This is a genomic window from Streptomyces sp. f51 (assembly GCF_037940415.1).
Taxonomy (GTDB): domain Bacteria; phylum Actinomycetota; class Actinomycetes; order Streptomycetales; family Streptomycetaceae; genus Streptomyces.
This window is the reverse complement of the sequence record NZ_CP149798.1, coordinates 1-458366: the sequence shown is the minus strand read 5'-3', so window position 1 is coordinate 458366 and position 458366 is coordinate 1. Positions and strand designations below refer to the sequence as shown.

The 458366-nt window shown below is 72.0% G+C and carries 394 protein-coding genes, 1 tRNA gene, 8 pseudogenes and 5 riboswitches (1 of these 408 running past the window's edge); of the genes and pseudogenes, 212 read left to right on the top strand and 191 right to left on the bottom strand.

Translation table 11 applies throughout. The annotated features are described in order from the left end of the window. Positions 1 to 221, bottom strand: partial view of a MarR family winged helix-turn-helix transcriptional regulator gene (locus WJM95_RS02015; protein ID WP_339135302.1) — the beginning only. 256 nt of this gene lie to the left of the window's left edge; the window shows 221 of its 477 coding nt (coding positions 1-221); the start codon lies at positions 219 to 221; its stop codon lies off the left edge, out of view. A gap of 440 nt (positions 222 to 661) precedes the next feature. On the opposite strand from WJM95_RS02015, the gene WJM95_RS02010 reads away from it, so the two are divergent. The 4 genes from WJM95_RS02010 to WJM95_RS01995 all read left to right on the top strand — a co-directional run bounded on the left by WJM95_RS02010 (position 662) and on the right by WJM95_RS01995 (position 5199). Next, positions 662 to 1456, top strand: coding sequence for a putative protein N(5)-glutamine methyltransferase (locus tag WJM95_RS02010; RefSeq protein WP_339127705.1), 795 nt, complete (start codon positions 662 to 664; stop codon positions 1454 to 1456). A 110-nt stretch (positions 1457 to 1566) separates the two neighbouring features. Continuing rightward, positions 1567 to 2370 (top strand): alpha/beta hydrolase, encoded by an 804-nt coding sequence (locus WJM95_RS02005; RefSeq protein WP_339127704.1) that lies wholly within the window; start codon positions 1567 to 1569, stop codon positions 2368 to 2370. Positions 2371 to 2538: 168 nt separating this feature from the next. Further along, entirely contained in the window at positions 2539 to 4554 is a 2016-nt protein-coding gene (locus WJM95_RS02000; protein WP_339127703.1) for an NADPH-dependent 2,4-dienoyl-CoA reductase, read from the top strand. Positions 4555 to 4653: 99 nt separating this feature from the next. Then, the gene (locus WJM95_RS01995) at positions 4654 to 5199 is read left to right on the top strand and encodes a PadR family transcriptional regulator (protein WP_339127702.1); all 546 of its coding nucleotides are present in this window, start codon (positions 4654 to 4656) and stop codon (positions 5197 to 5199) included. A 147-nt stretch (positions 5200 to 5346) separates the two neighbouring features. Here WJM95_RS01995 and WJM95_RS01990 read toward each other — a convergent pair whose 3' ends face one another. Further along, the gene (locus tag WJM95_RS01990; RefSeq protein ID WP_339127701.1) at positions 5347 to 5901 is read right to left on the bottom strand and encodes a hypothetical protein; all 555 of its coding nucleotides are present in this window, start codon (positions 5899 to 5901) and stop codon (positions 5347 to 5349) included. A gap of 192 nt (positions 5902 to 6093) precedes the next feature. After that, positions 6094 to 7074, bottom strand: a complete 981-nt coding sequence (locus WJM95_RS01985) for a fibronectin type III domain-containing protein (protein WP_339127700.1) — start codon at positions 7072 to 7074, stop codon at positions 6094 to 6096. A 365-nt stretch (positions 7075 to 7439) separates the two neighbouring features. Between WJM95_RS01985 and WJM95_RS01980 the strand changes: the two genes are divergently transcribed. Next, positions 7440 to 8150, top strand: a complete 711-nt coding sequence (locus WJM95_RS01980; protein ID WP_339135300.1) for a glycoside hydrolase family 75 protein — start codon at positions 7440 to 7442, stop codon at positions 8148 to 8150. Positions 8151 to 8214: 64 nt separating this feature from the next. Here WJM95_RS01980 and WJM95_RS01975 read toward each other — a convergent pair. Further along, a pseudogene (locus WJM95_RS01975) lies at positions 8215 to 8981 on the bottom strand (SDR family NAD(P)-dependent oxidoreductase). A 171-nt stretch (positions 8982 to 9152) separates the two neighbouring features. Here WJM95_RS01975 and WJM95_RS01970 point away from each other — a divergent pair. Further along, positions 9153 to 9818: a TetR/AcrR family transcriptional regulator gene (locus WJM95_RS01970; RefSeq protein ID WP_339127699.1), complete on the top strand. Its 666-nt coding sequence runs from the start codon at positions 9153 to 9155 to the stop codon at positions 9816 to 9818. A gap of 141 nt (positions 9819 to 9959) precedes the next feature. Here the strand turns inward: WJM95_RS01970 and WJM95_RS01965 are convergent, their stop codons facing one another. The 9 genes from WJM95_RS01965 to WJM95_RS01925 form a co-directional block, all read right to left on the bottom strand. Then, a complete protein-coding gene (locus tag WJM95_RS01965; protein WP_339127698.1) occupies positions 9960 to 10376 on the bottom strand; it encodes a PTS fructose transporter subunit IIA in 417 nt (138 codons plus the stop codon). Further along, complete coding sequence (dhaL, locus tag WJM95_RS01960) at positions 10369 to 10968, bottom strand: dihydroxyacetone kinase subunit DhaL (RefSeq protein WP_339127697.1); 600 nt, start codon at positions 10966 to 10968, stop codon at positions 10369 to 10371. Before dhaL ends, WJM95_RS01965 begins: the two co-directional genes overlap by 8 nt. An 89-nt stretch (positions 10969 to 11057) precedes the next feature. Beyond that, positions 11058 to 12050, bottom strand: a complete 993-nt coding sequence (gene dhaK / locus WJM95_RS01955; protein ID WP_339127696.1) for a dihydroxyacetone kinase subunit DhaK — start codon at positions 12048 to 12050, stop codon at positions 11058 to 11060. A gap of 363 nt (positions 12051 to 12413) precedes the next feature. Then, complete coding sequence (locus WJM95_RS01950) at positions 12414 to 13595, bottom strand: acyl-CoA dehydrogenase family protein (RefSeq protein ID WP_339127695.1); 1182 nt, start codon at positions 13593 to 13595, stop codon at positions 12414 to 12416. Positions 13596 to 13854: 259 nt separating this feature from the next. Further along, a complete protein-coding gene (locus WJM95_RS01945) occupies positions 13855 to 14427 on the bottom strand; it encodes a TetR/AcrR family transcriptional regulator (RefSeq protein WP_339127694.1) in 573 nt (190 codons plus the stop codon). Positions 14428 to 14546: 119 nt separating this feature from the next. Then, a complete protein-coding gene (locus WJM95_RS01940; protein ID WP_339127693.1) occupies positions 14547 to 15521 on the bottom strand; it encodes an ATP-binding cassette domain-containing protein in 975 nt (324 codons plus the stop codon). Between the two features lie 8 nt (positions 15522 to 15529). After that, positions 15530 to 16606, bottom strand: coding sequence for an ABC transporter permease (locus WJM95_RS01935; RefSeq protein WP_339127692.1), 1077 nt, complete (start codon positions 16604 to 16606; stop codon positions 15530 to 15532). Continuing rightward, complete coding sequence (locus tag WJM95_RS01930) at positions 16606 to 17625, bottom strand: sugar ABC transporter substrate-binding protein (RefSeq protein WP_339127691.1); 1020 nt, start codon at positions 17623 to 17625, stop codon at positions 16606 to 16608. The genes WJM95_RS01935 and WJM95_RS01930 overlap by 1 nt, the downstream gene beginning before the upstream one ends. 195 nt (positions 17626 to 17820) lie before the next feature. Further along, complete coding sequence (locus WJM95_RS01925) at positions 17821 to 18399, bottom strand: TetR/AcrR family transcriptional regulator (protein ID WP_339127690.1); 579 nt, start codon at positions 18397 to 18399, stop codon at positions 17821 to 17823. A 90-nt stretch (positions 18400 to 18489) separates the two neighbouring features. Between WJM95_RS01925 and WJM95_RS01920 the strand changes: the two genes are divergently transcribed. Beyond that, positions 18490 to 18936, top strand: a complete 447-nt coding sequence (locus tag WJM95_RS01920) for a DUF1772 domain-containing protein (RefSeq protein ID WP_339127689.1) — start codon at positions 18490 to 18492, stop codon at positions 18934 to 18936. Positions 18937 to 19020: 84 nt separating this feature from the next. On the opposite strand, the gene WJM95_RS01915 is transcribed toward WJM95_RS01920, so the two are convergent. Then, the gene (locus tag WJM95_RS01915; protein WP_339127688.1) at positions 19021 to 19464 is read right to left on the bottom strand and encodes an ATP-binding protein; all 444 of its coding nucleotides are present in this window, start codon (positions 19462 to 19464) and stop codon (positions 19021 to 19023) included. Positions 19465 to 19945: 481 nt separating this feature from the next. Here WJM95_RS01915 and WJM95_RS01910 point away from each other — a divergent pair, with 481 nt between their 5' ends. The 4 genes from WJM95_RS01910 to WJM95_RS01895 all read left to right on the top strand — a co-directional run bounded on the left by WJM95_RS01910 (position 19946) and on the right by WJM95_RS01895 (position 23006). Next, the gene (locus tag WJM95_RS01910; protein ID WP_339127687.1) at positions 19946 to 20599 is read left to right on the top strand and encodes a fasciclin domain-containing protein; all 654 of its coding nucleotides are present in this window, start codon (positions 19946 to 19948) and stop codon (positions 20597 to 20599) included. A gap of 198 nt (positions 20600 to 20797) precedes the next feature. Then, complete coding sequence (locus WJM95_RS01905; RefSeq protein WP_339127686.1) at positions 20798 to 21415, top strand: RNA polymerase sigma factor; 618 nt, start codon at positions 20798 to 20800, stop codon at positions 21413 to 21415. Continuing rightward, positions 21412 to 22479, top strand: coding sequence for a CU044_5270 family protein (locus tag WJM95_RS01900; RefSeq protein ID WP_339127685.1), 1068 nt, complete (start codon positions 21412 to 21414; stop codon positions 22477 to 22479). The genes WJM95_RS01905 and WJM95_RS01900 overlap by 4 nt, the downstream gene beginning before the upstream one ends. Before the next feature lie 131 nt (positions 22480 to 22610). Further along, complete coding sequence (locus WJM95_RS01895) at positions 22611 to 23006, top strand: hypothetical protein (RefSeq protein ID WP_339127684.1); 396 nt, start codon at positions 22611 to 22613, stop codon at positions 23004 to 23006. 112 nt (positions 23007 to 23118) lie between these two features. On the opposite strand, the gene WJM95_RS01890 is transcribed toward WJM95_RS01895, so the two are convergent. Then, positions 23119 to 24276, bottom strand: a complete 1158-nt coding sequence (locus WJM95_RS01890; protein ID WP_339127683.1) for a Gfo/Idh/MocA family oxidoreductase — start codon at positions 24274 to 24276, stop codon at positions 23119 to 23121. A gap of 82 nt (positions 24277 to 24358) precedes the next feature. Beyond that, positions 24359 to 24922 (bottom strand): PadR family transcriptional regulator, encoded by a 564-nt coding sequence (locus tag WJM95_RS01885; RefSeq protein ID WP_339127682.1) that lies wholly within the window; start codon positions 24920 to 24922, stop codon positions 24359 to 24361. Between the two features lie 81 nt (positions 24923 to 25003). Here WJM95_RS01885 and WJM95_RS01880 point away from each other — a divergent pair, with 81 nt between their 5' ends. Beyond that, on the top strand, positions 25004 to 25396 hold the full coding sequence (locus tag WJM95_RS01880) for a nuclear transport factor 2 family protein (protein ID WP_339127681.1): 393 nt from the start codon (positions 25004 to 25006) through the stop codon (positions 25394 to 25396). A gap of 51 nt (positions 25397 to 25447) precedes the next feature. Continuing rightward, positions 25448 to 25822 (top strand): ferredoxin, encoded by a 375-nt coding sequence (locus WJM95_RS01875; protein WP_339127680.1) that lies wholly within the window; start codon positions 25448 to 25450, stop codon positions 25820 to 25822. 27 nt (positions 25823 to 25849) lie between these two features. On the opposite strand, the gene WJM95_RS01870 is transcribed toward WJM95_RS01875, so the two are convergent. Beyond that, positions 25850 to 26425: a histidine phosphatase family protein gene (locus tag WJM95_RS01870; RefSeq protein ID WP_339127679.1), complete on the bottom strand. Its 576-nt coding sequence runs from the start codon at positions 26423 to 26425 to the stop codon at positions 25850 to 25852. Between the two features lie 129 nt (positions 26426 to 26554). Then, positions 26555 to 26645, top strand: a riboswitch (cobalamin riboswitch). A 62-nt stretch (positions 26646 to 26707) separates the two neighbouring features. Here WJM95_RS01870 and WJM95_RS01865 point away from each other — a divergent pair. From WJM95_RS01865 to modA, 6 genes and pseudogenes are all read left to right on the top strand, one after another. Further along, positions 26708 to 26929 carry a CbtB-domain containing protein gene (locus WJM95_RS01865; RefSeq protein ID WP_339127678.1) on the top strand — a complete coding sequence of 74 codons (222 nt, stop codon included), beginning with the start codon at positions 26708 to 26710 and terminating at the stop codon, positions 26927 to 26929. Between the two features lie 189 nt (positions 26930 to 27118). Then, positions 27119 to 28309 carry an acyl-CoA dehydrogenase family protein gene (locus WJM95_RS01860; protein WP_339127677.1) on the top strand — a complete coding sequence of 397 codons (1191 nt, stop codon included), beginning with the start codon at positions 27119 to 27121 and terminating at the stop codon, positions 28307 to 28309. 197 nt (positions 28310 to 28506) lie between these two features. Then, complete coding sequence (locus WJM95_RS01855) at positions 28507 to 29643, top strand: FAD-dependent oxidoreductase (RefSeq protein ID WP_339127676.1); 1137 nt, start codon at positions 28507 to 28509, stop codon at positions 29641 to 29643. A 235-nt stretch (positions 29644 to 29878) separates the two neighbouring features. Further along, the gene (locus tag WJM95_RS01850; protein ID WP_339127675.1) at positions 29879 to 30520 is read left to right on the top strand and encodes a superoxide dismutase; all 642 of its coding nucleotides are present in this window, start codon (positions 29879 to 29881) and stop codon (positions 30518 to 30520) included. Between the two features lie 213 nt (positions 30521 to 30733). Then, positions 30734 to 31225, top strand: a complete 492-nt coding sequence (locus tag WJM95_RS01845) for a DUF3291 domain-containing protein (RefSeq protein WP_339127674.1) — start codon at positions 30734 to 30736, stop codon at positions 31223 to 31225. Positions 31226 to 31443: 218 nt separating this feature from the next. Beyond that, a pseudogene (modA, locus tag WJM95_RS01840) lies at positions 31444 to 32279 on the top strand (molybdate ABC transporter substrate-binding protein). Positions 32280 to 32354: 75 nt separating this feature from the next. Here modA and WJM95_RS01835 read toward each other — a convergent pair. Beyond that, complete coding sequence (locus WJM95_RS01835; RefSeq protein ID WP_339127673.1) at positions 32355 to 33170, bottom strand: helix-turn-helix transcriptional regulator; 816 nt, start codon at positions 33168 to 33170, stop codon at positions 32355 to 32357. A 102-nt stretch (positions 33171 to 33272) separates the two neighbouring features. Between WJM95_RS01835 and WJM95_RS01830 the strand changes: the two genes are divergently transcribed. Further along, complete coding sequence (locus tag WJM95_RS01830) at positions 33273 to 34079, top strand: sulfite exporter TauE/SafE family protein (protein WP_339127672.1); 807 nt, start codon at positions 33273 to 33275, stop codon at positions 34077 to 34079. A gap of 35 nt (positions 34080 to 34114) precedes the next feature. Here the strand turns inward: WJM95_RS01830 and WJM95_RS01825 are convergent, their stop codons facing one another. Next, positions 34115 to 34753: a sulfite oxidase-like oxidoreductase gene (locus WJM95_RS01825; protein ID WP_339127671.1), complete on the bottom strand. Its 639-nt coding sequence runs from the start codon at positions 34751 to 34753 to the stop codon at positions 34115 to 34117. Between the two features lie 170 nt (positions 34754 to 34923). Here WJM95_RS01825 and WJM95_RS01820 point away from each other — a divergent pair, with 170 nt between their 5' ends. Then, positions 34924 to 35616: a M24 family metallopeptidase gene (locus tag WJM95_RS01820; RefSeq protein WP_339127670.1), complete on the top strand. Its 693-nt coding sequence runs from the start codon at positions 34924 to 34926 to the stop codon at positions 35614 to 35616. 14 nt (positions 35617 to 35630) lie between these two features. Here the strand turns inward: WJM95_RS01820 and WJM95_RS01815 are convergent. Then, positions 35631 to 35783 (bottom strand): annotated as a pseudogene (locus WJM95_RS01815) (hypoxanthine oxidase); the annotation flags it as partial. A 611-nt stretch (positions 35784 to 36394) separates the two neighbouring features. On the opposite strand from WJM95_RS01815, the gene WJM95_RS01810 reads away from it, so the two are divergent. The 7 genes from WJM95_RS01810 to WJM95_RS01780 all read left to right on the top strand — a co-directional run bounded on the left by WJM95_RS01810 (position 36395) and on the right by WJM95_RS01780 (position 46476). Then, positions 36395 to 38692: a tetratricopeptide repeat protein gene (locus WJM95_RS01810; RefSeq protein ID WP_339127669.1), complete on the top strand. Its 2298-nt coding sequence runs from the start codon at positions 36395 to 36397 to the stop codon at positions 38690 to 38692. Positions 38693 to 38843: 151 nt separating this feature from the next. Beyond that, entirely contained in the window at positions 38844 to 39251 is a 408-nt protein-coding gene (locus WJM95_RS01805) for a YciI family protein (RefSeq protein ID WP_339127668.1), read from the top strand. An 8-nt stretch (positions 39252 to 39259) separates the two neighbouring features. Then, entirely contained in the window at positions 39260 to 40408 is a 1149-nt protein-coding gene (locus WJM95_RS01800) for a DUF6596 domain-containing protein (RefSeq protein ID WP_339135298.1), read from the top strand. Between the two features lie 154 nt (positions 40409 to 40562). Further along, the gene (locus tag WJM95_RS01795; protein ID WP_339127667.1) at positions 40563 to 42128 is read left to right on the top strand and encodes an NAD(P)/FAD-dependent oxidoreductase; all 1566 of its coding nucleotides are present in this window, start codon (positions 40563 to 40565) and stop codon (positions 42126 to 42128) included. Between the two features lie 103 nt (positions 42129 to 42231). Then, the gene (locus tag WJM95_RS01790) at positions 42232 to 43344 is read left to right on the top strand and encodes a nitronate monooxygenase (RefSeq protein ID WP_339127666.1); all 1113 of its coding nucleotides are present in this window, start codon (positions 42232 to 42234) and stop codon (positions 43342 to 43344) included. Then, the gene (locus WJM95_RS01785; protein ID WP_339127665.1) at positions 43341 to 44891 is read left to right on the top strand and encodes an acyl-CoA synthetase; all 1551 of its coding nucleotides are present in this window, start codon (positions 43341 to 43343) and stop codon (positions 44889 to 44891) included. The genes WJM95_RS01790 and WJM95_RS01785 overlap by 4 nt, the downstream gene beginning before the upstream one ends. 70 nt (positions 44892 to 44961) lie before the next feature. Then, on the top strand, positions 44962 to 46476 hold the full coding sequence (locus tag WJM95_RS01780) for an acyl-CoA synthetase (protein WP_339127664.1): 1515 nt from the start codon (positions 44962 to 44964) through the stop codon (positions 46474 to 46476). A gap of 91 nt (positions 46477 to 46567) precedes the next feature. On the opposite strand, the gene paaK is transcribed toward WJM95_RS01780, so the two are convergent. From paaK to WJM95_RS01755, 5 genes are all read right to left on the bottom strand, one after another. Continuing rightward, positions 46568 to 47875, bottom strand: coding sequence for a phenylacetate--CoA ligase PaaK (gene paaK, locus WJM95_RS01775; RefSeq protein ID WP_339127663.1), 1308 nt, complete (start codon positions 47873 to 47875; stop codon positions 46568 to 46570). Positions 47876 to 48014: 139 nt separating this feature from the next. Further along, positions 48015 to 49349 (bottom strand): enolase C-terminal domain-like protein, encoded by a 1335-nt coding sequence (locus WJM95_RS01770; RefSeq protein WP_339127662.1) that lies wholly within the window; start codon positions 49347 to 49349, stop codon positions 48015 to 48017. 118 nt (positions 49350 to 49467) lie between these two features. Continuing rightward, entirely contained in the window at positions 49468 to 50427 is a 960-nt protein-coding gene (locus WJM95_RS01765) for a 5-dehydro-4-deoxyglucarate dehydratase (RefSeq protein ID WP_339127661.1), read from the bottom strand. A 175-nt stretch (positions 50428 to 50602) separates the two neighbouring features. After that, the gene (locus tag WJM95_RS01760) at positions 50603 to 52681 is read right to left on the bottom strand and encodes a sulfatase (protein WP_339127660.1); all 2079 of its coding nucleotides are present in this window, start codon (positions 52679 to 52681) and stop codon (positions 50603 to 50605) included. 150 nt (positions 52682 to 52831) lie between these two features. Next, positions 52832 to 54451 carry an acyl-CoA synthetase gene (locus tag WJM95_RS01755; protein ID WP_339127659.1) on the bottom strand — a complete coding sequence of 540 codons (1620 nt, stop codon included), beginning with the start codon at positions 54449 to 54451 and terminating at the stop codon, positions 52832 to 52834. 197 nt (positions 54452 to 54648) lie between these two features. Here WJM95_RS01755 and WJM95_RS01750 point away from each other — a divergent pair, with 197 nt between their 5' ends. The 7 genes from WJM95_RS01750 (at position 54649) to WJM95_RS01720 (ending at position 62839) form a co-directional block, all read left to right on the top strand. Then, positions 54649 to 55449: a crotonase/enoyl-CoA hydratase family protein gene (locus tag WJM95_RS01750; protein ID WP_339127658.1), complete on the top strand. Its 801-nt coding sequence runs from the start codon at positions 54649 to 54651 to the stop codon at positions 55447 to 55449. Positions 55450 to 55527: 78 nt separating this feature from the next. Then, positions 55528 to 56469 (top strand): OB-fold domain-containing protein, encoded by a 942-nt coding sequence (locus WJM95_RS01745; protein WP_339127657.1) that lies wholly within the window; start codon positions 55528 to 55530, stop codon positions 56467 to 56469. Continuing rightward, positions 56470 to 57525, top strand: a complete 1056-nt coding sequence (locus tag WJM95_RS01740) for a thiolase domain-containing protein (RefSeq protein ID WP_339127656.1) — start codon at positions 56470 to 56472, stop codon at positions 57523 to 57525. It abuts the gene before it with no gap. After that, positions 57522 to 58688: a thiolase domain-containing protein gene (locus WJM95_RS01735; RefSeq protein ID WP_339127655.1), complete on the top strand. Its 1167-nt coding sequence runs from the start codon at positions 57522 to 57524 to the stop codon at positions 58686 to 58688. Before WJM95_RS01740 ends, WJM95_RS01735 begins: the two co-directional genes overlap by 4 nt. An 83-nt stretch (positions 58689 to 58771) precedes the next feature. After that, a complete protein-coding gene (locus WJM95_RS01730) occupies positions 58772 to 59014 on the top strand; it encodes a DUF397 domain-containing protein (protein ID WP_339127654.1) in 243 nt (80 codons plus the stop codon). A 236-nt stretch (positions 59015 to 59250) separates the two neighbouring features. After that, the gene (locus WJM95_RS01725; RefSeq protein WP_339127653.1) at positions 59251 to 62142 is read left to right on the top strand and encodes an AAA family ATPase; all 2892 of its coding nucleotides are present in this window, start codon (positions 59251 to 59253) and stop codon (positions 62140 to 62142) included. A gap of 199 nt (positions 62143 to 62341) precedes the next feature. Next, positions 62342 to 62839, top strand: coding sequence for a hypothetical protein (locus WJM95_RS01720; RefSeq protein WP_339127652.1), 498 nt, complete (start codon positions 62342 to 62344; stop codon positions 62837 to 62839). Positions 62840 to 62860: 21 nt separating this feature from the next. On the opposite strand, the gene WJM95_RS01715 is transcribed toward WJM95_RS01720, so the two are convergent. The 3 genes from WJM95_RS01715 to WJM95_RS01705 form a co-directional block, all read right to left on the bottom strand. After that, the gene (locus tag WJM95_RS01715) at positions 62861 to 65179 is read right to left on the bottom strand and encodes a PAS domain S-box protein (protein ID WP_339127651.1); all 2319 of its coding nucleotides are present in this window, start codon (positions 65177 to 65179) and stop codon (positions 62861 to 62863) included. 207 nt (positions 65180 to 65386) lie between these two features. Then, positions 65387 to 67360 carry a peptidoglycan recognition family protein gene (locus tag WJM95_RS01710; RefSeq protein WP_339127650.1) on the bottom strand — a complete coding sequence of 658 codons (1974 nt, stop codon included), beginning with the start codon at positions 67358 to 67360 and terminating at the stop codon, positions 65387 to 65389. A gap of 270 nt (positions 67361 to 67630) precedes the next feature. Next, positions 67631 to 68770, bottom strand: coding sequence for an aminoglycoside phosphotransferase family protein (locus WJM95_RS01705; protein WP_339127649.1), 1140 nt, complete (start codon positions 68768 to 68770; stop codon positions 67631 to 67633). A 231-nt stretch (positions 68771 to 69001) separates the two neighbouring features. On the opposite strand from WJM95_RS01705, the gene WJM95_RS01700 reads away from it, so the two are divergent. Then, the gene (locus WJM95_RS01700; protein WP_339127648.1) at positions 69002 to 70504 is read left to right on the top strand and encodes a hypothetical protein; all 1503 of its coding nucleotides are present in this window, start codon (positions 69002 to 69004) and stop codon (positions 70502 to 70504) included. A 99-nt stretch (positions 70505 to 70603) separates the two neighbouring features. Here the strand turns inward: WJM95_RS01700 and WJM95_RS01695 are convergent, their stop codons facing one another. From WJM95_RS01695 to WJM95_RS01685, 3 genes are all read right to left on the bottom strand, one after another. Then, entirely contained in the window at positions 70604 to 72070 is a 1467-nt protein-coding gene (locus tag WJM95_RS01695; RefSeq protein WP_339127647.1) for a SpoIIE family protein phosphatase, read from the bottom strand. 280 nt (positions 72071 to 72350) lie between these two features. Beyond that, positions 72351 to 73031, bottom strand: a complete 681-nt coding sequence (locus WJM95_RS01690) for a TetR/AcrR family transcriptional regulator (protein ID WP_339127646.1) — start codon at positions 73029 to 73031, stop codon at positions 72351 to 72353. Positions 73032 to 73211: 180 nt separating this feature from the next. Beyond that, entirely contained in the window at positions 73212 to 74225 is a 1014-nt protein-coding gene (locus tag WJM95_RS01685; protein WP_339127645.1) for a Gfo/Idh/MocA family oxidoreductase, read from the bottom strand. Positions 74226 to 74438: 213 nt separating this feature from the next. Between WJM95_RS01685 and WJM95_RS01680 the strand changes: the two genes are divergently transcribed. Then, on the top strand, positions 74439 to 75857 hold the full coding sequence (locus tag WJM95_RS01680; protein WP_339127644.1) for a basic amino acid/polyamine antiporter: 1419 nt from the start codon (positions 74439 to 74441) through the stop codon (positions 75855 to 75857). A 34-nt stretch (positions 75858 to 75891) separates the two neighbouring features. Beyond that, the gene (locus WJM95_RS01675) at positions 75892 to 77154 is read left to right on the top strand and encodes an arginine deiminase (RefSeq protein WP_339127643.1); all 1263 of its coding nucleotides are present in this window, start codon (positions 75892 to 75894) and stop codon (positions 77152 to 77154) included. Between the two features lie 55 nt (positions 77155 to 77209). Here the strand turns inward: WJM95_RS01675 and WJM95_RS01670 are convergent, their stop codons facing one another. Both WJM95_RS01670 and WJM95_RS01665 read right to left on the bottom strand, forming a co-directional pair. Further along, a complete protein-coding gene (locus WJM95_RS01670) occupies positions 77210 to 78778 on the bottom strand; it encodes an FMN-binding glutamate synthase family protein (protein ID WP_339127642.1) in 1569 nt (522 codons plus the stop codon). A 93-nt stretch (positions 78779 to 78871) separates the two neighbouring features. Then, the gene (locus WJM95_RS01665; RefSeq protein WP_339135296.1) at positions 78872 to 80449 is read right to left on the bottom strand and encodes an alpha/beta hydrolase; all 1578 of its coding nucleotides are present in this window, start codon (positions 80447 to 80449) and stop codon (positions 78872 to 78874) included. Between the two features lie 254 nt (positions 80450 to 80703). Here WJM95_RS01665 and WJM95_RS01660 point away from each other — a divergent pair, with 254 nt between their 5' ends. Together WJM95_RS01660 and WJM95_RS01655 are read left to right on the top strand one after the other, a co-directional pair. Then, entirely contained in the window at positions 80704 to 81504 is an 801-nt protein-coding gene (locus WJM95_RS01660; RefSeq protein WP_339127641.1) for a chaplin, read from the top strand. 275 nt (positions 81505 to 81779) lie between these two features. Beyond that, positions 81780 to 82637 carry a GNAT family N-acetyltransferase gene (locus WJM95_RS01655; protein WP_339127640.1) on the top strand — a complete coding sequence of 286 codons (858 nt, stop codon included), beginning with the start codon at positions 81780 to 81782 and terminating at the stop codon, positions 82635 to 82637. 54 nt (positions 82638 to 82691) lie between these two features. Here the strand turns inward: WJM95_RS01655 and WJM95_RS01650 are convergent, their stop codons facing one another. The 3 genes from WJM95_RS01650 to WJM95_RS01640 all read right to left on the bottom strand — a co-directional run bounded on the left by WJM95_RS01650 (position 82692) and on the right by WJM95_RS01640 (position 88968). Then, the gene (locus WJM95_RS01650; protein WP_339127639.1) at positions 82692 to 83435 is read right to left on the bottom strand and encodes a class I SAM-dependent methyltransferase; all 744 of its coding nucleotides are present in this window, start codon (positions 83433 to 83435) and stop codon (positions 82692 to 82694) included. Continuing rightward, positions 83419 to 87948, bottom strand: coding sequence for an aminotransferase class I/II-fold pyridoxal phosphate-dependent enzyme (locus tag WJM95_RS01645; RefSeq protein ID WP_339135294.1), 4530 nt, complete (start codon positions 87946 to 87948; stop codon positions 83419 to 83421). Before WJM95_RS01645 ends, WJM95_RS01650 begins: the two co-directional genes overlap by 17 nt. 258 nt (positions 87949 to 88206) lie before the next feature. After that, entirely contained in the window at positions 88207 to 88968 is a 762-nt protein-coding gene (locus WJM95_RS01640) for a TetR family transcriptional regulator (protein WP_339127638.1), read from the bottom strand. Positions 88969 to 89257: 289 nt separating this feature from the next. Between WJM95_RS01640 and WJM95_RS01635 the strand changes: the two genes are divergently transcribed. Next, complete coding sequence (locus WJM95_RS01635; protein ID WP_339127637.1) at positions 89258 to 91063, top strand: glycoside hydrolase family 15 protein; 1806 nt, start codon at positions 89258 to 89260, stop codon at positions 91061 to 91063. A 76-nt stretch (positions 91064 to 91139) separates the two neighbouring features. On the opposite strand, the gene galE is transcribed toward WJM95_RS01635, so the two are convergent. Together galE and WJM95_RS01625 are read right to left on the bottom strand one after the other, a co-directional pair. After that, positions 91140 to 92195 carry a UDP-glucose 4-epimerase GalE gene (galE, locus tag WJM95_RS01630; protein ID WP_339127636.1) on the bottom strand — a complete coding sequence of 352 codons (1056 nt, stop codon included), beginning with the start codon at positions 92193 to 92195 and terminating at the stop codon, positions 91140 to 91142. A gap of 307 nt (positions 92196 to 92502) precedes the next feature. After that, complete coding sequence (locus WJM95_RS01625) at positions 92503 to 93252, bottom strand: MBL fold metallo-hydrolase (RefSeq protein ID WP_339127635.1); 750 nt, start codon at positions 93250 to 93252, stop codon at positions 92503 to 92505. A gap of 473 nt (positions 93253 to 93725) precedes the next feature. Between WJM95_RS01625 and fusA the strand changes: the two genes are divergently transcribed. Beyond that, positions 93726 to 95828, top strand: a complete 2103-nt coding sequence (gene fusA / locus WJM95_RS01620) for an elongation factor G (RefSeq protein WP_339127634.1) — start codon at positions 93726 to 93728, stop codon at positions 95826 to 95828. A gap of 200 nt (positions 95829 to 96028) precedes the next feature. On the opposite strand, the gene WJM95_RS01615 is transcribed toward fusA, so the two are convergent. Then, a complete protein-coding gene (locus WJM95_RS01615) occupies positions 96029 to 96463 on the bottom strand; it encodes a cupin domain-containing protein (RefSeq protein ID WP_339127633.1) in 435 nt (144 codons plus the stop codon). 249 nt (positions 96464 to 96712) lie between these two features. Between WJM95_RS01615 and WJM95_RS01610 the strand changes: the two genes are divergently transcribed. From WJM95_RS01610 to WJM95_RS01575, 8 genes are all read left to right on the top strand, one after another. Beyond that, the gene (locus tag WJM95_RS01610) at positions 96713 to 97363 is read left to right on the top strand and encodes a GntR family transcriptional regulator (RefSeq protein ID WP_339127632.1); all 651 of its coding nucleotides are present in this window, start codon (positions 96713 to 96715) and stop codon (positions 97361 to 97363) included. 75 nt (positions 97364 to 97438) lie between these two features. Then, positions 97439 to 98218: a PIG-L deacetylase family protein gene (locus WJM95_RS01605; protein ID WP_339127631.1), complete on the top strand. Its 780-nt coding sequence runs from the start codon at positions 97439 to 97441 to the stop codon at positions 98216 to 98218. Then, the gene (locus tag WJM95_RS01600) at positions 98215 to 98925 is read left to right on the top strand and encodes a 4-carboxy-4-hydroxy-2-oxoadipate aldolase/oxaloacetate decarboxylase (protein ID WP_339127630.1); all 711 of its coding nucleotides are present in this window, start codon (positions 98215 to 98217) and stop codon (positions 98923 to 98925) included. The genes WJM95_RS01605 and WJM95_RS01600 overlap by 4 nt, the downstream gene beginning before the upstream one ends. A gap of 108 nt (positions 98926 to 99033) precedes the next feature. Continuing rightward, on the top strand, positions 99034 to 100122 hold the full coding sequence (locus WJM95_RS01595; RefSeq protein ID WP_339127629.1) for a 4-oxalomesaconate tautomerase: 1089 nt from the start codon (positions 99034 to 99036) through the stop codon (positions 100120 to 100122). A gap of 9 nt (positions 100123 to 100131) precedes the next feature. Beyond that, positions 100132 to 101088 (top strand): catechol 2,3-dioxygenase, encoded by a 957-nt coding sequence (locus WJM95_RS01590; RefSeq protein WP_339127628.1) that lies wholly within the window; start codon positions 100132 to 100134, stop codon positions 101086 to 101088. Between the two features lie 131 nt (positions 101089 to 101219). Next, complete coding sequence (locus WJM95_RS01585; RefSeq protein ID WP_339127627.1) at positions 101220 to 102545, top strand: MFS transporter; 1326 nt, start codon at positions 101220 to 101222, stop codon at positions 102543 to 102545. Between the two features lie 166 nt (positions 102546 to 102711). After that, complete coding sequence (locus tag WJM95_RS01580) at positions 102712 to 103488, top strand: GNAT family N-acetyltransferase (protein ID WP_339127626.1); 777 nt, start codon at positions 102712 to 102714, stop codon at positions 103486 to 103488. Between the two features lie 491 nt (positions 103489 to 103979). After that, positions 103980 to 110591: an RHS repeat-associated core domain-containing protein gene (locus WJM95_RS01575; protein ID WP_339127625.1), complete on the top strand. Its 6612-nt coding sequence runs from the start codon at positions 103980 to 103982 to the stop codon at positions 110589 to 110591. Positions 110592 to 110697: 106 nt separating this feature from the next. On the opposite strand, the gene WJM95_RS01570 is transcribed toward WJM95_RS01575, so the two are convergent. Together WJM95_RS01570 and WJM95_RS01565 are read right to left on the bottom strand one after the other, a co-directional pair. Next, positions 110698 to 111234, bottom strand: coding sequence for a hypothetical protein (locus WJM95_RS01570; RefSeq protein ID WP_339127624.1), 537 nt, complete (start codon positions 111232 to 111234; stop codon positions 110698 to 110700). 67 nt (positions 111235 to 111301) lie between these two features. After that, entirely contained in the window at positions 111302 to 111565 is a 264-nt protein-coding gene (locus WJM95_RS01565) for a GlsB/YeaQ/YmgE family stress response membrane protein (RefSeq protein WP_339127623.1), read from the bottom strand. Positions 111566 to 111782: 217 nt separating this feature from the next. Between WJM95_RS01565 and WJM95_RS01560 the strand changes: the two genes are divergently transcribed. Next, entirely contained in the window at positions 111783 to 113234 is a 1452-nt protein-coding gene (locus tag WJM95_RS01560) for a hydrolase (RefSeq protein ID WP_339127622.1), read from the top strand. A 76-nt stretch (positions 113235 to 113310) separates the two neighbouring features. Here the strand turns inward: WJM95_RS01560 and WJM95_RS01555 are convergent, their stop codons facing one another. Next, the gene (locus WJM95_RS01555) at positions 113311 to 114510 is read right to left on the bottom strand and encodes an ROK family transcriptional regulator (RefSeq protein WP_339127621.1); all 1200 of its coding nucleotides are present in this window, start codon (positions 114508 to 114510) and stop codon (positions 113311 to 113313) included. Between the two features lie 118 nt (positions 114511 to 114628). Here WJM95_RS01555 and WJM95_RS01550 point away from each other — a divergent pair, with 118 nt between their 5' ends. Beyond that, positions 114629 to 116086, top strand: coding sequence for an APC family permease (locus tag WJM95_RS01550; protein ID WP_339127620.1), 1458 nt, complete (start codon positions 114629 to 114631; stop codon positions 116084 to 116086). Positions 116087 to 116221: 135 nt separating this feature from the next. Here the strand turns inward: WJM95_RS01550 and WJM95_RS01545 are convergent, their stop codons facing one another. After that, positions 116222 to 116797 (bottom strand): GNAT family N-acetyltransferase, encoded by a 576-nt coding sequence (locus WJM95_RS01545; RefSeq protein WP_339127619.1) that lies wholly within the window; start codon positions 116795 to 116797, stop codon positions 116222 to 116224. A gap of 157 nt (positions 116798 to 116954) precedes the next feature. Between WJM95_RS01545 and WJM95_RS01540 the strand changes: the two genes are divergently transcribed. The 5 genes from WJM95_RS01540 to WJM95_RS01520 all read left to right on the top strand — a co-directional run bounded on the left by WJM95_RS01540 (position 116955) and on the right by WJM95_RS01520 (position 122799). Continuing rightward, entirely contained in the window at positions 116955 to 118490 is a 1536-nt protein-coding gene (locus tag WJM95_RS01540; RefSeq protein WP_339127618.1) for an AMP-binding protein, read from the top strand. 190 nt (positions 118491 to 118680) lie between these two features. Further along, complete coding sequence (locus tag WJM95_RS01535) at positions 118681 to 120003, top strand: FAD-dependent oxidoreductase (protein ID WP_339127617.1); 1323 nt, start codon at positions 118681 to 118683, stop codon at positions 120001 to 120003. Then, entirely contained in the window at positions 120000 to 120731 is a 732-nt protein-coding gene (locus WJM95_RS01530) for a DUF1365 domain-containing protein (protein WP_339127616.1), read from the top strand. The genes WJM95_RS01535 and WJM95_RS01530 overlap by 4 nt, the downstream gene beginning before the upstream one ends. Further along, positions 120728 to 121996 (top strand): class I SAM-dependent methyltransferase, encoded by a 1269-nt coding sequence (locus WJM95_RS01525; RefSeq protein ID WP_339127615.1) that lies wholly within the window; start codon positions 120728 to 120730, stop codon positions 121994 to 121996. Before WJM95_RS01530 ends, WJM95_RS01525 begins: the two co-directional genes overlap by 4 nt. Beyond that, on the top strand, positions 121993 to 122799 hold the full coding sequence (locus WJM95_RS01520) for a DUF1295 domain-containing protein (protein ID WP_339127614.1): 807 nt from the start codon (positions 121993 to 121995) through the stop codon (positions 122797 to 122799). Before WJM95_RS01525 ends, WJM95_RS01520 begins: the two co-directional genes overlap by 4 nt. Before the next feature lie 108 nt (positions 122800 to 122907). Here WJM95_RS01520 and WJM95_RS01515 read toward each other — a convergent pair whose 3' ends face one another. The 3 genes from WJM95_RS01515 to WJM95_RS01505 all read right to left on the bottom strand — a co-directional run bounded on the left by WJM95_RS01515 (position 122908) and on the right by WJM95_RS01505 (position 124939). Continuing rightward, positions 122908 to 123660, bottom strand: a complete 753-nt coding sequence (locus WJM95_RS01515; RefSeq protein WP_339127613.1) for an anti-sigma factor — start codon at positions 123658 to 123660, stop codon at positions 122908 to 122910. Beyond that, positions 123657 to 124241, bottom strand: coding sequence for a sigma-70 family RNA polymerase sigma factor (locus WJM95_RS01510; protein ID WP_339127612.1), 585 nt, complete (start codon positions 124239 to 124241; stop codon positions 123657 to 123659). Before WJM95_RS01510 ends, WJM95_RS01515 begins: the two co-directional genes overlap by 4 nt. A gap of 104 nt (positions 124242 to 124345) precedes the next feature. Then, positions 124346 to 124939 (bottom strand): sigma-70 family RNA polymerase sigma factor, encoded by a 594-nt coding sequence (locus tag WJM95_RS01505; RefSeq protein ID WP_339127611.1) that lies wholly within the window; start codon positions 124937 to 124939, stop codon positions 124346 to 124348. Positions 124940 to 125051: 112 nt separating this feature from the next. On the opposite strand from WJM95_RS01505, the gene WJM95_RS01500 reads away from it, so the two are divergent. Continuing rightward, positions 125052 to 126089, top strand: coding sequence for a MerR family transcriptional regulator (locus WJM95_RS01500; protein ID WP_339127610.1), 1038 nt, complete (start codon positions 125052 to 125054; stop codon positions 126087 to 126089). Between the two features lie 107 nt (positions 126090 to 126196). On the opposite strand, the gene WJM95_RS01495 is transcribed toward WJM95_RS01500, so the two are convergent. From WJM95_RS01495 to WJM95_RS01485, 3 genes are all read right to left on the bottom strand, one after another. After that, a complete protein-coding gene (locus WJM95_RS01495; protein ID WP_339127609.1) occupies positions 126197 to 126955 on the bottom strand; it encodes a DUF4142 domain-containing protein in 759 nt (252 codons plus the stop codon). A gap of 211 nt (positions 126956 to 127166) precedes the next feature. Continuing rightward, the gene (locus WJM95_RS01490) at positions 127167 to 128540 is read right to left on the bottom strand and encodes a deoxyribodipyrimidine photo-lyase (RefSeq protein WP_339127608.1); all 1374 of its coding nucleotides are present in this window, start codon (positions 128538 to 128540) and stop codon (positions 127167 to 127169) included. An 86-nt stretch (positions 128541 to 128626) separates the two neighbouring features. Beyond that, entirely contained in the window at positions 128627 to 130153 is a 1527-nt protein-coding gene (locus tag WJM95_RS01485; protein ID WP_339127607.1) for an SDR family oxidoreductase, read from the bottom strand. A gap of 260 nt (positions 130154 to 130413) precedes the next feature. Between WJM95_RS01485 and WJM95_RS01480 the strand changes: the two genes are divergently transcribed. Together WJM95_RS01480 and WJM95_RS01475 are read left to right on the top strand one after the other, a co-directional pair. After that, positions 130414 to 130884, top strand: a complete 471-nt coding sequence (locus WJM95_RS01480; protein WP_339135292.1) for a MarR family winged helix-turn-helix transcriptional regulator — start codon at positions 130414 to 130416, stop codon at positions 130882 to 130884. A 136-nt stretch (positions 130885 to 131020) separates the two neighbouring features. Then, positions 131021 to 133156 carry an MMPL family transporter gene (locus WJM95_RS01475; RefSeq protein WP_339127606.1) on the top strand — a complete coding sequence of 712 codons (2136 nt, stop codon included), beginning with the start codon at positions 131021 to 131023 and terminating at the stop codon, positions 133154 to 133156. A 40-nt stretch (positions 133157 to 133196) separates the two neighbouring features. Here WJM95_RS01475 and WJM95_RS01470 read toward each other — a convergent pair whose 3' ends face one another. Beyond that, positions 133197 to 133364: a hypothetical protein gene (locus WJM95_RS01470; RefSeq protein WP_339127605.1), complete on the bottom strand. Its 168-nt coding sequence runs from the start codon at positions 133362 to 133364 to the stop codon at positions 133197 to 133199. Positions 133365 to 133614: 250 nt separating this feature from the next. Between WJM95_RS01470 and WJM95_RS01465 the strand changes: the two genes are divergently transcribed. The 4 genes and pseudogenes from WJM95_RS01465 to WJM95_RS01450 all read left to right on the top strand — a co-directional run bounded on the left by WJM95_RS01465 (position 133615) and on the right by WJM95_RS01450 (position 136741). Beyond that, the gene (locus tag WJM95_RS01465) at positions 133615 to 134097 is read left to right on the top strand and encodes a hypothetical protein (RefSeq protein ID WP_339127604.1); all 483 of its coding nucleotides are present in this window, start codon (positions 133615 to 133617) and stop codon (positions 134095 to 134097) included. Between the two features lie 681 nt (positions 134098 to 134778). Then, positions 134779 to 135333: an NADPH-dependent FMN reductase gene (gene ssuE / locus WJM95_RS01460; RefSeq protein ID WP_339127603.1), complete on the top strand. Its 555-nt coding sequence runs from the start codon at positions 134779 to 134781 to the stop codon at positions 135331 to 135333. A gap of 5 nt (positions 135334 to 135338) precedes the next feature. After that, positions 135339 to 135512 (top strand): annotated as a pseudogene (locus tag WJM95_RS01455) (SfnB family sulfur acquisition oxidoreductase); the annotation flags it as partial. 86 nt (positions 135513 to 135598) lie between these two features. Next, positions 135599 to 136741 (top strand): LLM class flavin-dependent oxidoreductase, encoded by a 1143-nt coding sequence (locus WJM95_RS01450; RefSeq protein WP_339127602.1) that lies wholly within the window; start codon positions 135599 to 135601, stop codon positions 136739 to 136741. On the opposite strand, the gene WJM95_RS01445 is transcribed toward WJM95_RS01450, so the two are convergent. Next, the gene (locus tag WJM95_RS01445; protein WP_339127601.1) at positions 136731 to 137804 is read right to left on the bottom strand and encodes an acyl-CoA dehydrogenase family protein; all 1074 of its coding nucleotides are present in this window, start codon (positions 137802 to 137804) and stop codon (positions 136731 to 136733) included. The two genes, WJM95_RS01450 and WJM95_RS01445, sit on opposite strands and share 11 nt — an antisense overlap. 99 nt (positions 137805 to 137903) lie before the next feature. Here WJM95_RS01445 and WJM95_RS01440 point away from each other — a divergent pair, with 99 nt between their 5' ends. From WJM95_RS01440 to WJM95_RS01420, 5 genes are all read left to right on the top strand, one after another. After that, positions 137904 to 138257, top strand: a complete 354-nt coding sequence (locus WJM95_RS01440) for a YciI family protein (RefSeq protein ID WP_339135290.1) — start codon at positions 137904 to 137906, stop codon at positions 138255 to 138257. Then, entirely contained in the window at positions 138257 to 139456 is a 1200-nt protein-coding gene (locus WJM95_RS01435) for a sigma-70 family RNA polymerase sigma factor (protein ID WP_339127600.1), read from the top strand. The genes WJM95_RS01440 and WJM95_RS01435 overlap by 1 nt, the downstream gene beginning before the upstream one ends. A 48-nt stretch (positions 139457 to 139504) precedes the next feature. Continuing rightward, entirely contained in the window at positions 139505 to 139846 is a 342-nt protein-coding gene (locus WJM95_RS01430; protein WP_339127599.1) for a hypothetical protein, read from the top strand. A gap of 138 nt (positions 139847 to 139984) precedes the next feature. Next, positions 139985 to 140890 (top strand): universal stress protein, encoded by a 906-nt coding sequence (locus WJM95_RS01425; RefSeq protein ID WP_339127598.1) that lies wholly within the window; start codon positions 139985 to 139987, stop codon positions 140888 to 140890. 52 nt (positions 140891 to 140942) lie between these two features. Then, a complete protein-coding gene (locus WJM95_RS01420) occupies positions 140943 to 141965 on the top strand; it encodes a zinc-dependent alcohol dehydrogenase (RefSeq protein ID WP_339127597.1) in 1023 nt (340 codons plus the stop codon). Between the two features lie 63 nt (positions 141966 to 142028). Here the strand turns inward: WJM95_RS01420 and ppk2 are convergent, their stop codons facing one another. Next, entirely contained in the window at positions 142029 to 142832 is an 804-nt protein-coding gene (gene ppk2 / locus WJM95_RS01415; protein WP_339127596.1) for a polyphosphate kinase 2, read from the bottom strand. Positions 142833 to 142918: 86 nt separating this feature from the next. Here ppk2 and WJM95_RS01410 point away from each other — a divergent pair, with 86 nt between their 5' ends. Next, entirely contained in the window at positions 142919 to 145303 is a 2385-nt protein-coding gene (locus WJM95_RS01410; RefSeq protein WP_339127595.1) for a phosphoketolase family protein, read from the top strand. 124 nt (positions 145304 to 145427) lie between these two features. Further along, complete coding sequence (locus WJM95_RS01405; protein WP_339127594.1) at positions 145428 to 147812, top strand: glycosyl hydrolase family 65 protein; 2385 nt, start codon at positions 145428 to 145430, stop codon at positions 147810 to 147812. A gap of 81 nt (positions 147813 to 147893) precedes the next feature. Here WJM95_RS01405 and WJM95_RS01400 read toward each other — a convergent pair whose 3' ends face one another. From WJM95_RS01400 to WJM95_RS01390, 3 genes are all read right to left on the bottom strand, one after another. Further along, positions 147894 to 148349, bottom strand: coding sequence for a universal stress protein (locus tag WJM95_RS01400; protein ID WP_339127593.1), 456 nt, complete (start codon positions 148347 to 148349; stop codon positions 147894 to 147896). Positions 148350 to 148440: 91 nt separating this feature from the next. After that, positions 148441 to 149145 (bottom strand): response regulator transcription factor, encoded by a 705-nt coding sequence (locus WJM95_RS01395; RefSeq protein ID WP_339127592.1) that lies wholly within the window; start codon positions 149143 to 149145, stop codon positions 148441 to 148443. 180 nt (positions 149146 to 149325) lie between these two features. Beyond that, entirely contained in the window at positions 149326 to 149796 is a 471-nt protein-coding gene (locus tag WJM95_RS01390; protein ID WP_339127591.1) for a cyclic nucleotide-binding domain-containing protein, read from the bottom strand. A gap of 189 nt (positions 149797 to 149985) precedes the next feature. Here WJM95_RS01390 and WJM95_RS01385 point away from each other — a divergent pair, with 189 nt between their 5' ends. The 3 genes from WJM95_RS01385 to WJM95_RS01375 all read left to right on the top strand — a co-directional run bounded on the left by WJM95_RS01385 (position 149986) and on the right by WJM95_RS01375 (position 153110). Next, entirely contained in the window at positions 149986 to 151017 is a 1032-nt protein-coding gene (locus WJM95_RS01385) for a universal stress protein (RefSeq protein ID WP_339127590.1), read from the top strand. A 455-nt stretch (positions 151018 to 151472) separates the two neighbouring features. After that, complete coding sequence (locus WJM95_RS01380) at positions 151473 to 152090, top strand: hypothetical protein (RefSeq protein ID WP_339127589.1); 618 nt, start codon at positions 151473 to 151475, stop codon at positions 152088 to 152090. A 138-nt stretch (positions 152091 to 152228) separates the two neighbouring features. Further along, the gene (locus tag WJM95_RS01375; RefSeq protein WP_339127588.1) at positions 152229 to 153110 is read left to right on the top strand and encodes a universal stress protein; all 882 of its coding nucleotides are present in this window, start codon (positions 152229 to 152231) and stop codon (positions 153108 to 153110) included. A gap of 141 nt (positions 153111 to 153251) precedes the next feature. Here WJM95_RS01375 and WJM95_RS01370 read toward each other — a convergent pair whose 3' ends face one another. Next, entirely contained in the window at positions 153252 to 153845 is a 594-nt protein-coding gene (locus WJM95_RS01370; RefSeq protein ID WP_339127587.1) for a hypothetical protein, read from the bottom strand. A gap of 408 nt (positions 153846 to 154253) precedes the next feature. Between WJM95_RS01370 and WJM95_RS01365 the strand changes: the two genes are divergently transcribed. Both WJM95_RS01365 and WJM95_RS01360 read left to right on the top strand, forming a co-directional pair. Next, positions 154254 to 154994, top strand: coding sequence for a pyridoxamine 5'-phosphate oxidase family protein (locus WJM95_RS01365; protein ID WP_339127586.1), 741 nt, complete (start codon positions 154254 to 154256; stop codon positions 154992 to 154994). Between the two features lie 204 nt (positions 154995 to 155198). Then, a complete protein-coding gene (locus tag WJM95_RS01360) occupies positions 155199 to 155639 on the top strand; it encodes a pyridoxamine 5'-phosphate oxidase family protein (RefSeq protein ID WP_339127585.1) in 441 nt (146 codons plus the stop codon). A 201-nt stretch (positions 155640 to 155840) separates the two neighbouring features. On the opposite strand, the gene gndA is transcribed toward WJM95_RS01360, so the two are convergent. From gndA to WJM95_RS01345, 3 genes are all read right to left on the bottom strand, one after another. Beyond that, complete coding sequence (gene gndA / locus WJM95_RS01355; protein ID WP_339127584.1) at positions 155841 to 157283, bottom strand: NADP-dependent phosphogluconate dehydrogenase; 1443 nt, start codon at positions 157281 to 157283, stop codon at positions 155841 to 155843. Between the two features lie 380 nt (positions 157284 to 157663). After that, positions 157664 to 158461, bottom strand: a complete 798-nt coding sequence (thiD, locus tag WJM95_RS01350) for a bifunctional hydroxymethylpyrimidine kinase/phosphomethylpyrimidine kinase (RefSeq protein ID WP_339127583.1) — start codon at positions 158459 to 158461, stop codon at positions 157664 to 157666. 73 nt (positions 158462 to 158534) lie between these two features. Continuing rightward, the gene (locus tag WJM95_RS01345) at positions 158535 to 159935 is read right to left on the bottom strand and encodes a cytosine permease (RefSeq protein WP_339127582.1); all 1401 of its coding nucleotides are present in this window, start codon (positions 159933 to 159935) and stop codon (positions 158535 to 158537) included. Continuing rightward, positions 159927 to 160021, bottom strand: a riboswitch (TPP riboswitch). Its footprint overlaps the gene before it by 9 nt. A gap of 221 nt (positions 160022 to 160242) precedes the next feature. On the opposite strand from WJM95_RS01345, the gene WJM95_RS01340 reads away from it, so the two are divergent. The 3 genes from WJM95_RS01340 to WJM95_RS01330 all read left to right on the top strand — a co-directional run bounded on the left by WJM95_RS01340 (position 160243) and on the right by WJM95_RS01330 (position 163292). Continuing rightward, positions 160243 to 161064, top strand: a complete 822-nt coding sequence (locus tag WJM95_RS01340; protein ID WP_339127581.1) for an alpha/beta hydrolase — start codon at positions 160243 to 160245, stop codon at positions 161062 to 161064. Positions 161065 to 161267: 203 nt separating this feature from the next. After that, positions 161268 to 162635: a phospholipase gene (locus WJM95_RS01335; RefSeq protein ID WP_339127580.1), complete on the top strand. Its 1368-nt coding sequence runs from the start codon at positions 161268 to 161270 to the stop codon at positions 162633 to 162635. A 135-nt stretch (positions 162636 to 162770) separates the two neighbouring features. Then, positions 162771 to 163292: a hypothetical protein gene (locus tag WJM95_RS01330; protein ID WP_339127579.1), complete on the top strand. Its 522-nt coding sequence runs from the start codon at positions 162771 to 162773 to the stop codon at positions 163290 to 163292. 10 nt (positions 163293 to 163302) lie between these two features. On the opposite strand, the gene WJM95_RS01325 is transcribed toward WJM95_RS01330, so the two are convergent. Then, positions 163303 to 164355 carry a sodium-dependent transporter gene (locus WJM95_RS01325; protein WP_339135288.1) on the bottom strand — a complete coding sequence of 351 codons (1053 nt, stop codon included), beginning with the start codon at positions 164353 to 164355 and terminating at the stop codon, positions 163303 to 163305. 16 nt (positions 164356 to 164371) lie between these two features. Next, positions 164372 to 165214, bottom strand: coding sequence for a phosphatase PAP2 family protein (locus tag WJM95_RS01320; RefSeq protein ID WP_339127578.1), 843 nt, complete (start codon positions 165212 to 165214; stop codon positions 164372 to 164374). Between the two features lie 310 nt (positions 165215 to 165524). Between WJM95_RS01320 and WJM95_RS01315 the strand changes: the two genes are divergently transcribed. Continuing rightward, the gene (locus WJM95_RS01315; protein ID WP_339127577.1) at positions 165525 to 165917 is read left to right on the top strand and encodes a VOC family protein; all 393 of its coding nucleotides are present in this window, start codon (positions 165525 to 165527) and stop codon (positions 165915 to 165917) included. A 109-nt stretch (positions 165918 to 166026) separates the two neighbouring features. Beyond that, entirely contained in the window at positions 166027 to 167091 is a 1065-nt protein-coding gene (locus tag WJM95_RS01310; protein ID WP_339127576.1) for an adenosine deaminase, read from the top strand. Here the strand turns inward: WJM95_RS01310 and WJM95_RS01305 are convergent. Further along, positions 167079 to 167588 carry a DinB family protein gene (locus WJM95_RS01305; protein ID WP_339127575.1) on the bottom strand — a complete coding sequence of 170 codons (510 nt, stop codon included), beginning with the start codon at positions 167586 to 167588 and terminating at the stop codon, positions 167079 to 167081. The two genes, WJM95_RS01310 and WJM95_RS01305, sit on opposite strands and share 13 nt — an antisense overlap. Before the next feature lie 45 nt (positions 167589 to 167633). After that, positions 167634 to 168527, bottom strand: a complete 894-nt coding sequence (locus tag WJM95_RS01300; protein WP_339127574.1) for a LysR family transcriptional regulator — start codon at positions 168525 to 168527, stop codon at positions 167634 to 167636. Positions 168528 to 168678: 151 nt separating this feature from the next. Here WJM95_RS01300 and mgrA point away from each other — a divergent pair, with 151 nt between their 5' ends. Next, positions 168679 to 169671: an L-glyceraldehyde 3-phosphate reductase gene (mgrA, locus tag WJM95_RS01295; protein ID WP_339127573.1), complete on the top strand. Its 993-nt coding sequence runs from the start codon at positions 168679 to 168681 to the stop codon at positions 169669 to 169671. A gap of 81 nt (positions 169672 to 169752) precedes the next feature. On the opposite strand, the gene WJM95_RS01290 is transcribed toward mgrA, so the two are convergent. Then, a complete protein-coding gene (locus WJM95_RS01290) occupies positions 169753 to 170130 on the bottom strand; it encodes a nuclear transport factor 2 family protein (RefSeq protein WP_339127572.1) in 378 nt (125 codons plus the stop codon). A 356-nt stretch (positions 170131 to 170486) separates the two neighbouring features. On the opposite strand from WJM95_RS01290, the gene WJM95_RS01285 reads away from it, so the two are divergent. The 4 genes from WJM95_RS01285 (at position 170487) to WJM95_RS01270 (ending at position 175262) form a co-directional block, all read left to right on the top strand. After that, a complete protein-coding gene (locus WJM95_RS01285; protein WP_339127571.1) occupies positions 170487 to 170897 on the top strand; it encodes a hypothetical protein in 411 nt (136 codons plus the stop codon). A gap of 68 nt (positions 170898 to 170965) precedes the next feature. Continuing rightward, positions 170966 to 173308 (top strand): FHA domain-containing protein, encoded by a 2343-nt coding sequence (locus WJM95_RS01280; RefSeq protein WP_339127570.1) that lies wholly within the window; start codon positions 170966 to 170968, stop codon positions 173306 to 173308. Between the two features lie 6 nt (positions 173309 to 173314). Further along, positions 173315 to 174229 carry a hypothetical protein gene (locus tag WJM95_RS01275; protein WP_339127569.1) on the top strand — a complete coding sequence of 305 codons (915 nt, stop codon included), beginning with the start codon at positions 173315 to 173317 and terminating at the stop codon, positions 174227 to 174229. Positions 174230 to 174263: 34 nt separating this feature from the next. Beyond that, the gene (locus WJM95_RS01270) at positions 174264 to 175262 is read left to right on the top strand and encodes a serine/threonine-protein kinase (protein ID WP_339127568.1); all 999 of its coding nucleotides are present in this window, start codon (positions 174264 to 174266) and stop codon (positions 175260 to 175262) included. A gap of 15 nt (positions 175263 to 175277) precedes the next feature. Here the strand turns inward: WJM95_RS01270 and WJM95_RS01265 are convergent, their stop codons facing one another. Beyond that, positions 175278 to 176573: a streptophobe family protein gene (locus WJM95_RS01265; protein ID WP_339127567.1), complete on the bottom strand. Its 1296-nt coding sequence runs from the start codon at positions 176571 to 176573 to the stop codon at positions 175278 to 175280. A gap of 164 nt (positions 176574 to 176737) precedes the next feature. Here WJM95_RS01265 and WJM95_RS01260 point away from each other — a divergent pair, with 164 nt between their 5' ends. Continuing rightward, positions 176738 to 178087: a DUF6777 domain-containing protein gene (locus WJM95_RS01260; protein WP_339127566.1), complete on the top strand. Its 1350-nt coding sequence runs from the start codon at positions 176738 to 176740 to the stop codon at positions 178085 to 178087. A gap of 117 nt (positions 178088 to 178204) precedes the next feature. Then, positions 178205 to 178672 (top strand): helix-turn-helix transcriptional regulator, encoded by a 468-nt coding sequence (locus WJM95_RS01255; protein WP_339127565.1) that lies wholly within the window; start codon positions 178205 to 178207, stop codon positions 178670 to 178672. Between the two features lie 30 nt (positions 178673 to 178702). Here WJM95_RS01255 and WJM95_RS01250 read toward each other — a convergent pair whose 3' ends face one another. From WJM95_RS01250 to WJM95_RS01240, 3 genes are all read right to left on the bottom strand, one after another. Then, complete coding sequence (locus WJM95_RS01250) at positions 178703 to 179305, bottom strand: ATP-dependent Clp protease proteolytic subunit (protein WP_339127564.1); 603 nt, start codon at positions 179303 to 179305, stop codon at positions 178703 to 178705. Position 179306: 1 nt separating this feature from the next. After that, the gene (locus WJM95_RS01245) at positions 179307 to 179960 is read right to left on the bottom strand and encodes an ATP-dependent Clp protease proteolytic subunit (protein ID WP_339127563.1); all 654 of its coding nucleotides are present in this window, start codon (positions 179958 to 179960) and stop codon (positions 179307 to 179309) included. Between the two features lie 148 nt (positions 179961 to 180108). Further along, on the bottom strand, positions 180109 to 181347 hold the full coding sequence (locus tag WJM95_RS01240; RefSeq protein ID WP_339127562.1) for an epoxide hydrolase: 1239 nt from the start codon (positions 181345 to 181347) through the stop codon (positions 180109 to 180111). Positions 181348 to 181534: 187 nt separating this feature from the next. Between WJM95_RS01240 and WJM95_RS01235 the strand changes: the two genes are divergently transcribed. Continuing rightward, entirely contained in the window at positions 181535 to 182017 is a 483-nt protein-coding gene (locus WJM95_RS01235) for a VOC family protein (protein WP_339127561.1), read from the top strand. 30 nt (positions 182018 to 182047) lie between these two features. Here WJM95_RS01235 and WJM95_RS01230 read toward each other — a convergent pair whose 3' ends face one another. Then, a complete protein-coding gene (locus tag WJM95_RS01230; RefSeq protein WP_339127560.1) occupies positions 182048 to 183232 on the bottom strand; it encodes a GAF domain-containing SpoIIE family protein phosphatase in 1185 nt (394 codons plus the stop codon). Positions 183233 to 183403: 171 nt separating this feature from the next. Continuing rightward, positions 183404 to 184420 carry a zinc-binding alcohol dehydrogenase family protein gene (locus WJM95_RS01225; RefSeq protein WP_339127559.1) on the bottom strand — a complete coding sequence of 339 codons (1017 nt, stop codon included), beginning with the start codon at positions 184418 to 184420 and terminating at the stop codon, positions 183404 to 183406. 141 nt (positions 184421 to 184561) lie between these two features. On the opposite strand from WJM95_RS01225, the gene WJM95_RS01220 reads away from it, so the two are divergent. Both WJM95_RS01220 and WJM95_RS01215 read left to right on the top strand, forming a co-directional pair. Continuing rightward, a complete protein-coding gene (locus WJM95_RS01220; RefSeq protein ID WP_339127558.1) occupies positions 184562 to 185359 on the top strand; it encodes a VOC family protein in 798 nt (265 codons plus the stop codon). Between the two features lie 68 nt (positions 185360 to 185427). Then, on the top strand, positions 185428 to 186135 hold the full coding sequence (locus WJM95_RS01215) for a ribonuclease H (RefSeq protein WP_339127557.1): 708 nt from the start codon (positions 185428 to 185430) through the stop codon (positions 186133 to 186135). A gap of 33 nt (positions 186136 to 186168) precedes the next feature. On the opposite strand, the gene WJM95_RS01210 is transcribed toward WJM95_RS01215, so the two are convergent. Both WJM95_RS01210 and WJM95_RS01205 read right to left on the bottom strand, forming a co-directional pair. Then, positions 186169 to 186993 (bottom strand): tyrosinase family protein, encoded by an 825-nt coding sequence (locus tag WJM95_RS01210; protein ID WP_339127556.1) that lies wholly within the window; start codon positions 186991 to 186993, stop codon positions 186169 to 186171. Between the two features lie 33 nt (positions 186994 to 187026). After that, positions 187027 to 187431, bottom strand: coding sequence for a tyrosinase cofactor (locus WJM95_RS01205; RefSeq protein ID WP_339127555.1), 405 nt, complete (start codon positions 187429 to 187431; stop codon positions 187027 to 187029). A 338-nt stretch (positions 187432 to 187769) separates the two neighbouring features. Here WJM95_RS01205 and WJM95_RS01200 point away from each other — a divergent pair, with 338 nt between their 5' ends. From WJM95_RS01200 to WJM95_RS01190, 3 genes are all read left to right on the top strand, one after another. Then, the gene (locus tag WJM95_RS01200; protein WP_339127554.1) at positions 187770 to 188972 is read left to right on the top strand and encodes an FAD-dependent monooxygenase; all 1203 of its coding nucleotides are present in this window, start codon (positions 187770 to 187772) and stop codon (positions 188970 to 188972) included. 112 nt (positions 188973 to 189084) lie between these two features. After that, positions 189085 to 190530, top strand: coding sequence for an MFS transporter (locus WJM95_RS01195; protein WP_339127553.1), 1446 nt, complete (start codon positions 189085 to 189087; stop codon positions 190528 to 190530). A 5-nt stretch (positions 190531 to 190535) separates the two neighbouring features. Further along, on the top strand, positions 190536 to 191153 hold the full coding sequence (locus WJM95_RS01190) for a TetR family transcriptional regulator (RefSeq protein WP_339127552.1): 618 nt from the start codon (positions 190536 to 190538) through the stop codon (positions 191151 to 191153). An 18-nt stretch (positions 191154 to 191171) separates the two neighbouring features. Here the strand turns inward: WJM95_RS01190 and WJM95_RS01185 are convergent, their stop codons facing one another. Both WJM95_RS01185 and WJM95_RS01180 read right to left on the bottom strand, forming a co-directional pair. Further along, positions 191172 to 191798, bottom strand: coding sequence for an alpha-ketoglutarate-dependent dioxygenase AlkB (locus WJM95_RS01185; protein ID WP_339127551.1), 627 nt, complete (start codon positions 191796 to 191798; stop codon positions 191172 to 191174). A 58-nt stretch (positions 191799 to 191856) separates the two neighbouring features. Next, complete coding sequence (locus WJM95_RS01180; RefSeq protein WP_339127550.1) at positions 191857 to 192564, bottom strand: SDR family oxidoreductase; 708 nt, start codon at positions 192562 to 192564, stop codon at positions 191857 to 191859. Between the two features lie 102 nt (positions 192565 to 192666). Between WJM95_RS01180 and WJM95_RS01175 the strand changes: the two genes are divergently transcribed. Beyond that, a complete protein-coding gene (locus tag WJM95_RS01175) occupies positions 192667 to 193506 on the top strand; it encodes a helix-turn-helix transcriptional regulator (RefSeq protein WP_339127549.1) in 840 nt (279 codons plus the stop codon). Between the two features lie 15 nt (positions 193507 to 193521). Here the strand turns inward: WJM95_RS01175 and WJM95_RS01170 are convergent, their stop codons facing one another. Further along, the gene (locus tag WJM95_RS01170; RefSeq protein ID WP_339135286.1) at positions 193522 to 194403 is read right to left on the bottom strand and encodes an aminoglycoside phosphotransferase family protein; all 882 of its coding nucleotides are present in this window, start codon (positions 194401 to 194403) and stop codon (positions 193522 to 193524) included. Positions 194404 to 194741: 338 nt separating this feature from the next. Between WJM95_RS01170 and WJM95_RS01165 the strand changes: the two genes are divergently transcribed. The 3 genes from WJM95_RS01165 to WJM95_RS01155 all read left to right on the top strand — a co-directional run bounded on the left by WJM95_RS01165 (position 194742) and on the right by WJM95_RS01155 (position 198851). Then, positions 194742 to 195794, top strand: a complete 1053-nt coding sequence (locus WJM95_RS01165; RefSeq protein WP_339127548.1) for a tetratricopeptide repeat protein — start codon at positions 194742 to 194744, stop codon at positions 195792 to 195794. 98 nt (positions 195795 to 195892) lie between these two features. Continuing rightward, positions 195893 to 196888, top strand: a complete 996-nt coding sequence (locus WJM95_RS01160) for a polyprenyl synthetase family protein (RefSeq protein WP_339135285.1) — start codon at positions 195893 to 195895, stop codon at positions 196886 to 196888. A gap of 181 nt (positions 196889 to 197069) precedes the next feature. Next, entirely contained in the window at positions 197070 to 198851 is a 1782-nt protein-coding gene (locus WJM95_RS01155; RefSeq protein WP_339127547.1) for a M4 family metallopeptidase, read from the top strand. A gap of 68 nt (positions 198852 to 198919) precedes the next feature. Here the strand turns inward: WJM95_RS01155 and WJM95_RS01150 are convergent, their stop codons facing one another. Beyond that, positions 198920 to 199597 (bottom strand): AIM24 family protein, encoded by a 678-nt coding sequence (locus tag WJM95_RS01150; protein WP_339127546.1) that lies wholly within the window; start codon positions 199595 to 199597, stop codon positions 198920 to 198922. 125 nt (positions 199598 to 199722) lie between these two features. Further along, entirely contained in the window at positions 199723 to 200286 is a 564-nt protein-coding gene (locus WJM95_RS01145; protein WP_339127545.1) for an NAD(P)H-dependent oxidoreductase, read from the bottom strand. A gap of 126 nt (positions 200287 to 200412) precedes the next feature. Between WJM95_RS01145 and WJM95_RS01140 the strand changes: the two genes are divergently transcribed. The 6 genes from WJM95_RS01140 (at position 200413) to WJM95_RS01115 (ending at position 207026) form a co-directional block, all read left to right on the top strand. After that, positions 200413 to 201075, top strand: coding sequence for a helix-turn-helix domain-containing protein (locus WJM95_RS01140; RefSeq protein WP_339127544.1), 663 nt, complete (start codon positions 200413 to 200415; stop codon positions 201073 to 201075). Between the two features lie 33 nt (positions 201076 to 201108). After that, the gene (locus tag WJM95_RS01135) at positions 201109 to 202236 is read left to right on the top strand and encodes a sulfite oxidase (RefSeq protein ID WP_339127543.1); all 1128 of its coding nucleotides are present in this window, start codon (positions 201109 to 201111) and stop codon (positions 202234 to 202236) included. A 119-nt stretch (positions 202237 to 202355) separates the two neighbouring features. Beyond that, positions 202356 to 203042, top strand: a complete 687-nt coding sequence (locus tag WJM95_RS01130) for a GntR family transcriptional regulator (RefSeq protein WP_339127542.1) — start codon at positions 202356 to 202358, stop codon at positions 203040 to 203042. Continuing rightward, the gene (locus WJM95_RS01125) at positions 203039 to 204421 is read left to right on the top strand and encodes a hypothetical protein (RefSeq protein WP_339127541.1); all 1383 of its coding nucleotides are present in this window, start codon (positions 203039 to 203041) and stop codon (positions 204419 to 204421) included. The genes WJM95_RS01130 and WJM95_RS01125 overlap by 4 nt, the downstream gene beginning before the upstream one ends. Then, positions 204418 to 206262, top strand: coding sequence for a GMC family oxidoreductase (locus WJM95_RS01120; RefSeq protein WP_339127540.1), 1845 nt, complete (start codon positions 204418 to 204420; stop codon positions 206260 to 206262). The genes WJM95_RS01125 and WJM95_RS01120 overlap by 4 nt, the downstream gene beginning before the upstream one ends. A 134-nt stretch (positions 206263 to 206396) precedes the next feature. After that, positions 206397 to 207026: a hypothetical protein gene (locus WJM95_RS01115; protein WP_339127539.1), complete on the top strand. Its 630-nt coding sequence runs from the start codon at positions 206397 to 206399 to the stop codon at positions 207024 to 207026. Positions 207027 to 207092: 66 nt separating this feature from the next. Here the strand turns inward: WJM95_RS01115 and WJM95_RS01110 are convergent, their stop codons facing one another. Beyond that, positions 207093 to 208922, bottom strand: coding sequence for a coagulation factor 5/8 type domain-containing protein (locus WJM95_RS01110; RefSeq protein ID WP_339127538.1), 1830 nt, complete (start codon positions 208920 to 208922; stop codon positions 207093 to 207095). A gap of 426 nt (positions 208923 to 209348) precedes the next feature. On the opposite strand from WJM95_RS01110, the gene WJM95_RS01105 reads away from it, so the two are divergent. The 6 genes from WJM95_RS01105 (at position 209349) to WJM95_RS01080 (ending at position 218249) form a co-directional block, all read left to right on the top strand. Further along, positions 209349 to 210443 carry a DUF1996 domain-containing protein gene (locus WJM95_RS01105; protein WP_339127537.1) on the top strand — a complete coding sequence of 365 codons (1095 nt, stop codon included), beginning with the start codon at positions 209349 to 209351 and terminating at the stop codon, positions 210441 to 210443. 203 nt (positions 210444 to 210646) lie between these two features. Next, on the top strand, positions 210647 to 212395 hold the full coding sequence (locus tag WJM95_RS01100; RefSeq protein ID WP_339127536.1) for a discoidin domain-containing protein: 1749 nt from the start codon (positions 210647 to 210649) through the stop codon (positions 212393 to 212395). Between the two features lie 47 nt (positions 212396 to 212442). Beyond that, on the top strand, positions 212443 to 215253 hold the full coding sequence (locus WJM95_RS01095; protein WP_339127535.1) for a glycoside hydrolase family 3 C-terminal domain-containing protein: 2811 nt from the start codon (positions 212443 to 212445) through the stop codon (positions 215251 to 215253). Between the two features lie 62 nt (positions 215254 to 215315). Beyond that, positions 215316 to 216356: a LacI family DNA-binding transcriptional regulator gene (locus WJM95_RS01090; protein ID WP_339127534.1), complete on the top strand. Its 1041-nt coding sequence runs from the start codon at positions 215316 to 215318 to the stop codon at positions 216354 to 216356. Between the two features lie 61 nt (positions 216357 to 216417). Next, positions 216418 to 217179: a maleylpyruvate isomerase family mycothiol-dependent enzyme gene (locus WJM95_RS01085; protein WP_339127533.1), complete on the top strand. Its 762-nt coding sequence runs from the start codon at positions 216418 to 216420 to the stop codon at positions 217177 to 217179. Between the two features lie 188 nt (positions 217180 to 217367). Beyond that, entirely contained in the window at positions 217368 to 218249 is an 882-nt protein-coding gene (locus WJM95_RS01080) for a universal stress protein (protein WP_339127532.1), read from the top strand. 131 nt (positions 218250 to 218380) lie between these two features. Here the strand turns inward: WJM95_RS01080 and WJM95_RS01075 are convergent, their stop codons facing one another. Further along, complete coding sequence (locus WJM95_RS01075) at positions 218381 to 218734, bottom strand: hypothetical protein (RefSeq protein ID WP_339127531.1); 354 nt, start codon at positions 218732 to 218734, stop codon at positions 218381 to 218383. 107 nt (positions 218735 to 218841) lie between these two features. On the opposite strand from WJM95_RS01075, the gene WJM95_RS01070 reads away from it, so the two are divergent. Beyond that, a complete protein-coding gene (locus tag WJM95_RS01070; RefSeq protein ID WP_339127530.1) occupies positions 218842 to 219507 on the top strand; it encodes an NUDIX domain-containing protein in 666 nt (221 codons plus the stop codon). A gap of 47 nt (positions 219508 to 219554) precedes the next feature. On the opposite strand, the gene WJM95_RS01065 is transcribed toward WJM95_RS01070, so the two are convergent. Both WJM95_RS01065 and WJM95_RS01060 read right to left on the bottom strand, forming a co-directional pair. Continuing rightward, the gene (locus tag WJM95_RS01065; RefSeq protein WP_339127529.1) at positions 219555 to 222095 is read right to left on the bottom strand and encodes a SpoIIE family protein phosphatase; all 2541 of its coding nucleotides are present in this window, start codon (positions 222093 to 222095) and stop codon (positions 219555 to 219557) included. 191 nt (positions 222096 to 222286) lie between these two features. Next, complete coding sequence (locus WJM95_RS01060) at positions 222287 to 223207, bottom strand: LysR family transcriptional regulator ArgP (protein ID WP_339127528.1); 921 nt, start codon at positions 223205 to 223207, stop codon at positions 222287 to 222289. A gap of 66 nt (positions 223208 to 223273) precedes the next feature. On the opposite strand from WJM95_RS01060, the gene WJM95_RS01055 reads away from it, so the two are divergent. The 4 genes from WJM95_RS01055 to WJM95_RS01040 all read left to right on the top strand — a co-directional run bounded on the left by WJM95_RS01055 (position 223274) and on the right by WJM95_RS01040 (position 226832). Beyond that, a complete protein-coding gene (locus tag WJM95_RS01055) occupies positions 223274 to 223885 on the top strand; it encodes a LysE family transporter (protein ID WP_339127527.1) in 612 nt (203 codons plus the stop codon). Positions 223886 to 224089: 204 nt separating this feature from the next. Beyond that, the gene (locus WJM95_RS01050) at positions 224090 to 225424 is read left to right on the top strand and encodes an MFS transporter (RefSeq protein WP_339127526.1); all 1335 of its coding nucleotides are present in this window, start codon (positions 224090 to 224092) and stop codon (positions 225422 to 225424) included. Between the two features lie 38 nt (positions 225425 to 225462). Further along, entirely contained in the window at positions 225463 to 226281 is an 819-nt protein-coding gene (locus WJM95_RS01045; protein ID WP_339127525.1) for a methyltransferase domain-containing protein, read from the top strand. A gap of 182 nt (positions 226282 to 226463) precedes the next feature. Then, positions 226464 to 226832 carry a DUF6479 family protein gene (locus tag WJM95_RS01040; protein WP_329297826.1) on the top strand — a complete coding sequence of 123 codons (369 nt, stop codon included), beginning with the start codon at positions 226464 to 226466 and terminating at the stop codon, positions 226830 to 226832. 67 nt (positions 226833 to 226899) lie between these two features. Here WJM95_RS01040 and WJM95_RS01035 read toward each other — a convergent pair whose 3' ends face one another. Next, positions 226900 to 227844 (bottom strand): ATP-dependent DNA ligase, encoded by a 945-nt coding sequence (locus tag WJM95_RS01035; RefSeq protein ID WP_339135284.1) that lies wholly within the window; start codon positions 227842 to 227844, stop codon positions 226900 to 226902. A 175-nt stretch (positions 227845 to 228019) separates the two neighbouring features. After that, a complete protein-coding gene (locus tag WJM95_RS01030) occupies positions 228020 to 228913 on the bottom strand; it encodes a Gfo/Idh/MocA family oxidoreductase (protein WP_339127524.1) in 894 nt (297 codons plus the stop codon). Positions 228914 to 229171: 258 nt separating this feature from the next. Here WJM95_RS01030 and WJM95_RS01025 point away from each other — a divergent pair, with 258 nt between their 5' ends. After that, positions 229172 to 229960, top strand: coding sequence for a PIG-L deacetylase family protein (locus WJM95_RS01025; protein ID WP_339127523.1), 789 nt, complete (start codon positions 229172 to 229174; stop codon positions 229958 to 229960). A gap of 171 nt (positions 229961 to 230131) precedes the next feature. Continuing rightward, positions 230132 to 231499: a M1 family metallopeptidase gene (locus WJM95_RS01020; RefSeq protein WP_339127522.1), complete on the top strand. Its 1368-nt coding sequence runs from the start codon at positions 230132 to 230134 to the stop codon at positions 231497 to 231499. A 33-nt stretch (positions 231500 to 231532) separates the two neighbouring features. Here the strand turns inward: WJM95_RS01020 and glgB are convergent, their stop codons facing one another. The 5 genes and pseudogenes from glgB to WJM95_RS00995 all read right to left on the bottom strand — a co-directional run. Further along, positions 231533 to 233695 carry a 1,4-alpha-glucan branching enzyme gene (glgB, locus tag WJM95_RS01015; RefSeq protein WP_339135283.1) on the bottom strand — a complete coding sequence of 721 codons (2163 nt, stop codon included), beginning with the start codon at positions 233693 to 233695 and terminating at the stop codon, positions 231533 to 231535. Between the two features lie 178 nt (positions 233696 to 233873). Then, positions 233874 to 235247, bottom strand: a complete 1374-nt coding sequence (locus tag WJM95_RS01010) for a maltokinase (protein WP_339127521.1) — start codon at positions 235245 to 235247, stop codon at positions 233874 to 233876. Positions 235248 to 235294: 47 nt separating this feature from the next. After that, entirely contained in the window at positions 235295 to 237016 is a 1722-nt protein-coding gene (gene treS / locus WJM95_RS01005; RefSeq protein ID WP_339127520.1) for a maltose alpha-D-glucosyltransferase, read from the bottom strand. Beyond that, on the bottom strand, positions 237013 to 239010 hold the full coding sequence (locus WJM95_RS01000) for an alpha-1,4-glucan--maltose-1-phosphate maltosyltransferase (RefSeq protein WP_339127519.1): 1998 nt from the start codon (positions 239008 to 239010) through the stop codon (positions 237013 to 237015). Before WJM95_RS01000 ends, treS begins: the two co-directional genes overlap by 4 nt. A gap of 102 nt (positions 239011 to 239112) precedes the next feature. Continuing rightward, positions 239113 to 239304, bottom strand: a pseudogene (locus WJM95_RS00995) (DUF5133 domain-containing protein); the annotation flags it as partial. Positions 239305 to 239608: 304 nt separating this feature from the next. On the opposite strand from WJM95_RS00995, the gene WJM95_RS00990 reads away from it, so the two are divergent. From WJM95_RS00990 to WJM95_RS00980, 3 genes are all read left to right on the top strand, one after another. After that, on the top strand, positions 239609 to 240124 hold the full coding sequence (locus tag WJM95_RS00990) for a pep a2 (protein WP_339127518.1): 516 nt from the start codon (positions 239609 to 239611) through the stop codon (positions 240122 to 240124). A 252-nt stretch (positions 240125 to 240376) separates the two neighbouring features. Further along, complete coding sequence (locus tag WJM95_RS00985) at positions 240377 to 241774, top strand: FAD-binding oxidoreductase (RefSeq protein ID WP_339127517.1); 1398 nt, start codon at positions 240377 to 240379, stop codon at positions 241772 to 241774. Between the two features lie 269 nt (positions 241775 to 242043). After that, a complete protein-coding gene (locus tag WJM95_RS00980; RefSeq protein WP_339127516.1) occupies positions 242044 to 243453 on the top strand; it encodes a hypothetical protein in 1410 nt (469 codons plus the stop codon). Positions 243454 to 243506: 53 nt separating this feature from the next. Here the strand turns inward: WJM95_RS00980 and WJM95_RS00975 are convergent, their stop codons facing one another. Then, positions 243507 to 244328: an SDR family oxidoreductase gene (locus WJM95_RS00975; RefSeq protein WP_339127515.1), complete on the bottom strand. Its 822-nt coding sequence runs from the start codon at positions 244326 to 244328 to the stop codon at positions 243507 to 243509. A 142-nt stretch (positions 244329 to 244470) separates the two neighbouring features. Here WJM95_RS00975 and WJM95_RS00970 point away from each other — a divergent pair, with 142 nt between their 5' ends. The 3 genes from WJM95_RS00970 (at position 244471) to WJM95_RS00960 (ending at position 246949) form a co-directional block, all read left to right on the top strand. Further along, positions 244471 to 245211, top strand: a complete 741-nt coding sequence (locus WJM95_RS00970) for an ATP-binding protein (protein ID WP_339127514.1) — start codon at positions 244471 to 244473, stop codon at positions 245209 to 245211. 272 nt (positions 245212 to 245483) lie between these two features. Next, positions 245484 to 245999 (top strand): hypothetical protein, encoded by a 516-nt coding sequence (locus WJM95_RS00965; RefSeq protein WP_339127513.1) that lies wholly within the window; start codon positions 245484 to 245486, stop codon positions 245997 to 245999. A 113-nt stretch (positions 246000 to 246112) separates the two neighbouring features. After that, positions 246113 to 246949, top strand: coding sequence for a hypothetical protein (locus tag WJM95_RS00960; RefSeq protein ID WP_339127512.1), 837 nt, complete (start codon positions 246113 to 246115; stop codon positions 246947 to 246949). Between the two features lie 39 nt (positions 246950 to 246988). On the opposite strand, the gene WJM95_RS00955 is transcribed toward WJM95_RS00960, so the two are convergent. Further along, entirely contained in the window at positions 246989 to 247489 is a 501-nt protein-coding gene (locus tag WJM95_RS00955) for a hypothetical protein (RefSeq protein ID WP_339127511.1), read from the bottom strand. A 503-nt stretch (positions 247490 to 247992) separates the two neighbouring features. Here WJM95_RS00955 and WJM95_RS00950 point away from each other — a divergent pair. After that, positions 247993 to 248643 carry a DUF4360 domain-containing protein gene (locus tag WJM95_RS00950; RefSeq protein WP_339127510.1) on the top strand — a complete coding sequence of 217 codons (651 nt, stop codon included), beginning with the start codon at positions 247993 to 247995 and terminating at the stop codon, positions 248641 to 248643. Between the two features lie 73 nt (positions 248644 to 248716). Here the strand turns inward: WJM95_RS00950 and WJM95_RS00945 are convergent, their stop codons facing one another. Further along, positions 248717 to 248923 carry a hypothetical protein gene (locus WJM95_RS00945; RefSeq protein ID WP_339127509.1) on the bottom strand — a complete coding sequence of 69 codons (207 nt, stop codon included), beginning with the start codon at positions 248921 to 248923 and terminating at the stop codon, positions 248717 to 248719. A 196-nt stretch (positions 248924 to 249119) separates the two neighbouring features. Between WJM95_RS00945 and WJM95_RS00940 the strand changes: the two genes are divergently transcribed. From WJM95_RS00940 to WJM95_RS00925, 4 genes are all read left to right on the top strand, one after another. Next, a complete protein-coding gene (locus WJM95_RS00940) occupies positions 249120 to 249356 on the top strand; it encodes a chaplin (RefSeq protein WP_339127507.1) in 237 nt (78 codons plus the stop codon). 302 nt (positions 249357 to 249658) lie between these two features. Then, the gene (locus tag WJM95_RS00935) at positions 249659 to 249910 is read left to right on the top strand and encodes a hypothetical protein (protein WP_339127506.1); all 252 of its coding nucleotides are present in this window, start codon (positions 249659 to 249661) and stop codon (positions 249908 to 249910) included. A gap of 11 nt (positions 249911 to 249921) precedes the next feature. Then, the gene (locus tag WJM95_RS00930; RefSeq protein WP_339127505.1) at positions 249922 to 251109 is read left to right on the top strand and encodes an SPFH domain-containing protein; all 1188 of its coding nucleotides are present in this window, start codon (positions 249922 to 249924) and stop codon (positions 251107 to 251109) included. Positions 251110 to 251658: 549 nt separating this feature from the next. Further along, entirely contained in the window at positions 251659 to 253128 is a 1470-nt protein-coding gene (locus tag WJM95_RS00925; protein WP_339127504.1) for an FAD-binding protein, read from the top strand. 82 nt (positions 253129 to 253210) lie between these two features. Here WJM95_RS00925 and WJM95_RS00920 read toward each other — a convergent pair whose 3' ends face one another. The 3 genes from WJM95_RS00920 to WJM95_RS00910 form a co-directional block, all read right to left on the bottom strand. Next, a complete protein-coding gene (locus tag WJM95_RS00920; RefSeq protein ID WP_339127502.1) occupies positions 253211 to 254158 on the bottom strand; it encodes a TauD/TfdA family dioxygenase in 948 nt (315 codons plus the stop codon). A 361-nt stretch (positions 254159 to 254519) separates the two neighbouring features. After that, entirely contained in the window at positions 254520 to 254987 is a 468-nt protein-coding gene (locus WJM95_RS00915) for a peroxiredoxin (protein ID WP_339127501.1), read from the bottom strand. After that, positions 254984 to 255364 carry a DoxX family protein gene (locus WJM95_RS00910; RefSeq protein WP_339127500.1) on the bottom strand — a complete coding sequence of 127 codons (381 nt, stop codon included), beginning with the start codon at positions 255362 to 255364 and terminating at the stop codon, positions 254984 to 254986. The genes WJM95_RS00915 and WJM95_RS00910 overlap by 4 nt, the downstream gene beginning before the upstream one ends. Before the next feature lie 578 nt (positions 255365 to 255942). Between WJM95_RS00910 and WJM95_RS00905 the strand changes: the two genes are divergently transcribed. Beyond that, positions 255943 to 256311, top strand: coding sequence for an ATP-binding protein (locus WJM95_RS00905; RefSeq protein ID WP_339127499.1), 369 nt, complete (start codon positions 255943 to 255945; stop codon positions 256309 to 256311). 68 nt (positions 256312 to 256379) lie between these two features. Here the strand turns inward: WJM95_RS00905 and WJM95_RS00900 are convergent, their stop codons facing one another. The 4 genes from WJM95_RS00900 to WJM95_RS00885 all read right to left on the bottom strand — a co-directional run bounded on the left by WJM95_RS00900 (position 256380) and on the right by WJM95_RS00885 (position 258220). Next, positions 256380 to 256802, bottom strand: coding sequence for a hypothetical protein (locus WJM95_RS00900; RefSeq protein ID WP_339127497.1), 423 nt, complete (start codon positions 256800 to 256802; stop codon positions 256380 to 256382). A 169-nt stretch (positions 256803 to 256971) separates the two neighbouring features. After that, positions 256972 to 257277 (bottom strand): hypothetical protein, encoded by a 306-nt coding sequence (locus tag WJM95_RS00895; RefSeq protein WP_339127496.1) that lies wholly within the window; start codon positions 257275 to 257277, stop codon positions 256972 to 256974. A gap of 136 nt (positions 257278 to 257413) precedes the next feature. Further along, the gene (locus WJM95_RS00890) at positions 257414 to 257848 is read right to left on the bottom strand and encodes an ATP-binding protein (protein WP_339127495.1); all 435 of its coding nucleotides are present in this window, start codon (positions 257846 to 257848) and stop codon (positions 257414 to 257416) included. 111 nt (positions 257849 to 257959) lie between these two features. Further along, positions 257960 to 258220, bottom strand: coding sequence for a WhiB family transcriptional regulator (locus WJM95_RS00885; protein ID WP_339127493.1), 261 nt, complete (start codon positions 258218 to 258220; stop codon positions 257960 to 257962). A gap of 262 nt (positions 258221 to 258482) precedes the next feature. On the opposite strand from WJM95_RS00885, the gene WJM95_RS00880 reads away from it, so the two are divergent. Continuing rightward, positions 258483 to 259187 (top strand): GAF and ANTAR domain-containing protein, encoded by a 705-nt coding sequence (locus tag WJM95_RS00880; RefSeq protein WP_339127492.1) that lies wholly within the window; start codon positions 258483 to 258485, stop codon positions 259185 to 259187. 32 nt (positions 259188 to 259219) lie between these two features. Here the strand turns inward: WJM95_RS00880 and WJM95_RS00875 are convergent, their stop codons facing one another. Beyond that, positions 259220 to 260374: a phospholipase D-like domain-containing protein gene (locus tag WJM95_RS00875; RefSeq protein ID WP_339135282.1), complete on the bottom strand. Its 1155-nt coding sequence runs from the start codon at positions 260372 to 260374 to the stop codon at positions 259220 to 259222. A 501-nt stretch (positions 260375 to 260875) separates the two neighbouring features. Between WJM95_RS00875 and WJM95_RS00870 the strand changes: the two genes are divergently transcribed. Together WJM95_RS00870 and WJM95_RS00865 are read left to right on the top strand one after the other, a co-directional pair. Then, the gene (locus WJM95_RS00870; RefSeq protein WP_339127491.1) at positions 260876 to 261286 is read left to right on the top strand and encodes an ATP-binding protein; all 411 of its coding nucleotides are present in this window, start codon (positions 260876 to 260878) and stop codon (positions 261284 to 261286) included. Positions 261287 to 261513: 227 nt separating this feature from the next. Continuing rightward, positions 261514 to 261990, top strand: a complete 477-nt coding sequence (locus WJM95_RS00865) for a MarR family transcriptional regulator (protein ID WP_339127490.1) — start codon at positions 261514 to 261516, stop codon at positions 261988 to 261990. Between the two features lie 237 nt (positions 261991 to 262227). On the opposite strand, the gene WJM95_RS00860 is transcribed toward WJM95_RS00865, so the two are convergent. The 6 genes from WJM95_RS00860 to WJM95_RS00835 form a co-directional block, all read right to left on the bottom strand. Further along, complete coding sequence (locus tag WJM95_RS00860; RefSeq protein ID WP_339127489.1) at positions 262228 to 264006, bottom strand: SpoIIE family protein phosphatase; 1779 nt, start codon at positions 264004 to 264006, stop codon at positions 262228 to 262230. After that, on the bottom strand, positions 264003 to 265076 hold the full coding sequence (locus WJM95_RS00855) for an ATP-binding SpoIIE family protein phosphatase (protein ID WP_339127488.1): 1074 nt from the start codon (positions 265074 to 265076) through the stop codon (positions 264003 to 264005). The genes WJM95_RS00860 and WJM95_RS00855 overlap by 4 nt, the downstream gene beginning before the upstream one ends. Then, positions 265073 to 265468: an anti-sigma regulatory factor gene (locus WJM95_RS00850; RefSeq protein WP_339135280.1), complete on the bottom strand. Its 396-nt coding sequence runs from the start codon at positions 265466 to 265468 to the stop codon at positions 265073 to 265075. Before WJM95_RS00850 ends, WJM95_RS00855 begins: the two co-directional genes overlap by 4 nt. A gap of 47 nt (positions 265469 to 265515) precedes the next feature. Continuing rightward, positions 265516 to 265938 (bottom strand): STAS domain-containing protein, encoded by a 423-nt coding sequence (locus tag WJM95_RS00845; RefSeq protein WP_339127487.1) that lies wholly within the window; start codon positions 265936 to 265938, stop codon positions 265516 to 265518. Continuing rightward, entirely contained in the window at positions 265935 to 266834 is a 900-nt protein-coding gene (locus tag WJM95_RS00840; RefSeq protein WP_339127486.1) for an STAS domain-containing protein, read from the bottom strand. The genes WJM95_RS00845 and WJM95_RS00840 overlap by 4 nt, the downstream gene beginning before the upstream one ends. Before the next feature lie 164 nt (positions 266835 to 266998). Next, positions 266999 to 268174, bottom strand: coding sequence for a PP2C family protein-serine/threonine phosphatase (locus tag WJM95_RS00835; RefSeq protein WP_339127485.1), 1176 nt, complete (start codon positions 268172 to 268174; stop codon positions 266999 to 267001). Positions 268175 to 268327: 153 nt separating this feature from the next. Here WJM95_RS00835 and WJM95_RS00830 point away from each other — a divergent pair, with 153 nt between their 5' ends. Then, the gene (locus tag WJM95_RS00830; RefSeq protein WP_339127483.1) at positions 268328 to 268804 is read left to right on the top strand and encodes a MarR family transcriptional regulator; all 477 of its coding nucleotides are present in this window, start codon (positions 268328 to 268330) and stop codon (positions 268802 to 268804) included. A 218-nt stretch (positions 268805 to 269022) separates the two neighbouring features. On the opposite strand, the gene WJM95_RS00825 is transcribed toward WJM95_RS00830, so the two are convergent. Then, positions 269023 to 269379 (bottom strand): STAS domain-containing protein, encoded by a 357-nt coding sequence (locus WJM95_RS00825; protein WP_339127481.1) that lies wholly within the window; start codon positions 269377 to 269379, stop codon positions 269023 to 269025. Positions 269380 to 269591: 212 nt separating this feature from the next. Between WJM95_RS00825 and WJM95_RS00820 the strand changes: the two genes are divergently transcribed. Genes WJM95_RS00820 through WJM95_RS00810 form a run of 3 tightly spaced genes read left to right on the top strand, consistent with a single transcriptional unit; the run spans position 269592 to position 271802 of the window. Then, complete coding sequence (locus WJM95_RS00820) at positions 269592 to 270053, top strand: helix-turn-helix domain-containing protein (protein ID WP_339127479.1); 462 nt, start codon at positions 269592 to 269594, stop codon at positions 270051 to 270053. Further along, entirely contained in the window at positions 270050 to 270982 is a 933-nt protein-coding gene (locus tag WJM95_RS00815; RefSeq protein WP_339127478.1) for an ATP-binding cassette domain-containing protein, read from the top strand. Before WJM95_RS00820 ends, WJM95_RS00815 begins: the two co-directional genes overlap by 4 nt. Further along, the gene (locus WJM95_RS00810; protein WP_339127476.1) at positions 270942 to 271802 is read left to right on the top strand and encodes an ABC transporter permease; all 861 of its coding nucleotides are present in this window, start codon (positions 270942 to 270944) and stop codon (positions 271800 to 271802) included. Before WJM95_RS00815 ends, WJM95_RS00810 begins: the two co-directional genes overlap by 41 nt. An 8-nt stretch (positions 271803 to 271810) precedes the next feature. Here WJM95_RS00810 and WJM95_RS00805 read toward each other — a convergent pair whose 3' ends face one another. Next, complete coding sequence (locus WJM95_RS00805) at positions 271811 to 272695, bottom strand: hypothetical protein (protein ID WP_339127474.1); 885 nt, start codon at positions 272693 to 272695, stop codon at positions 271811 to 271813. 326 nt (positions 272696 to 273021) lie between these two features. Between WJM95_RS00805 and WJM95_RS00800 the strand changes: the two genes are divergently transcribed. Further along, positions 273022 to 274896, top strand: a complete 1875-nt coding sequence (locus WJM95_RS00800) for a trypsin-like serine protease (protein ID WP_339127473.1) — start codon at positions 273022 to 273024, stop codon at positions 274894 to 274896. Positions 274897 to 274997: 101 nt separating this feature from the next. Here WJM95_RS00800 and WJM95_RS00795 read toward each other — a convergent pair whose 3' ends face one another. Both WJM95_RS00795 and WJM95_RS00790 read right to left on the bottom strand, forming a co-directional pair. After that, positions 274998 to 275414, bottom strand: a complete 417-nt coding sequence (locus tag WJM95_RS00795; RefSeq protein WP_339127472.1) for a DUF6234 family protein — start codon at positions 275412 to 275414, stop codon at positions 274998 to 275000. Positions 275415 to 275514: 100 nt separating this feature from the next. After that, the gene (locus tag WJM95_RS00790; RefSeq protein WP_339127470.1) at positions 275515 to 276084 is read right to left on the bottom strand and encodes a DinB family protein; all 570 of its coding nucleotides are present in this window, start codon (positions 276082 to 276084) and stop codon (positions 275515 to 275517) included. Between the two features lie 259 nt (positions 276085 to 276343). On the opposite strand from WJM95_RS00790, the gene WJM95_RS00785 reads away from it, so the two are divergent. Further along, the gene (locus WJM95_RS00785) at positions 276344 to 277966 is read left to right on the top strand and encodes an MFS transporter (protein ID WP_339127468.1); all 1623 of its coding nucleotides are present in this window, start codon (positions 276344 to 276346) and stop codon (positions 277964 to 277966) included. Positions 277967 to 278077: 111 nt separating this feature from the next. Here the strand turns inward: WJM95_RS00785 and WJM95_RS00780 are convergent, their stop codons facing one another. Continuing rightward, positions 278078 to 280810, bottom strand: a complete 2733-nt coding sequence (locus tag WJM95_RS00780; protein ID WP_339127466.1) for a SpoIIE family protein phosphatase — start codon at positions 280808 to 280810, stop codon at positions 278078 to 278080. A gap of 189 nt (positions 280811 to 280999) precedes the next feature. Between WJM95_RS00780 and WJM95_RS00775 the strand changes: the two genes are divergently transcribed. Further along, positions 281000 to 281236: a DUF6296 family protein gene (locus tag WJM95_RS00775; protein WP_339127464.1), complete on the top strand. Its 237-nt coding sequence runs from the start codon at positions 281000 to 281002 to the stop codon at positions 281234 to 281236. Here WJM95_RS00775 and WJM95_RS00770 read toward each other — a convergent pair. After that, on the bottom strand, positions 281197 to 281826 hold the full coding sequence (locus WJM95_RS00770; RefSeq protein WP_339127463.1) for a GNAT family N-acetyltransferase: 630 nt from the start codon (positions 281824 to 281826) through the stop codon (positions 281197 to 281199). The two genes, WJM95_RS00775 and WJM95_RS00770, sit on opposite strands and share 40 nt — an antisense overlap. 76 nt (positions 281827 to 281902) lie before the next feature. Beyond that, positions 281903 to 284146: an MMPL family transporter gene (locus WJM95_RS00765; RefSeq protein WP_339127462.1), complete on the bottom strand. Its 2244-nt coding sequence runs from the start codon at positions 284144 to 284146 to the stop codon at positions 281903 to 281905. A 619-nt stretch (positions 284147 to 284765) separates the two neighbouring features. Here WJM95_RS00765 and WJM95_RS00760 point away from each other — a divergent pair. Then, on the top strand, positions 284766 to 287120 hold the full coding sequence (locus WJM95_RS00760) for a M4 family metallopeptidase (protein WP_339135278.1): 2355 nt from the start codon (positions 284766 to 284768) through the stop codon (positions 287118 to 287120). A 70-nt stretch (positions 287121 to 287190) separates the two neighbouring features. On the opposite strand, the gene WJM95_RS00755 is transcribed toward WJM95_RS00760, so the two are convergent. Together WJM95_RS00755 and WJM95_RS00750 are read right to left on the bottom strand one after the other, a co-directional pair. Continuing rightward, positions 287191 to 287946 carry a dienelactone hydrolase family protein gene (locus tag WJM95_RS00755; RefSeq protein WP_339127461.1) on the bottom strand — a complete coding sequence of 252 codons (756 nt, stop codon included), beginning with the start codon at positions 287944 to 287946 and terminating at the stop codon, positions 287191 to 287193. 101 nt (positions 287947 to 288047) lie between these two features. Beyond that, the gene (locus WJM95_RS00750) at positions 288048 to 288668 is read right to left on the bottom strand and encodes an L-threonylcarbamoyladenylate synthase (protein WP_339127460.1); all 621 of its coding nucleotides are present in this window, start codon (positions 288666 to 288668) and stop codon (positions 288048 to 288050) included. Positions 288669 to 288818: 150 nt separating this feature from the next. Here WJM95_RS00750 and WJM95_RS00745 point away from each other — a divergent pair, with 150 nt between their 5' ends. Together WJM95_RS00745 and WJM95_RS00740 are read left to right on the top strand one after the other, a co-directional pair. Next, a complete protein-coding gene (locus tag WJM95_RS00745) occupies positions 288819 to 289892 on the top strand; it encodes a dihydrodipicolinate reductase (RefSeq protein WP_339127459.1) in 1074 nt (357 codons plus the stop codon). Positions 289893 to 289903: 11 nt separating this feature from the next. After that, on the top strand, positions 289904 to 290383 hold the full coding sequence (locus WJM95_RS00740) for a carboxymuconolactone decarboxylase family protein (protein WP_339135276.1): 480 nt from the start codon (positions 289904 to 289906) through the stop codon (positions 290381 to 290383). Between the two features lie 24 nt (positions 290384 to 290407). Here WJM95_RS00740 and WJM95_RS00735 read toward each other — a convergent pair whose 3' ends face one another. Further along, positions 290408 to 292051, bottom strand: a complete 1644-nt coding sequence (locus tag WJM95_RS00735) for a GMC oxidoreductase (protein ID WP_339127458.1) — start codon at positions 292049 to 292051, stop codon at positions 290408 to 290410. Between the two features lie 250 nt (positions 292052 to 292301). Between WJM95_RS00735 and kstD the strand changes: the two genes are divergently transcribed. Continuing rightward, complete coding sequence (gene kstD, locus WJM95_RS00730) at positions 292302 to 294104, top strand: 3-oxosteroid 1-dehydrogenase (RefSeq protein ID WP_339127456.1); 1803 nt, start codon at positions 292302 to 292304, stop codon at positions 294102 to 294104. Positions 294105 to 294162: 58 nt separating this feature from the next. Here kstD and WJM95_RS00725 read toward each other — a convergent pair whose 3' ends face one another. Continuing rightward, a complete protein-coding gene (locus tag WJM95_RS00725) occupies positions 294163 to 295302 on the bottom strand; it encodes a PP2C family protein-serine/threonine phosphatase (RefSeq protein WP_339127454.1) in 1140 nt (379 codons plus the stop codon). Between the two features lie 258 nt (positions 295303 to 295560). Here WJM95_RS00725 and WJM95_RS00720 point away from each other — a divergent pair, with 258 nt between their 5' ends. Together WJM95_RS00720 and WJM95_RS00715 are read left to right on the top strand one after the other, a co-directional pair. Further along, on the top strand, positions 295561 to 296418 hold the full coding sequence (locus WJM95_RS00720; RefSeq protein WP_339127452.1) for a DMT family transporter: 858 nt from the start codon (positions 295561 to 295563) through the stop codon (positions 296416 to 296418). Positions 296419 to 296500: 82 nt separating this feature from the next. Next, positions 296501 to 297220, top strand: coding sequence for an HAD family hydrolase (locus WJM95_RS00715; protein WP_339127450.1), 720 nt, complete (start codon positions 296501 to 296503; stop codon positions 297218 to 297220). A 182-nt stretch (positions 297221 to 297402) separates the two neighbouring features. On the opposite strand, the gene WJM95_RS00710 is transcribed toward WJM95_RS00715, so the two are convergent. The 3 genes from WJM95_RS00710 to WJM95_RS00700 all read right to left on the bottom strand — a co-directional run bounded on the left by WJM95_RS00710 (position 297403) and on the right by WJM95_RS00700 (position 305440). Then, positions 297403 to 299820, bottom strand: coding sequence for a SpoIIE family protein phosphatase (locus tag WJM95_RS00710; RefSeq protein ID WP_339127448.1), 2418 nt, complete (start codon positions 299818 to 299820; stop codon positions 297403 to 297405). Positions 299821 to 299922: 102 nt separating this feature from the next. Next, the gene (locus WJM95_RS00705) at positions 299923 to 304200 is read right to left on the bottom strand and encodes a HAMP domain-containing protein (protein WP_339127447.1); all 4278 of its coding nucleotides are present in this window, start codon (positions 304198 to 304200) and stop codon (positions 299923 to 299925) included. Between the two features lie 358 nt (positions 304201 to 304558). Next, on the bottom strand, positions 304559 to 305440 hold the full coding sequence (locus WJM95_RS00700) for an RNA polymerase sigma factor SigF (RefSeq protein ID WP_339127446.1): 882 nt from the start codon (positions 305438 to 305440) through the stop codon (positions 304559 to 304561). A gap of 306 nt (positions 305441 to 305746) precedes the next feature. Here WJM95_RS00700 and WJM95_RS00695 point away from each other — a divergent pair, with 306 nt between their 5' ends. Then, the gene (locus WJM95_RS00695) at positions 305747 to 306682 is read left to right on the top strand and encodes a sensor histidine kinase (protein ID WP_339127444.1); all 936 of its coding nucleotides are present in this window, start codon (positions 305747 to 305749) and stop codon (positions 306680 to 306682) included. 91 nt (positions 306683 to 306773) lie between these two features. Here WJM95_RS00695 and WJM95_RS00690 read toward each other — a convergent pair whose 3' ends face one another. Then, positions 306774 to 307343 carry a DNA starvation/stationary phase protection protein gene (locus WJM95_RS00690; RefSeq protein ID WP_339127443.1) on the bottom strand — a complete coding sequence of 190 codons (570 nt, stop codon included), beginning with the start codon at positions 307341 to 307343 and terminating at the stop codon, positions 306774 to 306776. Between the two features lie 228 nt (positions 307344 to 307571). On the opposite strand from WJM95_RS00690, the pseudogene WJM95_RS00685 reads away from it, so the two are divergent. After that, positions 307572 to 307763 (top strand): annotated as a pseudogene (locus tag WJM95_RS00685) (DUF5133 domain-containing protein); the annotation flags it as partial. Between the two features lie 385 nt (positions 307764 to 308148). Next, positions 308149 to 308508, top strand: a complete 360-nt coding sequence (locus WJM95_RS00680; RefSeq protein ID WP_339127442.1) for a hypothetical protein — start codon at positions 308149 to 308151, stop codon at positions 308506 to 308508. Between the two features lie 175 nt (positions 308509 to 308683). Here the strand turns inward: WJM95_RS00680 and WJM95_RS00675 are convergent. Next, positions 308684 to 308827 (bottom strand): annotated as a pseudogene (locus WJM95_RS00675) (DUF4383 domain-containing protein); the annotation flags it as partial. A gap of 212 nt (positions 308828 to 309039) precedes the next feature. On the opposite strand from WJM95_RS00675, the gene WJM95_RS00670 reads away from it, so the two are divergent. From WJM95_RS00670 to WJM95_RS00630, 9 genes are all read left to right on the top strand, one after another. Further along, positions 309040 to 309216: a hypothetical protein gene (locus tag WJM95_RS00670; protein ID WP_339127441.1), complete on the top strand. Its 177-nt coding sequence runs from the start codon at positions 309040 to 309042 to the stop codon at positions 309214 to 309216. A gap of 101 nt (positions 309217 to 309317) precedes the next feature. Continuing rightward, complete coding sequence (locus WJM95_RS00665) at positions 309318 to 310985, top strand: GAF domain-containing SpoIIE family protein phosphatase (protein WP_339135274.1); 1668 nt, start codon at positions 309318 to 309320, stop codon at positions 310983 to 310985. Continuing rightward, positions 310982 to 312091, top strand: a complete 1110-nt coding sequence (locus tag WJM95_RS00660) for a cobalamin-dependent protein (RefSeq protein ID WP_339127439.1) — start codon at positions 310982 to 310984, stop codon at positions 312089 to 312091. Before WJM95_RS00665 ends, WJM95_RS00660 begins: the two co-directional genes overlap by 4 nt. Next, the gene (locus WJM95_RS00655; RefSeq protein ID WP_339127437.1) at positions 312088 to 312471 is read left to right on the top strand and encodes an STAS domain-containing protein; all 384 of its coding nucleotides are present in this window, start codon (positions 312088 to 312090) and stop codon (positions 312469 to 312471) included. Before WJM95_RS00660 ends, WJM95_RS00655 begins: the two co-directional genes overlap by 4 nt. Positions 312472 to 312604: 133 nt before the next feature. Next, positions 312605 to 312970, top strand: coding sequence for a PRC-barrel domain-containing protein (locus WJM95_RS00650; RefSeq protein ID WP_339127436.1), 366 nt, complete (start codon positions 312605 to 312607; stop codon positions 312968 to 312970). Positions 312971 to 313174: 204 nt separating this feature from the next. After that, positions 313175 to 313630 (top strand): ATP-binding protein, encoded by a 456-nt coding sequence (locus WJM95_RS00645; protein WP_339127435.1) that lies wholly within the window; start codon positions 313175 to 313177, stop codon positions 313628 to 313630. A gap of 352 nt (positions 313631 to 313982) precedes the next feature. Continuing rightward, entirely contained in the window at positions 313983 to 314783 is an 801-nt protein-coding gene (locus tag WJM95_RS00640) for a YihY/virulence factor BrkB family protein (protein ID WP_339135272.1), read from the top strand. A gap of 79 nt (positions 314784 to 314862) precedes the next feature. Further along, the gene (locus WJM95_RS00635) at positions 314863 to 315141 is read left to right on the top strand and encodes a GlsB/YeaQ/YmgE family stress response membrane protein (protein ID WP_339127434.1); all 279 of its coding nucleotides are present in this window, start codon (positions 314863 to 314865) and stop codon (positions 315139 to 315141) included. A 288-nt stretch (positions 315142 to 315429) separates the two neighbouring features. Continuing rightward, positions 315430 to 316638 carry a cysteine desulfurase-like protein gene (locus tag WJM95_RS00630; protein ID WP_339127433.1) on the top strand — a complete coding sequence of 403 codons (1209 nt, stop codon included), beginning with the start codon at positions 315430 to 315432 and terminating at the stop codon, positions 316636 to 316638. Between the two features lie 41 nt (positions 316639 to 316679). Here the strand turns inward: WJM95_RS00630 and WJM95_RS00625 are convergent, their stop codons facing one another. From WJM95_RS00625 to WJM95_RS00605, 5 genes are all read right to left on the bottom strand, one after another. Then, on the bottom strand, positions 316680 to 317702 hold the full coding sequence (locus WJM95_RS00625) for a MerR family transcriptional regulator (RefSeq protein WP_339127431.1): 1023 nt from the start codon (positions 317700 to 317702) through the stop codon (positions 316680 to 316682). Between the two features lie 216 nt (positions 317703 to 317918). Beyond that, positions 317919 to 319946, bottom strand: a complete 2028-nt coding sequence (locus tag WJM95_RS00620; protein ID WP_339127430.1) for an NB-ARC domain-containing protein — start codon at positions 319944 to 319946, stop codon at positions 317919 to 317921. A 125-nt stretch (positions 319947 to 320071) separates the two neighbouring features. Continuing rightward, positions 320072 to 320959: an oxygenase MpaB family protein gene (locus WJM95_RS00615; RefSeq protein ID WP_339127429.1), complete on the bottom strand. Its 888-nt coding sequence runs from the start codon at positions 320957 to 320959 to the stop codon at positions 320072 to 320074. A 140-nt stretch (positions 320960 to 321099) separates the two neighbouring features. Next, positions 321100 to 322050: an ornithine cyclodeaminase family protein gene (locus tag WJM95_RS00610; RefSeq protein ID WP_339127428.1), complete on the bottom strand. Its 951-nt coding sequence runs from the start codon at positions 322048 to 322050 to the stop codon at positions 321100 to 321102. Beyond that, complete coding sequence (locus WJM95_RS00605) at positions 322047 to 322844, bottom strand: IclR family transcriptional regulator (RefSeq protein ID WP_339127427.1); 798 nt, start codon at positions 322842 to 322844, stop codon at positions 322047 to 322049. The genes WJM95_RS00610 and WJM95_RS00605 overlap by 4 nt, the downstream gene beginning before the upstream one ends. A 161-nt stretch (positions 322845 to 323005) precedes the next feature. Between WJM95_RS00605 and WJM95_RS00600 the strand changes: the two genes are divergently transcribed. The 4 genes from WJM95_RS00600 to WJM95_RS00585 all read left to right on the top strand — a co-directional run bounded on the left by WJM95_RS00600 (position 323006) and on the right by WJM95_RS00585 (position 327482). After that, the gene (locus tag WJM95_RS00600; protein ID WP_339127425.1) at positions 323006 to 324343 is read left to right on the top strand and encodes an amidohydrolase family protein; all 1338 of its coding nucleotides are present in this window, start codon (positions 323006 to 323008) and stop codon (positions 324341 to 324343) included. Further along, a complete protein-coding gene (locus WJM95_RS00595) occupies positions 324340 to 325419 on the top strand; it encodes a membrane dipeptidase (protein WP_339127424.1) in 1080 nt (359 codons plus the stop codon). The genes WJM95_RS00600 and WJM95_RS00595 overlap by 4 nt, the downstream gene beginning before the upstream one ends. A 229-nt stretch (positions 325420 to 325648) precedes the next feature. After that, on the top strand, positions 325649 to 326998 hold the full coding sequence (locus WJM95_RS00590) for a transaminase (protein ID WP_339127422.1): 1350 nt from the start codon (positions 325649 to 325651) through the stop codon (positions 326996 to 326998). Positions 326999 to 327041: 43 nt separating this feature from the next. Continuing rightward, on the top strand, positions 327042 to 327482 hold the full coding sequence (locus WJM95_RS00585) for an Lrp/AsnC family transcriptional regulator (protein ID WP_339127421.1): 441 nt from the start codon (positions 327042 to 327044) through the stop codon (positions 327480 to 327482). A gap of 10 nt (positions 327483 to 327492) precedes the next feature. Here WJM95_RS00585 and WJM95_RS00580 read toward each other — a convergent pair whose 3' ends face one another. Beyond that, positions 327493 to 329691 carry an FUSC family protein gene (locus WJM95_RS00580; protein ID WP_339135270.1) on the bottom strand — a complete coding sequence of 733 codons (2199 nt, stop codon included), beginning with the start codon at positions 329689 to 329691 and terminating at the stop codon, positions 327493 to 327495. Positions 329692 to 329888: 197 nt separating this feature from the next. Between WJM95_RS00580 and WJM95_RS00575 the strand changes: the two genes are divergently transcribed. Next, entirely contained in the window at positions 329889 to 330560 is a 672-nt protein-coding gene (locus WJM95_RS00575; protein ID WP_339127419.1) for a GNAT family N-acetyltransferase, read from the top strand. Here the strand turns inward: WJM95_RS00575 and WJM95_RS00570 are convergent. Further along, the gene (locus WJM95_RS00570; RefSeq protein WP_339127418.1) at positions 330537 to 331769 is read right to left on the bottom strand and encodes an FAD-dependent monooxygenase; all 1233 of its coding nucleotides are present in this window, start codon (positions 331767 to 331769) and stop codon (positions 330537 to 330539) included. The genes WJM95_RS00575 and WJM95_RS00570 overlap by 24 nt on opposite strands. A 135-nt stretch (positions 331770 to 331904) precedes the next feature. Between WJM95_RS00570 and WJM95_RS00565 the strand changes: the two genes are divergently transcribed. Then, positions 331905 to 332780: a helix-turn-helix domain-containing protein gene (locus WJM95_RS00565; RefSeq protein WP_339127417.1), complete on the top strand. Its 876-nt coding sequence runs from the start codon at positions 331905 to 331907 to the stop codon at positions 332778 to 332780. A gap of 122 nt (positions 332781 to 332902) precedes the next feature. On the opposite strand, the gene WJM95_RS00560 is transcribed toward WJM95_RS00565, so the two are convergent. Beyond that, positions 332903 to 334357, bottom strand: a complete 1455-nt coding sequence (locus WJM95_RS00560) for an MFS transporter (protein ID WP_339127416.1) — start codon at positions 334355 to 334357, stop codon at positions 332903 to 332905. A gap of 185 nt (positions 334358 to 334542) precedes the next feature. On the opposite strand from WJM95_RS00560, the gene WJM95_RS00555 reads away from it, so the two are divergent. Both WJM95_RS00555 and WJM95_RS00550 read left to right on the top strand, forming a co-directional pair. Next, positions 334543 to 334998: a MarR family transcriptional regulator gene (locus WJM95_RS00555; RefSeq protein WP_103553860.1), complete on the top strand. Its 456-nt coding sequence runs from the start codon at positions 334543 to 334545 to the stop codon at positions 334996 to 334998. 103 nt (positions 334999 to 335101) lie between these two features. Further along, the gene (locus WJM95_RS00550) at positions 335102 to 335665 is read left to right on the top strand and encodes a 3'-5' exonuclease (RefSeq protein ID WP_339127415.1); all 564 of its coding nucleotides are present in this window, start codon (positions 335102 to 335104) and stop codon (positions 335663 to 335665) included. A 66-nt stretch (positions 335666 to 335731) separates the two neighbouring features. On the opposite strand, the gene WJM95_RS00545 is transcribed toward WJM95_RS00550, so the two are convergent. Continuing rightward, positions 335732 to 336325, bottom strand: coding sequence for a DinB family protein (locus WJM95_RS00545; protein ID WP_339127414.1), 594 nt, complete (start codon positions 336323 to 336325; stop codon positions 335732 to 335734). A 250-nt stretch (positions 336326 to 336575) separates the two neighbouring features. Between WJM95_RS00545 and WJM95_RS00540 the strand changes: the two genes are divergently transcribed. The 4 genes from WJM95_RS00540 to WJM95_RS00525 all read left to right on the top strand — a co-directional run bounded on the left by WJM95_RS00540 (position 336576) and on the right by WJM95_RS00525 (position 339038). Beyond that, entirely contained in the window at positions 336576 to 336950 is a 375-nt protein-coding gene (locus WJM95_RS00540) for a VOC family protein (protein WP_339127413.1), read from the top strand. A 195-nt stretch (positions 336951 to 337145) separates the two neighbouring features. After that, the gene (locus WJM95_RS00535) at positions 337146 to 337850 is read left to right on the top strand and encodes a beta-glucanase (RefSeq protein ID WP_339127412.1); all 705 of its coding nucleotides are present in this window, start codon (positions 337146 to 337148) and stop codon (positions 337848 to 337850) included. 128 nt (positions 337851 to 337978) lie between these two features. Further along, entirely contained in the window at positions 337979 to 338152 is a 174-nt protein-coding gene (locus tag WJM95_RS00530; protein ID WP_339127411.1) for a hypothetical protein, read from the top strand. Between the two features lie 211 nt (positions 338153 to 338363). Continuing rightward, on the top strand, positions 338364 to 339038 hold the full coding sequence (locus WJM95_RS00525; protein WP_339135268.1) for an alpha/beta fold hydrolase: 675 nt from the start codon (positions 338364 to 338366) through the stop codon (positions 339036 to 339038). On the opposite strand, the gene WJM95_RS00520 is transcribed toward WJM95_RS00525, so the two are convergent. Next, a complete protein-coding gene (locus tag WJM95_RS00520) occupies positions 339035 to 339259 on the bottom strand; it encodes a hypothetical protein (RefSeq protein WP_339127410.1) in 225 nt (74 codons plus the stop codon). The two genes, WJM95_RS00525 and WJM95_RS00520, sit on opposite strands and share 4 nt — an antisense overlap. Positions 339260 to 339748: 489 nt before the next feature. Next, positions 339749 to 339920: riboswitch (cyclic di-AMP (ydaO/yuaA leader) on the top strand. A gap of 1597 nt (positions 339921 to 341517) precedes the next feature. On the opposite strand from WJM95_RS00520, the pseudogene WJM95_RS00515 reads away from it, so the two are divergent. Beyond that, positions 341518 to 341874, top strand: a pseudogene (locus WJM95_RS00515) (C40 family peptidase); the annotation flags it as partial. A 35-nt stretch (positions 341875 to 341909) separates the two neighbouring features. On the opposite strand, the gene WJM95_RS00510 reads toward WJM95_RS00515, so the two are convergent. Next, the gene (locus tag WJM95_RS00510) at positions 341910 to 342224 is read right to left on the bottom strand and encodes a hypothetical protein (RefSeq protein ID WP_339127409.1); all 315 of its coding nucleotides are present in this window, start codon (positions 342222 to 342224) and stop codon (positions 341910 to 341912) included. A gap of 191 nt (positions 342225 to 342415) precedes the next feature. Between WJM95_RS00510 and WJM95_RS00505 the strand changes: the two genes are divergently transcribed. The 4 genes from WJM95_RS00505 to WJM95_RS00490 all read left to right on the top strand — a co-directional run bounded on the left by WJM95_RS00505 (position 342416) and on the right by WJM95_RS00490 (position 346167). Beyond that, a complete protein-coding gene (locus tag WJM95_RS00505) occupies positions 342416 to 342946 on the top strand; it encodes a helix-turn-helix transcriptional regulator (RefSeq protein ID WP_339127408.1) in 531 nt (176 codons plus the stop codon). A gap of 84 nt (positions 342947 to 343030) precedes the next feature. Further along, on the top strand, positions 343031 to 344206 hold the full coding sequence (locus tag WJM95_RS00500) for a DUF2306 domain-containing protein (RefSeq protein WP_339127407.1): 1176 nt from the start codon (positions 343031 to 343033) through the stop codon (positions 344204 to 344206). A gap of 237 nt (positions 344207 to 344443) precedes the next feature. After that, on the top strand, positions 344444 to 345256 hold the full coding sequence (locus WJM95_RS00495) for a hypothetical protein (RefSeq protein ID WP_339127406.1): 813 nt from the start codon (positions 344444 to 344446) through the stop codon (positions 345254 to 345256). Between the two features lie 272 nt (positions 345257 to 345528). Next, entirely contained in the window at positions 345529 to 346167 is a 639-nt protein-coding gene (locus WJM95_RS00490; RefSeq protein ID WP_339127405.1) for a hypothetical protein, read from the top strand. Positions 346168 to 346302: 135 nt separating this feature from the next. On the opposite strand, the gene WJM95_RS00485 is transcribed toward WJM95_RS00490, so the two are convergent. Beyond that, a complete protein-coding gene (locus WJM95_RS00485; RefSeq protein WP_339127404.1) occupies positions 346303 to 347532 on the bottom strand; it encodes a SpoIIE family protein phosphatase in 1230 nt (409 codons plus the stop codon). A gap of 361 nt (positions 347533 to 347893) precedes the next feature. On the opposite strand from WJM95_RS00485, the gene WJM95_RS00480 reads away from it, so the two are divergent. The 4 genes from WJM95_RS00480 (at position 347894) to WJM95_RS00465 (ending at position 351573) form a co-directional block, all read left to right on the top strand. Further along, on the top strand, positions 347894 to 350044 hold the full coding sequence (locus tag WJM95_RS00480; protein ID WP_339127403.1) for a DUF1996 domain-containing protein: 2151 nt from the start codon (positions 347894 to 347896) through the stop codon (positions 350042 to 350044). 201 nt (positions 350045 to 350245) lie between these two features. Then, entirely contained in the window at positions 350246 to 350677 is a 432-nt protein-coding gene (locus WJM95_RS00475; RefSeq protein WP_339127402.1) for a hypothetical protein, read from the top strand. Positions 350678 to 350763: 86 nt separating this feature from the next. After that, a tRNA-Met gene (locus WJM95_RS00470) sits at positions 350764 to 350837 on the top strand. A 142-nt stretch (positions 350838 to 350979) separates the two neighbouring features. Further along, the gene (locus tag WJM95_RS00465; RefSeq protein WP_339127400.1) at positions 350980 to 351573 is read left to right on the top strand and encodes a hypothetical protein; all 594 of its coding nucleotides are present in this window, start codon (positions 350980 to 350982) and stop codon (positions 351571 to 351573) included. Positions 351574 to 351797: 224 nt separating this feature from the next. Here WJM95_RS00465 and pflA read toward each other — a convergent pair whose 3' ends face one another. The 3 genes from pflA to adhE form a co-directional block, all read right to left on the bottom strand. Continuing rightward, the gene (gene pflA, locus WJM95_RS00460) at positions 351798 to 352622 is read right to left on the bottom strand and encodes a pyruvate formate-lyase-activating protein (protein WP_339127399.1); all 825 of its coding nucleotides are present in this window, start codon (positions 352620 to 352622) and stop codon (positions 351798 to 351800) included. 90 nt (positions 352623 to 352712) lie between these two features. Next, complete coding sequence (pflB, locus tag WJM95_RS00455; protein WP_339127398.1) at positions 352713 to 354977, bottom strand: formate C-acetyltransferase; 2265 nt, start codon at positions 354975 to 354977, stop codon at positions 352713 to 352715. A gap of 52 nt (positions 354978 to 355029) precedes the next feature. Then, complete coding sequence (adhE, locus tag WJM95_RS00450) at positions 355030 to 357720, bottom strand: bifunctional acetaldehyde-CoA/alcohol dehydrogenase (protein ID WP_339127396.1); 2691 nt, start codon at positions 357718 to 357720, stop codon at positions 355030 to 355032. A gap of 204 nt (positions 357721 to 357924) precedes the next feature. On the opposite strand from adhE, the gene WJM95_RS00445 reads away from it, so the two are divergent. Next, on the top strand, positions 357925 to 358377 hold the full coding sequence (locus tag WJM95_RS00445; protein WP_339127395.1) for an NAD(P)H-dependent oxidoreductase: 453 nt from the start codon (positions 357925 to 357927) through the stop codon (positions 358375 to 358377). A gap of 34 nt (positions 358378 to 358411) precedes the next feature. Here WJM95_RS00445 and WJM95_RS00440 read toward each other — a convergent pair whose 3' ends face one another. From WJM95_RS00440 to WJM95_RS00430, 3 genes are all read right to left on the bottom strand, one after another. Continuing rightward, a complete protein-coding gene (locus WJM95_RS00440) occupies positions 358412 to 360064 on the bottom strand; it encodes an FAD-dependent monooxygenase (protein WP_339127394.1) in 1653 nt (550 codons plus the stop codon). 81 nt (positions 360065 to 360145) lie between these two features. After that, a complete protein-coding gene (locus WJM95_RS00435) occupies positions 360146 to 361324 on the bottom strand; it encodes a PP2C family protein-serine/threonine phosphatase (RefSeq protein ID WP_339127393.1) in 1179 nt (392 codons plus the stop codon). A 167-nt stretch (positions 361325 to 361491) separates the two neighbouring features. After that, positions 361492 to 361947, bottom strand: a complete 456-nt coding sequence (locus WJM95_RS00430; RefSeq protein ID WP_339127392.1) for a hypothetical protein — start codon at positions 361945 to 361947, stop codon at positions 361492 to 361494. 276 nt (positions 361948 to 362223) lie between these two features. On the opposite strand from WJM95_RS00430, the gene WJM95_RS00425 reads away from it, so the two are divergent. Beyond that, positions 362224 to 362871 carry a TetR family transcriptional regulator gene (locus tag WJM95_RS00425; protein ID WP_339135266.1) on the top strand — a complete coding sequence of 216 codons (648 nt, stop codon included), beginning with the start codon at positions 362224 to 362226 and terminating at the stop codon, positions 362869 to 362871. Positions 362872 to 363011: 140 nt separating this feature from the next. Here the strand turns inward: WJM95_RS00425 and WJM95_RS00420 are convergent, their stop codons facing one another. The 5 genes from WJM95_RS00420 to WJM95_RS00400 all read right to left on the bottom strand — a co-directional run bounded on the left by WJM95_RS00420 (position 363012) and on the right by WJM95_RS00400 (position 368356). Beyond that, the gene (locus WJM95_RS00420; RefSeq protein ID WP_339127391.1) at positions 363012 to 364574 is read right to left on the bottom strand and encodes an MFS transporter; all 1563 of its coding nucleotides are present in this window, start codon (positions 364572 to 364574) and stop codon (positions 363012 to 363014) included. Between the two features lie 431 nt (positions 364575 to 365005). After that, complete coding sequence (locus tag WJM95_RS00415) at positions 365006 to 365728, bottom strand: FAD binding domain-containing protein (protein ID WP_339127389.1); 723 nt, start codon at positions 365726 to 365728, stop codon at positions 365006 to 365008. A 259-nt stretch (positions 365729 to 365987) separates the two neighbouring features. Further along, positions 365988 to 366821 carry an ATP-binding cassette domain-containing protein gene (locus WJM95_RS00410; RefSeq protein WP_339127388.1) on the bottom strand — a complete coding sequence of 278 codons (834 nt, stop codon included), beginning with the start codon at positions 366819 to 366821 and terminating at the stop codon, positions 365988 to 365990. 86 nt (positions 366822 to 366907) lie between these two features. Beyond that, entirely contained in the window at positions 366908 to 367642 is a 735-nt protein-coding gene (locus WJM95_RS00405; RefSeq protein ID WP_339127387.1) for a hypothetical protein, read from the bottom strand. Positions 367643 to 367786: 144 nt separating this feature from the next. Continuing rightward, positions 367787 to 368356, bottom strand: a complete 570-nt coding sequence (locus WJM95_RS00400) for a helix-turn-helix domain-containing protein (protein WP_339127386.1) — start codon at positions 368354 to 368356, stop codon at positions 367787 to 367789. A gap of 160 nt (positions 368357 to 368516) precedes the next feature. On the opposite strand from WJM95_RS00400, the gene WJM95_RS00395 reads away from it, so the two are divergent. After that, positions 368517 to 369476 carry a zinc-binding dehydrogenase gene (locus WJM95_RS00395; RefSeq protein WP_339127385.1) on the top strand — a complete coding sequence of 320 codons (960 nt, stop codon included), beginning with the start codon at positions 368517 to 368519 and terminating at the stop codon, positions 369474 to 369476. A gap of 109 nt (positions 369477 to 369585) precedes the next feature. Here the strand turns inward: WJM95_RS00395 and WJM95_RS00390 are convergent, their stop codons facing one another. Then, positions 369586 to 369954 carry a helix-turn-helix domain-containing protein gene (locus tag WJM95_RS00390; protein WP_339127384.1) on the bottom strand — a complete coding sequence of 123 codons (369 nt, stop codon included), beginning with the start codon at positions 369952 to 369954 and terminating at the stop codon, positions 369586 to 369588. A gap of 104 nt (positions 369955 to 370058) precedes the next feature. Between WJM95_RS00390 and WJM95_RS00385 the strand changes: the two genes are divergently transcribed. Next, complete coding sequence (locus tag WJM95_RS00385) at positions 370059 to 370793, top strand: alpha/beta hydrolase (protein ID WP_339127382.1); 735 nt, start codon at positions 370059 to 370061, stop codon at positions 370791 to 370793. A 36-nt stretch (positions 370794 to 370829) separates the two neighbouring features. Here the strand turns inward: WJM95_RS00385 and WJM95_RS00380 are convergent, their stop codons facing one another. Then, positions 370830 to 371474 carry an MBL fold metallo-hydrolase gene (locus WJM95_RS00380; RefSeq protein ID WP_339127380.1) on the bottom strand — a complete coding sequence of 215 codons (645 nt, stop codon included), beginning with the start codon at positions 371472 to 371474 and terminating at the stop codon, positions 370830 to 370832. Between the two features lie 183 nt (positions 371475 to 371657). On the opposite strand from WJM95_RS00380, the gene WJM95_RS00375 reads away from it, so the two are divergent. Next, positions 371658 to 372083, top strand: a complete 426-nt coding sequence (locus WJM95_RS00375; protein ID WP_339127378.1) for a MarR family transcriptional regulator — start codon at positions 371658 to 371660, stop codon at positions 372081 to 372083. A gap of 99 nt (positions 372084 to 372182) precedes the next feature. Here the strand turns inward: WJM95_RS00375 and lpdA are convergent, their stop codons facing one another. Both lpdA and katG read right to left on the bottom strand, forming a co-directional pair. Next, complete coding sequence (lpdA, locus tag WJM95_RS00370) at positions 372183 to 373583, bottom strand: dihydrolipoyl dehydrogenase (protein WP_339127377.1); 1401 nt, start codon at positions 373581 to 373583, stop codon at positions 372183 to 372185. Positions 373584 to 373711: 128 nt separating this feature from the next. Continuing rightward, positions 373712 to 375934, bottom strand: a complete 2223-nt coding sequence (gene katG, locus WJM95_RS00365; protein WP_339127376.1) for a catalase/peroxidase HPI — start codon at positions 375932 to 375934, stop codon at positions 373712 to 373714. Positions 375935 to 376525: 591 nt separating this feature from the next. Here katG and WJM95_RS00360 point away from each other — a divergent pair. Both WJM95_RS00360 and WJM95_RS00355 read left to right on the top strand, forming a co-directional pair. Beyond that, positions 376526 to 376936: a Fur family transcriptional regulator gene (locus WJM95_RS00360; RefSeq protein WP_037624328.1), complete on the top strand. Its 411-nt coding sequence runs from the start codon at positions 376526 to 376528 to the stop codon at positions 376934 to 376936. 32 nt (positions 376937 to 376968) lie between these two features. Beyond that, complete coding sequence (locus WJM95_RS00355) at positions 376969 to 377523, top strand: GNAT family N-acetyltransferase (protein ID WP_339127374.1); 555 nt, start codon at positions 376969 to 376971, stop codon at positions 377521 to 377523. 293 nt (positions 377524 to 377816) lie between these two features. Here WJM95_RS00355 and ligA read toward each other — a convergent pair whose 3' ends face one another. Further along, positions 377817 to 379910, bottom strand: coding sequence for an NAD-dependent DNA ligase LigA (gene ligA / locus WJM95_RS00350; protein ID WP_339127373.1), 2094 nt, complete (start codon positions 379908 to 379910; stop codon positions 377817 to 377819). 206 nt (positions 379911 to 380116) lie between these two features. Between ligA and WJM95_RS00345 the strand changes: the two genes are divergently transcribed. Next, on the top strand, positions 380117 to 381091 hold the full coding sequence (locus WJM95_RS00345) for a helix-turn-helix domain-containing protein (RefSeq protein ID WP_339127372.1): 975 nt from the start codon (positions 380117 to 380119) through the stop codon (positions 381089 to 381091). Positions 381092 to 381118: 27 nt separating this feature from the next. Here WJM95_RS00345 and WJM95_RS00340 read toward each other — a convergent pair whose 3' ends face one another. The 9 genes from WJM95_RS00340 to WJM95_RS00300 form a co-directional block, all read right to left on the bottom strand. Further along, complete coding sequence (locus WJM95_RS00340; RefSeq protein ID WP_339127371.1) at positions 381119 to 381541, bottom strand: metalloregulator ArsR/SmtB family transcription factor; 423 nt, start codon at positions 381539 to 381541, stop codon at positions 381119 to 381121. A gap of 199 nt (positions 381542 to 381740) precedes the next feature. After that, positions 381741 to 382115 (bottom strand): hypothetical protein, encoded by a 375-nt coding sequence (locus tag WJM95_RS00335; protein ID WP_339127370.1) that lies wholly within the window; start codon positions 382113 to 382115, stop codon positions 381741 to 381743. Between the two features lie 171 nt (positions 382116 to 382286). Further along, the gene (locus tag WJM95_RS00330) at positions 382287 to 384269 is read right to left on the bottom strand and encodes an acetoacetate--CoA ligase (protein ID WP_339127369.1); all 1983 of its coding nucleotides are present in this window, start codon (positions 384267 to 384269) and stop codon (positions 382287 to 382289) included. Between the two features lie 29 nt (positions 384270 to 384298). Next, entirely contained in the window at positions 384299 to 384877 is a 579-nt protein-coding gene (locus WJM95_RS00325; RefSeq protein ID WP_339127368.1) for an alpha/beta hydrolase, read from the bottom strand. Beyond that, positions 384874 to 386160 carry an MFS transporter gene (locus WJM95_RS00320; protein WP_339127367.1) on the bottom strand — a complete coding sequence of 429 codons (1287 nt, stop codon included), beginning with the start codon at positions 386158 to 386160 and terminating at the stop codon, positions 384874 to 384876. The genes WJM95_RS00325 and WJM95_RS00320 overlap by 4 nt, the downstream gene beginning before the upstream one ends. A gap of 99 nt (positions 386161 to 386259) precedes the next feature. Continuing rightward, on the bottom strand, positions 386260 to 387168 hold the full coding sequence (locus WJM95_RS00315) for a TauD/TfdA family dioxygenase (protein WP_339127366.1): 909 nt from the start codon (positions 387166 to 387168) through the stop codon (positions 386260 to 386262). A 49-nt stretch (positions 387169 to 387217) separates the two neighbouring features. Then, the gene (locus WJM95_RS00310) at positions 387218 to 388192 is read right to left on the bottom strand and encodes a quinone oxidoreductase (protein WP_339127364.1); all 975 of its coding nucleotides are present in this window, start codon (positions 388190 to 388192) and stop codon (positions 387218 to 387220) included. A gap of 119 nt (positions 388193 to 388311) precedes the next feature. Further along, positions 388312 to 389364, bottom strand: coding sequence for a 3-keto-5-aminohexanoate cleavage protein (locus WJM95_RS00305; RefSeq protein WP_339127362.1), 1053 nt, complete (start codon positions 389362 to 389364; stop codon positions 388312 to 388314). Positions 389365 to 389743: 379 nt separating this feature from the next. Further along, entirely contained in the window at positions 389744 to 390745 is a 1002-nt protein-coding gene (locus WJM95_RS00300) for an AraC family transcriptional regulator (protein ID WP_339127361.1), read from the bottom strand. Between the two features lie 169 nt (positions 390746 to 390914). Between WJM95_RS00300 and WJM95_RS00295 the strand changes: the two genes are divergently transcribed. Both WJM95_RS00295 and WJM95_RS00290 read left to right on the top strand, forming a co-directional pair. Beyond that, complete coding sequence (locus WJM95_RS00295) at positions 390915 to 392093, top strand: TauD/TfdA family dioxygenase (protein WP_339127359.1); 1179 nt, start codon at positions 390915 to 390917, stop codon at positions 392091 to 392093. Then, positions 392090 to 393583, top strand: a complete 1494-nt coding sequence (locus WJM95_RS00290) for a long-chain fatty acid--CoA ligase (RefSeq protein ID WP_339127358.1) — start codon at positions 392090 to 392092, stop codon at positions 393581 to 393583. Before WJM95_RS00295 ends, WJM95_RS00290 begins: the two co-directional genes overlap by 4 nt. A 94-nt stretch (positions 393584 to 393677) precedes the next feature. On the opposite strand, the gene WJM95_RS00285 is transcribed toward WJM95_RS00290, so the two are convergent. From WJM95_RS00285 to sigK, 8 genes are all read right to left on the bottom strand, one after another. Beyond that, complete coding sequence (locus WJM95_RS00285; RefSeq protein WP_339127357.1) at positions 393678 to 395294, bottom strand: cation acetate symporter; 1617 nt, start codon at positions 395292 to 395294, stop codon at positions 393678 to 393680. Then, positions 395291 to 395728 (bottom strand): DUF485 domain-containing protein, encoded by a 438-nt coding sequence (locus WJM95_RS00280; RefSeq protein WP_339127355.1) that lies wholly within the window; start codon positions 395726 to 395728, stop codon positions 395291 to 395293. Before WJM95_RS00280 ends, WJM95_RS00285 begins: the two co-directional genes overlap by 4 nt. A 323-nt stretch (positions 395729 to 396051) precedes the next feature. Beyond that, positions 396052 to 396663, bottom strand: coding sequence for a hypothetical protein (locus WJM95_RS00275; protein WP_339127354.1), 612 nt, complete (start codon positions 396661 to 396663; stop codon positions 396052 to 396054). 328 nt (positions 396664 to 396991) lie between these two features. Next, positions 396992 to 397483, bottom strand: a complete 492-nt coding sequence (locus WJM95_RS00270) for a peptidylprolyl isomerase (RefSeq protein ID WP_339127353.1) — start codon at positions 397481 to 397483, stop codon at positions 396992 to 396994. A gap of 289 nt (positions 397484 to 397772) precedes the next feature. Beyond that, positions 397773 to 399290, bottom strand: a complete 1518-nt coding sequence (gene glpK, locus WJM95_RS00265; protein ID WP_339127352.1) for a glycerol kinase GlpK — start codon at positions 399288 to 399290, stop codon at positions 397773 to 397775. Positions 399291 to 399314: 24 nt separating this feature from the next. Next, complete coding sequence (locus tag WJM95_RS00260; protein ID WP_339127351.1) at positions 399315 to 400160, bottom strand: MIP/aquaporin family protein; 846 nt, start codon at positions 400158 to 400160, stop codon at positions 399315 to 399317. A 196-nt stretch (positions 400161 to 400356) separates the two neighbouring features. After that, on the bottom strand, positions 400357 to 401091 hold the full coding sequence (locus WJM95_RS00255) for an anti-sigma factor (RefSeq protein ID WP_339127350.1): 735 nt from the start codon (positions 401089 to 401091) through the stop codon (positions 400357 to 400359). Continuing rightward, entirely contained in the window at positions 401088 to 401684 is a 597-nt protein-coding gene (sigK, locus tag WJM95_RS00250) for an ECF RNA polymerase sigma factor SigK (protein ID WP_339127349.1), read from the bottom strand. The genes WJM95_RS00255 and sigK overlap by 4 nt, the downstream gene beginning before the upstream one ends. 330 nt (positions 401685 to 402014) lie before the next feature. Here sigK and WJM95_RS00245 point away from each other — a divergent pair, with 330 nt between their 5' ends. The 5 genes from WJM95_RS00245 (at position 402015) to WJM95_RS00225 (ending at position 405990) form a co-directional block, all read left to right on the top strand. Beyond that, the gene (locus tag WJM95_RS00245; protein ID WP_339127348.1) at positions 402015 to 402371 is read left to right on the top strand and encodes a hypothetical protein; all 357 of its coding nucleotides are present in this window, start codon (positions 402015 to 402017) and stop codon (positions 402369 to 402371) included. Positions 402372 to 402586: 215 nt separating this feature from the next. Then, entirely contained in the window at positions 402587 to 402946 is a 360-nt protein-coding gene (locus WJM95_RS00240) for a DUF6204 family protein (protein WP_339127347.1), read from the top strand. 60 nt (positions 402947 to 403006) lie between these two features. Beyond that, positions 403007 to 403465 carry a MarR family transcriptional regulator gene (locus WJM95_RS00235; protein WP_339127346.1) on the top strand — a complete coding sequence of 153 codons (459 nt, stop codon included), beginning with the start codon at positions 403007 to 403009 and terminating at the stop codon, positions 403463 to 403465. A gap of 463 nt (positions 403466 to 403928) precedes the next feature. Beyond that, the gene (locus WJM95_RS00230) at positions 403929 to 404687 is read left to right on the top strand and encodes an IclR family transcriptional regulator C-terminal domain-containing protein (protein WP_339127345.1); all 759 of its coding nucleotides are present in this window, start codon (positions 403929 to 403931) and stop codon (positions 404685 to 404687) included. 91 nt (positions 404688 to 404778) lie between these two features. Then, the gene (locus WJM95_RS00225) at positions 404779 to 405990 is read left to right on the top strand and encodes a SpoIIE family protein phosphatase (protein ID WP_339127343.1); all 1212 of its coding nucleotides are present in this window, start codon (positions 404779 to 404781) and stop codon (positions 405988 to 405990) included. Between the two features lie 91 nt (positions 405991 to 406081). Here WJM95_RS00225 and WJM95_RS00220 read toward each other — a convergent pair whose 3' ends face one another. Both WJM95_RS00220 and WJM95_RS00215 read right to left on the bottom strand, forming a co-directional pair. Beyond that, a complete protein-coding gene (locus WJM95_RS00220; RefSeq protein ID WP_339127341.1) occupies positions 406082 to 407044 on the bottom strand; it encodes an expansin EXLX1 family cellulose-binding protein in 963 nt (320 codons plus the stop codon). A 117-nt stretch (positions 407045 to 407161) separates the two neighbouring features. Continuing rightward, a complete protein-coding gene (locus tag WJM95_RS00215) occupies positions 407162 to 407953 on the bottom strand; it encodes a cell envelope biogenesis protein OmpA (protein ID WP_339127339.1) in 792 nt (263 codons plus the stop codon). Positions 407954 to 408167: 214 nt separating this feature from the next. Continuing rightward, positions 408168 to 408312: riboswitch (SAM riboswitch) on the bottom strand. 157 nt (positions 408313 to 408469) lie between these two features. Between WJM95_RS00215 and WJM95_RS00210 the strand changes: the two genes are divergently transcribed. From WJM95_RS00210 to WJM95_RS00175, 8 genes are all read left to right on the top strand, one after another. Further along, positions 408470 to 408604 (top strand): hypothetical protein, encoded by a 135-nt coding sequence (locus WJM95_RS00210; protein ID WP_339127338.1) that lies wholly within the window; start codon positions 408470 to 408472, stop codon positions 408602 to 408604. Positions 408605 to 408772: 168 nt separating this feature from the next. Continuing rightward, positions 408773 to 409777, top strand: a complete 1005-nt coding sequence (locus tag WJM95_RS00205) for an amino acid ABC transporter permease (RefSeq protein ID WP_339127336.1) — start codon at positions 408773 to 408775, stop codon at positions 409775 to 409777. Then, positions 409774 to 410559 (top strand): amino acid ABC transporter ATP-binding protein, encoded by a 786-nt coding sequence (locus WJM95_RS00200; RefSeq protein ID WP_339127335.1) that lies wholly within the window; start codon positions 409774 to 409776, stop codon positions 410557 to 410559. The genes WJM95_RS00205 and WJM95_RS00200 overlap by 4 nt, the downstream gene beginning before the upstream one ends. A 150-nt stretch (positions 410560 to 410709) precedes the next feature. Then, positions 410710 to 411735: an ABC transporter substrate-binding protein gene (locus WJM95_RS00195; RefSeq protein ID WP_339127334.1), complete on the top strand. Its 1026-nt coding sequence runs from the start codon at positions 410710 to 410712 to the stop codon at positions 411733 to 411735. 91 nt (positions 411736 to 411826) lie between these two features. After that, a complete protein-coding gene (locus tag WJM95_RS00190) occupies positions 411827 to 412600 on the top strand; it encodes a GNAT family N-acetyltransferase (RefSeq protein WP_339127332.1) in 774 nt (257 codons plus the stop codon). A gap of 296 nt (positions 412601 to 412896) precedes the next feature. Continuing rightward, the gene (locus WJM95_RS00185; protein ID WP_339127331.1) at positions 412897 to 414105 is read left to right on the top strand and encodes an LLM class flavin-dependent oxidoreductase; all 1209 of its coding nucleotides are present in this window, start codon (positions 412897 to 412899) and stop codon (positions 414103 to 414105) included. 18 nt (positions 414106 to 414123) lie between these two features. Continuing rightward, positions 414124 to 415518, top strand: coding sequence for an NtaA/DmoA family FMN-dependent monooxygenase (locus tag WJM95_RS00180; RefSeq protein ID WP_339127330.1), 1395 nt, complete (start codon positions 414124 to 414126; stop codon positions 415516 to 415518). 97 nt (positions 415519 to 415615) lie between these two features. Then, entirely contained in the window at positions 415616 to 416743 is a 1128-nt protein-coding gene (locus WJM95_RS00175) for an LLM class flavin-dependent oxidoreductase (RefSeq protein ID WP_339127329.1), read from the top strand. Positions 416744 to 416885: 142 nt separating this feature from the next. Here WJM95_RS00175 and ssuE (WJM95_RS00170) read toward each other — a convergent pair whose 3' ends face one another. The 11 genes from ssuE (WJM95_RS00170) to WJM95_RS00120 form a co-directional block, all read right to left on the bottom strand. Continuing rightward, positions 416886 to 417443 carry an NADPH-dependent FMN reductase gene (gene ssuE, locus WJM95_RS00170; protein WP_339127328.1) on the bottom strand — a complete coding sequence of 186 codons (558 nt, stop codon included), beginning with the start codon at positions 417441 to 417443 and terminating at the stop codon, positions 416886 to 416888. A gap of 134 nt (positions 417444 to 417577) precedes the next feature. Beyond that, positions 417578 to 418354, bottom strand: a complete 777-nt coding sequence (locus WJM95_RS00165) for an alpha/beta hydrolase (RefSeq protein WP_339127327.1) — start codon at positions 418352 to 418354, stop codon at positions 417578 to 417580. A 1-nt stretch (position 418355) separates the two neighbouring features. Continuing rightward, positions 418356 to 419405 carry an LLM class flavin-dependent oxidoreductase gene (locus WJM95_RS00160; protein ID WP_339127326.1) on the bottom strand — a complete coding sequence of 350 codons (1050 nt, stop codon included), beginning with the start codon at positions 419403 to 419405 and terminating at the stop codon, positions 418356 to 418358. A gap of 125 nt (positions 419406 to 419530) precedes the next feature. Next, entirely contained in the window at positions 419531 to 420871 is a 1341-nt protein-coding gene (locus tag WJM95_RS00155) for an LLM class flavin-dependent oxidoreductase (RefSeq protein ID WP_339127325.1), read from the bottom strand. A 25-nt stretch (positions 420872 to 420896) separates the two neighbouring features. Further along, the gene (locus tag WJM95_RS00150) at positions 420897 to 421850 is read right to left on the bottom strand and encodes an ATP-binding cassette domain-containing protein (protein WP_339127324.1); all 954 of its coding nucleotides are present in this window, start codon (positions 421848 to 421850) and stop codon (positions 420897 to 420899) included. Further along, the gene (locus WJM95_RS00145; protein ID WP_339127322.1) at positions 421847 to 422758 is read right to left on the bottom strand and encodes an ABC transporter ATP-binding protein; all 912 of its coding nucleotides are present in this window, start codon (positions 422756 to 422758) and stop codon (positions 421847 to 421849) included. Before WJM95_RS00145 ends, WJM95_RS00150 begins: the two co-directional genes overlap by 4 nt. After that, positions 422755 to 423645: an ABC transporter permease gene (locus WJM95_RS00140; RefSeq protein WP_339127321.1), complete on the bottom strand. Its 891-nt coding sequence runs from the start codon at positions 423643 to 423645 to the stop codon at positions 422755 to 422757. The genes WJM95_RS00145 and WJM95_RS00140 overlap by 4 nt, the downstream gene beginning before the upstream one ends. 2 nt (positions 423646 to 423647) lie before the next feature. Beyond that, positions 423648 to 424676 (bottom strand): ABC transporter permease, encoded by a 1029-nt coding sequence (locus tag WJM95_RS00135; RefSeq protein WP_339127320.1) that lies wholly within the window; start codon positions 424674 to 424676, stop codon positions 423648 to 423650. A 32-nt stretch (positions 424677 to 424708) separates the two neighbouring features. Further along, on the bottom strand, positions 424709 to 426283 hold the full coding sequence (locus tag WJM95_RS00130) for an ABC transporter substrate-binding protein (RefSeq protein WP_339127319.1): 1575 nt from the start codon (positions 426281 to 426283) through the stop codon (positions 424709 to 424711). A gap of 699 nt (positions 426284 to 426982) precedes the next feature. Continuing rightward, on the bottom strand, positions 426983 to 427876 hold the full coding sequence (locus WJM95_RS00125; RefSeq protein WP_339135264.1) for a DsbA family protein: 894 nt from the start codon (positions 427874 to 427876) through the stop codon (positions 426983 to 426985). Between the two features lie 44 nt (positions 427877 to 427920). Further along, entirely contained in the window at positions 427921 to 428355 is a 435-nt protein-coding gene (locus tag WJM95_RS00120; RefSeq protein ID WP_339127318.1) for an Rrf2 family transcriptional regulator, read from the bottom strand. A 142-nt stretch (positions 428356 to 428497) separates the two neighbouring features. On the opposite strand from WJM95_RS00120, the gene WJM95_RS00115 reads away from it, so the two are divergent. From WJM95_RS00115 to WJM95_RS00100, 4 genes are all read left to right on the top strand, one after another. Then, positions 428498 to 429007, top strand: coding sequence for a cupin domain-containing protein (locus tag WJM95_RS00115; protein ID WP_339127317.1), 510 nt, complete (start codon positions 428498 to 428500; stop codon positions 429005 to 429007). Between the two features lie 134 nt (positions 429008 to 429141). Further along, a complete protein-coding gene (locus WJM95_RS00110; protein ID WP_339127316.1) occupies positions 429142 to 430215 on the top strand; it encodes an enoyl-CoA hydratase/isomerase family protein in 1074 nt (357 codons plus the stop codon). 70 nt (positions 430216 to 430285) lie between these two features. Next, a riboswitch (cobalamin riboswitch) is annotated at positions 430286 to 430430 on the top strand. Between the two features lie 37 nt (positions 430431 to 430467). Further along, on the top strand, positions 430468 to 430689 hold the full coding sequence (locus tag WJM95_RS00105) for a CbtB-domain containing protein (protein WP_339127315.1): 222 nt from the start codon (positions 430468 to 430470) through the stop codon (positions 430687 to 430689). 20 nt (positions 430690 to 430709) lie between these two features. After that, a complete protein-coding gene (locus WJM95_RS00100; RefSeq protein WP_339127314.1) occupies positions 430710 to 431468 on the top strand; it encodes a CbtA family protein in 759 nt (252 codons plus the stop codon). Between the two features lie 85 nt (positions 431469 to 431553). Here the strand turns inward: WJM95_RS00100 and WJM95_RS00095 are convergent, their stop codons facing one another. The 4 genes from WJM95_RS00095 to WJM95_RS00080 form a co-directional block, all read right to left on the bottom strand. Then, positions 431554 to 432405 (bottom strand): hypothetical protein, encoded by an 852-nt coding sequence (locus WJM95_RS00095; protein WP_339127313.1) that lies wholly within the window; start codon positions 432403 to 432405, stop codon positions 431554 to 431556. 434 nt (positions 432406 to 432839) lie between these two features. Then, positions 432840 to 433823 carry a methylmalonyl Co-A mutase-associated GTPase MeaB gene (gene meaB, locus WJM95_RS00090; RefSeq protein WP_339127312.1) on the bottom strand — a complete coding sequence of 328 codons (984 nt, stop codon included), beginning with the start codon at positions 433821 to 433823 and terminating at the stop codon, positions 432840 to 432842. Next, complete coding sequence (scpA, locus tag WJM95_RS00085) at positions 433820 to 435994, bottom strand: methylmalonyl-CoA mutase (RefSeq protein WP_339127310.1); 2175 nt, start codon at positions 435992 to 435994, stop codon at positions 433820 to 433822. The genes meaB and scpA overlap by 4 nt, the downstream gene beginning before the upstream one ends. Further along, positions 435994 to 437805 (bottom strand): methylmalonyl-CoA mutase family protein, encoded by a 1812-nt coding sequence (locus tag WJM95_RS00080; RefSeq protein WP_339127309.1) that lies wholly within the window; start codon positions 437803 to 437805, stop codon positions 435994 to 435996. The genes scpA and WJM95_RS00080 overlap by 1 nt, the downstream gene beginning before the upstream one ends. Before the next feature lie 102 nt (positions 437806 to 437907). Between WJM95_RS00080 and WJM95_RS00075 the strand changes: the two genes are divergently transcribed. Further along, entirely contained in the window at positions 437908 to 438402 is a 495-nt protein-coding gene (locus tag WJM95_RS00075) for an NUDIX domain-containing protein (RefSeq protein WP_339127307.1), read from the top strand. A 30-nt stretch (positions 438403 to 438432) separates the two neighbouring features. On the opposite strand, the gene WJM95_RS00070 is transcribed toward WJM95_RS00075, so the two are convergent. Next, positions 438433 to 442569 (bottom strand): bifunctional nitrate reductase/sulfite reductase flavoprotein subunit alpha, encoded by a 4137-nt coding sequence (locus WJM95_RS00070; protein ID WP_339127305.1) that lies wholly within the window; start codon positions 442567 to 442569, stop codon positions 438433 to 438435. 146 nt (positions 442570 to 442715) lie between these two features. Further along, complete coding sequence (locus tag WJM95_RS00065; protein ID WP_339127304.1) at positions 442716 to 444275, bottom strand: hypothetical protein; 1560 nt, start codon at positions 444273 to 444275, stop codon at positions 442716 to 442718. A 473-nt stretch (positions 444276 to 444748) separates the two neighbouring features. Here WJM95_RS00065 and WJM95_RS00060 point away from each other — a divergent pair, with 473 nt between their 5' ends. Together WJM95_RS00060 and WJM95_RS00055 are read left to right on the top strand one after the other, a co-directional pair. Then, positions 444749 to 444952 carry a cold-shock protein gene (locus WJM95_RS00060; protein ID WP_037622929.1) on the top strand — a complete coding sequence of 68 codons (204 nt, stop codon included), beginning with the start codon at positions 444749 to 444751 and terminating at the stop codon, positions 444950 to 444952. Between the two features lie 801 nt (positions 444953 to 445753). Then, on the top strand, positions 445754 to 446656 hold the full coding sequence (locus tag WJM95_RS00055) for a lamin tail domain-containing protein (protein ID WP_339127301.1): 903 nt from the start codon (positions 445754 to 445756) through the stop codon (positions 446654 to 446656). A gap of 196 nt (positions 446657 to 446852) precedes the next feature. On the opposite strand, the gene WJM95_RS00050 is transcribed toward WJM95_RS00055, so the two are convergent. From WJM95_RS00050 to WJM95_RS00030, 5 genes are all read right to left on the bottom strand, one after another. Beyond that, complete coding sequence (locus WJM95_RS00050) at positions 446853 to 447875, bottom strand: ABC transporter permease (RefSeq protein WP_339127300.1); 1023 nt, start codon at positions 447873 to 447875, stop codon at positions 446853 to 446855. Beyond that, positions 447872 to 448834, bottom strand: coding sequence for an ABC transporter permease (locus tag WJM95_RS00045; RefSeq protein ID WP_339127299.1), 963 nt, complete (start codon positions 448832 to 448834; stop codon positions 447872 to 447874). The genes WJM95_RS00050 and WJM95_RS00045 overlap by 4 nt, the downstream gene beginning before the upstream one ends. Then, on the bottom strand, positions 448827 to 450389 hold the full coding sequence (locus WJM95_RS00040; protein ID WP_339127297.1) for a sugar ABC transporter ATP-binding protein: 1563 nt from the start codon (positions 450387 to 450389) through the stop codon (positions 448827 to 448829). Before WJM95_RS00040 ends, WJM95_RS00045 begins: the two co-directional genes overlap by 8 nt. A gap of 1 nt (position 450390) precedes the next feature. Continuing rightward, positions 450391 to 451491, bottom strand: coding sequence for an ABC transporter substrate-binding protein (locus WJM95_RS00035; RefSeq protein ID WP_339127296.1), 1101 nt, complete (start codon positions 451489 to 451491; stop codon positions 450391 to 450393). Between the two features lie 143 nt (positions 451492 to 451634). Then, positions 451635 to 452648, bottom strand: a complete 1014-nt coding sequence (locus WJM95_RS00030) for a LacI family DNA-binding transcriptional regulator (RefSeq protein ID WP_339127295.1) — start codon at positions 452646 to 452648, stop codon at positions 451635 to 451637. Positions 452649 to 452807: 159 nt separating this feature from the next. Here WJM95_RS00030 and WJM95_RS00025 point away from each other — a divergent pair, with 159 nt between their 5' ends. The 3 genes from WJM95_RS00025 to WJM95_RS00015 all read left to right on the top strand — a co-directional run bounded on the left by WJM95_RS00025 (position 452808) and on the right by WJM95_RS00015 (position 457250). Beyond that, positions 452808 to 455411 (top strand): PA14 domain-containing protein, encoded by a 2604-nt coding sequence (locus WJM95_RS00025; RefSeq protein WP_339127294.1) that lies wholly within the window; start codon positions 452808 to 452810, stop codon positions 455409 to 455411. Between the two features lie 188 nt (positions 455412 to 455599). Next, on the top strand, positions 455600 to 456790 hold the full coding sequence (locus tag WJM95_RS00020) for an MFS transporter (RefSeq protein WP_339127293.1): 1191 nt from the start codon (positions 455600 to 455602) through the stop codon (positions 456788 to 456790). A 40-nt stretch (positions 456791 to 456830) separates the two neighbouring features. Then, positions 456831 to 457250 (top strand): hypothetical protein, encoded by a 420-nt coding sequence (locus WJM95_RS00015; RefSeq protein ID WP_339127292.1) that lies wholly within the window; start codon positions 456831 to 456833, stop codon positions 457248 to 457250. Positions 457251 to 457452: 202 nt separating this feature from the next. Here WJM95_RS00015 and WJM95_RS00010 read toward each other — a convergent pair whose 3' ends face one another. Further along, entirely contained in the window at positions 457453 to 457917 is a 465-nt protein-coding gene (locus WJM95_RS00010) for a hypothetical protein (protein ID WP_339127291.1), read from the bottom strand. Positions 457918 to 458103: 186 nt separating this feature from the next. Between WJM95_RS00010 and WJM95_RS00005 the strand changes: the two genes are divergently transcribed. Next, the coding region (locus WJM95_RS00005) for a hypothetical protein (RefSeq protein ID WP_339127289.1) at positions 458104 to 458366 on the top strand (263 nt) is incomplete at its 3' end.

Genomic DNA, 458366 nt, shown 5'->3' with positions numbered 1-458366 from the left:
GCCACCTGACGGCTCACCGTCGACTTGTCCAGCGCGTAGTGCAGGGCGAGGTCGGTGGCCCGGCAGCCGCCGACCTCCTCCAGGTGCCCGAGCAGGGTGTACGAGACCAGGGAAAGCTCGGGATGCATGCGTCCCGCGGAGGCCCGGGCCCGCCGGGCGAACACCGTCATCTCACGCTGGATGATCTCCACGGCCGCGTCGGCCGCCCCATCGCCGGTCATCGCGCTCTCGTCCGGCGCCCCGTCGGCGACGGCGTGCTCACCGGACCCTTCGGATGCCATGACGGGACCTCCCTGACGTGCTCTGGTTGCATAGTACAACTCGGGGCGGGAGGAGCGGCTGGGGGCGGGAGTCGCCCAGGCGGGCGGCCGAGCGTCCGCCGGTACGCGTCCGCCGTGTGCGCCCGCCCGTACGCGTCGTCCGCCCGTGCCTGTCCGCCCGTGCGCGGCCGTCACGCGTCCGCCGCTTCTCCGGCCGGCCACCTGATCGTTCCTGTAAGGTGGCCTTCCCGGCCCAGGACCGTCTCGGCCGATGAGTCGCCGAGGAGGTGAGACCCATTACCGCTGTGTCAGGTCGGGTGCTCTCCTCTCCACGCGACGCGGTCGCCGTCCGACGGTGACCCTGGGAGCGCCCTTCGGTACGTCGAAAGGCCCTCGGCTTCATGTCTCCCCTGTCTCCTGATGTTCCCGGCGCGACCGATCCCATGGTCGCCGCCCTCCGCTCGGCCGGCTGCGTCTTCGCCGAGGACGAGGCGGAGCTGATCCGCTCCGCCGCCCGCACCCCGGACGAGGCCGCCGCCATGGTGGACCGCCGTGTCGCCGGACTTCCCCTCGAACACGTCGTCGGCTGGGCCGAGTTCCACGGCCTGCGCATCACCCTCGACCCGGGCGTCTTCGTGCCGCGCCGCCGTACGGAGTTCCTCGTCGGGCAGGCCGTCTCGCTCGCGCCCGACGCGTCCGTCGTGGTGGACCTGTGCTGCGGCTCGGGCGCCGTCGGCGCCGCGCTGGCTTCCTCCCTCGGCGGGCCCGAACTGCACGCCGCCGACATCGACCCCGCCGCCGTGGCCTGCGCCCGCCGCAATGTGGCGCCCTACGCGGGCCAGGTCCACGAGGGGGACCTCTTCGCGGCGCTGCCCGCCACGCTGCGCGGCCGGGTCGACATCCTGGCCGCCAACGTGCCGTACGTACCGACCGACGAGGTCGGGCTGCTGCCGTCCGAGGCCCGGGACCACGAACCCCTGGTCGCCCTCGACGGGGGCGCGGACGGACTCGACCTCGCCCGCCGGGTCGCCGCCGAGGCGCCGCGCTGGCTGGCCCGCGGCGGCTGCCTGCTCATCGAGACGAGCGAGCGCCAGGCCCCCACGGCCGTCGAGGTCTTCACCCGCGCAGGACTGATCGCGCGGCTGGCGGTCTCGGAGGAGATGTACGCCGACGTGGTGATCGGCGTGAAGCCCTGACGGGCCGGGGCGGACCGGGCGACATGCCGCGTTCGGCCCCGGGTCGGCCGATCTCCCCGCCTCGCGCGCCACACTCCGGCTGAGCGAAGACGCCAGAGAGAGGCCCGGACATGAGCAGCACCCCCGAGACGTTCGACGCGTGGGACATCAAGGAGTCGGGACCCGCCGACGCGGACACCCGGGTGCTGCTGCTGCCCGGCGGGATGTGCAGCACCGCGTTCTACGACGACCTCATGGCTGCACCGGCGCTCGCCACCGCGCCGGTGCGGCTCGTGGCCGCGACCCTGCCCGGGCACGCGGGCACCACACCGCCCCACGACCTGTCCATGGAGAACTACGCGGCGCTGGCGGGCGCCCTGGCCGCCGAGCGCGGCTGCACCGTCGTGGTCGGCCACAGCATGGGTGCCAACGTCGCTCTGGAGATGGTGGCCGGCGGGCACTTCGCCGGCCCCGTCGTCCTGCTCTCCCCGACCTTCTCGGCATCCGACGAGGACAAGGCGCTCGCGATCGCCAACAGCCTCGGACGGGTGCCGGGCGTCGGGACGCTGGCCTGGGCGGGCCTGGTCAAGCTGGCGCCCCGGGCCATGGCGAACGAGTTGCCGCCGGACCGGCGCGAGGCGCTGACCGCCGAGTTCGAGAAGAACGATCCGGCGTTCTGCCGCCAGGTGATCCGGCACCACTTCGACTACCTCGACCGGTACCCGGACCTGGTCGCCCGGCTTCGCGACTCGGGTGCGGCCGCCTGGGTCGTGCGCGGCGACCACGACGACATCGGCCTGTCCGACGAGGAGCGCGCCGGACTGGAGGCCGCCCCCGGCGTGACGATGGTCTCCGTCCCCGACGCCGGCCACCTGGCGCTGGTCCAACAGCCCGACGTGATCGCCGAGCTGGTGGCGAGCGTGGTCCTCGGCTGACCGGCCGCCGGCTCGGGCCCCATACCGCGTGCGCCCGGTCGGCGCCCGGTCTTCCTCCGGTGGTCGGGAGAGGGCCCGGCGAGTGATCCTCCTCATTGTGCAACTAGTTGCATAACGGGGGGTGCGTCGTCTACAACAGACGTACGACACCGCGCACGGAGGGGCCCGATGAGCCGTTACCCGCATCTGCTGAACCCGCTCGACCTGGGCTTCACCACGCTGCCCAACCGCGTCCTCATGGGCTCCATGCACGTGGGCCTGGAAGAGGCCGAGCGCGGGTTCGAGCGCATGGCCGAGTTCTACGCCGCCCGCGCGCGGGGTGGTGTGGGCCTGATCGTCACCGGTGGCATCGCGCCCAACGACGCGGGACGCCCGTACGAGGGCGGCGCGAAGCTGACCACCGAGGCCGAGGCCGCGCAGCATGCCGGGATCACCGCCGCGGTGCACCGCGAGGGCGGAAAGATCGCCATGCAGATCCTGCACTTCGGCCGGTACGCCTACCACCAGGACCTCGTCGCGCCCTCCGCGCTCCAGGCCCCGATCAGCCCCTTCGTGCCGAACGAGCTGAGCGACGCCGACATCGAGCGGACCATCGACGACTACGCCCGCGCCGCCCGGCTCGCCCGGCAGGCCGGCTACGACGGCGTCGAGATCATGGGCTCCGAGGGCTACCTCATCAACGAGTTCATCGCCCTCCAGACCAACCGGCGCGAGGACCGCTGGGGCGGCTCGTACGAGAACCGGACGCGCTTCCCCGTCGAGATCGTCCGCCGCGTCCGCGAGGCCGTCGGCGACGACTTCATCATCATCTACCGTCTGTCGATGCTCGACCTCGTGCCCGGCGGCTCCTCGCTCGACGAGGTCATCACCCTCGCGCGGGCCGTCGAGGCCGCCGGAGCGACGATCATCAACACGGGCATCGGCTGGCACGAGGCCCGTATCCCCACCATCGCGACCTCGGTGCCGCGCGGCGCGTACGCCTGGGTGACCAAGAAGGTCATGGGGTCCGTCTCGATCCCGCTCGTGACGACCAACCGCATCAACACCCCGGAGATCGCCGAGCAGTTGCTCGCCGACGGCCACGCCGACATGGTGTCCCTGGCCCGGCCGATGCTCGCCGACCCCGACTTCGTCGCCAAGGCCGAGGCCGGACGCCCGGAGGCCATCAACACCTGCATCGGGTGCAACCAGGCCTGCCTCGACCACACCTTCAGCGGCAAGATCACCTCCTGCCTGGTCAACCCCCGCGCCTGCCACGAGACGGAGCTCGTGCTCGCGCCGACCCGGCTGCGCAAGACCGTCGCGGTCGTCGGTGCCGGGCCCGCCGGCCTCGCCTGCGCCGTCAGCGCCGCCGAACGCGGCCACGACGTCACCCTGTTCGACGCCGCGGACGACATCGGCGGTCAACTCAACGTCGCCCGCCGGGTTCCCGGCAAGCAGGAGTTCGACGAGACGATCCGCTACTTCCGCACCCAGCTCGAACTGCACGGCGTGGACGTCCGGTTGAACACCCCGGCCACCGTCGCGAACCTGGAGACGTACGACGAGGTCGTCGTCGCCACGGGCGTCAGCCCGCGCACCCCGGAGATCCCGGGCGTCGACCACCCGAGCGTCGTCGGCTACCTCGACGTCCTGCGCGACGGAGCCCCCGTCGGCGACCGCGTCGCCATCCTCGGCGCCGGCGGCATCGGATTCGACGTCGCCGAGTTCCTGACCGACAGCGGCGACAAGGCGAGCGAGGACCCGGCGACGTACTTCCGCAGCTGGGGAGTCGACATGGACTACCGGGCCCCCGGCGGTCTCGGCGCCCCCGAACGGCCCGCCCCGCCGCGCACCGTGCACCTCCTCCAGCGCAAGGCGTCCAAGGTCGGCGCCGGACTGGGCAAGACCACCGGCTGGATCCACCGCACCGAGCTCAAGCACCGGGGCGTCACCATGGTCCCGGGCGTCCAGTACGACCGGATCGACGACGCCGGACTGCACGTCACCGTCGACGGCCACAGCCAGGTCCTGGAGGTCGACACGATCGTGCTGTGCACCGGACAGGAACCGCGCCGCGACCTGTACGAGGCGCTGCGCGCGACCGGCCGTGGCGTGCACCTGATCGGCGGCGCCGACGTGGCCGCCGAACTGGACGCCAAGCGGGCCATCAAGCAGGGAACGGAACTGGCCGCGGCGCTCTGAGCCGGGGCCGCACGACCCACCGCGGGAGGGCCGTCGTGGTGTCCGGCGCTGTACGGCCGGACACCGGGCGGCTCCCGCGGTCCTCCCTAGGATGACCTCATGTCACTCCCGCACGCGATCCTCACCGCCCTGCTCGAGAAGCCCTCCTCCGGCCTCGAACTGACCCGGCGGTTCGACAAGTCGATCGGCTACTTCTGGTCGGCGACGCACCAGCAGATCTATCGCGAGCTGGGAAAACTGGAGGCCGAGGGGTTCATCAGGGCGCTGCCCCCCGAGCAGCGCGCCCGGGGCCAGAAGAAGAGCTACGAAGTCCTGCCCGCCGGCCGCGCCGAACTCGCCCGCTGGACCGCCGCCGCGCAGGATCCGAAGCCGATGCGCGACACGATGCTGCTGCGCCTGCGTGCCGCGGCAGTCGTCGGCACCGAGGGTGTCGAGGCCGACCTGCGCCGCCATCTCGACCTGCACCGACGTCAGTTGGCCGAGTACGAGGGGATCCAGGAGCGGGACTTCCCGCCGGGGGAGAGCACGCCGGAGAACCGGCTGCGCCATCTCGTGCTGCGGGCGGGCATCGACCTGGAGACCTTCTGGACCCAGTGGCTGACCCACGCCCTGGCCGAACTCGCCGGCATGCGCGCGGACGGCTGACATCCGCCCCGGGCCGGGGCCCTGGCAGCGGCCGCGCGGGCGGGCGTCCGCCGCGTACGGATTCCGGTACCGGAGCCCGGACACGGCACCGGGCGGCCGTCCGTGGCCGGAGCCCGCGGAAGACCGCCCGTCGCGACGGACGCCGGATCAGAGCCTGTGGGGCTTGGACCTGCGGCGCAGGAACCAGGCCGCCGCCACGGTGCCGGTCACGACCAGCGCCGCGCCGCCCACGACCGTGAGCGTGCCGTAGTCCTTCACGGCCCCGCCGAGTCCGCCCATGACCCCGCGCGACGGCGAAGGTGAGACCGTCGTCGAGATCGTGGGAGTCGCGGGGGCCGAGCTGGCCGCGACGATGATCGCCTGGGTACCCGCGGTCGTACCGTCCTGGCACACGACGATGACCGTGAACGTTCCAGGGCTCACGCCCGTCCAGGCCGCCGACTGGTTGCTGCTCGTGCCGGTGAGCGGCATCTGGCGGCCCTGGGCGAAATTGGTCTGCCCGCTGGAGAGCAGCGAGGCATTGCCGAAGCTGCTTCCGTTGCTCGGGCAGGCGCTGGTGGTGACCGAGACCGCGGTGCCGCTGGTGCTCACGGAGATCCCGGAACCCCATGCGACGGCCGCCGGGGCGGCCAGGGTGAGCGGAAGCGCAGCGGTGGCGGCCACGGTCAGGCCGGAGCGGAGAAGTCTCTGAGTGGTACGCATAGGAACTGCCCTCCAGCGGCACGGTTGGCGGTACATCCCATGCGCCGCCGAGGATCGGAAGGCCCGTGCTGCCTCACTGCGAGCCAATGCGCCCCGGCCGTGACCCGCATGCGGACGGGGACCGGGCAGGTGACGGATTCCATCGTCCGGCCGAGAGCGGACGCGGCCGGCGGCCGGTCCGGTCCCGCCGGTTCACCCCGTCGTCACGGAGCGCTCCGCGGAGAGCGCGCCCCAGGTGCCGTCGGGCAGCTTCGCCCGGATCCGCACCCGATGGGTCACGTCCGCTTCCCGGCCGATGTAGAAGCTGTAGGTACAGGTGCCGGTGGGCGGGCTGCCGCCCCAGACGAGCGAGGTGACGGCACGCCCGTCGAGCTGGATCCCGTACTCCGTGATCACCCCGTCGACCTCGGGCGCCGTCCACGCCAGGTCGATGTAGTACGCCCCGTCGCTCCGGTGGGTCCGCGCCCGGAAGGCGGCCGGTGCCGTGCTCCGGTCGTCCTCCTGGCCCGGCGCGGTGGTGATCCGGACGGAGTCGCTCGGCGCCGAGACGTTGTCCGCGGCGTCACGGGCCCGCACGGTGAAGACGTACGCCGTGTTCGGCCGCAGCCCGGTGACGACGGCGGCAGTCTGGGCGCCGCCCACACTGTGGATCTTCGATGTGCCCTGGTAGATGTCGTACGACACCACACCCCGGGCGTCGGACGACCCCGCCCAGGACAGCTGGACCGCCCGGCCGCCGAGGGCTCTCCCCTGCGGGGCGCCGGGGCGGGTCGGCGCGGTGTCGTCGGCCGCGACCGCCGCCGGGGTGGTGGCCCGCACCGGCCGGCTCAGCGGCCCGGGGACCCCGTCGGCGTTCCGGGCCCGGACCCTGAAGACGTACGCGGTGGACGGTTCGAGCCGGGTGATGTCCACCATGTGCTCGGAACCCGGTACTTCCTTGACCTTGGTGGTGCCGCTGTACACCTCGTAGCGGGTGATCCGCGGGTTCTCGTCGGCCAGGTTCCACATGACGTGCACGCTGGTCGAGCTCCCCGCGGCGGCGGTCACGCCCGTGGCCGCCGCGGGCAGCCGTTCCGCCGGTCCCGACGCCCGGGCGCCCCATCCGCAGGCGGCGAGCGCGAGCAGCGCTGCGCAGGCCGGCGCGTATCGGGCGGTGAGAAGAACGCGTCGCACGGGTCCGCCCTCCCTCGACGGGATTGGTCTGTACCTATAAGACACGGGTGACGCGGCCACATCAAGAGGGCGGACGTCGTTGGCCCGGCCGTCGCGGGGATACGTATGCTGATCCTCGACGCGGTGTGAACTCGCCCCGAACGCGGGGGAGTTCCTGCCCGCGGCGCGGAACGCTGTCGTCGCTGATCCCGCGCCGACGCGTGCGGCCGAGCGGCCGGAGCCGGGTCCGGCTCGGGCTCTCGGCCGTGCGGCGCCCGCGGAAGCGGCCGTGCACCGTCCGGCCCCCTCCCGGTGGACGCGCTGTCACCGGCCCACCAGATTTGGGCAGATGAGCGTCCATGTCCCCCAGGAGAGGGTCCTTCATCGTGCGTGTCCAGTCACTGACGCTGGCCGCGGCCGCGGCGGCCGCCCTGATCGCCTCGGCCCCGGCGATGCTGTCCACGACCTCCACCACGGGCCGTCCCGGGAGTCCCGCCGCACCCGCGCGGGAGGGATCGGTCCGGGCCGCCGACCTGATGGTGAAGCTCGGCGGCTGCACGCCCCTCTCGCACGGGCGATACCGCAGCGACGACGGCACCTCCGCCGACATCCCGGTCTGCGGCGTCCCGGGCGCGGTCTTCTGGACGGCCGACATGGACATCGACTGCGACGGGAGAGCGGGCCCGTCGTGCAACAGCCGCACCGACCCGCTCTTCTCCGAGTCCACGGCCTTCCAGCAGTCCGACGGCCGCTATCTGAGCGCCGAGACCCTGCCCTACGTCGTCGTGCCGGCCCCGAGCGACATCTGGGACTACCGGGACCACGGCATCGGCCCCGGCTCGGTGGCGGCCGTGATCTACGGGGGCCGCGTCCAGTACGCCGTCGTCGGTGACACCGGCCCCGAGGACATCATCGGCGAGGCCTCGTACGCGACGGCCGCGGGGCTCGGGATCCGGCCCGACCCCCGCGGCGGCGGCACCCCTTCAGGGGTCACCTACCTCGTGTTCAAGAACGCCCGGGTCTCACCCCTCCAGGACCACGCGGCCGCCGTGGCGGCGGGGGAGCGGCTGGCCAGGAAACTCCTGGCTGAGGGCTGAGGGCTGAGGGCTGAGGGCTGACGGCTGACGGCTGAGGGTCTGACGGCCGGCGGCCCTGCGGCCGTCAGACGGCCGCCCAGCCGTTGTCGACGGGCAGGATCACGCCGTTGACGTTGCTCGCCGCGTCCGAGGCGAGGAACACGATCGCCGCGGCCTGCTCCTCGGCCTCGGCGAGCCGGCCGACGTTGCCCATGTAGGCGCCGAGGGCGGCCGGGCCGTGGGCGCCGGGGTCGATGTCCACCGTGATCCCGGTGCTGGTGCCGCCCGGCGCGATGGCGTTGGCGCGGATGCCCTTGTCCCGGTACATCACGGCGAGGGACTTCGTGAGCCCGACGACACCGTGCTTCGAGGCGGTGTACGCGGCCCCGGCGGCACTGCCGCGCAGGCCCGCCTCCGAGGCGGTGTTCACCACGACCCCCCCTTGCCGACGGCGAGCATGTGCGGCAGCACCGCCCGGGTGAGCAGGAACGGGGCCGTGAGGTTGACCCGGACGACCCGCTCCCACTCCGCGTCGCCGACGTCGGCCAGCGCCGACATACGGTCCATGATTCCGGCGTTGTTGACCAGCACGTCCACGCCGCCGAACCGCTCCACCGCCGTCGCGGTCACCCGGTCCACGACCTCCTGCTCGCTCAGGTCGCCCGTCACGGCCACGGCAGTGCCGCCGGCCGCCTCGATCTCCCCGACGACGGCCGCCGCGCCCTCGGCGTTGAGATCGGCCACGACCACCCGGGCGCCCCGGGCCGCGAAGGCAAGCGCGGTGGCACGGCCGATGCCCGACCCCGCCCCGGTGACGATGACGCTGCGGCCGTCCGGTCCGGTGGTGTTCATGACGTTCTCCCAGAGGTTCGTACGCGTGCGGCCGAGGTGCCGCGCCGCCACAGTACGACTTATTGTCGCTGAATGACAGAAAGTCTCTGGGCGGACTGAGATCGCTAGACTCGGCGCAGCCGCAGTCCCGGGCGGCATATGCGGACGCAACCGAGAACCGAGGAGTCATCAGTGCCGGACGGCGCGATCGACGAACACCCCGGACGGCGTCGAGGCCGGACAGGGCGGCCGCCCCTCACCGACGAACGCAAGGCCGAGATCCGGCTGGAGATCGCCCGCGCCGCAGTGGAACTGTTCGTGGACCAGGGCGTGGCCGCCACCACCGGGGACCAGATCGCCCAGGCCGTCGGCCTGTCCACCCGGACCCTGTGGCGCTACTTCCCCGGCAAGGAGAGCTGCGTCAGCCCGCTGTTCGCGGCCGGGATCGACGCGATCGCCGCGGCACTGCGGGCCTGGCCCGCCGGCGCTCCCCTGGAGGACGCCCTGGAGCAGGCGTCCACGAACGGCGAGGGCCCGATGGCGATGCCGCAACCGCCCAGGGTCCGTACGCTGCTGCGGCTCACCCGTACCGAGCCGGGCCTGCGTGCCGTCTGGCTCCAGGCCCATGACGAGGCCGAGCCGGTGTTCGCCCGCGCGCTCGCCGACCGCGCCGGTCTCGGCACCGTCGACCTGCGCTCGGAGATCCAGGCCGCCATGCTCAACGCGGCCCTGCGCTCGGCGGTCGAGCACTACGCGTGGCGCACCGACGAGGCCGAGCCCGATCCCGTGACGGCCCGCGCGGAGCTGGCCGGGACCATCCGCTCGGCCCTGATCGTCGCGGCGAAGGGCATCACCTGACCCCGGGCCGCACACCGTTCGGGCCCGCGCACGTCCCTGGGGCCACACCATCCAGCAGGCAGCCCGGGCACCTCCCGGCGGTCGCACCACCTTCCGGTGGCCGGCCCGCCCCGGCCGGCCGACCCGTCTACGGCTCGGCGGTCACACCTTCCGGTAGGTGTACGCCTCCGCTGCCGCCGCCTCCACCGCCGTGAGGTCGGCGCCCGCCGAGGCCGTGACGACCGCGGCCACCGCGCCCTCGACGAAGGGGGCGTCCACCAGCCGGGTGCCGTCCGGGAGTTCGTCGCCCTCGGCGAGCAGCGCCTTGACGGTGAGCACGGCACTGCCCAGATCGGTGAGCACGGCGACCCCGGCGCCGCGGTCCACGGAGGCCGCGGCGGCGGCTATCACGTCCGCGCTGGTGCCGAGCCCGCCGTCCAGGGTCCCGCCCGCCGGTGCGACGGGAGCGACCGTGCCGCCGCCGGCCAGACCCGTGGCCAGTTCGGCGACGGACGCGGCGACGGCGGCGCTGTGCGAGACCAGCACGACCCCGACAAGCCCCTGGTCGGCATCACTCACCGGACGCCTCCACGAGTGCCGCGATCAGCAGGGCCGAGGACGTGGCACCCGGGTCCTGGTGCCCGATGCTGCGCTCGCCCAGATAGCTCGCCCGGCCCTTGCGGGCCTGGAGCGGGGTGGTCGCCACGGCGCCCTCCTCGGCGGCGGACTTCGCCGCCGCGAACGATTCGGCGAGCGCGTCGACCGCGGGCACCAGGGCGTCGATCATGGTCTTGTCGCCGGGCGCGGCCCCGCCCAGTGCCATGACGGCGTCGACGCCCGTGCGCAGCGCGTCCGCGAACTGCTCGTCGCTGACCTCTGCGGCGTCACCGAGCGCCTTGCCGGTCCGCCGCAGCAGCGTGCCGTACAGCGGTCCGGACGCGCCGCCGACCGTCGAGATCAACTGCCTTCCGGCGAGGGTGAGGACGGCGCCGGGGGTGTCCGGGGGGTCCTTCTCCAGGGCGGCGGTCACGGCGGCGAACCCGCGGTGGAGGTTGCTGCCGTGGTCGGCGTCACCGATGGGGGAGTCCAGGTCGGTGAGCCGCTCCGCCTCACGGTCCACCGAGGCGGCGGTCACCGTCATCCAGCGGCGGAAGAAATCGGCGTCGAGCACGGAATTCTCCTTGCGTGGTACGAGAGTTGACCTCATGGACGTTCGGCGGCCCGGGGGCCGGGGTGCCGTTCCCGGCCCGTCGGCCGGGTTCACACGCCCCAGCGAAGCCCCGGTGTCCTGACCGGCGCGTCCCACAGGCGCAGCAGGTCCTCGTCCACCTCGCACAGGGTCACCGAGGCGCCCGCCATGTCGAGGGAGGTGACGTAGTTGCCGACCAGGGTGCGGGCCACGGGGACGCCACGCTCGGTCAGCACCCGCTGGACCTCCGCGTTGAAGCCGTACAGCTCCAGCAGGGGGGTGGCGCCCATGCCGTTGACCAGCAGCAGCACGGGATTGCGCGGTGCGAGATCGTCCAGGACGGCGTGCACCGAGAAGTCGGCGATCTCGCGTGAGGTCATCATCGCGCGCCGCTCCCGGCCCGGTTCACCGTGGATGCCGACACCGAGTTCGAGCTCGCCCGCGGGCAGATCGAACGTCGGGCTGCCCTTGGCCGGTGTCGTACAGGCGCTGAGCGCGACGCCGAAACTGCGGGAGTTCTCGTTGACCTTGCGGGCCAGTGCCTCGACGGCCTCCAGAGGCGCACCCTCCTCGGCGGCGGCGCCGGCGATCTTCTCCACGAACAGCGTCGCGCCCGTTCCGCGCCGCCCGGCCGTGTACAGACTGTCGGTCACGGCCACGTCGTCGTTGACGAGGACCTTGGCGATCCGGATGCCCTCGTCCTCGGCCAGCTCCGCGGCCATGTCGAAGTTGAGGACGTCGCCGGTGTAGTTCTTCACGATGAACAGCACACCCGCGCCGCTGTCCACGGCCGCAGCCGCTCGCAGCATCTGGTCCGGCACCGGGGAGGTGAAGACCTCACCGGGGCAGGCCGCCGACAGCATCCCGGGGCCCACGAACCCGCCGTGCAGCGGCTCATGCCCGGACCCACCGCCGGATACGAGGCCGACCCGTCCGGCGACCGGCGCGTCCCTGCGGACGATCACACGGTTGTCGACGTCCACCGTCAGCTCCGGATGGGCCGCCGCCATGCCCCGCAGCGCGTCCGCCACCACCGTCTCCGCCACGTTGATGAGCATCTTCATGGGAACCTCCTGGTGAGAAGAGCCGCCGGGCCGCTGTCCGGTGGTGCCCACGCCACCGCCGGGCCGCGGTCCGGTGCCGCCCACGCCGGGAGCGGGCCCGAACCCGTCCGTCGCGGACGTGGCCGAAGGGCCGGCCCGTCCGGCCGGCGAGCGGATCGGCGGTGCGAGGAGCTCACACTGGGAAGTATCGGCGTTCCGACGGCGATAATCACGTGCGCGGACGTTCTCCGCCGAACGCGGGCGCCGAAGGGGCCGGTTCCGGAGCCCACCGTACGGCCGCCGACACGGAAGGACGCCGTACGGCTCCCGTGGCGCGAGGGCTGCGTATCCCCCCGGTGGCGCGAGGGCGCCGTACCGCCTCCGTCAGTTCCCCGCGCTGCGCACCCGCAGGCTGCCGCGGTCGCTCTCCTTGAGGCCGCGGCCGATGATCAGGCGCTGGATCTGGTTGGTGCCCTCGAAGATCTGCATGACCTTGGCCTCGCGCATGTAGCGCTCGACCGGGAAGTCACGGGTGTAGCCGGCGCCGCCCAGCACCTGGACCGCGTCCGTGGTGACCTTCATGGCGTTGTCGGTGGAGATCAGCTTGGCGATCGACGCCTCGGACTGGAACGGCAGCCCCTCGTCCTTGAGCCGGGCGGCGGCGAGCGTCGTGGCCCGGGACACCTGCACCGCCGCGGCCATGTCGGCGAGGACGAAGGCCAGACCCTGGTGCTCGATGATGGGCCGGCCGAAGGTCTCGCGCTCGCGCGAGTAGCGCAGCGCGTGGTCAAGGGAGCCCTGGGCGAGACCCGTGGCCACCGCGGCGATGCCGAGGCGTCCGCAGTCCAGCCCGGCGAAGGCGATCCGCAGCCCCTCGCCCTCCTCGCCCAGCCGGCGGCTCGCGGGCACGCGCACGTTCTCCAGGCGCACGGTGGCGGTGGCGGACCCGGTCAGGCCCATCTTCTGCTCGGGGGGGTCGGCCACCACGCCGGGTGTGTCGGCCGGGACGAGGAAGCAGGAGATGGCGTGCGAGCCCTCGTCGGACGTACGGGCCATGACGGTGTAGAAGTCCGCGTACCCGCCGTGCGTGGTCCAGGCCTTGGCGCCGTTGAGGACGTAGTCGTCGCCGTCCCGTACGGCCCGGGTGCGCATCGCGCCCGGGTCGGAGCCCGCGTGGGCCTCGGACAGGCAGTAGGCGCCGAGCAGCTCGCCGCCGAGCATGTCCGGGAGCCACTCCTTCTTCTGGTCCTCGGTGCCGAACGAGGCGAGGGCGAAACAGGACAGCGCGTGCACCGAGACGCCCACGGCGACGCTGGCCCAGACGGCGGCGATCTCCTCCAGGGCCTGGAGGTAGACCTCGTAGGGCTGGTCGCCGCCGCCGAACTCCTCGGGGTAGGGCAGGCTCAGCAGACCGGCCCGGCCGAGGGTCCGGAAGACCTCGCGGGGGAAGCGTCCCTCGGCCTCGGCCTCGGCGACGCGCGGAGCGAGTTCCTTCTCGGCGAGCTCGCGGGTCAGGGCGATCAGGTCGACGGCTTCCGGCGTGGGAAGGGTGCGGGTCGCGGGCATGGCAGGTCCTCGGTGGTGGCGGTTCACTGGACGCTTTTGATACGCCAGGCGATACAACAGTATCGTTTTTGGTACCGCCAGGCCATGCCGGCAAGCGACGGATCCGCCGGTCGGCGACCGGTGGGCGGGTTCTGTACGTGATGAGCCGGGCCCGCACGCGCGGATGCGCGGGCTCACCCGGGGGTGATACGGGAGGGTGGTACGGGTGGGTCTCGCCGCGCCACGCGGCCGGGCGGCCGGGGCGCCGGGGCGGCGGTGATCAGGGGGAGACGGCGTGCACGATGAGCGACGCCAGCTCGGCGTAGGCCTCGGCGTCGTTCAGTCCCGTGCGCGCGGCGACCTCGCCGCGCTGGATCTCCTGCATCGTCGCGGCCACGACCTCGCCCACGAACGCCGCGTGGACGTCACGGAACGCCCCGGCGGCCACGCCGTCGGCGATCAGCTGCCGGATCCGGCCCGCGGCGAGGCGCGTGTTGGCCTCGTACACCTCGCGGGCCGGTTCGAACTCGGCCATGTCGTCGAGGAACCGCCGGGAGAGCGGCCGCAGCTGTCCGGCGACTGCGTTCAGGTAGACGACCACGCGCTCGGAGGGCGCGGAGGTGTCGGCCACCTGCTTCTCGACGGCCTGGGCGGCCTCCCGGAAGTAGTGCTTCACCGCCTCCCGTACCAACTCCTGCTTGCTTCCCGCCAGTTGGTACAGGGTCGTCTTCGAGCAGTGCAGTCGCTCGGTCAGCTCGTCGAGGGTGAACGCCGCGAAGCCCTCCGCCACCAGCAACGCGACCAGCCGCTTGAGCAGGTCGGTCTGGCGCGCGGTACGACGTGTGGACGGCATGATCTCAGCGTAACCGTTCCTCCATCACCGTGACCGTCGCCCCTCCAGGGGTGTGATCCGGGGCCGCATGCACCCTGTTCCGGGCGGACGGCCCCGGGTGAGTGGGGCGCGGGCCCCGGTCATTCCCGCCGGTCACCCCCCGTCCCTCCGCCCGCGAGGTCCCCCGCCTCCGGAAGCCGCTCCACGTCGACCCCGCGCACCTGCGCCAACTCGTGCTTGAGCTGGGCCAGTTCGGTTCCTCCCGCCATGTGGTCGGTGAGTTCCTCCAGGCCGACCTCGCCCCGGTCGGCGCTGAGTTCCAGGGTGCCGAGCCGCAGCACGGCGAAGTGGTCGCCGACCATGTAGGCGTGGTGCGGGTTGTGGGTGATGAAGATGACGCCGAGGCCGCGGTCCCGGGCGGCGGCCATGTATCTGAGGACGACCCCGGACTGCTTGACGCCCAGCGCGGCGGTCGGCTCGTCGAGGATCAGCACCCGGGCGCCGAGGTACACGGCGCGGGCGATGGCCACGGACTGGCGCTGCCCGCCGGACAGCGTGCCGATCGGCCGGTCGAGATCGTCGAGGACGATGCCCATGCTGCGCAGTTCCGCATCGGCGGTCCGCTTCATCCGGGCGATGTCGAGCCGCTGCACGGGCCAGGGGCCCCGGGTCGGCTCGGAGCCGAGGAAGAAGTTGCGCCAGACCGGCATCAGCGGCACCGTCGCGAGGTCCTGGTACACGGTCGCGATGCCCTGGGCGAGGGCCTCGCGCGGGGAGCCGAAGCGCACCGCCGTGCCGTCCACGAGCAACTCGCCCTCGCTGTGCCGGTGCAGCCCCGAGATGATTTTGATGAGGGTCGACTTCCCGGCGCCGTTGTCGCCGAGGACGCAGGTCACGCGGCCCGGACGGACTTCGAGCGACACGTCGTGCAGGGCGCGGACGGTGCCGTAGGACTTGCCCACGCCCCGCAGTTCCACGATCGGGGGGCCGTCGTGCCCGATCGCGGCGCTGTCGTGCCCGGGCGGGGCGCTGTCATGCCCGGGCGGGGGGCCGTCGTGCCCGGGTGGGGCGCCCGGGGCGGATACGTCCGAGTGACCGGATCCGTTGTCTGCCATGGGTCGGTTCACCTCCGGGTCGCCGTGCGGCGGACCCACAGATTGACGAGCGTGGCGCCGAGCAGCATCACGCCGAGGAAGGCCTTGAACCAGTCGGGGTTCCAGCCCGCGTAGACGATGCCCTGGTTCACCATGCCGAACATGAAGGCGCCGAAGACGGGGCCGATCGCGGAGCCCTGGCCGCCGGTGAGCAGACAGCCGCCGATCACCGACGCGGCGATGTAGATGAGCTCCTGGCCGACGCCCTCGCCCGACTGCACCGTGTTGAACGAGAACAGCTCGTGCATCCCGACGAACCAGGCGCCGAAGCCGACCGTCATGAACAGCGTGATCTTGGTGAAGGTCACGGGTACGCCGACCGCGCGGGCGCTCTCCTGGTCGCCGCCGACCGCGAAGACCCAGTTGCCGTACCGAGTGCGCAGCAGCACCCAGGTGGCGAGCGCCGCGAAGACGAGCCACCACACGACCGTGATCTTCACTTGGACGCCGCCGAGGTCGAACGACGAGGCGAAGACCCTTCTCGCCTGGCCGAAGCCGTCCATGTCGCTGATGTCGTCGGTGGCGACGTTGTCGGTGACCAGCTTGGTGACCGCGAGGTTCACGCCTTGCAGGATCAGAAAGGTCCCGAGCGTCACCAGGAAGCTCGGCAGTCCGGTGCGGACCATCATCCAGCCGTTGAACGCCCCGATCGCGAGCGAGAGGACGAGCGCGACCACGACTCCCGCCCAGACGTTCACCGTGAGCTGGTAGCTGAGCATGCTCGCCGTCAGCGCCGAGCTGACGACCGCGACGCCGGCGGACAGGTCGAACTCGCCGCCGATCATCAGCAGGGCCACGGGCAGCGCCATGAGACCGATCGTCGACGACTGGTAGAGCACCGTGGCCATCGAACCGCCGGAGCGCAGGGACGGCGCCGCGATCAGGAAGAACACGAACACGGCGGCGGCCCCGAGGAACACGCCGACCTCGGGCCGCGCGAGCAGCCGCAGCACCAGGGGGCGCCGTGCGCTCGGCCCGTCGGCGGCCGGGGGGCCGGGGGCCGGCGGCACGGTCGCCGTCGGCCCGGTCTGTCCGGCCGTACTCATCACCGGGTGCCCTTGGCGGCGAACCGGGCGACGGTGTCGACGTTGCCCTTGTCCACGAACGCCGGACCGGTGAGCACCGGCTGCTCGCCGCCGCCGCTGTAGTTGCCGTTGTTCTTGTAGAGCCACAGGGAGTCGATCGCCAAGTAGCCCTGGAGGTATGGCTGTTGATCGACGGCGAACTGGATGGTGCCCTTGCTGATGGCGCCGGTGAGGTCCTTGTTGAGGTCGAACGTGGCGATCTTCGCCTTGCTCCCGGCGTCACTCACGGCCTGCACCGAGGTCAGGGCGTACGGAGCTCCGAGGGCGACGACGTAGTCGATCGCCGGGTCCTGCTTGAGCTTGGCCGTGATGGTGGACTTCACGGACGGCATGTCGGTGCCGTTGACGTACAGGTTCTCCGTCGTCCCGCCGAACGTCTTCCTCACGCCGTCGCAGCGCTGGGTGAGGCCGATGTTGCCCTGCTCCTGGACGACGCAGACGGCCTTCTTGGCCCCTTCCGCGTTCAGCCTCTTGCCCAGCGCCTCGCCCGCGACGGTCTCGTCCTGGCCGAAGAACTCCATCAGGCCGAGCTTCTTCCAGTCGCTGAGCCCGGAGTTGAGGCCCACGACGGGGATGCCGGCCGAAGTCGCCTTGCCCACCACGTCCTTCATGGCGTCCGGCTTGGCGAGGGTGATCGCGATGCCGTCCACCTTCTGGTCGATCGCGTTCTGCACCAGGTTGGCCTGGTCGCCCGCGTTCGGGTTGTGGGCGTAGACGAGACGGATGTTGTCCTTGGCGGCCGCCGCCTCGGCGCCCTTGCGGACGATGTCCCAGAACGTGTCGCCCGGCGCCTGGTGGGTGACGAGGGCGACCGTCATCGGCGGTGTGTCCGCCTTGCCCACGGTGCCGCCGGCCCCGCTCTCCTCGGCCTTCTTGCCGCCGGAACCGCTGGAGCAGCCCGCGGCGAGCAGTAAGGACGCGGCGGTCAGGGCCACGAGGGGGGCGAGTCTCCGGGAACGGGTTCGGAACATGCGATCCATCAGTCCAGCACCTCACTGTGCGACCGGGGCCTGTGTGTTCCTCCTGTACATCCCCAGCAACAGGCGCATCACGCATGGGAACGGGACCGGACCGATGGACAACACCCTTGCCGCATCGCTGATGTGACAGGCCATCAGGTGACCTGGTGGACGGGCTTCCGAGGCGGGAGGACGCCCGGCCGTCCGGACGGTGCGTCAGAGCGCGGCGAGCCGGTCCACCAGGATCGTCACCCGCTGCTCGGCGTACTCCGGCGGAAGCCGTCCCGCCCGGGTCAGGGTGGCCACCCCGTGCAGAGCCGCCCAGAACACCTCGGTGAACAGGCCCGGATGAACGCCGTCCCCGGCAACGTCGCCGAGACTCTCCAGCAGAGCGGCGAAGGCGTCCTTCAACGGCTCCGGGGTGTCCTCCTGCGCGAACGCCAGGCCCCCGTCGAGCTGGAACATGGCGTCGTAGACCGCCGGGTTGCGCTCGGCGAAGTCCAGGTAGGCGCGAGCCAGGGCGGTGACCCGGGCGCGGGGGCCGTCCGCGGTGGAGGTCGCGGCCCGCAGTGCCGCGGCCATCTCGGCGGCGCCTTCGAGGGCGACGGCGCCGATGATCTCGCGCTTGCCGCGGAAATGGCTGTAGAGGACGGGCTGGCTGTACTCGATGCGCTCGGCGAGCCGGCGCGTGGTGACCGCGTCCCAGCCCTGCTGCTCGGCGAGTTCGCGGGCCGTCGCCACGATGAGGCGTTCGCGGCCCGCCCGCTCACGCTCCTTGCGTTCCTGTACCGACATACCTCGATTCTAGCACTGCTAGACAATCGAGCGCAGTTAGGTCTAGCGTTGCCTCATCAGCTAGCAACGCTAGATCCTGGGAGGGTCATCATGCTCACCGCACTCGAGGTCTTCACCACCGTGGTCGTCGGCGTGTTGGTGGGGGTGGAGTTCTCCGTCGCCTTCATCATGAACCGGATCCTGGACGCGCTTCCGGAGGACAGCGGTCAACTCGGCCACGCCCACGGCGGCCGCATGCTGGGCGCCCTGATGCCGTTCTGGTACATCGGCTCGGTCGTCCTCGCCGCGATCTGGGCCGTCGCCGGGTGGCACGGTCACGGCGCCGGACTCGTCGTGACCGCCGCCGGTCTGCTGATCGTCAGCGTGATCATGTCGATACTGCTGCTCGTCCCGATCAACAACCGGAACAAGACCTGGACCCCGGACAACCGGCCCGCCGACTGGAAGCAGCAGCTGGACCGCTGGAACCGCTACCACTACGTCCGCGTCGCCGTCCTCATCGCCGCCTTCGCCCTGCTGGCCGCCGCCCTCGCCTGAGACGTCCGGGCTCCGGTGGACGCCCGGAAGCCGACTGGACCGCGCCCGCCCGTCCACTCCGGTGTGACGGCGCGGCGGCGCGGTTCAGGCGCCGAACGGGGTGAGGGTCACCGTCGCGTGCACGGTCTTGCCGCCGAGCGCGGGGACCGTCTCGATCCGTCCTCCGAGGCCCTCGATGAGAGGGAGCCCGAAGCCGCCGTGCTCGCCCGGTGCGCCGGACGTCTCCGGCGGCTTCTCGCCGTGGTCCGCGACGGCGATGTCCAGCCGGCTTCCGCGCCAGGTGAGTTGGAGCGTGCAGGGCTCGTGCGTGTGCCGGACGGCGTTGGTGACCAGTTCCGAGACGATGAGCACCGCATTGCACAGGCGCGAGGCCGGAGCCCCGTGCGCGGCCAGCCATCGGGCGGCGATGTGCCGGGCCAGCCGTGGGGAGTGCGGTCCGCAGGGCAGGGCGACGGCCAGCCGATGGTCGGCAACGGGGCTGTGGGGCCGACCGGTCGGGGGTGCCGGGGTCGGGGTGGTGACGGTCATGGCCGGTGCCTCCTCTCAGGAGGGGCGTGGTGCGGCTCTGTCAGTGATCCGGAACCGTGGTCGTTCCGGATGACCGGAGGACGCGGGAAACGTGGATCCCCCCGTACGACGTGTCCTTCGCCCGCCGAGATCCCTTCCGGCGGGCGAAGGGCTGTCGCCGGCGCAAGCCTCTGATCCGTGACGGAACGCGGAGCGGATGGGTACGGGACCTCTTTTCACCCGATCAGGTGCCTGGGCCAATCCGCCCGGTGCGCAGGACCGGATTCCCGGTGTGAGGGACGAAGAGAGGGTTCAGCGAGCGCGGCCGGCCGGGCGCATGGAGCGGCTCGGCGTCCGTGGCCGGCGCGCCGCGCTCGCGACCCTCGACCGGGCCTCTGGTTCGTCCGCCCGCCCGCGAGCGGCGAGCACCTTTACGAAACGCCCTTCCGTGACATCCCCGAGCGTGGCCGCATCGTGCCGCGCCGTTCCCCAGGAGAACATGATGAACACCCGTATCCGCCGTACCTCCGGTCTTCTGGCCGCCGCCGCCGTGCTTCCGCTGGTCATGACCGCGTGCTCCAGTGGCAGCAGTGCTTCGGGCACGTCCGATTCCGCCTCGACGACGGCGGCTGCGGCGACCAAGAGCGCCGACATGGGCGGTTCCAGCGCGAGCGGCATGGACCAGCCGTTCGGGCCCGGCTGTGCCTCGGTTCCGAAGAACGGTGCCGGTTCGTTCGACGGCATGTCCAAGGACCCGGTGGCGACCGCGGCTTCCAACAACCCCGCGCTTTCGACCCTGGTGACGGCGGTGAAGAAGGCGGGTCTGGTCGACACCCTCAACAACGCGCAGAACATCACCGTGTTCGCGCCGACCAACGACGCCTTCGCGAAGATCCCGAAGGCGACGCTGGACAAGGTCCTCAACGACAAGGCGCAGCTGACGAAGATCCTGACCTATCACGTGGTGGGCCAGAAGCTGACGCCGAAGGACCTGGAGAACGGCTCCTTCACGACGCTGGAGAAGTCGAAGCTCACGACCTCCGGTTCGGGTGAGTCGTACACGGTCAACGACTCCGCGAAGGTCGTCTGCGGCAACGTGAAGACCGCCAACGCCAACGTCTACATCATCGACACGGTCCTCATGCCCAAGAGCTGACACGAGGTCCGGCTCGGCCCTCGTATCCAGGCGTACGTCCCGACCTTCGGCTGATCGCATCGCCTCGGTCGGCTCGCCGAACGCCCTAGGGTCGTGCGGTGCGGGCGTCCCTCGCATCCGGGGGTGACGCGCGCCACAGGAACCCCGGGCGGGCCACGGAGAGTACCGGGTGTGAGTCAAAAAGAACCAGCGGAGTCCATGCGCGCGCGCATACGGGCGGGAGACCGGACGGCGTTCGCCGAGCTCTACGACCAGTACGCGCGGGCGGTCTACAACCACGCCCTGCGGCTGACCGGCAACTGGTCGCAGGCCGAGGAGGTCATGTCCGAGACGTTCCTCGCCGCCTGGCGCGGCCGGGAACGGGTCGAGCCGGAGGGCGGCACGCTGGGGCCCTGGCTGTTCGGCATCGCCACGCACAAGGCGCGCAACGCCAACCGGAGTCTGCGCCGGCGGCTCGCCTTCCTGGCGCGCAGCCCGTTGCCGCGTCCCGTGGAGGACTTCGCCGAGGAGACGGCCGGGCGGATCGACGACGCCCGCCGGCTCGCGCTCGTCCACGAGGCGCTGGGCCGGCTGCGCCGCCAGGAGCGTGAGGTGTTCGCGCTGTGCGTGTCGGCCGGGCTCGACTACCGGCAGGCCGCGGAGACGCTCGGCATCCCCGTCGGCACCGTACGGTCGAGGCTCTCGCGCGCCCGGGCCCGGCTCGACCGGCTCAGCTCCGGGCAGGGCGGTGCGAGGACGGAACCTCCCGGCCCCCGTGGAGAGGTGGAGAGTGAGGCCGCGTTCGCGGCCCTGTTCCTGAAGGAGGGGACCCGATGAACGCCGACGGTCGACGGACCGAGGACGCGCTGGAGCTGCTGTCCGCCCCGGCCGAATGGGACCTCCCGCCGGAGCGACACCTCCACCACAAGGACGTCCTGATGCAGCAGATCGACCAAGACCTCGGGAACGCCGCCGCCGAGGCTCCGGCACCGACCCCGGCCCGGGCACCGCGCCGCCGGCTGACACGTCCGGCGCTCCTGGTGCCCCTCGCCTCGACCGTGCTGGCCGGAGCGCTGGCCCTCACTCTCACCGGCCCGGGCGCCGGCAGCGGCCCCACCCCGGCGGACCGGGCGGCGACCGGCGGCGCCCACGCGCGGAACGCCGCCGTCACCCTCCACCGGATCGCCGTCGTCGCGATGGCAGCCGATGCCACCCCGGTCAGGGACGACCAGTTCGTGTACGTCAGGAGCCTGACCGTCTCGAACAAGGGGACGTTCGAGGGGCCCATACGACTCGGCGCCCCGCACACGCTGGAGACGTGGACCTCGCAGGACCCCAGGCCCCTGACGACCACCGGCTGGATGCGCGAGTCGGGCAAGGACGCCGTGATGCCCGACGAGACGATCCCCATCGAGTCGACCGCCGCGGTCCCGGCGGGGATCGACCACCCCACGTACACCTGGCTGTCCTCGCTGCCGACGGATCCCGACGCGCTGCTCACCGTGCTGCGCCGCGAAGTCCGCGTGTCGGACGGCGAGTCCAGGGAGCAGGCCGTCTTCTCGCTGATCGGCGACCTGCTGAGCCAGACGCTCATGCCGCCGCGGAACACCGCCGCGCTGTACAAGGCGGCCGCGAGGATACCGGGCGTCAAGGAGATCCCGGACGCCGTGGACGTGGCCGGGCGCCACGGCATCGGCATCACCCGTGAGGACGCCTCCTCCGCCACGCGTGACGAATGGATCTTCGACAAGCACAGTCTCGCGTTCCTCGGCGCGCGCGGCTTCATCACCCACGACAAGCAGAAGGGCATCACGTCCGACACGCTGACGGGCAGCATCGCCGTGCTCCAGCGCGCCGTGGTCGACCGGCACGGCGAGAGGGCCGCGGGGGCCGACAGCTGAGCTGAGCGGGGGCGCGCGAGGCGCACGGGCGGGACCGGAGCCGGGGATGGGATGATCGTCTCCTCTCCGGTACGCCTGGCGGCGCCTCGCGCACCGGATCGCCGCCGACCGACGAGGAGGACGAAGGACCGATGACGCTGAACGTGGGCCAACGGGTGCGGCTGGCGGCGGAACTCCGGTTGGCCGGGTCGGTGACCCCGGCCGGGGAGGCCCCGGAGGAGACGGGCGCCTTCGCCGCCTCCCTGGCCCTGGCGGCAGGCGTCGAGGGCACCGTCGAGCGCGTGGACGAGCACGACCGGCAGCAGAGCCACGAGGTCGGTGAGTACCAGCGCCTCAAGTCGCTCCTGGACGACTTCGGCCACCAGATGCCGTCCGCGAGCAGGAAGCAACTGGAGGAGCAGGTGGGGGTCTTGGAGGAACACTGGGTCGCCTTCCAGCGACAGATGCTCCGTGTCACCGTCCGCGTCCGGCTCGACAACGGATTCGTCCTCGACGACGCCCCCGAGGACGTCTTCGCCTCCGCCTGACCAGGCGTCCGGGCGCTCGCTCTCCCCGTGCCTGAGGGGGTGTCCGCGCGCTCGCTCGCCGCGATTCCGGCCAGCCGTCCGGGCGCCCGCTCACCGCGCGCGGGCCGGGCGGCTACGCCTCCAGCGTCACCCACGTACCCGAAGCCGCCGACCGCACCATCGCGTCCAGTGCCACCGCGCTGCGCACCGCGTCGGCCGGCGTGGCCCCGTACGGCCTGTCGTCCGCGATCGACCGCAGAAACGCGTGCGCCTCGACGACCTTGAGATCGTCGTAGCCCATGGCGTTCGCCGCGCCCGGCTGGAAGGCGGCGTAGTCCCCGTCTCCCGGGCCGACGTACACGGTGCTGACCGGCTGGTCCTGGTACGTGGATCCTCGGCTCACCCCGAGCTCGCCCATCCGGCGGAAGTCCCAGGACACCGAGCCCTTGGTGCCATGGACGTCGAACCCGTAGTCGTTCTGCTCGCCCACCGAGACCCGGCACGCCTCCAGAACGCCCCGCGCGCCGGAGGCGAAGCGCAGCAGGCAGTTGACGTAGTCCTCGTTCTCCACGGGCGCCGGTTCCCCGCCCGCCGCGCGCGCGTGACCGGAGGTCGCTCCGGCCGGACGGGCCCGCAGCGGCACGAAGACGGCGGTGTCCGCCACCAGCGCCTCGATCTCGCCCAGCAGGAAACGGGCCAGGTCGACGCCGTGCGAGGCCAGGTCGCCGAGGACCCCGCTGCCGCCGCGCTCACGCTCGTAGCGCCAGGTCAACGCGCCCTCGGGGTGGGCCGCGTAATCGCTGAAGAAGCGGATGCGTACGTGGGTGACGGCACCGATGCCGCCGGAGGCGATGAGCTCGCGGGCCGCCACGACGGCGGGCGCGCCCCGGTAGTTGAAGCCGACCGTGCCGCGGACCCCGGCCGCGGCGACCGCGCCCGACACGGCCCGGGCGTCGTCGGCGGTCAGTCCCACCGGCTTCTCGATCCAGATGTGCTTGCCGGCCGCGGCCATGGCCACACCGATCTCACGGTGCAGGAAGTTCGGCGCGGTGATGCTCACGGCCTCCACACGCGGATCGTCGGCGATCTCGCGCCAGTCGCGCACGGCCGTGGCGAAGCCGTACCGTTCGGCGGCCTCCTCGGACCGCCCCGGCACCTCGTCGGCGACGGCGATCGGTTCGGGACGCAGCGGGAGCCGCGGGAAGTGGTGGAGGACGCGGGCGTACGCCTGGGTGTGCACCCGTCCCATCCAGCCGAACCCCACGACGGCGAAACCGAGCGCACGCACCACGACTGCCTCCTGCGATCCGAGCCGAGCCGAATGGGGCCCCGCCCAGCAACCCCGCAACCAGGCTAATCCGGACGGGCCGCCGTCAGGGGGCGACGGCCGCCCGCCGCTCCAGCACCCGCAGGGCCCGTTCCGCCCACTCGATGATCGCCTGCTCGAAGGCGCGTCCCCCCAGGAGAGTGAGATACGGGCCCACGCGCTCGACGGTGGCGAGGTACTCGTCCTCGGTGCGGCCGTCGAGCAGCCGGGCGCCGATCCGCTCGTAGTGGGCCAGCTTGGCCCGCGACCACTCCAGCCGCTCGGCGATCGCCACCCGGACGGCGTCGGCGTCCCCCATGTCGAGTGCGTACACCTTGACCATCAGCTCGTCCCGGATCGCGGTGGGTTTCGCGGGGCCGGACGTGAAGGAGGCCAGCGCTTCGAGCCCCGCCGGGGTCAGCGAGAAGACCCGCTTGTTGGGCCGGCGTTCCTGCCGCACGAGCCGGGCCTCGATCAGCCCCTCGGACTCCATCCGGTCGAGCTCCCGGTACAGCTGCTGCGGGGTCGCCATCCAGAAGTTGGCCACCGAGGCGTCGAAGCCCTTGGCCAGGTCGTAGCCCGACGCCTCGCCCTCCAGGAGGGTGGCCAGTACCGCGTTGCGCAATGCCATCCCGCAAGGCTAGACGTCCCGCGACGCCAGGACTAATCTTATCCGCACCTAATCAATTAATTGAGTAAGAGGGTGAGTGCGATGAACTCCTTCCGCAAGGCCGTGGAGGCCGGAGACCTCGACGCGGTCGCGGAGCTGCTGGCCGACGACGTCGTGTTCACCAGCCCCGTCGCCTTCAAGCCGTACCCGGGCAAGCCCATCACCGCGGCGATCCTGCGGGGTGTCTGGCGTGTCTTCAGCGACTTCCGCTACGTCCGCGAGATCGCCGGGGCGGACGGCCGCGACCACGCGCTGGTCTTCACGGCCAAGGTGGGCGACAAGGAGATCAACGGCTGCGACTTCCTGCACTTCGACGAGGACGGACGCATCGACGAATTCACCGTGATGGTCCGCCCGTTGTCGGCGGCGCAGGCGCTCTCCGAGGCGATGGGGGCGCAGTTCGAGCAGATCTCCCGGGAGGCCGCCGGAGCGTGAGGGTCCGGACTCGCGCTGTTTGAACCGACTCGACCCGGCTACCCGCCTGTTGTGACGACGACGATTTCACAGCAGGAGCTCTTCCGGTTCCTGGAGGACCGCTTCGCCTGCGCCCAGGCCTGCGCCGAGTGCGCCCGGACCGCGGCGCTGCGCGCGAGCCTCCTGAATCCCGACGGGCCCAAGAGGCAGGAATCCGCGCGGCGTTCGGGCATTCTGTGCGCGGAGGTGTGCGAGGCGACCTGCCACGTCCTGTCCCGTCAGCAGGGGCAGAGCGAGCGGGACACGCGCGTCCAGCTGGAGTGGTGCCGGGACGTCTGCCTGGAGTGCGCCGAGGCCTTCGACGGCTGCCCCGGGGCGGAGGGCGCCGCACGGAAATGCCGTGAATGCGCCCGGGCGTGCGCGGACTTCCTCGCCACGCTGCGATGAGGCCGGGAGCAGCCGGGGCAGGGCCGTTCAGGCGAGCGGGCGCCCGGCGCGGAGGTTCCAGCGCCCGGCGCGCCCGCTCAACTCCGTGACGGTGAGCGGCGGCACGTCCACGCGCCAGAACGCCGGTTCGGGCGCTCCCAACACCCGTACCACCAGGGCCCGTACGACCTCGGGCTCGACCACGGCGACGGTCCGCCCCTCGAACCCGGCCGCCGCGTCCAGGCGTTCCGTCACCCGGTCGCAGAACGCCCGCACCGACTCGCCGTCGTGCGGGGCCGACGCGGGGTCGGAGAGCCAGCGGGCCACCGCCTCGGGCTCCTCGGCACTCACCTCGGCCAGCGTCGCCCCGCGCCAGCGGCCCACGTCGAGAGGCGCCAACTCCGCTACGTCGATGCCGCCTTCGAGTCCGAGCGCCTCGGCGGTCTGCCGGCACCGCACGGTGGGGGAGAGCCACAGCCGCCCGCCGGCCGGAACGGCACCCGCCGCGGCGGCCGTCCGGGCGGCCCGCAGGCCGGAGGCGTCCACCGGACTGCCGTCGTCGAAGCGGGCCTCGCGCAGCGCCTCGCTGATCGCCGCGGAGATCAAGAAAACTCGGCTGGTCATGCCTTCACTCTCATGTGTCGTGGACCCGGACGGTGCCGGACGTGGGGCGCACGGCGCACGGGGGTCGTGCGCCCTTGGCCGGGGTGCGGCTTCGCGGTACGGTCACGAGGATATTGACGACGGTTCGGCGGAAGCCCGGTGGAAGTCCGGCACGGTCGCGCCACTGTAAGCCCGGCGCATGTCATCCCGGCCAGGGGTGACGGACGCGGGTGAGTCAGACCCGTGGCTGTCGTCCTGTGCACCACCGAGATGGGACGCGAGTTCCCCAGGAGGTTCTGCCCCATGGCGCAGTCCGTCGTTCAGCCGACCGTCACCCCCACCGCCGTTCCCGCCAAGCTGCCGATCGGCGCGATCGTCCCCTGGGCGGTCTTCTTCGGCATGCTGATGCTGGTCCTGCTCTATTTCGTCGGCGCCGAACAGGGCGCCACCTCCCTCGTCTCCGGCGAGAACGTCCACGAATGGGTCCACGACGCCCGGCACCTGCTCGGGTTCCCCTGCCACTGACGGCGGCGGGGGCGCACGAGCGACGATATTCCGCGACGGCCGGCAACCCGGCCCGCACGAGGGGGCGATGCCCGGGCGACCGGGCACCGCCCCCTCACTCGTTCCGCCGGCGTCATCGGCATTCCCAATTTCTGGAACACGTTCTACGGTGTGCGCCGTCAGGTCGTGCCCGGGGAGGCAGGAGGCGCCGTGCATCTCGAATACACGCCGGAGCAGCAGCGGCTGCGGACCGAACTTCGTCTCTACTTCGCCGAGTTGGTGCCCGATCACGCCTACGCCCGCTACGCCGATCCGGCGGCGCAGAAGCGCTTCTACCGCGAGACGATCCGACGGCTCGGCGCGGACGGCTGGCTCGGCGTCGGCTGGCCCAAGGAGTACGGCGGTCGGGGTCTGAGCCCGATGGAGCAGTTCATCTTCTTCGACGAGGCGGCCCAGGCCGGGGTGCCGCTGCCGCTGATGGCGCTCAACACCGTAGGCCCGACGATCATGAAGTTCGGGACGGAGGAGCAGAAGTCGTCCTTCCTGCCGAGGATCCTGGCCGGCGAGATCGACTTCGCGATCGGCTACAGCGAGCCGGGAGCCGGGACGGATCTCGCCGCGCTCAGGACCAGGGCGGTGCGGGAGGGCGACGAGGAGAGCGGCCACTACACGGTCGACGGCCAGAAGATCTGGACGACCAACGGCGACACGGCGGACTGGGTGTGGCTCGCGGTCCGCACCGATCCGGACGCCCCGCCGCACAAGGGCATCACCATGCTCCTCGTGCCGACCTCCGACCCCGGCTACTCGTGCACCGTCATCAACACGCTCGCCTCGCACGACACCACCGCCAGCTACTACGAGAACATCAAGGTCCCCGCCACCCGGCGGGTCGGGGAGGAGAACAAGGGCTGGCGGCTGATCACCAACCAGCTCAACCACGAGCGCGTCACGCTCGCCGCGCACGGCACCATGGCCATCCGCGCCCTGCACGACGTCCAGCGCTGGGCGATGGAGACCAAGCTCGCCGACGGGCGCCGCGTCGTCGACCTCCCCTGGGTGCGGCGCCTGCTCGCCCGCACGCACACCAGGCTTGACGCGATGAAGCTCCTCAACTGGCGCATGGTGAACGCCGTCCAGGAGGGGACGCTCACCCCGCAGGACGCCTCCGCCGTCAAGGTGTACGGCTCCGAGGCGCGCCGGGACGCGTACGCCTGGCTGATGGAGATCGTCGCGGCCCCCGGTGCCCTCAAGGAGGGCTCGGCCGGCACGGTCCTGCACGGCGAACTCGAACGCGGCTACCGCTCGGCCGTGATCTTCACCTTCGGCGGCGGCAACAACGAGATCCAGCGGGAGATCATCTCGTGGATCGGCCTGGGGATGCCGCGGGTTCGGCGCTAGGAGTCCGTGGCGAAGCCTCTTGGCCGGGGCGAGGAGGGAGCACGACCGAGCGTGTCGACGGACAGGGGGCCGGCGGCGGCGACCCGGCCGGTTCGCTCCGGGCCTACGGCTGGTAGACAGGTGCGGGTCACGCCGGAAAACCTCGGGGCGTCCCGTTCCCCGGGCGGTCCGGATCGTTCGCCAAAGGATCGAGCACCGTGTCTTCTCGTCGAGTCGTCGTCATCGGCGGCGGTGTCATGGGTTCGTCCGCCGCGTGGCGGCTCGCCGCCCGGGGTGACCGCGTCACCCTGCTGGAGCGCTTCCCGCCCGGCCACGACCGGGGCAGCTCGCACGGCACCTCGCGGATCTTCCGACTGGCCTACGCGGACCCTTTCTACGTCGGTCTCGCCGTGCGGTCGCTGCCGCTGTGGCGGCGGCTGGAGGAGGAGACGGGACGGCAGGTGCTCACCCTCACCGGAGCCGTCGACCATGGCCCGGCCGCCACGACCGAGGCGCTGTACGAGACGCTGACCGCCGCCGGACGGCCGGCCGAGCGGCTGGGCCCGGACGAGGTCGCCGAGCGCTGGCCCGGGCTGCGCGCCGACACCGGTGCGGTCTTCCACCCGGAGGCCGGACGTCTGCACGCGGACGAGGCGGTCACCGCCTTCCAGCAGGCGGCCCGGGCGCACGGCGCGGAGGTCCGGCACGGCGTCCGGGTGACCGGGCTGTCGGTGCGCGGCGAAGCCGAGGTCCGGGTGGTCACGGACACGGAGGAGGAACTGCGCGCCGACGCGGTCGTGGTCGCGGTCGGCGGCTGGGCGCCCGGAATGCTGGGCGGCGCTACCGCTCCGCCGGTCGGCGGCGTGCCGGTGCTGCGTGTCACCCAGGAGCAGCCCGCGCACTTCCCCGCGGCGGACGCCCTCACCTGGCCCAGCTACATTCACCACCCGGGCGCCGCGCTGCCCGTCGACGGCCTCACCGCGGACGGGGTGTACGGACTCGGCAGCACCGACGGTGTCAAGGCGGGCTTCCACGGCGTCGGCCCCGTCGTCGACCCCGACCGGCGCGACCGCACCCCGGACGCCGTGATCCTGCGAGAGCTGGCGGCGTACGCCGAGCGCTGGCTCCCCGGCGTGGACCACACCGCGCCCGAGGCCGTGACCTGCCTGTACACCACCACCCCCGACCACGACTTCGTCATCGACCGGCAGGGTCCGGTCACCGTGCTGGGAGGGTTCTCCGGGCACGGCTTCAAGTTCGCTCCGGTCATCGGCGAGTTGGCGGCCGCGCTGGTACGCGGAGAGCCGGGACCGAGCCGTTTCGCACTCGGACGCCCGCGTCCGACGAACCGCTGAGCCGCCCCCGAAGGAGGGGCACCGCCACTGGCCACCGGCGCCCGGGCGGAGCCGCTTCATCCTGCCTGCGGTGCGTCCAGCCCCTTGCTCGGCAGGGTTCCGCGCGGCCCGAAGCCGGACGACTTGTAGAAGCGAACGGCGATGACGCAGGCCCGCTTCTTGATCGGCAATCAGTTGCTCTTGCTGTTATCTTGCAGTTGCATATGACTCGCAATAACATCGGAGGACGTTGGACATGGCGGTTTACACGCTCCCTGAGCTTCCGTACGACTACGCGGCGCTCGAACCGGTCATCAACCCGCAGATCGTCGAGTTGCACCACGACAAGCACCACGCGGCGTACGTCAAGGGCGCGAACGACGCCCTGGAGCAGCTCGCGGAGGCCCGTGACAAGGAGCAGTGGGGCTGGATCAACGGCCTGGAGAAGAACCTGGCCTTCCACCTGTCCGGACACATCCTGCACAGCATCTACTGGCACAACATGACCGGCGACGGCGGCGGCGAACCCCTCGCGGAGGACGGCGTCGGTGACCTCGCGGACGCGATCGCCGAGTCCTTCGGCTCCTTCGCGGGCTTCAAGGCCCAGCTCACCAAGGCCGCCGCGACCACGCAGGGTTCGGGCTGGGGTGTCCTCGCCCACGAGCCCCTCAGCGGCCGTCTGATCGTCGAGCAGGTCTACGACCACCAGGGCAACGTCGGCCAGGGCTCGACCCCGATCCTGGTCTTCGACGCCTGGGAGCACGCCTTCTACCTCCAGTACAAGAACCAGAAGGTCGACTTCATCGACGCCATGTGGGCCGTCGTCAACTGGCAGGACGTGGCCCGGCGTTACGCCGCGGCCAAGGAGCGCGGCGACAGCCTGCTGCTCACTCCGTGAACGCGGCGGGACTCCCGTACGGACATGACGTGCGGGAGCCCGTCCGGAGGCCACTCGGGCAAGGAAAACGCAACTTCGACAGGGCCCGCGGAGGCGGCTACCTTCACCTGGTCCTCGGCGATCGCCCACGGTCGCACCGGAGTTCGTTCCGGCTGAGCAGCCCGCGAAGGGCTGGTCCGGTGACGCCCGGCGAGTCCGACCAGGGAGAGACGCATGCCCCAACTCGCGCTGTACACCTTCGGCGTCCTGAAGTCCCCTCTCGTCGATCCCGCACCTCTCACGCGCGAGTTCTACGACATGGGCGAGGCCGTCTACCGGAACATCGGTCGGCACCCCGGATACATCGCTCGGGCCGAAGCGGCGGGCGGTGACCGGGGCTTGCTCTTCGAGGCGGACTGGGGTGCGTGGGGAGAGTTCGCCGTCCCGGCCTGGTACGACAAGGGCCGTACGGTGGAAACCACCGCGCTCGCCGCGACCCTCTCGCTCTGGACCGACCCGGGCTCCGCCTCCGATGCCGTCTACACCGGCCCCCACCGAAAGGCGCTGAGCAGGCGCAACGACTGGTTCGAGAGGACGGAACACCCGAACCACGTGCTCTGGTGGGTCCCCGACGGCGTGACACCCACCTGGCGGGACGGCGTCTCCAGACTGGAACACCTCAACGCCCACGGCCCGGCGCCCCACGCCTTCACCTTCCGCCACTGAGCCGCTTGCGCCTCCTTCTCCAGGGAGCCGGCACGCACCCGCCCGGCGCGACGGTGCCCCACCGAATCCGCGCGCCGGCGCCACCCCACCCGATCGGCCCACGCGACATGGGCGTGATGGTCAGCGGTTGCGGTCCCGCGGTGGATCACGATGGCGTTCTGAGGAATCCGGGCCGTGCGGCGGTCCCGGACCGCCGGACGTCTCTTGAGGAGAGCACTGTGACGACTCGTTCCGCTCGTCGGACCCGCCGGACCCTTCAGGCGTTCGGTGCGGGGTTTCCGTACTGCTGGCCCTGAGCGCCTGTTCCTCCTCGTCCCAGTCCTCCGACTCCACCTCGCGGGTGGACGCCTCCGCCGCGGCGGCCGCCTCCTCCAAGCTGTCCGGCACCGTGACCGTGTTCGCCGCCGCCTCGCTCAAGGAGACGTTCACCGAGCTCGGCAAGGAGTTCGAGAAGGCGCACCCGGGCACCAAGGTGACCTTCAGCTTCGGCGGCAGCGACACCCTGGCGGCGAGCATCAAGGGCGGTGCCCCGGCGGAGGTGTTCGCCGCCGCGAGCCCGACCACGATGAAGATCGTCACGGACGCGGGCGACGCCTCGGGGACACCGGCCACCTTCGCGCGCAACCAGCTGGAGATCGCCACCCTGCCCGGCAACCCGGACAAGATCGCCTCTCTGGACGACCTCACCAAGTCCGGCCTCAAGGTCGTCCTGTGCGACAAGACCGTGCCCTGCGGCGCCGCCACGCAGAAGGTCCTGGACGCGGCCGGCGTCAAGCTGACCCCGGTCTCCTACGAGCAGGACGTGAAGGCCGCCCTGAACAAGGTGGTGCTGAAGGAGGCCGACGCGTCCCTCGTCTACAAGACCGACGTGAAGTCCGCAGGCGACAAGGTGACCGGCGTGGAATTCCCCGAGTCGTCCGACGCCGTCAACGACTATCCGATCGTCGAGCTGAAGAACGCGAAGAACGCCGAGGCCGCCCAGGAGTTCATCGCCCTCGTCCAGTCCCCGCAAGGCCAGAAGGTCCTCACGGACGCCGGGTTCCTCAAGCCGTGACGGTCGGCCCTCCGGCGGTCGGCTCGGTGGATCCCGCCGACCGCGGGGGTGACCGCCTGCGGCCTCCCGGCCCGGTCAACGGGCCCTCGGCGTCCGTGACGTCGCCGCGGACCGGCCGCCCGTCGGGCCGGGACTCCCGTACGCCGTCGGCGGCCGGCCCAGGAGCTTCTTGAACGCGGCCGTGTACGCGGCGGGGTTGTCGTAGCCCAGCATGGCCGCGACGCGCGTGACGGGCACTCTCCTGGCGAGATGGTGCAGGGAGTGCAGGACGCAGGCGCGCTGCCGCCACTGCGCGTAGTTCAGACCCGTACCGTCGCGGAACCGGCGCGCGAGGGTTCGCTCGCTGATGTTCAGGGCGGCGCACCAGCGTGCGGGCGGGTCGTGGATGTCCGGTCGCTGGAGGAACTCCTCGCACAGCGCGCGCAGTCGGGGCTCGGACGGCAGCGGCACGTCGAGCGGCAGCGGGGCGAGGCTCCTGAGTTCGTGGAGGACGAGGTCGGCGAGCGCCGCGTCCCGGCTGTGCTCGGCGTAGCGGGGCTCCATCTCGACGGCTTCCAGGATCAGCGCACGGAGCAGGGCGGAGACGTCCACGGTGCGGCAGCGGGCGGGAAACCACGGCACGGCGGCCGGCTCGATGTACAGACTGCGGGTGCTGACGCCGGTCATCGTGACCTGATGCCTGGTCAGGGGCGGGATCAGTACCGCGCGGGCGGTGGGGACCGTCCAGCTGCCGTCCGCCGTCTCGACCCGCATGACGCCGGTGGCCGCGTAAAGGACCTGGGCCCGGCGGTGCTCGTGCCAGACGAGCAGGTGCTCCGGCGGGTAGTCGGTGCCGATGGCCAGTACGGCGCGGTCGAGTTCGTCCACCTCCGCGACCGGGATGTTGCGCATGCCGCGAGGGTACGCGGGATCGTGCGCGGCTGTCCGCTGCGCGTAGGAGGACGGCGAATCATCGCTTGGCCGCCACGGCTCGTGATCCCTAACGTCTCACCCGTGCTCACCTCGTTCCTCACTCTCCTGTCCTTCGGGTGCCTGACCGGCATCACCACCGTGCTCTTCGGCTTCGGCGGAGGCTTCATCGCGGTACCCGTGATCTACGGCGTCCTGAGTGCCGCGGCGCGCCCGGCGACGGACGCCATGCACGTCGCGGTGGGGACCTCGGCCGCGGTCATGACGGTCAACGCCGTGGCGGCGGCGCTGGCCCAGTGGCGCGAGGGGAGGCTGCGCCACACGTACCTCAGGCCGCTGGCGGCGTTCATCACCGTCGGCGCCGCCGCGGGATCCTGCGCGGCCACGTTCATCGGCGGTACGGCGCTGCGCGCGCTGTTCGTCGTCTACCTCCTGGTGACGATCACCGACAGCCTGCTGCGGAAAGGCTTCATCTCTCCCGCGCGGAAAACGCCTCCCGGGCCCCTGGGCCGGGGCATGACCACCTTCGGCGGGATGGGCATAGGGCTGGTGGCCGCCGCGCTGGGCGTGGGCGGCAGCGTCATGACGGTTCCGCTGCTGCGCCGCCGGGGCCACCCCATGGCCGAGGCGACCGCGATGGCCGGCCCTCTCACCGTCCCCGTCGCCCTGGCCGGGACCCTCGTCTACGCCCTGGCACCCACCGCCGCCGCAGGCTGGGGACGGTTCGGATACGTCGATCTCACCGCCGGCGCCGCCCTGCTCATCGGATCGCTGCCCACGATCGCCGTGGCGGGACGGGTCGTCGGCCGTGTCCCGGACCGCGTCCACTCGGTCGCCTACGTCCTGCTGCTCCTGGTCGTCCTGATCGTGATGACGGTCATGTCAGCCTGACGCGGGGGCCCCGCGACGACGGCCGGCCCCGGCTCTCACGTGGCCTGCTCCGGGCCGTCGCCCTCCCGCTCCTGGTACGAGTAGCGCTGCTCCTTCCAGGGGTCGGCGACGTTGTGGTAGCCGCGTTCCTCCCAGAAGCCGCGCCGGTCCTCGGTGAGGTACTCGATACCGCGCAGCCACTTGGCGCTCTTGTAGCCGTACAGATGGGGCACCACCAGGCGGAGCGGGAAGCCGTGTTCGGCGGTGAGGGGCTCGCCGTTGTGGTGTGTGGCCAGCAGGGTCCGCGGGGTGGTGAAGTCGGCCAGCCGGAGGTTGGCGGAATAGCCGTACTCCGCCCAGGCCATGACGTGCGTGACCTCCGCCGCCGGCGGGACGAGGTCCAGGACCGCCGTGGCGGGGATGCCGTACCACTCGTGGTCGGTGTTCCCGGTCGCGCAGTGCAGGTCGGCGACGACCGTCACATGCGGGAGCCCGGTCAACTCGTCGAAGGTCCAGCCGCGCTCGGCACCGTCGGCGGTGGCACCGGACACCCGCAGGTTCCAGCGCTCGGGGCGGAAACGGGGGACGGGCCCGTAGTGGGAGACCGGCCATCCGTTCACGAGGCGCTGGCCGGGAGGAACGCGGCGGGACGCGTCCGACGCCCCTTCCGCCGTGCCCTGTCGGTCACTTGCCACGCGGGACGTCCTCTCTCCGCCGGGGTCCCCTTCCCCGTACAAGGTAGGTGCTCACACGGAGTGAGGCGGGGGAGGGGCTCGGTGGCAAGGTGCGACCGGTGTCGTGAAGCCGCCGCTCGTCGGTGGATTCCGGTTGCCGAAGATCGATCCCTGCTCCTACCGTCGGTTCCATGGCGGATGACGAACTCACGCGCGCGGCACGGCTGCTGGACGCCCAGGCGAAGGCCGCGCGGCTCTTCGCGGAGATCGAGGAACGCGGGCTCGTGGCGCCCGGCCGGGGGGAGCGTGAGGTCAGCGACCGGATCCGTGACCTGGCGAACGAGATGTTCGGCACGACCCGGCACTGGCACAAGCGGATCGTGCGTTCGGGTCCGAACACCCTCCTGCCGTACAAGGAGAACCCGCCGGACCGGCTGATCGGCGCGGACGACATCGCCTTCGCCGACTTCGGGCCCATCTTCGAGGAGTACGAGGCGGACTTCGGCCGGACCTTCGTCCTCGGCGACGACCCGGTCAAGCACCGCCTGCGCGACGACCTGCCCCGGGTCTTCGCGGCCGGCCGGAGCTTCTTCGAGGCGGACCCCGGCATCACCGGGAAGCGGCTGTACGCCGAGGTCGAACGGATCGCCACGGAAGCCGGATGGGAACTGGGCGGCTGGCACGCCGGGCATCTGGTCGGCGAGTTCCCCCACGAGACGATCGACGGCGCGCACGTCGAGTCGTACATCGTGCCGGACAACGACACCCCGCTGCGGCGCACCGACAAGGCCGGGCGCCGCTGCCACTGGATCCTGGAGATCCACCTCGCCGACCGCGACCGCGGATTCGGCGGATTCCACGAGGAGTTGCTGGATCTCGGCTGATCCGTCACGGCCGCCTCGCGCACCGCGAGCCACACCCGGTCCCGGGTCGGCGGGAGTTGGGTGAAGCGGACGCCGGTCGCGTCGCGCAGGGCGTTGGCGAGGGCGGGGGCGACCGGGTTGAAGGGACTCTCGCTCATCGAATTGGCCCCGAGCGGGCCGATCGCGTCCCGTTCGTCGCGGCCCGCGCTCCCGGCACACCGCTCCACGGCGGCACGAGCGCGTCCCCCGGCCCGGCGGAGGGACTGGCGAACGCCCTGGCCGAGGCCCGCTCCGCCCTGGCCCGCACGGCCGAGGCGCTGCGCCTGCACGTCAACACGGTCCACTACCGCGTCCAGCGCGTCCAGCGCGTCGAGCGCCTCACCCGGCCGCGGCCTCTCCCGCCTGGCCGACCGCCTCGACCTGTGGGGTGCCCTGGCCTGCCGCATGCGCCCGGCCGCCTGAGGCCCCCGAGCTGAAGGCCTCGGCGTGCACGCCATACAAGGGGCGCGCGAACGAGGTCGCGAGCCCTGTCCTCTCGTCGTGCGCCCACGCGTCGTGCGGAAGGGGCGGGCCGCTGCCCCGCCCGGGTGATCCGCAGCCGCGTGTCACGGGCAGCGCGCCCCGCCGTGTCGCCGCACGGCCGCACGGGCGGCGCCTGTCCGGAAACATTCTCCCGGCCGTGTCACGGATCGGCCCCGGCTCGCCCAGGGTGCCGTACAAAGTCGGCTGATAGCTCGTCATACTGGGCGAAGGCCGGGGTGGGCCCAGGGGCGAGCGGTGACGGGGGCGATGGCGCGAGATGGCGGAGAGCAGGCTGATCCAGGGCCGGTACCGGCTCCTCGATCCGATCGGGCGCGGCGGCATGGGCGAGGTGTGGCGGGCCCGCGACGAATCGCTGGGCCGGCAGGTGGCCGTCAAGTGCCTCAAGCCGCTCGGCCCGCACCACGATCCCTCCTTCGCCCGGGTCCTGCGGGAGCGCTTCCGGCGCGAGGCCCGGGTCGCCGCCGCCCTCCAGCACCGCGGAGTGACCGTCGTCCACGACTTCGGCGAGGCCGACGGAGTGCTGTACCTGGTCATGGAACTGCTGGAGGGACACAACCTCGGCCAGCTCCTTGAGGAGAGCCGGCAGCACCGGCTCACGGTCGACGAAGTCGTCGACATAGCCGACCAGGTGACCGCGGCGCTCGCCTACACCCACCAGCAGAGCATCGTGCACCGTGACTTGAAGCCGGCGAACATCATGCGGCTGACCGACGGCACGGTGAAGATCTGTGACTTCGGCATCGCCCGCCTCAGCCACGACATCGGGTTCACCTCGCGGCTCACCGGCACCGGCGTCGCGATGGGCACCCCGCACTACATGTCACCGGAACAGATCGCCGGAGCGGAGGTCGACCAGCGCAGCGACCTCTACTCCTTCGGCTGCGTGCTGTACGAGATCGCCACCGGGGCCCCGCCGTTCGACCTCGGCGACGCCTGGGCCATCCTCGTCGGCCATCGCGACACCGCGCCCGAGCCGCCCCGCAGCCACCGGGCCGACCTCCCCGAGTACCTGGAGCGGATCATCCTCGACCTGCTCGCCAAGGAGCCCGACCAGCGGCCGCGGGACGCCCGCGAACTCGCCCGCCGCATCACCGCCGGGCGCACGACCCCCCTGTACGTCCCGACGATGGTCGCCCCCGCCACGCCGCCCCACCCCACCGCCGAACTGCGGTCCGTGACACCGCAGTTCCCGCCCAGGCCGGCGCAGCCGCCGTCCCGCGCACCGGGGCTGCCGTCCTGGACGCAGGGCATGACCACCGGCCACAAGGCCACCGGCCCGGGCTGGCGCGCCACCCCGCCCGACGCGGCCGCGGGCCTCACCGGCGAATGGACCGCCCGCCCCTCCACCGCCGTACCGCCCCCGGCCGTCCCGCCCCCTCCGGTCCGCGCCGAACGGCCCGCCCCCGCCGCCGAGTCGGTCACGGCGCTCGCGGGGCGGCACGACGCCGGACTGAACCTCGGACGGCTCGGCCGGTGGACCGAGGCGGGCGAGGTCCACCGCTCGGTCGCCGCCGAACGGGAGCGACTGCTCGGGCCCGACCACCCGGACACCCTCGCCAGCCGGTACGAGGTCGGCTTCACCCTGAGCCGCACCGGACGCCCCGCCGAAGCGCTCGGCGAGTACGCGCGCGTCGCCCAGGCCAGGGAACGGGTGCTCGGCGCGGGCCACCCGGACACCCTGGCCGCACGACAGGAAATGGCCTACGTACTGGGCCAGTTGGGCCGCCACTTCGAGGCGCACCAGGCCTATGTGTCGGTGCTCGCCGCCAGGGAGCGCGCGATGGTCCCCGACCATCCCGACACCCTGCGCTGCCGCCACAACCTCGCCTTCAACCTCAGCAGACTCGGACGCCTGGAGGACTCGTACCGCATGGCGGTCGAGGTCGCCGCCGCCCGCGCCCGTGTACTCGGCCCCGCCCATCCGGACACGCTGGTCACGCGCTACGAAGTCGCCTACGCACTGGGACAGTTGGGGCGCTGGCCCGAGGCCCTGCACACCTACCAGGAGGTGGCCGCGGCCCGTGCGCGGGCGCTCGGGCCCGACCATCCGGACACCCTCGCCGCCCGCTACGAGGTGGGCATCAGCCTCGGCAGGCTCGGCCGCGGCGCGCAGGCCCTGGAGCTGTACCGCTCACTGGTCGCCGACCGGACCCGCGCACAGGGCGCCACCCACCCCGAGACCCTGCGCGCCCGGCACGGGCTCGGTGTGAACCTCGGCCGTCTGGGGCGCTGGGAGGAGGCACTCGCCGAGTCCCGTGACGTGTGCGCGATCCGCGAGCGGGCCCTCGGGGCCGACCATCCCGACACCCTGGTCAGCCGCCGCGAGGTCGCCGTCGGACTCGGCTGGCTGGGGCGCTGGGCCGACGCCCTCACCGAGTACCGGCGGGTCGCGGCCGCCCGTGAACGGGTGCTCGGCGCCGACCACCCCGACACCCTCGGCAGCCGCAACGACGAGGCGCACTGCCTGGAGCAGCTGGGACACGCGCGGGAGGCGGCGGAGCTGTACCGCAGGGTGGCCGCCCTGCGGCAGCGGCGGGCCGCCGAGGGGCGCTGACCTGCGGAATCGCGCCGCCCCGGGCGCTGAGGGAACGTCCCGCGAGAAAGTGCGGAAAATTCTTGGGCGCGATGTCGAGAAGCCGTGGCTCGCTCCGTCCCAGAGGTGAACGCGCCCACAATGGGTCGCACCAGCACCGAGGAGAATCACGATGGCCAAGTACCTGCTTCTCAAGCACTACCGTGGCGCCCCGGCGGCGGTCAACGACGTGCCCATGGCGCAGTGGACCCCGGAGGAGATCTCCGCGCACATCCAGTACATGAACGACTTCGCGGCCCGGCTGGAGAAGACCGGCGAGTTCGTCGACGGACAGGCGCTCGCGCCCGAGGGGCAGTGGGTCCGCTACGACGGTGAGGGCCGTCCGCCCGTCACCGACGGTCCGTTCGCCGAGACCAAGGACCTGATCGCCGGCTGGATGGTGATCGACGTCGACACCCACGAGCGTGCCGTCGAACTGGCCGGGGAACTGTCGGCCGCGCCCGGCGCCGGCGGGAAGCCGATCCACGAGTGGCTGGAGGTACGCCCGTTCCTGACCGCGTCCCACACGGTCACGGAGTGACCTCGACCATGGACGAGGCCCTGCTCAGGAGCCTCACGCCCGGTGTGCTCGCCGTCCTCGTCCGCCGCGGAGCCGACTTCGCGGCGGCCGAGGACGCCGTCCAGGACGCCCTCGTCGAGGCCGTCCGGGTCTGGCCGCGGGACGAGCCGAGGGACCCGAAGGGCTGGCTGGTCACCGTGGCCTGGCGCCGGTTCCTCGACGCGACCCGGGCGGACGCCGCCCGACGCCGGCGGGAGGATCTCGTCGAGGAGGAACCGGCGGCGGCGGGACCGGTGACGGGTTTCGACGACACGCTCCAGCTCTACTTCCTGTGCGCCCACCCGTCACTGACACCGTCGTCCGCCGTCGCGCTCACCCTGCGGGCCGTCGGCGGACTCACCACGCGCCAGATCGCCCGGGCCTACCTGGTCCCCGAGGCGACGATGGCGCAGCGCATCAGCCGGGCCAAACGCACGGTGTCCGGCGTCCGGCTCGACCGGCACGGTGACGTCTCCACCGTGCTGCGCGTCCTCTACCTCGTCTTCAACGAGGGCTACTCCGGCGACGTCGACCTCGTCGCCGAGGCCATCCGGCTGACCCGGCAGCTCGCGGCCCAGGTCGACCATCCCGAGGTGGCGGGGCTGCTCGCCCTCATGCTGCTCCACCACGCCAGGCGCCCGGCCCGGACCGCGCCCGACGGCAGTCTCGTGCCGCTGGCCCGGCAGGACCGGGGCCGGTGGGACACCCGGGCGATCGCCGAGGGGGTCGCGATCCTCCAGCCGGCACTCGCCCGCGACCGGCTGGGCGAGTTCCAGGCCCAGGCCGCCATCGCCGCTCTGCACGCCGACGCGCCCACCGCCGAGGAGACCGACTGGGTCCAGATCGTCGAGTGGTACGACGAACTCGCGCGGCTGACCGACAGTCCCGTCGTCCGGCTCAACCGCGCGGTGGCCGTCGGTGAGGCCGACGGACCGCGCGCCGGTCTGGCCGCGCTGGCGGCGCTGGACGACACGGTGCCCCGTCACACCGCCGTGGCCGCGTACCTGCACGAGCGCGACGGCGACCTGGACAGGGCGGCACGGCTCTACGCGGAGGCCGCGCTGAAGGCACCCGACCTGGCCGAACGCGACCATCTGACCCGCCAGGCCGCCCGTCTCAACCACCGCGGGGGACGCTGACCGACCGGACCCGCGCGCCTCTCGGAGACGGTCCGGCGGCGGTGTGGGTCCCCGGACCCGTGCGTTCGCGCCGCCCGCGTGCCCACCCGTACGGAGTGCCGCCGCTTGCCGCGCACCCCTGGCCGACGTAGATCATCACGTGCTACGAAGAGGCATGCCTGTACACGAGGGATATGACGTCGTGATCGTCGGCGGAGGCCACAACGGACTGGTCGCGGCCGCCTATCTGGCCAGGGCCGGGCGGTCCGTGCTGGTCCTTGAGCGCCTGGGCACCACCGGGGGCGCCGCCGTGTCCACCCGGCCGTTCGCGGGGGTCGACGCGCGGCTGTCGCGCTACTCGTACCTGGTGAGCCTGCTGCCCCGCAAGATCGTGCGGGATCTGGGCCTCGACTTCCGGGTCCGGGGCCGGACGGTCTCCTCGTACACGCCCGTCGAGCGCGGCGGACGGCCCACCGGGCTGCTCGTCGGCGGCGGCGAGCGGCGCACCCGCGAGGCGTTCGCCAAGCTGACGGGATCGGAGCGCGAGTACGAGGCGTGGCAGCGCTTCTACGGGATGACCGGCCGGGTCGCCCGGCGGGTGTTCCCGACGCTCACCGAACCGCTGCCCACCCGCGAGGAGTTGAGGGCGCGCGTCGACGACGAGGACGCCTGGCGGATCCTCTTCGAGGAGCCGGTCGGCGCGGCGGTCGAGGAGTACTTCGCCGACGACCTCGTCCGCGGTGTCGTGCTCACCGACGCGCTCATCGGCACCTTCGCCGACGCCCACGACCCCTCGCTGCGGCAGAACCGCTGCTTCCTCTACCACGTGATCGGCGGGGGCACCGGGAACTGGGACGTGCCCGTCGGCGGCATGGGCGCCCTCACCGACGCGATCACCGGCGCCGCCCGCGCGGCGGGCGCGGTGATCGAGACCGGCCACGAGGTGCTGCGGATCGACACGGACGGGGAGTCCGCCGAGATCACCTTCCGGACGGCGGACGGAGAGGGTGTCGTCGCGGCTCGTCACGTGCTGGTGAACGCCTCGCCGCAGGAGCTCGCGCACCTCACCGGGGACGAGCAGCCGGCCCCCGCAGAGGGTGCGCAGCTCAAGGTGAACATGCTGCTCAAGCGGCTGCCGAGGCTCCGCGACACCTCCGTCGACCCGCGCGAGGCGTTCTCCGGGACCTTCCACATCGCCGAGGGGTACGAGCAGTTGGCGGCCGCGCACGCGCAGGCCGCGGCCGGCGAGCTGCCCGCCGCGCCGCCCTCGGAGATCTACTGCCACTCGCTCACCGACCCCAGCATCCTGGGCCGGGACCTGGTCGAGCGGGGATACCAGACCCTCACCCTCTTCGGCCTCCACACGCCCGCCCGGCTCTTCGAGCGTGACAACGACGCCGTACGCGAGGAGTTGCTGAAGTCGACGCTGGCCCAGCTCGACGCGCATCTCGCCGAGCCGCTCGCCGACTGCCTGGCCACGGACGCGGACGGGCGGCCCTGCATCGAGGCGAAGACCCCGCTCGACCTGGAGCGGGATCTGCGCCTGCCGGGCGGCAACATCTTCCACCGCGACCTCGCCTTCCCCTACGCCCAGGAGGGGACCGGCCGTTGGGGCGTGGAGACCCGGCACGCGAACGTGATGCTGTGCGGGGCGGGCGCGGTGCGCGGAGGCGGGGTGAGCGGCGTCCCGGGTCACAACGCGGCGAAGGCGGTGCTGGAGTCCCTGGGCGGCAAGGACTGACCCGAGGACAGCCGTCCTCGTCCCGCACCGGCAGACCTCCCGGATCTGACGGAGTATCAGAAAAGGTCTTCCCTCGTCCGGAGGTCTGCGGCATCCTGCGCCCATGCAGACGGAGCTGAGCAAGGAACTGGGAGTCGAGCACGCCGTCTTCGGCTTCACGCCGTTCCCCGCCGTCGCCGCGGCCATCAGTCGCGCGGGCGGATTCGGCGTGCTCGGCGCGGTCCGCTACACCGCCCCCACGGACCTGGAGCGCGACCTCGACTGGATCGAGGCGAACGTCGGCGGCATGCCCTACGGCCTGGACGTCGTCATGCCCGCCAAGAAGGTCGAGGGGGTCACCGAGGCCGACGTCGAGGCGATGATCCCCGAGGGGCACCGCCAGTTCGTCAAGGACACCCTCGCCAAGTACGGCGTGCCCGAGCTCGACGAGGGCGAGGCGTCCGGCTGGCGCATCACCGGCTGGATGGAACAGGTCGCCCGCGGCCAGCTCGACGTCGCCTTCGACTACCCGATCAAACTGCTGGCCAACGCGCTGGGTTCACCGCCCGCCGACGTCGTCCGGCGCGCCCACGACAAGGGCGTGCTCGTCGCGGCGCTCGCCGGCAGCGCCCGGCACGCGCGCAAGCACGCCGAGGCGGGCATCGACGTCGTCGTCGCCCAGGGCTACGAGGCCGGCGGCCACACGGGGGACATCGCCTCGATGGTGCTCACGCCCGAAGTCGTCGACGCCGTGGGCCCGTTGCCCGTCCTGGCGGCCGGCGGCATCGGCAGCGGACAGCAGGTGGCCGCCGCACTGAGCCTCGGCGCCCAGGGCGTGTGGCTCGGCTCGGTCTGGCTCACCGTGACGGAGGCCGACATGCACTCGCCCGCCGTCACCCGCAAACTGCTCGCGGCCGGCTCCGGCGACACCGTCCGCTCGCGCGCCCTGACCGGCAAGCCCGCACGGCAGCTGCGCACCGAGTGGACCGACGCCTGGGACGACCCGGCCGGCCCCGGCACGCTCCCCATGCCGCTCCAGGGACTCCTCGTCGCCGACGCCGTCTCCCGCATCCAGAAGTACGAGGTCGAGCCGCTGCTGGGCACACCGGTCGGGCAGATCGTCGGCCGGATGAACAGCGAGCGCTCCGTCCAGGAGGTCTTCGACGATCTGACGCGGGGCTTCGAGCACGCCGTCGACCGCATCAACCGCATCGCGGGCAGGGGAGAACAGGCATGACCACCTCACCCAACGGCTTCTGGGCCCAGGCAGGCGCCGACCCCGAGCGCGTCGTCCTGGTCACCCCCTCCGGCGAGGAATGGACCGCCGGACGTCTGCACGCGGCGGCCAACGGGCTCGTCCACGGGCTGCGCGCGGCCGGCCTCGAACGCGGCGACTCCTTCGCCGTCGTGCTGCCCAACGGCGTCGAGTTCCTCGTCGCCTACCTCGCCGCCTCGCAGGCCGGTCTCTATCTCGTCCCCGTCAACCACCACCTCGTCGGGCCCGAGATCGCCTGGATCGTCTCCGACTCGGGGGCCAAGGTCCTCATCGCGCACGAACGGTTCGCCGACGCCGCACGGCACGCCGCGGACGAGGCGAAACTCCCCGCCGAGCGGCGGTACGCCGTCGGAGAGATCGAGGGCTTCAGGCCGTACGGCGAACTCCTCGACGGACAGCCCGGATCGGCGCCCGCCGACCGCACGCTCGGCTGGGTCATGAACTACACCTCCGGCACCACGGGCCGGCCGCGCGGCATCCGGCGCCCGCTGCCCGGCAAGCTCCCCGAGGAGTCGTACCTCGGCGGCTTCCTCGCCATCTTCGGCATCAGGCCCTACGACGACAACGTCCACCTCGTCTGCTCGCCGCTGTACCACACCGCCGTCCTCCAGTTCGCGGGCGCCTCCCTGCACATCGGCCACCGGCTGGTCCTGATGGACAAGTGGACGCCCGAGGAGATGCTGCGGGTCATCGACGCGCACCGCTGCACGCACACCCACATGGTGCCGACCCAGTTCCACCGGCTGCTGGCCCTCCCCGACGAGGTGAAGGCCCGCTACGACGTCACCTCCATGCGGCACGCCATCCACGGCGCCGCCCCGTGCCCCGACCATGTGAAACGGGCCATGATCACGTGGTGGGGCGAGTGCGTCGAGGAGTACTACGCGGCCAGCGAGGGCGGCGGCGCCTTCGCCACCGCCGAGGACTGGCTGAAGAAGCCCGGCACCGTCGGCAAGGCCTGGCCCATCAGCGAACTGGCCGTCTTCGACGACGACGGCAACCGGCTGCCGCCCGGCGAACTCGGCACCGTCTACATGAAGATGAGCACCGGTGGATTCTCGTACCACAAGGACGAGACCAAGACCCGCAAGAACCGCATCGGAGACTTCTTCACCGTCGGCGACCTCGGCCTGCTCGACGAGGACGGCTATCTCTTCCTCCGCGACCGCAAGATCGACATGATCATCTCGGGCGGGGTCAACATCTATCCGGCCGAGATCGAGGCGGCGCTGCTCTCCCACCCGGCCGTCGCCGACGCGGCCGCCTTCGGCATCCCGCACGACGACTGGGGCGAGGAGGTCAAGGCCGTGGTCGAGGCCGCCCCGGGACACGAGGCCGGACCTGCGCTCGCCGCGGACATCCTCGCCCACTGCGAGCGGCAACTCGCCCGCTACAAGCGGCCCAGGAGCATCGACTTCATCGCGGCCATGCCCCGCGACCCCAACGGGAAGCTGTACAAGCGCCGGCTGCGCGATCCCTACTGGCAGGGCCGCACCCGGGCGATGTGACACCGCGGGGCCCGCCACGGCGCGCCGCACTCCCTTGACCTCGCCCCGGCGTGGATCGAGGATCACGTGCATGAAGCCTGGACACGGCAGTACGGTCGACGGGGTGCTGCGCCGCAGCGCCCGGCGCACACCGGCGCGGCGCGCCGTCGACTACCGAGAGCGCTCCTGGACGTACGCGGAACTCGACGAGGCCGTCTCCCGCGCGGCGACCGCCCTCCTCGACGAGGGGCTGTCCCCCGGGGACCGTGTGGGCGCCTACGGCCACAACTCGGACGCCTATCTGATCGGCTTCCTCGCCTGCGCCCGCGCCGGACTCGTCCACGTGCCGGTCAACCAGAACCTGACGGGCGACGACCTCGCCTACATCGTCGGCCAGTCGGGATGCTCCCTGGTCCTGACCGACCCCGACCTCGCGGGCCGGCTCCCGGAGGGCGTACGGACCCTGCCGCTGCGCGACGCCGACGACTCGCTCCTCGTACGGCTGGAGACGGCACGCCCGTACGACGGTGAGGAGCCGCGCGCCGACACGCTCGTGCAGTTGCTCTACACCTCGGGCACGACCGCCCTGCCCAAGGGCGCGATGATGACCCACCGCGCGCTGGTGCACGAGTACCTGAGCGCGATCACCGCGCTCGACCTGAGCGCGGGCGACCTGCCGGTGCACTCGCTGCCGCTCTACCACTCGGCGCAGATGCACGTGTTCCTGCTGCCCTATCTCGCGGTCGGCGCCTCGAACACGATCCTCGACGCGCCGGACGGCGGACAGATCTTCGACCTGATCGAGGCGGGCCGGGCGGACAGCCTGTTCGCCCCGCCCACCGTCTGGATCGGCCTGTCGAACCGGCCCGACTTCGCCGAACGCGACCTGAGCGGGCTGCGCAAGGCGTACTACGGCGCCTCGATCATGCCGGTTCCCGTCCTGGAACGGCTGCGCGAGCGGCTGCCGAAGCTGGCCTTCTACAACTGCTTCGGCCAGAGCGAGATCGGCCCCCTCGCCACCGTCCTCGGGCCCGACGAGCACAAGGGCCGGATGGACTCGTGCGGCACGCCGGTGCTGTTCGTGGACGCGCGGGTCGTCGACGAGGACGGCAAGGACGTGCCCGACGGGACACCGGGTGAAGTCGTCTACCGCTCACCGCAGTTGTGCGAGGGCTACTGGGACAAGCCCGAGGAGACGGCCGAGGCGTTCCGCGACGGCTGGTTCCACTCGGGCGACCTCGCCGTGCGCGACGCCCACGGCTACTTCACCGTGGTGGACCGGGTGAAGGACGTCATCAACTCCGGTGGTGTCCTGGTCGCGTCCCGGCAGGTCGAGGACGCGTTGTATACGCACGAGTCGGTCGCCGAGGTGGCCGTCGTCGGACTTCCCGACGAGCGCTGGATCGAGGCCGTCACCGCGGTCGTCGTCCCCCGGGGCGAGGTCACCGAGGACGAACTGATCGCCCACGCACGCGAGAAGCTCGCCCACTTCAAGGCGCCCAAGCGGGTCCTGTTCGTGGAGGAGCTGCCGCGCAACGCCAGCGGGAAGATCCTCAAGCGGGAACTGCGGGACCGGTTCGGCCGGGAGCGGCGGACAGGGGAGTAGCGGACAGGGCCGCGGGGGTGTCAGGAGTCCCCGCGGCCCTGTCCGCGGCCGGTCGGGCCCGCGGGCCCGACCGGCGGTCCGCCGGCACCCGTCAGGCGCGCGGGCGCAGGTCCACGATCCGCTTCAGCTTGCCCACCGACCGCTCCAGGGACTCCGGTTCGACGATCTCCACCGTGACCGAGACGCCGATCCCGTCCTTGACGCCCGCGGTGATCGCCCGCGCCGCCGCCTCGCGTGCCTCGGGGGTGGCGCCGGACCGGGCCTCCGCCCGCACGGTGAGCGCGTCGAGGCGGCCCTCGCGGGTCAGCCGCAGCTGGAAGTGCGGGGCGACTCCCGGTGTCCGCAGCACGATCTCCTCGATCTGCGTCGGGAAGAGATTGACCCCGCGCAGGATCACCATGTCGTCACTGCGCCCGGTGATCTTCTCCATCCGGCGGAAGACCCGCGCCGTCCCCGGCAGCAGGCGCGTCAGGTCCCGGGTCCGGTAACGGATCACGGGCATGGCCTCCTTGGTGAGCGAGGTGAAGACCAGCTCGCCCTCCTCGCCGTCGGGAAGCACCTCGCCGGTGATCGGGTCGACGACCTCCGGGTAGAAGTGGTCCTCCCAGATGTGCAGTCCGTCCTTGGTCTCCACGCACTCCTGGGCGACACCGGGTCCGATGACCTCCGAGAGTCCGTAGATGTCGACCGCGTCGATCGCGAACCGCTCCTCGATCTCGCGGCGCATCTCCTCGGTCCACGGCTCGGCGCCGAACACGCCGACCCGCAGCGAGGTGCCCCGCGGGTCCACGCCCTGGCGCTCGAACTCGTCCAGAAGGGTCAGCATGTACGAGGGCGTCACCATGATGATCTCGGGCTTCAGGTCCTGGATCAGCTGCACTTGACGGGCCGTCATGCCCCCGGACGCGGGGATCACCGTACAGCCGAGGCGCTCCGCGCCGTAGTGGGCGCCGAGTCCGCCCGTGAACAGGCCGTAGCCGTAGGCGATGTGGACCTTGTCGCCGGGCCGGCCGCCCGCCGCGCGGATCGAACGGGCCACCATGTCGGCCCACATGGACAGGTCGTTCTCCGTGTAGCCGACGACCGTGGGCCGTCCGGTCGTCCCGCTCGACGCGTGCAGGCGCCGGATCTCGTCCTGCGGAACGGCGAACATCCCGTACGGGTAGTTCTCCCGCAGATCCGCCTTCACCGTGAAGGGGAACCGGGCCAGGTCGGCGAGCGAGCGGCAGTCGTCGGGGCGCAGTCCGGCCTTGTCGAAGGACTCCCGGTAGAAGGGGACGTTCTCGTAGGCGTGCCGCAGCGACGCGCGCAGCCGCTCCAGCTGGAGCGCCCGCAGTTCCTCCAGGTCCAGCCGCTCGCCCGCGTCGAGCAGGCCCTTCGCGTCCGTCGAGCCCGCCATCGCGCCCTCTCCCTCGCCAACCGTGTCATACCGGACGACCGATCATTCGGTCGATCCTTTCCGGACAGTAATCCAGGTGTCCGCCGTCAGTGCAAGGGGTCGGCGGAGCCTTTTTGCGGGGAGCAGGAGGCGGGGCCGGTCAGCGCACCAGGGCGGGGCGCTTGGCGTCGAACTCCCAGCCCGGCACGAGGTGACGCATGGCGACCGCGTCGTCACGGGCGCCGAGCGCCTCCTTCAGATACAGCTCGTGCGCGGCGAGCAACCGGTCCATGTCGAGCCGGACGCCCAGGCCGGGTGCCTCCGGCAGCGCGATCTCGCCGCCGACGATCCGCGGCGGGTCGACCGTGAGCCGCTCCAGACCCTCCTGCCAGATCCAGTGGGTGTCGAGGGCGTTGTACGGGCCGGGCGCGGCCGCTCCGCAGTGGGTGACCATGGCGAGCGAGATGTCGAAGTGGTTGTTCGAGTGGCAGCCCCAGGTCAGCCCCATCGCGTTGCACAGCTGGGCCACGCGCACCGATCCCCGCATGGTCCAGAAGTGCGGATCGGCCAGCGGGATCGAGACCGACTGGAGGGCCAGGGCGTGGGTCAGCTGGCGCCAGTCCGTGGCGATCATGTTGGTCGCCGTCGGCAGCCCCGTCGCCCGGCGGAACTCGGCCAGGATCTCCCGTCCCGAGTAGCCGTCCTCGGCGCCGCAGGGGTCCTCGGCGTAGGCGAGCGTGCCGACCAGGGGCCCGCACAGGTCGATCGCCTCGCGCAGCGACCAGGCGCCGTTGGGGTCGAGGGTGACGCGGGCCTCGGGGAAGCGGTCCTTGAGTGCGCGGACGGTCCTGACCTCCTCGGCGCCCTCCAGGACTCCGCCCTTGAGCTTGAAGTCCCGGAATCCGTACAGCGCGTGGGCCGCCTCGGCCTGCCGGACGATCGCGTCGGGCGTGAGCGCCTCCTCGTGCCGCAGCCGGTACCAGTCCACGTCGGAGCCGCGCTCGCGGGCGTACGGCAGATCCGTGCGGTCCGGGTCGCCGACGAAGAAGAGGTAGCCGAGCACCCGCACCCGGTCGCGCTGCCGTCCGTCCCCGAGGAGGGCCGCGACCGGAACGTCGAGGTGCTGGCCGAGCAGGTCGAGCAGGGCGGACTCGACGGCGGTGACCGCGTGGACGGTCGTGCGCAGGTCGAAGGTCTGGGCGCCGCGGCCCCCCGCGTCACGGTCGCCGAACCGCTCCCCGATCTGGCGCAGGACCCGCTGGTAGTCGCCCACCTTCGTGCCGACGACCAGGGGCCCGGCGTCGCGCAGCGTGCGGGTGATCTTCTCGCCGCCCGGAACCTCGCCGAGCCCGGTCCGCCCCTCGGAGTCCTTGAGCACCACGACGTTGCGGGTGAAGTACGGACCGTGGGCGCCCGACAGGTTCAGCTCCATGCAGTCCCGTCCGGCGACGGGGTAGACGGAGAACTCGGTGATCGTCGGTTGCTGACGCTGCATCACAATCCTTGTGTACGAGGGACGATGGTTGGACGGGCCCGCGGGCTCCAGGATGACGGCGACGGACCCGGCCGGGGGGTCGGCCCGCCCGGGGATCCGGGGCCGTCCCCCGCGTGCTTCAGGCGGGCCGGCGCACGGCCCCGACGAGGGCCAGCCCGGTGTCGAGGATCCGCTCCAGGGCGGCCAGGTCGTCGGGTCCGGGGTCCGTGAGCGGGGCGCGCACCGGGCCGACGGGAAGCCCGCGCAGCCGCGCCGCGGCCTTGACGAGGGACACGGCGTAGCCGGGCACCCGGTCGCGCAGCTCGACGAGCGGGACGTAGAAGTCGCGCAGCAGCTTGTTCACGGTCGCCTCGTCGCCCGTGCGCAGCGCGGTGAAGAAGGCGCCGGCGATCTCGGGTGCGAAGGCGTGCACGGCCGACGAATAGGCCGGAACGCCTACGGTGGCGTACGCGCGTGCCTGGATCTCGGCGGTGGCGGCCCCGTTGAAGAACAGGAAGCCGTCGGGGGCGGCGAGGGTCAGGCGCTGGAGCCGGTCGAGGTCGCTGTGGCCGTCCTTGAGTCCGACGACACCCGGGATCTCCGCGACGGCCCGCAGTCCCTCGGGGGTGAAGGCGACCGGACCGCGCTGGTAGGCGATGAGCGGCAGCCGGGTACCGGCGGCGATCCGGCGCAGCTGCTCGACCAGGCCGGCCTCGGGCGCCTCGACGAGATAGTGGGGCAGCACGAGAAGGGCGTCCGCGCCCGCCTCCTCCGCGATCCGCGCGAACCGCAGCGCCTGCGCCCATCCGTAGCCGGTGCCCGCGACCACCGGCATGCGGCCGTCGGCGACCTCGACCGTCGCGGTGACGACGGCGCGGTACTCGTCCTCGTCCAGCGCGCTGAACTCGCCGGTCCCGCAAGCGGGGAAGACCGCGCCGGGGGCCGTGGCCAGTCGGCCGCTCAGGTACGACCTGTAGCCCTCCGGATCGAGACGGCCGTCCTCCGTGAAGCTCGTGAGCGGGAAGGACAGCACCCCGCTCGCCATCCCGTCCCGCAGCCGGTGGACCACGCCGTCCGGATCCGCGCTGAACCCTGCCATGAGTCTCATCCCTGTATGCAGACGTCGTCTATGTATGCGAACTCAGATTAGGTTCATGAACCACCCAGGTCAATGGGAACGGGTGCGGATGTCCGCCATGGGCGTCCGCGCAACGCGAAGGGCCCGCGGCCGGGGAGGCTGCGGGCCCTTCGGGTCCGGGTCGGGCGTGGGGCCGTCAGTGCGCCGTTGTCGTGGCCGCCGGGCCCGGGGTCGAGCCGTACGCCGTCATGAAGCGGTCGCGGAACGTGTTCATCGCCCATTCCGGCGCGTTGTCCGCAGGCTTGAGCCCTTCCGTCCAGCCCCAGTCGGAGATGCGGTCCAGTACCTTCGGGTCGCGGGCGACGACGGTGACGGGCACGTCCCTGTTCGAGGTGCCACCCGTGACCGTCGGGACGGGCTGGTGGTCGCCGAGGAAGACCAGGACGGTGTTGTCGTCGCCGTAGCGCTGCATCCACTGCGTCAGGCTGTCCAGCGAGTACTGGATCGCCTTGCGGTACTCGGTCCGCACCCGCTTCGAGCTCTTCCAGACCTCCGTGGGGTTCGTGCCCTCTTTCTTGATCTTGTAGAAGACCTTGCCGTCCCCGAGGTCCTTCCAGTCGATCGTGTGGGCGATCGGGGACCAGGGGTTGTGGCTGGACGCGAGAATGATCTCCGCCATGATCGGGTCGCGGTTCTTCTTGCCGTGCTCCAGCTTCTGGAAGGCCTCAAGGCTGAACTGGTCCGGTACCGGCGTCCAGCTGAAGTACGGGCCCTGGTAGCCGAGGTGCGTCGAGTCGTAGATGTGGTCCAGGCCGAAGTACTTGCCCTCGGGCCAGGCCTTGCGCACGCCGGGGACGATGCCGACGGTCCGCCAGGCGCCGGTCTTCTGGAAGTAGCTGGTCAGGGTCGCGCGCTTGCTGGTGGTCAGGGACCGGTACCGCTGCTGGTTCTCGACCCAGGTGCCGGACAGGAACGTCGAGTGGGCGAGCCAGCTGCCGGCGCCGGTCACGGGCGACCTGAGCCAGCCGCTGCGCGCCGAGAAGCCGGCCGCCTTGAGCCGGGCGTCGCCCGCCTTGAGCGTGGCGTCGACCTCGGGTCCCATCGTCGGATCGTCGATGGCCACCCGGCCGTAGCTCTCGATGAAGGTGAGCATCACGTCCTTGCCGCGCAGCCCGGTCAGCAGCTGGTCGGACGGGGTGCGGGCGAACGCGTCGACGGCCATCTGCTTCTTGTAGACGTCGGCGTCACCGAGGCCGTCGCGGACGTACTTCACACGGTTCGAGAGGTACTGGGCGTAGCCCTTGGTGGCGAACGTGACCCCGCCGAACTGCACGCCCAGGGTGAAGCAGACGACCCACGCCACGCCCAGGACCAGCGTGGCGCGGACGGCCACCGTGCGGTGCCGGGCCAGCGTGTTCGCCAGCCGCATCGTCGCGAGGACGCTCAGCGCGAGCACGGCGACGATCAGGACGATCACGCCGGCCACCGCGAGCAGTTCGCCCGAGCGCCCGAACGAGTCCTTCACCCAGTCCGCGCCGTCGCTCAGCAGCACCCAGTCGAAGACCAGGTCGAACGGCCGGGCCAGGGTCTCGCGGAAGCCCATGTCCAGGCACTTCAGGATGGCGGACAGGCCGAGGATCACCCCGAGGACCCCGGCGGTGATCCGCCGTGCCCTCGACGGCAGGACGAGCAGGACGGCCGCGAGGAAGACCGCCTCGACGGGGAGGCGGAGGAACGCCTGGACGGACATCCAGTCGAGGCGGTTCGGTATGAGGAGCACGGTGAGCACCAGCGCACCGGCCAGGACGGTCGTGCCCACCCGGACGGCAGCCGCGGCCCGGGGGTAGCGCCGGCGCCAGCCGAACCACCCGGGGCGGGTGGTCGCGGTGGCGGGTTCGTCCTCGTGCCGGGACGCGGGGTCCGTGGGGTCGTCGCCCGCGGCCTCGGGAGTGGGCTCGGTGTCGGCGCCGGCTTCGGTGAGTTCATCGCCTGGAGCGGCGCCTTCGTCGTCGGAACCGGTGCGCGTCACGGCGTGTTCGTCGTCGGTGGGGTGCGAGGCCGTGGCCTCGGCGTCGGCGGGGTGCGGGTCGGCGGACTCGCCGTGCTCGGCGTCGGCGGGCGCCTCCCCGGTCCGCTCCTCCGCTGCGGGACCCGCGTGCGCCGCGATCCGATCCTCGGTCCCGGAGTCCTCGCGGGTCCCGTCCACCGCCGTGGCGTCGGGGTCAGGACCCGCGTCGGCATCCGGCAGTTGACGAGGATGCGTGTGGTGCGACACCCGAAGGTCCTTCCGTGCGTAACCCGGTGCTGGTGCGACGGAGGCTGTTTCCGCCATTCCCCATACGTCCGGCCGTCACCTCACGTTCAAGGCGGGGCCGATCGCGCACAGAGTACGTCGCGGGAATCGCCGGGTTGACGCGGGTGGCGCCTACCGGTCGGCCGCCACCGCCACCTCCCGTGCCCACCGGTAGTCGGCCTTGCCGCTCGGCGACCGCTGGACGGAGTCCGTGATCACCAGCTGGCGCGGGACCTTGTAGCCGGCCAGGCGGCCGCGGCAGTGGGTCTGGATGTCGTCGAGGGACGGCCGCGGCGCGCCCTCGCGGAGCTGGACGACGGCCGCCACGTGGCTGCCCCACTTCGGGTCGGGCACCCCGGCCACCAGGGCGTCGTACACGTCCGGATGGGATTTCAGGGCCTGTTCGACCTCTTCGGGATAGACCTTCTCACCCCCGGTGTTGATGCACTGTGAGCCACGGCCGAGCACGACGACGATGCCCTCCTCGTCGACCGTGGCCATGTCGCCGAGGAGCACCCAGCGCTCGTCGCCCTTGCGGAAGAACGTCTCGGCGGTCTTCTTCGGGTCGTTGTAGTAGCCGAGCGGCACATGGCCGCGCTGCGCGACCCGTCCCGGCTCACCGGCCGCGACCGGCTCGTACGTCACCGGGTCCACCACCTGCGTACGGGCGTTGACGCGGATCCGGAAGCCGCGTTCGGGTCCGGAGTCGGCGGTCGCGGTGCCGTTGAAGCCGGACTCCGAGGAGCCGAAGTTGTTCAGGAGCATCACGTTCGGGACGAGCGCCTGGAACTGCTCGCGCACGGTGTCCGACATGATCGCGCCGGACGAGGACACGCTGAACAGGGCGGAACAGTCCGTGCCCTTGAGGGGGCCGGAGAGCGCGTCGATCAGGGGCCGCAGCATCGCGTCGCCGACCAGCGACACACTGGTCACCTTCTCCCGCTCGATCGTCCGCAGGACCTCCTCGGGAGCGAACTTGCGGTGCAGCAGCACGCGTTGGCCGAAGTTGAAGGCGATGAAGGCGGTGAGCGTCGACGTGCCGTGCATCAGCGGGGGAGTGGGGAAGAAGGTGATCCCGGCGCCGCCCGCCGCGACGCGCTCGGCCAGCTCCCGCGGCTCGGTGACCGGATCGCCGGTGGGCGCTCCGCCGCCGAGACCCGCGAAGAAGAGGTCCTCCTGCCGCCACATCACGCCCTTGGGCATCCCGGTCGTGCCGCCGGTGTAGATGATGAACTGGTCGTCCGCGGAGCGCGGAGCGAACCCGCGCAGGGGCGAGCCGGCGGCCTCGGCCTCGCCGAAGTCCACGGCGTCCACCGGGTCCGCTCCGGGCGCGGCGGCGCCCACCCGGACCAGATGCCGCAGCCGCGGCGCCCGTGGCCGTGCCGCTGCCACCCGGCCGGTGAACTCCGCGTCGAACACCAGGGCCACCAGGTCCGCGTCCTGGTAGAGATAGGCCAACTCGTCTTCCACGTAGCGGTAGTTGACGTTGACGGGGACGATCCGCGCCTTCAGGCAGGCCAGCACGGTCTGGAGGTACTCGACGCCGTTGTAGAGATGGAGCCCGAGGTGCTCGCCGGGGCGGATCCCGCTGTCGATCAGATGGTGCGCGAGACGGTTCGCGGCCGCGTCCAGCCGCGCGTACGTCAGCCGGCGCTCCGCTCCCGTACCCGGGTGGTCGATGTACACGAGGGCCTCGCGGTCCGGGACCACGTCGACGACCGACTCGAACAGGTCGGCAAGGTTGTACTCCACCGTTCCTCCTGACCGTGCACGTCCGTGGCCGTGTGTCCCCGGAGCGTGTCCGCCCCGGACCCGACGGTCATCAGAGCAAAGCCCGACCCAAGTGGGAAGGGTCCCGGCAGAAGAAATCTGACTGCCTGTCAGAAAACCCTTGTACTGGCAGGACGCCTCCTGCAACCTGTTCTCGCATCCGAGACGGGAGGACGCCCATGGGTGGGACCGAACACCTCACCGTGCAACGCGAAGGCGCCACACTGGTGCTCACGCTCAACAGGCCCGAGGCCAGGAACGCGCTCTCGCTGCCGATGCTGGTCGGCCTGTACGACGGCTGGGTCGAGGCCGACGCGGACGACGCGATCCGCTCGATCGTGCTCACCGGCGCCGGCGGTGCCTTCTGTGCCGGGATGGACCTCAAGGCGCTGGCGGGCAGGGGCATGGAGGGCGAGCATTACCGGGACCGGCTCAAGGCCGACCCCGATCTGCACTGGAAGGCCATGCTGCGCCACCACCGCCCGCGCAAGCCGGTGATCGCCGCCGTCGAGGGGTACTGCGTCGCGGGCGGCACCGAGATCCTCCAGGGCACCGACATCCGGGTCGCGGGATCCTCCGCCACCTTCGGGCTCTTCGAGGTCAGACGCGGACTCTTCCCGATCGGCGGCTCGACGGTCCGGCTCCAGCGCCAGATCCCGCGCACCCACGCCCTCGAAATGCTGCTCACGGGACGCCCGTACACCGCCCAGGAGGCCGCCGCGATCGGGCTGATCGGTCATGTGGTGCCCGACGGCACGGCGCTGGAGAAGGCGCTCGCCGTCGCCGAGCAGATCAACGCCTGTGGTCCGCTCGCCGTCGAGGCCGTCAAGGCGTCCGTGTACGAGACCGCCGAACTCGCCGAGACCGACGGCCTCGCCGCCGAACTCCGCCGCGGCTGGCCGGTGTTCGACACCGCCGACGCCAAGGAAGGCTCCCGGGCCTTCGCCGAGAAGCGCCCGCCCGTCTACCGGCGGGCCTGACCCGCAAGCCCGGCCCCGGACGCGTCCTGTCCGCCCCTCGGACACGGCACGTCCGGCCGTTGGAAGGAGAGATCCGGGATGCCCGAAGTCCTCAAGGCCCCCCTCGTCGTCGAGTTCCCCTTCACCCGCTCGCTCGGGCCCGTGCAGAGCGCCTTCCTCACCGGCCTGCGCGAACAGGTCGTCCTCGGCGTACGGACCGCCGACGGACGCACCCTCGTCCCGCCCGTCGAGTACGACCCCGTCACCGCCGAGGAGCTGTCCGACCTCGTCGAGGTCGCCCCCACCGGCACCGTCACCACCTGGGCCTGGAACCACGACCCCCGCCGCGGCCAGCCCCTCGCCACGCCCTTCGCCTGGGTCCTGGTCAGGCTCGACGGCGCCGACACCGCCCTGCTGCACGCCCTCGACGCACCGGGCCCCGACGCCGTGCGCACCGGCATGCGCGTCCGCGTCCGCTGGGCCGCCGAGCGCTCCGGCGCGATCACCGACATCGCCTGCTTCGAGCCGTACGACGGCCCGGCTGCCGAACCCGGGGGCCACGACGGCCGGTTCGAGGACATGGTGACCGGGATCGTCGCCCCCGCACGGCTCGACTACGTCTACTCACCAGGCCGCGCCCAGGCCGCCTACATCGCGGGCCTCGCCGAGCACCGGACCGTGGGCGAACGCTGTCCCTCCTGTCACAAGGTCTACGTGCCGCCCAAGGGCGCCTGCCCCACCTGCGGGGTGGCCACGTCCGAGCAGGTCGAGGTCGGCCCCCGCGGCACCGTCACCACGTACTGCATCGTCAACATCAAGGCCAAGAACCTCGACATCGAAGTCCCTTACGTCTACGCGCACATCGCCCTCGACGGCGCCGGGCTCGCGCTGCACGGACGGATCGGCGGCATCCCCTACGACGAGGTCCGCATGGGTCTGCGCGTGGAGCCCGTGTGGACCGAGGGCGGCCGCCACCCCGACCACTACCGGCCCACCGGAGAACCGGACGCGGACTACGAGACGTACAAGGAGATGCTGTAGATGGAGCCCATCAGGGACATCGCCGTCGTCGCCTTCGCGCAGAGCGACCACCGGCGCACCTCCGACGAGCACTCCGAGGTGGAGATGCTCCTCCCCGTCCTGCACGAGGTCCTCGACCGGACGGGCCTGCGGGCCGGTGACATCGGCTTCACCTGCTCCGGCTCCAGCGACTACCTGGCGGGCCGTGCCTTCTCCTTCACCATGGCGCTCGACGGCGTCGGCGCCTGGCCGCCGATCTCCGAGTCGCACGTCGAGATGGACGGCGCCTGGGCCCTGTACGAGGCCTGGACCAAACTGCTGACCGGGGACGCCGACACCGCGCTCGTCTACTCCTACGGCAAGTCCTCGCCCGGCTCCGTACGCGACGTCCTGACCCGGCAGTTGGACCCGTACTACCTGGCGCCCCTGTGGCCCGACCCGGTCGCCCTCGCGGCGCTCCAGGCACGGGCGCTCATCGACGCGGGCGAGACCGACGAAACGGAACTCGCCGCCGTCGCCACCCGCAGCCGCGCCTCGGCCACCGCCAACTCCCACGCCCAGCTGCGCGGTTCGGTGCCCCAGGGCGACTACCTCGTACGGCCGCTGCGCACCGGCGACTGCCCGCCCATCGGCGACGGCGCCGCCGCCGTGATCCTCGCCGCCGGGGACCGGGCCCGTGAACTGTGCGAGCGGCCCGCCTGGATCCGGGGCATCGACCACCGCGTCGAGGCCCACTCCCTCGGCGTGCGCGACCTGACCGACTCACCGTCCGCCCGGCTGGCCGCCGAACGAGCCGGCGCCTTCGAACGGCCTGTCGACACGGCCGAGTTGCACGCGCCGTTCACCTCCCAGGAGGTCGTCCTGCGCAAGGCCCTGCGGCTGGACGACAGCGTGCGCGTCAACCCCTCGGGAGGTGCCCTCGCCGCCAACCCGATCATGGCGGCGGGACTCGTCCGCATCGGCGAGGCCGCCGCGCGCATCCACCGCGGGGAGTCCGACCGGGCGCTCGCCCACGCCACCTCCGGCCCCTGCCTCCAGCAGAACCTGGTCGCCGTACTCGAAGGGGACACCCGATGAGCAAGGAGCCCGTGGCCGTCGTAGGCATCGGCCAGACCAAGCACGTCGCGGCCCGCCGGGACGTGTCCATCGCGGGACTCGTCCGCGAGGCCGCCCAACGCGCACTGGCGGACGCCGAGCTGACCTGGGCCGACATCGACGCCGTCGTCATCGGCAAGGCGCCCGACTTCTTCGAGGGCGTCATGATGCCCGAGCTCTACCTGGCCGACGCCCTCGGCGCGACCGGAAAACCGATGCTCCGGGTGCACACGGCGGGCTCCGTCGGCGGATCCACCGCCCTCGTCGCCGCCAACCTCGTCGCCGGCCGCGTCCACGGCACGGTCCTCACCCTCGCCTTCGAAAAACAGTCCGAATCCAACGCCATGTGGGGCCTTTCGCTGCCCATCCCGTTCCAGCAGCCGCTGCTCGCCGGCGCCGGCGGATTCTTCGCCCCGCACGTCCGCGCCTACATGCGGCGCACCGGCGCGCCCGACACCGTCGGCTCCCTCGTCGCCTACAAGGACCGCCGCAACGCCCTGAAGAACCCCTACGCCCACCTCCACGAGCACGACATCACCCTGGAGAAGGTCCAGGCCTCGCCCATGCTCTGGGACCCGATCCGCTACTCCGAGACCTGCCCCTCCTCCGACGGGGCCTGCGCGATGATCCTCACCGACCGCGCGGGAGCCGCCCGTTCACCGCGCCCGCCCGCCTGGATGCACGGCGGCGCGATGCGCAGCGAACCGACCCTCTTCGCCGGCAAGGACTTCGTCTCCCCGCAGGCCGGAAAGGACTGCGCGGCCGACGTGTACCGCCAGGCGGGCATCGCCGACCCCCGCCGTGACATCGACGCCGTCGAGATGTACGTGCCGTTCTCCTGGTACGAACCCATGTGGCTGGAGAACCTCGGCTTCGCCGACGAGGGCGAGGGATGGAAGCTCACCGAGTCGGGCGTGACCGAACTGGAGGGCGACCTGCCCGTCAACATGTCGGGCGGAGTCCTCTCCACCAATCCGATCGGCGCCTCCGGCATGATCCGCTTCGCCGAAGCGGCCCTCCAGGTACGCGGCCAGGCCGGAGAACACCAGGTCGACGGGGCCCGCAGGGTGCTGGGCCACGCCTACGGCGGCGGGTCCCAGTTCTTCTCGATGTGGCTCGTCGGCGCCGCACCGCCCAGCTCCTGAAACCGTCCCCCTCACGTGGCCTGTGCGCGGCACGGACCGATCGCTAGGCTGGCCGCGGACGACGAACCGGGAGGAGCACGGACGTGGCCGAGAGCACCATCGAGCAACACCCGCTCGCGGGCTGGGACAAGCCGGAGCTGGACCTCAGCAACGCCGACTGGCAGTCCAGCAGCCGCGGGCGGGGAGATGTCGAGATCGCCTTTGTCGAGGGCTTCATCGCGATGCGCAACAGTGGCCGCCCGCAGAGCCCTTCCCTCATCTTCACGCCCGCGGAGTGGGGGGCGTTCGTATCGGGGGCCCGCGAAGGGGAGTTCGACCTGACCTGACCCACGACCGCCGGGCCCGCCCCGCCCCCCGGAGCACGGAGGGGCGGCGGCCCGGCCCCCGCGCCCGGAGGCCGCCCGCCGTCCGGCCCTCCCGCGGCCCCGCCGCCGAGGAGGTTCCCAGCAGGAGCGCGCGAACGGGCTGCCCCGTGGATGATCGGGGCGTACGCTGAGGTGCCTGTAGGTCACGGTGCGCATCCGCTCCCCGCGCGGACGCGCCATCGTGGCAGGGGGTGGTCATGGGGCAACGCAGCCTTCGCAGCCGTCGGACGCTCTTCGAGCGCGAGAGCGAACTCTCCGCCGCCGACGAGGCGTTGAGCGACCTGGTCGGCCTGCGCCGGGAACCGGGCGAGCCGCCGGGCCGATCCCGCGGCGCGCTCCTCGCCTTCGCCGGACGCGCCGGCATCGGCAAGACCACCCTCCTCGGCGAGGTCCGCCGGCGCTCCACCGCCAAGGGCTGCACCGTACTGAGCGCGCGCGGCGGCGAACAGGAGCAGCGCGTCGCCTTCCACGTCGCCCGGCAGCTCCTCCAGCCGCAGCTCGCCGGATTCTCCGAAGCCGAACTCCGCGCCTCACTGGGCAGTTGGTACGCCATCGTCGGCCCCGCGCTCGGTCTCTGCGCCCCGTCCGAGGGCGCCCCGCCCGATCAGCAGGGCCTGCGCGCCGGACTCGACTGGGTGCTCACCCACCTCGCCGTGCAGCGCGCCCCCATGGTGCTCCTCCTGGACGACGCCCACTGGGCCGACGCCGAATCACTCAGCTGGCTCGCCGCGTTCGCGCCCCGCGCCGAGCAACTCCCGCTGCTGCTCGTCGTCGCCTACCGCCCGGACGAACTGCCCGAACACGCCGAGGCGTTCAGGGGCCTGCCCGGTCGCGCGGGACAACGTCCCATCGGCCTCGAACCGCTCAGCGCAGCGGCCGTCGCCCGGCTCGTCAGGGAGGACCTCGGCACCCAGGCCGACGACGCGTTCTGCCGCGAGTGCTGGGCGGTCACCGCGGGCAACCCCTTCGAAGCCGTCGAGCTGACCGCCAAGGTCCTCGACCGCGGCCTGACCCCGACCGAGGACGGAGCGCACCTCCTGCGCGACCTCGCCGCCGCCGTCAAGGGCAGCGGCATCGTCGCCCGCCTCGAACGCCTGGGCACCGCGACCGTCCGCTTCGCCTGGGCCTGCGCCGTGCTCGGCACCGAGATCCGCCCCGGTCTCGCCGCGGCCGTGGCCGGGCTCGGCTCCGAGGAGGCGGCCGACGCCGCGGACGCCCTGCGCACCGCCCGCATCCTGACCGGCGCCGACCCCCTCGAATTCGTCCACCCGCTGATCGCCACCGCCGTCTACCGTGACATCCCCGGCAGCGTCCGCGTCGCCCTGCACGGCCAGGCCGCCTGGTGCGTGATCGACGAAGGCCTCGGCCCGGCCGCCGCCGCCCGCCACCTCATGGAGACCCACCCGGACGGCGACACCTGGATCGTCCAGCAGCTGCGCGCCGCGGCCCGCGAGACCCAGCGCGCCGGAGCCCCCGACGCCGCCCGCAGCTACCTCGCCCGCGCCCTGCGCGAACCGCCGCCCTTCCAGGACCGCGCCGCCGTCCTGTACGAACTGGGCTGCGCGTCCCTGCTCACCGAGCCCGGAACGACGGTCAACCACCTGCGTGCCGCCCTAGAGGAACCGATCACCGACCCCGAGCTGCGCCACAACATCGTCTACCGCCTCTCCCAGGTGCTCGCGCACAGCGACCGCCTCGCCGAGGCCTCCGAGACCCTCGCCCGCGAGATCCCGGTCACCGGCGACGCCCGGGTACGGCTGCGCATGCAGTCCGAGCAGTTCATGTGGGACGCCTTCCGCGCCGACGAGCCCGACTCGCCCGCCCGCTCCCGGCGCCTCGCCCGCCTCGCCGACCGGCTCACCGGACACGACCTCACCGAGCGCTACGTCATCGGACTGCGCGCCTGGGACGCCACCCTGCGCGGCGAACCCGCCCCCGTCGCCCTCCACCACGCCGAGCGCGCCCTGGCAGGCGGCCTCGGCTGGGCCGAGGCCGACCGCGGCTTCGAGGTCCCGGTCCTGGTCGCCATGACCTTCATGTACGCCGACCGGCCCGGCCGCACCGAAGAACTCTTCGCCACCGGGATCGCCGACTTCGAGTCCCAGGGCTGGCACGGCGCCCACCTCTCCTTCGGCTACACGATCCTCGGCTACGTCCGCTTCCGCCGCGGCCGCCTCGCCGAGGCCGAGGACTTCGTCCGCGCCGGACTCAGGCTCGCCGAACGCGTCGGGCCCGGCACACCCGTCCACTGGTACGCGGTGGGCACCCTCATCCAGGTGCTGCTCGCCCGCGGCCAGGTCGAGGAGGCCGCGCGCACCGGCGAGGCCTACGCCTTCCACGCGCCGTTCTCGGCGGCCGTCACTTTCCCCGACGCCCAGACCGTGTACGGCGAACTCCTGCTCGCCCGCGGACTCACCAAGGAAGCCGCCGCCGAGCTCACGTCCGCGGGCCGCCGCCTCGACCCGCGCGGCATGCGCAACCCGGCCTGGTGCCCCTGGCAGCTCCATCTCGCCCGCGCCGAGAGCCACGACGCCCCGGAACGGGCGGCCGCCACCGCGCACGAGGCGGTGAACCGCGCCCGCCAGTACGGCGCTCCCTCCACCATCGGCCAGGCCCTGCGCGTCGCCGCCGAGGTCTCGCCCGCGCCGGACCGCGTCCCGCTCCTGGAGGAGTCCGTCGGCCATCTGGAGCGCTCCCCGGCCGCCTACGAACTGGCGTGCTCCCTCGTCGCCCTGGGCACCGAACTGCGCCGCGCCGGACGCCCCCGGGAGGCCGCCGAGCACCTGTACCGCGGTCTTGACGCGGCGGTCCAGTGCGGTGCCGACGGACTGATCGAGGACGCCCGCGAGGAGCTGGCCTCGGCGGGACTGCGGCCGCGCCGGCTGCACAGCACCGAGACGGACACGCTCACGGCCCGTGAGCGCACCGCCGCCGCGCTCACCGTCCGGGACCGGACCCCGGCCCAGATCGCCCAGGAACTGCACGTCGACGAGCACACCGTCGCCCGGCTCCTGTCCGCGGTCTACCGCAAGGTCGGCACCGACCGCAGAGGACTCGAGGCGGCACTGGGGGACCAGGCCATCTCCTGACACCGGCGGCCCGCCCGGCGGACCCGGGCGGACGGGGCTCGCGGGACCGGTACGCAAGGTGCCCGCGTGACCCGTGCGCACACGGCTCGGGCGAGCCGTACGCCCGGTGCTCGCGGGACCCGTCCGCGCAGCGCCGGCGGGCCCGCTGCGCCCGGCTCCCGTGGGGCCCGCCACGCGCCCGTGCACGTACCATTGCGGCATGTCCTTCCTCCGCCGCCGCAGCGCCACGCCCGCCGGGCCCGACTTCGATGTTCTGGCCATGGATCCGGGCGACTGGCCCGGCAATCTCGGCGCGGGCCTGCTGCCCGCCCCCGACGGCAGCTGCCAGGGCGTCTTCCTGCGCTACGACCTGTTCGGCGGCCGCGGTCCCGCGATGATCATCGGCAATCTGCCCGAGGGCTCCCAGGCCCGGGACGTCGCCGAGAACGAGGTCCCCTTCGAGGTGGCCCAGCTGCTCATCGCGCTGGAGAACAACGAGGAGGTGACCGTCACCGGGACCGAGGACATGCCGGTGATGCAGGGCGACAACCTTCTGATCGTGCGCCGGCTCAAGCTCTCCGAGACCCGTATCTCCTGCGTGCAGTTCGACCGCAGCGACAACGTCCTGGTGACCATCGCCGCCTGGGACCGCCCGATCACGGACGACCTGTACGCGCTCCTGAAGCCCCTGCCCGCGGAACTCTTCCAGCAGGGCTGAGGCCGAACTCCCCGCCTGACGTCACAGCTTGAGGGTGAACCAGGTGGTCTTGCCCGCGTCCGTCGGGCGAACGCCCCAGTTGTCGGCGAGGGCACGGACCAGGATCAGGCCGCGTCCCGACTCCTCCTCCTCGGTCGCCGTCCTGGGCTGCGGCAGATGCGGGCTGCGGTCGCTGACCTCCACGGTCAGATCGGTCGCGGTACGGCACAGATGCAGGCCGATGGGTCCCTGGCCGTGCTGCACGGAGTTGGTGAGGATCTCCGACAGCAGGAGCCGGGCGTCGTCGCCCGCGGGAAGGCAGTCCCAGGCCGTCAGTGCCTTGCCGAGGAAGGCGCGGCCCTCGGGCACCGATTCCGGCACCGCGGGCAGATCGGTGCTGAGCGTGGCCAGGGGCCCTTCGGGGAGCCGGATGAGCAGCAGCGTGACGTCGTCGTTGTGTCCGTCGCAGTCCGGCAGCAGGGCGGACAGCACATGGTCGGAGGCGTCCTCCAGATCGGGCGCGACGGTGAACAGGTCGCCGAGGGTCGTGGTGAGCGCGGCGAGCTGGTCCTCGATGTCGCTGCCGGGCGTCTCGACGAGACCGTCGGTGTACAGGACGAGCGTCGCCCCGGGCGGGATCACCGAGGTCGCCTGCTCGTAGAGGATGCCGCCGACACCGAGCGGCGCGTTCACCGGCGCGGGCAGCGGCCGGGCGCCGGCACCCGGCGTCGCCACCAGGGTCGGCAGATGCCCGGCCGAGCAGAGCGTCACCTCGCCCGCGTCCGCGGAGATGACCAGATAGCAGCAGGTCACGAGCTGGTCGGGCACATCCAGATCGCCGACCACCGCCTCCAGGGCCTGCATCAACTGCCGGGGCTGCATACCGGTCTTGGCCAGCGCGTGCGCGGCCGACCGCAGCTGGCCCATCACGGCGGCGGCCTCCAGACCGCGGCCCATCACATCGCCGATCAGCACCCCGACCCGCCCCGCGCCCAGCGGGATCAGGTCGAACCAGTCCCCTCCCACGCCCGCTCCCTGCGTGGCGGGCCGGTAGCGGCTCGCGGTCGTCAGGCCGGGGATGGCGGGCGGGGTGCCCATGAGACTGCGCTGGAGCGTGAGCGCGATGTGCCGCTGCTGCTCGTACAGGAACGTCAGCTCCGCCTCGGCCTTCTTGCGGTCGCTGATGTCCCGGACGATCGCGCACGCGCCGATCACCGTGCCGTCGGAGTCACGCGTGGGCCACAGCGTGATGTCCACGTCCAGCAGGGCACCGGAGCGGGTCAGCCGCAGGGTCTCGAAGTGCTCGACCTTCTCACCGCTGCGCAGCCGGTCGAGGAGCGTGTCGATCTCGCCGCGCCGCTCGGTGGTCGCGAGCAGGGACACGTGCCTGCCCATGACCTCCGACCGCGAGTAGCCGTACAGCCGCTGCGCCGCCGCGTTCCAGTAGGTGATGTGACCGTCCAGGGTCTTGGCGAGGATCGCGTCCTGCGAGGACTCGACGAGTCCGGCCAGTTCGTTGATCCGGGCCTCGGCGCGCCTGCGCTCGCTGACGTCGCGGACGGCGGCGGAGACCAGGAGTCCGTCGGTGGTCTCCAGCGGGCTGAGGCTGATCTCGACGGGGAACTCGGTGCCGTTCTTGCGCAGCCCGTGGAGTTCGAGTCCGGCGCCCATCGGGCGTACCTGGCGGTTGTCCGAGTAGCCCTTGCGGTGGAGGTGGTGCTGGGCGCGGAAGCGGCCGGGCACGAGGAGTTCGACGGGGTGACCCAGCAGTTCCTCGCGCCGGTAGCCGAAGAGGGCCTCGGTCTGGGCGTTGACGAGTCTGATCGTTCCGGTGTCGTCGACGATGACCATGGCGTCGGGCGCGGCCTCCAGCAGACCCCGAAACCTTTCCTCAGCGGCCTTGCGGTCGCTGACGTCCCGGACGGCGGCGGAGACCAGGAGCCCGTCGGCGGTCTCCAGCGGACTGAGGCTGATCTCGACCGGGAACTCGGTGCCGTCCTTGCGCAGCCCGTGGAGTTCCAGTTCCGCGCCCATCGGGCGTACCTGGCGGTTGTTGGCGTACCCGTCGCGGTGGAAGGTGTGGTGGGCCCGGAAGCGGGCCGGGACCAGGAGTTCCACGGGGCGGCCCAGCAGCTCCTCGCGGGTGTACCCGAAGAGGGCCTCGGTCTGGGCGTTGACGAGTCTGATGGTTCCGGTGTCGTCGACGATCACCATGGCGTCGGGCGCGGCCTCCAGCAGACCCCGAAACCGTTCCTCGGCCCCCGTCGGCGGGTCGTTGCGCGGTTCGCCACCGCACGCGCACCCGCGGGGGGCCGCCGCACCGGCCGACCGCGTTGAAGTCTCGTTGACGAAGTTGCCCATGCCTGCCCCAGGGTGTGCCGTGTTCCGTGAACGGCCCATCAGAGCGCACGGAGAGCAGGCGCGCGGTTACATGTCGTTAACTGTCACGAGCGCGGCCGAACCTGTTCTCCGTGGCCCTTTCCCTGGTCGGTTGCCGGTGTCATTGCCTTCGGCGGTCCGGACGCCGGATCCGCCCCGCTGGGACCCGGCGCCGAACCTCCGGCCGGACTACGGAACCAGGTCCACGTCCGCGGCCCGTACGAACTCCACCCGGTGCCCGAACTGGATCTCGTAGTACATGTCCGTACCGATCACGACCCGGTGCGACGTCGTGTCGAACGTCGGCGAGTAGAAGTACTCGCCGGGCACCTCGTCACCGGCCGCGTAGCGCTGGCCCGCGAGAATCTTGTAGGGCAGGGGCGAGACGGCCTGGGCGGGCACGCCCGCCGGGTACGCCTCCTTCTCCGGGTACGCCCTGCCGTAGACCGGGATCTCCGCCAGACCCTCCTTGGGTGTCACGGCGGGACCCGACGCCCGCACCGCGGTCGGCTGCTTGCGCGGGTTCTTGAACCAGGCCTTCTGGCCCAGGTACCAGATCGCCGTCCAGTCGCCGTCCCGGCCGGCGAGCGCGTACCGCTGACCGGTGGAGACACGCGAGGCGACGTCGTTCACGCCGGTCGTCGAGGCGTCGCCCTTGGGGTACAGACCGATGTCCTGGATCAGCGGCGAGCTCTCGTCGGGCTGGGAGTAGAGGCGCACCTCGCTGGAGCCGTGCGCGGCGCAGGGCTGGCCCGCGGTGACGCAGCCCGTGTACAGCGGCTGGTTCTCGTCGTAGTCGGGCAGGACGGTCACCAGGTCGCCGCCCTTGCCCGACGTGCGGTGGAAGGGGTGCCCGAGCAGGGTGAAGTAGTGCTGCCAGTCCCAGTACGGGCCCGGGTCCGTGTGCATGCCCGGGATGGTGGAGGTCGTCGGGCCCGGTACGTTGTCGTGCCCGAGGATGTGCTGGCGGTCCAGCGGGATGTCGTACTTCCGGGCGAGGTAGCGCACCAGACGCGCGGAGGCGCGGTACATCTCCTCGGTGTACCAGGTGTCGGGCGCGGTGAGGAAACCCTCGTGCTCCAGGCCGATCGACTTGGCGTTGATGTACCAGTTGCCCGCGTGCCAGGCCACGTCCTTGGCCTTCACGTGCTGGGCGATGTGCCCGTCGGTCGAGCGCAGGGTGTAGTTCCACGACACATAGGTCGGGTCCTGGACGAGGTTCAGCACACCGTCCCAGGTGCCTTCCGTGTCATGGATGACGATGTACTTGATGCTCTGCGACGCGGGCCGGTCGCCCAGGTCGTGGTTGCCGTAGTCGCCCTCGCCGAACTCCGCGTACGGGGCCGGGATCCACTCGCAGGACACGGACCGCGGGCACTCGGTGCCGTCGGCGGAGACCGTCCGCAGCCCCGCGTGGCGCAGCTGGGCGGTGTCGGGGCTGAGCCCGGGCCTGGCGGTGAGCGTCACCCGCTGCCCCGCGTCCGTGGTGCGCCGCTCGCCGGAGCGCATCACGGCGTACGCGTCGTCGGCGTAGGCCGCCGCGGTGGCGCTGTCGTCGGCCCCGGAGAAACGTCCCACCGCCGCGTACCAGTCGGATGGGTCCTCGCTCAGCGGCTCGCCGAGGTCCCGCTGCGCTGCGGCCAGCAGCGCCGCGCCGCCCGCGACGTTCGCCGCCGCGTCGGTGCGCAGCCGCTCCGCCGGCAGGCCGGTGAGGCCCGCGGCCTTCGTCAGGGTCTTGAGCCGGGCCGGGAGCCGGGAGTCCGTGGGCACCCGCGTGTCGGGCAGGAGCGCGCCGCGCGAGCTGTCGCCGCGGGCGTCCTCCGTGCCGTCGCTGTGATGCGGGCTCGCGGCGATCGCGGTGCGGGCGTCGGTCAGGTGCATGGGGCCGTAGCCGCCGGTGACGCTCGGGGCGCCGGCGTGCGTGTCCCAGCGGGACTGGAGATAGGACACGGCGAGCAGGACGCTCTGCGGAACGTGGTACTCGGCGGACGCGGAGGCGAACGCCCGCTGCAACGTGGTCGCGGGCGCCTCCTCGGCCGAGCTGGAAGGGGCCGCGCCGAGCAGTGGCAGCAGCAGCGCCGCCGAGGCGACGGCTCCTGCGGATCTGCGCGCGCGTCTGTGCCTGGTGCTGGAGCCCTTGGGGTCGGTGGCGGACCGGTGCAAAACAGCCTCCTGGGACGGTCGGGCGCGGTGGGGCGTGCGAGAGCCGAACGCGTCAGTGCTACCGGCTCTCCGACGATCCGTCAATCATGCGCAGGAGGAGGCGATTTCCCATGTCAGCGTGGGGTGAGGGGGTTTCGTGGCGGCGGCCTCCCGGCCTGCGGGGCGTCAGTGGCGTGGACCAATGCCCCGAACGGCGGGTCGTGCACGAGGGAGGTCCGCGGTGCGCCGGTGTGCCGGTGTGCCGGCGGCTCCGCGGACCTCCGTCCCCCTTCAGCGCGTCCCGACCGCCGCGCGTACGGCCCGCCGGGCCAGCTGGCAGTCGTCGTGCAGCCGCCGCAGCAGCAGGCGCTGCTCCTCGCCCGACGGCGCGGCGCCCGGGTGCGCCGGACCCGCCGGTGACGGGGCCGCCTCGTGCAGGGACCGCTGCACGGCCATCTCGTACGTACGGATCTCCCGGGTGAGGACGATCATCAGGTTCACCAGGAAGGCGTCCCGTGCCGCCGGTCCCGCCGACTGCGCGAGCTGGCTGATCTGACGGCGTGCCACGGGAGCGTCGCCGAGGACCGCCCACAGCGTCGCCAGGTCGTACCCCGGCAGATACCAGCCCGCGTGCTCCCAGTCCACCAGCACTGGACCGGCCGGTGAGAGAAGGATGTTCGACAGGAGGGCGTCGCCGTGGCAGAACTGGCCCATGCCCTGGCGGCCGGAGGTCGTGGCGATGCCGTGCACCAGCTTCTGGAGGTCGCCCATGTCCCGGTCGGTGAGCAGGCCCAGCTCGTGGAAGCGCGAGATCCGTTCCGCGTAGTCCAGCGGGGCGTTGAACGTCCCGGCCGGCGGCCGCCACGCGTTGAGCCGGCAGATGGCGCTCAGCGCCGCGCGGATGTCCGCGCGGGGCGGGGCCTCCAGGGGATGGCGCTGGAGCGCGGCCACACGGCCCGGCATGCGCTCGATCACCAGGGTGCAGTTGTCCGGGTCCGCCGCGATCAGCCGGGGCACCCGCACAGGCGGGCGGTGCCGGACGAACAGACGGTATGCAGCTATTTCGTGCCGGATCCGCTCGGCCCAGACCGGGGAGGGGTCCAGTAAACACTTGGCGACCGCCGTGTTGCGTCCCGTCGTGCCGACGAGGAGCACGGAGCGTCCGCTGCGGCGCAGCACCTGGACCGGAGCGAACTCCGGGCAGATCCGGTGCACCGACGCGATCGCCGTGCGCAGCTGGGCGCCCTGGGGGCCGGACAAGTCGAGTCTCCCGCTGAGCGGTTGGGTGCCGAGCCCCGGCACGCGCCGCGTCCGGCCCGCGCCGAGCACGGGGGCCGCCTGACGCGAGGGGTCGAGGTAAGGGCCGCTGCCCACCGGGCGGGGGTGCAACGACCGGGGCGGAGCGGACACGGAGGACGATGCTGTGTACATGGGCGAAACAGATCCCTTCGTGTGCCTGCGAGTTGCCGCGCTGCCCGCCCCGGCCGCCTGGTTCATCCTGGGGAATGTCCCTGGCAACCGGGTCGGGGTGGCGCGTTCCTACCTGACACCCGACGTCCACTGGCACACCATCTGGCGCACCCTGGCGAACCCTGGCGAATAGTCGCTCAGCAACTGACAGGCGGTTACTGTCGAAATCAGCCGAGAACCTGGGGGCTTGACGTGAACGGACAACCCAACACTCGTCTGTCGGACCTGTTCGGCCTGGCCGGCTGGTCCAAGGGTGAACTCGCGAGGCTGGTCAACCGGCAGGCGGGGGCCATGGGCCACCCGCAGCTGGCGACCGACACCTCGCGGGTGCGGCGGTGGATCGACATGGGAGAGATCCCGCGCGATCCGGTGCCGCGAGTGCTGGCGGCTCTGTTCACCGAGCGTCTCGGCCGTGTCGTGACCATCGAGGACCTCGGTCTGGTCAGGCACGGGCGCGCGGGGAAACGGCAAGGCGCCGCCGGGAGTGTGGAACATCCCGACGGAGTGCCGTGGGCGCCCGAGCGGACTGCCGCGGTCCTCACCGAATTCACGGGAATGGACCTCATGCTCAACCGACGCGGCTTGGTGGGCGCGGGTGCCGCGCTCGCCGCGGGATCCGCACTCAGCACTGCCATGCACGACTGGCTGCACACCGATCCGGCCCTGACGGCCGACGCTCCGCAGTTCCAAGACCCCCTGCACGCCGACTCCGCCGGGTTCGACCGCTACGAGGCCGCCCCCATCGGGTCGCAGGAGATCGAGGAACTGGAGCGCTCCGTCGAGGTGTTCCGGGCCTGGGACGCGGCTCGCGGTGGCGGGCTGCAACGCAAGGCCGTGGTGGGCCAGCTCAACGAAGTGGGAGGCATGCTCTCCTACCGGCACCCCGACCATCTCCAGCGGCGCCTGTGGGGCGTCGCCGCCAACCTCGCCGTCCTCGCGGGCTGGATGTCGCACGACGTCGGCCTGGAGCCCACGGCGCAGAAGTACTTCGTCATCGCCGCCCATGCCGCTCGGGAGGGCGGCGACCGGCCCCGCGCGGGGGAGGCGCTCTCCCGGGCGGCCCGTCAGATGGTGCATCTGGGCCGGCCCGACGACGCGCTCGACCTCATGAAGCTCGCCAAGTCCGGTTCGGGTGACGAGGTGCTGCCCCGGACACGGGCGATGCTGCACACCATCGAGGCCTGGGCGCAGGCGTCCATGGGCAAGGGCCAGGCCATGCGGCGCACCCTGGGGATCGCGGAGGACCTGTTCGTCTCCGACCGCGGTGACGTACCGCCGCCCAGCTGGATGCAGTTGTTCGACGAGGCCGACATGCACGGGATGCAGGCGCTCGCCTACCGCACCCTGGCCGAGCACGAGCCGGCCGCAGCGGCGACGGCGCAGCGTCACGCCAAGGAGGCCCTGAAGCTGCGGGAGTCGGGGCGGGACCGGTCGAAGATCTTCGACCACATCTCGCTCGCGTCGGCCTGCTTCATCGCCGACGATCCCGAACAGGCCGACCGCTACGCGCGACTGGCTCTGACGTCGATGGGGTCCAACTCCTCCCATCGCACCTGGGACCGGCTGCGCGAGATGTACCGGCTCACCGGGCAGTACTCCAGCTATCCGAAGATCAGCGATCTGCGTGAGGAGATCAAACTCGCGCTGCCGAAGGGTTCGCTCAAGCCCAGGCGCGGTGACAGCACACGCGTCTGACAGCGGGCACCGACGTCAGGATCCCGTCCGGGCCGTCAGCATCCGATCCGGGCTGCCAGGAGCCGGTCCCGGGGGTGTCGGCATTCGGTCCCGCGGGTGTCAGGATCCGATCCGGGCGATGAGCACGCAGGCGTCGTCCTCGCGCTCGGCTCCGCCGAACTCCTCGACGATCACCCGAATACAGTCCTGTGCCGTACGGGCCTCGCCGAAGCGTGGGGCCAGGTCGAGCAGCTTCCGGACGGCCGCCGTCCTTCCCGCGTCCCCGGCCTCGTCCGGGTGGGGAGCATCCGCGTGCCGGGGGATCAGGCCCTCGGTGTGCAGGAGCAGCAGGTCGCCCACGCGGAGGCTCTCCTCGGCCTGCCCGTAGACGGCGCCGGAGGTGGCTCCGAGCAGGACGCCGTCCGGTGCGGTCAGCGCACGCCCCGTCCCGTCGCGGTACAGCAGCGGGGCGGGGTGGCCTGCCTGTGCCCAGGTGAGGGTGCGGGTCGCGGGGACGTAGCGGCAGCAGACGGCGCTGCCGAGGGCGGGCTGGACGGTGGAGTCGATCAACTGATTGAGCCAGGAGAGGAGTTGACCCGGCTGGGTGCCCGCCACCGCCATACCGCGCAAGGCGCCGAGCAGCATCGCCATGCCCGAGGTCACGGTGACTCCGTGGCCGGTGAGATCGCCGACGCTCAACAGCGTCTCCCTGCCGGGGAGTTCGAGGGCGTCGTACCAATTGCCGCCGATCGGCGCGCCGGTGGACGACGGGAGATAGTGGGCCGCCACGTCCAGTGCCCCGGGTCCGCTGCGCGGGAAACGCAGGGAGCCGCGCCAGGGCGGCACCACGGCCTCCTGGAGTTCGAGGGCGAGCCGGTGTTCGGTCCGCGCGACCTGCCGCTGGAGCCGGAGGGACTCGCGGGTCTCGCCCACCACCCGCTGGCTGCGGCGCAGTTCGCTGACGTCACGCAGCACGGCCCACATCGAGGCGGTGCTGCCGTCGGGATCGAGCACGGGCTCGCCCATCATGTGGACGGTCCGCACCGTGCCGTCGGGGCGCACGACGCGGAACTCCCCGTCGATGGGCTTGGCGTCGATGAGACAGTCGGTGACCATCGCCGTCAGCATCGGCCGGTCCTCGTCGACAATCACCGAGGGCAGCTCGTCGAGGGTGAGCGGGGGAGCGGCGGCGTCACGGCCCAGGATCTGGTAGAGCTCGCCGGACCAACTGGCCTCGTCCGTCAACAGGTTCCACTCGGCACTGCCCACCCGGCTCAGCAGCGAGCCCTGCGGGGGCGCGGCCGGCGCGCTCTCGGTGACGGCGGTGGCCGCGGGCGCGTCGGGGACCTCCGGAGGGCCGTCCCGAAGCTCGGCCAAGTGTGCGTCCAGGTCGTTCAGTTGGTGCAGGGCCAGATTGCACAGGGCCCGCTGCCAGCGTCCGTGCGCGTCCTCCTCGTCCACGGGTGCCTCGCGTCGTACGGCGTCCACCTCGCCGCGCAGGCGGCGCGTCTGCGAGATGAGCGCGTCGACCGAGCCGCGCCGGGGCGGCTGGGCGGCGGGGCGGTCCGCAGAGAGATGGGGTGACATGACGTACTCCGATGCGGGGACGGTACGACCTCGGCGAGGGAAGGACCGCTACGACTGTCGCACAGCCCGCGACGCGCTGTAAGGGATTTGGCAACACCCGATACGGTCGTGCTTCTGGTATATGCCGCAGTCCTCCCGGAGTGGGCGACCGGTCCCGATGCGGTAGTCGCCCTTGGGGGCCAAGTCGTAGACACCATACGCGACTTGAGGGTCAAGAGTGACCCTGTGCGCGGACGTCACTCTGTTGTTCGAAGCGCAGGTGTGCGAGCGCGGGGAGCGTTCAGAGGGAGCGCGCGAAGTCCGCCACCTCGGCGTCGTACAGATAGGACGGATCGATGCCCATGGAGGCGAAGTTGCCCTCGATCTCCAGGGCGGCCGTGCCGTGCAGATGGGCCCACAGCATCGTGGCGCGGGCGGCGACGGCCTCGGACACGTCCTCGAAGCCGTGCCGCTCCCGCCACTGCCGGAACTGCGCCGCCTCGCCTCCCGGCTCCCGGGGCTCCGGCTCGGCCAGGGCGCTCACCGCGTCCAGGAGGACGGTCATGGCCGGCTGTGAGGCCTGGACCAGGTCGGCGGCCTGGGCGTCGTAACCCTGGATCGGGGCCCGGAAGAGCAGGCGGTAGCGATGCGGCTCGGCCAGCGCCCAGGCCCGGTAGGCGTGGACCAGTGCGGTCAGCCGGGCGGCGGGATCGGCCGGGCCGGCCTCGGCGGTACGGGCGAGGGTCGAGGCCAGGTCCCCGTAGGCGTCGACGACGAGCTCGGTCAGCAGGCTGTCGCGGTTGGCGAAGTAGCGGTAGAGCGCGGGGCCCGTCATGCCCAGCTGCTTGGCGATCGCGTTCAGCGACAGCGCCTCCGGCCCTCCCTCGGCGAGCTGGCGCAGCGCCGCCGTCTTCACCTCCTGGCGCACCTGCGCCCGGAACCGGTCGCGCGGGCCGGTCCCGCTGCGGGTGTCTGCGGCCACGTCATCGCCTCTTCGGGTCGGGGTGCGGGAGAGCGTTCTGTTAGATCCTATCACTGAAGCGATAACTGCTAACTGTCCGCTCTCCCGCCCGGCCCGACGCGTCCACGGCGCGAGGCCGGTGGGCCGGCGGGGGGTGGGCCGACGGGCCGGTGGGGGTGGGCCGACGGGTCGGTGGGCCGGTCAGGCGTAGAGGTCCGGGCGCGGGGCGAGTTCGACGGCCACCCGGCCTCCGCCCTCCAGTGACCTGACCCCCGCCTCGGCGACGGCGGACGCCGCGTACCCGTCCCAGACGCCGGGCCCGGTGACCTGGCCGGCCCGGGTGGAGTCCACCCAGGCCTGCACCTCACGGTCGTACGCTCCGGCGAAGCGCACGAGGTAGTCCCGCGCGACCTCCTCGTGCCTGCCGCCGGCCGTCGTCACGGTCAGGGCGCGCTCCTCCCCGATCCGGGCGGTCCCGGCCTCGCACACGGCCTCGCACCCCACCTGGTAACCGAACCCGGAGTTCACGAAGACCTCGACGTCCACGAGCGCGCCGCCGGCCGTCTCGAACAGGATGAACTGGGGGTCGATCAGCCCCTCCGGGGCGGCGGAGGAGGGCCGGGGGCGCAGCACGGTGACCGCCGTCAGCTCCTGCCCCAGCAGCCAGCGCGCCGCGTCGATCTCGTGCGAGACCGAGCTGTTGACCAGCATCGCGGAGGTGAAGCCGGGCGGTGAGGAGACGTTGCGGTGCGTGCAGTGCAGCATCAGCGGGCGGCCCAGCCGGCCGCCGTCCAGCAGGGACTTGAGGCGCAGGTACTCGGCGTCGTACCGCCGCATGAACCCGACCTGCGCCAGCCGCCGCCCGAGCCGCGCCTCCGCCTCCATCACCCGCAGCGCCCCGGCCGACTCCGGCACCAGCGGCTTCTCGCACAGCACCGGCAGACCGCGGTCGAACGCGGCGAGCAGGGCCTCCTCGTGCGCGGGGCCGGGGGAGGCGATCAGTACGGCCTCCACTCCGGGCGCGTCAAGTGCGGCCTCCGCCTCGGCGTGGACCGACGCGCCCTCGATGCCCGCCGCCGCGCGCCCGGCGCGGTCGGTGTCGGGATCGGCCGCGGCGGCGACCCTGGCTCCGCTCACCACCTGATCCAAGCGGCGTACATGGTCGGCTCCCATGTGTCCGGCACCCAGTACCGCCACACCCAACAACTCGCTCACGCGGTGCGCACCTCTCCGACGACGGCCGGGACCGCTCCGTCCCGGTGATCCGATTGTCGGCCGCGGAGATCGCCGACGCAGCACCCTGGGAGCAGGCTCCTTCTGCACCTCGCCGGGCATTCCGGGCAATTGGTTGTTAAGGTCGCTCAAGTCGCCAGATGATGTTGCCCGCATCGTGGTCGCAGACGACGATGCCCTCTCCGCGGGACACCCATGACGCAGGCCGACGCCGAGCCCGAGACGGCCCCTGCCGCCAAGCTGACCCTGGTCACCCTCTCCATGATGGTCGTCGGCTCCATGGTCGGCGCCGGGGTGTTCTCCCTCCCGCGGCGCTTCGCCCAGGAGACGGGTGTAGCGGGCGCGCTGATCGCCTGGGCGGTCGCCGGCACGGGCATGCTGATGCTCGCCTTCGTCTTCCAGCGGCTCGCGATCAGCAGACCCGACCTCGACGCGGGCGTCTACGCCTACGCCAAGGCGGGCTTCGGCGAGTACCTCGGCTTCTTCTCGGCCTTCGGCTACTGGGCCAGCGCCTGCGTCGGAAACGTGACGTACTGGGTGCTCATCATGTCGACGATCGGGGCCATCGCACCCGCGCTCGGCGACGGGGACACCGTTCTCGCGGTGGTGCTCTCCTCGGTCGGGCTGTGGGCCTTCTTCCTTCTCATCCGGCGCGGGGTCAAGGAAGCGGCGGCCATCAACCGGATCGTCACCGTGGCCAAGATCGTCCCGATCCTCGTCTTCGTCGTGCTGGCGCTCTTCTACCTCAAACCTCATGTGTTCGCCGAGAACTGGGGCGGCGCCGCCTACGCGGGCTCCCTCTTCGAGCAGGTCAAAGGCACCATGCTGGCCACCGTGTTCGTGTTCCTCGGTGTCGAGGGGGCGAGCGTCTACTCCCGGCACGCCGGCCGCCGCGAGGACGTCGGCCGCGCCACCGTCCTCGGCTTCCTCAGCGTCTTCGCCATCTTCGCCTCGGTCACGATCGTCTCGTACGGGCTGCTGCCGATGGGAGAGATCGCCGAGCTCAGACAGCCCTCGATGGCCGGAGTCCTGGAGAGCGCGGTCGGCACCTGGGGCCAGGTCTTCGTCAGCGTCGGCCTCATCGTCTCGGTGCTCGGCGCCTACCTCGCCTGGACACTGATGGCCGCCGAAGTGCTGTTCGTCGCGGCCAAGGACGAGGACATGCCCCGCTTCCTCTCCCGCTCCACCCGGGCCGACGTCCCCGTTCCCGCGCTGCTGCTGACCACCCTGCTCACCCAGGTGGTCCTGGTCGTCACCCTCTTCTCGGACGACGCCTTCAACTTCGCGCTCGACCTGACCAGCGCCCTGACCCTCATCCCGTTCCTGCTCGCGGCGGGCTTCGCGCTGAAGATCGCCCGGCGCCGGTTCGGCGGCGACCTCGTCGTCGCCGCGGCCGCCACCGTCTACACGGCCTTCCTGCTGTACGCGGCCGGGCTGAAGTACCTCCTCGTCTCCTTCATCGTCTACGCGCCCGCCACCGTGCTGTTCGTGATGGCGCGCCGCGAGCAGGGCAGGACGCCGTTCTCGCCCCGCGAACTGGTCATCCTCGGCGTCTCGGTCGCCGGTGCCGTCACCGGGATCGTCGCCCTGGCGCTGGGCTGGATCAGTCTGTGACCGCCTAAGCCCCCGGCCCGGAGAAAGGCACACCATGACCCGTCAGGACACCGCCGGCCGCCCCGCGTACGGCGTCCACTCCGAGGTCGGCACGCTGCGCAAGGTCCTGGTCTGCGCACCCGGCCTCGCCCACCGCCGGCTCACCCCCACCAACGCCGACGACCTGCTCTTCGACGACGTCATGTGGGTGGAGAACGCCCAGCGGGACCACGCCGACTTCGTCAACAAGCTGCGCGGGCGCGGAGTGGAGGTCGTGGAGCTGCACGACCTGCTCGCCCAGACCGTGGCCCTGCCCGTGGCGAAGGACTGGCTCCTCGACCGGAAGATCACCCCGAACGAGGTCGGACTCGGACTCGTCGACGGCACCCGGGCCTTCCTGGAGTCCCTCGAACCGGCCGCCCTCGCCGAGTACCTGATCGGCGGACTCTCCACCGCCGACCTGCCCGAGGAGTTCCGCACCGGCTATCTCCCCCTGGCCCGCGAGTCGACCGGCGTACGCGAATACCTCATGCCGCCCCTGCCCAACACCCTCTACACCCGCGACACCACCTGCTGGCTCTACGGCGGTCTGACCCTCAACCCGCTCTACTGGCCGGCGCGGCACGACGAGACCCTTCTCATGAAGGCCGTCTACTCCTTCCACCCCGACTTCGCCGGCTCCACCGTGTGGTGGGGCGACCCCGAACTCACCTGGGGCCAGGCCACCTTCGAGGGCGGCGACATCATGCCGGTCGGCAACGGCGTCGTCCTCATGGGCATGAGCGAGCGCACCTCGCGACAGGCCATCAGCCAGGTGGCGGCCGCCCTCTTCCGCAACGGCGCGGCCGAGCACATCGTCGTCGCGGGCATGCCCCGACTGCGCTCCGCGATGCACCTCGACACCGTCTTCACCTTCGCCGACCGTGACCTCGTCACCCTGTATCCGGCCATCATGGACTCGGTGCACACGTTCTCCCTGCGGCCCAGCGACAAGGCCCCGGGGATCGAACTCACCGACGAGGGCTCACGCGCCTTCACCGACGTCGTCGCCGAGGCGCTGGGACTGCCCGGACTGCGGATCGTCGAGACCGGAGGCGACGTGTACGCCTCCGAGCGGCAGCAGTGGGACAGCGGCAACAACGCGGTCGCCCTGGAGCCCGGCGTGGTGTTCACCTACGACCGCAACACCCAGACCAACACCCTGCTGCGCAAGGCCGGGGTCGAGGTGATCACCATCGTCGGGTCCGAACTCGGGCGAGGGCGCGGCGGTGGCCACTGCATGACCTGCCCCATCGTGCGCGACCCCGTCGATTTCTGACGCCCGGCGCGCCCCCGGGGACCCGGCGGCTCGGACGGAGTCCGGGACGGCCGGCTCAGAAGGAGTCCGGGTCGGCCGCCGTCCAGTCCGCCGCCCAGGTCATCGGCGGCTCGGCGAGCAGGACCCCGGGCGCGAGCCACTCGTACAGCTCCGCGTACGACCTCACGGTGGTCGGCCCGATCCGCCGCAGCAGCCGGTGGGGCGTGAGTTCGCCCGGATCCCGCACGCCCATCGCGGCCATGATCTGGCTCGCGCTGCGCACGGTGGCTTGCTGGTAGCGCCGTACCCGCTCGGACTTGTCGGCCACGTCCAGCGCGCGGACCCGGCGCGGATCCTGCGTCGTCACCCCGACCGGGCAGGTGTTCGTGTGACACCGCTGGGCCTGGACGCAGCCGACCGCGAACATCATCGCGCGGGCCGCGTTGGTGTAATCGGCGCCCTGGAGAAGGCGTTTGACGATGTCCGAGCCGGTCGCGACCTTGCCGCTCGCACCGATCCTGACCCGGTCCCGCAGCCCGGCGCCGACCAGCGCGTTGTGCACCGTGATCAGGCCCTCGGTCAGCGGCGTACCGATGTTGTCCGCGAACTCCAGGGGCGCCGCCCCCGTCCCGCCCTCGGAACCGTCCACCACGATGAAGTCGGGTGTCACGCCCTCGGCGAGCATCGCCTTGCACACGGCCAGGAACTGACGCCGTGAGCCCACGCACAGCTTGAAGCCCGTCGGCTTGCCGCCCGCCAGCTCCCGCATCCGCGCGACGAACCGCACCAGCTCCCGCGGCGTCGAGAACACCCGATGGTACGGAGGCGACACCACCGTCTCTCCCTCGGGCACACCGCGCACCCGCGCGATCTCCGCGTTCACCTTCGCCCCGGGCAGCACCCCGCCGACCCCCGGCTTCGCCCCCTGGGAGAGCTTCAGGGACACGCACTTCACCTCGGGCAGCGCCGCCTTGTCCGCGAACTCCCGCTCCTCGAAGTCCCCTTCGGCGGTACGGCACCCGAAGTACCCCGTACCGATCTCCCAGATGAGATCACCGCCACCGCGCAGATGATGGTCCGAAAGACCGCCCTCGCCGGTGTCGTGCGCGAAACCCCCCATCGCCGCACCCCGGTTGAGCGCCAGGACCGCGTTCGATGACAGGGAGCCGAAGCTCATCGCCGAGACGTTGAGCAGGGACATCTCGTACGGCTGCGTGCAGTCGGGGCCGCCCACCCGGACGACCGGCGGTTCGTCCGGCGGGTCCAGGGGGCGCATCGACGGCTCCAGGAACTCGTAGCCGTCCACGTACACGTCACGTTCCGTGCCGAACGGCTCCTCGGCCTCGTCGCCCTTGGCCCGCTCGTACACGATGGTGCGCACAGTGCGGTCGTAGGGCCGCCCGTCGACGTTGCGCTCGACGAAGTACTGCTGGAGCTCGGGACGCAGCGCCTCCATCAGGAACCGCAGATGGCCGGTCAGGGGATAGTTCCGCAGCACGGAGTGGCGGCGCTGCGCCAGATCGCCGCCGCCGAGCGCCGTCAGCGCCAGCAGCGGGCCGGCCGCGCACCACCACCAGGCCGATACGGTGCCCACGAGGAGCAGCGCCCCCGCGGCAGCGAGGGCGACGAGCAGCAGTGGGAGCATCCGGCGCACCCCATGAGTCAAACCCATGGGGACGAAAGCCGCTGATCGGGACACCCGCCCGGACCGTCTCCCTCACCCCCGGGGGAGTGCCCGTCAGTAGCCGTCCGCGTTCTCCGGCGCGCAGGAGCTGCCGCTGGCCGGCAGCGACCCGTACAGCAGGAAGTCGTCGACCTTGTTGTGCACGCACTTCGAGGACGCGTACCCGGTGTGTCCCTCGCCCTTGTTGTCGAGCACCACCGCGGACGAACCGAGGCGCTTGGCGGTCTCCTCGGTCCAGCGGTACGGGGTCGCCGGGTCCCCGCGCGTGCCGACGAGCAGCATCTTCGTGGCGGGGACGTCACGGACCTTCTCGCGTATGTAGTCGGTGCCCTTCGGACGGCCGTAGCACATCAGGACCTGGGCGAGGCGGTAGCGGCCGAAGACGGGCGAGGCCTCGTCGTAGGCGGCTCGCAGCCCCGCCACCTGCCGGGCGACCTCGGCGGCGCCGGGCCGGTCGGGGTCGTCGGCGCAGTTGACGGCCATCAGGGCGGCGGGGAGGTTGTCGAGCGGGACGTCCTCCGCGTCCACGAGGCCGCTGTGCTTCGCCCGCTGCCGCACGGGCGTGGAGGTGGCGGGCAGGGAGGCGCCGCCGTACAGCTGGGTGAGTCCGTGGGTGTCGCCGTCCTGGACCAGCAGACTGAGGGCCTGTTCGAGGACGGGCCACATCGCCTTGCTGTACAGCGCCTGGCCGATCGCCCCCACCAGGTCCTGTCCGGTGAATTCCTGGCCGTAGTCCGAGGGCACCGGCTCCTCGTCGAGCGACTTCACGAGCTGGACCACCTGCTCGCCCGCGCTGCGCCCGTCCTGTCCGAACGGGCAGGCCATGTTCTTCGCGCACCAGGTGACGAAGTCGTCGAGAGCGGTCTGCTGGCCCGCCGCGCCGGCCAGGCCCTGCTCGGTGATCGGCTCGGTGAGGGTGTCCACGCCGTCGAGGACCATCCGTCCCGTCCTCTTCGGGAACTGGGCCGCGTACACCGCGCCGAGCCGCGTCCCGTACGAGAATCCGAGGTAGTTGAGCTTCTTGTCGCCGAGGGCCTGGCGCATCACGTCCAGGTCGCGGGAGGCGTTGACCGTACCGATGTGGGGGAGGACCGCCCCCGAATGCCTCGCGCAGGTGTCGGCCGCCCTCTTGACCGCCTTGAGCGCGGCCTGCACGTCGGAGCCCGTGGCCGTCGTCCCGAAGATCTCGTCCGCGCCGTCGCCGCAGCTGACGGGCGAGGAACGGCCGACGCCGCGCGGGTCGAAGGTCACCACGTCGTAGCCGTTCGTCAGACCCATGAAGTCCTTGCCGCCCGCGGCGAGCCCGGGTATGCCGGCGCCGCCCGGGCCGCCGAAGTTCAGCAGCACCGAACCCCGGGAATGGCCCGTCGCCCGGTAACGGGCCAGCGCCAGGTCGAGGGAGCCGCGATCCGGGTGCGCGTAGTCCAGCGGGACGGTGACCTTGCCGCATTGCAGGTCCTTGGGCATGCCGTCGCCCTTGCACGCCGACCACGCGATCTTCTGGCGGTAGAAGGAGGACAGGTCGGGCCCGTCGTCGGCCGTCGCCGTCGCCGCCGGCAGGCCGGCGGCCAGCAGGGTCAGGGTCGCGGTCGCGGCCCCCACGACCGCGAAGCGTTGGTGCACGGACAGCATGCCTGCCTCCAGCTGCGGTGGACCGGCCATACCTCCCGGATCACGATAGACGCGGCCTCGGGGACCCGCCTCCGGGCGGGCCGGACCGCCGGGCGTCCCCGTCCCGCGCGGTTGTCCCCCGGGGCCCGGGAGCCGTTCGAAATACCTGACCCTCGAAGGGGTGAAAGGCCGACAAGCCATAACTCGGGCCGGTCGTCGGCGTTCTTGGCAATGTGGGCGAGCGCCCACGGCGTTGTCAGGAAGGCAGTGAACGTATGAAACGGGTGACCCGAAATGGTTTGATCGCCGCGGCCGCCGCCTCGGGCGCGCTGGCCGCGGTGGTGCCGGCGCACGCCGACTCCGCGGCCGAGGGCGCGGCGGCGGGCTCGCCCGGACTGATCTCGGGCAACACCGTCCAACTGCCCGTGCACGTCCCGGTGAACCTGTGCGGGAACACGGTGAACGTGGCCGGGCTGCTCAATCCCGCCGCGGGCAACCGCTGCGCCGACACCGCGGGCGGAGGCGGGAGCGCCGTGACCGGCGGCCCAGGACGGCACGGCGGAGCGGGGGCGCACGGCGGCGGACGGCACGGCGGCGCCGGGACGCACGGCGGCACGGTCGGGCACGGTGGTGCGGGGTACGGCGGTTCGGTCGGCGAGGCCGGCGGCCGTGACGGCGGAGGTGCGGTCGCGCACGGGCGCGGAAAGGATTCGCCGGGTGTCCTCTCGGGCAACGGCCTCCAGCTCCCGGTGGACCTCCCGGTCAACGTCAGCGGCAACTCCGTGACGGTGGTCGGCCTCGGCAACCCGGCCGTCGGGAACCAGTCGGCCAACACCCCGGGCACGGGGCCGGTGCGGGCGCACCACCCCGCCAGGCCGGAGCCGAAGCCGTCCACCCCGTCCGCGGTGACGCCCGACTCCGGAACGCCGGGGAAGGCGCTGCCGCCGGGCGGGACCGCGGCCACCCTCGCCCACACGGGTGCCGACGGCACGATGTCCGCCGTCGCGGCGAGTGCGGCGATGCTGCTGGGCGGCGCCGTCCTGTACCGCCGGTTCCGGCCGGCCTCGGTGCGCTGACCCGCGGCGATCACGGACGGGAGGCTCCACCGGACGGGTGACCGGCGGAGCCTCCTCCGCGTCCTCCCCGGGTGCGGTCGCCCGGCGCCCGGCGAGCGGTGTCGCGGTGCGCGTACGGAGCGGGTCCGCCCCGGTGGCCGAATCCGGCCCCGTGGACCGCGCCCGTCGCTGCGGTCCGCGCGGAGATCGGCGAGGATGCTGCCGGGCGACCGGCCGGCGCACTGTGCGCCCCCGTACACCGGCGCACACCCCACCCGTACGCATTGGAGTGCCCCATGATCTCTCCGGGACCGGACGGCCTCGTCGTCGGCCAGGCCACGCTCGACGACTGGAAGGTCGTCGGGGGCTGGGCGGCGGACGAGGGCTGGAACCCCGGCCTGTCCGACAGCGCGAGCTTCTTCGCGCAGGATCCCGCGGGCTTCTTCATCGGACGCGTCGGCGGGGAACCGGTCTCGGCCATCTCGGTCGTCAACTACAGCGCCGACTACGCCTTCCTGGGCTTCTATCTCGTGCGCCCCGATCTGCGCGGGAAGGGTTACGGTCTCGCCACCTGGGAGACGGCCCTCGCCCACGCGGGCGACCGGACCGTCGGCCTCGACGGCGTGGTCGCGCAGCAGGACAACTACCGCAAGTCCGGCTTCGAACTCGCCTACAGGACGGCCCGGTTCACCGGTGTGGTCCCCGTGGGGCCGGAGCCGTCGGGCGTGCGTGCCGCGGGCGGCGCCGACCACGAAGCGATCACGGCGTACGACAGCGCCTGCCACCCGGCCGACCGGCCGGTGTTCCTGGAGTCGTGGCTGACCGCCCCCGGGCACCGCACCTTCGTCCGCCACGCCGACGGCGGCCGGCTGAGCGGATACGCCGTGATCCGTCCGGCGCGTGACTGCCTGCGCGTCGGCCCGCTGTTCGCCGACACCGCCGACGACGCCCGCGCCCTGTTCACCGCGCTCGCCGCCGACGCGGGCGGCAAGGAGCTCGCCGTGGACGTGCCCCGGTCGAACACGGCGGCCGTCGCCCTGGTGGAGGAGCTCGGCCTGAGCCCCTCCTTCGAGACGGCCCGTATGTACACCGGGCCCGTCAGGGCATCGGCGCGCGACCGCGTCCACGGAGTGACGTCGCTGGAACTCGGTTGAGCGGAACGACCGCAGGGCCCCGCCGGGCTCGCGGCCGGGAGGGGCGGCGCGGACTCATCCGGTGGGTGAGGCCGCGGCCGTCCCGGTGAGCAGGATCATCCCGGAGTCCCCGTAGTCCGGCAGGGTCGGGTCCGACGGGATGCGGTCGACCGTGAGCCGGTCGGTGAGCGGCGTGAACACCTCGGTGATCACGTCGGTGTCCACCGGGCAGCCGGGCCAGCGCGAGTCGGCGCCGATCCGGTAGGTCGGCATGTTCTCCATGAAGGCGGCGACCAGATGCCCGCCGGGCTCGGCGCACGCGACGAACCGGCGGCAGAAGTCCTCGAACTCCGCGAAGTCCTCGGTGGCACCCTCGGCGACGAAGTGCATGGAGACGAGCTCGTAGCTCCCCGGTTCGACGGACCGCAGGTCGCCGTGCACGAGCCGCACCGGGGCCAGCGACTCCTCCAGGGTCTCGGGTACGCCGGGGTCGAGACTGCGGCACAACGCGTGGAAGGGCAGCCAGCTCCGGTCCGGCGGCCCACTCAACTGCCGTGCCAGATAGGCGGCGTTGGAGGCGCCCGCCTCGACGGCGTCGATACGGCGGCTGGCGGCGGACGCGAGGATCAGCGGGTAGAGGTTGGGACCCGCCCCGATCTCCGCGGACCGGGCGACGGTGCCCGGCGCGAACTGCCGGTAGAACGCGCTGTGGTGGGCGATGACGGCCGCGTCCGACGGATGCAACTCGCGGTAGTTCTCCGCCAGATAGTCCTCGACCGGCCAGCTGTCCCAGTCCACGTCGTCATTGAGCACCGTCATCGTGGACTCCGTCCCTCGGCCGCAGCCGATAGCGCTCGGTGAGCCGCGTCAGTGTGTCGTTGAGCCGGTCGACGTCCTCGTCGGAGTTGAGCGCGGTCAGCTGGACCCGGAATCCGACCCGGTCGCGCGGTACGAGGGGATAGGCCGCCAGGGTCACGTAGATGCCGTTGTCCCACAGGAACCCGCCGACCGCGTCCAGGTCGTCGGCGTCCGCCAGCGGGATCTCGATGATCGGAAGGCGGTCCGTGTTCAGCGTGCCCGCCCCGATTTCCTCCAGATGATCGAGCACCCGCCCGGTCTTGCGGTACAGATCGGCTCGGATGGCGTCCCCGCGGCTGTCGTTGACGTCGAGGCCGGCCAGCGCCGTGGCGAGGGAGGCGGTGGGCGAGGGGCCCGAGTAGAGGTAGGGGGCCGCGGTGGTCTTGAGCCGGTCCTTGAGTGAACTGGGCAGCGCGAGGAAGGCCAGCAGCGACGAGTATGCCTTGGAGAACCCGCCGACGAGCACGATCCCCTCGTACGACTCCCCGGTGTGCCGTACGACGCTGTTGCCGCGGTCGCCGTACGGACACGACTCGTTCGGGCGGCGCTCCCCGATGACGCCGAAGCCGTGTGCGTCGTCGATGTACATCAGGGCGTTCCGCGGCCTGCACACCGCGGCCAGGGCCGGCAGGTCGGGGATGTTCCCGCTCATGCTGTTCACGCCGTCCAGACAGACCAGCCGGGGCAGGCCCGCGGGGACCTCGTCCAGCATCGTGGCCAGTTCGTCGAGGCGCCCGACGTGGAAGCGGCGCAGCGTCGCCCCCTGTCCGCGGGCCCCCACGCATCCGTCGAACACGGTCCGGTGCGCCGTGGCCTCGACGAAGACATGGCCGGGGCCGGCCAGGGCGGGGATCACCGAGGCGTGGATCAGGGTCGCCGTGGGGAGCAGCAGCGTGTCCGGCGCACCGAGCAGGTCGGCGAGCCGCTCCTCGATGTCGGGGTACAGCCGGGGACTGCCGATGAGCCGCGACCAGCTGGGGTGGGTGCCCCAGCGCCGTACGGCCGGCTCGATCGCCTGGATGATCTCCGGATCGCAGTCGAAGCCGAGGTAGTTGCAGGAGGCGAAGTCGATCATCCAGTGGTCGCCGCTGCGGATGTGCCGGCCGCGCACCTCGTCCAGGACGGCGTCGCTCATGGGGCTGGTCTGCCGCAGATGCTCCAGGTCCCGCCAGCGCCTGGACCGGCGTGTGCCCTCGGCGGGCCCTCCGTCGGAGCGTGGGTTCCCGGTCCGCGGGTCGTCGGACCGCTCGTTCTCGGACCGAGGGAGGTCGGGGCGTGTGCTGTCGGCCGGAGGGCCGCCGGATCGGGTCTGCTCGGCCGGCGGGCCGTCCTGTCGGGGGTTCTCGGGCTGTGGGCCTTCGGGTCGCGGGCCCTCCGTCCGTTCGCCGTCGGTCTGCGCCGTCTCGGGCGGGGACGGCCGATCGTCGTGGGGGTCGGCGGGCGCCGGCTCCGTCTGTCCCATTCCGTACCTCGTTTCCGCCTTCGCGGCGGTGGGCCGTACCGGGTTGCGAACCCCGTCGCGCTGCCGCAGCAGGAACTCGCTCTGCTGCACCGTCATCGGCCGGGCGAAGAGGAACCCCTGTCCGAACCGGCATCCCATGCCGGCCAGGAGATCCCGCTGCACCGGATCCTCGATCCCCTCGGCGATCACCTGGATACCCAGTGTGTCGGCGAGACCGACTATTCCCTCGACCAGCGCGACCTGTCGAGTGTCCAGCGCGATGTCGTCGATGAACGTCTTGTCGATCTTCAGTACGTCGACGGGGAAGTCCCGCAGGTACCGCAGCGACGAGTAGCCGCTGCCGAAGTCGTCGACGGCTATGTGCACGCCGAGATCCTTGAGCGAGTACAGCACCGCCTGGATCTGGGCGTCCCGGCGCATCAGCACCGTCTCGGTGAGCTCCAGCTGGAGCGACCCGGGCGCAAGTCCCGGAGTCTCCAGCGCCTTGCGCACCTCGCCGAGGAAGCCGCTGTCGCGGAACTGGCGGGGGGAGACGTTGACGCTGACGTACGGCGGGTCGGCCCCGTGGGCCGACCTCTGAAGTCCGGCCATGTCGGTGACGGCGTTCGACAGCACCCACGCACCCAGCGGTGTGATGTGCCCGGTCTCCTCGGCGAGGGCGATGAACTGGTCGGGCGGAACCGGCTCGTGGTGCGGACGCGGCCAGCGGGCCAGGGCCTCGAAGCCGACGACCTCGCCCGCGGCGATGTCGACGACGGGCTGGTAGCGCAGGGTGAACTCGGACCGGGCCACCGCGCCGTCGAGACGGGCCTGGAGATCGTGTCGTTCCACCATCCGCACCCGCAGCCGGGGCAGGAACCTGCGCCACTGCCGCTTGCCGGCCGCCTTCGCCGCGTAGAGGGCCAGGTCGGCGTGGCCGAGGAGTTCCTCGGCGTCCGTGCTGTCCCTCGCGGTGGCCACGCCGACGCTCGCGGACACGTTCACCGAGCCCTCACGGAGGCTGAACGGCCTGCTCAGAGCCTGGATCACCTGCGCCGCGAGCAGTTCGGCGTCGAGCGGTTTCTTCGCGTCCTCCATCAGCACCGCGAACTCGTCGCCCCCGAGCCGTGCGGCGGTGTCCGTGCGGCGCAGGGCGCCCGAGAGCCGTTCGCCGACGGCCGTCAGGAGATGGTCGCCGGTCGAGTGCCCCATCGTGTCGTTGACCATCTTGAAGTCGTCGAGGTCGATGAAGAGCAGACAGGTCAGGCTCGCCCCGCGGCGGCTGCGCAGCAGCGCGCGCTCGATCCGCTCCAGGAGCAGGGTCCGGTTGGGCAGACCGGTCAGGGGATCGTGGAAGGCGCGCTCGGTCAGCTCGTGTTCCAGACGCCGCTGCTCGGTCACGTCCCGCAGCGTGATGACGAGCCCCGCCACCGTGGGGTCCTGGCGCAGGTCGCTGCACCGCACCTCGACCTCGATGCGGCCGCCGTCGCGCAGCACCCACCAGTGGTCGTGGTTCTCCGAGCCCCCGTCCTCGCGCAGGGCCGCGAGTCCCTTGACGACCCGGGTCCGGTCCCTGGAGTCCACCAGTTCGGGCAGGGGCGCCCCGGTCAGCTCGGCCTGGCCGAACACGGCGCGCGCGGACGGGCTCGCGTACCGGACCGTGTTGTCGTCCTCGACGATGAGGATGACGTCCGAGGCGTTGCGCACCAGCGTGCGGAAGTACGCCTCGCTCTCCTTGCGGGTGATCTCCTGGCGCAGCGCGATGCGTTCCACGGCCAGACCGGCGTGCGAGGCGAGGATCTCAAGGGAGCTCTGGATCTCGCGGAGCTGCTGCTCGGGACCGGCCGCCAGCAGGACGCCGGGCAGCTGTTCGGTCGGCTCGTCGGGCGGGATCATCGGGCACACGAGCGTGTTGGGCAGGCCGTCGAGCCGGCCGGCGATGTCCGCTCCGAGCTGCTCGGTGGCCACCAGCTCGGAGCGGCGGGTGGCCAGCCCGTTCGCGTACTCGGCCGGCAGCACGAGGCTCCGGTAGGCGACCGTGGACCCGAACAGCGTGCTGACCGCGGTGTCGCACGCCATCTCCACGTCCTGCGGCCGGACGGCCGCGACGAGGGCGGTGGCCGCGGTGCGCAGGGCCAACTCGCGTTCCACGGCGTTGCGGTGGGCCACCACCATCCCGGACAGGCGCAGCAGCACCAGCAGGAAGAGCGCCGCCGAGAAGACCGCGATGACGGCGGCGTCCTGGGCGTTCCCGCGCCGCCCCTCGTAGAGCAGGATCGCGGGTGCCACCAGGGTGGCCGCGGCGAGCGCGAGCAGCCGACGGCGTGTGGGCCGCAGCGACTCGCGCCGCACCACGGGCCGGGTCAGCTGCACCATCGAGGGATGCAGTCCTGCGAGGCCCCAGGCCGTGTAGAACACGATCCAGCCGGAGTCGAGCAGGGTCCCGGTCTGCCACAGGTCGTTCAGCTGGAGGATCCCGTACGCGATGTCGAAGGTGAGCAGGGTCGCCGTGCCGAGGACGAGGAGGCGGAGTGAGGGGATGCGGCCGGAGCCGGAGCCGGACACCAGCAGGCGGGTCAGCATCGCGAGGACGAGCACGTCGCCGAGCGGGTAGGCGATGCTGATGGCGCGCTGCTGCCAGGTCATGCCGGGCACGTGGGTGAGCGGCTGCACCAGGAAGACCCAGACGGGCAGGGCCAGACCCAGGGCGAAGATCAGCGCGTCGAGCAGGCTCGGCAGGTCGTGGCCGGGCCAGCGGTAGCGGACGAGTCCGTAGAGACCGCCGGCGAACAGCGGATACACGGCGAGGTAGCAGGCGTCCGCGGGGGAGGGGAACGGGTTGTTGAAGTGGAAGTACGACTCCATCACGTTGTACGACGTGTCGCCCGCGGAGAACGCCAGCAGCCCCGCGGCCAGCAGCAGCCACGGCCAGCGGTGCGCCGGGCGGTTGACGACGATCCCCGTGAGCATGGCCGCGACGCCGCCGAGTCCGATGACGGCCCACAGCGGGGTCCGGGTGAAGGAGACGGCCATGTACACGATGGTGGTGGCCGCGACCAGGAGGGTGTACACACCGAGGCGCCGTGGCCGCAGCAAGCCGCCTCCGAGGCGAAGTGCCCGCAGCAAGCCGAACCGCCTCCCTACGTCGGACGGCACGGGGCCGTCGCATCGGACGGCACAGGACCGTTCGCCGGGTTCCGGGGCATTGTTGATCGTAGGCACGGGGGAAGGGCCGGTGCATCTTCAGCACGAGCGGTGGCGGGCCACGGGGCCGCCGTGCGTCGTCGCCGCTCAGTCCTGCGCGGACTCGGGTGCGAAGCGGTCGAGCAGGGCGTCCAGACCGGCGTCCAGACCCTCCGGGCCGCCGCGCTCGGCGAGGGTCGCGGCGATCTCGCGGAGCCGGGGCAGTTCCTGGGGCGGCATCCGGTGCAGTCCCAGACGGAAGGCGGGGTCCACCTCCTCGGGGTTGTCCACCATGGCCCGCAGCTCCACGGAGACATAACCGAGCGCCCAGCCGGTGAAGGCACGGAAGACCGCCGCGGAGCGCTCAAGGCCGAGCCCCGCGTCCATGAGCAGGGCGAGGACACGCTCGTGCTCCTTGAGCACGGCGAGCGGTCTCCTGGCCAACGGGACGGCGAGCATACGGGTGGACAGCAACGGCACGGCCCGGGGATGAGCGAGACAGACCTCGTACATCGCCCGTGCGATCCGGTGGAGTTCGGCGCGCCACGCGGCCGGGTCCGGCGAGGCGGCACCCTCCGGCGGGGAACCGGCGGACAGGCGCTCCACCAGTTCCAGGTACAGGGCCTCCACCAGTCCGTCCAGCAGGGCGTCCTTGCCGTCCGCGTACCGGTAGAGGGCCATCGCCTCCACGCCGAGCCGGGCGCCGAGCCGGCGCATGCTCAGCGCGGAGAGGCCCTCCTCGTCCACCAGGTCCAGGGCGGCGGCGAGCACGCGTTCGCGGCTCAGCCGGCCGTAGTGGCCCCGGTCGCTGGCCCGCCGCGCCGGGGCGTCGTCCTCGCCGTCCTTGTCCCGCGCCCGTTCCCTGGCCATGCCCTGCCTCCGTAAGGCCGCCCGCCCGAAATTCCCGCTTGTGCCGACTCTGTCATCTACGAGGGTGAAGCGTATGCATACAGCGTAAATGCAAGCTATTCGGGTGGAAAGCTCCCCGGGTCCCCCTTTATCCGTATGCGTGTCAGCTTATCCGTATGCGTGTCAGCGAACTCCTCCGGCTCTCCGCGACGGTCCGGGGCGCCCCGGAAATCGCCTGGTCAGGATGCGCTTCGGGGCCACCGCCGTATGCTGGAAAGGCGGCAAAGAACACGGCGGCGTGGCTTCGATCATGAACGCACCCATCGAGGACTACGCCCTCATCAGCGATCTGGAAACCGCTGCCATGGTTGGCAGGGACGGTTCCATCGACTGGCTGTGCCTGCCCCGCTTCGACTCGCCGGCCGCCCTGGCCGCGATGCTGGGGACACCGGACAACGGATTCTGGCGGATCGCGCCCGTCTCCCGGGCCGAGCGGCCGCACTGCGCGAGCCGGGCCTACCGCCAGGACACCCTCGTCCTGGAGTCCCGCTGGGAGACGGACACGGGCGCGGTCCGGGTCATCGACTTCATGCCACCGCGCAGTCAACTGCCCTGCGTCGTCCGCGTGGTGGAAGGTCTGTGGGGATCCGTACCCATGCGCAGCGAACTGCGGCTGCGCTTCCACCAGGGCAGGGTGGTGCCCTGGATCCAGGCCGGCGAGGTCTGCACGGTGGCGGTTGCCGGACCCGACGCCGTCTGGCTGAACGCGGAGGGTCTGGAGGCGGAACCCGGCGCCGACGGCTCCACCGTCCACGAGTTCACCGTGCGGGCCGGGCGCAGGACGACCCTCACGTTCGTGTGGGCGCCCTCGTACCGGACCGAACCGCCCGCACCGCTGTCCGTCCCGGCGGAGACGGTGCTCAAGGAGACCGGTGACTTCTGGCGGCGCTGGGCGGCCCAGTGCCGCTACCAGGGACCCTGGCGCGAGGCCGTGGTGCGGTCCCTGATCACGCTGAAGGCGCTCACCTACGCGCCCACCGGCGGCATCGTGGCCGCCCCGACCACCTCGCTGCCCGGCCTCATCGGCGGCGAACGCAACTGGGACCAGCGTTACTGCTGGCTGCGGGACTCCGCGCTGACCCTGTCCTGTCTGCTGCGCGGCGGTTACCGCGAGGAGGCGACGGCCTGGCTCGGCTGGCTGGTACGGGCCATCGCCGGGGAACCCGCCGATCTCCAGACCGTGTACGGCGTCGCCGGACAGCGGCTGCTCCCGGAGACGGAGGCACCCTGGCTGCCCGGATACGAGGACTCCCGCCCGGTCCGCTTCGGGAACTCCGCGGTGAGCCAGTTCCAGCTCGACGTGTACGGCGAGGTGCTCGACGCGCTCCTGCTGTCGCTGCGCGCGGGCATCCCCGTACCGGGTCATCTGTGGAGGCTCGTGGAGGGCATGATGAGCCACCTCGGCCGCCATTGGCGCGAGCCGGACCAGGGGCTGTGGCAAGTGCGGGGACCGGCACGGCAGTTCGTCCACTCCAAGGTCATGACCTGGGTGGCGGCCGACCGCGCGCTGCGCATGGGCGAGCTCCTCGGCAGGAACGGCTCCTCGGACGCGTGGCGGGCCCTGCGGGACGAGGTCCACCGGCAGGTGTGCCGGGAGGGATGGGACGCCGGCCGGGGGGCCTTCGTGCAGTCGTACGGCTCGACGGACCTGGACGCCTCCGCGCTGCTGATACCCCGTCTCGGCTTTCTGCCCGCGGGGGACGAGAGGGTGCGCGGCACCGTACGGGCGATGCGGGACCTGTCCCACGGCGGGTTCGTACGGCGGTACGTGCCGAACGGCCACGGCGTGCACGGTGTGGACGGGATGCCGGGCGGCGAGGGCGCGTTCGTGGCGTGTTCGCTCTGGTACGCCGACGCGCTCGCCACGACCGGCCACCGGGAGGAGGCGACGGAGGTCTTCGAGCGGGTGCTGGGGATCCGCAACGACCTCGGTCTGCTCTCGGAGCAGTGGGACCCCGACGCCGGCCGCCAACTGGGCAACGCGCCGCAGGCGTCCAGTCACATCGCGCTGGTGGAGACCGCGTTCCTGCTGGCGGAGCCCGCGGCGGCGGGGTAGCGGGCGGGTACCTCCGCGGGTGTCGGAGTCGGTGCCGGAGTTCGGCGCAGGTCGGGGAGCCGGTCCTCGTCGGACGTCAGTCCTTGTCGGACGGGCGACGGGCGGATCCGGCGTAGCCGTACGGGTTGAGCTCCTGGAACCGCCACGCGTCCCGGCACATGTCGGCGAGGTCCCGTGACGGGTGCCAGCCCCAGGCACGGGCGACGGCGGAGGCGTCCGCGACGAGCTCGGCGACATCGCCGGGCCGGCGCGGCACCATCGAGTAGGGCACGGGACTACCGCAGGCCGCGGAGAAGGCGGACACCACGTCGAGGACCGAACTCCCCTTGCCGATACCGAGGTTGTAGACGTGCATACCGGTCCCGTCCGCGAGGTGGTCGAGCGCGACACGATGGGCCTCGACGGTGTCCATGACGTGCAGATAGTCGCGGATCGCGGTGCCGTCCGCCGTCGGGTAGTCGTCGCCGAAGACGCGCAGGCGCTCCCGCCGCCCGACGGCCACCTGGGCCAGGTTCGGCAGCAGGTTGTCCGGGGAACCGCTGGGGTCCTCGCCCAGGAGCCCGCTGGGATGGGCGCCCGCGGGGTTGAAGTACCGCAGGCACAGCACGGTGTACTCGGGGCGACGGCGGCAGACGTCGGCGAGGATCTGCTCGCAGATCAGCTTGGAGGCGGCGTACGGATTCGTGGGCCGGGTCGGGGTGGACTCGTCGAGCGGTCCGTGGCCGGCATCGCCGTACACGGAACAGGACGAGGAGAAGACGAGCTGGTGCACGTCGTGCTCGTGCATGGTGTTCAGCAGCGCGGTCGTTCCGCCGACGTTCGTGTCGTAGTAGTCGATGGGCATGCGTGTCGACGTGCCGACGGCCTTGTGCGCGGCAAAGTGCACGACGGCGTCAACGGAGTGGCGGTCGAAGACCGCCGACAGTGCGCGCCGATCACGGATGTCCAGCTCGTAGATGGTGCCGAGGAAACGGCCCGCGATGCGTTCCACGCGGGCGAAGACCTGTGGACTGCTGTTGGAGTAGTCGTCGACCACGATCAACTCGTAACCGTGGTCGAGGAGTTCGACACAGGCGTGACTTCCGATGAATCCTGCGCCGCCCGTGACGAGAATGGTCGAGGGGGCACTCATGGGCCCGGCTCCTTCGTGTGCGCGGGCGACGGTCGGCGAGGGGAGCGCCGCGCCGGCACGGGGGGTGCGGCGCCGGTACGCCGGGGCGGCGCTCCCGGACGAAGCGGATGACGACGTATGTTTACGACGTATATGTACAACTCTGCGCCCGCTTGTCCCCTGCGTCAAGCGGGCGCCCGGCCCGGCGGCGATCGAGGGTGATCGGTTCGGCTGTGCCGGGGGCGAGCGGTTCGGCGGCGCCGGGGGCGAGCGGCCCGGCGCTCGCCGGGGGTGACCGGCGAGACGGTCACCCCCGGCACGGCCGCGGTCAGCCCGCCAGCTCCCTGGCGCGCCGAGCCGCCTCGCCCACCGGCGCGCGGTGCAGGGGACCGTGTCCGGGCAGCAGCACATCGGCGTCGAGGGCCTCGATGCGTTCGAGCGAGGCCAGGGCGCCGGCGCGCTCGGTGTCGAACATCTTCGGCAGCAGCTGCGGGCCCCGTATCCGGGAGGTGGGGTGACCGCTCACCAGGGCGTCACCGGAGATGAGCACCCCGGCCTCCGGCAGGTGGTACACGCAGTGGCCCGGCGTGTGGCCGGGTGTGTGCACCGGGACGGGCCGGCCGGGCAGATCGAGCGGGCCCGCGTGCGGAAAGGCCTCGGGCTTCGTCATGGTCACGTCCGCCGTGCCGCCCGACCGGATGGCGTGCACGGCCCAGGGCAGCACGCCCGGGCGCCACGCCTGCCGCATCACCTGCCCGATGCTCACCTGGTGGAGGAACTCGCGGCGCGCGTGGGGCACTTCGGCCTCGTGCAGCTGGACGGGCGTTCCGTACGTGTGGTTCAGGAACTCGGCCGAGCCGAGGTGGTCGCTGTGCGCGTGGGTGACGAGCACGGCGGTCACGGCCTCGGGCGCGTGGCCGAGGGTCTTCAGCGACGCCAGCAACTGCTCGCGGTCGCCGGGATATCCCGTGTCGATCAGGGTGACGGAGTCGCCCTCGGACAGCACCACCCAGTTCGTGTTGCTGCCGTGCACCAGATGAACTCCGGCGGCTGCCTCGACGATCGCTTCCTCGCGCATGACCATCCTGACGTCGGATAACTGCGGTTGCCCAGACGGGCGGTGACAGGGCGAACGTATCGCGGGCGTGACCGACCCGCCGCGGCGCGGTCGAGGGGTCGCCGGACCGCCCCGGAAAATCCGGTGCCGAGCGCGCGTCGGGTTCCCTAGACTCGCCACGGAATCACACACCGCCGCTCCGAGCGCGTGTGTGCCGTGACGAACGAGGGGAGCAGGCCGTGCGCTACCGCACCGCTGTCGTCGTCCCCCCGTCACAGTACGAGGTGATCCTGGTGTCCTCCCGGGCCCGGTACCGGCTGCGCGGCCGGAACCGGACACCCGCGACGACCCTCTGACCCCCGCCCGTACGGCGGCGACCGCACACCCGGTCGCCGAACGCCGTGCCCGGCGGAGGTCCGCCACCGCCTGATCACAGGTGTGTCGTCCGGGAATCGCGCCGACCCGTCTCCGGATCGTCCGAAAGGCCCTCGGCCGTGCGTACCGACCTTCACCTCCACCCCACCGGCACTGTCACCGACCCCCTCGCCGCCGTCCGCAACCTGGGCATCCTCGCCCACGTGGACGCCGGGAAGACCACCGTGACCGAACGGATCCTCTATCTCACCGGCACCGTCCACAAACGCGGCGAGGTCCATGACGGCACCACCGTCACCGACTTCGACCCGCAGGAGCGCGACCGCGGCATCACCATCTTCGCCGCGGCCGTCACCTGCGCCTGGGCCGGCCACCGGATCAACCTGCTCGACACCCCGGGCCACGTCGACTTCTCCGACGAGGTGGAGCGCTCGCTCCGCGTCCTCGACGGCGCCGTCGCGGTGTTCGACGCCGTGGCCGGCGTGGAGCCGCAGAGCGAGTCGGTGTGGCGGCGGGCCGACCGGCACGGCGTCCCCCGGATCGCCTTCGTGAACAAGCTGGACCGCGCGGGCGCCGACCTGGACGCCGCCGTCGACTCGATCCGCGACAGGCTGCATCCGGCGCCCCTGGTCGTCCAGTTGCCGATCGGCACCGAGGACACCTTCACCGGCGTCGTCGACCTGCTGCGGATGCGCGCGCTCGTGTGGGCCGACGGCGCCGAGTCCGCCGAGGAGATCCCGGTGCCGCAGGACCTGCTGGAGGAGGCGGGGCGACGGCGCCGGCTCCTGGAGGAGGCGGTCGCCGAACTCCATCCGGCGGCCCTGGAGGAGTTCTGCGAACGCTCCACCCTCTCGGCCCGGACCCTCGCGGCGGCGCTCCGCGACCTCACCCTCACCGGTGAGGGCGTGGTCGTGCTGTGCGGATCGGCCTACCGCAACCGCGGTGTCGAACCGCTGCTCGACGCGATGGTGGCCTACCTGCCCTCGCCGCTCGACGTGCCCGCCGTCCGCGGCACGCACGACGGCACGGAGCAGGAACGGGCCGCGGACCCCCAAGCGCCGTTCGCGGCGCTGGTGTTCAAGGTGAACGCCACCGCGACCGGACGGATGACGTATCTGCGTGTCTACGCGGGCACGGTGGAGAAGGGACAGACGGTGCTGGACACCGGCACGGGACGCACCGAGCGGGTCGCGCGCATCCTGCGCGTGCGGGCCGACCGGCACACGGAGCTGGAGCGCGCGGTGGCCGGGGACATCGTCGCCGTGATCGGGCCGAAGTCCGCCCGGGCCGGGGCGACCCTGTGCGCCCCCGCGGCGCCGCTGCTCCTCGAACCGCCCCTCGTCGCCGATCCGGTGGTGTCCGTGGCGGTCGAGGCGCGCAGGAGCACCGAGACCGACCGGCTGGCCTCGGCGCTGGCACGGCTGGCCGAGGAGGACCCCTCGCTCGTCGTCCGCACCGACCCGGAGACCGGGCAGACAGTGCTGTCTGGCATGGGAGAACTGCATCTGGAGGTGGCGGTGGAGAAGGTACGGCGCGCGCACGGCCTCGACGTCACCGTCGGGCGGCCGAGGGTGTCCTACCGGGAGACGGTGGCCCGCGGGGTGTCCGGTCTGGTGTACCGGCATGTCAAACAGGACGGCGGCGCGGGGCAGTTCGCCCATGTCGTCCTCGACGTGGAACCGCTGGGGACGGACCCGGACGGTGCCGGGGGCGCGGCGACGGGCTTCGTCTTCAGGTCGGCGGTCGTCGGCGGCCGGGTGCCGCAGGAGTACGTCCGTGCCGTGGAGGCGGGCTGCCGGGACGCGCTCGCCGAGGGTCCCCTCGGCGGTCACCCGGTGACCGGGCTGCGCGTCACCCTGACCGACGGGGCGACCCATGTGAAGGACTCCTCGGAGACGGCGTTCCGCGCGGCCGGCCGGTTCGGGCTGCGTGAGGCGCTGCGCGCCAGTGCCATGGTCCTGCTGGAACCCGTGGCCGAGGTCACCGTCACGGTTCCGGAGGAGGCCGTGGGCGGGGTGCTCGGGGACCTCGCGGCCCGGCGCGGCCGGGTCTCGGGCTCGCTCGCCCGGGTGGGCACGTCGGTGGTCACCGCCACCGTGCCGCTGGCCGAACTCTTCGGCTACGCGACCCGGTTGCGCAGCCGGACCCAGGGCCGGGGCGTCTTCACCACCCGCCCCGCGGGTCTGGCACCGGCCCCGGTGCAGGAGCCGCGGGTCCGGTGACCGCGGCCCCGCCGCGCGAGCCGCGGGTCGGGTGACCGCGTACGGCCGCGCGGCTGACGGCGCCCGCCGCTGCCGACGGCCGCCGACGCCCGCGGCCGACGACGGCCCCGCCCCGACCAGGGCGGGGTCGTTGTCACCCCGGACCGGTCTCACTCCATCCGGTGCCGGTCGGGCAGGTGCTCCCCCGAACCCGCTGGGGCCTACTGGAAGGCGCAGCCGGGGTTCGGGGCGTCCTCGGAGAAGGGCGAGCCGTGCGGCAGTACGTAGAGGACGTCGAGGACCAGCGGCTTGCTGCCGAGGTTGCGCCCGATGTGGACGTTGCCGGGACCGGGCGGCTCGGTGAGGGAGTCGCCCCTGCGGTAGAGGCCGTCCCGCGCGCACGTGGAGTCGTAGTGGCTGAGGGTGCCCTGCTTGACGTACCCGTAGAGCGGGCCGTCGTGGTAGTGCCAGCCGGTCGCCTGGCCGGGAGGGATGGTGATCTCCCTCAAGGTGTAGTCCGTCCCGTCGACGGTGGTCTGCGCGAGGACCTTGCCGCTGACCCCGGGGCCCGGCGGAGTCGCGTGGGCTGGGGCGGCGACGAGGGTCAGACACAGGGCGGCGAATCCCGCCGAACCGGTGCGGAGCGAGGCGCGCATGCGGTAAGTCCCTTCGGCCGAGGCTGAGTCGGGCTGTGACGGACGAGGTTCATGGTGGGGCCGTCCCCGGCGCGCCACAAGCGGTGTGCGGCGGGTGGCGGTAGGGCCTGTCCGGCGACTCCCGTCGGGCCAGGTCACCGGACCCGCGGGTTCCGCGCACACCACGGTCGGCAACATGACGAACAAAATTGTTGACAATCTTGTTGGTCTAGATTTACGTTCGACAGGCACTCACTCAGGGAGGGCGCAATGCAGAAGGAAGCCCGTCCAGGCACCGGCGAGCAGGCCAAGCAGCACGCGTTGGTGCAGCTGCGGCAGGCGATTCTGCGCGGAGAGATGGCACCGGCCCAGCGGCTGGTGGAGAACGAACTCGCCGAGCAGTTCGGGGTCACCCGGGCCAGCGCGCGGGCGGCGCTGATCGAGCTGGAATCGGAGGGACTGGTCGAGCGGATCCGCAACCGCGGATCACGCGTCCGGGTGGTGACCGTGGAGGAAGCGGTCGCCATCACCGAGTGCCGCATGGCGCTCGAAGGGCTCTGCGCCGCCAAGGCGGCCGTCCTGGCCACCGACGACCAGCTCGCCGAGCTGGCCGGCCTGGGCGACGCCATGGTCAAGGCGGTCGCCGACGGCGAACCGGTCACCTACTCCGAGCTCAACCACGAAGTCCACGCCCGGATCAGGGAGTTCTCCGGCCAGCGCACGGCCTTGGAGCTCCTGGAACGGCTCAACGCCCAACTGGTGCGCCACCGCTTCCAGTTGGCCTTGCGTCCGGGCCGTGCCCAGCAGTCCCTGAGTGAACACCTGGCCATGATCGAGGCGATCGGGGCCAGGGACCCGCAGGCGGCCGAAGCGGCCGTCCGCGCCCACCTCGGCAGCGTGATCGAAGCGCTGCGCGACTGACGTACCGCGCGGCGACGCGCGACACGGCGGACGGCCGAGGCGGGCGCCCACCTGTCCACCAAGGAGATTGCCGCGATGACGCACGGCCACGCCCCCGCCCCCGAGCCCCCCGCCCCGCCCGGGGGGCGCCCGCCCAGGTCGACGCTGGTCGTCACCGCGCACGCCGGAGACTTCGTGTGGCGGGCCGGGGGAGCCATCGCCCTGGCCGCCTCCCGGGGGGAGAGGGTCACGATCGCGTGCCTGACCTTCGGTGAACGCGGCGAGTCCGCGAAGGCCTGGCGCGAGGGCAGGAAGCTGGACGAGATCAAGGCGATACGCCGTGCGGAGGCCGAGAAGGCCGCCGCCACCCTCGGCGCCGCCGTCCGCTTCTTCGACGCGGGCGACTACCCGCTGACCGCCACCGCCGAACTCACCGACCAGTTGGTGACGCTGTACCGCGAGACCCAGCCCGACGTTGTGCTCACCCACCCCACCGAGGACCCGTACAACGGCGACCACCCCGCCGCCAGCCGGATGGCCCTGGAGGCCCGCGTCCTCGCCCAGGCCATCGGCTACCCCGGCGAGGGCGAGATCATCGGCGCCCCGCCCGTCTTCTACTTCGAACCCCACCAGCCCGAGATGAGCGGCTTCAGGCCCGAGGTCCTCCTGGACATCACCGACGTGTGGGCGACCAAGCGCGAGGCGATGGAATGCCTCGGCGCCCAGCGGCACCTGTGGGACTACTACACCGACCTCGCCGTCCGCCGCGGCGTCCAGCTCAAGCGCAACGCCGGCCCCAACCTGGGCCTGGCGCACGGGACCATGGCCGAGGCGTTCATGCGCCCCTTCCCGCAGATCGCGAGGGAGCTGGCATGAGCGGCGTGATCGTCACCGGCCCGCCGAGGGCGGACGCGAAGGACGTCGAGGCGATCGCCGCGTACGGCACCGCCACGGTGCACGAGGCGATGGGCCGCACGGGCCTGCTCGGAACCGGTCTGCGCCCGATCCAGCAGGGCGTCCGCGCCGCGGGCACCGCGGTCACCGTGCTGTCCTGGCCCGGCGACAACCTCATGATCCACGCCGCCGTCGAACAGTGCGGCGAGGGCGACCTCCTGGTCGTCACCACCACCTCGCCCTCCACCGACGGCATGTTCGGGGAGCTGTTCGCCACCGCGCTGCGCCGGCGCGGCGTGCGCGGACTGGTCATCAACGCGGGCATCCGGGACACCGCCGAACTGCGCGCGATGGGCTTTCCCGCCTGGTCCGCCGCCGTCAGCCCGCAGGGCACCGTGAAGGCGACCGGCGGCTCGGTGAACGTACCGGTGTCCGTCGGCGGCCAGATCGTCCGGCCCGGCGACGTGATCCTCGCCGACGACGACGGCGTGGTGTGCGTGCCGCGCGAGAAGGCCCGCGAGGTCGCCGAGGCCTCCGCGGCCCGCGAGCGCAAGGAGGCGCTGGCCCGCGCCGCCTTCCTCGACGGCGAACTCGGCCTGGACCGCTACGGGTTGCGCGAGACGCTGGCACGCCTGGGCGTGACCTACACGGCGTACGAGGACCACGTACGGGACGGAGCCGCGCCGTGAGCGGGGCCGTTTCCCCGGGTGGAGCCGGGAGCCGCGCCGTGAGCGGGCCCCGCTTCCGGGACGGAGCCGCGTCATGAGCGGGCTCCGCTTCGGAGGCGGAGCCGCGCCGTGACCGGATCCGCGGGGGTGCGCTGCATGCTCCTGCGTGGCGGCACCTCGAAGGGCGCCTACTTCCTCGCCGGTGACCTGCCCGTCGACGCCCAAGAACGGGACGGGCTGCTGCTGAGGGTCATGGGCAGCCCCGACCCGCGCCAGATCGACGGCCTGGGCGGCGGGCATCCGCTGACCAGCAAGGTGGCCGTGGTCTCCGCCTCCACCGACCCCGCAGCCGACGTCGACTACCTGTTCCTCCAAGTCGCGCTCGACAAGGCCGAGGTGTCGGACCGTCAGAACTGCGGGAACCTCCTCGCCGGGGTCGGCCCGTTCGCCGTCGAACGCGGACTGGTCGCGCCGGGGGAGGGGGTCACGTCGGTCCGCATCCGCATGGTCAACTCGGGTGACCTCGCGCTCGCGACCTTCCCCACCGAAGGCGGGCGGGTCGTCTACGAGGGCGATGCCGAGATCTCCGGGGTGCCCGGGACCGCGGCGCCCGTGGTCGTCGAATTCCCGCGCGGAAGTGCTCCGTTGCTGCCGACGGGGCAGGCCCGGGACCTCGTCGACGGAATCCCCGTGACCTGCGTGGACAACGGGATGCCGACCGTACTGATCGCCGCGTCCTCGCTGGGCGTCACCGGATACGAGAACCCGGAGGACCTGGAAGCGGACCAGACCCTGGCGGACCGTCTCCGCGTGATCCACCTGGAGGCGGGCCGGCTGATGGGGCTCGGGGACGTCGAGAACGCCACCGTGCCCAAACTGACCCTGCTCGCCCCGCCCCGCCACGGCGGAGCCGTCACGACCCGCACCTTCATCCCGGTGCGCTGCCACACCTCCATCGGCGTCCTCGGCGCGGCGAGCGTGGCCGCCGGGCTGCGGGTGGAGGGGGGTGTCGGACAGGTGCCGGCGCGGCTGCCGGGACGGGGCGACCGGCTGCGTATCGAACACCCCACCGGATTCCTCGACATCGAAGCGGGAGTCGAGTTCGGCCCCGGGGACGAGACCCCCGTGGCCCGGCGCACCGCCGTCGTCCGCACCGCACGCAAGATCTTCGACGGCACGGTCTTCCCCCGGCCGGCCGGAGCCGCACACCAACCCTGAGGAGGCCCCATGGCCCCGCCGCTCGGCGACATCGCCCACCTCGGGCACGTCGAACTGCTCACCCCCGACCTGGACGCCAGCGTCCGGTTCTTCACGGAGTACCTCGGCCTGACCGAGAACGGCCGCTCCGGAGACTCCGTCCACCTGCGGACCTGGGACGACTACGAACACCACAGTCTGACCCTCACCGCCCACACGACCTCGGGCATCCGGCGCACCGCCCTGCGCGCCTCCAGCGAGGAGGCGCTCCACCGCCGGGTCAAGGAGATCGAGGGCGCCGGCCGCGAGGGGCGCTGGGTGAGCGACGAACCCGGCATCGGCCCGCTGTACGTCACCACCGATCCCGACGGCCATGAACTCGCCCTGTACTGGGAGAGCGAGTGGTACGAGGCGCCGGACCACCTGAAGCCCGGGCTGAAGAACCAGCCGCAGGCCAAACCCGGCCACGGGGTCGGCGTACGGCGCCTGGACCACGTGAACTACCTCGCCTCGGACGTCGCCGCGAACGGGGACTTCGTCCGCGACGCGCTCGGGGCCCGCCCGACCGAGCAGATCCGGCTCGACAGCGGGCGGATCGCGGCCCAGTGGCTGACCTTCAGCAGCAAGTCGTACGACGTCGTCTACACCGAGGACTGGACGGGTTCGAGCGGACGCCTGCACCACATCGCGTTCGCCACGGACACCCGCGAGGACATCCTGCGCGCCGCCGATCTCGCCCTCGACACCGGGGTGTTCATCGAGACGGGCCCGCACAAGCACGCCATCCAGCAGACGTTCTTCCTCTACGTGTACGAACCCGGCGGCAACCGTGTCGAGTTGTGCAACCCGCTCACCCGGCTCGTCCTCGCCCCCGACTGGCCGCTGATCACCTGGACCGAGGAGGAGCGGAAGAAGGGCCAGGCCTGGGGGCTGAAGACCATCGAGTCCTTCCACACCCACGGAACGCCACCCGTCCGAGATTGTTGACAAAAACGTTGACACTCCGGAGGTCCACTCCTTAGCGTCTGTCGCACCACGGGGTCGGCCGCACGCGCCGCGCCGATCCGCACCCCCGAACCGCATCCAGGGCCCCCACCTCTGGACGAGAGGAAACAACGATGTCCTCCTCCCTCGCCCTGCCCGCTCGCGGCGGCAGACTGGCCGCGCTGGTCGTCGGCCTCTGCTGGCTGGTCGTCCTCTTCGACGGCCTCGACATGTTCATCTACGGTTCCGTGCTGCCGCACATGCTGGAGACGAAGGCGCTCGGCATCGACCCCGGCAAGGCCGGCGACGTCGGCTCCTACGCCACCTTCGGCATGCTGATCGGCGCCCTGTGCTCCGGCACCGTCAGCGACTGGGTCGGCCGCAAGAAGACGATCATCGCGTCGACCGCCGTGTTCTCGCTGGCGTCCGCCGTCTGCGCCTCCGCCGGGAGCCTGGGCGTCTTCAGCCTCGGCCGCTTCCTGGCCGGGCTCGGCCTCGGCGGTCTGCTGCCGAGCGCGATCACCATGGTCACCGAGTACGCCCCCCGGGGCCACCGCGCCCTGATCGTCGGCTCCCTGATGACCGCTCACCAGGCCGGCGGGATCGTCGCCGGATTCGTCGCGCTCGGGACGGGCGACTGGCGGCTCTCCTTCTGGATCTGCGTGATACCGCTGTTCATCGGGGTCCCGCTGGCGGCCGCGTTCCTGCCCGAGTCGATGGCCTTCCTCCGGGCCTGGGGCCGCACCGAGGAGGCCCGCGCGCTCGCCGACCGCTACGGCGTCGACCTGGCCGCCCGCGCCGAGGAGCGCCAGGCCGTGGCCGACCGCTTCGGCGCTCTCAACGCCCTCTTCCGCGGCGGCCGTTGGGCCCAGACCCTGCTCTTCTGGATCGCGTCCTTCGGCGGTCTCCTCCTCGTCTACGGCGTCTCGCAGTGGCTGCCCTCGCTCATGAAGGCCAACGGTTACGACCTCGGTTCCTCGATCGGCTTCGTCATCGTCATCAACCTCGGCGGCATCGCCGGCATGCTGATCGGGGGACGGCTCACCGACAGGTTCGGCGGTTCGGTGATCTCGGCGATCTGGTTCGGCGCCACCGCCGTCGGCATCTACTCCCTCAGCGTCAGGATGCCGCTGCCCCTCACGTACACCGTCGTGTTCCTGACCGGTCTGTTCCTCTTCAGCGCGCAGGCGATGATCTACGCGACGGTGGCGCACCGCTCCGAGGACGACAACCGCGCCACCGCGGTCGGCTGGACCTCGGGCATGGGGCGCTTCGGCGCGGTCTTCGGCCCCTGGCTGGGCGGGCAGCTCCTCGCCACCGGCTCGACCACGGCGGGCTTCACCGCCTTCGCCCTCGCGGGAGTCTTCTCCCTGGTCTTCGTCAGCCTGACCGGCCTGCGCCGGGTCAGGACCACGTCCCCCGACCCCGCACCGCAGCGGGAGCTGACCGCGACCGGCTGACGGGAGCGGTGCGCGCCGGTGTCCGGGCGGGGCCCACGCAAGGGTCCGCCCGGGCACCCTCGTGTCCGGGCGGAGCGGGGGAGGGCCGGGCACGAGGGTCCCTGCGGATGCCCGGAGGGCCCATATTCCCGTTGCCCCGTTCGTCCCGGGGTGCTGGAGTGACCCCATGGATCACGAAGCGGTACTGGCGCTGTTCGACCGGGACATGCGGGAGGGCGCGCGGCCCGACGCGCCCGGCGCCCGGGTCGAGCGCGTCGGCAAGGTGGTGCGCCTGGTCGGCGCGGACAAGGGGTGGAGCGGGGTGCTCTGGTCCGACCTCGACGCGGCGGGCGCCGACGCGGCGATCGCCGAACAGGTGAGCTTCTACTCCGGGCTCGGGGGCGGCTTCGAGTGGAAGCTGTACGGGCACGACCGGCCGGAGGACCTGGGGCAGCGGCTGCGGGCGGCGGGCTTCACCGCCGAGCCCGAGGAGACGGTGATGGTCGCGGAACTGAGCGGTCTGGCCCTCGACGTCGAACCGCCGGAGGGCGTGCGGATCGTCCCCGTCACCGACCGCGCGGGCGTCGCCCTGGTCGCCGAGGTCCACGAGCAGGCCTTCGGCCGTGACAGCACGCGGCTGCGTCACCAACTGCTCGCCCAGCTCACCGGCGACCCGAACGCGGTCGTGGCCGTCGTGGCGCTCGCCGGTGAGGTCCCCGTGAGCGCGGCCCGCATGGAACTCCTGCCGGGGGCCCGCTTCGCCGGGCTGTGGGGCGGAGGCACGATCGAGGCATGGCGGGGCCGGGGCATCTACCGCGCCCTCGTCGCCCACCGCGCCCGCGTCGCCGCCGAGCGCGGCTACCGCTACGTCCAGGTCGATGCCTCCAGCCAGAGCCGCCCCATCCTTGCCCGCCTGGGCTTCCAGCCGCTGACCACGACGACGCCGTACGTCTACGAAGGATGACCCCGTCGGCCCCGTCGGCCCCGTCGACGACCACGGGGGCCGGGTGACCGCAGTGCTCAGGGCCCGAACGGGCGGCACCCGAACTCGAACGGCACAGCGCGGCCTCGCGGATCAAGGACCGGCCGACCTCCGAGGGCATCGGCCTTGAGAGGGCACCGGCCTTGAGGGGTCGCCGCCCTTGAGGGGGGCCGGGGTCGCTCGTGTTCGATTCTGGCTCTTATGGCCCTTTTTTATTCGAGCTTGGAATTCTTTCCTTGTGATTGAGATTTCTTTTGCCTGTGTGGTCGGCCGTAGGCCCTAGCGTGAGGTCCTGCGGGGGGATCTTGGTCGACGTGTGCCTCCGCTTTGACGTGCGCTCAAGTCGCCTCTCACGACGGTGACTTGTGTGCTCCTTGGATCAGAGGGGGTCGCTCACCATGGTGCGGACAGCGGGGCGGAGACGGGGTCGCGCGGACTTACGCGCTTGGGGTGTTCGTCGTACGGCCCTCGCGGTGGCCGGCGCGCTGGTGGTGGCGGGCCTGCTGCCTTCAGGGGTGGCCGACGCGGTCTCCGCGTCGGAGCGACACGTGCCGGCTCCGGCCGCCCCGCACGACAAGCGGATCCCCTTCACTCACGCCACACCCAGGCGCGCCTCCTCCCCGAAGCCGTTCAAGCACTTCGACCCCACCGGGCGTACGAAGCTCCCCGCGCCGGGCAGCGGTGTGGTGACCCTGCCCGCCGCGGCAGCCTCCGCGAGCCCGAGCGCCAGGGCACCGCGGACGCGGGCCGGGAACACTCCGGTCCTGCTGGGTGCCGCGGCGGGATCGCGGCCCCGACCGGCCGCTGCCACCCGGTCGCAGCGAGTCCGGGTGCGGGTGCTGGACCAGAAGGCCGCACGGGCGGCCGGGGTCCACGGGATGCTCTTCACGCTCCAGCGAACCGGCCCCGGTGGTAGCGGCAAGGTCGCGCTGCGGGTGGACGACTCGTCGTTCCGCTACGCCTTCGGCGGCGACTTCGGCTCGCGTCTCCATCTGGTCCAGCTGCCCGCATGTGCGCTGACCGAGCCCCAATTGACGTCCTGTCAGGTACAGACTCCGGTGCGCACGACCTCCGGCACGCCTCTGTCCGGCCAGGTGACCGTGCCGGCCGCCGCCACCGCGGAGTCCGGCACCAGTGCCTCCGCTCGTTCGGCAACGGCCGCGTCGGGTGCGGTGGTCGTCATGGCTGCGGCCTCGGCTGCCTCAGGTTCGTCCGGTGACTACGCGGCGACGAGCCTGTCGCCCGGCGGCTCCTGGTCGACCTCGGGGAACACGGGCTCGTTCGCCTACAGCTACCCGATCACCGTGCCGGCCGCGATCGGCGGCGCGGCCCCGAACGTCGACCTCTCCTACAGCTCCGCCGGCGAGGACGCGCGGACCGAGGGGACGAACAACCAGTCCTCGTGGCTGGGCGACGGCTGGAGCTCGACGGAGAACTACGTCGAGCGCACCTACAAGTCGTGCAACGACGACTCCTCCTCCGGCGCGCCGAAGAACGACGGCGACGAGTGCTGGGCAGGACAGCTCCTGACCCTGTCGCTGAACGGCACGTCCACGCAGATCGTCTACGACGACGCCACGAAGACCTTCCGTCCCGCGGACGACACGTCGTCCACCAGGATCGAGGACTTGACCGGGGCCACGAACGGTACGGCGAACGGGGAGTACTTCAAGGTCACCGCGGGGGGTGTGCAGTACTTCTTCGGTCTGAACCGCCTGCCGGGCTGGTCCAGTGGCAAGGACGAGACGCAGTCCGCCTCGACGGTTCCGGTCCACCACGCGCACAGCGGGGTGTCGGCCTGCCCGGACAGCACGGACTTCGCGTCGACGTCGTGCAGGCTCGGGTACCGGTTCAACCTGGACTACGCGGTGGACCTGCACGGCAACGCCACGGCCTGGTACTACACGCCGGAGACCGGCTACTACGGCGCGGACATGAAGGACACCGCGGTCGCCTACACCCGTGGCGGCACCCTGGCCCGGATCGACTACGGCATGACCGCGTCGACGGTCTACTCGGGTACCGCCCCTGAGCAGATCGTCTTCGACACCGCCGAGCGCTGCATACCGGGTACCCCGACGGGCAACACCTGCGCCGACAGCCAGTTCACGCCCGCCAACGCCGCCTCCTGGCCGGACGTGCCCGTCGACCTGAACTGCGCCAAGGACTCCAGCTGCACCAACCATGCTCCGAGCTTCTGGTCCCGCAAGCGCCTGACCTCGATCACCACCCAGATCCAGGTGGGCGGAGCGACCCAGCAGGTCGACAAGTACACCCTCACACAGTCCTTCCCCGACGGCGGCGACCACGCCCCCACGCTGTGGCTGGACTCCATCAAGCGCACCGGCCTGGACACCCTGGGCGGCGCGTCGGGCAGCACCTCGACGCCCGCGCTGAGCTTCGACCCGCCGCTGCAACTGCCCAACCGGGTCGGCACGATCCCGCAGATGCCGCTGATGTACCACGACCGCATCCAGACGGTCACCAGCGAGACCGGCGCCCAGACGACCGTCACCTACGACCGGCCGAACTGCTCCAGCGCCCCGGCCGGCGACCCCAACGACCCCACCGACGCGGCCGCCCAGACCTTCGCCTCCACCAACACCCTGTCCTGCTTCCCGGTGTACTGGACGCCGACGGGTGAACCGGCGCCGTGGATGGACTGGTTCTACAAGTACAAGGTCGCGTCGGTCGTCACCATCGACCCGCACAACTCCTATCAGGACGGCACCCAGCCCGAGCTGGAGACGGACTACGCCTACAAGGGGAACCCGGGCTGGCACTACGACGACAACGAGCTGGTCAAGGCCAAGAACCGCACCTGGGGCCAGTTCCGGGGCTACCCGGAGGTGGACGTCACCACCGGTGACCCGAACGTCTTCCACTACACCGACGGCGTCAAGGTCCACGACCAGAAGACGCTGACGAAGACCCACTACTTCCTGGGCATGAACGGCGACACGCTGCCCGGCGGGAAGACCCGCTCGGTGCCGTCGCTGAGCAGCCAGGACGACACCGTCAGCGTGGCGGACGACAACGCCCTCGCCGGGCAGGTCTTCGAGACCGACGCCTACACCGACGCCACGGGGAGCGTCGACACGGCCGTCGTGACCGTGCCGACGATCATCGGACCCACGGCCTCACGGTCGAGGAGCGGTCTGCCGGACCTGACGGCGCACATGGTGCGCACCGCCAGGACGCTGTCCCGCCAGGCGGTCTCCTACGGCTGGCGCAGGACCGAGACCGACACCTTCTACAACACCGCCCTGGGCAAGCCCACCACCGGCATGCCCGTACAGGTCGACGACCGGGGCGAGACCGCCGACAGCGGCAACATCGCCAAGTGCGTCCATACGCGTTACCTCTCCGGCGCAGTGGACAGCCTGGTGGTGACGGCCGAGGTCATCGCCACCGCTCAGGACTGCTCCTCCGCGGGGGCGGCGCCCGGCGGTACGTTGATCTCCGACGTCCGTTCCTCCTACGACGGCCATGCCTTCGCCTACGACGGTGACGGTCAGCAGAGTCCGGCGCTTCCCAGTACCGGAGACGTCACCCTGGTCCAGAAGGCGTCCGCCGCCACCGCGGCGACCGCGACCGCGTTCGTGGACGAGACCCGCACCGGCTACGACTCCTACGGCCGGGTCACGAAGACCACCCGCACACCCAACTCGACCTCGCCCGACGGCAAGAGCCTGGCCCAGTCCGTCTTCATGTCCTACAGCCCGGCCGAAGGCGCCCTGCCCGTCGGCAGCACAACCGTCACCCAGGTGACTCCCGGCGTGGACTGCTCGACGGTCACCGTGTCGTCCAAGGACTGCCAGCGAGCCGGCAGCACCCTGGACGCGGCCCGTGCCCTGCCCACCGCCAAGACCGACGCGGGCGGCCTGCTGACCTCGCTCACCTACGACGCGCTCGGCCGCCTGACGGCCGTGTGGCTGCCCAATGAGAGCAAGGCCAACAGCGCGCCGGCCAACATGACCTACACCTACGACCTGTCCCAGACGGCTCCCTCGGTCGTCGCCACCAACACCCTCCTGGACAACGGCAGTCGCAAGACCAGCGAGACGCTGTACGACGCCATGCTGCGCTCCCTCCAGACGCAGACCACCGCGGAGAACGGCACGATCGCGGTCTCGGACACCCAGTACGACTCGCACGGCTGGACGGTCGCGACCGACAACGCCTACAACGTCGCGGGCAGCCCCGCCGGCAGCCTGGTGAGCGTCTCCCAGGTGACCATGCCCGACACCACTGTCACCGACCACGACGGCCTGGGGCGGGTCGGCCTGGTCACCGAGGAGCACGACGGCGCCAAGACGTGGACCACGACCTCCGCCTACGCCGGTGACAGGACAACCGTCGTGCCGCCCAAGGGCGGTGTCGCCACCACCACGGTCGTCGACGCCCGTGGTCAGACCACCGAGCTCGACCAGTACACCGCCGCACCCAGCCTCTCCGGCAACGCGGCGGACGGGTTCACCGCCACCGGCGGCACCACCACGCCGACCACGTACACCTACACGGCGGCGGACCAGCTGCACCAGGTCACCGCTGCGGACCGGACGGTGTGGACGTTCGACTACGACCTGCTCGGACGCAAGAAGTCCCAGAGCGATCCGGACGCGGGCAACAGCAGCTACGGGTACGACGACGCCGGCAACCTGACCTCCACCACCGACGCCAAGAAGGCCGAACTCGACTACACCTACGACCTCCTGGGCCGCAAACTCACCGGCAGCGACAAGTCGAGGTCCAACTTCCAGTTCGCGTCCTGGGCCTACGACACCCTGCGGATCGGCCTGCCGACCTCGTCCACCCGGTTCGTGCAGGGCGTGACCGGCGGCTACACGGTGGCCACCACGGGCTACACCACCCTCGGCAAGCCCACCGGCACCACGATCAGCCTGCCGGACGCGGAGGCGCCGCTGCCGACGTCGTACACCACCTCGTACACGTACACCACGAACGACCAGCTGCCGAAGACCCAGATCGACCCCCGCGCGCAGGGGCTGAACAACGAGACCATCACCTACGCCCGTGACGCGCTGGGCAACCCGACGAGGACCAGCAGCAGCATCGGCACCTATGTCGACGCCTCCGTGTACACCAACTACGGCGAACCCTCGCGGCTGACGTTCGGTCCCTCCACCAACCCGGCCTGGGCGACCTATTCCTACGACGACCAGACGCGCCGGGAGACCGACCGCCTCATCGAACGGACCCAGGCGCCCGGTCCCGCCGTCGACGACACCTCGTACACCTACGACGACGCCGGCAACCCCACGTCCACCACCGATCACCAGTCGGAGACCGGCAACACCGTCACCGACCAGCAGTGCTACGGCTACGACGCACTGGACCGGCTCACCGACGCCTGGACCGCCAACGACAAGTGCGCCGCCAACCCGCCCACCACCGGCACCCTCACCACCACACCCGGCTCGTACTGGCAGAGCTTCAGCTACGACGCCATCGGCAACCGCCGCCAGAGCACCGACCACGCGATCGGTACCACCGGCACCACGTCGACCACCTCCTACACCCACGGTTGCACCGCGGGCTGCAACGCGACCGGTGCCCAGCCCCACACCCTGACGGCGACCACCGGGGGAACCAACCCGACCGGCTTCGGCTACGACGAGGACGGCAACCTCCACACCCGTACCCCGTCCTCCGGCCCGGGGCAGACCCTGACCTGGGACGACGAACACCACCTCGCCGAGGTCGACACCACCGGGTCGAGCCCCACGACGACCAAGTACCTGTACGACGCCGACGGCAACCAGCTCATCCGGCGCGACCCGGCCCAGACCACCCTGTTCGCCGGTGACACCGAGATCGTCGTCAACACCGGTGTCACCCCCAACGTCCTCCTCGGCGCCGTCCGCACCTACAACCACGGCGGCGGCGGCGCCGCGGTCGCCGTCCGCTCCAGCCTCACCGGGGGCGGACTGAAGTACCTGTTCGGCGACGCCCACGGGACGACGACCCTGGCCATGGACGCCACCACCCAGCAGGTCGCCCGCAGGCAGTACACCCCCTACGGACAGCTGCGCTCCAGCGCCAACACCACTACGTGGCCCGACCCCACCCGCTCGTACCTGGGCAAGCCGCAGGACGCGACCACGGGGTACACCGACATCGGGGCCCGCAAGTACGACCCCGCCCTCGGTGCCTTCATCAGCGTCGACCCCGTCTTCGAAGCCACCAGCCCGCAGGAACTCGGCGGCTACGCCTACGCCTCCGACAATCCACTGGCCGGCTACGACCCCACCGGTATGGACAACTGGTGGGCCGACCCGACGATGAACAAGCCGCTCAAGGGCGGCAAGCCCATCTCGCAGAAGCTCGCGAACGACCAGGGCTTCGGCGACCTCTGCAACGCGCACAACTGCTCCGGCTACAACCCGAAACTGAAGCCCAGCTACCTCAATTCCGCCGCCGCGGCGGCGCTGGCAGCGGCAGCCGGATGGGGCGCGAACAAGCACATCGTCGCCATCACAGGCAAGAACACCGTGAGCGGCGCCATCGCCATGGAGAATCAGAACCTGGAGACGCAGGACTATCTCGACGCGTCGCGGCAGATCCGCTCGGCGGTGTACGCACGGCTTCAGGAGCTGGTCGACGAGGGCGAGTTGAGCAAGAACCAGCTCAACAGGTTCGCCACGATCACCGTCGCCTGGGACGAGAAGAAGCGGATGATCTACTGGGCGGCCTACAAGGCCGGCCGGAGGGGCCCGGGGGACTTCTGCGCCGAGGACCACTGCGACATGGTTGCCGCGGCGAACGGCTCGAAGAAGGAGGACCTCCAGTACACCGAGGCGGTGGGGGCCCGCGACGGTGAAGAGGTGAGCGTGTGCACCCGTTGCCAGTTGAGCCATGAACTGGAGCAGTTCGAGGCATCGGGGGCCAAGATGCGCGAGGGCGGCCGGCTCTGGCTCCAGCAGATGGCGCAGAGCGGTATCGGCGACGGCGAGGCCGAGGCGGAAGCAGGGGCCGAAGCTCAGGCCGAGGCCCAGGCGGAGTCCACGGCCGAAGCGGAGGCTCTGGCCGAGGGATTCGCGATGGGGCTGGAGGACGAGTGACCACGGGGAGGGTCGGTCGTCGGGACGCGTAGCCGTCGCCACGAACCCGTCCCTCCCCCCGTCGCGGGCGGCCCCTTCTCCACTCCGAGAGGCGCCGCCCGCGGCGTCAGGGGTTCCGTACCCAGCGGTGGCCGGGAGGCAGGGGGGTGCCTTTGGCGACGAAGGAGCGGGGCCAGGGCTTGCGGTCGAGCTCGACCATGGAACGGCTGACGATCTCCTCGAACCAGTCCGCGGCGATCCTGCCCAGTTCCTCGGGTGATCCGGTCGCCTCCAGCGGCTCGATGACCGTGGTCGCCTCGGGGTGGTACGTGCTGCTGTTCCGCTCGCTACAGAAGAGGCGGTCGCCGGCGACGGTCGCGCCCAGCGTCATGACGACCAGCTTCTGGTCCCGATGCCTGAGCTCCGTGATCAGAGTGAGCACCGCCTGCCCGGCGGCGAACGCCTCGTCCCACGCGGCGTCATAGGCGTCGCGCGGGGGGCGTTCCTCCTCGTCCTCGTCCTCGTCGGGGGGAAAGACGAGCACCGCGGTGGCGGCGGGCGGGCACTCGGGCCATGTACGGGCGGAGTCGCGGACGATGTCCACCAGGACGGTGTGCGGGGGGCTCAGCTCGCCCTCGTCGGCCTCGAACCAGTCGTCGATCATGGCCGCATTCTAGGGCGGGGCTGCGGCGGGGCCGTCTGCTCGGCCCCGCCGGTTCGGTGGCGTGCGCTCAGCGGCGCCCCCGCGACCGGTCCAGTGCCGCGACGCCCAGCGCGGCCAGGCCGATCTGGATGAGCCATTCGATCCAGTCGACGCCCTTGGTGTCGGCGACGCCGAACGCGGCGGCGATCCCGGACCCGATGAACGCGGCCACGATGCCGACCACGATCGTCCACAGGATGCCGATGCGCTGGCGTCCCGGCACGGCGAGCCGGCCCAGTACACCGATGACGATGCCGATGACGATGGCACTGATGACGCCAGAGATCTCCATCTCCGCCCCTCCCGGTCGGTCCCTCGCTGTACTGCAATCTGCCCGCTGGAGCCTGGTGCAGTCCCTTCCGGTTATTGCCCGCGCTTGATGGTTCCCAGCCTGAATGCCATGTACCTTTCAATCGTTCAACGCGTGTAGATCCCCCCATGTTCGGTCTACGCGCGCAGAGTTGGCGCTCGAACCCCCTATCTCCCCACCTTTCACGGAGGTTTGACGGATGCTCGGTTCAAGAGGATTCCGCCACAGACTCACCACCGCACTCGCCGGTCTCGGGCTGCTGATCACGGCAGCCGCCCTGCACGTCTCCGCGGACGCCACGCCCGCCCACGCGGCCACCACCCACCGGGTGCTGTTCGACAACGGCCACGCGGAGACCGCGGGCAACGCCGACTGGATCATCTCCACCAGCCAGCCCGACCCGCTCGGCCAGAACTCCAGCCCGACCTCGGAGACCTCCTGGACGGGCGCCCTGTCCTCGTGGGGTGTGGCCCTTCAGAAGACCGGCAACTACAGCCTGAAGACGCTGCCTTCGGGCTCCAGCCTCACCTACGGCGGCAGCGCCGCGACCGACCTGGCGAACTTCGACGAGTTGGTGCTGCCCGAGCCCAACACGCTGTTCACCACGGCCGAGAAGACCGCCATCATGACGTTCGTCAAGAACGGCGGCGGGCTCTTCATGATCTCCGACCACACCGGCGCCGACCGCAACAGCGACGGCTACGACGCGGTCGAGATCCTGAACGACCTGATGACGAACAACAGCGTCGACAGCACCGACCCGTTCGGCTTCTCCATCGACACCCTGGACGTCGGCTCCGACTACCCGACCGCCATCAGCGACAGCACCAACGCGGTCCTGCACGGCTCGTTCGGCACCGTCACCAAGAGCCTGATCGCCGACGGCACCACGGCCACGCTCAAGCCGGCCGACAACTCCGCCGTCAAGGGCCTGGTCTACCGCACCGGTTACTCCGGGAACACCGGCGCCTTCTTCGTGACCAGCACCTTCGGCAGCGGCAAGGTCGCCTTCTGGGGCGACAGTTCACCGATCGACGACGGTACCGGTCAGTCCGGCAACACGCTGTACGACGGCTGGAACGACACCGGCGCCACCGATGCCGCGCTCGCCCTCAACGCCACCGACTGGCTCGCCGGCACGACCAGCAGCGGTGGCGGCGGCGGTGGCACCGGCACCTGCACGGCCGCCCAGCTCCTCGCCAACCCGGGCTTCGAGTCCGGGGCGACGTCCTGGACCGCCACCAGCGGTGTCATCACCACCAGCTCCAGCGAGGCGGCCCGCACCGGTTCGTACAAGGCCTGGCTCAACGGCTACGGCTCGGCGAACACCGACACCCTCTCGCAGGCCGTGACCATCCCCTCGGGCTGCTCGGCCACCCTCAGCTTCTATCTGCACGTGGACACGGCCGAGACGAGCACGACCACGGCGTACGACACCCTCAAGGCCCAGGTGGTCAACAGCAGCGGAACCGTGCTGGCCACCCTGGCCACGTACTCGAACCTGAACGCGGCGTCCGGGTACACGCAGCGCTCGTTCAGCCTGGGCTCCACCTACGCCGGGCAGACGGTCACCATCAAGTTCACCGGCGTCGAGGGCTCCACGCTCCAGACGTCGTTCGTCCTCGACGACACCGCGCTCAACGTGAGCTGAGCCGGACCAGGACGAGGGGCGGGCCCGTGACCGGGTCCGCCCCGCCCGCCGTCCCGGCCGACCGGACCCGCCCGGTTCACGGGGCCGACCGGCGCTCGAACACCACGTCGCGCGCCGTCCCCAGAGCGGTCGCCACCGCGCCGAGCAGGACCGCGTCCTCGCCGAGCCGCCCGGGCGCGATCCTCGGACGCAGCGGGGTCAGGGTGCGCAGGGTCTCGCGGACCGGCCGCAGCAGCAGGTCGACGCTGTGTCCCACCCCGCCGCCCAGGACGACCAGATCGGGATCGAGCACCGCCGTCGCGGCCGCCACCGTGTACGCGATCCGCTCTCCCTCGACGCGGACCGCCTCCACCGCCGGGCCCAGCCCCTCCCGCGCCGCGTCGAACACGGCCTTCGCGGTCAGCCGTCCGGTCATGCCGAAGTGCCGGGCGGCCTCCACGACCGCCTCGCCCGACACCGCGTCCTCCAGGGTTCCGGGCGTGTGCCGGCCGGGCCAGGGAAGGAAGCCGATCTCCCCGGCCCCGCCGTGCGCCCCCGTGAACAGCCGTCCCTCCCGGACGACACCCATGCCGAGACCGGTGCCGATCATGATGTACGCGAACAGCCTGCTGCCGGCGCCGACCCCGTACGTGTACTCGCCGAGGGCCGCGAGGTTCGCGTCGTTGTGGACTTCCAGCGGGACGCCCAGTTCCTCGCGCATCCGGTCGAACAGACCGGCCCGCCCCCAGCCGGGCAGGTGCATCGCGTACCGCACCCGGCGCCGCCGCTCGTCGTACACGCCCGGAGTACCCACCACCGCGTGGGCCACCTCGTGCGCCCCGACGCCGGAGTCGGCGACGACCTGACGGGCGGTGGCGACCACCAGGTCGGCCATGGCCCCGGAGGTCCGTGCCCGGTTGCGCACGTCGGCGCGCGCGACCACCGTGCCGTCGAGGTCGGCCACCGCCACGCGCAGCCAGCCGCGGCCGATGTCGATGCCGAGCGCGTACCCGGCGGCGGGGTCGGGGGCGTACAGGACGGCGACCCGGCCGCGTCCGGGCGCCAGTGTGCCGGCCTCGCGGACGAGTCCCGCCTCCTCCAGGGCGGCGAGAGCACTGGAGACCGTCGGCTTGGACAGCCCTGTCTCGCGGGCGAGCTGGGCGCGCGAGGCGGCGCCCCCGGATCGCAGCCGGTCGAGCAGCATCCGCTCGTTCGTACTGCGCAACCGGCGGTGATTCCAAGGCTGTTCGGGCCGCTCCGCGTTGTCGCCGGCGGGCACCGCACCCGTCTCACTCATTCACGACACCCCCTTGACGCGCTTAGTAAGGCTCCTTAACTTTATCGCCCAGTCGGCCTCGCCGGGCGAGCCGAGGGCACCTCGTACTTCTGCGCGCGTCTCGTCCCGAGGAGGATCCGTGTCCCGTACTCCGCCAGCCGCCGACGGCTTCGTCCGCCGTGTCGGCCCGTTCCAGGCCACCGCCATCAACATGAGCCAGATGTGCGGCATCGGGCCGTTCGTGACGATCCCGCTCATGGTCGCCGCGTTCGGCGGCCCACAGGCCGTCATGGGCTTCGCCGCCGGCGCCCTGCTGGCGCTCGCCGACGGGCTCGTCTGGGCCGAACTCGGCGCCGCCATGCCCGGTTCCGGCGGCAGTTACGTCTATCTCCGCCAGGCGTTCCAGTACCGCACCGGCCGCCTGATGCCCTTCCTGTTCGTGTGGACGGCGATGCTCTTCATCCCGCTGATCATGTCCACCGGCGTGGTCGGCTTCGTCCAGTACCTCGGCTATCTCGCCCCCGACATGAGCAGGACCACCGGAGACCTCGTCGGACTCGGCATGGTCGCCCTCGTCGTCCTGCTGCTGTGGCGGGGGATCGAGCACATCGCGCGCATCACCGCCGTCATGTGGGCGGTGATGATCACCTCGGTCGCCCTCGTGATCGTCGCCGCCGCCACCGACTTCAGCGCCGCCCGCGCCTTCACCTACCCGGCACACGCGTTCGCGCTGTCCACGGGGCACTTCTGGGTCGGCTTCGCCGCGGGTCTGACCATCGGCATCTACGACTACCTCGGCTACAACACCACCGCGTACATGGGCGCCGAGATCAAGGACCCGGGCCGCACCCTGCCGCGCTCCATCATCTACTCGATCCTCGGCATCATGGCGATCTACCTGCTGCTCCAGATCGGCACGCTCGGCGTCGTCGACTGGAAGCGGATGACCGACCCCGGCGACATCGCCTCCACCTCGGTGGCCTCGGCGGTCATGGAGGAGACCTGGGGCAGGGGCGCCGCCGACACCGTCACCGTCCTCATCCTGATCACCGCGTTCGCGTCGGTCTTCACCGGGCTGCTCGGCGGCTCGCGGGTCCCCTACGACGCCGCACGCGAGCACGTGTTCTTCCGCCCCTACGCCAGACTGCACCCCAAGCACCGCTTCCCGACCCTCGGTCTGGCCACCATGGGCGTCATCACGGCGATCGGGTTCCTGATCGGCCGCCACACCGACCTCGCCACCCTCATCCAGCTGCTGACCACCGTCATGGTGATCGTCCAGGCGCTGGCCCAGGTCGTCGCGCTGTCGGTGCTGCGCCGACGGCAGCCGGGGCTGCGCCGTCCGTACCGGATGTGGCTCTACCCTCTGCCGAGCTTCCTCGCCCTCGCCGGCTGGCTCACCATCTACGGATACGCGGACAAGAACTCACCCGGCCGCCACCCCATCGAGTGGTCACTGGCCTGGCTCGCCCTCGGCCTGATCGCCTTCGTCGTCTGGGCGCGCCTGGAGAAGGTGTGGCCCTTCGGCCCGAGGGAGATCAGCGAGGAGTATCTGAATCCGCCGGTGACTCCGGAGGCGGAGCCCGCCGAAGCATGACCCGACGGACACCCCGCCCGACCCGGTCGTCGCCTCCCGTCCGGGCCGACCGGGTCCCGTGACCCGGCCCAGGCGCCCGGGCCCCGTGTGATCCCGGTCCCGTGACCCGGTCCGGGCCCGCACGGGGCCGGTTCCTCATGCGGGGTGCCGGCCGTCCTCGACCCTGAGGTGGTTCCAGGTGCGCAGGACGACCTGCCGGCCCTTCGCCGTGCGGACCACGGGCTCGTCGTCGGTGAGGACGAAACCCGTCGCCCGCGCGACGGCCTCGCTCGCGGTGTTCCGGTCCTCGATGCACAGCACCACACGCCGGCCGCCGACGCGACGGTGGGCGAAGTCCACGGCGAGCCGGACCGCGCGGGTCGCCAGCCCGCGGCCCCGGTGCGCGGCACCCACGCCGTAGGCCAGTTCGACGTCACGGTCGTCGGCGGTGCCGGGGAACAGCAGGATCTCCCCGCGCGGCAGCGCCCCGTCCGTGGTGATGGCCAGCTGCACGCCCCGCCTCTCCGCGGCCTTCTGCTCGGCCGCCGCGAGGTAGGCGAGCGCCGCGTCGGTGTCGAACGGCGAGACGACCGGCGTCCACCGGTCGATCTCGGGATCGTCGTAGAGCGCGACCAGATCCGCGACATCGTCGTCGCACCACTCGCGCAGATGCAGCCCCAGCCCGCCGATGCTCAGCGGCCGGGGAAAGTCGAACGTCGGTCGGCTGTCCATCGGACGATCGTGACGTGCCGGGCGGGCGACGGCCAAGGAACCGGGGACACGCACATGGATCCGGACATCACGGGCGGTGACCATTCGGTGGTGTCCGGATGCGCGGGGGCGGGACCAGGATAGAAAGGGGACATCGTCCGATCGCCGGGAGGCCGCGATGCTCGTCCCCTTCGGAGCCCTTGATTTCCTGGACCGCGCCGTCACCGTGTACGGCGACCGCCTAGGTGTGGTCGACGAACCCGACCAGCCGGCCGAGCCCTGGGAGGGACTGACCTACCGCCGCGTCGGTGAGCTGGCCCGAGCCCAGGCCGCCGGACTCGACGCGCTCGGCGTCCCGCACGGCGCGCGCGTGGCCGTCGTCTCGCCCAACAGCGCCCGACTCCTCACCTCGTTCTTCGGCGTCAGCGGCCACGGCCGCGTCCTCGTGCCGGTCAACTTCCGTCTCACGGCGGACGAGGTGAGCTACATCGTCGAGCACTCGGGTGCGAGCGTCCTGCTCGTCGACCCCGAACTGACCGACCGCTTCGCCCAGGTCGCCTGCAAGCACCGCTTCACCCTCGGTGCCGCCGCGGACGCGGAGCTGTACCGCTTCGGCACCGAACCCCGTCCCTGGGACGCGGACGAGAACGCCACCGCGACGATCAACTACACCAGCGGCACGACGGCCCGGCCCAAGGGCGTGCAGATCACCCACCGCAACATCTGGGTCAACGCCACGACCTTCGCCCTGCACGCGGGTGTCACCGACCGGGACGTGTATCTGCACACCTTGCCCATGTTCCACGCGAACGGCTGGGGCATGCCGTTCGCGATGGCGGGCCTCGGGGTCCCCCAGATCGCGCTGCGCAAGGTCGACGGGGCCGAGATCCTGCGCCGGGTGGCCGAGCACGGCGTCACGGTGATGTGCGCGGCCCCGGCCGTCGTCAACGCGGTGCTGGCCGCGGCCGAGTCCTTCGACGGCGAGATCCCCGGCCGCGACCGGGTCCGTATCATCGTCGCCGGCGCGCCACCGCCCACGAAGACCGTCGCCCGCGTCGAGTCGTTGCTGGGCTGGGAGTTCATCCAGATCTACGGTCTGACCGAGACCTCGCCGCTGCTCACCGTGAACCGCACCCGCTCCGAATGGGACGGGCTCGACCCGCAGGCCCGCGCCGAGAAACTGGTGCGCGCCGGAGCCCCCGCGCTCGGCGTGACCCTGCGCACCGAGGCCGACGGCGAGATCCTCGCGCGCTCCAACGTCGTCCTGGAGGGCTACTGGGAGCAGCCCGCGGAGACCGAACGGGCCCTGGCCGACGGCTGGTTCCACACCGGGGACGGCGGATCCATCGGCGAGGACGGCTATCTGACGATCAGTGACCGCAAGAAGGACGTGATCATCACCGGCGGCGAGAACGTGTCGTCGATCGAGGTGGAGGACACCCTCTTCAGCCATCCGGCCGTCGCCGAGGTCGCGGTCATCGGCGTGCCGCACGAGAAGTGGGGCGAGACCGTCAAGGCCCTGGTGGTCCTCGCCCCGGACACGGAGGCGACCGAGAGCGAGCTGATCGGGTACTGCAAGGAGCGTCTCGCCGGGTACAAGGCGCCGACCTCGGTCGAGTTCCGCGACGAGCTCGCCCGCACGGCCACCGGCAAGCTCCAGAAGTACAAACTGCGCCGCCCGTACTGGGAGGGACGCGACCGGGACGTCAACTGACCGTTCCTCCGGCCGGCCGCCGCGTCCTTCACCCGGCGCGGCGGCCCGGTCACCTTCCGTGTGCGACCGCCTTCGCCGCCCCCGGGTCTCCGGACCTGCCGACGGAAGATCGTGCCCGGGGCAATCCGAATGGGGTCCAGCTTCGGAATACCTCCGAGGGCTCCGCACGGGAGCCGGGCGGGAGGAACCGATGAGGCGCAGGTCAGCGGAGGCTCCGGACGGTGACGCCGGAAGCGGCGGACACCGCGACGGAGGGCGTCGGCGCACGGCCGTGATCGGCGGGGGAGTGGCCGGGCTCACCGCCGCGTACGTGCTGAGCCAGGAGAGGCCCGTCGCCCTGTACGAGGCGGACGACCGGCTGGGCGGGCACGCCCACACCCACGACCTCACCTCGTCCGACGGGCGCCTGCACCGCGTCGACTCGGGCTTCATCGTGCACAACCACCGCACCTACCCCAACCTCCTGCGGCTGTTCGCCGAACTCGGCGTCGCCACCCAGGAGTCCGAGATGAGCATGTCGGTGCGGTGCGAGGGGTGCGGACTCCAGTACGCGGGGGCCCGGGGCCCGTCCGGCCTGTTCGCCCGTCCGGCCAGTGCCCTGCGCGCGCCCTATCTCCGCATGCTCACCGAAGTGCCGTCGTTCCACCGTGCCGCCCGCAGACTCCTGGCCCAGGGCGGTGAAGACACCCTCACCCTGGGCGAGTTCATCACCAGGGAAGGCTTCTCGCCCTATTTCACCCGGCACTTCATGACCCCGCTCGTCTCCGCGGTCTGGTCCTGCGACGCGGCCACGGCCCGTCTCTACCCGGCCGCCTACCTGTTCCGCTTCATGGACCACCACGGCATGCTCTCGGTGGGCGGCTCGCCCCTGTGGCGCACGGTGACCGGGGGCTCCCGCTCCTATGTCGACCGGCTGGCCAAGGAACTCGACGCGGTGCACACCTCCACCCCGGTCCGTGCCGTGCGCCGCCACGCCGACGGGGTGGACATCACCACCGAGGACGGCACCACCGCCTCGTACGGCTCCGTGGTCATCGCCGTCCATCCCGGCCAGGCGCTGCGCCTGCTCGCGGACCCCACGGACCTGGAACGCGAGGTGCTCGGGACCTTCCGCTACTCCCGCAACACCACCCTCCTGCACACGGACACGACACTCCTGCCGAGCGCACGCGGGGCACGGGCCTCCTGGAACTATCTGATGCCCGACTGCGCGACCGACGCGGACCGGGTCCGGGTCAGCTACGACATGAACCGGCTCCAGCGACTGGACGCGCCCGAGACCTACGTCGTCACGCTCGGCGGCGAGGACCGCGTCGACCCCGCACGGGTCCTGGCCCGCATGGAGTACGAACACCCCGTCTACACACCCGAGTCGGTCGCCGCCCAACGCCGACTGCCCGCCCTGAACAGCCCGGTGACCGCGTACGCCGGCGCCTACCACGGCTGGGGCTTCCACGAGGACGGCTGCCGCTCCGGTGTCGAGGCGGCGGAGGCATTGGGGGTGAACTGGTGACCGCGGTCCCCGCTCTCTACCCCTGCACGGTGGCCCACATACGGACCGAGCCCACCCGGTACGCGCTGCGCCACCGCACGTACATGTGGCTGACCGACCCCGACCAGCCGCCCCGACTGCCGCTCCCGCTGCGCCCGTTGGCCCGCTTCGATCCCCGGGACCACTTCGACGGGGACCGGCCCAGCATCCGCGCCGGCCTGGACCGCTTCCTCGCCTCCCACGGCGTCGACCTGCGCGGCGGACCGGTGCTGATGCTCGCCCACGCGCGCGTCCTCGGACATGTCTTCAACCCGCTGACCCTGTACTGGTGTCACGATCCCGACGGCACCGCGCGCTGCGTCGTCGCCGAGGTGCACAACACCTACGGCGAACGGCACTCCTATCTGCTGCGCCCCGGCCGGGACGGAACCGCGCGGACCGGCAAGGAGTTCTACGTGTCGCCGTTCTTCCCCGTCGACGGCGCCTACCGCATGCGCCTGCCCGAGCCCGGCGACCGGCTCGACCTGACGGTACATCTGGAACGCGCGGGTACCCGGCCCTTCACCGCCACCGTACGCGGAACGCGGCAGGAGGCGACCGTCGGCGCGCTGCTGCGGCAGGCGCTGCGCCACCCCTGGTCCACCCTCGCCGTGTCCGCCGCCATCCGGCTGCACGGCGTCCGCCTCTATCTGCGGGGACTGCCCGTCCAGCCCCGCCCCCACCGACGAGCCCAGGAGAACGTGAGATGACGACAGCCGAGTCGCGCCCCGTCGAGGCGTCCCGGCCGGGCAGCGCCCCGCCCCGCAGGCTGGACGTGGTGACACCCCAGCCGTCCTCGTGGGCCCGTACCGCCATCACCCGGGCCCTGGTGCGCCGGGCACTCGAACGCCTGCCGCTCCAGGCGCGGTTCGCCGACGGGTCGCGCGCCGGCCTCGGCGGGCCGGTCATGGAGATCCACGACCCGGACGCCTTCCACCGCCGCATCGGCACCCAGGGCCTCGTCGGCTTCGGCGAGTCCTACATGGCGGGGGAGTGGGACGCGCCGGACCTGGTCGCCGTGCTCACCGTGCTCGCCGGAAACGCGGCCGGACTGATTCCGGCACCGCTCCAGAGGCTGCGGGGGCTCTGGGCGATGCGCCGGCCCTCCGTCCAGCGCAACACCCCCACGGGAGCCCGCGACAACATCAGCCGCCACTACGACCTGTCCAACGACCTGTTCGCGCTCTTCCTCGACGACACGCTCAGCTATTCGTCGGCCCTCTTCCGCGGCTTCCCCGCCGCCTGGCCCCTGCTGGCCGACGCCCAGCACCGCAAGATCGACCGGCTGCTCGACCTGGTCGAGGCCGGACCCGGGACGCGGCTCCTCGAAATCGGCACCGGCTGGGGCGAGCTGGCGATCCGCGCCGCCGCGCGCGGTGCCCACGTCACCTCGCTCACGCTCTCCCGTGAACAACAGGCGCTGGCCCGGGACCGGGTGCGCGCGGCGGGCCTCGACGACCGCGTGAGCATCGAGCTGTGCGACTACCGCGAGGCCACCGGCACGTACGACGCCGTGGTCAGCGTCGAGATGATCGAGGCGGTCGGGGAGGAGTTCTGGCCCGTCTACTTCGCCACCCTCGACGCACGGCTCGCTCCCGGCGGCCGGGTCGCGCTCCAGGCGATCACCATGCCGCACGACCGCATGCTCGCCTCCCGCGACACCTTCACCTGGATCCAGAAGTACGTGTTCCCGGGCGGGCTGCTGCCCTCCGTGGAGGCCGTGGACGAGGTGACCCGAGCGCACACGTCCCTGCGCACCCTGCGCAGGGACGGCTTCGGGGCCCACTACGCGGAGACCCTGCGGCTGTGGCGCGAGCGGTTCACCGAGCGGGCCGGCGAGGTCGCGGAGCTCGGCTTCGACGAGACCTTCCGCCGGATGTGGACCTTCTACCTCGCCTACTCCGAAGCCGGATTCCGCTCCGGCTACCTGGATGTGCAGCAGTACCTGTTCACGAAGGAGACCCCCGCACCATGAGCGGTTTCCCCTGGGCCGCCTTCGCCCAGAACCTCGCTCCCGCGGCCGGCGCGGCGTTCGCCGTCATGCTCGCCACGTTCGCCGTCGCCGTGTGCAGGAACCTGCACCGGATCGTGGACGTCGCCTGGGGGATCGCTTTCACCGCGGTGGCCCTCGTCACCCTCCTGGCGTCCGCCGGTGAGGGCGACGAGGGCCGCCGGGTGCTCGTCACCGTCCTCACCTCGGTGTGGGGGCTGAGGCTGGCCGTCCACATCGGGCGGCGCGGCCGGGGACACGGCGAGGACCCGCGCTACGAAGCCATGCTGGCCAAGGCGCCCGGCAGCCGCGACCTGTACGCCCTGCGCATGGTGTACCTCCTGCAAGGGGCGCTGGTGTGGCTGGTGTCCCTGCCGGTCCAGGCCGCGCAGTACATCCCGGGGCCGGTCACGGGCTTCGCGTGGGCGGGTACGGCGCTGTGGGCCGTCGGCCTGTTCTTCGAGGCGGTCGGCGACGCCCAGCTGGCCCGCTTCAAGGCCGATCCGGCGAACCGCGGCCGGGTCATGGACCGCGGCCTGTGGAGCTGGACCCGTCACCCGAACTACTTCGGCGACTTCTGCGTCTGGTGGGGCCTGTTCCTGATCGTCTGCGACAGCCCGCAGGCGGCCGCCGCCGTGCTGGTGTCGCCGCTGGTGATGAGCTATCTCCTGATCAACGGCAGCGGGAAGCCGATGCTGGAGCGCCACATGGCCGAGCGCCCGGGATTCACCGAGTACGTGGCGCGGACCAGCGGCTTCTTCCCGCTGCCCCCGGGGCCGCGCCGCTGAGCGGTGCCCGACTCGCTGGTGGAAACCCCCGCCGGGGACCGGTGACCGGTCCCCGGCGCCCGCCGCGGCGAGCGTTCGTCCCCTCCCCCGAACCGAGGGGACGAACGCTCAGACGGGAAGACCCAGCAGGGCCACCGGGGCGGACGTCGGCTTCGGGGAACCCCCGGCCGGCTCCACGGTGATCCCCATGCCGGAGGCGCCGCCCACGGAACCCTTCATCAGCACGGCCTCGGTCGTGCGCCCCGGGTCCATCAGTCCGGCGGACCGCATGGTGCCGGCGTCGTCGAACCAGAGCTGGTAGACCTTGCCGCTCGGCGGCTTCGCCATCCTCGAGCCGATGAACACCGCCTGGTCCCGGCTCCTGGACACCACGACCGTGCCGCGCGCCCCGTCAGCCAGCTTCGCCGTGCGCGAGGCGGCGTCGGGGGCGGCGAGGACCGCGGCCAGCTGGTCCGCGTGCCGTTCGGCCTGCCGTGCCTGTTCCTGGGCGTCCTGGGCGCGCTCGTGCTGCCAGGCCGCCGTGCCGCCCAGCGTGGCCGCGGCCGCCAGCGCCGCGGCGAGCGCCCATCGGGCGGGCCGGCGCCGGCGGACGCCGATGGCCCGCGGAGCGGAGAGGGCCCTCGTGCGCGGCGACTCCTGGCGGACCGTGGTGACGCGTCGCATCACCCGGGTCTTGAGGGCCGGGTCCGGCGTGGTGGTCGCGGCCAGCCCGAGCCGCGCGGCCGTGGCCTCCAGCTCCCTGACCTCCTGCGCGCAGTCCCCGCACTCCGTGGTGTGCCGCTCGAAGCGCTCGCGTTCGTCGTCGTCCAGCGCGTGCAGCGCGTACGCCCCGGTCAGTGTGTGCAGATCGGCCGTCGTCACGCCGTCACCCCCAGGCAGTCACGCATCCGGATCAGTCCGTCGCGCAGCCGGGTCTTGACCGTGCCGAGCGGCGTCGCGAGCAGCTCCGCCACCTCCCGGTAGGTCAGCCCGCGGTAGTAGGCCAGCGTCACCGACTGGCGCTGGAGCTCCGTGAGCGTGCGCAGACAGCGCCGCACCTGCTCACGTTCCAGGCGCGCCTCGACCTGTTCGGTCACCTCGTCGAACTCGGGTGTCCGGTCGAGGAGCGCGGCCTTGTGCTCGCGCGCCGTCGAGGCCTCGACCGAGCGCACCCGGTCCACGGCCCGCTGATGGGTCAGGGTCAGGACCCAGTTCATCACCGAGCCGCGCTCGGGCCGGTAGCGGGCGGCGGTCCGCCACACCTCGACCAGAACCTCCTGGGTGACCTCCTCCGACTGTGCCCGGTCGCGCAGCACCCGGCGGACGATCCCGAGGACGGGACCCGCCACCACGTCGTAGAGCGAGGCGAAGGCCTCCTGGTCGCCGCGGGCGACCCTGGCCATCAGATCCGGCAGGTCCGGCTCCGCAGACGGGTTGCGCCCGATCTCCACGGCTTCCTTCACGGTGTGCTTCCTCCAGGACGCTTCGACGGTTCGGATGTGATCCGAAGCCGGTGGTGCGGCGGATTGGCCCACTGTCCGGAAATGTGGCGGCGGGCCGCCCGTGCTCAGACCTCGGCCGCGGTACGCAGGCAGTCGCGCAGCTGGTGCATGGCGCGGCGGGAGTGGCTCTTGACCGTGCCCAGCGGCCACCCGGTGCGCTGGGCGATCTGGGTCTGGGTGAGGTCCTCGTAGAACGCGAGATGCAGGACCCGGCGCTGCGGTGTCGGGAGCTTGGCCAGCTCGTGCCGTACGAGGACACGGTCGAGCGCGGCCTCGGGCCGGGCCCGGGAGTCGTCGGCGAGGACCAGGAGGGCGCCGGCGGCACCCACCAGTTCGGTGCGCCTGGTCCGCGCGGACAGCGTGTCGGCGATCTTGCGCCGGGTGATGCCGACGAGCCAGCCGGCGACCGTGCCGCGCTCGGGCCGGTAGCCCCGCGCGCCCCGCCACACGGCGAGGAACACCTGCTGGGTGACGTCCTCCGCCTCGCGGGCGTCGCCCAGCGAGCGACGGGCGAGGGCGTGGACCAGGGGGGCCCAGCGGCGGTACGCGGTGGCGAGCGAGGCCTCGTCCCCGTCGACGATGCCGCGGGCCAGCTCGGCGTCCGTGACCGCGTCCCCGGGCTCGACGGCCGGCTGTCCGGCGGTGGGATCTGCGCTCATGGCCACGGCTCCTGTTCCGGGAACTCCCTGTGTGGGGCCCCGTGAAACCGATTGTGTGAACCATGGGACAGAGGCGACAACTCGCATCGTTTCTGCGTCGTATAGTCGCCGTATGGGTGGCAGCCGGTCGGATCAGGAGCGGGAGACGGGCACGGGATCCGCCGAGGCCGGTGTCACCACGGGCGCGCTGGCCCGCCGTCTCGGAGTGTCACCCACCACCCTGCGTTCCTGGGACCGCAGGTACGGCGTGGGACCCGCGGTCCGTTCCGGCGGGCGGCACCGCCGGTGGACGCCCCAGGACGTGGCGATGCTGGAGGAGATGTGCCGGCTGACCTCGGCCGGGGTGCCGCCCGCCGAGGCCGCCAGGGCGGCCAAGGGCTCGTCCGACCCCCTGACGGCCGGGGTGGGGGCCGCCGACGACGAGCCGGAGTCCCTCGCGCGGGTTGCCGCATCCCTCGCTCCCGCGGCCGGGTCGGAGCCCCTGGGCGATCCGCGGCAGGAGTGCAAGGGCCTCGCGCGCGCCGCCGTACGCCTCGACGCGCCTTCCGTGGACGACCAGTTGACCTCGCTCGTGGAGCGGCACGGCGTGGTCGTCGGGTGGGAGGAGGTGATGGTGCCGACCCTGCACGCGGTGGGCCGCAAGTGGGAGTCCGCCGGGGACCGGTACGTCGAGGTGGAGCACCTGCTGTCCTGGCACATCTCCCGTGCGCTGCACCGCGCTTCGGCTCCGGCGGGGACAGGACCGCGGGCCACCGGGGCGGGTCCGGTCCTGCTCGCGTGCGTACCGGGCGAACAGCACTGCCTTCCCCTTGAGGCGTTGCACGCGGGACTGGTCGAACAGGGCCTGCCCACCCGGATGTTCGGCGCCGCGGTGCCCCCGGAGGCGCTGACCGCGGCGGTCCGGCGGCTGGGGCCGGTCGCCGTCGTGCTGTGGTCACAGACCCGTTCCACCGCGGACCGCCCGCTGGCCCGGCACATCGCGGCCACCACCTGGGGGGTGAGAGGAGCCCGCGCCCACCCCGCCGTCCTCCTCGGCGGCCCCGGATGGGCCGGCCGCGCGGAGTCGGGCATGCTCCGGCCTCCGGGACTCAGGGAGGCGCTGACCGCGCTGGTGGGCCTGGCCGACGGGGTCGCGCCCCAGCCGGGGTGACGCGGCGTTCAGCGCGGTCCGGCTGCTCACGACCCAGGCACCACCACGGCCGCCCTCGCGAACTCCCGCTCGGGCGGCCGTTGTTCCGTCTCCGTGACGCCGCGGGGTCAGCCCACCGTCGGCGTCGGAGAGGGCTGTACGGGCAGCGACGCCCCGGCGGGCGGGAGGGAGGCCCCGCCCGCGGGCGGCGTCAGCACGACCTCGGGCTCACCGGGCTGAGGCGGGGGAGGCGTCAGGTTGACCGCGGGCACCTTCGGGATGCTGGTCTCCTGGACGATCACGTAGTTGAAGTCGACCAGCCCGGTCTTCTCCATCACGGTGATGTGGTCCAGCACGGTGTCGTTGGCCTGGTCGGCGAGCTGCCGCACGAGGGTGTTCTCCGTCGTGGCGCGGATCTTCGCCACGGTCGAGAAGATCTGGCCGTGGGTGATCCGCAGGATGTTGGCGAAGTCGCTGTCGAACTTCGAGCCGGAGTCCGCGCTCAGGGTCGATATGAAGCCCTGTTGCAGCGGGGACGGCTTGTTGGGCAGCGTGATGCCGAGGGTCTTGGCCACCTTGCGGCTCGTGTCGTCGAGCGCGGAGTGACCGGAGACCAGGTGCTGTCCCGCCGTACGGACCGCCGGAGTCGTCCCCTTCTGGAGGGCCAGCTGCCCGACCGGGTACTCCCAGAGCCCCGCCGCACGCACCTTGACGACGAAGTCGCGGTCGGCCTCCGTCAGCGGCCCCGAGGACGGGTTGGCGATGACGGCCACCGAAGTGGCGGACGTGGTCTCGATCCCCAGCATGGCCGGGTACGCGAGCGCCGCCAGGGTCAGCGTCAACGCACCGGCCACGAAGATCGTTCCCGCGTTCCGTGTAATGCGCATTGAGGAGCCTCCTGGGGGCGGGTACGGCGGTTCCGGGGCGGTCGGCTCCGGGGATGGCCGCGTGATGGATCCGGTGCGCACGGACCCGGTACGAGTGGTTCGGACGACCACGTATACGGCGGCGCACCGCTGAAGAATCTCTACAACAGGTAAAATCCCCGGCAGTTTATCTTCGGTTCGGCCCGCCCGGGCACACGGCCGGGGCTCCCCGTCAGTCCAGCCCCCGGGCCCGCTTGAACCGGGCCAGCCCCTCGGAGAGTTCGACGATCGGGTCCGGATAGTCGCAGGCCGCCCGGTCCAGCCCCCGGAGCTTCCACGGCTCGTGCACCTCACGCCCCGCGATCGCGGCCAACTCGGGCACCCAGCGCCGGACATATACCCCGTCCGGGTCGTAACGCCTCGCCTGGGTCAGCGGGTTCAGGACGCGGTTGGGCCGGCTGTCCGTGCCCGTCCCCGCCATCCACTGCCAGTTGAGCTGGTTGTTGGCCACGTCTCCGTCCACCAGCAGATCCAGGAAGTGCCGGGCCCCGACCCGCCAGTCCACGTACAGCGTCTTGGTGAGGAAGCTCGCCGTCAGCAGGCGCCCCCGGTTGTGCATCCAGCCCTCGTGGCGCAGCTGCCGCATCGCCGCGTCCACCACCGGATAGCCGGTCCGTCCCTCACGCCACGCCTCGATGTCCTCGGCCGCCTCGGCATCGCTGCGCCAACGGTCGTGCCGGGTGCGGTAGTCGGCGGCGGACGCGTCCGGCCGGGCCGCCAGCACCTGGTGGTGGAAGTCCCGCCACGCCACCTGCCGTACGAACGCCTCCGCGCCCGGACCGCCCGCGCCGCGCGCCCGGTGGACCAGCTCGGCCGGTGACAGCGTGCCGAAGTGCAGATGGGGGGAGAGGTGCGAGGTGGCGTCGCCCGGCAGGTCGTCGTGACGCTCCTCGTACGCCTCGATCCCGCCGCGCAGCCAGGCCGTCAGGCGTTTCCTGGCCTCCGTCTCGCCGCCCCGGGCCAGCCCCTCGGACACCGCCCGCACGTCCGAACGGGACGGGACCGCCTCCGAACCGATCCCGTCCGGCACCCGGACGGTCCGGGGGGCCGCGAGCGGGTTCCGCAACGGCTGCCGCTCCCACTGCCGGTGGTACGGCGTGAAGACGGCGAAGTGGTCGGAGGCCGCCGGGGTCACGGCACCGGGAGCGAGAGCGGTGATCACGGCCTCGTGGACGTGCAGCCTGCGTCCGTCCGCCTCCAGCGCGGCGCGCAGCCGTTCCTCGCGGCGGTGCGCGTAGGCGCTGACTCCCGACGCGATGTGGACGTCGTCGGCGTCCGCCTCGGCGGCGGCCTTGGCCACCTCGGCCGCCACGTCGCCGGAGCGCACCACCAGGCGGCCCCCGCGCTCGCGCAGCCCGGCGTCCAGATCGGCCAGACAGTCGGCGAGGAACGCCATCCGGTTGGGTGCGGTGAACCCGGCGTCGGCGACGGCCTCGTCGCGGACGAAGAGCGGCACCACAGTGTCCGCGCCGTCGAGGGCGGCCCGCAGCGGCGGGTGGTCGTGCAGACGCAGGTCGGAGGTGAACAGGACGATCGAGACGGTCATGGGACGACTCCGGTGCGGGCTCGCGGGGGACGGCATCGGTCTGCTTCCGCCCGGGAGGCCCCCTCGGATGCGACCCGGCCGAGCGGTCAGGGGGTGAGGGCCGGTGCCGGTGTGGCCGTGGGCGTGTTCTTGGCGGCCAGGGCGATGTTCCGGGCCATGCCGCCGAACACCACGGTGTGAAAGGGCGAGACGCTCCACCAGTACAGATGCCCGAGCAGCCCGTGCGGATGGAACAGGGCCCGCTGGCGGTAGCGCGTGCGCCCCTCGTCCGTCGTGTCGGCGTACATCTCCAGCCACGCGAGCCCCGGCAGCCTCATCTCGGCCCGCAGCCGCAGCAGCCGTCCGGGCTCGATCTCCTCCACCCGCCAGAAGTCCAGGGAGTCCCCGACCCGCAGACGGTTGGCGTCACGGCGGCCGCGCCGCAGCCCCACTCCGCCCACCATCCGGTCCATCCAGCCGCGCACCGCCCAGGCCAGCGGGAAGGAGTACCAGCCGTTGTCGCCGCCGATGCCCTCGATCACCCGCCACAGACTCCCGGGCGAGGCCTCCACCGTCAGTTCGCGCTCGTCCGTGTAGAGGCTGCCGCCCGCCCAGTCCGGGTCGGTGGGCAGCGGATCGCTGGCCGTCCCGGGATACGAGGCCGACGACCACCGGGTGGTCACCTGGGCGTCGCGCACCCGCTGGAGCGCCAGGGTGACGGCGGCGTCGAAGCCGATCGGCCGGCCCGGGGGATCGGGAACGTACCGGGCGATGTCGTGCTCACGGCACACGACCTCGTGGCGCAGCGACTCGGTGAGCGGACGCGCGATCGAGGCGGGCACGGGGGTGACGAGCCCGACCCAGTGACTGGAGAGCCGGGGCGTGAGGACGGGCACGGGGAAGATGAGCCTGCGGGGCAGCCCGGCGACGACGGCGTACCGCCGCATCATCTCCAGATACGTGAGGACGTCGGGGCCCCCGATGTCGAAGGCGCGGTTGACCTCCGGGGGCATCCCGGCGCTGCCGACCAGGGTGCGCAGCACGTCGCGCACGCCCATCGGCTGGATCCGGGTGTGCACCCAGCTCGGCGTCACCATCACCGGCAGCCGCTCGGTGAGATAGCGCAGCATCTCGAACGAGGCCGAGCCGGAGCCGATGATCACCGCGGCCCGCAGGACCGTGGTCGGAACGCCCGAGTCCAGCAGGATGCGCCCCACCTCGGCCCGGGACCTCAGATGCGGCGAGAGTTCCCGTTCGGGCACGCCCTCCGGGGTGAGGCCGCCGAGATAGACGATGCGCCGCACGCCCGCCGCACGGGCCCGCTCGCCGAAGATCCGCGCGGCCCTGCGGTCCGTCGCCTCGAAGTCGTGGCCGGTGCCGAGGGCGTGCACCAGGTAATAGGCCACCTCGCACCCGCGCAGCGCGTCGGCGACCGACTCGGCGTCCGTGACGTCGCCGCGGACCACCTCCGCCTCGCCCGCCCAGGGATAGTCGCGCAGCTTGGCGGGGGAGCGGGCCAGACAGCGCACCCGGTACCCCTCGGCCAGCAGTTCGGGGACCAGCCGTCCGCCGATGTAGCCGGTGGCACCGGTGACCAGACACCTCGGGCCGGTGCGGGTCTCCTGGTCGCTCATGGGTCCTCCGTCGGTCGCCGCCGTGCCCCCCGTGGGTCCCCCGCCTCCCTGATCCCTTCCACCCGGGCACCGTCCGTGGATGCGCCGGACGGGTCCGCCGCCGGGTGCCGGGCGCCCGAACGGGGGAGGTGCCGGGACTTCTATAGGCTGATCACGTGGCCAGACGAGACGACCGTGACGACCGGACGGGTGATCCGCACCCCGGCGCGGGCCAGGAGCGGGAACGGCTCGTGGCGCCGGAGACGGAGCCGGAGCGGCTCGTGGTCCGGGAGCGCGAACCGGCCGTGGTCACGGATCTGCACGCCTTCGCGGTTCAGCTGCGCCGGATGAACGGCGAGATCAACCGGCTGGTGCACGGCTTCGCCGCGGACCACGGTCTGCACGCGACGGACGTGCTGGCGCTCGCGGCGATCCTCGACGCACCCGAGCCGCTCACACCGGGCCGGCTGCGCGAGCACCTCGGGCTCACCTCGGGCGCGGTCACCGCCTGTCTGGACCGGCTCGAACGCGCGGGCCACATCCGGCGCGTCCGGGAGAGCCCCGACCGCAGGGTCGTCCACCTCCACTACGTACCCGACGCGAAGTCGGCCGCGCGCGCCCACTTCCGGCCGCTCGCCGACGTCACGGCGAGCGTGCGCTCGGGCTTCAGCGAGGACGAGCTGGCGGTGGTCCTCCGCTTCCTGACGGCGATGAACGAACAGCTCTCGGCCGTACGGTCGCCCGGGCGCTGACCCCGTCCGCCGCCGGGTGCATCCGGACGGCCGCCGGGACCGGAAGTCCGGGCATGGTCTACGATCTGGCCGCGAGATATCTCAATGATTGAGATTGTCATTCATTGAGACACCTGTCCGTGACACCTGGAGAGCGATGTCCCTCACCCCGCGACGAGCCCTGTGGCTGATCCCCGTCGTCCTGCTCGTCGCCTGGCTCGGCATCGGGGGCACCCTCGGCCCCTACGCCGGCCGGCTCGGCGAGGTCTCCACCAACGACCAGGCCGCCTTCCTGCCGCGCAGCGCCGAGTCCACGAAGGTGGTGGCCCAGCAGCGGGCCTTCCAGCAGGCCGGGACCCTGCCCGCGATCGTCGTGTGGACTGCGGACGGCGGCGGTTCCACGGCTCGCGCCACCCAGGCCGCCGCGACCCGGGCGCTCGCCTCCCTCGCCGGAACCCCCAGCGTGGTCGGCACGCCGTCCCCCGCGCTGCCGTCGCGGGACGGCAAGGCGCTTGAGGGAGTCGTCCAGCTCAGGCCCGACCTCGGCAAGCAACTGCCGGACGTCGTCGACCGGGTGCGTACCGCCGCCTCGGGTGTGCCCGGTACGACCGTGTGGCTCGCCGGACCCGCGGCGAGCCAGGCCGACCTCGGCGACGCCTTCTCCGGAATCGACGGACTGCTGCTCGGGGTGGCCCTGGCGACCGTCCTGGTGATCCTGCTGCTCGTCTACCGCAGTGTGCTGCTGCCCTTCCTGATCATCCTCGGATCGGTGTTCGCGCTCGGCCTGGCCTGCGCCGTCGTCTACGTCCTGGCCGACCACGGCGTCGTACGCGTCGACGGCCAGGTCCAGGGCATCCTCTCGATCCTCGTCATCGGCGCCGCGACCGACTACGCGCTCCTGCTGAGCGCCAGGTTCCGCGAGGAACTCACCCTGCACGCCGACCGGTTCACAGCCGTGCGGGCGGCGCTGCGGCAGTCCTGGGGCGCGATCGCGGCCAGCGCGGGCACCGTCGCCCTCGGACTGCTGGCCCTGCTGCTCAGCGACCTGACGAACAACCGCTCGCTCGGTCCCGTGGGCGCGATCGGCGTGGCCTGCGCCGCGCTGAGCTCACTCACCTTCCTGCCGGCCGTGCTGGTGCTCCTGGGCCGTGCCGCCTACTGGCCGGCCAAGCCCCGTCCGGCCGGCGGGGCGAGCGCGGGCAGCGGCATCTGGAACCGGGTCGCGGCACTGGTCGACCGCGCACCGCGCAAGGTCTGGGCGGCCGCCCTGGCCGGACTCCTCGCCTGCGCGGCCTTCGCGCCCACCCTGACCGCGAAGGGCATCCCGCTCGCCGAGACCTTTGTCAACGACGCGCCGTCGGTCGCCGCGCAGGCGACCCTCGGACGGCACTTCCCCGGCGGCTCGGGCAACCCCGCCGTGATCATCGCGAACGCGGACCGCGTCGACCGGGTCACCTCCGCGGCCCGCGCGACGGACGGTGTCGCGTCCGCCGCGGCCGTGACCGCGTCCGGGCGCCCGGGCGGCGGAGCGCCGCGGATCGTCGACGGCCGGGTCCGGGTCGACGTCACGCTGCGGTCCGCCGCCGACAGCGACGCGGCCAAGGCGACGGTCGCGCGGCTGCGCACGGCGGTGCACGCCGTTCCCGGCGCCGACGCGATCGTCGGCGGCTACGCGGCCCAGCAGTACGACACCCGGCAGACCGCCGAGCACGACCGGACGCTCATCGTGCCGGTGGTCCTCGCCATCATCCTGGTGATACTGACCGTCCTGCTCCGCTCCCTGCTCATGCCGGTGCTCCTGGTGGCCACGGTGGCGCTCAACTTCCTGGCCACGCTGGGCATCTCCTCGCTGGTCTTCCGGCACGGGTTCGGCTTCACGGGCACCGACGCGTCCGTGCCGCTGTACGGCTTCGTGTTCCTGGTGGCCCTCGGCGTCGACTACAACATCTTCCTGATGACCCGGGTCCGTGAGGAGTCGCTGCGGCACGGGGTGCGCCAGGGCGTGCTGCGCGGACTCGTCGCCACCGGAGGGGTGATCACGTCGGCGGGCGTGGTGCTGGCCGCGACCTTCGCCGCCCTCGGGGTGATCCCGCTGGCCTTCCTGGTGCAGATCGCCTTCATCGTCGCCTTCGGCGTCCTGCTGGACACCCTGGTCGTCCGGTCGCTCCTGGTGCCCGCGCTCGTCCGTGACATCGGCCGCCTGGCCTGGTGGCCGGGGTCGCTCAGCCGCGAGCCCGAACCGGAGGAGGCGCCCGCGCCCGGGACCCGGGGGGACGAGCGGGTCGAGGTCTGAGGGGCCGGGTCCGTCCACGTCCGGTGAGGCCGGCGGCGGGTCAGTCCTCGTCGCCGGCCGGAACCACCACGAGGAACGCGTCGGAGTTCAGGTCCATCACGACCGTCGCCTTCAGCCCCTCGGTCCTGCGCCGGGCCGCGTACTCCTCGGCGGTCCAGGATCCGCGCGGAGCCCCGGCGGGAAATCGTTCCAGCACCTTTGTGCCCATGGCGGCAGACACCTCCAGCTCGGACGGCGGACCCGGAGTGTCGAGTCCCGTGGAGTGCGCTTGCCCGGCAACCGCCGATTCACGCGTATGAGCGGAAGAGCAACTCCCGCGCACGGACGGCTCGTTCGCCCGGAAGGCATAGTCGGGGCAAAGCCTGTGGCGGGCTGTTGATCTCCGCCGTCGCAAATCCGACACTGTGGTGGCCGCACGTCCAGACCGGGACGCGCGCGAACGGGGGGACTGACGGGACATGAACGGACCCATACCTGGCACGGTGGAAGTCGCCGTGCGCCACATCCTCAGTGACAGGACGACCGGGTTCCTGACCAGGACCCGCACGATCACCTGGAAGGACGGCCTGTTCCGGGTGCGCCGGCCGGCGTCCGGCAAACAGAGCGTGGAACTGATCTGCCCGGTGTGCGACGCCTCCCTGCTGGCCGAGGTCCGCACCGAGGCCCGTGCCCGCCGGACCGGCGCCGTCCTGCTGGTTCTGGCCGCCCTGAGCGCCATCGTCTTCGTCGCCGCGTGCGCCTACGCCTTCCACGAGGGCGGCCGCACGCTGCCCGAGGGCCAGTCGCTGCCGGCCCTGTTCCCCGTCAGCGTCGTATCGATCTTCGTCACGTTCGTCGCCGCCCCCGTGCTCCTCCTGCGAGGCCGCCGCCACAACGGCGTCACCATGCTGGACGCCCCCAAACCGCGCCGGAGGCACGCGATCATCCCGGTACGCGGCTGAGCACAGGGAACGGCGGCGGGAGCACCCGGCGGCAGCGGTTCGCGTCCTGAGCCGCCGGGGCGGTGACGGCCGGGCGCGTGTGCGCGGAACACCGGTCCACGACACGGTCCGGGATGCGAGACCGGACCGCCGTTCCTTGACTGCCCGAGCTCTGGGCTGCGACGATCTCCCCATGATGATGCGACTGGACCTCACGCGGCGACGCCACGTCGACCTCGCGCGTGTCTCCAGCTCCTTCTGTCGCCGCGAAGTCTGACGACCCCGACCCCGGGTCTCCTTCGCGCGCTCCGTCCGCCCACGGTGGCTCGTTCCCACCCCGGTCCGGTACGCGCCCTGGTCTCCCGCCCTCGCTCCGGTGCCCGAACTCCGCCTGATCGCGGCTGAGTTCCCCAACCCCGACGCGTCCCGAACGGCCCTCGGCCCCGGTTGCCGTACCTCGGTCCGTTCGGGCGTCGAACGGCCGCGCAGGGGACGGGAGTCCGTCAGGACTCAGGCCCCTTTTCAGCAGGCCACGTGCGCGGAGTGCGAGCCTGGTCCGTCGTCCCCGTACTCCCGCCCGGCCGCCCGCCGCCACCCGAACGCCGGTCACGCCCACTCACCCGGAACCAGGGGCACGGACTTCACCCGCGAGCCCGCTCACGGCACGCGCCCCGGAACCCGTTTCTTCACGAAAGAGGACCCATGGCCATCGTCCTGTCCGTCTCCGGCAGCCCCTCGGTCTCCTCCCGCACCGCCAAGCTGGTGCGCCACCTCGACGCCCGCCTCGCCGCGCAGGGCCACGAGGTGATCCCGCTGGACGTCCGCACCATCCCCGCGGAGGCGTTGCTCGGCGCGGACTTCCAGCACCCGGCCATCGTCGAGGCGGCCGAACTCTTCGCCCGCGCCGACGGCGTCGTCATCGGCACGCCCGTCTACAAGGCGGCCTACTCCGGCGTCCTCAAGGCCCTGCTCGACCTGCTCCCGCAGTACGCCCTGGCCGGGAAGACCGTGCTGCCGCTCGTCACCGGAGGCAGCAACGCCCATGTGCTCGCCCTGGACTACGCGTTGCGCCCGGTGCTCAACTCCATGGGCGCGGCCCATATAGTCCAGGGCTGGTTCACCCTGGACAAGGACATCGTCACGGGGCAGGACGGGAGCGTCACCGTCGCGCCGGGCTCCGCCGAGGCCCTGGCCCAGGTGGTGGACCAGTTCTCGGCGGCCCTCGGCCGTACCCAGCTGCTCGCCGCCACCGGCTGACGCCGATGACCGCGAAAGTGGTCGCCGACGACGCCGAGGCACTGGCCGTCGCCGCCGCGTTAGCCGAAGAGTTCCGCGCGGGGGCTTCCGCACGGGACGCCGAACGGGGCCTCCCGCACGAGGAGTTGGAGCGGCTGTCCGCCTCCGGCCTGCTCACCGTCACGGTGCCGGCCGAGCACCGCACCCCGTCCCCGCGGCACGGCCCTTTCTAACCCCCGTCCGACGGCTGTGTGCCCGTCGGGTCCCACGATCGGAGAACTCCGCCGTGTCCCTCACCTTCCACTGGTTCCTGCCCACCAACGGTGACAGCCGCCATGTCGTCGGCGGTGGCCACGGCAGTCCCGCGACCGCTTCCGGGCGGGACCGGCCGCCGACCGTCGCCTATCTGAGCCAGATCGCCCGCGCCGCGGAGGACCTGGGATTCCTGGGCGCCCTCACCCCCACCGGTGCCTGGTGCGAGGACGCGTGGCTGACGACCGCGATGGTCAGTCAGCGCACCGAGCGGCTGAAGTTCCTCGTGGCCTTCCGGCCCGGCTTCGTGTCGCCGACGCTCGCCGCGCAGATGGCCTCCACCTTCCAGCGCCAGACGGGCGGGAGACTGCTGCTCAACGTCGTGACCGGCGGGGAGAGCCACGAGCAGCGCGCGTACGGCGACTTCCTCGACAAGGACGCCCGATACCGTCGTACCGGCGAATTCCTGCGGATCGTAAGGGACTTGTGGGACGGAAAGACCGTCGACCTGACCGGTGAGCACCTGAGGGTCGAGGACGCCCGGCTCGCCCGGGTTCCCGACCCGGTCCCGGAGGTCTACTTCGGCGGCTCCTCACCCGTCGCGGGCGAGGTCGCCGCCCGTCACGCCGACGTGTATCTCACCTGGGGCGAACCGCCCGCCCAGGTCGCGGAGAAGATCGCCTGGATCCGCGGACTGGCCGCCGAGCAGGGAAGGACCCTGCGCTTCGGCATCCGGCTGCACGTCATCACCCGCGACACCTCCGAACAGGCATGGGCCGAGGCCCACCGGCTCCTCGACGGCTTCGACCCGGCGACCGTACGGTCCGTGCAGGAGGGGCTCGCCCGCAGCGAGTCGCAGGGACAGAAGCGGATGCTCGCGCTGCACGGCGGCAGCCGGGACGGGCTGGAGATCCACCCCAATCTGTGGGCCGGCATCGGTCTGGTGCGCGGCGGAGCGGGCACCGCCCTGGTCGGCTCCCACGACGAGGTCGTCGAGCGGATCGAGGAGTACCACGCCCTCGGCATCGACGAGTTCGTGCTCTCCGGCTACCCGCACCTGGAGGAGGCCTACTGGTTCGGCGAGGGCGTCCTGCCCCGCCTCTCCGCCCGGGGCCTGTGGCGCCACCCGTTCGCGGCGCCGGCCGCACCCGCCGTCCAGGTGCCCTTCACCGGCTGAGCGCGGAGGCGGGACCGGACGAACCCAGCGCCCCCAGGTGCGCGGCGCGCACCTGGGCGGTCTGCCCCTGCACCAGCAGGAACATCCCCTCGCGCGCGAGCCGCTGGGCCGGGCTGCGCAGATCCATCGAGCGCCCGCCACCGGCCACGACGGCCGCCGTGGTGGCCGCCCGCATCACGTCGTACGCCCGCGTCTTGCACACCAGGCGCTCCTCGATCCGCTCGGTCGGCACCGGGTGGTCGGCGAGCTCGTACGCGTGCCGTCTGACCTCGTCCAGACGCGCCCGCAGCGCCTGTGCCGTGTCCCTCGCCGAGGGATCGTCCTCCAGCAGGCCGATCGCCGCCGCCGTGATCCCGAAGACGGCCGGCGAGGCGTTGGTGTTCTTCGGCCGGTCGGTGACCGCCCAGGTCTCGTAGGGGACGCGCAGCACCACCGCCTCCTCGGGCAGCCAGAACCCGTCCAGCTCCAGGGAGACCGTCCGGGACGCGGTCAGCGCGGCGAGCCGCATCGGCGGGGACGGGCGCAGCCCCGGCTGCTCGCGCGCCTCCGTGAACGCGAACAGGGCCTCGTCGCGGTCCGTCACCCCGGCCAGCAGCATGACGTCGTTCAGCCCCCAGCCGGTGTACCAGGGGACCCTCCCGTCGAAGCGCCGGCCGCCGCGCTCCCGGGTGACCCGCACCGGGACGCGCGGATGGGCGCGCAACTGGGCGTAGGCGACGCCGGACAGCAGTTCCCCGCGTGCCAGCGGACCCAGCAGCCGGTCCCGTACCGGAAGAGCGCTCCGGGCCAGTGTCGTCACCGGTGTGTGGTGCTGGGTCTGCACGAACCAGGTCGAGCAGCACGCCCCGGCAAGGATCTCCGCGGTCTCCCGGACCACCGCGGCGGGCGCCGCCGAACCGCCGTCCGCGACCGGCGCGGCGATCCCGAGGATCCCCGACCGCTTGACGGCCTCGATACTGCTCGCGGGCATGCCGTCCCGGTCCACGGCCTCCGCCCGGGGCGCGAGCACCCCGGCCGCCAGTTCCCGGGCGGCGGTCACGAGCGGATGGGGCGGGACGGTCATGGAAGGAATCTCCCGCTGTCGTCGTGGCGTGTGTCGATCCGGCCTCCTCCCGTTCGTGTAGTCAGGGAGAGCCCGATGGAGACCACCGAGGAGGACGTCATGAAGTACTACCTGCTGAGCGTGATGCAGCCGCAGGGCGAACCGCCCGCGCCCGAGGTCCTGCAAGAGATCATGCACAATCTGGAGGTGTTCCACACGGAACTGCGCGAGGCCGGTGCCTGGGTGTTCGCCGGCGGACTGCACGGTCCCGACACCGCCACCGTGCTGCGGGCCCAGGACGACGAGGTCCTGGTCACCGACGGACCGTACGCGGAGAGCAAGGAGTATCTGGGCGGGATCTGCCTGATCAAGGCGCCCGACCTCGACGCGGCGCTGACCTGGGGGCGCAAGGCGACCCTGGCGACGACGCTCCCGATCGAGGTGCGGCCGTTCACGCACGAGTCCGAGGACTGATGGGCGTCGGCGCCGAGGACGTCGAGGCGGTCTTCCGCGCCGAGTACGGCCGGGCGGTCGCGGTCCTGATCCGCTTCCTCGGCGACATCGACCTCGCCGAGGAAGCGGTCCAGGACGCCTTCACCACGGCCGTGGCGAAGTGGCCGGGGAGCGGCATCCCGCCGAGCCCGGCCGGCTGGATCATCACGACCGCCCGCAACCGCGCCGTCGACCGGCTGCGCCGCGAGTCCACCCGCGCGGCCCGGCACGCCGAGGCGGCACGGCTGCACGCCCCGGACGACCCCGTTCAGGAGGGCCCCGTGCGCGACGACCGGCTCCGTCTGATCTTCACCTGCTGCCACCCCGCGCTCGCCCCGCAGGCCCAGGTCGCCCTCACCCTGCGGCTGCTGGGCGGTCTGACCACCGCGCAGATCGCGCGGGCCTTCCTCGTCCCCGAACCCACCATGGCCCAGCGGATCGTGCGCGCCAAGGCCAAGATCCGGGACGCGGGCATCCCCTACCGCGTCCCGCGCGACGCCGACCTGCCGGACCGGGTCAGGGGCGTCCTGGCCGTCGTCTACCTCGTCTTCAACGAGGGGTACGGCGGCCGCGAGGACCTGTGCGCCGAGGCGCTGCGGCTCGGACGCCTCCTCGTCGAGCTCATGCCCGACGAGCCCGAGGCGCTCGGCCTGCTCGCGCTGATGCTGCTCGTCGAGGCCCGCCGCCCGGCGCGCTCGACGGCGTCCGGTGACCTGGTCCTCCTCGCCGAGCAGGACCGCACGCTCTGGGACCGGGACCTGATCACCGAGGGCCAGGCGCTCGTACGGCGTTGTCTGCGCCGCGACCGGCCGGGCCCGTACCAGATCCAGGCCGCGGTCAACGCCGTCCACAGCGACGCGCCGACCGCCGCCGCCACCGACTGGGGGCAGATCCTCCGGCTCTACGACCAGCTCATGGAGCTCGCCCCGAGCCCGGTCGTGGCCCTCAACCGCGCCGTCGCCGTGGCCGAGACCGAGGGGCCCCGGACGGCGCTGGCTCTCGTGGACGAGCTGGACCTCGGCGGCTACCACGCCTTCCACGCCGTACGGGCGGGGCTGCTGCGCAGGCTCGGCCGCGACGCCGAGGCGCTGCGGGCGTACGACGCCGCCCTCGCGCTCACGGCGAGCGCCCCGGAACGTGCCCGCCTCGAACGGAGCCGGGCGGACCTGGCGGGAGGCTGACCGCAGCACGGCCGCCCGCGGCGGAGCGGTCAGGGGCAGGATGGACTCATGACAAAGCTGCCCTTACAGCCGGTCCCCCGTCCCTCGTCCGGTTCGGTGCTGTCGCTGTGGTCCCAGGACTCCGTGCTGTCGATCGGGTCGGTGGGCTCGGTCCTGTCCGTGGGGTCCGTCGGCTCCGCCCTCTCCGTCGCGTCGATCGGAAGCGCGCTGTCCATCGGCTCGATCGGCTCCGCCCTGTCCCTGATCTCGACCGGCTCGTGGCTCAGCACCGGGTCGCTGTTCTCGGCGCAGTCGCGCTGGTCGGTGCTGTCCTGGCGCTCCTCCGGGGGTCTCCTGGCGGCCGGAGCGGCGGTCTCGCGCTGCGCGTCCCCGTGGTTGCGGGCACGGTGATAGGAGGGCTCCTCCGGGCGGTTGGGCCGAACGGCCCTCACCGGGGACCTGCGGCCCCTGCCGCGCCCCGCCGTTTCGCCACGAGGCTGGAACCAGAGCCCGGAACGGAACGGGTTGCCGATCCAGGAGGTGGACATCATGCCCCGCACCGTCATCGTGGGCCTCGACGGTTCTCCCGAGAGCCTCGCCGCCGCGGAGTGGGCTGCCCGCGAGGCGCGGCTGCGCTCCCTGCCGGTCAGCCTCGTCAACGTGTGGGAACCGGCCCCCGATCCCATGGCCCAGGCGCCCCTGCTCGGCGCCGAGACCCACCAGCACTGGAGCGAGCGGATCCCGCGCGACGCCGCCGAGGGGGTACGGGCACGCCACCCGGGGGTCGAGGTCACCACGGAGCAGGTCACCGGACGCCCCGCGGAGGCGCTGCTGAAGGCCCTGGAGGACGCCGAACTCCTGGTCCTCGGCACCCGCGGGCTCAGCGGGGCCGGCGGATTCATGGTCGGCTCGGTCGGCCTGTCCGTCGCGGCGCATGCCGGGCGCCCCGTGGTGTTCGTACGCGCCGGTGAACAGGCCGCCGACGAGCACGTGCCGGATCCGGCGGGCATCCCGTCCGCCGCGGCACCCTTCCGTCCCGTCGTGCTCGGACTCGACACCAGCCGCCCGGACGACACGCTGATCGGCTTCGCCTTCGAGGCGGCCCTGCTGCGCGCCACGGCACTGCGGGTGGTCCACTCCTGGAACGAGCCGCCGTACATCGCGTACGGGCTGCCCCCGGACCTGAAGATGACCACCCGGCTGGCAGCCGAGGACGCCGCCTCCATGACCGTGGCCCTGCGGGCCTGGCGCGAGAAGTACCCGACCGTCGAGATCATCGAGGACTCCCTGTCGGGGAAGCCGGCCAACCATCTCGTGGACGCCTCCCGCGAGGCCTCCCTCGTGGTCATCGGCCGCCGCATGCGCAAGGCCGCGCTCGGCGCCCACCTCGGACCCGTCGGACACGCGGTCCTCCACCACGCCACCGCCCCCGTCGCCGTCGTACCGCACCCGTGATCGGCCCGGGCCCGGTGCCGATCACCTCCGATCGCGCAAGGAGAGACAACCGATGAAGGCAGCAGTCGTACGAGCGTTCGGTGAGCCGCTGGTCATCGAGGACCGCCCGGACCCCGAGCCGGGACCCGGCCAGGTCCGCATCCGGCTGGAGGCCTCCGGGCTCTGCCACACCGACATCCACGCGGCCCACGGCGACTGGCCGGTCAAGCCGAGCCCGCCGTTCGTCCCCGGACACGAGGGCGTCGGCCTGGTCGAGGCACTGGGCGAGGGCGTCACCCATCTGGCCGTGGGACAGCGGGTCGCCGTGCCCTGGCTCGGCAAGGCGTGCGGACGCTGCGAGCACTGCCTCTCCGGCTGGGAGACCCTGTGCGAGGAGCAGGTCAACACCGGTTACGGCTGCGACGGCGGCTACGCCGAGAAGATGCTCGCCTGGGCCGACTTCGCCCAGCCGGTGCCCGAGGGCATCTCCCCGCTCGACGCGGCGCCTCTCACCTGCGCCGGCGTGACCACGTACAAGGCGCTGAAGGTCGCCGACGTCCGGCCCAGCCAGCTCGTCGCGATCTCCGGGGTCGGCGGCCTCGGCCACCTCGCCCTCCAGTATGCGAAGATCGCCGGGGCGACCGTCGCGGCGATCGACGTCACCGACGAGAAGCTCGAACTCGCCGCGGAACTCGGCGCCGACATCGTGATCGACGCCCGCAAGGAGGACCCGGGCGAGGTCCTGCGCGGCCACGGCGGCGCGCACGCCGCGATCGCCCTCGCGGTCAACGAGGAGGCGTTCTCCGCCGTGTACACCGGGCTGCGGCGCGGCGGGAAGCTCGTCATGGTCGCCATGCCGGCGCACGGCACGATCCAGGTCCCGATCTTCGAGACCGTGCTGAACGGCACCTCGGTGATCGGCTCCATCGTCGGCACCCGGCAGGACCTGGCCGAGGTGTTCGAGCTGCACGCCGCCGGCCGGACCCGGGTCATCCGCGAGTCCCGGCCGCTCGACTCGGTCAACGAGTCCATCGACGAGGTGCTGCACGGCCGCGTCCAGGCCCGGATCGTCTTCGACCTCGCCGGAGGGAGCTGACGGCGGCGGAACCCGCACGCCCGACCGCCCCGCCGCCCTCGCGCCCCCGCGAGGGCGGACGGCTCACAGACCCGCCGCGTGGTCCGGGACGTACGTCTGGAGATCACGCGGCGGACGGACGTACCCCGTCGACGGCGGCCGCTCGGGCAGCTCCAGAACCGGCGGCGGCACCTCGTGATAGGGAACCGTGGACAGCAGATGGGCGATCATGTTCAGCCTGGCGCGCCGCTTGTCGTCGCTCTCGACCACGAACCACGGCGCCTCGACGATGTCGGTGTGCACCAGCATCTCGTCCTTCGCCCGGGAGTACGCCTCCCAGCGGGTGATCGACTCCAGATCCATCGGGGACAGCTTCCAGCGCCGCGTGGGGTCCTCCAGCCGGCGCCGGAAACGCTTCTGCTGCTCCGCGTCGCTCACCGAGAACCAGTACTTGCGCAGCAGCACCCCCGCCTCCACCAGCATCCGCTCGAAGATCGGGCACTGCCGCAGGAACAGCTGGTGCTCCTCCTTCGTGCAGAACCCCATCACGTGCTCGACCCCGGCGCGGTTGTACCAGCTCCGGTCGAACAGCACGATCTCCCCGGCGGCCGGCAGATGCTCCACGTACCGCTGGAAGTACCACTGGGTGCGCTCGCGCTCGGTCGGCGTGGGCAGCGCCGCGATCCGCGCGACACGCGGGTTCAGATGCTCCGCCACCCGCTTGATCGTCCCGCCCTTGCCCGCGGCGTCCCGGCCCTCGAAGACCACCACCACACGGGCGCCCTCGGTCCGTACCCACTCCTGGAGCTTCACCAGCTCCGTCTGGAGACGCAGCAGCTCCCGCTCGTACGCCTCACGCGGCACCTTCGCCGTCTTCTCCTCGGCCATGCCGCCTCCTCCGCCCGACGACGCCTCCCGTGAAGCGCCGCGCCGAACCGCCTCGCCGACCGACCCCGATGACCTACGGAGTCACCATGCCCAAGGCCGAACACCAGGACAGCACCGTACTGACCGACGACGAACTGCGCACTCTGGACGCCCACTGGCGCGCCGCCAACTACCTTGCCGTGGGCCAGATCTATCTGATGGCCAACCCGCTGCTCACCCGGCCCCTGACCCCCGCGCACATCAAGCCCCGGCTGCTCGGCCACTGGGGCACCTCGCCCGGCCTCAACCTCGTCCACACCCATCTCAACCGCGTCGTGAAGGCACGCGGTCTGGACGCGCTGTGCGTCTGGGGCCCCGGGCACGGCGGCCCGGCCGTGCTGGCGAACTCCTGGCTCGAGGGCACGTACAGCCAGACCTATCCCACCGTGTCCCGCGACGGCGAGGGCATGGAGAAACTGTTCCGGCAGTTCTCCTTCCCCGGCGGGGTGCCCAGCCATGTCGCCCCCGAGACGCCCGGCTCGATCCACGAGGGCGGTGAGCTCGGGTACGCGCTGTCCCACGCCTACGGCGCCGCCTTCGACAACCCGGACCTGCTGGTCGCCTGCGTCGTCGGCGACGGCGAGGCGGAGACCGGGCCGCTGGCCGCGTCCTGGCACTCCAACAAGTTCCTCGACCCGGTCCACGACGGAGCGGTCCTGCCGATCCTGCACCTCAACGGCTACAAGATCGCCAACCCGACCGTGCTCTCCCGGCTCCCGGAGGCCGAACTCGACGAGCTGCTGCGGGGATACGGCCACGAACCGATCCACGTGACCGGGGACGACCCGCTCCAGGTGCACCGCGCCATGGCCGCCGCGTTCGACCGGGCACTGGACCGGATCGCGGTCCTCCAGCGCACGGCCCGCGAGGAGGGCGGCACCGGACGCGCCCCCTGGCCCATGATCGTGCTGCGCACCCCCAAGGGCTGGACCGGCCCCGCCGAGGTCGACGGCCAACCCGTCGAAGGAACCTGGCGCGCCCACCAGGTGCCCCTCGCCCAGGTCCGCGAAAACCCCGAACACCTGCGGCAGTTGGAGACCTGGCTGCGCTCCTACCGCCCCGAGGAACTCTTCGACGCCGAGGGACGCCCGGTCGCCGACGTACTGGCCTGCGTCCCCGAGGGCGACCGGCGCCTCGGCGCCACCCCGCACGCCAACGGCGGACTCCTCCTGCGCGACCTGCCGCTCCCGCCCCTGGAGCGCTACGCCGTCCCCGTCGACAAGCCCGGAGCAAGCGTGCACGAGCCGACCCGGGTGCTCGGCGACCTGCTCGAACACGTCATGCGCGCCACCGCGCAGCGCCGCGACTTCCGGCTCGTCGGCCCCGACGAGACCGCATCCAACCGCCTGGACGCCGTCTTCGCCGCCAGCGGCAAGGCCTGGCAGGACCAGATTCTGCCCGTCGACGAACACCTGGACCGGCACGGCCGTGTCATGGAGATCCTCTCCGAACACACCTGCCAGGGCTGGCTGGAGGGCTACACCCTCACCGGAAGGCACGGACTGTTCTCCTGCTACGAGGCGTTCGTGCACATCGTCGACTCCATGGTCAACCAGCACATCAAGTGGCTGAAGACATCGCGGGAGTTGTCCTGGCGCGCGCCCGTCGCCTCCCTCAACTACCTGCTCACCTCGCACGTCTGGCGCCAGGACCACAACGGCTTCTCGCACCAGGACCCCGGCTTCGTCGACCACGTCCTCAACAAGAGCCCCGAGGTCGTGCGCGTCTACCTCCCGCCGGACGCCAACACCCTGCTGTCCGTGGCCGATCACGTCCTGCGCAGCCGCGACTACGTCAACGTCGTCGTCGCCGGCAAACAGCCCTGCTTCGACTGGCTGTCCATGGACCAGGCCCGCGCCCACTGCGCCCGCGGCGCCGGCATCTGGGACTGGGCCGGAACGGCCGACGCCGGCCGCGAGCCCGACGTCGTCCTCGCCTGCGCCGGCGACGTCCCCACCCAGGAGATCCTGGCCGCCGCCGACCTGCTGCGCCGCCATCTGCCCGAACTCGCCGTCCGGGTCGTCAACGTCGTCGACATGACCCGGCTGCTCCCGGGCGAGGAACACCCGCACGGGATGAGCGACTTCGAGTACGACGGCCTGTTCACCACCGACAAGCCGGTGATCTTCGCCTACCACGGCTACCCCTGGCTCATCCACCGTCTCGCCTACCGCCGCACCGGCCACCGGAACCTCCACGTGCGCGGCTACAAGGAGATGGGCACCACCACGACCCCCTTCGACATGGTCGTCCGCAACGACATGGACCGCTACCGGCTGGTCATGGACGTCATCGACCGGGTCCCAGGACTCGGCGTCCGCGCCGCCGCCCTGCGCCAGAGGATGGACGACGTCCGCTCCCGGCACCACACCTGGATCCGCGAGCACGGCACCGACCTCCCCGAGGTCGCGGACTGGACCTGGACCGGCTGAGCGCCCGCGCTCCCGTGAGGACGGGCCGCCGGCACGGCCGTACGTGCCGGCGGCCGACGCCCGTGAACCGGGCCCGCCGCCGCGCCGCGAGGACGGCGGGCCGCCCGTACCCGAGGATGGGGGAATGGACGACCTCACCTGGGACTACGAGGGCTACCACCCGGCGCAGGAACGCCTGCGCGAATCGCTGTGCACCCTCGGCAACGGGTACTTCGCCACCCGGGGCGCCTCCCCGGAGTGCGTCGCCGACTCCGTCCACTACCCCGGCACGTACGCGGCCGGCTGCTACAACCGGCTCACCTCGCAGGTGGCGGGACAGCAGGTCGAGAACGAGGACATGGTCAACCTCCCCAACTGGCTGCCGCTGCGCGTGCGAACCGCCACAGGGACCTGGCTCACCCCCGACTCCCACCGGGTCCTCGACCACCGGCTGCGCCTCGACCTCGTGGCGGGCACCCTGGAACGCACCACGCGCTACGAGGACGAGGAGGGCCGGCGCCTCGCCGTGCGGCAGCTGCGCCTGGTCCACATGGCCGATCCCCACCTCGCCCTGCTGCGCACGGAACTGACCGCCGAGGGCTGGTCCGGGACCGTCGAGATCGAGTCCGCCCTCGACGGGACGGTCACCAACAGCGGTGTCGAACGCTACCGTGCCCTCGCCTCCCGCCATCTGACGGACGTCCGGGCGGGCACAGGGAAACCGGACACCGTCTGGCTGCGCTGCCGCACCGCCACCTCGGAGATCGGCGTCGGACTGGCCGCCCGGACCGTCACGGACGCCCCCGCCCGGACCACGGACGCGCACACCCCGGGACGCGCCGCCCAGCTGCTCGTGCTCGCGCTGACCGACGGCCGGACCGTGACCGTGGACAAGACGGTCGCCCTGCACACCTCCCGCGACGCGGCGATCAAGGACCCGCTGAACGCGGCCGTCGACCGGGTCGGCGCGGCCGCCGGCTTCGAGACGCTGCTCGACACCCATCGCACGGCCTGGCAGCAGCTGTGGCGCAACGCCGACATGGACGTCCGCAACAGCGTGGGCCCGATCCTGCGCCTGCACCTGTTCCACGTGCTCCAGACGCTCTCCCCGCACACCGCCGAACTCGACGTCGGAGTCCCCGCGCGCGGGCTGCACGGCGAGGCCTACCGGGGGCACGTGTTCTGGGACGAACTGTTCGTGCTGCCGTATCTGAACCTCCACTTCCCCGAGGTCTCCCGGGCCCTGCTCACCTACCGCCACCGCCGTCTGGAGCAGGCGTGCCGTGCGGCCCGGGACGCCGGCCGCACCGGCGCCATGTACCCGTGGCAGAGCGGGAGCGACGGACGCGAGGAGACCCAGGAACTGCACCTGAACCCCCGTTCCGGGCGCTGGCTCCCCGACCACTCACGGCTTCAGCACCACGTCGGATCAGCGATCGCCTACAACGTGTGGCAGTACTGCGAGGCGAGCGGCGACACCGAGTTCCTGCACACCAAGGGCATCGAGATGCTCGTGCAGATCGCCCGCTTCTGGGCCGGCTCCGCCGAGCACGACAGCGCGCTCGGGCGCTACCGCATCCGGGGGGTCGTCGGACCCGACGAGTACCACGACGCCTACCCGGACGCGGTCCGGCCGGGGCTCGACGACAACGCGTACACCAATGTCACCGCCGCCTGGACGCTCGCCCGCACCCTGGACGTGCTGGGCGAACTGCCCGAGCTGCTGCGCCGTGACCTCGTCGAGCGGACCGGCCTCGACCCCGCCGAACTCGACCACTGGCACGACGTGTCGAGCGGCCTGCACGTGCCCTTCCACGACGGGGTCATCAGCCAGTTCGAGGGCTACGGAGAGCTCGCGGAACTCGACTGGGACGGCTACCGGAAGCGGTACGGGGACATCCGCCGGCTCGACCGGATCCTGGAGGCCGAGGACGACAGCGTCAACCGCTACCAGGCGTCGAAGCAGGCGGACGTGCTCATGCTGGGCTATCTCTTCTCGCCCGCCGAGCTCGGCGCCCTGTTCCGCAGGCTCGGACACGAGGTCGACGACCTCCAGTGGCGGCGCACCGTCGACCACTACCTGAGCCGCACGAGCCACGGCTCGACGCTGAGCAGCCTGGTGCACGGCTGGGTGCTGGGTCGGGCACGGCGGGCCGAGGCCTGGACGTACATCCACGAGGCACTGCGGGGCGACATCGCGGACGTCCAGGGCGGCACCACGGGGGAGGGCATCCACCTGGGCGCGATGGCGGGCACCCTCGATCTCGTCCAGCGCGGGCTGACCGGTCTGGAGACCCGCGGCGGGGCGCTGCGGCTCGACCCGGTCCCGCCGCCGGAGCTGTCCGAGTACGGCTTCGCGATCCGCTACCGGGGCCATCGGGGCGTCCAGCTGCGGCTGAGCGCCGGGAGACTGAACGTCAGCGTGCCGGCGTCGGACGAGCCGCCCATCGACATCACCCTCGCGGACCGCACCGTCACGGTGGCACCGGGCGAGTCCTGCACCCTGACGCTGCCGGAGCGCCGGCCCTGACCGGTTGGCCGGCCCCGACCCGTGGACCGGATCGGCCCGGGTCCCGGCCCGGTCGGCTTCGGTCACGGACCGGGCGGCGGGTCAGTGCGGGACCAGCGTCACCGGGCACCGGGAACGGCTCAGGACCGTCCGGAGCGTCGGCCCGAGCGCCGTGCCGTCGCGACCGACGACCAGGAGCGCCGCCGAGTCCGAGGCGTGCACGAGCGCGGCGGCCGGACCCTGGAGCCGGACGTCCTCGTAGACCTGTGCCGAGGGGTACTTCTCCCGCCACGGCCGGAGCACGTCCGCCAGCAGCTGGACCTCCTGGTCCTCCCAGCGCGCCCGGTCCGCCTCGGGCGGTGCGAAGGGCAGCGCCCTTCTGGCCGCGGCGGGCAGCTCCCACGCGTGGACGGCGTGCAGCGGTGCCCCGCGCCTCAGCGCGGCCTCGAAGGCGAAGCCGGTCACGGCGTCGCACGGACGGCGGGCGTCGATGCCGAGCACCACGGGCCGCAGCCCGTCGGCCCCGTGCCCCGGACCGGCGACGATCCTGCGCGTCATGGCGGTTCCCCCTTGGTCGTGCGCCCTTGGTCGTGCGCCGCGTCCCGCGTGCCCGGGGCCCGCTCCGCCGTACCGCGGACCCCGGCGGAGCTCAGCGCGTGGAGTGGTGGCCGGCCGCTTCCGGGTGTTCGAGCTGGTTGGCCAGGACAGCGGCCTGGACGCGGCGCTGGACCCCGAGCTTGGCCAGCAGCCGCGAGATGTGGTTCTTCACCGTCTTCTCCGACAGATAGAGCTCCTTGCCGATCTCCCGGTTCGTGAGCCCGTCCCCGATCAGCGCGAGGATGTCGCGCTCACGGGGCGAGAGCCCGGCGAGCTCGTGCGAGAGGGGCTGCTCCTCCGCCGGGTCCGTACGCAGCTTGCGCATCAGCCGCGCCGTCGTCGTCGGGTCCAGCATCGACTGGCCCGAGGCCACGGTTCGGACCGCCGAGACCAGGTCGGAGCCCTTGATCTGCTTCAGCACATAGCCCGCCGCCCCGGCCATGATCGCGTCGAGCAGCGCTTCCTCGTCGTCGAACGACGTCAGCATCAGACAGGACAGCTCGGGCATCTGGCTGCGCAGCTCCCGGCAGACGCCGATGCCGTCGCCGTCCGGCAGGCGCACGTCGAGAACCGCCACGTCGGGCCGCAGCGCGGGGCCGCGCACCAGCGCGTGTGCGACGGTGTCCGCGTCCCCGACCACCGAGATGTCGGGCTCCGCGTCCAGCAGGTCGGTCAGACCACGGCGCACCACCTCGTGGTCGTCCAGCAGGAAGACCCGGATCGGGTTCTGCTCGGAGAACGTACGCGCCTCGGCCATGACGACCCCTTGTTCAGTGATGGACGACGGACGTGGGCCCGTTCGGTTCGATCATCACGCTTCCGGCCCCGGCGCACTAGGGCCGACCGGCCCCATGCCGGTACCGGTCCGCACGCGTTCCACTGCCGCGGCCGGTTGCCGCACCGCGGCGGGCGCCGGCCGCCGCACCGACGCCCGGGGTCAGCGCGCGCTGCCGTTGCCGCTGCCGTAGGGGGCGTACAGGTCGAGCAGCCGGGTCCGGGCGGACTGGAGCCGGTGCGCGACGATCTCGCCCGCCCACTGGGCCACGGCCCTCCCCAGCTCGGGATCGTCCAGGCACATCGCCCGGACCTCCTCAGCGTCGAACTCGTAGGCGCGTACGGGGCTCGTCGCCTCGGCGCCCAGATGCCAGGTGTGCGGGGCGAACAACCAGGACCAGCCGACGAGTTCGTTGTGGCCGAGGATCTCGATGACCGCGGCGCGGCGGCCCGGGACCTTCATGTCGAGGGCGACCGTACCGGTCCTGATGATCCAGAACCGGTCCGCGTGTCGGCCCTCCTCGAACAGCCGGGTGCCCTCGGGGAACGACACCTCGCGGGCCGTCCGCAGCAGCTGCTCCCGTCGAAGGGCGGGCAGCGCCCGCAGCATGGTGGATGTGGTGGAAGTGTTCATGACCTGCCTCTTCCTGGCGCGCGATCCTTCCGCTTCCAATCATCGCCCGCGGCCGCTCCGGCACCAGGGGCCATCCGGCCCCGGTCGCGGGCCGCACGGCAGGGGCCGGGCCGAAGGACCCCGCGGAAGGGGGCTGCCCGGCCCCTGCCCACGGGCTTGGCCCCCGTACCACGCTCGACGGGAGAGAGGGTGCCGGGGACGGCGTCGACCACCGCCGTCCCCTGCACCTTCGCCGAGCGCGGGACGCTGGAGGTGTGGATCATGCTCCGACCGGTCGCAGCGGGAATCGACGGATCCCCGGAGAGTCTGGCCGCCGCCCACTGGGCGGCCCGTGAAGCCCTGCGCCGGGGAACCGCGCTCCGGCTCGTGCACGCCTGGCAGTGGCGGGAGGGCCCCGCGCCGTCACGGCCGGCCGCTGTGCCCCGGCGGGACGGGGCCGAGGACCTGCTGACGGGCGTCGCGGACGGGCTGCGCGCGGCGCACCCCGGACTGCTCGTCCACTGCCGGCCCGCCGAGGAGGCGCCGGTGACCGCCCTTCTCGCCGCGGCCGACGAGGCGGACCTGCTGGTCCTCGGGTCCCGGGGCCTCAGCGGAGCCACGGGCTACCTCCTGGGGTCGATCTCCCAGCGGATCGTGTCCGGGTCACCGGTCCCGGTCGTCCTGGTCCGTGCCGGCGGCCCGAACCGGGGCGGGCACGTGGCGGCACCGGGCGGATACCCGGTGGATCCCGCACCGGGCGGTCTCCCGGCCGGCGCGGCGCCGGCCGGTTTCCGGCCGGACCCGGTGCCGGGGGGCGACTCGCGCGAGGTCGTCCTCGGGCTCGGCACCGGCCGGGCCCACGACGAGACCGTCGCGTTCGCCTTCGAAGCCGCCCGGCTCCGCGGTGCCGTGCTGCACGCCGTGCACGTCTATCGCGCCCCGGACCCCGTCACCGCCGCGCGGCTCGCCGAGGTGGACGGCCCGCGGCTGCTGGCCGAGCACGAGCGGGCTGTGGTCTCCGCCCTGGGCCCCTGGTGCGGGAAGTTCCCCGAAGTACCCGTCGCCGAGACCGTGTCGCAGGGCCGTCCGGCCGCCGAGCTCGTCCGCGCGGCCGCCGGGGCCGCCCTGGTCGTGGTGGGCCGCGGGGAACGGGAGACCCGGTTCGGCACCTGTCTCGGCCCGGTCGCCCACGCCGTACTGCACCACGCCGACTGCGCGGTCGCCGTGGTCCCGTACACCTGAACAGGCCACGAGGGCACGGGACATGGCCCGTCACCACCTTGCTCGCGCATCCGGGAGCGCCACTTGGCGACGCACCGCCCGACAGCACGGTGGAGCAACGGACATGACCCCACGTCACGTCACGGTCGGCCTCGACGGCTCTCGCGCGGCCCTGCGGGCGCTGGACCGGGCCGCGGAGGAGGCGGTGCTCCGCGGAGCCGCCCCGGACGTCGCGTACGCCGTGTCCGGCGGGGTGCCGAGTAGGGACCTTCGGCCCCGTACCAGGGCCTCGCGACCCCTCCGAACTCCCTTGCCGTAGCGGGACATTGAACACGCAAGCGAAGAGCCCGACCCCGATCCGAGCCCCGTTCGAGCCCCCGGACGACCAAGGCCGAGCACACCCCCGAGGCCGGGCCGGAGCACCACCACACGTCCGTGTCGAACACCCCTGAACACCCCTGGGAGGGATCAGCATCATGGCAGTCCACGAGCAGCCCCGACGGCACACAGGGTTCCACTTCCCGCGCGCAATCCGTTCGGCGCGGGCATCCGGTGAGGCCGCGAACGCGTCGGCCACGACGGCCGGTTCGTACGCCTTCGCGGGTCTGCGTCTGCTGACCGGGTTCGTCTTCCTGTGGGCCTTCCTCGACAAGACCTTCGGCCTCGGCTACGCCACCCCGTCAGGCAAGGGCTGGGTCGACGGCGGCTCGCCGACCAAGGGCTTCCTGAGCGGAGTCGCCGCGGGCCCGATGGAGTCGACGTTCCACTCCTGGGCCGGCGCCGCCTGGGTCGACTGGCTGTTCATGGCCGGGCTGCTCGGGGTCGGCGTCGCCCTCGTCGCCGGTGTCGCACTCCGGCTCGCCGCGGCCGCCGGCACGGTGATGATGGCGTTCATGTGGCTCGCCGAATGGCCGCCCGCCCGGCACCTGGCCGACGGCTCGCCGACCATGTCGCCCAACCCCTTCGCCGACTACCACGTGATCTACGCGATCGTCCTGGTGGCCCTGGCCGCCGCCGGCGCCGGTGCCACCTGGGGTCTGGGCCGCTTCTGGGAGCGGCTTCCCCTCGTGAGCCGGAGCCCCTGGTTGCGGTGACCGCGGCCGGACGGGTCGGGCGGGCATCAAGTCCCGGGCCGCCCGGGCCGTTCGGCCCCGTCCGGGGACCAGCGGCCCCGCCCGCGGAGCGCGTCGCCGGCGCAAGACTGACCACGTATCCCTCAAGGAGGTCCTCAGATGTCCAGCACGATCGTCGCCGGTCTTGACGGCTCGCCCGAGAGTCTCGCCGCGGCCGAATGGGCAGCCCGTGAAGCCCTGCGCACGGACGCCCGGCTGCACCTCGTGCACGCCTGGTTGTGGCATCCCTACGTCTACTGCCCGCCGGCCGGCGTCTCGGTTCCGCCGCCGTCGGAGGACCCCCGGCGTGAAGGGGCCGAACGGCTGCCGCGCGACACCGCGGCCAAGCTCGCCGCGGACCACCCCGGTCTGTCCGTCACCGGCGAGCGGGTCGCCGAGCAGCCGGTCCCCGCGCTGCTGGCCGCCGCGGAGGGGGCGGAGTTGCTGGTGCTCGGGTCCAGGGGGCTCGGCGGAGTGGCCGGATTCCTCACCGGGTCCGTCGCGCAGGCCCTGGTGGCACGCAGCCGGACGCCGATCGTGCTCGTACGAGCCGACGCCGGACCGGAGCCCTCCGCCCGCGAGGAGGTCGTGCTCGGGCTCGACCTGGAGCACCCCGACGCCTCCGTGATCGCGTTCGCGTTCCGGGCGGCGGCCCGCAGGGCGACGGACCTGCACGTCGTCCACGGCTGGAGCCTGCCGCCGTACTACGGCTACAGCGGAGCGTCCGACGCGGAGACCGACCAGCAGTTGCTGGCCCAGGCGCAGCAGCAGCTCGGCGAGGTCCTGGCCCCCTGGCAGGAGAAGTTCCCCGCCGTCGGGCTGCGCGAACAGGCCGTGATCGGCGGTGCCGGCCGGCATCTCGTGGAGGCCGCCCGGAAGGCCGCGCTGGTCGTCGTCGGCCGCCGCAACCGCACGTCTCCGGTCGGCGCTCATGTCGGCCCGGTGACCCAGGCGGTCCTGCACCACTCCACGGCACCGGTCGCGGTGGTCCCGCACGACTGACCATCCGGTCACCGGTCACCGGCACATGACGAAGGGCCCCGGGAAGGTCTCCCGGGGCCCTTCGTCGCGACCAGCGCCCGGCACGGCTCCGCCCGTGCCCGTAGCCCGTACCAAATGGACCGGGCACGCGGGACGCCGGTGTCACGGTGTCTTGTGACCCCACTGAGGTCCGAGCCGTTCCCACTCGCGCGCCCACCGGTTGTAGCGCCGCTGGTCGAGCCGCCACCGGGCGAGGCCGCCGGCACCGAAGACCAGGCCGCCCAGGGCCACGGCGGCACCGACGCCCAGCAGGCTCGACTCGGTCGCCGCCGCGCTGCCGGTCGGCGGTGCCGTGGTGGGCAGGCCCCGCGCGTCCAGCCAGATCACCACGTGCGCTCCGGCCCTGTGCCCGGATTCCACCAGGGCGCTGCCGACTCGGGTCGACCCGTCGGCCGCCGTCCAGCGGACCGGGGCCCGGACATGGTCGTAGACCGCGCTCTCGCCGGCGGGCACGGCCGATCCCGTACTGCCCACCAGCACGGCCGGGACCGCGTGCCGGTCGTGCCGCAGCCGGGCGAAGGACTCGTCGGCGGCGTGGGCCGTCACCAGGCCGGCGACAATGCCTCCCAGCACCATCACCGTCCAGACGATCAGCACGATCCACGCCTCGAAGACGTCGTCACGGCGACGCAGCGGATTCCTCCGCCAGCGCCAGCACCACTGCCTCGCACCCTCTGCTCCCCGTGCTCCGCGCATGGCACCGCACCTCCTCGTTACACCCCAACAGTGCAAGGGGATCGCGGCGCGCGCGAGCGGTGGCAGAGGTCTTCCGGTCCCGCGAAGAGGACCGATCGGCCCATGTGCGGGGCATCCGCCCCGGTCAGGATGGATATGCGAGGTCGCTGCGCGCACTGAACGGGCTGTCGCAGAGGCACTGCCCGCGGTCGCGGCAGAGAGCGGCTCGAGTCGTCGGGAAGCCCCGGGTGACCGGTACGTCCCGCCGAAGAGGGGTGATGGACGATGTCGGAGCAGACACGAAGCGTCATGTTCGATCGGGCGGGCCTGGCGGGTCATGGAGCGAACGGCGGGACGCCGCCCGGTGGGGCGGACCGGCCGCGCGAGCCCGCGCACCCCGGACCCGAGGCGACGCCGCGACGCCACACCATGACGACTCCCTCGGCCCCCTCCATCGAGCCCCCGGCCCCGGTCCCGGGTCCCGGCGCGCCCCTGACCGGCGCGCCCCTGACCGGTGCTCCGCCGGTCAATGGCGGTGACGTCGGACGGCGCATCTCCGCGCGGCGCGAGGAACTCGGACTGAGCCGGGAGACCGTGGCCGTGCGGGCGGGCATCACCCCCGGCTACCTCCGTTACCTGGAAAGCCGGCCCACCGCGACACCCGGGGCGGGCGCCCTGATCCGGATCGCGGACGCCCTGGACACCAGCGTCTCGGCGCTGCACGGCGGCGACGCGGATCCGCCGCCGGGCGCGGGCCGGGCCGCCGCGCACTCCGAGCTCATCGAACTCGACCCCGAGGAGTGCCGGGCACGGCTGTCGACGCACGGCGTCGGAAGGATCGCCCTCCACACATCGGACGGCCTCCTGGTCCTGCCCGTCAACTACGGCGTCGTCGACGGGTCGGTCGTGTTCCGCACGGCGCCCGGTTCGGCACCCGCGGCGGCGCTCGGAGCCCGGGTCGCCTTCGAGGTGGATCACATCGACGAGGCCCTGGCCCAGGGCTGGAGCGTGCTGGTCCAGGGACGTGCCCACGCCGAGACCCGCCCCGACGCCGCCCGCCGGCTCGACGCCCTCGCCCACACCCGCCCCTGGGCAGGCGGTGCGGAGCGCGACCTGTGGGTGCGCGTCGACGAGGAGAGCATCTCCGGCCGGCGGATCGTCGTGCGATGAGGCGGAGACCGGGTCGGGTCCCTTGACGAGCGGACCGGGCCCGGTGCCGCGACCCCGGGGGCCCGCCGATGGATCCCGGGAAGCGGCCGTTCTCCGGCCGCCCGGGACCATCGGACCCTGTTCCCGCCGCGCCGCTCGCCGGAATCTGAACGGTATGTCGCTGCGCTGCTGTGTCGCCCCGACGCGTGAGAGGTGGCTCCGCCGATGAATCCCGAAGACGGCTTCCGTGAACTCGGCCGGCAGGAGTGCCTGGACCGGCTCGGCGACGCGGCCGTCGGCCGGGTCGTCCACACGAGGGACGCCCTGCCGGCGGTCCTGCCCGTCACCTTCAGCCTGGACGCCGGGTCCGCCGTGGTACTGCGGACCGCCGCCGACTCCGAACTGGCCCGCTCCATCGACGGCGTGGTGGTCGCGTTCGAGGCCGACGCGGTCGACGCGGCGGCCCACTCCGGCTGGAGCGTGGTCGTGACGGGCCGTGCCCTGGTGGTCGACGATCCCGCCGAACACGACCGTCTCACCCGGACCGGCCCGCGTTCCTGGGTGGCCTCGCCCCGCGACGTCTTCATCCGCATCGCGTCCGAACTGGTCACCGGACGCGAACTCGTCGGAGGCATCACGCCGTACGGCGCCGACCTGCCCTCCTGACACCGAGGCGGACCGAACGCGCCCTGGACGGGGCCGAGGGCACGAGGGCCATCGGCACCCCGGCCGGCACGGACGCGTGACCGGCGTCGAAGAACCCTGCGGGACGTCCGGTTGAGGCCCAGTGGTCACGACGGAGCGGGCCGCGCATCCGGCACCTCGGATGCGCGGCCAGCTCCGCGTTCACTCACCGCCCCACACGCCTCACAGCATCTCGGTCTCCGCGCGGGACGCCTCGCCCCACAGTGTGTGGAAGCTGCCCTGGCGGTCGGTGCGCCGGTAGGTGTGGGCGCCGAAGAAGTCGCGCTGGCCCTGGGTGAGGGCGGCCGGCAGACGGTCGGCGCGCAGGGTGTCGTAGTAGGACAGCGCCGCGGAGAACGCGGGCACCGGCACGCCCCTGCGAGTGGCCGTGGAGACGACCTCGCGCCACGGGACCTGGGCGTCCTTGATCTCGGTGGCGAAGCCCGCGTCGGACAGCAGACTGACCAGGCCCGGGTCGACGGCGTACGCGGCGCGGATCCGGTCGAGGAACGCGGCGCGGATGATGCAGCCGCCGCGCCAGATCTTCGCGACCTCGCCGAGGTCGATGTCCCAGCCGTACTCGGCGGCCGCGTCCAGGATCATCTTCCAGCCCTGGTCGTAGGCGATCAGCTTCGAGGCGTACAGGGCGTGTTCCACCTGGCTGGTGAAGCGCTCGGCCTCGGTTCCCGTCAGGTCCCAGTGCGTGCCGCCGGGAAGTCCGCGGTAGGCGGCGCGCAGCCCGTCCTGGCTGGAGGCGGCGCGGGCGAAGGTCGCCTGCGCGATGGCGGTGACCGGGGAGCCCAGGTCCAGGGCGGTCTGCACGGTCCAGCGGCCGGTGCCCTTCTGCCCCGCGGCGTCCACCACGATGTCGACGAACGGCTGCCCGGTGGAGGCGTCCGTGTGGGCCAGGACCTCGGCGGTGATCTCGATCAGGTACGAGTCGAGGCGGCCCTTGTTCCAGCGCCGGAAGATCTCCGCGATCTGCGGCGGGGTGTAGCCCCCGACGCGGCGGAGCAGGTCGTAGGCCTCGCCGATCAGCTGCATGTCGGCGTACTCGATGCCGTTGTGCACCATCTTGACGAAGTGACCGGCGCCATCGGTGCCGATGTGCGTGGCACAGGGCTCGCCGTCCACCTTGGCGCTGATCGACTCGAACATCGGGCCCAGCGAGGCGTACGACTCCGGGGAGCCGCCGGGCATGATGCTCGGTCCGTTGAGGGCGCCCTCCTCGCCGCCGGACACCCCCGCGCCGACGAAGTGGATGCCGCGCTCGCGCAGCGACTGCTCACGGCGGCGGGTGTCGGAGAAGTGGGCGTTGCCCCCGTCGATGATCATGTCGCCGTCTTCGAGCAGCGGGGCGAACTCCTCGATGACGGCGTCGGTGGCCGCACCCGCCTGCACCATGATCATGAGGCGGCGGGGGCGTTCCAGCGCCGCCACGAAGTCCTCGGCCGTCTCGGCCGCGACGAAGGCCCCCTCGTGGCCGAACTCCTCGACCAGTGCCTTCGTGCGCGCGGGGGTGCGGTTGTGGACGGCGACGGTGTAGCCGTTCCGGGCGAAGTTGCGGGCCAGGTTGCGGCCCATCACCGCGAGCCCTGTGACGCCGATCTGCGCGGTCGCCTTCATGGTGTGCTCCTTGGATCCGGATCTGCCTGTCCGCGTACCTGACGGGAGAGCAGACGACTGTCGCTGTGCCGATCAGTACGCACGGGAGGGGCCGGGGTGTTCAGCGTCCGGGCCAGGAGCTGCGCCGGTCCGCGGAACGGGTGCCGGGAGCGTGGAATCGGGTGCCTGGCATCGGGCGCGGGGAGCGTGGAGTCGGGCGCGGGGAGGGTAGGCGCGGGCGCCGGGAGCCAGGCGTCGGAAGCTGGGGGCTGCGCGGCGCGGGGCCGGCCTTGCGTGCGCGTCAGGTGTCGGTGGCTGGGCGCTGTGCGGCGCGAGTACGGCGTCGCGCGTCGGGCGACGCGAGTCGGGCTTCCGGTCTCGGACCTCGGGCCGCGCCGGGGTCAGCCGGTCCCGCGCAGTCGCCACCCGTGGTCCACCGGACCGATGCCGGCCCCGAGCGCGAAACCGGCCTCGATCGCCGCGGTCACGTACGCCTTCGCCCGCCGTACGGCCTCCGGTACCGCGAGGCCCTCGGCCAGTCCCACCGCGACGGCCGAGGCCAGCGTGCACCCCGTTCCGTGCGTGTGCCGGTTGTCGTGACGCGGCGCGCGCAGCCAGTGCTCGTCGGTTCCGTCGGTGAGCAGATCGACGGCCTGGCCCGGCAGATGACCCCCCTTCACCAGTACCCAGCGCGGGCCGAAGGAGAGCAGCACCCCGGCGGCCCGGCGCATACCCGCCTCGTCGCTCACCTCCACCCCGGTGAGCTGGGCGACCTCGTCGAGATTCGGGGTGGCCACCGTCGCCCGCGGCAGCAGCCGGGTCCGTACGGCGTCGAGCGCGTCGTCGGCCAGCAGCCGGTCCCCGTGCTTGGAGACGCTCACCGGGTCCACGACGACCGGGGCGCCCACGTCGGAGAGCAACTCGGCGACGGCGGTGACCAGTCCGGGCGACGAGAGCATCCCCGTCTTGACGGCCTGCACGCCGATGTCGTCGACCACACTGCGGTACTGGGCCCGCACCGCGTCCTCGGACAGCTCCCAAGCCCCCTGCACGCCCACGGAGTTCTGTGCCGTCACGGCGGTGAGCACGCTCATCCCGTGAGCGCCCAGCGCGAGCATGGTCTTCAAGTCGGCCTGGATTCCTGCGCCTCCGCCGGAATCGGATCCGGCGATCGTCAGGACGCGGGGCGGTGTGGTCATGCGAGGTGTTCCTCTCGGGTACGGCCGCGGGCGCACGGGCCCCCGGCCGGCTGGGCGACGGGCGGGGTGGCCCTCAGGCGCGACGGCGCAACCGCAGCGGTGCGTACAGGGCGAGGGCGACGAGGAACGCCACGTAGTAGGAGAGGTCGGCTCCGTGCAGTGCGTCGGCGACCGGTCCGACGTACAGGCTCGTGTCCATGAACGGCACGGCCGCGCCGAACGCCCCGGCGAACGCCACGAGCGAGATCGGTCCGGAGCGCGGCGGGGCGGTCTCGGCGGCGATGTCGAGCGGGGCGCCGCCGCGCTCCCGCCTGCGGGCGATCCAGTCGACGACCACGATCGCGACGAACCCGGGGATCCAACAGCCCACGAACAGCAGCACGTTCTGGAACCGCGCCGTGGTGTCGGCGGCGTGCATCCACAGCACCAGCGGGAAGCCGAGCGCGGCGGCCAGGGCGGCGGCCACCGGACGCGGTATCCGGACACCGAGCGTCTGGAGGGCGAGGGAACCGCTGTAGTCGTTCATCGCGTTGCTGCACACCGCGGCCAGTGCCACCGCCAGCAGCCCGAACGCGCCGGCGGCACCGCCGCCCAGCAGGGCGTCCACGCCCGCAGCCGTCTGGTCGGTCAGCACCGACGCACCCCACAGACCGAGGACCTGCACGGCGACGAACGACGTGACCAGCCCGAGCAGGGTGCACCAGAACATCTTCGGGCGGGACGTGCCACGGGGCAGATAGCGGCTGAAGTCCGACGCGTACGGCGCCCAGGACAGCGACAGGCTCAGGGCGATGGTGCTGGTGAGCACGAACGCGCCCGCGCGGTCGGCACCGGCCGCGGATCCGGTCGTCGCGGGGTGGACCCCGTCGAGCATCCGCCAGGCGATCACCGCGAAGGCGACCGCGAGCACGAACGTCATGACGATCTGGAGGCGGTGGATGGCCTCGTAGCCGAGAACCCCCAGAGCGCCCTGGGCCAGCATCATGACGAGCACGCCGACCCAGAACGGCCAGCCGCACAGCCGCGCCAGCGCATCGCCCCCGAACAGGCCGATCAACGCGTCCCAGGCGACCGAGGACAGCCACTGGAGCGTGCCGGGCAGGACCACCGCCCGGCCGAACGCGAGCCGTGCGAGCGGGAGTTGGCCGGTGCCGGTGAGTCCGCCCCAGGTGCTGAGAGCGGCGGTCGGCAGCGCGCCGAGCACGGTCCCGAGGACGACCGCCGCGAGGGCGGTGGTGAAGTCCAGGCCGAGCGCGATCCCGATGGTGCCGGTGAACACGCCCGTCATCGTCAGGTTCGGGGCGAACCACACGGTGAACAGGCGGCCGGCGCCGCCGTACCGGTTGCTCTCGGGGACCGGCTCGATGCCGTGCCCCTCCACCCGCAGGTCGCCGGGTGCCGCGGGCATCCGCCCGTCGAAGACGGCGGGCCGGCCGTCGGCGGGCAGCCCGCCGGAAACATGCGCCAATGGCATGGAAGACATCCCTCCGCCAGTACGAACTGGTTCAGGTTCGACGGGTGTGATCTCAGCCCTCGGACGGGGCACCCCGTGTCCGGTACGACGGACACCCTAACCGTTCCCGGCGACGGAGCGGGAGCGGGTCCTCACCGACCAGGACCGGCGTGCGCCCGCGCGTACTCCGGTTCATTCGAACGGTGCGGGCGGACCGGTTCGCAGCGCGGCGCGTGCCGCCGCTCGGTACTGTCGGAAGTGATCGCCGCTCGTGCTCCGCTCCCGGGTTCCCGGACACCGGTGGCCGGGTGGAAGGAGGCAGGGTGCCGTGACCGTGATCTCCCTGAAGTCCGCGCAGGTGCGGGAAGGGCTCGCCCTCCCGTACGCCGAAGCCGGCTACCCCAGTGGTACGCCGGTCGTCTTCGTGCACGGTCTGGCCGACTCCTGGTGGTCCTTCGAGCCCCTGCTGAGGCGCCTGCCGGCGTCCCTGCACGGCTACGCGCCCACGCAGCGCGGGCACGGCGACGCCGACCGGCCGCCGGAGGGCTACGCGCCCGACGACTTCGCCGCCGACCTGGTGGCGTTCCTGGACGCCGTGGACGTCCCCCGCGCCGTCCTGGTCGGGGCGTCCAGCGGCGGCGTACCGGCCCGGATCGTCGCCGGCAGCCATCCGGACCGCATCGCCGGACTGGTGCTGCTCGGCGTCCCCGGCACTCTCGCGGACAAACCGGCCGTCACCGGACTGGTGAGCGCCATGGAGACCCTGTCCGATCCCGTGCCGCGCGCCTTCGTGGAGGACTTCCTGGCGGACACGGTGGCCCGGCCGATCGCCCGGGGGTTCGTCGAGACGATGATCGAGGAGAACCTGAAGCCGCCCGCGCACGTGTGGAAGGACACCGCCCGCGGTCTCCTCGACACCGATCTCCGCGCGACCCTCGGCGGCATCCTGGTGCCCACGCTCGTCATCTGGGGTGAACAGGACGAGTTCCTGCCGCGCGAGGACCAGCAGACCATTCTGGACGCGGTCCACGGCGCCGAATTCCTCGCCTACGCGGAGACCGGGCACTCCGTCCACTGGGAGCAGCCCGAACGGGTGGTCGCCGACCTCGCCGCCTTCGTCACCCGGATCGAGCACCCCGGCACGCGCTAGCCCCCTGACCTCACGGAATCGCCAACTGCGGTGCGGTGGCGCCGTGTTGACGGTAGACAGGACGCCGTGAACGCTGCGGCGACCCGTGCTCCTGCCCTCACCGACGCCCGTTGACGCGATATGTACCCCGGCTGTCCGCCGATGCCCACCGGCGTATGTCTGCATGGCATGCTCATGCTCCCCACAGGAAGGGATCACGTGCCATGAGACCGAGCCGACGCTCCCTGCTCGCCGCCACCGCCGTACTGGGATCCGTATTCGCCGTCCCCGCGCCCGCCGGCGCCGCCGAAGTCCCCGCCCCTGGCGCCTATTACGTCCAGAGCGCCGTCACGGGACTGAACGCCGCCGACAGTTCGGGGGCGGTCGTCCAGCACAACCCGAGGGGCAACGAGGACCACCAGCAGTGGACCCTCCGCCAGAGCGGCTCCTCCTCCGTGCTCGAAAGCGCCGACACCGCGGGCAGTTGTCTGGGCCGCTCGGGCGACCAGGCCCGTACCGTCGCCTGTACGAGCGCCGACGCGGCCTGGGAGGTGACGCCGAGCGGCGCCGACCAGTACACACTCAAAGTCCCCGGAACGAACAGCTACTTGACCGTCACCGACAAGCCCTCGGGTTCCAACTACCCGGCCCAGCTGGCGATCGGTTCGCCGGGCAGCCTCGCCTCCTGGTACCTCACCCCGGTCACGCCCCAGACCCGGCCGATGCCGGCCCAGGACCAGCGCACGCTGGACCAGGTCACGTTCCTGACCGCCCACAACGCCTACGCGAACGGCGTGGACGGCGGATTCGCCCCGCCCTTCGTCAACTTCTTCCCGAATCAGAGCCGCGGCATCAACCAGCAACTCGCCGACGGTGTGCGAGGGTTCATGCTCGACCTGCACCAGACGCCCGACGGCGCGATCCTCTGCCACGACAGCTGCACCCTGGTCAGCAAGCCGGTGGCGCTCTGGGTCGACCTCCAGCGCATGGTCGACTTCCTCAAGCAGCACCCGGACCAGTTCGTCACCGTGTTCCTGGAGGACTACGTCGATCCCGGCGTCCTGCGCGCCGAGCTCGCCCGGGTGAACGGCCTGTCCGACGTGCTGTACCGGCCGGATCAGACGGGCGTGCGCGAGCACGGCTGGCCGAAGCTGGCCGACCTGACCGCCGCCGGGCACCGCCTGCTCATCTTCACCGACCACAGCCGCGCCTCCGACGAGTCCGCCGGACTGACCCGGGACAGCTTCGGCGTCATGTACCAGCGCGAGTGGACCGTCGAGAACTACTGGTCCATGGGCTCGGGCCTCGGCTCCTCCGACTGGTCCTGCTACAGCCGCTGGTACGGCGCGGACACGAACGTACCGCTCACGCGCACCGAGCCGGGCTTCCGGCCCCTCTTCGTCATGAACCACTTCCGCGACGCCACCATGTCCGGGACCGCGAGCACGGACAACACCAAACTCGCGGACCGCGCCCGCCGCTTCTGCGAACCGGCCGCCCGCAAGAAGCCCAACTACCTGGCCGTGGACCGTTACGACCTGGGCAACCCGATGTCGGCGGTGAACACGCTGAACACGTACGTGTATCCGTAGCGGGGAGGAGGCCGGGAGTCCCACGGAGTCCGCGCCCGGACGCATCGACGACGTGGGGCTCGCGCCGCGGCCGAACGGGCTGGGCAACTCCTCGCGCACTAGGCAACTGACCAGAGGTGCCACACACTTCGAGTCATGGACAACGGTGCGTTGTGGGTGGCCGTACTGACCGCCGGCACGGCGGTGGTCGCCAGTTGGGTCACCAGCAAGGGCAACGCGCAGGCCGCTCGTGTCCAGGCCCAGGCCACCGCCGAGGCCGAGCACGTCGCCCGAGAACGCGAGGCGCGCAGGGCTACGCAGCTGGAATTCATCCAGGAGGCCAACGACATGGGGATTCTGTACCGCCGGATCCCCAAGTATCTGGATGTCGAGGACCAGGCGGCGCGGCAGGCTTCCCTCGCTGAGCTCCGGGATCAACTCCGTGACTCCTACGGCCCCTTCCTGCGTGCATTGGCGGTCGTCTCGCTGGAATGCCACCCCGGTCCGGTGGCGGCGGCGAACGCCGTCCACGGGGCCACGGGCGAGGCATACGCCCGCCTTGCCGCAGCCGAGCGCGACATCCGAGAGGCCGACGGTTTCCGCCGTGCCGCCGAGGCGTACCTGGCGGCGGTGGACGCCTTCGTCGTGGCGGCACGGCGGGCGGAGCACGCGAGATAGACGGGTGCGCTCATCGGGGGCCACGACGGGCCGGGCTGCCGGTCCGATGGCGGCGTCCGGCCCATGACCGTGACGAGAACGGTCGGCGAGGGTGGCGGCCCGCGCGTACCACTCGGCCCGCGGCCGCCTTCTGCAACAGGCTGTACGCCAGCACCGGGAGCAGGACGTGCGGCCGGTCGGGGAGTGTCGTCGTGATGAGGACGGCGCCCGCGCTGCTGTTGTTCATGCCGCAGGCCAGGGTGACCGACGCTCCCGCCGGTGCGTCGAGGCGCAGGGCGCGGGTGGTGACCAGGCCCAGCGCGAACGACAGTCCGCAGACGGCGGCCGCGACGCTCACGGCGGCGGTGAACAGGACCGGTTCGGGGTGCGCGAGGAACGGTCCGAGGGCTCCGCTCGCGTTGACGTAGGTCAGAAGCAGTGAGGCGAGCATCGCCGCGGGAGCCGCCGTGCCGACCAGGAGGGAAGCAGGGCGGCCCGGCAGCACCAGCCGGCACAGGATTCCCGCGCCGCACGGAAGCAGTACCCCCGTGAGGGCGAATCCGCTGCCGGCGGTACGGGCCGCCTCCGCGAGCGAGCCCGCGTACGGGCCGTGCAGCAGCGGGCACAGGGCCGCCAGTGTCACCGGGAGGGTCAGCGGACTGACGAGGGTGGACGCCAGGACCAGGCCCACCGCCGTCGGCTGGCAGCCTTCCCCCTTGCCGGTCCACACCGTGGCCCCGGCCGCCACCGGCATCGCGACGATGAGGATCATCGCCGTGACCAGCCCGCTTCCCCCGTCGCTGTCGGGTGACTGGCGCAGCGCGAACGCCACGCCCGGGATGATCAGCAGCGGTGCCACCAGGTGCAGGACGAGGCCCGTCAGCAGCGCCGTGGGACGGCGGACGAGCGCGCGCAGTTCGCTCAGCGGCACTTGCAGTCCCGCCGTGAACAGGACCAGGGACAGCAGGAACGGAGCCGTCGTGAAGGGGATTCCGGGTAACGAGGAGGCGCCGAGCCAGTGGGTGCGGCGCAGCCACAGGCCCGGGGCGGGCACGGTCGCGGCGGCCAGATAGGCGCCGCTCACCGCCCAGCCGAGGTGGCTACGGAGCAGCGTGAGGAGGGACGTCGTGCGGGTCGCGGGGGTCCTGGGGGCCGCCGGGGTCGCCGGGCTCGTCCGGTTCGCCGGCTTCACGGGCCTCACCGGGACCTGGGTGATGGCCTGGTGCTTGCGCTGCTTGCGGTGCATCGGGGCGCTCTTCCGTCGTGGGGCCTGGGCGGAGACGGGGCGCCGATATCGCGGAGTAGGTGGACGGGAGGAAGCGCGTGAGGACGTACAGGAGCAGGCTCAGCCAGCAGACGGCGAACAGCCAGCCGCCCACGACGTCCGAGAACCAGTGGACGCCCAGGTAGACACGGGAGAGGCCGACCAGCACGGCCCAGCAGCCGACGAGCAGCACCAGAGCCCTTCTGGACTGCGGCGCGCGGGCGATCACCGCGAAGATGAGCACTCCCGCGGTGACGGCCGAGGTGGTGGTGTGACCGGACGGGAACGACCAGCCCGAGGCATGGGTCGCCCAGTCCGCCACGGGCGGCCGCGGCCGGGCGACCAGTGACATCACAGTGAACCGCAGGGCCTGTGCGGCCGCCAGCACGCCCACGCAGGCGGCCACGGCGCCGACCCGCTGTCGCGTCGTCCGTCCGAGGAGGAGACCGGCCGCCACGACCAGGGCGTACGGGACGGCTCCCGTGCCGGTGTAGGTCACACCGCGCGCCAGGGCGAGCGCCATGTCCGGGCGGTGCGCGACCGACCAGGAGGCCAGCTGGGAGTCGACGAGCAGGGGAGCGCCCTCGCGACCGGTCACGATCAGCGTCAGCAGCACGAACGCGACCAGACTCCCCACCGCGGTCGACGCGGCGAGGTCGCTGGTGCCGTGGCGCTTCACGGCCGGGCCGTGAGGGCCTCGGCCGCGCGCGCGGGTGCGACGCCCGGGACGGCTGACATGGGCGTGGCCCCTTTCCACGGCGGACACGGGCACGCGGCGGCACACTCCGCCGACGCCACCTGCGTCGCCTGCCTCGTCGATTTCGTCTACACAACTGTAGACGATTGGCGGCGGGGATCGTTCCCGTATCGCCCGGCGAAGATCGGTTTCCTGCCGCCGGGCCGTGAGCGGCGTGGCGAGCGCGACCGGTCCGCGAGGCGTGCCGGGGAATGTCGTACCCTACGTGTTACGTATAACCCTGGAGAGCCCGATGAGACGCATCGCCCTGGTCACCCTCGTCGTCGACGACTACGACGAGGCCATCCGCCACTACACCGAAGCCCTCGGTTTCCACCTCGTCGAGGACACCGCGCGGCCCGACGGCTCGCGCTGGGTCGTGGTCGAGCCGGGTACGGGCGGCGGCGGAACCGGGCTGCTGCTCGCCCGGGCCAAGGACGAGGCGCAGCGCGGCCGCGTCGGCGACCAGACCGGCGGACGGGTCGGCTTCTTCCTGTACACCGACGACTTCGCCCGCGATCACGCCCGGATGAGCGCCGCGGGCGTGACCTTCCTGGAGGAGCCCCGCCACGAGCCGTACGGCTCGGTCGCCGTCTTCCAGGACCTGTACGGCAACCGTTGGGACCTGCTCCAGCCCGCGGGCTGACCTGACCGCCCGAACGGTCCCGCACCCTTCCGTACGGTCCCGCAGGCTCCCGTACGGCCGCTCACCCCTCCACCTCCCGCTCCGACCCACCTGCCGAGGAACACCGCACATGACCGCGCCCCGCATCGACATCGACACGATCCGCCGCCTGCCCAAGGCGGTCCTGCACGACCACCTCGACGGCGGCCTCCGCCCGGCCACCCTGGTCGAGCTCGCGGAGACCGTCGGCCACACCCTGCCCACCACGGACCCGCGGGAACTGGCCGACTGGTACTACGAGGCCGCCAACTCCGGCGACCTGGTCCGCTACATAGCCACCTTCGAGCACACCCTCGCCGTGATGCAGTCCCGCGAGGGCCTGCTGCGCACGGCCGAGGAGTACGTCCTCGACCTGGCCGAGGACGGTGTCGTCTACGGCGAGGTGCGGTACGCGCCCGAGCTCATGGTCAACGGCGGGCTGACCCTGCCCGAGGTCGTCGAGGCGGTGCAGGAGGGCCTCGCGGCCGGTATGGCGAAGGCGGCCGCCGCGGGCACCCCCGTACGCGTCGGGACCCTGCTGTGCGGCATGCGGATGTTCGACCGGACCCGCGAGATCGCGGACCTCGCGGTGGCGTTCCGGGACGCCGGGGTCGTCGGTTTCGACATCGCGGGTGCCGAGGACGGCTTCCCGCCCGCCGACCACCTGGCCGCCTTCGAGCACCTGCGCCGCGAGAGCGTCCCGTTCACCATCCACGCGGGCGAGGCGCACGGTCTGCCCAGCATCCACCAGGCGCTCCAGGTCTGCGGCGCCCAGCGCATCGGTCACGGCGTCCGGATCACCGAGGACATCGTGGACGGCAAGCTCGGCCGCCTCGCGGGCTGGGTGCGCGACCGCCGGATGGCCCTGGAGATGTGCCCGACGTCCAACCTCCAGACCGGCGCGGCGACGTCCATCGCCGACCACCCCATCACCGCCCTGCGCGACCTCGGCTTCCGCGTCACCCTCAACACCGACAACCGGCTGGTGTCGGGGACGACCATGACCCGGGAGATGTCGCTGCTCGTCGAGGAGGCGGGCTGGGGTCTCGAGGACCTGCGGACCGTGACGGTGAACGCGGTCAAGAGCGCGTTCATCCCCTTCGACGAGCGCACGGCCCTCATCGAGGACGTCGTGCTCCCCGGCTACGACATCTGAACCAGCCCGCGTGCGTAGGCGGCCTGTCCGACGTGCTGGAGATCGTCGGACAGGACGCTGATCAGACGCACGCCGAGGGTCACCGGCGGGTCCCAGCGCTCGTCCACGACGCGCTCGAAGTCATGGGCGGCCAGTCCGCCGATGAACTCCAGGGTCCGTTCGTGGACGGCGTCGTAGTAGCCGAGCAGCAGGTCGCCCGACTCCACCCGGACCCGGGCGACCTTCGCGGACGTGTGGCCGTATCCGGTGTCGGCCCGTGGCAGGTCGAGCCCGAAGCGCTTCGCCCAGTCCCCGGTGAGCCACACCTGCTCCGTCCCGGCGGCGTCGGCGACGTGGTCGTCCTGGACCCGGGTGAGATGCCAGACCAGCCAGGAGACCGAGTTCGCGTCCTCGCCGGGGCGGGCGTTGAGGCCCTCAGGAGCGAGGCCGCCGACAGCGGTGTGGACTTCTTCCCTGACGCGGCCGAATCCGTCGATGAGGATGTCCTTGGCAAGCATGGGACCACCATCGCGCATCGCGCCCGTCCCTGCGCCCGCAACGGCTCAGACGTTTTCCCCGGGACCTTCGAGCAGGAGCATCAGGGCCCGCGCGGCGGGGCTCGTCGCCTCCTGCGGCGGCAGCATCGCGACCGTCTCGTACGACCCCTCCGAGACGCCCTTGAACGGCAGCGCGGTGAGGTCGCGGGCCTCCGGCTTGTGACCGAAGTGGCGCGGTACGACGGCGACCCCGAGGCTCTCGTGGACGAGCTCCAGGAGGCTGTGGACGTCGTTGACCTCCAGGGCCACCGTCCGCTGCACACCCGCCGCCGCGAACGCCGCGTCGGTGGTGCGCCGCGGACCCCAGTCGGGGTGGAAGTCGACGAAGGCCTCCTCGCCCAGTTCCTCGGGCGTGACCACGGCGGCGGTCGCGAGACGGTGCCCCGGGTGGCAGAGCACGGTCATCGGCTCACTGGCCAGCGGCACCGACCGCAGGTGCTCGGAGTCGGCCCGGGTCCGCACCGCGAAGGCCAGGTCGAGACGGCCCGCCGCGACCTCCTCGGCCAGCGCCTCGGAACCCGCCTGACGCAGCCGGATCTCCACGTCCGGATGCCGCCGCCGGAACGCGGCGAGCAGCCGGGCGCAGTGCACGCCGGCGATGCACTGCTCGGTGCCGAGGGACAGGGTGCCGCGCAGCACCCCCTGCACGGCGGCCACGGCGTCCTGCGCCGAACGCACCTGGGCGAGGATCCGCTCCGCCTCGACGAACAGGGCGCGGCCGGCCTCGGTGAGGGTCACCCGGCGGGTCGTGCGGACGAAGAGCGGCGCCCGGAGCTCCCGCTCCAGCGCCCGGACGGACGAGGACAGCCCCGACTGCGACACCATGAGCCGCTCCGCCGCCCGGGTGAAGTGCCGGTCCTCGGCGACGGCGACGAAGTGCTGAAGATGACGCAGTTCCATGGAACGCAAGGGTAGGCGCCGTACGGCGGGCGCCGTGACCGATTGAGAAGCGGGATCGCTCAATACCATCCGATCCTCCCGTTGGACCGCTACCCCGGGAGCGAGCGAGAGTGGAGGCAGCCTGTTTTCCCCGGCCTCTCAGGAGTACGCGTTGTACACCCCGCACCCCGACCGTTACGCGGACATGCCCTACCGGCGCACCGGACGCAGCGGCCTGAAGCTGCCCGCGCTGTCGCTCGGTCTGTGGCACAACTTCGGCCCCGACCGGCCCGTGGACGTCCAGCGGGCGATCCTGCGCCGCGCCTTCGACCTCGGCGTCACCCACTTCGACCTGGCGAACAACTACGGCCCGCCGCCCGGCGCCGCCGAGTCCGCCCTCGGCGACGCCCTCAGGGCGGACTTCTCGCACCACCGCGACGAGCTGATCGTCTCGACCAAGGCCGGCTATCTGATGTGGCCGGGCCCGTACGGCGAATGGGGCTCGCGCAAGTACCTGCTGTCCTCGCTCGACCAGAGCCTGGGCCGGATGGGCCTGGAGTACGTCGACATCTTCTACTCGCACCGCCCCGACCCGGAGACTCCGCTGGAGGAGACGATGGGCGCCCTGCACTCGGCGGTCCAGCAGGGCAAGGCGCTGTACGTCGGCGTCTCGAACTACTCGGCGGAGCAGACCCGTGAGGCCGCCCGGATCCTCGCCGATCTGGGCACCCCGCTGCTCATCCACCAGCCGCGCTACTCGATGCTCGACCGGCGCCCCGAGGACGAGGGCCTGCTGGACACGCTCGACGAGCTCCAGGTGGGATCCATCGCGTACTCGCCGCTGGAGCAGGGGCTGCTCACCGGCCGCTATCTGAACGGCATCCCGGACGACTCGCGGGCGGCGAGCGACAGCCCGTTCCTGAGCGCGGACACGGTCACCGAGGACCTCGTGGGCCGGCTGCGGACCCTGGACGAGATCGCCAAGAGCCGTGGTCAGTCGCTGGCCCAGCTGGCGCTGGCCTGGGTCCTGCGCGGCGGCCGGGTCACCTCCGCCCTGGTGGGCGCCAGCAGCCCGCGGCAGCTGGAGGACAGCGTCGAGGCCATCGGCAACCTGGACTTCACCGAGGACGAGCTCGCCCGGATCGACGCGCTGGCCAAGGCGTAGGGCGTACGGAACCGGACGCGCCGGCGCGCGTGCACCGGAGTCCCTGACGCGTACCCCGTGCGCGTCAGGGACTCCGGCGCGTCAGGCCGGGACGCGGTCCAGGAAGCCGTGCACGCTGAGGATCCGGCCCTCGTCGTCCAGGACGATCACGTCGGATCCCGCGACGGGCGCGGAGCCGTCCTTCGCGTCGACGAGCTCCCAGCCGAAACGGGCCGTGTCGTGGTGCCCGTCGACGGTGCCCAGGGGACGGAAGACGAACCCGGGGAACTGCTCGTGCACGGTGGTGATCACGTCCGCGATGCGCTCGTGCCCCCGGGCGTCGGCGAGCGGGTCGGTGTACGTGCCGTCCGGGGCCCAGGCGGCGGCCACCGCCTTCGTCAGAGCGTCCCGCCCCTCCGCGTTCCAGGCCTCGAAGTAGGCGGCGACGGCGGTCTCGTAGCGGTCGGTGTTCGCGGACATGGTGAACCAGCCTCCATCGGGGAACGTATCCATGGTCAAGGTCCGCGTCCCGGGCCCGAGTTACGCTCCGGGACGCGTTGTGACCACTGTGGCGGGCACCGCGCGGGGCGTCGATTACCTCGCGGGTCATGCCACGCCCCCGGGGCCCGGGAGTCCGTCGGTGTCCTTTCGGCCAACGGCCGCGGTGAATATGCCAAGAGACTGGCCGAATTCACATGGTGACAGTGTGTCAGTAGTGGCGATACTCAATCAGTAGGGCAATTCAGCCATGCCTGTGCAATTGCACGGAGCAGCGCCCATGAGCCGCACGGAAAGCGAGGCCGGACCGGCGACGAGCGACGCCACTGGGGGAGATCGTGCACGACGAGTTCCTGTGCCATGTCACCGCGTACGGAATGTGCGGCGGTCAGCGAGTCGGCGTACCCCTGGGCACCTATCGCGCGCCGACGCTCGCGCTGGCCCTGTGGTGGATGCGGGACCGGGCGGCCTGGATGGCCGAACGGCTCGATCCGCAGCCCGAGGACCCCGCCTTTCCGCCCAACTCCATCGCGCCGGTGGGGGAAAGCGTCCCGGACGTCCCCACGATGCTGCGGGCCTGGTGCGGCGACTCGGATCAACAGGAGCTGGTCGCCGAGGAGTTGGCCGCGGGCAAACTGGTCCGTGTATCCACCAGTGACGACACCACCGAGTACGAACTGCTCGCGGAGTCGGTGGACGCGCTGCGCATGCACCGCACCGCCACGGTGCTCGGCATCTCCGCCGCCTGACCGTCCGCGCGTCCCGGTCGCCAGGTGCTGATCAGGCACACATCTGGGCGAATCGTTAGAATTCTGGCATGGCAGAGAGGCCGGTCGCGGCGACTGCACCCGAGCTCGTCCTCGAAACCGAGGCGGGCTCGACGGTGATGAGTCCGAACCACGATTACCACGTCGGACGCGATCCGCTGTGCGACGTCGTGATCGACGACGTCCGGGTCTCGTGGCACCACGCGGTGCTGCGGCCCCAGGCGGATCACTGGACGCTCGAGGACGAGAACAGCACGAACGGCACGTACGCCGACGGCAGGCGCGTCCACGAATGGGGCGTCGGACCCGGCAGCGTGATCCGCTTCGGAAGTCCCGCCGACGGCCCGCGCGCCGTCCTCGTCCGCCGCCCCCCACCCGCGGCGGAGCGCCCCTCGGCCGTGTCCATGCCGGCCGCCACCAGCACGTTCAAACAGCCGACCACCGTACGGCCGCTGCCTTCGCGCACCGTCCGCATCGGCCGCGGGCCCGACAACGACCTCGTCATCGACGACCTGATCGTCTCCAGGAACCACGCCGAACTGCTGGCCAGGCCCGACGGGACGTACGAGATCGTCGACCTCGGCAGTCACAACGGCACGTTCCTCAACGGCCAGCCCGTCGAGCGTGCCCTCGTCACACCGGGTGACATCGTCGGCATCGGACACTCTGCCTTCTGCCTCGTGGGCGACCAGTTGCAGGAGTACGTCGACAGCGGTGAGGTCTCCCTCGACGTGCAGGATCTCGTCGTGGAAGTGGACCGCGGCCGCAAGACGCTCCTCGACCAGGTGTCCTTTCCCGTCGGCGAGAAATGTCTGCTCGCCGTCGTCGGCCCCAGCGGCGCCGGCAAGTCCACCCTCCTGAACGCGCTCACCGGACAGCGGCCCGCCGACCACGGCACCGTGCTCTACGACGGCCGTGACCTCTACCGCGACTACGCCGAACTGCGCCAGCGCATCGGCCTCGTCCCGCAGGACGACATCCTGCACGCCCAGCTCACCGTACGGCGCGCGCTCACCTACGCGGCGGAACTGCGCTTCCCGCAGGACACCGCCAAGGCGGAGCGCCGGGCCAGGGTGGACGAGGTGATCGGCGAGCTGGGCCTGGTGCAACGCGCCGACCAGCCCATCCACAGTCTCTCGGGCGGCCAGCGCAAGCGCGTCAGCGTGGCCCTCGAACTGCTCACCAAGCCGTCCCTGCTCTTCCTCGACGAACCGACTTCCGGACTCGACCCCGGCATGGACCGCTCGGTCATGCACATGTTGCGCGGCCTCGCCGACGACGGCCGCACCGTCATCGTCGTCACGCACAGCGTGCTCAGCCTCGACGTCTGCGACCGGCTCCTGGTCCTCGCCCCCGGCGGCAAGGTCGCCTACTACGGACCGCCCGACGACACCCTGGCCTTCTTCGGCTACCGGCAGTGGCCCGAGGCGTTCGAAGCCTTCGAGCGCGACACGGACCGGGACTGGGCGGGGGAGTACAAGGACTCGCCGTTCCACCGTCAGTACATCGACAAGTCGACCGTGCAGCCGAGACTGCCGGACGAGGCCACCGGAGCGCTCGTCGGGCCGCCGCCGAAGGCCCAGAGCTGGGGCTCACAACTGCGCACGCTGGTCCGTCGCTACGCGGCCGCCCTCGGGGCCGACCGGACCTTCCTCGCCATCATGATCGCCCTGCCGTTCGTGATGGGCGCGATGGCGCGGGCGCTGGCGGGCGGGAAGCTGACCCAGGACTCCGCGATGAACGCGCTGCTCATCCTGTGCGTCGGCGGCGTGCTGACCGGAGCGGCCAACGCCGTGCGGGAACTCGTCAAGGAACGGACGATCTACCAGCGAGAACGGGCCGTCGGCCTGTCCAGATCGGCGTACCTGATGTCGAAGGTCGTCGTCCTCGGCACCATCACCGTGCTCCAGGCCGTCGTGCTCACCCTCGTGGCCCTGTTCGGCGTCGACCTCAACGCGCCGGGCGGCAAGGGCGTGCTGATGCCACCGCTCCTGGAGATCACGCTGGCCGTGGCCCTGCTCGCCTTCACCGCGATGATGCTCGGCCTCCTCGTCTCCGCCGTGGTGCGCAAGGAGGAGGTGACGATGCCGCTTCTGGTGCTGCTGGCCATCGTCCAGGTCGTCTTCTGCGGCGCCCTGCTGAAACTGCACGGGGTGCCCGGTCTGGAGCAGCTGTCCTGGCTCGTCCCCTCCCGCTGGGCCCTGGGCGCCATGGCCGGGACCATCGGCCTCTCCCGGATCGTGCCCGGTGAGCTCACCGGTGACCCGATGTTCCGGCACTCGACCGGAGTCTGGCTCCTCAACATGGGCATGCTCGTCGTGCTCTCCGTCGTCTTCGGCTGGGTGGTGGCCCTGCTGCTGCGACGGCACGAGCCCGCTGTCATGCGGAAGTAGCCGCGGATGACGAGCCCCGGCTTCCGTCCGACGCACGTCGTCCCGCAGGACGGGCTGTCCGCCTGGGAGTCGCCGGACCCCTCCCGGCCCACCGTTCCCCTGGACGCGCTCCTGCCCGTCGAACTCGTCGACCGGCTCGGCGACTGGGGGCGGGTCGTCTGCGCCAACGGCTGGTCGGCCTGGGTCGACGGCCGGCTGCTGATCGCCGTGCCGCAGGTGCCGCCGGTGGCGACCCGGCCGCTCGCCCGCACTGCCGACCCGCGCCCGCTGCTCGCCCGCGTGGAACAGGCGCTCACGGACTACCGGCAGGCCGCGGAGGAGCTGGCGTCCGGGCGGCTCGAGGCCGAGAACTTCCGGGCCCGGACGCAGGGCAGCCGGGTCGGCGTGGTGGTCGACGGCGAGTCGATGTGGCTGTACGACGGCGAGCACGAGCGGTGGGTGTACTGCGACGGGACACGGCTGAGCACCTTCGCCGCCGAGCGCACCCCCTCCACCGCGCGACGCGACGCGACGCACCGGCCGGAGGAGGAACGACAGCCGGCGCACGCCGAGCCGGAGGAACGGGACGAGGCGCGGGGCCAGGACCGGATGCCGGAACCGGACCGGGTGTCCGAGCCGGACCGGACGCCGGAACCGGACCGGGTGTCCGAACCGGACCGGACGCCGGAACCGAAGCGGTCGCCTGATTCGGACCGGGTGCCCGAACCGGACCGGGTGTCCGAACCGGGCGGGGCGCCGGGGCCGGGCACGGCGCGCGGGCGTCAGGCGGAACCGACACGGATCGTACGGGAGTCGAGGCCCGGCGGACCTCCCACCGGCGCACCCGAGGGGCCTCCCGACGGGCCCCCCGCCGGCCACGAGCCCACCCGCCTGGTCACCTTCGACGGCGACGAGCGTGGCGACGACCGGAGCGAGGACTGATGTCCGGCGCGGGGTACGAGCGGGGTGACGGCTGATGGGCGAGCCCTCGGCACCGGACACCAGCCCGTTCTCGGGGCGGCCCTCCGAACTGATCGGACGCCAGATCGCGGGCTACCGGATCGAGCGGGAGATCGGCCGCGGCGGGATGGCCGTCGTCTACCAGGCCAAGGACCTGCGCCTGGACCGCACGGTCGCCCTCAAACTCCTCGCCCCGGAACTCGCCCGCAACGACACCTTCCGCGGCCGCTTCACCCACGAGTCACGGGTGGCCGCCGCGATCGACCATCCGCACATCGTGCCCGTCTTCGAGGCGGGCGAGACGGACGGTGTCCTCTACATCGCGATGCGCTACGTCGCCGGGCGCGACCTGCGCCATCTCCTGGACCGCGAGGGACCCCTGACGGTCACGGTGGCCGGCCGCATCGGCATCCAGGTCGCCTCCGCGCTGGACGCCGCCCACGATCACGGTCTGGTGCACCGGGACGTGAAACCCGGCAACATCCTGGTCGCCCAGGGCACCGACAGCGACCACCCCGAGCACGTCTACCTCACGGACTTCGGGCTGACCAAGAAGTCCCTGTCGCTGACCGGGTTCACGAGCGTCGGACAGTTCGTCGGCACCCTCGACTACGTGGCGCCCGAGCAGATCTCCGGCAAGCCGGTCGACGGCCGCTGCGACGTCTACAGCCTCGGCTGTGTCGTCTACGAGACGATGGCCGGGCACCCGCCCTTCCAGCGCGACGACGACATGGCACTCCTGTGGGCCCACCAGTACGACCAGCCGCCGGCCCTGAGCAGCGTGCGCCCCGGCATCCCGGACGCCGTCGACGAGGTCCTCGCCAAGGCGCTGTCCAAGAGCCCCGACGACCGCTACGACTCGTGCCTGGCCTTCGTCAGCGCGCTGCGGATCGCCGCACGCGGTCCCGTGACCGGGGGCGGCGCCGGCACGGTCGCGGAGCCCGAGGCCGCGCCGGGCGGCCCGGGGCCCGTACCGGAACCGCCCGTCTGGGCCAGGCCGGTGTTCCGGCGCTGAGCCGCGGTGCGACCGTCAGCCGTCGGAGCCGATCTCTCCCCTGCGCCGGACGCCCCTGGCCAGGAGCGCGCCCAGGAATCCGGTGACCAGCCCCCACAGCAGGGCCAGGCCGAGGGCGCCCCACACCCGCGGGCTGAGGAAGAGCTCGCCCTTCAGGCCGCCGCCGATGTCGCCGAGACCGAGGATCGACAGGCCGTAGTGCGCCGAGAGCCGGCCGAGCAGGCAGATCATGAGCACCGTCAGCGCCAGCGCGACCGCCATGTGGACGGCGTGCTGCCAGGCCCGCGTCCGGGCCGGTGAGCGGGCGGCCATCAGGAACGCCGCCCCGAGGAGCAGCACGGCGTCGACGACCACGAGCCACCAGACCCGGCCGTCGTAGTCGGCCAGCGAGCCGAGATTGAGCTCGGACACGTCCGGAGTACGCAGCACCTCGTCGAGGACATGCGGCATCGGCAGCCCGAAGGGCCCGTCCACGCGCCCGTTCCAGGTGGCGCCGAGACCGATGGTGAACGCGAGCCAGACGACGTTGGGAAGACCGAGCAGCATCACGGCGAACGTCTCGGCCGGATGCCCGCGGGTCGCCGCCACCACCAGCCCGATCACCACGCCGAGCCCCACGCAGGTGAGCAGCAGGACGACCATGGCGTACGCGGCGGGCCGCACCGACTCCTGGAAGCGCAGCAGCCGGGCCGGGAGCGGCGCGCTCCGCGAGACCAGCAGCGCGATCACGAACACACCGGCCAGCCACAGCACGCCGAGGATCAGGGTCGGCGCCACGGCGGCCTTGAAACCCACCTCGGGCGTTGCGCCGAACAGGTCACCGATGGCGCCGATGGTGCCGTTCCCGAGGTCGACGGTGAAGTTCTGGCGGGCCGCGAGCGTGAGCCCGATCAGGACGAGCAGCCACAGGAGGGCCAGCCGTCCGGCCCAGCCCGCCAGTTCCTTCGCCCCGGCCACCGCGCGATGCCGCAGCGGCCGCAGGAATCCCGCCCCCAGCACCAGTGCCCCGGCCAGGGTCACCGACAGCGGGACCACCGTGAGGCCCGCCTTCGTCTGGGCGATGGCTCCCGCGTCGCCGGTGAGTTCGATGGTGCCGCCGACCGCCGTGACCAGGGTGGCGGCGACCACCCGCGGAAAGGCGTTGTCGGGGAGATCGGTGGCGCCGGACGCCCACAGGCCGAGCGCGGCGACCACCCCCATGAGGACCAGACCGGCCAGGACGACCACGAGGGCCTGGATCCAGCCGTGCCGGGCGTCCGGACGCGCGCCGCTGCTGTCGGCCGGGAAGGCGGACGGTGTCTGGGGGCTCACGCTGCCACGCTAAGCAGCGCCGACACCGTCCGCCCCTCGGGGAGAGCCGACCGCGTCGGCTTGCGGGCACCGGCGGACCCGGGCACACAATGGGGGCGTTGTGGAAGAAAGCGGCCCAAAGGCATGACGGTGCCGCGGCATCCCTCCAGCGGGAAGAAGAGCTCGTGAGCGTCGAACCGCCGTCCTCCGGCCGTCCCACCGGACCGCCCTCGGGCCCGCTGTCGGGCCCCACGCAGCCGAGCCCCACCCAGCCCGTCGCCGTCCCGCCCGCCGGACCGCCGAGCGGCGCCTCCGGCGCGGGTGGCCGAGGCGGCGGCACGGGAGGGGGCGGTACGGGCGGTGGCGGTTCCGGGGGCGGCGGTACGGGCGGCGGCGGGGCGGGCGGTCCCGAGGGACCCGGAGGCTCCGGCGTCGGGCCGGGACAGCCGGGCGGAGGAGGACCCGACCGGCCGTGGTGGCGGTCGGCGCCGCGGGTCGCGCTGATCACCGGGGTCGTGGCGGCGGCCGTGATCCTCGGACTGGTCTTCACCAACAACGGCGGCGGGACGAAGAACGCCGGCAGCGAGGTCTTCCTCCAGTCCGCGGACAAGGCGGGACCCGACCCGTTCACCGAGTCGACCGCGAACGACACGTCCGCCGCACCGACGGACCCCGCGACCCCGGCCACGTCGGCACCCGCCAACGCCACCGTCGCCGTGAGCGGCAACGCGCCCGGCCTCTACGGCGGCACGCGCGACGTTTCCAGCTGCGACGTGGAGAAGCAGATCAGCGCGCTCAAGGCGGACCCGGCCAAGAACAAGGCCTTCGCCTCGGTCGAGGGCATCCAGCCGGACGAGGTGCCCGCGTATCTGCGCTCCCTGACGCCCGTACAGCTGCGCCTGGACACCCGCGTCACCAACCACGGCTACCGCAACGGCGCGCCCACCAGCTTCCAGTCGGTCCTCCAGACCGGCACCGCCGTCCTCGTCGACTCCCGCGGTGTGCCCCGGGTGCGCTGCGCCTGCGGCAACCCGCTCCTCCCGCCGGTCGCGCAGAAGGGCACGCCCACGGCGACGGGCGACTCCTGGCCCGGGTACCGCTCGAAGGACGTCGTGGTCGTGGCACCCTCGACGACCGTCATCAACGTGTTCGTCCTCTACGACCCCGAGAACAAGGAATGGATCGCCCGGCACCGCGGCAACGACGTGCACAAGGACAAGAAGACGCATCCGCCGGTGAACCCCTCGCCCTCGGCCAGCGTCTCCGGCTCCGCCTCACCGTGCGTCTCGCCCGGCGGTTCGAAGACGGAGTCCGGAAGCCCGTGCCCGTCGACCGCGACCTCGCCGTCCTCGGAGAGTTCGTCGCCGTCGACCTCGTCGTCCTCCGCCGGACCGTCCTCCGCCCCGCCGTCCTCGGCGCCTCCGGAGCCCCCGTCCAGCGAGCCCGCCTCTCCCGCGTCGCCCGCGTCGGAGGCGCCCCCGGCGTCGGGACCGGCCTCCTCCGCGGGTTCCTCCGGGGAGGCCCCCGCATCGTGAGATCCGCCGCTCGGCCGGGGCGGCCCGCACGGCCGGGGCCGTCGGCGTTCCGCCCGCTTCACCGAGAGCGGAACGCCGCTCCCTTCCCGTGCGGCCCGGCGCTCCTAGGCTGAAGGGGTGAGCGACCACGTGAGGAACGAAGCCCGCGTCATTCCCCTGCGCCCGGCGGCGGCGGGGCCCTCCCGGACGCCGGCGGCGGAGGCCCCGGACCGGGTGCCGCGCCCGCCCGCGCCCGCCCCTGACCGGGGCCCCGCGGCTCCCGCGGTCAGGGAGCCGCTGTTGCGCGACCTGGTCGGAGACGTCCTGCGGCGCGAACGGCAGGCCCAGGAACGCACGCTCAAGGACGTGGCCGAGGCGGCCCGGATCTCCATGCCCTATCTCTCGGAGGTCGAGCGCGGCCGCAAGGAGGCGTCCTCCGAGGTCCTCGCGGCGGCCGCGCGCGCCCTCGGCCTCGGCCTGGGCGATCTTCTGTCGCTGGCCCAGCGGGAGCTGATCCGGCACACCCGGGGCCCGTCCCTCCGGAGCCGCGCCGGGTCGGCCCCGTCCTCGTCCTCGCGGTACGACGGGATGTGCCTGGCCGCCTGACGCCGGTCCGCCGCCGGGGCGAGGCCGAGGTCAGACCACGGCGAGCCGGCGGCTGAGGATCTCGTCCGCGAGCCCGTACTCCACCGCCTCCCGCGCGGTGAAGATCTTGTCGCGGTCCATGTCCGCGCGCAGGGTGGTGACGTCGTGGTGGGTGTGCCGCGACAGGACCTCCTCGACCTGCGCGCGGATCCGCAGCATCTCCTTGGCCTGGAGGCTGAGGTCCGACACCGTCCCTTGACGGCCGCCGCTGGCCGGCTGGCCGAGCAGCACGCGCGCGTGCTCGAGGACGAACCGCCGCCCGGGATCGCCCCCGGCCAGCAGCACGGCGGCCGTGGAGGCGGCCTGTCCGACGCAGAACGTCGAGATCGGCGCCTGGACGAAGGTCATCGTGTCGTAGATGGCCATGAGCGAAGTGAACGATCCACCGGGCGAGTTGATGTAGATCGCGATCTCGCTCTCCGGGGCCGAGGACTCCAGATGGAGGAGTTGCGCGATGACGACGTTGGCGACGCCGTCGTCGATCTCCGTGCCGAGGAAGATGATCCGCTCGGACAGGAGCCGGCTGAAGACGTCGTACGACCGCTCGCCCTGCGGGGTCCGCTCGACGACGTTCGGAATCGTGTACGTACCCATGTCAGAGCCCCGCCCGTCGCCGTGCCGCGGCCGGGCGGACGTCGGCGAGCGACTCCACGACCCGGTCCACCATGCCGTACTCCCTCGCCTGTTCCGCCGTGAACCAGCGGTCGCGGTCACCGTCCCTGGAGATCGTCTCCTCGCTCTGTCCCGTGTGCTCCGCGGTGATGCGTTCGATGGCCCGCTTGGTGAACTCGTGGTTCTGCGCCTGGATCTCGATGTCGGCGGTGGTGCCGCCGATCCCCGCGGACGGCTGGTGCATCATGATCCGCGCGTTCGGCAGGGCGAAGCGCTTGCCGCGCGCTCCCACGCTGAGCAGGAACTGCCCCATGCTCGCGGCGAATCCCATCGCGAGGGTGGAGACGTCGTTGGGGATCAGCCGCATCGTGTCGTAGATGGCGAGTCCGGCGGTCACCGAGCCGCCCGGGCTGTTGATGTACAGGCTGATGTCGGAGCGCGCGTCCTCGGCGGACAGCAGGAGCAACTGGGCGCACACACGGTTGGCGGAGACCTCGTCGACCTGGGTGCCCAGGAAGACGATCCGCTGGGCGAGCAACTGCGCGGCCAGATGGTCGTCGTAGCGGGTCGTGGGGGTGTCGCCCTCCTCGGCGCGCGGTGAGCGGTCCGGGTACAGGCCGGTGCTGAGCGGAGTCATGGGTCCTCCTGGTCGTGACGCGGCGGGTGTCGCCGCTGACTCCACTGTCGGTCCGCGGCAGGCGGCGGACGGGATTTCTCGGCCCGCGGCAGATTCGCCGTCGGCAGAGTCGGCAGAGTCGGCAGAGTCGGCAAAGTCGGCAGAGCGGTCAGGCGCCCGCGCGGAGTTGACGGAAGAAGGCCCGGATGTCGGCGACCAGCAGCTCCGGCTGCTCCATCGCGGCGAAGTGCCCGCCCCGGTCGAACTCCGTCCAGCGCACGATGGTGTCGGTGCGCTCCGCGACATGGCGCAGCGCGACGAAGTTCTCCTCGGGGAAGACGGCGAGCGCGGTCGGCGTCGTCGACGGCTCGGGCGGGGTGCCCCAGTAGTCCGCGTGGGCACGCTCGTAGTAGATCCGCGCGGACGAACCGGCCGTGCCGGTCAGCCAGTACAGCATCACGTTGGTCAGCAGCAGGTCCCGGTCGACGGCGCCCTCGGGTCGGTCCCGCGAGTCCGTCCACCGCATGAACTTCTCCGCGATCCAGGCGAGTTGACCGACCGGCGAGTCCGTGAGCGCGTACGCGAGCGTCTGCGGCCGGGTCGACTGGAGCGCCGCGTACCCCGCCTCCTCGCGGTCCCATTCCCGGCCCCGCCGCCAGGAGTCGAGGGTGCGCTCGCGCTCGTACGGGCTCAGCGCGGCCAGTTCCGCCGCGGTCGGCTCGGTGACGGCGGACGACCCCGGCAGCAGATTGAGATGGACGCCGAACACCCGGTCGGGGTGCGCCCGGCCGAGCTCGCGCGAGACGGCTCCGCCCCAGTCCCCGCCCTGCGCGCCGTACCGCCGGTACCCGAGGCGTTCCATCAGCTCGGCGAACGCGGCGGCCACCCGTTTGAACTCCCAGCCGGTGTCCCGGGTCGGGCCCGACAGCCCGAAGCCCGGGATGCTCGGCACCACCAGGTGGAAGGCGTCGGCCGGATCGCCGCCGTGCGCGCGCGGATCGGTCAACGGCCCCACGACATCGGTGAATTCGACGATGGACCCGGGCCAGCCGTGCGTGATGATCAGCGGGGTCGCCCCCGGTTCCGGTGAGCGGATGTGGGCGAAGTGCAGTCGCGCGCCGTCGATCTCGGTGGTGAACTGCGGCCACGTGTTGAGGCGTTCCTCGGCCGCGCGCCAGTCGTAGGTGTGCCGCCAGTGGCGCACGAGATCCTGGAGGTAGTCCCTCGGAACGCCGTAGGCCCAGCCCGCGCCCGGCAGTTCGTCGGGCCAGCGTGTGGCGTCGAGACGCCGGTCGAGGTCGTCCAGGTCGCTCTGCGGGAAGCCGACACGGAAGGGACGGATGCCGGCGGGGCCGCCGGGGATGCCGGCCGCGTCGCCGGGGCTCCCGGGGGAGTCGCTGAAGATCATGTCCGCGGATGCTATCCCCGCGTGCGGGGCGTCGGGCATCGGTTTTCCCGGTGCGGGAGTGCCTCGTCGGGTCGGTTCGGCGGGTCGGCCCGAGGCGCCGCGGGTGAGGCCGTGCGCGCGCGGCCGATGAGTTTTCGGACGAGGATCGGTCGACAGAGGGACGACGTTTCCGCACGAGGAGGTACACATGCCCGCCGATGGATTCGCCACCTGCCTGTGGTTCGACGGCCAGGCCGAGGAGGCCGCCACCTACTACGTCTCGATGTTCAAGCACTCCCGGCTCGGCCGGGTCGGCCGCTACACCGAGGCCGGGCCCGGCCCCGCGGGTTCGGTCCTTGCCGTGGAGTTCACGGCCAACGGCCAGAAGTTCGTCGCGGTCAACGGGGGCCCGCAGTTCACCTTCGACGAGGCGATCTCGTTCCAGATCCACTGCTACGGCCAGGAAGAGGTGGACCACTACTGGAACAAGTTCATCGAGGACGGAGGCGAGGCGGGCCCCTGCGGCTGGCTGAAGGACAAGTACGGACTGTCCTGGCAGGTCGTACCGGACGGGCTCATCGAGCTGCTCGGTGACGCGGACACGGAGAAGGCCGCCCGTACGGCCCAGGCGATGTACAAGATGACGAAACTGGACATGGCGGCCCTGGAACGGGCGCACGCGGGGGAGTGACCGGAGGCGGAAGAGGCGTCCCGAGGCGGCTCAGGCGGGATCGCCGCGCGGGCGGATCCTGGCCGCCAGCACCGCGACGTCGTCCTCGGCGTGGCGGGCGTCGAGCTTGACGAGCACCTCGTCGAGCAGCTCGTCGACCCCGGCGCCCGGGGGCAGGCGCAGGGCGGCCAGCCGTGCGAGCGACTCGTCGATGTCCTCGCCGCGGCGTTCGACGAGCCCGTCGGTGAACATCACCAGCGTGTCGTCGGGGGAGAGCCGGCGGACCACCTGCTGGTAGCCGCCGAGCCCCGTGCCCAGTGGCGGCCCCACCGGCAGGGGCAGCAGTTCGCCCGTGCCGTCCCCGGCGAACACCACGGGGGGCAGGTGCCCCGCGCCGGCGATCACCGCCGTGCCGCGCGCCGGATCGACACGGACGAGCAGACAGGTGGCCGGCCGCCGGGTGCCGTCCTCGGCCACCGCGGTGTCCAGACGGCGCAGCACCCGGTGCGGCGGGAGATCCGTGGAGGCGACGTAGCGCAGCATCGAGCGGTACGCGGTCATGTCCACGGCGGCGTCGAGGCCGTGGCCCATCACGTCGCCCACGACCAGCAGGGTCCGCCCGAAGTGCAGCCGCACGGTCTCGAACCAGTCCCCGCCCACCAGGGAACCGCCGCCCGCGGGAAGGTAGCGGGTGGCGAGGTCCAGGTTCGGATGCGGGCGGCCCGGCGCGGCGAGCAGCGCCCGCTGGAGGTCCAGGACCGTGCCGCGCAGCGTCTCGTGCCGTCGGGCGTGCCCGAGGTGCACGGCCGTGAGGCGCGCCGCGTGCTGGGCGACGGCCAGGTCGGTGCTCGTGAACGGCGTTCCCTGCCGGACGGCGAGGAGCACCCCGTACCGGCGTCCGTGCGCGAGCAGGGGCACGGCGGCGACCTGGCGGGGCGTCCGGGCGGAGAGGTCGATCGAGGCGGCGATCGGACGGCCCTCGTCGAGTGCCCGGACGGAAAGGGGACGCGGCCCGTCCGGCGGGGTGAGCAGCAGGGTGCGCCCTGCCGTTGCCGCTCGGGTGAACTCCGCGTCCGGGGAGCGGCGGGCGGCCGTCACGTCCGTGGGCAGCAGGTCCACCGCGGCGCTCTCGCACAGACGCCGGCACACGAACGCCGCGAGCTCCTGGCAGGTCGTGGTCTCGTCCAGGGTCGTGCCGATGGACTCGGCGGTCTCCTCCAGGACGTCCGCCGGCACGCGCGCACCGGCCGCCCCGGCGCCCGTCGTCCCGGTACGCGCGCTCCCGGCGCCGGGCGTGCCGGTTTCCCCCCTCCCGTCACCGCCCCGGACCGCCATCGCACCTCCACAGCAGCACACCAGCAGCACACCCTGGGTCCATCCACGCACGGGGGTGGCCGGCCCGCATGCTCAGTCCTGGGGCGGGCGGTCGTTCACCAGGACCGCCGCCCCGTCGAAGCGGCCCGCCTTGAGATCCCGCAGAGCCTGCGGCGCCCGCTCCAGCGGATAGGCGTGGGTCGTGGCGCGGATGCCGTGGCGGGCCGCCAGTCCGAGAAAGTCCCTGGCGTCCTCCCGTGTGTTGGCCGTGACGCTGCGCAGCTCCTTCTCGTAGAAGAGGTCGCTCTCGTAGCGGAGCGGCGGAATGTCGCTCAGATGGATGCCGGCGACGGCCAGGACACCGCCCCGGTCCAGTGCCCGCAGGGCGACCGGGACGAGATCACCGACCGGCGCGAACAGGATCGCGCCGTCCAGCGGTTCGGGCGGCTCGTCGTACGCCCCGCGGGCGGACGCGGCCCCCAGGGAGAGCGCCAGCCGGCGCGCGGCCGGATCACGGGTCAGCACGTGCACGGTGGCGCCCTCGGCGAGCGCGAGCTGCGCGCACAGGTGGTCGCTGCCGCCGAAGCCGTACAGCCCGAGCCTGCCGCCCGGCGGCAGCGCGGCCCTGCGCAGCGCCCGGTGGCCGATGATGCCCGCGCACAGCAGGGGTGCCAGGGCGACGTCGTCCACGCCCTCGGGCAGCCGGTGGGCGAAGGCGGCGGGCACGGTCGTGTACTCCGCGTATCCGCCGTCGGCGTCCCAGCCGGTGTACTCGGACGCGGGACACAGGTTCTCGGCCCCGCGCAGGCAATACCCGCAGGTGCCGTCCGTACGGCGCAGCCAGGCGACCCCGACCCGGTCGCCGGGCACGAATCCGCTCACCGCGCCGCCGGTCGCCGCGACCACACCGACGACCTCGTGGCCGGGGGTCACGTGCGCCCGGTGTACGGGCAGGTCCCCCTCGGCGACGTGCAGATCGGTGCGGCACACCCCGCAGGCGCGGACGTGCACCAGGAGTTCACCGGGCCGGGGCACCGGCACCGGTCTGTCGGTGAGGCGCAGCGGCTCGCCCTCGATCGGCCCCGGTGTCACCACTTCCCACGCCCGCATGATCCCGTGCCCCGTCCCGTCGCCTGCCAGGTCGGCCCGCTCTCCAGTGTCCTGCGGGCCCGGCGCTTCGGCGCGCGGCCCGCTTGAAGCCTGGCTAGCGTGAGCAGCGCAACCGTTCACCGGACAGGAGAAGGTCGGGTCATGGCCGTACAGCCTGAAGGAACGCCCTGCTGGGCGGACGCGATGTTCAGCGATGTCGAAGGGGCCAAGAGCTTCTACGGGGACGTGCTCGGCTGGACGTTCGGCGAGGCGTCCTCGGAGTACGGGAACTACACGCAGGCCTACTCCGGCGGCAAGGCGGTGGCCGCCGTGGTGCCGCCGATGCCGGGCCAGGAGGGCCAGTCCGCCTGGTGTCTGTACTTCGCCTCGCCCGACGCCGCCGCGACCGCCGAGAAGATCAGGAGCGAGGGCGGCGAGGTGCTGATGGAGCCGATGCAGGTGGGCGACTTCGGCACCATGGCGCTGGCCCGGGACCCCGGCGGGGCCGTCTTCGGCGTCTGGCAGGCGGGAGTCCACGAGGGCTTCGAGTCGATCGGCGACCCCGGAGCGTACGCCTGGGCCGAGGTGTTCACCCGCGAGCCGGAGAAGTCCGACGCCTTCTTCCCCGCCGTCTTCCCCTTCACCGCCCAGCAGGTGCAGGACGACGCCGTCGACTTCCGCGTCTTCAACATCGGCGGGAACCCGGTCCTCGGCCGGATGAGGATGACGGACGACTTCCCGCCCGAGGTGCCCTCGTACGTCAACGTCTACTTCGGCGTCGAGAACTGCGACGACGCGGTGGCCAAGGCGACGGCCCGGGGCGCGGTGCTGCGCTTCGGTCCGATGGACAGCCCGTTCGGCCGGTTCGCCGCGCTGAGCGACCCGCAGGGCGCGTCGTTCTCCGTGATCGACATGAAGACGACGCAGGGCGAGATGCCCGGCATGGCGGATGTGTCCTGACGCACGTCCGGCGTCCTCGGAGGTGACCGGGGCCCGTGCCCGTGCGCGGACCCCGGGCGGGGCGTGGCATGATCGGGGCCATGCCTGAACGCGTTGTTGCCGCCTGTGACGGGGCTTCGAAGGGAAACCCGGGACCCGCTGGATGGGCCTGGGTCGTCGCCGACGGGGACGAGGCCCCCACCCGCTGGGAGGCCGGACCGCTGGGCACGGCGACCAACAACGTCGCCGAACTGACGGCGCTGGAACGCCTGTTGACGGCCGTCGCGCCCGAGGTGCCACTGGAGATCCGGATGGACTCCCAGTACGCGATGAAGGCCGTCACCACCTGGCTGCCGGGCTGGAAGCGCAAGGGCTGGAAGACGGCCGCGGGCAAGCCCGTCGCCAACCAGGAACTGGTGGCCCGGATCGACGAACTGCTCACCGGCCGCACGGTGGAGTTCCGCTACGTTCCCGCCCACCAGGTCGACGGCGACCGGCTGAACGACTTCGCCGACCGTGCCGCCAGCCAGGCCGCCGTGGTGCAGCAGGCCGCGGGCAGTGACCTCGGCTCCCCGGAGCCGCCCGCCTCCCCCGACACCCCGAAGTCCTCGGGCGCCGCGCGCCGCCGTCCCGCGGCCGGGGCGTCCCGGCCGGGCACGTCGAGCCGCACCATCAAGGCCAAGTTCAACGGCCGTTGTGTGTGCGGGCGTTCCTACGCCGCGGGCGAGCCCATCGCCAAGAACGCCCAGGGCTGGGGCCACCCGGAGTGCCGGACCGAGGCACAGGGCGGGGCCTGACCCTCCCGGTGATCACGGCCGGCGCGGCCGGGATCAGACGGTGTCGAACGTGTAGTACTTGCTGTGGTCGAGCAGATCGGACGGACGTGTGTCGTTCCACGGCTTCATCGTCTCGCCGATGTCGATGACGTCCGGGGTGCCCGCGAGCGGGAGATAGCCGGAGTCGGGGTGACGCCGCTGCCACTGGGCCCAGAGCCGGTCGATGAAGGCGTGGTGGAGCCAGAACACCGGGTCGTTGGGGGAGACGCCGGTGGACATCTGGCCGCCGACCCAGACGTGCACCCGGTTGTGGAGGTTGACACCCCGCCAGCCTTCGAGGTGGTTGCGGAAGCCGTCCGAGGCGCTGTTCCAGGGCGCCATGTCGTACGTCGACATGGCGAGCACGGACTCGACCTCGGCGCGGGTCGGCAGTTCCCGGACCCCGGTGCCCAGCGACCGGCGCAGGTAAGTGCGCGCGTCCACACGGACGTTGATCGGCCAGTTGCCCGCGGAGGCGGCGAACGGGCCGTCCATCACCCGGCCGTCCAGGCTGCGTCCGGTACCGCCGAGGAAGTCGGGCGCCCACAGCGACGCCCGCGTGGTGCGGTCGCTGCTCCAGTCCCAGTAGGGCAGCGCCACCGAGGGGTCGACGGACTGGAGGGCCCGCTCGAACTCCAGGAGGAATCTGCGGTGCCAGGGCAGGAACGAGGGTGAACGGTGGCCCGTCCGCTCGCCGTTGTCCGTGTCGCCGACGATGAAGGCGTTGTGCGTGGTGACGAAGGTGTCGTACGTGCCGCTGCGCTTCAGCTTCAGCAGCGCGTCGACGAATCGCCGCTTCTCGTCGGCGGTCAGGTTCGCCTGGTTCTTGCGTACGGTCATGTGCGGGACTCCACGATCTGCTTGCGGGGTGGTTCAGTTGGCGGCGAAGGGCACGAGCGGTGCGCCCTGGAGTTCCACGACGGCGGCGCGGGCCGCGTCGCGGGGGGTGGGCACCGGCGCGTAGTGGCTGACGACGCTGATCCAGCTGCCGTCGGCGTTGCTCATCACGTGCAGCTCCACGCCGTCGACGAACACCGCGTATCCGCCCATGTGATGGTGACCGCCGCCGGTCATCGGGCGGCCTTCTATGTGCCGCCCCTTGAAGACCTCGTCGAAGGACTCCGGGCCGCCGTGGTGGTGCCCGTCCATGGAGTGCGACGCCCTGGCCGGTCCGTTCGGTGCCGCGGACGCGGAGGACGTGGTGAGGGCCTGGGCACCTGCGGCCGCGGCGAGCGCGCCGACGGCTCCGAGAGCGCGGCGACGAGTGAGCTCCGGCATGCGGAGACCTCCTGTGATCAGCTGTGTTGATGACCCGATATGCCTATCGGGTCGTCAAAGAGCCGGAGAAATCCGCGCATGTCGGTTGGCTGCGATCCGGACAATCCCGTATATGTCATGCAGGATTGAACAAAGATGATCTTGTTGTCCGGGGTGGTCGCCACCTGTCCGCGGACGGAGATCTTCCGGCGGCGGGGCCCCGTGGTGATGATCTTGCTGCCGCCGCCCCCGGTCGGTGGCGTGGTTCACGCGCGCGATCTGGCGTGAAACACGGGCGTTGCGCCCCCTGCTACCCTTCGTGATCAATTGACCGCATTGTGCAACATAGGGGAGTGCGCGTGAAGATCGCGTGCGTCGGTGGCGGACCCGCAAGCCTGTACTTCTCGATCCTGATGAAGCTCCAGGACCCGTCCCATGACATCACCGTCCACGAGAGGAACCCGGCCGGATCGACCTACGGCTGGGGCGTGACCTACTGGGCGGGCCTGCTCGACAAACTGCGCGAGGGCGACCCGGCGTCCGCGCTCGCCGTCGGCGAGAACTCGGTGAGCTGGACGGACGGCGTCGCCCACGTCGGCACCCGCACGACCGTGGCCCCCGGGGACGAGGGGTTCGGCATCGGCCGCCGCCGGATGCTCGACCTGCTCGCCGAACGGGCCCGGTCCCTGGGGGTCCGCGTCGCCTACGAGAGCGAGATCACGCCCGACCGGCTGCCCGACGCCGACCTCGTCGTCGCCGGGGACGGCATCAACAGCGCTCTGCGCGAACATCACGCCGACCACTTCGGCAGCGAGATCGAGCGCGGCCGCAACCGCTACATCTGGCTCGGCACGACCAAGGTCTTCGACTCCTTCACCTTCTCCTTCGTGGAGACGGACCACGGCTGGATCTGGTGCTACGCCTACCGCTTCGGGGACGACCGGAGCACCCTGGTCATCGAGTGCTCCCCGGAGACCTGGAGGGGCCTCGGGCTCGACACCGCGGGCGAGACCGAGGGGCTCGCGACGCTGGAGAAGCTCTTCGCGAGCCTGCTGGACGGGCACGGGCTGATCGGCCGGGCGCAGTCCGACGGCGCCGCCCAGTGGCTCACGTTCCGCACCCTGACCAACCGGACCTGGCACCGGGGCAACCTCGTCCTGCTCGGCGACGCCGCCCACACCACCCACTACTCGATCGGCGCCGGCACCACCCTCGCCCTGGAGGACGCCATCTGCCTGGCGCGGGCGCTGCGTGGGCACCAGGACCTCGAAACCGCCCTGACCGGCTACGGACGAGAACGCAGGGCCGAGCTCCTGTCCGTGCAGAGCGCGGCCCGCCACAGCGCCCGGTGGTACGAGAACCTGCCCCGCTACATCGGGCTTCCGCCGGCGCAGATGTTCGCCCTGCTCGGACAGCGCCACTCGCCGCTGCTCCCGTACGTCCCGCCGCAGCTCTACTACCGCATCGACCGCGCCGCCGGCCGGCTGGAGGCGCTGCGCCGCCTCAAGCGCTGGCTCGGCCCCAGGGTCGCCCGCGGAGTACAGGCGCGCGCCCGGAGGTAGCGGTGCCCGAGGCCGCCCGCCCCGGAAGCGGATCCCGCTTGGGGTGAATGGCGATTCACCGATAAGGTGAATTGTCATTCACCCCTTTTTCACGTCTACTTCTGGAGTGCCGATGGCGGCCCTGCGCGAGCGGCTCGCGATCCCTGTCCTGGCGTTCGGCGGGATCCTCATGGCCGTCATGCAGACGGTCGTCGTCCCGCTGCTGCCCGATCTGCCCCGGCTGACCGGGGCCTCGGCGGGCGCGGTCTCCTGGATGGTGACGGCGACCCTGCTCGCCGGAGCGGTGCTCACCCCCGTCCTGGGCCGTGCCGGAGACATGTACGGCAAGCGGCGCGTGCTGCTCATGGCCCTCGGGATGATGACCGTCGGCTCGCTGATGTGCGCGCTGACCTCCCAGATCGGCATCCTGATCGTGGCCCGGGCGCTTCAGGGCGCGGCCGCCGCCGTCGTCCCGCTCTCGATCAGCATCCTGCGCGACGAGCTGCCGCCGGAGCGCACCGGTTCCGCCGTCGCGCTGATGAGCTCCACCGTGGGCATCGGCGCCGCCCTCGGCCTCCCGCTCGCCGCCCTCGTGGTGCAGTACGCCAACTGGCACGTCATGTTCTGGGCGACGACCGCGCTCGGCGTCTTCGGCACGGCACTGGCCTGGTGGGCGGTGCGCGAGTCGCCCGTACGGGAGCCCGGCCGCTTCGACACGCCGGGCGCGCTGGGCCTGGCCGCCGGTCTCGTGTGTCTGCTGCTCGCCGTGTCCCAGGGCGGCACCTGGGGCTGGACCAGCCCGAGGATCCTCGCCCTGTTCGCCGCCTGCGCCGCGATCCTCGCCCTGTGGTGGCGCCAGCAGCTGCGCGCCGAACGCCCCCTGGTCGACCTGAAGCTCGCCGCCCGCCCCCGGGTCGCCCTGCCCCACATCGCCGCGCTGCTGACCGGCTTCTCCTTCTACGGCAACTCGCTGGTCACCGCCCAGCTGGTACAGGCGCCCACGGCCACCGGCTACGGTCTGGGCCTGTCCATCGTGGCCACCGGCCTGTGCCTGCTGCCCGGCGGGGTGACGATGCTGCTGCTCTCGCCCGTCTCGGCGCGCATATCCGCGGCCCGCGGCCCCCGGATCACCCTGGCCCTCGGCACGGCGATCATCGCCTCCGGGTACGTCCTGCGGATCGCCGACAGCCGCGACCTGTGGGCGATCATCCTCGGCGCCACGGTCTGCTCGATCGGCACGACCTTCGCCTACTCCGCGCTCCCCACCCTGATCCTGCGTGCCGTGCCCGCCGGGCAGACCGCCTCGGCCAACGGCGTCAACGTGCTGATGCGCACCATCGGGCAGGCCGTGTGCAGTGCCGCCGTGGCCGCCGTGCTCGTGCACCACACGAGCCTGGTCGCGGGCGCGCCGGTGCCGACCCTGCACGGATATCTGCTGGCCTTCGTCATGGCGGGTACCGTCGCACTGGTGGCCTGTGCCGCCGCACTGTCGATACCCGCCGACCCCGCCTCCCGCGAGACCCCGCGAACCGGCCGCCCGACCGGCGCGCCCCGCGACGAGGCGCTCGAAGGAGCCTGAACACCGTGACCACCCCGCACTCCGGTCTCGCGGCGTCCCCTGCCGCCCGGGCCCGGGACCAGGAGGCCGCGCCCGCCCCCCGTCGTGACGCCGAGGCCAGCAAGGCGGAGATCCTGCGGGCGGCCCGGTATCTGCTGGCCCGGCACGCGCACGCGGACATCACGCTCAAGGCCGTCGCCGACCGGGCCGGGGTGAGCCCGCCGCTGATCCTGAAGTACTTCGGCAACAAGGACGCGCTGTTCGCCCGCGTGATGTCCTTCGAGTCCGACGCCGAGGCCCTGCTGGACGCGCCCCTGGAGGAGCTCGGCCGGCACATGGTCCGCCATCTCCTCGAAGGCCAGACCCAGCGCGGTGCCGACCCCGTCCTGAGGATCGTGTTCGCCCCGCTCCAGGGGGAGCAGGGCGAGATCCTGCGGGCCAACTTCCGCGCCCAGGTCAGCGACCGTCTCGCCGGGCGGCTCGGCGGCCGGGACGCGGGGCTGCGCGCCGAACTCGCCGTGAGCACGCTGCTCGGCCTCGGCGTGATGTACGGGATCGCGCGGGGCTCGCATCTGCGCGCCACCTCCGTCGACGACATCGTCGACCGCTACGCGCCCGCGGTGCAGGCCCAGCTCGCTCCGTAGTCGGCCACGCCCCGCGGTTCAGCTCACCCCGTCCGGGCGGAACTGAACGCTGATCCGGGGTCCAGTGGCCCGCGCCGTCTTGGGGATCGCGTGCTCCCAGGTGCGCTGGCAGGAGCCGCCCATGACGATGAGGTCGCCGTGGCCCAGCGGACGCCGGACGGTGTCCCCGCCGCCGCGGGGCCGCAGCAGGAGGTCGCGCGGGGCGCCCACCGACACGATGGCGACCATCGTGTCCTCGCGGGCACCCCGGCCGATCCTGTCCCCGTGCCAGGCCACGCTGTCGCGGCCGTCCCGGTAGCAGCAGAGCCCGGCCGTGGTGAACGCCTCGCCCAGCTCCTCCGCGTAGTGCGCCGACAGCGCGTCCCTCGCCTCGTCGAGGACCGGGTGCGGCAGGGGATCGCCCGCGCGGAAGTACGCGAGCAGCCGGGGTACGTCCACCACGTGCTCGTACATCTGGCGTCGTTCGGCCCGCCACGGGACCTCGGCGGCGAGGTGGGTGAAGAGCTCGTCGGCCCCGCTCACCCAGCCCGGCAGCAGGTCGATCCAGGCCCCGTCGCCCAGCGTCGTGCGCCGGAGCCCGTCGAGCGGGCCCAGACGGAGTTCGTCGGTCTGGTCGAAGAGGGAGCCCTGGAGATGCATGGCCATGGAGCCAGCGTACCCCTGAAATCGAATAAGTGTTCCCTTGTGTGGGTGGGTGCCGTGGTCACCAGGGAACGGGGCCCGCCGCGTCGAAGAAGCCGCCGGTCGGTCCGTCCGGCCCGATGAGCGCCATCCGTACGATGATCTCGGCGCCCTCCTCCACGGTCTGCGTGCCGGTGTTCCCGTTCAGGTCGGTGGCGGTGTAGCCCGGCTCGACCGCGTTGACGCGGATGCCGGGGAACGCCTTCGCGTACTGCACGGTGATCATGTTGACGCCGGCCTTGGAGGCCGGATAGGCGAGGCCCGGGTAGAAATGGGTCGGGCTCGCGGGGTCGCTGATGCGCTCCAGCGAGGCGAGGCCGCTGCTGAGGTTCACCACGACCGGCGCCGCGGACCGCTGGAGCAGGGGCAGGAAGGCGTGGGTGACGCGGACGACGCCGAAGACGTTCGTCTCGAACAGCTCGCGCATCATTCCGGCGGTCACCTCGGCCGGGCCGATCACGGTGTTCCCCTCGCCGCGTCCCTCGACGCCGGCGTTGTTGACCAGGACGTCCAGGCCGCCCTCCGCCTCGACGGTCTTCGCCGCCGCGGCGACCGACGCGTCGTCGGTGACGTCGATGACGAGGGGGCGCGCCCCGAGCCGCTCCGCGGCGCGCCGGCCGCGTTCCGGGTCGCGGCTGCCCAGGTAGACGGTGTGGCCCGCCGCCACGAGCCGGCGGGCCGTCTCGAAGCCGAGACCCTTGTTCGCTCCGGTGATGAGTGTGGTGGTCATGCGTCCAGGGTCCGGCGGTGCGCCGCCCGCAGCCAGGAGTCCGGTCTTCCTGGGACCGGCGGTACCAGGCGGGTCCGGCCGCGGGGGTGCACAGTGGGTGGCATGGTGAACACGGAGTTCGGCCGGGCGGTGCGACGCTGGCGTGACCGGGTCACGCCGGAGGCCGTCGGGCTGCCCGGCGGGGGCAACCGGCGCGCGGCCGGACTGCGCCGCGAGGAGCTGGCTCTGCTCGCGGGCATCTCGGTCGACTACGTCACGCGCCTCGAACAGGGCCGGGCCGCCCATCCCTCGGAGCAGGTCGTCGAGGCCCTGGCCCGGGCGCTGCGGCTGTCCGGAGCCGAACGCGAGCACCTCTTCCAGGTGGCCGGACTGGTGCCGCCGGGCCGGGGCATGGTGCCGGCCCACATCACACCGGGAGTCCACCGGCTGCTCGACCGGCTGAGCGAGACGCCGGTGGCGGTGTACGACGCGGCCTGGACCCTGCTGCTGGCCAACCCGCTGTACGCGGCCCTGCTCGGCGATCCCTCGGGGTGGCGGGGCAACGAGCGCAACGGGGTGTGGCGCAACTTCGTCGGCCCCGCGGGACGGGTGCGGCACACACCCAGGGAGCGGCGGGCGTTCGAGGCGACGCTGGCGGCCGACCTGCGGGCGACCGCGAGCAGGTACCCGACGGACCGGCGCCTCGGGCAGCTCATCGAGGACCTGTGCGCGAACAGCATCCGGTTCGCGGAGCTGTGGGAGTCCGGAGCCGTCGCCCGCCACGAGGCGTCCCGCAAGATCGTCGACCATCCCCAGGTCGGTGCCGTGACGCTGGACTGCGATGTGCTCAGTGTCGCGGGCAGCGACCTCCGGATCATGGTCTACACGGCCGAGCCCGGCACGGAGGACGCCGAACGCGTCGCGCTCCTCGGTGTACTCGGAACGCAGGCCCTGGTGGAGTGAGCCGGCCCTGACCGGCTACAAGTCCCGCCGTCCGGCGAGTGCTTCGTGGATGACGTGGGTGGCGTTGGCCGCGATCACCGGGTTCGTGTCGCGGTAGTAAGGGAGTTGGACGAGGGCCATGGACAGGGCCCAGCCGCGTCCCCGTGCCCAGTCGGCGCCGTCGGCCCCGGCCGCGTCCCGGAAGACGGGCCTGGCCGTGGCGGGCAGCAGGTTCCAGGCCGGGACGAGGTCGCAGGCCGGATCGCCGGTGCCGAGGGTGGCGAAGTCGAGGACGGCCGCGAGGCGGCCCTCGCGGACCAGCAGGTTCATCGGCATCAGGTCCGAGTGGAGCCAGCGGGGCGGGCCCGTCCACCGCGGTGCCGCGAGCGCCTCCTCCCAGGCCGCCGTCGCGGCACCGGTGTCGACGCTGCCGCGCAGGTCGTTGATCGCCGAGCGGGTCTCGGCGTCCACCGCGCTCAGCGGTGTGCCGCGGTGGGCGGGCGGACCGCCGGGCAGGTCCAGGGCGCGCAGGGAGGCGACGAACGCGCCCAGATCGGCGGCCAGTTGTCGTCCGTCGGGCAGGGCGCCGGCCGTCGGAGGGTCGCCGTCGAGCCAGCGCAGGACGGACCAGTGCCAGGGGTAGATGGCGGTGGGGGTGCCGAGGCCGACGATCTCGGGGACCGGGAACGGGAGCCTGGGCGCGAGCCGCGGCAGCCATGCGTGTTCCCTGACCGCGTCGTCGGCGCCGTTGGCGATACGCGGGAGACGGACGGTCAGCTCGTCGCCCAGGCGGTAGAGGGCGTTGACGGTTCCGGCCGACCGCACCCGCCTGAGGGGCAGCCGGGCCCAGCGGGGGAACTGCTCGGCCAGCAGGCGCCGTACGAGCGATGCGCCGATCCGTGTCTCGTCCGCGTGCATCGGGGCTGTGGGCAACTCCTGCCTGCTTTCCACGGGGGAGGGTCCGCCGCCGTCATCCTGTGTCCCGCCCGGACCGCCGCGCAACGTGTTTGAGGCGGGCAGGCAACCTCCCGCACGCGATCGCCGTCTTGATCGGCAACGGGCGCGTGACACGCGGTCCTCCCAGGAACATCCCTTCGGGGAGGGCGACAGGCACGCTATACCCCTTGCGTATACATGCCGTGTATACGTCGAGTGTATAGACGATCGCCGCACGTCACCGCCTTCCAGGAGTCGACTACAGCATCACCGCCGGCCGAACCCGTACGGGGCGGGCGGTGGCGGACGGAAAGGCACTCATGTACGGCAAAGCCTTCGCCCCGGAATACCAGGGCGCCTTGACCACCCTGTCGGTGAACTCCTCGCTGACCGACGTCCTCGCGGCGGGCACGGAGCAACTGCGCGCCGCCGAACGCACCGGCGCCCGCGCCGAGGCCGCCCGTTCCGGCCTCGCGGTCGCCGAGGCGCACCGCAGGCTCGGGCAGGTCGCGGACGCCGACCGGGCCTGGAAGGCGAGTTACCGCACCGCCCGGGAGGCCGGCGACGGCGCCGCGATGGCATGGGCGCTGTGGAGCGGCGGCACCCTGGCCCGCCAGCGCGGAGCGTTCCCACTGGCATGGCGGCTGCTGCGCCTGGCCGCCGAACTCGGCGGGCAGGCGGGGGACGTCGTGGTGCGCGGCTACTCCCTGGCCGGCATGGCGGAGACCGGCCGCATCCAGGGCGACTACGCGGCCGTGACCGCTCTGCACGAGCAGTTGCTGGCCGAGGCGCGCAAGCGAGGCGAGGCCCGGCACACCGTGTGGGCCCTGGAAGGCATCGCCCAGATCCACCGCAACACCGGTGCGTACGACACCGCTTACGCGATGTTCGAGGAGGCCGCCGAGATAGCCGCCGGCGCCGAGGACCGGCGCGGCCACGCCTGGGCACTGCGCGGACTCGCGGACATCGTCTCCGTGCGCGACGGGGACACGGACCGCGCGCTGGAGCTGCTGGGCGAGGCCGAGGTCTCCTGCCGTGCGATGAAACTGTCCGGCGCGCTCGCCTACAACCACAAGATGCGCGGCAACGTCCTCTACCGCGCCGGGCGTTACGAGCAGGCCCGCGAGGTGTACGCGGGCGCCCTCGCCGAGTTCGAGGCGATGAGCGAGCCGCGCGGCACGGCCCTGTCGCGCCTCGGGCTGGTCAAGTCCCTCGCCCGCCTCGGCCGTGGCGGTGCCGAGACCGCCGCCGATCTGGACGAGCTGGCCGTGGCGCTGGAGGGCATCGGACTGCGTCACGCCCACCGGATGGTCGAACGAGCCCGCGCGGAACTCGGGTTGACCACCGGGACCGGCGAGAGGGAGGCCGCGTGAACACGTCGACGGCCCTCGGCATCCCGCCCGTCCCGCCGGTTCGGAGCGTCCCGCCGGCACCGGCCGCCCCGGAGTCGCCGCCCGAGGCCGCCCAGGTCCTGGACCGCTGCCGCGACCTCGTGGCCCCCGTCCTGTCGGAGGCGATCGGCACGCTGCACCCGTGGCTCGCCGAGATGGCCCGGTACGCGCTCGGCCACTGCGAGGTCGGCGGCGCGCCCGCCGACCACGGAGGGGGCAAGGGCGTACGGCAGGCCCTGGCCGTCCTCGGGGCGGAGATCGTCTCGGGTCCGGCCCGGGCGGGGGTACCGGCGGCCGTCGCGGTGGAACTCGTCCACGTCTTCTCGCTGCTCCACGACGACATCATGGACGGCGACACGCTCCGCCGCGGGCGCCCGGCCGTGTGGAAGGCGTACGGCACGGGACCCGCCGTGCTCGCGGGCGACGCGCTGTTCGCACTGGCCGTCGAGACCGTGGCCCTCACACCCCAAGCCGGTACGGCCGTACGGCAGTTGACGGCAGCGCTCAACGACCTGGTGCGCGGTCAGGCCGACGACCTGCTCTTCGCCGAGCGGCCCTGGACCGGGTCCGACGCGGTCGGCCCGGCGGAGTACGAGGCGATGGCCGAGCGCAAGACCGGGGCACTGCTCGGCTGCGCCCTGGCCCTGGGCGCCCGGCTGGCCGGAGCACCGGACCGGGCGGTGACCGCCCTCGACCGCGCGGGCCGCCATCTCGGCGTCGCCTTCCAGATCGCCGACGACGTGCTGGGCATCTGGGGCGATCCGTCGGTCACCGGCAAGCCGGTCCACAGCGACCTGCGGCAGGGCAAGAAGACGTTGCCGGTGCTCGCCGCGCTCGGCGGAGCCGGATACGGCGAACTGGACGAACTCCTGGCGCTCTCCCACTCCTTGGACGAAGCGGGCGTGCGCCGTGCGACGGCCCTCGTCGAGCGGGCCGGGGGACGCGCGGCCGCCGTGCGCGAGGCGCGCCGCCATCTGGCCGCGGCGGACACGCTCCTGGCGGGACTGCCCCTCGCGCCCGGGCCCGCGGCGGAACTCCACACCATGCTGTCCGCCCTCGCCGACCGCACGATCTGACACCTCCGTGCGCGGGATGGTGCGACATCGGTCACATGTGCGCGTTGATCGGACTCGCCAGGCAACCGCCTCATTCCCCCGCACATCTGTCCGGTCGGGACCCGACAGCCCCCGTGGTGCGCAACAGCATCGCGCCGTAAGGCGGTTGGTGATCCCGGCCGCCCCTGTGCAAAGGAACGCAGTGCGTAGACCCCACATACGCCGTGTGGCGATAGCCGTCGCCGTGACGACGGCCGCCACGATCCCCGGTACCGCCTTCGCCTCCGCGCCCGACGGGCCCGCCCGCGTGGCGGTCCAGGCCGCCTCGCCGGTGGCCGCGGCCAGGGCGGCGGCGTTCGCGCACGCCTCGGCCACCGGTGTCACCGACGGGGACACCCTCCGGGCCAAGGACGTGATGACGGACCCGGACGGAAAGCAGCACGTCCGCTTCGTCCGCACCCACCAGGGCCTTCCGGTCCTCGGCGGCGACCTGGTCGTCCACCTCGGCAGGCGGGGCGAGTACCTGGGCGTGACCCGGGCCGCCGACCACGTCGTGAAGCCGTCCACCGTCGAGGCGCGGCTGACGCCCGAGCAGGCCGAGCGGAAGGCCGAGGCCGTGGCGAAGGGCGACGCGGGCACCGCCCAGCTCGTCGTCGACGCCCGCGCCGGCGGCGCCACCCTCGCCTATCAGGTGGTCGTGACGGACAGCGACACCACCGAGGCCGGGCAGTCGAGCACGGTCGTCGTGGACGCCCGTACCGGCGTGGTCCGCAGCAACACCCCGAACAGCGACGAGTTCATCTCGCCGTCCCTGGCCGCGGCGCTGCGCGAGCGCGGCGAGAGCGCGACCCCGCAGACCGGCACGGCCCCCGGTGCCGCCGCGCCGTCCGCCCTCACCGGCGCCGCCGCGGCCCACTACCCGGCCACCGCCACCGGCAGCGGCGCCTCCCTGTTCGCGGGCAAGGTGGCGCTGACCACCACCCGGACCGCGCGGACCAGCTACCTGCTCAAGGACCCGACCCGGTGGAACACCGAGACCCGGGACGCCAAGGGCCAGGAACTGGAGTCCTTCGCCCGGGGCAAGGCGTTCACCGACGGCGACAACAAGTGGGGCACCGGCACCACTTCGGCCCGCACCACCGCCGCGGTCGACGCCCAGTACGGCATCACCCAGACCCTGGACTTCTACAAGAAGACCTTCGGCCGCAAGGGCATCAAGAACAACAGCGCCGGCGCCAAGGGAATGGTCCACTTCGGCAGCAAGGTCGGCAACGCGTTCTGGGACTCGACCTGCGGCTGCATGCTGTACGGCGACGGGGACGGCGATCTGTTCAAGAAGCCGCTGGTCGTCCTCGACGTCACCGGTCACGAGCTGACCCACGGGGTCGTCGACGCGACCGCCGCCCTCGAACCCACCCGTGTGGACAACGACGGCAACCAGTTCGGCGAGCCCGGCGCCCTGAACGAGTCGCTGGCCGACATCTTCGGCTCGAACGTCGAGTTCTCGGCGAACAACCCGAAGAACCCGCCGAACTACCTGGTGGGGGAGAAGCTGGGCCTCGCCCAGAAGTTCCTGCGCCGCCTCGACCACCCGTCCCTCGACCGGCTCGAGGAGACGATCGACTACTGGTCGCCCGCCGCGTACGACACCGAGGTGCACGCCGGCTCCGGGGTCTCCTCGCACGCGTTCTACCTGCTCGCCGAGGGCAGCGGACGCAAGACGATCAACGGCGTGACGTACGACTCGCCGACGTTCGACGGTTCCCGGGTGACCGGCATCGGCCGCACCAAGGCCACCGCCGTCTTCTACCGGGCGCTCACCCGGTACATGGTCTCCACGACCGATTTCCACGACGCACGGACGGCGACGCTCAAGGCCGCCACCGACATGTACGGCGCGAACAGCGCCGAGTACAAGGCGGTGGACGCGGCCTGGGCCGCGGTCAACGTCACGACGGCCAACACCCCGGCCGCCGGACACTGACGGACCCGTCCGACGGGCGACACGCAGGGGCCCCGCCGTCCGGCGGGGCCCCTGCGGCACTTCTCGGATCAGTGCTGCTGCGCCTTCTGCGGCGTCGCCTCGCTGGGGCGTACGACGACGCAGCCCTCGCCCTCCAGCTTCAGCTGCACCGCCTCGCCCGAACCCCCTCGGATCATCGAGCCGATCGACTGCGAGCGGTGCAGCGAGGTGCGCAGCTGCGCCGTCCAGCCGACGACCGCGTCCGTGTCGACGAACACCGGCTGCTGGGAGGAGACGGGAATGACGAGCGGGTTGCCCTCGCATATCAGGCCCAGACTGCCATGACCGGTGAAGACGCTGTTGAACAGGCCGCCGCCGGTGATGCCCGCGCCCTTGACGGTCTTGATCTCGTACGACAGGGAGGCGTCGAAGCACAGGACGTTGCGGCCGTTGACCGTGAACACATCGCCGGGTTCGATGCCGACGATGAAACAGTTCTGTGCCTCGTGCGCGAACCAGGCCTCGCCCTGCCCGCGGACGGTCATCAGCGGGAGTCCCTCACCGGTGACCGCACGCTTGAGCATCCCGCCCACGCCCTGGCCCTTGCGCTCGAACTGGAGACTGCCCCGGTAGGCGACCATCGCGCCCTGGCGCGCGAACATCTCGCCCTGGACCGCGTACTTGATGGACTTGGCGTTCTGGACGGTCATGCCCGCCGCGACGGCGGGCTGCACCATGTGGTCACTGGAAAAGAGATCGCTCTTCATGCGGGCATCCTGTCGCGGAGGGTGAGGCTCCGCCAGGGCCGTGGCGATCTTGCGACGTACGGTGACCGAGTCGCGACACGCGGAGGGCCGGCCCGGGTCAACCGGACCGGCCCGCGGCGGAGTTGTCAGGCGGCGGCGGGGGCCTCGACGTGGCCGTGCAGTCGGTTCAGGACCTCGGAGAGCTGCGCCGCGACCTCGGCGTCGTCGGCGGGGTGCGTCTCGGCGAAGCGCACCACGGAGCCGGGCACGGAGAGCTTGACGTCCTCCAGCACGGTGCCGCCGGCGATGCCCACGGCCTTGCGGGCCTCGTCCTGCGCCCACACGCCGCCGAACTGGCCGTACGCGGTGCCGGCCACGACGACCGGCTTGCCGGTGAAGGCGCCGGCGCCGTACGGGCGGGACAGCCAGTCGATGGCGTTCTTCAGGACGGCCGGGATGGTGCCGTTGTACTCGGGCGAGAAGAGCAGGAAGGCGTCGGCGGAGCCGGCAGCGGCGCGCAGCCGGGCAGCGGCGGCGGGGACGGTGCCCTCGGTGTCGATGTCCTCGTTGTAGAAGGGGATCTCGGCCAGACCCTCGAAGATCTCGACCTCGGCGCCCTCGGGAGCGAGCTTGACGGCCGCCTCGGCGAGCTGGCGGTTGTGGGAACCGGCGCGCAGGCTGCCGACGAGCGCGAGGATGCGTACGGACATGGATATCTCCTGGGGGGATGGAAACGCTGAAACATTGCCGCAACAAAACGGACCGAAGTCCGCTTAAGGTCTACCACTGAAGCGGACCGCAGTCCAGTTGGCCCCGGATGCCGTTACGCTGGCTTCATGTCCCAGCCACTTCCGCCGTTCCCTCAGCGACCGGAATCGCCCGACGAGCCCGTCCTCATGCAGCTCGGCGCGCCCGAGGCCGCCCCGCTGCGCGCCGACGCGGCCCGCAACCGCGCCCGCCTGCTGGAGGCCGCGGCCCGGCTGGTCGAGGAGCAGGGTGTGGCCAGGCTCACGATGGAAGGCGTCGCCTGCGCGGCGGCGGTGGGCAAGGGGACCGTCTTCCGGCGCTTCGGCGACCGCACCGGCCTGCTCATGGCCCTGCTCGACCACACGGAGCAGCGCTTCCAGACCGCCTTCATCAGCGGTCCGGCCCCCCTCGGACCCGGCGCGTCACCGGTGGAGCGCCTGCACGCCTTCGGTTGCCACGCCCTGCGCCAGACCTCCGAGCGGCTCGACCTGTACCTCGCCGCCGAACCCGAGGTCACCCGCCGCTTCGCCTCGGCGCCGTACCGCGTCCGCTTCATGCACGTGTGCATGCTGCTGCGGCAGACGGGCCCGGGACCGGACACGGACATCGAGCTGGTCGCCCAGACGCTGATGGGCTACCTCGACCCCGCGCTGATCGGCCATCTGACCCGCCAGCGCGGCATGCCGGCCGAGCGACTGGAGGCCGGCTGGCGCGACCTGGTGGACCGGAGCGTCGCCCGCCGCCCTGCCTAGCCACCCCGTCCCCGGCGGGCGGACAATGGATCCATGGGGCAACGCCTCGAAAACATCAGCGCACCCGCCCGGCTGGCCCGCCCGGACGAGGGCATCAGCGCCCAGGAACTGGCTCTCGCCGCCCGCAACCACGGACTGCCGCTGGAGGCCCTGCGGTACGAGATCACCCCGCCCGGGCTGCACTACGTGCTGACGCACTACGACATCCCGTTTGCGGAGGAGCCCGACTGGCGCCTCGCCCTCGGCGGCCGGGTGCGGCGACCCCTGCTGTTCGGGGTCGACGAGCTGAAGGCCCGTCCCGCGGTCAGACAGCGGGTGACCATGGAGTGCGCGGGCAACGGCCGCGCGCTGCTGACGCCCCGGCCGGTCAGCCAGCCGTGGCTGGTCGAGGCGGTGGGCACGGCCGAGTGGACCGGGGTGCCGCTGCGGGTGCTCCTCGCCGAGGCCGGGGTCGAACGGGACGCGGTGGACGTGGTGTTCACCGGAGCCGATCACGGCGTGGAGCGCGGGGTCGAGCAGGACTACCGGCGTGCCCTTCCACTGGACGTGGCCCGCGGCGACGAGCCCGAGGTCCTGGTGGCCTACGCGATGAACGGCGCGCCGCTGCCACCCCAGCACGGGCATCCCCTGCGACTCGTGGTGCCGGGCTGGTACGGCATGGCGCAGGTCAAGTGGCTCCGCGGGATCACCGTGACGGACGTGCCGTTCCGGGGATTCCAGCAGTCCGTGGCCTACCGCCTGCGGCAGGAGGCCGCCGAGGAGGGCGAGCCCGTCACCCGTATCGCCCCGCGCGCCCTGCTGGCCCCGCCGGGCTTCCCCGACTTCATGTCGAGGGAGCGGGCGGTCTGCGCGGGCGCCGTCACCGTGACCGGACGGGCCTGGTCGGGATGGGCGCCCGTGACCCGGGTCGAGGTCAGCACGGACGACGGGCACACCTGGCACCCGGCCCGGCTGGACCCACTCGGTACCCACCGCTGGGCCTGGCGCGCGTGGCACTTCACCTGGCGGGCGACCCCGGGGCGCCATGTCCTGAGCGCACGAGCCACCGACGCCGACGGGCACACCCAGCCGCTCGACCAGCCGTGGAACCGCGGCGGCTTCGTGAACAACCTCGTCCAACGGGTCCCCGTGCTGTGTCTGGACGACGACGGCGAGAGGTGAGGCGGCCGACGCCGGGTCGCAACCACGGGCGCGGCAGGCTGGGTTGAGGGGTTGACCCCGGTGGACCGTCACTGGTTCAGTGGCTCATCCACTCAGCCACTCGCCCGGAGGGGGACAACGTGGAGGCTCTGCCCCGCGAGACCATCGTGGACGTCCTGGAGGACCGGCTGCGCACCGACATCCTCGACGGCCGTCATCCGGCGGGGAGTTACCTTCCCCCGGAACGGCGGCTCGCCGACGGCTACGGCGTCACCCGCACCACGCTCAAGCACGCCTTCGGACGGCTCGTGCAGGCCGGTCTGCTGGAGACCCGGCACGGAGTGGGCACCCGGGTGCGCGACTACGCCCGCCTCGGCGGAGCGGACCTCCTGCCCATGCTCGTGCGGCACGACTCCGCCTGGGTGCACGAGGTGTTCGAAGTACGGCGCGGGGTCGGCGCGTTGATCGCCGAGCGGGCCGCCGAACGCGGCACCCGCGCACAGCGGGCCGAGCTGAGCGCGCTGCTCGCGGCCGTTGAGCGGGCCGAGGGCGCCGACGCGGTCCAGCTGGCCGACGTCGAGGTGCACCGCGCCCTGGCCCGCGCCACGGGCAACCGCGTCTACGTCCTGCTCACCAACACCCTCTTCAACGCCTACCTGCCGGTCCGCTCCCTGCTGAAGGGGCCCTTCACCGATCCGGAGACCGCCCACCGCAGGCTCGCGCCGGTCGTGCAGGCCGTCACCGCCGGGGACGCCCATCGCGCGCGGGAGGCGGCCGCCGCCTATCTGCGGGAGACCGAACGCATCATGCTGGAGGGTCTCGCGTGAGGGGCACGGTGTTCACGGAGGCGATGCTCGGAACCGTCCGCCTCGACGCGGAACCGGGGGAGCGGCGCGTCCGGCTCGACCTGCGCGCCGCCGCCGACCGGGTCCTGCTGCCGCACCGGACCACCACGGCCCGCCTCACCGGCCGCGTGCGCATCGCCGGACGCGCCGACGACCCGGGCGCGGAGGGCGAGTTGGAGGTGTCACCGATCGCCCGGCGGCGCATCCGCTACCGCCTCGCGTTCACCGCCGACGGGCGCCGACTCACCCTGGACGGCTGGAAGTCGGTGACCCCCCGCCGCCCGCTCGCCTCGATGACCGTGCTGCCGTTCACCCTGTACGAGGACGGGGCGCCGGTGGGCGAGGGTGTCCTGCGCTTCCCCCTGGCCACCGGCCTGCTGCCCTTCCTGCTCGGCTTCCGCTTCCCCCGCCGCGAGGACCCCGCGGAACACATGGCGCCGCGATGGAACGGAGCCCCGGGCCGCACCGAGGTCTGGTACACCACTCTCACCGACCCGGCGACCGGCACCGGGGTCTGGCTGCACCACGAACTCACCGCACCCGCCGACGGATCCGATCCCTTCGCCCATGGCTGGGCCGCCGTGTTCCCCCGCGACGGCGAGGTACGGCACGCCCGCTTCGGACCCGTCCCCTGGACCCGGCCCGCCGACGGATTCACGGCCGAGGACGTCAACCACGCGGCCGGCCGACTCACCGGCAGCGCCGGCGACTTCCACTGGAAGCTCCTCGAACAGCCGCAGGGGCCACCGCTGTTCACCTTCCCCCGCTGGTCCTGGCGCCGCCCCGTGCTCCCCGCCGCCCAGATGCTCCCGGCCGCCCGCGCCACGTACGACGGCGAACTCTCGTACGAGGGAACGACCTTGAGCCTGCGAGCCGCACCCGGAGCGTCCGCCCGCATCTACGGGCACGGCAACGCGCACCGCTGGACCTGGCTGCACGCCGACCTCGGCGACGGGGACGTCCTGGAGATCGTCGCCGCCGTCTCCACCCGGCCCGCGCTGCGCCGCCTTCCCCCGCTCGTCTTCCTCCGCCTCCGCCGCGACGGCCGCACCTGGCCACGGCGGCCCGAACGCTCGGCGATCGGCCGCCTGGGACTCGGACGCTTCCGGGCCTCCTTCGGCCTGCCCACGTGGACCGTCACCGGCCGGACGGCCCTGCGCCGCATCCGTGTCGAGGTCCACCAGCCCCCCGAGCGGACCCTCACCCTGGAGTACCGCGACCCGGACGGCGCCCGCGCCCTCTGCCGCAACAGCGAGTCCGCCGACGCCCGTGTCGTCCTGGAACGCTGGTGGGGCCACTGGCGCCCGGAAGCCACCTGGACCCTCGACGGCACCGCGCACGCCGAGGCGGGCGACCGATGACCGCCGACGGGCTGGTCGCCGCGCTCCTCGCCGACGACGGCACCACCGCATGGCCCGCCCGCGTCCCGCGCCGCCTCGACTCCGTGCTCGCCGCGCTGCCCCGCCCGGCCCGCGCCGGGGTGCACACCGCCGTGGCCGCCCTGGAGACGTACGCCCTGGCGCGCACCGGACGACGCCTGGCGGCCCTACGCCCCGACGAACGCGAGGCCGTGCTCGGCTCGCTGGCCCCACGGACCCGGCTCGCCCCGCTCCTCGACCTCCTGAAGGTTCCCGTCCTGCTGGCCGCGGGCACCGAACGGACCTGGTCCGCGCCCGCCGCCGTACCCGCCCCGGCGGATCCGCCCCTCGACTGCACCCCGGCCGAGGCATGGCCCGCCCGCACCACCGCCGACGCGGTCGTCGTCGGCTCGGGCGCGGGCGGCGCCATGGCCGCGCGCACCCTCGCCCGCGCCGGACTGAGCGTCGTCGTCCTGGAAGAGGGCCGGCACCACCCGACGGCCTCCTTCGGCCGCCGGGCACCCCTCGACCGTTTCACCGAGCTCTACCGCGACGGCGGCGCCACCGTGGCCCTCGGCAGACCACCGGTCCTGCTGCCGACCGGCCGCGCCGTCGGCGGCACCACCCTGGTCAACTCCGGCACCTGCTACCGCACTCCGGACCACGTCCTGGCCCGCTGGCGCGACACGTTCGGCTTCGCTCCCGCCGACCGCTTCGGACCCCTCCTCGACGAGGTCGAACGCACTCTGCGGGTGGCACCCCAGCCCCTCGACGTCCTCGGCGACAACGGCCTGCTCGCCCTCACCGGCGCCGGACGCCTCGGCTGGCGGGCCGCCCCGCTGCGCCGCAACGCCCCCGGCTGCAAGGGCTCGTGCCAGTGCGTCGTCGGCTGCCCCACCGGAGCCAAGCAGAGCGTGCAGCTGTCCGTCCTGCCCGACGCCTGCGCCGCCGGCGCCAGGATCGTCACCGGCGCCCGCGTCCACCGCATCCTCCTCGACCACGACGCACCGGGCCCGCCCCGTGCCGCCGGAATCCGGGCCCGCCGCCCCGACGGCAGCCACCTGGAGATCCTCAGCCCCCTCGTCGTGGCGGCGGCCGGCACCCTCCAGACCCCGCCCCTGCTGCGCCGCTCCGGCCTCGGCGGACACCCCCGCCTGGGCCGCAACCTCAGCGTGCACCCGGCCACCAGCGTCGCCGGACGGTTCGGCGAGCCGGTGACGGCCTGGCGGGGCGTGCTCCAGAGCGTCGGCGTCGAGGAACTCCACGCCCGGGGGATCCTCGTCGAGGCGACCGCGAGCCCGCCCGGCATGAGCAGCTTCGTCCTGCCCGGCCTCGGCCGGGAACTGCGCCGCGAACTGGACGCGTCCGACCATCTGGCCACCCTCGGCGCCATGATCGCCGACCGCCCCTCGGGGCAGGTCACGGGCCGGGACCGCACGCTCGTCCGCTACGACCTCGACCCGCGCGACGGCGACCGCCTCATGACCGCCGTACGCGCCATGGGCCGGCTGCTGTTCGCCGCCGGGGCGACGGAGGTCCTCACCGGGATCCCCCGCGCCCCCCGCGCCCGCTCACTGGAGGCGCTCGACGACCTGCTCGCCTCGGTGGGCCCGCGCGATCTCCATGTGTCCGCGTTCCACCCGACCGGCACGGTGGCCGCGGGGGCCGATCCCGAGCGTGCACCCGCCGACCCGGAGGGAAGGCTCCGCGGTGTCCGCGGAGTCCTGGTCGCGGACGGGTCGGTCCTGCCGGGCTGCCCCGAGGTCAACCCGCAGCTGAGCATCCTGGCCGCGGCCCTCGCGGTCACGGACGCGTGGCTCGACGGAGCGCGGAAAGGAGGCTGATCCGGGCGCGTGCCACCCCAATGGGCCCCTGCGGTTCGCCGTGGCCGGACACGGCACCGAGCATGAGGGAGTCCGTACGGCAGGAAAAGAGGACGAGCCCCCGTGCCCCCGTACGGCAGGAAGAGGCGAGCCCCATGAGCAGACGTGTTCCCCACGGCCGGAGCGGATCACGGCGTGTCGCTGTCCTGCTGGCCGCGATCGCGTGCGGCTCCGCCCTCGTCTCGTGCAGCTCGGACAACGGAGGCGGCAGCTCCACGGCCTCCGTCACTCCGCGGCCCACCCCGCCGAACGCGTCGAACTTCACCGGGACCCCGCCGTCCGCGATCGCCTCGGCGGCCTCGTCGATCATCGGCTCGGCGAGCGCGCGGGCGTCCTCGGCGGCCGCCTCGGTCTCCGCCAGGGCCTCGGAGTTCGCCGCCTCGGTCTCCGCCGATACGGCCCGCGCCGCCGCCACCGCCGAGAAGCAGCTGAAGAACGTCCAGGGCAGCGGCAACGCGACGTCCGAGGTCAAGATGACCGGCCTGCCGACCTCGGAGACCGGAGGGCTGCGCGCGGTGCTCGTCACCATCACCAACAACAGCGGCAAGACGGCCTCGTACGCCGTGCAGGTCGACTTCAAGAACCCCGACGGCAAGGTCGTGGAGACGGCCTACGTCGGGAAGGAGAACCTCGCACCCGGCAAGAAGGCACAGCCCGTCGTCATCAGCAGGCAGCCCGCGCAGCCCCAGCTCACGCCCGTGCTGGTCAAGGCCCAGCGCTACTGACACACGGCGCACCCGCGTGAGCGGGCTTCCGGGACCGTTCTCCCGGAAGCCCGCTCACGGGACGCGTCAGGGATACGAGACCACGGTCGACGGCACGGTGGAGGTGCCCGACGTCGGCGCCCCCGTGTCGTTGACGACGCGTTCGTACTGCCCGTTGCCGCCGAGCGAGATCACCAGCAGACCGTGGAACTTCACGCCGGGCCGGTTCGGCGCCGAGAATCCGTTGTGCTGGACGATCGTAGGGTCGACGTTGTAGTAGCAGTAGCTGCCCAGACCCCAGCCCTCGTGGGCGGTGACCGCGTCGCCGACCTTGTAGGCCGCGTACCCCTTGACGCTCCCGTTCTGGATCGCGGCCTGGTTCGGAGCGTCGTAGGCCTTCTCGTTCTGGAAGAAGATGGTGCGGCCCCGCTCGCCGTACCACTGCACGTCGTACTTGTTGAAGTGCTCGACGAACAGCCCGGTGGCCAGGACGTCGGCGCCGTTGACGCGGATGCCGTAGTCGGCCCGGTTGGTCTCCCAGCCGACGCCGGTGCCGTGGTCGGCCCGCCACACCCAGGTGTGGTCGATGATCGTGTGGCGGCTGTTGACGACCATGCTGGTCGTGGCCTTCCCCGCGCCGGCCCCGCCGATCCGTACGAACACGTCCTGCACGGTGGTCGGGTTGGCCGAGTGGTCGGCGGAGGCGCCCGCCGGGCCGACCTCCAGCAGGGTGCTGGAGTTGACGGGCCCGGCGTCGATCAGGAACCCGGCGAGCCTGACTCCGTCGACGTCGGCCGTCCGCAGCGCGGTGACGCCGTTGTCGGGGATCAGCGTCGCGTAGCCGAGGCCGAGCACGACGGTGCCCGCGCGGTTGACCTGGATGGGCTGGTCCAGGTGGTAGATCCCCGGCGTCAGCAGCAGGTGGAGCCCCTGGGCGAGCGCCGCGTTCAGGGTCGCTGCGGTCACACCCGGCTTGGCCACGTAGAACTGGCTGAGCGGCAGCGACGTACCGCGCGGGGTGCCGCTGCCCCAGGTCGTGCCGCGCGCGTTGACGCGCTTCTCCGGCAGGAACACCCGGTATTCGCTGCCGTTGAGATACAGGAACGGCTTCTCGCGCGAGACCGGTGTGGTGTCGAGCGTGGTGTACGGCGGGTTCGGGAAGGACTGCGCCGGCGCGCCCTGGACGCCCGAGAACACCATGTTCCAGACGGCGTTGACCCAGCCGCCCACGGAACTGTCGCGGGTGTACCACTGCTGCTGCGAGTACGGTCCGACGGACCCGTCGATCCGGCTGTCGGCGATGTAGCCGCCACTGGCCCAGCCGTAACCGTCCGGCGCGAGGTTGAGACCGCCCTTGACGTGCATACGACGGAACGGAGCGGCCTGCGCCACCGCCCACCGGTTGGTGCCGCTGACCGGGCTGAGGGCGAGGTTCTCCGCCGAACGCCAGAAGTTCTGGGTGGCGTTGCCGTTGAACCAGCCCGCGTCGACCGTGACGTCGCCGTTGATCGTCGTGTCGTCCGGTGACAGGCCGAGGCCCGCGATCGAGGTGTAGAAGCCCAGTTGGGCGTTGAGCCCGCTGTAGGTGCCGGGCTTGAACAGGAACGCGTAGCGGCCCGTCCCGAACTGGGCCGACTCCTGCTGCCGGAAGATCTGGTCGAGTTTCGCCTGGATCCCCGGCGTCGAGGGACTGAACACGATGACGTTCGGGCCCAGATCACCGCCGCCGGGAAGGGCCGCCGCCTTCCGGGAGACCGGGGCGGCCGGGGCGGCCGGCTCCGCGGGGGAGGCGGACGCGGGTGAGGACAGGGCGAGCAGTCCGGGCGCGGCCGCGCCGGCCGCCATCGCTCCGAGGACGGTGCGCCGCGCGACGGTGGAAGGACCGGAGTCCGGGGTGTCTGTGGGGGTTTGGGACATGGGGGGCGACTCTCCTGGTTCAGAAAGTGAACGGTGGGAGGTACGGGGGAGCGCTCTCTCGCCGATGCATGCTTCAGCGAGGTGAACGACACGTCAAGAGTTGTGACCGGACCACCTCGGGCCCTCCTGCCGGAAGAGGTCAAGTGGACCCTGACTTAAGGTGACTTGTCAGTTGATCCGTCTGCCTGTCAGGCGGACGGGACGCCGGAGTTGTGTTCAAGAGGTGAGCGCAGAACGGCCCCGTGATTGTTCGTCAGTTCCCTTGACACCCGCGCGCGGCCGCCACAACACTCCTCGTCGGGAGAGCGCTCTCCCGTTCCCACGGCACATGTGATGGACCGTCACGCGGACGGTCCGGCGGCACCGTGCGCGGCGCCGCCCGGCCGTTCGACCCCCACCGTCCCCATCGACGTGGCAGGAGTCTCCATGGCACGGAGATCGAAGATCGTCTCAGGAATGCTGATGTCCGGCGCGCTCGTGCTGACCTCGCTCGGCCTGACCGGAGTGGCGATGAGCGCCGACCCCGTGTCCGGCCCGGCGGCGTCGGTGACCGGCGCGACGGCCGTCCACGCGGCGCACGCGATGCCCGTCTCCACGCTCTCCTCGCCGGAGGACCCCGACGGCGACGGCTACATCCCGGCGAATCCCCAGGTGACCGGGGTCGTCCCGTCCAAGGCGGAGCCCGCGCACCGGTACTTCCACGAGTTCCAGGCGAACTGCTCGGTGACGCGCACCAGGCCCGACGACCCGATCGTCTATCCGGGCCAGCCGGGCAAGTCCCACGACCACACCTTCCTGGGCAACACCACGACCGACGCGGCGAGCACCACCGCCTCGCTCGACGCCGGTTCGACCAGCTGCAAGGCGCCCGGCGACAGGTCCGCGTACTGGATGCCGACGCTCCTGAAAGGCGGCGCCCCGGTGCTTCCGGTGGGGCCGCAGGTCATCTACTACAAGGCGGGCGTCACCGACTACACCAGCGTGCGGCCCTTCCCGAAGGGACTGCGCTTCGTGGTCGGCAGTCCGATGCAGTCCGCGGCGGACTTCCGCAACCACCGGGGGTTCGTGGAGGGATGGGAGTGCGGCAACAGTTACTTCAACGTCGACTTCCCGCAGCAGTGCCCGAACAGCGCCGACGTCCAGCTCAACATCCGTTTCCAGGCTCCCAGTTGCTGGGACGGCAAGTACCTCGACACCCCCAACCACCAGAGTCACATGGCGTATCCGGTGGTCAACCCCGGCACCAACAACAACATCTGCCCGGACGACCACCCGGTCGCCCTGCCGATGATCGAGTTCAAGATGGCCTTCCCGGTCAACGGTGACATGTCCCAGGTCAGGCTTTCGAGCGGCGCCGGTTACTCCTTCCACTACGACTTCTTCAACGCGTGGGACCCGCCGACGCTCAAGGCGCTCGTCGACCACTGTGTCGTCGGGGGACTCCAGTGCGACGCCCGCGGCTACGACCAGACGCATCCCGAAGCGGGCGCGGCACTCGACGCGAACTACCGCCTTCCCTGACGCGCGGGGACGCGGACGCGTCCCGCCGGTCCGGCGTTCATCGCGGGCCGGCGGGACCACCCGCCTCGCCCCAGGCCCCGGTCGCACCAGCACCGGCACCGGCACCCGAACCGAGGCCGCACCGTCATCCCAGCCCGAATTCCGCGCCCACCCCGTTCCGACCCCCACCCGCATCCCCTCACCCGTACCCCGGACGGACTCTCATGACCGGATCCCGAACCACCCGGCGCCATGTCATGGCGCCCCTCACCGCGGGCCTGCTCGCCGCGGCGGCACTCGTCCTGCCCGCCCAGCGGGCCCACGCCGCCGGCGGCGTCGTCAAGGTCACCGGCTCGCAGGGCAACTGGCAACTGACCGTCGACGGAAGCCCGTACCAGATCAAGGGCCTGACCTGGGGCCCGGCCGTCGCCGACGCGGGGCGCTACATGCCCGACCTGAGGTCGATGGGCGTCAACACCGTCCGCACCTGGGGCACCGACGCCTCCAGCAAGCCGCTGTTCGACGCGGCGGCCGCCCAGGGCATCAGGGTCGTCGCCGGTTTCTGGCTCCAGCCCGGCGGCGGCCCCGGCAGCGGCGGCTGTGTGAACTACCTGACGGACACCGCGTACAAGAACCAGGTGCTCACCGAGTTCCCCCAGTGGGCCGCCACCTACAAGGACAACCCCGGCGTCCTGATGTGGGACGTCGGGAACGAGTCCGTGCTCGGCCTCCAGAACTGCTACGGCGGCGCCGAGTTGGAGCGCCAGCGGGACGCCTACACCACGCTGGTGAACGACATCGCCAAGAAGATCCACGCCGTCGACCCCAACCACCCGGTCACCTCCACCGACGCGTGGACCGGCGCCTGGCCCTACTACAAGAGGAACGCGCCCGACCTGGACCTGTACGCGGTGAACGCCTACAACGCCGTCTGTGACGTGAAGTCGGCCTGGGAGCAGGGCGGTTACACCAAGCCCTACATCGTCACCGAGACCGGACCCGCGGGCGAGTGGGAGGTCCCGGACGACGCGAACGGTGTCCCCGCCGAACCGACCGACCGGGCCAAGGCCGACGGCTACACCCGGGCGTGGAACTGCGTCACCGGGCACAAGGGCGTCGCGCTCGGCGCCACGATGTTCCACTACGGCACCGAGTACGACTTCGGCGGCATCTGGTTCAACCTGCTGCCCGCGGGCGAGAAACGGCTCTCGTACTACGCCGTGAAGAGGGCGTACGGCGGGGACACCTCCCGTGACGACACCCCGCCGGTCATCACCGACCTGACCGTCGAGGGGGACGCGGGCAAGGTGCCGGCCGGGCGGGACCTGACCCTCTCGGTCAGGGCCACCGACCCCGAAGGCGACCCGGTCATGTACGAGGTGCTGGACAACAGCATGTACATCGACCAGAGCAAACAGCTGAACCCGCTGCCCTTCACCGACCTCGGGGGCGGCCGGCTCAGGGTGACTGCGCCGGACCGGCCCGGGGTGTGGAAGTTCTACGTCAAGGTCAAGGACGGCAGGGGCAACGTCGGCGTGGAGACCCGCTCCGTGCGCGTGGTGCCGCCCACGCCGAGCGGCACGAACATCGCCCTCGGCAGGCCCGCCACCGCCTCCTCGTTCCAGACCGGCGGCGGGGACTGCCCCTGCACCGCGGCGAACTCCGTCGACGGCAATCCGAACACCCGCTGGGCCAGCGACTGGAGCGACCCCCAGTGGCTGCGCGTCGACCTCGGCTCCCGTACCTCGTTCCGCCACGTCCAGCTGGTCTGGGAGACCTCGTACGCCAAGGGCTACACCCTTGAGACCTCCGACGACGGACAGAACTGGACGACGGTCCGCACGGTCACCGACGGCAACGGCGGTGTCGACGACCTCGACGTGTCCGGCACCGGCCGCTACGTCCGGGTCCACGGAACCGCCCGAGGCACCGGCTGGGGCTACTCGCTCTACGAGTTCGGGGTCTACAACTGAAACACGACAGAAGGGGAGAGCGCTCTCCCGGGAAAGGGGACGCAGGCGTGCGCAGGACCGGCGACGAGGCGGAGCGTGAGGCGCTCCTCGGCAAACTCACCCTCCGCGAGAAGGTCCGGCTGCTGACCGGCGCGACCACCTGGCGCACCCGCGCCGAACCTGCCCTGGGACTGCGGGAGATGGTCCTCTCGGACGGTCCCGCCGGAGTGCGCGGGCAGTCCTGGGACGAGCGCGATCCCGCCCTGCTCCTGCCCTCGGCGTCCGCGCTCGGGGCCCTGTGGGACGAGGAACTGGTGGAGCGTCTCGGCGGCCTCCTCGCCGCCGAAGCGCGCCGCAAGGGGGTCGACGTGATCCTCGCGCCCACCCTCAACCTCCACCGGACACCGCTCGGCGGGCGGCACTTCGAGTGCCTCTCCGAGGACCCCGAACTGACCGGCCGCACCGGCGCCGCGCTCATCCGGGGAATCCAGGCCCAGGGAGTCGCCGCCACCGCCAAGCACTATGTGGCCAACGACTCCGAGACCGACCGGCTGACCGTCGACGTCCGGGTGTCCGAGCGGGCCCTGCGGGAGGTGTACCTCGCGCCGTTCGAAGCGGCCGTCGAGGCCGGTGTCAGGGTCGTGATGGCCGCGTACAACGGCGTCAACGGAGCCACGATGACCGTCAGTCCACTGCTGGAGAACCCCCTCAAGGGCGAGTGGGGCTTCGACGGAGTGGTGGTCTCCGACTGGGGCGCGGTACGTACCGGCGAACCCTCCGCGCGCGCCGCCCTCGACCTCGCGATGCCGGGGCCGGAGAGCGCCTGGGGCGATGCGCTGGTGAGAGCCGTGGAGGAGGGACGCGTCCCACGCACCACCGTCGACGACAAGGTCCGGCGTCTGCTGCGCCTGGCCGCCGCGTGCGGGGCACTGGGGGAGCCGCGCGAGGGGGACGGGGCAGGTGGGTTGGCGGCGGTCCAGGGCGTGGCGCCCGGGGCGATGGGGCTGATCGACCCGCCTGCGACCGGCCGGGAATTCGGGGCGGAGGCGGTGCCACCTGCGGAGCCTGGAGCGACGGGTCGGACGGGCCTGTCCGCTTCCGGACCGGGAGCCGGGTCGGCAACGGCGCCATCCGCGAAGCCCGGGGTGACGGAGTGCGGCGCTTCGTCCACGACCGGCTCGGGGGGCGGACCGGCGGCGGTGCCGGCCGGGGCGCCTGGGGTGACGGGGTGCGGCGCTTCGCTCACGACCGGCTCGGGGGGCGGACCGGCGGCGGTGCCGGTCGAGGTGCCTGGAGTGGTCGGCCGGGTCGCCGTGCTCGGCACCGGTCGGGGCGAGGCCGCTCGGGTGCTGCTGCGGCGGGCCGTGGCCGCGAGTGCCGTTCTGCTGAGCAACCGTGACGTCCTCCCGCTCGACCCCGCCCGGCTGCGCACCGTCGCCGTGATCGGCGGGCACGCGGTGCTGCCGCGCGTCCAGGGCGGCGGCAGCGCGGGAGTCTTCCCCGAGCGGGTCGTCACCCCGCTGGACGGCATCGCCGCCGCGCTCGGCGACGGCGTGCGCGTCCTGCACGTGCCGGGCCCCACGACCGACGCGCCGCCTGCACCCCTGACCCCGGACCTGTGCACCGACCCGGTCTCCGGCCTGCCCGGCGTCCGGCTGCGTGTACTGGACCCGGCAGGGCGGGAACTCTGCTCCGAACATCGCCTGTCCGGAAGGCAGTTGGAACCGCCGCTGCCGCCCGGCGCGCACACCGTCGAGATCGCCGCCCGCCTGCTTCCGGCGACTTCGGGGTCGTGGACGCTCGGCGTCGGCGGCTTCGGCCGCATCAGCGTCGCCGTCGACGAACACCGTTTGCTGGAGGGGGAGTTCGACAAGGACACCGACGACCCGGCCGTCGTCCATGTGAATCCGCCCGTCCGGAGTGTGTCCGTGTCCCTCACGGCGGGCCGCGCGGTGAGCGTGGTGGCACGCCGTGAACTCGCCCCGGACACAGGCCGGGCCACCGTCGTCACCGCGGCCCCGCCCCGCCCCGACGACCGGGCGGCCCTGAACGACGCGGTACGGGCGGCCCGCGCGGCGGACGCGGTGATCGTGGTCGTCGGCACGACCGAGCACGGCGAGTCCGAGGGGCGCGACCGCGCGGACCTCGGACTCGGCGGACGCCAGGACGAGCTGGTGCGCGCCGTGACCACCGCCGAACCGCGCACGGTCGTCGTCGTCAACAGCGGCGGACCGGTCGAACTGCCCTGGCGCGAGCGGGCCGGAGCCGTGCTGCTGACCTGGTTCCCCGGCCAGGAGGGCGGCACGGGCCTGGCCGACGTGCTGTTCGGCCGGACCGAACCCGGCGGCCGGCTGCCCACGACCTGGCCCGCGGTCCTCGCCGACGCCCCGGTCACCCGCACCCGTCCCGAGGACGGACGCCTCGACTACACCGAGGGCCTGTACATCGGCTACCGCGCCTGGGCGCGCCACGACCGCGCCCCCGCCTACTGGTTCGGGCACGGTCTCGGCTTCACCACCTGGGCGTACGAAGGACTGACCGTCCCCGGCCGTGTCGTGCCCGGCGAACCGTTCACCGTGCGGGTCGCGGTGCGCAACACGGGCCGGCGCCCCGGACGCGAGGTCGTCCAGGTCTATCTCGCCGGACCTCCGGGGCCCCCGGACCACGGGGAACGCCGGCTCGCCGGGTACGCCCCGGTGACCGCCGCGGCGGGCGAGCGGGTCACGGTGCCGGTACGGATACCGTCCCGCGCCCTGCGCCACTGGGACGAGGACGAGCACGCCTGGCGCACGCGGCCAGGCACCTGGCATGTGCTCGCGGGCCGCTCGGCGGGCGCGCTGCCGCTGACGGCCGCCGTGGTGGTCCGTACCCCCGGCTGAGCGCCCGGCGGACAGGGAGAGCGCTCTATCCCGGGACGGGGCGGGCCCGTTAGGGTGCCGCCATGAGCAGACAGGCTCCCACGCTGGAGGATGTCGCGCGGGTGGCCGGAGTCTCCCGCGCGACCGTGTCCCGGGTCATCAACGGGGTCCGCAACGTCGACCCCGGGATCCAGGAGGTGGTGCGCCGGGCCATCGAGCGGACCGGATACGCGCCCAACCGGGCCGCCAGATCGCTGGTGACCCGGCGCAGCCAGACCGTGGCGCTGATCGTCTCCGGCGCGGGCGACACCCCGGGGGACGAGCAGAACGCCTTCGCCGCGCGGGTGTTCGCGGACCCGTTCTTCGGACGGGTCGTCAGCGGCGTGGTGGGGTACCTGCGTCCACGCTCGATGCACCCCCTGCTCATGTTCGCCGAATCGGCGGAGACCAGGAGCCAGGTGCTGGCCGACCTGCGGCAGGGCAGCGCCGACGGCGCCCTCGTCGTCTCCACCCACGCGGACGACCCGCTGCCCGCGCTGCTCGCCGACGCGGGCGTGCCCGCCGTCCTGTTCGCCCGGCCCTCCCGCCCCGTGCGCCTGAGCTACGTCGATCTCGCCCACCGCGAGGGGGCCCGGCTGGCGGCCGAACACCTCCTGAAGCGGGGGTGCCGGCGGATCGTCACGGTCACCGGGCCGCTCGGCGTGGCCGCGAGCCAGGACCGGCTCGCCGGGTTCCGCGACACGATGGCCCGGGGCGGACACCCGTACGTCCCGGTCGCGGAGGGCGGGTTCACGCTGGACAGCGGTATGGCCGCGATGTCGGGTCTGCTGTCCGAACACCCTGATGTGGACGGGGTGTTCGCCGCCAACGACCTGATGGCCCAGGGCGTGTGCCAACTGCTGCGGGAGCGGGGCAGGGCGGTACCGGACGACGTCGCGGTCGTCGGCTTCGACGACTCCAGCGTCGCGGTCACCTGCCGGCCTCCCCTGACCACCGTGCGCCAGCCGGTGGAGGAGATGGCGGGGGCGATGGCCGCCCTCCTCGACGAGCACATCAGGGGCGATCGCAGCGAACCCACGTCGCTGATCTTCGACCCGGAGCTGGTGGTCCGCGCGTCGGCCTAGCGGAGCCGACGGCCTGGAAAAAGGGGTGCGGTCGGCTGAACTGGAGTGATAGGCAGGCGAGGTGACAGACAGTCTTGAGTTTTCCGCCCTGCTGCGTCTGATCGACGAGCGGTCGGCCGCGTTCCGGAGTGCGGTCGCCGCCGCGCCCGGCGTCGACGTGCCGGTGCCGTCCTGCCCCGAGTGGACGTTGTTCGATCTGGTGCGGCACCTGGGTACGGGCCAGCGCTGGTGGGCCGCGATCGTCGCCGCGGGCCCCGCAGAGGCTCCGCCCGCCAAGGACACCGCGGAGGTGCCGCGCGAGCTCGACGCGCTGCTGGCCTGGTACACCGAGTCGAACGAGCTGCTGCTGAGCGCGCTCCGCGAGGCCGGCCCGGACCGCGCGTGCTGGACGTGGTGGGCCGCGGGCGTGTCACCGGCGAACGCCCGGGGCGTCGCCCGGCGCCGGGTGCACGAGGTGCTGGTGCACACCTACGACGCCCAGCTCGCCGCCGGCGCGGTGCAGCCGATGCCGGCGGACGTCGCGATCGACGGCGTGGCCGAGTTCCTCGACACCTGCAACTCCACCCCGGCGGCCTGGCCGCACGAGGCCGCCACCGTCCACTACCACGCCACCGAGGGCCGCTCCTGGCTCCTCACCCTGGACGGCACCGGCGCCTGGCCCGCACCCCTCACGGACGACGCCGCGCCCGCCTCCGTTTCGGCCACGGGCACGGCCGAGCAGCTGCTCCTCTTCGTCTGGGGCCGTCTCACGCTGAGCGACCTGAAGACCGAGGGCGACCAGCGGGTGTTCGAGCGGCTGATCGCCTGGGAGCCCGAGGAGTAGCCGGTCGACACCGCCGCCGGGCGGGCGGTACGGCCTCGTGGCCCGGTCCGACCGCACCGACGTGGACCCGAGCCGGTCGGGCGCGGCGCCCTGCCCGGAGATCGCCGGAGCCGCCGGTGGCGGACACTGGACGGGTCAGGATGGACGAGCCCGGCCGGTCAGGCGGGCCGGCGGCGGAAGGCAGGCGGATGACCCACCCGATCACCGTGGGCGTGGACGGATCACCCGAGAGCAGGGCGGCGCTGGCCTGGGCGGGCCGGGAGGCCGTCCGCCGGGATGTGTCCCTGCGGGTGGTGTACGCCTGGCACTGGCCGCCGCACGACATGGTCGGCGGTGGCGACCGGGAGGACCAGGCGCGCTGGGTCCACGGCATGATCGAGGACGCGACGCGCACGGTCACCGAGCGGCACGCCGGCCTGCCGGTGACGGTCGACGTGATCGACTCCGACGGCGGCGACGTGGTGCGCGCCCTGCTGGACGTGGCGGCCGACACGGGGACCCTGGTCCTCGGGTCGAGCGGATACGGCGCGTTCGTCGGCTTCCTGCTCGGTTCCGTGGGGCAACGGGTGATCGCCGAGGCGCCCTGCCCGGTCGTGCTGGTGCGGTCGGAGGACCGGCCCGGGGACGAGGCGGGCGGCCGGGAGATCGTCGTGGGCCATCAGGGCGGGCCCGAGGACGGCACGGCAGGTCTGCGCTTCGCGTTCGAGACGGCGGCGGCCCGAGGTGCGGCCGTCCGGGCCGTACGGGCGTGGAGTCTGCCGCCGGTGTTCGCCTACAGCCCCGGTTCGCTCAAGATGCTGGACGAGGCCGGCGGCTTGGAGCCGTACGAGCGGAAGGCGCTCGTGGAGGCGCTCCAGCCGTGGCGCGAGCGTTTTCCCGAGGTCCCCGTCACCCAGCACATCGAGATGGGCAGCGCGGGCCAGGTACTGCTCTCCCTCTCCGGCCGGGCGCAGTTGATGGTCGTGGGCCGCAGGGCCGACCGGTCCGCCGTGGGCGCGCGGATCGGTTCGGTGGCCCACGCGGTGATCCATCACGCGCCCTGCCCGGTGGCGGTCGTCCCGCACGACTGACTCGGGCCGGGCCGTCGCTCGCCCCGGGCCAGGGGTCGTACGCCGCGATCCGCCCGGGCCAGGGGTCGTACGCCGCGATCCGCCCGGGTACAGGGTCGTACGCCGCGATGCGCCCAAGCCGGGCGCGGTGGCTAGGTGTTGTCGGCCCGCGACATCCGCAGGGCGAGATCCTGGAGGAGATCCGCCGTCGAGACGTCGGTGCGCCCGGAGTCGTGCAGATCGGCGAGTTCGGAGAAGAGGAAGGCGAAGGCGCCCACCAGCGAGATGGCGGCGGGCAGATAGGCGTCCGCGACCGCCTGCCCCGCCTCCGCGGGACCGGCGTCCCCGGGCACCTCGACGCGCGGGAACACCTCGGTGACGAGCGCGCCCAGGTTGTTCTCGGCCGACTCGACCCCGGCCTCCTCGTCCTGGGCGATCCTGCGCACCATGGCGTTGGTCTCGGTGAGCACGCCGATGGCGCGCAGGATGATCTCCGTCTGTTCCATGCCGTGAGCCTAAACGGGCGAAGCCCCGCTGTGACCAGGATCTTGGTGTCGAGATGGTAGACAGGGCCCATGAACGACAACTCCCGCTCCCGTCAGGCCGGCGCGCGATGACCGCGGGCATCGACACCCCCGACCGCCGGGGCCGCACCGGGCTCGACCGGACGGGTCTCGATCTGAGCGGCAACCCCCGGGTCAGGATCCGCGACGTCAGGCTCCTGTCCTGTCACTGGTACGTGGAGCGGAGCACCACGTTCGACCTCCTGCTCGCCGACGGAACGTGGAGCACGCAGGAGCGCGAGACCCACGACCGCGGCAACGGAGCCACCCTCCTGCTGTACGACGCCGATCGTGAAACCGTGCTGCTGACCAGGCAGTTCCGGTATCCGGTGTATGTCAACGGCCACCCGGACGGGATGCTGGTCGAGACTCCGGGCGGCCTCCTCGACGAGGACGACGAACACCCCGAGGACGCCGTACGGCGCGAGGTCATCGAGGAGACCGGGCACACCGTCGGGGACGTCGAGCACGTCTTCGACGTCTACATGAGCCCGGGTTCGGTCACCGAACGGGTGAGCTTCTACGCGGCCTCCTACGGTCCGTCCACCCGTACCCACGAGGGCGGCGGACTCGACGAGGAGGGCGAGGACATCGAGACGTTCGAACTGCCTTTCCGCGAAGCCCTGTCGATGATCCGCACGGGGGAGATCGCCGACGCCAAGACCATCATGCTGTTGCAGTGGGCCGCGCTGGAGGGGCCGTTCGCCAAGGCGTGACCTCAAAGGCACTGCGAAGGCCGGACTCCCGTCCGGGCCCGGGGAGTTCACCCCCCGCGCGGCGGCCTGCGGGTGGTGAGCAGCAGCGCGATGTCGTCGGGGCGCTCGTTGGCCTTCCGGGCCTCGGCGGTGAGCAGGTCGGCGGCGCGGGACAGGGAAGGACCGCCCGCGGTGAGATGCTGCGGGGGGCCCGCCTCGGCCAGGGTCGAGCGAAGGGTCTCGACCCCCTCGTCGATGTCCGTTCCCGGCCGCTCGACCAGCCCGTCCGTGTAGAGGGCCAGGACCGCGCCGGGCTCCAGCACCAGGTCGGTGACGGGGTAGTCGGCGTGCGGGTCCACGCCGAGCACCACACCGCCGGGCAGGTCGAGAACCTCGGTGCGGCCGTCGGGATGCCGCAGCAGCGGCTGCGGATGGCCGGCCCGCGCGGCCTGCGCGACCCCGGTCAGCGGATCGACCCGGACGTAGCAGCAGCTCGCGAACTGGCCCGGGTCGAGGTCGATCAGGAGCCGGTTGGTGCCGCTCATCACCTCGTCCGGTGAATGGTCCCCGAGGGCGAACGCCCTTACGGCGCTCCGGAGTTGACCCATGGTGGCGGCGGCCTGGACGCCGTGGCCCTGTACGTCCCCGATGACGAGCGCGAGTCCGTCGCCGGCCTCGACGACGTCGTACCAGTCGCCGCCCACGTCCATGCCGACGGTGCCCGGGAGATAGCGGCCCGCCGTCTCGACGAGGGGGTGCGCCGACAGCCGGTGCGGCAGCAGCGCCTCCTGGAGCCCGCGGGCGAGTGCCGCCTCGTTGTCGTAGCGCCGCGCCCGCTCCAGGGACTGCGCGATGAGTCCGGCGAGCGCGGTGAGGACCGTACGTTCCTCGGTGGTGAAGGTCCGCGGCCGGTCGAACCCGAGGATGCACGAGCCGACCGGGCGCCCGGAGGCGATCAGCGGAAGGAAGGCGCGGGCCCCCACGGTGGCGTCGAGGGCGACGCCGGGATAGGCGGCGGCCAGTTGCTCCATCGATTCGAAGAACAGGGCCCGTCCGCTGGTGAGGGTCTCGACCCCGGGCAGCTTGGCGTCCAGGCCGACTCCGTCGAAGGGTGCCAGGAATCCCTGCGGGAAGCCGGTCTCCCAGGCCAGATAGAGCCGGCGGTCCTGGAGGAGATAGATGGCCAGGCGGCGGCTGCCGAAGGCGGGCAGCAGTTCGCGCATCACCACCTCGGACACCTGCCGAGCGGTCACCGCCTCGGTCAGCGCGATGGCGAGGACGATGGGCCGGTACTGCGGTGCCGTGCCCGAGACCGCCGTCTCGGGCTCGTCCGCCTCGGCCCGTAGGGCCCGCGCCGCCTCCATGTCGAACGGTGCGTTCCCGGTGGCGTCCGAGGCCCGCCCCAGGGGAGTGATCTTGCAGGTCACACCGCGGGGCCCGGGATAGACGGAGAAGCTCAGCCAGGTGCCCGTCACCTGTCCCGGAGTCGTCGCGGCGTTGTTGCCCAGCGGGCTGTGGGCCCGGAAGTGCACCGGGTCCGTCGAGAGCAGGGCGCTGCGCAGATGGTCCTCGTAGGCGGGGTGGTCCATCCAGGGCGCCACGTCCCACAGCAGCCGGCCCAGCAGGTCGGCGCGCGGGCGGCCGAGCAGGTCGGCGGCCCGCGGATTCGCGTAGGTGATCAGCCCGATCCGGTCGATCGCGAAGACGCCCTCCGGGAGCTGGTCGGCCGCCCCGTCCGCCGCCGGCCCCGGTCCGGGGTCGACGAGGGCGCCGCTGACGCGGAACGGCGGCACGTCCGTCTCTCCCGCGGTCCACAGTTCGAGCAGCCGCAGCCCACCGCTCCCGGTCCGTACGGGCAGGGGGTGGGGCGGGGGCCGGCCGGCGGCGGTCTCGCGCAGGGCCGCCAGCAGCAGCCGGGGTTCGTCGTGGGCCAGTGCGTCCGCGAAGGCCTCGGGTGTCCCGGCGAAATCCTCCTGGGGGATCCCGAGCAGCGCCCACAGGGTGTCGTCCGCGACGAGCGCGCCGTCGCCGGGATCCCAGGTGAAGCCCCCGACGGACCGGCTGGAGCGGCCGTCGACCGGGGGCCGGGTCCCGAGCGGGTCGGCGTCCCACAGGACCGGGAGCCCGTCCTTGTCGAGCCGGGCCAGGGCGGCTCCGAGCTCCGCGGCGACCGCGGTCATCCGGTCGCGGTCCGGCAGGACCTCGGTGGCGTCCGAGGCGGGCGGGCGCAGCACGGTCAGGACGCCGTACGCGGTGGAGTCGCCCACGACCGGAACGTAGAGGGATCCGAACTGGAACGGCAGCCCGGCCGCGAGCTGCGGATAGCGGCGCATCGTCTCGTTCGGATCGGCGAGCAGCACCTCCACGCCGAGCCGGTGGGCGTCCGCGACCGGGAAGGGCCGGTCCACGTGCATGCGTGACCAGGGCCGGAACAGGGGGCCGGGCAGCCCCGCGAGGACGGCCAGGCGCAGCAGGCCGGGCGTGCCGGAGCGCAGATACACGCCCCCCGCGAAGCCGCGGGCGGCCCGGATCGCGTCCGTCACCGCGTCACTGAGCAGGGAGGTCAGGCTGTCCAGCGCCTGGCCCTCACGCTCGGCGCTCCCTGTCATCGATCTGCCCTCGTCCGCCCGCCGCCAGGGGGGTCAACACAGCAAGAATGCGCCTCCGGGGTCGCACACCGCACCTCGGCGTCCGCCACGGCACCGGCAGGTGAGGCCGTTCCTCCCGGCCGCGCCCGGATCCGCCGAGCGTGACCATACCGGCTCGGACCGGATTCGGGAGCCGTCCGGAAGCCGTTGATTCAGGCGGCTTGAGCGGGCCGCAGCCGTTCGGCGGCGACGGCCGCCACCGCCTCGGCCACCGCGGCCAGGGCCGGGAAATCGAGTTTCCACTGCTGCCAGAACAGTGGGACGTCGACACCGGGTTCCGGGGAGAGACGGACCAGCCGTCCGGCGCGCAGCAGCGGTTCCGCCTGGACCTCGGGCACCATGCCCCAGCCCATTCCGGCCACGACGGCGTCGACGAACCCCTCCGACGTGGGGACGAAATGGCGCAGCGCGCTCGCCCCGGGACCGCCCGCGAGCGAGCGGACGAAGTCGTCCTGGATGTCGTCGTCGCGGTCGAAGGCCACCACGGGGGCGGAGCCGATCAGCTCGCGCAGGGGCGTGCCGGTGGCGGTGCCGAGCCACGCCTCGGCGCAGCCGGGGCTCGCGACGGGCAGATAGCGCATCCGCCCGAGGGCCCGCACCGAGCAGCCGGCCACCGGGTCGGGCGAGGAGGTGACCGCCGCCATGACCGAGCCCTCGCGCAGCAGGGCGGCGGTGTGGTCCTCGTCCCCGCGGCGCAGTTCGAAGCACAGCCGGAGTCCGCCGGGCACCCGGGCCAGCGCGGGCAGGAACCACGTCGCCAGCGAGTCGGCGTTCACCGCGATCGGCAGCCGGGTGGGCTCGCCGGTCCCGGACATGCCGAGCTCGGCGTGCGCGTCGCGCTCCAGGCGGGCGAGGCGGCGCGCGAAACGCACCACGATCTCGCCGGACTCGGTCGGGCGCACCGGTTTCGTCCGCGTCAGCAGGACCCTGCCGGTGCGCTGCTCGAGTGCCTTGACCCGCTGGCTCACCGCCGCGGGCGTCACGTGCAGGGCCGTGGCCGCCGCGTCGAAGGTGCCCTCGTCGACCACCGCGAGCAGGGTGCGCACCTGGTCGAGGGGCAGTTCCGCCATCACGAGTGCTAATGATACGTAAGGATCTTTAGCTGTACTTCCGGCGCTCGGCTTTCTAGCGTCGACGGCATGACAGCAGCACTCACCGCGGCGGTCGCCGGATTCGGCGCCGGTCTCTCCCTCATCGTCGCCATCGGAGCGCAGAACGCCTTCGTCCTGCGCCAGGGAGCGCGCCGGGACGCGGTTCTCGCCGTGGTGGGCATCTGTGCCCTGTCCGACGCGCTGCTGATCGCGCTCGGGGTCGGCGGGGTCGGTGCGGTGGTGGTGGCCTGGCCCGCCGCGCTCACCGCGGTCGCGCTGGTCGGCGGCGGCTTCCTCATCGTGTACGGGGTCCTCGCCGCCCGGCGGGTGCTGAGGCCCTCGGCCCTGCGGGCGGCGACCGGGGCACCGGGTTCCTGGCGCCGGGCCGTCCTCACCTGCCTGGCCCTGACATGGCTCAACCCGCACGTCTACCTCGACACCGTGTTCCTGCTCGGCTCGCTGGCCGCCGACCGCGGATCCCTGCGCTGGACGTTCGGACTGGGCGCGGCGCTCGCCAGCCTGTGCTGGTTCGCGGCCCTCGGGTTCGGCGCACGGCTGCTCGGCCGCCTGCTGGCCCGTCCCGCGGCCTGGCGGGTGCTGGACGGCCTGGTCGCCACGACGATGATCGCGATGGGCGCCACCCTGATCGCCGGCGTCTGATCGCCGACACCCGGCGGCCCCGCCTGATCACCGGCGCCTGATCGCCGCCTGATCACCGGCGCCTGATCACCGGCGCCCGGTCGTCGCCGCCCGGGCGGCACCGCCGGGCCGGCCGTACGCGCCCCGCCCGCCCCGTGCACCAATCCGGTCCCCCGGGGGACACAAGCCGCCCACGCTCGGTCATAGTGATCCCCGGATCGAAAGATGTATCGAGCAACCAGGATGAGCGTGGACACGAGCCAGAGCAGTACGGACAGCGGCGCCGCGACGCCCGACGAGAGCGCGCCGGCCGAGCGGCCCGACCGCTCCGGATGGCGCCGCTGGGCCATGGACACCCGGCCGCTGCGCCGCCCCGCCTACCGCCGGCTGTGGACGTCGACCGCCGTCACCTCCGTGGGCAGCCAGCTCACCGCCGTCGCCGTGCCCAAGCAGATCTACGACATCACCGGCTCGTCGGCCTGGGTCGGCTACGCGAGCCTCGCCGGCCTGCTGCCGCTCGTGGTCTTCGCCCTGTGGGGCGGCGCGATCGCCGACAGCGTGGACCGCCGCAAGCTGCTCCTGCTCACCAACGCCGGCATAGCCGTGACCTCGCTGCTCTTCTGGGCCCAGGCCGTCTCCGGACTGGACTCGGTGCTCGTCCTGATGGTCCTGCTCGCCCTCCAGCAGGCGTTCTTCGGCCTCAACTCCCCGGCCCGCAGCGCGTCCATCGCCCGGCTCGTCCCCGCGGACGAACTGCCCGCCGCCAACGCGCTCGGCGCGACCGTGATGCAGACCGGCTCGGTGGCCGGACCCATGCTCGCCGGCGCGCTCATCCCCCTCATCGGGCTGCCCGAGCTCTACATGATCGACGCCCTCGCCCTGTGCGTCACGCTCTGGGCCGTCCTGCGGCTCCCCGCGCTGCCGCCCCTCACCAAAGCCGCCTCCCAGCGCGCCGGCCTGCGTGAAGTCGTGGCCGGTTTCCGCTACATCGCCCTGCACAAGGTGCTGCTGCTGTCCTTCCTCGCGGACATCATCGCCATGGTGTTCGGCATGCCGCGCGCCCTCTTCCCGCAGCTCGCCGCCGAGACGTACGCCCCGTACGGCGAAGGGCTCGCGCTGGGACTGCTGTTCGCGGCGATCCCCATCGGCGCGGTCGTGGGCGGACTGATGTCGGGCACCTTCTCCCGCGCCCGCAGACACGGGCTCATGGTCATCGTCTCCGTCGCGGCCTGGGGCGCGGCCATCGCCGGGTTCGGGCTCAGCCGCAGCCTGTGGCTCGCCGTGGCCTTCCTCGCCGTCGCCGGGATCGCCGACATGGTCTCCATGGTCTTCCGTGGCGCGATCCTGCTGTCCGCCGCCACCGACGAGATGCGCGGACGGCTCCAGGGCGTCTTCACGGTCGTCGTCGTGGGCGGTCCGCGGGTCGCCGACGTCCTTCACGGAACGGCCGGTTCGGCCTTCGGGGCACCCGCCGCGGTCGCCGGCGGAGGCCTGCTGGTGATCGTGGCGGTGCTTGTGCTCGCTTTTGTCACACCGGCCTTGAGGCGTTACACAATCTGAATCTGAAAAACGACCTTGGTGGTTCTAGAGTGACCGCCATGGTGGACACGCGGCCTACGTCGGCCTTCCACGCGCAGAACATCAGCGCGGACAGCACCTCCCGTCTGGTCGGCGCCCTGGATGCCCAGGACGTCAATGACGGTGTGCAGCGCCTGCGTTCATGGGCGCACGCGGCACTGGCCGTACGACCCGGCGAGCGGGCGCTCGACATCGGCGCGGGCACCGGATCGCAGACCCGGCGGCTCGCCGCCGCCGTGGGCCCCCGCGGCCGGGTGCTGGGCATCGAACCCAACCCCGGACTGCGCGCCGTGGCCGAACAGCGGGGGACCGAGGAACGCAGCGCCGCGCGCTTCGCCGACGCCGACGCCCTCGCCCTGCCGCTGCCCGACGCCACGGTCGACGTCGTGTGGTGCGAGCGGGTGCTCCAGCACCTCGCGGAGCCCGAGAAGGCCGTCTTCGAGATAGCGCGCGTGCTGCGCCCCGGTGGACGGGTCGCCCTCCTGGACACCGACTGGGCGACCACGATCCTGCACCCCGGCGACCCCGACACGATCGCCGCGCTCACCACCGGAGCGCTGTCCGCGGCAGCCGACCCCTACTCCGGACGCAAGCTGGTGGGACGGCTGACCGCCGCGGGACTGGTGGTCGACGACCGAGGCTCGCAGGCCCTGCTCCAGGACCACAAGTCGGTCGCCTGGCCGCTGATCCGCATGCTCGGCGACTCGGCGCTGAGCCGCGGACTCATCATCGAGTCGCAGCGCGACCGCCTGTACGAGGAGCTCACCGAAGCCGCGCGCCAGGGCGGTCTGCACATGTCCGTGACGATGTTCGGGGCCGTGGCGCACCGCCCGGAATGAGCGGTGCTCCCGCACGGCCCACCGTGCGGGACGATCGGGTCCCGACTCGCCGGGCAGCGTCCGGACCGACCGGTTCCGGACGTGCGGCGTAGCGTCCGGATTGATCCGGAATACAATGGAATGGCCGTCGCTGACGGGCTAGTACGCAGATTTCCCCTTTGTATTGGGGGTACGCGAACACCATGTACACCGCGAGCCAAGATCTGATCGCAGCGAGTTCATCGCTGAACGCGGGCGCCGCCTTCATCGGCGGCCTCATCATCGCGGGCGCCCTCGTGTGGGCCGTCCGCATGGGCATCCGGGTGCGGAACCTGGAATCCCGGCCACCCACCGCCGAGGAACAGCCCAGACTGCCCGAGACCGGGGCGGTGCACGAGGAGCGCGAGATGCGGGAACCCGACGAGGTCCCGCACGCTGCGGACGAGAGCGAGCGGCTGATGCCGTACAACATGCACTCCGCGGGTACCAAACACGCCGACGACCAGCACCGCAAGCGCTGGCAGCCGGGTTCCAGCGGATCCTTCGGCAGCGGCGGACCGGGCAGGACCTGACCGGGACGTGAAGGGGCCGACCGCGGCGAGCGGCCGGCCCCTTCACGTGCGCGCACCCCTTCCTCCGTCACGGAAGGTCCGCCGCCGAGTCCTCGGGCGCGAGGTCGGGACGCAGCCGCAGCCACGACGGCTGGCGCAGCAGCCCGGCCCGGGTACGGGTGCTGTAGGCGACCTCGCCGACCAGCCGGGGCAGCACCCACAGTGCCTCGGCGGCTCGCGGGAGGGTGTCGAAAGGGCAGTGGTCCGTCTCGGCGGCCCGCAGCAGCCGGGCGAGATCGGCGCGTTCGGACGCGCTCCAGCCGGTGCCCACGCTTCCGACGTAGCGCAGCCTTCCCGCGTCGTCGCGCTGGCCGACGAGCACGGCGCCGGGCAGCCCCGACAGGCGCCCCTTTCCTGGTACCCAGCCGCCCACCAGGACGTCCGCCGTCCTCAGGTTGCGGATCTTGATCCAGGACCGTGAACGCACACCGGGTTCGTACACCGAGTCGAGGCGTTTGCAGACCAGCCCTTCGAGGCCGCTCGCCCGGGTCGCCCGCAGCGCCTCCTCCCCGTGCCCCACGAGCGCCGTCGGCGTCGACCAGAACGGACCCTGGAGGCCCAGGCTCTCCAGAGTCTGCCGTCGTCGCGCGTACCGCAGGCCCGTGAGATCGCCGCCCAGATGCATGACGTCGAACAGCACGAGATGGGCGGGTGCCCGCTCGGCGCGCCGGGCCGCCCGGTCCGGTGACCTGGCGAGGCCCATCCGTGACTGGAGCAGCTGGAAGTCGCTCCGGCCCTGCTCGTCCAGGACCAGCACCTCGCCGTCCAGGACCGCGGCGGTCGTGCCGAGCGCGCCTCCGAGCGCCCCCAGTTCCGGATAGGCGGCGGTGATGTCCTCGCCGGAGCGGGCCCGCAGCGTCACCCCGCCGTCCCCGTGCAGATAGACCACGGCACGCTGACCGTCCTGCTTCGTCTCGTACGCCCACCGGGTGTCCTGGCCGGCGGCCGGCAGGGTCCCGGGGGTCGCGAGCATGGGCGCGATCAACGGCAGATTCACACCTCACGTGTCGACACACGACCCCTCGCACACGCTTCCGGGCCGCACGTTTCGCCTGATCGGCCGCGCCGCGCCGTGCCGCGGCCGCGCAGCAGTACGGCCGGGCGGTGATCCGGGACGAGGACCGGCGGGTCGTCAGGGAGGCGACCCCTCAGCCGTCCAGCGCCCGCGCGATCAGCGACTGGAGGTACAGACCGCGGTGGGCGTCGAGCTCGCCCGAACGGCCCGCGCGGACCGCGGTGGCGAACTCGCGGCGCAGCACGGGCCAGGACTCCTCGTGGTCGAGTGCACCGGCGTCGAGGACCAGCTCGGGGTGGTGGCCGAACAGCTCGACGCGGGTGATCCCGTGCTCGACCTCGACCGAACCCGACAGCGAGGCCTGGCTCACGGCGCCGCTCTCGTGCTCGCAGGTGAGTTCGAGCCAGCGGCGCGGGTCTCCGGCGCCGCGGACCCGGACGATCGGCCCCAGGGCCGCGTCCAGGAGATCCAGGAGGTGCGGTCCGAGGTCCAGGAGCGCCCCGTGCTCCAGACGCCACGGGGTCGCGAAGTCGCCGCCCAGGAAGGCGCCGCTGATGCCGCATGCGCGCGCGCCCGAGACGTCCAGGGCCCGTGCCTCGGCGAGGAACCGCCGGACGGCCGGGTGGTAGCGGTTCGTCAGGACCAGCTGCGACACCACGCCCGAGGCGTCGATCGCGGCCACGAGCCGCCGCGCCGCCGCCAGGTCGAGTGCGAGCGGCTTCTCCAGAAGCAGGGCCTTGCCCGCCTCGGCGGCCCGCACCGCGAGCTCGGCCTGCACCGCGGGCGGAACCGAGAAGGCCACCGCCTCGCAGCCGTCGAGCAGTTCCTCGAACGTCGCGGCGACCGCCGCGCCGGACGGGGCCGCCGTCTCGCGGGCGGCCTCCGCCCGGCGTGCCCACACCGACGTCAGCACCGTCTCGGGTCCCGCGGCGAGCACCCGGGCGTGCACGGCCCGCGCCCAGGGCCCCGCGCCGACCAGCCCCACCCTGACGGGGGCACGGTTCCAGCTGGGCGAGGTGGTGGTCACGGCATCTCCTTCGCGCTGTACGGGGTCTGACGCGCCGTCGGTCCGCCGGCCGCGCGGGGGAAGGCGGCGCGGCCGGACGCCGGATCCTCGGACGTGTGGACAGACTCCACCACGGCACCCCGCCGTTCGGCCAGCGGTCCGGCCGCCTGCGAACCGCTCCTGGCCCCGCGGGGCACACAGGGGCGCGGGAGACCGGCGCTCGAACAGGGAAAGCGCGCCTCTGTCGGTCCCGGCCCGCCGCGCGCCATCATGCCGGACATGGATCCCACACAGGACAAAGCAGACCTCGGGGGCGGTACGGGCCTGCCCGCGCTGCCGGAGGACTGGGCGCGGTGTCTCGCCGTGGCCGCCCACCCTGACGACATCGAGTACGGCACGGCCTGTGCCGTCGCGCGCTGGACCGCGCAGGGCAAGCAGGTGAGCTACCTGCTCGCGACCAGGGGAGAGGCCGGCATCGACGGCCTGCACCCGGACCGGGCCGCGCCCCTGCGCGAGGCCGAGGAGCGGGCCGGCGCCCGGCAGGTCGGCGTCGAGACCGTCGAGTTCCTCGATCACCGCGACGGCGTCGTCGAGTACGGGCTCGGGCTGCGCCGGGAGATCGTCCGCGCGATGCGCCGGCACCGGCCCGAGATCGTGGTGTCCGGCGCGTTCACGGTACGGATGATCGGCGGCATCACCAACCAGGCGGACCACCGCGTCGTGGGCCTCGCCGCCCTCGACGCGGCACGCGACGCCGGAAACCGCTGGATCTTCCCCGAACTCGCCGACGAGGGACTCGAACCCTGGAACGGCATCCGGATGGTGTGCTTCGCCGGAGCGGAAGTCCCCACCCACGGCGTGGACGTCACCGGCGACCCCCTCGAACGCGGCATCGCCTCCCTGGAGGCACACGCCGAGTACACCAAGGGCCTGGGCGACGGCGCCTTCGCACCCCGGCCGTTCCTGACCTGGATGGCCGGGATGGGCGGAGCGGCCCTCGGCGTCGAGTCCGCCGTCCTCTTCGACGTGCACCAGCTCGTCCCGGACGGCCCGCCGCCCTGGGTGTGAACACCCCGGGTCCGACCCCCTGGACGCGACTTGACCCGATCGTGGGGGCCGGGGCGACGGGGGACTCATAGGGTGTGGGCGAGTGATCACCGTAGAACCGGAGGAGTGAACGTGACACCACGCCCGCACGAGGCCGCACGACGCACAACCGTCCTTCGCCGAGAAGCCGTTGTGGCGGCCGTCCCCGTCGCGCTCGCCGCGCTGCTCACCGCGGCGGGCCCCGCCACGGCGGCCGGGACCGTGGGAGCCGCGGGTGCGGGCGACCCGTACTTCCCGCTCTCGGGCAACGGCGGCTACGACGTCCGCCACTACGACCTGACCCTCGGCTACGACCCGCACAGCCGCCATCTGGACGGCAAGGCCGTCATCACGGCCAGAGCGACCCAGCGCCTGACCCGCTTCGACCTCGACCTCAGCGGGCTGAAGGTCACCGGCGTCACCGTCGACCACGCCAAGGCCGCGTTCCGGCGCGACGGCCAGGAACTCGTCGTCACCCCGCGCGAGGCCCTGCGCAAGGGCCAGGAGTTCCGCGTCACCGTCACCTACTCCGGCACCCCGAAGCCGGTCACCGACCCCGACGGCTCCCTGGACGGCTGGATCCCCACGGACGACGGAGCGTTCGTGGCCGGCGAACCCCAGGGTGCGATGACCTGGTTCCCCGCCAACAGCCACCCCACGGACAAGGCGTCGTACGACTTCACGCTGACCGTCCCTAAGGGGCGCACGGCCGTCGCCAACGGCGTCCTGCTCGGGCAGCGGACCGCGAACGGACGGACCACCTTCCGCTGGCGCCAGTCCGAGCCCATGGCCGCCTACCTCGCCACGGCGACCGTCGGCACCTTCAAGGTCGAGCAGTTCACCACCCGCGACGGCCTGAAGGTCTACAACGCGATCGACCCCCGCGAGGCCACCGCCGCCGCGCCGGTCGTCAAGAAGCTGCCGTCCGTCCTGGCCTGGGAGAGCAAGCTCTTCGGCCCCTACCCCTTCCGGGCGGCCGGAGCCATCGTCGACCGCGCGCCCCAGGTCGGCTACGCCCTGGAGACCCAGACCCGGCCCGTGTACGACTCCGCGCCCGACCTGGAGACCCTCGTCCACGAGAGCGCGCACCAGTGGTTCGGCGACTCCGTCACCCTGACCCGGTGGAAGGACATCTGGCTCAACGAGGGCTTCGCCACCTACGCGGAGTGGCTGTACGCCGAGCAGCACGGCGGCAAGAGCGCCCAGAAGGCCTTCGACACGCTGTACGCCACCCCCGCGGGCAAGGACCTCTGGGCGTTCCCGCCCGGCGATCCCGGCAGCGGCGCGCACATCTTCGACACCCCGGTCTACGCCCGCGGGGCCATGGTCCTGCACAAGCTGCGCACGACCGTCGGAGATCCCGTGTTCTTCCGCGTCCTGCGCACCTGGGCCGCCGCCCACCGAGGCGGGCACGGTACGACGGCCCAGTTCATCGCGCTCTCGGAGAAGGAGTCGGGCAAGGACCTCTCCGGTCTCTTCCACACCTGGCTCTTCACGGCGGGAAAGCCCGCCTCGTCCTGAGGCGGGCCTTCCGGGCGACGGCTGCGGTCCGGCTCAGGCGGGCCGCAGCCACACCGTCGCCAGCGGCGGCAGCGTCAGCTCGATGCTGGTCGGGCGTCCGTGCATACCGATCGCCTCGGCCTTCACCGGCTCGGTGCGCGTGATGTCGCTGCCGCCGTAGCGCAGGTCGTCGGTGTTGAGGACCTCGCGCCAGGCGGGAATGTCCTCGGGGACGCCGATGCGGTAGCCGTGGCGGACGGCGGGGGAGAAGTGGGAGACGGCCAGGAGCGGGGTGCCGTCGGCCGCGTGGCGCAGGAACGCGAAGACGTTGTCGTCGGCGGCGTCCCCCACCACCCAGGTGAAGCCGGAAGGGTCGGTGTCGCGCTCCCACAGCGCCGGTTCGCCGCGGTAGAGGGTGTTGAGGTCGCGCACGAGCTCCTGCACCCCGCGGTGGTCGGCCTCGGCACCGTAGGCCGGGTCGAGGAGCCACCAGTCGGGGCCGTGGGCTTCCTTCCACTCGCCTCCCTGGGCGAACTCCTGCCCCATGAAGAGGAGTTGTTTGCCGGGGTGGGCCCACATGAAGGCGAGGTAGGCGCGGAGGTTCGCGCGCTGCTGCCACCAGTCGCCGGGCATCTTGGAGACGAGTGACTGCTTGCCGTGCACGACCTCGTCGTGGGAGATCGGCAGGACGTAGTTCTCGCTGTAGGCGTACACCATCGAGAAGGTCATCTCGTTGTGGTGGTACTTGCGGTGGATCGGCTCGTGCTGGATGTACTCCAGCGAGTCGTGCATCCAGCCCATGTTCCACTTGAGCCCGAAGCCGAGGCCCCCGTCGGAGGTCGGGCGGGTGACGCCGTCCCAGGCGGTGGACTCCTCGGCGATCGTGACGACACCCGGATTGCGGCGGTAGACCGTGGCGTTCATCTCCTGGAGGAACGCCACCGCGTCGGGATTGTCCCGCCCGCCGAACTCGTTGGGGGCCCACTGGCCCTCTTCGCGGGAGTAGTCGAGGTAGAGCATGGAGGCGACGGCGTCGACGCGCAGTCCGTCGATGTGGAACTCCTCGCACCAGTAGGTGGCGTTGGCGACGAGGAAGTTGCGGACCTCACGGCGGCCGTAGTCGAACTCCAGGGTGCCCCAGTCGGGGTGGTCGGCGCGCCGCGGGTCGGCGTGCTCGTACAGGGGGCGGCCGTCGAACTGGGCGAGGGCCCAGTCGTCGCGCGGGAAGTGGGCGGGGACCCAGTCCATGAGGACCCCGACCCCGGCGCGGTGCAGGGCGTCGACGAGGTGCTTGAAGTCGTCGGGGGTGCCCAGGCGGGCGGTGGGGGCGTAGAACCCGGTGATCTGGTAGCCCCACGAGCCGCCGAAGGGGTGTTCGGCGACGGGCATGAGCTGGACGTGGGTGAAGCCGAGGTCGGTGACGTAGGCGGGGAGCTGGTCGGCGAGTTGACGGTAGGTCAGGCCCGGGCGCCAGGAGGGGAGATGCACCTCATACACCGAGAAGGGTGCCTCGTGCAGCGGGCGGCGCTTCGCCCGCTCCTTCATCCACTTCGCGTCCTGCCACGCGTACGACGACCGTGTCACGACCGACGAGGTCGCCGGAGGCACCTCGGTGCGGCGGGCCATCGGGTCGGCGCGCAGGGTGCGGGAACCGTCGGGGCGCGTGATGTCGAACTTGTAGAGCGTCCCTTCGCCCATGCCGGGCAGGAACACCTCCCACACGCCGGACGATCCGAGCGAACGCATCGGGAACCCGGCGGCGCCGTCCCAGTGGCAGAAGTCCCCGCAGACCCGGACCCCTTGGGCGTTCGGGGCCCACACGGTGAACCGCGTCCCCTCCACGCCCTCGTGGGTCATCGGCTCGGCGCCGAGCGCCCGCCACAGTTCCTCGTGGCGGCCCTCGCCGATCAGATGCAGGTCCAGCTCACCGAGCGCGGGCAGGAACCGGTAGGGGTCCTGTGTCTCGAACTCGGTGCCGTCGTACGTCACCACGAGCGTGTACGCGGGAATCCCGTCGAGCGGCAGAACCGCCCCGAAGAACCCGTCGCCCAGGTCCTCCAGCGCGCTGCGCCGCCCGTCCACCACGACCGCGACGCCCTGGGCGTACGGCCGCAGCGCCCGGAACACCACTCCGCCCGGTACCGGGTGGGCACCCAGCACCGCGTGCGGATCGTGATGGGCGCCGGACAGCAGACGCCCCCGATCCGTCGGGTCCAGCGCGGCGTGCTGCGCGGGCGGGGCGGCGGGCTTGGCCCGTCGTACGCGGGTGGATGCGGTGCGGGTCACGGCTTGGGCCTCTCGGAGCGGGGTGGTCGGTGGGTGAGTCGAAACGGTCGTGCCGGTTGCTCGTCGGTGGTGGGGGTGGGTGGTCGGTCGTGGTTGTGGGTCGCGGTGGTCAGGGGCGGTCGGCGAGTCGTCCGACCGCCGCCATGGGCACGGGCAGCCAGTCGGGCCGGTGCCGTGCCTCGTAGAGCACCTCGTACACGGCGCGGTCCGTCTCGTACGCGCGCAGCAGTTCGGGTTCCTCGCGCGGATCCCAGGCGGCCGCGTCGGCGTAGCCGGCGCAGAAGGACTCGCGGCAGCGCTCCGCCCACTCCGGACGCCACGGCTGCCGGGACCGGGCCGCGTAGTCGAAGGACCGCAGCATGCCCGCGACATCGCGTACGGGCGACTGGACACGCCGACGTTCGCTGATCGGGCGCGCCGGTTCACCCTCGAAGTCGATCACCGACCAGCGCCGCCCGGCCCGCAGGACCTGGCCGAGGTGGAGGTCGCCGTGGATGCGCTGGGCGGGGCGGACCGCCGAGTCCAGCACGGCGAGCGCGTCGAACGCCGACCTCAACCCGGTTGCGTGCGGCCGGAGTTCGGGGACGGAACGGACCGCGGCGTCGAGCCGTTCGTGCATCGCCTCCGCGAGCCGCTTGTTGCGGTACGGGTTCGGCGCGTCCACGGGGAAGGCGGTGGCCAGGGCCAGATGCACCTCGGCGGTGGCCCGGCCCAGTTCGAACGCCTCGCCGGCGAAGTCCTGCCGTGAGCCGAGGGATTCGAGGGCCAGCGCCCACCCGTCGGCGGCGTCGCGCAGATACGGCTGGAGGACGCCGAGGGTCGCCTCCTGCGGCTCCGAGGTCCGGAACCACGCGGCAGGCGCGGGTACGCGGTCGCAGCCCTGCCGGGCCAGTGCGCGCGGGACCTCAAGATCCGGGTTGATGCCGGGCTGGACGCGCCGGAAGACCTTCAGTATGAACGCGTCCCCGTAGACCAGGGAGGTGTTGGACTGCTCGGCGTCGAGAAGGCGCGGGGTGAGACCGGACGGCACGGTCACCCGGGGGTCTCCCTCGAACCGCAGCGGTCCCGCCGAACCCGAACGGCGCAGCCGCTCCAGGAGCAGCCCCGCGGCCTTCGGGTCGTGGAAGGCGTCGTAGACGGTGAGCCCGGCCAGCGGGCCGGCGCTCGCCCGGCCGATGAACGCGTGGGCCAGCCGCGGCGGCAGGACCTCCCTGACCCCGAGGAGCAGCTGGTAGCAGTCCTCGGCCGCGGGAGCGCCGGCCGTGCCGTGGGCGGGCGGGCCGAGGTGCTCGGTGCGGACCAGCAGATGCAGACACCCCGGGTACAGCTCGGTCGTCGACAGCAGCGTCACATCCGTCACGGGCCTGCCCTTGCCGGCGAACCAGCGCTGCCGCGGCAGCCAGGCCCGCAGCAGTTCGGCCAGCGAGGTGAGCAGTGGAGCGGGGTCGAGGCCGCTCGGACGCCTCAGAGCGGTGTTCGGCATGACGGCACGTCCTTTCAGGGGCGGGCGGGCTGTCGAGGGGTGCGCGTTCACGATCGCTTGGCGGTGCCGGGCCCGACCGCGGGGCGCAACCGGAACCAGTAGAAGCCGTGGCCTGCGAGGGTCAGCAGGTAGGGGAGTTCTCCGATGGCCGGGAAGCGGACGCCGCCGATGAGTTCGACGGGGTGGCGGCCGTTGAACTCGCGCAGGTCCAGTTCGGTGGGCTGGGCGAAGCGGGAGAAGTTGTGCACGCACAGGACCAGGTCGTCCTTGTACTCCCGCAGGAAGGCGAGGACGGCGGGGTTGGAGGAGGGGAGTTCGGTGTAGGAGCCGAGTCCGAAGGCCTTGTTCTGTTTGCGGATCTCGATCATGCGGCGGGTCCAGTGGAGCAGCGAGGAGGGGGAGGACATGGAGGCCTCGACGTTGGTGACCTGGTAGCCGTAGACGGGGTCCATGATCGTGGGGAGGAAGAGGCGGCCGGGGTCGCTGGAGGAGAAGCCGGCGTTGCGGTCGGGGGTCCATTGCATGGGGGTGCGGACGGCGTCGCGGTCACCGAGCCAGATGTTGTCGCCCATGCCGATCTCGTCGCCGTAGTAGAGGATCGGGCTGCCGGGGAGGGAGAGCAGGAGTGCGGTGAAGAGTTCGATCTGGTTGCGGTCGTTGTCGAGGAGGGGGGCGAGGCGGCGGCGGATGCCGATGTTGGCGCGCATACGCGGGTCTTTCGCGTATTCGGCGTACATGTAGTCGCGTTCCTCGTCGGTGACCATTTCGAGGGTGAGCTCGTCGTGGTTGCGCAGGAAGATGCCCCATTGGCAGTTGCCGGGGATGGCGGGGGTCTTGGCGAGGATCTCGGAGACGGGGTAGCGGGACTCGCGGCGGACGGCCATGAAGATGCGGGGCATGACGGGGAAGTGGAAGGCCATGTGGCACTCGTCGCCGCCGGAGGGGAAGTCGCCGAAGTAGTCGACGACGTCCTCGGGCCACTGGTTCGCCTCGGCCAGCAGCACCGTGTCCGGGTAGTGCGTGTCGATCTCCTTGCGCACCCGCTTGAGGAACTCGTGGGTCGCAGGAAGGTTTTCGCAGTTGGTTCCCTCGACCTGGTACAGATACGGCACCGCGTCCAGCCGGAACCCGTCGATCCCGAGATCCAGCCAGAACCGCAGCGCGGAGATGATCTCCTCCTGGACGGCGGGGTTCTCGTAGTTGAGGTCGGGCTGGTGGGAGAAGAAGCGGTGCCAGTAGTACTGCTTGCGGACCGGGTCGAAGGTCCAGTTGGAGGCCTCGGTGTCGACGAAGATGATCCGGGCGTCCTGGTACTGCTTGTCGTCGTCGGCCCAGACGTAGTAGTCGCCGTAGGGGCCGTCGGGGTCGTTGCGGGACTCCTGGAACCACGGGTGCTGGTCGCTGGTGTGGTTCATGACGAAGTCGATGATGACGCGCATGCCGCGCTGGTGGGCGGCGTCGACGAACTCGACGAAGTCGGCGAGGTCGCCGAACTCGGGGAGGACGGCGGTGTAGTCCGAGACGTCGTAGCCGCCGTCGCGCAGGGGTGACTTGAAGAAGGGGGGCAGCCAGAGGCAGTCGACGCCCAGCCATTGGAGGTAGTCGAGTTTGGCGGTCAGGCCCTTGAGGTCGCCGACGCCGTCGCCGTTGCTGTCCTGGAAGGAGCGGACCAGGACCTCGTAGAAGACGGCGCGTTTGAACCACTCGGGATCGCGGTCCTTGGCCGGGGTGTCCTCGAACGTGTCCGGGACGGGCTCATTGACCATCATGCGGGGGACCCTCCGATCCGCGTTGCCGGGCCGACAGTGAGCACATGTGCACCGCCCGGACCCAGGCGCACAAAGTTGGACCTGCCCCAGTTGTAGGTCTCGCCGGTGAGCTCGTCGCGCACCGGCACGCGCGCGTCCTCGCTCGGAGCGAGTCGCGGCATGTCCAAGGACACTGTGGCTTGCCGGGTGTGGTGGGGGTCCAGGTTCGCCACGACGACCACCGTGTCGTCACCCGTTCGCTTGCTGTAAGCGATCACCGCATCGTCGTCGACCTGGTGGAATCTGAGGTTCCGGATTTCGTGGAGAGCCTTGTGGTGCCGTCTGATCCGGTTCAGTCGGGTGATCAGCGGGGCGATCGTACGGCCCTCGCGCTCGGCCGACTCCCAGTCGCGCGGGCGGAGCTGGTATTTCTCGGAGTGGAGGTATTCCTCGCTGCCGGGGCGCAGGGGGGTGTTCTCGCAGAGTTCGTAGCCGCTGTAGATGCCCCAGGTGGGGGAGAGGGTGGCGGCGAGGACGGCGCGGAGTTCGAAGGCGGGGCGGCCGCCGGTTTGCAGGAACTCGTGGAGGATGTCGGGGGTGTTGACGAAGAGGTTGGGGCGCATGCGGGCGGCGGAGTCGCCGGCCAGTTCGGTGAGGTACTCGGTGAGTTCCTGTTTGGTGTTGCGCCAGGTGAAGTAGGTGTAGGACTGCTGGAAGCCGATCTCGGCCAGGGTGCGCATCATCGCGGGGCGGGTGAAGGCCTCGGCCAGGAAGATGACGTCGGGGTCGGTGCCGTTGATGTCGGCGATCACCCGCTCCCAGAACACGACGGGTTTGGTGTGCGGGTTGTCGACGCGGAAGATCCGTACCCCGTGGTCCATCCAGTGGCGCAGCACCCGCACGGTCTCGCGGACCAGTCCTGGCATGTCCCGGTCGAAGGCGATGGGGTAGATGTCCTGGTACTTCTTCGGCGGGTTCTCGGCGTAGGCGATCGTGTTGTCGGGCCGGTGGTGGAACCACTCGGGGTGCTTCTCCACCCACGGGTGGTCCGGGGAGCACTGGAGCGCGAAGTCGAGCGCGATCTCCAGGCCCAGGGACGTGGCCCGGGCGACGAAGGCGTCGAAGTCCTCCAGGGTGCCCAGCGCGGGGTGGATCGCGTCGTGGCCGCCCTCGGGCGAGCCGATCGCCCAGGGCACCCCCACGTCCTGGGGACCCGCGGACAGCGTGTTGTCGGGGCCCTTGCGGTGGGTGGTGCCGATCGGGTGGACCGGCGGGAGGTAGACGACGTCGAAGCCCATCTCCGCGATCGCCGGCAGCCGCCCGGCGGCCGTACGGAACGTACCGTGCTCCGACGCGTCGCCCCGCCCGTGCTCCGAACGCGGGAAGAACTCGTACCACGCGCCGAACAACGCCCGCTCCCGCTCCACCAGCAGCGGCAACGGCAGGGAACGGGTGAGCCGTTCACGTAGCGGATGCTCCGCCAGTGCGGCCGTCACCCCGGGGTCGAGGGCCGCCGCGAACCGCTCGGCCGGCGGCAGGGCGTCGTCGCGCAGCGTGTCAGCGGCCGCCAGCACCGCGGCCCGGCCGTCGGCGCCGGGCACGCCCGCGGCGGCCCGCTCGTGCAGGGCGGCGCCCTCCTCCAGTACGAGCCCGACGTCGAGCCCGGCGGGGATCTTGATCCCGGCGGTGCGCCGCCACCCGGTCACCGGGTCGCTCCACGCCTCCACCAGGTAGGTCCAGTGCCCCGTCTCCCCCGCGATGACCTCGGCGCCCCAGAGGTCGCTTCCGGGGGCCAGTTCCCGCATCGGTGTCCACGGTCCGGGGGTGCCGTCCGGATCCAGCAGGACGGCGTTCGCGCCGACCACGTCATGGCCCTCGCCGAAAAGGGTGGCGGTGACCTGGAAGGTCTCGCCCACCACCGCTTTGGCGGGCCGTCTGCCGCAATCGACGACCGGCCGTACATCCCTGACGGGTATACGGCCGGTCGTGGTGTGCACGTCCGTGATCGCGTCCATGCGTCTCGCCTCCGCGGTTCTGGGCCCGAGTCGTCGTTGCCGCGAAAGGCCCTTTCGGTGCGGTCCCCGGGGACCGTCGTCTCAGATCCGTGCCGGAACGTCCTGCAAATAGACCTCGGCGGCGATTGCCGCCTCCCGCGCGCAGCGCTTCCCCATCAGGACGCACAGGGTGTATCCGGTGTTCTCGAAATTCCCCCGCACCACGCGGTCGGCCGGAGTCGCGAGCAGCAGGCGTTCCCACGCCCGGTAGCGCTCAAGATGCCTGGCGACCTCGGCTTTGGCAGGCAGCAGCATCACGCTGGTCACCTTCCCGATCTCTCGACCGCGCACGGCTCGCCTGGCCGGCGGATGAGGGCCGTACGCGAAGGGGAGCCGGTCCGTCACGGAGCGACACCCTCACTCATGGTGCCTGTAGGGCGACCGAGCGTCTTGTTGGTTCTTCAACTACATGGGGTGGCGCTCGTGTTGCACGAATGGAGTAGCCCTCTCATGCTGAGGGTGACTCAGGAGCGATCGGTGCTCACGCTTCGCAATCGGGGCCATGTCCCGCAGGGGGCGAGCGCGGAGCGAGAGCTTCGCCGGTGAGGAGCAAACGACGATGAACGCCGCAGTTCCCTGCTACTACCACCTGGACGTGGAGCTCAGTCAGGAAAAGGTGGGACAGGTCAGGCGGATCCTGGCCGCGCACCTCAGGTACTGGAACCTGGAGAATCTCGTCGAGTCCGTCTGCCGCTGCGCGGAAGCGCTGCTCAGCACCATCGAGCAGCACGCGGCCGACAAGAACACGACGATCGAGATGTGGTGGAACGGCCGACGCCTGTTCGCCGCCGTCTCCGACAGCAGCCAGGACATCGGCCCGCACCGGGCACCCCAGGGGTGCCTGGCCCAGATCGCCGCCCTCAGCGACGGCTGGGGCTGCTGCGCCACGGGCGCAGGCGGGAAGATCATCTGGTCCTCGTGGCGGGCCCGTTCCGCCGACCGTGCCCCGCTGGACCCGTCGGTGCCCGCCCCCTGTCTGCGCGTCGCGCGTCCGACGCCGCTGTACGCGGTGCTGCCGGAACCCGCGCTCGCCGCCGGACGCGACGAGAACGAGTCGGTCGCCTCCCGCGTCTGACCGGCGCGGGCCGGGCCCCGCGATCAGGTCGCCGAGCGCGTCGATCCCGTACGGATCGACGCGCTCGGGGTGTTCACGGCCGCCGCCGTCGCGCCGCGCGGCGGCGGGCCCCGGGTCGCCGAGCTAGGCGCTTGGCGCGGGGTTAGGCTGGTCAGTGATCGGGCTGAAGCAGGCATATCGGACCAATCGGCGGGAGCCGGTCCACGGCCTGGACGCCGGGACCTGGAGCCGTCTCCAGATGCGGGGATGCACATGTCCATCACACCGATACAAGCGGCACGCCAGGAACTGTCGGGATTCAAAGGGGCGTTGATCGGCCCGGAGGATGCCGGGTACGACGAGGCCCGCGCCGTCTACAACGCGATGATCGACCGGCGGCCCGCCCTGGTGGCGCGCTGCACCTCCCCGGAGGACGTCGCCCTGATCGTCGGCTTCGCCCGCGACCATGCCCTCCCGCTCGCGGTGCGCGGCGGCGGCCATCACGGAGCCGGGCTGAGCACCTGTGACGACGGAGTGGTCCTCGACCTCTCTCCGCTCAAGGACATCGAGGTCGATCCCTCGGCACGCACGGTACGCGTGGGCGGCGGCTGTCTCCTCGGCGAGGTCGACCGCGCCACCAACGAGCACGGTCTGGCCACACCGAGCGGCATCATCTCCACCACCGGGGTCGGCGGCATCACCCTCGGCGGCGGCCTCGGCCACCTCACCCGCAAGTTCGGACTGGCCGTCGACAATCTGCTGGAGGCCGAACTGGTCCTGGCGAACGGCGAACACGTCCGCGCGAACGCCGACGAGAACACCGACCTCTACTGGGCGATCCGCGGCGGCGGCGGCAACTTCGGCGTCGTCACCTCGTTCGTCTTCCGGCTGCACGAGGTGAACATGGTGGTCGCGGGCCCCACGTTCTGGCCCGTCGAACTCGGCGCCGAAGTCCTCGCCGCCTACCGCGACTTCATTCCCACGGCGCCGCGTGAGCTGGGCGGCTTCTTCCTCTTCGGTTCGGTGCCGCCGGGACCGCCGTTCCCGGAGGAGATCCATCTGAAGAAGGTGTGCGGAGTGCTGTGGTGCCGGGTCGGAGACGACGCGGACGCGGCGGGCCGCGAGATGGCCCCGCTGCTCGACGCCCTGCCCGCGCCCCTGCTGCACGGCCCCGCGCCGATGCCCCACCCGGCCATCCAGTCCGCCTTCGACGGCGTCTACCCGCCCGGCGACCAGTGGTACTGGCGGGCGGCCTTCGTCGACCGGATCCCCGCCGAGGCCGTCGACCTGCACGCCCGGTTCGGTGCGGCGATGCCGACCTGGAAGTCGACCATGCACATGTACCCCATCGACGGCGCCGTCCACGACGTCGGCCCGACGGACACCGCCTGGGGCTACCGCAGTTCCGGCTGGGCCACCGTGTACGCCGGCGTGGATCCCGACCCGGCCAACGCCGAGGTCGTCAAGCGCTGGAGCGTCGACTACTCCGACGCCCTCCAGCCGTACTCCGCGGGCGGCGCGTACGTGAACATGGTGATGGCCGAGGACCAGGAGGCCGTCCGGGCGAGCTACAGCGGCAACTACACACGACTGGCCCAGGTGAAGGCCGACTTCGACCCGGGCAACCTGTTCCGTCTCAACCAGAACATCGAGCCGGCGACGACCGACTGACCGGCTCCCCTCGGCATCGGAACTCTCCGGCGTGCGCGGGGCGGCCGGACCCGGGTTGTTCGGTTGTGGGGGCGTGGTTGAGTGATGCGGATCGTTCCCGGATTGTCGGAACGCCGGTTGCACAGGCGGCCGACGGGCCACCATAGTGACCGGGTGACCTGCCGCACATTCGGCGACGATCACGCTCAACTGTGCTTTGCCGTAACGCAACTGATGTCTCGTCAGGCATGTGTCGAAGCACACCGCACGCGGATGTGAGGCGATACGGGGTGGCCGCCGTGACCGAGGGACAGACAGGCAACGCCGGCAGGGCGGCCGGGGGCAACCGGGTGCTGGGGGCCGCGCTCAAGGAGTCCGGCTGCTCCTACGCCTCCCTCGCCCTGCGGGTCAACGAACTGGGGCGCCGTCAAGGCGCCGACTCCCATTACGACAAGGCGTCCGTCACCCGCTGGCTCCAGGGCCAGCAACCCCGCGGAGCCACACCGGAGTTGATCGCCGCCGTACTCTCCGAACGGCTCGGCCGCGCCATGTCACCCGCGGACCTCGGCTTCCACTCCGATCCTCAGCGCCCGGTCGCGAGCAGAGCGCTCGTCTACGGCGAGGACGTGGCGGAGACCCTGCACACGCTCGCGGAACTGGGCTGCACCGACATCTCCCGGCGCGGCCTGCTCGGCACGGTCCCCTTCGTCGCCTCGGCCCTGACGCACCCCCAACGCGACTGGCTGCTCTGGCTGCTTGAACAGCAGGAGGCGCCCTCCTCGGCCCTGCCCGCGGACGGCGGCCCCGTCGAGCAGGTGCACGCGATGATCGCCGTGTTCGACCAGATGGACAACCACTTCGGCGGTGGCGGGGTCCGCACCAGCATCGTGCACTACCTGTCCACCGAGGTCGTCCCCATGCTCCAGCAGCGCGGCCTGCCCTCAGGACAGCGCAGCCGGCTGTACGCCGCCGCCGCGCGCCTGGCCGCGATGGCCGGCTGGAGTTCGTACGACGCCGGGGAGTACGGCCTCGCCCAGCGCTACATGACCCAGGGGCTGCGCCTGTGCGCCGAGGGCCGCGACCGCGTGCTCGGCGGCCAGATCCTCGCCGGGCTCTCCCATCTCGCCACGAGTCTCGGCCGCCCGGACGAGGGGGTGGCGCTCGCCCGTGCCGGGATCGTCACCGCTCAGGGGGCCGGAAGCCCCCTCGGCCTGATGCGGCTGTACGCCATGTCGGCGCGCGGACACGCGGCGCGGGGCAGCTCCGACGACACCGCCGAGGCGCTGCGGCTGGCGGAACGGCAGCTGGCGGCGAGCAAGGGGGCCGACCAGGAGTCGCCGTGGGTGCGCTATCTGGACCAGCACTACCTCCAGGCCGAGTCCGCCCTGTGCTTCCGCGACCTGGGGCTCGCCCGCCAGGCCGAGCGCACGGCGAGCGAGTCGCTCGGCTCGGGCGCGGACCGGCGCAGGCGCCAGGCCATCAGCCGCTCCGTCCTCGCCACCGCACACCTTCAGCAGGACCGCCTGGACGAGGCGGTCGGCACCGCGACCCTGGCACTGGAGACCCTCGGCGCCGTCCACAGCGAACGGTCGGTGCAGGCCCTGCGCGACTTCCGCAGGCGCCTCGAACCCCGTCGCACCGAACCCGTCGTGCAGGAGTTCGAGCGCCGCTCGCGCGGTGTCCTCGGGGCGGTGGCCTGAGAAACGGAGGGGCGGGCGCGCTGCCATGACCCCGGGGGCGTTGTGCGGCCGGGTCAGTAGCCGTCGGGGGAGGGGGCGTTCTGGGCGCGGTCGACGGGGAGGTGCGCGCCGGATATCCCGCTCGACCAGTCCGACAGCAGGAACGCCACGACCCGGGCGACCTCCTGCGGTGCGACCGGCGCCCCGCCCGACAGCTCCGCCGCCACGAAACGGGCGAACGCCTCCGGCTGCTCCCGGCGCATACGGTCCCAGCGCCGGCCGGGGATGACCATGGAACCGGGGGAGACCGCGTTCACCCGGATGCCGTCAGGCCCCAGCTCGCGGGCCAGCGAGGCGGCCAGCTGGATCTGCGCGGACTTCGCGACCGCGTACTGCGCGGGCGGCCCCGGCTTCCAGCCGGAGATCGAGGAGATCACCACGACGGAGCCCCCGCCCGCGGCCCGCAGGTGCGGGACGGCCGCCCGCACCAGCCGGGTCGCGTGACCGACGTTCACCGCCCAGGTGGCGGCCCAGTCCTCCGCGTCCGCCTCCTCGAAGCCGCCGCCGCGAGAACCGCCCGTGCAGGCCACCACCCCGTCCAGACCCCCGAAGCGGTCCGCCGCGTCCGCCACGAACCGCTCCAGGTCCCCCGGCGCGGTGACGTCGAGCCGCCGGGTCAGAAGACCGGGGCCCAGCGAGGCGGCCAGCGTCTCCAGATCCCGCGCGGTGCGCGCGCAGGTGGCCACCCGCACGCCCTCGGCGGACAGCAGCCGCACGATCTGCTCGCCCAGTCCGCGCGTACCACCGGTCACCAGCACCCGTTTGTCCCGCAGCCCGGCCCGCACGGTGTCGCCGTCAAGGGACACCGTCGCCCCGCCCCCGTTCCCGTTCCTCACAAGATCGAACATACATCCCGCACCACTACGCGCTGACAACCGGACAACCCGAATACCCCCTGGTCGCCGAGGCAGTCCGGCGTGTTGGCTGCACGGGCAGCCGCCGAGACAGCGCCCCCGGGCCGCACCCGAAGGAGGACCGATGCCGGCATCCAGGGCACCGCGCCGCGAGCCGTCGCCCGGGGCGGCCCACGGCGACCTGGCTCCGGGGCGCGGGAGCAGGGTGCCGGAACAGGGGGTGCACCCGGCGGACGGCCAGACGCTGCGCGCCCACGTCCCCGAACGGGCCGAGTCCCCGGCACCGGCCGGGCCCGCACACGCGCGGGCGCTGCCCTCCGATGCGCCGGCGGCGACCGAACCCGTACACGCGCGAGCAAGGCCCTCCAGGGCTCAGGCGGCGGCCGAACCCGTACACGAGCGGCCCCTGCCCGCCGGGACCTGTGGGTCGGCGGACGCGGCCGCGAGCCGGGTGTCGGGGGTGCACGGACTGCGGACCACCGTCCCGGCCCACCCCTCCCGGGTGCCAGGAGTGCGGGCCATGGTCGCCGAGTACCTCACCCGGCTGCGGCTGCCGGCCCGGCGCGTCGAGGACGCCGTGCTCGCGGCCGGGGAACTCCTCACCAACGCGCTCCGGCACGGCAGCCCCGACCGCGGTGACACCATCACCGTCGGCATCGAGTGCGACCCGCGCGAACTGCGGATCTCCGTCGCCGACCGCTCGTCCGCCCTGCCCGAGCGGCGCACGGTGGACGGATGCGAGCAGTCCGGACGGGGACTGACGATCGTCGCCGCGCTGAGCGACGACTGGGGCGTCGCGCCGGCCGACCCGGGCACCACGGGAAAGAAGGTGTGGTTCTCGATGGTGCTTCACGGGGTGCCGTGAAGGCCGTCCCGTCGGGCCCGGCCGGGGACGCCGGACCGGGTCCGCTCGACGAACGGCCCCGGCCTCCGCGCGGAGGCGGGTGGGGCGCCGGGGGAACGTGATGTGCAGCACGCGCGAAATACCCCGTTCGGGTGGCGCGGAAAGATTCTGGCTGCGCACGGCTTGATCACCGATCAAGAAAGGAGAATTCGCTGGCCACGGTATGTGCGTCGCATTTGACACTTCGTTGAGGGCACAGATAGGAACAACTCTCTGAAGTGGAGAGGTGGACTGTGCGCGAGCCGAACGTGGTCGGGGACTGGCAGGAGTACGACGAGCAGGCCGGCCTGCGTGTTCGCGTTCATGGTGTCGAAAAGGCGGAACCCCCGAAGGGGCCCGACGACGCCGCCGACGAACTCACCTACTTCAGATTGCGGGTGACCGTCGAGAACCGGGGAACCGAGCATTTCGGCGTCCACCTGGAGGACGGCCAGATCGATATCCGCGTCGGCGCCGACGGCGAGAGCGCCTTCCTGGACTGGCGGAACTCGCAGTTCATCGAGGGCTACGACGTCTATCCGCTGCGCCGGGCCACCGCGGTCCTGTTCGCGGCCGGTCCCGACGCCGTCCTGAACCGCATGGACATCCAGGTCCAGCTGAAGGTCGACGACGAGTGGACCGAGCGCTACCTCTGGGCGGGCGGCATCGAGAACGACACCCCCCTCGACGCGGGCGCGCGCGCCGACGGGGCCCGGGACAGCCTCGCCGGTCAGGTGAGCAACTTCCTGAGGCGCGAGGCGGAGTCCTGAACCGACCGGCTCGCCGGCCGGGGAGCGTCTGTACGCTCGCATGCGGCGAACCACCCGAAAAGTGACGGGGAGGGTGAACGTCCGATTTCGGGGCGGCGGGCTAAGGTCGCCGGGTGAGTCGAACCGAAGCGCGCTCCGAAGGCGCGGGTCCCTTCACGACCCGGCTGACCTGGCGCCTCATGGACGGGCGTATCGCGGTCTGGGAATCGCGCCGGGCCCGTAAGCGCGGCCTGCTCACCGTGCGGGCCCCGGGGGAGACGGAGGCCCGTTCCCGGCGGGCGGACACCGTGTCCATCGCCCGGCTGCGCCGTCTGAACGCCATCGCCGCGACCGCGTTCACCGTCGGCGGGCTGCTGTTCGCGCTCGGGGCCGGGGTCGCGCAGTTCGGCTCGCACGGCGCGACGGGCGCCTGGATCTACTTCGCGGGCGGTCTGTTCTTCAACACCGGGGGCTACGCGTCCCTCCTCCAGGCGGTGAACGCGCCCCGCCGCGACAGCGAGTCGGACGCGCTGGCCGGGCGGCGCTGGAGGTGGTGGAGCTACGAGCCGGGCCGGATCGACTGGCTCGGCACCTTCCTGCTGTTCGCCGGAACGCTCGTGTTCGGCGTCAACCTGGTGGACTCGCTGATCAGTGGACTCTCGGTCCGGCAGGTGGACCGGCTGATCTGGGCCCCCGACCTGGTGGGCTGCGTCCTGTTCCTGGTCTCGGGGCACCTCGCGATCGTGGAGGTCTGCCACGGGCGTCCGCGCGTCCTGGCCGGCGATCTCGGCTGGTGGATCGTCGCGGTGAACCAGCTCGGATCCGTCCTGTTCCTCGTCTCGGCGCTCGCCGCCTTCACCAGGCCCGCCACCGGCAGCCTCGTGAACGTCGACATCGCCAACTGGGGCACCCTCGTCGGAGCCCTGTGCTTCTCGGCCGGGGGCGTGATCCAGTTCTTCGAGCGGCCCTGAGGGCGGCACGGGCGGTCCGCCGACCCTCTGGGACACGACCTAGCGGTCGCTCGCCGGGTTGCCCTCCACCCACTGGATGAGCAACTGCCGTACGTACGGGTTGCCCTCCTGTGCGGAGTGCGCGAGCCGCTCGGCGCCGGCCCGTGCCGCCCGCCAGGCCGCCGGGGTGTCCTCGGCGTTCGCCTGGTCCGCCGCGGCCAGCGCGTCGGCGGCGAGGAGCCGCAGGTCCTCGGAGAGGTCGTCGTCCGCGGCGGCCCGGTACGCCTCCAGACGCACGGCCGCGAGGGCCGAGGGGGAGGGGGCGGGCCGCGACGGCGGCTGGGCGTATCCGCTCACCGCTATGACCACGCAGAAGGTGGCCACGTCCCGGCGGCTCTCCGACTGGCCCTTGGCGATGGCGGGCGCCAGCCAGTTGGGGGCCCGCCAGTGCGAGACGGCGGTGGCGAGAACGAGGGCAACGGCCAGCAGCGCGAAGGGAATCCAGCCACCGAAGAACCAGGCGATCGGCCCGAGGACCAGGAAACAGACAGCACCGCTCATCCATATTCGGCGGCGGCCGAGTCTCAGGTGTCGTGGATCCATGTGTCTCAGTGTCGCAGGGGTGTCCGGGACGCGCTGAGGGGGCGGGTGATTCACACGCTCCCGTCGTCTCCCGGCCCGCCCGGGGACGGAGGGGCGACCGCCCGTGGACATCGGGCCGCCCGGCCCGTGGACGAACGTGCGCAGGTGGCGTGAACGGCGGTGAACGGGCCCCGTGACCGTGGCGGCGGGTGTGAACGGCGCGTATCGAATGGCCGGAGAAGGCCCTGTCCGCCACGACCGGCCTTACGTACGATTTCGTCGCTCCCGGCCTTCACTGCTCCTTCACAACCGGGAGTGGCTCGCGCCTGCGAATTTGTCATGCGCATGTGTAAACGAGCCGCGCTTGATCCACCGCACTGGTCAGCGACGGTTCCCCGTCCGTTCGGGGAGCCGCACCCCCCATTCATGGCGGCGTGCCCGTGTGCCGCCGCCGGAACACCGACGCAACGGATTGGAGCACCATGGCCGGTGGCCTGTTCATGGGTGGCGCTATCGCCGCCCTGTTCGCCACAGCGCTTCCCCTGTCGAGCCCGTCCTCCGGTATCCAGGACCCGCCCCCGGACAAGATCGTCATCAGTGTCGCCACGGTCAACGGGTCCGGCTGTCCCGCCGGCACGGCGGCCGTCGCCGTCTCCCCGGACAACACCGCCTTCACGGTGACCTACAGCGACTACCTCGCCCAGGTCGGAGGCAACGCCGACCCCACCGCGTTCCGCAAGAACTGCCAGCTCAACCTGATCGTGCATGTTCCGCAGGGCTTCACCTACGCCATCGCCAGCGCGGACTACCGCGGCTTCGCCTCGCTCCAGGCGGGCGCCAGCAGCACCGAGAAGGCCTCGTACTACTTCCAGGGATCCTCGAACACCGCCTCCATCACCCACCCCTTCCGCGGCCCGTACGGCGACGACTGGCAGTCCACGGACACCACGGACTGGGCCCAACTGGTCTGGGCGCCCTGTGGCGTTCAGCGCAACTTCAACATCAACACCGAGCTCCGCGTCAACGCGGGCACCTCGACGCCCGGCAGCTCCAGCTTCATGACCATGGACTCGACGGACGGCGACATCAGCACCGTCTACCACCTGGCATGGAAGGAGTGCCCCGCCGCCTGACCCGCCCCCTCGCGCGCAGATCCCGGGTCGGCTCCACCGCATCGGAGCCGGCCCGGGGCCGTCCTGCCGCGCCCTAGGGCAGTAGCTTGTCCACCGCCGCGGAACCCTCCTCCGCGAGCTTGCGCTCGGCCCAGGCGAGGTTCTGCGGTGTGACGTCGCGACCCGCGGCGAGGACCAGGTCCTCGGCCGTCACCGGGCCCTCCGTCCCGGTGTGCAGCAGCGTGTCGGGGGTCGCCCTGTCATCGGAGGGCACGGACGCGTCGGGCTGGCTTGTTGTCATGGTTTCTCCCTGTTCCACCGGGTCTGTATTCACGCTACGGGCATTCCGTACGCCCCGCGCGACGCGTTCCGGCCCCGGCCCGCCTCCTGGCTGCCGCACGGGGCGAACCCCCGTTCGGCTGCGCTGGAATGTCGGTAATTGTTCGCAAAGGTGATGGTGGAGGAGCTCGCACCACTGCGAATGAACGGAGCTTGGAATGCGTATTCGTCTGATGGCCGCCGCCGGACTTGCCAGCGTCGCCCTGCTGGCCACCGCCGGGACCGCCGCCGCCGACCCCGTACCGGTGGTCGGTGCAGCTGCGAACAGTCCCGGAGTCCTGTCCGGCAACGTCATCCAGATCCCCGTCAACATCCCCGTGAACCTGTGTGGAACCACGGTCAACGTGGTGGCTCTGCTGAACCCGGCCGCCGGAAACACCTGCACCAACAACTGACGGCCGACGGTTCGCGGGTCCGGGCGGTCACCGCCCGGACCCCCGCGGCCCGCTCCGAGCCCGGCGGCACACTCAGCCTCCCGCGTGAGCCGCCGGGCTCACGCATGTCTCCGGACGGCAACGTTGTCGTCCCGACCGGCGGCAAGACCTATCGCTTCACCCGTGTTGAGCCCACACTTCTCCTGAGACACCCGGCGCGCCCCCCGGTCGAGGGGCCGTCGAAGGACGGGGGGCGTACCTGCCCCGGGAACGGCTGGGTCTAAGGTCAGAGGCAGATTCAGAGTGATGGGGGGTGGCCGGCTGTGGTGCAGGACGAAGCCGTGATCGGCTGCACGGGGGAACTGCTCATCGGCACCCGGGGAACCGCCGGTCCCGGCGAGATCCTGGTGCGTGTGAGAGGCGGATCCGAGACCTTCCACGCCTGGTCCCGGGAACCCCTGCCCAAGGGGGCGACCGTGCTGGTGATCGAGTCCAGGGGATGCCGTGAGGTCGACGTCATCGAGTGGGCCGATCCGCTGGACGCGCTCGACGGCGACGCCGTCGGCGCCGGTTGAGAAGGAGAAGCATGTTCGGTTATCGCGTACCCGCTCCCGATGAGGCGATGTTGATCTCGGGTGGCAGGCGGGGACTGGGGGGCGCGCCGTTCCGAGTGGTGACGGGGCACGGCAAGTTCGTGCTGCCCGTCTTCCGTAAGACCCGGTTCCTGACGCTGTCCATGTGCGAGGCGGAGGTCACCGAGACCTGCGTCACGAAGCAGGGCATCTCACTGCACGTCCGTGCCGTGATCGCGTTCAAGGTCGGCAACGACACCGAGAGCATCATCAACGCGGGCCAGCGCTTCCTGTCCGACCAGGACCAGATGTCGGTCCTGACGGGCCGGATCTTCGCGGGCCATCTGCGGTCCATCATCGGTTCGATGACGGTCGAGGAGATCGTCACCGAGCGGCAGAAGCTCGCCGCCGAGGTGCTCGACACCTCGAAGCTGGAGATGGCGAAGATCGGCCTGATAGTCGACTCGCTCCAGATCCAGTCGATCGACGACGGCGACACCGGCTACATCGACGCGATGTCCGCCCCGCACAAGGCGGCCATCCAGCGACAGGCCCAGATCGCCCAGGCGCAGGCCACGCAGGCCTCCGTCGAGGCGCAGCAGGTGGCGGCGCGCAACCAGGCCGAGTACGCCCGGCAGACGGCCATCGTGCAGGCGGAGTACTCGGCCGAGGTGGACCGCGCCCAGGCGCAGGCCGCCCAGGCGGGTCCGCTCGCCCAGGCCCACGCGCAGCAGGAGGTCCTCGCGGCGCAGACCGAACTCGCCCAGCGGGCCGCCCAGTTGCGTCAGCAGCAGCTGGTCGCCGAGGTCGTCAAGCCGGCCGAGGCCGAGGCCGAGCGGATCAAGGTCCTCGCCATCGCCGACGCCGAGCGCATGAAGATCCAGGCCGAGGCGGCCGCCTCGCACGACCGGGTCGCGCTCGACCGTATGCTGATCGACCAGCTGCCGCTGATCGTCAAGGAGGCGGCCGGCGGTCTCGCGGGCGCGAACGTCAACGTCCTCAACGGCGCCGACGGTCTCGGCGAGATCGCTGCCGGGCTGGTCGCGCAGGGCCTGACCATCCTCGACTCGGTCCGCCAGAACCTGGGCGGGCAGAACTCGGAGAACGGTGCCGCGAAGGCGAACGGCCCGCTCGCGCTCCCCGGTTACAGCCGCACGCCGGTCGACGTGGACGGTGACGAGCCCAAGGGTTCCTCGAACTGACGGACCCCGCACCACGGTTCACCGCGTCCGCCGTCCCAACCGGGGCGGCGGACGCCGCCGTTCGGCGCGGCCCCCGGACACCGGCGGGCAGCTTCGGCGCGGTGCCCGGGCGACGGGCTTGTTCGGTGCGGCGCCAGGGCACCGGAGGGCGTGTTCGGTGCGGCACCCGTGCGCCGGCGGGCTTGTCCGGTGCGGCACCAGGGCACCGGAGGGCATGTTCGGCGCGGCACCCGGGCGTCGGCGGGCAGCTTCGCCGGCGGCAGGCGCGCGCGTTCGGTGCGGCACTCCGGCGCGGGCGGGCAGGTTCGGCGGCTGCACGACGCTCCAGTGGGCACGTCGGGATCGGCACCAGGACACCGGCGGCCACCTTCGGCGCGGTGCCAGGACACCAGCGGCCACCTTCGGCGCGGTGTCCGGGCGTCGGCGGGCAGCTTCGGTGGCGACAGGCTCGCACCAGGGCACGCGTTCGGATCATCCGGCCCCAGGGACTCCCAAGTCCCATACACTCGGCCCCAGTTGATCTCGAAACGGCCGCCCCTGGAGGAGCGCATGCCCCGGACACCCTCGCGACGTACCGCACTTCAGGGCCTGGCCGCGGCCGGCGCCGCGGTCGTCGGATTCGATCCCTTCACCCGCAGCTGGGCGGCCACCACCACCCGTGCGAACGGCCTCGCCCGCCTCCCGCGGCTCGACGGCAGCGTGCACACCGACGACGCCTCCCTCGCGGCGGACGCCGACGACTTCGGCCACATCGTCCACCGGCGTCCGGCCGCCGTGCTGCGGCCCGGCTCGGTCCGCGACATCGTCGCCATGGTCCGCTTCTGCAACGAGCACGGACTGTCCGTCGCACCGCGCGGCCAGGGCCACGCCACGCAGGGGCAGGCACAGGTCGACGGCGGCCTGATCATCGAGACCGCGCCGCTCGCGTCGATCGGCCCGGTCGGGCCGGGCGCCACTACGGTCACCGTCGGCGCGGGAGTCCGCTGGAGCCAGGTCGCCAGGGCCACCCTGGCCCACGGACTCACCCCGCCCACCTTCACCGACTACCTCGAACTCTCCGTCGGCGGAACCCTGTCGGTCGGCGGCATCGGCGGCCAGACCCACCAGCAGGGCGCCCAGGTCGACAACGTGACGGAACTCCAGGTCGTCACCGGGGCGGGCGACCTCGTCCGCTGCTCCCCGGACCGCCACCCCGAGCTGTTCCACGCCGTGCTCGCCGGACTCGGCCAGTGCGCGATCATCGTCGGCGCCACGCTGCGCCTCGTCCCCGCGCCCGCGACCGTACGGCACTACCTCCTCCCGTACGACGACCTGCGCACCTTCCTCGACGACCAGCGCCTGCTCGTCGAGGAGGGCCGGTTCGGCTATGTCGAGGGCCAGGTGAGCGCCGACGCCGACGGGGCCTTCCGCGGCTATGTCATCGAAGCCGTCGCCTACGGTCCCCCCGTCGGACCCGCCCCCGACGACACGGCGCTGCTGCGCGGGCTGCGACACGATCCCGCCGGGGTCCAGGTGAGCGACCTCGGCTACTACGACTTCCTCGACCGGCTCGCGGCCTCGGTCGCCGCCCTCCAGGAAGCGGGCCTGTGGGCCTTCGCCCACCCCTGGCTGAACCTGCTGCTGCCGGGCCGCTCGGCGGCGACGCTGGCCGAGTCACTGCTCGCTGACCTCACGCCGGCGGATCTCGGGCCCGGTGTCGTCCTGCTGTACCCGGTGCTGCGCAAGAAGCTGCACGCCCCGCTGCTGCGCATGCCCGACGACCGGGTGTCCTATCTGCTGGCCGTCCTGCGGACGACCCCGCCGGACGACACCGCGACCGTCGACCGTCTCCTCGCGGCCAACCGGGCCGCCTACGACACCGTCCACGCGGCGGGCGGTACCCACTACCCGGTCGGCTCGGTCCCCTTCGACGCGGCGGACTGGCGCGAGCACTTCGGCCCCGCCTACCGACGGCTCGCCGCCGCCCGGCACACCTACGACCCGCGCGGGATCCTCGTCCCCGGACAGGGCGTCTTCTGACGGCGGCGGCCCGCTCCCGGCGTACGGCCCGGCTCGGCGGAAGCCGGGCCGGGGCCTCCGGGCTGCCCGCGGGCGGCCCGGTTCACCAGCGGCCGGGCTCGCTGCCCACGATCGGCGCCGACGGTTCGCCGTCCACCCCTCTCGGGACATCACCGGCCAGCATCACCCGGTGCATGATCCGGGGGTGGTCGAGGTGGGCGGTGTCGCTCGGCGCGAGATGGATGGTGGCCCGGTTGTCCCAGAAGGCCACACTGCCCGGTTCCCACCGGAAGCGGACCGTGTACTCGGGCCGGGTCGCCTGTTCGAGCAGCATGTCCAGCAGCGCCCGGCTCTCCGGGCGGGACACCTGGAGGATCTGCTCGACGTAGTAGCCGTTGACGAACAGGATCCGCTCGCCCGTCTCCGGGTGCACCCGCACCAGCGGGTGGTCGGTGGCGATCTGACGGTCCAGCAGACGACGGAGGTACGCGTCGTCGCCCGGCCGGCTCTGGTAGCCGACCCCGAGCCGGTGCTCGGCGCGCAGGCCGTCGGCGAAGGCCCGTACGGGCGCCGAGAGACCGGCGTACGCGGCGGCCAGGTTCGACCAGGTCGTGTCCCCGCCGTACGGGGGCACGGTCTCGGCGCGCAGGATCGTCGCGGCCGGCGGATCGACCCGGGCGCCGTGGTCGCAGTGCCACCCGCGCAGCAGCGAGTGCCGTCGCCTGCGCAGCCACTCCTCGTGGTCCATGCCGTAGCGCCCGCCCAGTTCGAGCCGGTCGGCCGTCGTCTCCACCTCGGGGAAGTCCTCGGGCGACGCGCTGCCCCGCGACCGGAGGCGTACGGGCGTCCCGAACCGGCGGGCGAAGGCGAGGTGGGAGGCGTGGTCGAGCCGCTGGCCGCGGAAGAACAGCACCTTCCAGCGCAGCAGCGCCGCCCTGAGCGCGCCCACGACCTCGTCCGTCAACGGCTCCGCCAGGTCGACTCCCGTGATCTCGGCGCCGATGTGCCCCGCCGCCGGCCTCACTTCGAGGGATGTCGCCCGGTCCGTCATGGGGCCTCCGTGGCTCGTGGTTCCTTCGCGTCGGCTCCAGCATGACCGTTCGGCCGGGCACCCGACAGGCCGCCTCGCGGGCGCCGGAGGCCGGTCGAACGGGGGAGGGGTGAACCGGTGGCGTGCCGTCGGGGAGCGGGCGCGGGATCGTGAGGGGCGTGTACGAGAGGGGGCGCACACGGGAGGCGCGCGGCGCGCACGGGGTGTGACCGGTGTCCCCACGCCACCGGGCCGCACTCCCTGTCGGCGGGAGGGGCGTGTGCCGAGAATGGGGCACAGTGAACGGGGCCCGCCCTCCATCCGCATAGGGGCGGGCCCCGTTCACTCCGGTCGGGGGCGTCACCGAACACCCCCTGACGCCTCAGCCCTTGTGCTCGCGCAGCGCGGCCAGAGCGCGGTCGGCGTGGGCACTCATGCGCAGCTCGCTGCGGACCACTTCGAGCACGGTGCGGTCCTTCCCTATGACGAAGGTGACCCGCTTCGTCGGGGCCAGGCTGAAGCCCCGCTTCACCCCGAACCGCTCCCGGACGGTCCCGTCGGCGTCGGACAGCAGCGGGAAGCCGAGCGAGTGCCGGTCGGCGAACTCCTGCTGCCGGTCGACCGCGTCACCGCTGATCCCGACGGGACGCGCGCCCGCGGCCGTGAACTCCGTGGCCAGATCGCGGAAGTGGCAGGCCTCGGCGGTGCAGCCGGCGGTGAGGGCGGCGGGATAGAAGAAGAGGACCACCGGCCCCTCGGCCAGCAGTCCGGACAGGCTCCGTTCCACCCCGGTCTCGTCCGGCAGCGTGAAGTCCTCGACCTGGTCGCCCACGTTCACCTGAGATGTCATGACTGTCCCTTTCCGGACCGGGCGACTCCGCGCGCCCACAGTACGAGCGGCACCTGGAGCGGGAGCCGCGCGAGAGCCGCGGCCCTGAGCGGCGCGGGACGGCGGCGCCAGTCCACCGCCATCTGGACGTTGGCCGGGAAGACCCCGACGAAGAACGCGGCGGTGGTGAGCGCCGCGACCCGGCGCGTGCGGGGGAGTGCCACCCCCGCCGCCAGGGCGAGTTCGGCGACACCGCTCGCGTACGTCCAGGTCCGGGGCGAGCCCGGGAGCGCGCGCGGGACGATGGCGTCGAACTGCCGCGGTGCGGCGAAGTGGGCGACGCCCGCGGTGGCCAGAAGGCCCGCGAGCAGCAAGGGAGATCGTTCGGACCGTGGCACGGTTCCTCCTCCGGGGACTGCCGCGGATATTACTTGACGGTAAGTGCCGGTGGTACGGGTGGGACACGTCGGCCGGAAGGGTTCGCGAGCTGTTCGTGTGCCGTCGCCGGCCGGGACGGCTGTGCCGGAGTCCGGTGGATGCGCGAACGTCCAGGTTTGGGCGGGCGATTCACGGTCAGCCGTAGAAAGGACCCGCCCGGGCCGGGAAACGGATGCGAGATCCGCTGCGGCCGGGACCGGGAGGAACCGCGCCGCCGGCGTACCGGCGAAGGGCTGGGCAAGGACGCCCGCTCGGCACGGCGACGGCCCGGACGACACGACCGCCGAGGCCGCCCCGCACCATCCGAGGGCGCCGGCCGGCCGGCAAGGCGGCCGGAGAAGAGTCGAGGCCCATGAGGACAAGGAACATCACCGCGCGCCCGCCGGACGGTCCGGCAGGGGATCGCGCGGCGAGGCCGGTGGAACGACGGCCGGGAACGGAGGAGTGAGGAATGTGCCGGCAGGGTCACAGGTCCGCCACCGACACGGTGGCCGGCGCGCGACACGGGGCCCCGGTGGGTCCCGGGAATCCCGCGGACGTGCGGCAGGCCGTCAGGCGCGCCCTCGCGGGCCGGCCCGGCGAGCCCACCCATGACGTCGAGGACACCGCCGGTGACGCCCTGCTCGTGGCGTCCGAGCTGGTGACCAACGCGATGCTCCACGGCGGTGGTGTCACCGCGTTCGACGTGACACGCACCGAGCGGGCGGTACGGCTGTCCGTGAGCGACCGCAGTGACCGACTGCCCGTGGCGGTCGACCAGTTCGACGAGATCGGCCGTATGCGGGTCGGCGGCCGCGGCTGGATGATCGTCTGCACCCTGGCCAGCGACGTCGTCGTCGCGCGACTGCGGGCCGGGGGCAAGCGCATCACGGCCGAGGTGCCGCTCGCGCCCGGCCCGAACGGCTGAGCCGGGACGGCGTGTCCCACCCCGCCCGCACCGCGGCGGCCCCTTGCCGACGCGCTGGTGCGGTGGGATCAGGCGGAAAGGGCATGGCGGAACGGGCTCGCGTCCCTCGCCTCGCCCACTGCGTTCGCCGGCGTCCGGACGGCCGCCTCGCCGCGCGCCGTGCCGTTCCGGCCGGATGCGTCGCCGCGCCCCGTGACGGTGGCACGGACCGCGGCCCGGACCGTGTACGTGGTCTTCGCCGGATCGACGAGCGGGTCGCCGAGCACGATCAGGCCCGCCGCGTGCAGCGCGTCGCACTCGCCCGTGGGCAGTGCCACATAGCAGCCGCCGCGCCCGGTCGAGGGATCGAACGGAAGCCAATAGCCGTACCGGCGGCGGCCGTTCGCGTGGACGGTGAGGCGGACGGGGAACCGTCGCTGGGTGATCAGACGCAGCACCTCGGCATCCTCGGGACCGAGCGGGGCGCGCGTGCGCGGCAGGGGCCGCAGCATGGTCACCGGCCTCCGATCGGCGCTCGCGGCACGGCACGGAGGTGCGGGGTCGGCGTCATGTGCGGGCGGCCTTTCGACGGACGGACGGGATCGCACGCCACCGGCACGGTGACGCTGTTGCTGACCAGCATTGTTCCGTAAAGGACTGACAATGCGGAGGGGTTGGCGCTCAGTCGTGTCGCACCGATGTGCGGGCGCGGTGGGACCGGGCGGCGAGCTGCCCCTGCACGAAGGGGTCGGCGGCGGGGTCGTACGACCCGGCGTGGTCGGCCAGGGCGTCGGTGATCCGTTCCCACTCGTCCACCTCCGTCCGCGCGTCGGGTGCCGCCGTGCCCTCGGCCGAAGCCTCCTCGGCCGCCTTCCGGGCCTCGCCCAGGGCGGCCTTCGCGCGGTGATGGTTCATCCCGGTGGCGGTACGCCGCACCCGGTCCCACACCGCGTGCTCGCGCTCGGACGGTTCGCGCTCTGGGCTCAAGGCTCCACCTCGATCGTGCGACGGTGAGGGAACGGTTTCCCTCACCGGACCCGTGTGCCCCTGCCGCAGCGAACGACACCTTCGTCCGTACGACGCCCGCGTGGCCGTACGGCAGCCGCGGGTGCCGTGCCTGCCGTCACCACGGCAGGAACGCGTGGACGTCCTTGCCGTCGGGCCGCACGATCACACTGACCTGATCGGACAGCGCGTGGATGAGATGCCAGCCGATGCCGCCCCCGCCCTGGGAGGGGCGGAAGCGGCGCGGCGCGGGCGCGATGGTGCTGCTGTCGTGGAGCGTCACGTGCACACCGCCGATGGTGGGGCGCAGTTGGAGCTCGAAGGGGCCGGGCGCGTACTGGATCGTGTTAGCGGCGAGTTCGGTGACCACCAGCAGGATGTCGTCCCAGTGTTCGGGGGCCGAGGGAGGAGTCGCCCGCGCGAGGGCGCGCAGATAGCCGTCGGCGGCCAGCCGCGCGTCCGTCACATTGCGCAGCTCGCCGCCGAACGCGCTGGTGAGCGTCCCCAGCGCCTCGTACGACGACTTCCCGCTCCGGCTCGGATCGATCTCCATCGTGCCCTTCGTTCGGGTCTCGTCGGCGGAGTGTCCCTCGCCGCGTCCCGACCCGGTCACCTGCGTCGGACCCGGCCCCGTGATGAGGCCCGGTGCTGCCCGCCTCCCGCGCTACGCGGGTGTGTCCTGGGAGCGCCGGCGGGAGCGGCGCCGTGCCAGCGCACGCCGTTCCGCCTCGCTCGTACCGCCCCAGACACCGACGCTCTGGCCCGTGTCCAGGGCCCAGGTCAGGCACTGCTCACGGACCGGACAGCCCTCGCAGACGGCCTTCGCCTCCTGGATCTGGAGCACCGCGGGGCCTGTACTGCCGATGGGGAAGAACAGATCGGGGTCAACGGTGCGGCAGGACGCGCCTTCGCGCCAGTTCTCCATACGAACCTCCTGATCGAATCGAGTGGGTTCTCCGGAATCGGTCCCTTGTCGGGTCACCCTTGATCCGCCGTATGAAACGGGCGGCGCGTGCAAAGATCCCGTGGATATGGGGTGACCGCATGGAGTGGGCGCGTCGTTCGGCCGGATTTGCCGCGGCTCGACGGAGCCGACCGACCCGATCGCCTCGGTGGCACGGACGGGGGTGGCAAAATGGAACCCCAGGTGAAAGCTGCTGTCGTCTCGACGAATGAACGGGTGTCCCATGGCGCAGGAGTCCGGCGAGGTCTGGGAGAAGTTTGCCGTCGCTCTGGCGGACATGGCACGGGATTTGTTGGCGCAGGACTCGGTGCAGGCCACTCTGGACCGGATCGTGGAGCACGCGACCGTGCTGATCAACGGCTGCGACGAGGCCGGCATCCTCACGGTCCGGCGCGGTGAGGTCAGCGCGCTGGCCGCGACCGGTGACGTCGTGCGCATGGCGGACCGGATCCAGCAGGACCTGCGGGAGGGCCCGTGCTTCGACGCGGTGACCGAGCGGGAGCAGCTGTACGCCATCGAGGACCTGCGCCGGCCGCACCCGAAGTGGGCCCGCCTGGCGCCCGAGCTGAGGAAGCTGGGCATGGGCAGCATGATGGGCTTCCTGCTGTTCACCGAGGAGGACGAACTGGGCGCCCTGAACGTGTACTCGCATCGTCCGAGCATGTTCGACGAGTCCGCCCGGACCGCCGGCTGGGTGCTGGCCTCGCACGCCGCCGTCGCCCTGTCCGCGGCCCGCAAGCACCAGCAGCTCGGCCACGCCCTGGAGACCCGGCACGAGATCGGTGAGGCGATGGGCATTCTCATGGAGCGCCACGGTCTGGGCGAGGAGGAGGCCTTCGCGGTGCTGAAGAAGGCCTCCCAGGACCACAACATCAAACTGCGGGAGATCGCCCGCAAGGTCTGCGAGACCGGCGAGCGGCCCCGCTGACCGTGGTACCGAACCCGTACCGGCGCCGTCCGCTAGAGGAACCGGCGCAGGGGGGCGACGGCCAGCTCCTTGGCGCGCTGGACGGGTGACCTGTGCCGCCAGCGGCCCGGATCGATGCTCACGGCGTTCTCCCGGTCGTCGTCGAAGTCCTGGTCGAGGACCGCGGTGAACGTCTCGTCGAGGACGGCGAGCATGACCTCCTCGTCGTGCTCCATCGAGCGGCGGTTGAAGTTGGTGGAGCCGATGAGGGAGGCCACCCCGTCCACCGTCATGATCTTGGTGTGGAGCATGGTCGGCTGGTACTGGCGTATCTCCACGCCCGCGGCCAGCAGCGCGGCGTAATGGTGCTGGCCGGCCAGCTGACAGGCCCGCTGGTCGGTGTGCGGACCGGGCAGCAGGATCTCCACCCGGACACCGCGGCGGGCCGTCGCGCACAGCAGGTCCACGAAGTAGACGTCGGGGGCGAAGTAGGCGGTGGAGAGGCGGAAGCGCTCCTCGGCCGAGCCGAGCATCACCCGGATCAGGGTCTGCATGTCCTGCCAGCCGAAACTGGCGGAACCCCGCACCACCTGCACGGTGGCCGTGCCCGGCTGATCGTGCCCGGTGAAGCGGTCCCGGTCGTCGAAGAGCTCGTCGTGGCACTCCGCCCAGTTCTGCGCGAACGCCGCCGCGATGCCGTCCACGGCGGGCCCGCGCACCTTGACGTGGGTGTCCCGCCACTCGGAGGGGCCGCGGGCGTCGCCGCACCACTCCTCGGCGATGCCCACGCCACCGGTGAACGCGGTGTGCTCGTCGACGACGAGCGCCTTGCGGTGACAGCGGTGGTTCTGCTTCAGGGGCGAGAGCCACAGCGGCTTGCGGAACCACGCGACCTGGACACCGGCGTCGGTCATGGACCGCAGCAGGTCCTCCTCGATCCGCTTCGCGCCGAAACCGTCCAGCAGCAGCCGTACGCGAAGACCCGCGCGGGCCCGTTCCGAGAGGGCGGACGCGAACTCGCGGGCTATCTCCCCGCGCCAGTAGACGAAGGTCATCATGTCGATCGTGTGCTCGGCGGACCGCACCGCGTCGAGCATCGCGGCGAAGATACGGTCGCCGTTGCGCAGCGGAACCAGTTCGTTCCCCTCGGTGGCCGCGATGCCGATGAGCCGCTCCAGGCGTCTGCGGAACCGCTGCTTGCGGCGCATGGCCTCGGCCGGGTCCACCGTCCTGTCCGCCTCGATCTCAGCCGTGGTGGTCGTCCGGGACATCCGCCGCCTCCTCTGTTCCTTGTCGTGTTCCGCCTCGTCGCGCCGGCGGGTGAGAAGCGATGCCCGGGTGGTGGCCCCGCCGGCCCCTGCCCGGCGAGGGCCACCACCCGGGCCGCTCGACCGTGCCGGTCCGGGGTCGCCCGGCCCCGTACGACCGGCACGGGAGCGATGTCGCCGAACCACCCGTCGGGCGTCCGGGACGCGTGCCCTTGTGCCCCCGATCCGCGACGGCAGTCCTCCCCGTCCCACGACGCCGGCCGACCCGCGGCGCGGCCTCGGGCGGGTCCTTGTGACCGGGATGTGAAGGTGGGTGAACCCGGGACATGCGCCGGGGCGCTCCGGGAAGGAGGGGAGACAGCCCGCCCGGCACACCGGACCTACACGGAGGGCGCCGCATCGCGGCGTGGGGGCGGGACGTACGGCAAGGGAGGCGAAGGCATGACCACCGTCGAACCGCCCTGCGACTTCGGCCCCGGTCTCGGTGCGAGGCTGGAGAGGGATCCGCAGGCCGCTGTGCACGCCAGGGGAATGGTCAGAACGTTCCTCGGCGGCCTGCCGCGCACGGTACCGCGAGAAGTCGCCGAGGCCGTCCTGCTCGTGGTCTCCGAGCTGGTGACGAACGTGGTGCGGCACGCGCGCGGCAGGCTGTGCCGCCTGGACCTGAGGGACATGGGCCACGGCGTGGACATCTCGGTCTCCGACGACGATCCCCAACCCCCGCGTCCCCGGCGCCTCGACCTGACCGGACAGGGCGGCTTCGGCTGGCCGCTGGTGCGCCGCCTGTCCTCCGAACTGACCGTGCTGTCACGCCCGGACGGCAAGACCGTACGCGCCGTCGTGCTGTTCTGACACGTCGGCCGCCCGCGCTTCCCGCCTCCCACGATTTCGAGGAACGAGCATCATCCGCGATCCAGCCGTCACCGCCGGCCGCGACGGAACTCCCCGTCCGGGCGGAGGGTTTCCTCGTCCCCACGGTCCGGGGCATCGGCCTCGCGGTGAGGTGTTCAGCCCGGACGGAGCGCGTGGGGAGCGGCGTCCCGGGAAGCGTGTGATGCCCCGTGAGGGATGACGGGGACATGGACCAGGCAGGAGAAGGGCCCCGTCCCGAGGAGGTCGCCGGACGGCTCGTGGACGCGGTCGAGGGACTGATGGAGCTGTGGACCTCGGCCGGCCGGTCGGTCGGCCCGCGGCTGTCCGCACAGCAGTCGAAGGCGCTGAGGGCCGTCGCGCGCCGTCCCGTACCCACCCTCACCGACCTGGCCGAGAGGGTGGGTGTCGCCCTGCCGGCGGCGAGCCGCCTGTGCGACCGGCTGGAGGCCGCCGGCCTGCTCCAGCGGATTCCGCACCCCCACAACCGGCGCGCCCTGAGCCTGCTGCTCACGCCGCAGGGCGGTCGGGCGCTCGCGGAGATCGGCGCGCGGCGGACGCTGGATCTGGCCGCCGTCCTCGCGGCGATGACCCCGCTCCAGCGGACGTCGCTGGAGGACGGACTGCGCGCGTTCGAGGCGGCACGGATTGAGTCGGCGGCCGACCGCCGTCGTCCGGGCGACTAGCGACGCGGCGCGGCCGCGCGGACGAGCGGCGAGTCAGCCCGGACGACGCGCGGCGACACCGCTTCTCCGCGTGGATGAACGGCGGCACGGCCCGGCCGCGTGATGGAGCGCCCTCCAGCGCCCTCCGCCCTCCAGCGCCCTCTGCCCTCCAGCGCCCTCTGCCCTCCAGCGCCCTCTGCCCTCCAGCGCCCTTCGCCCTCCAGCGCCGTCCGCCCTCCAGTGCCGTCCCGCCGGATGTCAGGCGTACGTCCGCCCGGGGGCGTCCACCGTGGCCGCGTCGTCGAGATGGACGAGCAGCAGACACACGTCGTCGTCGCGCTGCGAGTCGCGCAGCATCGGGTGCAGGATCCGGTCCGCGGCGCCCTCCAGATCGCGGTCCAGATCGACCGCCCGCTCGGCGGAGAGTGCCTCGGCCAGCCGCCGTATGCCCGGATCGATGCCCTCTCTCCGCCGTTCCACGAGACCGTCCGTGTACAGGGCGAGCGTGGATCCCGGTGGAATCAGCGCCGTGTGGTCGCGGATCTCCTGGTGCAGCGGAATGCCGAGCATCGCACCGGGCCGGGCGTCCAGGACGCGCACCTCGCCGTCCGGCGCGCGCAGCACCGGCGGCGGGTGCCCCGCGGCTGCCCAGGTGACCTCGGGCTCGTCCGGGTGGAACCGTGCGATGACCGCGGTGGCGTAGAGGTCGGGCTGGAGATGGTTCAGGAACGCGTGCAGGCGGGTCAGGAGCCGTCCGGGTGTGCCCCCGTCCACGGCGTACGCCCGCAGGGCGGTGCGTAGTTGGCTCATCATGACGGCCGCGTGCAGCCCGTGGCCGGTGACGTCGCCCATGACGGCGACCAGACCCCCGTCGGGCTGGCGGAACGCGTCGTACCAGTCGCCGCCGATGTTCAGCCCGTGCGTGGCGGGAAGGTAGCGCGCCGCCAGACTCAGTCCGGGTGTGGCGGGGAGGTCGGTGAGCAGGGCACGTTGCAGGGTCTCGGCGATGTCGCGGTTGTGCTCGAAGCGCTGCGCGTGATCGATCGCGACGCCCGCCCTGCGCGCGAGTTCGACGAGCATCACCGTGTCGTCCGCGCTCCACCCCTCCCGCGACGGCGTCAGCGTCACGACACCGACGGGCGTGTGCCGGCTCGCCAGCGGAATGCACAGCAGCGGCTGCCCCGGGTGGAGCACCGAGGGCGGCAGGTCCTCGACCCCGGGCAGCCGGCCCGGACGGTCGGCCGCGTAGTGCGGGCGGCCGGTACGGGCGGCCGCGACGGCGGCCGCCGGACGGACCACGTGCCCACGGGCCCTGTCCTCGGGGGCGAAGAGCCATACGTCGACGCTCCGGGCGTAGTCCGGCACGAGCAGCCGGGGCAGATGGGCCAGGATCTCCTCGACGTTGAGCGAGGCGGTCAGGGCCGCGCTGGCGTCGGCGAGGAAGGTCAGTCCGCGCCGGGCGTTCTCGGCTTCGGTACGGGCCCGGCGTTCGGCGTCGAACAGCTCGCGCTGGATCCGGCCGGCCGCGTCGAGTTCGGCGTGCAGCGCGAGCACACCCTGGTTGGTCTGGTGCAGTTCCTCCCGGTGGAAGGCGACCAACCGCTCCTGTTCGGCGAGTTCGTCCAGGAGTCGGGCGGCGTCCTCGTCGGCGCTGAGCAGGGCGTCGGCGAGGGCGGCCCTGTCGCGCGGAACGCGGGCCGAGACGCCATCGGGCGGCCCGTCCGCTCCCCGGCCAGGACCGGCCGTGTCCACACTCGCCTGCCAACTCGGGCCGTCGTGCGCCGCGTTCGCCTCGTTCGCCTCCGCGCCGAGGGTCATGGTCAACCGGGCGCGGTGCGGCTCGCTCGTGGGCGCGGCCGTCACGGTCAGACGCCAACCACCCCCTTTGAGGAGACACTGCCGCAGCCGCGCGCTCAGGTCCGTGACCAGGCGGGTGCGCTCCACCATGGGGACGCCGTGCGCCGCGGCGATCCGGGCGGCGGCGATGCGGGCACGGGCGGCGTCGTCGACCGTGGTGATCTGCCAGGTGCGGGTCATGATCGGTGATCCTGCGGAGTGGGGGCCAGCACGGCCACGGTGGTGTCGTCGCGCGCCGGACGCGCGGCACTGCTGGAATCGCGCATGATCACCGCGGCGGTGACGGCGGGGTCCCAGGTGGTGAGATGGGCGAGCGGCGGGGGGACCCAGCGGCTGGGCAGACCGTCGCTGTGGAGCACGAGGAGGCTGTCGTGGGTCCACGGCAGGCTGCTCTGCGGCAGCCGCGCCGGGCGGTGGGCGCCGACGATCCCGGGATGCGACAGCAGGGGAGTCCAGGTGTCGCCGGAACGCAGCCGGGCCCCGACGTTGCCGATCCCCGCGAAGTCGAGGCGCAGGTTCACGAGATCGAGCCGGGCCACCGCGACGGCGGCGCCCCGGGTGTCGTGCAGCGCCGGGTGCAGCGCGCCGAGCAGTTCGGTGGGCGGCAGATGCGCGAGCCGGCGCAGTTCCGCGACGGCGGCCCCGGACGCCCTCGCGGCGGAGGGGCCGTGGCCGAGGCCGTCGGCGAGCAGCAGGGTGACCAGGTCCTCGGAGCGCACACACACCCAGGCGTCGCCGGAGTGCTCGGCGGCCGCGAGAGGAACGTTGACGCCTCCCGCGCGGACCGGTGCGCTCGTGCCGGGGGAGCGGTGTCCCGGCCGGTCCCGGCGGGTCGCGTGGACCCGGGCCAGCGCCACGGTGCCGCGGCCCGGCACGGTGTGCACCTCGAAGTGGTCGGCGATGCGCCGGCACGTGCCGAGTCCCGCGCCGAGGGAGGACGTCGTCGAGAAGCCGTCGCGCGAGGCGGCCGTGAGGTCGGCGATCCCCGGGCCGTGGTCGATCGCGGCGATCTGGAGGGCCGGGCCGTGTCCGGTGCCGGGCGGCGCGAGGTCGGTGTGCACGGTCTCCAGGAGGATCCTGCCGCCGTCCCCGTGCTTGAGCAGGTTCGTGGCCAGTTCGGTGGCCACCAGCACGGCGACCGCGCCGCGGTCGCGGCTCAGTCCCGTGTGCTCGGCGGCGGCCTCGGCCGCGACCCGGACGTCCCGGACCCGGGTCGAGTCGTGGACGGGTACGTCCCAGACGCGTGTCATCGGCTCTCCTCCCGCGGCCGGGGCGCGCCCGCGGTCCAGCAGACGACGGTCACCGCCGTGCCCTCGCCGGGACGCGAGTCGATGGAGAACTCGTGCACCAGGCGGCGGGCTCCGCCCAGACCGAGACCCAGACCGCCGCCCGAGGTGTAGCCGTCGCCGAGGGCCCGCTCGACGTCCGGGATGCCGGGACCCTCGTCGGAGAACGTCAGGCGCAGTCCCCGCGCGGTCCCCGCCCCCACGACCGTGGACTCGACCTGGCCGCCTCCGCCGTGCACCAGTGTGTTGCGCGCGAGTTCACTGGCCGCGGTGACCAGCTTGGTCTGAGCCACGAGTCCGAATCCGAGCCCGGCGGCCGTCTGGCGCACGTGCTGGCGCACCCACGCGAGATCCATGTCGGTACGGATCGGCAGGGAGGCGGTGACACTGCCGGCAGTGTCCGTCACGGGCTCTCCTGGCGTACGGGGTTCTGGTGGAGGCGGGGAGTGGAGGCCGGGGCGAGCAGGCGCAGGGCCTCGTCGGTGTCGAGCGCCGTACGCAGTCCGGGCAGCGTCAGGCCCAGTTCGACCAGGGTGATGGCGACGGCGGGGCGCATGCCGGCGACCACGGTCTGCGCGGCGAGCAGCTTCGCGTGCGCGGCCACCTCGGAGAACACGCGTCCCAGGAAGGAGTCGACGATCTCCACCCCGGAGATGTCGATGACCACACCGCCGACGGAACTGGCCGCGATGGCCTCGCCGATGTCCTGCTGCAACCTCTCGGCCGCCTCGTCGTGCAGGTCGCCGTGCAGCGTGACCAGGAGGATGTCGCCGATCCTCAGGACGGGGAGACGGGGGCCGCAGGCGCCGGGGACGGGGGTGTTCACCGTGAGCTCGGACCGGTGCGGCCCTGGTCGACGACGGAGATCCCCTGCCGGTTCAGGGCGTACGCGAGGGCGTCGGCGAGACTGGCGCGGGTGACCACCGATCCCAGGTCGATGCCGAGGTGGACGATGGTCTGGGCGATCGCGGGCCGGATGCCGGAGACGACACACTCCGCCCCCATCAGACGGGCTGCCGCCACGGTCTTCATCAGGTGCTGGGCGACCAGGGAGTCGACGGTCGGCACACCGGTGATGTCCAGGATGGCGAACCGTGCCTGCTGGCTGACGACGGCGTCGAGCAGGCTCTCCATCACCACCTGGCTGCGCGCGCTGTCGAGGGTGCCGATCAGCGGGACGGCGACCACACCCGTCCACAGCTTGATCACGGGCGTGGCGACTTCCAGCAGCTGGAGGCGCTGCCGGTCGATGAGGTCCTGCCCGGCGCTGAGCGCGGTCTCCAGAACGACCAGGCGGAGCGTTCCCAGCAGCGCCGTGAGGGAGACCGCGCAGGCCTCGGCGAACGCGTGGGGGGAGTCGGCGAGGTCGGCGCTCAGCAGCTCGTAGGCCGCCGGACGCAGCGCCGCCACCTCGGCGGCTATCTGGGCGGACCCGGCACCCGTGCGGGCCCGGGAGGCCGCCATGCGCCCCAGCTGCTCGCGAACGGTGGCGAATCCGGCCGCCCCGAGGTCCTCGGTCCGCTCCGCGGCCGCGACCGCGGCCAGCGCCTCCACGACGGCACGGCCCGCCTCCACGGCCTCGTCCCGGGAGACGGTGAACACGGTGCGGAACAGCGCCTCGTCGGCCCACCGCTGGGCGATCTGTTCCCGGCGGCGACGCAGGAACGCGCCGACCTCCTGGGCCGGCGACGCCTGCTGTACCTCTGCCTGTCGGTCCGCCACGTGTTCTACTCCTCGGTCCGTGCGTCCTCGCGGCCGTGCGGGATCCGCCGCACGTCACGGTTTCTTGTCGTACGACAACTGTAGTCATGCTCCTGGAACGCACGGCACCCGCTCCGCACGCGCGGGGGATCGCCGCCCGGGACCGGCCCGGTTCCTCGGGGTCGCTACTTCCCGGCGCCCGACGGTCCGTGCCAGTCGAGACACACCACCAGGGCGTCGTCCTCCGGCCGGGGCCTGCCCCGGTGACCGGTGAGCTCTCTCAGGACGGCGCGGGGCACCTCCGTCGCGGGCAGCAGCTGGGTGGAGGTGATCGCCATGGCCAGGGCCTGCTCCCCGTACGTCTCGCCGCCCGGCCCCGCGACGGCGTGGACGCCGTCGCTCACGAAGAGGAGCCGGTCGCCGGGCTCCACCCGGAACTCCTGGACGAGGTAGTCGGTCTCCTCGAACATGCCGAGGGGCAGCTGGGCCTCGAAGTCGACGCGTTCGACCGTCCGGCCCCGCAGCCGCAGCATCTGGGGCGACCCCGCGTCGATCACCTGCATGCGGCCGGTGGCCAGCTCGAAATCGAGCATGAGCACGGACAGATAGCGGTCGCCCCGGTACTGGGCGTAGATCGCCTGGTCGGCCAGGGCCGCCTGGTCGTGGAGCGGGATGCCGGCCCGGCGCGCGTTGCGCAGGGCGTTGATGCCGAGATTGGTCAGCAGCGACGCCTCGATACCCTCGCCCATCCCGTTCGTGACGTACAGGGACAGCCGGGAGGCGTCGGCCGACCAGTCGAAGTTGTCGCCGAAGATCGCGTAGGCGGGCTCCAGCTGGGCGCCGAGCTCGTACTCGGGCCGGGAGCAGGAGCGGCCGGGCAGCAACTGCCACTGCATCTCGGCGGCCAGCGTCAGCCGGTCCTTGCGGCGTGCCTGGAGGTAGAGGTCGGTGTCGCGTTCGGCCACGAGCACCTCGTGACTGAGGACCTCCGCGATCTCGGCGAGCTCGTTGAGCGTCTCCTCGTCGCAGGCCGCCGAGGGCAGGGTGACGGAGAGGACGCCGAGCCGGTCGCCGCGCACCGTCACCGGGAGGTGGGCGCGTACCGTCCCCTCGCCGCGTTCCTCGACGAAGGGCTCCTGTGCCCCGAAGGCGCGGCCCTCGGGGCTGGTGTGCACCGGAATGGGCTCCAGGGTGTGCGGAAGCACCGACACGGGCTGGAGCACGGTGAGCCCGTAGTCGGCCATGAAGAGCTCGACGGAGTCCGCCGCGTAGTGATCGCACAGCACGTCACGGACGGCATCCAGCAACTGGTGGGGTGCCGCGGTGCGCAAGGCGCGCTCCGCGGCCACGAATCTGTTCACGATGTCGGGTAGGCCATTCTTCGACTAGTACGATGCCGGATCCACGCTCCGGGTGGGCCGTTCCATCGGGCGTGGGTGCTGGTATCTATTGTTGTGTCCCTGTTGTCGCTTCCGCAGGCTGACAGCGCCAGAGAAGACTGGGAGAGTTAGACGGTGACTTCTTCCGGCCCGCGTCCGCACCCCAACGAGGTGGCGCGCGTGACCGCCGAGGCGGCCGAGCTGCTGGAGATCCTCTGGGGGCGTGCCTCGACGGCGCCCGTGTCGGCCTCCCAGCTGCGGGTCATGTTCATCCTGGAACACGACGAGGGCATCAATCTGAGAACCCTCGCCGACGCGCTCGGCTCCACGCCTCCCTCGACCAGCAGGCTCTGCGACCGGCTCCAGGCCGTCGGGTACGTCGAGCGGGCACCGAGCGACGTCAGCCGCCGGGAGCTCCGGCTGTTCCTCAGCCCCAGGGGCCGGACCTTCCTCGCGGAGCTGCGTGAGCGCCGTGAGCATGCCGTGGAGGCGGTCCTCGAGCAGATGCCGGCCGCCGGGCGGGCGGCGCTCGTGGAGGGGCTGTCGGCGTTCTGCGCGGCCGCGTCCGCGCAGCTCCAGGAGGGCGACGCGGTCGACGTCCGCTCGGCCTGAACGGCACGGCGGCCCGGACCGGTGGACGGTCGTCGCGCACCGGTGCGTCGCGGTCGCCGCACGGGGGCGGACGGTCTCGCCCGGTGCGCCATCTCGGATCCCTTTCTCCAGTACCGGCTGATCACCTTCCTCGTCTGAGGCGATCACTCTGTTGTCTCACGCTTACAGTTGTCAAATGGCAACTGTTGCTCATGCGCCCCCGGCCCCGCCGAAAGGCCCTAGTGGCGGGTCGTGCCCTCGTCTATGCGGACCAGAGCGGTCCTGACGTCGTCCACCGACGGGATGGCGAGGCTGACGCCCGTGAGATCGAGAATGCGCTGGACCACGCGCGCGGGGGACACCAGGCATACGCCGCCTCCCGCGCGCCCGGCGGCGTCGTGGGCCTTGAGCAGGGCGTTGATGCCGGAGGAGTCCATGAACGGGACCGCGGACAGATCGAGCAGCAGGTGCCGTCGGCCGCCGCGGATCTCGTCGGCCAGTCGGGTGTGCAGCTCGGGGGCTGTCTCGACGTCCAGTTCCCCGGCGACGGTGACCAGGGCGATGCCCTCGCCGCACGCGCTCGCGTCGATGGACACAGGAGCCTCTTCGGCCGGCACGGCTACCTCCAAGTTGGAACGTGACCCGTCGGGATCAACCCGGCGCCGGGCGCGCCGGTGAGCAGGTCAACGGTTACCCGCCGAGCCGGGGCGCACACCTTCGGTTCCGGCGCCCGAACCGTTCTCCCGGCCCTCCTCTTCTTGACCCGCCCTTTCCCGAATTACCTCTGACACAGAGGTAATCTCGAAGCGTGAAGGCGGATCCGGAGAACTTCCCCGAGAGCCTGGCGGACGCCCTGGCCGGCCTCCAGCGGCTGATCAGGCGGCGGCTGCGCGCGGGCACGGCGGGACCGAGCCTGCGCGGTGCCGAGGTCGATCTGCTGCGGCTGGTCGTCGACCGACCGGGCATCCGCGTGTCGGAAGCGGCCAAGGAGCTCTATCTGGCCGGCAATTCGGTCTCGACCCTGGTCAACAGGCTGGCCGGGGAGGGCTATCTGGTCCGCGAGACCGACCCGGCCGACCGGCGCGCCGCCCGACTGCTGTCCACCCCCGCGGCCGAGGCCCGGCTGCGCGACTGGCGGCACCGGCGCGGTGTGCTCGTACGCGGCCAGGTGGCCCGCCTCGACGCGGCCGACCGTGCCGCGCTGGAGGCCGCCCTGCCGGCCCTGCGGAAACTGGCGACGCATCTGCACGAGGAGGCCGAGGAGTCATGACACGGCGGCGAAACGGACGCACGGACCCGGCACGGCCGGAGGACCACGAGCCCGAGCCCGAGCCCGGCTCCGAGCCCGGACCCGGATTCCGGGACGACGGCCCCGTCGACGCCGTGTCCTGTGCCGGACTCGTCTACGCCTTCGGCTCGATGACCGCCGTCGACGGTCTCGACCTCGATGTCCGCGACGGCGAGGTGTTCGGACTGCTCGGCCCCAACGGTGCCGGAAAGACCACGGCACTGAGGTGCATCACCACGCTGCTGCCGGTCCCCGCGGGAAAGGTCCGGGTCTTCGGGCACGACGCCACCCGTGAACGCATGGCCGTGCGACGCCTGTTGGGCTATGTACCGCAGCAGCTGTCCGCCGACTCCGGACTCACCGGACGGGAGAACGTGGCCCTGTTCGCCCGCGTCTTCGACGTGTCCCGGCGCGAACGCGCGGCCCGTGTCGCCCAGGCACTGGACGCCGTCGGCCTCGCCGACGTGGCCGACCGGCTCGCCAAGACGTACTCCGGGGGCATGGTCCGCCGACTGGAACTCGCCCAGGCACTCGTCAGCGCGCCCCGGCTGCTGATCCTGGACGAGCCCACGATCGGCCTCGACCCGATCGCCCGCACCAGCGTGTGGGAGCACATCAACGCCGTACGGGCCGCCACCGGCATGACCGTCCTCGTGACGACCCACTACATGGACGAGGCCGACCAGTACTGCGACCGGGTCGCCCTGATGCACCGCGGACGCGTCCGCGCGCTCGGCACACCGGACGAGCTGAGGGCGGGCCTCGGTGAGCGCCGCGGCATCACCGGCGACGGTGAACCGCCCACCCTGGAGGACGTCTTCCGCGACGTCGCCGGCAGTGGACTCGACGACCGATCAGGAGACTTCAGCGATGTCCGAAGCACCCGCCGTACCGCTTCCCGCGTCGGCTGAGCACGTCCGCCCCGGGAGCCTCGACCTGCTCGTGATCCCGCCGAAGGCCCGCACGGGCTGGCGCGTGCTGCCCGCCCGGGTGGCCGCGATGTGCGCGGTCGAGCTCCAGAAACTCCGCCACGACCGCACCGAGCTGTACACCCGGGCGGTCCAGCCGGCCCTGTGGCTGCTGATCTTCGGTGAGACGTTCACCCGGATCCACGCGATCCCGACCGGCGGAATCCCCTACCTCGACTATCTGGCGCCCGGCATCATCGCCCAGTCCGCCATGTTCATCGCCATCTTCTACGGCATCATGATCATCTGGGAGCGGGACGCCGGAATTCTCACGAAGCTCCTGGTCACCCCGACGCCCCGCTCCGCGCTCATCACCGGCAAGGCGTTCGCCGCCGGAGTGAAGGCGCTGATCCAGGCCGTGGTGGTCGTCGTGATCGCCGCGCTGCTCGGCGTGGCGATGACGTGGAATCCGCTGCGGCTCCTCGGAGTGGCCGTGGCCGTCGTGCTCGGTTCGGCCTTCTTCTCCTGCCTGTCCATGACGATTGCGGGCATCGTGCTCACCCGGGACCGCCTGATGGGCATCGGGCAGGCCATCACCATGCCGCTCTTCTTCGGCTCCAACGCCCTCTACCCGGTGGCGATCATGCCCGGCTGGCTCCAGGCCGTCAGCCTGGTCAACCCGCTCAGCTACCAAGTCGACGCCCTGCGCGGTCTGTTGCTCGGAACGCCCGCGCATCTGCCCCTCGACTACGGCGTCCTGGCCGTCGCCGCGGCCCTCGGCATCTGGTCCGCGTCCTCGCTCCTGGGGCGACTGGCCAGGTGAGAACACGCTCAGGCGGAGCGTGCGCGGCGGGAGTCGGCCCACCGAAGGAGTCCGGCTCCGGCCGCGGCGGCGAGGAGTAGGCCGCCGGCGGCCCAGGCCACCAAGTCGGTACGGGATGGGGCGGCCGAGTCCTTCGCGGCCTGCTGGTCGGCGCAGGCCCTCCCGGGCGCGGCGGGGGCGATGCGCAGACGGGCCCATGGTTTGCCGGGGCCGGTCCGGTCGACGTCGTGCCGGTAGACGACGTAGAGGCCGGGTGCGGAGTCGCAGGTCAAGGTGGTGGTGGCGGTCAGGACGGCCTTGGCGCCGCGCAGGACGGGGCGGCCGGTGAAGGCGCGGGAGGTGAGGGTGATGTCTCCGTCCGAGCCCTCGTCGTCGTTGTCCGTGATCGTGATGCGGCTGCCCGCCCGGAAGGTCCGCACGTCCCATGCCGACTGGGGCCATGTTCTGTCCGGAGCCCAGCGCTCCTCCAGCCTGGGCGGGGGCAGTTTCCCCACCTTGCTCCGACAGGCGCTGCGTGCCGCCTCGTCGGCGGGTTCCACGCGCACCCGTGCCCATCGGAACGGATGCTCGTCCGGGCCCACGTCTCCCGCGTCGCGTCGCGTCACCGGGTAGGTGCCGGGGCGGGCGTCGCAGGCGATGGTGACGGTGGTGGTCAGCACCGGATGCATCATGCGCAGCTTCCCCGCCTTGACGAACGCGGGGGAGGCGATCGTCGCTAGGTAAGTGGCATCACTGGCCGCGGAGTCGACCGTCAGTGTGTCGCCGGGATGCACCGAGCGGACACTTCCGAACGGGAGCGAGGGTCCGGGCGGCGAGGCCGAGGCCGGCACGGCTGCCGCGAAGGACAGCAGGAGAGGGAGTGTCGCCCACGCGGTCCTGCGGAGTCGGGTCATCGCCTCGCTCGTCTCTTATTTGGCGATATGTCAGGTAATGATCGATAGTACTGTGCCATTGAACCCGTGTACGACAAAGGGGAGTTCGGGGCTCGCTCACCGTACGACCCCTTGCAAGACGGAAAGGCACCTTGTTGCGTTCCAGACACAGATGGATTCGAGTCCTGGCGCTGGGAGTGGGCGTCGGCGTTCTCGGCACCGGGACGGCATCGGCCGCGACCGGCCGTCCGGCGCCGGCGGCCTCCGCCCCAGTGACGGCCTCCGTCCCAGTGACGGCTTCCGCCTCATTGACGGCCTCCGCCCGAGCGACGGCTTCCGCATTACCGGTGACTCCCGGTTCCGGGCTACAGGTCCCGCCGAAGTCGTCGGCCACCTCGCCGCCGTCGACGGTCGCGGGGGCCGTCGAGCCGGCCGACTCCGGCACGCCCCCGGCGCCCTCGACGCGCTCCGCCGAGCCGACCTTCGCTCCGTCCCCCTCGGACGGGCCGAGTCTGAGCGAGGAGGAGAAGTACTGGACGGCGGACCGCATGGAGAACGCGGTCCCGGTCGACTCCCCGCCGGTCCCCGCTTCGGCCGTGGCGAAGCACGGGCTGCGGGCCGGCGCCGCCGCGCACCGGCCTCCGCCGGCGGGCACTCCCGCCCCTGAGCACTTCCTCGGCCACCCGATGGTGGGCACGTTCTTCTTCGACGGCAAGCCGCTCGGCGGCCCGAAGACATACTGCACGGGCAGCGTCGTGCACACGGCCGCCAAGGACATCGTCCTGACCGCCGGACACTGCGGGCTCGGCCTGAAATCGGCCACCCACCGCATCTTCGTGCCCCGCTACCGCGTCGGCCGGCCCGCCGCCGAGCAGCCGGACGGCGTGTTCCCGGTGTCCCAGCTCTACATTGACCCGCGCTACGAGAGGAACAGCAAGAAGGCGGTCTCCGACCTCGACCTGGCCTTCGCCCAGGTCGGCTCCAACAGCCGGGGCAAGGTTGAGGACGTCACGGGAGCCCTGACCTTCACGCCGACGAGCGGCTATCGCCACAAGGTCACCGTCATCGGCTATCCCGACGACGCTGGGGTCAACCCCGACCACGTGCCGGTCCGCTGCCCCGTCAGCACCTCTCAACTGCCGGGCTTCCGGCAGATGCGCATGACCTGCACCGGGTTCTACGGCGGTGTCTCCGGCGGTCCGTGGATCGAGGACTACAACAGCACCGACGGCACCGGCAAGGTGATCGGCAACACCGGCGGGTACAACGGCGGTGGCAACGACGCCAACGACGACTGGGTGACCTACGCGCCGGTCTACGGCAAGGACGCCCAGGACCTGTTCGCCGACGCCGCAGCGCACCGGAAGGTGGAGGACGACAAGCCGCCGTACCGGCCCTCCGGGGACCCCTGGCTCCCGGGCACGGCCGCCACCTGGCAGAACGCCGGCCTGATGGCCTCGGGCGACTTCCGCCGGACCGGCCACAGCGACATGATCGTGGTCTGGTCCGACGGCGAGGTCACGCTCTACCCCGGCGACGGACACGGCGGCTACGATCCCGAGCGGCAACTGCTGCCCAAGAACTCCACCTGGAAGAACGCCAAGACCGTCACGGCGGGCGACTTCACCGGGTCCGACCAGTTCGACCTGCTGGTCCGCTGGGCCGACGGCGAGGTGACCCTGTACGGCGACGTCGGCTCCAAGGGACTGAACTGGCCCGGCACCCAGATGATCAAACCCAACGACCTCTGGAAGAACGCGACGCAGATCGTCGCGGGCCGCTTCGCCGCCGCGCAGTACGTCACCGATCTCGTCGTGCGCTGGTCCGACGGTGAGCTGACCCTCTACACGAACGTCGGCGCGGGCACCTTCGGGCAGGAGCACCAGCTGAAGCCGAAGAACGACACCTGGCGGAACGCCACGCTCCTGACGGCCGGTGAGTTCTCCGGTGACCAGAAGTGGGACCTCATGGTGCGCTGGGTCGACGGCGAACTCGACGACTACGTCGGTACGACGGCCTCGGGCCTCGGCGGCGAGCGTCGCATCCTGGACCCCAACGGGCTCTGGAAGCACGACGCGGCCATGACGACCGGCGACTTCACCGGCAACGGCCGTACCGACGACCTCGTCATCCGCTGGTCCGACGGCGAGACCACCATGTACACCGACACCCTCCCCAACCAGCTGGGAGCCGAACACACGCTCGTCGCCCCGACCTCCTGAGCAACTCACCGGTGACAGCAGCACGAAGCCCCGGGCCCACACGCCCGGGGCTTCGTGCCGACGTTTCCCGGCGGAGACCGGCTCGGCGTCCTCGCGTCCGGCTAGCCGTTGTCCCTACAGCCGACCGCCGACGGCGCGTCGTGGCACCGCTGATCCTGGTGCGACTGGGCCTCGCCTCCGCCCAGGAAGATCATGGAGATCAGGACGGCCATGGCGGCCTGCGTGACGACCGTCACGACGGCGTCGATCCATGCTGCTGTCACGGCCGCCGCGATGGCGAGGACGCCGACTCCGCCGGCGGCGAACAGATAGCTCCACAAGGGATCCGTCGTGCCGGTCTTCTCCGGGTCGAGTTCGAGACCGGACAGGAACCAGAGTCCGAAGATGACCGCCAGGGCGATCAACTCCAGGAGTACGAGAACGCATCCGGCCGCGATGTCGGCACCCCGGTTCACCCGGCTCCTTCGTCCAGGTCCTGTGGTGGCGTCGAAGGCCGGAGGGGCAACGGGTAAGTCCATGGGCGCCACCCTGTCCTCACACGTGAGGCGGCGCATGAGTACGGGTACTCAGTTCCGTGCCTGGCGGGACGACGCCGGTCACGGATCGCGGTGCCGTCGGCTAACCCATCGTCTTGGCGCCGTCCAGGGATTCGCGGACGATGTCGGCGTGGCCTGCGTGTTGGGTGGTTTCGGCGATGATGTGCAGCAGCACCCGGCGGGCCGACCAGCGTCCTCCCGGTTCCGACCACGGGGCATCCGGGAGCGGTTGTGCGGCGTCCAGGTCGGGCAGGGTCGCGACCAACTCGTCGGTCCGGAGGGCTGCTTCGGCGTAGTCGGCCAGCACGCCGGCCAGTGTCTCGCCGGGCAGCATCCGGAATTCGTCGGCCCGTCGGGCCCAGTCGGCCTCGGTCATCCTGGTGAAGTCGGGCATCGCCGAAGGGCCGTCCAGGATGAACCGCACCCAGTTCCGCTCGACCGCGGTGACGTGCTTGATCAGGCCGCCCAGACACAGCTCGCCCGCGGTGGTCCGCTGCCCGGCCTGCTCGTCCGTGAGGTCGCGGGTGGTGAATCGCAGGAAGCCCCGGTGCTTGGCCAGCACCTCCAGCAAGTCAGCCCGCTCGCCGGTGGCGGTCGGCCCGTCGGCCGGGTCGTGGGTCGTCGGTTCGTCGGCCGTGACGGTCTCGCTCATGGTCGCTGCCCTCCGTTGTTCGTGCTCCGCCGGACGAGAAGGACGCTAGAGGCGCTTTAGGTCGGATGCTGACCTAAATCGGGGGAGGCGTGATTCTCGTCGTCCGAACCATGGCGCACGTCCGAGGGCGTCTCGGCGGACGAACGGCGCGCGGTCTCGATTGGTGGGGCGACGCGGGCAGGCTTAACGTCGATGGAGTGAACATCCACGTTCACCGCCGACCCGCGATGCAGGGCCTTCCCCGATGACGGCCGATCACGTGACATCCTCCGAGTCTGCCGAGTCCCCGCAGCGGGGCCGAGGCAGCGGCATCGCACTCCTCGTCATCGCCTCGTGCCAATTGATGGTGGTCCTCGACATCACCATCGTGAACATCGCGCTGCCGCACATCCAGACCTCGCTCGGCTTCTCGACCGAGAACCTGTCCTGGGTGATCAACGCCTACACCCTGACCTTCGGCGGTCTGCTGCTGCTCGGCGGGCGCTCCGGGGACATCCTCGGCAGACGCCGGATGTTCATATTCGGCGTGCTGCTCTTCGTGTTCGCCTCGCTGCTCGGCGGACTCTCGCAGGAATCATGGCAGTTGCTCGCCGCACGCTCGCTCCAGGGCGTCGGCGGTGCCATCGCCTCACCGACGGCCCTGTCGCTGATCACCACCACTTTCCGTGAAGGACCCGAGCGCAACAGGGCGTTCGGCGTGTTCGCCGCCGTCTCCGCGGGCGGCAGCGCGATCGGACTGCTCGCGGGCGGTGTCCTCGTCGAGTGGCTCGACTGGCGCTGGGTCTTCTTCGTGAACGTCCCCATCGGCCTGCTGATCGTGCTCGCGACCCCGCGCTACATCAAGGAGTCCGAACGGCACCCGGGCCACTTCGACCTCCTCGGCGCCCTCACCTCGACACTCGGCATGGTGCTGCTGGTCTACGGCTTCATCCGGGCCTCGGAGCAGGGCTGGAGCAACCCCCTCACCCTGGCGTCGTTCGGCGCCGCGCTGGTCTTCCTGATCTCGTTCATCGCGGTCGAACGCCGGTCGAGACAGCCCATCACCCCGCTGTGGATGTTCCGCGACCGCAACCGCTCGGGCGTCTACGCGATGATGCTGAGCCTGTCCGCGGCCATCTTCGGGATGTTCTTCTTCCTGACGCTCTTCGTGCAGAACATCCTCGGGTTCAGCCCTCTGAAGGCGGGCTTCGCCTTCCTGCCGGTCAGCGTGATCATCGCGATCGGCGCGGGTGTCGCCTCGAATCTGCTGCCGAGGTTCGGGCCCAAGCCCTTCATGGCCGTGGGCGCGATCCTGGCCGCGCTGGGCCTCGGCTGGCTGACGCTCACCGACGTCAACAGCACGTATCTCGGCAGCATCCTCGGACCCACCCTGGTCTTCGGCTTCGGCATGGGCCTTCAGTTCGTGTCGCTGACGCTGATGGCGGTGTCGGGAGTACAGCCCAAGGACACGGGCGCCGCCTCCGGCATCCTCAACGCCACCCAGCAGGTCGGCGGATCCCTCGGCCTGTCCGTGCTGGTCACGGTCTTCGGCACCGCGAGCCGCAACGAGGCCACGAACCAGGTCGCGAACTTCCTGTCGACCGCGACCCCGGCGCAGAAGCTCCAGTTCCGCAGGACGGGACAGCTCCCCGCGCCCTGGAGCGGACAGGTGCTGACCTCCGGCATCACGGGAGCGTTCGTCGCCGCCGCGGTCTTCGCGGTCTTCGCCGCCCTGGTGGCCCTCATCGTCATCCAGGTGCGCCCCTCCGACCTGGAGCGGCTCCAGGGCGGGGCCGCCGCGATGACACCCGGGGACGGAGCGGGCGACGAGGCCGGCGCGTCGGCCGGCGCCACCCCGATGGGGGACCCGGACCCGGGAGACGGCCCGGCCGACCCCGGCTGAAACACAGCCCCCGGCTGCGACACCGGACCTCGGCCGACACCGGCTTCGGCCGAAACGCCGGTCCCGGCCGACCCCGGCCCCGGCGCATCGGCCCGCCTCGACCGGCACCCCTCAAGGCAGCGGCTGCTCCGCCCAGATGACCTTGCCCTCGGGCGTGTACCGGGTGCCCCAGCGGTCCGTGAGCTGCGCGACCAGGAACAGACCGCGCCCGCCCTCGTCCGTCGTCGCCGCGTACCGCAGATGCGGTGACGTGCTGCTGCCGTCGAACACCTCGCAGATCAGCGTGCGGTCCAGCAGCAGCCGGACTCCGATGGGCCCGTTGCCGTAGCGGATCGCGTTGGTCACCAGTTCGCTGAGGATCAGCTCGGTGGTGAACGCCAGCTCCCCGAGCCCCCAGCGTTCCAGCTGCCGGCTGGCCGAGGCGCGTGCCTCGCCCACGGCGGCCGGTTCGGACGGCACCTCCCAGGAGGCGATCCGGTCCGCGTCGAGCGCGTGGGTGCGGGCCACGATCAGGGCGATGTCGTCGCTCGGCCGGGCCGGCAGCAGGGCGCTCAGCACGGCCTGGCAGGTCTCCTCCGGAGAGCGGTCGGCACCGGCCAGCGCCGTCCGCAGCAGTTCGAGCCCGACGTCGATGTCCCGTTCCCGGTCCTCGACCAGACCGTCCGTGTAGAGCACAAGCCGGCTGCCCTCCTCCAGTTCCAGCTCGGCCGTCTCGAACGGCAGACCGCCCAGGCCGAGCGGCGGACCGGCCGGCACGTCGGGGAAGTCGACGCTGCCGTCCGGACGGATCACCGCGGGCGGCGGGTGTCCCGCGCGGGCGACGGTGCAGCGCCGGGTCGTCGGGTCGTAGACGGCGTAGACGCAGGTGGCGCCCGTGACGGCGGCCCTGGTGTCCTCCGGGAGCTCGTCCTGGTCGATCCGGCCGACCAGCTCGTCCAGGAGCCCGAGCAGTTCGTCGGGCGGCAGGTCGAGCGCGGAGAAGTTGTGGACCGCCGTACGCAGCCGGCCCATCGTCGCGGCGGCCAGCAGGCCGTGGCCGACGACATCGCCCACGACGACGGCGACCCGGGCGCCGGGCAGCGGCAGCACGTCGAACCAGTCGCCGCCGACCCCCGCCTGCGCCGGCAGATAGCGGTAGGCGAGGTCGAGTGCGCTCTGGTCGGGCAGCGAGCGCGGCAGCAGGCTGCGTTGCAGGGTCACGGCCATGGTGTGCTCGCGTGTGTAGCGGCGGGCGTTGTCGATGGAGACCGCGGCGCGGGCGACCAGTTCCTCGGCGAGGGCGAGATCGTCCACGTCGAAGGGGTCGGGCTTCTCGGAGCGCCAGAAGTTGACCACGCCCATGACCAGGGGGCCGACGCGCAGGGGGACGGTGATCAGGGAGTGGATGCCGTAGTCGACGACCTGTGCGGTGCGCTTCGGCTCCTGGGCCAGCCAGCCCGGGGCGCCGCCCAGATCGGGCTCGACCACGGCCTCTCCGGTGCGCAGACTGTGGGCCTGGGGCGAGGACGGCACGAAGCCGATGTGCTCCCCGACCGGGTAGAGCGGCGCGTCCTCCCGGATGCCGCCGTAGGCCGTGCGGCGCAGCCCGGTCCCGGCGTCCGGTTCCTGCCCGTTCAGTACGGCGTCGGCCAGGTCCACGGTGACGAAGTCGGCGAAGCGGGGGACGGCGACGGCCGTGAGTTCCTCGGCCGTCCTGGTGACGTCCAGGCTCGTGCCGATGCGTACCCCGGCGTCGTAGAGGAGTTTGAGGCGTTCGCGGGCGATCTCCGCCCGGCCCGAGAGTGCCCGCAGTTCCGTGGAGTCCCGGAGCGTGGCGACGCTTCCGGCCGGTCCGCCCCGCAGGTGCGTGGGCCGCTGGTTGACGGCCAGGAGCCGGTCCCCGACGAGGTGCACCTCGTCGGTGGCGACGCGCCCGGAGGCCAGCAGCTCGGCGGTGCCCGAGTCCAGGCCGAGTTTCTGGACGTGCTGTCCCTCGGCGTCCGCGGGCAGGTCGAGCAGGCGGTCGGCCTCGTCGTTGGCCAGCAGCAGCTGCCCGTCCGCGCCGACGATCATCACTCCCTCCCGGACGGAGTGCAGCACGGCGTCGTGGTGCTCGTACATCCGGGTCATCTCGTACGGGCCGAGGCCGTGTGTCTGGCGCAGCAGACGTCTGCTGACCAGCGCGGTGCTCGCGGTGGCGAGCGCCAGCGCCACGGCGGCGGCGCCGAGCAGGAGCGGCAGCTGGTGGTCGGCGGCGCCGCCCACGTTGTCCGTGGTGATCCCGGCCGAGACCATGCCGACGACCTTGCCGTCGGGCGCCTTGACGGGGACGGTGGCCTGCACCAGCGGGCCGAGCGTTCCGTTGACCTGCTCGACGACGGAGTGGCCGGCCAGGACCGGTGCGGTGGTCCCGATGAACTTCTTGCCGATCCGGTCGGGCTTGGGATGCGTGTAGCGGATCGCGTCCGTGTTGAGTACGACGATGAAGTCGACGTCCGACGCCTTGCGGGCGGCTTCCGCGCTGGGCTGGAGCAGCGCGGTGGGGTCGGGGGCGCTCAGGGCCGCGCGGGTGCCGGGCGCGTTGGCGAACGTCTCCGCGACGGCGAGCGAGCGGTTGCGGGCCTCCTGGGTGCTGTCATGGCGCACCTGGAGTACCAGCGCGACCACCGCGGCGACGACCAGGAGCAGCACGATGACCACTTGCAGGACGAAGACCTGTCCGGCGACACTCCGCCCGCCGAGGGCGTAACGCAGCCCGTCGGACGGGCCGTGCCCGTGCTTGCCTTCGTGTGGCCCACGCCTGCGGTGCGCTGTACTGGGGCGGCGGGCCTCCTGAGCCCGGGTTCGACCCAATAGTCCGACCATGAGCTATGTCTACACTGCTCGGCGCCCGGTGGCGAGGGGCGTCACGCACGGTGACCGGCCGCAGCGCCGGTGGCGGGTGAGGACGGCGGGACGGCCCGGCGCAGGCCGGGCGGCTCCCCGGTGTGTGGACGCATGATGGAGACACAGTCCTTATTGCACCCAATCGTCGCTTCGGCGCGGAGGCCCTGAATGAAGACCGTGGACCGCTACCGGCTGACCTTCACGCATCCCGGACCCGATGGGGGCATGGTGACGGACGAGGTGGTCGTCGAGCGGACGACCGCCAAGGGACCGGGCGGCCACCCGGTGTACAGCGATCCCACCGGCATCCTTCGCGCCGAGATCAGCTCGTCGGGCGAGGTCCGCATGCTGGCCAGCGGTGCCTATCAGTCGCCGATCAACCCGGCCGTCGAACCGCTTTCCTGACCGGACCCGAACCCGCCCCCGGCGGTCCGAGGCACGCCGTCGGTTCCGGAGATCACCTCCGCGCCCGTCGCGAGCGCGCCGCCGGCCGCCGGCGCCGCGCTCGCCGCGGGCGGCAGCTCCCGTTCGAAGGTCAGGGCCGGACGCCCGTTCAGCTCCGTGCCGCCCGTGACGACGAATCCGGTGCGGGCCAGCACCGCCCGGGACGCGGCGTTGTCGGTGGTCGCGGCGGCGCGCAGGGAGCGCAGCCCGTACGCGCTCGCGGCCAGCGCGCACACCTCGCGTACGGCGGCCGTGGCGAGACCCTGCCCGGCGGCGCGCTCGGCGACGCGGTACCCGAGGACGGCCGAACCCCGTTCCACGTCGACCAGGTTGACGCGGGCCAGTACCGCCCCGGCGTCGTCCACGACGACGTGGAAGTGGGCCTGCCCCGTAACCTGTTCGGCCAGACGCTCGCTCAGGAGGGCGTCGAACCGCGCGAAGAAGTCGTCGCCGCGGTCGGGGATCACCGCGGCGAAATAGGCGCGGTTCTCCCGCTCGAACGAGAGCAGCGCGGGGGCGTGGCCGAGACGGAGGCGTTCGATCCGGGGCATTGCGTCATGCTAGGGATCCGCGTGGCACGGAGCACGCGGATTTCCTTCGCCGGACGACGTGACCTCTCGGCCGTCCTCAGGGCTCGTCGCCCTCCGGGTCGATGTGCGGGAGGATGCGGTCGAGCCAGCGCGGGGTCCACCAGGCACGGGGGCCGAGCAGGGTCATCACCGCCGGGACCATCAGGAGGCGTACGACCGTCGCGTCGATCAGCACGCTCACGGCGAGTCCGAGGCCGAGCATCTTGACCACGATGTTGTCGCTCAGGATGAACGCGGCGAAGACGCTCATCATGATCAGCGCGGCACAGGTGATCACGCGGGCGGTGATCTCCAGCGCGTGCGCGACGCTCGCCTTCGCGTCCCCGCTGCGCAGCCAGAACTCGTGCACCCGGGACAGCAGGAAGATCTCGTAGTCCATGCTGAGCCCGAAGATGATCGCGAACATCATCATCGGCACATAGCTCTCGATGGGCACCTTGCCCGAGACGCCGAGTGCGGGACCGCCCCAGCCCCACTGGAAGACGGCGACGACGACACCGTAGGAGGCGGCGATGGAGAGCACGTTGAGGATCGCCGCCTTCAGCGCGACGAGCAGCCCGCGGAAGACGATCAGGATGATGATGAAGGCGAGCGCCACCACCACGAGGATGATGAGGGGCAGCCGGCTCGCGACGATGTTGCGGAAGTCGACCTGGGCCGCCGTCGTGCCCGTGACATAGCCCTTGGCGTCGTACCCGGACACGGCCTTCGGCAGGGTGTCGTCGACCAGGCGGTTCGTCAGGGCCGTGGTGTCCTTGTTCTGCGGGGACACCTTGGAGTAGACGGTGCCCACCAGTACGTCCCCGTCCTTCGTGGCCGTCAGCGGCGTGACCACGGCCGCCCCCGACACCCCGCCGACCGTCTTCTGCGCCTGTGACGCCAGCGCGGAACGCTTGTCGGACGGGACGTTCGTCTGGTCGATGACCACGGTCAGGGGGCCGTTGGAGCCGGGGCCGAAGGAGTCCGACATGATGTCGAACGCCCGCCGGTCCGTGAACGACGTGGGGTCGGCGCCGTCACCGATGTGCCCGAGCTGGATGGTGAACACGGGGATCGCCAGGATGAGCACCGTGAGCAGGCCGCCGGCCAGGTACCGCCACGGGTGCCGCTCGACCCGCAGCGCGTAGCGGTGCCAGGTGCCGGTGACCTCCGCCCCGGGCTCGGCGTTCGTCTCGGCGATCGGCGTCCGCACGTGATACCGGTCGATGCGCCGGCCGATGAGTCCGAGCAGGGCGGGTACGAGGGTCAGCGCGCCGGCCACCGCCGAGACGACCGTGACGGCCGCCGCGAGGCCCAGTTTGCTGATGAACGAGACCCCGGAGACGGACAGACCGGCCAGCGCGATGATCACGGTGCAGCCCGAGACCAGGACGGCCCGACCGCTGGTGGTCACGGCCCGGCCCGCCGCCCGTACGGGATCGGCGCCGTTGACGAGGTTCTGCCGGTGACGGGTGATCAGGAACAGGGCGTAGTCGATGCCGACGCCCAGACCGATCATCGTGGCGAGCGTCGGCGACACCGTGGCGAAGTCGGTCGCGGCGGCGAGCAGACCGAGGATGGCGAGGCCGCCCACGACGCTGACCAGGGCGGTCACCAGTGGCAGAACCGCCCCGATGACACTGCCGAACCCGACGAGCAGAACGACGATCGCGACCGCGAACCCGATGAGCTCGCTGATCTTGTCATTCGCCGCGGGCCTGGCCAGTTCGCCCAGCGGGCCGCCGTACTCGACGTCGACTCCCGCGGACCGCAGCGGCTGGACGGCGCTGTCCACCCCGTGGAGGTACTCGTCGCCGAGCGTCGAGGGCTGTACGTCGAAGCGGACGGTGATGTAGCCGGTCTTCCCGTCGCTGGACAGCGGTCCGACGTTCTTCTGCTGGGACTGCCCCGAGGGGGGCTGGGACCCGGGCGGCGGCAGCGGGTTCTGCGCCGACAGGACGTGCGGTAGCTTCCCCAGGGAGTCGACGGTCTGGCTCATCTGGGAGCTGAGAGAGGTCAGCGGCTTCTGGGTGTCGCGCAGCACGACCTGGCTGCTGTAGCCGCCCGCGGCCGGATCGTGCGCCTTGAGGATGTCGAGCCCTTCGGTGGACTGCACTCCCGGCAGCTGGAAGTTGTCCGAGTACTGGCCGCCGAACGAGTGGTTGAGCCCTTGGAGCACGCCGAGCGCGACGAGCCACGCCACGATGACGACCACGAAATGGCGGGCACACCACTCGCCCAGCCGCTGAAGCCACCCGGGCCTGGTCGGCCCGCTGGCTGAAGGGGCTTGTGTCGCCGACATGCGCAGCTCCTGCTCCGGGACGACTCCTCCGACTCCGTCATTAAACGACGCGACGATCATCGCGGCCCGCCGAGCGATCCGGCGCGGGGCCGCACAGGCGGAGGCCCGGCCGCGTACGGGGACGGGGACGGGTGGGCTTCGGCCGTACGGGGGCTTCGGCCGTGGGGGCAGGTGGGCTTCGGCGGTGAACGGGTGGGACTCGGCCATGGGTGGGCGTGACTCGGCTGTGAACGGGTGGGCTCCGGCCACGGGTGGGTGCGACTCGGCCGTGAGCGGCTCGGACTCGGCCATGGGCAAGCGGGACTCGGCCATGAGGGGGTGGGACTCGGCCATGGGGTGGCCTCGCCCCCGTCCCGGGGGTTTCGGGGCGCGGGTGTAGGGATAACCCTCGATCCCCACCAAGGCCATGTCATGCCTAGGTCAAGAGTGCCATCCTTGCCCACACCTGTCGGACAGGTCGTCCATGGCCTGCCCACAGCCGCGTTCCCGCGCGCCCCTGCTCAGCTCTTCCCGGACAGCACATCCCGTCTGCCCGGTCTGTCACCGGCCGCCGACCGCGGCCGAAGCAGTAGGAGTACGAGTGAGACGTTTCCCCCGTCAGGCGACCGCGGCCGGAGCCATGGTGGCCACCGCCGCGTTCCTGGCCGTCGGCATACAGACGGTTCCGGCTGTCGCCAAGCCCGCCCCCCACACAACCCCCCTGCGCACGGGGGGACTTGAGGCCAAGCTCACCCCGGCCCAGCACGCGGCGCTGCTGACGAAGGCATCGAAGCAGACCGCCGCGACCGCCGGAACCCTGGGCCTCGGCTCCAAGGAGAAGCTGGTCGTCAAGGACGTCGTCAAGGACAACGACGGCACCGTGCACACCCGTTACGAGCGCACCTACGCCGGACTCCCGGTGCTCGGCGGCGACATCGTGGTCCACACTCCGCCCGCCTCGCAGGCCACCGGCACGGTGAGCACGACCTTCAACAACAAGCACGCCATCAAGGTCGCGAGCACCACCGCCACCGTCACCAAGGCCGCCGCGGGAGCCCAGGCCCTCAAGACGGCCAAGTCGCTCAAGGCGGAGAAGCCCTCCACCCAGAGCGCCCGCAAGGTCATCTGGGCCGGCACCGGTACGCCCCGGCTCGCCTGGGAGACCGTGATCAGCGGGTTCCAGGACGACGGCACGCCCAGCAGGCTGCACGTCGTCACCGACGCCACGACCGGCAAGGAACTCACCCGGTACGAGGGCATCGAGACCGGCACCGGCAACACCCAGTACAGCGGCTCGGTCACGCTGAACACCACGCTGTCGGGATCGACGTACCAGCTGACGGACTCGACCCGCGGCGGTCACAAGACCTACTCGCTGAACAACGGCACCTCCGGCACCGGCACGCTGATGACGGACTCCGACGACGTCTGGGGCACCGGCGCGGGCTCCAACACCCAGACCGCCGGCGCCGACGCCGCCTACGGCGCCCAGACGACCTGGGACTTCTACAAGAACACCTTCGGGCGCAGCGGCATCAAGAACGACGGCGTCGCCGCCTACTCGCGCGTCCACTACAGCACGGCGTACGTCAACGCCTTCTGGGACGACAGCTGCTTCTGCATGACCTACGGCGACGGCACCAGCAGCACCCACGCGCTGACCTCGCTGGACGTCGCGGGCCACGAGATGAGCCATGGCGTCACCTCCAACACCGCGGGCCTGAACTACACCGGTGAGTCCGGCGGCCTGAACGAGGCCACCTCGGACATCTTCGGCACCGGCGTGGAGTTCTACGCCAACAACTCGACCGACGTGGGCGACTACCTCATCGGCGAGAAGATCAACATCAACGGCGACGGCACCCCGCTGCGCTACATGGACAAGCCCAGCAAGGACGGCAGTTCGGCGGACAGCTGGTACTCAGGCGTCGGCAACCTGGACGTCCACTACTCCTCGGGCCCGGCGAACCACATGTTCTACCTGCTCTCCGAGGGCAGTGGCTCCAAGACCATCAACGGCGTCACGTACAACAGCTCGACCTCCGACGGTGTCGCCGTCGCGGGCATCGGCCGCGCCGCCGCCCTTCAGATCTGGTACAAGGCGCTGACGACGTACATGACGTCCAGCACCAACTACGCGGGCGCCCGTACCGCCGCGCTGAACGCCGCGACCGCGCTGTACGGTGCGAACTCCACCCAGTACGCGGGCGTGGCGAACGCCTTCGCGGGCATCGCCGTCGGCAGCCACGTCACCCCGCCGAGCAGCGGTGTGACCGTCACCAACCCGGGCAGCCAGTCCTCGACCGTCGGCACCGCGGTGAGCCTTCAGGTCTCGGCCAGCAGCACCAACAGCGGCGCCCTCACGTACTCCGCGAGCGGACTGCCCACCGGCCTGTCGATCAACAGCTCCACCGGCGCGATCACCGGTACCCCGACCACCGCCGGGACGTACAGCACCACGGTGACCGTCACGGACAGCACCGGAGCGACCGGCACGGCCTCGTTCACCTGGACCGTCAGCACCTCCGGTGGCGGCGGCACCTGCACCTCGGCGCAGCTGCTCGGCAACCCCGGCTTCGAGTCCGGCGCCACCACCTGGACCGCGAGCAGCGGAGTCATCACGACCGACACGGGCGAGGCGGCCCACGGCGGCTCGTACAAGGCCTGGCTGGACGGCTACGGCTCCACGCACACCGACACGCTCTCGCAGTCGGTGACCATTCCCAGCGGCTGCAAGGCCTCGTTCACCTTCTACCTGCACATCGACTCCGCCGAGACCACCACCAGCTCGCAGTACGACAAGCTGACGGTCACCGCCGGATCGACCACGCTGGCGACCTACTCGAACCTGAACAAGGCCACCGGCTACACGCAGAAGACGTTCGACCTGTCCTCCTTCGCCGGCTCCACCGTGAGCCTCAAGTTCAGCGGCGTCGAGGACTCCTCGCTCCAGACCAGCTTCGTCGTGGACGACACCGCCGTGACGACCAGCTGACCCCTCATCGCACGAACGACGTCCCGCGCGCCTCCCAGGCGTGCGGGACGTCCGCGTTCGGCGCGCGTGATCAGAGGGTGCGCGACAGCAGATCGAGCAGCGCCTCCCAGTGCCGCTCGTCGCCCTCCTTCTGGTACGAGTCGGTGTCGGCCTGCGTGTACCCGTGCGGTGCGTCCGGGTAGACCTCGCAGCGGTGCCGGACACCGGCGGCGGTCAGCGCCGCCTCCAACCGCTCGATCTGGTCCTCGGTCAGTGACGGGTCGTTGTCGGCGTGGCCGAAGTACAGCTCGGCGCCGATGTGTTCGGCGGCCAGGTGCGGGCTGTCCGGCTCGTCGGTGGCGAGCCGCCCTCCGTGGAAGCCGGCCGCGGCGGCGACCCGCTCGGGGAAGGCGCCCGCGGTGCGCAGCGCCAGCCGGGCTCCCATGCAGTAGCCGGTGACCGCGACCGGTCCGTCGGTCACCCGGGGGCTGGCCTCCAGCCACCGCAGATACGCACCCGCGTCGCGCACCGACAGCTCCGGCGTCAGCGACTGCATGACCGGGCCGATCCGGGTCCAGAGGTCGGGGAGCGTCTCGGGGCCGATGAACTCGGGGAGGTCGAAGACGGGGGCCCGTCCGTGCCGGTAGAACACATTGGGCACCAGGACCGTGTAACCGGCGGCGGCCAGCCGGTCCGCCATCGACCGCAGGTGCGGGCGCAGACCGTAGGCGTCCTGGTAGAGCAGGACACCCGGGCGGGGAACCCCGTCGGCGGGATGGGCGAGGTAGGCGTCGGCGGTGCCGTCCTCGGTGGGGATGTCCACGGCTGTGCCCTGTACGGAGGTCATGGGTCCGCCTCTCGGCGCGGTCGACGGTGAGCAACTGGACGGCCCGGCGGTCCGGGCCGTGATCATGCTGTCACGCGCCGGCCCGGTCGCCGTCGGCGGTGTCACTCGAACCGAGTGACGTCACCCGCCCCGTGCCGGACGATCTCGGCCTCGCCGCCGGAGAAGTCGATGACGGTCGTCGGCTCGGTGCCGCAGTCGCCGGAGTCGATGACGGCGTCCACCACGTGGTCGAGGAGGTCCTTGATCTCCCAGCCCTGGGTGAGCGGTTTGTCCTCGTCGGGCAGGAGCAGGGTGCTCGACAGCATCGGCTCGCCCAGCTCGGAGAGGATCGCCTGCGCGACGACGTGGTCGGGAATCCGTACCCCGACGGTCTTCTTCTTCGGGTGGAGCAGCCTGCGCGGAGCCTCCTTCGTCGCCGGGAGGACGAAGGTGTAGCTGCCCGGCGTCGCCGCCTTGACCGTGCGGAAGACCGCGTTGTCGATCCGTACGAAGTGCCCCAGCTGGGCGAAGTCCTCGCACATCAGCGTGAAGTGGTGGCGCTCGTCGAGCCGGCGGATCGAGCGGATGCGGTCGATGCCCTCCCGGTTGCCGAGCGCGCAGCCGAGCGCGAAGCAGGAGTCCGTCGGGTAGACGATCAGCCCGCCGTCGCGGACGATCTCCACCACCTGGCTGATGACGCGCCGCTGCGGGTTCTCCGGGTGAACGTCGAAGTACTTGGCCATGGTTCGAGCCTACGGGGTGTTCCGGCCACGGGCCGCCGAGCCGCACCCGACGGCCGGCGCCGGGCCGGGCGGCCTCCCGCCGGGCGGCGCCGGAATTCTCCCCGGTCGCGGCTATGGGAACCTGGAGGCCCTCTCGCTACTCTCCGCCGCATGATTTCCACGGTGGTCTGGGGTACCGGCAACGTCGGCCGCGCGGCCATCCGCGCCGTCGAGGCCCACCCGAAACTGAGACTCGCGGCCGTCCTCGTCCACGACCCCGGCAAGGTGGGCCGCGACGCGGGCGAGCTCGCCGGACTGGGCCAGGGCCTCGGTGTCGCGGCGAGCGACGACATCGACGCGGTCCTGGCCTCGGGACCGGGTGCGGTGGTCTACGCGGCCACCGGCGACATCCGTCCCGACGAGGCCCTCGACGACATCGGCAGGGCGATCCGGGCCGGTGCGGTGGTCGTCACGCCCGCCCTCTATCCGCTCTACGACCAGCGCAACGCCCCGCCCGAGTTCCGGGACCCGGTGCTCGCAGCCGTCGCCGAGGGAGGTGGCTCCCTGTTCGTCTCGGGGGTCGATCCCGGCTGGGGGAACGACGTGCTGCCGCTGCTGGTCAGCGGTCTGGGCACCACCGTCGACGCCATCCGCTGCCAGGAGATCTTCGACTACTCGACGTACGAACAGGAGGAATCCGTACGGTACTTGGTCGGCATGGGGCAGCCGATGGACTACGAGCCGCTGATGCTCGCCCCGTCGATACCGACCATGGTCTGGGGCGGCCAGATCCGGCTCATGGCGAGGGCCCTCGACGTCGAACTCGACGACATCCGCGAGACGTTGGAGCGGCGCCCGCTCACGGACACGGTGACCACCCGGACCATGGGCGAGTTCGCGGCCGGCACCCAGGGCGCGGTCCGCTTCGAGGTGCAGGGGATCGTCGGGGGAGAGCCCCGCATCGTCATCGAGCACATCACCCGTATCCACGCCTCCTGCGCTCCGGACTGGCCCTCGCCGCCCGAAGGCGACGGAGCCCACCGCGTGATCATCGAGGGGCGCCCGCGCATCGAGGTCACCGTCGCGGCCACCGACGAGGGCGAGAACCGCTCCGCCGGGGGAAACGCCACCGCGGTCGGCCGACTGGTCGGCGCCATCGACTGGCTGGTGGACGCGGAACCCGGGCTCTACGACGCACTCGACGTCCCGCTGCGTCCCGCGGCCGGCCGACTCGGAAGGAAGTGAATCCCATGACCCTGCGCATCGACATCCCCGAGGGACAGGAACCGATCGGGTACGTCTGGGGCGAGCTGGTGCCCGGCATCGGCATGGCCGCAGCGAACTTCTCCCTGTCGGTGTACGAGCACACGACGCTCGGCCTGCGCGAGTTCGAGGCCGCCCGGCTGCGCATCGCGCAGATCAACGGGTGCCTGTTCTGTCTCGACTGGCGCACGGAGCGGGACGGCGACAAGGTCGAGGAGGAGTTCCCCGACGCGGTGACCCAGTGGCGTACCACCGATGCCTTCGACGACCGGACGCGGCTGGCCGCCGAGTACGCGGAGCGGTACGCCCTGGATCACCACGGTCTTGACGAGGAGTTCTGGTCCCGGATGACGGCGCTGTACAGCCAGCGGGAGATCGTGGAGCTGACCATGAGCATCGGCTCCTGGCTGGCGTTCGGCCGGCTCAACCACGTACTGGGCCTGGACGCCGTCTGCGTGCTGCCGACCCATTGACCGCGTCCGGTCCGCGGATCGGCCCTAGAGGTCCAGGGCGATGATGTTCTCGATGTTGCGCTCGGCGAGCGCCGTGATCGTGACGAAGGGGTTGACGCTGGTGTTGCCGGGAATCAGCGCGCCGTCGATGACGTACAGGCCCGCATAGCCCTGGAGGCGGCCGTAGTTGTCGGTCGCTTTGTTGAGCACGGCGCCGCCGAGCGGGTGGTAGGTGAGATGGTCGCCCCAGATCTTGTACACGCCGAACAGATCGGTCCGGTAGATCGTCCCCTCCTTCGCGTTGATCTTGTCGAAGATGCTCTTCGCCATGGTGATGGCGGGCTGCTTCCAGGCGGTCTGCCAGTTGAGGTCGACCGCTCCGGTGGAGGCGTTCCAGGTGAACCGGGCGCGGTTCGGGTTCTTGGTGATGGACAGATAGAACGAGGCCCACGTCTCGATTCCGGTGGGCAGCGGTGCGACCTCCGCGAAGGCGCCGCCCGCCGTCCAGTTGTCGATGCCGCCGCAGGGGATGCTGGCCTGGAGCGAGCCGGTCGGATCCCAGATCTGGTTCGCCCGGCCGCACATGACGTTGCCGTTGTCGCCCCAGCCCTGGCCGATCTCGCCGTTCAGGGCGGGCAGGGCTCCGGTGGCCTTCAGCTTGACCAGGAGCTTGCTGGTTCCGACGCTTCCGGCCGCGAAGAACACCCGGTCCGCGGTCACCGTCTTGGTGGCTGTGGCGTCGCCGTTGGTGTTGATCTGGTCGATCACGACCGTGTAGCCGCCCCCGGCCGCGGGCGCGACCGAAGTGACCTTGTGCAGCGGTGAGATGGTGACCCGGCCGGTGGCCGTGGCCTGGGCGAGATAGGTCTTCTGGAGCGACTTCTTGCCGTAGTTGTTGCCGTAGAGGATCTCTCCGGCGAGGGCCGACTTGGGGACGGTGCCCGCGGCCTCCTGCTTCATGTAGTCCCAGTCGTACACGTCGGGCACGAAGACGAAGGGGAAGCCGGACCGCTGGGCCTGCTTACGGCCGACCCGTGCGTACTGGTAGGCGTCGGTGGTGTCGAACCACGCCGGGTCGATCAGGCCCGTGCCGAGCGTGGCGTTGGCGCGCGGATAGTAGGTCGCGTACATCTCGTCGGCGTTCACCGACGGGAGGATGGCGCCGAAGTTCTCCCGCTTCGGGGTGACCGCCATGCCTCCGTTGACCAGGGAGCCGCCGCCGACGCCGCGCCCCTGGTACACGATGATCTGGCCCATCTCCTCGGCGTCCAGGATCCCCGTGTAGCGGGGGATGTCCTTGTCGATCGGGAAGCCGAGGAAGTTGCTGAGGGGCTGCTTGGTCCTGGTTCGCAGCCAGTACGAACGCTGGTCCGGGCTGGTCGTGTTGGCGAAGATCTTGCCGTCCGAACCCGGGGTGTCCCAGGCCATGCCCATCTCGACCATCTGCACGTCGACGCCCGCCTGCGCCAGGCGCAGGGCGGCGACGGAGCCGCCGTACCCGGTGCCGATCACCAGGACGGGGACATGTGCTCCGGACGGGATCGAGGTGGCCGCCGTGGCGATCCGGGCGGGGGCCGCGACGGCACGGCCGGCCAGGCTGACTGCTCCAAGAATAGAACCTGTTCCAGCTATGAATCGTCGGCGCGAAACTCCCCTGGAGTCCTGTGTCTGCTGGTTGATGTCACCCACGTGACACTCCTCACTCTCGATGAGTGGGAACAGGTTCTACTGTTACCGGCTCGTTAAGTCACTACATACCGGTTGGTAACTTCTGTCCGATCTTGGGGTGATCGGCGAGCTCTGCTCCGCTTGCCCTTGACTTCACAAGACCCTCGCGCGACATTCCTGACGCTGTGTCAGAACGCGTACGGCGGGGGCCGGCCGGCCCCCGGAGCAACGGAACACCTCACCGTCCCCCGCCCCGCTGGAGTGCCCTGCCATGTCCCTGAGCGCGGACGCCCTCAGACCTCACGCCCCCACCTCGGCCCCGGGCCCTTCGCGGCGCGGGGTGCTGGGCACGGCCACGGGCGCCGCGATCGCGCTCGCCGCGGGCGTCACCGGCCCCGCGGGCTCCGCCGCCGCGGCCGACCTGCCCGCCCTGGGCACGTACGACGTCGTGGTGGTCGGCTCGGGAGCCGCGGGCATGACCGCGGCGCTGACCGCGGCGAAGCAGGGACTGAGCTGCGTGGTCCTGGAGAAGGCGCCCACCTTCGGAGGCTCCGCGGCCCGCTCCGGCGCGGGCATCTGGATCCCCAACAATCCGGTGATCCTCGCCGCGGGCGTCCCCGACACCCCGGCCAAGGCCGCCGCCTACCTCGCCGCCGTGGTCGGACCGGACGTCTCCGCCGACCGGCAGCAGGCCTTCCTCGGCCACGGACCGGCCATGATCTCCTTCGTGATGGCCAACAGCCCGCTGCGCTTCCGCTGGATGGAGGGCTACAGCGACTACTACCCGGAACTCCCCGGCGGCCTTCCCGGCGGACGCTCCATGGAGCCCGACCAGCTCGACGGCACCGTCCTCGGAGCCGAACTCGACCGTCTGAACCCGCCCTACATGGCCGTTCCGGCCGGCATGGTCGTCTTCAGCGCCGACTACAAATGGCTCACCCTCGCCGCCGTGAGCGCGAAGGGCGCGGCCGTCGCCACCGCGTGCCTGGCGCGCGGCACCAGGGCGGCGCTGCTCGGCCAGAAACCGCTGACGATGGGCCAGTCGCTCGCGGCCGGGCTGCGCGCGGGCCTGCTCGCCGCCCAGGTCCCGGTGTGGCTGAACACCCCGCTGACGGACCTGTACACGGAGAGCGGCGCGGTCACCGGCGCGGTGGTCACCCGGAACGGCGCCGCCGGCCTGGTCAGGGCCCGGCGCGGGGTGATCGTCGGCTCCGGCGGCTTCGAGCACAACGCGGCCATGCGCGCCGAGTTCCAGCGGCAGCCCATCGGGACCGCCTGGACCGTGGGCGCCAAGGAGAACACCGGCGACGGCATCCAGGCGGGCCGCCGCGCCGGTGCCGCGCTCGACCTGATGGACGACGCCTGGTGGGGCCCGGCCGTTCCGCTGCCCGACGAGCCCTACTTCTGCCTCGCCGAACGCACCCTGCCAGGCGGCCTGCTGGTCAACGCGGCCGGCGCCCGCTTCGTCAACGAGGCCGGGCCCTACAGCGACGTCGTGCACACCATGTACGACCGCGACCCGGGCGCTCCGGACATCCCGGCCTGGCTGGTCGTCGACCAGAACTACCGCAACCGCTATCTGTTCAAGGACGTCGCGCCGACCCTCCCGTTCCCCGACTCCTGGTACACGTCGGGTGCCGCGTACAAGGAGTGGACGCTGGACGCCCTCGCCGGGCGGATCGGAGTCCCCGCCGCCGCCCTGCGCACCACCGTCAGCCGCTTCAACGGCCTGGCCCTGAGCGGCAGGGACACCGACTTCCACCGGGGCGACAGCGCCTACGACCACTACTACACGGACCCGGCGGTCCTCCCGAACTCCTGCCTCGCCCCGCTGTGGCTGCCCCCGTTCCACGCCTTCAGGATCGTCCCGGGCGACCTCGGCACCAAGGGCGGCCTGCGCACCGACGCCCGCGCCCGTGTCCTGCGCCCGGACGGCACGGTGATCCCCGGCCTCTACGCGGCGGGCAACGCCAGCGCGGCCGTCATGGGGCACAGCTACGCGGGAGCGGGCTCGACCATCGGTCCCGCGATGACGTTCGGGTACATCGCGGCCCTCGACATCGCGGCGGGCTGACGTCGGGGCGAGCTGACGTCCGGCCGAGCTGACGTCCGGCCGCGCTGACGGAGGACGGTCAGCCGTCGGCGCCCCCGCCCCGGTCGCCCCGGTCCTCCTCACCGGTCCCGAGCCGCGGCGACAGGACCAGGATGGAGACGTCGTCGCGGATCGAGGGGCAGAACCGGACGAGGTCCTCCCAGACACGGTCGATCAGCGCGTCCGAGGGCTCCTCGGCGAACGCGGCCAGCCGGTCCGGCAGCGGGTAGAAGGCACCGCCGGTGTCCCGGCTCTCGCTCACACCGTCCGACGCCATGAACAGCCGGTCGCCCGGCTCCAGCTCGACGGTCCGCACCTTCGGCGGGGACAGCTCGAAGAACCCGAGACCCACCGGCGACCCCGGCTCGGTGTCGAGTTCGAGGACCTTCGTCCCGCGCAGGAGCAGCGGCGCGGGGGCCCCGCAGGACACCATCCGCACCGTGGCGGCCCCGGGCGGGAACTCCAGGAGCAGCGCGGTGGCGAACAGTTCGGCGTGATCCACCGAGGAGGAGTCCACCACCAGCCTGCGGTCGAGCCGTGCCGCCGCGGCCTCCAGATCACGCTGGTCGAGCACCGTCTCCCGGAACGCCCCGAGCAGTGAGGCGACCGTCCCCACGGCGGACAGCCCGTGTCCCTGTACGTCGCCCATCAGGGCCCGGACTCCGAACGGCCCGTCACGGACGTCGAAGAAGTCGCCGCCGACCAGGGTCTCCTGCTGCGCGGGCCGGTACAGGCCGGTGCAGCGGACCCTGCCGACGCGGTCGGGCAGCGGTGGGAGCACGGCGAGCTGGGCGGCCTCCGCCACCGAGCGCACGGTGACCAGATGTGCGTCCCTGCGGCTGCGGACCAGGGCCACGAACACGCTCAGCACGGCGATGAAGCTGATGGTGAGCAGATCCGCGTTGCCCGGATGGTTGAGCTGGAGTGCGGGGATGTTGAGCAGGACCACGACGATCACGCCGAAGAACGCCGTGGCCAGGGGGCCGTAGGAGAGGACGGCCAGCGACGGGATGGCGCCCAGCAGGAAGCCGATGTCCAGTGGCTCGCTGCTCGCGATCTCGCCCACGCAGACGCCGACCAGCAGGAGGGGAGGGAGCAGCCGTACCCAGCGCGGAGGGGGCGAGCCGCGCAGCCATCCCCGGCGGTCGTCCCGCTGACCGGGCGTGGCCCTCGTGCCCATCGCACTCCTCCCTCTGCCCCCACGCTCCTCCCTTCGCCGTCGTCGCGCATTTTGATCGGTTGGGGGACGCGGAGGGGCCCGTGCGGACAGGCGGAGCCCCGTCATCACGGGGATGGGATGACGGGGCTCCACAGGTCGGTTGCCCCCTCGCCGGCCTTTCATCCCACCCGCCCACCGCCCCGGCCACGGCTCGCCGGCCGCCCGTGGCCGTCGCCGCCCGGGGAGGCCCGGACCCGCGTCCCGGGGCATGGTGGAGGGGTGACAGGACTGGCCGTGCTGTTCGCCCTCCTCGGGGCCGCCAGCAACGCGGCGGGCACGGCGTTCCAGCGCAAGGCGGCCCGCCGCCTCACCGAAGGCGGCGGACTGCGGCTCATCGTCCGGCTGGCCCGCCAGCCGGCCTGGCTCATCGGGATCGGCGGAGTGATCGGCGCGGCGCTCTTCCAGGCCCTGGCGCTGGCGAACGGGCCGCTGTCGCTGGTCCAGCCCCTGTTCATCCTGGAGCTGCCCTTCGCCCTGATGCTCGCCGTCCCGCTGCTGCACCGCCGTCTGTCGCGCGCGGCATGGCAGGCCGTAGCCGGAGTCGTGGCCGGCCTCGGTCTCGTCCTGCTGTCGGCCGCTCCCTCGGGAGCACGGTCCGAGGCCCCCATGGAGCGCTGGATCCCGGCAGTGGTCGTGTGCCTGGGGGCCGTGGCCGTCGCGGTCGCCGTGGCCCGCCCCGGCCGCCCACCGCTCTTTCGCGCCGCGGTGCTGGGAGCGGCCTCGGCGATCAGCAACGCGCTGACCGCCGCCCTGCTCAAATCGGCCGTGGGCACGCTCAAGAGCGAAGGGTTCGCCGCCTTCCTGGGCGTGTGGCAGACGTACGGGTTCGCCCTGACCGGGATCGCCGCGGTCCTGCTGCTCGAGAACGCCCTTCAGGCCGGTCCGCTGGCCGCCTCGCAGCCCGCCCTGACCATCGGCGACGCGACACTCAGCCTGGTGCTCGGCGTCACGCTGTTCGGCGAGACGGTCCGTACCGGCTGGTGGCTGCTTCCCGAGCTGATCGGCGCCGCGCTGGTCCTGTGGGGAGTCCTGAGGCTGACCCGCGTGGTGCCGCACCTCGCCGACATGGCCCACTGACGACCGCGCGCACGCCCTGGGGCGTGCCGGGGGCGACTGGCCGACACTCGCTCGATTGGTGACTGCCGGGACTGGACAGACCATGGTGGTGACGAGTCGGATCGAGAACGTTCGGGAACTGGTCGCGCGGACGCGGTATGTCGTGTTCGGCTTCGACGGTCCGATCTGTCAGCTGTTCTCCGGCCCCTCGGCGACGGCCGTAGCGCGGGCCCGGCCGGACCGGCTGACGGAACAGGGCCCGCGCGCGGTGCTCACCGAGGTCGAGCACGGCCTCGCGGACCCCTACCGCGCCCTGACCGAGGCGGCCGGCCGGCATCACGGAGGCGAGGCCGCCGCCCGGCTCGACGAGTGGCTCACCCGGGCCGAGCTGGAGGCGGTGCGCACCGCGATGCCGACGCCGTACGCGGACCCGCTGATCCACACCTGGGCGGCGGTCGGGGCGAGGCTCGCCGTGGCGACGGGCACCTCGGCCCGGGCCGTCACCGCCTACCTGGACGGGCGAGGGCTCACGGCCCGGTTCGCCCCGCACATATTCGGCCGTACGCCGGACCCGGGGACGCCCGCCCCCCGCCCCGCGCCGCTGGAGCTGGCCCTGAACGCCCTGGGGGCCGAACCGGACACCTCCCTGATGATCGGCGGCACGCCCGCGGACCACACGGCCGCGCGCCACGCCGGCATCCGCTTCCTCGGCTACGCCCGGCGACCCACCCGGGCGGGAGCGCTGGAGGAGGCGGGCGTCCCCGCCCAGTGCGTCATCGACTCCCTGGAGCCGCTGCTGCGCACCCTGCGGGAACGTTCCTGACCCGATCGCTCCGCCATCCGAGGGGAAAACCGGCCGGAAACTCGTGTGCATGCATCGCCGGGACCGGGGCACCAGCATTCTGAGACAGCTCGGGAAGCTACCCCCCTGGCGAAGCCCGAGCTGTACGGCCCCGCAGGCAGTCACTCCCCCCGGCTGCCCGCGGGGCCGCATCCTTTTGCGCCCTACTCCACCCGGATGCCCACGATGCAGGTGTCGTCGTCGGTGTCCGACCTGCTGTAGGTCAGCAGCCGGTCGAGCTGATGGTCCAGCGTCCCGGGCGCCGAGCGGGCCGCGTTGAGCAGCTGGCGCAGCGACACCTCCAGCGAGCGGTCACGCCGTTCGATCAGGCCGTCGGTGTACATCAGCAGCGTGTCGGAGACCTCGAGCTGCACCTCGTCCTCCTCGAACACCGCCTCGGGGACGGCGCCGAGCAGAATGCCCTTGAGGAGGGGCAGTGGGTCGGAGTCCGCGTCCCGGACCAGGACGGGCGGCAGATGTCCGGCCCTCGCCCAGCGCAGGACGCGGCGGCGCGGATCGTAGATCCCGCAGACCGCCGTGGCGGTGATCCCGCCCGTCAGATGGTGCGCCACGATGTTCAGCCAGGACAGCAGCTGCCCGGGCCCCGCACCCGTCACGGCCAGTCCGCGCAGCGCGTTGCGCAGCACCACCATGCTGGTCGCCGCCTCGATCCCGTGACCCGCCACGTCACCCACGCACAGCAGCACCAGTCCCGAGGACAGCACGACGGCGTCGTACCAGTCGCCTCCGACGAGCTGCTCCGTCTCCGCCGGCCGGTAGCGCACCGCCACATCGAGGCCCGGGACCCGCAGCGGCGCGTGGGCCGGCGGCATGATCGCGTGCTGGAGCTGGAGGGTCAGCCGGTTCCGCTCGTGCGCCTGCTGTTCGGTGTGCGCCAGCTGGTCGCGGGTGACGGCCAGCGCCACCTCGGTCCAGTGCTGCGCCGAGATGTCCTGGTAGGCGCCGCGGACGGTGAACAGCCGGTCGTCGGCGTCCAGCACCGGCTCGGCCACCACACGGATGTGCCGGGTCACGCCGTCGGGACGCTGGAGCCGGAACGCCGCCGTGGCCGGCCGGCGATGGTGCAGGACGGTCCGCAGGAAGCGCCCGATGGTGACGGCGTCGTCGGCGTGGGCGTGCGCGGCCAGCTCCTCCAGCGGGACCGGGGCGCCGGAGGGGGAGCGGCCGTACAGATCGAAGAGCGTCTCGTTCCAGATGGTCTCGCCGGTCAGCAGGTTCTCCTCGAAACCGCCGATCCTGCCGAGCCGCTGGGCGTGCTGGAGCAGACTCGCCAGCCGTGCCGTCTCGTCCTCTATGCGCCAGATGAGCAGCACCGACCCGCCGTGCCGGCTGACGTTGATGTCGGCCACGGCCGACAGCCGCACCTGGTCGACCAGCGCCGTCAGATCCATGCGCCGCGCCCGGAACGGCTCTCCGGTGGCGTAGACCCGCTCGACGCTCTGGAACAGGCCGCTCTCCCCGGCTGCCAGCGGGTAGGCCTCCAGGAGCAGCGCCCCCTGAACGGTCCCGCGCGGCCGGCCTGCCGGATCGAGGAAGCGCCCGTTGGCGTGGCGGATGCGGAAGTCGGCGAGCCGTCCCTGGCCGTCGAGCTGGGGCACCAGGACCAGAGCCGGATCGTGCAGCCCGTCCACCAGGTCGATCAGTTCGCAGACGTCGGCGGTGCCCCGCACGTCCGGGCAGTCGCCCGGCAGCGCGTGGGTCTCCAGCGTGTGCGAGCACAGTTCGGCCAGCGCCTCGACCTGGCGGACGACCTGCGGTGGCTGAGGTACGAGGGGGGAGGGCCACGCGATCTCCAGGACGCCGTGGATCCGGCCCCCGGACCCGGCCGGTACGGCGACCCGCCCGCCGTCCGGATGCTCCGCGTGCCCGATGGACGGCAGTCCGGTGCCCGAGAGCGTGCCCGCCCACTGCGCCGTACGGTCGGACAGCGCACGGCGTGCCATCGTCGCCACGCCCGGGGGGACGTAACGCCAGCGCCGGGCCTCGGCAGCAGAGAATCCGGCGCTGCCCGCCAGGGAGAGCGAACCGTCCGCGTCCGCGGCCCAGATGGCCACCGCGACCGCTCCGAGCGGGGTCAGCGCGTGCTGGAGCAGGGAGTCGGCCACCGCCTGGCTGTCGCCGGCCGCCAGCGCGCCGCTCTCGGCCGCGCGCAGCCGAACGGCGGGCGCGTCGTCCTTCGGCGGTTGCTCCGCCGTGGCGGCCAGGAGGGTGCTGGTCACCTCCGAAAGCCGGTCGTGCGCCGCCTGGTTGATGATCTCGACCGCGAGCTGGAGCTGCGGCACCTTGGCCTGCTCGGCCAACTCGCCGAGCTGGCGGGCGGCCTGCGTGGGGCCGCAGCCGAGCCGCTCGACCAGGATGCCCTTGGCCAGCTCGATCAGGGCCCGGCCGTCGGCCTCCGCCTGGGCGGCCCGCACCTCGCGGCGCAGCCGGTCGACGGTGGCCGCCAGCCGGCCCACCGGAGAGGTCAGGGCCGCGCCCGTGCGGTCGCCGCTCTGCCCGGTCTCCGTGACGTCGTCCGTGGAACCGGGGACGCCGGGGCCGGTGGTCTCGGGACTGTTCATCGTGCGGCCGCTCCTCGGCGGAGGCCCCGGGCGGGGCGGGGGAGGGGCGGCCGCGGCGGACGGCCCGCCGGACGGCCGCGGCGGAGGGTGGCGGGCGTCATGTCACTCCCCGAGCCAGCGCCGGACACACGCGATCAGGTCGTCGGTGTCGACCGGCTTGGTGACATGGTCGCTCGCCCCCGACAGCAGGCTCTTCTCCCGGTCGCCCGGCATGGCCTTCGCCGTCACCGCGATGATCGGCAGGTCGGCGTACCGGGGCATCTTGCGGATCTCGGCGGTCGCGGTGTACCCGTCCATCTCGGGCATCATCACGTCCATCAGGATCAGCGCGACCTCGGGCCGGCTCAGCAGCGTCTCGATGCCCTTGCGGCCGTTCTCCGCGTGCAGCACCTGGAACCCGTGCAGTTCCAGGATGCCGCTCAGCGCGAAGAGGTTGCGGGCGTCGTCGTCGACGACGAGCACCGTACGGCCCTGGAAGGCGTTGTCGATCGGGCGCGCGGGCCGGTTCCTGGCCTCCTCGGCCCGGACCAGCGGCACCACGTCGCCCGGCTGGTCGGCGGACAGGTGCAGCGCGATCCGTTCGCGCAACTCGTCCAGACTGGACAGGAATTCGAGCGACCGCGCGCCCGAGCGGGTCTGGAGGGCCTGCTCGTGGGCGAGATCGACACGGCTGCCGTTGTGGATGAGGACCGGCACGGTCGCCAGGGCCGAGTCACCCTCCACCGCTTCGAGGAACCGGGCCGACTCGCCGTCGGGCATGCCGAGTTCGAGGACGACACAGTGCCAGGGCTCCACGGCCAGGGCGCTCGCCGCCTCCTGCGCCCCGACGACGGTGACGACGTCGACGCTCTCCCGCGCGTCCCCCTCGTCACGGCTGCGCGCCACGTCCCCGACCGCGCTCTCGGCCACCAGCGTCAGCAGCCCCCGCGGCCGTTCCTCGACGACCAGGAGCCGCCGGCGCCGCTGGCGGGGCAGGCCGATCGACCCGGGAACGCCGGACCGCGGCTCCGTGCGCGCCGCCGTGCCCTCGTCCGGCGCCGGCTCCGACGGGCGCCCGCCGGCCAGCAGCTCCTCGAACTCGGGCCGGGCGACCGGGAGGAAGAGTGTGAACGTACTGCCCTGTCCGGGTGTGCTGTCGACGGTGACCGCACCGCCGAGCAGATGCGCGATCTCCCGCGTGATCGACAGACCCAGACCCGTGCCGCCGTACTTGCGGCTCGTGGTGCCGTCGGCCTGCTGGAAGGCGCCGAAGATCGTCTCGAGTTGCTGTTCCGGGATGCCGATACCGGTGTCCTTGACCCGGAAGGCCGCGATCGTGCCGCCGCGCCGAACTCCCGCGGGGATCTCCGCACCTGCCGCCGGTTCGATGCGCAGCTCGACCCGGCCCTGCTCGGTGAACTTGACCGCGTTCGACAGCAGGTTGCGCAGCACCTGCCGCAGCCGGGAGTCGTCCGTGAGCAGGTCGACCGGGGCGCCCGGAGCCAAGCTGACCGTGAACTCCAGGCTCTTCTGCGAGGTCATCGGACGGAAGGTCGCCTCGACGTATTCCAGCAGCTGCCGCAGCGGGACCCGTTCGGGCGTCACGTCCATCTTGCCCGCCTCGACCTTCGACAGGTCGAGGATGTCGTTGATCAGCTGAAGCAGGTCGGAGCCCGCGGAGTGGATGATGCCCGCGTACTCGACCTGCTTGGGCGTGAGATTGCGCGAGGGGTTCTGCGCCAGCAACTGGGCCAGGATGAGCAGGCTGTTGAGCGGGGTCCGCAGCTCGTGGCTCATGTTGGCCAGGAACTCGGACTTGTACTTGGACGCCAGCGACAACTGCTGCGCCCGCGCTTCGAGTTCCTGCCGGGCCTGCTCGATCTGAAGGTTCTTCGCCTCGATGTCGCGGTTCTGGGTCGCGAGCAGTGACGCCTTGTCCTCCAGCTCGGCGTTGGAGCGCTGGAGTTCGTCCTGCTGGACCTGCAACTCCTCGGAGCGTGCCTGGAGTTCGGCGGTCAGACGCTGCGACTCGCCCAGCAGCTCATCGGTGCGGGCGTTGGCCACGATGGTGCTGACGTTGACGCCGATGGTCTCCATCAGCTGTTCCAGGAAGGTCCGGTGCCCCTGCTTGAACCGCGTCACGGAGGCGAGTTCGATGACGCCGAGCACCTGCTCCTCGACGACGATGGGCAGGACCACCAGCGCCGTGGGCGCCGTCCGCCCGAGTCCCGAGGAGATGGTGACGTAGCCCGGCGGCACCTCGTCCACGGTGATCGCCCGGCGGCTGCGGGCCGCCTGCCCCACGAGCGAGCGGCCGAGCGGGATACGGGTGGGACGGCCGTCCTCGTCGGGATAGCCGTACGACCCGACCAGCCTCAGCTCCGTGCCCTTCGCGGTCTCCTCGGCGAGGTAGAAGGCGCCGTACTGCGCGGCGACCAGCGGGGTGAGCTCGTCCATGATGAGGTCGGCCACCACGTCCAGTTCGCGGTACCCCTGCATCAGACCCGAGATCCGGGCCAGGTTCGTCTTGAGCCAGTCCTGCTCCTGGTTGGCGCGCGTGGTCTCCCGCAGCGACTCCACCATGGTGTTGATGTTGTCCTTCAGGTCGGCGACCTCGCCCGAGGCCTCGACCGTGATGGACCGGGTCAGGTCGCCCTCGGCCACGGCGCCGGTGACCTCGGCGATCGCGCGGACCTGACGGGTGAGGTTGCCGGCCAGTTCGTTCACGTTCTCGGTCAGCCGCTTCCAGGTGCCCGAGACGCCCTCCACCTCGGCCTGGCCGCCGAGCCGGCCCTCGCTGCCGACCTCGCGGGCGACGCGGGTGACTTCGGCTGCGAAGGCGGAGAGCTGGTCGACCATCGTGTTGATGGTCGTCTTGAGTTCGAGGATCTCGCCCCGCGCGTCGACGTCGATCTTCTTGGACAGGTCGCCCTTGGCCACCGCCGTCGTCACCAGGGCGATGTTGCGGACCTGGCCGGTGAGGTTGTTGGCCATCGAGTTGACGTTGTCGGTGAGGTCCTTCCAGGTGCCCGCCACGTTGGGCACGTGCGCCTGGCCGCCGAGCCGTCCCTCGGTGCCGACCTCGCGCGCCACGCGGGTGACCTCGTCGGCGAACGCGGACAGCGTGTCGACCATCGTGTTGATGACGTCGGCGAGCGCCGCGACCTCGCCCTTCGCCTCCACGGTGATCTTCTGGGACAGGTCGCCGCGGGCGACGGCGGTGGCGACCTGGGCGATGGACCGGACCTGTCCGGTCAGGTTCGACGCCATCACGTTGACGTTGTCGGTGAGGTCCTTCCAGGTGCCCGACACACCCCGCACCGTGGCCTGGCCGCCCAGGTTGCCCGCCGTGCCGACCTCGCGGGCGACGCGGGTGACCTCGTCGGCGAACGCGGAGAGCTGCTCGACCATCGTGTTGATGGTCTCCTTGAGCTCCAGGATCTCGCCCCGGGCGTCCACGGTGATCTTCTGCGACAGGTCGCCCTTGGCCACCGCCGTGGCCACCTGGGCGATGGAGCGCACCTGGGCGGTGAGGTTGCCCGCCATGAAGTTCACCGAGTCGGTGAGATCACGCCAGGTGCCCTTGACGCCCTTCACGTCGGCCTGGCCGCCGAGGCGTCCGTCGGTGCCGACCTCGCGGGCGACGCGGGTGACCTCGTCGGCGAACGCAGAGAGCTGGTCGACCATCGTGTTGATGGTGTTCTTCAGTTCGAGGATCTCGCCCCGGGCGTCCACGGTGATCTTCTGGGAGAGATCGCCCTGGGCCACGGCCGTGGTCACCTGGGCCACGTTGCGGACCTGGGCGGTGAGGTTGCCGGCCATGAAGTTCACCGAGTCGGTGAGGTCACGCCAGACACCGCCGACCCCGGGAACCTGCGCCTGGCCGCCGAGGCGTCCGTCGGTGCCGACCTCACGGGCGACGCGGGTGACCTCGTCGGCGAACGCGGAGAGCTGGTCGACCATCGTGTTGACGGTCTCCTTCAGCTGAAGGATCTCACCGCGTGCGGGCACGTCGATCTTCTGGGAGAGATCGCCCTTGGCGACCGCCGTGGCCACCTGCGCGATGTCACGGACCTGCGTGGTGAGATTTCCCGCCATGGCGTTGACGGAGTCGGTGAGATCGGCCCAGGTGCCCGAAACGCCCGGTACCTCCGCCTGGCCGCCGAGCGTCCCCTCGGTGCCCACCTCGCGCGCCACCCGGGTCACCTCCGAGGTGAACACCGACAGCTGGTCGACCATGCCGTTGAAGACGGTGGCGATGTCCCCCAGCAGGCCACCGGCCTCGTCGGGAAGCCGCGTGCCGAAGTCGCCGTCGCGCACGGCGGTGAGGCCGGCCAGCAGTTGCCGCAACTCCTGCTCACCCGGCGTCCGTACGGACGTCCCGCTCGCTGCCCTGGTCATGGCCACCCTCGTTCCGCTCCCCTGGAGTCCCGTGACACGGAACTCGGAACCACGCCGGGCCCACGGACGGTCCCCCGTGCCTGCCCGTGGGATTCCCGCAGATCACGGGTCGTCCCGTCATGGAAATACGCCGCAGGCTAACCCAGACAAGCGGGACGGAACAAAGTGCGGGAAGGAATTCTTCGGGGGCCGGAAAACGTCACCCGTGGCAGGAATAACCAGGAGCGAACTGGATACACAGGACCCTCTCGGTCCCGGAGCGGTGTGACCACGTACGCGAAATCCCGTCGGCCCGCCCCCGGAGCGGAGTCCGGGGCGGGCCGACGGGATCGGCGTGGGGCTGTGACGTGCGGGAGGGTCAGGCGACCGAGGGGTCGAGCAGGCCGACGCGCAGGCGCTTGATGATGCGGGTGATCAGACGGGACACGTGCATCTGCGAGATGCCGAGCTCCTCGCCGATCTGGGCCTGGGTGCGCTCCTCGACGAAGCGCAGATGAATGATCCGGCGCTGACGCTCGTCCAGCTCGGCGATGAGCGGGGCCAGGGAGTTGAAGTCCTCGACCAGTTCCAGCGAGGGGTCCTCCTCGCCGATGAAGTCGGAGAGGACCGCCTCGCCGTCCGCGCCGCCGTCGGCCGTGAGCGCGGCGTCGAGGGAGGAGGAGTTGTAGCCGTTCGACGCCTTGCGGGCCTCGATGACCTCTTCCTCGGACAGGCACATCAGCTCGGACAGCTCACGGGTCGTCGGCGTGCGGCCGAGGCGTGTGCGCAGTTCCTCCGTCGCCTTGGCGAGCTCGACGCGGGCCTCCTGCAACCGGCGGGGCACGTGCACGGCCCAGCTGGTGTCACGGAAGAAGCGCTTGATCTCACCGACGATGTACGGGACCGCGAAGGAGGTGAACTCGACCTCGCGGGTGAGCTCGAAACGGTCGATGGCCTTGATCAGCCCGATCGTGCCGACCTGGACGATGTCCTCCATCTCACCCTGGCTGCGGCTGCGGAAGCGTGCCGCCGCGTACCGGACGAGGGAGAGGTTCATCTCGATGAGGGTGTTGCGCGCGTACTGGTATTCGTGCGTCCCCTCCTCCAGAACGGCAAGCCGGTCGAAGAACTGGCGGGACAGCTCCCGCGCGTCCTTCGGGCTGATCTTCAGCGGCTCCGCGATCTGCGGAAGGACGCCCCCCACGGCCGTCTCCGTCTGGTGCGCCGTGTCCGCCGCCCTCACTGCCGTCACGGCTGCCATGCCGTCCACCCCACATCTTCCCAAGGAATTGATGACAGGGCCCGTCTGCCCCGCATCCCACCACTCATGCCACCCGGTTTCCGGAAAACTCGGGGAGGCGTCCGCCCCGCCTCCCGCCGGCCCCGGGTCAGGGGTTCCTTCCTCCCGGCGACACCGTTCGGATGCGGCGAAGTAAAGTGGGTCCGGGGGTGAGTCCGTGGGTGTCGAGCGAGGAGTGGGCCGGGCGCAGACGCGCTCGCCCCTGGCGTACCCGGACACGGGACCGCTCGCCGGACGACGGTCCCCGGGCCCGGCGGTGGTGATAGCATGACGACGGCGGCACCGCACGACGAGCCCTTCGTCCATCCCGCGCTCATCTACCGCGACGACCTCGAGTACGTGCAGGAGATGACCCGCTTCGTCTCCGACGGCGTAGCCGCGGGGGAGCCGGTGGCGGTGGCCGTTCCCGCCCGGCGACTGGAACTCGTCCGTGAGGCGCTGGGCCCGCTCGGCGACGGCGTCCGCTGGATCGACATGTCGCTCGCCGGCCGGAACCCCGGCCGCATCATCCCCTCCGTCCTGCGGGCGTTCGCCGACGCCCACCGGGACGTCCATGTACGGATCATCGGCGAGCCCGTCTGGGCCGGCCGCACCGAGGTGGAGTACCCGGCCTGCGTCCAGCACGAGGCCCTGATCAACCGGGCCTTCGCCGGGCGGGACGTGACCATCCTCTGCCCGTACGACGCCCGTGCCCTCCCCCCGGGCGTGATCGCGGACGCCCACGCCACCCACCCCGTCGTGATCGGCGCCGGGCGGCAGTGCGTCAGCTCGGCCTACGACCCGGACGGTGTGCTGGCCCGCTTCAACCACGAGCTGCGCCATCCGCCGGGGGCGGCGACGGTTCCCTTCGACGCCGAACTCCTGCCCGCCGCCCGCGACTTCGCCCTGGCCGAGGCCCGTGCCTGGGGGATGTCGGCACCCCGGCTCCAGGACCTGAACCTCGTCGTCGCGGAGCTGACCACCAACAGCGTGGTGCACGGCGGTGGTTCGGGGACCCTGAGGATCTGGGCCGAGGGCGAGCAGATCGTGTGCGAGTCGCGGGACACGGGGCGGCTGAGTGATCCGCTGGCCGGCCGGTACCCCGCGCGCCCCGATCAGATCGGCGGACGGGGCCTGTTGCTCGTGCACTTCCTCTCGGACCTCGTCCGGGTGCACAGCGACGACTCCGGAACGACCGTACGCAGCTACATCGACCGCGTCTGACCGGCCGGGCGAAATCGCGCGGACGGCGAGGGGCCCGGACCTGTGCTCCAGGTCCGGGCCCCTCGCCGTCGTACGCCGTCGTGGTCCTCCGCTAGCGCGCGGCGGCCCGCCCGGCCGATCGCGCGGCCTCGTCCTCGGTGCGGGCGCCGGCCTGCGACAGCGCACCGCCCGAACTCTCCAGGTGCGCCCGGACGAACCACTGGAACTGTTCGAGCGCCCGCAGCTGTTCGACCAGAAGGTCCTCGGTCACCGGATCGATCTTGCCGACCTCGGCCACGGCCGCGCGGTGCTCCTCCACGATCCCCGTGTAGACGAGGTCGAGGGCGCCGAGGTGGGCGATGGCGTCGGCGCGCCCGACGCTGTAGTCGTCCCAGGTCCGTTCGGCGACGAGCGCCCCGGGCGTGCCGTGCGGAACCCCGCCGAGCGCGGAGATCCGCTCCGCGGTGTCGTCCGCCAGGTCGCGGACGCGGTCGACCTGTGGGTCGAGCATCTCGTGCACGGCGATGAAGTGCGGGCCCACCACGTTCCAGTGGATGTGCTTCAGCGTGAGGGACAGGTCGTTGAGAGCGTGCAGGCGCATGCTCAGCAGCTCGATGATCCGGCCGCCGTCCTGCGTGCTGACGCCGGGGACCGTGTACTGCGGTGTCGTGGAAGTGGCCATGTTCCTTTCCTTCACACAGATTTCTCGTGCGGTCCCGAGTGCCCTGTCTCCCTCGTGCCACACCACTCCGGTGGGAGGAGAACGGTGCCGGCCGCACGCGAGACGTGGGGGACGGGACCGCGCCGATGAGGAGGCGTTGGGCCAAATAGGTTGTCTGGGCCGGTTGTTGCGAATGAACCACCGCGAACCCGGGCACACGGACGAAAACTCGAGAGAGGAGCCCTCGCCGTGCTCGTGCCCGACCCGAAGGTTGTCCGGAGGCTGCTGACCCGTTACGCGGCCCTGAAGATCGCGTACGCCGAGAAGGAGACGCCGGAGACGGCCCGCGGTCTGGAGGACGTCACCTACACGCTCTGTGTGATGACGGGAACGACCCGCGTGCGGGATGCCGTCGCCGCCGCCGACGCCCTGCTCGTGGCGGGGGAGAGGCGGAAGCAGTCGCCGCAGTCCGGGCCGCTGGGGAGCGGGACGCCCTCCGTCATCCCGTCCAAGGGACTGCCCGTGACCGCCCCGCTCACCCCGGCGCACGAGGTCCGGACGCTGCACGGCCGGGCCGTAGGCATGTCCGGTCCGCTCGGCTGACCCCGCCCCGCGCGTGGGTGCGGGGGCCCGCCACCCGGCCGGGCGGTGCCCCTGCCTGTCCTTCGAACGGCTGAACTACCTAGTCGGATCCCGCTCGTTGTCCTGCTGTGAGCATCGTCGAGGCGGAGATGAGGAATCGATGAGCCGACACAGTAAAGGCCGCAGGCACCGCAAGGTGAACATGACGCCCCGTCCGGTGGGACCGAGGAGGCCGCCGCGTGAGGTGCCGGAGCGCCTGGGCGCGGTGGAACCGCAGGGGGCGAAGGCCGGGCCCCCCATTCCCGGGCAGGACGCGAACGGGGAGCGGGCCGAGGCCGTCATCAGGACGGTGAGCGAGAGCGGTCTGAGCCGTCACGCCGTGCGGACGTGGGAGCGGCTGGCGGAGGCGGGTGCCGGCGGCGTCGAGGTGACCGAACTCACCGAGGCCGTGGGCTTCCGGCGCTCGACCGTGCTCGGGCATCTCAAGGGCCTGGCCGGACTCGGACTGGCCGAGGACCACGAGGACGTGTGGCGGGCGACCGGGCCGGTGGACGGCGCGGTCGCGCCCCGGGGCGCGACCGCCTCGGCCGGGAGCCTCTTCTAGCGGCCGCTCCGTGGCGGCGCTCGCCGGGCGAACCCGCCCGGCCGGCGCCGCCCGCGGGCCCGCTCCGCCCGCCCTGAGGCGTGGCCCGGACCCGCGTGAAGGGTTCCCTCGCCCTGAGGCGTGGCCCGGACCCGCGTGACGGGTTCCCTCGCCCTGATCCGGGAGCCCGGCTTCATTCTCCGTTCGTGTTGAACGGACTGAGTTCGTCGGCGAATCCGAGGATGCCGAAGACGAGCAGGACCACCCCGCAGAAGGCGGACCCCCAGCGGTAGACGGCGGCCAGGTGGTGGTCGAGGGGGAGTTCGTCCCGGAGCTTCATCGCCCGTCCTCTCGTGAACCGGCAGGTGCGGTGTCGCAAGGCGCCCCGGTGTGCGGCCTTTGTCCCCTCTTTCATGGAAGACCGCCACGCGGTTGCAGCCACCGGGCGGGCCGTGGATCCGGCGGACGCGTCGCGCGAGGTGGTGTCGGGCGGCCTTCTCGGGGCATCCGGGCTTCATCGTTCGTCGACCGAACCTTCACGAAGGAGATCCCATGCTCGGCATCGCCGCCGCGGTCCTGCTGTTCATCGCGTTCCTGATCAACGCCGGTGAGATCGCGACCAATCACGTCTTCACGTCCACCAATGTCATGCTGATAGGGCTCGCCCTGCTCGCCCTTCATCTCTCGGGCGTCGGTGCCGGCTGGTCCACGCGCAGCCGCCGCCGCTGACGGGCGCGACTTGCCGTGACGCCGTCCTCCGCGAGATGGTTGTCGGACGGAAACATTCTGTCGGACGGAAAGGTGGTGGGCTCGCGGAGCGGGCCTTGCTCGTGGACACTTCCCAGCAACCCCCCGTCGGCCCACGCGGCGCCACCACGGCCGCCGCGTGGGGTCTCGCTCCCTGTCCCGTGGTGGTCGCCGACCCGTGCGGCGGCGTGGTCGAAGCGAACGCCGCCGCGGCCGCCCTCTTCCCCGACGCGATCACCGGAGCGCGGCTGGAGGACGTGGTCCCCGAGTGGATCGCCGCCGCCCACACCCGGCTGCGGGGCCTCGTGCCCGCTCCCCGGGACCCCGGCGAAGGCGCGATCGTGCACGGCGCGGTCGGCGACCGGACCTTCGAGGCCCACCCCACCCGCACGGACGGCGGCCACGTCGTGTGGTGGCTGGTCGACGACACCGACCGACGCGTGGCGGAGGACGCCCTCAGGGCCGAACGGGAACGCGCCGCCTTCCTGGCCGGAGCGTCCAGCGCCCTGCTGTCGTCCCTGAACGTCGAACGCTGCATGGAGGTGACGGCGGAGCTGGCCGCGGAGCACCTCGCCGACGCCGCCGTCATCGTCGCCCCGCCGCGCGGCCGCAAGGTCCCGCTGACGTTCTGCGGACCGGACGGCGCCGTCGTGCACCGGACGGTGACCGACGACGTACGGCAGCTGCCGGGGCTCAGCGAGGCCCTGCGCGGGTTCCCGCCCGTACCGTCCCGCTGGATCGACCCGGCCCTCGTTCCCGGATGGGCCGTGCCGGAAGGGTTCACGGAACCGGTCGGCTCCGCGGTGGTGACGCCCCTGCCCGGCCACGGAGTGCCCGCGGGCGCCCTGATCCTGCTCCGGTCGAGCCGCCGGGCCGCCTTCACGGAGAGTGAGGAGATCTTCGCCCGGCTCTTCGCCTCACGCGCCGGAGCGGCCATGTCCGCGGCCCGCATGTACGCCGAACAGGCCGCCATCACCGCGACGTTGATGCGCGAGCTGCTGCCGCCCCGGCTGCACGCGGTGCACGGGGTCGAGTTCGCCGGACGGTACCGCCCCGCGGGCCTGGCCGAACGCGTCGGCGGCGACTTCTACGACGTCCACCCGGCCGCGGAGGAGGGAGAGGAATCCCTCGTCGTACTCGGGGACGTCTGCGGCAAGGGACTCGAGGCCGCCGTGCTGACCGGCAAGATCCGCAACACGGTCCAGGCGCTGCTGCCGCTCGCCGACGACCACCAGCGGCTCCTGGGACTCCTCAACGGCGCGTTGATGAACTCCCACCACACCCGCTTCGCCACCCTCGCCATGGCCTCCGTCGTCCGCCGCGCGGGCCTCGTCCGGCTGCGGGTCACCAGCGCCGGGCATCCCGCTCCGCTGATCGTCCGGGCCGACGGCGCGGTCGAGCAGACCGCCACCCGCGGGACACTCATCGGCGCGTTCTGGGACGTGAGCTCCACCACGGTCTCGATCGACCTGGCGCCGGGCGAGACCTGCCTCTTCTTCACGGACGGCATCACCGAGGCCAGGGGAGGGCCGCTCGGCGACGAGCTCTTCGGCACCGGCCGGCTGGAGACGGCGCTCGCCGAGTGCGCGGGCATGCTGGCCGAGGCGGTCGTGGAGCACATCCAGATGCTCGCCGCGCAGTGGGTCGGACGCGGCGGTCACGACGACATGGCCACGGTCGCGATCACCGCACCCCACCACGCGCATCTGAGTGCGGTGAACGGCCGTACTCGGGGCAGGTACACAGGATGACCCCCCATCCCGTCCGGAGACCGGAGGCAATCGACCTCGGTCCCGCCCGTGAACTCCTGTGGTCGGCCGTCCACCAGGGCGACGAGCACGGGGCCGCGGCCGTCGTCCTCGACGCCCTGGAGTCGTCCGGCGAAGCCGAGACCGTCCTGCTCGACCTGATCGCGCCGGTCCAGGCGAAGGTCGGCACCGAGTGGGCGGCGAACCGGCTCACCGTCGCGCAGGAACACACCGCCACCGCCATCCACGAGCGCGTGATCGCCGTCCTCGCCCACCGGCCCGAGTGCCGCGGCGAGACCCCCGGCGGTCCCCGCGTCACGGTCGCCTGCGTCGACGGGGAGTGGCACGCGCTGCCGGCCAGACTCCTCGCGGAGGTACTGAGACTGCGGGGCTGGCGCGTGGACTTCCTCGGCGCGCAGGTGCCCACCCCGCATCTCATCGCGCATCTGCACCGGACGGGACCCAGGGCCGTGGCGCTCTCCTCCTCGATCCCCACCCATCTGCCCACCGCGCACATGGCCGTCACGGCGTGCCAGGCGGCCGGCGTGCCCGTCATCGCGGGCGGCGCCGCCTTCGGTCCGGACGGCCGGTACGCCCGCGCCCTGGGCGCCGACGGATGGGCCCCCGACGCGCGCGGGGCGGCGGCCGTCCTCGAACGGGGCCTCGACCGGCCCGGCCCCCCGGCCTTCCAGCAGACCGTCGACGGGCTGCCGCACCTGGCCGACCAGGAATACACGATCGTCGCCGCGACGACGCACCAGCTCGTCAAGCAGACCCTGGCGGACCTGGAGGACCGGTTCGAGCCGATGCGCCGCTACACCGAACGGCAGCGGCGTCACACCGCCGAGGACCTCGCCCACATCGTCGAGTACCTGGCCACGTCCCTGTACGTCGCCGACGAGCAACTGTTCACCCGGTTCATCCTCTGGACCGCGGACATCCTCACCTCCCGCCACGTCCCCGCGCGGAGCCTGGACCCCGCCCTGGACCTGCTGGCCCTGCAACTCAAGGACTTCCCGCGCGCCTGCCGCACCCTGGCCCACGCGCGGGAGGCGCTCGCGGAGCGAACGCCGCTCACCAAGATCCCCGGCCCCGGAAAGCCCGCATGACCACTTCACATCCCCCCGCCTTCACCGTGACCGTCGACGTCCGGCCCGCCGCACTGGTGATCCACGTCGCCGGAGACCTCGACCACGAGACGTGCGACGAGCTGATGAGGACCGTCGACGAGAACTTCGCCCGCCCGGACGGCCCGGGCGCGGAGTTCCCCGAACTGCGCGTGGACTTCGCCGCTCTCGCCGGCATCGACTCCATGGGCCTGGCCACCCTGCTGATGATCCGGCGCCGTACCGACGCCGCGGGAGCCCGCCTGTACCTCGATCAGCGGCCCCGCACCCTGGACCGGCTGCTGGAGATCACCGGAACGCTGGAGCACCTCACCGCGGTCCGTGACGAGAGCGGCGGCGAACGGAGCCCCGGAACCGGCTGATCCGGGGTACGCCCCCGTCACGCATCCCTGCCGCCGGAGCGGGACTCGCCGGTCGGTCCGCCGCATTTCGCCGAATGCGCGCCGGATAGCGGGGTATTGGGCTCGGCAGAGCGCCCAGCTGACGGAGGAATACATGACGATCGACGGAATCTGGTCCTACGCACCGGAGTTCGGCCACCCCGAGGCCGCCGAACTGGCCGGCTACACGGTCGAGGCCACCGACGGGACCATAGGGCATGTCGACCGGCAGGCCGACCACTCGGGGATGCGGCACCTCGTCGTCGACACCGGCGTCTGGGTGTTCGGCAAGAGCGTGCTGGTTCCCGTGGGCCTCGTCGCCGGCATCGACACGGAGTCCGGGAAGATCACCGTCGCGTGCACGCGCGACGAGGTGAAGTCGGCGCCCGTGTTCAGGACCGACCGGGAGACCTCGGACCCCGCGTACCTGTCCAGCGTCGGAACCTACTACCGCGGTCTCCCGCCGAGGCAGCCCGCGTGAACCGCCGCGCGGTGACACACGGGGACGTGCGCGCTGCGGCCGGCCGCAGCGTCCCGGGAACCCCGCCGCCTCGCCGGAGCGGCCGACGTCGCGGGAGCGCAAGGGAGAGAGTGTGCGCATGTCCGACGGTGCGGGAGCCACCGTGACGCGGGCGACGGGCGAGGACGCCTTCGTCGTACGCGCGCACGCGGCCGGGGCGGCGGCGTGACTCCCGGACCCGGCGACCGGGCGATGAGCCCGGCCAACCCGACGCCCCTGGCCGGTCCCGGCCCGGGAGCGAGCGGAGCGATCACCAGCGCCGCCGACGCACGGGACCACGTCCGGATGCTGCTGCGCGCGCACGGCCGGACGGGCGGCGCGAACCCGGACGCGGTCATCGACCTGCTGCTGGTGGTCTCGGAACTGGTCACCAACGCCATCCGGCACGGCGAGGGCCTCGCCGGATTCGACGCGGTCCTGACCGACGAGGGCGTCCGGCTCGCCGTGCGCGACCACAGCGACACCGTCCCCGACCAGGCCTACGGCACGGGAGAGATCCCCCACACCGACCGGACCAGCGGCTACGGCTGGCCCCTGATCATCCGGCTCTCCGACGCCGTCACCGTCGAGCCGTGCCCCGGGGGCGGCAAGACGATCCGCGTGTTCGTCCCTCTGGGCTGACCCGGTCCCACGCGCACCGCGCCCCAGGTGAGCAGGCGTAGGGGCGGTCGCGCGCGGAAGAAGAGCCTCGACCGGCTTCGCCGCACACGGGGAGCCGGGAACGCCGGTCCGACCGGCGCGGAGAGGTGAGGCATGAACAGACCGATCGTCACGAGACTCCAGGAAGCGCGAGGCGGCAACGCACCGTGCGGAGGCCGGGCAGGGACCGGCGCCGGCCACCGGCGGACCGCGCATGTCCGCTGAGTCCCGGCCGAACCGCGTCATCGGAGTGGTCCGCCCGGCGCGGCCCCGCCGGCACGGCCCACGGACGACCGCCTTCTGGTGGCCGGCCCTGCGCCGCACGCCGGTCTCGATGTGGAACGACGACGTGTCCGACTGGGCGGCCGCCCTGACGTACTACGCGATCCTGGCCGTCCTTCCGGCGATGCTGGTCATGGTCATCGCCTTCGGACTGATCAGCCCCGGTACCGCCGAGCAGTTCATCGCGCACGTCACGGCGTACGCGCCGGCACAGTCGGGGGCCGAACTGCACCAGGCGCTGGGCCAGATGCTGCACAGAAGCTCCGCCGCGTGGCTGCTGCTGGTCACCGGCGCGGCGAGCGCCCTGTGGTCCGCGTCGAGCTACCTGGCGGTGTTCCGTCGGGCCCTGCACCGCATGCACGACGCGGCCGACCACCGCTCGGCCTGGCGCACCGCGCCCCGGCTGGTGCTGACCGCGCTGGCCCTGCTCGGGCTGCTCGTCGTGAGCGCGCTCGTCCTGCTCCTGACCGGCCCCGTGGCCGAGGCCGCGGGCCGGGTCCTCGGTGTGGACCGCACGGTGGCCCTGGCCTGGAACCTGCTCCGCTGGCCGCTGTTGATGTGCCTGGTGGCGCTGCTGGTCCTCGTCGTGTTCCACACTGGGCCGCCGGCCGCCCGCCGGCGTCGGCACACCCTGCCGGGCGGCCTGCTGGCCGCCTTCCTCTGGCTCGCCGTCTCGGCCGGTTTCGCGCTGTACGCCTCCGTCTTCGGCACGTACGGCAGGCTCTACGGCTCGCTCGCTGGCCCGGTCGTGTTCCTGGTGTGGCTGTGGCTGTCCAACCTCGCGCTGCTGGCCGGGGCGCAGTTCACGGCCGAACTGAACAGGGCCGTGGCGGCGGACCGGACAACAGTGTGAGGTTCGCAGGTTTGTTCCGGCCGGGACGGCGCACACGGAGTGAGGAACACATCTTGTACGGACGGACGATGGAGGAACTGTGGGCATCATCGCTTGGATTCTGATCGGGTTGCTTGCCGGTGCCATCGCCAAGCTGCTCCTGCCGGGCAAGGACCCGGGCGGCATCATCATCACGATGCTGATCGGCGTCGCGGGAGGCCTGCTGGGCGGATGGCTCGGCAAGGTGATCTTCGGCGTCGACTCGATCGACGGGTTCTTCGACCTGTCGACCTGGATCGCCGCCATCGCGGGATCGCTGATCCTCCTGATTCTGTACCGGGTGCTGACGGGCAACAGCCGGTCGCACCGCCACGCGTGACGGAGCCCCGGCCCGTTCGACGCGTCACGACTCACGGCCTGGGGCCGGCACCGGAGTTACCGGTCGCCGGCCCCAGGCCGTTCGTCGTGCGGCGGCTCGGGGCCCCGCGACCGGCCCCCGGCGCCGGGTCCCGGAGAGCGCGCGGGGGCTTCTCCCCGCCTTTCCCCGCGATGTCCCACCTGTCATGATCACCGGAGAGTACGGGCCCGCCCGGTCACGGGATCCCGCCGCCGGAAGCCGTTCCGGACCGGCCGGCGCGGGCCGCGACGCAGTCAGTGAGGAGCCCGAGTGACGTACGACGTCGGCACCCTGCGTGCCGAGATCCCCGCCCTGAGGTCCGGTGTCGCGCACTTCGACGGGCCGGGCGGAACCCAGACCCCGGCCCGGGTGGCCGGGGCGATCGCGGAGGCGCTCACCGGCCCGCTGTCGATCAGGGGCCGGCTGACTCCGGGCGAGGTGAACGCGGAGAACCTCGTCCAGGGGTTCCGGCAGGCCATGGCCGACCTGGTGGGCGGCCATCCGTCCGGGGTCGTCTTCGGCCGCAGCGCCACCCAGCTCACGTACGACGTCGCCCGGACGCTCGCGAAGGACTGGGCGCCCGGCGACGAGGTCGTCGTCAGCCGTCTCGACCACGACTCCAACATCCGGCCCTGGCTCCAGGCGGCCGAGCGGGCCGGAGCCCGGGTGCGCTGGGCGGACTTCGATCCGGTCACGGGTGAACTCCCGCCCTCCGCGGTGGACGCCGTGCTGACCGAGCGCACCCGGCTGGTCGCCGTCACCGCCGCCTCGAACCTGCTCGGGACCGTGCCGGACGTCGCCGGGATCGCCCGTCTGGTCCACCGCGACCCGCGGGCGCTGCTGTACGTCGACGGCGTGCACCACGCGGCGCACGCCTTCGTGGACGTCGACCGGCTCGGCGCCGACTTCTACGTGTGCTCGCCCTACAAGTTCCTCGGCCCGCACCACGGTGTCCTGACCGCCTCGCCGCAGCTGCTGGAGCGGCTGCGCCCGGACAAACTGCTGCCGTCCGCCGACACCGTCCCCGAGAGGTTCGAACTGGGCACGCTGCCCTACGAGTTGCTCGCCGGCACGACCGCCGCGATCGACGTGCTCGCCGGGCTCGCGGGCGACACGGCAGGCGGGCGCAGGGGCCGGCTGCGGGCGGCCTTCGCGGCGATCGAGCGCCACGAGGGGGCGCTGCGCGGGCGGCTGGAGGCGGGCCTGGCCGAACTGCCCGGTGTCACGGTCCGCTCCCGGGCGGCCGAGCGCACGCCCACGCTGCTGCTGACGTTCGACGGCCGGAAGGCCGCCGACGCCTCCGAGTTCCTGGCGGCCCGCGCTGTGCACGCGCCCGCCGGATCGTTCTACGCGCTGGAGGCGTCCCGGCATCTCGGCCTCGGCGACACCGGGGGCCTGCGCGTCGGACTCTCGCCGTACAACGACGAGGACGAGGTCGACCGGCTCCTTCAGGGCCTGGCGGACTTCCTGCGCTCGTAGGCCGGTCGGAGGCCGGTCCTGGGCCGTGCCCCGGCCGTGCCTCAGGAGCGGGCCGGAGCCTTCGTGCCGGGGGCCCGGTCGTCCGGCGCGGTGATCAGGCGCAGTGCCTCGGCGAGGTGCCCCGGACGAAGGAGTCCGGGGCCCGGCTCGGTGCCCCAGCCCGGTCCGCCGAGCACGATCCGGCTCCGTGTCCGTGCTCCCCGTACACCCCAGCGCGTCGCGGCGAGATGGCGGGCGAGCGGGAGGTTCGCCGTGGACCAGGACTGGGACCACAGGACCACCGCCGGGGGTCCGACCCGGCGCACCGCCGCCAGGAGGGCCTCGGGCGGGACGGCCGCGCCGAGCATCAGCACCGGTACCCGCCGTTCCGCCAGCGCCGCGTTGAGCGCCTCCAGGGACAGGGTGTGCAGCTCACCCGGAACGCAGGCCAGCAGCACGGGTGACGCCGAGGCCGGCGGTTCGTGCCCCGCCGCGGACACGTAGACCCGCAGCAGGGTGGCGGAGACGTGCCAGGACATGAGGCGCTCGACCTCGACGTGACGGTCCCCCGAGGACTCCCATCGGCGGCCCACCTCCCGCAGGGCGGGCACCATCACCTCCTCCCACGCCTTGGTCAGACCATGGGTCGTGACCGCCGCCGTCAGCAGTTCCTGGACGGCGTGGGCGTCCAGCCGGACGGCGGCCCGGGCGAGGCCCCGGCATTCCTGGGCCACGTCTCCCGGCGTCCCTTCCGCGGTCCGGACGCCCGTCCCGGCGCGCGCCGTGGTCCGGGCCCGGGAGGCGAGGGCGGGCGAAGCCGCGACACGGCCGCGAGCGCCCTCCTTCGCGGCACGGGCCGCCTCGGCGGGCGGCAGGCCGGCGGCGGTCAGCCGGCACATCTCCTGGAGCATGGCCACGTCGTCGGGCGTCCAGCGGCGGTGGCGGCCGTCCACCCGTACCGCGGGCCCCAGACCGTACCGCCGGTCCCAGGAGCGCAGCGTCGTGGGCGACACCCCGAGCCGGCGCGCCAGGAACCCGGTGGTGACGCCCACGGCCGCGGTGTCCGTCCCCTCGTCGGTCCTCATTTCCACGGCTCCGCTCCCGGGCGAGTGGTGGACCGTGTTCCGCCGGAAGCCGTGTCCCGGCCACGGGCGACGGGCGTTGATGCAGGTCGGCGGCACATGACGGGCCTCACCTCGGTCTCGGAGCCGTCAGTCGCCCGGCCGGTCCGCCGGGCTCACTGCTCATTCGCCGCAAAGCCGCCCCCTGGATGCAGGCGCGGGGACCGGGTCCGCCGTGTGTCAGCGGCCGCCCCTGGGACCGTCGAGGAGACCGTGCAGGACCGTCTCGGGGTCGGTGAGGGCCGAGTGCGCCAGGGCCCGTTCGTACCCGTCGTCGCCGAGGAGGGAGCGGGCCGTGTCCTCGTACCGCTCCCGGACCGGGCCCAGCTCGGGGGTGCCGCGCTGGGGGTGGCCCACCGCGCTCCAGTACGTCTCCCCGGCGCCGTACGCGGCGACCGCCCGTTCGCCCGCGCCCTGCGCGGCCAGGGCGGAGGCCAGCAGGTCCAGGCCCAGCGCGATGCCGAAGCTGTCCCCGATGTGCCGCTTGCCGTCCAGCATCGACAGGGCGTGGGCGGTGGCGTCCTCCGCGCGGTCCTCGAAGAGGCCGATGAGTGCCAGTTGGTAGTCGGTGTACGAGCGTGTCCACCACTCGCCGCGGGCGACACAGCCCCCTCGCAGCTCCTCCGCCTCCCGGCGTGCCTCGTCCAGCAGCCCCTCGGCGGTGAGGGCGAACACCCGGACCAGGTGGCACAGGATGTGCCCGGGGGAGGTGAACGCCGTCCCGCCCGCGCCCCGCAGAGCGCGCTCGACCTCCTGTCTCGCCGCCATGGGCCGCCCCAGCAACAGGTGGGTCAGACCGAGGAGATAGGCGGCGTCCAGCGCTCCGCCGACGTCCTCCTGGACCTCCGCGCGGTCACGGCAGAACACGGCCAGCCGGCCCGCCTGCTCGTGCTCGCCGCGCAGGACCCGGGTGATGCCCAGCGCCCACAGCGCCCTGGTCCTGACCGGACCCGAGGCGGCGGACAGCGCCAGCGCGTCCTCCAGGTACGCCGCCGCTTCCCTGAGATGTCCGCAGCAGCTCCACGGGAAGGCGAGCAGTCCGATCAACTCCAGCGCGCTGTCCGGCCGTTCGGAGAGCAGGTGGTCGAGCGCCGCGCACAGGTCGGCGTGCGCCGACCGAAGCCGCCCGTACCAGCGCGCCTGCCGTTCCCCCAGCCAGCCGTCCTGGGCGTCGCGGGCCGTCCCGAGGAAGTGCGCGGCGTGCCGGTCGGCCGACGCACGGCCCTCGCCCAGCCGGTCGAGCCACATACGGCCGTACTCCCGGACGGTGTCGAGCATCCGGTACACGCCGTCGGCGTGCGACAGCACCGACTTGCGCGACAGGCCCGTCAGCGCCCGGTCGACGTCGTCCCCGCCGAGCGGGCCTCCGGCGCACACCGCGCGCACGGTGGCCGCGTCCACCGGCTCGCGGAACACCGACATCCGTGCCCACAAAAGGCGTTCGGGGGGTTCGCACAGCTCGTGGCTCCAGCCGATCGTCGTCCGTACCGCGCGGTGGCGCGGCGGCCCGGCGAGCGTGCCCTCCGCCGTGATGTCCAGGCGCGTGCCGAGCTCGAACTCGACCTCCTCGACCGTACGGTGCGCCAGTTGTCCGGCGATCAGCTCCACCGCGAGCGGCATGCCTTCGAGCCGTGCGCACAGGCGGGCGACGGCGACCAGGTCCGCCGGGGAGGACACCGGGGCACCGGCGGCGGCCGCGCGCAGACGGAACATCTCCACGGCGTCCGTGTCGGACGGCAACGGCCCTACGGCGACGACGTGTTCACCGGTGACACCCAGCGGCTCCCGGCTCGTGACCAGGACGGTCAGGCGCGGGCAGGCCCTGACGAGCCGGGCGACCACGCGACGGCACGGGCCGACCAGGTGCTCGCAGGAGTCCAGGACGAGCAGGGCGTCCCGGTCGGCCAGCCAGTCGGTCAGGGAGTCCAGTTCCGGGTGGGTCGTGTGGTCGGCGAAGTCCACGGCGTCGGCCACGGAGGCGACGAGCAGCCGGTCGTCGGGCAACGGCCACAGATCGGCCCACGCCACCCCGCGTTCTCCCGCGCGCAGCATCCGGTCCGCCGCCTCCAGCGCGAGCCGGCTCTTGCCGACCCCGCCGGCCCCGGTCAGGGTCACGACCCGTTCCTCGCGCAACGCGCGGTCGAGGTGGGCGAGTTCTTCCCGGCGTCCGACGAACCCCGGAGGAACGGTCGGCAGGTTTCTCAGCACACGCACAGTCTTTCGGCCCGGGCCCCGCTGTGTGCCGACTTGACCGAGTTGGTACCGGCTCGGCGCACCGGCGGCGAGCGCTCCGGCGGGCCGTCGGGTGCGGGCGCCGCTCGTGCGACCGCCCCTCAGACCACCGCTTCGACGGCTCGCGCCCGCTGCGGTGCCATCGCCCAGCGCACCGCCGAGGTGAAGGCGCAGCCGAGCGGACGGACGCACACGCTGTCCACCAACGGAAGCCGGGGCAGCCGGAGTTCGGACGCCGCCCACGTGGGCAGCAGGGACACCGCGTTCGCGGCGAGCACCCCGTAGGGCAGCCGGGCGACGAGCGGCACCGGCGGGTTCAGCAGCAGGAACCGGGCGGCGTCGCGGGCTTCGGGCGTCGCCCGCGCCTCGGCGCGGTACGCGTTCAGCCGCTCCGCGAGTTCGGCGCGGTCCGTGGGCGGGTCCAGGACGCCCAGCGCGGAGGCGACGCGGGCCGTGTCCGCCACGTACGCGTCGTAGTCGGGTCCGGACAGCGGCCGCGCGCCGTAGCGCCGGTGCGCGCGCAGGAAGCTGTCGACCTCCGCGACGTGGACCCAGCCGAGAAGGTGCGGATCCGCGGCGTGGTACGGCGTCCCGTCCGAGGTCGTACCGCGCACGCGCCGGTGCACCGCCCGTACCCGGTCGCAGGCCTCCTGGGCGCTGTCGGCCGTTCCGTACGTGGTCACGGCGAGGAAGGTGCTGGTGCGCTGGAGTCTGCCCCAGGGGTCGCCGCGGAAGCCCGAGTGCGCGGAGACGGCGGCCATGGCGAGCGGGTGGAGCGACTGGAGCAGCAGTGCGGAGAGGCCGCCGATGAACATCGACGCGTCCCCGTGCACCGTGCGGATCGGGCGGTCGGGTCCGAACCAGCGCGGCCCCGGCGTGCCGTGGATACGGGCGCGGTTCTCCGGCCCGTCGGGGCCCGCGACCCGTGTGAACAGGGCGCTGCCCAGTCGTTCCCGTACTCCGCCGCCGTTCGCTCCGGTCCGTGCCATGGGGCTTCGGCCTCCCTTCGCGTCCCGTTCCGCCGGGCCCGCGGTCCGTCCCGGACCGGCGGAAACGACGGAAGCACCTTCAGCATGGTCGCATCGGGGGCGGAAAGTCCACGGGTCGCGCCGGACGCGCGGACCCCGGCTCACAGGGCGATGAGGGTGCCCCACTCCCGGGCGCGGGCCACGGCGTCGGCGACGTGGGCCGCGGCGACGTCGAGCGCCGCGTGGCCGGTCGACTTGAACAGGGTGAGTTCGCCGTCGTCGCGCCGGCCGGGGTGTTCGCCGCACAGGACCGAGCCGAGGAGCGTCACCTCCCGGCCGGGTGCGAGGTCCTGGAGTTCGTGGGCGCCGGAGGGGGGCCCGGTCGTGGCGGCGCCGGGCCACTCGGCGAAGAGGGCGGCGTCCCGGACGGTGTCGGCGTCCAGTTCGGGCCCGTGGGAGCCGCCCACCGAGCTGATGTGGGTGCCGGGCGCGAGCCAGTCGCGACGGATCACCGGACGCACGGCGCCGGTGCAGCAGAACACCGTGCATGCCCCTCGTACGGCGTCCTCGATGCCGTACGCGACCCGGCCGGCCGGGTGGAGGGCGGCGGCACTGCGGGCGCGTTCGCGATCACGGCCCGCGACGACGACGGGGGTGGCGGGGTCCACGGCCGCCAGGAGCGCGATCTGGGCCCGTGCCTGGGCGCCCGTTCCGACGACGGCCACCCCGCCGGCCCCGGGACGGGCCAGGGCGCGGGCGCTGAGCGTGGCGGTGGCCGCGGTCCGGATCTCGGTGAGGGGCTCCGCGTCCATCAGGGCCAGCGGGCGGCCGTCGGTCTCGTCGAAGAACGCGACGAGGCCCCGGTGGCTGCTGCGGCCGGGGCGCTCCGGGTCGGCGAACACGGACACGAGCTTGGCCGCGAGCCCGAGCCCCGGCACATGGCCGGGCATCGCGCCGAGCAGACCGTGCGGGGTGTGCGCGGCGATCCGCGGCGGTACGGAGACCTCGTCCCGGGCGACGGCGATCAGGGCCGTGGTCAGGGCCTCCAGGACGCGGTGCGGGTCGAGTGCGGCGCGTGTCCGCGCTCCGTCGAGGAAGAGGATCTCGCTCATGCCGGGCCTTCGGTGGACGGGGCGGGGGAGGGAGAGGGGGGTTCGGAGGCCGGGGCGCCGGAGAGGATGTGCGCCAGCTCGTCCGTCGCCTCGCGCAGCCGCTCCCGCAGGCCGGGCAGACGGGCCTCGCCGAAGTCCGGCCCCAGTCCGACCAGGGTGAGGGCGCAGCCCGGCGCGCCGGGACGGGTGACCACGGCGCGGGCGAGCGAGGCGACCGGCTGTTCGTTGCGCCCGTACTCGACGGCGAATCCGGTTCGTTCGGCTTCCTCGATGTCGGACAGCAGCCCTTCGGGCCCCTCCAGCGGGAAACCGGCCTCCTCGGCGGCGCGCAGATAGGGCACCCGGTCGGCGGGGGTGAGCGCGGCCACGAGGGCGAGCGGTCCCGCAAACCGGTGAACGGGCAGGGCCTGCCCGGTCAGACTGCTGATCATCGCCAGCCGGTCGGGCCGTACGACGTCGATCACGCGGGACCGGTCGACCTCGGGCACCTGGAGGTTGACCATCAAGCCGGTGCGCTCGGACAGCGCCGCGAGCACAGGACGGGCCAGCGCGCCGAGCGAGTTGCGGGCCGCCGAGGACGACAGCTGGAGGACCGCCGTGCCGGGCAGGTAGCGGTCGCCGGCGCGCAGCACCCAGCCGCGCCTGACCAGGTCGACGAGCACGCGGTAGGCGGTCGCGCGATGCAGGCCGACCTCCTCGGCGAGGTCGGTCAGACGCGGCGGCTGCGAGGCGCGGGCCACGGCCTCGACCAGGTCCAGGGCCTTGTCCACCGCGGTGCGGGGTGCCTCGGGCAATTCCGGCCCCTCCTTGTGACGTCGTGAGCTGCGAGCGTACGGTAGCGCATGTTGCGAGAGACGATACGTCTGTTACGTAGAGCGTAACAAGATTGTTCCAGCGGCCGACCGGCCCGGGCGGAACCACCGCCGACCGGGACACAGCTACCACTGAGGTGAAGATGACGGACGAGACTTCGGGCGCACCGGCCCCGCACGCGCCCGCGGTGACGGGAACCGTCGCGGTCTACCGCGGCGCGACACTGTTCGACGGCACGGGCGCCCCCGCCCGGGGCTCGACGTCCATCGTGATCGACGGCCAGGTCATCCGTGCCGTCGGCGACGACGCCGAGATCGCCGCTGACCTCCCCGCCGACGCCCAGGTCTTCGACCTCGACGGAAGATTCGTCGTCCCCGGCCTGATCGACGCCCACCAGCACATCGCGACCCCGCCGGACCGGCCCGTCGCCGAGGCGGTGCTGCGCCGGCTCGTCCACAGCGGGGTCACCGCCATCCGGGACATGGCCGACGACCTGCGTCAGGTCGGCGACCTCGCGCGGGCGACGCTCGTCGGCGAGATCCCGGGACCCGACATCCGCTACGCCGCCCTGATGGCGGGACCCGGCTTCTTCGACGACCCGCGCACCCACCAGGTCTCCCAGGGCGAGACGCCCGGTGCCGTGCCGTGGATGCAGGCGATCACCAAGGACACCGACCTGCCGATCGCGGTCGCCCTGGCCCGCGGGACGCACGCCTCCGCGATCAAGGTGTACGCCGATCTCGACCACGCCACCGTCGCCGCGATCGCCGCGGAGGCGCACCGCCAGGGCATCCCCGTCTGGGCCCACGCCACCGTCTTCCCCGCCTCGCCGGGCGAGGTCGTCGCGGCCGGCGCCGACAGCGTCTCGCACGTCACGCTGCTCGCCTTCGAGGGCACGGACGAGCCCCTGACCAGCTACAAGACCAAGCCGAAGGTCGACCACGAGCGGTTCGCCGCCGGTGACGACCCCCGTGTCGAGGAACTGTTCGCCCTGATGCGGCGACGCGGCACGGTCCTCGACGCGACCGCGGGCATGTGGGCGAGCGAGGCGCTGGCGGGCGAGGGGCCCGAGGACGCGGCCCGTGCCGCGGCCAACACCGAGCTCGCCGCCGTCCTCACCGCCCAGGCCCACCGGGCCGGCGTGGAGATCGCGACCGGCACGGACTACGAGACCGACGCCGGGGACCCGTTCCCCGCCCTCTACGACGAGTTGGCCTTCCTCGTGCGGCGCTGCGGGATGTCACCCGCGCAGGTGCTGCGCTCGGCCACCCTCGTCGGTGCGCGCAGCGCGGGCGCCGAGGACGTCATGGGCAGCGTCGAGGCGGGCAAGCTCGCCAACTTCGTGGTCCTGGAGGACGATCCGCTGCGGGACATCGAGAACCTGCACAGCCTCACCCTGACCGTCAAGCGAGGCCGGCGCTTCGAGCGCCGGGACTTCGACGGCGCCGCCGTGACCCACCCCGTCGAGGAGACCCGATGACCGACCTCCCCCTGATCGTCAACGCGCTCGGACAGCTCGACAACCCGAACGCCCCCCAGTCGGCCGAGGCCGCCGCGCAGTTGAACCCCTCAAGCGAGCAACTGACCGTCGACGCCCGCACGTTGGCCGACGCCCACGCCTCCGGTCTGACCGCCGTGAACATCACGCTCGGCTACACCATGGGCGATCTGCCGCCCTACGAACACACCCTGCACGAGATCGACGTCTGGGACGGGATCATCCGCGACAACGCGGCCGACCTGCTCAAGGTCCGTACGGCAGCGGACATCCGGCGGGCCCGGGAGGAGCGCCGGATCGGCGTGATCTACGGCTTCCAGAACGCCGTCGCGGTCGGCGAGGACACCGGACGCGTCGCCACCTTCGCCGAGCGCGGAGTCCGGGTCGTCCAGCTCACGTACAACCAGGCCAACCACATCGGCGACGGCTCCATGGCACCGGAGAACCGGGGTCTGACCGACTTCGGCCGGAGCGTGGTCGAGGCCCTGGACGAGCACCGCCTCATGGTCGACCTCTCGCACAGCGGTGAGCGCACCTGCCTGGAGGCCGCCAAGATCGCGCGGCGCCCCGTCTCGATCAACCACACCGGCTGCCGCGCGCTCGCCGACCTGCCCCGCAACAAGACGGACGAGGAGCTGCGCCTGGTGGCCTCACGCGGCGGCTTCGTGGGCATCTACTTCATGCCCTTCCTGAACGTGTCGGGTCACGCGACGGCCGCCGACGTCGTGGAGCACATCGTCCACGCGGTCAACGTGTGCGGCGAGGACCATGTCGGCATCGGCACCGACGGCACCGTGACGTCCATCGACGACCTCGACGCCTACCGCGCGCATCTCGCCGAGCACGTGGCCCTGCGGCGCCAGGCCGGAGTCGGGGCGGCGGGGGAGCGCGACGACACGCTTCCCTTCGTGCTCGACCTGAGGGGCGTGGACCAGTTCCGCGACCTCGTCCGGCTGCTGGAACGGCGCGGATTCGGTTCGGAGCGCATCGAGAAGATCCTCGGCAGGAACTTCCTGGACTACGCCGACCGGGTGTGGGCCCCGGAGGACTCCCGGTAGCCGCACTCCGGGGCCGGGCCGGATCCCGGCTCCGTGAGGTCCGGGGGTGACAACCGATTCGAGTGTCGAGACGCTCGAATCGGTTGCCGCCACGGTTGAATCGCGCGTCGGACCTTGCTTCGGTGCCGTATACGTTCGTACTCTTGTCGAATCCGCTCGCCGCCCGCGCTCGTCGCACACCTCGCCGACCGAGCCCACCGGCCGAGTTCCACGACCTGAGGAGCCCTCGATGGACCGCACCCGCCTTCAGCAGCTCCTGGCGCGTGAGAGCGCCGAGGCCGAGCGCCGCAACCCGCGCTCCAGGGCCGCCTACGAGCGCGCGGAGCATCTGTTCGGCCGGGTTCCGATGACCTGGATGAACAAGACCGCCGGGGCCTTCCCGCGCTATCTGGACAGCGCGCGCGGCGCCCGGGTCACCGACATCGACGGTCACGAGTACATCGACTTCTGTCTCGGCGACACGGGCGCGATGGCCGGTCACTCGCCCGAGGTGGTGGCCGAGGCGGTGCGGACCCGGTTCGCCGAGAGCGGTGGCGCCACCGCGATGCTGCCCACCGAGGACGCGGAATGGGTGGGCGCCGAACTGACCCGGCGCTTCGGGCTCGCGCGCTGGAGCTTCTCGCTCACCGCGACCGACGCCAACCGCTGGTCCATCCGGCTGGCACGAGCCGTCACCGGCCGCCCGAAGATCCTGGTCAACAGCTACAGCTACCACGGCAGCGTCGACGAGTCGCTGATCGTGGTCGGCCCCGACGGGCACGGCGAGGCCCGCCCCGGAAACGTCGGCGCGCCCTGCGACGTCACCCTCACCAGCCGCGTCGCGGAGTTCAACGACCTGGAGCAGCTGGAGCGCGAACTCGCCCACGGGGACGTGGCCGCCGTCCTGATGGAGCCCGCGCTCACCAACATCGGCATCGTGCTGCCCGAGCCGGGGTACCTGGAGGGCGTCCGCGAGCTGACGCGCCGGTACGGCACCCTGCTCATCAACGACGAGACGCACACCTTCTCCGCCGGGCCCGGTGGCTGCACCGCCGCCTGGAACCTGGAGCCGGACATGCTCACCATCGGCAAGGCGATCGGCGGAGGCATCCCGGCCGGCGCGTACGGGCTCTCGGCCGAACTCGCCGACCAGCTGCTCGGCCGCGCCGACCTCGACCTGGTCGACATGGGCGGCGTCGGCGGCACCCTCGCCGGGAACGCCCTGTCCACCGCGGCGACGCGCGCCACCCTGGAACACGTCCTGACCGACGCCGCGTTCGAGACGATGGGGAAGCTGTCGGAACGCTTCGAGGCCGGGGTGCGGGCGGGCATCGACAAGTGGAGCCTGCCGTGGTCGGTGAGCCGCCTCGGAGCCCGTACGGAATACCGGTTCGCCGACCCCGCGCCGCGCACCGGCACGGAATCGGCCGCGGCGGCCGACACGGAGCTGGAGGACTTCCTCCACCTGTACCTCGCCAACCGGGGCATCCTGCTCACCCCGTTCCACAACATGGCGCTCATGTGCCCCGCGACCACCGAGCAGGACGTGGACCGGCACACCGAGGTCTTCGCAGCCGCCCTGGCCGAACTGGCGGGCTGAACGGCGCCGATAACCTGGGACCGGTCAGCCGGAGAGGAACAGCGTGGACGAGATCGACCGGGCCATCCTGCGGGAACTTCAGATCGACGGCCGTATCGCCTATGCCGAACTCGGCCCGAAGGTCGGGCTGTCCGCCTCGGCGGCCCGCCAGCGTCTTCAGCGCCTGCTCGACTCGCAGGCGGTCCAGGTCGTCGGCGTCACCGACCCGATGGGCATGGGCGGACAGGCGATGGCGCTGCTCGGCATCGCCGTGGATGACGACCCGCGTGTCGTCGCGGACGCGCTGGCCGAACGGCCCGAGGTCGTCTACTCGGTGCTGACCTCGGGCGGATTCGACCTGTTCGCCGAGGTCGTCTGCCCGGGGCCGCGGGATCTGCTGGACTTCGTCAACGACGTCGTACGGCAGATCGAGGGCGTCCGGCAGGTGCAGTCGTTCCCCTACTTCGGGATCCACACCCACCGGTTCCTGTGGAACGTGGGCTGAACGCCCGGGGTCAGCGTGCCGCGCTGCGGGCCGGCTCCTTCTTGGCGGGCGTGGAGATCCGCAGCCCCAGGGGCCGCGCCAGACCGATCACGCCCTCGTCCAGACGTTGCAGATGACGCAGGACGCGGCCCGTGACGCGGTCGTGGCGGGGCGACTCCGGGAGCTGCGGCTCCAGCATGGCGGCCAGGCTCGCGCCGGTCTCCGCGACGCCGTCCCCGGTGTCGTCCGTGACCCGGGCGACCAGCGCGTCGATGTTGTGGCTGATCCGGCGGCCCGCCAGTTTGAGCCGGGGGTCCGCGGCGACCGACTTGCTGTAGGGGAGGAGTTCGGCCGTCGCCGCCAGTGAACGCGCGTGATAGGCGCACGTCTCCAGCAGGGCGACGATGTAGCGGGCGGTCTGGCGGCGGGCCCGCCACGGAGTGATCGGATGGGTCAGCGGTTTGGTGGAGGCCCGCAGATTGTCCAGGGCCGTGTCGAGATCGCGTGCCCGGTCCAGCAGATCGAGCGCGATCCCGCCGCTGAGCTGCTCCACCGCCGCTCCGGTCACGTCCCCGAGCCGGACGAGCACGGCGGCGAGGAGTTCGTCCGTACGGCGGTCGGTGTGCACCGGCAGGACCAGTACGGCCGCGACCATCCCGCAGACCGCGCCGAGCGCCGTCTCCTCGATCCGCAGGACCAGCACCGCGGGACTGTACGTGTTGAGCACCGTGTACAGCAGCCCCAGCATCGCCGTCACGAAGAAGGACATCAGGACGTACGACACCGGGGCGGTGAAGTACATGGCGAAGATGAACAGCAGAACCAGCGTGAACGCCGTCCAGGTGTGGTTGCCCACCACGCCGGCCAGGATGACACCCGCGACGACGCCGAGAACCGTGCCCAGCAGCCGGCGATAGCCCTTGACCAGGATCTCCCCGGTCGACGAGGTGTTCAGGAAGACGACCCAGCAGGTCAGCACCGCCCAGTACCACCGCTGGGGGGAGAGCAGCTCCCCGCCGACGATGGCCAGGGTGGAGCCCACCGAGACCTGCACCGCGGCACGGGTCGTGGGCCGGTCGAGGCCGGTGGGGTGGGGGTCGTCGTCCTGCTTCTCCTCGGCGGCGATGGAGGCGTCCTCGGCGTCCAGCTCCTCGCGGGAACGCTTCGTCTCGGGGGAGTCGTCGCTCTCGTCCTGGGGACCGTCGAGCGCCAGCCGCAGGCCGAGGGCCGCGCGGGCCGCCTCCCCGATGCCCCGGAACACGTCCTGCACGGCCGCCGGGGCGTTCGGCAGATTGTCCTCCTCCCGGTAGCCGAGCAGCCGGTTGCGCAGCTGGGCCACCCCGGTGCCGTGCTCACCGGAGGCCGGGCCCGCCACCAGCACCCGCAGGGCCTCGAGATCGCGGTGCAGCGTCGCGATGGTGTCGTCGCGCTCCTGGAGCCGGTCTCCCGGCGCGGGCAGCGGCGCGTGCGGCAGATGCAGGGCGAGCGTGTCGGCCTGCTCGGCGCTGCGCGCGGTGAGGATGAGGATGCCGAGCCGCTCGGCGGCGATCTCGGCCTCGGCGACCCGCCGCTGGAGCAGCGAGGCGCTCGCGCTGTCGGGGGTTCCCTGGTCCAGCCGGTCCTGGATCATCATGGCGCTCTCGTGCAGCCGCGCGGTGTGCAGCCGTACGTCGTCCAGGGCCTTCTCGACGTCGTCGCGATCCGCGTCGAGCAGGTCGATCTGGACGGAGACCAACTGGGCCACGCGGGCCCGGAAAGCCTTGCGCAGCCGCTTGAGGACCCGCTCGGTCGACTCGGCGACCACGCCGAAGCGGACCACGGCACTGCACGCGAAGGCGATGACCAGCGCCAGGCACAGCTCGGCCAGGGTGGAGTAGCCGGCTCCGCCGAACAGGGACAGGAAGTAGATCTGGAAGGCGATCAGCCCGAGGGCCGTGCCGCGGTCACCGTAGCGGCGGCAGTAGACCGCGACGAAGATCAGGGCGATGAAGCACACGTCGCCCGCCAGGGTGTGGGTGCTGAGCGCGGCGCCCAGCGACATCGCCGCGAGTGCCACGGGCAGCCCGAGCGCGAGGGTGACGGCCTGCGCGCCGCGGTGCTTCTCCTTGATCGAGAAGGTGGCCACCATGGCGGTCATGGCGCCGCTCACCATGAGGCTGGGACCGGCGCCGCGCATGCCGAGGACGACGAGGGTGAGGGCGATGGCGCCGACGGTCCGCAGTCCGGCCATGAGCCGCAGCAGGCCCGGGTCGGATGCCACGAACCGGTTCCAGATCGCCGCTCGATTCGGCCGTGTCACTGTCCTCACGCTGCCGTCGTTCCCTGCTCCCAGGTCATGATCCGGTACTTCAGCATCGCACCAAGCGGCGCCTCGCGCTCTTGCGCGACCTCTTGTGGGAGCGCTCCCAAGGCGTCAGGATGCCGCTCATGAACCCATCGCCGTTCCTCCGCGCCTACCGGGCCGCCGACCGTGCCGCCGTCGCCGACGTGTGCGTGAGCACCGCGGACGAGGGCGGGGACTCGCGTGCCCTGTACCCGGACGAGGAGCTGATGCCGACGCTCTTCGCCGAGCCCTACTGCGTCCTGGAGCCGGAACTTGCCTTCGTCCTGGACGACGGGAGGGGCCGGGCCGTCGGCTACGTGGTCGGAACCGGCGACACCGCCGGGTTCGCCGCCCGGTTCCGGGACACCTGGATCCCGCGCGTCGCGCACCGCTACCCCGCCCCCACCACGCCGCCCCGCACGCCCACCGAGGTGATGATCGGGCTGCTGCACACCCCCGAGCGCATGGTCCTGCCCGAGCTCGCCGGCCATCCGGCGCACCTGCACATCGACCTGCTGCCGGGCTTCCAGCGGCGCGGTCACGGCAGAGCCCTGATGCACACCTTCCTCACCGCGCTGCACGACCGCGGGGTGCCCATGGTCCACCTCGGCATGGTCACCGCGAACAGGCCGGCGCGCGCGTTCTACGACCGTCTCGGCTTCCACGAGATCCCCGTGGCCGACCCGGGACCGCTCACCTACCTGGGCAGGCGGACCGCGGTGGACGACGCCGACCGCGCTCAGGGCCGCGGCTCAGGGGGCGTCCCGGTCGCCTGACGCGGCGAGCGGGGCCGGGTAGTCGTCGACAGTCACGGAGTCGTGGAAGCGCGCGCTCCTGGTCGTGAGCCGGACGAGGGCGCGGCTGGGACCCGCGGGCAGGGCGGAGATCAGCCGGGCGCCCTGGGCCAGGCCCCACACGCCGAGCCGTGACGTGGGGATCAGGGTCTTCGCCGCGCTCAGCGCGACCTCACGGCTGCCCCGCACATGCTCCGCCATCGCGCGCTCGTAGGCCGGGAAGGCACGCTCGTGGTCACCGTCCGCCCGTGCCAGCTCGCCGGCGAGTACGTACGCGCCGACGACCGCGAGGCTGGTGCTGCCGCCGACGGCCGCACCGGGGCAGTAGCCCGCGTCGCCGACCAGCGTCACCCTCCCCTGCGACCAGGTGTCCAGGCGGAGCTGGGTGATCGAGTCGAAGTAGAACGCCGGGGTCCGGTCGAGCTCGTCCAGCCAGCGGTCGACCTCCGCGTGCATCCCGGCGAACGCTCCGCGCAGCACTTCCTTCTGCCGGGCCACGTCGTGGTGGTCACGGTCGAGCCCGCTCGGGCCGCGGAACAGGAACAGGACCCGCGCGTCGCCCAGGTGCCGGGCGCCGTAGAGGCCGGCGGTGCGGCCCACGCCGACGTGGATGAGGAGTTCGCCGTCCAGGCCGGAGACGTTCGGGAGGGTCAGGACCCCGAAGTACGCCCCGGTGAAGGAGTCGGCGCGGGACCCCTCGCCGAAGACGAGACGGCGGACGGTGGAGTGCAGTCCGTCCGCGCCGACGACGAGGTCGAAGCGCCGTGGTGCCCCGTGCAAAAAGGTCACCTCGCCGTCGGGCGCGATCGCGGTGATCGAGTCGCCGAAGACGTACTCGACGTCGTCGCGCGCGGCGTCGCGGTAGATCTCGCTCAGGTCGTCACGCATGATCTCGGCGTGCCGGGTGGAGGCACCGCCGAAGATCTTGGAGAGGTCCGCCCGGACGGGACGCCGTGACCCCTCCGGGACGACGGTCAGCCGGCTCGTTCCGGTGGCCCGCTCCTCGATGCGCGGGAGCACGCCCATCCTCTCCGAGATGTCCATCGCGGGCCGGAACAGATCGACCGCGTGGCCGCCGGTCCTGCGCGGAGCCGGCGCGCGCTCGACGACGGTCACGGAGAAGCCGTACCGGGTGAGCCAGTGGGCCAGCACCGGACCTGCCACGCTCGCACCGGAGACCAGAATCCGCATGGCACCCCTGCCTTCCCCTCGGTTCCCTCCGTACGGCGTGGAGCGCCACGACCGTCGTGAACCCACTGTCGCCGCCGGTACCCGCCGCTGGATTGGACGAATGTTCCCCTCAACCGGCGTGCGTAGCATGGGGACATGCGGACCTTCGTGCACGGTGCGGAGAGCTGGGGCGTCGCGTGCCCGCGGCGGCCGAGCCGGGTGCCCGGTGTCACCATGGCCGGGTTTGGCGTCCGTGAGCTGGAAGGGCTCCGGATGGTCCCGCACCCGGCCGTCACGGTGCTCCTGGAGTTCGGCGCCGGTTCGCCCGTCGTCGACGCCGGTGACGGGCACCGGCAGCGGGGAAGCGTCGTCGCCGGGCCGGGGACCGGGGCCGGGGGCGCGGTCCGGGCGTGGGGAGAGAACGTCGAGTGCGTGCAGCTACGCCTGTCCCCGGTGATCGCGCGCGCGATTCTGGGTGTCTCCCCCGCCGGACTCGACGGCGCCGTCGTGCCGCTGGAAGACCTGTGGGGCCGGGAGGCGTCGCGGATCCGTGAGCGGCTCGCCGACGTCCCGTCGTGGCAGGGCCGCTTCGCGCTGGCGGAAGCCCTGCTCGCCGGGCGGTACGGGACGGGGCCGCCGGTGGACCCGGAGGTGGCCCGGGCCTGGCAACGGATCGTCGCCGCCCGGGGGCTGATCCGGGTCGACGACCTCGCGGCCGAGGTCGGGTGGAGCCGTAAGCGGCTGTGGTCGCGGTTCCGGTCGCAGCTCGGCCTGCCGCCCAAGTACGCCGTGAAGCTGGTCCGTTTCGACCACGCGGCGCACCGCCTGGTCGCCGGCGAGAGCGCGGCCCGGGTCGCCGCCGACACCGGATACGCGGACCAGTCCCATCTGCACCGGGACGTCATGGCCTTCGCCGGGACGACCCCGGGGGCGATGCCCGGCGAGCCGTTCCTCGCCGTCGACGGCCTCGCGTGGCCCGGCCATGGCACCTCGGCCCCGGTCGGCGGGCGAGATCCGGCGGACAATCGCTAGAACTCCGCGCCCGATCAAGGGTGTTCACGCGCCGGTGCGAGGCGGCGCCGCCGCGAGGACGCGCGGTGCACCGGCTCGGACGGACCAGGGGCCGTCGGAGCCGGTGCGGGAAGCGGCGGGCTTCAGCGTGCTGCCGCGGCGGTCTCCGGCTCCGCGCTCGGGCCCGTCGTGCCGGCTCCCGCGGCGGCGCGTGCCGCCGGGATCACGGCGCCGATGGCGGCGGCCATCAGGGCGACGCAGCCGCCGACGACGAGGCCGGTGCGGAAGCCGCCCTCGGAGGTGAACGTGTAGCCGGCCGCGCTGGTCGTCATCTGGGCGAGGATGACACCGATGACCGCCGAGCCGACCGAGGTGCCGAGCGAGCGCATCAGGGTGTTGAAGCCGTTGGCGGCGGCGGTCTCGGAGAGCGGGACCGAGCTCATGATCAGGGCCGGCATCGAGCCGTAGGCGAGGCCGACGCCGCTGTTGATGACCATGCCGGTCAGCATGAGACCCCAGGGCGTGCCCATCAGGCCCAGCGCGAGACCGTAGCCGAGCGCGATGACGAGGACACCGCAGACCAGCGTGAACTTCGGGCCGCGGGCGTCGGTCAGCTTCCCGCCGAGCGGCGAGACGATCATCATCATGATGCCGCCGGGGGCCATCCACAGACCGGCCGCGAGCATGGACTGGCCCAGGCCGTAGCCGGTGGCCTCGGGGAACTGGAGCAGCTGCGGGATGATCAGCATGCTGGCGTACATGCCGAAGCCGACGAAGATCGAGGCCACGTTGGTGAGCAGCACCCGGGGGCGGGCCGTGGTGCGCAGGTCGATCAGCGGGTCCTGGGTCCGCATCTCCCAGGCGCCCCAGGCGATCAGGACCGCGACGGAGGCGGCGAAGAGTCCGACGGTCGTCGCGGACCCCCAGCCCCAGTCGGCACCCTTGGAGACGCCGAGAAGCAGGCAGACCAGGCCCACGCCGAGCCCGAGCGCGCCGAGGACGTCGAAGCGCTGACCCTTGGCGCCGGCCGGCACGTCCGGGATGAGGAACCAGATCAGCGTTCCGATCGTCACGGCGAGCACGGCGGAGCCCCAGAACAGCACGCGCCAGTTCGCGTACTGGGCGACCGCGGCCGAGATGGGCAGACCGAGGCCGCCGCCGATGCCCATGGACGCGCTGACCAGCGCGATGGAGGAACTCAGCTTCTCGGCGGGCACCACGTCACGCAGCAGGGCGATGCCCAGCGGCACCATGCCCATGCCCATGCCCTGGAGACCGCGCCCGACGATCATCGGGACGACGGACGAGGAGAGCGCGCAGACCACGGAGCCGACCACGAGCGGGACGGAACAGGCGAGCAGCATGCGCCGCTTGCCCAGCAGGTCGCCCAGGCGGCCGGAGACCGGGACGCAGACGGCCGCGACCAGCAGCGTCACGGTGATCACCCAGGCGGAGTTCGCGGGTGTGGTGTGCAGGATCTGGGGGAGCTCGGCGATGAGCGGAGTGACCAGCGTCTGCATGATCGCCGCCACGGTGCCGGCGAAGGCGAGCGTGGCGACCACACCACCCGCTCGGGCGGAGGGCTGGGGGGCGTCCATGAGGGACTCCTCGGGTTCTGTCTGCGGGGCAAGAGGTGTGCATCGTACATGTCTTATGTATCGCGCATGCTGTGTGGCTCATGCATGTGATGTGGGCCGTGCATGCGGATGTGGGACCATGGAGCCGGGTCGCACCGATATGCGCGGGGCGCGCGGCCCAGGGAACAGCGGGAGGCGGCAGGCGGATGGTCAGGCCCACACACGAGGTCGAGTACGAGCAGATGCTGCTCAGCCGCCATGGATGGATGAACCACAGAGGCGGCCGGACCAAGGACGGCGTGCTGGAGCGCAGCGCCTACATCCTGCTCAGCCGTATCCGGATCCAGGGGCCGATGTCGATCGGTGAGCTGAGCGACGCCTTCGGGCTCGACGCCTCCACCCTCAACCGGCAGACCGCGGCGGCGATGCGCGCCGGCCTGGTGGAGCGGATCCCCGACCCCGACGGCGGCATGGCCCGCAAGTTCCGCATCACGGACGAGGGGGCGCGGCTTCTCGACGAGGAACGGCAGGGGCTCATCAGCTCGCTGGACCGCGTCATGGCCGACTGGCCGGAGGAGGACATCGCCGCCTTCGCCTCGTACCTCCGGCGCTTCAACACCGACATCGAGCGCATCGGCGGACGTCCCTGGCCGCGCCCGTGACCTCCGCTCCGACCGCCGTCGCGCCGGACCCCGCCGTCCGGCCGGCGCGGCGGGGAGGAAAACCCGGTGCCGTCCAGGGCCTCTCCCTTCTACGCTCGCCCGCATGAACAGTGCCGGGGGACTCCTGAACGTCGTCGATGTCGAGGCCACCTGCTGGGACGGCACTCCGCCGCCCGGAGCGGTGAGCGAGATCATCGAGATCGGCCTGACGGTCGTCGATCTGGACGAGGGTGTCCGAGTGGCGAAGCACCGCATCCTGGTGCGGCCCGCACGGTCGACCGTCGGCGACTTCTGCACGGAACTCACCGGACTGACACAGGACGAGGTCGAGCGGGGACTCGAATTCCCCGACGCCTGCCGTGAGTTGGCCGCGCTGCATCACGCGGGGCGGCGGCCGTGGGCGAGTTGGGGCGACTACGACCGTCATCAGTTCACCCGCCAGTGCGCCGCCACGACGACCCCTTACCCCTTCGGCCGCCGGCACACCAACGCCAAGGCGGTCTTCACCACCGCCCGCGGGCTGCGGAAACGGCCCGGGATGGCACAGGCCCTGCGTCTGGCCGGGCTGCCGCTGGAGGGAAGGCACCACCGCGGCGAGGACGACGCGTGGAACATCGCCGCGCTCGTCCTCGACCTTGCGGGGAGCGGGAGTTGGCCGGACGCCTGACGGCCCCGACGCCCGGGACGTGTTCCCCGGGCTACGGCTCGTACGAGCGGGCTCCGGGTCCCGCTGTCACTCGTCCTTGTCGGCGTCCCGGGCCGCCTGCTCCAGCCGGGCCCGGTAGTCCTCCCACCAGGCCGGGCCACCCGGCATCATGCTGTCGTTCTCCTGGCTCATCCCGACGGCGCCGTCCATGAGTTCGCGGATGATGTCCGCGTGCCCGGCGTGCCGCTGCGTGTCGGCGATCACCCGGACGACCGCGTGGTGCAGCGTCACCTCGTCCCTCCCGGCCGGCCACCACGGCACCGTGCCGGTCGTCTCCAGCGGCAGCGCGTCGATCGTGGCGTCCGCGTGGGCCCAGGCCCGGCGGTAGAGGCCGACGACGAACGCGCGTGACTCGTCGGCGGTGGCCCACATGTCCCCGTTCGTCTCGGCCGCGTGCTCCATCCAGGGCAGCGGCTCCGCGGACGGCCGTCCGAACGTCGCGCCGAGGTAGCCCAGTTCCATGGTGGCCACGTGCTTGACCAGGCCGAGGAGGTTGGTCCCCGTGGGCGTGAAGGGGCGGCGGACGTCGTACTCCGAGAGACCTTCGAGCTTCCACAGGAGCGCGTCACGGGCCGACTGGAGATAGCGGTGCAGGTCGGCCTTGGAATCCGGTGAAGTCATGGCGTCCAGTCTGCCGTTGACCTCATCCCCGGCAGCGGCTTTCCCGCTTTCGCGGCCGACCCGGATCGAGTAGGGTCACCCGACGTGAACACCGGACCGGCGCCCAGCCACACACGGATCGGCGATCCGGTGGAGGACTGACCGCGCGGAGGGTGCCCCCGAGGCACTGTCTCCGTCCGGCACGCGGACCTCCCGGCGCTCGTGCACCCGCGAGTCCCCTTCCGCGCCGAGCACCGCCGAGGTCAGCCGTATGACAGTCACCTTCAATCACACGATCATCGCAGCCAAGGACCGCCACGAGTCCGCGCGCTTCTTCCGCGAACTGCTGGAACTGCCCGAAGCGCCGTCCTGGGGCCCGTTCGTCAACATCCAGTTGTCCGACGGTGTCCTGCTCCAGTTCGCCGAACCCCCGGTGGACATCCAGATGCAGCACTACGCCTTCCTGGTCGACGACGACCTGTTCGACCGGGCGTACCGGCGGCTTCGCGACCTGGGAATCGAGCACTGGGCGGATCCCCGGATGACGCGCCCGGGGGAGACCAACACCGAACACGGAGGCCGGGGCGTCTACTTCAAGGACCCGGCCGGCCACGCGATCGAGTTGATCACCCGCCCGTATCTGTAGCCGCGACAAGCCCGTCCGGGAGCGCCGTGCACGGCGCTCCCGGACGGGCCCACGAGGCGGGTGCCGTGCGCCGGAGTGCGGCTGATTCACCCCGATGGGTTGTTTTGTGGTGGGTTGTCGCGAACGGGGGGTGGATGTCACCGCGCCGGGGAGAACCTGGGACGTACGCGCAACGCCGTCATCGAGGAGTGCCGCGTGTCCGATGTCGTCTTCACCGCGGATTTCGCCTCGCCCCGGCAATGGGTCGCGGGCCATTCCTGGGCCTATCCCGACGGCGGTCCGGTCAACCCGGACGACGGGAAACTCGACCACCTGGTGACCGACCCCTCCTACAGCCGTACGGGCCGCTTCCGGGCCACGCGGAGACCGGACGGCGACTGGGACACGGGCCTGCTGACCACCGAGGGCAGCGCGGACGGTTTCATGGTCCGTACGGGGGACGTGCTGGAGACGCGGGTCAAGCTGCCGACCGTCACCGGGGCCTGGCCGGCGGTCTGGACGTGGCGGGACGGCGGTCAGGAGATCGACGTCTTCGAGTACCACCCCGACAACCCGGACCTGCTGGAACTCTCCAACCACGTGCGCAACACCCACCGCTACCACCGCGACCCGGCCATCCGGCCCGGTGGCTGGGTCGAGATCATGGTCGAGTTCGGCGCCCACCGGGTGGTGTGGTGGGTCAACGGGGTCCAGGCCTTCGACGACCGGCGCGGCGTCGGCAGGTCCTGGCACGCCTATCTCATCGTCAACCTGTCCGTGTGCGCCGGGCGTTACCACCCCGCACCGCCTCCCGGGGCTTCCGCGATGGACTTCGAGGTGAGCCGTCTGACGGTCCGCAGACCCCCGGCCGACAGGCCGTTCCCGGCGACGGCGGAGTTCGAGGTCGACCTCCTCGACTGAGGCGGCCCCCGCGCCCCGGCCTGGAACCGTTTCCCGGCAGGTGCATCCGCCCGGGCCCTCGGCGCGGAAGTACGGCATCAGAAGCGACGCCGCGTTCGTGCGCGTCGCGCCGACCGGTGCCGAGGACCATGCCGAATCCGCATCCGGGGCGGGACGCCCCCGAGACCGCCTACATCAGCCATGTGGGCAACTGCCGCACGTGCCAACGGGAATCGGGGCGCTGCCCGCAGGCCGCACGCCTGTGGCGGTACTACCAGGAGTGGCGCAACGGCCACCGTGCCCGGTCCGACGACACGGAGTGAAGCCTGGCCACCGCCCCGTACGATCCGCCCGGCAGCGAAGACGGGACCCGCCCGGTCACGGACGACCGGCGGCCGATGAGACGATCCTTCTCATGGTCGAGTGCGGGGCGCGGAGAGCGCCGTGCGGGGGAGAGGTGTCATGCGAGACTCTGCGCGCGGATCCGCCGGCGAGGTGTCCCGGCCCGTGGCGGTGAACGGCCCGCCGGCGCTCATGCCGTGGCACGTGGCCCCGGCCGGGTCCGGTCCGACGCGCGCCGCCGTCCTGGTCCTGCACGGTGGTGCCGCCGACGGCAAGGCCCCGCCGCGGCCCTGGAACGCCGCACGCGCACGGATGAGGCCGTTCCTGCGCCATGTGACGCGGGCCCTGCCGGACGACGGCACCTTCGTCGGGCAGGTGCGCTACCGCCACCGGGGCTGGAACGGCGCGGACGCCGACCCCGTCGCCGACGTCCTGCGGGCCCTGGACGAACTCTCCGCCCTGGTCGGGGAGGTGCCGGTCGTGCTCGTGGGGCACTCGATGGGCGGGCGCGCCGCTCTGCGGGCTGCTGCCGTACCGCGGGTCCGGGCCGTGGTGGCGCTGGCGCCCTGGTGCCCGGAGGGCGAGCCGGTGGCCCACCTCCGGGACAAGCGGGTGATCGTGCTGCACGGCGACCGGGACCGGATCACCGACCCCGCGGAGTCGTTCGCCCTCGTCCGCCGGGCGGTGGAGGCGGGCTCCGCCGCGAACGCCGTGCGGGTCGCGGGCGGTGACCACGGGATGCTGCGGCGGGCGCGGACCTGGCACCGGGTGACGGCCGCGACGGTCGCCGGCCTGGTCTCCCGGATCGCCGAGGGGCTCGACCCGCTCCCCGCCGAACGCTCGGGCGGCGAACCCGAGGTGCTCTAGGGCGCGTCCAGCCGGTCGTCGGGGTTCGGGGTGGGGGACAGCGTCCGGCGGCCGCCGGACGCGGGCCGGCCCGCGGACGAGGGGAGAGGCGCGCCCGTCGACGGATCCCAGCTCAGGATCCACTCGAAGTCGCGTTGCAGCCGACGGGCCTCGCTCCGTACGAGGGTCGGTATGTCGCCGCGTTCGGAGATCAGTTGGGCGTAGATCGGCGCATCGTGCACGTGGGGATCCTCGACTCGCTCTCGTGGTCTGACGTGCTTCGACGGTACGGCCGGCAGATGACCGCAGCAGTCGTCCGGCCAGTTCGGCCAGAACCGGTCAAGGTCCGACCGATCGGCTCCGCCGATGTCGAACGGTGTGCCGGGGAGCGCCAGTTCTGTGCACACTTTCGACACAGGCGAGACGACCGAGCGTGTGACCGGCCCTTCCGGGGCCGCGTGATCCGGCCGCTCGGTTCGAGCGGATCCCCACGCGGGCGGACTCGGCCGAGTCGCCCGGCCGGGCGGGAGCCGGGGCCGATCGCCTCAACGGCCGTGCTCAGTCGCCTTTTCGAGCACGGCGTGTGTCCTCACCGTCGCACTGCGGGGTGGTGCGACGAAGGTCACGAAAACGTATCGGACATCTGGGGCGTGGATCTTCACATCCGGTGCACAACATGGCTAAGTTGGCGACCAGGTCGCCCGACTCCCTCCGGCGAAGTTCGCCGGGCGGCGCGGCCTCCGCCGAGTCCTGTCCGCCCTCGTGGCGGCTGGAGCCGGGGACCCACCGAACCTGGGGTGAATCGGCCAACCGCCTTTCGGGGCAGGGGCCGTAGGGCATACCTTCCGGAATCGTCCGCCCGAACCCGACAGCTAACCCGGTAGGCGGACGACGGAAGGAGTACCACTCCATGGCGCCGGAAAGCACCCCGCCCAGCAGCGAAGAAGTCGCCCGACGGCTCTCGTCCCTCTACGACCAGGCGGAGATGGCCACCGGTAACTTCAACGGGACCCGCGCCCTGGCGAACTCCACCCGCAGGCCGGGCAGGCGAGGCTCCGGCCAGGGGGGCGGCGGTTCCGAGCCCGCCCAGGAAGACCTGATGCGGCGGTACTTCGACGGGGCGCGCTCCAAGTTCGGACCCTCGGCTCCGGCCGTCCTTCCGGCCGACCGGCTGCCCGACCGAAGCGGCGCGGGCGCCCGCCCGAAGGAGGGTGCGCGAGGTTCCAGGGGGTCCTCGTCCGACCTTCCGACGGTGTACGAGCTGGAGCAGATCGTGCGGCCCGTAGCCGAGTTGACGGCGGCCCCGGTGCTTGAGCTGACCGCGGGCCCGTCCGCGGAACCGTCGGCGCGCCCCGTCCTGGAGCTGACCGCCGGTCCGGTGGCCGAGACCGGTGGCGCCCAGGCGGCCACGGGAGCCGGCGTGGCGGTCCGTGCGGCGCTCCCGGCGGGAGCCGCCCCTGCCCCCGCCTCGCAGAAGGCGTCCCTGCACGGCAGGAAGCAGTCCGCCCGGCGCAAGCTCGCCGCCGCGCAGGAGCTGATGGCCCGGCACGCTGCCCGGCAGAGCCTGCCCGTCCCGCCTCAGCCGCAGGCTCCGGCGATCGAGTACAGGCCGGTGGAGCAACCCCTGTTCCCGTCCCTCCCCCCGGTCCCGCAGACAGCCGCGTACCAGTCGATCGCTCCGGCCCCCGCGTTCCAGCCCGCGCCGCAGTCCGTCGCGTACGAACAGGCGCCCCGGACCGCCGCGTTCGAGCAGCTGCCCCAGTCCACCCCGTTCCAGGCCGCGCCCGCACCGCAGCCCTTCGACACGGGCTCGATGCCCCACGCGTACGACACGGGCTCGATGCCCCGGGTGCAGGAAACCGGTTCGATACCGCTTGCGTACGAGACGGGCCCGATGCCCCAGGTGCAGCAGACCGGCTCCATGCCCCGCGTGTACGAGCCCGCGCCCGCGGCCGCCGAGTCCAGATCGGTGCTCCTGCCCCTCTCGTACGAGCCGACGCCCCCGGACTCCGAGTACAGGTCGGTGCTCCTGCCGCTGTCGTACGAGACGCCGGCCCGTCCCAGCGGGTACCGGCCGCCTCCGGAGCCCCCGGTGAGCGAGCCGGCGCCCCGGCCGCCCGTGTACGAGCCCGTCTCCCCGGCCGCCGCCTACCGGTCCGCCCCCATGCCTCCGGTGAGCGAACCGGCGCCCCAGCCGCCCGTCTACGCACCCGCGCCGCCCGCCCCCGCGTATCAGCCGGCTCCGATGCCTCCGACGAGCGCGCCCGCGCCGCAGGCCCCCGTTTTCGAGTCCGCGCCGCCCGCCCCCGCGTACCAGTCGGCTCCCATGCCTCCGATGAGCGAGCCGGTGGCGCCGCCCGCCGACGACGCCTGGCGTCAGGCGCTGCGGCCGACCGGCGAGCAGCAGGCGTGGCCCGCCGCTCCCTCCGGTGGCACGAACCCGGGGTTCAACATCGACAGCCTCGTCGCCCCCGCCGCCCCGCCGGTCGTCGGACACGACAGCAGGGCCGCGGAGGCGGTCGCCTTCGCCCGCGCGCAGGTCGGCAGGCCGTGCGTGTGGGGAGCGTCGGGACCCGGGTCGTACGACCCCTCGGGACTCACCCAGGCGGCCTGGAAGAGCGCCGGGGTCATGCTCCCCCGCGCCACGCAGGACCAGGCGCAGGCCGGTCCCGCCGTCGCCCTCACCGAGATGCAGCCCGGTGACCTGGTCTTCTTCCACGCCAATGTGAGCCACGTCGGTCTGTACGTCGGCGACGGCATGATGGTCCACGCGCCGAGTCCCGGGGCGAGGATCTCCGAGGAGTCGGTGGCGTACGCAGGGCAGGCGGCCGTCCACAGCGTCGTCCGGCCGGTCTGACACCGCCCCGGCCGAGCCGGGGCGGCGGCCCGCCGTCAGAACTCGCTGTCGATCCCCGTGACGGAGGCGGGCCCCAGCGGGGCGTCGTCCGCGGACAGGCCGCTGTCCCGGAGCGCGCCGGAGACCAGCCGCACGGCCTCGGCCTCGGCGCTCCTCCGGTCCGTCGCCTCGACCTCGAGCCGGACGGAGAACCGGTTGTCGTCGACGGTCAGCAGGCTCAGCTCCTCGCTCTCGCCCAGGTCCGTGTTCTGCGGGTCCTGGGGGCGAAGCCTGCGTTCCACGTCGGCACGGGAGGCGTCCGAGACGCCGTGGACGAACGTCCCGGGAACGGTGATGACGTAGGTGGTCACAGGAACTCCTAGTGCGGCCGGGCCGAGGGGCTGAGGTGCGGTCGGTTGCGTGATCGCCCGTCTACCCCGCATTGTGCCGGGCACCCGGATCTTCTTCGCGTCGGACGCGGCCGCCCGCCGCGCCGCGGGCCGCGTCACCGGTGCCGGACGGTGCCTGCCGTGCGGTGATCGCGTGGCGATACGGTCGGCCCATGGCTGACGCTCGGTTGACCACCCCCTCGTATCTCGTCCTCGGCATCATCGACAAGCTGGGCGAGGCCAGCGCGTACGACGTCAAGGGGGAGGCGGCGCGGACGGTCGCGCCCTTCTGGTCCGTCCCCCACGCGCAGGTGTACGCGCAGTGCGACCGTCTCCTCGACGCCGGGATGCTGTCGCAGGTACGGCAGGAGAGCGGCCGCAACCGCAGGGTGCTGACGCTGACGGACGAGGGCAGGGCGGCCCTGCGGGGCTGGCTCGACGACTCCGCGTTCGTGCCGGTGGAGGCCCGCGAGCGCGGCATCCTCAAGCTGTGGTTCGGCGGCCGGCCCGAGGTGCTCGGTCCCGTACAGCTCGACGAGCACCGCAGGACCCTGGGCGAGTACGAGGAACTCGCGGAGAGTGTCGGTGAGTTGCTGACGCGCGGGCAGCGGGACGCCCTGGAGTTCGGCATCCGGTACGAGCGCATGATGATCGACTTCTGGGGATGGGTGCAGCGCAGGGACGAGGACACGACAGACCGTTGACCCCGGCCGTGGACGGCTCTACCGTCTCGATAGTCCAAACGAGACTATCGATGGCCGGGTCGCGGCCACGAGCAGGGAGTCGTCGTGCGTCGTCCGACGGGCACCACCTGGCGCCGCCTCGCCGTCATCGCCCTGACGGCCGTGTGTGTGGGCTACGCGCCGATCGCGATGACCGAGCTGTGGCCGTACGCGCGCCCAGGCGCTCCGGCGTACGGCGAGTGGATCCTGGCGCACGTGGTCTCGCCGCGTTACGTGGCCGACGCGCTCGCCACCCGGATCGGGCCGTACCGCCACAGCCTCGTGCCGATGATCGTGCACTCGGTGCTCGGCGGTGTGCTGATGCTGCTCGGCCCCGCCCAGGTGCTCACCGCCGTACGGCGTCGCGTACGCCTGCACCGGGCCCTCGGCGTGGTCTTCGCGGTCACGGTGTACGCCTCGATGGCGGGCGCCGGACTGTATCTGGCGCGCACGGCACCCGAGGACGCCTTCAGCGGCGCCGCCTTCTGGATCGTGCTCGCGACCATCCTGGTGGGCACCGTGATGAGCGTGACCTTCGGCGTGCTCGCCGCCGTCGGCGGGTTCCCCGATCTGCACCAGCGCTGGATGCTGCTGTGCTACGCCTTTCTGATGACCGCTCCGCTGCTCCGGTTCGAGTGGGGCGGCCTGCCGATGCTCCTGCCCGGGCTCTCCATGGCCGAGATCAACCAGCTGGCCACCATGCACCTGGGCTCCGTCGTCGCGTTCGGCGCGCTGATCGCCTCGCGTTCCCTCGACCGGCGCGAGAAGGTCGCCGGGGTGTCCGGAAGCTGGGCGCCCGTGCCCGTCCTGGCCCTCGCGCACCTGGCGGGGGTGGCCGCGCTGGCCTGGATCGCCCGAGCCTCGCTGCATCACGGCGCGCAGGGGCGACGACTTCTGCTCGCCTACCTCCTGCCGTACGCCGTCTCGTACGCGGTGATGGCCCTGCGGGCGCGACGGGCCGGCCGGGAGGGACGCCTCTGGGCGCGTGAGGAGTGGCGGCTCCACTGGGTGGCCCTGTGTCTGGCGCCGGTGCTGTCGGTCGGGGCGGCCCCGCTCTTCGAGCGGTCGCTGGGACTCGACGGACTCACGGCGCTGGCCGCGGGCGCGGCGATCGGCTGCGGTGTGACGGCGTTCATGGCGACCCTGGCGGTGAGCATGCGCGTCATGTACGCCCGGGAGGTTCTCAAGAGGGCCGCGCCCGCCCCCGGTTCGGGCACCCGTCTCTCGGCACCGGTCGCGTAGCCGCCCGGCCCGCCCCGGCCGCCCGTTCGTGGCCCCCGCTGTCCCTCGGCACTCCCGTTCATCCCGTCGTGCCCCTCGCCCGGAAACGGAATCACCATGCCCGACGCATCAGCATCAGCATCCGACCCGAACGACCCGAACCCGTCCGGCGGTTCCCCGGAGCGCCCCGGACAGTCTCCGGGCGGCGTGCTTGCGCCTCTCGCGGCGGGCGGGCGGCCGTTGACCGCGGGAGTGGCGATGCTGGCCACCGCGGTGGCCGTCGTCAGCGTCCTCGTCGGCGGGCTACTCGCGGCCGTGGCCCTGACCGGACACCCCTTCGGCGCCTGGCGGTCCCCCGAGTCGCTGACCCCGGGGCTGATCGGCGCGGCCATGCTCGGCACCGCGCCCGGCCTGTTCGCCGTGAACCGGGCCCGCGCCTGGCACGAGGCCCGCTCGCTCGTCCACCCGCTGGCCGTGGTGCTGATCGGGCTGTTCACCGTGAGCCTGCTGGACGCCGGGCAGCTGTACGTGGCCCGGGGCGGTTCCATCGTCCCGGTCCTGTTCAGCCTCGGCTGGCTCCTCGTGCTCGGCACGCTGTGCGTGTGCGCCCTGATCGCGCTGGCCTGGCAGTACCTCGCCCCCGGCCGGCCGGTCGGCCCGAACGGCGCGCCGCTGCCCGGCTGGTCGAAGCCGGCGCTGGCCGTGCTCGGTTCGGCATGGCTCGGGATGGGTACGGGGCTGCTGGTCCGGCCCGCGTTCTGGGCCGGCTTCGTGCCGTGGAGCGTCGACCGCCTCGACGCGAGGGCGCTCGGGGTGTGGGCACTGGCTCTCGGCGTCGGTGTCCTCGGCGCGCTCGCCGAGGACGACCTGGGCCGCACCGGCCCGGCCCTGATCGCGCTGCCGGGCACCGCCGTCGCCCTGACCGTCGTCCTGGTCTGCCGCGCCCCGGCCGTCGACTGGTCCTCGGGCCCGGCCCTCTGTCTCGTCGCCATGGTGGCCGGGCTCCTCCTGACCGGCCTCAGCGGACGCGTCCTGCTGGCGAGATCCTCGGCGGCCGAGCCCCGCAGCTGAGAACCGACCGAGTCAACTCGTCTGTCCAGCCATGCATGTGATGCTCCGTCACTTGTCCGTGCGGATCGTCCTGACGCTCGCAGGGGTGCTTCGCTGCCGACTTCCGGCAACGTTGTCCACGGCATCTGTTCCGGGCGGAGGCAGGGCCGCGGCAGGCACCCGGGCGGCAGGATACGAGCCGCTGTCAGATGACGAACGTTGCTGGGGGTGGTACAGCTATGCGCCGGTGGGATCGTCCTCCGTCCGTCCAGGAGCCGGACCTGACGGAGTACGTGCGCAGCACGGTGTGGGGGCCCGCCGAGTTCGCCGGGTGGCCGCCCCGGAGGCTGGTGGGGGAGGGGATCCTCACCGGGGTGTTCGGGGCCGGGTCGATCGTGGGCGCGGGGGTCGTCGGCGACCGCACCGGAATCCCCGTACTCGAAAGCGGCGAGGCGGGGCTCGTGTGCGCCGGGGTCCTCGTCCTGCACCTGGTCCGCCTGCGGGCGGGGAGGGCGCTGGTCGGCGTCGTCGCGGCCCTCGGTGTGTGCCTCGCCCTCCAGGTCCCGCGGGCGGCGGCGGACGTGGTGCCCGCGGACGGGGAGCGGGTGGCACCCATGGTCGTCACGTCCGTCGAGGGCGGCGGGCAGGAGGGCGCGAACCGCCCCGGCTACCGGTGCTCGGTCGTGCGCCCTGACGGGGCACCGTTCAAGGTCCGCATCCGGCGGGGATGCGGGCGGACCACCAGGCCGGGGGACGTGCTCGCCGTCGTCTATGACCCGCAGGGCCGCATACCGCCCCGTGCCCTGGCCGGGGGCCCGGTGACGGAGGGGCCGCTGCGCGGTTCGGCCACCCTGGTCGCGGTCCTGATCGCCGGATGCGTGCTCGCGGTCGTCCGCGCCCACCGCCTCACCCCGGCGAGCTGCATCGTGTGACGCCGTCCGTGCCGTCCGATGCCTGCCGCCTGCGCCTGCCGCCTGCCGCCTGCCGCCTGCCGTCCGCCGTGCGTCTTTCGCGGTTCGCCCGCCACCACCGCGCCCGCCACCACCGGACGTCGCGGCCGGGCGGGTTCACAGAGGGAGGATCACCAGGGCCGTGTCGTCGGTCATGCCGCCGGGCGGGAGCAGGTCCGTCAGCAGCGCGTCGGCGAGGGCCTCGGGTTCGGCCAGCCGGTGGTGGGCCAGCGCGGTGGCCAGGCGGCCGAGGCCCACGTCGATGTCCTCGGTGCGGCGTTCGATCAGTCCGTCGGTGTACAGGACCAGCGTGTCGCCCGGGGTGAAGCCCGTCGCGGCCTCCGGGCGCTCCACGTGCTCCGGGCGGGCCCCCAGCGGCGGGTCCGTCGCCCCGTCCAGGAACTCCACGCTCCCGTCGCCGCGCAGCAGCGCCGGCGGAGGATGTCCGGCACTGCTGTACGTGATGGTGTTGGCCTTCCAGTCGATCCAGGCCGTCACCGCCGTGGTGGACTCGGCTCCCTCCACGGAGCGCGCGTACAGTCCGAGCACCTCCAGCGCCCGGGCGGGACCCGTCGCGGCACGGGACGCGGCGCTGAGGGCGCTGCGCAGCTGCCCCATGACACAGGCGGCGGACAGCCCGTGCCCCACCACGTCGCCCACCGCGACCGCCATCCGCTCCCCGGTCAGCGCCACCAGGTCGTACCAGTCCCCGCACACGTTCAGCGAGCTCGTGGCCGGCCGGTAGCGCACGGCCGCGTGGTGCGGCCCGCGCTGGTTCGGGGAGGGCAGCAGAGCGTCCTGGAGGGCGACGGCGACCTCCCGTTCGCGGGCGTGGGCGCGGCGCAGCCGTTCGTTGAGCTCCTGGAGTTCCCTGGCCCTCGTGTACAGCTCGGCCTCCAGCACCGGGCTGCGGTCGTCCCGGTCGAGACCGCCACGGGCCCGGATCAACTCGGTGACCTCCTCCACCCGGTGGACCACCAGGGCCACCGTGCCGTCCGGGTGGAGCACGGGCGCGTTGACCGGACTCCAGTACCGCACCTCCCAGACACCCGGCCGGTCGAGGGACTCCACGTCGTACCGCTGGAGTGCCATGGCGTCGCGCTGCCCGGTCTCCACCACCCGGCGCAAGGAGGCCTCCAGGTTCCGCATCCCGGTGGAGGCGGGATCGCCCGGCCGGTCGGGGAAGACGTCGAAGAGATAGCGGCCCACCAACTGCTCATGGGAACGCCCGGAGTTGCTCAGATAGTCGTCGTTCGCGTCGAGGAAGACCATGTCCGGGGTGAGCAGCGCGACCATGCCGGGCAGGGCGTGGAAGACAGCGCCGAAGTCGATCTCCGCTCCCGTCACCGGTTCACCGCCTCACGCCGCTGCCCTGGCCGTGCCCACGGTCGATGCGGCGGAGCACCCTGCCCTGTCCCACCGGCCCGGGACACGACCGGGGCCCACGTCAGGGCGTACCCGTGGTGCAGTGCTCCCATCAGGCCACCGGTCGGCGCCCGGCGCAACCGCGGGGGCGCGTGGGGCGCCGACCGGTGGCCGGGGAGCGCGGCGCGAGGGGGTCTCCGGTGACCGCCGAAGCGTTCTCGGCCAGTTGCTCCGTACGGGGTCACTGTGAATCCCGAAGACGTTTGAACACAACGCGAGCCGTGTGCGTATAGGGCCGGGGGATTTCCATGCCGAGCCGACCACGAAGCGTAGGAGCACCACCTTGGGACGCAACACGCGAAGACGCCCCACGGGCGCACGCCGCGCGACCTCTGCCGCTTTCGCACTGATCCTGGGCGGAGGCGGACTGCTGGCAGTCAACGTCTACGCATCGGCGACCGAGACCGGGACGGGGGGCGACCCGACGGGCGTTCACGTCCTGTCCGCCGGTTCCGCCACGATCGACTGTCCTGACGTCGGGGAGCAGTTGAAGACGGTCCCGGACGCCGCCAAGGCGGACGTCGACAAGGAACTCGCCGGTCTGGACCAGCAGATCGCCGAGGCCTACCGTCAACTCCAGGCGAGCGCCGACCAGATGCAGCAGAGCGGCGACAGCGGCGCCGACGCGGTGATGATTCCGCTGAAGGACAAACGGGCCGAGTCGATCGGCCGCATCGTGGCCGCCATCGACGCGGCGGGCGACCCGCCGAGCGGGCTCGACGCCTTCGCCGCCTGCATCCTGCGCCCCTCCGGCAATCAGCCCGGCACCGGCGCGGACAACGGCCGGAGCGCCTCGCCGCAGGACCAGGGGAGTGCGTCCCCGAGTCCGAGCGGCACGGCCCAGAACCAGGGCGGCCAGCAGGGCGGCACTCCGCCGGCCGGCAACGGCCCCGTGGCCGGCGACTACGCCGACATCAAGTCCGTCCAGCCCAACGCGCAGAACGCGCAGCCCCAGGCCGACGCCTCCCGGGGCGAGTTCGTCTCCAGCTGCGGTGTCAACGCCAACGGACTGTTCAACTCGGACAACGTGATCGTGGCCCCCGGTGTCAGCAACGGCGCCCACCACTTCCACGACTACGTCGGCAACCAGTCCAACACCGCGTTCGCCAGCGACGACGACCTGGCCAAGGCCGACACCTCCTGCCAGGACAAGGGCGACAAGTCCTCGTACTACTGGCCCGTGGTGCGCCTCCAGAACGGCAAGCAGGAACGCGACGCGGGCTCGCCCGGAGGCGGGACCGAGGGCAACGCCGGACAGATCGTCACGCCGAAGCAGGTCACGCTGACCTTCGTCGGCAACCCGCGCAGCAAGGTCACGGCGATGCCCCGCCTGCTGCGCATCATCACCGGTGACGCCAAGGCGTTCGTCAACGGCCCCGCCAACGCCAACGCCTCCTGGAGCTGCACCGGCTTCGAGGACCGGCAGCTGAAGGACAAGTACCCGCTCTGCCCGCAGGGCAGTGACGTGGTGCGCACCTTCAAGTTCCAGAGCTGCTGGGACGGCGCGAACATCGACAGCGCCAACCACCGCACCCATGTGGCCTTCGCGGACGCCCAGGGCAACTGCCCCGGCGGCTTCAAGGCCATCCCGCAGCTGGTGCAGCGCATCGTCTACGCCATCAACGCCCCGAGCCTCCAGGACGGCGGCCGTACGTCACCGCTGTTCGCGGTGGACTCCTTCCCGGAGAACCTCCACAAGCCGGTCACGGACCACGGCGACTTCATCAACGTCTTCGACGAGAGTCTGATGAACGAGATGGTCGACTGCATCAACAGCGGCAAGAAGTGCGGCGCGGGCGCCGGCAACGGCAATGGCGGCGGCAACGGCGGCGGCAACGGCAACGGTGGCGGGCAGCAGGAGACCCCTCCGGCCACCGACAAGCCCACGCAGAGCGCCGAGCCGAACCCCTCGGAGGCGGCCCCGAACCCCTCCGAGGCGGACCCGAACCCCTCCGGGAACCCCTCCGAGCAGCCGGCACCCACCGCGGACGACCCGTCCGACGGCAAGGGCGGCAACGGCGGCAAGGGCGGTAACGGTGGCACCGGCGGCAAGGACGGCACCGGCTCCGGCGACAACGGCGGCGGCCAGAGCGCCGAGCCGACCGCCGGGTCGCCGGGCACCGAGCCCGCGGGCGGCGACGCGCCTCCCGCCACGGTCGAGCCCAAGTCCGACGTGACCTCGTCGGCCGGCGACGGCTCGTCCGCCGCGCAGGAGACCCCGGGCGCCGACCAGGGCGGCGAGGTGGGCACGCCCGCGCAGACCGAGCCCGCGGCCGGGGGCTACCCCTCGGCCACCTCGGGGGTCGAGCCGCAGGCGGTCGGGACCGGCGGCCTCGCCGAGACCGGTGCGAACCTGTGGCCGGGCGCGATCGGCGGGATCTTCGTCCTGGCCGGCGTCTTCGTCCTCTACCGCATCCGGCGCACCTACGGGTGACGGGGACGGGACCCGGACGGACGAGTCCGGCGGACGCGTCCTGACGGACGAGTTTGAAGGGGGTTCGTGGCCTGTGAGGACAGGGCACGGGCCCCCTCGGCCGTGTTTAGGGCGGCCGTCTCGACCGGCGGTGTGCGCCGATTCACAGCATGCTGGTGGAAGACGCGATCATGTCGTCCACATTGGGGAAGGCGAAGCTCCATGGACGCATCAGAGCAGGCACCGGATGACCGGCCCCTCGACCTGTACCTCGAAATGCTCCGCCTGCGTATGGCTCCGGCGGACTACGCGCTCTTGCTGCGCATGGTCGAGCCCGTACTCGAAGCGATCAGGGAGGAGAGGGTGGGAGCGATCGAACTGTGTCTGGACGGCGAGGAACCCGAGAGCGTCCCGCAGGAGGTTCGCGACGAGGCGTCCCTCGTGGTCGCCGTGGCCGTCACGGGACGCCTGGACAACCGGATCGTCGAGCTGGAGACCGAGGAGATCGGCGTCGTGCGGGTCGTCACGGACTCGGGCACGGCGGACGATCCCGAGCGGTGCAGGGAGATCGCCGACTTCATCGGGGAGCGGCACCGCCAGGACGAGGAACTGCGGGGCATCGCCGAGGTGAGCGGTCTGCCCACCGACGTGTGACGTGCCCTCGAAACGGCCTGATCGCCCGCCGACGGGCGATCATGGTCGTGGGTCCGTGAATGATGACGTAGAGTTGGGTTCAACGACGCGGGGTGGAGCAGCTCGGTAGCTCGCTGGGCTCATAACCCAGAGGTCGCAGGTTCAAATCCTGTCCCCGCTACTCGAAACCAGAGGGGCCGACAGCATCTGTCGGCCCCTCTGTCGTGCTCTGCTCCAGACCGCCGGGCACCGGCATTTCGTCGGAACGTACGAGTGTGCCCGTTCGGCGGAGGCGAAGTGGTTGACGCCGACACAATCACCCCATGACGAAGATCGAAACAGTCGCGGAGCGCGTCGTGGCAGCCGCCCACGCCCGCGGCGGCTCGGGCCGGGTGCTGATCGCGGTCGACGGCATGGGCGGATCCGGCAAGTCGACCCTGGCCTCGGCCGTGGCCGGGCTCGCCGGTGCCGCGGTCGTGCACGGGGACGACTTCTACCGTCCGATGGACCCGGACGAACGCGCCGCGCTGACCCCCGCCCAGGGCTACGACCGCTACTTCGACTGGGAGCGGCTGCGCGACGAGGTCCTCACCCCGCTCGCCACCGGCCATCACGCGCACTACCGGCGCTACGACTGGCCGACCGGCTCCCTGGTGACCGACGAGCTGTGCGCCGTCACCTGCGACGGCATCGTCCTCGTCGAGGGCGTGTACACCGCCCGGCCCGAACTCGCCGACCACTACGACCTGGTCGTGTACGTCGACACCCCGGCGGACGAGTCCATGCGCCGGCTCCGGGCCAGGGGGGACGACCACGGCCCCCTCGACTGGGAGGCCCGCTGGCGCCTGGCCGAGGAGCACTACGTGAGCACGACCCGGCCCCGGGAGCGGGCGGACCTCGTGGTCCCCGGGCACTGACGGGGGCGATGCGCGCGGTCCGGGACCGCACGAAAAACACCGCCTCCGGTCGATGACCGGAGGCGGTGTTCACGGAGCGCCGGGCAGGCCTTGCACCTGCATTTCCCCGCAGGAAGCGGGGCGTCTTTCCTTGGACCACCAACGCCTGGCTCGTCACCGAGTACTCGGTGCGCGCTCTGTGATGAGCATATCAGCCGTTCAGTGGCTCCCCTGCCGGGTCCTGGTCACACCGCGTTGAGACCGTACGAGGTGAAGACGGAGCGTGCCCTGGCGACCTGGGCCGAGGTCGGGACCGGGGTGTCGGCGAGCGTGAACTCCAGGCCCAGTTCCTCCCACTTGGCCGTGCCGAGCTTGTGGAAGGGCAGGACGTCGACACGCGTCACGTTCCCGAGGGACCCCGCGAACGAGGCGACACCCGCCACGTTCTCCGTGGCGTCGGTCAGCCCCGGAACCAGGACGAAACGGACCCAGACCTCCTTGCGCAGCTCGGCCAGACGGCGGGCGAAGGCCAGGGTGGGCTCCAGCTGCCGCCCGGTGAGGCGCAGATACAGCTCGCGGTCCCAGGACTTGATGTCCAGCAGCACCAGGTCGACGTCCGCCAGCAGGGTGTCGGAGGCGCGGGCCCCGAGGAAGCCCGAGGTGTCCAGGGCGGTGTGCAGGCCCAGCTCCTCGTGGCAGAGCCGCAGGATCTCCCCCGTGAAGTCCGGTTGCAGCAGCGGTTCGCCGCCGCTGATGGTGAAGCCGCCGCCCGCGGCACGGATGAACGGGACGTACTTGTTCACCTCCTCGACGACCTTGTCGGCCGTCGTGCGTCTGCCGTTGCGCATGCGCAGGGTGTCGGGGTTGTGGCAGTACAGGCAGGCCAGCGGACAGCCGGCGACGAAGACGACGAAGCGCGTGCCGGGTCCGTCCACGCCGGTCGACAGGTCCCAGGAGTGCACGGAACCGCTGACCGGGCCGGTCCCGCGCAGCGTGGCCGCCTGTTCGGCGGGGGTGTCGGTGCTGACGGGGATGAGGGGCAGCAGCTCACCCGGCTGGATCAGGGACATGATCAATCCTTCCGGCCTCCCGGCCTCCTGACGTCCTCACGGTTCCCCGGGGGAGCGCGGCGGTCGCGCTCCCCCGGGGGACGAGCCCGGCTACAGCGACCCGTGGAAGGTACGGCTCAGGACGTCGAGCTGTTGCTCGCGCGTCAGCCGCACGAAGTTGACCGCGTAACCGCTGACCCGCACGGTCAGCTGCGGATAGTTCTCCGGATGATCCATCGCGTCGATCAGCGTGTCCCGGTTCAGCACGTTGACGTTCATGTGGAAGCCCTGACAGGTCACGAAGCCGTCCAGGACTCCCGCGAGGTTGCGGATCCGGTCCTCGGGGGTGCGCCCCAGCGCGTCGGGCGTGATCGTGTTCGTGAGCGAGACCCCGTCCTCCGCCTGCTCGTAGGGCAGTTTGGCCACCGACAGCGCGCTGGCGACGTACCCGTGGGTGTCACGCCCGTTCATCGGGTTGGCGCCCGGGGAGAACGGCTCGCCCGCCCGACGGCCGTCGGGCGTGTTGCCCGTCTTCTTGCCGTAGACCACGTTCGAGGTGATGGTGAGCACCGACTGGGTGTGCTCGGCGCCCCGGTAGGTGGGGTGCTTGCGCACCTTGCGCATGAACTCCTCGACCAGCCACACCGCGATCGAGTCGGCCCGCTCGTCGTTGTTGCCGTACGCCGGGAACTCGCCCTCGGTGCGGTAGTCGACGACCAGCCCGGTCTCGTCCCGCACGGGCGTCACTCGGGCGTGCTTGATCGCCGACAGGGAGTCCGCGGCGACCGAGAGACCGGCGATGCCGCACGCCATCGTGCGCCGGATGTCCCGGTCGTGCAGCGCCATCTCCAGTCGCTCGTAGGCGTACTTGTCGTGCATGTAGTGGATGACGTTGAGGGCGTGGACATAGGTCTCGGCCAGCCACTCCATCTGCCGGTCGAGGCGGGCCACCACCTCGTCGTAGTCCAGCGTCCCGGCCGTGATCGCCCCGGTCTCGGGACCGACCTGGGCGCCCGACTTCTCGTCCCGGCCGCCGTTGATGGCGTACAGCAGGGTCTTGGCGAGATTGACCCGGGCGCCGAAGAACTGCATCTGCTTGCCGACCTCCATCGCCGAGACACAGCAGGCGATCGCGGTGTCGTCGCCGAAGCGCGGACGCATCAGTTCGTCCGACTCGTACTGGAGGCTGGAGGTGTCGATCGAGACCTGCGCGCAGAACTCCTTGAAGCCCTGCGGCAGCGCCGGCGACCAGAACACCGTCATGTTCGGCTCGGGCGCGGGCCCCAGGTTGTACAGGGTCTGGAGATACCGGAAGGAGGTACGGGTGACCAGGGTGCGGCCGTCCGTGCCGATGCCGCCGATGGACTCCGTGACCCAGGTCGGGTCGCCCGAGAACAACTCGTCGTACTCCGGGGTGCGCAGGAACCGTACGATCCGGAGTTTGATGATGAAGTCGTCGACGATCTCCTGCGCCGCGCTCTCGTCGAGGAGCCCGGCGTCGATGTCCCGCTGGAGATAGGCGTCGATGAACGTGGACGTGCGGCCGAGCGACATCGCCGCGCCGTTCTGCTCCTTCACCGCCGCGAGGTAGGCGAAGTACAGCCACTGCACGGCCTCCCGGCCGGTGCTCGCCGGACCCGAGATGTCCGACCCGTAGGAGGCGGCCATCTCCTTCAGCTCGCCCAGCGCCCTGATCTGCTCGGAGATCTCCTCGCGTTCGCGGATCACCTCCTCCAGGCGCGTGGCCTCGCGGGGCATGGCGTCCAGATCGGCCTTCTCCTCCTGCTTGGCCTCGATCAGCCGGTCCACGCCGTACAGCGGGACCCGGCGGTAGTCGCCGATGATGCGGCCCCGGCCGTAGGCGTCGGGCAGGCCCGTGACGATGCCCGCCTTCCTGGCCGCGCGGATCTGCGGCGTGTAGGCGTCGAACACCCCGGCGTTGTGGGTCTTGCGGTACTGGGTGAACACCTTCTCCAGTTCCGGCGAGACCGGGTAGCCGTACGTCTGGAGCGCCCCCGCCACCATCCGCCAGCCGCCGTAGGGCATGATCGCCCGCTTCAGCGGGGCGTCGGTCTGGAGGCCGACGATCAGGTCGTTGTCGCGGTCGATCCACCCCGGCGGGTGGGCGGTGATGGTGGACGGGACGTCGTACGACACGTCCAGGACACCCTTGGCGCGCTCCTCGGGGAACAGATCGGTGATCTTCTTCCACACGGCCGTGGTGCGCTCGGTGGGACCGGCCAGGAAGGAGCTGTCGCCTTCGTACGGGGTGTAGTTCTGCTGGATGAAGTCCCGCACGTTGATCTCGTCCCGCCACAGACCTCCCCGGAAGCCGTCCCAGGCGCTGCGCACGGGCCGCTGCTGCTGCGTGGTCATCGGAGTACGACTCCTTCTCGGTCGGTCGATGGCGTGCCGTTCGTACGGGGGCTCACACCGGGTCGCCGTAGTAGGCGCGGCGCATGAGTTCCTGCATGTCGGCCAGCATCGGCAGCCGCGGGTTGGCGGGCGCGCACTGGTCCTCGTAGGCGTTCATCGCCTGCTCGGGCAGGGCGTCGAGGAACGCGGCCTCGTCGACCCCGGCGTCCTTGAACGACCTCGGGATGCCGACCTTCTCGCGCAGTTCCTCCAGGGCGTGGGCGAGGGACTCCACCCCCTCCTCCGGGGTGTCGGCGGGCAGGCCGAGCATCCGGGCGACGTCCTGGTAGCGCTCGGGGGCGATGTACTCGTGGTACTTCGGCCAGCTGGTGACCTTGGTCGGCGCCGATCCGTTGTAGCGGACCACGTGCGGCAGCAGGAGCGCGTTGGTGCGGCCGTGGGCGACGTGGAAGGTCGCGCCGAGGGTGTGCGCCATGGCGTGCACCACGCCGAGGAACGCCGACCCGAAGGCCATGCCGGCGATCGTGCCGGCGTTGTGCATCTTCTCCCGCGCCACGGGGTCGTCAGGACCGTTCAGCACGGCCTGTTCCAGGTTGCCGAAGATCAGCCGGATGCCCTGGAGCGCGAGGCCGTCGGTGAAGTCGTTGGCGTACACCGAGACATAGGTCTCCAGGCAGTGCGTGAGCGCGTCGAAGCCGGAGTCCGCGGTGATGTCCCTGGGCAGGTGCGTGGTGAGCGCCGGGTCGCAGATCGCGACGCTCGGGGTCAGCGCGTAGTCGGCCAGCGGGTACTTCTGCCCGGTCGCGGTGTCGGTGATAACGGCGAACGGCGTGACCTCGCTGCCGGTGCCCGAGGTGGTGGGGATGCACACCAGGTCGGCCTTCTGCCCCAGGTCGGGGAAGGTGAACGCCCGCTTGCGGATGTCAAAGAACTTCTCCTTCAGGTCCCCGAACTCGACCTCCGGGTGTTCGTACATCAGCCACATCACCTTGGCCGCGTCCATCGGTGAACCGCCGCCGAGGGCGATGATGGTGTCCGGCGCGAAGTGACGCATCATCTCGGCGCCCGCGCGCACGGTGTCGATGCTCGGGTTGGGTTCGACGTTGTCGATCACCCGGACCTCGGTGGGCGTGCTGCGGCGCCGCAGCACGGTGCGGATCCGCTCCAGGTGGCCGATCTCCACCATGGTCTTGTCGGTGACGACGACGACCCGGCTGCCGCGCCGCATGTCGGCGAGGTACTTGACGGAGTCGCGCTCGAAGTAGATCTTCGAGGGGATCTTGAACCACTGCATGTTGTTGTTCCGCCGCCCGATCCGCTTGATGTTGATCAGATTGAGCGCGGTGACGTTCCCGGAGACCGAGTTGCTGCCGTACGAACCGCAGCCGAGCGTCAGGGACGGCATGAACGCGTTGTAGACGTCACCGATCCCGCCCTGCGAGGTCGGCGCGTTCCAGATCACCCGGCAGGCCTTGACGGCGTGCCCGTACTCCTCGGCGAAGGCCGCGTCCTCGGTGTGCACGGCTGCCGAGTGGCCCAGACCGTTGAACTCCACCATCTCGGTCGCCAGCCGTACCCCGTCGGCCCGGCCGTCCACGGTCAGCACGGCCAGCACCGGACAGAGCTTCTCCCGGGTCAGCGGCTCGTCGACGCCGACCTCGGACACCTCGGCGAGGATCACCGAGGTGTCCTTGGGCACCTCGAAGCCCGCCCCCTCGGCGATCGCGACGGCGCTCTGCCCGACGATGTCCGCGTTCAACTGCGCGCCCGCGCAGTTCCGTCCGCCCTGCTCGTCCGCCGCGACGCCGAAGAGATACGCCTCCAGGAGCGCCTTCTCATGGTCGTTGACCGTGTACGCCTTGAGTTTGCGGAACTCGGAGATCGCCTCGTCGCGGATCTCCCGGTCCAGGATCACGGCCTGCTCCGAGGCGCACACCATGCCGTAGTCGTAGGTCTTGGACAGCACCACGTCGTTGACCGCACGCCGTATCTGGGCGCTCTTCTCGATGTACGCGGGTACGTTGCCGGCTCCGACGCCCAGCGCGGGCTTGCCGCAGCTGTAGGCGGCCCTGACCATCGCGTTGCCGCCCGTGGCCAGGATCGACGCGACTCCCGGGTGGTTCATCAGGGCGCTGGTGGCGTCCTTCGAGGGCCGCTCGATCCACTGCACGCAGTGGGCCGGGGCGCCCGCCCGCACGGCCGCGTCCCGGACGATCCGGGCGGCCTCGGCGGAGCAGTTCTGCGCGGCGGGGTGGAAGCCGAAGATGATCGGGTTGCGGGTCTTCAGCGCCATCAGGGCCTTGAAGATGGTGGTGGACGTGGGGTTGGTGACGGGAGTGACCCCGGCGAGCACCCCGACCGGCTCGGCGATCTCCACGATCCCGTCGATGTCGTCGCGGCGGATCACGCCGACGGTCTTCACGCCCTTCATCGAGTGGGTGATGTTCTCGCAGGCGAAGATGTTCTTGACGGCCTTGTCCTCGAAGACGCCGCGCCCGGTCTCCTCGACCGCCATCATGGCGAGCCGTGTGTGCTCGGCGAGCGCGGCCAGACTGGCCTTCTTCACTATGTGGTCGATCTGTTCCTGTGTGTAGTCGGCGTATTCCTCCAATGCCTCCAGGCCGCGCGCCACCAGTTCGTCGACATCCTGCTCCACCCCGGCGGACTGGGATCGAGGGGAGGGTGCGGCGGCTGCGCCGGTCCCGGAGGAGTGCTGGCCGTCCTTCTTTCGGCGGCTTGTCATCGGATCACCCTTCGGTCGAGGTGTGCCGAAACAGCCGGGCTCCAGCGGCTCCGGATTACTTCAAGCCTTGCACCGAGCGTCCGATCGTGCAGCCGGGCCGAGCCTCGCCTCCCGGGTGTGCGCCGCACGTCACGGACGGTGCCGACGGGGGCTCGTCCCGTCGGTGCTTGCGGTGACGGCGGGCGGCGGGGCAGGGTGCGGGGTGTGCCTACGCTGCTGATCGTCCATCACACGCCGTCGCCCAACTGCCAGGCCCTGTTCGAGGCCGTGCTCTCCGGGGCGACGGCGCCGGAGATCGAGGGCGTCCGGGTGGTGCGGCGGGCGGCGCTGGAGGCCACCGCCTCGGACGTGCTGGCCGCCGACGGCTACGTGCTCGGCACCCCGGCCAACCTCGGCTACATGTCCGGGGCGCTGAAGCACTTCTTCGACCAGGTCTACTACCCCTGCCTGGACACGACGGCCGGACGCCCGTTCGGCTACTACGTCCACGGCGGGAACGACGTCATGGGAGCCGTGCGCGGCATCGACTCCGTGACGACCGGCCTCGGTTGGCGCCGCGCGGCCGAGGCGGTGCGGGTGACCGGCGAGCCGGGCAAGAGCGACATCGAGGCGTGCTGGGAACTCGGCGCCGCCCTCGCGGCCCGACTGATGGACTGAGAAAGGCTGTTGAGGCGGGAACGGGCCTGCGCCGTCACCCGGTGACGGAGTCCGCCGGGGCGAAGGTGCGCGCGAGCTGCGCCGTCAGCTGTGCGGACGTCGGCGGGGAGAGCCGGGCGCCGATGTAGCCGTCGGGGCGGACCAGGAAGGCGACCGGTTCGTCGGAGACCCCGTAGAGGCGGGCGAATGCGCCGAGCGTGTCGACGTACACGGGCGGGAACGAGGTCTCCAGGGCGGTGCCGGAGGGCCGGATCACGCAGGTGCCGACCCGTCCCCCGGAGAACTCGGCGGCCGCTTCGGCGAGTTGACCGCCCCGCGCCTCGCCGTCCCCGTACACCAGCAGCGTGTGCCCGCGGTCGCGCAGGAGGTCGTACAGCCGCAGCGGGAAGGCCGCGATGTGCGCCGCGAGGCCGGCGCAGTCGGGCGCGCGGTCGCCCGGCTGGGGTCCGGGCCCCTCCGAGGCCGGGCCCACCAACGGGCTGCCGCGATAGCCGACGAGGAGCTGGGCCTCGCGCAGCAGGAGCGTCGCCGGGTCGGCGGGGTCGGCCTGAATACCCTGGGTCGCGTGGCGGACCGTGCGCTGGACGACCTCCTCGCCCACGGGCCTGCGCTCGGCGTCGTAGCTCCGCGCCAGACCGTCGTCGGCGCCGCCCTCGATGGCGAGGGCCAGCTTCCACGCCAGGTTCCAGGCGTCCTGGATGCCGGTGTTCATGCCCTGGGCGCCGGTCGGCGGGTGGATGTGCGCCGCGTCGCCCGCCACGAAGACCCGGCCGTCGCCGTAGCGGTCGACGATCCGGTGGCTGATGCGGAAGACCGATGACCAGCGCAGACGGGAGGCGGTCGTGGGCCGGGGGGACAGCCGGTCGATGACCGCCTGGATGTCGGCGAGCGCGGGCCCGTGGCCGGCCTCCAGACCGTGGACGACGCCGTCCCCCGGCTCACCCGGTCCGTCCCCTTTGCCCGCGGCGGAGAGTTCGGGCGGGACCGTCATCGACATGCGGTACCGGTTCGGGCCGGGCAGCGGGATGCACACCAGCAGGTCGTCCACGGCGCCGTCGGCGTTCTTGTGCATGGCGCGGACGCCGTAGCCGGGCGGCATGTCCCAGTCCACCTCGACGTCCCCGAGCATGTACTCCTCCGGGAACGCGCTCCCCTCGAAGGAAAGCCCCAACTGCTTGCGTACGAGGCTGTGCGCGCCGTCGCAGCCCACCAGATAGCGCGCCCTGACCTCTTCCTCGGCCCCGGACGCCGACCGCAGGGCGACCGTCACCCCGTCGGGGTCCTGGCCGAACGAGACCAGTTCCCTGCCCCGTTCGATCCCGGTCCCGAACCGCGCCAGATGCGCTTCGAGGATGCGCTCGGTCTCGTACTGCGGCAACGCGGCGAATCCGTACGGGACGTCGGGCGGCAGGACGAGGTCGATCCGGGCCTGCTCGGCGCCGTTGACGTAGGCCAGCTGCCCGTACATCGGCACGGCCGCCTCCAGCACCGTGCGGGTGAGCCCCATGTGGTCCCAGATCTCCAGCGTGCGCGGCTGGACGCCCACCGCCTTCGCGTACGGGAGCCGGGCCGGAAGGCGGTCCACGATCCGGCAGCGGACCCCGCGTCCGCGCAGTGCCGCCGCCGCGGTCAGACCCACCGGGCCCGCACCCGCCACCACGATATCGGTTCCGAAGGTGTGCGCCACGGAGCCTCCCTGTACGAGCCCCCTGGGTCGAGTCGATCTCTCCCATCGTGGCCCCGGGGCCACCCGCCTGCTACTCGGGCGTCAGCGGGGCGCGGCGGGCGGCGAACCGTCGGTGGGGAGCCGGTGATGGCCGTCCACGGGACGGTGGGGGAGGTGGAGGTGGTGTGCGCCGGTGCGCTCGATGATCAGGAAAGCGGCGTCGTCGCCCGGCAGGTCGCCGATGTGCCGGACGAGGTCGTCGTGGATCTGCCGCAGCAGGACGTCGGGGTTGGAGGCGCTGAAGCCGGCGACCCGCTCGGCCAGGGGATAGAAGGTGCCGTCGGGGGAGCGGGCCTCGATCACCCCGTCCGTGTACAGCAGCAGGAAGTCGCCGGGCTCGAAGGAGAACGGGTCGGTGCGGTGGCTGGAGGCGGGCAGCTCGCACATGCCCAGCGGGGGCACCGGGTGCCGTGCGTGCAGGACGCCGACCCGGCGATCCCGCAGGAGGAGGGGCGGCGGATGACCGCAGTTGATCATTTCGACCTGCGTGCCGTCGTCCGGGATGTCGAGGACCAGCGCCGTGACGAAGTGCTCGCCCGGATCGTGCTCGGTGTCGGCCACCTCGTCCAGGTCCCGGCACACGCTCACCTCCAGGACCGCCGTCAGTTCGGGCAGGGTGGCGTACCGGTGGGCGCCCTCGCGGAACGCGCCGAGGACCACCGAGGCCTCGCCGATGGCGGCGAGGCCCTTGCCCCGTACGTCCCCGATGATCACGCGGGTGGACGCCCCGGCGGCCCGGGTGACCGCGAACAGGTCACCGCCGATCTGGGTGTCGTCCTCGGCGGCCAGATACAGCCAGGCCACCCGCAGCGGGCCGATCCGGCGCGGTGGGGGCCGCAGCAGCACCCGTTGCGCGGTCTCGGCGATCGAGCGCGCCCGCACCAGCTCCCGGGCGCGCCGCTCCCGTACATGACACACGAACACCACCAGCGCGGTGAGTACGGCCAGGGCGATGAGCTGCGCGATGTGATTGGTGGTGCCGAGTCCGCCGTGCAGGACACCGATGATCATCTGGGCCGCGATGGCGAGCAGACCGACCAGCGCGGTCAGGGCGGGGCCGGCGAGCGAGGCCGTCAGGGTCGGGGCGATGACGAGCAGCGGGCCCAGGTGGACGTCGGTGGGGGAGCGGATGTCCACCACGGTGATCACGACGATCAGCGCGAGCGGGATCGCCACCAGACCGCGGCCCGACGGTTGCTCCACGAGACGGTCCACTGACATGCGCCGGATACCCACATGCCCCATTTTGTACCTGTTTCTGTGGCGACGGGGTTCCGCACGGTGTCCACCGTCGGCGAGTCCCGCGCCGGTGCCGGCGCTCGGTGCCCCCGGAATGACCTCCCGGGGGCACCGTCAGCGCGCCGTACCGGGCCGGCGAGCGGCGGGCGTCAGTTCCACAGCGGGTAGCTGACCTTCTGTGCGTAGCCGTCCGGGTGGTCGTGGGTGTAGATCAGCGTCATCCGCGTGTAGTGCTGGACCTGCGGCTGCTTCTTCCACTGCTGCGGCTGGTCCAGCACGACGACGACCGGGTACGAGTGGAACTTGCCGGCCGCGCAGTACGGCTTGCAGTCGTTCACCATGTTGACGCCCTCGGCGACGGCGGAACGCTGGTTCCAGTGCGACCAGTCGAGCGAGGTGAGACGGCTGTTGCCGTCGCCGCAGGCCAGGATGAAGTCGGCGGGGCGCACATCCGGGTGCCAGAGGCAGTCCACCAGTACGGGGGTCGTCTGCCGCTGCTTCACGGGGTGCGAGGAGGCGGGGGCTGCGGAAGCGGTACCCATCACCGCTGCGAGCGCCGCGGCCGCGAGAACGGTGAACGCGGTCCGGATCGAGTTTGTGCGCATATCAGCTCCGTGCGGGACGCTCTGTCATGGGGCCGTCAGCGTGTCGGCTCTGCCTCGACGCTACGGCCTCGGTGTGTGATGTACCACTCATACGGATTAACGATGCCATTTCGTGAGAACCGGCCGACAACGGCACGCGGAGTGACGTATCAGGACACAGCGCGATCTGTCGGAACGCAGGGTCGCGCGTCAGGACGCAGGGCGACGCTCCGGCGAGTGGAGCGACGCCCCGGCGCTCGGCGGCCGTCCCCGTCGGCGCCGTAGAATTCGTCCGTGATGAATAACCGGGGCGCGCAGCGCGGCCGCAGGCGGGGAAGCCCCGACACCCGGGCCGCCATCCTGGACGTCGCCCGGCGCCGCTTCCTGGAGGACGGCTATCACGCCGTGACCCTGCGTTCCGTCGCCGCGGAGGCCGAGGTCGACCTCGCCCTGATCAGCTATTACTTCGGCTCCAAGAAGGGGCTGTTCGGCGCCGCGCTGGCGCTGGGCGCCAACCCGGCCGAACTCCTCGCGCGGGCCGTCGAGGAGGGCGACCTCACCACGCTCCCCGAACGGGTCGTCCGCCAAGTGCTCGCCGTCTGGGACGACCCCGTGACCGGTCCGCCCCTGATCGCGATGCTGAAGACCGCGATCGACGACGACTCGCTCGGCTCGCTGGTGAAGGAGGCCGTCGAGCGCGAGATCGTCGAGCGGATCGCGGGCCTGGTGCCCGGACGGGACGCCCGGCAGCGGGCCGCCGCGTTCACCACCGTGGTCGCCGGACTGATCACCGGCCGCTATCTGCTCCGCCTGGAGCCGATCGTCTCCATGACGGACGACGACGTGGTCCGCCATGTGAGCCCGCATCTGCGGCTGGCCCTGCGCGGACCCGGACGGCCGGTGCGGACCACCCGGCCGATGGGGCGTACGGCACCGCGCCCCTGATCCGCCGGTCCGCTCCTTGCCGCCCGCGGGGCGGGCTGCCACGCGGCGGAACCCCGGTCGTGTGCCGCTGGCCCGCGCCACGTACCGAGGACCGGCGCCTCGCGCGGGCGAGGTGCCGGTCCGGGGTGTCGTGGCGCTCTTCAGCGGTACGAGGGCTGCTTCCGCGTGTCGGCCGCCTCCGGCACGTCCTGGTCCTCGGCGGGTGCCTCCGGCCGCGGGGCCGAACGCAGCAGGGCCGCGACGGCGACGGCGGCGAGTACGGCGGCCGAGGCCGCGCCGAGGAGCGCCAGGTGCATGCCGTCGACGAAGGCGGTCGTCGCCCGGCCGGAGACCGGGCCGCCGATGGCGTGGGCGGCGGCCAGGGAGGAGCGGGCCGCGTCCGCGACCTGCTGCGGCAGTCCGGGCAGACTCAGGTGGTCGCGGTAGGCGGCGCTCAGCAGGCTGCCGAGAACGGCGATCCCGAGGGCGCCGCCGAGTTCGCGCGCCAGGTCGTTCATGGCCGAACCGACGTTCTGGAGCGAGCGCGGCAGGGCGTCCGTGATGGCCGTCGTGGCCGGTGTCATGGCCAGACCCATCCCGGCGCCCAGCGGCACGAGACCGGCGGCGATCAGCCAGTACGGGCTCGACGCGTCGAGCCGCGAGAGGATCCCCATGCCCGCCGCGACACCGGCGAGACCGGCCACCCAGGGCCCGCGGAAGCCGAACCGGCCGACCAGCACGGGCGCGGCACGGGAGACCGGCACCATCGTGAGGGCCATGGGCAGCATGGAGGTGGCCGCCATCAAGGCGCTGTCGCCCCGCACCAGTTGCAGGTACTGCATCATGACGAAGACGAACCCGAAGAACACGAAGAACTGAAGCATGATCGACAGGGAGCCCGCGGAGAAGTGGCGGTTGCGGAACAGCCGGGGGTCGAGGAGCGGGTTCTCGCGGCGCAGTTCGAAGAGGACGAATCCCGTCAGGACGGCGAGTCCGAGACCGATGCCGGCGAGGGTGACCGGGTCGGCCCACCCGCGGGTCGGGGCCTCGATGACCGAGTAGACCAGGGTGACCAGACCCGCGACGGCGAGGAGCGCGCCGCCGACGTCGAGCCGCGGCTGCCGCGGTTCCGCCGACTCCGGCACGAACAGCAGCGTCCCGACGAGGGCGACCAGGGCCAGGGCGACGTTCAGCAGGAACACCGAGCGCCATGACCAGCCCTCCAGCAGGGCACCGGAGGCGAACAGGCCCACCAGGGCGCTGGCTCCGGCGACCGCCGCCCAGACGCTCACGGCCCGGGCCCGCTGGGCGCGCGGGAAGGTGCTGGTGATGGTCGACAGCGTGGCCGGCATGACCAGGGCCGCGCCGACCCCGAGGACGCCCCGCAGGGCGATCAGCGTGGAGGGCTCGGTGGTGAGCGCGGCGGCCGCGGATCCGGCGCCGAAGATCGTCAGGCCCGCGAGCAGGGCGCGCCTGCGGCCGAAGCGGTCACCCAGGGCGCCGGCCGGCAACAGCAGGGAGGCGAAGACCAGGCTGTAGGCGTCGATGACCCAGGACAGCTGGGTCTGCGTGGCGTGGGTCTCGCGGGCGAGATCGGGCAGCGCCACATTGAGCGACGCCATGGCGGCGACCACCGTGCCGAGTGCCAGGCAGGTGACCACCAGGACCAGGTTGTGACGTGCGGCCGGTACGGGACCGGCGGCGGGGGCGCGCGTGGAGGGCATGGGCTCCGTCCTTCGTCCGAGCGGTCCGGGAGGTTCCCGGTGCCTGGATCCAGAGTCGGGAGTCCGCCGTGTGACTTCCATGTCGATGAATTAGGGCCGGGGTGCTGCTGCCGGTCTCTTGGGGTCGTGTACGGATGTGTCGGCTCGACTCCGATCCCGGTGAACGAGCAGGTCAACGCGTCGGAGCAGCCGGGGCGGCGGCCCACCGGGGGTGAGCGCGCCGCCGTCGGTGTTCCCGGATCCGCTTGACGGTCCGGCCGCTGTTGAATTTCCGGGCCCGCCCATTCCGGGCCCGCGCTTCTGGACCTGGGGCGGCTGCCCGGACGACGGGGCCCGCGCGGACCGCACGGAGGCGGGGCCCGCGCGGACTGGCCTGCGGGGCTGCGCGGCGGCGGGACGCGCGGACTACGCGGCGCTGGGACGCGCGCGGACTAGGCGGCGGCGGGGCGCGCCAGCAGCTCGGTCACCTGCCTGCCGACCAGCTCCCGGGCCGTGTCCGGAAGCCGAGCGAAGGAACCGTCCCAGAGCGAGCGCGGAATGCCATCCGCTTCGCCCTCGCGCACGGCGCTCTCGAAGAACACCTCGTCCTCGGAACGGACCGCGACACGAAAGCGGTTGGTGCCGTCGTCCTCCGCGTGCAGCGCCGCGGCGACGACGAGCGGCGACGCGCCGCCCGGCTCGGCGGCGGCCTTGTGGTAGTTGCTGGTGACCGGTGTGCGCCAGCGCAGGCTCAGGAGCAGTTGACGCTTGGCGAGCACCTCGGCCAGATCGGTCTCGGTGACTCCCTCAGGCTCCAGGATGACCGCCCGGGCGTCGAGGACGAGGGCCGCGGGCAGCAGACAACGCAGCGTGCTGCCGACGATGTTGCCGCCCACCGTGGCGGCCCGGCGTACGGCGCCGGTCCCCACGCCGGCGGCCGCCCGGCGCAGCACCTCGGGCACCCGGTCGTCTATACGGTTCAGCACCACGGCGGCGCCCAGGGCCTCGCGCTCGATCGTGTTGGCCTCGGGGAGGTCGCGCAGCGACATGGCGCGGTCGGGAAAGCCGTCCCGTTGCCAGGTGGCCCACACCAGGGTCGCCCCGCCGATCGGAACCGCCCCTTCGGTCAGGTACTCCTGTGCTTCGGACACGGACTTGGGCAGACGCAACAGCACGACAGCCGACCTGCTTTCCTGGTGACTTGGCGGCGGGGTACTCGGTGTCTTGGCGCAATCACCGTCGACAGGCGCATTTTCGCCGTGCGGACGGGGGCGCGTACAGGGCACATTGCCTCAACTGGTGCGCCCCGCGCGGCGGATGACCGCACTGCGGGGGCCGCTCCGGCGCCGCCCGCGCACGCCGTCCACGCTCACTGGGCGTCGAGACGCGCCCGTCATGTCCCTTTCCCGCGCCGCGAGTTGCTTCGTACCGCTGTCAACTACCCTGGTGGGAGCCGGAATAGGCCGCCCATCGCCCGCCATGGCGGACCACGGTGATGTGCCGGCCGAAGCAGGTCGTCATCCAGGGGTCGGTCAGGGTGCTCTCGACGGGCCCCTGCGCCAGGACGCGCCCCTCGCGCAGAAGGAGGGTGTGGCCGACCGCCGGGGACAGCTCCTCCAGATGGTGGGTGACCGTCACCGTCGCCAGGTCCGGGCGGCTCTCGGCCAGCCGTTGCATGGCCTCCACGAGGTCCTCCCGGGAGGGCAGGTCCAGGGCGTTGAACGGCTCGTCGAGCAGCAGCAGGGCCGGCTCGGCCGTCAGCGCCCTGGCGATCAGGACGCGGGCCCGCTGACCACCCGAGCAGACCCCGTACGGCCGGTCGGCCAGCTCCTTGATGTCCAGCTCGGCGAGCAGTTCGTGGGCGCGCCGGCGCACCTCGGCGTCGTACTTCCGCCACAGCGGCTGGACGGTGCCGGTGTGGCCCGTCAGGACGACTCCATGGGCGTCGAGGTCCTGCGGAACCCGCTGGGCCGTGCTCACATGACCGATCCGGGCGCGCAGCTCACGGACGTCGACCCGGCCGAGCCGGGAGCCGAGCACCTCCACGCTCCCCGTGGTCGGATGCATCAGGGCCCCCAGGAGCCGCAGCAGGGTCGTCTTGCCCGCGCCGTTGGCTCCGAGCAGGGCCCAGTGCTCACCGGCCCTGACCGTCCAGTCGACCCCGGCGAGGATCACCTGGCTGTTCGTGTGCCGGTGGACGCTCACATCGCGGAGCGCGACCACCGTCTCCCTGTCCCTGACGTCCGGCTCGGTCCGCACCTCGGCCATGCCCCGGCTCCCCTCGATCGGTCCCCTCGCACACTAGATGTCGTGGGCATCTTGTTGCCGGCGCGTCCGGGTCGTGGACGGCGCGGTCACTTCAGGATATTGACCGCGCGGGCCACCACCAGGACGACCGTCATCAGGGACACCGTGGACTGGACCATCATCAGCATCTTGGCCCAGCGGGACAGCGGCATCACGTCGGTCGGGCTGAACGCGGTGGAGTTGGTGAAGGACAGATACAGGTAGTCGAGGAACGCCGGCTCCCAGTCCGGCCGGGCGGACTCGGGGCTTTGCATCTGGACGAAGAGGAAGTCGGCGAACTGCCGGTGGCCCATCATCCGGTTCGCCGGTCCGCCCCGGTCCAACTCCCAGTACCACAGGGCGAACACGATGACATTCGTCAGCCAGATGTTGCCGCCGGTCAGCAGCAGATTCGCGGCCCCCGACGCCTCGGTGCCGTGCACGAGGCCGCGCACCAGCTGGGCGGCGGCCCAGCCGTTGGCGAGGCTGATCAGCCCGATCAGCGTCAGGCCCAGTGAGCGCAGCCGCTTGTTCCGGGGCTCGACCCGGCGGGGGTTGGCGGCGACGAGACCTATGAGCAGGACCACCTCCAGGCCCGGCAGCACCCCGAACGGCAGCAGCGTCAGATGCTCGGGCAGTTTCAGCTGGAGGGCGACCGCCGCCAGGGTCACGATGGTCACCGCCCAGCGCGGCTCACCGTGCGTCGCCCTCCGCCAGGCGGGCGCCACCTCGTGCCCACCGGACTCCAGGAGCCGCTCGATCCTGACGAGCCGGCTCTCGGTGTCGTTCGATCCTTCGTCCATGGTGGTGATTGTCGCGTGCCGCGTGCGGATCAAGACACGGGGCGGCCCGGCGACGTGCCGACGGACGCTGACCTGCGCCGATGGCCTCCTGGCCGTTTCACGTCCGTCCCGGTCCAGCGGTACCGCGAGCCCGCCGGTTCCCTGTCAGGAGCGGAACGCGTCGATCACGTAGGCGGCGAAGCGGCGGGAGTCCGTGAGCCGGGCCGGGCGGGGCGCGTGCTGGAGGCCCTGGTGGGCCGTGAGCATGAGGATCAGGTCGTCGACGATGAAGCCGGGCCGGAGCTCGCCGGTCTCCTGGGCACGGCGGGCCACTTCGGCGACCGCGCGTACGGTCCGCTCTCGATCGGCGGCGAAGTCCATGGACTCGGGAAAGGCCGTCATGAAGGCGTCGCCGAATCCGCGGCTGTGCGCGTGGAGTTCACAGATCCGCTCGATCAGGCTCCGGAATCCGTACCACGGGTCCGCGTGCGCGAGGGCGTCGCGGACGGCGGCGTGACAGGCCCGGCGCTGCTCGGCGAAGGTCTGCGCGATCAGTGCCTGCTTGGTCGGGAAATGCCGGTACAGCGTGGCGGGGGCGAGTTCCGCGTGCCGGGCGACGGCGCGCATGGGTGCGCCCAGGCCCTCCTCGCCGAACACCGTGCGGGCGGCGTCCAGGATGCGCGCCCGGTTGTCGCGGGCGTCGGCGCGCACTGTCCGAGGCAAGTACCCGGTCATCGTCTCTCACTTCAGCCGGACGGACGGGGCGCCCGTTACGGTCCGACGGTGTGCCGCCGCCCCGCCCGGCAATCCACCGCCGGCCCCGATGGCGGCGCCGATTCGACACCCACGGTCGCAGCAGTCGCGCCCGTCCGTCCACCGCCCCGAGGAGCAGGGAATGAAGGCCGTCGTCATCAGGACATTCGGAAGCCCCGAGGGCCTGGAGGTCGTCGATGTGCCCGTGCCGGTTCCCGCTCCGGGGCAGGTGCGCATCGACACCGAGGCGATCGGAGTGGGCGGTGTGGACGCCGTGATCCGCCGGGGAACGCTCGCCGCCCACGGCTTCCGGGAGGGCCATCTCCTGGGCAGTGAGGTCGCCGGAAGCGTCACCGCGGTGGGAGAGGGCGTGGACGCCTCGTGGACGGGGCGGCGGGTGTGGGCGTTCACCGGTCTGTCCGGCGGGTATGCCGAGCAAGCCGTCGCCTCGGTCGATGACGTGCTGCCGCTGCCCGCCGGTCTGACCGGCGCCCAAGCGGTCTCTCTCGGCGGCTCCGGCGTGGTGGCTCACTTCGCCCTGGAAAGGGCCCGCCTCGCACCAGGAGAGGCGGTGCTCGTGCGCGGGGCGGCGGGCAGCATCGGTATCACTGCGGTCCAGCTCGCGGCCAGGAACGGCGCGGGCTCGGTGGCGGTCACCACTTCATCGGCCGGACGTGGTGCCCGACTCCGGGAACTGGGCGCCACGCACGTCCTGGACCGCGCCGGCGAGGGCGGCAAGGACGCACCGGGCTTCGACGTGGTGATCGATGTCGTGGGAGGTCCCCAACTTCCCCTCTTCCTGGACAGATTGAACGCCAACGGGCGGTACGTGGCGGTCGGCGTGGTCGGTGGACAGCCGCCGGCGGACTTCGGCATGCGGCTGATGGACGCCTTCCGCAGATCGTTGTCGTTCGCCACCTTCAGCTCCGACACCGTGCCCGGCGCCGTCCGGCAGGCCGTCCGGGCCTCCCAGTTCGCCGACGCGGCGCTCGGGGGCCTGCGCACGGTGGTGCACGAGGTGCTGCCGCTGGACCAGGCGGCTCTGGCCCACCGCAAGATGGACGAGGGAGAGGTCTTCGGGAGGGTGGTGCTGGTGCCCTGAGCAGCACAGGAGCGTTCGCCGCGCCGGGCCCGCCCCACCGCTGGCCTCGCCGATCGGGCTTGCTCAATCCCTGGACCGAGCACGGCTTTCGGCCACCAAATGGGCAGCCCTAGGCGTCTGCCGCCCCGGCCGCCTCATGAAAGGCGGCGATCGCTTCACCGTTGGATCTCGCCCATTCGGTGAGCCTTGCGATGGGCTCCTCCAGCGTGCGCCCCAGCTCGGTCAAGCCGTATTCCACACGGGGTGGCGCTTCGGCGTACACGCGCCGTTCGATGAGCCCGTTGCCCTGGAGCCGGCGCAGCGTCTGCGTCAACACCTTGCGCGAGACGCCTCCGATCAGCTCGACCAACTCCCCGTGCCGCAGGGGACCGTCACTCAGCGCGAAGAGCGTGACGACGGCCCACTTGCCGGCAATGACCTCGATGGCCAGTCGGGCGGGGCAGTCGGCGAGGAAGACGGTTCCTGGACGGGGGCTCATGAGCCGAAGGGTACCTTCGGGTACCTATCGACTCTCTAACGTCGAACACGTGCGCAGGACCGCGCCGGCCAGTAGATCCATGTGTTCACGTGAGGGAAGTCGCCATGTCCGACCCGACCACCTATGTTCTCGTCCACGGGGCCTGGCACGACGGGCAGGCCTGGGACCGCGTCGTCCCGCTGCTCACCGCCCAGGGCCACCGCGTCTTCGCTCCGTCCCTGACCGGCCACGGGGACAAGGCGCACCTGCTAAGCCCCCATGTCGGGCTCACCACCCACGTCGACGACATCGTCGGCCTCATCCTCGGCCACGACCTGAGCGATGTCGTCCTCGCCGGGCACAGCTACGCGGGAATGGTCATCTCCAGCGTGGCCGACCGGGTCCCCGAGCGCATCGCGCGCCTGGTGTACATCGACGCGATGGTGCCGACGCACGGCGAGAACGCCATCGACGTCATGCCGATCACGCAGGTCATGATCGACGGTGCCGCGGCTGGTGCCCAGCCCTGGCGCATTCCGCCGCTGCCGGAGCTCCCCGCGCCGCTCGGGCTGTTCGGCGTCACCGACCCCGATGACATCGCCTGGCTCAAGAGCACGCTCACGGACGAGTCGGTCCTCTGCTTCCAGCAGCCGGCCGAGATGGACAACCCCGCGCAGGCGCTGATCCCACGGGTTCACATTCTCTGTGTCGGCGGTGCGCCCGAGGGCGTCGCCCGTCGGCCCGTCCCGGAGATGCAGCCCAACGGTGAGCCTTCCCGCGTATACGAGCTGAAGACCGGTCACGACTGCATGATCACCCAGCCCGCGGAGCTCGGCGGACTGTTGCTCGACATCGCCTGACCCGCGAAGGGGAACACGAGTCCCGTACCGGGATCTCTACAACTGCACGGTGGTGCCGGGCTCCAGGAGGTCGATCGGGGTGCCCGTCAGGCCCTTCTCGCCGAGGAGGTTGGCGGTGGACTGCCGGCCGAGTTCGCTCAGCATGAGTTCGTGGATCTGGATGACGCGCTCGGGCTTGACGGCGCGTACGTAGTCGGCGGCTTCGCCGAGCTTGGTCCACGGCCCGCTGGTCGGCAGCAGGAGGGTGCGCACGGGAGCCTCGGGCGCGAAGTAGGCGTCGCCGGGATGGTAGAGGACGCCCCCGTCGAGGAGGTAGCCGACGTTGTCGGGGCACGGGATGTCGGCATGGATCGGCGCGTGGCGGTGGCCGTGCACGGAGACGGCGATGGACCCGGCGGTGAAGGTGTCGCCCGCGATGACGGTGTGGACGCGGCTGCTCTGCCCGCCCAGGGCGGCCGCGACGGCCGCGGTGCCGTAGACGTGCAGGTCGGGCCGGTCTTCGAGGGCCGCGGCGACCAGCTTCTCGTCGAAGTGGTCGAAGTGCTCGTGAGTGATCAGTACGGCGTGGGCCCGGGAGACGGCCTCTGCCGCGTCCGGGGTGAAGGTGCCGGGGTCGATGACCAGGCGAGTGCCGTCCTTCTCGAGCGTGACGCAGGCGTGGGCGTGTTTGGTCAGCTTCATGGGGAGTCCTTTCCGGCCGAGCGAATTCCTACAGCTAAACTGTACACATTGGTTGTACATAATGAGAGCGAGGGGTGGAGCGGCTCGGCTTCGGCCGAAGGGGGCGCGCTCGCGCCGCGCACCGGCGAACCCTGCACCCAGGGTGTACAGCCTGGGTGGTGAGTTGCGGGGTAGGCTCGCACCATGGACGACGATCGGCTGGCCGAAGATCTACGCCTGGCCGTCGGGCAGCTCGTACGCGCCGTGCGCCCCGCCGACCAGATGCCTCCCGGCGAGGCCGCCGTCCTGGGATATCTGGACCGCGGTGGTCCGCTGACCACGGCCGACATCGCCCAACAGCGGGGCGTGAGCCATCAGTCGGTCGCCAAGGCGGTCAAGGAACTCCTCGGTCAGGGCTTTGTGCGTGCCGAGCCCCATCCCACCGACGGGCGCAAGCTCTTGCTCCACCTCACGACGGCGGGCAGCGGCCGACTGGCCGAGGAGCGCCGAAGGCGCGAGGACTGGCTCGGCGCCGCGATCAACGAGGCCCTGAACTCCGACGAACGCCAGACACTGGCCGCGGCGCTGCCTCTGCTGTCCCGCCTGACCGCGCACCTGAAATCCAGGTAGGCCGGCCCCCTTCGAGGGCTCGCGAGGTCGCCGCACCCCTTCCCCCGCGATCGGCGATCGGCGCAGCGGGCCGGGAAGAGGCGCGGCGGTGTTCGTGTGTCACATGTTGATCATGTGGCCCGCCAGTCCGTGTACGGCCTCCTTGACCGCCTCGCCGAGCGTCGGGTGGCCGTGCACATTGCGCGCGACCTCGTGGACCGTCAGGTCCCATTGCTGGGCGAGCGTCAACTCCGGCAGCAGCTCGGTGACTTCGGGGCCGATCAGATGGGCGCCGAGGAGTTCGCCGTGGCGCGCGTCGCTGAGGAGCTTCACGAATCCCGCCGTCTCGCCGAGACCATGGGCCTTGCCGTTCGCCGTGAACGGGAACTTCGCCACCTGGACGTCGAAGCCCTGCTCGCGGGCCTGCGCCTCGGTCCAGCCGAAACTGGCGATCTGCGGCTGGCAGTAGGTGGCCCGCGGGATCATGACGTAGTCGAGTTCCATCGTCTCCGCGTCGGCGATCGTCTCGGCGGCCACGATCCCCATCGACTCGGCCGCGTGGGCCAGCATCAGCTTCGCCGTCACGTCACCGATCGCGAAGATGTGGGGCACGCTCGTACGGCACCGGCCGTCGATGTCGATCGCGCCGCGGTCGGTGAGCTTCACCCCGGTGTTCTCCAGACCGTAGCCCTGAACACGCGGCTGGAACCCGATGGCCTGGAGCACCTTGCCGGCCTCCAGCGTCTGCCGCTGGCCGCCGGTGGTCACCATGATCTTGACCCGGTCGCCGGAGTCGTCGATCGCCTCGACCCGGGTGGACGTCAGCACGTTGATGCCGAGCCGCTTGTAGCGGCGGGCCAGTTCGGCGGAGACCTCCTCGTCCTCCAGTGGGACGATCCGGTCGAGGAACTCGACGAGGGTGACCTGGACCCCGTAGTTGTGGAGCACGTAGGCGAACTCCACGCCGATGGCTCCGGCGCCCGCGATGACGATGCTGTCCGGCAGGGTCTCCGACAGGATCTGCTCCTCGTACGTCACCACGCGCTCGCTCAGCGAGGTGCCGGGGAGCAGCCTGGTGGTGGCGCCGGCGGCGATGATGCAGTGGCCGAAGGTCACGGTCTCCGTGCCGCCGTCGGACAGGGCGACGTCGAGCGTGCGGTCGTCGCGGAAGGTGCCGCGGCCGGTGTACTGCGTGATCTTGTTCTTCTTCATCAGGTAGTGGACGCCCTTGACGCGTCCGTCGGCCACCTTGCGGCTGCGGGTGAAGGCCGCGCCGTAGTCGAAACTCACCTCGCCGTTCACCTGGATGCCGAAGGTCTTGGCCTCCTGGGTGAAGATGTGGGCGAGCTCGGCGTTGCGCAGCAGTGCCTTCGACGGGATGCACCCCACGTTCAGGCACACACCGCCCCAGTACTTCTCCTCGACGATCGCCGTGCTGAGTCCGAGCTGCGAGGCCCGGATCGCCGCGACATATCCTCCCGGGCCGGCGCCCAGGACCACCACGTCAAAGTGAGTGCTCATGGCGGCCAGCCTAGAACGGCGGCGGCCCGGGCGAGGGGACGGGCGCGGCCGGGAAGGCCCTGGGCCACCGCGCCGCGGCACGCGTGAGGGCCGGCCCCCGGGGCGGGAGCCGGCCCTCATGCCAGGCATCAGACCAGGTCGAACCGGTCCAGGTTCATGACCTTGGCGAAGGCGGCGACGAAGTCCTTCACGAACTTCGCCCCGGCGTCGTCGCTCGCGTAGACCTCGGCGAGCGCGCGCAGCTCGGAGTTCGAGCCGAAGACGAGGTCGGCACGGGTGCCGGTCCACTTGACCTCGCCCGTGGCGTCGTCACGGGCCTCGAAGGTGGTCGCGTCCTCCGAGGTCGCCTTCCACGTCGTGCCCAGGTCGAGCAGGTTGACGAAGAAGTCGTTGGTGAGCTGTCCGGGGGTCGCGGTGAGGACACCGTGCGAGGACTGGCCGTGGTTGGCGCCCAGGACACGCAGTCCGCCGACGAGGACGGTGAGCTCGGGCGCGCTCAGGGTCAGCAGGTTCGCCCGGTCGAGCAGCAGGTACTCGGCCGGAAGCCGGTTGCCCTTGCCGAGGTAGTTGCGGAAGCCGTCCGAGGTCGGCTCCAGCGCGGCGAAGGACTCCGCGTCGGTCTGCTCGTCCGTCGCGTCGACGCGGCCCGGGGTGAAGGGCACCTGGACGTCGTGACCGGCGTCCTGGGCGGCCTTCTCGACCGCGGCGACGCCACCGAGGACGATCAGGTCGGCCAGCGAGACGTGCTTGTCGCCGGAGTTGAAGTCACGCTGGATGCCCTCCAGCGTGCGCAGCACCGACGCGAGCGTGTCGGGGTCGTTGGCCTCCCAGCCGCGCTGCGGCTCCAGACGGATGCGGCCGCCGTTGGCGCCGCCGCGCTTGTCGCTGCCGCGGAACGTCGAGGCCGACGCCCACGCGGTGAAGACGAGCTGCGCGACCGTCAGGTCCGAGGCGAGGATCTTCGCCTTGAGGGCGCTGATGTCCTCGGCACCGATGACCTCGCCCTCCGCCTCGGGCAGCGGGTCCTGCCACAGCAGCGTCTCCGCCGGGACCTCGGGGCCGAGGTAGAGGGACTTCGGGCCCATGTCGCGGTGGGTCAGCTTGTACCAGGCGCGAGCGAAGGCGTCCGCGAACTCGGCCGGGTTCTCGTGGAAGCGGCGGGAGATCGGCCCGTAGACCGGGTCGAAGCGCAGCGACAGGTCCGTCGTGAGCATCGAGGGGGCGATCTTCTTCGCCGGGTCGTGCGCGGCCGGGACGGTTCCCTCGCCCGCGCCGTCCTTCGGCTTCCACTGGTTGGCGCCCGCGGGACTCTGGGTCAGCTCCCACTCGTAGCCGAAGAGGACGTCGAAGAAGCCGTTGTCCCACTGGGTGGGCGCGGGGGTCCAGGTGACCTCGAGGCCGGAGGTGATCGCGTCGCCGCCCTTGCCGGTGCCGTACGTGCTCTTCCAGCCCAGGCCCTGCTCCTCGAGCCCTGCGGCCTCGGGGTCGTCGCCGACGCTCTCCGCGGGGCCCGCGCCGTGGGTCTTGCCGAAGGTGTGACCGCCCGCGATGAGGGCGACCGTCTCCTCGTCGTTCATCGCCATCCGGCGGAACGTCTCGCGGATGTCGCGGGCCGCGGCGATCGGGTCCGGGTTGCCGTTCGGGCCCTCGGGGTTGACGTAGATGAGACCCATCTGGACGGCGCCGAGCGGGTTCTCCAGCTCACGGTCGCCCGTGTAGCGCTCGTCGTCGAGCCAGGTGGTCTCCGGGCCCCAGTACACGTCCTCCTCGGACTCCCACACGTCCGCGCGGCCGCCGGCGAAGCCGAAGGTGTCGAAGCCCATCTGCTCCAGGGCGACGTTGCCGGTGAGGATCATGAGGTCGGCCCAGGAGAGGCTCTGGCCGTACTTCTTCTTGACGGGCCACAGCAGACGGCGGGCCTTGTCCAGGTTGACGTTGTCCGGCCAGCTGTTGAGCGGGGCGAAGCGCTGCTGGCCGGCTCCGGCGCCGCCGCGGCCGTCGCTGATGCGGTAGGTGCCCGCGCTGTGCCAGGCCATACGGATCATGAAGGGGCCGTAGTTGCCGAAGTCGGCGGGCCACCAGTCCTGCGAGGTCGTGAGCACCTCGGCGATGTCCTGCTTCACGGCGGGGAGGTCGAGGGACTCGAAGGCCGCCGCGTAGTCGAAGTCCTCGCCGAGCGGGTTGGCCACGGCGGGGTTCTTGGCGAGGATCTTCAGGTTGAGCCGCTCCGGCCACCACTGGCGGTTGCCGCCGCCCTGAGTCGGGTGCGGAGCGCGGTCGTGCGCGACGGGGCAGCCGCCTGCGCCCTCCGTTTTCGCGTCGGTGACGATCGCGTCATGGTTCTCAGACATGGGAATCCTTCCGGACGGGCCGATCTCGGTGCTCAGCGACTGCGGGTGGGGGGAACGACCGGGGCGGGGCCCCGGCGGCAGGCCCCGGAACCGTCGACGGGATCGACGGGGAGGCCGTGGTGTTCGGGCGGGTACGGGCGAAGGGCGCGCCCGTCCGCACGGCCGGGGGCGGGGACGCCGTACACGGCTCGCGCCGGACCGGCTGGACCGGTCCGAAACGGGGTACGCATCCCGCCACGGCGGGCGGACGGAGGGCTGGGTGCGAGGTGCCGGGAGGTACGGCGCCGGGTCGCCCGTCCCGGCGGCGACCGGGTCGTCGCCGGGTGGGTCCCAGGGTCCGGGAGAGTCCCGGTCTGCGTGTCACGGGGGCCGTCACCCGCAGACCGGCGCCGTGGGGTCCCACGGCGGTGGTCCCGACATCTGAGTCTCTCCTGCCCGTACCGAAGTCTTCTTGTCCCTTGGCCAGTGCCAAAACCGATCCTACGATGGACAGAGTCCAAGTCAAGAAGGACACCAGACCCATATTCGATCGGACCCAGGATGCACACCGATAAACTGCGGGTCCCACCGATCCCGAAAAGGTGAACCGATATGAGTGACCTGCTGGAGCGACTGCGAGGGCGTGGCTGGCGCATGACCTCCCAGCGGCGTGTCGTTGCGGAGGTCCTCGACGGCGACCACGTACACCTCACCGCCGACGAAGTGCATGCCCGCGCGGTCGAGCGGCTGCCCGAGATCTCCCGGGCGACCGTGTACAACGCCTTGGGGGAGCTGGTCTCGCTCGGCGAGGTGATCGAGGTCTCCACCGACGGCCGGGCCAAGCGCTACGACCCCAACGCCCACCACCCGCACCAGCATCTGGTGTGCTCCAGCTGCGGCACCGTCCGGGACGTCCACCCCACCGGGAACCCGCTGGCCGACCTCCCGGCGACGGAACGATTCGGTTTCACGGTCGCCGCCGTCGAGGTCACCTACCGCGGACTGTGCCCTTCGTGCGCCTAGGATCCGGGCGGATCGCCCCCTAGGCTTCCGCCGTGAACGAGATCGAGTGGGACACCTCACAGGCGATACGGATCCGGCCGGGCGAGCCGGCCGACGCGGGGGCCGTTCTGGACATGCTCGACGGCTCCGTGGTCTGGATGAACGCCCGCGGCAACACCGAGCAGTGGGGCACGACCCCGTTCTCCACGACGCCGAGCCTCGTGGAGCGGATCCATCGGTACCTGACCGAGAACGCCGCCTTCGTCGCGGAGACCGGCGGAACACCCGTCGGAGCCGTCGTCCTCGACACCGGACCCGCCCCGAGCATGCCGATCGGGCCCGCCGGAGAACCCGAGCGCTACGTCCGGCTGCTGGTGTCCGACCGTCGGCACGGCGGCCGGGGCATCGGGGCCGCGCTCCTGGCCCACGCTGCCGAGGAGACACGGCGGGCCGGCGTCGGCCTGCTGCGGGTCGACTGCTGGGCGGGCGGCGGGGGCGAACTGGTCGCGTACTACGAGCGCCAGGGATTCACCCCCACCGAGCCGTTCCTGTCCGGCACCTGGCCGGGCCAGGTCCTGGCCCGACGGATCGGTGACCTGCCCGGCTGAGGCAGCGGCCGACCGGCTCGGGTGCGGTGACCGCCTGAGGCGGCTGACCGACCCGCTCGGGTGTGGTGACGGGCTGAGGTGGCGGGCCGATCCGCTCGGGTGTGGTGACGGGCTGAGGTGGCCGACCAAGCCGCTCGGGGTGCGATGACCGGATGAGGTCGCAGGTGACCAGCTCGCTTGGGTGACCGGACGAGGTTGCCTGTGACCCGCTCGGGTGCGTTCATCGGGCCGGCCGCCGACCCGCCGGGCGCGCGATCGGGTGCGGTGGTCGGCGACCGGCCCTGGTGCGGCGATCAGGTGAGGTGGTCGGCGACCAGTTCGGCGAACTCCTCCGGTGTCGCCAGCCGGATCCCGAGGGTCTCGGCCTTGGCGCGCTTGGACCCGGCGCCCTCCCCGGCGACGACCAGGCTCGTCTTCTTCGACACGCTGGAGGAGGAACGGCCGCCGGCCCGCTCGACGAGCTCGTTCATCTGGTTGCGGCTGAGCTGCTCCAGGGCTCCGGTCATCGCCCCGGTGACCACCACCGTCATCCCGGCCAGCGGCCCCCCGGCCGTCTCGCCGCCCTCCGCCTCCGGGCCGTCCTCGCCGGGCGCGGGGGGCGGGGTGGCGCCGGGCTCGGTCATGTTGACCCCCGCGGCGACGAGTCTGTCGATGAGCGGGGCGAGCTCGGCGAGCTCCGCGACGATCGACGGTGCCTTCTCCGTGCCGATGCCCTCGACGCGCTGGATCGTTTCCGCATCCGCCGCGCGGACCGCGTCCATCGTGGCGAAGTACCGGGCGATGCGCCGGGACATGGAGCGGCCGGTGCCGCGGACACCGAGCGCGCACAGCAGCCGGGACAGCGGTTGGCCCTTGGCCTTCTCGATCGCCGCGAGGAGGTTGTCGGTGCTGGTCTCGCCCATCCGCTCCAGACCGAGCAGCTGCTCGCGGGTCAGACCGAACAGACCGGCGAGATCGGTGACCAGGCCCGCCTCGACGAGCTGGACGACCCGGGTGTGACCGAGTCCCTCGATGTCGAGCTGGTCGCGCCCGGCGGCGTACGAGAGGGCGGCGACCAGATGACAGTTGCGTCCCTGTTCGCAGCGCCAGCGCTGCTCGCTGGTGTCGATGGCCGACCCGCAGTTCGGGCAGGCCTCGGGGAAGACGATGGGCTGTTCCTCGCCGGTGCGCAGATGGGCGACGGGCGCCTCGACACGGGGAATGACGTCCCCGGCGCGGTGCACCATCACATGGTCGCCCAGTCGCAGATCGCGGCGCGTGATGTCCGCCGGGTTGTGGAGCGTGGCGTACGTGATGGTCGAGCCGTCGATCTCCACCGGCTCCAGCACGGCGCGCGGGGCGACGATGCCGGTGCGGCCCACGTTCCACTCCACGGCCAGCAGCCGGGTGATCTTCTCGACGGCGGGCAGCTTGTACGCGATCGCCCAGCGCGGCGCGCGTGAACCGGACCCCGCCGCCCGCTGGTCGGCCGCGAGGTCGGCCTTGACGACGATGCCGTCGATCCCGAACGGCAGTTCGGCGCGCAGCCCCCCGATCTCCCGCACCCGGTCCAGGACCTGCTCGGCGGTCGCCGCGGTGACGCCGGGGACCGCTGTGCTCGCCGTGGTGTTCACACCCAATTCCGCGGCCCTGGCCATCAGTTCGCTGTGCGCCAGCTCGTCGAGCCGGGCGGCCGTGTCCGCGTCGGTGCCGGGCACAGGCAGCAGGCCGTAGCCGAAGAAGGTCATCGGGACGGTGTAGGCGCGTTCCCTGGCGCGCAGTGTGCCCGCCGCGGCGTTGCGCGGGTTCGCGAACGGCTGACCGCCGTGCGCGGTGCGCACCTCGTTGGCGTGCTCGAACTGCGCCGTGGTCATGAGGACTTCGCCGCGCACCTCCGCGGTGAGGGGTTCGGCGAGCTCGGCGGGCAGCCCCTCGATCGTCCCGACGGCGTGCGACACGTCCTCACCGGCCGTGCCGTCCCCGCGGGTGATCAGCCGGGTGAGCCGGCCCTCGCGGTAGCGCGCGGCGATGGCCAGACCGTCCAGCTTCGGCTCGACGCTGTACCGCTCCACCTCGTGACCGGTCCGCCGGGCGAGCGAGGCCGTCCAGGCGGTGAACTCCTCGGCCGAGAAGACGTTGTCCAGGCTGAGCATCGGCACCGTGTGCGGGACGTCCCCCTCGACGGCGCCGCCCGCGACCTTCCCGCTCGGCGAGTCGGGCAGCACCTGATCGGGATGGGCGGCCTCCCACGCGGCGATGCCCCGCACCAGCCGGTCGTACGCGTCGTCGTCCAGCACGGACGTGCCGCCCTCGTAGTAGGCGGCCGATGCCTTCAGCGCGTCCTCGACCGCCTGGGCGTAGGCGACGGCGTCCACGATCACTGCAACAGGTGTTGTCATACCCGTCATCCTGCCTGCCACCACTGACAATGCCCTTCCGACGGGCCCCGCCCGGGCACGCACTTGGGGCGATGCGGGCAAGTGCGCCACCCGGAGATGACAGGGGCCCGGAGGGTGAAGTAGACCTTGGCGTATCCGTGGGACCGCGCGGACGCGGGCTCCGCCGTGCGGGCTGCCCCGCCCCGGTCCCGCCAGCCGACTTCAAGGAGTGGCCCATGCTCGCCGCGCTCGGTCTCGGTCCGGCCGAGGAGGAGGTCTACCGTCTCCTGGTGAAGCGCGGCCGGGCGGCCGTCCAGGAACTGGCGGCCGACAGCGGCCGCCCCGAGTCCGAGACGCGTGACCTCCTCGCCGCGCTGGCCGGGCGCGGCCTCGTCGTCCCGCAGCCGGTCGACGGCGCGGCCGCCCTGTTCGTGGCGGCGCCTCCCGCGGTCGCGCTCGGCGGGGAACTGCGGCGCCGCCGCGACGAGTTGAGCGCGGCGGAGCACGCGGTGCTCACGCTTGCCGAGCAGCACCGCACGGGAGCCGAGGGCGGGGCGGTGGAGGTGATCAGCGACGTCGACGCGGTACGGCACCGGTTCCGGCAGCTCCAGGAGTCCGCCCGGCACGAGGTGCGGTCGATGATGGTGCCCGAGCAGAGTGTCGTCTCGCGCGACGACAACACCGCGGAGGGGGCCGGTATGCGCCGCGGAGTGCTCTACCGGACGATCCTGCACCGGGACGCGCTGACCGAGCCCGGCATGGTGGCGCAGGCCCTCGCGGTGCTGGCGGCGGGACAGCGGGTGGGGGTCGCCGACGCCGTGCCCGTCAAGCTCATGATCGCGGATCACGACCTGGCGATGCTTCCCCTGTTCAGCGGCCGCAACACGGCCGCCGCCTCCGTCCTGGTGCACCCCGGGGGCCTGCTGGACGCCCTCGTCGCCTATTTCGAGCTCGCCTGGGAGCAGGCCCACCCGCTGTCGCCCCAGGCGGCGGGTGACGGGCTGATGGAACAACGACCGGACGCCATAGACGAGTTCGATGCCCGGATGCTCGCCCTCGTGCTCGCGGGACTCACCGACCAGGCGGTCGGCGCGCGCCTCGGCGTCTCCCGTCGCACCGTGCAGCGGCGCATCGGTGAACTCATGGCGCGGGCCGGCGCCGAGAGCCGTATCCAGCTCGGCTGGCACGCCGCCCGCAGGGGCTGGGCCTGACCGTCCGTACGGTGGCTGCCCGCGGCGTCAGTGGCTGCGGACGGCGGGCGAGGGCCGCGCGGACCGGGTGACGACGAGGTCCGGTTCGCGCGGACCGGGAGGCAGGCCCGTGTCGACGTCGGCCTGCCGCAGTTCCGCCAGCAACTCGGTCTGTCCCGCGAGCAGTTCGGTGAGGATGCGGCGGGCGGCGCGCAGCAGTTCGGCGACGTCCCCGCCCGCCAGCGCGTAACTGACGGTCGATCCCTCGCGGATGGACACCACGATTCCCGAGCGGCGCAGCACGGCCAGCTGCTGCGAGAGGTTGGACGGTTCGACCTCGATCTCGCTGAGCAGGTCGCGCACCGAGACCGGGCCGGTCTGGAGCAGTTCCAGGACGCGGATGCGCACGGGGTGTCCGAGCATGCGGAAGAACTCGGCCTTGGCCTGGTAGAGGGGAACCTGCCTGGTCAAATTCGTTCGCTCCCTGCCGCCTGGGGACGGGCTGTCTCTCCCGCTGGTGCGGTGGTTGTCCGCGTGCCCGAGCGGTGCCTGAAGGACCGATCCTGGCCGCTCCGCCTCCGCATGCCCACGTGATTGACTCGATCTGGATTTACCTAATTGAAGAAGTCTTCAAGTCGTGGGCATGCGAAGGCGCGGAGAACGTGGCTGTCTACACCTCTAGTTCGGCTTCGATGCGGGCGAGCTGGTGGCGGGCCATGGCCAGGTTCGACGTCGCCTTGTTGAGCACCAGGTACAGGAACAGCCCGTTGCCGTCACGGCCCGTGAGCGGGCGGATCAGGTGGTACTGCTTCTCCAGGGTGATGAGTACGTCCTCGATCTTGCTCTTGAGTCCGAGGTGCTCCATGGTGCGCACCTTGGCCCGCACCACGTCGGTGTTGCCGGCCGCGGCGACGTTCAGGTCGAGATCCTTGCCGCCCCCCAGTGTGCCCAGTGCCATCCCGCTCGTGTAGTCGACGAGAGCCACGCCCAGAGCGCCCTCGATCGACGTCATCGTCTCCTTGAGGGAGATCTCCACATTTGCCATACCGATGTCTCCTTCGGGTCACCGCGCGGACGGAGGAGTTCCCGACCGGCCGGTGTCCCGGACCCTACGGACCGTCCGCCGCGTGCGGCCGGGTTGTTTCGGGACTGGCGGAAGGAGCATGGAACGGTGCTTCGAGAGGCATGGAAGTGATCGTCGTTGCCCGGCTGGTGATCAGGAATGTCGTCCTGCGGCGAACTCCGCGAACCACGTCAGCATCTCCGGATGGGTGACGGCTCCCTCGCCGCTGACCTCGCCGGGGCGGGCGCCCTGGAGGACGCGCTTGACGGGGACTTCGAGCTTCTTGCCGGTGAGGGTGCGCGGGACGGCCGGGACGGCCACGATCACGTCGGGCACATGGCGCGGGGACAGCTCGGCCCTGATGGCGGAGACGACGGACCGCCGCAGCCCTTCGTCGAACGCCGTGTCCTCGGCGGGCACGACGAACAGCGGCATGAAGTAGCCGCCGTCGGGCTGTTCGACACCGACGACGAGACTGTCGGCGATTCCCGGGAGCTGGTCGACCACCGCGTAGATGTCGGCGGAACCCATGCGGACGCCCGAGCGGTTCAGCGTGGAGTCGGAGCGGCCCGCGACGACCACCGACAGGTCGGCGTCGACGGTGACCCAGTCCCCGTGCCGCCAGATCCCGGGGTACGTGTCGAAGTAACTGGCCCGGTAGCGGGCGCCGTCGGCGTCCCCGACGAAGCACAGCGGCATGGACGGCAGGGGCGCGGTCACCACCAGCTCGCCCTGCTCACCCGTCAGGGGGCGCCCCTCGGGGTCCCAGGAGGCCAGGGCCACACCGAGGGCGGGCGCCTGGATCCGGCCGGCGCGGACGGGCAGCAGGGGGGTGCTGCCCGCCAGGACCGAGCAGACGTCCGTACCGCCGCAGATCGACTGGAGCCGCACGCCGGGCCCCAGCGCCCCGTGGACCCAATGCCAGGTGCCGTCCGGCAGGGTCGACCCGGTCTGGAGGACGGTCCTGAGCCCGCCGAGCCCGAACGTCTCCGCGGGACGGGTGCCCGCCTTCTCCGCGGCGGTGAGATAGGCGGCTCCCAGACCGAGCACGGTCGCGCCGGTCCGTTCGGCGACCGACCAGGCGCCGTCGACTCCGGGATACGTCGGGCTGCCGTCGTACAGGACGACGGTGCTGCCGTGCAGCAGCCCGCCGACCAGGAAGTTCCACACCATCCAGCCGGTGGAGGTGATGAAGAGGTAGCGGTCGTCGGCGCGCAGGTCGACGCCGAGGCCGAGGGCCTTGAGCAGTTCGACCACGATGCCGCCGTGCCCCTGGACGATCCCCTTCGGTATGCCCGTCGTCCCCGACGACCACAGGATCCACAGCGGGTGGTCGAAGGGCACGTCGGCGAACTCCGGCGGACCGTCCGCCGCGGGCAGCTGGGACCAGTCGTGCCGCTCGACGCCGGGTCGCCCCGGCCACGGCCCGGCCTTCGCGGTGAAGACGCTGTCGACGGCGAGGAGATGGCGCACGGTGGGCAGGCCCTCCACGAGTTCGGCGACCTCCGGCCGCCTGTCGTGGATCCTGCCGCCGTAGCGGTATCCGTCCACGGCCACGAGGACCTTCGGCTCCGCCTGACGCAGCCGGGCGAGCACGCTGGGCGTGCCGAACTCCGGGGAACAGGCCGTCCACACGGCGCCGACGGCGGCCGTGGCCAGCAGCGCCACCACGGTCTGGCGGAGGTTCGGCAGATAGCCGGCCACGCGGTCGCCCGGAGCGACGCCCATGCGGCGCAGCGCCGCCGCGACATCGGCGACCTGCCGGCGCAGCTCCTCCCAGGAGGTCTCCTCGGGGCTGCCGTCCTCGGTCAGGCAGACGAGGGCGGGGCGGGCGTCCGTGGCCCGGGCGAAGCAGCGTTCGGCGAAGTTCAGCCGGGCACCGGGAAACCACTCCGCGCCCGGCATGGACGCCTCACCCAGCACACGGTCGTAACCACCCACCGCGTCCAGCCCGTAGAACTCCCACACCGCCGACCAGAATCCCGCGAGGTCGGTGGAACTCCACCGCCACAGTTCGGCGTAGTCGTCGAAGCGAAGACCCCGCGTTTCGCCGAGCCAGTGCATGAAGCCCGCGACGTTGGAGTCCTCCAACTCGCGGCGGCCGGGGGACCACAGCAGGTCGGTGTCGGTGTTCATCGGTTGCCTTCCTGGGCTGGACGCGGCCTTCAGCCGGCTTCGACGTCGCGGAGCAGTTCTTCCGCGCGCGGCCACGGGCCGTAGCCGGACGCGGGGTTGAGATGGCCGACCTCGCCGAGTTCCACCAGGTCGGCACCCCAGTCGCGGGCCAGCCCGGCGACCCGCTCGGCGGTGCCGAGGGGGTCGTTCGAGCTGGCGGCCACGACGCTGGGAAAGGGCAGCGGACTCCGGGGAACCGGTGTCCAGCCGTTCTCGCCGAGTTCCTCGGGAGTCGGATAGCCCTCGGGCAGCGGGGTGCCGAAGTCCGGCGGTGTCACGAGGAGCGCTCCGAGCACCCGTGCGGTGCTCGTCCCGGCCCAGTGGACCGTGGTGATCACTCCGGCGCTGTGCGCGACGAGCACCACGGGTCCCGCCGTCCCCGAGACCACCTTGTCGAGCGCCGCCACGCGAGCCTCGCGGCTCAGCGGGTCCTCGGTGAGCGGCGGGACGGTGTGCACGGTGCGCCCGGCCTCGGCCAGCCGGTTCGCCAGCAGGGTCTGCCAGTGGTCGGCGACATGCCCGCGCAGTCCCGGGACGATCACGACGACCGGCTCGGCGGTGGCGCTCACGCGGTCACCACCGCGTCCTCGGGCTCCGGCGCGGGGGCGGGGTCGCCCGTCAGGCGGCGCAGATCACGCTCGTAGAAGTGGCGGCCGACCAGGAACGCGAGGGTGGCGGCGAGTGCCGTGAGCGGGATGATCCGCAGGGCGCCGAGCAGGCCCGTGCCGTCCGCGAGCGCGCCCGTGACGGCGGGCCCCGGAGCCAGTCCGAGCAGGCTGTTGGCCAGGGTCAGGGTGGCGAACGCGGTCGCGGAGATGGACGACGGGGTCAGATTGGCCACCATGGCGGTCGCGGGGCCCGCGGTGCCGGCCGAGAGCAGGGCTCCGGCGGCCAGGACCGCCAGCTGGAGCGGGCCGGTCGGCAGCCGGAAGGCCGTCATCAGCAGGGCGAGCGAGCCGAGACTGCACGCGATGGCCACCGACCACTTGCGCAGCGGGAACGCCCGGCTGATGCGGTCGGAGACGATGCCGCCGCCGATCATGCCGACGCCGATGACGAGGATGAAGACACCGGCGGTCGCGCCCGCCTTCGCGGTGGGCATGTCGTAGTAGCGGTTGAAGAAGCTGGGCAGCCAGGCCATCAGCGAGGCGGCGATGAACAGTTGGAGACCGCTGCCCACGTAGGCGCTGATCACCGAGACCGAGGAGAACAGCCGCGGCAGCAGCACGCGCAGCCGGCCCCGGACCCCGGGATCGGACCCGGCGTCCCCGGAACCGGCCTCCGGCGTCAGCTTCTTCTCGGTGACGACGAAGCCGTAGACCAGGGCCAGCACCAGGCCGAAGATGCCCATGACCCCGAACGCCCAGCGCCAGCCCAGGTGTTGGGCGACCGCGCCGCCGATCGACACGCCCAGGACCGAACCGAAGGCACCGCCCGCGATGAAGGCACCGGACAGGGTGGCACGCAGGGCGATCGGGAAGATGCTCAGGACGACGGCGATGCCGACGCTTCCGTACGCCGCCTCGCCGATGCCGACGAAGAGGCGGCCGACGAACAGCTGGCCGTAGTTGGCCGAGACCGCGCAGCCCAGGGTCGCCACGCTCCACATCCCCGCGGCGAGCAGCAGGCTCTTGACCCGGCCCCAGCGGTCGGCGATCAGCGACATGGGGAAGGTGAACAGACCGACCATGAGGGCGACGACACCGCTGAGCGTGCCGAGCTTCGCGTCCGTGAGCAGCCACGCGCTCTTGAGGTCGGGGAAGACGGCGTTGAGGACCTGCCGTGACATGTAGTCCGACAGCAGCAGGCCGAAACTGAGGGCGAAGACCACCCAGGCATAACGTCGTGACACGGGCCATCCGGACGGGGCGGTCGAGTCCGTCCCGGGGATGGATCCAGCAGTGGTGTGCAACTCCATTGTCATCACCTCACGCGCTGTTGAAGAAGGGGGCTAGAACGGTCTGTCGCCGACGATGCCCGCGCGCTCCATGCGGCGGACTGCGGGCCAGTAGTCCTGTACGGCGTAGTGCTGGGTGGAGCGGTTGTCCCAGACGGCGACGCTGTTCGGGGTCCAGCGCCAGCGCACCTGGTACTCCGGGATCGCGGCCTGGGCGATCAGGTAGTTGAGCAGGAGGCCCGCGCCGGGGGCGAAGTCCTGCCCGAAGCGCACGTTCCCGGGCGTGTGGTAGTTGACGAAGTGGGTGGTGAACGCGTTGACGAAGAGGATCTCCTCGCCGGTCTCCGGGTGGACACGCACCACCGGGTGCTCCGCGTCCGGGAACTGCGCCTTGAGCGCGTGCCTCCTCTCCTCGGGCATCACGGCGCCGAAGGTGGCCTCGATGCTGTGCCGGGCCCGCAGCCCCCGGATCTTCGTACGGATCTCCTCGGGCAGCCGCCGGTAGGCCTCGGCCATGTTGACCCAGATCGTGTCGCCGCCGACGGGCGGCCCCTCGATACAGCGCAGTACGGCGCCCATGGCGGGGTTCTCGCGCCAAGTACCGTCCGTGTGAAGGGCGTTCTCGTAGTGCTCGGCCGGACTGTCCAGGTCCTTGTAGATCCGCACCAGGCCGGGGTGCTCGGGGTCGCTGCCGGCCACCGGGTGGTCCTCCAGGGCGCCGAACCGCTCGGCGAAGGCGACGTGTTCGGCGCGGGTGAGGTCCTGGTCGCGCAGGAACAGCACCTTGTACTGGAGCAGCAGGGACTTGATCTCCGCGAAGAGGTCGTCGTCGCGGGCGGCGTCCCCGAGGTTCACGCCGGACAGTTCCGCGCCGATCGAGCAGGTCAGCGGTTCGACCCGGATCGAGCCGCGGTGGTGGGCGCGGACCGGCGCGCCCTCGGGCGGAGCGAGCGTGTGTTCCATGGTGCTTCCTCCTGGTGGCAGTGGAGTTGACCGCGGGGGAGTGGTGGGTTCAGAGCACGAAGACGGACGATCCGGTGGTCCCGCCCGCCTCGAGTTCGCGGTGCGCCTGGGCGGCGTCCTCGAGGGAGTAGCGCTGGTTGACCTTGATGCCGATGCGTCCGGAGCGGACGTGGTCGAAGAGTTCGCCGGCGAGTTCGGCCCGTTCGGCGGGGTCCGCGATGTAGTCGGCGAGTGCTGGGCGGGTGACGAACAGGGAGCCCTGGACGGCGAGTTGCATGGCGTCGATGGGCGGGACGGGACCGGAGGCGGTGCCGAAGCAGACGAGCAGTCCGCGGCGGCGCAGCGAGGCGAGCGAGGAGGCGTACGTGGTCTTACCGACGCTGTCGAAGGCGACCGGTACCCCGGCGCCGTCGGTGAGTTCGCGCACGCGCTCGGCCACGTTCTCGCGCCGGTAGTGGATGACGTGGTCGCAGCCGTGGGCCCGGGCCAGTTCGGCCTTCTCCTCGGTGGAGACGGTGCCGATCACGTTCAGGCCGAGCAGCTTGGCCCACTGGCAGACGATGAGCCCGACGCCGCCCGCCGCCGCGGTGAGCAGGATCGTGTCCCCCGCCGTGAGCGGGTGGATCCTGCGGAGCAGATAGGCGGAGGTCAGACCGCGCATGGTCATCGCCGCGGCCGTCTCGAAGGCGATGCCGTCCGGGAGCCGGATCAGGGACCCGGCGGGCATGACCCGCTCCGTGCTGTACGCGCCGAGCGGGCTGCCGGTGTACGTGACCCGGTCGCCCTCGGTGAACCCGGTGACGCCCGCGCCCACGGCCTCGACCACGCCCGCCGCCTCGACGCCGAGACCGGCGGGCAGCGGCGCGGGGTAGAGCCCGGTGCGGAAGTAGGTGTCGGCGAAGTTGAGTCCGACGGCATGGTGGCGGATCCGGACCTCGCCGGGGCCGGGGTCGCCGACGACGACCTCCTCCCGGCGCAGGACCTCGGGACCGCCGGTCTCCTTGAATCGAATGGCGTGGGCCACGGGGGCGCTCCGTTGCTCGTGTCGGGTGGATGGGGGAGGGGCCGCCGGAGCCGGGGGGTCTGGCCCCGGCGGCCACGTGGCGGGACGGGCCCGGCCCGTCGCGGTGGCGAACCCTCGGGTCAGACGTCGCGGAGCATGAACCCGCGCTGTCCGGGGCGGCGGTTGGGCACCATGCCGAGCCGGGCGAGCGTCTCGTCGGTGCCCGAGTAGGTCTCGCCGATCCCGTAGATCTTCCTGGCCTCCGCGCCGGTGGCGATGTCACGGCCGAGCGCCTCGGAGATCTGCACCATCTGCTCGACCTGCTCGACGCTGGACATGCGCTCGCCCTTGCGTCGCCACAGGTTGTCCTCGTTGCCCACGCGGACGTGCACACCGAGCGCGATGCCGATCGCGTTCATGGGCGCCACCGCGCGCATGGAGCTCTCGATGGTGAGGACGGCGCCGTCGGGGACGCGACGGACGAACTCGATCAGGTCGGCCGGGTGCCGGCCGGCGAAACCGCCGCCGATCGCCACGTAGTTGAGGACCAGCGGGCCGCTGTAGACGCCCGAGCGGATCAGGCGCTCCACGGTTTCGAGCTGGGCGAGGGTGGCGAGCTGGAAGTGCGGCTGGATCCCGCTCGCACCGAGCCGCTTGAGGTGCTCCAGGTAGAAGTCCGGACCGGCCTCCAGGTACATGTCCCGGTACGCCTTGTAGTAGTCCGGCTTGGCGATCGAGGTGCCTTCCAGATCGTCGTCGGTCATGATCTCGACGATGTTCATCTGGCTGGTGTTGATGGCGATGGTGACCTGGTCGGGCTTCGGGTCCAGGTCGGCGAGCATGTGACGGCTGTCGAAGTCGAGCCACTTCGCCTCCGAGCCCGCGCCCTCGGGGGCGAAGGAGATCGACCCGCCGATCTGGAGGACCATGTCCGGCACGGCCTCGCGCAGGCGTCCGATCAACTCGTTGAACATGGACAGCCGCTTGGAGCCCTTGCCGTCGAGCTCGCGGACGTGGATGTGGAGGACGGTGGCACCGGCGTTGTAACAGTCGACGGCCGCCTGCACGTGCTCGTCCATCGTCAGGGGAAGGTCGTCGGCGTCGCCGGGAAGCCATTCGGGCCCGTAGGGAGCGGCCTGGATGACCAGTTTTTCCTGGTTCTCGGGGAAGAGCGAGTCGTCGTGGAAGTGCACGGTCCGTCTCCTTCGTCGGATCGGTGATCACTCGCCGGGGGCATCGCCGCGCGCTGCGCGGGCCTGGGAGTTCCGGCGGGGATCGATGCGGGTCACCGGTGACAGCGGGCGCGAGCCGGCCCACCGCGGTCGGCCGGTCCGGAGGGAGTCCGGGGGAGTGGCGCGGCTCCCTCCGACGGCCGACCGCGTCTTTCTGTGCGGTGGTGCAAAGGTAGGGCCGAGTCCTGGGGCGTGCTTGCCGTCAGGGGACGGATGATTTGCCATTTGGGGACATCGGCGACGCGGCGCACGGACCAAGGGACGTGTGGCCCGTACACCCGTCTCCTCCGTCACTGCGGTGTCCAGGCACGGGAGTTGACGCCTCTGCGCGCGGGGACCGCTACAGGGGCCTGCTGTTGCGCCACGCTCTCGGGCTGCACCCGAACTGCTCCCGGAACCACCGCGAGAACCCGCTCAGCGACGAGAACCCCAGCAGGTCCGAGATCTCCGTCAGCGACCGTCGGGGATTCGCCACGAACTGCTCCGCGAGGTGGCGGCGGGTGACGTTGAGCAGCGAGGAGAAGGTCTCGCCCGACGCGGCCAGATGACGGTGGACGGTGCGCCGGTCGACGCCGAGGCTGCGCGCGACCTGTTCGATCGAGCAGCGCCCGGTCGGCAGCAGCACCTCGATCAGTTCGCGCACCCGGTCCGCGGCGGTGGTGTCCTTCGGGACGGCGATCGCGTCGAAGTACTGACGGGCGTACTCGCGCATCAACGGGTCCGCCATCGCGTTGGGGGCGTCGAGGTCGTCGGCGTAGAAGACGATCCCGTCGACCTCGCGGTCGAATTCCACGATGGGCCCGAACGCGTGCCGGTGCGCCGAGGTGTCCGCCGGCGCGGAGTGCCGGAACCACACGGAGAGCGGCTGCCAGCGGGCGTGCAGGAAGTCGCTCAGGATGCGGTGGTACGCGGCGACGGCCAGCTCCGTGGCCTGCCGGGACTCCATCGCCTCACCGAGCCGCAGGTCCACCTTCAGCGTGGCCAGTCCGTCCCCCTCGGACAGGCGGGTGTGCAGCACCTCGTTGTACATGTACTGATGGCGGATCAGCAGTTCCAGCGCGCTGCGGACGTCCGGTTCCTCGCGGACGACCAGGCTGATGGGACCGAGCGTCGAGAAACGGCGGAACTCCGCGAGCCGCACGCCGAAGTCCTCGTGACCGGACTCGGCCGCCGACAGCTCGAGCACCTGGACGGCCGCCGTACCGGAGATCCACCGGTCCTGGACGGTGAGGGCGGCGGTGTCCAGGCCCACCCGCTTCAGCAGCGCCTGCGGGTCGATCCCCAGGGAGCGGCACAGCTCGACGTAGCCGCTCAGGGCGGCGGTGCGGACCAGCGGTCTCATGGGCGCACTCCAGAGATGTCCCGAAAAGCCAAGTCTCCTGTCCCGCGACGGCAAGCGCGGCGGTGGTCGAGGAACCTAGCATGACGCCGTTCGCCGGCCGGGCCCCTGGTGAGTCCCCAGCGGGTGGCCGCTCACCGGCCGGTGAACGTGTGATGGATTGGAGGCGAGCATGACAGGACTGTCCGCTGCGGGCGAGGTGCCCGCGGCAGGTGCCGACGCGGACCCCTCGGTCTGGAAGGGCCCGGAGCTGGCACGGCCCGGGCAGTGGCGGCTGCGTCTGTCGGAGGCCCGGATCGCCGAGATCGACTCCGCCCTGCGCGAGACGCGCAGACGGGACCTCACGCTGCTCAGGCTCACGGCCGCGGACTTCCCGCTGCCGAGCCTCGCCGCCGGCCTGGCGCGTCTCTCCGAGACCCTCGAAGGCGGCCGCGGGTTCGCGGTCGTCCGGGGGATCCCCGTCGAGCGCCTCGGCGAGACCGCCGCGAGCACCGTGTTCTGGGGGATCGGCCGGCATCTCGGGCAGCCGGTCCCGCAGAACGCCGACGGACTCGTCCTAGGCCACCTCCGGGACACCGGACGGGACCCGGGCGCCCTCTCCGCACCCGGCCACCGGACCCGCGAGGCCGAGCCCTTCGAGGCCGCCCCCTCGGCACCCGGCCACCGAAGCCGCGAGGCCGCGCCCTTCGAGACCGCCCCCTCGGCACCCGGCCACCGGACCCGCGAGGCCGAGCCCTTGCACACCGACCCCACCGATCTCCTCGCCCTGCTGGCGCTGCGCACGCCCAGCACCGGCACACGCGTCCGTCTGGCCGGCTCGGCCGCGGTCCTGGGCGCCGTCCAGGAGCGGCGCCCCGATCTCGCCGAGCGCCTCCACCGCACGTACCACTTCGACCGTCGCGGGGAGCACGCTCCTGGTGAGCGGCCCTGGACGACCGCTCCGCTGTTCTCCCGCCACGACGGCCCCGGCGGCGCGCCCAGCACCCGGTACGACCGGCGCCGCATCGAATCCGCCCAGCGTTTCCCCGAGGTGCCCCGGCTGGAGCCCGCAGACCGGGAACTCTTCGACCTCGTCGACTCCGTGGCCGCCTCCCCGGAGTACCGCCTCGACCTCGGTCTCACGGCCGGGGACCTGCTGCTGGTCAACACCCACCGGGTCATGCACGCCCGTCCGGCCTTCGAGGACGACGGGCCGCCGGACCCTTCAAGCCACCTGCTGCGCCTGTGGCTGGCCCTTCCGCGGGGACCCGGTGGCCAGGACGCCCACCCGTGGGTCACGCTTCGCGATGTGATCCGACCGCGCTCCACCGCCGCGCCCGGCGCGACGAACCCGAGGAGATACCCGGCATGACGAACCTCGTCACCCTTCTGGCGGCCACCGTCGCGGCCCACGGCGAGCGCGTCGCCGTCCGCCACGACGACAGCACGCTCACCTACGCCGAACTGGACGACGCCAGTGCGCGCGTGGCCGCGCTGCTGCTCGACCGCGGTCTCACCCCGGGTGACCGGGTCGCGCTGACCATGCCCAACGTGCCGCTCTTCCCGGTCCTCTACTACGGCATCCTGCGCGCCGGCGGAGTCGTCGTCCCGCTGAATCCCCTGCTCAAGGCCCGCGAGGTCGCCTTCACCCTGCGCGACTGCGGAGCGCGGACCGCCCTGGTGCACCCGCTGTTCGCCGAGGAGGTGACCAAGGCCGCCGCGGAGACGGGCACCGACTGCCTGGTCACGGAGCCCGGAGCCTTCGACGCCGTGCTGCGCGGCCATGAGCCCCTGCGCGACACCCCGGACCGGGCCGACGGCGATCCCGCCCTGATCCTCTACACCTCGGGCACCACCGGAACCCCCAAGGGCGCCGAACTCTCCCACCGGAACCTGGCCCGCAACACCCTCACCACGGCCGAGACCCTCCTCCAGGTCGGACCGGACGACGTCCTCTTCGGCGGCCTGCCCCTCTTCCACGCCTTCGGCCAGACCTGCGCGCTCAACGTGGCCGTCGCGACCGGAGCCACGCTGACCCTGCTGCCCCGGTTCGACCCGCGAAGCGCCCTGGAGGTCGTCGCCCGCGACAAGGTCACCGTCTTCCTCGGGGTGCCGACGATGTACGCGGCGCTGCTGCACGCCGACCTTCCGGACGGCTTCGACGCCGGTCTGCTGCGCCTGGCCGTCTCGGGCGGGGCCGCGCTTCCGGTCGAGGTCCTGCTCGGGTTCGAGCGGCGCTTCGGTGCCGCCGTGCTGGAGGGCTACGGACTGTCCGAGACGTCACCGGTCGCCGCGTTCAACCACCCGGACCGCCCCCGAAAGGCGGGCTCGATCGGTGTGCCCGTCCGCGGGGTCGAGATGCGGCTCGTCGCCGAGGACGGCGGCGCGACCGCGCCCGGTGAGGTCGGCGAGATCGCCATTCGCGGCGAGAACGTCATGACCGGGTACTGGAACCGCCCGGACGCCACGGCGGAGGCGATCCGCGACGGCTGGTTCCACAGCGGAGACCTGGCCCGCGTCGACGAGGACGGCTTCTACTTCATCGTCGACCGCAAGAAGGACATGATCATCCGCGGTGGCTACAACGTCTACCCGCGTGAGATCGAGGAGGTGCTGTACGAGCACCCCGCCGTCGCCGAGGCCGCCGTCGTGGGGGTGCCGCACCCCCTGCACGGCGAGGAGGTGGCGGCCGTGGTCACGCTCAGGCCGGGGGCCGAGGCCACGGCCGAGGAGATCCGCGCCCACGCCAAGGAGCGGGTCGCCGCGTACAAGTACCCCCGGGTCGTCGAGATCACGGCCGAGCTGCCCAAGGGCCCCACGGGCAAGATCCTCAAGCGCGAGATCGTGGTCGACGGCATGTGAACCGGCCGGCCGGAGTGCTCGGTGGCGCTGGCCCCGCCACCGTCACCGCTCCTTCGGCCCCGCCACCGTCACCGCTCCTTCGGCCGCGCCACCGTCACCGCTCCTTCGGCCGCGGTCGCGGTCCCGCGAGGATCAGGCTCTCGACACTCTCGTACACCCCTCGCTCACGGTCGGCCGCACGCCGTCCGGACAGCAGGCTGCCGAGCCAGCCGAACGCGAAGCCGAGCGGGATGGACACCAGCCCCGTGGTGGTGAACGGGAACCAGTTGAAGTCGGCGTCGGGAAAGGCGGATATCGGGGAGCCCGACACCAGCCGGGTGCCCGGCATCAGGACCAGCACGGCGAGGGTGCCGCCGATGAGCGTGCTGAGCAGACCTGCGCGTGTGTAGCGGCGCCAGAAGAGGCTGTAGACCAGGGCGGGCGCGATCGCGGAGGCGCCCACGCAGAAGGACATCGTGGCCAGGGGCTGAAGGCTCCGGTTCTGGACGACGACCGCGAGGGCGATCACGGGCGCGCCGACGACCAGCGCCGAGCCGCGGGCGAATCCGGTCTCGCGCTGGGACGACATGGCCGTTCCGCGGCCCGCGAAGACGTCGTGGGCGAGCGAGTTGGCGCAGGCTAGGGTCATTCCCGCGACGGAGGCGAGCAGCGTGAGGAAGATGGCGGTGGTGACCGTGGTGAACACCAGGGTCTCCGCCCGGGACACCACGGGGCCGAACGCCGCACGTGAGCCCAGGAGATAGGCGGTGTGGCCACGCGGGTCGGCGGCGGTGACACCGGTCCGGCCGATCAACGCCGTAGCGCCGACGGCCACAACTCCCGCCACCAGCATGAACAACGCCACCGAGGACACGGCCCAGGACATCGAACGCCGCACCTGGCGGGCGCTGTTGGCGGTGAACATCCGCATGGTCACGTGCGGCAGACAGGCGCCTCCCAGCACGATGGCGAACTGGGTGCTGATCATGTCGAGCCGGGGGTGCGGGCCGCCGGCGAACTCGAGCCCGCCGTGCAGATACGCGTCCGGTGAACCGCTGCGCCGCGCGGCCGCGGTGAACAGCTCTCCGGGGTTCCAGTGGAACCGGCCGAGGACGAGCAGCGCGACGACGATGCCGGAGCCCAGGAGCGCGACCATCTTCAGGAGCTGGATCAACGCGGTGCCCCGCATACCGCCGATGGCCGCGTAGGTGATCATCAGAGCGCCGACCCCGACGATGCAGCCCGTCTTCATGGAGCTGTCGGTGAAGCCGAGGATGAACGCCAGCAGCTGCCCCGTACTGGCGAGTTGGACGAGCATCATCGGCACGAGGGCGGCGATCGTGACCGCGCACCCGGTGATCCGTACGGAACGTCCGGGCATTCTGCGGGCCAGTACGTCGCCCATGGTGAACTTGCCGGTGTTCCGCAGGGGTTCGGCCAGCAGGAACATCAGGACCAGCAGCGAGAGCAGGGTGCTCAGGGCCAGGACGACGCCGTCGAAACCGCACAGCGCGATCACGCCGCCGATGGTCAGGACGGTCGCGGCGGATATGTAGTCGCCGGCGATGGCGAGTCCGTTGCGCAGCGGGGAGAGCGAGCGGTATCCGGTGTAGAACTCGGCGAGATCGTCGCTGTCGGGGCCGGTCAGCACGCACAGCAGCAGGGTGACCGTGACGGCGATGGAGAAGGCGACGAGGGACCAGGACTGGGTGGAGCCGGAGAAGGCGCTCACCGCGTCCGCTCCCGCTCGCCGCCGGCCCACGGAACGCTCCGGTTCACGCGGTGGGCGAGCGGGTCGACGTAGCGGCGGGCGGTGCGCTCGTAGGCGAGCACGGCGAGCCAGGTGGCGGGGATCTGGGCGAGGGCGATCACCAGGCCGGTCGAGAGACCACCGGTGACGGGACGGTCCATCAGGGTGGGGCAGCCGGCGCAGAGGCCGAGGAAGAGGGTGAAGCAGCCGAGCACCGCGAAGGTGGTCACGCGCCGCTGGCGGCGGTAGGCGCGGCGCAGGATCCGCAGATCGCGGTGGTGTCCGGTCCAGGCGCGGGGTGCTGCCCCGCCGCGTAAGGGTTCCGCCGCGGACGGGTCGGGGACGTGGTCGGCGAACGAGCTGTGGTGTCCCCGGGGCGGTCGTGCGGGCCGCGGGGCGGAACTGTCGTACGACATGCCGGTCTCCTCGTGGGGTGCGGGCCCGGCGTGCGCGGACCGCGGGACGGTGGGGGGACGGCTCGGGTCCTCGAACGCTATGCGGCTCGTCGGTCCGTGCGAAGGGCTTTCCTTCAACTACCTGGTGGGAGCGTGTCCACGCCGCTGACCTCGTCTGTTGTCGGAGAAACCGCTGTTGCGGGCGTGCCCGGAGTGAGATCTGTGGTCCGGCCGGAACGGACGGGCGGAGCGCGGACCGGGCGCCGGTCCCGCCGCGGCGCGGTGCCGCCAGGGGCGTACGCGTAGGTCGACGAGGCGGTCCGGGACATCGGGCCCGTACGGGCTCAGGAGGAGTCGCTCAGTTCGTTCAGCGGGGTCCCGTGTGCCCACCGCCTCAGGCACGGACCGTCGATCAGACGGACACCGCCCTGGCGTCGTGCCCACTGGACGTCACGCCGGGTGAAGGTTCCGCGGTGCACCACGAGACGGAGCGGTGGACCGGGGCCGCCCGGGCGTCCTGAGCGCGAGGGCGTGTCCTCGTCCGGCAGCGGCTCGGCCACGGGCCGGAAGGCGACCTCCAGACGCCGCCCGCGGCCGTCCCGAGCGCGGACCCGGACGCGGTTCTCGGCCCTGCGCGGCGGAGCCACGCGCCAGCCGTCCCGGCGCAGCATCCGGGAGACGGCCAGGGCCAGACCCTGGGTGTCGAGGTCCGCGAGTTCCTCGGGCGTGTAGAAGCCGAGGCGCCGCCGGGCGGTCGGACGGTTGTGCCGTATCGCGGCGGGCGTGGCGACGGCCAGCACGGCCAGGGCGCCGACGGGTACGCCGATACCCGCCACGCGGTAGCCGACGGCGAGGCCCGCGACGACGGCGCAGAGCAGGACGACGACCGCCGCGAGAGCGGGCAGCACCTCACGGAGCGCGGGACCGTAGGCCCCTTCCGCACGCAGCCGGCGCACGGCCGATCGTCGTTGCGCGCGTCCTGAAAAACGTCGTGCCGGTGTCCGCCCCCACCAACTCACCCGGGCCAGCTCCCCCCAACCCTCACGCGCTACGGCGTGTCCGGGAAGGGCTACCCCTCGTGGCGGGGCGGGTCCCCTGGTGTACGGGATCCGGCCATGAATCCGGCTGAACTCTTTCGGGGCGCCGTGACGGACGGGGCGCGATCGGTTCCGGTGACCGCGGAGCCCCGTGCGTCGGGCCGCCCGGCGGGGGCGGCGGGTTCGTCACCCGCCGCCCTCACCTGTGCGTGTCCGCGGGAGGGACCCGGCCTGGGTGCCGGACCGCTCAGACGGTGCCGCTCTTGGAGATGACGATCTTCTTGGAGGGGGTGCCGGAACCGCTGCCGAGCGCCTCGATCGCCTTCACGACGTCCATGCCCTCGACGACCTCGCCGAAGACGACGTGCTTGCCGTCCAGCCAGTCGGTGACGATGGTGGTCACGAAGAACTGAGAGCCGTTGGTGTTCGGGCCCGCGTTGGCCATGGACAGCAGGCCCGGCTTGGTGTGCTTGAGCTTGAAGTTCTCGTCGGCGAACTTCTCGCCGTAGATGCTCTTGCCGCCGGTGCCGTTCTGGCGCGTGAAGTCGCCGCCCTGGAGCATGAAGTTCGGGATGACGCGGTGGAACGGCGAGCCCTCGTAACCGAAACCGTGCTGGCCGGTGGCGAGCTCACGGAAGTTCTGCGCGGTCTTCGGGACGACGTCGTCGTAGAGCTTGAACTCGATGCGGCCCAGCGGCTCGCCGTTCGCGGTGACCTCGAAAAAGACGTTCTGGCTCATTGCTCTGCTCCTCATGGGTACGAAAGGTTCGCCTCCGAGCATAGAGAAGCGGAGGGGGTGGATGCGTGACCGGGGGTGATCGTCCGGCGTGTGGCCCGTGAGCGGCGAACGAGCCCCCGCCGGCGGCGGGGGCCGTGAAGACGTGCTGGACAGAAGGGTGCCGCGCCCGTCCGGACGGGTTCGCGACCGCACACGGAAAGGCCCTCCGGGGTGTGCCCGGCCCCCGCCGCGATGCACGGCGGGGGCCGGACGGAGCACGGTCGGTCACCAGTGGGACCGACGCCTCCGGCTATTCCACCTTCGCCCAGTCGAGCGTGCGTTCCACCGCCCTCTTCCAGTCCGTGTATCCCTGTTGGCGCCTGTCCTCGGACCACTGGGGCTCCCACCGCTTGGACTCCTGCCAGTGGGTGCGCAGTTCGTCGGTGTCCTTCCAGAAGCCGGTGGCCAGACCGGCCGCGTACGAGGCGCCGAGCGCGGTCGTCTCGGCGACGACCGGACGGCTGACGGGTACGCCGAGGACATCGGCCTGGATCTGCATGCACAGGTCGTTGGCGGTCACGCCGCCGTCGACCTTGAGCACGTCCAGATGGACTCCGGAGTCCTGCTCCATCGCCTCGACGACATCGCGGCTCTGGTAGCAGATCGCCTCCAGCGTCGCCCGGGCCAGGTGGGCGTTGCTGTTGTAGCGGGCGAGTCCGACGATCGCGCCGCGGGCGTCGGAACGCCAGTACGGGGCGAACAGGCCCGAGAACGCCGGGACGAAGTACATCCCGCCGTTGTCCTCCACGCTGCGGGCCAGCGTCTCGCTCTCGGCCGCGTCCTTGATGACCTTCATCTGGTCGCGCAGCCACTGCACCGCGGACCCGGTGACCGCGATGGAGCCCTCCAGCGCGTAGACGGCGGGCTCGTCACCGAACCGGTAGGCCACAGTGGTCAGCAGGCCGTGCTGCGAACGGACCAGTTCCGTACCGGTGTTGAGGACCAGGAAGTTGCCGGTGCCGTAGGTGTTCTTGGCCTCGCCCGGCGCGTAGCAGACCTGTCCGACGGTCGCCGCCTGCTGGTCTCCGAGGACCCCGGTGATGGGGATGGCCGCGCGCAGCGGCCGGGAGGTGCGCGCCGTGCCGTACGCCTCGCGGTCGGACGAGGGGTTGATGCTGGGGAGCATGGCCCTCGGCACGCCGAAGAAGCCCAGCAGTTCGTCGTCCCAGTCGAGGGTTTCGAGGTCCATCAGCATGGTGCGGCTGGCGTTGGTCACGTCGGTGGCGTGGATGCCGCCGTCGGGACCGCCCGTGAGGTTCCACAGGACCCAGGCGTCCGTGTTGCCGAAGAGGGCGTGGCCCTGCTCCGCGGCCTCGCGGACCCCGTCGACGTTCTCCAGGATCCACTGGATCTTGCCGCCGGAGAAGTACGTCGCCGGGGGCAGCCCCGCCTTGCGGCGGATGACGTCGCCCTGCCCGGAACGCTCCAGGGCCGCGGCGATGGAGTCGGTGCGGGTGTCCTGCCAGACGATGGCGTTGTAGTAGGGACGGCCGTTGCGCGGGTCCCACACGACGGTGGTCTCCCGCTGGTTGGTGATGCCGATGGCCGCGAGGTCCTCGGCGGTCAGGTTCTTGTGCCGCAGGGCGTTCTGGATCACCGAGTTGGTGCGTTCCCAGATCTCGACGGGGTCGTGCTCGACCCATCCGGAGCGCGGAAGGATCTGGGCGTGTTCCAGTTGGTGCTTCGCCACCTCGTTGCCCGCGTGGTCGAAGATCATGAATCGGGTGCTGGTGGTTCCCTGGTCCACCGCGCCCACGAAGTCAGCCATGAGTTGCCGCCTCTGCCGGGTGTGTCAGGCCTTGGGGACCGGGATGCGTCCCGGGGGCTCGGGTTCCGCCGTCGGCAGGAACCGGCCGATGAAGAGCTTGTACATTCCGGCGCCGAGCACGCCACCGATCAGCGGACCGATGATCGGCACCCAGTAGTAGAAGTTCCCGTACTGATCTCGCCATGCCCCTCCGTATCCCGTGAGGAAGCTGGCCAGCCGCGGTCCGAAGTCACGCGCCGGGTTGATCGCGTAACCCGCGTTGGTGCCCCATGCCATGCCGATGCCCACGACGAGCAGGCCGATGACGAACGGGCCCAGATTCGCGCCGGGCGGGGTGTTGAGCAGGTCGGTGACCGCCATGATCACCAGGAGGAGGATGGCGGTGCCGATGATCTGGTCGCGGAACGCGCCCCACTCGTGGACCGGCAGGTTCGGATTGCCGTTGGCGGGCAGCGTGGAGAACACTCCCTGGGTCTTGATGGTGTGGCCGGGGTCCGCCTTCGCCAGGGCCTCGGTGTAGTTCCAGCGCACGATCATGGCCGCCACGAAGGCGCCTATGGTCTGGGCGACCACATAGGGGGCCACCTTGCGCCAGGGGAATCCCCGGAACGTGGCGAGGGCCACGGTCACCGCGGGGTTGAGGTGGGCGCCGCTCAGCCGCGCCGCGACGTAGACGCCCATGGTGACGCCGATGCCCCAGGCCCAGGCGATGCTGTCGTGGTTGCCCAGGCCACCGGGCGGCGTCGTGAGTGCTCCGCCGGCGACGACCTGCGCCACCACGCCGCACCCGAAGAGGATGAGAATCATCGTGCCGAGGAACTCACCGGACAACTCGCCGATGAGCCCCGACCTTTTGAACCGCTCAGTCATGGAAGCCCGCTTCCCGCCGGTCCAGGACCGGCTGTTGACCGCCGCCCGAGCCCTCCCTCACCTCAGCATAGGATGATCAAGACTAAAATGCATCAAAACTAAACTATCGTCTTTTTCTACGTCATGTCCGGTACGGGTGGGTCGATGCGGGGGAGCGGTCGCGCCCCACAGTGGTCGGCACGGGCCCGTGAGGCCGTCAGGCGGGCACGGTGACGATGCCGAGCGGCGCGCTCGTCGGCTGCCGTGATCCGCCCGCGGGCTCGGCCGTGATGCCCACGGCGCTGACGTCGTCCAGCGACCCGTGGAGCAGTCGGGCGTGCCCGCCGCCGGTGCCCGGGAGCAGGCCCGCCGGGCGGAGGTCGCCGGACCTGGCCGCGTACCAGAGTTCGTAGACCTGATCGCCCGCCAGGCGTGGCAGGTCCGAGGCGATGAAGGCCGCCCGGCCCTGGGAGCGGGAGGCGACCACGCTGATGTCGGCCCCGCCGCCCAGCTTCCGGGTGCTGATCGTGGCGTCCCGGGCCGTCAGGAGGTCGGTGAGCGCGGAGGCCTGCGCCTGTTCGGTGGCGGCTTCGGCGCGCGCCTCGTCGGCCTGGCCGTGCTGCCAGACGGCCACTCCGCCGAGCGCGGCCGCGAGGGCCAGACATGCGGCGAGGGCCGCCCGCAGAACACGGCGGCGGACCGGCAGGGCGTGCGGCAGGCGCTCCTGGTGGGTGCGGGCGATCTGTTCGAGGACGCGTCCGCGCAGCTCGGGGGAGGGGGTCGCGTCCTCGGCCGAGGCGAGCCGCAGCGTGACCCCGGACAACTCCGCGACCTCGTCCCGGCACTCCGCGCAGCCGGCCAGGTGGTTCTCGAAGGAGGCTTCCTCGGCCGTCGGCAGTGCGTGCAGGACGTACGCGCCGACGAGCTGGTGCATGTCCTCGCCGGTCGTCATGGGCCGCCCTCCAGACATCTGCGGAGCAGGCGCAGTCCGGAGCGCATCCTGGACTTCACGGTGCCCGCCGGAGTGGCCAGGCAGGCGGCCACTTCCAGATAGGTCATGCCCTGGTAGTAGGCGAGCACCAGGGGCACGCGCTGATGACGCTCCAGGTCGGCGAGGCAGCGGTGCACGCGGTCGTGGTCCTCGTGGCGCTCCACGGCCTCGGCCACCTCGTCGAAGGGGCGGTCCTCCGCGAGCAGGACGCTGCGCCGTTCCCGGGCCGTGCTCGCCTGGACCTGTCTGACCCGGTCGACGGCCCGCCGGTGCGCGAGCGTGAGGGCCCATCCCCGGGCGCCGCCGAGTTCGGGGCGGTAGCGGTCGGCGGTCCGCCAGATCTCCACCATCACGTCCTGCGTCACCTCCTCGGCCTGTGCCTCGTCGCGCAGTACCCGGCAGACGAGGCCCTTGACCGGCCGCGCGAGGGTGTCGTACACGTCGGCGAACGCGTCCTGGTCACCCCGGGCGGCGCGGGCGAGCCGGTCGTCCAGCCACGCCTCCGCCGATGGGGGGCGTCGCGAACCGTGTCCGTCCTGGCCGGTCTTGGGCATCGCTCACAGCATCCGTCCGTCGCTTTCAGCGGGTATTCGTAGCCGTCCCGGCCCGCGGATGAGCCGGGCGCGCCGCGATGTCGCCGGCCCGGGTCCCGGGGCTCCCCGGGGGCCGGGCCCGGACGGTCCTGCCGATGTCTCGTACCGGCCTCCCGAAAACTCGTACCGAAAACTTACCCGGGTCTATCCTCATACGTACCTTATGTCGCTCCGAATGGCTTCTGTCCAGCACATCGAGGGCCTTGGAACGTACCGACAGACTCGGCGCGAACTTCCGTGACACCGGCTCCCGTTGTGCACGTCGATCACGTTTCGAGGGAGGTGAGTCCGATGACCACACACATCAGCGTCCGGCGGCTGCTCGCCGGCGCGGCCGCGACGGGCCTGCTGGCCGGTGGGGCCGCGCTGGGAACGTCCGGTGTCGCATCCGCGACCACGACGCCTCCGCCCGCGCCTTCGGGGACGTCGGCTGACCATCATGGTCACCACGACCGCTGCGAGTGGAAGAAGGGTCACTGGGAGAAGAACTGGGTGCCCGGCCACTGGGCCAAGAAGTGGGTCCACCAGGACTCCTGGCACCACGGTCACCACGCCCACGGCTGGGTGCAGAAGTGGGTCTACGTCCCCGGTCACTGGGACCAGGTGTGGGTCAAGGGGCATTGGGACTGTCACCAGCACCACCATTGAGGGATCCGGCCGAGAGGGGAGGACCGGGTGCGGCCGCGCCCGGTCCGCTTCCCGCGCCCGGGCCTCTTACCGTGACCGGCCCTCTTGCTGCGCCCGGTCCGCTTCCGCCCGGTTGCCCGCTCGCCGTGCCCGGTCCGCTTCCTGCCGCCGGGCGGTGGTGGCCGTCGCCGGAAACGTGGTGGAAAGCCGTCGATCCCGTTGGTTAGGCTCCCCGGATGACCACACGTACTTTCCGAATCACCGTTCGCGGTGTCTTCGACGGGCTCGGCGCGGAGCAGCGCGCCGAACTGCTGGCGCGCGCGCCGGAACACGACGTCCTGCGCGCGGCCTTCACCCCCGAGGGGCACCTCAGCTACGACCTGGCCGCCCGGCCGGCCTTCACCTTCCGCTTCCTGGACTCGGGCGAGGCGGAGGAGGACATCCTGGAGGCGGTCGAACGGGCCGAGGCCGCCGCCACCGCCTGGCTCACCGGGCGCGGGTACGGCTTCAAGCGGCTCAAGTCCCAGGCCGAGGATCTTTCCCAGGCTCCCCTCGGCAAGCGCCAGCGCCGGGCCGCCGCGCAGAGCACGCCCTGATCCCTCGTAGTGAACGAGGATCTTGTTTGCGGATATGCTTGAGTAGTCAAGGAGGCGTCAATGAGTGAGGGGCTGGACGCGGCACTGCGTCTGATGAAGGCGCAGGCCGCCCTGGTGAAGCGGTTCGACGCGAGTCTCGGCGGACTGCACGGGGTGAGCCTGGCCGACTTCACGATGCTGCTGCGCCTGTCCCAGGCCCCCGGCGACCGCATGCGCCGGGTGGACCTGGCGGAGGCGCTGGGGCTGACGGCGTCCGGTGTCACCCGGGGGCTCGTACCGCTGGAGCGGATCGGGCTGGTCAGGCGGGACGCGGACGCCCGGGACGCGCGGGTGGCCTACGCGGCCCTGACGGAGACCGGCCGGGAGCGCCTCGCGGAGATGCTCGTGACCGCCGAACACGTGGCCGAGGACGTCTTCGCCGAACCGGCGTGGACCTCGGAGGACACGACACGGCTCGCCGGCCTCCTCGGACGCCTCGACGGCACCGGGTTCACGCGGCGCGGGTCCGGGCGGTCCTGAAGCGACCCGCCCCTCCGGACGGAGTGGCCCGCGCGGGGCTCCGTCCGGAGGGGCGTATCGCCGGCCGGGCTCGGGTCCGGCGGCTCCGTCCGCCGGGTCCGGGGCCAGCGGGTCCTGAAGTGGGGCCGCCGGGCGGTCGCGGGTGGAGTGGCCCTTGCGGTGCGTCGCCCGGTATCGGGGTCGGCGGGTTCTGAAGCCGAGCCGTCGGGCGGGTTCGGGCGAAGTGGCCCTTGCGGTGCGTTGCCCGGTACCGGGGTCAGCGGGTTCCGAAGCCGGGCGGTCGGCCGGTCGCGGGTGGAGTGGCGTCGCCCGGTATCGGGGTCGGCGGGTTCTGAAGCCGAGCCGTCGGCCGGTTCCGGGCGGAGGGGCCTTGCGGTCTTCGGCCGGGACCGGGGCCGCCGGGGGCACTGCGTGCCGTCGACCCTGCCTTGCCTGTCCTCCTGGCTCGGCGCACGCTGGGGGCATGGGAGCTCGCGACGGGCCCACGCTCATCACCTCTGTCCAGCGGGCCTTCCGCCTGCTGGAGGCGGTGAGCGCGCACGAGACCGGCGCGCCCGCCAAACAGCTGGCCCGTGAGACCGAGCTTCCGCTCGCCACCGCCTACCACCTGCTGCGGACCCTCGTCCACGACGGATACATCCGCAAGCTGGACGACGGCGGCTTCATCCTGGGCGACAAGATGCAGACGCTCCAGACCCAGGGCCGGGGGCAGGCGCTGCTCAGCCGGGTCCGTCCCACTCTCGCCGCCCTGCGCGACGAACTCGCCTCGGCCGCCTACCTCACCTTCTACGAGGAGGGCGAGATCAGGGTCGCCGAGATCGTCGACGGGCCCCGGGCACCCCGGGTCGACCTCTGGGTCGGATTCGAGGACGCCGGCCACGCCACCGCTCTCGGCAAGTCCGTACTGCGGGAACTCGACGAGGAGTCCCGCAACGACTACCTCGCCCGGCACACACTCGCCGACCTCACCCCGCGGACCATCACCAGCCGGCCGGAACTGCTCCGGCGCCTGGCCACGTCGCCCGTGGCCCCTGCGGTCACGGACCTGGAGGAGTACGCTCTCGGAACGGTCTGCGTCGCCGTACCCGTCTACAGCGGGGACACGCTCGGTTCGCTCGGCGTCTCGCTCCCCGCGGAGCGGCTGCCCCGGCTCCGTGAAGTGGTGACGAAGCTGATCCCGACCGCGAACCGCGTGACCAGGGGCCTGTCGCTCACTATTTGAAATCTCCGTGCTTGTGGATCACGTCTCGAACGTCTTTCCTAGACCAACCGGACATTTCAGGGATGAACCCAGGTGAGGACTGCGGACGAGAATGAGTCGGGCCCGAGAGCACACTGGCGAGCACTGGCTGAAACGGACGTTCGGGAACCGAGGATCCGGTTCCTGGGCGGCGGCCCGCAAGCGCGCCGCCCACCTCGCCTTCGGCACATCGGTGCTGCCCTTACTGATCGTCGGCGCCATCGTGCTCGTCGACCTGGCGGGCCGGGCGGGCATCCTCTGGCTGCCGCTGCTGGCCGCGGGACCCGCGCTGGCGGCCACCACCAGCCGGCCGTACGGGGTTCTCTGCGTCGGCTTCCTGGCCTCGGTGCTGAGCGCGGTGCTGGGCATACGGGACGGCGTTCCGGGCGGCGAGCTCGTGGCCGTCCTGTCCGCGCTGGCGTCCGTCACCCTGGCGAGCGTCCTGGCCAGCGCCCTGCGCTGGCGCCGGGAGCGGGTCCTCGCGGCCGTACGCTCGGTCGCCGAGGCGGCGCAGCACGCGCTCCTCGCGCCCATTCCGTCGAACGTCGGCCCGTTCCAGGTGGCCGTGCGCTACAGCGCCGCCGCGGCCGAGGCCCGGATCGGCGGCGACCTGTACGCGCTGGTGCCCACACCGCACGGCGTCAGGATGATCATCGGTGACGTCCGGGGCAAGGGGCTGCCGGCCGTCGGTACGGCCGCGCTCGTGCTCGGTGTCTTCCGTGAGGCCGCCTACGACGAACCCGACCTTCTCGCCGTGGTCGCCAGGATCGAACGGAGCCTGGCGCGCAACCTGGGCTTCGACGACTTCGTCACCGCCGTGGTCGCCGGCTACCCCGAGCCGGGCCGGCTGGAGGTCGTCAACTGCGGACACGCTCCTCCGCTGCATGTCCGCGCGTCCGGCACCGTCGTGTCGGTCGACCCCGTCGATCCCGCTCCTCCGCTCGGGCTGCGGGCCCTGACGGGGGAGTCCCCGAGCCTCCAGGTGCTGCCGCTGGCCGACGGCGACCAGCTCCTGCTGTACACCGACGGCGTCACCGAGGCCCGCGACCACGGCCGCGAGTTCTACGCCCTCGCCCAAGGGCTGGCACGGCATGTGTCCGACGAACCGGCCACCACGCTCGCCGCGCTCGACGCCGAGCTCCAGGCCCATGTGGGCGGGCGTCTGCACGACGACGCGGCGCTGCTGCTGCTGCGCAAGCCGGTCCCCGCCGAACCGGTGACCGCGGTCGGCGCGGGCACCCCTCCCGCGGTCGCCGGGGTGGGCTGCGGCGGGGGCCCGGAATAGTCGTGCGGGTGAGGGGGGTGGGCGACTGAGGTCGCTCACCCCCCTTCCGCGTGTCCAGGCGTGCGACGGCGCACGCCTGGAGGGGCCCGGGTCAGTGCCGGGCGAACTGGAGCCGGGTCGGCTGCACCGCGTCGGGACGCAGCGCGATGCCCTCGACGGTCAGGCGTTCTCCGTAGATGTCGGTGATCCTGACGGTGCCGCCGCATCCGCCGCCGTCCTCCGCGAGGAAATAGTTGTAGGCGGTGCGTGGAAGCGGCCGCCATCCGCCGCCGCTGCGCAGTTCGAGCCGGGCGACCGGATTCCTGTGCCCGATGACCTGGAGCGCGCACCAGTAGCGGCTGGACCCGGTCTTGTAGCGCAGCGCGACCGTACCGGCGGTGCCGGGGCTCAGCAGCTTCCAGGTGATCGGGATGCGGCCGGCCGAGAGGTTCGCGAGCCGGGCGAACGCCTGCGCGCTGAGGTCGAGCTGCCCGGGAGCGCAGCCCGTCGGGCATTCATTGGTGATCAGGACCGTGACGGTGGCGCCGCCGGCCGCGCGGACCAGCACGTACGCCCCGCACGCCTTGGACGTCTCGTAGTCGGTGTGGTTCATCGCTGCGGTCAGGACGTCGTCGCCCGGACCGTAGGAGCAGGAGCCGTCCCCTTTCCCGGCGTCGTACGTGGTCGCCACTCCTCGGTAGCCGACCCCCGGGCGGATCCGTCCCGCCAGGGAAGCGGCCGTCGCCGCGGCCCGCGGTGCGTCCGAGGCCGACGGCCGCGCCGACGTGGCGGAAGGGCGGGCCGTCACGGACGGGGAGAGCGTGGGATCGGGCGACCGCCCGGCCGTGGGGGACGTCGATCCGGACGCGGTCGCCCGGCCCGGATCCGGGGTCTGCCGGGAACCGCCGGCCGTCGAGGCGGCGGGATGCCCGGCCGTGTCGGCGGAGTGGGCGCCGGGACGGAACGCCACGACCAGACAGACCAGGGCCCCCGCCGTGACCAGCGCGACCAGGGCGGCGCTCCGCGGCCTCGGCCGGCGTCCGCGCCGCCCTGCGGATCGGCTCGTTTGCTTCATGCGCATCCGTTCTCCACCCGCGCGGGACCGAGCGGGACTCGTCGCATGTCTACTACGGACCACGTGTTGACGGGGTCACGTCCAACGAATCCGACGGATCTCGTTCCGCGGCGGGCGTCAGGCCTCCGCCGCCAGGGGCACCGCCTCGGTGCCGGGCCTGAAGGCGGGGTGGTCGCCGAGACGGCGTACGTAGTCCACGAGCCGGGGACGCGCGCCGAGGACCTCCGGGCAGCCAAGACCGGTGAGCGCCACCCAGACGTCGACGTCCGCCGCCGTGAGCCCGTCGCCCAGGACGTAGGGGTGCCCGGCGAGTTGGCAGTCGAGCAGGTCGAGGGCCGCCGCGAGCTCCGAGGGCCGGGCGGACGGGGTGACATCGCGCTCCAGCAGATCGCGGAGGGCTTCGATGTCGGCGGTGAGGGACGGAGGGCAGAGCGTGGAGGGGCAGGTCGTGGTGTGGCCGGAGAGCAGCCCCGCCAGGTCGCGGAGGATGTCGGGCGTGTGGTTGCTGACGATGCGTCCGCTCCAGCGGTCGCACAGCGCGGGCGCGGTCAGCGGCCCGTCGAAGTGATGCTCGGTGGCCTCGTAGGCTCGGCGCAGCGAAGCGAAGGCGTCGGGGGTGCGCACGGGGTCCACGAGGAGCGTGGTGGCGACCGAGTCCGACAGCCCGAGCAGCCCGAGCGTGATGGCGATGCGCAGCGAGTGCGGACAACTCCGCGACAGATACAGCTCGTAGCGGTGCGGAGCCGGGTAGAAGCCGCCGGCCAGGCCCACGCCGATGCGGCTGTCGACACGGCGGGGGAGGACGGAGGGCGCGGCCGCCGGCGTGAGCCGAAGGACCGAGGGCAGCGAAGTCTGCTCACAGGGACGGGCGTTGGCGGAACTGGACGTGCGCGAAGCTGTCTCGGGCATGACTCTCCCTGGGGGAAGAAGGAAGCCACCGCCGCTTTGTGGGCACCGGCGGCCGGGATGCGGATTGACTGCGCCTGTCGCACCGGTCCGGATCGGACGGACCGGTCGCGGATCAGTAGGCGCTGGAGACACGCAACAGATCGATGTGCAGGCGCCTCGTCAAGCCGTTCCTTGGCATTCCCACCGGTCCCCACCTCAGGGCTCGCGAGACGCGAGACCACGCTTGTCCCGCCGCACCGGCGGAACCCGGTCGTCACCCGGGGCACCCCGTCGCGGTGGAAGGGTTGCCTGTCAGCGGGCCGGGGCCGATGACCTCCGGAGCGGACGGAACCGCACCGAGGGCGCTGACAATCGTGACCGTCCATGTCAGTCTCGGGGCGCCCTGTTGTGCCGTCAAGAAGGCCGACAACACGGTCTCACCTGGTGGTCACCCGCATTGACATTCTTTTCGGGACGGGCCTAACGTGCGGCCCACAACGGGATGCCTTTTCGGCCGGAGAAGAAATGGTGACGGCGATGCACACAGCTGACGGGACGGCCGCATGGCGGCGCACCGGTCGCGATGTGCTCTGCGCCGACCGCTCCGTGGACCTGCTGCGCGTCAACAGCGCCCTGTGTACGGGCATGTGTCGCCCCATCAGCCAGGGCTGACGGTTCCTCCGAGTCTCTGACGACCGCCGCTGTCGCGGCGCGTCCCCTCACCTGTCCAGCACCCGTTTCGCGTGCGGCCGCGCACCGCCTCGTACCGAGCGTCTCCTTTCTCGGCACGGCGTCGCCGCCTGCGCGGATCCGGGGTGTCCGAATCCGCTGGAGCTCTCCATGAGTCAACTCCCAGGCAGCGCCGTGTCCTTCGGGCCGGCGACGCCGACCGAGGCGATCCCCCGCACCGACGACCCCGCCGCCCCCGCACCTCTGGCGGCTCAGCGGGTCCTTCCGCTCCGGCGCCCCGGCCGCTGGATCGTCACCGCCGTGGTGCTCGTGCTGGTCGCCCAGATCGTCCACGGCCTGGTGACCAACCCCTTCTACCAGTGGGACCGCTTCCAGTACTGGTTCCTGCGCCCGACCATTCTCGACGGTCTGCTGATCACCCTCGAAGTCACCCTCTACAGCGCCCTGCTGGGCCTGCTCGGCGGCATTCTCCTGGCCCTGGCCAGGCTCTCCCGGAGTCCGGTGCTCCGCGCGGTGAGCTGGGTCTACACCTGGCTCTTCCGTTCGGTACCCCTCATCGTGGTCCTGCTCTTCCTCTACAACTTCAGCGCGCTGTACCAGACGCTGAGCGTAGGCGTTCCGTTCGGTCCCGCCTTCTTCACCTTCGACGAGTCCCGCCTGGCCACCGACATGGCCGTCGCCGTCGTCGGACTGAGTCTGAACGAAGCGGCGTACGCCTCCGAAGTGGTACGCGGCGGTCTTCTCTCCGTGGACCAGGGGCAGCACGAAGCCGCCTCCGCCCTCGGCCTGCCGAAGCGGTACCAGTTCGCGAGGATCGTCTTCCCGCAGGCGCTGCGCTCCATCACCCCCAACTACGTCAACCAGCTCATCGGTCTGATCAAGGGCACCTCGCTCGTCTTCTACGTGTCCCTGCTGGACCTGTTCGGATCCGTGCAGAGCATGGGCAGCACCTACCCCGGCGACATCGTGCCGCTGCTCCTCGTCGCCACCGCCTGGTACCTGATCCTCACGAGCGTCGTGTCCGTCATCCAGTTCTACGTCGAGCGGTACTACTCGCGGGGCGCGCTGCGCACCCTGCCGCCGACCCCGTTGCAGAAGGTACGAAGCGGTCTGCGCGAAGCGCGGGCCCGGGTCCGCAGGGAGACGGCGATATGACCGGCGTGACGAGCGAGACGCGGCCCGCGGCGGTCGAGGTGCACGACGTCCACAAGTGGTACGGCATCCAACAGGTACTGAACGGCGTGGAGTTGACCGTACGGCCCGGCGAGGTCACGGTGATCCTGGGGCCGTCGGGCTCGGGGAAGTCCACCCTCCTGCGCGTGATCAACCACTTGGAGAAGCCCGAGGTCGGCCATGTGAGCCTGAACGGCGAACTCATCGGTGTACGCCGGCACGGCGACCGGCTCAAGGAGCTGAGCGAGCGGGTCATCCTGGCCCAGCGCAGCCGCATCGGGTTCGTCTTCCAGAACTTCAACCTCTTCCCTCATCTGACCGTGCTGGACAACGTGGCCGCCGCCCCGGTGGCGACCGGCAGGCTGTCCAGGCCCGGAGCGCGGGAGCTGGCCCGCGAGCTGCTCGCACGGGTGGGTCTCGCCGACAAGGCCAACGCCTACCCACGGCAGTTGTCGGGCGGTCAGCAGCAGCGTGTGGCCATCGCCCGCGCCCTGGCCCTGCGGCCCGGGGTCATCCTCTTCGACGAACCGACGTCCGCCCTGGACCCCGAACTGGTCGGCGAGGTCCTCGCCGTCATCAAGGACCTGGCCCACAGCGGCACCACGCTCGTGATCGTCACCCATGAGATCGGCTTCGCCCGTGAGATCGCCGACCGGGTGGTGTTCATGGACGGCGGGCGGATCGTCGAACAGGGACCGCCCGAGCAGGTGCTCGACCATCCGCGGGAAGCGCGCACCAGAGAGTTCCTGAGCAAGGTGCTCTGACCGCTCCCGCCAGGACGCCCCGCGCGACACCGCTCGACGGGCGCTCCCTCGTGCTGCCTTCCTCCACCCACAGCGGGGCAGCCCCCCGATTCCGCGGCCCGCCCGGGCCGCTCCCCCACACTCCTCACCGCACACCCGAAAAGGAAAGCCATGCGCACCCTCGGCCTGAACAGCAGGACCCTCCGCGGCGTCGCCGCGACCGCCGCCGTCGCCTCCCTCGCCGCCTCTCTCGCCGCCTGCGGCGCGGACAGCGACGCCGCCACCCGGACGCGGACCGACGCGACCGGAACGGTGACGGTGGGCGCCCTGTCCAACGGCGCCGCCAAGGAGACCGCACTCAAGGTGTCCGAGGTCAAGTCCATCAGTGCCGAACTGCCCAAGTCGGTGGCGAAGAAGGGCACGTTGGTGGTGGGCATCGGCGCGCTGCCCGCCGGATCACCGCCGTTGAACTTCGTCGGCTCGGACCAGAAGACGCTCACCGGCAGCGAACCCGACCTCGGCAAACTCGTCGCCGCGGTCCTCGGGCTGAAGCCGGAGGTGAAGAACTCGACCTGGGAGAACCTCTTCGTCGGCATCGACAGCGGCAAGGTCGACGTGGCCTTCTCCAATGTCACCGACACCGAGGAGCGCAAGAGAAAGTACGAGTTCGCCTCCTACCGGCAGGACAACCTCGCCTTCGAGGTCCCGAAGAAGAGCACGTGGAACTTCGCCGGCGACTACCGGAACCTCGCGGGCAGGACCGTCGCGGTGGGCGCCGGCACGAACCAGGAGAAGATCCTCCTGGAGTGGAAGGCGAAGCTCGCCAAGGAGGGCAAGAAGCTCACCGTCAAGTACTACCAGGACAACAACGCCACGGCCCTCGCCCTGAACAGCGGCAAGATCGACGCCTCCTTCGGCCCCAACCCCGCCGTCGCCTACCACGTCACCCAGAACGCCAAGTCCCCCAACCCGACCCGCAACGCCGGGCAGTTCTCCGGGGCGGGCGAGACGATCCAGGGGCTGATCGCGGCCACCGCGAAGAAGGACAGCGGGCTCGCCAAGCCCGTCGCCGACGCGATCAACTACCTGATCGAGAACGGCCAGTACGCCAAGTGGCTCGCCGCCTGGAACCTCTCGAACGAGGCGGTGAAGACCTCCGAGGTCAACCCGCCCGGCCTCCCGCTCGACAATTCCTGAACCACACCGCCCGCTCGGGGACTCCGCCGCGCCGCGGCGGGGTCCCGGGGCGCGTCCGGCCGCGTTCCAGATACGGAGAACCCGCACCGCCATGTCCACCAGTGTCCACTCCGCCCCTTCCCCGGCCCCGACCACACCGCACATCCTCGACAACGCGGCCTGGGCCGCGCTGACCGGCCCGCACGCCCACCTCGCCGAGCGCGTCGGCGGGGCCGCCCGCTACCCCACGGACGTGTCCCCGTTCGCCGCCCTCGACGACCCGGCGGACCCCCGCTCCTGGGCCGACCTGGCCGAACTCGTCGGCCCCGGCACCCTCACCCCGGTCACCGCGGTCCAGACGGTGCCCGCCGGCTGGACCATCGAACAGAGCGGTGACGGCGTCCAGTTGACCGCCACCGCGCTGCGCTCCGAGCCCGCGCCCGAAGCCGTACGACTCGGCCCCGACGACGTGCCCGAGATCCTCGACCTGATCGCCCTCACCCGGCCGGGCCCCTTCCTGCCCCGAACCGTCGAACTCGGCACCTACCTCGGCATCCGGGAGGACGGCCGGCTGATCGCGCTGGCCGGCGAACGGCTGCGCCCGCCGGGCTGGACCGAGATCAGCGCGGTCTGCACCCTCCCCGGCCACCGGGGCAGGGGACTGGCCACCCGCCTGGTCCGCGCGGTCGCGGCCGGCATCACGGAACGGGGAGACACCCCCTTCCTCCACGCCGCCGCGGACAACACGAACGCGATCCGGCTCTACGAATCCATCGGGTTCACCCTGCGCCGCCGCACGCGGTTCGTGCTCGTCCGCACCCCCGGCGGACCACAGGCCGCGCGGGAGACACGAGTTGCCGCCGCGCAGCCGGAAGAAAAGGCGTAGCCGTGCGGTTGCGATGGTTCAGGACTGTGTGGCGCCCCGTCGGACGCCGACCGGTGCCGGGCCGAGCGGGACCCCGGGAACACGGGGCCGAGAGGGCGGAGGCGAGACACATGCGGTACGTGTCCCACCGTGCGCCGAGCCCGTTCCCGCCCCGCCTTCCGCACCTGTACGGCCGGCCGCACATCGATCTGCTGCGGTTCGCCAGCGCCCTCTGTCGCCCCTGACCTGTTCCCACGCAGCCGCGCCCCGCACACCGGGGCGGGCTTCCCCGTACGGTCGATCAGGAAGGCACTTCCGTGTCCTCGTCACCCTCTCCGCTGCACCTCGCCGTCGCCCTGGACGGCGCCGGCTGGCATCCGGCCGCCTGGCGCGAGCCTGTGGCCCGCCCCCACGACCTGCTGACCGCCGCCTACTGGACCGGCCTCGTCACCGAGGCCGAGCGCGGTCTGCTCGACTTCGTGACCATCGAGGACGGACTCGGCCTCCAGTCCTCCTCGTTCACCGGACCCGACGGCCGCACCGACCAGGTCCGCGGCCGCCTCGACGCCGTCCTCATCGCGTCGCGCGTCGCGCCGGTGACCCGCCACATCGGCGTGGTGCCCACGGTCGTGACCACCCACACCGAGCCGTTCCACCTGTCCAAGGCGATCGCCACCCTCGACTACGTGAGCTCCGGCCGCGCCGGCCTGCGCGTGCAGGTCAGCGCACGCCAGAACGAGGCCGCGCACTTCGGACGGCGCACCTTCCCGCCCCTGCGGATCGAGGACTACGACACGCCCGCCGCCCAGGAACTGGTGACCGAACTCTTCGACGAGGCCGCCGACTACGTCGAGGTCGTCCGCAGACTCTGGGACAGCTGGGAGGACGACGCGGAGATCCGCGACGAGGCCACCGGCCGGTTCATCGACCGCGACAGGGTCCACTACATCGACTTCGAGGGCAGGAACTTCCGCGTCAAGGGCCCCTCGATCACGCCCCGGCCGCCGCAGGGGCAGCCGATCGTCAGCGCCCTGGCCCACGCCACCGTCCCGTACCGGCTGCTGGCCCGGGCCGCCGACGTCGGCTACGTCACCCCGCACGACGCCGGCCAGGCCCGTTCCGTCGTCGAGGAGATCCGCGCGGAGCAGCGGGCGGCCGGTCGAGGGGACGAGACCGTACACGTCTTCGGCGACCTCGTCGTCTTCCTGGACGACGACCCCGGAGCCGCCCGGGCCCGACGCGAGCGACTGGACGTCCTCGCGGGCCGGCCGTACACGAGCGACGCCCGGATCTTCACCGGAACGCCCGCCGAACTCGCCGACCTGCTCCAGGAGCTGGGCGAGGCAGGGCTGTCCGGCTTCCGGCTGCGGCCCGCCGTGGCCGGGCACGACCTGCCCGCGATCACCCGTGGCCTGGTGCCCGAACTCCAGCGCCGGAACGCGTTCCGGCGGGCCTACGAGGCCGACACCCTGCGCGGACTGCTCGGGCTCGCCCGCCCCGCCAACCGCTACGCCACGACCGCCTGAGCCGGAAGGACCCCGACCATGAGCAAGCCGCTCAAGCAGATCCACCTCGCGGCGCACTTCCCCGGTGTCAACAACACCACCGTGTGGAGCGACCCCGAGGCCGGCAGCCACATCGAGTTCAGCTCGTTCGCCCACTTCGCGCGGACTGCCGAGCGCGCCAGGTTCGACTTCCTGTTCCTCGCCGAGGGCCTGCGACTTCGCGAACAGGGCGGAAAGATCTACGACTTGGACGTCGTGGGACGGCCCGACACCTTCACCGTCCTCGCCGCGCTCGCCGCCGTCACCGAACACCTCGGTCTGACCGGCACCATCAACTCCACCTTCAACGAGCCCTACGAGGTGGCCCGCCAGTTCGCCAGTCTCGACCACCTCTCCGCGGGGCGCGCCGCCTGGAACGTCGTCACCTCCTGGGACGCCTTCACCGGCGAGAACTTCCGCCGCGGCGGCTTCCTGCCGCAGGAGGAGCGCTACTCCCGGGCCAAGGAGTTCCTGAGCACGGCCAACGAGCTCTTCGACTCCTGGCGCGGGGACGAGATCGTCGCTGACCAGGAGACGGGAACGTTCCTGAACGACGCCAAGGCCGGTGCCTTCGTCCACGAGGGCCGGCACTTCGACATCGAGGGCCAGTTCAACGTTCCGCGCTCCCCGCAGGGCCGCCCGGTGATCTTCCAGGCCGGTGACTCGGAAGAGGGCCGCGAGTTCGCCGCGTCGAGCGCCGACGCGATCTTCAGCCGGTACTCCACGCTCAAGGAGGGCCAGGCCTTCTACACGGACGTCAAGGCCCGCCTCGCCCGCTACGGCCGCCGCCCCGACCAGTTGCTCATCCTGCCCGCCGCGACCTTCGTCCTCGGGGACACCGACGCCGAGGCCGAGGAGCACGCCCGGGAGGTGCGGCGCCGGCAGGTCAGCGGCGCGACCGCCATCAAGCACCTGGAGTTCGTCTGGAACCGCGACCTGTCCGCGTACGACCCGGACGGGCCGCTGCCCGACATCGACCCGGACCTCGGTGAACACACCGTCGCCCGGGGCCGTGCCCAGGTCCGGATGTACCGCGACCCGCTGGCCACCGCCCGCGAGTGGCGGGAGCGGGCCGCCGCCAACAACTGGTCCATCCGCGACCTCGTCATCGAGACGGGGAGCCGGCAGGCCTTCGTGGGCAGCCCCGCGACGGTCGCCCGGACCATCGACGAGTTCGTCCAGGCCGACGCCTCCGACGGGTTCATCCTCGTCCCGCACATCACCCCGGGCGGCCTCGACTCCTTCGCGGACACCGTCGTCCCGCTCCTCCAGGAACGCGGTGTCTACCGCACCGAGTACGAGGGCACCACCCTGCGCGACCACCTCGGCCTCGCCCACCCCGACGCCGGGGCGCACACCGACACCGAGGCGCACCCCGGCCGGGTGGCGTCATGAGGCTCCAGGCCCCTGACCGGGTACCGCGCCACCGCGCTCCCGGCCCGCCGTCCACCACCGCACCCCCGTCCGTCGACCGCTGAGGAGGCCCCAGCACATGTCCGACATCCCTCTCGGCGTACTCGACCTGGTTCCGGTCTCCTCGGGTTCCACGGCCGCAGACGCGCTGCGCAACTCCATCGACCTGGCCCGCCGGGCCGAGAGCCTCGGCTACGCCCGCTACTGGTTCGCGGAGCACCATCTCAACCCCGGCGTGGCCGGAACCTCGCCCGCGGTCGTCATCGCCCTGACCGCCTCCGCGACCTCGACCATCCGGCTCGGCGCCGGTGCCGTACAACTCGGCCACCGCACCGCCCTGTCCACGGTCGAGGAGTTCGGCCTGATCGACGCGCTGCACCCCGGCCGCCTCGACCTGGGCCTCGGACGCTCGGGCGGCCGGCCGTCCGGCAAGCCCGCCACGGCACCGGTGACCGCGACACCCGTGACCGACGGCCGCGCCCCGAACGGGCTCCTCATACCGCCCCGGTTCTCCTTCGAGCACCTCCTCGGCTCACCGAGGATCGCCCTTCAGCGCACGCTCCTCCAGCAGCCCAACGCCGAGTCGCAGGACTACGGCGAGCAGATCGACGACATCCTCGCGCTGCTCGCGGGCACCTACCGTTCGTCCGACGGCGTCGAGGCGCGCGCCGTGCCGGGCGAGGGCGCCGACCTGGAGCTGTGGATCCTCGGCAGCAGCGGCGGGCAGAGCGCCGAGGTCGCGGGCCGGGGCGGACTCCGGTTCGCGGCGAACTACCACGTCAGCCCGGCCACCGTCCTGGAGGCGGTCGACGGTTACCGCGCCGCGTTCCAGCCCTCCGACGTCCTCGACAAGCCGTACGTCAGCGTGTCCGCGGACGTCGTGGTCGCCGAGGACGACGAGCGGGCCCGTGAACTCGCCACGGGATACGGCCCCTGGGTGCGCAGCATCCGTACGGCCGAGGGGGCCATCGAGTTCCCGACCCCGGACGAGGCGCGCGCCCACGTCTGGTCGGACGCGGACCTGGCCCTCGTCCAGGACCGCCTCGACACGCAGTTCGTCGGCTCGCCCCGGCGGGTGGCCGACCAACTGGAACAGCTTCAAGAGGCCACCGGAGCGGACGAGTTGCTCATCACCACGATCACCCACGGACACGCGGACCGGGTGCGGTCGTACGAACTGCTGGCCGAGGAGTGGCGCAAGCGGTGAACCGGCGTCGGCCTTCTCCGGGGAGACGGCCGGGGCCGACGAACAAGGCACCCCGTGCCCGGAGTACCGGGCACGGGGTGCCTTGTTCGTGACGGAGTGATCACCTGCGGAGCACGCACGGACCCGGGCCGGGCGCTCGCGGTCAGCCGGTCGACGCGAGTGCCGTCGCGCGGCCGCCAAGAGCGACGGAGAAGTGGTCCGTCACCTGCTCCAGGGCCTGGGCCGCGGCGGGTGCGATCACGGCTGTGCCGTCCTCGTCGGCGGTGATGTCCTTGTCGAGGGTGAACCAGCCGGGCACGATGTGCGACGCGCCCATGGACGTGAGCACCGGACGCAGCGCGTAGTCGATGGCGAGGACATGGGCCGTGCTGCCGCCCGTGGCGAGGGGCAGCACCGTCTTGCCGGCCAGCGCGTACTGCGGGAGCAGATCGAGGAACGACTTCAGCAGGCCGGAGTAGGCGGCCTTGTAGACCGGTGTTCCGATCACCACGCCGTCGGCCCGCTCGAACAGGGCCGCCGACTCGACGATCGCCGGATGCCGGAAGTCGGCTCCGAGCAGCGCGTGGGCGGGCAGCGTACGCACTTCCAGGGGGACGACCTCGTGGCCCTGGCGGCGCAGCCGGTCGTCGAGGTGGCGCAGGAGCCGTGTGGTGCGGGAGGTGGGGGAGGGGCTTCCGGAGACGGACACGATGGTGGCCATGGCGGACCTTCCGGGTCGGGATTCGGTTGGGTGAAAGCGGGTGCGTGCGCCGGCCGGTCGGCCGGGCCTGCGCGTCGGGGGAGCCTTCGCGTCGGCCGGGCCGGCCGGTGTACGCCGGCCCGCCCGACGGGCTCTCACCAGGCGCTGGACCGCACACTGATCAGCGGCCGCAGGTCACCCCGCAGTGCTTCCAGGAAGCCGACGACCTCGGCCGCCACCGAACGGTGCTGGAGGTCGTTGAGGACGTCGTGGTGAGCTCCGTGGACGACCGAAAGGCGGGCCAGGGGAAGGGACTTGGCGAGGCGGGCGAGTGCCTCGTCGTCGGCGAGCGGATCGGAGTCGCCCACGAGCAGCAGGGTGGGCAGCGGTGACTCGCTGTCGTACGCCGCCGAGAGCAGCACGTCCGGCAGAGCGGCGTCGAGCGACCCGCGCCGCACCTCGGGGTCCTCGGTGAGGCGGCCCCGATGCGTGGGGCACGCGGTGCGGACGTCGAGCTCGGCGTCCCACGTGGCGCCGACGGCGCCGGTCTTCGCGGACGGACCGGGAAGGCCGGCGAGGACCACGGCGTTCGGCCACCAGGCGGCCGGGGTGCGGGACCCGCCGAGGAGCGCGGCGAGCGCCACGGCCCCCGAGTCGGCGCCGACGAGGACGACCGGCCGTACGACACCGTCCTGCGAGGCGGTGTCCTCGACGGCCCGGGCGAGCCGGGCCTCCAGCTCGGTCAGGGACCCGGCAGGGTCGTCGGCGTCGAGGGCCGGGGGGTCGATAACCCGGACCCGGTAGGCGTCGGCGGCGAGCCGCGCACCGAGGCGCGCGTAGGTCGCCCGGGTCTCGCCGCGGCCGGGGACCACGAGGATCGTGCCGCGGACGAGGAGCCCTTCGGGCCCGTGGTGGTCGGTGTACGTGGGCATCTCAGGCTCCTGCTGGTACGGGTTCGACGGGTGCGGGCCCGCCCCGGTGCGCGGGCTTCCAGCCCAGCGCGGGCGCCACCTCGGTCGCGATGAGTTCGAGGGCGCGGACGGCGGCGTCGTGGTCGGGGACGGCGGGGTTGAACTGGGCGATCAGGTCCGTCGCGACGGGCAGGACCTGCTCGCGGCCCAGAGCTTCGACGATCTCCTCGGGATGGCCGTGGAAGGAGTGGAAGCGTCGCAGCGCCTCGTCCCGGTCGAGGCCCTTGGGGAACGCGCCGCTCTCCGCCATGCGCAGCGCCGCCCGGTGCACGTCGTCGCCGATCGCGCGGAGCGCGGTGCGCCGGTCCTTGGCCGGGAAGACGAAGCGGGACAGGCCGACGCGCGGGCGGTGCGGCCGGTCCCAGGCGGCGAGGAAGGCGTCGGCCCAGGGCCGCTGCACCTCGTCGGTGGGGGAGTCGAATCCGTAGGCCGCCCGGTTGAGCAGCAGGTTCGAACCGCGGCGCGCCGCGTACTCGGCCCCCTGCGCGCTGAACACGCCCTGCCAGACGCGGCGGCCGAAGTCGCCGGGGCGGGGCTGGACGCGGAAGCCGGGCGTCCCCACCTCCTCGTGGGCCAGGGCCCGTCGCAGGAGGTCGAGGTTCTCGCTGGTCAGTTCGCGTTTGCGGTCGGCGTCCCGGCCGAACGCGGCGTACTCCTGGGCGCTCGATCCGCTGCCCACACCGATCTCGACGCGACCGCCGCTCAGGGCGTCGACGGTGGCGATGTCCTCGGCGAGGCGGATCGGGTCCTCGAGCGGGAGGACGGTGACGGCCGTGCCCAGGCGGATGCGGCTGGTCCGTGCGGCCGCGTGGGCGAGGAAGGTCCAGGGCGAGGACAGTCCGCCACCGCCGTGGGCGACGTGGTGCTGGGCCACCCAGCCGACGTCGAAGCCGAGCTCGTCCGCCACGGCGAACAGCTCCTGCGCGTTGCGGTAGGTGCGGGCGATGTCCTGATCGCGTCCCTGGACGTGGGTGAGGAAGCCGAGCCGGAAGCGTGGTCGCTCGCTCGTCATGGGATGTCGGCCTTTCGGTGGCGGGTCGTCTCGTCGGGGCGGCCGTGCCGGACGGCGCTCGGGTGAGGCCGCCGCCGGTCGCGGCCGGTGCCGGTCCGCCTCCACCGGCCGGCCGCGGCGGGATCTCAGTCGTTCGCGAGCTGCGGTTCGCGGGTGTGCCGGTTGGCCGGGACGGGCAGGCCGAGGTTGCCGCGCAGCGTGTCGGCCGCGTACTCGGTACGGAAGAGCCCGCGCTTCTGGAGGATCGGCACGACCCCGTCGACGAAGAGGTCCAGTTCGTCCTCGGTGCGGAAGGCGAGGTTGATGCCGTCGAAGGTGCCGGCGTCGAACCACTTCTCGATGGTGTCGGCGACGGTCCCGGGGGCGCCGACGAAGGGTGATCCGCGGAACTGGTTGACGGACTCGGCGACTTGGCGCAGCGTCAGGTTCTCCGTGCGGGCCCGCTCGATCAGGGCCGCCGCGCCGGTGCGGCCGCCCTTCTCCGCGAGGTGCGCGACATCGGGGAAGGGCGCGTCCAGGTCGTGCGCGCTGAAGTCGTAGGCGCCGAAGGAGCGTCCGAGCAGGGCGAGGTTGCGGCCGAAGTCGTTGTCCTCCTCGAAGATCTCGCGTTCGCGGCGCCGGGCCGCCTCGTCGGTGGCGGCGACCACCGGGCTCCCGTGGATGAAGATCTTGATGTGGTCGGGGTCGCGTCCGTAGGAGGCCGTGCGCTTCTTGATGTCGGCGTAGTACTCCTGGGCCTGCTGGAGCGTGCCGCCGGGCGCGTAGATGCCCTCGGCGACCTGCGCCGCGAGATCGCGTCCCTCCTCGGAGACCCCGGCCTGGAAGATCACGGGCTGGCCCTGCGGGGAGCGGGAGAGGTTCAGCGGTCCTGCCACCTTGAAGTGCTCGCCCTCGTGGTCGAGCGCGTGCAGCTTGGCCGGGTCGAGGAAGACGTCCCGGGCCACGTCGGCGGGGAACGCGTCGTCCTCGTAGGAGTCCCACAGACCGCGGGCCACCCGCACGAACTCCAGCGCGCGGCCGTACCTGGAGGTGTAGTCCAGGTGTTCGTCGAGTCCGAAGTTCTTGGACGTGCCGGTGTCGAAACTGGTGACGACGTTCCAGCCGGCCCGGCCGCCGCTGATGTGGTCCAGCGAGGCGAAGCGCCGGGCCAGGTTGAACGGCGAGTTGTAGGTCGAACTGGCGGTTCCCACCAGGCCGATGTGCCGGGTGTGGGTGGCGACCGCGGACAACAGGGTGAGCGGTTCGAGGCGGTTGAGGTAGTGCGCCGGGTAGGTGGCGTTGATGAACTGGCTGTCGACGATGAACAGGGCGTCGAACAGGGCGTGTTCGGCCGCCTTCGCCAGCCGGATGTAGTAGTCGATGTCGATGCTCGCGTTCTTCGCGACGCGCGGGTCCTTCCACAGACCGTGCTGGCCGGGACCGCCGACGCCGTAGGGGTGCAGGGCGAGATGGATGGTGCGGGGCATGGTGTTCTTCCTGTCTTCGAGGGCTTCAGACGTTCAGCAGGGCGCGCAGGGCCGCGCGTTCGGCCCGGTCGGCCGGGGCGGAGCTCAGGGTGGGCGCGGAACGGACGAGCAGGCGCGTGTACGGGTGCTGGGGGCGGCCGATGACATCGCGGGCGGCGCCGGTCTCGACCAGTTCGCCGCGGTAGAGCACGGCGATGCGGTCGGCGATCCCCGCGACGGAGCCGAGGTCGTGGGAGATGAAGACGAGGGCCACCCCGTCGTCGCGGAGTTCCTCCAGGATGCGCAGGATCTGGACGCGGTTGGCGGAGTCCAGGGCGCTGACCGGTTCGTCGAGGATGACCAGCCGGGGTTCGGTGACCAACGCCCGTGCCACGGCGACGCGTTGGCGCTGTCCGCCGGAGAGTTCACCGGGCAGCCGGGCGAGCAGGTCCTCGGAGAGGTGGACGCGGGCCAGGAAGGCGCGGACCCGGTGTGCCGTCTCGGCGCGGGACACGCCCTGGACAAGCAGGGGTTCGCTCAGTGAGGCCTCGACGGTGAGGTCGGGGTCGAGACTGCGCAGGGGGTCCTGGAAGACGTACTGGACCAGGCCCCGCCGGCGCAGCGCACGCCACTGCCTGCGGCCGTACGCGGTGACGTCCTCGCCGTCGACGACCACGGAGCCCGCCGAGGGCCGCACCAGACCGAGCACCGCCCGGGCCAGGGTGGACTTGCCCGAACCCGTCTCGCCGATGATCCCGACGGTCTCGCCCGGCGCGACATTCAACGCGACGCCGTGCAGCGCGTGCCGGTGGCGTCGGCGCGGTCCGTAACGGACGGCGAGGTCCCTGATCTCCAGGACGGGACGCTTCGGCTCTCCGGCCCGGGTTGATCCGGTGGCAGGGGCGGACCCCGCTGCCGGAGCGGCTCCCGGGTCCGGGGCGGCTCCCGGGACCGCAACGGCTCCCGGGTCCGGGGCGGACTTCACGGTGTCCGTGGTCATGACTCCCCCTCGGGTGCGAGGAACTTCTCCAGGCCGTACTGCTCGTGCTCGGCGATCAGCAGCCGCGTGTACGCGTGCCGCGGCCGGCGGAGCACGTCCTCGGCCGGGCCCTGTTCGACCACCTCGCCGTGGCGCATGACGAGGACCTCGTCGCACAGCTGGGCGACCACGGCCAGGTCGTGGGAGACCACCACCAGGGCGAGTCCGGTCCGCTCGCGAAGGTCGGCCAGCAGGTCGAGGATCTCGGCCTGGACGGTGACGTCGAGCGCGGTGGTGGCCTCGTCGGCGATGAGGATGCGCGGACCCGCGGCGATGGCCACGGCGATGAGGACCCGCTGGAGCATGCCGCCGGACAGCTCGTGGGGGTACTGCGAGGCGACGAGCTCCGGGTCACGGAGATGGACCGACCGCAGCAGTTCGGTCGTCCGGCGCCGTGCGGCGCGCCGCTTCAGGCCGGTCTTGACCCGGAGGACCTCGGCGATCTGCGCCCCCACGCGGATCGAGGGGTTGAGATAGGAGGCCGGGTCCTGGAAGACGGCGCTGATCGTGGCACCGCGCAGATCCGTCCACCGCGCCGGGGACAGCCCGGCGATGTCGTGGCCGTCGATCTCCACCGAGCCCCCGGTGACCTCGAAGGGCGCGGGCAGGATTCCGAGCGCGGCACGGCAGGTGAGGGTCTTCCCGCTGCCGGACTCGCCGACGATGCCGACGGCGCTGCCGGGCGTGAGCGTGAAGCTGACGCCGTGGACGATCTCCCGGCCGCCGTCCCCCTCCCCGATCCGCACATCACGTACGGCCAGCACGGGGGACGGCGGTTCGGGCGGTGCCGTGGGAGCGGACCCGGTGGTCTCCGGGGCTTCTTCGCCCGTCACGGTCTCGGTGAGGAGTTTCCCGGACAGGGTCGTCATCGCGCACCTCCGGCGGGAGCGGGACCGGCCTGGGAGCGGCGGTCGGGTCGGTTCCTGGCGCGGCCGGCCGAGGTGCGGCCCGCCTCGCCGGAGACGTCTCGGACGGCGTCGGCGAGGAGGTTGCAGGCCCAGACGGTGACCATGATCAGGAGGGCGGGGGCGAGCGGTGCCCACGGCTGGTGGCTGAGATAGCCCAGGTCGGACGCGAGCAGACCGCCCCAGGTGGGCGCGGGAGGCTGCACCCCGATGCCGAGGAAGGTCAGGCTCGACACGATGACGAAGCCGACGCCGACGGTCTGGGCCAGCGCCACCGCGATCGGCGGGAGCACCTTGGCCCACACGTGGCGGCGTACGATCCAGCCGGTCGAGGCGCCGGAGACGATCGCGGCCTCCACGTACGGCGAGCGGGCGACGGCCAGGGTGGCGGCGCGGGCCACGCGGTAGAACAGCGGGGACACCAGGGCGCCCGTGACGAGCATCGCCTGGGTGAGGCCGTTGCCGAGCAGCGCGACGACGGCGACGGCGAAGAGCAGGAACGGCAGGGCGACCAACGTGTCGGCGAGCCGGAGCGTGACCCATTCGAAGACCCGGCCGAGGTGGACCGACAGGATGCCGGGGACGGCACCGATGGCCAGGGCCGTGAACGCGACCTCCAGCGAGCCCAGCACGCTGACGCGGGAGCCGGCCAGGAGCCTGCTCAGCACGTCGCGGCCGAGGTAGTCCGTCCCCAGCCAGTGGGCACCGGAGGCGGCGGCGAGCGTGTGGTCGCTGGTGGCCAGGGGGTCCTGCGGAGCGAGGAGCGGCCCGAACAGGGCGAGCACGGCGATCGCGACGAGGACGGCCAGGGCGATGCGGGCCGAGGTGAGGGTGAGAACGCGGCGCACCATGGTCACACCCCCCGCCGGGCGGCCGGTGTGACGCGCGCCAGCACCAGATTGACGAGCAGGTTGAAGGCGACGACCAGGACGATCGACACCACGAGGACGCCCTGCACCGCGGGGACGTCGCCGGCCTGCGCGGAGTCGTTGGCGAACCGCCCGAACCCCTGGAGCCCGAAGATCCACTCCGTGACGACGGAGGCGCCGACGAGGGCCGGGAACTTCAGTCCGAGGGTGGCGAGCGCGGGTCCGAGGCCGTTGCGCAGGACATGGCCGAAGAAGATCCGGCGCGGGCTCAGGCCCCGGACGACCGCGCCGGTCACGTAGTTCTCGCGGTAGGCCCCCACGAGGCTGCCGCGCAGCTGGCGGGCCACGTCGGCGACCACGTCGAAGCTCAGCGCGACGGCGGGCAGGGTGATGTGGGCGAGCCACGGCCCGAACCCCTCCTCCGCCGGAACGTATCCGGCGGAGGGGAACAGATGCAGTCCCACCGAGAGGACCGCGACGAGCACGATACCGACGACGAACGCCGGCATCACCGAGATCAGCGTGACGAAGCCCGTGATCGCCCGGTCGATCCAGGTGGTGCGGCGCACCGCCGCGATCGTGCCGAGGCCGAACCCCGCGACGACACCGATGATCAGAGCGAACGTCGCCACCGACAGGCTCACGCCCAGGCCGAGGCCGATGAGGGTGGAGATGTCGGCGCCGTTGGTCCAGCTCGTGCCGAGCCGTCCGTGCAGGACGCCCCCGAACCAGTCCCCGTACTGGACGAGGAAGGGCCGGTCGAGGCCCCAGTGGGCCTCGACACGGGCGACCGCGGCGGGAGTCGCCTCCTCGCCCAGCTGGATGCGCGCCGGGCTCAGCCCGCTCAGCGACCGCAGGGCGAAGGTCACGAACGTCGCGACCACGAACACGGGCACGAAGATCGCGGCCGAGCGGGCGAGGACGGCCAGAACACGGCCCAGGGTGTGCCCGGTCCTGACCGCGGCGCCCGGGAGACGGACACCGGACGGGGCCAGTGCCTCCGTCGTCGTCATGGGTTGCCCCCTTAACTGTCGTGGGCGGGTGGTCAGTTGCCGCCGGCGATGGTGACGCCGGTCCAGTCGATGTGGGCCGGGTTCTTCGGCAGGGCGGAGATGGACTTGCTCTTGGCGATGAGGTTGGGCGAGGAGTACGTGAAGACCAGCGCCTTGCTCTTGAGGCCGGCCCGGGTCGCCGCCTGGAGGACCTTCGCGTAGTCCGGCGAGTCCAGCGGGGTCCTGCGCACCTTGGCGATGGCCGCCTCGAAGCCGGACGGCTCGTAGGGGGAGCTGAGGTTGAGCGGACCGTTGGGGCCGAAGTGCGCGGTCAGGGTCTGCGCCGCGGAGTCACGCCCGGTGGTGCCGTACAGCGAGAACGTCAGGTCCTTGGCGAAGAACGGGGTGGCCCAGTTCTTGTCTATCTTGATCGTGACCTTGACGCCGACCTTCGCCAACTGCGCCTGCACGATCTCGGCCTGGGGGTCCTCGGCCGGGATGACCAGGTTGAGCTTGAGGGCGCCCGCCTTGTAACCGGCCTCGCTCAGCAGCTTCTTGGCCTTCGCGGGGTCGTAGGGGTACGCGTTCTCGGACTGCGGGTCGTAGGCGACGTAGCCCTTGGGGAACGGCTGGTCGGTCGCCGAGCCGTAGCCGAACGTCAGCTTGTCGACGAACTCCTGACGGTTCACCGCGTAGCGGACCGCGTCGACGACCTTGTCGTTGTCGAACGGCGCCTTGTTGGTGTTGAGGCTGAGGTTGGAGGCGTTGAAGCCGGGCTGCACGAAGACGTCGAGTCCGGCCTTCTTGGCCGCGTCGGCCTGACTGGGCGCGATGTCGGCGAAGTTGTAGACGCCGGTCTGGAGTCCGGAGACGACGGTGGAGGCGTCCGGGGCGGAGCTCAGCTCGACACGGTCGATGTGGATGTTCTTGGCGTCCCAGTAGTCCGGGTTCTTCTTCAGCACCGCCTTGGTGCCCGGGACGAGTTGGGTGACGACGAACGGGCCCGCGCCGACCGGGCTCTGGTCCAGCTTCTCGGGCGACGCCGCGGCCTTGGGGCTGGCGATCTGGAGGACGCGCTCGCCCAGCAGTTGGGGGATCTGGTAGTCGACCTGGCTCAGGTGGATCACGGTGTCGAGACCCTGGGCGTCCACCGACTTGATGGAGGTCAGATCGCCGAACAGGGCGGAGTTCTTCTGCTTCTTGGCCCGCTCGATGGCTGCCTTGACGGCGGCGGCGTCGACCGGTGTGCCGTCGCTGAACGTGAGGTGCGGGCGCAGATGGAAGGTGATGACATCGCCTGCCGCGTTGTAGTCCCAGCTCTTCGCGAGGTCCGGGACCGCCTTGCCGTGCTCGTCCGTCCGCGTCAACGAGACGTATACCAGGGCGAGTTCACGGAACTGGGCGCCGCTGCCGCTGACGACCGGGTCCCAGTGGGCGGGGAAGTAGGAGGAGGTCCACTTCAGCGCGGCGGAGCCGGTGGCCGACGCGGCCTCGCCGCCGCAGGCGCTCAGCGCGGGGACGAGCACGGAGGCGAGGGCGGTTCCCAGGGCGGCCGCGCGGAGCCGACCGGGGCGCCGGGAGGAACGGGATGCCACTGTGGAGGTGCGGGGCGTGATGCGTCCGGACATCGGTTCGCTTTCTGCGAGAGCTCCCGCCCACGCCGGGGCGACGGGGGGGGAGCGAAGGACGGCGGACTCCGACGGCGGGCGACGCGCAGCCCGGCGCCGGGCATGCCTGTGCGTGCTTGGGCGCACACGGAGGCATGCCGTGTCAGGGCAGAGGGCGTCGGCAGGCCGTGGGGCGAGCCGGGAGACTGGGGGAGGAGAGGCGGAGGAACGCCGAGAGGGCGGCGCGCGATGACGGCGACCGCACGTCGGTACGGCGGAGGGCCGGTACCGGCGGGACGGGAGTCAGGCGCCTGGAGGCCGTGGTCGGCAGGCGGTCAGCGACAGAGAGCGCTGGAAGTGCGCCGCAGGTCCACGTAGCGGCACACCACGCCGGGGTGCGTCGTGAGCATGGTGCACATCCTGGGGCCGGTTCTCGACGGCTGTCAATGGACACCAATTGGTGTCTCATTGGGCGGGACGGGTGCTGACCGCTGATCAGAAGGCCGCGGGGACGCGGGGATGCGCCCCACCCGGTCGCGACGGCCGCCGGCCGACGGGAAGACCACCGAGTCGTCCGCCACGGCCCGACCGCCGCGCGAGGACCGTCGGCCGCCCGTCGGCGGGAAGACCACCGGATCGTCCGCCACGCCCGACCGCCGCGTGAGGACCGTCGGACCGCCCGTCGGCGGGAAGAGCGTCGGGCCGTCCGCCGGAGGGCCCTCAGGGTGCCGCGGGAGCGTCGCCGTCGCGCGCCGGGTGTACGGCGGCCTCGTCCGGGTGCAGCCACAGCGGGCCGTTGCCGGTCTCGACGCGCACGGCGTCCCGGGGAGGCCACGGACCGTCGCTCAGGACCGCCGCCTCGGGGCCGGTCAGGCTCCGGTACCGCGCGAGCGCCTCCTCCGCCGCCGGCCGCGCGGGCCTCGTCGGCAGCACGGGGCTCAACTCCTCGAACGCCGCCGCGTACTCCTCGTACGGCCGCCAGCCGGGGACGACGCGATGACCTCCGGGAGCGCGCACCAGGAGCGTCGGCAGCGCGTAGCGGTGCCCGCCCTCGGCGGTCTCCTTCGCGGCGCCGGGATGCGGCGAGCCGCCGCGCACCGACAGGACCTCGGCGACCGGTCGGCGCGCCTCGGCCCGGTCGGCGAGTACCGCTTCCCGTACGGCCGTTGACGCCGCGTCGGCCGCGAGCCGCCCATGGTCGAGGCCGGGCACGCCCCGGACCGCGGACAGTGCCAGCGCCGCCGTGTCCGCCGGTTCACCCCGTACGAACACGCTCTCCCGCAGCCGCCGCAGCACCCGCTCGGCCACTTCCTCGCCCTGCCGCTCCGCGGCCTTGGCCGCCAGCGAGGAGGGCCAGGAACTCGCCGCGACCCGGCTCAGCCGCCGCGCCCGCGGGGCCCCCGTGTGGGCGCCGACGTCCTCGACGTACCGCGCGTACCAGGCGGTCTCCGCGGCGGGGTCGGGCGGCGGGTCGTCGTCGTCCTCGAACAGGACGCAGTACACGCGCCGCCAGCGGACCCGGCCGGCCAGCGCGGCGCGCAGCCCGCGGAACACCGGCTCCGATCCCCAGGCCCAGGGACACAGCGGGTCGGTGTACTCCACGACCTCCACCATGTCCCCGGCGTCCGCCTCGGGCGCCGTCCCGCCCGGGGCGCGGTTCACGCGGCTCCCTCCCGGTCCATCCGCCCGGCCGCGCCGGCGGGCAGCAGCGCGGCGAGCGTCGTCCCGCCCAGCACCGCCGCCGCGTCGGCCTCGATACGGCGCCATATCCCGGGGAGTCCGGAGGCGGGCCCCGGGTAGTCGAGCCCGGCCAGTGGCTCGCCCCGCAAGGTGATCAGCTCACCGTCCACGGCGCGTACGACGTCCAGCAGGGTGATCTCGTCGGCGGGCCGGCCGAGCCAGTACCCGCCCTCGCAACCACGCTGGCTGCGTACCAGTCCTGCCCGGCGCAACTCGCCCACCACGGACTTGAGGAACCGGAACGGAACGTGCTGTGAGGAGGCCATGGACTCGCAGGTGAGCGGGCGGGCCGGTTCGCGGGCGAGCTCCAGCAGGGCCCGCGTGGCGTAGTCCGCCTTCGCGGAGATATGCATGCGCACATGATGCCTGACACGGCGGCGTCCGCCGACCGGGTCTCCATCGCTTCCCCGCATACATTGCGGGAACATTGCCGCAGGTGAATGGCAATGGACACCTCTTGACATCCTTTTCCGGGCCGCTCTAGCGTCCCCGTCCATGAGCGAGCCGCCCACGACCCCAGGCGAAGGTTTCCACCCCCATCTCCCGGACGCCGCAGCGCAGTCCGGACGCCCTCTGCGCGCCCGTCTGCACCACATCCGCGCCGACGCCCTCGACGGCGACACGGCGCAGACGGGAGGCATGCGCCGATTCGCCGCCGTCAGCGGCACCACCGTCGGATCCGAGAAGCTGTGGATGGGCCAGACCCACGTCGCCCCCTCCACCGCGTCCTCGGACCATCACCACGGAGAGTCCGAGACCGCGATCCACGTGGTGAGCGGGCACCCCGAGTTCGTCTTCGTCGACGACTCGGGGGACGGGCCCGAGGAGGTACGCCTGCGCACCTCGCCCGGTGACTACATCTTCGTGCCGCCGTTCGTTCCGCACCGCGAGGAGAACCCGGATTCCGAAGAGGAGGCCGTCGTCGTGATCGCCCGCAGCACCCAGGAGGCGATCGTGGTCAACCTGCCGCGCCTGTACGCGCTCGGGGAGGGCGAGGAGGCCTGACGGGACGGGGCCCGGTCGCCCGGTGGGTACCGTAGCGGGGAGATCGCCGTGACCGGCGGGATCGAACCGACCGTGGAAGGAACCACCGAGATCATGCGCGTCATCGTGGCCGGCCGTCCGGCGGAGGCGTCCCAGTGAACGGCACCGGGGCGCCGGGCGCCGAGGACTCCGTCCTGCTCCGCACCGACGGACGGGCCGCCCACCTCACCCTCAACCGGCCCCGTGCGCTGAACGCCCTCAACCACGCGATGGTGCGCCGGATCGACGAGGCGCTCACCGTCTGGGAGCACGACCCCGCCGTCGACATCGTCGTCGTATCCGGCGCGGGGGAGCGCGGGCTGTGCGCGGGCGGAGACATCCGGGTCGTCCACGACGACGCGCGGGACGGGGACGGCACCGCCTCCGCCGCGTTCTGGCGGGACGAGTACCACCTCAACGCCCGGATCGCGCGCTACCCCAAGCCCTACGTGGCGGTCATGGACGGCATCGTCATGGGCGGCGGCGTCGGGATCTCCGCGCACGGCGGCGTCCGCATCGTCACCGAACGCTCGCGCGTCGCCATGCCGGAGACCGGCATCGGATTCGTCCCCGACGTCGGCGGCACCCGGCTGCTCGGCCTGGCCCCGGGTGAACTCGGCACCCATCTCGCCCTGACCGGCGCCTCGATCGGTGCCGGGGACGCGATCCTGTGCGGACTGGCCGACCACTACGTGCCCTCCGCCGCGCTGCCGCGGCTGATGTCCGACCTCGCGGACCGGCCCGTGGCGGAGGCACTGGCCGCGCACACGCGGCCCGCGCCCCCGGCGGGGCTCGGGGAGCGGCGCGAGTGGATCGACGCCTGCTACGGCGCCGCCACGGTCGAGGAGATCATCCGCCGACTGCTCGCGGCCGGGGACCCGGAGGCCAAGGAGACGGCGGAGATCCTGCTCGGCAAGTCGCCCACCGCCCTGAAGGTCACCCTGACCGCCGTGCGCCGGGCCCGGAGGCTCGGATCCCTGGAGGCGGTGCTGAACCAGGAGTACCGGGTGTCCTGCGCGGCCCTGTCCGCCCCCGACCTGGTGGAGGGCGTCCGCGCCCAGATCATCGACAAGGACCGTCGGCCGCGCTGGTCCCCTGCCACCCTCGACGAGGTCACCGACGCCGACGTCGAGCGCTTCTTCGCCCCGCTCGGCGAGCGTGAACTCGGGCTGTCCGACGGCGGCTTCTGACGGTCGGCGGGGACCCGTCACCTGGGACGAGAGGAAGATCACCCCGGTTGGCGCGGTCTTGGCCAGCCGCGCGGCACACGGTACGGTCGGTGCGATATCGATGACGTCAAGACGGAAGCCGGCGGAAATCCGGCACGGTCGCGCCACTGTGAGCGCGACGCCCGGCCACACCGGGCGCCGCGTGAGTCAGACCCGTAGACGACATCCTGTGCACCACCGAGATGGGACGCGAACTCCCGAGGAGGTCCTGCCATGGCGCAGACCGTCGCTCCGCCGACAGCCACCCCTTCCGCTCTCCCCGCCAAGCTGCCGATCGGTGCGATCGTCCCCTGGGCGGTCTTCTTCGGCATCCTGATGCTGGTCCTTCTGTACTTCGTCGGCGCCGAACAGGGCGCCACCTCCGTCGTCTCCGGCGAGGACGTCCACGAGTGGGTCCACGACGCCCGCCACCTGCTCGGCTTCCCCTGCCACTGACGCGAGGGAGAGCGCTCATCATGAACTCCGCAACGGTAAGAAACCTGCTCGTGCGCGGCATGCTCGCCGGCCTGGCGGCCGGTGTACTCGCCCTGGTCGTCGCCTACTTGCTCGGTGAACCGACCGTCGACAGCGCCATCGGCTTCGAGGAGGCCCACTCCCACGCACACGGGCACGAGGTCGAACTCGTCTCCCGCAGCCTCCAGTCCACCGCGGGTCTCGCCACCGGCGTCCTCGTCTACGGCGTCTCCTTCGGCGGCATCGCGGCCCTCGCCTACTGCTTCGCGCTCGGCCGCGTGGGCCGCTTCGGCCCGCGCGCGACCGCGCTCCTGCTGTCGGGGACCGCGCTCCTGGCCGTGTACGTCGTGCCGTTCCTGAAGTACCCGGCCAACCCGCCGTCGGTGGGCGACCCCGACACCATCGGCAAGCGGACCGCCCTGTACTTCCTGATGATGGTCCTCAGCGTGCTCCTCGCGGTGGGTGCCACCATCCTCGGCAAGCGCCTCGCCCCGAGCCTCGGCACCTGGTACGCCACCGTCACCGCGGTCGCCGCCTTCGCCGTCGCGATCGGCCTGGCCTACGCGTTCCTGCCCGTCATCAACGAGGTGCCGAAGGACTTCCCGGCCACCCTGCTGTGGCGGTTCAGGCTCTCCGCCCTGGCCATCCAGACCGTCCTGTGGGCCGGATTCGGCCTGGTCTTCGGCGAGTTGGCCGAACGCATGCTCAACCCCAAGCCCGCGGCCGTCGCCTCCGGGCGAACGGTTCCGACTGCGGGCTGAGTCCTCCAGTACGTGAGAGAGCCCCTCGGAACCGTCCGAGGGGCTCTTTCACGTCATGCCCGCGGAGACGGGCCCGAGGCCGGTCTCACCGGCTGCCGGCCTCCTGCCGGACCGCCTCCGCCTCCGGACCGGGCTCGGCACCCCGGCGCTCCTGGACCTGCGCGTAGGCCATGAGGCCGAACAGGACGACGAGCAGCACGGCCGACGAGCCCGCGGTGCCGAGGTCGAGTCCGCCCTTGGCGAGCGGCTTGGTGAGGAAGTCGCCGGCCGTCGCGCCGAGCGGGCGGGTGAGGACGAACGCGATCCAGAACAGCAGGACGTTCGACACCGACGGAACCCTCATCAGCGCGACGAGCACCGCCAGCAGCCCCGTGACGAGCAGCGCCCCGCCCAGATAGCCGAGGCCGGAGCTGTCGGAGAGGAAGTCGCCCATCGACGTGCCGAGGGTGTTGGAGACGAGGATCGCCGACCAGAACAGGGCCTCGCCGCGGAAGGTGACGATGTCCCGGATCTGGAAGGTCATCCCGCTCAGTTTCCAGGCGAGGAAGATCGCCAGGAGGAGCGAGATCAGGATGGCCGCGCCCTCGGGGTAGCCCAGACCGAGCCCCTGCGGGCCCCAGCCGAGCGAAGTGGCGCCGCCCGAGAGGTACTTGGCGCTGGCGTCGCGGTTCATGAAGTCGGACATCGTGGTGCCGGCCATGCTGGTCGACAGGATCACGGTCCAGTAGAAGAACGGGTTGTACCGGCGGGACCTGAGCTGGACGACCAGTGTCACGACGAACAGCAGGAACAGGATGATCGTGGTCACGAAGTAGCCGAGCTTGAGGGTCTGGGCGAACAGGTCACCCGCCGTCTCACCCAGGGTCGTCGCGGCGATCTTCATGATCCAGAAGGCCAGAGTCACCTCGGGCAGCTTCTTCATCACGGACTGCGTCATCAAAAGGGTGCTCCTGCGGTGTGTGGGGGATTTGATCTCTGTCGAACCTTGACAAGGTCAACCTGAACGCGTCCTGAACACGCGCGGCATACGTATTGACGTACCGCGCCCGTGCTGATCCCACTCTGGTTCTCGGCACCGTCTGCACCTCGCCCGATAGCAACGACCGTCCGGCTCGAAGGCCCGGGGGCGAGACGCCTGAGGGCCAAAGAGTGGGAGCACCGGAAGGTTTCCGGTGCTCCTGTGTACGGCGGCCGGGCGGCCCGTGTTCATGAGGTGCGGTGCGCCCGGCGGCCGCGGCCGCTTCGGGGACCGTTCGAGCGGTCACCCGGCGCCGCGGCGGGCGGGGCCGGAGCACGGGTGCGGTGTCCGGCCCGCGACCGCGGGTCCGAGCGGTGGCCGGGCTCCGACCTGCCCCGCCACCGCCGTTCGAGTCAGCGGCTCTCGCCGCCGAAGACCTTCAGAATCCGCTCCGCCGCGAGCGTCGCCGTCAACCCGCCCTCGCGGACCTGCCGTTCGAGATCGGGAGCGACGGCCCGTACCGCCCGATCGGCGTGCAGACGGCCCAGGAGCTCGTCCCGGACCATGGTCCAGGTCCAGTCCACCTGCTGGTCGCGCCGCTTCCCGGCGAGCGCGCCGGTCGAGTCGAGCAGCTTCCGGTGCTGCTCAAGCCGGTCCCAGACGGTGTCGAGACCTGCCGCCTCCCGGGCGCTGCAACTGAGCACCGGCGGCGTCCAGACGGCGTCCTTGCCGTGCATCAGCCGCAGCGCGCCCGCCAGTTCACGGGCGGCGGACTGCGCGTCCCGCTGGTGCGGGCCGTCCGCCTTGTTGACGGCGATCACGTCCGCCAGCTCCAGGACACCCTTCTTGATGCCCTGCAACTGGTCCCCGGTACGGGCCAGCGTCAACAGCAGGAAGGAGTCGACCATGTTGGCGACCGCGGTCTCGGACTGTCCGACGCCGACCGTCTCCACCAGCACCACGTCGTAGCCGGCCGCCTCCATCACCACGATCGACTCGCGGGTCGCCTTCGCCACCCCGCCGAGCGTCCCGGCCGTGGGGGAGGGCCGGATGAACGCGGCCGGGTCCACGGCGAGCCGCTCCATCCGCGTCTTGTCGCCGAGGATCGAGCCGCCCGTACGGCTGGAGGACGGGTCGACGGCGAGCACCGCGACCCGGTGTCCGAGCGAGGTCAGCATCGTGCCGAACGCGTCGATGAACGTCGACTTGCCGACACCCGGCACCCCGCTGACACCGATCCGCCGCGCCTGACCGCTGTACGGGAGCAGCTCGGTCAGCAACTCCTGTGCCAGCGCCCGGTGCTGGGGCCGGGTGGACTCGACGAGCGTGATGGCGCGGGCGACGAGCGCCCGCTTCCCGTCGAGCACACCCTTGACATAGGTGTCGAGTTCGATCACAGGTCGTGCCCGAGGTCGGCAGAGAGCCGCTGGACGAGGTCGTACGCCGCGTCCGGGATCACCGTCCCGGGCGGGAAGACCGCCGCGGCGCCCATCTCCAGCAGCGTCGGCACGTCCTGCGGCGGGATCACCCCGCCGACCACGATCATGATGTCCTCACGCCCCTCGGCCGCCAGCTCCTCGCGCAGCGCCGGTACGAGGGTGAGGTGTCCGGCGGCCAGCGACGAGACGCCCACGATGTGCACGTCCGCCTCGACCGCCTGCCGGGCCACCTCGCCCGGCGTCTGGAACAGCGGGCCGACGTCGACGTCGAAACCGAGGTCGGCGAAGGCCGTCGCGATCACCTTCTGGCCGCGGTCGTGACCGTCCTGGCCCATCTTGGCGACCAGGATGCGCGGGCGCCGGCCCTCGGCCTCCTCGAACGCGTCCACCAGCGTGCGGGTACGGTCCACGGACGGGGACTCCCCTGCCTCGTTGCGGTACACCCCGGAGATCGTACGGATCTGGCCCGCGTGCCGCCCGTACACCTTCTCCAGCGCGTCGGAGATCTCGCCGACGGTGGCCTTCGCGCGGGCCGCGCGCACCGCCAGCTCCAGCAGGTTGCCCTCACCGGCCGCCGCCCGCGTCAGGTCCTCCAGCGCCTCCTGGACCGCCCGGCCGTCGCGCTCGGCCCGCAGCCGGCGCAGCTTCTCGATCTGCTGCGTGCGCACGGAGGAGTTGTCGACCTTGAGGACGTCGATCTGCTCGTCGGTCTCCACGCGGTACTTGTTGACGCCGATGACCGGCTGGCGCCCCGAGTCGATGCGGGCCTGGGTGCGGGCCGCCGCCTCCTCGATGCGCAGCTTGGGGATACCGGCGTCGATGGCCTGCGCCATGCCGCCCGCCGCCTCGACCTCCTCGATGTGCTGCCAGGCACGCCGGGCGAGGTCGTAGGTCAGCTTCTCGATGTACGCGCTGCCGCCCCACGGGTCGATGACCCGGGTCGTGCCGGACTCCTGCTGGATCAGCAGCTGCGTGTTGCGGGCGATCCTCGCGGAGAAGTCGGTGGGCAGGGCCAGCGCCTCGTCGAGGGCGTTGGTGTGCAGCGACTGGGTGTGCCCCTGGGTCGCGGCCATGGCCTCCACACACGTACGCGTGACGTTGTTGAACACGTCCTGCGCGGTCAGCGACCAGCCCGACGTCTGCGAATGGGTCCGCAGGGAGAGGGACTTGGAGTTCTTCGGGTCGAACTGGCGGACCATCTTGGCCCACAGCAGGCGCGCCGCCCGCATCTTGGCGATCTCCATGAAGAAGTTCATGCCGATCGCCCAGAAGAACGAGAGCCGCGGCGCGAACGCGTCCACGTCCAGGCCCGCCTCGCGCCCCGCCCGGATGTACTCCACACCGTCCGCGAGGGTGTACGCCAGCTCCAGGTCGGCCGTCGCGCCCGCCTCCTGGATGTGGTACCCGGAGATGGAGATGGAGTTGTAGCGCGGCATCCGCTGCGAGGTGTACGCGAAGATGTCGGAGATGATCCGCATCGATGGCTTCGGCGGGTAGATGTAGGTGTTGCGGACCATGAACTCCTTCAGAATGTCGTTCTGAATGGTTCCGGCCAGCTTCTCGGGCGGTACGCCCTGCTCCTCCGCCGCCACGATGTACAGCGCGAGGACGGGCAGCACCGCGCCGTTCATCGTCATCGACACGGTCATCTTGTCCAGCGGGATGCCGTCGAAGAGCTGCCGCATGTCGTAGATGGAGTCGATGGCCACGCCCGCCATGCCGACGTCGCCCGTCACCCGGGGGTGGTCGCTGTCGTAACCGCGGTGCGTGGGCAGGTCGAAGGCGATCGACAGACCCTTCTGGCCCGCGGCGAGGTTGCGGCGGTAGAAGGCGTTGGACTCCTCGGCCGTGGAGAAGCCCGCGTACTGGCGGATCGTCCAGGGCTGGTTGACGTACATCGTCGGGTACGGACCGCGCAGGTACGGCGCCACGCCCGGGTAGGTCTCCAGGAAGTCCAGGCCCTCCACGTCACGGCCGGTGTACAGCGGCTTGACCGCGATGCCCTCCGGGGTCTCCCAGAACGTGTCACCGGCGCCCGTGGCCTTGCCCGCGGCGGCCTTCCACTCGTCGGCGCCGCCCTCGGCGGTGGGGGTCCCCAGGTCGATCCCGGAGAAGTCGGGGATTCCCATCAGGAGGACACTCCCATGCGGTCGAGGGTGGCGGAGAGGACGGCGACGGCGTCGCAGCCCGCGAAGACGTAGGAGTCGACCCCGGCGTGGTCCGCGGGGCGGCCAGCCAGGAAGACGTGCCGGGCCCCGGCCGCGGCGAGGGCCTCGGCCGTGCTCGCGGCCTGCTCCTCGTACAGCGCGTCGCTGGAGCACAGGACCGCCTCGGTGGCGCCGCTGTCCGCGAACGAGCCCTCCGTGACCGGCTCGATGCCGCCGGCCTGGAACAGGTTCGCCACGAAGGTGCTGCGCGCGGTGTGCGCGGCGGCGGGTCCGATCGTGGCCAGATAGATCCGGGGACGGGCCCCGGTGGCGGCGAGATGCGCGTCGGAGCGGGCCCGCAGCTCCTCGTACGCCTCGTCGCGGCGCACCCGCGGCAGACCGCCGGACGGCGCCTCGGGAGCGGGCGCGCGCTCCACCGGACGCTCCGCCAGATGCGGGAACTCGCTGACCCCGGTGATGGGTTCGCGCCGCTTGGCGAGCTTCACCGAACGGGCCGCCCAGGTGTCCGCCAGGTCGCGCGCCAGCCGGCCCGAGCGCAGCACCGCGGCCTGGCCGCCGTCCCGCTCGATGCCCTGGAAGAACTCCCAGCCCGCGTGGGCGAGTTCGTCGGTCAGCTTCTCCACGTACCAGGAGCCGCCCGCCGGGTCGATCACCCGGGACAGGTGCGACTCCTCGATGAGGATCGTCGAGGTGTTGCGGGCGATGCGCCGCGCGAACGCGTCCGGCAGACCGAGCGCGTGGTCGAAGGGCAGGACGGTGACGGAGTCGGCGCCGCCCACACCGGCCGCGAGCGTCGCGATGGTCGCGCGCAGCATGTTCACCCACGGGTCACGGCGCGACATCATCACCGGCGAGGTCACGGCGTGCTGCGTCTGCGCACCCGCGGCGGGCGCCCCGCACACCTCGGCGACCCGCGCCCACAGCCGGCGCGCCGCGCGCAGCTTGGCGATCGTCAGGAACTGGTCGGCGGTCGCCGCGTACCGGAACTCCAGCTGGGCGCAGGCCTGTTCGACGGACAGGCCCGCTTCGGTCAGCTCGCGCAGATAGGCGACACCGGTCGCCAGCGAGGCCCCCAGCTCCTGCGCGGCCGAGCCGCCGGCCTCGTGGTACGGGAGCGCGTCGACGGTCAGCGCCCGCAGTCCCGGGTACTCGCGGGCGCAGCGCAGCGCGAGCGGGACGACCGTGTCGAGGTCCGTGGCCACGCCCGTGCGTGCCTCGTGGCCGAGCGGGTCCGCGCCGAGGTTGCCGCGCGCGGCATCCGCCGCGACACCGCGCGCCGCGTACAGCCGCAGCAACTCCTCGGCCGCCGCTTCGACGTCGGCTCCCGCGTCCAGGACGACGGGCGCCAGGTCGAGGTACACCCCGTCCAGGACCGCGTCGAGCGAGGTGACCGGGATGCCGCCCGCGCCGACCGTGAGCCACAGCGAGGTGACGCCGTTCTCCAGGTCGCCGAGGACCAGGGCGTTGTCCGCCGCCGTGTGCCGCTGCCGTACGTCCCAGCCGCCCGCCGTGTTGCCCTCGGGCCTGCCGCCCCGGACGAAGGGGGCGAAGCCGGGGAAACCGGCGTCGGCGGCCGTGTCGCGCGCGGTGTAGAGGGGCCTGGTGGTGAGCCCGTCCTCGAGCCGCGTGGACAGGGCGTCCTCGGCTGCCGGGCCCGAGGCCTCCTTGCCCGATTTGCGCAGCACGCCTTCTACCAGGAGTTGCCACTGGTCATGGGTCGCGGAAGGGAACTCGGCGGCCAGCGCGAGCCCGTCGTTGGGCAGGACTGTCATGCTCGGATGCTAGGTCAGAGCACTAGGGCGACAGCAGAGGCCGAGCCTGTGACCTTGACCTCTCGGTGGCGGTGATCCAGATCTCTCTGCCACGCTGAGCCGATGCGGATACCCAGACAGGCAGCCAGAGTCGCGGTGCTGGACCCGGACGGCGCCGTCTTCATGTTCCGGTACGACAACGAGGAGGTCGGCGTCCACTGGGCGTTGCCCGGCGGCGGACTGGACCCGGGGGAGACCCCGCACCAGGCGGCCGTGCGCGAGGTGCGGGAGGAGACCGGCTGGACGGACATCGAACTCGCGGGCACGCCGCTGTGCTTCTGGGAGCACGACTTCACCCGCATCGGCGTTCCGGTGCGGCAGTACGAGCACATCTTCCTCGCGTACGGGCCGCGCAGGGTGCCGGGTCGCGAACTTGGCTCGTTCCAGGCGGCGGAAGGCATTCTTGAGGGCCGGTGGTGGTCGCCGCACGAGCTGTCCGCCCCGGCGGAGGCGCTGTGGCCGCCCCGGCTTCCGGAACTGCTGGAGTCAGTACGGCGGGTCGGTCCGCCCACGACACCCGTCGACCTGGGCTTCACTCCCGGCGGAGGCCCCGTCTAGCCGGGAGCGACGTCCGGGCCCCGGCCGAGGTCAGTACACGTCGCGGACGTACCGCCTCTCGGCCGTGAGCTGTTTGACGTACGCGGCGGCGCCCTCCGCGCTGTGGCCGCCGTGCGTGACGGCGATGTCCCGCAGGGCCTGGTCGACGTCCCTGGCCATGCGGGACGCGTCGCCGCACACGTAGAAGTGCGCTCCGTCCCGCAGCCAGGACCACAGCTGGGGACCGTGCTCGCGCATCCGGTCCTGGACGTAGACCTTGGCCCGCTGGTCGCGGGAGAAGGCCGTGTCCAGGCGGCTGAGGGTGCCGTCGGCGAGCAGGGCGGCCAGCTCGTCCTCGTAGTAGAAGTCGGTGGCCCGGTGCTGTTCGCCGAAGAACAGCCAGTTGGGCCCGCCGTGGCCGAGGGCGCGCCGCTCGTGCAGGAAGCCGATGAAGGGCGCCACCCCGGTGCCGGGGCCCACCATGACCATGGGGGTGGCCGGGTCGGCGGGAGGCCGGAACCTGGGGGAGGGCTGGACGAAGACCGGTACCGGTGTGCCGAGGGCCGCGTCCGCGAGGAACGCTGAGCAGACTCCCTGCCGCGGGCGTCCGGCGGGGCTCTCGTAGCGGACGACGGAGACCGTCAGCGAGACGAGGCCGGGGGCGGTCAGGGGGCTGGAGGATATGGAGTACAGCCGGGGCTGGAGCGGCTTGAGCACCTCGGCCCACTCCTGGGCGTCGGCCCGGACCGGGTGTTCGGCGACGAGGTCGACCGCCTGCCGTCCCCAGGACCAGCGGGCGAGTTCGTCCTTGTTGTCGGGGCGCAGCAGCTTCTTGAGCGCCCGGTCGTGGGTGCGGGCGGCGACGAAGCGCAGCAGTCCGGGAGTGATCCGGGTGATGTCCAGATGCCGGTGCAGGGCGTCGTGGAACGGGATCTCACCGCTTCCGTCCAGACGCACGGCGCCGTCCGGGGCGAGTCCGGTGGTGGCCAGCCATTCCGTCACGAGTCCGTGGGAGTTGACGGGACGTACGCCGAGTGCGTCGCCCGCCTGGTAGACGAGCGGGGTCGCGCTGTCCCGTGTGTCGAAGGTGAAACGCCGTACCTCCTTGCCCGCCCCGGGCAGACTGAGCAGCTCGTTCCCGGTCAGGCGGGCGGTGACGGGGGCGGGCCTCTTCGGCGGGGCGGCGGGCGGTGCCACCGGTGCCACGGAAGGCGGTCCCTGGGCGGGTGCCGTCTCCGACGCCGCTGGTTCCGTGCTCCCGGTCAGGGAGGCGAGGACCTGGTCGAGCCAGGCCGTGGCCGAGGGCCCGTAGTCGGGTTCGCAGTCGGTGCGGGGCGCGAGCCGCACGGCGCCCAGTTCACCGAGGCGCTGGTCGAGGCGGCGGCCGTGCCCGCAGAAGTCGTCGTAGGAGGAGTCGCCGAACGCGAGGACGGCGTAGCGCAGCCCGTCGAGGCGGGGGGTGTCGGGTGCGGCCAGGGCGTCCCAGAACCCGGAGCCGTTGTCGGGGGCGTCCCCGTCGCCGAACGTGCTGGTGATGAGCAGGACGTCGGCGCCCGCCGGCAGCTCTCCCGGGTGGGCGTCGTCCATGCCGACCAGCGTGGCCCTGTGTCCCGTGGTGGTGAGCCGGTCGGCGGCGGCGGTGGCGAACTCCTCGGCGTTGCCGGTCTGCGAGGCCCACAGGACGACGACCTCCCGGACGGGTCCCGCGGGCGTCGGGTCCGCGGGCGGTGCGCCCGGAGCGGCCCGGGAGTACAGGCCCGCGAGGACGCCGTTCACCCACAGGGCGTGCTCGGGAGTGAAGGGCGCGCCCGGCGGCAGCACGGGTACGCCGGAAGCGCCCGGTTCGATGCCGGAGAGGAAACCGATCAGGTACAGGCGCTCGTGCTCGGCGAGGACCGGCGGCGGGGCGGGTTCGAGGCCGAAGGCGCTCGCGGGACCCGCGGGCGGCGCGGCCACCGCGACGGCCGCATGCGCGTCGGTCCCGGGCCCCGGCGTGGCCGGGGCCGCGACCGTGGCCGTGTGCGGCGCCGTCACGGTCACCGGGGTCGCCACCTTCGTCAGCGACACCGCGCACACCTTGAACTCCGGCTGGAAGGACAGCGGGTCGACGGCGTCGCTGGTGACCGCGTTGACACTCAGGTACTCGCCGAACAGGTCGTTCCAGTGGAAGGGCGCGAAACAGCAGCCCGGCCGCACCCGGTCGGTCACCACCGCGGGCAGCACCGCGCGGCCGCGCCGCGAGGCGACCTCCACCGAGTCGCCGTCGGCGACACCGAGCACGGCGGCGTCGTCCGGGTGCACCTCCACGAACGGCCCGGGGTTGAGCTTGTTGAGCTTGGCGACCCGGCCGGTCTTGGTGAGGGTGTGCCACTGGTGCTGCACCCGGCCGGTGTTCAGGACGTACGGGTAGTCGTCGTCCGGCATCTCGGCGGGAGGCAGGTGCGGGCGGGCGAAGAACCTCGCCCGCCCGCCGGCCGTGGGGAACACGGGACCCCCGCCGTGTTCGTCCAGATAGCGGATCGGGTTGCGGTCGGGCCCGTCCTCGCGCGCCGAGGGCCACTGGACCGGGGTGGACCGCAGCCGTTCGTAGCTGACGCCCCGCAGGTCGTAGCCGGTCTTCGGGTTGTGGGCGCGCCTGATCTCGGCGAACACCTCTTCCGCGCTGCCGTACGAGAAGCCCCGCTCGTAGCCCATCGCGCGGGCGACGGCGGCGATGATCCGCCAGTCCGCCATCGCCTCCCCGGGCGGCTCGACCGCGGGCCGGGCGAGCGTCACGTTGCGCTCGCTGTTGACGAGGACGCCCTCGGTCTCGGTCCACAGGGCGCCCGGCAGGACCACGTCCGCGTACGCGTTGGTCTCCGTCTCGGCGAACACGTCCTGGGCGACCACGAACTCGGCCCGCTCCAGGCCCTCGATTACGGTCCTGCGGTTGGCGACGGAGGCGACCGGGTTCGTGCAGATGATCCAGCAGGCCTTGATGTCCCCGTCGGCCATCCTGCGGAACATCTCCACCGTGCCCTGCCCGGTCCCGTCCTCGCGCAAAGTGCCCGGGGCCAGGTCCCACAGGTCCTCCACGAAGGCCCGGTCCTCGTCGACCAGGACCGACCGCTGGCCGGGCAGCCCCGGACCCATGTAGCCCATCTCCCGGCCGCCCATGGCGTTGGGCTGGCCGGTCAGCGAGAAGGGGCCGCTGCCTGGCCGGCAGACCGCGCCCGTCGCCAGATGAAGATTGACCAGCGCGTTCGTGTTCCAGGTGCCGTGCGTCGACTGGTTGAGGCCCATGGTCCAGCAGCTCATCCACTCCCCGGCCTCGCCGATGAGCCGGGCCGCCTCGCGCAGGTCGTCCTCCGGGACGCCCGTGATGTCCGCGACCGCGGCGGGCGGGTAGCCGGCCAGGAACTCCGGCATCGCCTCCCAGCCCTCGGTGTGCGCGGCGATGAAATCGGGGTCGGTGTGCCCGTTCTCGTGCAACAGGTGCAGCAGGCCGTTGAGGAGTGCCAGGTCCGTGCCGGACCTGACCGGCAGGAACAGGTCCGCCTTGTCCGCGGTCGCGGTGCGTCGCGGGTCGACGACGATCAGCTTGGCTCCGCCCGACTTGACCCGGTCCATCATCCGCAGGAACAGGATGGGATGGCAGTCGGCCATGTTGGAGCCGATCACGAGGAAGACGTCGGCGTGCTCGAAGTCCTGGTACGACCCGGGCGGGCCGTCCGCGCCCAGCGACAGCTTGTACCCGGTGCCCGCGCTGGCCATGCACAGCCGGGAGTTCGACTCGATCTGGTTGGTCCCGACGAAGCCCTTGGCCAGCTTGTTCGCCAGATACTGGGCCTCCAGGCTCATCTGCCCCGACACGTACAGCGCGAAGGCGTCGGGACCGTGCTCGTCGATCACCGCCCGCAGCCGGCGGGCCGTCTCCGCGATCGCGGTGTCCACCGGGGCGGGCACGGCCTCGGCTCCCCGTTCGGCCCGCACGAGGGCCGACGCCAGCCGCCCGGGCGCGGCGAGCATGTCGGCGGTGGTCGCACCCTTGGTGCACAGCCGCCCGAAGTTGGCGGGGTGCGCCTTGTCGCCGGAGGCCTTGAGGACCGTACGCCGTCCGTCGGGCCCCATGCCGATGTCGAGGACCATCCCGCACCCGACACCGCAGTACGAGCAGACCGTCCGCACCTGCTGGGTGGTCGTGGTCACGAGCGGTCCTCCGTGTGGTCGGCACCTTTCCCCACCGACGCTACGAAGACCCCATTACGCCGCTGTCACGCCGCTCGATCACCAGGGGTTACGCGCTCCACACATCACCGCCCGGAGTCCTGTGAGGTGTGGTCCGCGCGAGGCCGTCAGTACCCGAACCCCGACGTCGTGTACGCGCACTCCGTGTAGACATAGCCCGGCCTGAGCTTCGCGGTGTCCGAGGCCGGGGACTTGCCGGTGGCGGTCCGGGACTTGTGCACGAAGTACGTGGTGCCGACCGGCAGGTGGATGGTCCGCTGCGGGTAGTTCTTGCCGCTGTCGTTGCACGGCTTGAAGCCGAGGCCGAGCGTGGTGCCGAGCGCGTACGAGGTGCACTTCCCGCAGCCCTTGAGGGTGAAGCTCCCGGTCACAGGTCCCGTGTACAGGACGGTGATGTCGTCGGGGCTGTCGTTCTTGACCGTGACCGCGATGCCGCCGCCCGACGCCGTGGTCGGCAGGTGCTTTCCGGCCGCGGGCACCGTCTGCGCGACCTCGGCGGCGATGGCTATCTTCTGGGCACGCGCCCGGTTCTTGTGGTGCGGGTTGTTCTTGGCGAAGTCGTTCATCGTGGTGACGGCGTCGGCGTAGCTCCCGTCCTTGTACTCGCGCACACCACAGGCGTACGCGCCCGAACGCGCGCTGTTCGAGGCCCGGTCGGCGTCCTTGCCGAGTGCGTCGGTCACCCCGGCCTGGTCCCCGGGCAGTCCGCGGACCTGGGTGTCGAGGCCGTCGAGGCGCTGCACGGCGGCACAGGGGTCGTCGCCGCCCACCGACCTCACCGCCTTGTCGACCGCGCTCCTCACGGCCGGTTCGACCTTCCCGGCCTGCGGGGACCTGGGGAACGTCGAAAGCAGCTCGCCGAACTGCGCGGTCCAGCCCTCGCTTCCCGCGCTCAGCGAGGCCGCCGCGCACGAGTAGAGCGACGTGGCCAGCCGGTCGTCCGGCCAGCTCACGAGGGCTCCCAGCTGCTTCCTGCCGATCGTGCGCGGCACCGTGCGCAGGTACTTCAGGGGCGCCACGGCGGAGCAGTAGTCCTGGCGCGCGTACGGGGTGGCGACGGTCTCGTAGTAGGTCTTGAGCCGGTCGGGCACACGCCGGGCCGCGCGGGAGTGCGGATGGTCCTCGCTGAGCGCGTCGTAGGCGGACAGGGCACGCCGGTAGCCGGCCTCGGCCGCCGTGAAGTCCTGCTTCCCGGACCGCGCGACGAGCCGGTCGGCCCGGTCCAGCCGGTCGAGGAGCATCTGCTCCGTGGCCTCGTCGCGTGCCCCGTCGTACAGGACGACCCCCGTGGCGGGCACGGCCAGCAGGACCACGCCGAGCACGGCGGCGATCAAGGCGCCGGGCAGCAGCGCCAGCCTGGTCCGCAGCCCCACGGACGCGCCGTGCGCGGCGGCCAGCACCAGGAAGACCAGGTAGAGCACGAGCGCGGCACCGGGGACTCCGTCGGGGTCAGCGGGCAGCGCCACGACGAGCAGGACCGCCGTCGCGGCCCAGCACACGGCCATGTGCCACCAGCGGCGCACCACGGCGTAACCGAGCCCGAGCCCGCTGAGGTTCAGCAACGCCACGGCCACGGCCCGCCAGGGGCTGGCCGGACCGGGTGGCGGAGCGGTCGGCATCGGCGGAACGACGAAGCCGTCACGAGCACCTTGATGATCCCAGGACATGACGGTCCCCCCGTCGATCACGCCTGAAGTTACTTGAGTTGACAGCGTACGGACAGTCAGCGGCGCGCGACAGAGCGGATGTCGTGTGTCTGCGTTCCGCGTGTCACACCGGACCGTGCCCGTCCCGTACGCACCATGCGCGCCGCTCCGTAGTCCCTTCCGGCGCCGTCCTGATGGGTGGTTCGTGATGGTGAGCCATGTGCCGGCCGTGCTCCGAACCGGCCCGGGAACCAGGCCCGCGCGGTGGATACCGGGCCCCGTGGGGCGTGTGTGTCTCCAGTGCCGCTCCACCTCACGGCCCTCGCTCTCTGGTGAGAGGCGCTCTCGCCGTGTAACGTCGCTGGCAGATGTCGTGGTTCGCAGTACCTGCCCGCGCCGTGGTGCGGGCGTTTTGCTGTGCAGTGCCCGAGGACCAGGACGACTACCTCCGGGTTCGCGCGGTGCGGACCCGTCAACGAATGAGAGGCACTGGCATGGCCAGCGGAACTGTCAAGTGGTTCAACGCCGAAAAGGGCTTCGGTTTCATCGCGCAGGACGGCGGCGGCCCCGACGTCTTCGCCCACTACTCCAACATCAACGCCACTGGCTTCCGTGAGCTCCAGGAGGGCCAGGCCGTGACGTTCGACATCACCCAGGGCCAGAAGGGCCCGCAGGCGGAGAACATCACCCCCGCCTGACCTTCGCGTCACACCGCGCGGCGCCTCGTCCGACACCAGGACCGAGGCGCCGTGCGGGACGGCGTACGACGCCTGCCCGCCGGTCCTCCCAAGTGGGACGCCGAGCCTCTCCCCAAGTGGGACGCCGAGCCTCTCCCCAAGAGGGGCCGCCGGGCCGCGTACTGACACACCGGCAGCGTGCGACACGCCCACGGGCGGCCCGTACCGCCCTTCCGGCGCCCTGGGCGCCGATGCTGTGACGGCACGATCGCCGTCGCTTCTCTCTCCCGTCCCCTCCGTGTCCGGCCCCTCGGGGCTTCGCCGGGGCGCACGGGAATCCTGGCCCGCGAACGTCGCCGACGTCCGGCCGATGCCGCGCGTGGCGGCGCCGATCTCCCCATCGATTCGCCGGCCCCTGACCGCGTCGACGACGTGTTCGCGGTCCCGGCCCTCGGGATGAGCTCCGCACACGGCCGCGACGGACCGGAACGGTGTTACTCACTTTCGGGTGACGGCCCGTCGGCCGGCCGGGATGCGGAAGATGCCCGTTCATCTCCTGGAAGCCGTAGGCGTAAGGGAGTTGAGGATGGCGATATGTCACTCATCGGCTTTCACCGGTTAAAGGGCGGATACAAGCATCTGTAACCGACATGTCCGTAATTCGTAACAGGGGTCTGATGTCGCCCGTCCTGGGCGGGGATGTGCAGCAAGTTATGAGTCCTCGGCCACCGGGCCGGGACTCGCACAGGGTCGCACCGTGCGGGTTCCCCGTGAGGGGTGCCCGCAATGGGTGTGCCGGCTCTCGAACCTTGAGGAGCTTTCATGTCCGTTTCCACGTCTGTCACTGCCCGCCGTCTGGTGGCCGCCGCCCTGGCGGCCGGCGCTCTGGTCGGTTCGGCTTCCGTGTCGGCCTCGGCCGCGGAGCCGCGCTTCGAGCGCTCCCACGTCGAGATCAGCCGGGTTCAGGCCGACGCTCCGGGCTTTGACGACCGCTCCGCTCGTTCGCTGAACGCGGAGTGGGTGGAAATCACCAACGCGGGGCGTCACGGTGTGAACCTGAACGGCTGGACGCTGTCGGACCGGGAGGGCAACCGCTACACCTTCGACGACTACCGCCTCGCAGCCCGCTCCACCGTCCGTATCCACACCGGCTTCGGCCGTGACACCAGCCGTGACCTGTACCAGGACCGCCGCAACGAGGTGTGGGACAACCACTCCGACGTCGCCACGCTGCGCACCGAGCGCGGCCGCTTCGTGGACAGCGTCTCCTGGGGCCGGCACCACGACCGCGACCACGGCCGTGACGACCGCTGGGGCCACGACCACGACGACCGCTGGGGCCACGACCACGACGGCCGCTGGGGCCACGACCGTGATGGTCGCTGGGGCCACGGCCGTGACGACCACCGCGACCACCGCGGGCCCGGCCGTGACGACCACCGTGACCACCGGGGTCACGGGGACGACCGTGGACGCGGGGACGACCGCGACCACGGCCGTGACGACCACCGCGGCCCCGGCGACCACCGTGGCGGCGACCACCGCGGCGGCGACAACCGCGATCGCGGACAGGGCCAGCACGGTCAGCAGGGTCAGCAGGGCCAGCAGGGTCAGCAGGGCCAGGGCCAGCAGGGTCAGCAGGGTCAGCAGGGTCAGCAGGGCCAGGGCCAGCAGGGCCAGGGCCAGCACGGTCAGCAGGGCCAGGGACACGGCCAGGGTCACTGAACAGCGGCCCAAGGCGCATCCGCTCGGGGTGTCCCAGGGGTGACGTCCGGTCAGGACATGGAGATGACCGGCTGTAGTTCCGGGCCCGCACGGACCCGATGAGGCACGACTCCGCACGACGGCGACGCCGCAGAAAGACCCGCACCGACCGGTGCGGGTCTTCTGTTTCCGGGTACGAAAGCGGCCTCCCCTGCCCTCACAGCACCCGGCGCCTGCGCCCCAGCCAGGTCTGCGCGATCACCACGACGGCCAGGAACGCGCCGCTGACCACCTGTTGGTAGGCGGAGTCCAGGGAGCCGATCTGGTTGATGACGTTCTGGATGACCTTCAGGAGCAGCACCCCGACAAGTGAGCCGCTGATGAAACCGAACCCGCCGGTGAGCAGGGTGCCGCCGATGACGACCGCGGAGATCGCGTCCAGTTCCATGCCCGAGCCGAGGATCGTGACACCCGAGGCGAGCCAGGCCGCGTTGAGCGCTCCGGCGAGTCCCGCGCACAGCCCGGAGAGCGTGTAGACGGAGATCTTCGTACGGGCCACGGGGGCGCCCATCAGAGCCGCCGCGTCCTCGTTGCCGCCGACCGCGTACACGTACTGCCCGAACCGGGTGCGCCGCAGGACCACCGCGCCGAGCACGAACAGCGCCACGGTGATCCACACGGGCACTCCGACGCCGAGCAGCGCGCCCTGCCCGAGCTTCGCGAAGAACGACCCCTTGCCCACGAGATACGTCCGGGAGCCCTCGTCGGTGATCGAGAGCAGCAGGCCCCGGGCGCCCAGCATCGAGGCCAGCGTGACGATGAACGGGGCGAGACGGGAACGCGCGATCAGCAGTCCGTTGACGAAGCCGATCAGTCCGCAAACGGCCAGGGGCAGGAGCAGCGCGGCGACCACCCCGTACTGCGACGCCCAGGCGGCGAGCACGCCGCCGAGCGCGAAGAGCGAGCCCACCGACAGATCGATGCCACCCGTGACGATGACGAAGGTCATGCCGAGCGCGACCACGGCGAGGAACGCCGAGGAGAGCGCCATGTTCTCCAGGTTGTCGCCGGTCAGGAAGGTGTCGAAGCCGATGGACGCCGCGGTCATCGCCACGATCAGCGTGACCAGCGCGCCGTGCTGCTGGGCGAGGGCGCTGAGCCGTTCGGAGCGGCCCGCGCCGGCCGGCTCGTCCTCGGCCGTGCTCTTGGCGTGCACCGGGGTGTCCACGTCGGTCTTCATCGCTTTCCTCGTTCCCGGGCCGCGTAGACGGCGAGGACGATCACCACGGCCTGGGCGATCTGGGTCCACGACGGCGGCAGATCGTGCTTGATGAGCGTGGTGGTGAGCAGCTGGATGAGTACGGCTCCGGCGACCGTGCCGCCGATCCGGATACGGCCGCCGCTCAGCGGTGTGCCGCCGACGACGACCGCGGTGATGGCGGACAGTTCCATCAGGTTGCCGAGCGAGGACGGGTCGCTCGCGGTGAGCCGGGCGGTGGCGAGCACGCCCGCGACGGCCGCGAGGACGCCCGAGCAGACGTACACGAGGATGAGGACACGCCGTACCGGAAGTCCGGCGAGCCGGGCCGCGGGCCGGCTGTCGCCGATGGCGAGCAGACTGCGGCCGAAGGTCGTGCGGCGTACGACGAAGCCGACGAGCAGGGCGAGGGCCGCCGCGATCAGCACGACATAGGGGACGCCCAGGACGTCGCCGGAGCCCAGGTCGGCCATGGCCGGGTCGTGCACGTCCTTGAGCTGGGGGAGCAGCACCAGGGCCAGCCCGCGCCCGGCGACCATCAGGGCGAGTGTCGCGACGATCGGCTGGACGCCGACGAACGCGATGAGCGTTCCGTTCGCCACGCCGACCACGGCACCGCCCACGAGCGCGATCAGGATCGCGATTCCGGGCCCGTAGCCGAGATAGAGGGACAGGAGCGAGGTGGACAGGGCCATCACGGAGCCCACCGCGAGGTCGACGCCCTCGCTGCCGATCGCCAGCGCCATGCCGAGCGCCACGATCAGGACGGGGGCGACCTGGACCGCCTGGGTGCGGAAGTTCTCGGTGGACAGGAAGTGGGGGGTGAACAGGGTGTTCACCAGCAGCAGGACCACGACGCCCAGATAGACGCCGTACTCCTGGAGCAGGGACAGCAGACGGTCGCGGTCGGCGGTCACCCGGCCGAGCGTCAGGTCAGTCATCGTGGCCTCCCGGGCCGGTGCCCGCACCGCCGGCCGCGGCCGTGACGGTGGGGGAGGCGGGTGCGGTGGCGATGGCGCGCATCAGCCGGTCCTCGGTGACGGCGTCCCCGGTCAGCTCCTCCACGACCGCGCCGTCCTTGAGGACGATCACGCGGTCGCTGCCCTCGACGAGTTCCTCGGGGTCGGAGGAGATGAGCAGGACGCCGAGACCGTCCTCGGCCAGTTCGTCGATCAGTTTCTGCACCTCCGCCTTGGCGCCGACGTCGATGCCGCGGGTCGGCTCGTCGAGGAGCAGGACCTTGGGCTGCATGGCGAGCCAGCGGGCCAGCAGCACCTTCTGCTGGTTGCCGCCGGACAGTTCACCCACTTTCTGGTGCGGGCTCGCCGCCTTGATCCGCAGGCGCTTCATGAACGTGTCGACGATCCGGTCGATACGTGCCTCGTCGACCAGACCGAAGCGCGAGAGTCCGGGCAGCGCGGCGAGCGCGATGTTCTCCCGGACCGAGAGCCCCGGCACGATCCCCTCGGCCTTGCGGTCCTCGGGGAGCAGACTGATGCCGGCCCGGATCGCGGCGGGCGTCGAGCCGGTGCGTACGCGCACACCCGCCACCACGACCCGCCCGGAGTCGACGGGCAGGGCGCCCGCGATGGCCTTCGCGGTCTCGGTGCGCCCCGATCCGAGCAGCCCGCCCAGCCCCACCACCTCACCGGGCCGCAGGGAGACGGACACCCCGTGCAACTGGTGACGTATCGTCAAATCCTGTGCTTCCAGGACGGGTTCGGTCTCGGTGTCGTGACCGCCCGTGAACTTGGTCAGCCCCTCCTGCCGCACGTCCGCGATCTCCCGTCCCAGCATCAGCGCCACGAGCCTGAGCCGGTCGAGTTCGGCGATGCGCCCGGTGTGCACGACCCTGCCGTCGCGCAGCACGGTGACCGCGTCGCAGATCTCGTACAGCTCGTCGAGCCGGTGGCTGACGTAGATCACCGCGATGCCCCGCTCGCGCAGCATGCGGATCACCCCGAACAGGGTCCGCACCTCTCGGGGTTCGAGCGAGGAGGTCGGTTCGTCCATGACGACCACGCGGGCGTCGACCGAGACGGCGCGGGCGAGCGCCACCATCTGCTGGGCGCCGACGCCCAGTTCACGCAGTGGCCGGCGGACGTCGACGTGGAGTCCGAGGTCGCGCAGCGCCTCCTCGGCCTGCCGGTGCATGCTCCGGAAGTCGATCAGGCCGAGGCGGCCGCGGGGTTCGCGGCCGAGGAAGAGGTTGCGGGCCACGCTCATCAGCGGGACCAGGTTGACCTCTTGGTAGATGGTGGAGATTCCCGCGTGCTGCGCCTGGAGCGGGGTGGCGAAGCGGACCGGGGCGCCGTCGTACGTGACCTCGCCCTCGTCGGGCCGGTAGACGCCGGTGAGCACCTTGATCAGGGTCGACTTGCCCGCGCCGTTCTCCCCGATGAGCGCGTGCACCTCCCCGGCGCGGGCCGTGAAGTCCACCGAGGACAGGGCCTTCACGCCGGGGAAGGTCTTCGACAGGCCGGTCACTGACAACATGTCAGAAGGCCTTGCCCAGGTCGGCCTTGGCGTTGCCCTTGGTGTACGCGCTGTCCTGGATGACGATGTCCTGGGAGACCTTCTCGCCCTTGGTGAAGGTGTCCAGGGTCTGGAAGGCGAGCGGCCCGAAGCGCGGGTTGGACTCGATCACGCCGTCGATCCAGCCGTCGACGATGCCCTGGACGGCGTTGCGGGTGCCGTCGATCGTCACGATCTTCACCGCGCCGGGCTTCTTGCCGGCCCCCTTGAGGGCGTTGACCGCGCCGAGGCCCATCTCGTCGTTCTCGGCGTAGATCCCGGTGATGCCGGGCTTGGACTGGATGAGGTTCTCGGTGACCGACTGGCCCTTCTCCCGGGCGAAGTCGCCGGTCTGCTTGAAGACGATCTTGAGGCCCGGGGCCTTCTCCTTGATCCGGTCCTCGAAGCCCTTGGTGCGTTCGGTGGTCACGTTGTTGCCCGCGGCGCCGAGCAGAATGGCGATCTCGCCCTTGCCGCCGGTCGATTCGATCATCTGGTCCGCGGCCCGCTTGCCCTGCTCCACGAAGTCGGAGCCGATGAAGCTCACATAGTCCTTGCACGCGGTGGCGTTGATCTTGCGGTCGATGGTGATGATCGGGATGTGCTTGGCGGACGCCGAGCGCAGGACCGGCTCCCAGCCGTCGGAGTTGAGCGGCGCGATCACCAGGAGGTCGGCACCCTTGGCGATGAGGTCCTGGACGTCGCTGATCTGCTTGGAGAACTGCGACTGGGCGTTGGCCGTCAGCAGTTTCACGCCCTCCTTGGCCGCCTCGGCCTTGATCGACGCGGTCTCGGCGATCCGGAAGGGGTTGGCCTCCTTCTCGGACTGCGAGAAGCCGACGGTGGCCGACTTCAGGTCGATCTTCTTGGCGCCGTACGCGTCGATGGCGCAGGTCGGGCCCGAGCCCGTGGACGGTGAGGCGACGACCTGGCCCTGGTCGCTCGCCCCGGCGGAGCTCTTGTCCTTGCCTGCGGTGTCGTCCTCGGACTTCGCGCATCCGGAGACGAGCGCGAGGCTCGTGACGAGGCCGGTGGCGAGGAGGGTCCTGGCGGAGATGCGATGACGTGGTGCGAGCGGCTTCATGGAGTCCCCAAACGGCGCGGCCCCGGCGCTGAGAGCGCTCCCGGGGATGATCGGCTCTTGCGGTCAACTCGGTGTACTCGTCGTTCCGGGGAGGTTTTTACATCGTTGAAAGAGACCTGTAAAGCCCTCCGTCCGAAAACCCGTCAGCGCCGCCCGAGCGTGCTCTCGCGCTCGACGAGCCGGAAATCGGCGGTCAGTTCACGCCCTCCCGGCTCGGTCCTGCCCGAGAGACTGCGCAGCAGGGAGGCCACCGCCATCCGCGCGATGGCCTGCTTGTCCGGCGAGATCGTCGTCAGGGTGACCGCCCCGAACCGGCCCTCCTCGATGTCGTCGAAGCCCACCACCGCCACGTCCCACGGCACCCGCAGACCCCGCTCGTGCAGCACCCGCATCGCACCGATCGCGACCAGGTCGTTGTACGCGAAGACGGCGTCGGGGCGCACCCCGGAGTCGAGCAGCCTGGCCATCGCGCGGGCCCCCTCGTCGCGGTCCCAGCCGCCCACCGGGACCACGAGTTCGTCGGGTGCCGCCACCCCGGCCTCCGTCAACTCCTCGCGCCATCCGGCCAGTCGCAGATGTGCCGGCCGGTTGGCCGAATCCGTACGGGCCCCCAGGTAGGCGATCCGCGAGCGTCCCCGGCTCAGCAGATGGCGTACCGCACTGCGCGCGGCAGAGACGTTGTCGATCGCGATGTGGTCGTAGGGAAGTTCGTACTCGCGCTCGCCGAGCAGCACGAGCGGCACGTCGTCGGTGCGCGAGCGCAGGTCCTCGTCCTCGAGCTCCAGCGGGCTGAGGATGAGACCGTCGATGACGTTGGCCCGGAACCCCTGGCTGACCAGCACCTCCTGCTCGCGGTCGCCGCGGGTGTGGTCGAGCAGCACGGTGAACTCGTGCTCGGCGGCCGCGTCGATGACCGCGCCCGCCAGCTCCGCGAAGTACGGGTTGCCGAGCTCGGGGACGGCGAGGGCGATGATGCCCGTGCGTCCTTTGCGCAGATGGCGTGCCGTGAGGTTCGGCCGGTAGCCCAGCTCGTCGATGGCCTCCTGGACCCGGGCCCGCATGGCCGGGGTGACGTGCGGATAGTTGTTCACGACGTTCGAAACCGTCTTGATCGAGACGCCGGCGTGTTCCGCGACGTCCTTCAGGCTGACCCGCAAGGGATCTCCTCTTCATCGATGTGCGCCGCTGTCACCTGGGCGTTTGTCATGACCCTGGACAGAGGCCGGGACCCGTGCTGTGATGCCAACTCCCGCTACTTCCAACGTTGTACAGACTGAAGCAACGAGCCGCCACCCTTCCTCAGCCAAGGAGGATCCGTGCGCATCAGAACACTCCGCCCCCGACTGACACTCCTGGTAGCCGCGTTACTCGCACTGACGGGGCTCACCGCGGCCCCGACCGCCACGGCCGCCGACACCCCCGTCGAAGTCCACGGCCTGAAGGGCGAGTACTACACCCAGTCCGCCCCCGGCGCCTTCGACTTCCACGAGCTCAAAGCCACCGGATTGGACACCAATCTCGACTTCGACAACCTGGAGCCCCGGCTCGCCTTCGCCACCCCACAGTCGGACGACGTCAACGTCCGCTGGACCGGCCGGATCGTCCCCGAGAAGACCGGCCCCCACACGTTCTCGATCATCGGGGACAACGGCTTCAGGCTGTGGATCGACGGACACCTCGCCATCGACCACTGGGTCGACGACTGGGACCGCGAACAGACCTCCCAGCCCATCGACCTGACCGCCGGACAGTCCTACGACATCAAGGTCGAGTACTTCGAGCACTTCGGCGGCTCCAACCTCCATCTGCGCTGGACCCCGCCCGGCGGCACCAAGACCGCCGTCCCGCAGTCGGCACTCCGGCTGCCCGACGGATACGCCTACGACGGGGCCGTCGCCACCACGGTCCAGGCCGACGGCCGCAGCCTGCGCCTCGACTTCGCCCAGCCGCTCAGCGCACCCCCCGCAGGTCTCACCGACCACGTCGAAGCCGTCATCGGCGGCGCCAAGTGGCCCCTGTCCACGGCCACGTTGGACCCCGCGGACCCCAAGTCCCTGATCGTCGGCCTGAAGGAACCCGTCGTCGGCAACAAGTCCGGCAGCGCCAGAGGCGCCGCCGACCTGCGCTACGACGGAAAGGGCGGCCTCTCCGGAACGAACGGCAACGTTGTCAACGCCTTCTGGAGCAGCGGCCCCAACCGCTCCACCCACGAGCTGCGGACGAAGTGGGCCGACCAGGTCGAGGCCGGCAAGGCCCGCACCGAGTACCCGAGGCCCCAGCTCACCCGGACCGACTGGCGTGACCTGAACGGCTCCTGGCAGTTCGCCCCCGCCAAGGCGGGCGAACAGCCGCCGGTCGGCAGGAAGCTCGCCGAGAAGATCCGCGTGCCCTACCCGGTGGAGTCCCAGCTCTCCGGCATCGAGCGCCACGAGGACCGCATGTGGTACCGGCGCACCTTCACCGTCCCCCGGGACTGGAAGGTCGGCTCGGGCAAGCACCTCCAGCTCAACTTCGGCGCCGTCGACTGGCGGGCCGAGGTCTACGTCAACGGCACCAAGGTCGCCGAACACCAGGGCGGCTACGACAAGTTCGGCGCCGACATCACCGCCGCGCTCAAGCCCGGCCGCACCCAGGAACTCATCGTCGGCGTCTACGACCCGACCGACGCGCAGGGCGGCGAGAACCCGCCGGTCGGCAAGCAGCGCCTCGACCCCAGCGGCATCTGGTACACCCCGTCCTCCGGCATCTGGCAGACGGTCTGGATGGAGCCCGTGGCCGCCGACCACGTCGACTCGCTCAAGCTGACGCCCGACGTCAAGAACAGCCGGCTCACCGTGGAGCCGAAGGGCGTGCGGGACGGAGTGCCGGTCACCGCGACCGCGTACGCCGGACACCGCAAGGTCGCCACCGTGAAGGGCCGCACCGGGCAGCCCCTCGTCCTGCGGATCAGGAACCCGCACCTGTGGTCACCCGACGACCCCTTCCTCTACGACCTCAAGGTGACCGTCGGCGCCGACCGCGTCGGCAGCTACTTCGGCATGCGCTCCATCGCCGTGGAGCAGGTGAACGGAACCCCGCGCACCGTCCTCAACGGCAAACCCGTCTTCATGATGGCCACCCTCGACCAGGGCTTCTGGCCCGACGGCCTCTACACCGCGCCCACCGACGACGCCCTCGCCTACGACCTGAAGATGCACAAGCAGATGGGCTTCAACGCCGTCCGCAAACACATCAAGGTCGAACCCGACCGCTGGTTCTACTGGGCCGACCGGCTCGGCCTGATGGTCTGGCAGGACATGCCCGCCATGACCGCGGGAGTCGACCCGAGCGCCGCGTCCCGCGCCGAGTACGAGCGCGAGATGAAGCAGGTCATCGACGAACACATCAGCAGCCCCTCGGTCGTCATGTGGGTGACCTTCAACGAGGGCTGGGGCCAGTACGACGAGGCCCGCGTCGCCGACCAGGCAAAGACCTGGGACCCGACCCGCCTGATCAACTCCATGTCCGGCATCAACCTCGGCGTGGACGGCGGCACCGGCGACATCATCGACGAACACGGCTACCCGAGCCCCGCGCTGCCACCGAACCCGGACGGGAAACGGGCCCTGGTCAGCGGCGAGTACGGCGGCCTCGGCCTCGCGGTCCCCGGACACGCCTGGTCCGTGCAGCAGTCCTACGTGGACGTCGACCCCTCGGCGTACACCGACGACTATCTCGCCCGCCTCGCCGAGGTCCACAAGCTCGCCTGCAAGGGCGGCAACGGAGCCGTCTACACCCAGATCTCGGACGTGGAAGGAGAACTGAACGGCCTGATCACCTACGACCGCAAGGTGGTCAAACCCGACGTGGCCCGGCTGAAGGCCGCCCACGACGCGCTGATCCACGACGCGTCGCAGGCGACACCGGCCAACTGCTCCTGACGGCCATGCGCCCGGAACACGCCTCCCCGCCGTTCCGCGCGCCTCTCGACGCGGCTCCCTGACGGGCCGCCCGCGCGGTCCGCCCTCCCGCGAAGGACGGCGGACCGCGCCCGGCCTCGCCGTTCACGGCCCTGTCCGGCGGCACGTCGGGCCGAATCGCGGCGGCCCTCGACGTTAGTGTCGGCGGCATGGACGGTGATCTCCGAAGCTGGCGTGCGTGTCTGCTCAGCGGGGCGGTGTTCGCCGTCTGCATGGCCGGCACCACCCTGCCGACCCCTCTCTACGGCCTCTACCAGCAGAAGTTCGGCTTCTCCGAGCTCACCGTCACCATCGTGTACGCCGTGTACGCCTTCGGGGTCATGGGCGTACTGCTGCTCGCGGGCAACGCGTCCGACACGGTGGGCCGGCGCCCGGTGCTCCTGTGGGGCCTCGGCTTCGCGGCGGCGAGCGCGGTCTGCTTCCTGGCAGCCACGGGGCTTGGCTGGCTGTACGTGGGGCGGCTGATGTCGGGCCTGTCCGCGGGCCTGTTCACCGGAGCCGCCACCGCCTACGTGATGGAACTGGCCCCGCCGGGCGGCGCCACGCGGGCCACCTTCATCGCGACGGCCGCCAACATGGGCGGACTCGGCTGCGGACCGCTGCTCGCGGGGATCCTCGCCCAGTACGCCCCCTGGCCGCTGTACCTGCCCTTCGCCGTCCATCTGGCCCTGGTGGCACTCTCGGCCGTCGTCGTGCTGCGGCTTCCCGAGACCGTAGGGGAGCGGAAGCCGCTGAGCACCGTACGACCCCAACGGCCGGGCCTGCCCGCACAGGTGCGGCCGGTGTTCACGCCACCCGCGATCGCCGCGTTCGTGGGCTTCGCCCTGTTCGGGGTGTTCACCTCGGTCAGCCCCGCCTTCCTCGCCGAGTCCCTGGACGTGACCAACCACGCGGTCAGCGGACTGGTCGTCGCCCTCGCCTTCTTCGCCTCGACGGCAGGACAGCTCGCCGTCGGCCGGGTCGGCGCGGGACGGTCCCTGCCCCTGGGCTGCGCCGCACTCCTCGCCGGCCTCGCCCTGCTCGCGGGCGCGCTCCACTGGGACCTGATGGTCCTGGTGGTGCTGAGCGCGATCGTCGGCGGAGCCGGTCAGGGCCTGGCCTTCCGCGGGGCGCTGACGACCGTCGCGCAGGCCTCGCCCGAACACCAGCGGGCGGCGGTGATCTCCACCCTGTTCGTGGTCGCGTACGCGGGCATCTCGGTCCCGGTGATCGGGGTGGGCGTCCTGGTGGGCCCGATCGGCCTGGAGGGTGCCGGGCTGGTGTTCATCGCGTGCATGGCCGTCCTGGCGTCGGTCGCGGGGGTCTACCTCCTACGACAGCGGACTCCGGCGGAGGTTTAAGTCACGTGCCGACCGTGCATCGCGCGCATAGGGTGTCGGCATGTCACTGGGCCACACGCTCCTCCTGTCCGGTCGCGCGATCCGGCTCACCGACCTGCGCATGTCGTCGACCTACGCGGGGATGCTGGAGGGCTACCCGTGCAAGCGGGTCAACGACCTGAGAGTCAGCAGGTTCCAGCGGTATGCCGAGCACACGTCCACCCCCACGCCGGTCCATTTCGTTCCGCCCTCGCGCGAGTACCCGGACGCGACCGCGGGCGCCTTCGGTCCCGTCGAGGTGCTGCCTCCCGTGTTCTGCGTCGGCTCCTTCGAATCCGCCCCGCTCGACGGGTCGATGGACGGTTCCGCCCTCGTCGTCGCCTGGTTCCAGCACGCACCGGAGATACCGGCGGGCGAGAACGCCGCCCCTGCCCTTCGCGGCATCGACTGGGAGGGGCTGGCACAGGACTTCGAGCTGTAGCGACGGCTGCCGATCGCGACAACTCCGTTGCCCCTGCCTCCTCTTCGGCGACAACGGCTCGCCCTAGTACGGCCTGCCCCGGAACAGGGTGCCGGCGTGGTGGCGCGCTCGGTCGCCCCGTTCGTGGGCCGCTTCGGAACGGTCCGCGGGGGCCGACAGACCGGCCAGGATCCGGAGGGCAGCCAGGCCGTCCAGTACCTCGTCACGGTGCTCGGCGGCCTTCATCCCAGGCCGGCAGCCGGGCGAACATCGCCCTCGTCGGGGAGGCACGACGCTCGCGCAGCCGCGCGCCCACGAAGGCGGCGAGGGCATCGACGTGCTCCACGTCGTAGGCCCACAGAATCCGTCCCGCACACCGGGTCTGGAGCCACAGGGGACGCCGGAAGAACGGGTCCTCGGTGCCGCCGGGCACCGCGCCGACCAAGGCGCCGCCCCGCTGCTCGGCCGTCCGGTCGGCGACCGTGCCGCAGCCTTCGCAGACGAGCCTGCGGGGCTGGAAGAGCAGCTCGGTGAAGTACTTCGGCGCCTCGACGCCGGGCCGGGGGACGACCAGGGCACGGCCCCCGCACTTCGGGCAGACCACGAGCATCCGTCCGGTGAACCGGGCGAGCGGTGTGCCGTCGTCGCGATGACGGACGGGGACGGGGTGCGACGGCTCGGAGGTCATGACCGACACCCTGTCAGGCCCGCCCCGCGCCGGCGACCGCGCTACGGCGCGCAAGCCGTACGGGACCGGTCCCGTACGGAGGGAGGGACGATCGGAGTTCCGGTCGGTCCGGGCCCTGAACGCCTGCCGTGGCACAGGGAAGTTGCCGATTTCACGGCGCACGCGCGACTCATTATGATCTTGGCCATGTCTGTGCAGAACTCGAACTCCGACAGAGCCCTGTCGCGCAAGCAGCGCCTTCAGGAGAAGCAGCGCCGTCAGTTGGCGGTGGTCGACACCGTGGACAAGGCCGAGGCCAAGGTCCGCAAGGCCGAGGTCGAGGTCGCCATGGCCGTCGCCGAGGCGGTGCAGGTGTTCGGCGGTGTCCAGGAGGCGTCCGAAGGCCTCGACATGCCGATCCAGACGGTCCAGCGCTTCCTCGGCATGGCCAAGGACGAGGCGGCGGCCGC

Excerpts from the sequence above, each read along its gene's own strand:
- WJM95_RS02010 (WP_339127705.1), top strand. The coding sequence starts at position 662 with ATGTCTCCCCTGTCTCCTGATGTTCCCGGCGCGACCGATCCCATGGTC.
- WJM95_RS02005 (WP_339127704.1), top strand. The coding sequence starts at position 1,567 with ATGAGCAGCACCCCCGAGACGTTCGACGCGTGGGACATCAAGGAGTCG.
- WJM95_RS02000 (WP_339127703.1), top strand. The coding sequence starts at position 2,539 with ATGAGCCGTTACCCGCATCTGCTGAACCCGCTCGACCTGGGCTTCACC.
- WJM95_RS01995 (WP_339127702.1), top strand. The coding sequence starts at position 4,654 with ATGTCACTCCCGCACGCGATCCTCACCGCCCTGCTCGAGAAGCCCTCC.
- WJM95_RS01990 (WP_339127701.1), bottom strand. The coding sequence starts at position 5,901 with ATGCGTACCACTCAGAGACTTCTCCGCTCCGGCCTGACCGTGGCCGCC.
- dhaK (WP_339127696.1), bottom strand. The coding sequence starts at position 12,050 with ATGAAGATGCTCATCAACGTGGCGGAGACGGTGGTGGCGGACGCGCTG.
- WJM95_RS01950 (WP_339127695.1), bottom strand. The coding sequence starts at position 13,595 with ATGCCCGCGACCCGCACCCTTCCCACGCCGGAAGCCGTCGACCTGATC.
- WJM95_RS01945 (WP_339127694.1), bottom strand. The coding sequence starts at position 14,427 with ATGCCGTCCACACGTCGTACCGCGCGCCAGACCGACCTGCTCAAGCGG.
- WJM95_RS01940 (WP_339127693.1), bottom strand. The coding sequence starts at position 15,521 with ATGGCAGACAACGGATCCGGTCACTCGGACGTATCCGCCCCGGGCGCC.
- WJM95_RS01935 (WP_339127692.1), bottom strand. The coding sequence starts at position 16,606 with ATGAGTACGGCCGGACAGACCGGGCCGACGGCGACCGTGCCGCCGGCC.
- WJM95_RS01930 (WP_339127691.1), bottom strand. The coding sequence starts at position 17,625 with ATGGATCGCATGTTCCGAACCCGTTCCCGGAGACTCGCCCCCCTCGTG.
- WJM95_RS01925 (WP_339127690.1), bottom strand. The coding sequence starts at position 18,399 with ATGTCGGTACAGGAACGCAAGGAGCGTGAGCGGGCGGGCCGCGAACGC.
- WJM95_RS01920 (WP_339127689.1), top strand. The coding sequence starts at position 18,490 with ATGCTCACCGCACTCGAGGTCTTCACCACCGTGGTCGTCGGCGTGTTG.
- WJM95_RS01915 (WP_339127688.1), bottom strand. The coding sequence starts at position 19,464 with ATGACCGTCACCACCCCGACCCCGGCACCCCCGACCGGTCGGCCCCAC.
- WJM95_RS01910 (WP_339127687.1), top strand. The coding sequence starts at position 19,946 with ATGAACACCCGTATCCGCCGTACCTCCGGTCTTCTGGCCGCCGCCGCC.
- WJM95_RS01905 (WP_339127686.1), top strand. The coding sequence starts at position 20,798 with ATGCGCGCGCGCATACGGGCGGGAGACCGGACGGCGTTCGCCGAGCTC.
- WJM95_RS01900 (WP_339127685.1), top strand. The coding sequence starts at position 21,412 with ATGAACGCCGACGGTCGACGGACCGAGGACGCGCTGGAGCTGCTGTCC.
- WJM95_RS01895 (WP_339127684.1), top strand. The coding sequence starts at position 22,611 with ATGACGCTGAACGTGGGCCAACGGGTGCGGCTGGCGGCGGAACTCCGG.
- WJM95_RS01885 (WP_339127682.1), bottom strand. The coding sequence starts at position 24,922 with ATGGCATTGCGCAACGCGGTACTGGCCACCCTCCTGGAGGGCGAGGCG.
- WJM95_RS01880 (WP_339127681.1), top strand. The coding sequence starts at position 25,004 with ATGAACTCCTTCCGCAAGGCCGTGGAGGCCGGAGACCTCGACGCGGTC.
- WJM95_RS01870 (WP_339127679.1), bottom strand. The coding sequence starts at position 26,425 with ATGACCAGCCGAGTTTTCTTGATCTCCGCGGCGATCAGCGAGGCGCTG.
- WJM95_RS01865 (WP_339127678.1), top strand. The coding sequence starts at position 26,708 with ATGGCGCAGTCCGTCGTTCAGCCGACCGTCACCCCCACCGCCGTTCCC.
- WJM95_RS01850 (WP_339127675.1), top strand. The coding sequence starts at position 29,879 with ATGGCGGTTTACACGCTCCCTGAGCTTCCGTACGACTACGCGGCGCTC.
- WJM95_RS01845 (WP_339127674.1), top strand. The coding sequence starts at position 30,734 with ATGCCCCAACTCGCGCTGTACACCTTCGGCGTCCTGAAGTCCCCTCTC.
- WJM95_RS01835 (WP_339127673.1), bottom strand. The coding sequence starts at position 33,170 with ATGCGCAACATCCCGGTCGCGGAGGTGGACGAACTCGACCGCGCCGTA.
- WJM95_RS01820 (WP_339127670.1), top strand. The coding sequence starts at position 34,924 with ATGGCGGATGACGAACTCACGCGCGCGGCACGGCTGCTGGACGCCCAG.
- WJM95_RS01810 (WP_339127669.1), top strand. The coding sequence starts at position 36,395 with ATGGCGGAGAGCAGGCTGATCCAGGGCCGGTACCGGCTCCTCGATCCG.
- WJM95_RS01805 (WP_339127668.1), top strand. The coding sequence starts at position 38,844 with ATGGCCAAGTACCTGCTTCTCAAGCACTACCGTGGCGCCCCGGCGGCG.
- WJM95_RS01800 (WP_339135298.1), top strand. The coding sequence starts at position 39,260 with ATGGACGAGGCCCTGCTCAGGAGCCTCACGCCCGGTGTGCTCGCCGTC.
- WJM95_RS01795 (WP_339127667.1), top strand. The coding sequence starts at position 40,563 with ATGCCTGTACACGAGGGATATGACGTCGTGATCGTCGGCGGAGGCCAC.
- WJM95_RS01790 (WP_339127666.1), top strand. The coding sequence starts at position 42,232 with ATGCAGACGGAGCTGAGCAAGGAACTGGGAGTCGAGCACGCCGTCTTC.
- WJM95_RS01785 (WP_339127665.1), top strand. The coding sequence starts at position 43,341 with ATGACCACCTCACCCAACGGCTTCTGGGCCCAGGCAGGCGCCGACCCC.
- WJM95_RS01780 (WP_339127664.1), top strand. The coding sequence starts at position 44,962 with ATGAAGCCTGGACACGGCAGTACGGTCGACGGGGTGCTGCGCCGCAGC.
- paaK (WP_339127663.1), bottom strand. The coding sequence starts at position 47,875 with ATGGCGGGCTCGACGGACGCGAAGGGCCTGCTCGACGCGGGCGAGCGG.
- WJM95_RS01770 (WP_339127662.1), bottom strand. The coding sequence starts at position 49,349 with ATGCAGCGTCAGCAACCGACGATCACCGAGTTCTCCGTCTACCCCGTC.
- WJM95_RS01765 (WP_339127661.1), bottom strand. The coding sequence starts at position 50,427 with ATGGCAGGGTTCAGCGCGGATCCGGACGGCGTGGTCCACCGGCTGCGG.
- WJM95_RS01750 (WP_339127658.1), top strand. The coding sequence starts at position 54,649 with ATGGGTGGGACCGAACACCTCACCGTGCAACGCGAAGGCGCCACACTG.
- WJM95_RS01745 (WP_339127657.1), top strand. The coding sequence starts at position 55,528 with ATGCCCGAAGTCCTCAAGGCCCCCCTCGTCGTCGAGTTCCCCTTCACC.
- WJM95_RS01740 (WP_339127656.1), top strand. The coding sequence starts at position 56,470 with ATGGAGCCCATCAGGGACATCGCCGTCGTCGCCTTCGCGCAGAGCGAC.
- WJM95_RS01735 (WP_339127655.1), top strand. The coding sequence starts at position 57,522 with ATGAGCAAGGAGCCCGTGGCCGTCGTAGGCATCGGCCAGACCAAGCAC.
- WJM95_RS01725 (WP_339127653.1), top strand. The coding sequence starts at position 59,251 with ATGGGGCAACGCAGCCTTCGCAGCCGTCGGACGCTCTTCGAGCGCGAG.
- WJM95_RS01720 (WP_339127652.1), top strand. The coding sequence starts at position 62,342 with ATGTCCTTCCTCCGCCGCCGCAGCGCCACGCCCGCCGGGCCCGACTTC.
- WJM95_RS01715 (WP_339127651.1), bottom strand. The coding sequence starts at position 65,179 with ATGGGCAACTTCGTCAACGAGACTTCAACGCGGTCGGCCGGTGCGGCG.
- WJM95_RS01705 (WP_339127649.1), bottom strand. The coding sequence starts at position 68,770 with ATGTACACAGCATCGTCCTCCGTGTCCGCTCCGCCCCGGTCGTTGCAC.
- WJM95_RS01695 (WP_339127647.1), bottom strand. The coding sequence starts at position 72,070 with ATGTCACCCCATCTCTCTGCGGACCGCCCCGCCGCCCAGCCGCCCCGG.
- WJM95_RS01680 (WP_339127644.1), top strand. The coding sequence starts at position 74,439 with ATGACGCAGGCCGACGCCGAGCCCGAGACGGCCCCTGCCGCCAAGCTG.
- WJM95_RS01675 (WP_339127643.1), top strand. The coding sequence starts at position 75,892 with ATGACCCGTCAGGACACCGCCGGCCGCCCCGCGTACGGCGTCCACTCC.
- WJM95_RS01670 (WP_339127642.1), bottom strand. The coding sequence starts at position 78,778 with ATGCTCCCACTGCTGCTCGTCGCCCTCGCTGCCGCGGGGGCGCTGCTC.
- WJM95_RS01665 (WP_339135296.1), bottom strand. The coding sequence starts at position 80,449 with ATGCTGTCCGTGCACCAACGCTTCGCGGTCGTGGGGGCCGCGACCGCG.
- WJM95_RS01660 (WP_339127641.1), top strand. The coding sequence starts at position 80,704 with ATGAAACGGGTGACCCGAAATGGTTTGATCGCCGCGGCCGCCGCCTCG.
- WJM95_RS01655 (WP_339127640.1), top strand. The coding sequence starts at position 81,780 with ATGATCTCTCCGGGACCGGACGGCCTCGTCGTCGGCCAGGCCACGCTC.
- WJM95_RS01650 (WP_339127639.1), bottom strand. The coding sequence starts at position 83,435 with ATGACGGTGCTCAATGACGACGTGGACTGGGACAGCTGGCCGGTCGAG.
- WJM95_RS01645 (WP_339135294.1), bottom strand. The coding sequence starts at position 87,948 with ATGGCCGTCTCCTTCACCCGGACCCCGCTGTGGGCCGTCATCGGACTC.
- WJM95_RS01640 (WP_339127638.1), bottom strand. The coding sequence starts at position 88,968 with ATGGCCAGGGAACGGGCGCGGGACAAGGACGGCGAGGACGACGCCCCG.
- WJM95_RS01635 (WP_339127637.1), top strand. The coding sequence starts at position 89,258 with ATGAACGCACCCATCGAGGACTACGCCCTCATCAGCGATCTGGAAACC.
- galE (WP_339127636.1), bottom strand. The coding sequence starts at position 92,195 with ATGAGTGCCCCCTCGACCATTCTCGTCACGGGCGGCGCAGGATTCATC.
- WJM95_RS01625 (WP_339127635.1), bottom strand. The coding sequence starts at position 93,252 with ATGCGCGAGGAAGCGATCGTCGAGGCAGCCGCCGGAGTTCATCTGGTG.
- WJM95_RS01615 (WP_339127633.1), bottom strand. The coding sequence starts at position 96,463 with ATGCGCGCCTCGCTCCGCACCGGTTCGGCGGGATTCGCCGCCCTGTGT.
- WJM95_RS01610 (WP_339127632.1), top strand. The coding sequence starts at position 96,713 with ATGCAGAAGGAAGCCCGTCCAGGCACCGGCGAGCAGGCCAAGCAGCAC.
- WJM95_RS01605 (WP_339127631.1), top strand. The coding sequence starts at position 97,439 with ATGACGCACGGCCACGCCCCCGCCCCCGAGCCCCCCGCCCCGCCCGGG.
- WJM95_RS01600 (WP_339127630.1), top strand. The coding sequence starts at position 98,215 with ATGAGCGGCGTGATCGTCACCGGCCCGCCGAGGGCGGACGCGAAGGAC.
- WJM95_RS01590 (WP_339127628.1), top strand. The coding sequence starts at position 100,132 with ATGGCCCCGCCGCTCGGCGACATCGCCCACCTCGGGCACGTCGAACTG.
- WJM95_RS01585 (WP_339127627.1), top strand. The coding sequence starts at position 101,220 with ATGTCCTCCTCCCTCGCCCTGCCCGCTCGCGGCGGCAGACTGGCCGCG.
- WJM95_RS01580 (WP_339127626.1), top strand. The coding sequence starts at position 102,712 with ATGGATCACGAAGCGGTACTGGCGCTGTTCGACCGGGACATGCGGGAG.
- WJM95_RS01570 (WP_339127624.1), bottom strand. The coding sequence starts at position 111,234 with ATGATCGACGACTGGTTCGAGGCCGACGAGGGCGAGCTGAGCCCCCCG.
- WJM95_RS01565 (WP_339127623.1), bottom strand. The coding sequence starts at position 111,565 with ATGGAGATCTCTGGCGTCATCAGTGCCATCGTCATCGGCATCGTCATC.
- WJM95_RS01560 (WP_339127622.1), top strand. The coding sequence starts at position 111,783 with ATGCTCGGTTCAAGAGGATTCCGCCACAGACTCACCACCGCACTCGCC.
- WJM95_RS01555 (WP_339127621.1), bottom strand. The coding sequence starts at position 114,510 with ATGAGTGAGACGGGTGCGGTGCCCGCCGGCGACAACGCGGAGCGGCCC.
- WJM95_RS01545 (WP_339127619.1), bottom strand. The coding sequence starts at position 116,797 with ATGGACAGCCGACCGACGTTCGACTTTCCCCGGCCGCTGAGCATCGGC.
- WJM95_RS01540 (WP_339127618.1), top strand. The coding sequence starts at position 116,955 with ATGCTCGTCCCCTTCGGAGCCCTTGATTTCCTGGACCGCGCCGTCACC.
- WJM95_RS01535 (WP_339127617.1), top strand. The coding sequence starts at position 118,681 with ATGAGGCGCAGGTCAGCGGAGGCTCCGGACGGTGACGCCGGAAGCGGC.
- WJM95_RS01525 (WP_339127615.1), top strand. The coding sequence starts at position 120,728 with ATGACGACAGCCGAGTCGCGCCCCGTCGAGGCGTCCCGGCCGGGCAGC.
- WJM95_RS01520 (WP_339127614.1), top strand. The coding sequence starts at position 121,993 with ATGAGCGGTTTCCCCTGGGCCGCCTTCGCCCAGAACCTCGCTCCCGCG.
- WJM95_RS01505 (WP_339127611.1), bottom strand. The coding sequence starts at position 124,939 with ATGAGCGCAGATCCCACCGCCGGACAGCCGGCCGTCGAGCCCGGGGAC.
- WJM95_RS01500 (WP_339127610.1), top strand. The coding sequence starts at position 125,052 with ATGGGTGGCAGCCGGTCGGATCAGGAGCGGGAGACGGGCACGGGATCC.
- WJM95_RS01495 (WP_339127609.1), bottom strand. The coding sequence starts at position 126,955 with ATGCGCATTACACGGAACGCGGGAACGATCTTCGTGGCCGGTGCGTTG.
- WJM95_RS01490 (WP_339127608.1), bottom strand. The coding sequence starts at position 128,540 with ATGACCGTCTCGATCGTCCTGTTCACCTCCGACCTGCGTCTGCACGAC.
- WJM95_RS01485 (WP_339127607.1), bottom strand. The coding sequence starts at position 130,153 with ATGAGCGACCAGGAGACCCGCACCGGCCCGAGGTGTCTGGTCACCGGT.
- WJM95_RS01475 (WP_339127606.1), top strand. The coding sequence starts at position 131,021 with ATGTCCCTCACCCCGCGACGAGCCCTGTGGCTGATCCCCGTCGTCCTG.
- WJM95_RS01470 (WP_339127605.1), bottom strand. The coding sequence starts at position 133,364 with ATGGGCACAAAGGTGCTGGAACGATTTCCCGCCGGGGCTCCGCGCGGA.
- WJM95_RS01465 (WP_339127604.1), top strand. The coding sequence starts at position 133,615 with ATGAACGGACCCATACCTGGCACGGTGGAAGTCGCCGTGCGCCACATC.
- ssuE (WP_339127603.1), top strand. The coding sequence starts at position 134,779 with ATGGCCATCGTCCTGTCCGTCTCCGGCAGCCCCTCGGTCTCCTCCCGC.
- WJM95_RS01445 (WP_339127601.1), bottom strand. The coding sequence starts at position 137,804 with ATGACCGTCCCGCCCCATCCGCTCGTGACCGCCGCCCGGGAACTGGCG.
- WJM95_RS01440 (WP_339135290.1), top strand. The coding sequence starts at position 137,904 with ATGAAGTACTACCTGCTGAGCGTGATGCAGCCGCAGGGCGAACCGCCC.
- WJM95_RS01435 (WP_339127600.1), top strand. The coding sequence starts at position 138,257 with ATGGGCGTCGGCGCCGAGGACGTCGAGGCGGTCTTCCGCGCCGAGTAC.
- WJM95_RS01430 (WP_339127599.1), top strand. The coding sequence starts at position 139,505 with ATGACAAAGCTGCCCTTACAGCCGGTCCCCCGTCCCTCGTCCGGTTCG.
- WJM95_RS01425 (WP_339127598.1), top strand. The coding sequence starts at position 139,985 with ATGCCCCGCACCGTCATCGTGGGCCTCGACGGTTCTCCCGAGAGCCTC.
- WJM95_RS01420 (WP_339127597.1), top strand. The coding sequence starts at position 140,943 with ATGAAGGCAGCAGTCGTACGAGCGTTCGGTGAGCCGCTGGTCATCGAG.
- ppk2 (WP_339127596.1), bottom strand. The coding sequence starts at position 142,832 with ATGGCCGAGGAGAAGACGGCGAAGGTGCCGCGTGAGGCGTACGAGCGG.
- WJM95_RS01410 (WP_339127595.1), top strand. The coding sequence starts at position 142,919 with ATGCCCAAGGCCGAACACCAGGACAGCACCGTACTGACCGACGACGAA.
- WJM95_RS01405 (WP_339127594.1), top strand. The coding sequence starts at position 145,428 with ATGGACGACCTCACCTGGGACTACGAGGGCTACCACCCGGCGCAGGAA.
- WJM95_RS01400 (WP_339127593.1), bottom strand. The coding sequence starts at position 148,349 with ATGACGCGCAGGATCGTCGCCGGTCCGGGGCACGGGGCCGACGGGCTG.
- WJM95_RS01395 (WP_339127592.1), bottom strand. The coding sequence starts at position 149,145 with ATGGCCGAGGCGCGTACGTTCTCCGAGCAGAACCCGATCCGGGTCTTC.
- WJM95_RS01390 (WP_339127591.1), bottom strand. The coding sequence starts at position 149,796 with ATGAACACTTCCACCACATCCACCATGCTGCGGGCGCTGCCCGCCCTT.
- WJM95_RS01380 (WP_339127589.1), top strand. The coding sequence starts at position 151,473 with ATGGCAGTCCACGAGCAGCCCCGACGGCACACAGGGTTCCACTTCCCG.
- WJM95_RS01375 (WP_339127588.1), top strand. The coding sequence starts at position 152,229 with ATGTCCAGCACGATCGTCGCCGGTCTTGACGGCTCGCCCGAGAGTCTC.
- WJM95_RS01370 (WP_339127587.1), bottom strand. The coding sequence starts at position 153,845 with ATGCGCGGAGCACGGGGAGCAGAGGGTGCGAGGCAGTGGTGCTGGCGC.
- WJM95_RS01365 (WP_339127586.1), top strand. The coding sequence starts at position 154,254 with ATGACGACTCCCTCGGCCCCCTCCATCGAGCCCCCGGCCCCGGTCCCG.
- WJM95_RS01360 (WP_339127585.1), top strand. The coding sequence starts at position 155,199 with ATGAATCCCGAAGACGGCTTCCGTGAACTCGGCCGGCAGGAGTGCCTG.
- gndA (WP_339127584.1), bottom strand. The coding sequence starts at position 157,283 with ATGAAGGCGACCGCGCAGATCGGCGTCACAGGGCTCGCGGTGATGGGC.
- thiD (WP_339127583.1), bottom strand. The coding sequence starts at position 158,461 with ATGACCACACCGCCCCGCGTCCTGACGATCGCCGGATCCGATTCCGGC.
- WJM95_RS01345 (WP_339127582.1), bottom strand. The coding sequence starts at position 159,935 with ATGCCATTGGCGCATGTTTCCGGCGGGCTGCCCGCCGACGGCCGGCCC.
- WJM95_RS01335 (WP_339127580.1), top strand. The coding sequence starts at position 161,268 with ATGAGACCGAGCCGACGCTCCCTGCTCGCCGCCACCGCCGTACTGGGA.
- WJM95_RS01330 (WP_339127579.1), top strand. The coding sequence starts at position 162,771 with ATGGACAACGGTGCGTTGTGGGTGGCCGTACTGACCGCCGGCACGGCG.
- WJM95_RS01315 (WP_339127577.1), top strand. The coding sequence starts at position 165,525 with ATGAGACGCATCGCCCTGGTCACCCTCGTCGTCGACGACTACGACGAG.
- WJM95_RS01310 (WP_339127576.1), top strand. The coding sequence starts at position 166,027 with ATGACCGCGCCCCGCATCGACATCGACACGATCCGCCGCCTGCCCAAG.
- WJM95_RS01305 (WP_339127575.1), bottom strand. The coding sequence starts at position 167,588 with ATGCTTGCCAAGGACATCCTCATCGACGGATTCGGCCGCGTCAGGGAA.
- WJM95_RS01300 (WP_339127574.1), bottom strand. The coding sequence starts at position 168,527 with ATGGAACTGCGTCATCTTCAGCACTTCGTCGCCGTCGCCGAGGACCGG.
- WJM95_RS01290 (WP_339127572.1), bottom strand. The coding sequence starts at position 170,130 with ATGTCCGCGAACACCGACCGCTACGAGACCGCCGTCGCCGCCTACTTC.
- WJM95_RS01280 (WP_339127570.1), top strand. The coding sequence starts at position 170,966 with ATGGCAGAGAGGCCGGTCGCGGCGACTGCACCCGAGCTCGTCCTCGAA.
- WJM95_RS01275 (WP_339127569.1), top strand. The coding sequence starts at position 173,315 with ATGACGAGCCCCGGCTTCCGTCCGACGCACGTCGTCCCGCAGGACGGG.
- WJM95_RS01270 (WP_339127568.1), top strand. The coding sequence starts at position 174,264 with ATGGGCGAGCCCTCGGCACCGGACACCAGCCCGTTCTCGGGGCGGCCC.
- WJM95_RS01250 (WP_339127564.1), bottom strand. The coding sequence starts at position 179,305 with ATGGGTACGTACACGATTCCGAACGTCGTCGAGCGGACCCCGCAGGGC.
- WJM95_RS01245 (WP_339127563.1), bottom strand. The coding sequence starts at position 179,960 with ATGACTCCGCTCAGCACCGGCCTGTACCCGGACCGCTCACCGCGCGCC.
- WJM95_RS01240 (WP_339127562.1), bottom strand. The coding sequence starts at position 181,347 with ATGATCTTCAGCGACTCCCCCGGGAGCCCCGGCGACGCGGCCGGCATC.
- WJM95_RS01235 (WP_339127561.1), top strand. The coding sequence starts at position 181,535 with ATGCCCGCCGATGGATTCGCCACCTGCCTGTGGTTCGACGGCCAGGCC.
- WJM95_RS01225 (WP_339127559.1), bottom strand. The coding sequence starts at position 184,420 with ATGCGGGCGTGGGAAGTGGTGACACCGGGGCCGATCGAGGGCGAGCCG.
- WJM95_RS01220 (WP_339127558.1), top strand. The coding sequence starts at position 184,562 with ATGGCCGTACAGCCTGAAGGAACGCCCTGCTGGGCGGACGCGATGTTC.
- WJM95_RS01215 (WP_339127557.1), top strand. The coding sequence starts at position 185,428 with ATGATCGGGGCCATGCCTGAACGCGTTGTTGCCGCCTGTGACGGGGCT.
- WJM95_RS01210 (WP_339127556.1), bottom strand. The coding sequence starts at position 186,993 with ATGACCGTACGCAAGAACCAGGCGAACCTGACCGCCGACGAGAAGCGG.
- WJM95_RS01205 (WP_339127555.1), bottom strand. The coding sequence starts at position 187,431 with ATGCCGGAGCTCACTCGTCGCCGCGCTCTCGGAGCCGTCGGCGCGCTC.
- WJM95_RS01195 (WP_339127553.1), top strand. The coding sequence starts at position 189,085 with ATGGCGGCCCTGCGCGAGCGGCTCGCGATCCCTGTCCTGGCGTTCGGC.
- WJM95_RS01185 (WP_339127551.1), bottom strand. The coding sequence starts at position 191,798 with ATGGCCATGCATCTCCAGGGCTCCCTCTTCGACCAGACCGACGAACTC.
- WJM95_RS01180 (WP_339127550.1), bottom strand. The coding sequence starts at position 192,564 with ATGACCACCACACTCATCACCGGAGCGAACAAGGGTCTCGGCTTCGAG.
- WJM95_RS01175 (WP_339127549.1), top strand. The coding sequence starts at position 192,667 with ATGGTGAACACGGAGTTCGGCCGGGCGGTGCGACGCTGGCGTGACCGG.
- WJM95_RS01170 (WP_339135286.1), bottom strand. The coding sequence starts at position 194,403 with ATGCACGCGGACGAGACACGGATCGGCGCATCGCTCGTACGGCGCCTG.
- WJM95_RS01165 (WP_339127548.1), top strand. The coding sequence starts at position 194,742 with ATGTACGGCAAAGCCTTCGCCCCGGAATACCAGGGCGCCTTGACCACC.
- WJM95_RS01150 (WP_339127546.1), bottom strand. The coding sequence starts at position 199,597 with ATGAAGAGCGATCTCTTTTCCAGTGACCACATGGTGCAGCCCGCCGTC.
- WJM95_RS01145 (WP_339127545.1), bottom strand. The coding sequence starts at position 200,286 with ATGTCCGTACGCATCCTCGCGCTCGTCGGCAGCCTGCGCGCCGGTTCC.
- WJM95_RS01140 (WP_339127544.1), top strand. The coding sequence starts at position 200,413 with ATGTCCCAGCCACTTCCGCCGTTCCCTCAGCGACCGGAATCGCCCGAC.
- WJM95_RS01135 (WP_339127543.1), top strand. The coding sequence starts at position 201,109 with ATGGGGCAACGCCTCGAAAACATCAGCGCACCCGCCCGGCTGGCCCGC.
- WJM95_RS01120 (WP_339127540.1), top strand. The coding sequence starts at position 204,418 with ATGACCGCCGACGGGCTGGTCGCCGCGCTCCTCGCCGACGACGGCACC.
- WJM95_RS01115 (WP_339127539.1), top strand. The coding sequence starts at position 206,397 with ATGAGCAGACGTGTTCCCCACGGCCGGAGCGGATCACGGCGTGTCGCT.
- WJM95_RS01110 (WP_339127538.1), bottom strand. The coding sequence starts at position 208,922 with ATGTCCCAAACCCCCACAGACACCCCGGACTCCGGTCCTTCCACCGTC.
- WJM95_RS01105 (WP_339127537.1), top strand. The coding sequence starts at position 209,349 with ATGGCACGGAGATCGAAGATCGTCTCAGGAATGCTGATGTCCGGCGCG.
- WJM95_RS01100 (WP_339127536.1), top strand. The coding sequence starts at position 210,647 with ATGACCGGATCCCGAACCACCCGGCGCCATGTCATGGCGCCCCTCACC.
- WJM95_RS01090 (WP_339127534.1), top strand. The coding sequence starts at position 215,316 with ATGAGCAGACAGGCTCCCACGCTGGAGGATGTCGCGCGGGTGGCCGGA.
- WJM95_RS01080 (WP_339127532.1), top strand. The coding sequence starts at position 217,368 with ATGACCCACCCGATCACCGTGGGCGTGGACGGATCACCCGAGAGCAGG.
- WJM95_RS01075 (WP_339127531.1), bottom strand. The coding sequence starts at position 218,734 with ATGGAACAGACGGAGATCATCCTGCGCGCCATCGGCGTGCTCACCGAG.
- WJM95_RS01070 (WP_339127530.1), top strand. The coding sequence starts at position 218,842 with ATGACCGCGGGCATCGACACCCCCGACCGCCGGGGCCGCACCGGGCTC.
- WJM95_RS01065 (WP_339127529.1), bottom strand. The coding sequence starts at position 222,095 with ATGACAGGGAGCGCCGAGCGTGAGGGCCAGGCGCTGGACAGCCTGACC.
- WJM95_RS01055 (WP_339127527.1), top strand. The coding sequence starts at position 223,274 with ATGACAGCAGCACTCACCGCGGCGGTCGCCGGATTCGGCGCCGGTCTC.
- WJM95_RS01050 (WP_339127526.1), top strand. The coding sequence starts at position 224,090 with ATGTATCGAGCAACCAGGATGAGCGTGGACACGAGCCAGAGCAGTACG.
- WJM95_RS01045 (WP_339127525.1), top strand. The coding sequence starts at position 225,463 with ATGGTGGACACGCGGCCTACGTCGGCCTTCCACGCGCAGAACATCAGC.
- WJM95_RS01040 (WP_329297826.1), top strand. The coding sequence starts at position 226,464 with ATGTACACCGCGAGCCAAGATCTGATCGCAGCGAGTTCATCGCTGAAC.
- WJM95_RS01035 (WP_339135284.1), bottom strand. The coding sequence starts at position 227,844 with ATGCTCGCGACCCCCGGGACCCTGCCGGCCGCCGGCCAGGACACCCGG.
- WJM95_RS01025 (WP_339127523.1), top strand. The coding sequence starts at position 229,172 with ATGGATCCCACACAGGACAAAGCAGACCTCGGGGGCGGTACGGGCCTG.
- WJM95_RS01010 (WP_339127521.1), bottom strand. The coding sequence starts at position 235,247 with ATGCCGAACACCGCTCTGAGGCGTCCGAGCGGCCTCGACCCCGCTCCA.
- treS (WP_339127520.1), bottom strand. The coding sequence starts at position 237,016 with ATGATGGTCAATGAGCCCGTCCCGGACACGTTCGAGGACACCCCGGCC.
- WJM95_RS01000 (WP_339127519.1), bottom strand. The coding sequence starts at position 239,010 with ATGGACGCGATCACGGACGTGCACACCACGACCGGCCGTATACCCGTC.
- WJM95_RS00990 (WP_339127518.1), top strand. The coding sequence starts at position 239,609 with ATGAACGCCGCAGTTCCCTGCTACTACCACCTGGACGTGGAGCTCAGT.
- WJM95_RS00985 (WP_339127517.1), top strand. The coding sequence starts at position 240,377 with ATGTCCATCACACCGATACAAGCGGCACGCCAGGAACTGTCGGGATTC.
- WJM95_RS00970 (WP_339127514.1), top strand. The coding sequence starts at position 244,471 with ATGCCGGCATCCAGGGCACCGCGCCGCGAGCCGTCGCCCGGGGCGGCC.
- WJM95_RS00955 (WP_339127511.1), bottom strand. The coding sequence starts at position 247,489 with ATGAGCGGTGCTGTCTGTTTCCTGGTCCTCGGGCCGATCGCCTGGTTC.
- WJM95_RS00950 (WP_339127510.1), top strand. The coding sequence starts at position 247,993 with ATGGCCGGTGGCCTGTTCATGGGTGGCGCTATCGCCGCCCTGTTCGCC.
- WJM95_RS00945 (WP_339127509.1), bottom strand. The coding sequence starts at position 248,923 with ATGACAACAAGCCAGCCCGACGCGTCCGTGCCCTCCGATGACAGGGCG.
- WJM95_RS00940 (WP_339127507.1), top strand. The coding sequence starts at position 249,120 with ATGCGTATTCGTCTGATGGCCGCCGCCGGACTTGCCAGCGTCGCCCTG.
- WJM95_RS00930 (WP_339127505.1), top strand. The coding sequence starts at position 249,922 with ATGTTCGGTTATCGCGTACCCGCTCCCGATGAGGCGATGTTGATCTCG.
- WJM95_RS00925 (WP_339127504.1), top strand. The coding sequence starts at position 251,659 with ATGCCCCGGACACCCTCGCGACGTACCGCACTTCAGGGCCTGGCCGCG.
- WJM95_RS00920 (WP_339127502.1), bottom strand. The coding sequence starts at position 254,158 with ATGACGGACCGGGCGACATCCCTCGAAGTGAGGCCGGCGGCGGGGCAC.
- WJM95_RS00915 (WP_339127501.1), bottom strand. The coding sequence starts at position 254,987 with ATGACATCTCAGGTGAACGTGGGCGACCAGGTCGAGGACTTCACGCTG.
- WJM95_RS00900 (WP_339127497.1), bottom strand. The coding sequence starts at position 256,802 with ATGCTGCGGCCCCTGCCGCGCACGCGCGCCCCGCTCGGTCCCGAGGAT.
- WJM95_RS00890 (WP_339127495.1), bottom strand. The coding sequence starts at position 257,848 with ATGGAGATCGATCCGAGCCGGAGCGGGAAGTCGTCGTACGAGGCGCTG.
- WJM95_RS00885 (WP_339127493.1), bottom strand. The coding sequence starts at position 258,220 with ATGGAGAACTGGCGCGAAGGCGCGTCCTGCCGCACCGTTGACCCCGAT.
- WJM95_RS00880 (WP_339127492.1), top strand. The coding sequence starts at position 258,483 with ATGGCGCAGGAGTCCGGCGAGGTCTGGGAGAAGTTTGCCGTCGCTCTG.
- WJM95_RS00875 (WP_339135282.1), bottom strand. The coding sequence starts at position 260,374 with ATGCGCCGCAAGCAGCGGTTCCGCAGACGCCTGGAGCGGCTCATCGGC.
- WJM95_RS00870 (WP_339127491.1), top strand. The coding sequence starts at position 260,876 with ATGACCACCGTCGAACCGCCCTGCGACTTCGGCCCCGGTCTCGGTGCG.
- WJM95_RS00865 (WP_339127490.1), top strand. The coding sequence starts at position 261,514 with ATGGACCAGGCAGGAGAAGGGCCCCGTCCCGAGGAGGTCGCCGGACGG.
- WJM95_RS00860 (WP_339127489.1), bottom strand. The coding sequence starts at position 264,006 with ATGACCCGCACCTGGCAGATCACCACGGTCGACGACGCCGCCCGTGCC.
- WJM95_RS00855 (WP_339127488.1), bottom strand. The coding sequence starts at position 265,076 with ATGACACGCGTCTGGGACGTACCCGTCCACGACTCGACCCGGGTCCGG.
- WJM95_RS00850 (WP_339135280.1), bottom strand. The coding sequence starts at position 265,468 with ATGGATCTCGCGTGGGTGCGCCAGCACGTGCGCCAGACGGCCGCCGGG.
- WJM95_RS00815 (WP_339127478.1), top strand. The coding sequence starts at position 270,050 with ATGACACGGCGGCGAAACGGACGCACGGACCCGGCACGGCCGGAGGAC.
- WJM95_RS00810 (WP_339127476.1), top strand. The coding sequence starts at position 270,942 with ATGTCCGAAGCACCCGCCGTACCGCTTCCCGCGTCGGCTGAGCACGTC.
- WJM95_RS00805 (WP_339127474.1), bottom strand. The coding sequence starts at position 272,695 with ATGACCCGACTCCGCAGGACCGCGTGGGCGACACTCCCTCTCCTGCTG.
- WJM95_RS00795 (WP_339127472.1), bottom strand. The coding sequence starts at position 275,414 with ATGGACTTACCCGTTGCCCCTCCGGCCTTCGACGCCACCACAGGACCT.
- WJM95_RS00790 (WP_339127470.1), bottom strand. The coding sequence starts at position 276,084 with ATGAGCGAGACCGTCACGGCCGACGAACCGACGACCCACGACCCGGCC.
- WJM95_RS00780 (WP_339127466.1), bottom strand. The coding sequence starts at position 280,810 with ATGGTCGGACTATTGGGTCGAACCCGGGCTCAGGAGGCCCGCCGCCCC.
- WJM95_RS00775 (WP_339127464.1), top strand. The coding sequence starts at position 281,000 with ATGAAGACCGTGGACCGCTACCGGCTGACCTTCACGCATCCCGGACCC.
- WJM95_RS00770 (WP_339127463.1), bottom strand. The coding sequence starts at position 281,826 with ATGCCCCGGATCGAACGCCTCCGTCTCGGCCACGCCCCCGCGCTGCTC.
- WJM95_RS00765 (WP_339127462.1), bottom strand. The coding sequence starts at position 284,146 with ATGTCGGCGACACAAGCCCCTTCAGCCAGCGGGCCGACCAGGCCCGGG.
- WJM95_RS00760 (WP_339135278.1), top strand. The coding sequence starts at position 284,766 with ATGGTGGCCACCGCCGCGTTCCTGGCCGTCGGCATACAGACGGTTCCG.
- WJM95_RS00755 (WP_339127461.1), bottom strand. The coding sequence starts at position 287,946 with ATGACCTCCGTACAGGGCACAGCCGTGGACATCCCCACCGAGGACGGC.
- WJM95_RS00750 (WP_339127460.1), bottom strand. The coding sequence starts at position 288,668 with ATGGCCAAGTACTTCGACGTTCACCCGGAGAACCCGCAGCGGCGCGTC.
- WJM95_RS00745 (WP_339127459.1), top strand. The coding sequence starts at position 288,819 with ATGATTTCCACGGTGGTCTGGGGTACCGGCAACGTCGGCCGCGCGGCC.
- kstD (WP_339127456.1), top strand. The coding sequence starts at position 292,302 with ATGTCCCTGAGCGCGGACGCCCTCAGACCTCACGCCCCCACCTCGGCC.
- WJM95_RS00725 (WP_339127454.1), bottom strand. The coding sequence starts at position 295,302 with ATGGGCACGAGGGCCACGCCCGGTCAGCGGGACGACCGCCGGGGATGG.
- WJM95_RS00715 (WP_339127450.1), top strand. The coding sequence starts at position 296,501 with ATGGTGGTGACGAGTCGGATCGAGAACGTTCGGGAACTGGTCGCGCGG.
- WJM95_RS00710 (WP_339127448.1), bottom strand. The coding sequence starts at position 299,820 with ATGAACAGTCCCGAGACCACCGGCCCCGGCGTCCCCGGTTCCACGGAC.
- WJM95_RS00705 (WP_339127447.1), bottom strand. The coding sequence starts at position 304,200 with ATGACCAGGGCAGCGAGCGGGACGTCCGTACGGACGCCGGGTGAGCAG.
- WJM95_RS00700 (WP_339127446.1), bottom strand. The coding sequence starts at position 305,440 with ATGGCAGCCGTGACGGCAGTGAGGGCGGCGGACACGGCGCACCAGACG.
- WJM95_RS00695 (WP_339127444.1), top strand. The coding sequence starts at position 305,747 with ATGACGACGGCGGCACCGCACGACGAGCCCTTCGTCCATCCCGCGCTC.
- WJM95_RS00690 (WP_339127443.1), bottom strand. The coding sequence starts at position 307,343 with ATGGCCACTTCCACGACACCGCAGTACACGGTCCCCGGCGTCAGCACG.
- WJM95_RS00670 (WP_339127441.1), top strand. The coding sequence starts at position 309,040 with ATGCTCGGCATCGCCGCCGCGGTCCTGCTGTTCATCGCGTTCCTGATC.
- WJM95_RS00660 (WP_339127439.1), top strand. The coding sequence starts at position 310,982 with ATGACCCCCCATCCCGTCCGGAGACCGGAGGCAATCGACCTCGGTCCC.
- WJM95_RS00655 (WP_339127437.1), top strand. The coding sequence starts at position 312,088 with ATGACCACTTCACATCCCCCCGCCTTCACCGTGACCGTCGACGTCCGG.
- WJM95_RS00650 (WP_339127436.1), top strand. The coding sequence starts at position 312,605 with ATGACGATCGACGGAATCTGGTCCTACGCACCGGAGTTCGGCCACCCC.
- WJM95_RS00640 (WP_339135272.1), top strand. The coding sequence starts at position 313,983 with ATGTGGAACGACGACGTGTCCGACTGGGCGGCCGCCCTGACGTACTAC.
- WJM95_RS00625 (WP_339127431.1), bottom strand. The coding sequence starts at position 317,702 with ATGAGGACCGACGAGGGGACGGACACCGCGGCCGTGGGCGTCACCACC.
- WJM95_RS00615 (WP_339127429.1), bottom strand. The coding sequence starts at position 320,959 with ATGGCACGGACCGGAGCGAACGGCGGCGGAGTACGGGAACGACTGGGC.
- WJM95_RS00610 (WP_339127428.1), bottom strand. The coding sequence starts at position 322,050 with ATGAGCGAGATCCTCTTCCTCGACGGAGCGCGGACACGCGCCGCACTC.
- WJM95_RS00600 (WP_339127425.1), top strand. The coding sequence starts at position 323,006 with ATGACGGACGAGACTTCGGGCGCACCGGCCCCGCACGCGCCCGCGGTG.
- WJM95_RS00595 (WP_339127424.1), top strand. The coding sequence starts at position 324,340 with ATGACCGACCTCCCCCTGATCGTCAACGCGCTCGGACAGCTCGACAAC.
- WJM95_RS00590 (WP_339127422.1), top strand. The coding sequence starts at position 325,649 with ATGGACCGCACCCGCCTTCAGCAGCTCCTGGCGCGTGAGAGCGCCGAG.
- WJM95_RS00580 (WP_339135270.1), bottom strand. The coding sequence starts at position 329,691 with ATGGCCGGACTGCGGACCGTCGGCGCCATCGCCCTCACCCTCGTCGTC.
- WJM95_RS00575 (WP_339127419.1), top strand. The coding sequence starts at position 329,889 with ATGAACCCATCGCCGTTCCTCCGCGCCTACCGGGCCGCCGACCGTGCC.
- WJM95_RS00570 (WP_339127418.1), bottom strand. The coding sequence starts at position 331,769 with ATGCGGATTCTGGTCTCCGGTGCGAGCGTGGCAGGTCCGGTGCTGGCC.
- WJM95_RS00565 (WP_339127417.1), top strand. The coding sequence starts at position 331,905 with ATGCGGACCTTCGTGCACGGTGCGGAGAGCTGGGGCGTCGCGTGCCCG.
- WJM95_RS00560 (WP_339127416.1), bottom strand. The coding sequence starts at position 334,357 with ATGGACGCCCCCCAGCCCTCCGCCCGAGCGGGTGGTGTGGTCGCCACG.
- WJM95_RS00555 (WP_103553860.1), top strand. The coding sequence starts at position 334,543 with ATGGTCAGGCCCACACACGAGGTCGAGTACGAGCAGATGCTGCTCAGC.
- WJM95_RS00550 (WP_339127415.1), top strand. The coding sequence starts at position 335,102 with ATGAACAGTGCCGGGGGACTCCTGAACGTCGTCGATGTCGAGGCCACC.
- WJM95_RS00545 (WP_339127414.1), bottom strand. The coding sequence starts at position 336,325 with ATGACTTCACCGGATTCCAAGGCCGACCTGCACCGCTATCTCCAGTCG.
- WJM95_RS00540 (WP_339127413.1), top strand. The coding sequence starts at position 336,576 with ATGACAGTCACCTTCAATCACACGATCATCGCAGCCAAGGACCGCCAC.
- WJM95_RS00530 (WP_339127411.1), top strand. The coding sequence starts at position 337,979 with ATGCCGAATCCGCATCCGGGGCGGGACGCCCCCGAGACCGCCTACATC.
- WJM95_RS00525 (WP_339135268.1), top strand. The coding sequence starts at position 338,364 with ATGCCGTGGCACGTGGCCCCGGCCGGGTCCGGTCCGACGCGCGCCGCC.
- WJM95_RS00505 (WP_339127408.1), top strand. The coding sequence starts at position 342,416 with ATGGCTGACGCTCGGTTGACCACCCCCTCGTATCTCGTCCTCGGCATC.
- WJM95_RS00495 (WP_339127406.1), top strand. The coding sequence starts at position 344,444 with ATGCTGGCCACCGCGGTGGCCGTCGTCAGCGTCCTCGTCGGCGGGCTA.
- WJM95_RS00475 (WP_339127402.1), top strand. The coding sequence starts at position 350,246 with ATGGACGCATCAGAGCAGGCACCGGATGACCGGCCCCTCGACCTGTAC.
- WJM95_RS00465 (WP_339127400.1), top strand. The coding sequence starts at position 350,980 with ATGACGAAGATCGAAACAGTCGCGGAGCGCGTCGTGGCAGCCGCCCAC.
- pflA (WP_339127399.1), bottom strand. The coding sequence starts at position 352,622 with ATGTCCCTGATCCAGCCGGGTGAGCTGCTGCCCCTCATCCCCGTCAGC.
- pflB (WP_339127398.1), bottom strand. The coding sequence starts at position 354,977 with ATGACCACGCAGCAGCAGCGGCCCGTGCGCAGCGCCTGGGACGGCTTC.
- adhE (WP_339127396.1), bottom strand. The coding sequence starts at position 357,720 with ATGACAAGCCGCCGAAAGAAGGACGGCCAGCACTCCTCCGGGACCGGC.
- WJM95_RS00435 (WP_339127393.1), bottom strand. The coding sequence starts at position 361,324 with ATGTCAGTGGACCGTCTCGTGGAGCAACCGTCGGGCCGCGGTCTGGTG.
- WJM95_RS00430 (WP_339127392.1), bottom strand. The coding sequence starts at position 361,947 with ATGCGCACAAACTCGATCCGGACCGCGTTCACCGTTCTCGCGGCCGCG.
- WJM95_RS00425 (WP_339135266.1), top strand. The coding sequence starts at position 362,224 with ATGAATAACCGGGGCGCGCAGCGCGGCCGCAGGCGGGGAAGCCCCGAC.
- WJM95_RS00420 (WP_339127391.1), bottom strand. The coding sequence starts at position 364,574 with ATGCCCTCCACGCGCGCCCCCGCCGCCGGTCCCGTACCGGCCGCACGT.
- WJM95_RS00410 (WP_339127388.1), bottom strand. The coding sequence starts at position 366,821 with ATGGCCGAGGTGCGGACCGAGCCGGACGTCAGGGACAGGGAGACGGTG.
- WJM95_RS00405 (WP_339127387.1), bottom strand. The coding sequence starts at position 367,642 with ATGGACGAAGGATCGAACGACACCGAGAGCCGGCTCGTCAGGATCGAG.
- WJM95_RS00400 (WP_339127386.1), bottom strand. The coding sequence starts at position 368,356 with ATGACCGGGTACTTGCCTCGGACAGTGCGCGCCGACGCCCGCGACAAC.
- WJM95_RS00395 (WP_339127385.1), top strand. The coding sequence starts at position 368,517 with ATGAAGGCCGTCGTCATCAGGACATTCGGAAGCCCCGAGGGCCTGGAG.
- WJM95_RS00390 (WP_339127384.1), bottom strand. The coding sequence starts at position 369,954 with ATGAGCCCCCGTCCAGGAACCGTCTTCCTCGCCGACTGCCCCGCCCGA.
- WJM95_RS00385 (WP_339127382.1), top strand. The coding sequence starts at position 370,059 with ATGTCCGACCCGACCACCTATGTTCTCGTCCACGGGGCCTGGCACGAC.
- WJM95_RS00380 (WP_339127380.1), bottom strand. The coding sequence starts at position 371,474 with ATGAAGCTGACCAAACACGCCCACGCCTGCGTCACGCTCGAGAAGGAC.
- WJM95_RS00375 (WP_339127378.1), top strand. The coding sequence starts at position 371,658 with ATGGACGACGATCGGCTGGCCGAAGATCTACGCCTGGCCGTCGGGCAG.
- lpdA (WP_339127377.1), bottom strand. The coding sequence starts at position 373,583 with ATGAGCACTCACTTTGACGTGGTGGTCCTGGGCGCCGGCCCGGGAGGA.
- katG (WP_339127376.1), bottom strand. The coding sequence starts at position 375,934 with ATGTCTGAGAACCATGACGCGATCGTCACCGACGCGAAAACGGAGGGC.
- WJM95_RS00360 (WP_037624328.1), top strand. The coding sequence starts at position 376,526 with ATGAGTGACCTGCTGGAGCGACTGCGAGGGCGTGGCTGGCGCATGACC.
- ligA (WP_339127373.1), bottom strand. The coding sequence starts at position 379,910 with ATGACGGGTATGACAACACCTGTTGCAGTGATCGTGGACGCCGTCGCC.
- WJM95_RS00345 (WP_339127372.1), top strand. The coding sequence starts at position 380,117 with ATGCTCGCCGCGCTCGGTCTCGGTCCGGCCGAGGAGGAGGTCTACCGT.
- WJM95_RS00335 (WP_339127370.1), bottom strand. The coding sequence starts at position 382,115 with ATGGCAAATGTGGAGATCTCCCTCAAGGAGACGATGACGTCGATCGAG.
- WJM95_RS00330 (WP_339127369.1), bottom strand. The coding sequence starts at position 384,269 with ATGAACACCGACACCGACCTGCTGTGGTCCCCCGGCCGCCGCGAGTTG.
- WJM95_RS00315 (WP_339127366.1), bottom strand. The coding sequence starts at position 387,168 with ATGGAACACACGCTCGCTCCGCCCGAGGGCGCGCCGGTCCGCGCCCAC.
- WJM95_RS00300 (WP_339127361.1), bottom strand. The coding sequence starts at position 390,745 with ATGAGACCGCTGGTCCGCACCGCCGCCCTGAGCGGCTACGTCGAGCTG.
- WJM95_RS00295 (WP_339127359.1), top strand. The coding sequence starts at position 390,915 with ATGACAGGACTGTCCGCTGCGGGCGAGGTGCCCGCGGCAGGTGCCGAC.
- WJM95_RS00290 (WP_339127358.1), top strand. The coding sequence starts at position 392,090 with ATGACGAACCTCGTCACCCTTCTGGCGGCCACCGTCGCGGCCCACGGC.
- WJM95_RS00280 (WP_339127355.1), bottom strand. The coding sequence starts at position 395,728 with ATGTCGTACGACAGTTCCGCCCCGCGGCCCGCACGACCGCCCCGGGGA.
- WJM95_RS00270 (WP_339127353.1), bottom strand. The coding sequence starts at position 397,483 with ATGAGCCAGAACGTCTTTTTCGAGGTCACCGCGAACGGCGAGCCGCTG.
- glpK (WP_339127352.1), bottom strand. The coding sequence starts at position 399,290 with ATGGCTGACTTCGTGGGCGCGGTGGACCAGGGAACCACCAGCACCCGA.
- WJM95_RS00260 (WP_339127351.1), bottom strand. The coding sequence starts at position 400,160 with ATGACTGAGCGGTTCAAAAGGTCGGGGCTCATCGGCGAGTTGTCCGGT.
- WJM95_RS00255 (WP_339127350.1), bottom strand. The coding sequence starts at position 401,091 with ATGACGACCGGCGAGGACATGCACCAGCTCGTCGGCGCGTACGTCCTG.
- sigK (WP_339127349.1), bottom strand. The coding sequence starts at position 401,684 with ATGCCCAAGACCGGCCAGGACGGACACGGTTCGCGACGCCCCCCATCG.
- WJM95_RS00245 (WP_339127348.1), top strand. The coding sequence starts at position 402,015 with ATGACCACACACATCAGCGTCCGGCGGCTGCTCGCCGGCGCGGCCGCG.
- WJM95_RS00240 (WP_339127347.1), top strand. The coding sequence starts at position 402,587 with ATGACCACACGTACTTTCCGAATCACCGTTCGCGGTGTCTTCGACGGG.
- WJM95_RS00235 (WP_339127346.1), top strand. The coding sequence starts at position 403,007 with ATGAGTGAGGGGCTGGACGCGGCACTGCGTCTGATGAAGGCGCAGGCC.
- WJM95_RS00230 (WP_339127345.1), top strand. The coding sequence starts at position 403,929 with ATGGGAGCTCGCGACGGGCCCACGCTCATCACCTCTGTCCAGCGGGCC.
- WJM95_RS00225 (WP_339127343.1), top strand. The coding sequence starts at position 404,779 with ATGAGTCGGGCCCGAGAGCACACTGGCGAGCACTGGCTGAAACGGACG.
- WJM95_RS00220 (WP_339127341.1), bottom strand. The coding sequence starts at position 407,044 with ATGAAGCAAACGAGCCGATCCGCAGGGCGGCGCGGACGCCGGCCGAGG.
- WJM95_RS00215 (WP_339127339.1), bottom strand. The coding sequence starts at position 407,953 with ATGCCCGAGACAGCTTCGCGCACGTCCAGTTCCGCCAACGCCCGTCCC.
- WJM95_RS00210 (WP_339127338.1), top strand. The coding sequence starts at position 408,470 with ATGCACACAGCTGACGGGACGGCCGCATGGCGGCGCACCGGTCGCGAT.
- WJM95_RS00205 (WP_339127336.1), top strand. The coding sequence starts at position 408,773 with ATGAGTCAACTCCCAGGCAGCGCCGTGTCCTTCGGGCCGGCGACGCCG.
- WJM95_RS00200 (WP_339127335.1), top strand. The coding sequence starts at position 409,774 with ATGACCGGCGTGACGAGCGAGACGCGGCCCGCGGCGGTCGAGGTGCAC.
- WJM95_RS00195 (WP_339127334.1), top strand. The coding sequence starts at position 410,710 with ATGCGCACCCTCGGCCTGAACAGCAGGACCCTCCGCGGCGTCGCCGCG.
- WJM95_RS00190 (WP_339127332.1), top strand. The coding sequence starts at position 411,827 with ATGTCCACCAGTGTCCACTCCGCCCCTTCCCCGGCCCCGACCACACCG.
- WJM95_RS00180 (WP_339127330.1), top strand. The coding sequence starts at position 414,124 with ATGAGCAAGCCGCTCAAGCAGATCCACCTCGCGGCGCACTTCCCCGGT.
- WJM95_RS00175 (WP_339127329.1), top strand. The coding sequence starts at position 415,616 with ATGTCCGACATCCCTCTCGGCGTACTCGACCTGGTTCCGGTCTCCTCG.
- ssuE (WP_339127328.1), bottom strand. The coding sequence starts at position 417,443 with ATGGCCACCATCGTGTCCGTCTCCGGAAGCCCCTCCCCCACCTCCCGC.
- WJM95_RS00165 (WP_339127327.1), bottom strand. The coding sequence starts at position 418,354 with ATGCCCACGTACACCGACCACCACGGGCCCGAAGGGCTCCTCGTCCGC.
- WJM95_RS00160 (WP_339127326.1), bottom strand. The coding sequence starts at position 419,405 with ATGACGAGCGAGCGACCACGCTTCCGGCTCGGCTTCCTCACCCACGTC.
- WJM95_RS00155 (WP_339127325.1), bottom strand. The coding sequence starts at position 420,871 with ATGCCCCGCACCATCCATCTCGCCCTGCACCCCTACGGCGTCGGCGGT.
- WJM95_RS00150 (WP_339127324.1), bottom strand. The coding sequence starts at position 421,850 with ATGACCACGGACACCGTGAAGTCCGCCCCGGACCCGGGAGCCGTTGCG.
- WJM95_RS00145 (WP_339127322.1), bottom strand. The coding sequence starts at position 422,758 with ATGACGACCCTGTCCGGGAAACTCCTCACCGAGACCGTGACGGGCGAA.
- WJM95_RS00140 (WP_339127321.1), bottom strand. The coding sequence starts at position 423,645 with ATGGTGCGCCGCGTTCTCACCCTCACCTCGGCCCGCATCGCCCTGGCC.
- WJM95_RS00135 (WP_339127320.1), bottom strand. The coding sequence starts at position 424,676 with ATGACGACGACGGAGGCACTGGCCCCGTCCGGTGTCCGTCTCCCGGGC.
- WJM95_RS00130 (WP_339127319.1), bottom strand. The coding sequence starts at position 426,283 with ATGTCCGGACGCATCACGCCCCGCACCTCCACAGTGGCATCCCGTTCC.
- WJM95_RS00125 (WP_339135264.1), bottom strand. The coding sequence starts at position 427,876 with ATGGTGGAGGTCGTGGAGTACACCGACCCGCTGTGTCCCTGGGCCTGG.
- WJM95_RS00120 (WP_339127318.1), bottom strand. The coding sequence starts at position 428,355 with ATGCATATCTCCGCGAAGGCGGACTACGCCACGCGGGCCCTGCTGGAG.
- WJM95_RS00115 (WP_339127317.1), top strand. The coding sequence starts at position 428,498 with ATGAGCGAGCCGCCCACGACCCCAGGCGAAGGTTTCCACCCCCATCTC.
- WJM95_RS00105 (WP_339127315.1), top strand. The coding sequence starts at position 430,468 with ATGGCGCAGACCGTCGCTCCGCCGACAGCCACCCCTTCCGCTCTCCCC.
- WJM95_RS00100 (WP_339127314.1), top strand. The coding sequence starts at position 430,710 with ATGAACTCCGCAACGGTAAGAAACCTGCTCGTGCGCGGCATGCTCGCC.
- WJM95_RS00095 (WP_339127313.1), bottom strand. The coding sequence starts at position 432,405 with ATGACGCAGTCCGTGATGAAGAAGCTGCCCGAGGTGACTCTGGCCTTC.
- scpA (WP_339127310.1), bottom strand. The coding sequence starts at position 435,994 with ATGGGAATCCCCGACTTCTCCGGGATCGACCTGGGGACCCCCACCGCC.
- WJM95_RS00080 (WP_339127309.1), bottom strand. The coding sequence starts at position 437,805 with ATGACAGTCCTGCCCAACGACGGGCTCGCGCTGGCCGCCGAGTTCCCT.
- WJM95_RS00075 (WP_339127307.1), top strand. The coding sequence starts at position 437,908 with ATGCGGATACCCAGACAGGCAGCCAGAGTCGCGGTGCTGGACCCGGAC.
- WJM95_RS00065 (WP_339127304.1), bottom strand. The coding sequence starts at position 444,275 with ATGTCCTGGGATCATCAAGGTGCTCGTGACGGCTTCGTCGTTCCGCCG.
- WJM95_RS00060 (WP_037622929.1), top strand. The coding sequence starts at position 444,749 with ATGGCCAGCGGAACTGTCAAGTGGTTCAACGCCGAAAAGGGCTTCGGT.
- WJM95_RS00055 (WP_339127301.1), top strand. The coding sequence starts at position 445,754 with ATGTCCGTTTCCACGTCTGTCACTGCCCGCCGTCTGGTGGCCGCCGCC.
- WJM95_RS00050 (WP_339127300.1), bottom strand. The coding sequence starts at position 447,875 with ATGAAGACCGACGTGGACACCCCGGTGCACGCCAAGAGCACGGCCGAG.
- WJM95_RS00045 (WP_339127299.1), bottom strand. The coding sequence starts at position 448,834 with ATGACTGACCTGACGCTCGGCCGGGTGACCGCCGACCGCGACCGTCTG.
- WJM95_RS00040 (WP_339127297.1), bottom strand. The coding sequence starts at position 450,389 with ATGTTGTCAGTGACCGGCCTGTCGAAGACCTTCCCCGGCGTGAAGGCC.
- WJM95_RS00035 (WP_339127296.1), bottom strand. The coding sequence starts at position 451,491 with ATGAAGCCGCTCGCACCACGTCATCGCATCTCCGCCAGGACCCTCCTC.
- WJM95_RS00020 (WP_339127293.1), top strand. The coding sequence starts at position 455,600 with ATGGACGGTGATCTCCGAAGCTGGCGTGCGTGTCTGCTCAGCGGGGCG.
- WJM95_RS00015 (WP_339127292.1), top strand. The coding sequence starts at position 456,831 with ATGTCACTGGGCCACACGCTCCTCCTGTCCGGTCGCGCGATCCGGCTC.
- WJM95_RS00010 (WP_339127291.1), bottom strand. The coding sequence starts at position 457,917 with ATGACCTCCGAGCCGTCGCACCCCGTCCCCGTCCGTCATCGCGACGAC.